Here is a 461,373-nt window from a genome sequence, read left to right on the forward strand (position 1 = left end):
AATCATTGCCCCATGGGTCCTGCGGTACCTTACTTTTTTCAAGATAACCGCCCTTTCGCCATTTGGCAGGAAGTTTTCCAGTAGAAGGTGGTTCTACAAGCGCCTGGAGCCCCTGTTCAGTTGTTGGATAGGATCCGTTATCAAGCTTGTACATCTTCAGTGCAGTTTCCATTGCACTAATCTGCAAGGCAGCCTTTGTCCGCTTAGCCTCTTCAGGATGACCCATTATTTTCGGACCGATATAACCGGCCAGTATGCCAATAATTACTAATACAACCAGCAACTCGATTAAAGTAAAACCACGCTCATTCAATCCGACGGACTTTGTAATATTTCGACTGTAATTCTCAGAATTCATATTCTTTTTTCGCCCCTTATGCGAATCACCGACCTTATCAGCATCAAACTGAATAAGGAAAAAACACTCAGCATAGCAAAAAACATCAGAGCATTGCCATGCAACAATAGATAACTTATACCCACAACAGGCAGAAGACTAAGCCGGGTTATGGCGCGTACTCCTTCATGCCCCCTGATAAAGTCTGCAAGATACGGAGAATAATCATAATAAACCGCAATAAACTTTCTGCCCAGTACATATTTTTGTAAAACACGATCTCTTAACTCCCGAAGGACGACAACATGTTTATTCAGTTTTGATCCAAAGGCTGCAGTTGCTATAAAACAGCTGTCGCTTGTTCGAAAAGACACCTGATTACCATACATTACAGTGTCATCTTCCAATACAGCAAAAGCACGTACATAATACAAAACATCAGGAGTTATACTATTAATATCACTACCAAACTCACCAAACCCCGTTCCATCACTGGTCTGACCTGAACGAACCACGGTATAATTATTGGTGTTATCAAATCCATTTTCAGAAAATATCCCATCGGCTTCAGGAAGAACTGCGGCATCATCATCATCGTCAACCCTGTAGGAAGGATAAGGGGTGATGCTGTACGTTACTCCGCGCTCTTTTATACTTTGCGGAATACAGTCTGACAGGCACGTCTCCTCACAATCCGCATCTTCATCGTTTCTACATTCAGATTCACAATAATTCTGACAGTAGCTCTCTGACGTTTTCGGAGTAATTACACCTCCTCCCGCAGCACTGTTTCTTGTGATATCAAAAATGGGAAAGGTTGAAACAATAAACCTCCCTGTTACAACACCTCCAACGCTATCCCCTATGGCTCGTGTCATTCCCGTCAGTTCACCGGCTGCATATCGCGCCACAGCAATGTCATTGTCTGTATCGTTTGATGTAAAACCTGCAGTAACCACATTGCCTTCAGGTGTAACAGCGATCGCACGTCCGACATCATCACCTGATGCTATATCCGTCACAAGATAGCTGGCTGAAAACGATACGGTTTCAGCGGATGCCTGCAACTCACCGTCACTATCCAGTAATGATGTCTCCATTTGATTTTCCTGTGAGCCGGATTCATCAACCTCGATAAGGATCATGTCCTTTCCGGCTGGAGTGAGTTCATAACCTGTCATGAGAAACGAACCATCAGGACGTTGAACGAGGTCATAGGCAACGCCATCATACCCCATATCACCATAGACAAATCCTTCTCTACCAAAACTTGCATCGACATCTCCATTCTCAAGAAATCTGACAAGAATCGGTACACGGTATGATCCGTTATGTATGTAGCCGGCGGCCATAATCTTTTCATCTTGTGCGATAAGACTATCGAAAAGTTCAATGTCATTTCCGGCAATATTGAGGATGACCTCTCCATTTCGGCCAAAAACCGGATCAGGCGAGCCACTGCTGTTTAACTGCAGCAGGCTCCCAGCATAACCACCGTTACTTGAATTGGAACCCGCAATAAGGATTTCGCCATTACTTTTTAAACTTAAAGCATTGGAGCTGATATCATACGGACGTTCAAAAAGCTTTTGTCCATCTTCACCAAATAGCGAATCTACATCCCCATCACTCTCAAGTCGTACAACTACAGCTGCAACATCACTATTATCACGACTCTTTGAGCCACTGACAACAATCGCACCTTGAGGTGTAACTGCTACCGTATTGGCGAATTCATCTCCATCTTTGTATGAAAGTATAACATGCCCGTTAGAACCGAAGGTGCTATCAAGATCTCCATCTTTGGTCAGCCGCACCACCGCCATATCCTGATCCCCATTTTCGGTAGAGCCTGCAATGACAATGCTACCATCTTCCTGTAAGGCAAGGGCGCGGCCAATCGTATCACCAGATCCGAAGCTAAAGGTTGCCATGCCGCCGTTATTAAACTCAGTATCAAGGGTGCCATCAGCAAGATATCTCCCGACCGAAAGATTCTTTACCGCACCATTATAACTGAAACCGGTGACAATAATTTTCCCATCCGGCTGGACGATCAGGTCAAACGCCTCATCATCACCAAACCCCATATCGGTAATAGCAACGCCATTTTCACCAAAAGTTGTATCAAGCCCTTCCGCTGAATGAACTGAAAGAGAATTACCTAGAAAAACCGAAAAAGAAATGAGTCCAAAAGTTATTACTTTCTGAAGATTTCGCATTTGAATTTCCTCAAGTAGTATATCTACAAGAATGTCATATACCCTGTAATAGTCACATCAATTGAATAACACATACATTCAGCTTCACATACAGCAACCGGCTGTAATACTGGATTTTTCAGTTCAGCAACAGGGCATAATGCTTATATACACTATGCATAACAATTACCTATAAGACGAATATACCCCCGCCTTCACCTGCCAAAACACACGGAGTCTTAAAGACAATTAATTAATGAAATCATATCATGAAGCATAAAAATCCACAAAGATTACAGCACCCACAGAGAACTTATTGCACCATCTGATTCATCTCAAATATCGGCAGCAATATTGATAAAACCACAAAACCTACTGCCGCCCCCATGAAAACAATCATAATAGGTTCAATAAGTGAAGTCATACCGAGTATTGCTACTTCCACATCCCGCTCATATGAAGAAGAAACCTTCTCAAGCATCCCTTCGAGGTTACCACTTTGTTCACCCACCGAAATCATCTGGACAAACATAGGGGGAAACCACGGAGAATTAGACAGAGCAACAGTCATACTTTTGCCCTTTTCGACATGATCCATCGCTTCATCTATCACCGAGGCAATGTGCACGTTATTAACCAGAGTTTTAACAATTTCCATCGAGGTCATCAACCCTACACTGCTGTTAAGCAAGCTACCTAATGTGGATGCAAATCGGGCAAGAAACACTTTGCGTACTACCGGACCTACCACAGGTGCCTTAAGCTTTAATAAATCCCAGAGCGAACGCCCGGCGGGAAGACTGACAAAATAGCGCAGCCCGAAAATCAACAGAGCAAAAAGTGCTACAACAATCCACCAGAAACGTTTTAGAAAGTCGCTAAGTTCGATGAGAAATCTGGTCGGCCAGGGCAAGACCCTTCCCATTTCACTAAAAACCGAGGTGATATTAGGCACGACATATGTCACAAGAACAAAGAGGATTGCAGCACCAATTATCGCCATAAATAACGGATAGATGAGCGCTGCCTGTAAACGACTCTGAAGTGCCTGTTGTTTCTCGCCAAAATCAGCAAGTCTTTCAAGCACAACATCCAGAGTACCTGAGGCCTCTCCCGCCCTGATCATATTCAGATAGATAGTTGAAAAGAGCTTAGGGTGGTCACTCAATGCACGAGTTAGAGTTTCTCCCTCATTAACTTTTTCCCGGACCTGAGCAATAACCCGCTTAAATGCTGGATTACCAGTTTGATCAACAAGAGAGGAGAGCGACTGAACAAGAGGAATACCTGCACCCAGAAGTGTGGCAAGCTGGCGTGTCATCACGTGTACTTCTTCTGATTTCACCCTGTCAAAAAAGCCTATCCCACCACTTTTTTTACCAAACGCAGTCCCCTTCGACTTGCTCTGCTTTATCGAAACAGGATACTTACCGGAAGAACGCAGCTTGCTCCTGGCCTGTCCTTCACTCTCTGCGTCGATAATGCCTTTTACATTTTTCCCTGAACTATTCAGGGCTTTATATTCATATACTGGCATAGCGATTACATGTAACTATATAAAATTTAATGTAGATTTATCAAATATTCGATCCATGTTAGGTGCAAATCTCAAGAGTTACAACAAAAAAGAAAGAGAGATGGAAATAATCCTCATTTTACCATATACTGCAAATGCTTACTGTGGCGGGAAATACACCAACACCTTTACGTCGAATCACGGCACAACTTTTCCTTACATATTGTAGAATAAACTACTCGGATATGTACACTCATTATTTCGGACTCACAGAAAAGCCGTTTGCGATATCGCCAAATCCTCGTTACCTATTTATGAGTGAGCGACATAGGGAAGCTCTTGCTCATCTACTATATGGTATCGAAAGCGATGGCTGCATCTTTTTGTTAACGGGAGATGTCGGAACCGGTAAAACGACAATGTGCCGATGCCTGCTTGAACAGCTTCCGGAAAAAGCTGATATAGCCATAGTGCTCAACCCAAAACTCACAGCCAGGGATCTCCTGATAACAATATGTGAAGAATTCGGTGTTTCGCCAAGCAGTCAAACGGCTTCCATAAAAACGTACATCGATATTCTCAATTCCCACCTGTTACAATCCCACGCTGCAGGGAGAGTCACTGCTGTAATAATTGATGAAGCTCAGAATCTTGATATCAATGTCCTTGAACAGTTACGCATGCTTACTAATCTGGAAACAGATGAACACAAATTGTTGCGAATATTTCTTATCGGGCAGCCAGAACTACGAGACATTCTCAACAAAAAAGGTCTCACCCAAATAAACCAGCGCATTACAGGACGGTACCACTTATCGCCTCTGCAACCAGCAGATGTACATGCCTACATCCATCACAGACTCAGTGTGGCAGGGTATGACCAGAGTGAGCTTTTTTCTAAAAAAGCGATAAAATATGTTGTGAAAATGACCCGCGGGATACCGCGCCTTATCAACGTGCTCTGTGACAGAGCATTGCTTGGCGCCTATGCCGAAAACTCCGATCATGTGAGTTACAGTATTATGAAAAAGGCTGGTCACGAGATTTTCCCTCAGACAAGCAAAGTTTTCAGTATCAGCACCAGAGAAGTGCTTATCGGCGGTGCGTTCCTCTGCAGCCTTGCCCTTGCTGCATTTTTCCTTTTGCTCCCGAACGCAAAAGACGTTGAATCAGAATCGCAACAATACCCCATTGACCTAAAACACGACCTTCAGGAAGTAACCACTGAGAATGCTGAGAGCACAGTTAAGCAAATCAACAACCCTAAGCAAGAAAAACAGGTTGAAAGTAAAACAACCCACTCAGTCAAAAAGCAGGAGATTAAAAAAGCGGTAACAACTCCGGCAGTAACGAAACCGGATACGATAAGCCGATTAAAAACCACTCCTCCTCAAAAGGTTTCAGCACTGGACAATTCCAGAGGGCTCCAGCTAGTCCTTCCGGCAAATGTCAAGCATCCAGACATTCCGCTGACTCCTCTCTCTCGAACTCCTGAATATGTACCAAACCCGACCATGTATACTATTAAAATTTCTGCACCACTGATAGTTCTTGAAAAAGCAGGTCCTACCCCCCAGGAACAAGCTATGAATTTACTCTTAAGATAAGAACGTGTCGTAATGTCATATATCCTTGAAGCATTAAAAAAATCTGATCAGGAACGTCAGAAGAAACAGATTCCTGATTTACAGACAAACCACGCCCCGTTCTATCCTGGTGCCGGACGATCGCGCAGAAAGAAACGATCCCCATTAACACTGCCCCTTATTTCAGGGCTGATTCTGGTGATTGCAGTGGCCACCCTGTTCGTTTTCAGTGACAAGTCACCCTTATCATTCCGACTTAATGTCACCATCAACGAAGATTCCAAAAAACAGAACATCGACATCGAACACGAGACTCAGGAAGTTCTCAAAGTCAACGAGGCTCAGGAGTCTTTTAAAGTGCCGCCTGTTGAAGAGACTGCACATGTAGAAGCTGAACCGCCTCAGAACACTGTCGAGCAAACTGTCCAGTTGCCCGCTCCAGTTGTTATTGAAAAGCCCGCTCCAGGTGTTATTGAAAACAATCAGGATCAGACTCCTCAAGAGGAGGTCATCTATGAACCGGTGCCGCTTATCGCAGAAAACTCTCAGCCAGAGATTATTATAGAGATTCCTGCAACTCAACCTGATGTGCCTTTTCTCTCAGAATTACCCGTAGAGTTACAGGACATGCTCCCTAAACTCTCATATGCAGGACATGCCTACTCAGGCACACCTGAGGAGCGGATGATCATCATAAATAACACCATCAGACGGGAAGGTGAAAAGATTGCTCCAGACTTGCGACTTATGGAGATTACCTGGGAAGGAGTGATTTTCAAATTTAAAGGAACGAAATTTCAAGTAGTCACAACCAAATAACGTGCAAAAACTAACCTCCTACTCTATCTCCATATCTATTTTCTTGAAACACTCATCACAGATTCCATGAGAGAACTTTGCTCCGGAATGTTCTCTCAAATAGCGTTCCAGCTTCTTCCATTTCCCCTTTTCGTCTTTAATTTTTTTACAATACGAACATATCGGCAACAGGCCGCGCAGAGTATTGACCTCTGCAAGAGCATCATTAAGTTGCTTGATCAGCCTCTCCTGGGCCAATATCATTTTTCTAAGACGAATATGAGTGCTGACTCGTGACTGCATCTCTTCCTGCCTGAAAGGCTTGGATATGTAATCAACGCCACCACTTCGAAAGCCATTCACGACATCTGCCATTTCCTTTTTTGCCGTAACAAAAATGATAGGAATCTGAGCAGTGACAGGGTCAGCCTTAAGCTCCCTGCAGGTCTCATAGCCATCCATACCCGGCATCATAACATCCATTAATATGAGATCCGGCACACTATGCCGAGCAATCTTTAGAGCCATTTCTCCACTGGTGGCTATGCTGAGGTCATAGCCATCACCTTCAAGAAATGTAAGTATAACATCGATATTTGCGGCATTATCATCTACAACCAGTACCTTTGCAGGATCTTCCGATTCTATATATGTATTCAATTTTTCCATATATCATCTGCCTAGCTAATTGAGTTCATCTCTCACTTCAGTAGATTTCAGCAGCGTTAAGATTTCCTCAAGTTCATATACATCCAGATGCTTTTGAAGCAGCCGGGTAAACGATCTGCTCACATCAGCCGTTGATTGCAGCTCCTGCAAAAGTTTCTTTAATTCATTAATTTTTCCATATTCTGCAGCAGTAATTAGACGATCTCGCAAATCTTCTGACAAAGCAACATCCTGGGTTGCTAAAGGATTATTGTCAGTTACGGTCTTGTTCTCCTCACCTGTCTCCTGCTGGAGTTTAAGAGAAAGACCAAGAACAGAAGCCATACACTCAATGACTTGCGTTATGTTACACGGCTTAATAATAATTCCCTGGACACCCAACTGCTCCTGTGTCTCACTCAGCGAATCGAAGGCAGCAGCGGTAATCATGACAATTGGTGGAGCATCACTACCATAAATCCGTTTAATATTTGTTATTGTCTCTGCCCCATCCATTTCCGGCATATAGCGATCAAGAAAGATGATATCGGGTGTTTCGACCTTGAGTACCTTGAGCGCTTCCAGGCCATTCTCCGCTTCAAGTGTATTAATATTGGTTTTATTGAGCAGATGTGTAAGCATAGCACGGCTTAGCTTATCATCATCGACAATAAGAGCGGTAAGTGATTTATCAGATTCAATTCCCGCAATTTTGCGGGGGTGTTTGTCAGCAGGCAACGAAGATATCTCAGCCTTAGGAAGAGTCATCTCAAAACAAAACCTGGTTCCCTGCGGCTCGTTTGACATCACTTCTAATTTGCTGCCCATCATTTCCAGAAAACGATTTGTTATCGACAGACCGAGGCCTGTTCCCTCTTTACCTGTACTCCCGCTGATATCGGTAAATGGTTCAAATATTGATATCCTGTGTTCTTCAGGTATGCCCGGCCCTGTATCTTCAATGCTAAATTTGTACAGGTCATCATTCTCGATATTCACCCGCAGGACGACTCCACCCTTATTGGTAAATTTGACAGCGTTACCGAGCAGATTTATAAGAATTTGACGTACCTTTCCTGCATCTGCGATCACGGGGACTGTACGTTTCGGGTCAATCCCGACAACCTGCCAGGTAAGGCTCTTTTCTGAACAACGCAACTGGAACATACTCGACATATTTCTGATAAGCAGACAGAGATCAAAGGCGGACGGTTTCAAATCCATCCGTCCAGCCTCAATCTTGGAAAGATCAAGGATATCATTAATCAATCCGAGCAGATGGCTCCCTCCACGATCAATTGCCTCCACTGCTTTCCGCACCTGTCCATCAAGATCATCTCTTGCCTGAAGAATCTGGGCATATCCAAGAATTGCATTGAGCGGAGTACGGATTTCGTGGCTCATGTTTGCCACAAAATTACTCTTATACTGATTCGCCCGCTCTGCAGACTCTTTTGCCTTTTTCAGATCCTGCTCTACACGTTCGCGGACCTCTATTTCATTTTCAAGCTGGCGATTAGACTTGGCAAGATCGGCGGTACGAGCATCAACCTTTTTTTCAAGATTCTGGTAGAGCTGCTTCAGATTATTGCTCATCATATTGAAAGCTCTGGCAAGATCTCCGATCTCATCTTTCCTGCGGGCAACCCGTGTCTCAACAAACTCACCCCGCGCCAGATTCTTCACCACTCCGGAAAGGTTAACTACCGGGGAAATGAAGTTATAGCTTAAAAATGCATTAATGCTCAAACCTACAAGAACCAGAATTATAGTGACTACAATAACAAGCCTGATGATATAGTCCCATATCTGCTTCCTCACCGGAGCAAGTTCCAGTCCAATCTCAACCTTACCAATGACCTCATTATCCTTTTCTATCGGAGTTTCTATAACGAGGATATCATCGTTTATACGACGTTCATTCTTAACAACCTTCTCACCGTGAACGGTCACATCGACCTCTACCAGCGACTTGCCTTCAGCATCATAGATCTCGCAAAACGCAACCCCTTCAGACTGTTCAACATTCCGCGCAACTTCCTGAACGATAAAAAAGCTATATTTTTGAATAGGAGTTGCACAGAATTTTGCAACGAGAGTTGCAAGCCCCTTACCCTTCATCTCGATATCGTTTTCGAGCCTCTGTCGCTCACGATTAAGGAAAAGGATACAGGAGATCATCAGGCATATTAATAATATCAACAATATGCCAATGGTAATCCTGGGTTTAAGCCGTAACTCTATACTCATTCCGTCTGGTTCCCGCTGTCCGTATCCATAGATTCGAGATAATTTGAAACGCTAATTTTTCCCGACATTATATCGTTCTCTATTGTTGTCAGCTGATTGAGCACATGATCAGGAATGAGATGCCGGGTAAATTTCATCTCACTTAATCCAACTCCATGTTCTTTCAAGCCATAGTGTTTAATTCCGGGAACAACATCTCCTTCCAGGATTTTTTTCACTTCACTGTACGTTGCATTATCAAGACGCTTCATCATGCTTGTAAGGACAAATCCTTCGGCAATATGGTCCTGATCAGAATCTACACCTATTGCAAACATTTGAGATTCTTTTGCAGCCTGAATAACGCCGTTGCCAGTCAATCCAGCAGCTGCATAAATTATATCCACTCCACTTCCATACATCTCTTTCGCAATCTCAAATCCTGCTGCAGGGTCTCTAAAACCTGAAAAATCCGGTGCCTTACTCAAAAACTTTTTTCGAATCTTGACCTCGGGATTAGTATATTTTGCTCCATCCTCAAATCCCTTTCGGAAAACGTGCATAACCGGAATATCAACACCACCAATAAATCCTACAACACCAGTTTTAGTCATCATTCCAGCCAGAGCACCAACCAGAAAAGACCCCTCATTTACCGAGTAAATAATGCTCACGACATTGGGTAGGTCGGTCACAGGAGCATCCTGTAATATGAAAAATATGTCCGGATAGAGCCGGGCATATTTCTCAACTGTGCCTTGCAGGTAAAAGCCGTTTGCGACGATAATCTGAGAGCCTTTATCAATAAGACGAATCATGGCAGCTTCAAATTCTGCTTCGGTATCTTTACTGTCGTCGTAAACAAGCCTGAGATCATGTTCCTGCTTAACCAGGATCAATCCGGCATAGGTCATATCATTGAAACTCTGATCACCCAGTCCGGATATTCCGAGCAACAATCCAAGTACCTGTTCATGCTTTTCTGTAGACGCTGCAGAAGTGTCCGCCATTGCATAATTTGCCATTAACAATATAATTATTATGCTTTTCACTACTATCGCCTTGATCGATTTCACCATCATTGCTCTCATAATCAATCGCTTCAAACCTACTGTTACCGGTTGCCCTGAATTTTAATCCTACCATCGATGATATCCTGTGTGGCCTGCTGAAGCTGCTGCATAACCGAGTCATCCACTAAGTGGCGTGTGTATCGCATTTCAGTCAAACCAACTCCTCCATTCTCCAGACTGTAGTGAATGATACCAGCTTCAAACCTGCCCTCAAATATTTTTGATATCTCGGTAAACGCAGAAAGATCCAATCTCTTCATCATACTTGTCAACACAAAGCCCTTCGCCATGTGATCCTGGTCTGCATCTACCCCGATAACCAGTTTTCTCTGCTGCAACGCAGCCTGGATAATTCCATTACCGGTAAGGCCGGCAACTGAAAATATTATATCAACACCTCGCTCATACATAGCCACAGCCAGCTCAAACCCGAGTGTCGGGCTATTAAAACCTGAATAATCTCCGTCAGGAGAGACAGTTACAACACTTACCTTCACATCAGAAGAGACACTTTTTGCTCCCTGAATATACCCATCTCGAAAACTCTGAATAACCGGCAAATCAACACCGCCAATAAACCCTATGTGCCCTGTATTCGTGATATGTGCTGCCAGCAGGCCGACAAGGTACGCCCCTTCCTCCTGAGCAAAAACAGTTGAGGCTACATTGGGTAAATTCTCTATGGGGTAGTCATTAACAAAAAAATATTTTTCAGGATATTTAGATGAATACTCTTGAATAAGTTGAGCAAATTGTGAACCATTGACTACGATTATATCGGCACCCTGCTTAATGAGGGCAATAAGAGAATTTTCATTAGATTCCGGCTTTCCTTCAGTTTCCTGAACAACAAGTTTAAATGTATATTTTTTCTGAGCTCTGCCAAGCCCGGCCAGTGTCATATCATTGAATGACTGATCTCCCAGGCCACCAGATCCTACAAGAAGACCAACGACCTGTATTTCTCTAGCACTTGAAACAGTAACAAGTGAAACCAGCAACACAGACGCTAATAATACAGATAGTACAATCCGAAAACGCTGCCTCCAGATTCTACTGTATGCAATTCTGTCGATATCCTGACAGGATTTTCTATAGATTTTAAAATACACAATATGACACATCATGATACCGCGGGAAAAATTTATACACATGTATCGAGCGTAACCCCGGTGCGGGTCAAGTGATGCTGACCGAACTATATATATCCCTCTGACGACTAGAGTATTTCTCTCATCCTATCTCAGCAAGGAACCTGAATGCAACTGAATACGCGATTTCACTTTACTGTACTGTCACTCATTCAGCATTATAATCATTAGACACAAATTTAGTTTTATCGTTTTTTATTAATTACTTACAATACATGCAACACCATAACCTACAACTAATGATGGTATGTTTTCATCCCTTTTGCAGAGCGTCAGGAATATGACGAGACAACTCATCAGAAGTAAAATTTATTGATTACTCCGGTTATAACCGAACGCTCTCTCTTCAATCCAATTTCAGGCTGTGAGTCTCCATTTGCTTCCTGCAAACCATTATTGCCGGTGCATAAAAAAACGGGGACTTCCGAACAAATTTTTCGAATTTCCCCAGCCAATTGATGACCTGTCATATCCGGCATGGTCAGATCAGCTATATCAAGAAGATACCTTTCCGGTGCCAGTATAAATCTATCGAATACCTGAACTGACGAACTGAAGGCTTAACACAGTGCGATTTCATGAAATACGTTGGGATATCGAAGTATTTTTCAATGCGCCATTATCAATTGTGAACGTCTGTAATAAAAAGATCTGCCCTATCACAGTCGCCAGTAAATGTGAGTTGATATGTTGCTCCGTCAACCACGGAATGCACCATAATATCGTGTGAATCACCTTCTGCTGTGGAGACTAGCCAGTCAGGGTGGTTAGTCCAGAACTGGTTATCAAACTTGGCAGTTTCAGATGCCGCAAGCGTTATGAGTTTTCGTTTGGTCACTGTACTATAGAGGTAGAGTTTATGGTGATCATTGCTGTTAACAGTTACATATTCGCCAAATGGAGATAACGACGCTGAACATCCACGTACTGCACTTTGCTCAGTGAAATCGGGTAAAGTATACACCTTTACCTTATACCCCCGTATTGTCTTTTCAGTAGCTGCGAGCAACTTTCCATCTTCGCTCATATCCAGTTCCATTAACCGCCCACCACTAGGAAGAATTGATTGCGTCAGACTATTAACCTCAACCCGTTTGAGCTTTCTGCCATCTGTATAAAGAACTGCTTTGCCATCAGCCGAAAAACAAAGAGCCTTGCCCTTTTGTACCTCTGCCAGGACTTTTTCGATATTTCCCGCCAATTTTATATGGACAATGTATTTCCCCCGGATACATGCAAAACTTTTCCCATCAGGAGACCAGCGCGGATATCTGCCTCCGGTAACCATTTTCGTTACTTCACCTGTAGCAAGATCAGTTAGATAAATGCCTTCCGACCGTTCATACAACAGCCTTCCTTTAACAGGCAATTGTTCAACTGTTTTAGCAGTACGGGTTGAAAGAAGAATCGTTCTAGCTTCTGTATTGCCTCCTCCTTCAGGAACCAATAGTATTCCAATTACTATGACACTTAAAAACCCTAAACAAAACTTCGGCCAGAAATGTCGCGACTCCAGTTGCTTTCTCATTGGTTCTCCTGCCGAAGAGTTAAAGAATGGCAGTAACAATATAATAAGGGCAATTCCACCAAGGCTATAGCCGTACACCTGAGTTATCAGGTGATGAGAGAGCGAGGTCAATATGGCAACTTTTTCTGGATATCCGAGTAATTGAAACACAAACGCCCACGCACCCTCATACACGCCGAACCCGGCAATTCCAGAGATTGGCAGACTACTTGCCAGTTCGGCACCGCACATCCCGGGGAAGACCTTAACAAAAGGAAAATCCTGCAAGCTGTAACCAAGCGGGATTACCAGACCAACCAGTAAGAAATACAGAGAGAGGTATTTGCATAGTCGCACTGCAACAGAAAGGGCCAGCACCTTCCAGTAAATACCCTGTGATCGTGATAAACGTAAATGTTCTTCAGTCTCCGTCAAAAAGCAGTTCAACTTCTCCCTAATCGTAAACGGAACCAAAGATATGTTATGTATACCTTGAGCCATCTTTCCGCACACATATGGCAGCAGATAAAGAATAGCAATACTGACTCCGGCAAGCAGTAAGCCAATCGCCACTAGTACAATGGCAGAACGCAAACCAAAACTTGCCACGACAACTGCCGGCAGCAAAATCAATGCAAGACCAATGATGTCGAAAAGAAACGAATAGGCAAAGCTGGAGATGGCTGGCCCCAGCGGAATATTCAAACGAGAACGAACAAGATACACATATATGAGGGTACCCAACCTTGCCGGTAGCAGGTCGGAGAAAAAGTTACGCACAAGATTGATTAAAAAGAGGGCAAGCACAGATGGATGATATCCTGATGCTCCGAGAAGCAGCTTGTATCTCCATGTCCGAAATACACTCATTGTAAAAGAGAAAAATACAAAGAGAATTATCCAGTCAAACGGAATGCGGCCGATCGCCTCTACTACCTCTCTAAGCGAAACTTTCGAGAAAAGGTAGATCAGAATTCCTGCAGAGACAATTATTGAGAAAATAGCAAACTGGAGTTGCCGTATCTTCATGTCATCGAATACACATCATAAATAAAGGTTTTATAACCATGCGTTTAACAGCCCACACACCTAACACATTACACAACCTTCGAGTATAATAAATACACCAGATATGACAATACATTGAATAGATTAGAGATGGTGAGCCTAGGAGGCTGTCCGACAATGGCCTTTTGCCCAAACTCTTCGGAATTTTCAAAAAACAATGCTCGCAATATCAAATATATGGCTGTGCTTATTTTTTGTAAATGTCTCGATTTTAACCAAAATTCCTATTCTCGGACAGCCTCCTATGAGGCTGTCCGAGAATAAGAATTTCGAAGTCTGCACTATCTTGCCAAAATCGAGACATTATCAAAAAACACGAACAGCCACGCAATTGATATTACCAGTATTATTTTTTTAGTATTCCGAAGACGTTTGAACCACCATTAAACCATCCAATATCTCCACTTTCGAATTTCCTCGTCTCCCTTTTTTTCGCCACTCTTCTTTTTACAAATATGTAAAAACAATCGACCATTTTGTCTAACACCAACACAAATGTATTCGATTATAAAAGAGATAATCAAATACCTACAATGTAATAGCCTGTTATTGCGGCTGTTATCAAAACAGCTGTGAGTTGGCACATTGCTTGCTCAACTATACACTGACTGACAACAATCGTAATGGACTGAAATTCCACATTATACGACAATTTATTGTCAGGCTGACATGATGATCAATCCCCCACACAGGGATATCGTATATGAAGCATCAGGTAGGAAATTGATGCCACCCATCAAGCTATAAAGGAGAGGTAAAATGGAACGTCGTGAGTTTTTAAAAAAGGCCGGACTTGGAGCTGCAGCAGCTGTAGCAGCAACAACTATTAAAGCCCCGTTCGTGCATGCATCGAAAAAGACCACTATCAAATGGCGCCTGCAAACATATGCAGGGCCAGCCCTGGCCGAACATGTCATTAAACCTCAGATTGATGCGTTTAATAAAGCTGCCAACGGCGAAATGGTCATTGAGCTCTACAACGCCGACCAGCTGGTACCTACCGGGGAGCTGTTCAGAGCAATGCAGCGAGGAACCATCGACGCAGTCCAGAGTGATGACGACTCCATCGCCGCACCTGTGGATTTATCCGTCTTTGGCGCCTATTTTCCTTTTGCCTCCCGATATTCACTCGATGTCCCTGTACTCTTTAACCACTATGGTCTCAAAGAGATCTGGGAAGAGGCATACAGTGAAGTAAAGGGTGTAACCTGGCTGAGCGCAGGCGCCTGGGATCCTTGTAACTTCGCTACAGTTGACCCGATCAGAAAACTTGCCGACCTCAAAGGAAAACGGATTTTCACCTTTCCTACCGGTGGTCGCTTCCTGAAGCGTTTTGGCGTCGTGCCTGTCACCCTGCCATGGGAAGATATCGAAGTTGCAATTCAGACCGGTGAACTCGATGGTATTGCCTGGTCCGGAATTACTGAAGATTACACCGTAGGCTGGGCCGATGTTACCAACTATTATCTGACGAACAACATTTCCGGTGCCTGGGCTGGTTCCTATTTTGCCAACTCCGACAAATGGGATGCCCTTCCTGAACACCTCAAAACACTCTTCAGACTCTCCATGGACAGCTCTCACTACTACCGTCAGCACTGGTACTGGTGGGGAGAGGCACATTACCGCACAACAGGCGGTAAGCTTGAGCTGACCTCTATCCCGGATGAAGAATGGAAATTGGTTGAGCTGGAAGCGCGTAAATACTGGGACGAAATTGCAGCAAAGAGTCCTCGTAATGCCAAGATTGTCGAGATCCTGAAGAAATACTCCGATACCATGGAAAAAGCCGGACGGCCTTACAGGTATGTCTAGTTTGTACAATGCACTACCCTGAACCTCTCTTAATTTAAGAGAGGTTCACCACAACTCTGGTCCACCGGTTCCGGGGGCTGTTGTCGACTGCCACGGCAACACATAGCCCCCGGAACACCTCACCACACACAATTCATTCAAAGAGAATGAGGGACTGCTTTGCCAAACGCGATAACAACATACGTGCGCTATGTCGACGCACTCAATAAAAAAGTCGGAAAATTTGCGATGTATCTGGTGTTTATGATGATGGCAATTCTGCTCTTTGCCTCAATATCACGCACCATTTTCAATGTCCCCCATCTCTGGGCTGTAGAAATGTCCCAGTTTACCATGGCCGCCTACTACATGCTCGGCGGGGGATTCTCACTCTATATTGGAGCCCATGTCCGCATGGATGTACTTTACGGACGCTGGACACCAAAGCAACGGGCCACAGTGGATACCTTTACTGTCCTCTGCCTGATTTTCTACCTCGTCGTACTTCTTGCAGGTGGTATTTCTAGTACCGCTTACTCGCTTGAATATGGCCAGAGAAACTATTCTGCCTGGGGGCCTCCCGTGGCACCGATCAAAATTATCATGGTCATAGGAATTGTACTTATGCTTTTGCAGTCTATTGCTACCTTTTTCAAAAATATCGCTGCAGCAAGAGGGGTTAAAATATCATGAGTTATGAAATGATTGCCCTTCTTATGTTTTCTACCCTGATGCTAATGCTACTCACCGGGCAGCGGGTATTTGGTGCCGTCGGGTTTGTCGCCGCCGCTGCATCCATGCTTCTCTGGGGGAATGGCGGCTATGAGATGCCGTTTAACGCCAGTATCGTACTACTCAACTGGTATCCGCTTCTTACCCTGCCGCTCTTTATCTATATGGGCTATATGCTCTCAGAATCCGGGATTGCAAGTGATCTCTACAAGATGTTCCATGTCTGGATGGGGCCACTCAACGGTGGTCTTGCAATAGGCACCATCTTCCTGATGGTGGCTATCTCGGCCATGAACGGACTGAGCGTTGCCGGTATGGCCATCGGAACCAGTATCGCTTTGCCGGAAATGCTTAAACGCGGCTATGACAAACGTATGGTTACCGGCGTTATCCAGGCTGGTAGTTCGCTTGGTATTATGGTTCCGCCAAGTATTGTTCTGGTACTCTACGGAATGATCGCCAGACAACCGGTAAGCCAGCTCTGGATGGCCGGAGTATTCCCGGGCTTACTGCTTGCCGCCATGTTTATGATATACATCGCTGTTCGTTGTAAAATACAGCCGGAGCTTGGTCCCAGCCTCCCTCCAGAAGAGAGAAATATGGAAAGAGGTGAAAAACTGCGTTTATTAGGCGCCGGCATTCTTCCTCTTGCCATTATCTTCTCGGTAACCGGCCTCTTTATTATGGGTGTTACCAGCCTTGTTGAGAGTTCAGCCGTTGGAGCAGCAACCGCAACTGTGGCTGCGCTGCTAAAAGGTCGCCTCAGCAAAAAAGTTATAGACGACACTCTACTCAAAACGCTGAGTGTCAGCTGTATGTTTATGTGGATCATCCTTGCAGCACTCTGTTTCGGCGCAGTATTTGACGGGCTTGGAGCCGTTCACGCCATCGAAGCGCTGTTTCTCGACACCTGGGGCCTCAGCCCTTGGGGTGTACTCATCATGATGCAGGTTTCCTATATCATCATGGGAATGTTCCTTGACGATACAGCTATGCTGGTCATTGTTGCACCGCTCTATATCCCGCTGGTCAAAGCACTTGGCTTCAACCCGATCTGGTACGGCGTCCTCTACACCGTAACCTGTCAGATCGCCTATATGACCCCGCCTTTTGGCTATAATCTGTTTTTGATGAAAGCCATGGCACCAAAAGATATTTCTCTTATAGATATCTACAGTTCTATCATACCGTTTGTTATAATCATGTGTATCGGATTGGGCGTTGTGATGATTTTCCCGGATATTGCTCTCTGGCTGCCTCAGACCTACTACGCCCGTTAATACACACAAAAATTATGAAAAGACGTATAAACCGATCACTATGGCTCATAATGGAGATTTCAAACGGATGAACCTCAAACACCTTCTTGCCAAAGCCACACCGCTTCGTTCCGGAGATGTGCTTGCAGGTATCGCCGCAGAAAATGAAGAGGAACGGGTCCTGGCCCAGATGGCTCTGGCTGAAGTGCCGCTGACCCGTTTCCTCGAAGAGTTTGTCATCCCATATGAGACCGATGAAGTTACCCGGCTCATAATTGATACCCATGACAAAGAAGCCTTTGCACCAATCAAAGGCTTCTCTGTTGGCGAGTTCCGTGACTGGCTGCTGACTGATGAGGTAGACACGGAAATACTTGCCCAGATTACCGACGGCATCACACCGGAGATGGCTGCAGCCGTCTCCAAACTTATGCGGGTACAGGACCTGATCCTTGTTGCCGCAAAATGTAGTGTTGTCACACGGTTTCGCAATACCATCGGGTTACCGGGTACATTTTCCGTACGTCTTCAACCCAATCACCCGACTGACGACCTCAAGGGCATAGCCGCCTCCACTCTTGACGGGCTCTGTTACGGCTGTGGCGATGCTGTTATAGGCATTAATCCGGCCACCGATAATGTGGATAACATAAACCGGATGCTGGACCTACTCAACTCCATCATCCAAACCAATGGGATACCAACTCAAAGTTGTGTCCTCACTCATGTTACCACAACCATGGAGGCGATTCGTCAGGGTGCACCTGTAGACCTCTGCTTCCAATCAATAGCGGGTTCTGAAAAAGCCAATGCAAGCTTTGGTGTTAACCTTAGCTTATTACAGGAAGCATATGAGGCTACCCTCTCACTCAATCGCGGATCAATAGGCAACAATGTGATGTACTTTGAGACAGGTCAGGGCAGTGCCCTTTCCGCCAACTGCCATCATGGTGTTGACCAGCAGACGCTTGAGGCTCGTGCCTACGCAGTGGCCAAAAAATTCAAGCCTCTGCTCGTTAATACGGTAGTCGGCTTTATCGGACCTGAATATCTGTATAACGGCAAACAAATCCAGCGCGCAGGCCTTGAAGACCACTTCTGTGGAAAACTGCTTGGCGTGCCGATGGGTGTTGATGTCTGCTACACAAATCACGCTGAGGCAGATCAGGATGATATGGATGTACTGCTTACCCTGCTTGGCACCGCAGGCTGTAACTTTATCATGGGGGTGCCTGGTGCAGATGACATCATGCTCAACTACCAGTCCACCTCATTTCATGATGCAGCCTATATACGCAAACTACTCGATCTAAAACCCGCTCCCGAATTCGAAACATGGCTGGAAAAACTGGCAATACATGACAATGGTCGTTTATTGCCTATCGAAAAGACCAACAGACTCCTTGCACTTACCGGAGAATGATCCAATGAACGAGAAGTTATTGCCAAACCAGATTATCACTCCCGATCCATGGTCAAATCTGAAAACATTTACCGAAGCTCGAATCGGGCTTGGCCGCTGCGGCACCAGCCTGCCGCTTTCAGAAAGCCTGAAATTCAAACTCGCCCACGCCAAGGCCCGTGATGCTGTACATAAGCCTGTCGACACAAAAACGCTCGTTGATGTACTTACAGCAGCGGAACTTGAAGTCCTGCAGCTTAACAGCTGTGTAACTGATAGAATGGAGTATCTTACACGTCCGGATAAAGGCAGGACTCTCAGTGATGAATCGTTATCGCTGTTAGCTCATCAACCAACAGTTTTTGATATCTCTATTATAATCTGTGACGGTTTATCTGCCCCGGCGATTGATCAAAGCGCAGCACAGGTGGTACTTGGCTTTACCAGAATCATTTCTCACACCTCGCTTACCTACGCCCCCATCTGCCTGGTGACAAACGGCAGAGTGGCGATAGGAGATCATATCGGCAGTCAACTCAAAGCAAAAATGACCGTCATGCTAATTGGTGAACGACCGGGTCTCAGCTCCCCCAACTCACTCGGCGCCTACCTCACCTATAATCCCCAAACCGGAACGACAGACGAAGCGCGTAATTGTATCTCAAATATTCGGCCTGGTGGATTAAGCAACGAAGAAGCGATGAGAAAGATTGCCTTCCTGGTGGAGAAAGGTTTACAGATGAGAGAAACAGGAGTTGGTCTAAAAGATACCATGTCTCATGATTACCTGCCTATGGCCAACCTGAGAATTACCTGAAGAGCTCCCCCCTCTAAAATTTGATTACTCCAGCCCGCAATACCTAACTTCTTTATGGACCACATACAAGCAAGGAGTATTCAGATTATATTTGGACGATAGAGGTATACTATTAGTAGACACTCAAACTTTCCAATTATTAGAGTACCACGCACAAACTGTTAGTCACTGTAAGGGATGAAGTTAGGCTCTTTTTGCGAAGAGTTTATCCGGCAACAAAAAAACAGTTTATGGCAGAAATACCACAATGGAGTGTGTCTTTATACATCCTGTTGAAAGTAAAACGGATTGCTCCCACCGGAATAGCATCTACAATCAGGGCGTTCACTCATATGCTATTGGTGCTCTAAATAGCTTACGGTTTACAATATGTCGAAACCACCAAACATCATGCCAGAGAGGCTACAAACACAGGTATTCACGCGACAACATAAATGTTTATCCGGAAGTAATACGTCGTAGTTCTATGCTGTTACCCTAATGAATTTCGAGCAGATGATATGTAGATATGAATCATTGAGCTTTGCAACAAACAGAACAAAAAAAGATAACCGTTAGAAAAAATTTGAGTGTATTTGTAGCAGGGCTCGTCGTCATGGAACAACAACAAACAACTACTCCGACAAATAGCCACCCATAATGGCGTGCTTTTTGCTTGTCAAAAAAATACAGAACATCTTAAATAGCTGGAAGTTAAATCAGAATACATAAATCCTTTTCAACAGGATTTATTTATTCTTGCGTAATTGAGTTCAAGATCATTTTTGAACAATGGGGGAAATATGAACCCGAGACAAGCAATTCGCATCCTGATGCTCAGCCCCTGTTACTGGTTACTGAACGTAGCAGCCAGAAGAAAATTGGTATCGGAATACTGTACCACCTACCGCAAAGTCATCAAAACAAAGCCAAAACGTAAGTAGTATTATCCTGAAATTGAAAAGATAATCGCCTCATGCCTCCTTCGGCAAATGTATTTCGCTGTCTGCAGCATTGCGCTTATCGACTTTGTCATAAATCGTTGCGACAACTGCAATTAAGATCAGACCTGCTCCGAGATAGCCAAGCAGGTTGAAATACTCTCCCAAAAAGACATATGCAGTTATTGCAGCAATTACCGGCTCAAGCGTGGCAACAATTGATGCTCTTCCCGCTTCTAAATGTTTGAGCCCGTTGTAATAGAGATAATTTGCTAAATATGTTGAAACTATCGATACGCTGACCAGTGCAACCCAGGCCAGCATCGTTTTATGACTGAATTCGACAAAAGGCAAAATTCCAAGTGCGCCAATGGGCAGGACATAGAGAAAAAGGTTGGCCGCAGAATACTTCTTCGAGAAATATTTACCCACCGTATAGTAAAGCGAATAACAAAACCCCGCAGTTAATCCAGACGCCAGTGCAATGAGGCCAAGCGATTCGCCGCTACTCACATTGCCACCGGATCGTGAAATCATAAAAACTCCGGAAATCACAAAAATCACGGCTAAGAGTTTAATTAAGGTTAACCGTTCTCGATAAATAAAATACGAACAGAGCACCACCCAGGCCGGTGCGGTATAAAGCAACACTGAAGCGAGCGCAGCACCTCCCGATTTCACCGCATACTGATAGGAGATATAGAAGAGAGAAATCCCAAACAGGGCGAACACTGTCAATAGCGGCAGATCTTTGAGATCAACCCGTGTTTGCCCAAACCTGACGGCCTGTGTTCCGAAGCAGATCCATGTGAGAACGGCCCGCCAGAAGGCAACCTCCATTGGTTGAATGCCCTGACTAAAAGCCAGACTCGAAAATATGCCGATAAGTCCCCAGCACGCCGCAGCCGATATGATAAAAAGGTATCCTGTAAACATTCGAATATGTTTACCAACAGAGAATAAAACTGCAAACGTATTTATGATCAGTCCATTACAAAAACACCATTGATTCCCCTGCGGATGATACCCTGCGTGAAGAAATCCAGATCAGATATGACATAGACCACAGATAGCAGCAGGGAGACTACAGGGAATTGCATCGGTGCTATCCAGCAATGCAACTGAAACCCTTGTTAAGTCAAACAAGGTTGCTGAAGCTACGGCTGACATGAACAAGAAGATGAATGATCTTGGCGAAGCAGCAAGTGCGATCAGCGCTGTTACTGAAACGATTACCGAGATTTCTGAGCAGACCAATCTGTTGGAGCTCAACGCCACTATCGAGGCGGCCAGAGCTGGATAAGCAGCTATATGCATACTATCGAAGTCTCACCTCGTTTTCTTGTCTGTAAACATTTTTTATAGCATAACAACAACATGAGACCGTCAGCCCAGACTTCGAGATAGTATCCGACAAGCCCGTTCTCAACGCTGACTTTTACCTCCACTCACTTAGATGTTAATGGCACAGCATAGAGGAAAATGACTTCTTAGCCACCGGCAATGGCTGGAAACAAAATCAAAACATCACCATTCGTTAGAACGGCATCGCTTTTTACGATTTTCTCATTAAGAGATATTGTACGGACCTTATCAACAGGCATCCCCAGTTGTAGAACCAACTGCTCTATTGTCGCATCTTCCTGCATCACAATATCACATGTGGGCTTATCTGTTGCGTAGGGTTTATATACTGCTAATGAAGCGAAAAGTTTAACAGAAATCGTGATAGTCATATGTGATTTATGGAGCTTGCGATCAACTATTGAAGATGACATGTACTTCAAATTGTGTGTGAAAAAATGTCATCTTCAAAGGCTGTGTTATCTGTTTTAGAATACACCGAGTGAGTCTACTGTATCCTGCTTAGGAACTCCATTCTGATCCCAGCCCCGCAGATCGTAATATCGATCCAGTGCGGCATCAAAATCGTGAGGGTACTTCCCGGCACGACTACCTTCTTCGCTTGGTTTAAAGATAATTGCTGGCAGCGTATCGTCTTTACGATCAATACCGTACGTAACATTTACCAACCGTTGCAGAGTAAAGATTCTTTCCGCTGTCTGCAACATATCATCCATCGTCCATTCCCAACCAGTGATGGCATTGACACTATCTAACAGAACGGTCATCGAATATCCGCCAAACAACATGAATTTGCAATGGCAAATGGCTTGAGTAAGGGTTCCGTAATCCTGATATTTGGCAGCAACAAACTCAGAATTTTCCATTTGAAAACGATCGACAATTTCGGTAACACCAGCTTCAGGCAGTAAAAAGCCTGCAGTGGCGACCTGTGGATTGCCGCGCTCGTGATGGGGACCTACACTTCCAGTTGCATAATTCAAGGCAAGCGAGAAATATGCACGAGGATCATGGGCTGGCAAATCCAATCCTTTTACGTGCGGCGCCAGCTCCAACGCCTTGTCACCAAGCTGCTTTGCAGCGGGAACAATTCCATCTGCAAACAGTTCGCCAAAGCCGGGTTTTCTATTACCAAGATCATGGATCAAAGCGATCATGTTCTCTTTGTCACCCCACTTAAGCTCTACCCCACCGATATCTGCCGGCTTGATATAACCGTTTTCCAGACAATCCATAGTGAATGCGAGGAATGAACCCATAGAAATACAATCAACGCCGTATCTGTTACAGAGGTCGTTCATATGGGACAGGGCTTTGACATCATCCATCAGACAACTGTTACCCAGCATTCCCAGAGATTCATATTCAGGCCCCGGGCCCTTCATCTTGTATGCTTCTGGTTCAGATATTTCAATGTCACGATGACAGCCAACTACGCAGTACGCGCAGCCATGGGGCTTTGCATTAAGTGTATCTGTATAATTGGGAGAGCCAAGCTTCTCTGCACCTTCAGGCCAATGTGCTTCACGCCAGTTCTTGGTTGGGGTGTCACCGTCCGCATCACAGCCAACCTCAACAAATGGTGTACCATGCAATCTCAACCAGTCTTTGGTGTTTTCGTGAACAGTTTTCCCTATATTCTTGTTGATCCCATTGAGTTTTTCCTGATCATGAACAGGGACATTCTGGCTGCCTTTGGTGACAACGGCTTTCAGGTTTTTGGAGCCCATTACCGCTCCGAGACCGCACCTTCCTGCAAAGCTGTGCTTGTCAACAACGATACAGGCAATAGCAACCGTATTTTCACCAGCCTGACCAATGGTGCATATACTGGCTTTTTCAAGTCCACTATCCTCTAGAATCTGATCTGAAGAATCAAAGGCATCCTGTCCCCAGTACTTTGCTGCATCACGAATTTCTATCGTGTTGTCGTGAATGAGTAGATATGACGGTGTGGCTGCTTTTCCCTGAATGATCAGTGCATCATAGCCGCTACGCTTTAAAGCAACTCCCCAACCGGCCCCAGCTGCACTTTCACCAAATATCCCGGTAACGGGTGATTTGGCAACAACGGTAAATTTTGCTGCCCCAGTTTGTCTGGCTGCCTGCAAAGGTCCTGTGGAGAAAATTAACCGATTTTCATCATCAAGCGCACCCACTTCCGGGCCAACTTCATCATAAAGTACTTTGGCTCCATAACCACCACCACCTAAGTAACGCTTCCATATTTCTTCTGGTACACGTTCTTCAGTAATCGTTCCAGATGTTAAATCAACGCGTAATACCTTTTCCCAAAAACCATTTCCCATTTTTTCATCTCCTATAGCTAATGTTGCCTGAATCTCGAACATCAATCCATATGAAAAACTTGCGTGAGTGATCGAGATACCGGACTGTTATCCTCATTTGTCTTCATGATTGGAGCCATGTACTCCCACCATCTGCGCATTATTTCATTATCTGGTAATGAATCCATCGCATGGTTGCTCGTCCGTTTCAACACTGCGAAAAGGATATTCGTTTCCTCATCAAGATAAATGGTGTAGTCGCTTATGCCTGCATCTTTGAGCAGACCGGTAAGTTCCGGCCAGATTGTTTCATGCCGGAGCTTGTATTCGTGCTTTTGACCAGGGTTAAGTTGCATTGCAAAGGCTATTTTTTCCATTTCTAGCACCCCTTTTGCGTAAAAAACTTACCAAACAGTATTGGTAGAACCAGTGAAGCAACCAGAAGGACGCCAGTGAAAATCGACATGATAATTCCTGGAATATTTATAAGCTGCATACCGAACTGAACCATGCCAATCAAGAACACAGCGAGAATCACACCTGGAATTTTTCCACTCCCTCCAAAAATACTGACACCACCAAGGATGGCGATTGTAATCACCTCAAGCTCCCAGCTACCGGCCATATTCGGCCTGGCGGTAGATATCCGTGAAACCAGAAACACCGCTGCCATGGCGGACATGAAGCCATTCAGGGTAAGCAGAGCCAAACGATAATTGTTTACCTTGATACCACTGTATCGTGCAGTCACAGGGTTGTTACCGATTGCATAGAGGCGGCGTCCAAAAACAGTATGGTGCAGGAAATACCACGCCACTGCGGCGAGTAGTATGAACGTAAGAAACTGAGCAGGAACGAGATCAGAAAAGAAATATGTTTGGCCAATAGCCTCAAAACTTTTAGGAAAATCGGTATAGGCCTTATCCCCTAAGATGATAAAGGCTATACCTCTGTATAGAGACATGGTGCCGATAGTGACGATAATAGATGGCAGTTCAAGTTTGGTGACCAGCAAGCCATTGACAGCTCCCGCTAGAGTTCCGGTTGCTAAACCAGTAGCAACGATAGCCCATGTATCGAGACCATTGGCTGCAGCGAACCCCATCATCACACCGGATAAGGCAATAATTGAAGCTACAGAAATGTCAATCTCTCTGCCAATAATGACAAGGGTCATACTTAAAACGATAATTGCCTTTTCTGAAAAGTTCTGGGTACTGTCGGCAAGATTATATACATCAAGAAAGTATGGGGACAATCCACTGTTTACGCAAACTACTATTATTAGCAATAAGAGCAACAACGCCTCACGCGAGCGCAACCTATCGGTAAATTGCCGGGGAAGCCGGTCAGGGATCATGTAATCTTTTTTGGATGTTTGCATTGTTACTTTACTCCTTTAGTGAACCCTGAGAATCTGCATTCCTTTTTGCTTTCGACCACGTGAATTCACGATAACCGCAGCAAGGATAGCTGTACCTGAAACCGCCATTTGCCAGAAAGGTGAAATACCCATAACCGGCAGAGCATTTTGAAGGACCCCAAGAAACAGTGCCCCAAGGACAGCCCCAAACACGGTACCCGTACCACCGGCAATTCCTACACCGCCAATTACACAGGCAGCTACCGTCAATAGCTCAAATCCCAAAGCGATTTCAGTATAGGCGATGGCAAAGCGGGCCACCCACAAATAGCCACAGAGGCCAGCCAAAGCTCCAGTTATCGCGTATACCGCAAACAACCTTCTTTTGGTGTTAATACCTACATAGTCAGTAGCCGCAGGATTACCTCCAATGGCATAGAGTTCCCTGCCGAAACGTGTATGATGCATAACAATCACACCCAGCACTGATATTATGATGCCAATTGCAGCAAGATTGGTCAGACCGGCAAAGCGATCTAGAGGGAAAGCTGTGAAAGATGCTGGCATTTCTTGAGAATTAACCCATTGCCCGCCAGAGAGTACAAAGACCATGCCTCTGTAGATAGTCATAGCACCTAGCGACACAACAATTGCCGGAATACCAAGCAAAGCAATAAACACACCGTTCAGCATGCCAAGAAGCAATCCTGAGAGCACTGCACAAGCGATAATCAGAGCAAGGTTCGTGTCTGGCCAGTGCATGCCTATAAGTGCTGCAATCATACCGGTCAGCGCAATGTTGGCAGCTACTGTCAGATCAATCCCCCTGGTGAGTATGACCATCATCTGAGCCGACGCCATGATCATGAGAATAGCGCTATCGGTTAAAACCGAGTCCCACGTCTCAAGTGATAAGAATGATGGCGAGGCAATCCCAACAGCAATGGAAAAGAGGGCAGTAAAAAGGACGAGCTGCCCCTCTCGGGAACGTAATATCCTTTTAAGATAATTCATGGTCTCTCCTCCACTATTTGAGTCCGGTGGCCAGGGCGACCACTTGCTCTTGATTGGTTTCCTTTGCCACAAGGGTTGCTCGGATCAGACCTTCTCGCATAACCACAATCCGGTCTGACAGCCCCATAACTTCAGGAAGATCAGAGGAGACCATTATGACAGACAATCCTGACTCAACAAGTTCGGCAATGAAATTGTGCAGCATAGCCTTGGCTCCCACATCAATTCCCTTCGTGGGCTCATCGAGAATGATGATTCGGGGCTCAGAGCCGAGCCATTTGCCAATAACTACCTTTTGCTGGTTTCCTCCAGAAAGTTCGCCGACAAGTTGCGCAAGACTATGGGCTTTAAGCTTAAGGCGTGACGCATAACGGCGGGCAAATGAATTTTCTTTTTCAGGGTTAAGTCGAAGACCACCTGAAATTTCGGGAAGGGAGGTCAAGGTAATGTTATCTCGAACGGACATGGCCAGGATTGCTCCACTTTGCTGACGATCTTCAGGAACATATGCCACCCCTTTTGAAATGGCATCTTCAGCTGTTTTAGGATAAAAATCCTCGCCATCAAGAGTTATGTTTCCCGACGATGGTCGAGTCAGACCAAAGATAGCATGCATCAGTTCCGATCTACCTGAACCTACAAGGCCATAGAAGCCGAGGACTTCACCTTTCCTGAGATCAAAGGAGATATCTTTGAATTCTGTAGGATGGCAAAGATTGTTTACAGATAGCAATGGTTCACCTGTCACAGTAGTCCGGGAGCGATATTCGTTCTCCACAGGGCGACCAGCCATCATGTGCACGAGTTCATCCTCGTTAACACCTGCAATTTCTCCTTCGCCGACAAAAGCGCCGTCTCGAAAAACAACAAACGTGTCAGAAATTGAGAAGATGTCATCAAAACGATGGGAGATAAACAGAATTCCAGTGCCCTCGTCGCGAAGCTTACGTACGATCAGGAATAGTTCATCAACTTCTTTCTGGGAAAGAGCCGCAGTGGGCTCATCCATAATAAGGATACGCGCGTCATGGGAAAGAGCTTTGGCGACTTCTACCAGATGCTTTTGAGCTACACTCAAGTCTTTAAGTGGTGTCTGTGGTGTGAAATCAACAATATCAAGCCGTTTCAGCAAGTCTCCTGTTTCGGAGTGCATGCGTTTCCAGTCGAGAAGGCCATTGTTCTTAACAACCTGATGGCCCATGAAGATATTCTCTGTAACCGAGAGTTCGCTGAACATGATCGTTTCCTGGTGAATAGCAGCAATGCCATCACCCCATGCTTCCTGAGCACTGTGGTAGGAAACCTGTTGACCGTTTCTCAGGATTTTTCCGGAGGTGGGTTGATAGACGCCGGTCAGGATCTTCACTAAGGTCGATTTACCTGCACCGTTTTCTCCTAAAAGCGCCAGCACTTCGCCAGGATTAACTCGAAGCTGCACCCCATCAAGGGCGCGGACTCCAGGGAATTCCTTGGTAATATTCCGGACTTCTAGAAGCGGCGTGGTTTGCGTTCGATCTGTACTCATGTCGCAACTCCCTGATGCTTCTACGAGGATGTATTTCTTGCCTGAAAATTTCCATGAGCATTTTGAGTTACAAATGCTCATGGATTGGTTGAGTAATGAGAAATGCTAACTAGAAAACTTCAGACCATTCATCGATATTTTCAGCATTGAAAACAAATGGAGCGCCCATGATCATCAAGCCATTGTCTCTCACAGTGATTTCACCCATCCTGCCCGCTTCAACGTTCTCGTCCTTCTTGCCTCTCAGCTTTTCCTCGATAATAGCTTTCATGATGTAAACAGAACTGTACCCAAGATCTGAGGGGTTCCAGAGAGCGAAGTTTTTAACCACATCCTTTTTGACATAACCGGCAACCTCAGAAGGGAGTCCAAGACCAGTTACAAAAACTGTTCCGGTTTTTCCCTCATCAATGACAGCTTTTGCAGACGCAGGGAAGCCAACAGAGGTCGGTGCTTCAATACCTTTGAGTTCAGGGAATTTGCGTATAAGTGCTTGAGCTTCGCGGTAGCTCTTGTCTGTCTGGTCATCACCGTACGTTACAGCTACCAGTTTCATGTCTTTGTATTTTGGATCAGTTTTCAGCGCTTCTTCCATGAATCCGATCCATTCATTCTGGTTAGTTGCCTGGGAAGATGCACTGACGATGGCAAATTCGCCGGTATAATCCATGGCCTGCCCCATGAGTTCGACCTGCTGGGTGCCAATGAATTTGGAATCAGACGGCGCCAGGTGTACGATACGACCATCTTCTGCAATACCGGAGTCAAAAGACATTACAGGAATGCCGCGTTTAATAGCTTTTTTGGTGATGGTCACCAGAGAATCAGGGTCATTGGCTGAGATAATGATGCCATCAACCTTTTGGGCAATAAGTGACCGGATAATCTCGATTTGTCCTTCTGCTGTTGGTGTCGTTGGACCTGTATAGATGACTTCGACTCCACCGAGTTCTTTCGCTGCTTCCTGGGCACCACGATTGGCAGCCTCAAAAAAGCCGTTACCAAGGTTTTTTACGATAAGAGCGATTTTCATTTCTTTTGCCATAACAGGCGAGACAAAGCCCAGAACAGCAAAGAGCAGCATCACGGAAATCATTTTTCTGTAAATCATGGGTTCTCCTCCGAAAAACAGTTGTGAACCAGGTTTCCCGTACCTGGTACAGTAAATTCCCCACCACCATAAAGCGGGGATGGTATCGTTCAATCAAGCACACCCGTTTGCGGGGTCACATTGAAGGTCTTGGCAAGGGCTTTAAGTTGTTCAGTGGAGATAGCTTGTTGTTTACCTCCGGCAGCCATAACCTTCAGCAACATCTCTGCTGCTTTTTCAGCAGTTTCAATCAGGCCAAAAACCTGATCCATATTTTTACCGGCTCCAAAAATTCCATGGTGTGCCCAGAGAACTAAATGGTGCTTTTCCATAAGACGTGCAGTCTCATGGCCGATATCAAGCTGCCCAGGCAGCATCCAGTCTAAAATTCCTATTCCATCCGGAAACAGTACCAGGCACTCACTCATCATTTCCCACAATTCCCGGGTAACCGTCGCCATATCAAGAGGCAGCACAAAGGAAAGGGCGATGAGGTTAGTGGTATGGGTATGCAGGACAACCGTATCCTGCCCCCCACTTGCTTTTTTACGAGCAACATGTGACAAAAGATGTGAAGGCAGTTCGCTGGTGGGGCGGCCCCCAGTGGAATATCCCCAAACTACCGAGTATGTTTCCCCGTTTGGGTTTATGTGAACAATGCCAAGACTTTCTAACGGCGAACTCGCTATGTTACGAAAAAAAACACCTGTCCCGGTGACCAGAAAATAATCCCCCGCAAGATCCGGCATAGCAAAGGGCAATGTAACTTCCTGCCCAACACAGAGACTTTTTTCAAAAGGAAGCATTTCTTTTGGAGTTATCCGAATAGAAATATTTCCTCCGTTTGCCTCTCCCCAACCTTTGGCATAAATTTGCTCTGAAACTCTTGTCATGTCCGTCAGAAACGGCGCTTTTAAAATATCCATTGTGTATCCTATTTGCGGGCGTCTTCCGTCCGGGTTTCATAATTCCTGACAGCTTCAAGCCAGGCGCGTCCCACAGGAACTCCGCGTGAAAGGCAGTAGTAGTCCCATACCGCACCAAAGGGCATGGTCTTCAGTTCTTCAAGCAGCACTAATCTGTCGGTGTAGTTAAACGTCTGTTCTGCCTTGACCAGTTGTTCAGTGTTTTCCAACAGGCCAAACAGCAATGCTTTTTGCGTATTTCGTGTGCCGATTACCCAAGCAGCTATCCGGTTAATACTGGCATCAAAAAAGTCCAGACCAATATGGATTCGATCCATTTGGCCGGAGCGAACAATCTCATGAGCAATAGCCACAAGTTCATCATCAAAAATGACAACGTGGTCGCTATCCCATCGCAGCGGACGGCTGACATGAAGCAGCAGTCCCTCCAGAAAAAGAAGTGAGGATGAAATTTTATTGGATATGACCTCAGTAGGATGAAAATGACCGGCATCGAGACAAAGCAGCGTGTTTCGGGTAGTGGCATATCCCATATAAAATTCGTGGGAACCAATGACACAGGCTTCAGATCCAATGCCAAAAAGTTTGCTCTCAACAGCATCCAGATTATGTTCTTTCGAGATTGCTTCTAAGAGAATGGTATCAAGAGATTCCAACAGGAGCTGACGCGGTGTCATCCGATCTACAGGATTATCTTTAAAGCCATCAGCAATCCATATATTGGTCACACAAGGAGTACCAAGCTTCTTACCGAAAGCTGCACCGATACGTCGGCTCGCTTTGCAGTGTTCAATCCAATAATCCCGTATTCCCTTGTCTGGGTGACTTAAGGTAAAGCCATCGGCACTGTTAGGATGAGAAAAGAGCGTTGGGTTGAAATCGAGACCCATTTTCTTTTCGTGTGCCCAGTCCATCCAGGCAGTAAAATGCTCAGGGCCGAGATCTGTACGATCAACAGCCTTCCCTCCCGTTTCGGCATAGATAGCATGCAAATTGAGACGATGGGTTCCTGGGATAAGGGATAATGCCATATCCAGATCTAAACGCAGCTCATCAGCATTTCGAGCTTTACCAGGATAAGCTCCGGTGACCATTATTCCGCCAGTGAGGTGTTCGTCAGGAGCTTCAAAGCCACCCACATCATCACCCTGCCAGCAATGCAAAGAAATTGGCAAACTATCCAGAACGGACATAGCCTCTTCTGTATTTATACCCCACTCGCCATAAGCCTCCTGGGCCATGCGGTAAGAATCAGTGACTGCTTTTTCGTTCTGTTTCATGACTATTCCTTCATTCCTTTCTAGGAGGTTGGTGAATTCAGCTCTAGAAAACGTTCATACGCCTGGTCGATTTCCGGTGTGATTTCCGGCTCAAATCTTCTGGGAGGAAATGACTGACCAATAATCCTCCGGGCCTCGTCCACATCAGAAATGGCTCCGGTTGCCAGGAATTGGGCAAGTGCATTGCCAAGAGCTGTAGCTTCTATCGGGCCGGCAAGTACAGGTATGCCGATTGCCGAAGCAGTAAGTTGATTGAGGAGGTCTGCTTGTGAGCCACCGCCTACTACATGAAGTATATTTATGGTTCTGCCAGTTAATGTGCTGAGTTGCTTAATGATTCTACGATAGAGTAAACTCAGGCTGTCATATGCACATCTCGCTAAGGCACCGGGAGTTTCTGGAATCGGTTGGTTAGTTTCCTGGCAAAACATTTGAATTTCATTGACCATATTAACGGGGCTGAAAAAACGCATATCACTCGGGTCAATAAGAGAAGAATATCCGGATTCGGCTGTAGCCATTTCTGCTAAATCAGCAAATGAATAGCGACCTCCAAGAACTCGAACAATTTCCTGAATAATCCACAGGCCATTAATGTTTTTAAGGAAACGATAGGTGTTGCCATAGCCTCCCTCGTTGGTCCAGTTGGCAGCCAAAGCTTCCGAACCGTTAATCGGGGTCTTTAACTCCACCCCAAGTAACGACCAGGTCCCGGAACTCAAAAAAGCCCAGTCATCACCAGACGCAGGAACAGCCAAAATAGCCGAAGCAGTGTCGTGTGAGGCGGGGGCAATTACTCGCAGCCCGGACAGTCCTGTTTTTTTGCAAAGTTCAGGCAGAAGGGTGCCAATTTCTGTTCCCGGCTCAACAGGTACTTGCAGTGCTGTTTCTGGCAAAGCAAGTGTGTCGAGCAGATCGGTATCCCAGAGATTGTCTTTTAAATTCAACATCTGGCTGGTTGAAGCCATTGTCGTTTCGATACTCGCCACGCCAGAGAGTAAAAAATGAAAATAATCAGCGGTAAAAAGAAGTTGATGGGTTTTGCTCAGCAATTCTGGTTGAGCAAGGGTTTGCGCGTAGAGCTGATAGAGGGTGTTGAACTCTAGAAACTGAATACCCGTCTTGTTGTATACGTGTTTTCTGGAAATTTGTTCCTGAGTGAAACGTTCGATCATTTCACGTGTACGTTCGTCACGGTAAGCTACAGGACGTTCGAGAAGTGCCCCCTTCTCATCTAAGAGAACGTAATCAACGCCCCAGGCATCTACACCAATACTCTCGTACTTTTTGCCACTTTTCCCTGCTACACGGAGTCCTTTAATAACCTCAGAAAAGAGACGTTCATGCTGCCAGCAAAGACTGCCACCCTCTCTTTTTGGACTATTTTCCATGCGACAAAGTTCATGCATCGTGAGTTTGTCATTTCGCAATTCTACATCAATAAGGCGACCACTGGAGGCCCCGAAATCAAGAGCCAGACATCTTGAGATGTCTTTTTTAGCGGTTTTTGTCGGATATAATTCCGCAATAACCACTTTTACACCTGCCTCTTCGAGCATTTTTCGAGACGCCTCATCTATGTTCTCATCAGTAACGACAGCAAAAACTTTACTTAATGGACACATGATGATGCTTTTTCTGGTAGTGAATTTGCTACTGTCGGCAAGAATGACAAGCTTTTCACTTTGACTAATGAGTTTCTGCTCAGCATGCACCAGCAGCGGATCACCTTCCATTATCCCCCAGGGAGAAATCCCCTGACAGCCGGTAAAGAAAATATCACCAAAAAAATTAGGGGCTTCGCTTTCAAGATGTCCAAGAATGATCATGTGATTGTGGAAGACTTCTCCACCAGATACGAAGCATCTGTTGCTGGTTTTCCTAGAGACATACTCAACTATTGGCAGTGAGTTGGTAAGAATGGTCAAGCCAGTAACGGGAAGGTTCTCAGCCACATGCCATGTGGTTGTACCACCGTTAATAATTATACTTTCATTGCCGGAAAGAAGTGTAGCCGCTGCTCTGCCTATTGCTTTTTTTGCGTCAGCATTTCGTAATTCTTCCGATGAAAAAGGTGCGGTAACAAGTCGAGATTCCTCTACCGGTTGATCTGCTGATGCGATTCCACCTCGTACTTTCCTGAGTTGTTTCGTAGAGGCAAGATAGTCAATATCTCTTCTGAGAGTAGATTCCGAAGTGTCAATTACTTCTAACAGCTCCTCTAGAGAAATAGCCTCTTTCTTTTTCAGTTGCTTGATGATGGCGATATGTCGTTGATGTCGTAGCATAGTATCCTGTTAACCTTTTCCCAATGTCATTGTCAATCATTAAATTTCATTTAATGTCATATTATTTCATTTTATGTCAGTGCAGTTATATAAATGATTACAAACAAAATCAATTTCACAAAACCCTATATAATCAATAAATCTTGGCAGTTAGCCTCATAGAGCCACGTTGCTCCATGTCATCATAAACAATAATCGTATTAGCTTGTTCATAATTCTGAAATTTTATGACATGTTTTGAAAGAAACCAGAGAAAACTGTTAACTTTCATAGCCAGTCATTTGTTTTTTCTATAGTTAGATGCGTGAATTTTGAAGCAAACTGAAAGGAAGGTCTTATCGAAGAGATAAAATGCTTGAGAAAATGAGAGATTATCGATCTGAATCAGGTTGTTAATAGGAGAAATCTAATCTCGCCCCCATGTCTCTCTCAAAAAGATACGGTTGATCATAACGAGTTCTGGTTGAAAATATTGTTGATTACTGCTGAATTTCAGAGGTTGGCAAGAGTGGGCAATGCCGTATTTATTTAAAAATTGTAGAAAGAAGAGGGCACCGAATAGCTGTTTTCTTTGGTCGCTTGCTCATTGCCTTCGTTCAAGGACACTAAGAAATCCAGTACATCTTCTTGTGATACCTCAAGATGTAATTTTTCTTTTTTTTTTTTTTGGGGGGGGGAAAGGAGGGGTAACGTTACTGAAGATCTTTAGGTGTAATCGAAGTTTTTGTCAGTTGGCTCCAGCCTGTGGAGTTATGTCGAGGAGGTCCGCTGACAGCAACGGACCTCCTTACCTATCTATTTTTTGTAGTTGGGATAGTTGAATGAGTGGCAACCAGCGCAAAGCGGTTTGCTCTCCTGGTGTTCGCCATGACATTCCATACACGGCACATCTTTGCCGTAGTGCATGTTGTTATGGGGGTTCTGCCATTTTTCATCTTCAGGGCGAGCTGTTGTCTCTATCAATTCATTCCCGTCATGACAATCCAGGCAGGCAAAATCCGCGGGAAATGTTGTCGGCTTTGAATTGTCATGGCATGAATCGCAGGATTTCCCATCATAAAGGTCGGCGTGATAGCTTCGTCCTTTTTTATCTCCGTATTGCTGCAAGGTTTCTCCTGCAAAACTCATCCCGGCAATAAACACAACACCTACTGCTATAAGAAATATATTTAACTTCAATTGTGGTTTCATCACTTCTCCTTCTTTAGCGCAATTATGATTTCATCATCGTTCTGGCCGCAGTCATTCCCATAACCATGCAGTCAGGAATTGAGCAACTGCCCAATCGGCTTACTCCGTGCATTCCGCCAGTAACCTCACCACCTGCATACAGTCCAGGGATCGGTTTCCAGGTATTTGAATCAATAACATGGGCATCTACGTCAATTTGGGCACCACCTTGACAATAATGAACCTTAGGCCAGTTTCTCACGACAACAAAAGGAGCTTGAAGGTATTTTCCCTCAGCTTTGGCCATTGGCTTGCCAAACTGCTCGTCAACGCCCGACTTTACATAACCGTTATATTCTTCAACCTGAGCTTTGAGCGGCTCCAGCGGAATCTTATAGTGAGCAGCAACTTCCTCAATAGAGTCAAATTTCCAGCCGACACCGTACTTGAGCACCTTTTTCAATGTTGGATGTTCTTTGGCATGCTCGTAACTGGTGATAGTAATTGGTGGGAGAGGGTTGCCCTTGTCGTCACGACAGGCAAGCTGGGCATCAGAACGTGTTTTCCTGTCTGCAATTTCGTTCATGAACCGCTTACCTGTTTTAATATAAACGGAAATTGAATGGGCGAAGTTATATATTGAATAATTAGAAACATAGCCAAACCCATCCTCATCCGGTGAGGCCCACGGTCCTGTTTGTATATGCGCCATGTGAACTGGGACGGCACCGACACGGAACATTTCAAGTAATGCTTCACCTGTTGCACTGGGTGGATTGGTGGAAGGGACTTCTTCAGTGAGAGTTGGATCTTGGGCTTTGCGGAGCTCAACATTTCTTGCAAAACCACCCGTTGCAATTAAAACTCCTCTCTGGGCACGGACATTTACTTCAGTGCCCTCAACCCCGCGGTCATAATAGTGTCCCGTCAGTATTTTTGCCCCAATAACAGTTCCTTTCTCATCAAAAACAAGACTGTCAAACTTGGCCCGGGAAACTAATTTAACGCCCAGCTTTTTACATTGGTTTACAAGGGGCTGGATTATTCCAGCTCCGCACGCAACTGTCGTCTGGTAAGTACGTGGAACTGAGTGGCCACCCAATTGCTGTAGATATGGGAAATATTCACTTCCAGCGTCAAGCGTCATCTGGAGCGCTTCATTTGCGTGTTTGGCAACATGCAGCAAGAGATCCTCATACGCCACACCACGGCCAGCTTTCATCTGGTCAGCAGTCATCGTTTCAGGTGAATCTTTAACTCCTTTTTCCTTCTGTAGCGGTGAATTTGGTACCGCAAACAGCCCACCGTTAAAGGTGGAGTTCCCGCCAAAATATGGCATCTTGTCATACACGACGACATCTTTTGCTCCAAGCTTTTTTGCCTCAATAGCTGCTGCGAGTCCTGTAAAACCTGAGCCGATTATTACAACTTCGTGCTCTTCTCCCCACTTAACATTGCTTTCACTGGCCACAGCGTTTAACGCCGGAGCAGTCAGAGCGGCTGCACCAGCCATACCCATACCGGCGAGAAACTTACGACGATCTGCCTGATATCCTTTTTTTGCCATTTTAGAAGCTCCCTTTTAATATATTGGTCCTGTCTTGCTACTTTTCAGAAAAGGATTGCAACCTTTTCCTGAGAAATAACGTTATGCCTATCTGGAAGCAGCAGCATAGCTTGTAGTTGTGAGTTTTTGTAGGGGGAGAATCGGGTGTATTTCGGGTATAATAGTATACCCGAAGAGTATATGAAGAGAGTTGTGTTAACGTTCGGTTATTGAATCACAACTATACGTTCTCGTTTTCAGCGACAGCATTGACTCCTGCAATACGACCGAAAACAATACACTCAACGATAGAGTTGCTTCCCAAGCGACTGGCTCCATGTATTCCGCCTGTAACCTCCCCAGCTGCATAAAGACCTGGGATAGGAAGTCCTTCAGATACAGAGAGAACCTGAGCCTTTGAATTTATTCGTATTCCTCCCATGCAATAGTGAACTTTGGGAAGAAGTCGGATGGAATAATACGGAGGGGTTGTTAGAGGCTTGAGATCTTTAGGTAGCGATTTTTCAAATTCAGTATCACAGCCATGCCCCAGATACATGTTATAATTTCGAACGGTTTCAATCAAAGATGCCTCTGGAATCATATTGCTTTTTGCCAATTCTTCTATAGAATCAAACGCTTGAACGACGCCTCTTTTCAGGCATTTATCAAGAGTAGTCGCATACTTGACTCCTTGGGAATCCACGATGGCAACTGGTGCTCGATCCTTAAGAAGCATGGCATCTGTTCGCAATCTGCGATCAGACATTTCATTTACAAATCGCTTTCCTGTTTTGGCATCAACCATTATTCCGTATGGAAATCCTGCAAGAAGTGTAAAAAGAGAGCCGACCCCCCATCCTTTTTCGTCTAACGATGCCCAAGGACCTAGCTGAATCCAGCAAAGTTGGAGTGGTGTTGCACCAACTTCTAGTGCTGCAATGAGACCTTCAGCCGTAGCTCCTTTATGGTTTGTTGTGTCAATATTATTATTTAGCCGAGGATCTTGAATAAGCCGGAATTTGACATCACTTCCGAACCCGCCCGTAGCAAGAACAACTGCTTTTTTTGCTCGTATGTGCTGAGTGATTCCGGATTGTTCATGGGGGAAGTGGTAATCAGATTGCACTTCTATCCCTTCAATCCGATCATTGGCCCCGGAAATCATCCTATTTAACCGGGTTTTAATTTTAATAGGAATTTCCAGCTGCCGACACTTACTGAGCATCGGTTGAATTATCCCTGAACCTGAACCACTTTTCGTTGTGTATGTGCGAGGGACAGAATGTCCCCCGAGATGATTGAGGTTCTCTTTGTATTGAACAGCAAGGTTCTCAATAGACCAATGAAGTGCAGATAACGACTGATCTGCTACAACTTGAGCAAGTTCAGGATGGTTGAGGTTCATTCCAGCATTTAACATATCCTGATGCATGAGGTCAGGGCTATCAACAATCCCATCTCTTGTTTGAAGTGGAGAGCCTGCTACTGCAAATAAGCCGCCGCTTATAGCAGAATTACCACCTGGAGTGCGCATTTTTTCAATCACAACAACATCTGCGCCTTTCTCTTTTGCTTCGATGGCAGCAGCAAGGCCAGCAAAGCCGGACCCTATGATGACAACATCGTACTCTTCAGTCCATTTTTTGGTTCTCACAGTGACGAAATCCTTAAATCCAGTGTATCTTTTTTTTGTTATTTGGAGTCAATGTTTTTTTCTGCAAGAAAAGCATAAAGATTGATATCCTGACCACGCAAACCGAGCTTTTTCCTGATATTTTTCCGATGAGACTGGATAGTTTCAAATGCTAGGTTCATAGTGTTACCAATCTCCTTACCGCTTAAACCTGCCTTGATGAATTGACATATGCGAAGCTCCGTTTTGCTCAGCTTCAATAAATTGCTATCCAGAGGACAATCAAAGCCTGTTGTCAGGGAAGTCAGCTGATCTTGAACAAGGGTTAAGTAACTTGAGCGGATATCTTCATCTTTCTCATTCGCAACTTTCGCTATTCCAGGCAAAATCGATGATCGGATGCGTGAAGAAATCCCGTATTCAACCTCTTTTCTCTGCTCTTCAATCGTTGCAAGTACATTACGTAATGTCACATTCATTTCTTCAGCATTCTGCCTTTGTCTAACCAGTCGTGTTTCTAATTCTTTCTGTTTGGAAATGTCCGAGACAATAATTGGCCAGAATTCTTGATCATCCAGGTCCATAAAAGCAATAGTTATCATACACGGAAACTGCCGACCATCTACATAGCTTCCCGCCAACTCTAAACTACGAATTTCTCCATCAGTGATTGTATCACGAGAATGAGCCATCATCTTCAGGCCGCTTTCATCGGTCAACACTTGAAAAGAAGTGCCAACCAAGACCTCTAAAGGAATACCGAACATCTCACTTGCCATCATATTGGCTTCTACGACCTCTAGATCATTATCAAGAAGGAGTATGCCCTGCCCTACTGATTGAAAGATTGTGTCAATAATCACCTGTGATCTCGATAAATCACGGTTCTTTTCTACCACCCGATATTCCAAATCGTTCCGGTTGTCGACCATGTAAGTGATATCACTTAATATTAACAAAGCTCCTTCAGCAGGAGAGTCCATGCATGATAAAGATTTTACCTGCAAGTTAAAATATTGGTTAACTCCTGAAAGTGGAAGAATGAATTCCTGATTCGTATCTGCCTGAGTATACGAAAACAATTGCTCGATATTACTGCAAGGAAGACCTAAAACTGTCCAACATGGACAATCAATAATTTTTTGACCTGAGAATCGGATTTTTGCTTCGGGATTAATCTCTGTGATACAGCCTTTACCGTCAGTTATTATTACCAAATTGGAAGTAGAGTCAAAAATGCTCTTATATGTTGCTTTCTCTTTTGCCAGAATTTTACTACTGCGTTTTTCTTCTGAGGTAACATCGTGAGACTCTACAGTATGCCACGATTTTAAGACCTCAAGTTCGATGCAATCACCAATTTTGCCTAAAGCTCTTGATAGACTTCTTTTAGAAGTGTCGCTGGCTACAAGTTTGTCACTGCAATCGACTAAAAAAGACCATATTTTTTTAATGTTGTATATGAATTCGACTTGGCTGATGCCTTCGACGTTATAGGCGGCAGCAACCTTGGTAAAATTTGAGATTTCCTCAGAAAGGGCGTGGTTCCATACCTGGTAGTCGTCATTATAATCACGTGGAGTAATTTTTTTGAGTCCATTGATTATCTGTAGAGTAGCTACGTTTAATCTTTGTCTGGAAATTAGACGTTTACTATCGTCCTCATAATCCTGATTATAGCATTCCCACGTATCCGATAGCGGTATAGATGAGTCCTCAAGTTGCTCTAGTAACCTCTCGATCATTGCGGCTTTCCCAATTCAATCCTTTTCATGCGATTCAGAATATATTCGAAAATTAGCAAGCTAACTTCTGGCCAGCGAGCCTAAGCAGGAAGAGTCTCATAGCTTTCTTCTACCATGAGGTTTCCTTTAAAACTTTCTTTTAATATAGATCAGCCAGGAGACTGTCCGATAATAGATAGTTCATCTCAAATCGAGACATTTTGATAATACCAAGCGGAGACATATATATGATATTTCCAGCATTGTTATTATCGAAATGACGAAGAATTGGGGAGAAAAGGCATTCTCGGGCAGTCTCCCAAGTCCAGAATCGCCGGAATTATACTGCATTTTGTCAGTTCTGCACATTTTCTGGTTGTTATAGGTTTCTTCAAGTTTTTCTCTAGTGTCATGTCATGTGTCAAATGTCGTAATAATGCGAAGCTTTTTCTCTTCCTGCAAGACACGACTGATTGAGCATAGCAGCGCTATGTAACAGAAGGAGTAACGAAGTCAGGAAGTGAAAAGGGCGAGCAGAATTAGACATCTGATGCATGACAGGACACTAGTATGAGGTATAGACCTGATCAACTTCAATTGCTGGGTATTATGATATTGTCAAAATCTTGCCAAAGTTGAAGCAAGAAGTTGATTAAACGTTGGTCAATCAAGGTAACTGGAGAATATATATTCTTAATGCTTTGATTTAAAATAGTTTTTATCAATCTATCGTACCATCATTTACTTTTTCCTGCTTCTATGAAATTGCCCCTGAGCCAACTGGAATTCCATGTGTAGTAATACTGTTATGAATCTCTTTGTTGCATGGACCTTGGGTGACTTTTATTTGCTCCAACACAATTAATGTATTTCACATTATGTTTATCTTCGAAGTAGATAGTAAGAATTATCAAATCGAATCTGCAACAGTGTCACTTTTTATCAAAATCACGAAGAGTTTGGGAGAGGTCATTCACAGACAACGTATAGGAGGCTATCCGACTCAGGAAACAATCTACTGCAAAATTTTATCATCGATGTCCCAATGTCTTGTGGACGATCTCATAAGTTCGACAGACTTCTACATTGGTTAAAAAGAATCCATATTCTCGGCATAAATCGAGTGAGAAATCAAAATGATACCACGTGTTTTCTGCACGTAATGGTAAAAAATGCCAACTAACGTTAACGTAACTCTAATTTTGTTGCGCCACTTATACACTGTATATCTTGACAAAATAGCATTTTATTAGTTAGTAGCATTGATGTTTACGTAAACATCAATGTTGATATGAGATCATAATCTAAATGATTGATGTCGAATTCAATTTTCAAAATGATCTCTTAACCAATAAGGGCCTCATTATGGATTTCAGCAAGGAAAACCTACGTTCAGCTGCCTCTACAGGTGCCGACCAGCTTTCTCGAGCACATCTTCATGATGCAGCATGCAGATTTGCCTACTATCGGGTTTGTCAAACGAACACAGCTCTACAAGCAATACTCATTTTGAGTCAAAAACCTGACCGTAGAGAACAGGCGCCCTCCTTTTCTCCTCAGCTCAATCAAGAAAAATCAGTAACTACTCAGGAGCATTCCATCTGGAGTCTACGCTTACCTGGCCATGATCGGGTCGCTTTGCATTCGAAGGCATTGAAGTCTATGCCTATCGAAATTCTGCGCTTATCTACCAGCCTCCCCGCTTATTGCATATGGAACGCTGCTAAACATTTACAGCTCCTGGAAACAGGGAATTATCTGGTCTTACATGAATAGTTATAAAAGATATTACGCAGCCTAAGAATGAATTAACCCATAGATCAGTCGGGTCACCTATCAATTAAACTACGTTTTACGGGTGAATGATGAACGGAAAGACAGGTGTGATTTACAGTGACGTGGAGAAAAGTGTTGACGATGTCTTAAATTACATGGGGAACGAGATCAGTTTTGCTATGACCCTCGCCCTAGGTAAGCCTATTTTATTTATCAATGAACTGTACAGAAGGGCAAAAGAAGACTCGACGATTAAACTTAACATCGTCACTGCCCTCGCCCTGGAACGGCCAAGAATCAAAAGCGAAATTGAAAAAAGATTTATGGGCCCTCTAGTCGACCGAATATTCAACGGGACACCTGAATTTGATTACATGCATGACTTCCGTACAGGAAAGCTCCCGAAAAATGTAGAGATTTATGAGTTTTTCAACAAAGCCGGCGGCTACATGGAGACACCAGCCGCTCAGAGAAACCACCTGAATTCGAATTATACCCACGTGATACGGGATGCGATGGATTTCGGTTGCAATGTTTTTGGCCAGCTTATCTCATGCCGTGAAATAGATGGAAAGACGATGTACTCCATGGGTTGCAATACCGATATTTGCATCGAGGCTATAAGAGAACTGCATAAGATGAGAGCCCAAGGCGCAAAGGTCGCGATCATCGGCGAAGTGAACACCGAGTTACCTTTCATGTACGGAGACGCGGTGCTTACCGGGGACCAGTATGACATGCTTCTCCATGGGCCTGAATTCAACTACCCCTTGTTCGGTCCGCCTAAAGACTCTGTAAGCCTTAAAGACCATGCAATCGGTCTTCATGTCAGCACGTTGGTGAAAGACGGTGGAACTCTTCAGGTCGGGATCGGTGCTCTTGGCGATGCCATTGCCGCAGGCTTAAGCATGAGACAGAACGAGAATGAAGAATACAACAGGGTATTGAAGGCGACTGGCATAGTCGACAAATATTCGGATTTGATCGAGAAGATAGGAGGAACCGACAAATTTGAACAGGGTCTTTACGGCTCATCCGAGATGTTTGTCGACGCCTTTTTCCAGCTTTACAAGAGCGGTGTATTGAAGCGGAAAGTGTATGACAGCATACCGATTATGAAACTGGTGAATGCAGGGAAACTTGCTGCCGACAAAATACCTGCCGACATTATAGAACTCCTTATGGAAGTCGATGGTATTCATTCGGTATTAAAAGAAAAACATTTCAAAATGCTGTGTAAATACGGCATTCTCAAAGAGGGGCTGAAATTCGAAAACGGCTACATTGTCGATGGAAACATCAGGATCTCTGCCGATTTTAACCGTCCGGAAAATGTTGAGGCGGTAAAGACTCTTTTAGGAAGCAAACTCAAGCTCGGCCAGGTAATACTTGGTGCGTTCTTTATCGGTCCACGCGCCTTTTATAAAGCTCTTAACTCCATGAGCGAAGAGGAGCGAATGCAGTTTGGGATGTCAGGTGTGGAAAAAGTCAATCAGCTTTATGGCAATGAGGAACTTCGTACACTACAGAGAAAAGACGGTCGCTTTGTCAACGCCGGGATGATGGTAGATGTTTTCGGTGCCATCACCTCAGACACACTTGAATGCGGACGGGTCGTAAGCGGTATCGGGGGGCAATATAACTTTGTCTCAATGGCCCACGCACTTCCCGACGGCAGACTTGTGATGATGATTCGAAGCACTAGAAATACCTGTAAAAAAGTCAAGTCCAACATTGTGTATTCCTACGGTCACACGTCGATTCCGAAGCACCTCAGGGATATAATTGTAACAGAATATGGTATTGCTGATGTCAGAGGGAAACCGGATTCGAAAATCATTGAAGAAATACTGAAAGTAACGGATTCACGATTTCAGGATGATCTGATTAAGGAAGCAAAACTTCATGGAAAACTGGCTCCAGATTTTGAACTTGCTCCTGAGTATAGAGAGAATTTTCCAGAGAAACTCGAAGCGTTACTTAAACCTTTTCAAGCTGACGGTCACTTAGCACCTTTCCCATTCGGAACAGATTTTACAACTGAAGAAATAGCCATAGGCGGCTCACTTAAGGCCTTGGCGACAAAGAAAAAACCAGCAATTATTAAGGGTCTTGTTGCAGAACTGTTCAGACCCATTCCTCCTCGTGCAAAACCATACCTGGAACGAATGAGACTCGATAAGCCTACGACAGGTAAAGAAAAGATAATGCGGAAAGTTGTACTCTCGGCCATGAGGGCTCACGGAAAAATATAACATCTCAGGAAATATTTTGCCGCATTATCAAAATATTACAATCACAACAACAATGAGATAGTGCGTTGGTTGTTATTCCGGCCAAGGTAGCGTAGTAGAATAATCAGAAGTCTTTTTTATGGCTGATAGCGATATACCGAACTGTTAAGTAAGGCTTGTTATGACTGAAAAAGAAAAATGCAAAAAACACGGAGACGTTTCCGTATGGATTGTCTGTAGACATGTGGCAGAAAGAAGTGCTGACACTGCAATCTTCAGCGAAAATCAGGATGCCCTTTGCTTCGAATGTGCCCATAATTTTCAAAACCTTACTGAGCTGGACGTGGTTGGCATGTGCGAAGAATGCTTAAAGGATTTCACCGCTGAATTGATGATAAGCACTCAAACTTTTGCCAACCTCAAAAATCGGGTCATAGGTCTTGAACATCTTAAGGGTGCGAGAAGTTTCGCCTCAGAATGAAAAATACTTGGAAGTATCCACTTTTACTTGACCACGCCAATCTTATTCTAAATCCAACGCAGAAAGCCCCAATTGAGCTTACGCTAATGGGGCTTTTCATATCTCTTGTGTTCTACTAAAAGAGATGGTCTCGTAACAATATAGTATTTGCACTGTTTCTTAATGACAATCTCCTTCAGAATTCATCAGCCTGACAACTTCATGGGCAATATAATAAAGCTCTGTCGCCCAGTATTCTGTGTGCGGCCCCCCCTCATCATCAATGGTTTCAAGCGATTCTTCCAGCACCTCAGAGTTTGCCGGTCCATAACATTGGTCAAAATGCCAATATCCCTGGTCACTGATGAGGCCAAGAGTTGCCAAACGTTCACCTGATCTACTTCGAATTGAGAAAATACAGTATTCAAGGTCGGCACAGGAACGAGTATAACTGCTACAGCAGTTACTCATCCAATATGCTTCAGACTTGAGTAATTTAGAAGAAGTCAAAGGAATGATAAAATAATCACCGATAATTGTTTCAGGTAATTTGCAATCCCACTTCCCTGTTATCTTTTTTTCGGTTCCATTTGCCAAGTCATCTGTAAAAAGTCTATTCAGTTCATTTACTCTGGCTTGTAATAACATGTTTTTTCTCCTGCTGATGGGTGAAACTCAAGTGTGAAAGCTCTAACTCATTTCGGGACGAAAATGTGTTATATGTAGAGGTTTTGCTGTTCAATCGTTCTTTCCACGCATCCCTGGTGATAATCTTCCATTGTCATACAACCATGCAGACCAGCGCATCTTTCACAGAGGTGGCGATACCACTCAGGCGCACATACGAACAATCCGATAGCCGGTTCACCATCTAACTCGCAAACAGATTGAGATTGTTCTTCTGCCTCTTCAATCAAACTCCGAATGACAGCATCACAACCATTGGCGTAAATACGTAATGCTCCCATCTTTTGTTTGACCTGAATAATCTCAAATTTGGTTACACAAACCCGATCACTGCGATAATGACGGATCTGTTCAGCGAAATTTGTAAGTATATCGAACCAGCCATCCTGGCATTCAAAGCCATATACCAGTGAATCCTGGTTAAACAGGTCCGGATACTTTTGAAATAGCTTTTCAGTTTTTTCGAAATTCATTTGAATACCTCCTCAGAAGTGTTAAGCACGCTGTCCTGTACCAGCCTTTACACATGACTATGCCATAGGAGGGTTATCATATAGTGACTACCCTGATATTTTTTTTCATTTTTCTTTAAAATATATGGAAACGAAAAAAGCCCCTGTTGCTTAAGCACTACTTCAATACAAGCCCATCAACATGGTGCTTATGACAGCGCCCGCTGATAAAGCGATACTTGGTAAACCGTAACAGCAGCTTGGTTGCAAAGTTTATTCTGGAGGGGTGAAGTTTCAAACACAATGCTTGAGAGCGAATTCATAGGTCCGGAAGAACATGTTGTAATTCCTTCTGATAAGGAATTCGCCGAAGCCAAGAGCTACCCAATTGATAAACTTCGTGAATATCGATGGATTATGCGTGAAGTGGGCTTAGGAGATGAAATAATCGATTTAGCGGTACACAATAATTATTGGATAATCAGGGATGAACTTTCCTGAAAAGTTGAATCAGTGTGTTGATGAGGTGCTGCGTTATACTAAAACGTCAGATGTGCATAAAAAAATCCCCGATTACGATTTCCGTAATCGGGGATTGAACGATCTATGCTGAAACTAAGAAGGTTTACCAGGTGTCACCTACTACCTGACTGGTGTCGAGACAATGCTCTTTCTGCTTTAGGCTGAGGCCCTTCTTCTCGTCAAAATTCTCCACATCTTTATGATAACAGGCGTATTCTTTACCATCTTTATCCTGTACAAATTCCATTTTCTGATATTCGCCTGAAATAATTTGTCCGCGCATACTCATATTTATCTCCAATCGTGTATTTTAAGCTATTCTAATAAGAAGCGAGGGGAGTCAATTCACCCCGTTTTCATTTCACTCACTGTTCAGCAAGCTGTTTGCCCTGCTGTCATGTTTATAATATAGACACAATTGCCTTTGACACAATGAGTACAGATAACTAGTAAAATACTAGCGAATGCTATCATTCCCTTTCATGTCATTTTGGCAGAACACGATTTGCAAAATGCATTACGAGCGGCCAGAGAACTGCCCATATCAGAGAAATAACGGCTAACGCCCAGATTGTATCCCAGCCAAAACCCGCAGCACCAACTCTAACACCTGCCCAATACGCAAGAGGACCTCCAATAGCACCAAATACTGATGATAGAACCGGTCGTCCTTTAAGCCAGTTCAAACTATGGTGCGGCAGCGTTGCAAGCAATAGCCAGATAATTGCCAGCCAGAGAGGAATGGGAAAAGCCAGCACATTGAACTGCAGACAACCAATGGCATGGAGTGTGCCGTCAATAATAAGCCCAGCGAACAACAACAATCCCATCATCTTAAGATCAGCTTTTTTATGCTTTGAGAAATACAGATGTACAACCAATAGAGGCAGTGCAATTGCTGCCCCTGTGTTTTCTTTGAATACAGCGAGGAACCAGCCTATTTGATAAATGGTGAAGTTCAGGAAAATATTCATGATATAGTAGTAGCATTACGATTAGCTGGACGTGTAGCTACCACATGCACAACACTTATTGCACGTTCAAGAAATCCACCCTCACAGTAACAAAGGTAAAAATTCCATAAACGGTGAAATTTTTCATCATAGCCATACTTCTTCAATGACGGAAAAGCCTGATTGAATCGAAGCCTCCAGTCCTGAATCGTGCGGGCATAATCAAAACCAAAATCTTCAAGATGGCGGACCACCATATCAGTTTTTCTTGTCATTAAATCCAGCATGCGGTTATTGGACGGTATACACCCACCCGGGAAAATATGTCGCTGAATAAAATCTACACCTGTCACATATTGTTTATACTTCTGATCCTTGATAGTGATTGCCTGTAGCAGCATCTTGCCATCTTCCTTCAAGAGTTCATTGCATTTCTCAAAAAAACCGGGAAGGTATTCATGACCTACTGCTTCAATCATTTCTATACTGACAAGTTTGTCAAATGTCCCTGTCAGCTCCCTGTAATCCTTTTGTATGAGGGTGATTTTATCTGTTAAGCCTGCCGCTTCAATTCGTGCTTTACCCTCTAGGTACTGGGCCTCTGAGATTGTTGTTGTCGTTATATGACAACCGTAATTTTCTGCGGCATACATGGCAAACCCACACCAGCCTGCACCAATTTCGATAACTCTATCCGTTGGCTGCAGATCAAGCTTTTTACATATTGTCTCAAGCTTATGGAGTGATGCTTCTTCAAGGCTGCTGTTTTCATCCTGATATCTTGCCGCTGAATACATCATGGTCGGATCAAGAAAACTCTTATACATCTCGTTCCCCAAGTCATAATGGGAAAGGATATTACGTTTGGAGCCTGAAGCACTGTTACGATTCAGTTTATGGTTGAGCAGGCGAAAAGGGTGCAAAAGCCAGGCAAATCCCTGCTCCATCCTGTCAAGCAGTTCCATATTCAGCACCATTATACGAACGAGAGCTGTGAGGTCATCAACCTCCCACATTTTATCTATGTATGCCTCCCCTGCACCTATCGAACCGCCGAAAAGCACCTTATTGTAGAATACAGGGTCTTTCACGTGAATATGAGCTGAGAGGTTAGGGTCGTTGCCAAAGACCTGAACATCGCTGCCGTCCTGCAGGGTAATCTCCCCATAGCGAACCTTGGCGATTAACTGCGTCACAAGAGCCTTGGCCCATTTGTCCATTCTGGAAAGAGGTTTGGTTACAACATGTTTTTCACTGGTAGCTGCACAGTTCATGCTCTCTCCTTTTCATACGCAATATATGGAATTTTCTTCAAATAAATCTTCATCGCCTGCCAATAAATTCCAGCAACTACAAATGCTGTCATCACTGGTTTTTTGAAAATTTGCCTTCGCACTGTCTGCAGAGACAACGGTTCTCGTTTCAGTCGAAGACTTGCCTCGAAAATATGTCCCCGCTCATCATGAACACCAAGATTTATCGAAATTGCCTCATCCGGTGGTTCAATGATCCATGTATAAGTTTGATCAATCGGATTAAATGGTGATACACGAAACGCTTTCGGGTGGGTCGGGGTGTTATGATGATTGCCTACATAGTGCCCGTAATGATGGCGCTCATTCCAGGGAATATTTGAAACCTCAGCCAGAAAATGAGACATTTCCCCAGAATCATCAAAACCATAATAAAAATTTACAGGGCTAAAATAGAGGCCGAGGGTACACATGTTCATCAAACCGAACACCTTACCGCTCACCCGATGCCCTGTCAGTTCTTCCATCCTCTGCCTGACAGCATCAGCATGGGATGTTTGTTCATCACCAAGATAGTCTGTACGTCTATACTGGCTTATGGCCCACCTGGTCGTTGAAAACCATCTGCCCAGGCTTTGTATATCCTCAATCCTGTCCAGATCTAAAAACCACATAAAGAATGGGTATTTAAAACTATGATTCTTCGGAATAAACCTGCTGTGAGCAATATGACCAACATAGATGGCTGATTTCATAGGGCGACCTCAAGCATTTCACTTACCCGTAAACCGCTGCGAACACCGTCTTCATGAAACCCATTGAACCAGTAAGCCCCGCAATAGTGAATGTGATTGACACCTGATATCTGCTGCCATTGCTCCTGTGCACGAACCATGGCTGGTGTGTAAATCGGATGCATATATCGGTATTCATTGATGACATGTTTACTGTCAATTTCCTGATTGAGCGTAACAAGATAGGTATGTTTTTTTTGTAATTGTTGTAGGATATTCATATTGTACGTGAGAATAGTCTGCTCTCTTGCCGCATCAATCATCCTGTAATTCCAGCTCGCCCACGCCTTTTTTCTGACAGGCAGATGTGAGGTGTCAGTATGGAGCACCACCAGATTATCTGAAAAACTGAATTCCTGTAGTACTCGCTGCTCATCGTTTGATGGCTCACTCAGGATCTGTAACGCCTGATCTCCATGACAGGCAAAAATCACATCATCATACATTTCCTCATTTTCTGCGGTCGTAACACGTACACCCTCAGCCAACCGTTCCACCCTTTTCACTGGATTACTTAATACTATCCTATCTTTGAACTTTGCGGTCAATGGTTCGATATAACTGCTTGATCCACCTTCAATAGTGTGCCATTGCGGCCGGTTCACTACATTAAGCAAGCCGTGATTATCAAAGAAGCGAACAAAGAAATGAAGGGGAAAATCACGACAGCTTTCAAGCCCCATTGACCAGATAGCAGAAATCATCGGCAGCAGATAATTGTCCTTAAAAAGTGATCCGTACTTTTCCCGAGCCAGGTATTGCCCTATTGTCAGGTCAGGCGAACTGGACGACTCTTTCCGAACATCTTTATTAAACCGAACGATATCCCGCAGCATGCCCCAGAATTTCGGGCGAAAATAGTTAGACTTTTGGGCAAAAAGGGAGCTGAAGGTATTACCGTTATACTCCAGATCAATCTCATCGTTCCGAACTGAAAAACTCATTTCAGTCGGTTGATATGCTACCTTTAATTCATTTAACAGCTGTATGAAGTTTGGATAGGTATGGTCATTGAAAACAATAAATCCAGTATCGATTCGTGCCTCTTCATCATCTCTTGCAGCATCGACAGTATGCGTATGCCCCCCTATATAATCAGCAGCTTCATAGAGCGTAATATCATGGTCGTCAGCCAGTTTATATCCACATGTCAATCCTGAAATACCCGTACCGATTATAGCAATCTTTCTATGGTTTTTGACCATTTCTCATCATCCTTTGGGCCACATGGGTCCACAGCGAATGGGGTAACAGTGAGAGAATTTTTAATAAATAAGTGAAGCGCCTGGGAAAATGAATCTCAGGTTTCCTTTTGGCGATCCCTTTTCGAATAGCACGGCTTGCCTCCTGCACGCTTACTTGAAAAGGCATCGGAAAATCATTTTTGTCGGTGAGCGGGGTTTTCACAAATCCGGGACAAACAAGACTCACAGCTATATTTTCACGAAATAGAGCAAGTCTCAGAGTATTGATCAGATATTCGACCGCTGCTTTAGATGCACCATATGCTTCAGCTCGCGGTAAGGGAACATATGCTGCTGAAGAACCAACTCCAACAAGGTGAGGATTAATACCTTTTCGCAGAGCAGGTAAAATTCCCTCGATAGAAATGGCCATCGATTCAACATTTGCCCGCATCACCCGCTGAATCAATGCGCTATCGAAATCAGGATAATCTATATATTCGCAGGTTCCGGCATTGAGAATAGCCAGATCAATTGACGTCAGAGTGTTAAACCATTCCAAGGCTTCTGCTCTATTTGATAAGTCAATTTTCACAGCGTTAAAACCCAATTCAGCCAATTCATCAAGAACCTGTTGATTACGGCCGATAGTCCAAACTTCATGTCCTTCAGCCAGGTAATCAAGAGCAAGCTGTTTGCCAATCCCTGAGGTCGCACCAGTAATAAGAATTCTCATTGAGCTAATCTCCTGTTAATCATTTTCACCACAGGGCCGATAATCGGAAGGTGTTGATAGAGCATGGCACCAATGTCAAAATAATCTCTATGAAAATAGACTTTGTTTGCACTGTCAAATTTCAGAAATGACGTTCCGGGAACAGTGACACGTTGTCCCGCATGTATCCTGGGATGTGCAAAAGTCATTAGCCATTGCACATACCCCTCTTTTTCCATCCACTGAGGATGCGAAAATTCAAATTGAATGTGATGTATATTGGCATAGAGATTCTCAAAATATTTGTGCAATTGAGTCAACCCTCTCAGTTCATGCACTGGATCTATAAAGTGTATCTCAGAACTGTATATATCATCAAGAAGATTAAGATGTTGAGCATTGAGTTTCTTATATGTTTCTAGAAATGCATCCATGATTCTGTTGTCCCCTGAGAGTATGTCGTGTTATAGCGATTGTTTCACAGAGCAAGGCGATTTTAAAAAATCAGGCACAGCCATTTAGCTGATATAGGAGTCTACGCTTACCTGCGAGCATTGATTTTATGAAAATAACGCAAATATGGGTTGGTAAGCGAAGAATCCGCAGAAAATGCATAATCCGCCAGACTCCTATCTTTTGCCAGAATCATTTCCCCCTGGGTCCTTAATGAATATTTTCGAAATTTACGTTTTTAATCTATTATTCTGACCAGGTAGTATTCACCCTGAAACGTAGCATTTGGCTCAAGATCAAGGCACGCTTGGGATTTTTACCGCAGGCACATATTTGATATTCTGAGGATAAAAATTTTAAGCGTACCACTGAGATTGCACAAATGGTTGTTTTCGAATTGAAATTAGTTATAACCATAGAGCAAGTTATCCCGCAGGCGCTCATCAATAGGTTCCTGTGGACCAAGCCATATCCCCATATAAATATTACCAAAATCTGCTGATTCTATTGAAACCAGTTCTTTCTGATTGAGGAGTAGAGTTGTCACCGCACTATCACCTTCATAACAGAGTTGATAATTGTCACCCTCCTCAACAGATCTATAAGCTTTGTGGAATATGTTAATTTCTTTTTGGATAGTATTGAGAGTCGTTGGTGTATGCTGCCGTTTTAAGATGGTATTGGCACCCTCGATAAAGTTCTCAGGGGTTAAAGAAACATTGTAATCAAGCCGTAAGCATTTCGATATTTCCGGAGAGAGAATATTTTGTGTGTCGCCTGCATTTTTTGTATAGAGTGATGCATCGTACACCTTTATAAATCCAAGATATTTAACTATACCTTTGCCCCGCAACTGCATCTCTCCAATCTCAGCCATTGAGAAGCCTGAAGAGACAAAAAGAAAGATAACTGCCATTAATACTCTTTTCATTTATCTACCCCGTTTACTGCTTTGTTTTGTTAAACACAATGGTGATATCTCCTACATGAAAACCAAACTTACTCATCGCAGTCTTGTTAATCAGTATATTGTCCGGCTGTAAAAACATCCAGTCATCGAGATACAGGGTGTATGTTGAATCATCAACCTTTACATCCAGGTAATACTTCCAATTGAGTGCGTTACCGTATGATTCTCCAGATGCCTTTCCGACAACGTCGTCAGCTGTTCCGCTTAAGATGTGTTCGCCATCACTGGATATAGTCCAGATCCTCTTTTGGATTTCACCATCGCTCCAGACGAAATCTTCATCGAGTATAAGCTCACCGCTCTCTGAAATGTTACCGTCGATTTTCACTACAAATTGTCGCAAAAGTTTTCCTTTTCTGTCCTGCACTATCCCCCAACCTGTAGTTCCCCCCTGAAAGTATTCAAATATATTGAATGCCGGCACGTTGTCACGATAGTCCCTCACATCCACTGTCGAACATCCAGTGAGAAGAAAAACAGTAATAATTGAAAGAAAAAATTTCATTAAAGCCTCCTGAGATGCAGGTACTTTTGAAAAGGTTGGAGAAAATTAAAGAAGCAAATAACTATTAAAATATTACGTAGACTAGATTCCTCTTGAAGCTCAAACAATACAGCCTCTGTTGCTGGAATGCATCAGAGGCTGTATGTATTCAAGATAGCAGCTTCTGTCTTGCTTTACCAGGTGTCACCAGCAACCTGACTTACATCCAGACATCGCTTCTTTTGATCTTCGGTGAGTCCTTCTTTAGAATCAAATCCTTTTACGTCATCATGGTAACAGGCAAACTCTTTTCCGTCTTTATCCTGTACCCATTCCATTCTCTGATATTCTTTGGAAATGATTTGTCCGCGCATACTCATAGCAATCTCCGTTGTGTTTTTTATCTATATCTGTTTTCGAAGTTGATCATGCTACAAACCTGGAAAACTGTATTTTGCTTTTCAGCTGGCTACCTGCCTTGCTGTCATGTTTATACTATAGACACCAACAACACATCTTCAATAGGTATAGTATGAGTATATAATACTAGCTAATACTAGTATTGATTACCATCAGCCTCAAGTACTCAAAACCTGAGTCATACTCTCAAAGCCATTTATCCCAGATCATCTGCACCCAGACATGTAGATCACCCACCCGGCGTACGATTTGGGGATTTTTATAATGGATCAGTGAGATATCCTATATCTGCTTAGTGAAATGATAGATATTATGAAGGAATACGCGATACGCACTCAGCTGGGTCAAATTGATATGAAACCCTTTACCAAGCTTATTGAGACCTGTAAGTTCAAGCAAACCCACATGCCCCTGAATCTTAAATCGATCTTAAGTGGTAAACTCTTTAATGCGCTTAACAATGAAAGTTTTTTCGATGACATCGTAATCAATACATTCCTGTTTTCTGCTTTTCGCAACAGATACCTTATGATTACCGTCTCACACGAAATAGAAATCATCAAATACGTCCATAAGCCAGCTGGAAAATCGCCACACGATATGACCATATCAACATCGCTGAGACACAGACCATCAAAATGATCTTAGAGAATAGGCGTTTTCTGGGGTTAGATGCTAGATGAACAGTATGTTCTCTAGGCCGAAAGCCCTGGGTATTTCGGAGTAATTATGAAGCACAACTTTTGTGAATATGCTGAAGACACTGGCACTGGAAACAATTGCAGACAAGTATTGGGTATGAGCAAGTAGTTGTCAATCTCTCTTTTTCTTGAGATTACAAAGGGTGGTGGATAATGCGATGACTGTAGTGCAGAATTGGCTGAGTTATCTCAAACCACAAAACAAAAAAAGGGATCACGTTAAATTAACGTAATCCCTTTTTTAAAGCTGGTACACCAGGAGCGATTCGAACGCCCGACCCCCTGATTCGTAGTCAGGTACTCTATCCAGCTGAGCTACTGGTGCTTCAGAAGTGGAGACTTTATACCGCAGTTTGTAACAGACATCAAGCCTGTTTTTTCCCTATCGGTTCTTTTTCTGCTTTATGCAGTGTTATCTCATGCTCTACAGGAGTCATGCCTGGATCTCCGAGGATAATAATCTCGGTATCATAGCGTGTTTCATGCTCATGAATCTCAAGGCGTTTATTGTTCTGTAAATACTGAGCAACATCAAGCGGGAAATGACATTCAACCCGCTGCACATGTTTTCGGCTTGCTCCTGTTTGAATACGGCGCAGGTAGAATAATGCCAGCGTTTCAACTGAGCGAACTATTCCGCGCCCTTTACAATGCTGACAAACTCTGTAATTACCCGCCTCGATAGGAGATCCAAGCTTCTGACGAGAGATCTGCATAAGACCGAATTTTGAAATACGGCTAAAATCAACTTTAGCTTTATCCCGCTTCATGGATACTTTGAGCTGACGCTCAACATCACGAATATGCTTCTTATTTCGCATATCGATGAAATCAACTACCACAAGCCCTCCAAGATCCCTCAAACGCAACTGACGTCCAATCTCACTTGCTGCCTCAAGATTAGCTTGATAGATGGACTGATCGAAATTTTTGCCTTTGCTTGTCGAACCTGAGTTTACATCAATTGCAACAAGTGCCTCAGTAGGATCGATTACAATTGAGCCTCCAGAAGGCAGGTTTACCCTTGGCTGATAGATTGATTCAATCTGGTCCTCTACACTGAACTGATTGAATATAGGTCGTGAGCCCTTGTGTAAACGAACTTTTACATCACGTTGCTTACTTGGAAGTAATGAAATAAATTCTTTGACCTGCTCCATCGCTTCGAGGTCATCGACTAAAATTTCCTCAATGGAAGGATCAAAATGTTCGCGTAAAAAGCGAAGAACAGATTGATGATCTTCATAAACCTGGCCAACACCGTCCATTCCCTGTGCTTTCTTTTTAATCTCTTCCCAAAGACGCAAAAGATAACCAACATCTCTTGCCAGGGCGGTCTTGGTTATATCGACACTCGCTGTACGTACAATCCAGCCGATTCCCTCAGGAATACCAAGCGAATTCATAGCGGTGCGTAACTGTGAACGACGCTCTTCTCCAGATATCTTACGACTTATTCCTGAAGAATCAGAGCCGGGCATAAGAACAACGCTTCGACCGGGAAGTGAGAGGTAGGTGGTCATATTGGCACCTTTTTTACCAACCTCTTCTTTCACGACCTGGACCATAACGTCCTGGCCCTTTTCCACAACATCAAGAATAGACAACCTCTTCCACTGATGCGAATCTACCAGCCCTTGAATCTCATTGCTAAGTTCCTGCTTATAATATTCAGGGTGAATCTCGCTAAATGGCAGAAAGCCGTTCTTTTCAGTACCGTAATCGATAAAGGCGGCCTGAAGGTTTGGCTCAATGGCAACAATTCTTCCTTTGTAGATATTATTTTTGGTAAGAGCCCTGTTGATGGTCGATACATGGATTGACTCAAGACGGCCATTCTCAAGGAGTGCGAGACGACACTCTTCAGGTTCTTCTGCGTTAATCAACAGCTTCAGAACAACAGACTCTTTCTCGGATTCATCGTCTTCCGGCAAATCAGCGAGCGGCTTTTCACGTGTTGAATCGAGATTACTTGTTCTCTCCCAATCCTTCTGCTCCTTAGCGCCTGTTATATCTTCATCGTCATCCTGCTCGGCAGTATCAGGAGTATCAGCTTCATTCTCCGTTTTTGGCTGATCCTTTCTTCTTCCACGAGATCTGCGCTGAGAAGGTTTCCGTCTCCTCTTTTCAGGGGCAGCAACTTCTGTACTCTCAGCTTCACCTTCCGACCCGGTTACCTCAGGTTTGTCTACATCTTCGGGAGTTACTGAATCAACCGGAGTCACAACAGAATCTGAAACAGCAGGCGTTGCACTGTCTGTAGAAACAACATCCTCAGCCTGAGAATTGTCATTTCCCTCCTGCGGCACAGTCTTTTTTACAGGTGGTTTTCTTTTTCGCTGTGCCCGTCGTGGTGCTGGTGCTTTTGCTTCAACAGGCTCAGCAGCGTCACCTTCAACATCGCCTTCATTGATTGCAGGGGATGAGAGATCTGATGTTGCGAGAGGCTTCTCTTCAACCTCTCGCGGTTTTCTGCGAGGCGGACGTTTTCTAGGCTGCCGCTTCGGCTTAACAACGTCTTCTGTCACAACAGGTTCTTCTGTCACCACCTCAGGTGAACTGATAACTTCCGGTGTGCCAGTAACAATTGCGGTTTCTACCGTTTCCGGGGCAACTGCAACTTCTGCCTTTGGTTTGCGGGGAGCTCTTTTCCGTGGAGTTTTGGGCTTTTCTGCGACTTTTTCAGGCTTTTCTACAACTTCTTCAGGAACTGTAGGGGCTTGAGTTACAGGAGGCTGGTCTGCTTCTATCGACACCGACGCTTTTCGAGGTCTTCTTCCGGCAGGTTTTGCTTTAGGGGTTTCTTGAATAGCCGCTTTTTCAACAGGTTTCTGTTCTGCTGGTGCTACTTCAACGTCCTCAACTATCGTACTTTTCCACCACGCGCCTGTTGTTGCCTTGATTCTTCTGCTTGGTTTTTTCTCTTCAGGTTTCTTTGTCTCTACCATAAATATCCTTAACATCCGCCAGATCAGACTAGTCCTCACCCAACAGATATTCCATCTTCTAAAACCATTATTTCACAAATGTTTGTTACACATCTGCGACAAAAAGGCTCCAGAACACATTAAATTCGCGATACCGGGTTAAATAAGAATAATCCCGTCGCGTCTACCAGCATACCCCCCATTCACGTCCTGTTAGCTGTAGTCTGCTCAGTTTCCCGTTTTTTTTCGGGCGAGCATTGCTTCAAAGCATTGATAGGAAAAGACGTGTCTGGAATAATATGCCTCCAGTTTTGTCAAATTTGAGGAATTTCAATCCTCCCGGGATGACCGGGCAGCACAGCCTGATCTCGTATTAATTTCTTCCCGGTAGCACTTCTATACTCTCGGAAACATCAACCCAGAATGAGAAAACTCAAAACTGAAATGATGCTGCCGGAAGAATTCTTTTTACCCGTTACCATTACAAACAGGTACCTTATCTAAGAGCGTACCTGATATTGCTCTCTTAGTCCAATCTGGTGCGATTCTGATTCACAACCACTGGAGGTTTCCTTCAGGACAACGGGCGTATTATCATCCAAAAAAGCCATCTTTATACGATGAAATCTTAGCAGTTCCAAAAATAAAACAATTCCCTTTCATTATCAAGGTAAATCTATGACTTTAAACTTGACACCGAAAGAGGAGAAACGTACAGTTCGATGTTTACTTTCTACTGTATTTTATGATGAAATATCAGTAATCCGAGAAACATCTGATTCTACAATTGTGACAAACTCAGCTACCATGCTCAAAACCTGCAAAAAAAACAGGCGAAAGCATGAAAACTTTCACAAGGAGTATACTGTGACATCCTGCCCGGTAAAATGCTCTGGAACTAAAGCAGTTTTAACCTCTCTGGCCCTTTCAGCTTTTTTACTACCCACTGCTACCTGCCTTGCAGAGTCAGTGGCCACAGCTGAATGGAATATTTCTGCGGACAAGATTACACGTTACGAAGATCCTAGAAGTATTGTCGCAGAAGGCAATATCATACTGGAAAAACGTGTAAAAATTCCACCCAAAGCTATCCCTGTTGATACAGAGGTGACTGAGTGGGCGGAATTACTCGATGAGAAAACGCCACAGCAAGAAATAACAGCCGAGGAAATCGTCGAACTGACAGACGTTGAAGAGCAAGTCAAGACAACCCTTGTTATCAAGGCAGACTGGCTTACCTATGATGTTGATATGCAATCCATAAAAGCCAAAGGGAATGTAGAGGTTTCCAGCGAAGATGACACCCTCATGGCCGATGAGGGAAGCGTTAAACTTGACACTGAGACTGGTTCCTTCACTGATGCTATTATCATCAGAAAAGAAGATTCCCTGCACCTCGAAGGAAAAACTATCGAGAAAACCGGGCTCAACACCTATCACATACAGGAAGGATGGGTCATTACCTGTAAGGTAGACGAAGGCAAAACACCACCATGGTCATTTGCCAGCAAAGACACAACCATCAAGCAGGATGGCTATGCCGTAATGAAACATGCAACGTTCAATGTAAAAGGTGTACCGATATTTTATACCCCATACATGATCGTACCTGTAAAAAATACACGACAGACCGGTTTTCTTTTTCCTGAGGCTTCAAACTCTGGTTCCGGCGGTTTTAGCTTTAATGTGCCCTTCTTCATCAACCTGTCCAACTCAATGGACATAACACTTTTCCCTGAAATCTATTTTGATCGCGGTTTTATGCCTGGTGCTGAATTCCGCTATGTCCGCAATGAAAACAATAAAGGCGTTTTCACCGGTAGTTATTTAAACGACAGTCTCTCAGGTACAGACCAATCCACTGAGTACTATGTGGATACCGGATATAGCCATACTAACTCTGATCGTTACTGGGTTCGTGCCAAGGCTGACCACACTATTGGTGACAACTGGCAGACAAGACTTGACGTGGATATAGTATCTGACAAAGATTACCTCTCGGAATTTAACAGTGGCTACACGGGATTCGACGATACGGACGATCGTTTTCAGGAGGTGTTCGGGCGAGGATTTGAAAACAAAACTGACACCACCAGACAAAATACTCTGAAATTTCTAAAAAGCTGGAGCGGTATCTCACTCGAAACCAACCTGCTTGCAATCAACGATGTTCGGGAAGATGAAACCAACCCGACCCCACTCTGGAAACTTCCTGATATACAATTTTCGGGGGTCCTTCCCGTCTCAACAACCGGCATCTCTTTTGAGTGGGATGCAGATTATATTAATTACTGGCGTGAAGACGGCATAGGTGCTCATCGTTTTGATATCCACCCCAACATTAGTTCTTCGATCCCGCTTTCACCATATCTTGAATCCCGTGCAGAACTCGGTGTACGTGAAACATATTACATAGTTCAGGAGTACGGCGATTCCACATGGGATAAAGACGATACTCAGGACAGGCTGACCGCAAATTTTGAGTTTGAGGTATCCAGCACAGTGATGAGAAATTTTGCTCTCTCCGGAGAATCCTTTGATTCTGTTGATCACTTAATGCAGCCTTTTGTCAAATATGAATATATCCCTGATGTTGACCAGGACGATCTCCCGCAGTTCGATTCAGTGGATACTATCAGCGAGGCGAATCAAATCACCTACGGTATAGACAACTTCTTTAACGTATTCTCAGGAACTGCCACGCGGGAGTATGGATACTTTAAAATTAACCAGAGTTACAGTCTGCTTGATCCTGAAGATGGAGAAGAAGACGAACCGTTCTCTGATGTGCAAATCCAGTTGGCTGTCACTCCCATCGAGAAACTCCATTTTGAATATGATACTAACATAGATGTGTATGGTGATGGGTTTGTCAGACATAGCTTTGAAGGACAGTATACAAACTCTCGGGGCGACTTTTTCAGCGTAGATTACAGCTTCACCAAAGACAGTGTCGAACAGATAAACGCCACCATTCACGCAGATTTATCTGCTAAATGGGCTACAGAACTCGAAGTTGAGCACTCTATTTCTGAAAGTGAAACCAATGTGGCCAACTTCTCACTGCTCTATACAGAATTATGCTGGTCTGTAAAAATGCAGACGAAGTACACTCCGTCAGACACAACGTTTCTGGTTGTATTTAACCTTGCCAATATTGGTATGCCATTTGGCGCCAGTTTTTAAAAACCGACAAATCAATCAGCAAAAGTTTTTTGTAGAGAGAAACGTATGTATTTTGACATATTCAATGGTGATGCAGACGGCATTTGTGCGCTGCACCAACTCCGCCTCGCGGCACCTCGTCCTGAAGCTCGGCTTATCACCGGTGTAAAGCGGGATATAACCCTGCTTGCCAAAGCTGAGCTGGCTGCTATTGAACAATGCACCCTTACTGTGCTTGATATATCACTTGATAGCAACAGAGAACCTCTGCTAAGCCTGCTTAATCGTGGCAATAATATATTTTATTATGATCATCATGCGGCTACCGACATTCCTCATTCAAAACTTCTGGAAACACATATCCTAGCATCAGCTGATACGTGCACCTCTCTGATTGTAAGTAAAGCACTCGATAATCGATATGCTGGATGGGCCATATGCGGCGTATATGGCGACAATCTCCACGATCAGGCACAAAAACTGGCCGCAACACTATCACTCTCTGATACAGAAACTGATCAGTTACGTGAAATAGGTGAGTTATTGAATTACAATGGCTACGGCACCATACCTGCTGACCTCCACTATCACCCTGAAGAGTTATATCGTGCGGTTGCACCGTTTGAGAATCCATTCGAATTCTTTACTAATTCTGAACATCTCACCACACTTCGTAAGGGGTATGATGCTGATATCGCTTCAGCCTTAAATTGCAAAGAATATAACCCTAAGGGAAAGAATAGAATCTTCATTCTTCCCAATGCCCCCTGGGCCCGCCGGGTTTCCGGTGTTTTTGCCAACATGAAGGCAAGAGAACAGCCGGATTCCGCCCATGCGCTTATCACTGAAAACGATGATGGAACGCTTCGTATCAGTGTGCGGGCTCCTCTCAATAACAAGAAAAATGCAGTCACCCTCTGCAAACAATTCCCAACAGGTGGTGGCCGTGAAGCAGCAGCAGGAATTAACAGCATACCGGAATCGTTGTTTGACGACTTCATTCAAGCATTCAACACCACATACTCTTAACCGCAGGAAATTATACAAACAGGTGATGATCCGAGAATTTACAAACAGAGCCTTCTAAAACACATGAGATCATTACCCACAGCGACAACGCCTTCTTGCCTGATGATCTATCTAGTGATCACTCTGTCCTTTATCCTCTTTGCCACACCTTCAACACAAGCAGCACCTCCAGCTGAATCCACGCCTACATCAAAAGAGCACAACCAACGTATAGATATTGATAGCGAAAAGTATAGAGAACTCTTTGCAGAACTCATAGACACCCATGGGTTTGAACAGAATCAACTCAGGAGACTTTTTGCCGGTGTTACGCTTAGCCCTACAGTATTATCTTTGATCGACAATCAACAGCCGACATCTTCGTTCAATTTCTACCTCAAACTCATTTTCACACCAGCAATAATTGAGGTTGCCAAACAGCAACTTACCGACCATAAACTGCTTCTTGATAACATTGAAACTGAGTTCGGCGTTGATCGTGAGTATATCATCGCAATCTGGGCAATCGAAACGCGATTCGGTCAGAATACCGGTAAATATAATGTCTTCCAGACGCTCAACACACTATTTGACGCATATCCGCGAAGGTCTCAATTTTTCAAAAATCAATTAGTTCATTTTCTGCTCTTATGCCGTGAAAATAGTATCGAACCGAAAACCGTGAAGGGTTCGTACGCCGGTGCTTTCGGCCAGACACAGTTCATCCCCTCAAGCTTTCGTGAATTTGCTGTAAGCTTTGACGGAGATACAAAGCGGGATGTTTTCACCTCGGTCCCTGACATTCTTGCTTCAATAGCCAATTATCTTAAAAGGCATCATTGGGTCCTTGACGGCCCAGTTTTCGCTGATCTTGGCAAAAACCTTAAGTCAGAACTGTTGGTCGACACATATATGAAAGGGAGCAAAGGAAGAATCTCATGGCAGCAATTATCAGAGAATCAGCAAAAACAACTGCCACATCCGCCTGATAATAAACCACTTACGATTATCGGCCTGGAAGTAAGTCCGCTACTGGGAGGCGGAAAAAGGTATTTTGCTGCATACACAAACTTCAGGGCCATTACTGCCTGGAATCACTCAAACAGGTATGCCATGGCAGTAAGTCAGCTTGCAATGGCATTGGCCAGATAACACACTTTGCTATTATGTTTTGGATGAACGCTCTATCTGGTCGCTCTTTTTTAATTGCTATTCGTTTTCTTTGCCTTGTAACTCTTCTTTTTCAAATCAGTGGATGCTCACAACAGCATCGCACTCCGCTAGTGCCTGTACCAACGCCCGAACTCCCTTTCTTTACTGATGACGGAGACAGAGCCGACCTGCTTGCATGTGCTCTTAGCCATAGAAACTATCTAACCAACCTACCCGAAGGTCACCATCTGACAGTCGCCAATCACACTTACCCACGCCAGTGGTTATTACATTCTGTCGATGAGCTGATATCAATACTTCGATCCACGCCTGACACTCTGGAAATTCACAATAGAATAGCTCATGATTTTGATATTTTTATGGCGACGGGTAGAAAAGATGAAACCATAGGTACCATGCTGGTTACCGGATATTTCGAGCCGCTCTTTGAGGGCAGCTTGTCGGAAACTGAACAATTCAAATATCCATTGTATTCCAAACCGGCTTCACTGGTAACACAAACAGCACCAGAATCGCAGATGACATCGGTTGGCAGAATTGATGTACACGGCAATTTTACCAATTACTGGACACGAGCTGAAATTGAAAACAATCAGCCTCTCAAGGGTGATGAACTCGTCTACCTTAAAGATCCATTTGAAGCTTTTCTCCTGCATGTCCAAGGGTCTGGAAAAATCCTTCTGCCTGACGGAAACCAGCGATCTGTTCGATTTGCCGGTCACAACGGGCACAGCTACAACAGCATAGGAAAATTGCTGGTTGATGAGGGTAAAATCAGCTTGAAGGAAGCTTCCATTCCGACGATACGCAGCTATTTCAACTCACATCCGGCTGAACAAAAACGAATTCTGCACCACAACCCACGCTTTATCTTTTTTGCCTGGGGAGATGATAAACCACCCAGAGGAAATCTTGGCCAACCCCTGACCAAAGGCCGCTCCATCGCAATTGACCAGTCCAGCCTCCCCCCCGAACTCTTTGGATGGCTGCAAACGAAAAGACCTTTGGTGAATACAGACGGTTTAATCCTTGAATGGGTATCGACCAGCCGATTTGTCTTTCCTCAGGATACCGGATCTGCTATTGAGGGGGCCGGTCGGGTAGACCTGTTCTGGGGTAACGGCCTCTATGCTGAAGTTGCTGCAGGTAACATGAAGGAAAAGGGAAAACTCTACTTTTTCATAAAGAAAGGTTTCTTGAGATATTGATCAATGACATCCGAAAATCTGTAATAACACGCTATTCAGTAATAATATCTACGTAAAGGAGGGGCAGGAACCATGTCACATTATCCGCTGATCACCCTGACCACTGACTTCGGACTTACAGACGAATATGTAGCTTCAATGAAAGGAGTTATTTATACCATACTCCCTGAAGCACGCATTGTAGATATCTGCCATAGCATTCCACCCCAGGATGTTGCTTCAGCCAGCTTCATCTTCGGAAGGGCTTACAGCTATTTCCCGCATGGCACCGTGCATATAATCGTTGTAGACCCGGGAGTAGGATCAGCCCGTTCAATACTTGCCATTGAAGCTGGCGGACAGTTCTTCATCGCACCAGATAACGGAACACTCAGCGCAGTACTTGAGCGTCATAAAAATGTGAAACTCTACACAATAAGTAATACAAAACTCTATCGGGAAAATACAACTTCAACGTTTCATGGAAGAGATATCATGGCGCCTGTTGCAGCACGTGTTGCCGGCGGGTTATCACTTTCCGAAACAGGAAAACGTATACAACCTGAAGATTGCGTCAAACTAGACGATTACACTCCTCACGTGCAGAGTGATTCGATTCACGGCAAAGTGATCCATATTGATAATTTTGGAAACATCTGCACCAATATCACATCTTCACTCATTAAAAACTTAGGGTCGAATCAAACGATTTTAATAAAAATCGGTGACGTACATATTCATGGATTAGCCTCAAGCTATGCTGTTGCGGAACCCAATCAACCTCTTGCACTCTATGACAGCCATAACCACCTTGAAATCGCAATCAATTGCGGCTCTGCAGCTGAAAATTTACATATAGCCAGGGGCGATACCGTGAGTGTTCATATTACACAGTAAAATTAAAAAAATGGTGCATATCGACCTGATCGATATGCACCATTTTTTACACTGCTATCACATACGTTGATTATTTCAACAAAGCAAAGCGTTCCCAGAAATCAGGGAACGATTTTGCAACACACCCCTCACCGGTAATCTTAACACCTGGAACTCTAAGACCTGCAACAGCAAAACACATCGCCATGCGATGGTCATTGTATGTCTCAATCTCAGCACCATGCAGACTCTTACCACCATCACCGTGAATGATCATCGAATCAGGAAATTCTTCAACTTTTGCACCAAGCTTGGTAAGCTCAGTGACTACAGCGTTTAATCGGTCACATTCTTTAATACGTAAATGAGCGATATTTTTAATCTCAGTTTTTCCTTCCGCAAAAGCAGCGACAACAGCAAGTGTAGGAACAACATCCGGCATATCAGCCATATCAACAGTAATGCCCTGCAACGGCTTACTTCCCTTTACGGTTATCCCGTTTCCTTCCTTTATCACTTCACAACCCATGCGTCCAAGCAGAGGTACAAGCATAGCGTCTCCCTGAAGCGAAGGCACAGGAACATTACTTACGGTCACACTACCACCAGTGACAGCAGCCGCAGCCCAGAAATAGGAGGCATTGGAAGCATCGCCCTCTACATTGTAATCCATCGCTTTATAGCAACCCTGCGGGATAGTGAACGAGCTATAATCGCTAGCACATTCAACAACAATGCCAAAATCTGCCATTACAGAAAGAGTCATTGCAACGTAAGGCTTAGAGAACACTTCGCCTTCAACCTTCAATGTCGCTGGTTTTGCGGCATAAGGCGCTACCAAAAGCAATGATGAGAGATACTGACTGCTCTTGCCTTCAGGCAAAACCGTTTCGCCACCAAGCAATCCGTTTGCATTGATGTTCAGTGGCGGGCAGTCTGTTCCTTTCTCTGATGAAATATCCACTCCCCATCCCTGCAACGCCTGCATCAGCGGCCCAATCGGACGCTCATACATTCTCTCGTCGCCGTCAATAACATATGAGCTGTTTCCAAGAGAGGCAACCGAGGTGAGAAAGCGGGTGGCTGTCCCGTTGTTACCAAGAAAAATTGATTCTTTTGTTGGGCTGATAACACCAGCTTTACCCTCAACAGTCCAGAAATCATCTCCTTTGGTGATCGTCATACCCATCTGTGCCAGTGCACCAGATGAGTATTCAGTATCTTCACTAGCGAGTGGACCCATGAGCCTACTGGTGCCCTCAGCAAGTGAAGCTGCAATGAGTGCTCGCTGCGTAAGGCTTTTAGAACCTGGCACTGCAAGGGTTACGTCAACTTTTCCTACTGGTGTAATTTCAATCATCTAAAAACTGTCCCTTGTATAGAAAATGAGGTGAAACACCCCTCACATATTAAATATTTCCAGTCGCTTTCAACAACGCATTTCGCATTACATCGACCGGCGCTGTTTTCCCGCTCCAGAGTTCAAACTGGGCGACCCCCTGGTACAATAGCATCTCCAACCCTGTAACCACCTGACAGCCTGCTGCCTCTGCATCAGTAAGCAAACGGGTTTTAAGTGGCGAGTAGACGATATCCATTACAACCGCGTATGCCCGAAGGGCATCTGGCGACACCAGAGTCGCATCAATATCCGGAGTCATGCCGACAGATGTCGCATTAATGAGAATATCTGCTTCAAGTTTGTCAACCTCAGACAGGGAATACCATGGACAACCCAATTCTTTAGCCAATTCCCTACCCCGGTTTTCAGTTCTGCTGCAAAGAGACATCGTGGCTCCTGCCTCTAAGAGCCCGAATCCGATTGCCCTTGCAGCTCCGCCCGCCCCGAGAACAACAACAGACTTCTCCGCGAGATCCATTTTTGCCATTAATGCTCTATTGGCACCAATCCAGTCGGTGTTTGACCCATGTAATTCACGCCCTCTCACAGTCTCGACAACATGCAGGGTATTAACTGCCCCAATGCGTTCAGCTACAGGGTCAATATGATCCAAAAAAGGAATCACCGTCTCTTTATGAGGAATAGTAACGCTTGCGCCATGCATCCCGAGGGCTTTCAGGCCCGGCAGAGCAATTGCCACATCCTCGACCGGTAAGGGAACATACACTCCATTCTCGCCAATCTCTGCAAATGCACTGTTTTGCATTACTGGACTCATCGAGTGGCTCACAGGATTGCCAATAATTCCATAAACTTTTGTTTTTCCATCTATGTTCACTGCGCATCCTCTGTATTTTCGAATAAGCCAAAACCTCTAAGACCAAAAGTGTCGGCTGATGTACGTAAGGTTGCGACTTGCCCTCGGCTGGATATGGTCATTTTCTGTCTTTGCAACCAATGTAAATCTTTCATTAGTCCTTAATCCAGTCTAGCTTCAATCCGCCAATAACATCACGAACAGACTCAATACCGTCTTCCTCCTGGACATACTTTGCAATACCTTCGACAACCTCTTCACTGGCTCTCGGGTTTACAAAGTTTGCTGTCCCAATCTGAACAGCAGATGCTCCGGCAAGCATAAATTCGAGTGCATCTTCGGCGGTCTCAATCCCACCTATTCCAATGATAGGTATCGACACGGCCCCAGCCACTTCATAAACCATTCTTAGCGCAACCGGCTTAATGGCCGGACCAGAGAGACCACCGATCACATTAGCCAGTACAGGACGTTTCTTCTTCAGGTCAATTGCCATTCCGATAAGCGTATTAATCAGCGATATAGAGTCTGCACCTGCGTCCTCCACTGCTCTTGCCATTTCACGAATATCTGTAACATTAGGAGATAGCTTTACAATAACAGGTACAGAACATGTTTCTTTAACGGCCTTAGTTACTGCAGCAGCCATCTTGGGATCACCACCAAACGCCACACCACCCTCTTTAACATTAGGACAGCTGATATTTACCTCGATTCCGGCAACTCCCGGAACACCTTCAAGCCTTGCGGTAATTTCTCGGTACTCTTCTACAGAACCTCCAAGGATATTCACAATAGCAGGAACATTAAGCCCATTGAGGTATGGCATCTTTTCGGTAATAAACCGATCAACACCTACATTCTGCAAACCGATTGCATTGAGCATTCCGCATGCTGTCTCGACAATCCTCGGTGGTGGATTGCCAGGTCGTGGGAAAAGAGATATTCCTTTAACAATAACGGCTCCGAGTCGATGCAAATTCATCAGCCTTTCGAATTCACGTGCATAACCGAATGTGCCAGACGCGGTCATAACAGGATTATTCAACTCAAGACTGCCGATTTTTACGCGAAGATCCGGTCCGGCAGTTGTATCCTTTACAAATTCCATTCCAGCTCCTTTGATTCAAATACAGGCCCATCAAGGCAGACATGTACGTACTTGCCATCACCTACAGGTCTGTTGCAACCGAGACAGGCTCCCATTCCGCAGGCCATTACGCTCTCAACACTTACCTGGCATCTAAGATTTTCTTTTTCACAGAACTTACTGATTGCACCCATCATAGGTTCGGGTCCACAGGCATACACTAGTGTATCAGCTGAAAGTTGAAGTCCCTTCAATGCATCGGTTACGAAACCCTTCTCACCGAATGAGCCATCATCAGTGGTGGCAATTGTACGCATACCAATCTGTTTAAAGTCTTCAACAAGAGGTTCAACCTCACCCTTTGAGCGACCACCGAGGATAATAGTATCGGCTGCATTACGCGCCTTCTTCCTGCGGCTGATCTCTTTTGCAAGAAACAGCATAGGTGCAATACCCAATCCGCCACCAATAATGCAGACAGGTGCTACATCATTAATTCTAAATCCTTTTCCAAGAGGTCCGAATACAGAAAGCTCCTCACCTTCCCGGGCATGAGCAAGCAGTTCAGTTCCCCTGCCCACTATCTTGAAATAGATCTGAATATGTCCACTCGTATCTGACTGGTGGATTGAAAATGGTCGACGGAGCATTGGATCTTTACCCGCTGCAGTCCGAATCATAACAAACTGACCCGGCTTACAAGAACCTGCAATATCAGGTGCTTTAAGCGTCAGGCGCACATTGTCTTCAGACAGCTGTTCAACACGGGTAACTATTGTTTTTTCCTGATATTGTGGCATAGTTACGTATACACTTTTGAGTGGATTTTTAATTTAAACGACTCTTTATCTTATCGAATGAGGCAGTGGATGGTTGCAGCAGAATCTCTTATACTCGTATTTTCGGCACTTTTCGGTGCCATTGTCGGGAGTTTTTTGAATGTGGTAATTCTACGGTTACCTAAGGAGGACACCTCTATCGTTTTCCCTGCTTCGCATTGTCCTAAATGTGAACATCCGCTAGCTTGGTATGAGAATATACCTGTTATCAGCTATATTGTCCAACTTGGAAAATGTCGACACTGCAAAACTTCTATTTCCCTGCAATACCCGACTGTTGAATTGATCATGGCTGTCTTGACTGCAGCCCTCGTCAACCACTTTGGGCTCTCAGCTGCTTTTGCCGGATACTTTATCTTCACTGCTGCACTCATTGCCATTATCTATATTGACATCCATTTGCAGATCATTCCAGATGTAATTAGCCTGCCCGGCATAGTCCTTGGATTTTTATTCTCATTCATTAACCCCTATGTAAGCTGGCAGAGCTCATTGATCGGTATACTTGCAGGAGGCGGGATTCTATTTGCTATAGCTGAAGGCTACGCGTATCTCCGGAAAATGGAAGGAATGGGTGGTGGCGATATTAAACTCCTGGCAATGCTTGGTGCTTTTCTTGGCTGGCAATCACTGCCCTTTATCTTTCTAGCAAGTTCGTTAAGCGGGTCGATTGTAGGCCTTATGGCTATGCCTATTCAAAAAAAAGGTGGTCAGACACGTATTCCATTCGGGCCATTTTTATCATTGGCAGGTCTTTGCTATATGTTTTTTTCCACACAAATACTCTACTACTTCAACCTCTATCTCAATGGCCAATGGCCTTAACACAGATTTCTCATCAAAAAAGTCCACGTCGGAGCACAAGCCACGCCGCTGTAGCAAACTACCACATGTGGCTTGTAACACTACTCCTTCGGAAAACGTCGTGTTCTCCAAAGGGTGAGTGACTAAGCATAAATCACTTGCCCATGTCACCTTTACTCATAAGCCGGTTAACCATCATCTTTCCCTGCTCAAGAGCATCAGCACACTGCTCTTTACTATGACCGTATCTTGGATAACGCCTTCTGAACCATGACGATTCAAGTCGTGGAAGCTTTCCCATCAACTGCAAAAACAAACCGATCGTTCGCCAGGGTTCCGAAGAACAGTGAAGGTAGACAATTGGTCTAGTGACCTTACCTCCAAGTTTATTCAGAATAAATTTTAATCCCCAATAATGTGTCCGCCAATATGATCTACATGATATAAACGGAACAATAGTTGTCCCTTCACAAAGATCCCGACCGTACTTGTCAAGAAATGCTAAAACCGGCCCGCTTGGGCTATACGACCATGTTGGTCCGGCGATAATTACCAGGTCCCATTTTTCATATACGATATCATTTACTTGATTGACGGGAACACGCCAGCGAAAAAACGAATACACCATGACTTTTGCCATCATAGCCCATGAAGTAAAAGGAAACGGCAGCTGGTCGACAGGCTGCAGTCTTTCCGTTACCACTTCGTGGTTACTCTGCTCAAGACCACAGACAAGACGCTGTATGAGTAATTGTGTCTGACCAGAGAATGAATAATAAACAATCAGAACCCGTTTTTTGCTCACTGCTCAACCTTTGAAAAAAATTATCTTCCCGCCAAATCGCATATTTCGCACAATATACCAAATTTTTAGCAAAAAAAAAGCCCCCGATTTCTCGGGGGCTTTTTTTTAGACCATAATTTTACTTAGTGGCCTTCAACCTCATGCTCTACGCCAACGGCAATTTTGTAAAGAATGGTTACAATCGCAAGTCCGGTTGCCCAGATACCAAGAGCGATACCAATCTCATTAGCTGTTGGGTAGTACTCAACAATTTCATTCAATGGATTCACTACAAGTCCACCGAATACAAAACCAAGACCTTTATCAAGCCAGAGCGCTACAAAAATAGCAATACAACCAAATCCTATAAGGACCTCGTTGTACATTTTTGTGATTTTCATGTAGCCGAACAGACCAAGAGCACCAAAGCACAGTAAAGTAGATGCCCACATGAACGGAACAAGGTTATTATACACATGTCCGCCATGATCAAGACCAAAGAACAAATATTCAAGAGCATGTTTGTGGCCGGGAATATTTGAATACCAACCTACAAAGAACTCTAAGACAACAAAGAACGCGTTAATTATTGCAGCATACATAATAATGGTAGTCAGCTTATTAATCGCTTCTTTACCAGCATCAAAGTTTGCAACGCGCTTCATAATAATACATGCCAGAACGATAAGTGCAGGTCCTGCAGCAAACGCAGACGCAAGGAATCGCGGTGCGGTAATCGCGGAAAGCCAGAAGTGACGACCAGGCAGACCACAATAGAGCATAGCAGTTACGGTATGAATGGAAACAGCAAACGGAATGGAAATATATACGAAGATATAAACCCACTTCGGAGGCTTAACCTGCTTACGCTCTGCAGTGAGGATAACCCAACCGCAAATAACGTTCAGCGAGAGATAACCCAGCAGAACCACCATATCCCAGAACAACATGGAATTAGGGGTCGGGTGGAAAATCATGTTCAGGCCACGCTGTACCTGTCCGATATCAGCAAGGATGAACATCAGACACATAACGATAGCTGCAATGGCAAGAAACTCGCCAAGGATAGTTATACGTCCAAATACTTTGTAGTTATGAATATAGTACGGAAGGACCAGCATCAACCCTCCAGCCGCAACACCAACCAGAAAAGTAAACTGAGAAATGTAAAGACCCCATGAGAGATCACGTCCCATTCCGGTCAGTCCCATACCAAATGTAAACTGTCTAAAATAACAAACAGCCCCTACTGCGATGAATGCGCCTAGAAATGCAAGCCACATCCAATAGGCATTATTGCCTTTCAATGCTTTTTCTAACATGACGACCTCACACTATGTAAAAGACTGACGGTTTCGTTCCAAGAGAAGGCTTCCTCTGGATCGTATGTTCCTCATCAAGGACCTTCCTGATCTCGGATTCCGGATCATTAAGATCACCGAAAACAATAGCTCCGGTTTCCTTGACCGCTTCTACACACGCAGGCTCCATGCCCTGTGCGAGACGCTCTCCACAGAGATTACATTTTTCGACGACACCGCGCATACGGGTCGGGAAATCCGGATTGATGTCCGCTGTTTTAATATGAGGACGTGGGTCAAACCAGTTAAAGCTACGTGCACCGTATGGACAGCCCATCATACAGAAACGACATCCGATACAGCGATGGTAGTCCATGGCAATGATGCCGTTTTTCTCAAGTTTAAAAGTCGCCTTGGTAGGACATACACGAACACATGGCGGCTCATCACAGTGATTACAGAGTACGAGAAAGTCGTTCTCCTTAGTGACCTTGGAAGAATGATATGAAGAATGCTCAGGAAACGCATTTTCAAAAGGAGTCTTCCATACCCACTTAATTTCACTTTTCTTACTGTCAATCTGCGGAATATTATGAGCGTGATTACAGGCAGCTACAGCCTTATCAAGCAACTCTGGTTTTCCGTAAAACTTACGCATATCGATAACAAGTCCAAGGCGTACACCTTGTGGTGCCTCGACAGCGTGTGCATCAGCGCTATGGGTATCCGCCGCAGCTGCACCGTGTGCTGCAGGTGCGGTAGATGCAACTGCAGGAGTTGCTGTCAGTTTGATAACCGCAGGGGCGCTGATTCCGGCAAGTGCAGTAGCACCTGCCATCTTTAGGAATTTTCTTCTTTTATTATCCATTAGAGCGTCTCCTTCTTGGATGCTAACTGTGCAGGTGTCAAATGGCAGTTCCAGCAGTATGGCTTTACATCTGCGTATTCATGACAGGAATCACAAAATTTTTCTTTATTGGAATGGCATTGCATACATGCCAACTGCAGTCCTTTGCGATATTCCTTACCATCTACTGTTATCGAAACTCGCTCACCATTGCGCAGTACATCATCACGCCACTCATTGAGGATTTTCATGTGCTTGGCACGCATCTCACTAGCTGGTGCTACACACTGTTTTTCTCCGCCAGGCGGTAATTCTGGTGTTGGCACAGGGCCTGCGGATAAACCGTTGTACCAGAAGGGAAATGTCACGAAGAAGACCAAGATAACAAGGCCCGGTATTACTGTTCGTTTATTGTACATGAGTCAGACTCCTATATTCTGGTCAGGTTTATCACACCAAGGTGCGCAAGCCTTCATCGAGATTAGCTCTATTTTCGCCTTCGCCTTCCTGAACGATAGCGTTACCGACAAGCTCAGATACACCACAAACACCAACTTCTGGTGTCCAGTAGTTATTGAGAGAGGTCAGCGTAGCACGATCGATTGCACAAACACAGGAGAGCATATTGACGTCAAACTTATCACGAACGTACTGAACGGCATTCGCACGTGGATAACCTGCACGCATCCTGAGCTCCATGATCTCATCTGTATTCAGACCAGTTCCGGAACCACAGCAGAAAGTCTGTTCACGAATGGTGTTTTCAGGCATCTCAACCCAGTCAACAACATGATCAAGAACGTAACGAGGCTCATCAAGAAGACCCATTGCACGGGAAGTGTTACAGGAATCATGGAAAGTAGCCTTCACATGTGCATTACGGCTCTTATCAAATTTGAGTTTTCCATGCTTGATAAGATCAGCTGTAAACTCTGTTACATGAACCATCTTTGTAGATGCTGCATTCTGGAACTTGGTACCGGTCATTGGAGATACTGGAACTTCCAGGAAGTCAGCAGGTCCGTTCATGGTATCCATGTACTGATGAAGTACACGCCACATGTGTCCACACTCACCACCGATGATGTACTTAACTCCAAGACGCTCTGCTTCTGCATACATCTTGGCGTTCAGTTTTTTCATGGTCTCATTATTGGTGAAGAGACCGAAGTTACCACCCTCAGACGCATAGGTTGACCAGGTATAATCCAGACCAATTGCCTCAAAGAGAATCATGTAACCCATAGCTGTATACAGCCCTGGCTCAGCAAAAATATCTGCAGACGGTGTAATGAACAGAACCTCAGCACCTTTACGGTTAAAGGTCACGTTTGGACGAACACCTGTCAGATTTTCAACATCATCTACCAGGAATTCAGCGTTATCCTTAAAAGTGTGTGGCTGCAGACCCATATGGTTACCGGTACGGTTGGAGTTGGAGGCAGGCTCCAGAATCCAGTTAATACCAATACCGACAAGGTGAAGAAGCTCACGAAGCATCATTGTGATTTCAGCTGTATCGATACCGTATGGGCAGAAAACTGAACAGCGACGACACTCGGTACACTGATACGAGTACATGAACCACTCTTTCAGTACACCTACTGTCATTTCACGTCCACCGACCATCTTACCGAGAATTTTACCACCGAGGGTGAAATCATTACGGTAGACAGAACGGAGAAGTTCTGCACGAAGAACAGGCATGTTCTTAGGATCACCGGTACCGAGGAAGAAGTGACATTTATCGGCACAGGCACCACAGCGTACACAACAGTCCATGAATATCTTCAGGGAACGAAACTTGTCCAGACGTTCTTTAAGACCATTAAGGATTATATCCTTCCAGTCTTCAGGTAATTTCCAGTCATCGTCTTCTGGATTCCACTCACGGGCGTTTGGAAAGTACAGGCCCTTCTGGCTGTTGAGGTACTCTACTTTTTCAGCTTTCGCAGGGTATGCATAATTGCCTGGCTTGAAAACAGCCGGAATATCCATCCAATCCTTGGTGGGTACGGCTCCAGTTGCCAAGGATGGTCCCTGCACTACGCTTTTAGATAATTGTTCTAATTTTGGAACTGACATCGCTATTTAATCCTTATAAGCAAGTATTGGGAGAATGGTTATTCCTCATCTTTCTTCGGAGGCAACTCTTTCTCGACAGGAAGACCGGCTTCTACCATGTACTCACGGAATTCATCTTCATACCCGGCATAAGAATGCGGAAGGATACGAGGGTTCCATGGGTTGATGTGGCGAACTTCACGGCTGTTGTTTTTCATGTTCCGGGTAGGACTCATGAAAACGCCACCCATGTGCATCAGCTTACTCCATGGGAAGTATGCAGCCAGTACGCAAACAAGGAAGAGGTGAATATAGAAGATTGCACCCAGCTCAACCTGAATAGTCGGCTGAAGTGTAACAATGCCTACCGCCAACTGCTTAATAGCAGTGATATCGACATCGGTGCGCAGGAAGTATCTCATCAGAATTCCGGAAATGGCGATTGCGAAAAGCAATACCAGCGGGAAGTAGTCATTCAGAAGAGATATGTAACGCACCTTTGAGTTATAGATACGTCGCGCAAACAGAAAGGCTACACCGGCAACAATACCAGCATCGGTAATATACCATGTCGGATTTCCAATTGAATAGAAACCATCTATCCAGTCAAGTGCGCTGATAAGTACCGGTACCGGCTCGAGAAAGAATCTCATATGCCTGAGTACAATCAACAGAAAAGAGTAATGGAATACAATGGCAAACAACCAGAGCCATTTTGAAGATTCATACGTAATCTTCGGTCCGTCGTGCATTTCCGCATGAGTATTTCTGAAGAGTGACCTGAAGGTCAGTATCTCCAGAGCCATCCTTGCAACAACCTGAGTTGTTGTATGCGGCGCCTCAAGCTTGTTGTGCTTGATGAAATCAAGCGATTTTCCCTGACCACAGGTAGTCTGAATCGAAAATGGCACAGGGGTCTTTGCCCACTGTACAATCCGATAAACGAAACCACCTACGAAGAGCATAATGGCCACGTAAGGGAAGAAGACACCAAAGATGTACTGAAATCCCGGTATCTGGGACCCTAGCCAGGCAATCACGACTAAGGCAATGACCGCCAGAAATGATAAGGCATACTTCATTTCTTACCTCGCTTCAATTGAACTTGTTTTGGAAACCGCACGAAGGCCATATATCTCCCCGCACTGAGACCAGTTAATTTACCTATACCGATTTTAAAAAGTCCTGCGTATCTTCATTCATCAATTTGGAAGGGCATTTACTGTCCGTAAGGATGCTACTACCGGATTTGATTTCAGCAATGCGAACTTTGTACAGCCGCTCACGTGACTCCATATAAATATCGAATGCTGCTAAAACTGCCAGATCAACTGCAAATTCGAAATCATAGAGTTCCTGAACAAAACGGGATCGCTCTTTATCTGCTGCAAATATCTCACGAGTAATATGCTTCACTGCATTCAGAGGAGCTACGGCCTGTGCTGGTGTAAACTCCTGCACGGCACGTACCCGCATAAGGGTATCAACCGGCGCCTTAACTTCCTCGGGATCACCTCCCGTGGAAAGGACAACAAACAGCCTGTCCAATGACTCGCTGACTGCTGCACCAATAGGATTTGCAAATTTGTTTTTTTCCTTAGACAAGAACTCTGTGGAATTATATGTAGACAGGGTGTACTCAATCCAACGATCAACTATTTTTTCCCTATAATTCCGAAATGCTTCTGCAAGATCCATTCACTCAATGCCTCTGGTAGATTGTTGCTTACGTTAATGTCCATCCAAAAGGCGCAATAATCCAACTGAATGACCATTCACAAAAGCGCACTTCTATCATCTTTCCCGGTCTTTTTCAAGACTATTTTTGAAAGGAAAAGTCCCGCAAAAACGTCTAATTCCAAGCGGGACTCACTGAATGTAAAGCATTCCTACAGGTTGATTATATCAAGAATTACCCTTGAGGCCTCTCCCACATATGGATCATCGAGAATCTCTTCAAGCCACTCTTTCTTTTTCTCTTCCGGTGTAGCTGTATCAGTCTCAAAATCGTCGTCAGCCCCCTCTTCGTCGCGGTATTTTTTATAGAAAACCCCGATTTTCTCCCTGGCTTTCCGAGCTTCTTCAAGCTTGGCACGAATGTCATCGATATCTACAGATACGAGAGTGTCTTTGGCACGTTCTTCAGCTTTAGCAGACTCTTCAACAATTGTTTTAAACCCTTGATCATCTCCGATTCTCGCAAGACTTCTTGCATTCAACTTCTCAATATTTAAACGTTTGGGAGATGCTGAATAATCGACGGGGTCAATACGATCCCATGGCAGCGAGTATTCCAGATACCTCTCGCCAGACTCGATATGCTTTAATAAACTTGGTAAAACGACATCAGGTTCAACACCTTTATATTGTGTTGAACCACCGGTAACACGATAAAATTTCTGAATCATGACCTTTAAAGCGCCAAGATCTTCATATGTTCTGAGATGCAGCAATGGAATATTTTCATTGAGATCAATTATCGTCTGCACAGTGCCTTTACCATGAGTATGTACGTCTCCCATAATCACAGCCCTGCCATAATCCTGCAGAGCGCCGGCAACAATCTCAGATGCTGAAGCAGAGAATTTATTTACCAAAACAACTAGAGGACCATCGAATTCAACACCATAATTTTCATCCCGAAGAATTCTTTCTGCACCATTGCTGTTCTTGACCTGAACAACGGGCCCATGATCGATAAACAACCCGGTCACCTCGACAGCATCAACGAGTGCACCACCACCATTATTTCGCAAATCAAGAATGACACCTTTAACACCCTGAGCAACGAGAGACTTCAACTCTTTTCTCGTGTCAGCACTTGAGTTTCGACCACCCTGATTGCCATTTTTTTCGAAATCCCGGTAAAAACTCGGGATAAAAATATAGCCGATCTTACTACCATCCGGCGCATCAATGACAGCACTCTTTACAAATGTCTCTTCAATCTGAACAACATCGCGCGTAATAGGGATAATATCTTTTACACCATCAGGCTTACGCACAGTAAGACGAACTTCAGTTCCCTTAGGACCACGTATAAGCCTTACCGCATCCCGCAATCTCATATCAGTGATGTCAACAGGTTCCTCAGGACCTTCGGCCACCTGAAGAATGATATCTTCTGCCTCAAGCCGCCCCTGACGCGCTGAAGCACTGCCTGGGATAATACGCACGACCTTAATCAAGCCATCGTCTTCACGAAGTAAGGCACCAATACCTTCCAGACTGCCACGCATATTAATATCAAACTGTTCTTTACTTGCCGGTGGGATATAGTTTGTATGAGGATCAAATGCTCGGGTTACCGCATTAAAGAATCTATCGTAATGATCCTGGAGCGTTTCCTGATTAAGCCTGTGGAAAAAATTACGGTTTCTCTTCGCTACTTTTTCGTAGGTTTCATCCCACAACTCACTATCGCTTTTTTTGACTTTCTCACTCTTCTGGTCTGCTTCAAGATCAAGAAAACGGTTATTGAGCTGAACCTGCAATATTTTTTTCCAGCGTTCTCGTAACTGCTCCAAATCGGCAACATACTCTACATTGTCGGGATCACTTTCCAATGTACCCTTAGCTTTCGGATCAACTCTCTCTACCAGTATCTCCTCAACCATTTTTTCTACCTGAGCGATACGCTCATTTATAATAGAAAACCCGGCATCAGGCAGAGTAATTGATCCTCGCTTAAGATTATCATCTATATACGGGGCAAATGCCCGAAGCTGGTCTACATCTTTTTTCAACAAAAAACGTTTCTGATAATCCAGCTGTTTGATATACAGTGTGAAGGCAGCTTCAGCGAGATCATCATCCATCACTTTGTCACTAAAATGCATGACAGGCAACTGCCGGCTGATCATATAACCGATAAGCCTGTTGCGCTTTTGATCGACTTCGCCTTTTTCCTGAGCGAACAGGGAATTACTACCGAGATGAGAAACCAGCAGCAACATGCAACACGCAATAATAAACCGAAAAAACATTTTCATAAGAACAAGTTCGGAAATGGGAGTATGATAGATATCGGTACGCTGGCCTCACCGTCAGGGCCGCTCACAACACATACCAGAAACATGCAATACATTCTACGCTAACTACATATACATGAAACAATTACAGACCGAAATCAAGGAGTTTATAGAGCAGCGTGACTGGCAACGGTTTCATTCTCCTAAAAACCTTGCCATGGCACTCAGTGTTGAGACTGCTGAATTGGTGGAAATTTTCCAGTGGCTCACACCTGCACAAAGCCATAATGTCAGCTCCGACACCCTCGTGCATATCGAGGAAGAAATCGGAGATATAATGATTTACCTCACAACGCTTGCTGCAGCCTTCGACCTTGATCCGGTTTCAGCTGCTCACAAAAAGCTGATTAAGAACGCAGAGAAATATCCTGCAAAGGACAAAGATGCTTCAAAAGAAAAAAATGCAGATTAATTTTTCTCTTCACATAATTGTGCTATCCCTTCAGGGAGCATATGACTGACAAGACCGACTGATAAAGCAAATTCGTTGAGCTCTTCAAAAGTGCAGTTAACAGCAGAACAGGGAGAACCCTTGGTCACTTCTACCGATTCCGCCTCTAAAAAATTCAGCAAAGAGACAGCAACCTCTTTTGCGTATGCATGCTCATCAAGGCCCTGACGTTTACAGAACTTCTGAAATCGCTGATAATTGACTATAGTCCGTTTAACACCGCGATACATAGCAGTATTGCGATTTTCAGGCAGTATATCTCGTAAAATAATCTCCTTGAAACGTTCACGAGCGGCTTCAAGGAGCGGTGTGAAGTCAATCTCAGACTGTGCTAACCGGGGTCCATCCTTCGCTTTAGTCAAAAAGTATACAGAAGAGTTATACGCTATTTCAGGAATTTCACCTGAGTACCTCACCACAAACCACTCATTCTCTAAATGTTCAAAAACCTTACTCACTTTTCAGTTCCGTCACCAAGACCAAAAATAGTACGTATATTCTCAACTTTCAGCTGACTATTATCGCGACCGCCGCAATCCTCGCTTTTCAGATATTGCAAGGGATCGTAAAGAATTTTTGAAGCTATTGCACCTGCCATTTTCTCTAGCGACTTTCTTTCCTTTTCAGAAATACTTGTGAGCCTTGACAGGGACTTTTCCAGCTCCTGCCTGCAGATCGCATCCGCTTTTTTATGTAATTCCTGAATTGTCGGTGTAAGCGACATGCCCTCATACCACCGCTCAAATTTCAGCGTTTCCTCATCAACAATTCGTGTAGCTTTAAGCGCTTCTTTATCACGTTCTGTTCTATTCATTTCAACAACCTGACTCAGGTCGTCAATATCATACAGGTAGATATTTTCAAGGTCATTCAAGTGAGGATCAAGATCACGGGGAACGGCAATATCTATAAAGAACAAGGGCTTGTTGCGGCGAGTCTTCATCACCGGTTTCACCTCTTCCTTATGAAGGATGATATTAGGTGCACCGGTTGAACTTATAATAATGTCAGCTTTCTCAAGCTGAACCAGCAATTCATCGAACGAAGCAGCTTTCCCGTTGAACTTTTGCGCGAGATCAACAGCTCTTGAAAAAGTACGGTTGGCGACAGTAACAGAGACCGCCCCCTGGCCTACAAGATGCTGCGCAGCCAGCTCGGCCATCTCACCGGCGCCAAGAAGCAGTACATGTTTATCACTCAAATCACCAAAAATCTTTCGTGCGAGTTCAACAGCTGCTGAGCTGATAGAAACCGCAGAAGATCCTATACCGGTCTCAGTCCGTATTCGTTTGGCCACAGAAAATGATTTATGCAAAAGCCTGTTCAACAGTGGACCAGCGCAATGGTATTCAGCCGCATAACGATACGCTTCTTTCAACTGACCAAGGATCTGTGCTTCTCCGACAACAAGAGAATCAAGACTTGCTGACACATTAAACAAATGGTTCACTGCATCCCTGCCTGTGTAGTTATAAATGTATTTCCTACACTCATCGGCAGAAAGGTTATCCCCGAAAAGAAATGCAATAAGCTTCTCTTCAAGCTCTGCTCCCGGCACACCAACCACAAGTACCTCAACCCTGTTACAGGTTGAGAGCAGATAACATTCTTTGCATCCCGGAATATTCTTCAACATCTGCAACGGTTCTTCATAACCACTGGACAGTGCTATTTTCTCACGTATCTCCACCGGAGTTGTCTTATGGTTCACTCCAAGCAGAATAAAACTTTCACTGGCCATAAGTCTGTACGCCTCCGAGCGGATACATGACACCCCAGAGGGTAAATAATACTATAGCAAATCCAACAATAGCCATTATAGCAGCACGTTTTCCACGCCAGCCAGCAGTAAATCGCTGATGGATCTGCAGCAGGTAAACAAACCAGGTAATCATTGACCAGATTTCTTTAGGATGCCATTGCCAATAGGTACCCCATGCCTGCCGAGTCCATAATGAGCCTGTTACCATACCTAAGGTCAGGAAAACAAATCCTGTTGCCAAACAATGACTATTTAACTGATCCAGCGCATCAAGCGATGGTAAACGCTGAAAGAAATACCCGAACTTTCGGCTTTTCAGCTCACGATCCTGAAGCAAATACATCAGGCCACCGCAAAAAGCGAGTGAGAAAAATGCATAGGCAAAAAGTGATAATCCTGCATGCCATGGCAGCCATAAACTCTGGTGGATAGGTTTTAACGGCATAATGTCTCTAGATGCAAATGCCGCGGCAGTGAGCAAAAGCATTATCAACACGGAGACAAACGTACCAAAATTTTTAACCGTATATCTCCACCGAAATGACAGATATGCCCAGGTCGCAGCCCATGCGAAAAACACCACAGCCTCGTGCTGACTGGTTATCGGAGTGTAGCCTGCAAGGAAAAATCTAGAGAGAATGTAAAGCGACTGCAACACACCGGATACAACCAGTACCAATCGTGCAACCTTGCGAACCCTACTATTCTGGCTGACAAAAAACACAAGATACAATACGGTTGAAAGAAAGGTAGTTCCTAGGACCGCCTGAAAAAACAAATAATTAATTTCAATCATCATAAGCCAGGTCTATAAGAGCGTTGGTCAGTGTCCATTCATTTAAACACCGGTTATCGATTCAGGCAGTGTGAGTGTTTCACAAATCAACCACCATAACTATGCTTTCGGGACTTCAACCCTATCGACAATCTTGTCGGTATCTATACCACAAGGTAGGATTGCTGCAACAATAGACCGCACTCGCTTCCACTGCCTGTTCTTAACACAATCGACAATATCCGTGGCGAGCAGCTCATCAAACAGTTTTTTATTATCTGCAGAACTTCCAGGCCCCTGAACAATTACTTCTCTGATTGCGGCAAATAATGTGGTTATTGCAGCGTACTCCTCACCAAAGTGCCCTTCAAGCTCTCTCCTGATCACCCTCGACAGAGCAGGGCTTGCACCACCTGTAGATATCGTAAGTAATAACAACCCCCTGCGCACCTTTGCAGGTACCTGAAAATCGCAACGCCCAGGGTTGTCTGCACTATTTAATAGAACATTCAGCTCTTTGGCTTCACGACTTACAATCTCCTGAACCTCACGATTATCAGTAGTAGCAAACACCAGAAATGTACCCTGTAAATCTCCACGCCGGTATGGTCGCAGGTGGAGTGTTATCAATCCCTGCTCAGCCATTTCATGAAGCTCAGGAACAACCTCCGGGCTGATAACAGTTACTGAGGAACTACAATCGACAAGGGCCATAACTTTGCGTAAGGCGACGTTTCCTCCACCCACCACAAGGCATGATCTTTCTGTAATATCAAGGTTTATCGGGAAAAACACCATTGCTCATCCACGTTCAGGTAAAAACGGCAAAAGATTAGGATTTTTTCTGTAACCTATTAATGATAATAGTGACATCTTTACCATCTTTTTTAAAGGCCTGAGCTTTGCCGGCAATCGCATATTCCTTTTCAGCCAATTTAAGAAATTTGGGTAAGCTCTGCCTTTTAGCATCATGGGCAAGAAATATTACCCCGCCAGGCTTCAGATACGCGTTAAATACATTGAGCAGCGGTTGAAAGAACTCTTCTCTAAACAGAACTTCGGCACCTGCCAGCACATCAAACTTTTCCATCTCTGGCGGAGCGAGCCAATCAAGCATTTCACACTTTACATTACTCAGGCCGGAGGCGGCGGCACTCACTCGCTCGAAATCAAGAATAATGTCTTCATAGTCAGTGATTGTAACGTCGAAACCATTAACAGCAGCAGCAAGACCAGGAGCACCAAGCCCCGCACCGACTTCGAGGAGGCGTTTCCCTTCGGCCTGTGGCAACCCATGAAGAGTATATGCGAGAATCATTGCTGAATCCCAGAGTTTAACCCAAAAAGGAAATTCAGAAACATTGGCAAATGGATCTTTTCCAGCAAGGAACTCCTCCAGATCTGCTATTTTCAAAAGCCTGACAGTGTCTTCACCAAGCTTCAAACGATCAAATGTAAGTGAGTATTTTTCTCTGAGCCTGTTGTATATTTCCCTTTCATACTCAGGGAGGGTACGTATATCCATGTATAGCCTATGTTACAGCCATTAGGGCTGCTCTCAAAATCTGAAACTGGTTCTAACCCAGCAATTGATGACCAAATCCTGCAAATGCCACCAGCAAGCAATAATATCCAAAATACTGAAGGCGATTTCTCCGTACAATATCAAGTAGAAAGACAATAGCAAAATATCCTGCCACAGCAGACATCACGGTCCCTGCACCGATATTTATCAATGAATCAACTGAAGGCACCTGATCAAAAAGCCCACCGAACTGCAGAACGGCTGCTCCGAGAATTGCAGGAATAGACATGATAAATGAAAATTTAGCAACCACCTCCCTGTTCATACCCAAAGCCATACCAACAAAGATAGTGGAACCAGAACGAGACAATCCAGGCATGATGGCACACGCTTGTGCGCAACCAACGACGAGAGATCTAGGCCAGTTAAGCTTACGCTCACCTTCCTTCAAATATCTGGAAAAAATCATTATAATGCCTGTAATAACAAGCATTGAATACACTAATGTGAGATTGCTGAAAAGATGTTCAACCTTATCTTTTAAAAATAGTCCCGCAATTACAGCAGGTATTGTCGCTACAACCACATAGATATCCCACATGAAATACATGCGGCTTTCATTGTCAGCCTTCCCACGCATCATTGCCAGAGGTGCTGCTACCATGGCGATCAACTCTTTTCGAAACACCAAACACACTGAAACCAGAGTCCCAAGGTGTAAAAAAACGTCAAAAAGCACTCCCTGTTGCTGAAAATTCAGCAATTGAGAACCAATAACCAGATGTCCTGAGCTGGAAATTGGTAGAAATTCAGTAAATCCCTGAACCACCCCCAGGACAATAGCTTTTAATAATTCCAATTGGATCTCCTCTCAACGATACCTATGCGGTATCCAGATGGTAAAAAGCACCAGCAAGTCGGTGAAAAAAAAATGGTCGGTTGATTATACAATCAACCGACCAAGCAGAATAATGAAAAAGAGATGCTATGTCAATTAACAACCCTCAACAGCTGCTCCCTTCTTAGCGGTAGATACTTTAATTTTATCTCCCGGAGCTAACTTGTCAGCTTTTTCACAGGTCATGGTAACCTTGTCGCCATCAACTGCATCTACAGTACATTTCAATTTTGCTGCATAACCCGCACCAGCTGTACAGAATGCGAAAACCAACGCCATTGCCAAAGACACGATTCCTTTTTTCATAACTATCTCCTAGAATGACAGATTATTGCCGGATAGTAGTTCCGGAAAAAAACACGATATAACCACAATGTAGTACACTATTTAGTTAACTTCTAATATACCCGGATTATGAGCATTTGTCAATCAAAGTTGATACAGATCAAAGGAGAATAATCAGTTCATGATACTCTCTATATCCTTGATAAGGATAGCTTTTGGTACATACCCAGGGTATTTTTTCACCACATTACCATCCTTATTTATTAGGAAAGAAACTGGAACCCCGTAAACACCCCCAAAATTTTGCATTGTCTCATTATCAGCCATCAAAACAGGATAATTGATATTTTTCTTTCTAACGAGCCTGGCAACAACATCAGGCCCACCCTGATCAACTGATAACGCGATTATAGAAAAATCTTTTTCACCATATTTCCCCTGCAGGTCTTTGAAAGTAGGAACTTCCTCAATACATGGAGGGCACCATGTTGCAAAAAAGGAGACCAGTAAAACCTTTCCGGCAAAAGACGTACTATCCACCTCACTTCCGTCAACGGCACTTTTCAAGACAAACTGAGGCATTCTGGATGATGCATTTGCACTGGTATTAAATGCAAAACAGAAAAACAGAAAAACTGCAACTGCACTAACAAAAACAGACCGGGACAGATTTTTCATGAATGGCTCCCACGGAGATTTCAAATTCAACTTGCATATGCTATACTCTCGCGTCAGAATATTCGATATAGCGTGAATGTCAACTGGTACAATGGCTGAAGACCTTGTAAACCTTACTGCTCGCACCTATATAATGATTAATCTACTGATTCTTTAGAATAATTCTAGCAGAATCAGGTAACTTTGGTCAACTTATTGCCTTGACCAATGAGGTCATATGGCAAATTTTTGTCGATTTACACTAACGCATTTATCTAGAATTACCTTTCAGGAACGCATTATGAGCCAAAACTCCCGATCAGCATCAGCATATCCTGCACGTATCTTGGTTTGCGCAATTTTTCTCGCCTCACTCGTGTTACCACCCAGCCTTGTCCACGCCGAACTCGTAGATAAAATAGTTGCCGTGGTTAACGATGAAGTAATTACTCTCTCTGATGTAGATGCCGAAGGCCAGGAAGTATTCCGTAAAATTACCGCTACGTCTCCAGTAGATGAGGTTCAGGAAAAACTAGAAATGGCGCGTGCAGAAATTCTGAATACCATCATTGACAAACGACTTATTGCCCAGAAAGCCAGCGCATTAAACATTACGGTTTCAGAGAGCGAAGTTGAAGCAGCATACAATAATGTTCTGCAGCGAAACCGAATTAGCCGCGAGCAACTACTTGCCAAACTTGAAAGCAGCGGGTTAAGTGAAGCTGTTTATAAAACGACTCTGGAAAGCCAACTTCTTCAAAACAAATTGGTCGGCACAGATGTACATGCTAAGATAGTTGTGACTGAAGACATGATCCAGAAGCATTACGATGAGAATTATACATCAAACATTGAAGATGGTGCCTATTATCTGCTGCAGATGGGGTTCGCCTGGCAGGATTCCGAAGCAACCAAGACCAGCCCGGCTAGACAATCGGCCAACAAGCTTGAAGCTAAAAAACGAGCAGAGCGCATACATAATCTAGTAATGTCGGGACAGAACTTCGAAACCCTGGCCAGTAAATATTCTGATCTCCCATCAAAAGTTGATGGCGGCGATATCGGTACATTTCAACTCGATGAGATGGCAGAGTATATGCGGGACGCAGTGTCCAGTCTCAAATCCGGAGAGGTCAGTGAAATAGTAGAAACTCCTGCCGGATACCAGTTTTTCAAACTTCTTTCTGCCGGAGAGGATGCAGTTATCAGAAAAGCTGCATATGTTTCTGTAAAAGATGAGATCAAAGAAAAGCTTTATGACGAAGAGTTACAAAAAGCATATGGCCAATGGGTAAAAGACCTTAAAGAAAAAGCCTATATTCAGAAATTATAACCCACCACGCAGCAATATAAGGACAGTGTCAATGACCACTGAACCACATGAAACAGAGCCCGAATCCCTTGGGCAATTTCTAAGAAAGACCAGAATAGAACTCGGATTCGATCTCGAACAGATTTGTGAAGAAACCAAAATATCCGCATCAAACCTTAAGGCAATAGAGGGAGACAGTTATGGCTCTCTGCCTGCAGATGCTTTTGCACGTGGATTTTACAGTCTTTATGCCAGGGCGCTTAAACTTAATTCAGACGAAATCGTTAAACGTTTTCTGACTGAACGGGGTTCACTTCAGCGAAAAAATTCACTCACATCGCATAACCCGCCAGCCCATAAAGCTGCTCAGGAGATCAGCAACATGGCTGAACCATCCGGTGCTTCGCCCATGTCAACCATAGGGTTAGCGTTGCTGCTTCTGATCCTGCTTACCGGCGGAGTCTGCTGGTATTTCGACATCAACCCTGCAACGTTTATCAGTGAAAAAATCCGGAGTATTGAGCAAAACAACACACAGGATACAGCTCCTTCAGATCCCGACAACAGTAGCATTCAGGCACCAGAGCCTGAAAATGCAGGTGATACATCTACATTCAACAGACTGCAAACAATGCCCGATTCGTTGTTGGCTGGTAAACTTCAGCAAGAGATCAACTATCTTCTGCTACCCTCTTCATATTCATATACAAAAAGCGTTGCTCACCTTCAGGGGTGAGCGCACGCTGACCTGACCTCCCTGCAAAACACATAATGACGCCTATCATCAGGGAAACAGACGCCATCGTTCTTGACAGCCATGATCACGGGGAGTCTGATCTGATAATAACGTTATACTGCCGGGATAACGGCAGAATAACGGCCATTGCCAAGGGTGCAAAGAAGAGTAAACGACGATTCGTCAACAAACTCGAACTGTTCAGTTTCCTCCAGGTAACGCTCCGGCAGCGAAACAGCAATTCTCTTGCCCTGCTCCAGGAGGCTGAACTCCATTCGGGCTTCATTCAGCTCAGACAGAATTTCACCAAATACACAGCGGCCTCTGTAATACGAGAATTCACACTGTTTGCAATACGTGATGGAGAAGAAGATGAGCGTTTTTATCAACTTCTTCTCTGGTCACTACATATGCTCAACAAAGGGGAGCCTCATCTGCAGATCGTCATGCTATTTCTTTTACGGTTCTACGACTACATTGGTTATCGTCCGGAATTACGACACTGTTTCAGTTGCGGAATATCAGAATTGTCCTCTTCCGATTTCAGGTTCAACACGTCAACCGGCAGTCTTATTTGTGCAAAATGTGTACGCGCTGCTGGACAAAGCGGTATACCGCTATCTCCCGGCACGATAAAAATGCTCGAATCGTGTCAGCATTCTTCTCTTGAAAGACTGCACAGGATCAAAGTTGCAGAATCGAGTCTTTACGAAGCACTGAACGTTCTGCATCGCTACGGCAGACACGTCTTGCAGCGTGATATTATTTCATGGAGGATGCTACGAAAAACAATCAGATCAGAAATGACTGAATGGACAAATTACAGGTAACGGATCTCTCCGCTATGTTCAACTTTTTCAGTTCCATCAGCAAAACGCAGCCTCAACCCGCCATCATCCTGAAGACCAATGACAGTTGCCTCAAACTCTGGATTAGTCATAACATCAAAACCGAACAGTACGCGCTGCCCAAGGGTATCGGAAAGCGACAACCAGTTTTCAAGCAGAAGATGTTTTCCGTCTTTCCCGGAATAGCCGTCCCCTTTTAGCTCACGTGACTCTTCGTAGTACAGTAAACCAAAATTCCAGGCAAGCTTGGCCAGAAAAAGCGTGGTAAACGTCGTTATATCCAGCTCTGCCCCTAATTCTTTCGATAGTGATGTCGCAATACCCAAAAGTTCGGGTGGGAACTCCAGATTATTAACATTTATACCAAATCCTACTAAATGATATTCCTCTCCGTAGTGTGGACCGCTAAATCCTTCAACCAGAAAACCAGCAACCTTTTTTTCCCCGAAAAGTACATCATTGACCCAACGAAGTGTAGCATCACTACCTCCGGATTCACGCACCGCCTCGCAGCAGGCAACGCCTACGGCTAACGGCACAAAACGTTTGGAATGATCCAGTAAGGTGTTTGCATGCACCATGCACCCCCAGACGCCACCTGACGGGGCATGCCAACTTCGTGTAAACCGGCCCTTAGACTGACTCATCGTGTCAGCCAGTATGATCATCCCATTCATCACTGAACCATTCGCCGATTCAACTTCTCTGATGTGATTCCTTGCATGCTCCATAGCCCGTGGTAGCGAACGATGACAGTCGATCACCGAGCCAACAAAGCCACCGTAACGAAACACTACATCACAATCTATAGCAGGGTGTGCAGCTTGGCGGATAAGGAGTTCTTTCTTGAGGACTTCAGCCAGCAAAGGTTTGGTCGGGCGATTGAATACCATTGAATAATGTAAGTTATAAAAACGAAAGAAGAGAAGAAAACTGGAATGGGGGACAGGCAGCACCTTCCCCCGTTGGATCAATTATTCAGCGTCCCAGTCGGCTTTGACTCGGGTGATAATCTTTTGTATAAGCGGCAATTTTTCTGGAGCACAAATACCAATCAGGGGTTCCCCCTGCGGAACAGAAACACCAGGCTTAAAATAGACTGAGTGAATAACACCACCTTCGCCGTTATAATAGACAGGAGTATCTCTTTTCATGAGGGACATGGTGATAATTTCATCACCCTTGTCGATAGTCACAGAACGGGCACCCTTCTTATCAATTCTTGACTGGATATCCATGGCGAAGAAATATTTCGCTGTTTCAGGAGCAGGAAAAAGATAGAGCACATCCTTAAGGATAGCCTCTATAATTTCTTTCTTCTTCAGGGGATGACGGATAGTCATCAACTTCTCACCGGCCTCGACAAACTGCCCGTCAAGCTCGGTCATGATATCCATTACAGTACCATTGGTCTGTGCGTTTACCAATTTAGGGTTGCGTTCACGATTGATTTCATACAATGGTGTTCCGGGAACCTGCTTCCATTCTCCAGAAGGAGCATGAACTTCATCCCCGTTTACCAGTTTGAACTGTACACGCCCCGTATGTACCGCGCATACATCAATATAATCATACGGGTCGGATTTATATTTACTGAGTAACTGATCAAAGTCTATTTCATTGGACATAGTGAAAACCTGGATGTTTGCTTTAATAACGTTCGTATTAACATGCCACTTCGGCCATTGGCTCAGAGGCTGATGTTTCTGCGCTGTAAGTGATGTCAGCAGACATTCTGCGATGGGTAGTAAAAACAGCCATAATGCCAGCATTTCTCTGTGCAGACACAGGTGTTAAGAATTCTGCATGCATCAATAAAGCATAGGGTTTATACTTAGATAATGAGACCATGGCAAGAATAAACTGTATCGTCCCCCTTGACGGCAAAGCACAGAAATTCACCATTTTCCCACGCTAACAGACTAAAATTGGCAATCATTCGTACCACAATAATATACAATCAGAGAACATTACACGCTAACTTTTTATGAAACGATTAGGCATCATCATCACAGCCGGGCTCTTCCTGGTAATCAGTGCAGTAATGCTATCGTTTTCATTTGCACCGCACCTGATTAACACACAACTCATCCCATATCTGCTCTCTAAAAATTCTCTAGACAATATAGATGCGGATATCTCATACCTCACCTTATGGAATCTTACAGGCAGTCTGACCGTAGGTGATAGTGATGATCTTCCTGCCATTAAAATCCCCCGCATATCTGCTGTTTTTTCTCCAACCGGGTTAAAATCCGGCAAGATCGAAACCATACAACTCGATGGGCTTACAGTAAGGCTGATCGAAAGGAATGGCAAAATATCACTGCGTAATATCCAGTCAAGCAGATCTTCTCAGGATTACGACATTGAAGGCACATCGATTCCTGCATTTCCCGTGTTTGCTGACCTGCTGGAATTACGAGACTGCATGATCATTATCGACCGCGATGATCTCCCCGACATAACATTAAACATTCAGGCCAAGGTTGAACCTACATTCAGAAAAGCCCCATCAGGGGGGTACATTCTTCAAAAGATACAGGCAGAAATCATTTCAGCAGGTACTATTACTTCAACTATACATGCTGAGTTTCAGGTAACTGGCGAAGGGCCTGTTGTACACATCGCTGCAAATCTTCCCGACTTAAGTAACATATCCCTCCTGCTCGCATCTCAGCTAACTGCCAAAGTGTCAGGCGGAGGCCAATTAACCACTGAGATTCAGCTAACAAATAATTTTCACGCGATAAAAAAACTCAATGCCGAGATTACACTTCAAGATCTCGACATCAATTCCAACAGTTTTCATCTGGTGAATAATCCTGATTCTCCTCTCCTCCTCTCAGTTTCAGGATCAGGTAACGATTTCGAATATAGTGTATCAGGCGCACATCTTTCTCAACCTGCTGAAGCCAAAACGCACCTGCAAGGCCGTTATCTGCTGACAACAGGTGAATTCACAGGAAAGGGTGAATTAGAGGTTTTTAGTCTTCAGGAAGACATTCAAGTGGAATTCAAGGGCGTCGCAAATCCAGAGCAACTTGAGGCCGAACTGATATTTCATGGAAAAACGCAAAACATTACTCTTCAATCAGGCAAGATCGATCTCGGTCAATATAGTCTGAAAAGTACAGTTAAAACAGTTGATGAAAATATTTTAATTGCTAATACCATCAACATTTCCAATGCCATCCTCAAAGAGCAGAAACTCGAAGTACACAACATTAGCAGCTCGCTGAGTTACACCTACGGCAAAGCGACTGCAAAAAGAAAAGGTTCGGGAAAATTCAGCATAGAGAGGATGCATTTTAATGGTGAAGATGTAGCCGGCATCTCGGCCACATTTATAGCAACATTAAATGATGTCGATTTTAGCGGCAACCTCACAAGCCACATGCCAAATCAACATACATTGCTATTTTCCGGAAATGTATCTCCACACAGGGGGATCGCTATGAATTTCAACCTCCCTTCTTCTGCACTCAACACCTATTCACTCCCAACATTTATTTCATTGCCGCCCGATCTGCACTTTTCAGGGAAGGTTAACGTTCATGGTGAAATATTCGTTGATACAAAGGGTGAGCCAACGGGAAATATCACAGTAACACTTAATGACGGAGAGCTCAGTCTCGAGGATAAAAAACTCTTCACCCGCGATATCAATACCGAGATAGTGCTAGCCGAACTCCCTGCACTGCGTAGCAGCTCAACTCATCACCTTAAAATCGGGGCAATAGATTTTGGTAATTTAAAATTTACCAACGGCAACCTCTATTTTAGGATACACAGTCCCACAGAATTTTTTCTCGAAAAGAGCAGCTTCAACTGGTGTAATGGAAAAGTTGAAAGTGGCAGCCTGAACATCGACACAAAAAATCCGATAATTTCGACCACACTTTACTGTGATCGATTACAGTTTTCTGAACTGTTAAATCAGTTCGGCATCTCAGAAACAGACGGGGACGGATCTCTTAATGGTCGCCTGCCCATACATTTCACAGGTAAGGAGATGCTTTTTGACGATGGATTTCTGTTTTCCACTCCGGGCAATAGTGGTATAGTACGCTTCAACAACACGGCAATGCTACGTCAGGGAATGCCGGATATGGGCAAAGCCGCCTACCTTGAATACTCACTCCAGGCCATGGAGAATTTTTCCTACAACTGGACAAAACTGACGTTTAACAGCATAGATGACGACCTTCTCATCAAGATGCAGATAGACGGCAAACCTGAATCACCACTCCCTTTTGGTTATAGCAAAGGACAGCTTGTCACCAACGATAAAGGGCCGGGTATTCAGCACCCAATACGGCTTGACGTTAATTTTCATCTGCCATTTGCGCAAATGTTCAAATACGGCCAGAGCCTTCAAAAGATTATGGAGAACATGCAATGAAGGATATGCGTAGTGCCCTGCTCGGCGGGATCATCGTTGCAACCCTGCTTCTGGGCGTTTCCTGCACAAGTCATCAGGTGGAAGTCAAACCTGTTGAAATTAAACCTATTCACATAACCATTGATATTAATGTGAAAGTTGACAGAGCTCTTGACAATTTCTTTTCCGATCTGGATGAGTTGCAATCCGAGTAACGTTTTACACTATTAACTGTTACCACTGAGGCATACCATGCATAACAGAATCAGAATACATTCCGTAATTGTTGTGATTATTTCACTGCTCTTTACCTGCTCCACACTCTACGCTGCATCTGTGAAAGACCGAATGGCAGCCCGCATTCCCGCAATCAACGCACTTAAAGATAGCGGCGTAGTTGGTGAAAACAAAGATGGTTATCTTGAGTTTCGCACAGGTAATCAGGCAGATAAAGCGACAGTAAGTGCTGAAAATGCTGACAGGGCAAAAGTATACGACGCAATCGCTAAAAATGAAGGTGCATCCCCAACGCTGGTTGGCCAGCGAAGAGCTAAGATGATCGCCTCTATAGGGAAAAACGGCCACTGGTTTCAGGCCGCTGACGGAAAATGGTATCAAAAATAGAACATCAGATGGCCAAGCCATCCCGCGACAAACTTTTCGAAGTTGACACAATTCAGGAAGACTTTGTATTCAACGAGCGTGTTGTTGAAGTATTTGACGACATGCTCGACAGGTCTGTCCCGTATTATTCCGAAGTCATATCCTCTTCTGCACGTCTGCTGGATACCTTCCTGCACGCTGAAGACACGGTATATGACCTAGGCTGCTCCACCGGCACCACGCTGATGGAGTTTTGTCGTCTACTACCCGATAAAGGTCTGAAATTCGTAGGCATAGACAGCTCAGATGCCATGCTTGAAAAAGCACGTCTCAAGGCTGAACTCTACTCCAAGCAGGACTCTATCAGTTTCTTAAAAGAAGATATAACCTCCATGCATCATCCCAATGCCGGTGGATTTATCCTCAATTACACATTGCAGTTTATTCGCCCTTTAAGACGCGAAGCATTTCTGCGTAACCTCTATGAGTCTTTGCGTCCCGGAGGCATACTGGTGCTTAGCGAGAAGATCATCTCTCATGACCAGCGTCTCAACCGCGAATATATAGATATTTACCACCAGTTTAAAAAATCAAAAGGGTATTCTGAACTTGAAATAGCCAGAAAAAGAGAAGCACTCGAAAACGTGCTTATCCCCTTTTCTATAGATGAAAACAGAACAATGCTCAAACAAATTGGCTTCACCACTGTCGAAACATTCTTCCAGTGGTTCAACTTTGCATCGTTTGTGGCCGTAAAACCCTCCTGATTTAATCAACCAGTTACTATGTCCTATATTGATATGCTGCCGTCGCATGTACGGCATGATGAAATTTTGTCCCTCCACCAGGAACGTCAACTTTGGGTAAACCAGAATAAAAAAGGCTTTCTTCGCTACCGTGAACCCTTCCAGGCTCTCTCAAAGTTTCGTGCCATGCATACCGACTTCTCTGGTGACGTAGTCACCATTGGAAGTCCGAACGAAATTAATGATGCTGAAAAAAACATCATCAAAGACAATCTCCAAAAATTCATTCCCTGGCGAAAAGGGCCATTCTCAGTTTTCGGTATTGATATTGATGCAGAGTGGCGCAGCGAAAAAAAATGGCAGCGGGTTGCTCCACAACTTCCTGATCTTGAAGGCAAGGTTATTGCCGATATCGGCTGCAATAATGGTTACTACATGTTCAGGATGGCACACCATAAACCCAAATTCGTTTTGGGCCTTGAGCCGTCAGTGCAACATTACTACTGTTTTAAATCGCTTAAAGAAATGGCGGGGCTTGCGAATCAGACGATCGACCTGCTGGGAGTAGAGCATCTGCCCCTTTTCCCCGACTGCTTTGATGTGATCTTTCTTATGGGTATCATCTACCACCGCCCCTCTCCTGTTGATACTTTACGGGATATAGTCTCAGCCCTGCAACCTGGCGGCTCACTTATAATAGAGTCTCAGGCTATTCCCGGCGATGAACCGTATGCACTTTTTCCTGATAAAACCTACGCCAAAGTACCCGGAACATATTTTGTTCCGACTGGTGCCTGTCTCTATAACTGGATGCAAAAAGCCGGCTTTGTCGATATTGAACTTTTCTGTTCTCATCCGATGAGCAGCGAGGAACAACGGCAGACTGAATGGATGACATTTGAGTCATATATTGATTTCCTCAACCCTACAGACAATACACTAACTGTCGAAGGGTATCCTGCACCATATCGGGTATTTCTGAAAGGAAGAAAAAAATCATAAATATAGAGGATAATATGGTTTAGGTTATTGCGTTTGCTGGTCAGCATGTATACAATTGGCCTATTCGTCTGCAGCCAAATCAGCATATGTGCCTGCAAACACTGATACCAACTACTTTCCGGACTCTTCACTGGCTATAAACCGACCATACGAGTTCCCGAAAATTGCGGTGTGTTCGCAGTGCGAGAAACCTATTATGACAGGAGTCATACAACATGATCAAAGAAAATTGTACATTGTACAGCAGTGGTCTTAAAGGAGCTGAGGCAACCTTCGGTGAAGCAGCCCAGCAACATGGTATTAAAGAGATTGTATATTCATTTGACGGCCATAAACTATCCCGTGAAATGAATGTTAAAATCCTTACCCAGGAAGAGCTTGAACGTGGCGATATCAGTATGGAACTCGCTTCACGTATGCTCAACCGTACCTATTATGAGACCGAAAAAATCAGGAAGGTTCTGCAGACAATCTTTCACATGGTAAACAGCGGCCATCAGGTATTTGTTATTGGTACCATCCAGGAAGACGGCTCTGTTAAAGGTGGAACCGGCTGGGCTGTAGAGCTTGCCAAAATGTTCAACCGCCCACTCCATGTCTTTGATCAACCAAACAAAAAATGGTTTAGCTGGAAAGAAGGTACCTGGAAAGAAGACATCCCAAAAATTGAATATGACACCTTCGTTGGTTCCGGCACCCGTTACTTAAGCGAAGCGGGTCGTGAAGCTATCGAAAAACTTTTCACGGACTCTTTCGGCGAATAAGTTTATCTATCAGATATATTTAAGGCCGCTCTCCTCATCAGGAGTAGCGGCCTTTTTTTATTGTATTAGACGTAAATTGTACCAACCTCTATAGACTGGAAGCGGGATTAAGGACTTAGGCCAAAGGTAAAAGATAAAAGGACTGAGTAATTCAGAAGCTTATTGCATTCTCAATGCAATTTACTCAGTCCTAATCCCTTAAGCCTCAGTCCTTTTGTCGCGTCCTCAAAGATCCCACGCAATCTGTAAGGCTGAGCTATTTGCTTCTAGGTAACAGGCTGTCCTATCCCGCCATCCCGCCATTGGCACAAATATTTTGTCCTGAAATCCATCCTGATTCATCACGAACTAAAAGCGAAACAGCATCTGCAATATCCTCGGGTGTCCCAATCCTGCCAAGAGCAGCCATGCCTGCCATCTGCAGGATCTGCTCTTCAGTCTTACCAGCACGAAAAAGTTCGGTATCAACCGGCCCCGGAGATAACGAGTTCACTGTAACTTCCCGATGGCCAAGTTCTTTTGCCAGAACCCGTGTTAACTGATCAACAGCACCTTTTGTCGCTGCATACGGGCCATATGTCGGCAACAACATTTTGGTAACCGTCGATGATATATTGATAATTCTGCCGCCGTCTGCAATCACCTTTGCAGCTTCCTGGCATGCAAAAAAAACACTCTTTACGTTCAGCGCAATGATATCATCAAATTCTTCTTCGCTGACATCTTTTATCGGCTTATTTTGCAATATCCCGGCATTGTTGACCAAAATATCTAACCTGCCAAACTTCTCAAGTGCTGCGGCAAACATCTTTTTTATCTCTGAAGTCTGGCGAACATCAGCTCTGACGGCTATTGATTGCGGACCGGATTCAGTTATCCTCTTCACAACCTCAAGAGCAGCAGAGGTACTATGTGCATAGTTCACAACAACATTTGCCCCCATCAGGCCGAGACGAATAGCAATAGCAGCACCAATTCCTCTTGAGGCACCTGTGACAATTGCGACTTTACCTTCGAGTACCTTTTCCATATATCACCTTTCAGTTTTTTCTTTACATGACAAATGTGATTTTATTCATGGTGCCCTATACAACTCTGCACTGCAAGGTTATAATCTAGTGCTGTTCTGCGAAAAAATATCAACCTGAAAATAACTGATCAAACAAACGACAAACGCTTTACTATTGACGAAATCCGTCATTACAGGTTATAGATTATGATTTTTCTGCGCACCCTGTAATTTACATCTGGGTCCGGCGCCAGGCTCCATGCCGCCAGGTTCCCGCACCGCCATGTCTCCCCACTCACATGCATCGTGCCAGATCCGCAGCATACACGCCAGTCAGTCAAGCACATCTTCACTCATCCTGCAGATGCCTTAGAGTTTACATCACTACGACACAGGTACAGAAAAAAGGATAGACTAGAATGAAAGCACTCATAGCCCTGGAAGACGGGACAATCTTTGAGGGGCAATCCTTTACCGGCGAAGGCGAAGCCATCGGTGAAATTGTCTTCAATACCTCCATGAGCGGATATCAGGAAGTCCTGACAGATCCTTCCTATACAGGTCAGCTCGTTACCATGACTTACCCTTTAATTGGTAATTACGGAGTGAACCCTGATGATATGGAATCAAGCAAGGTTCATCCCATGGCCTTCCTTGTCAAGGAATACAACCCTATTCCTTCTAACTACCGCTCCACACAGTCACTTGCAGACTTTCTAATAGAGCACGGAATCCTCGGCGTACAAGGGTTTGACACCCGCGCCCTGGTAAAACACATCCGTACTGTTGGAGCAATGAAATGCATCGTTTCCACCAAAGATACAGATCCTGAATCTCTTGTTAAACGGGCAAAAGAATGGACCGGCCTTGTAGGCCAGGATATGGTCAAACGTGTTACATGCACAGAGCCATACGGCTGGGCAGATAACCAACCGGTTCCAGGTTCTGACTTTTCTACTGCAAAATGTGATGCAGAAAATCCCCTCAACGTTGTAGCCTTTGATTTCGGATTGAAATACAACCAGTTGCGTGAACTTACCGCTCGGGGCTGTAATGTACAGGTTGTGCCTGCAACTACAGACGCAGAGACTGTTCTTGCAATGAACCCTGATGGTATATTCCTTTCCAACGGCCCGGGTGACCCGGAAGGAGTTGAAGGCGTTGTAGATACGTTGAAAACTCTTCTCGGCAAAAAACCGATTTTCGGAATATGCCTTGGTCACCAGATGCTGAGCCTTGCATATGGCGGTTCAACCTATAAGCTCAAGTTTGGTCATCGCGGCGGTAACCAGCCTGTTAAAGACCTGACCACCGGCAAAGTTGAGATCAGCTCCCAGAATCACGGATTCTGCGTCGACATGAAAAGCTTGAGTGAGGACGAAGTGGAATTAACCCACATCAACCTCAACGACAACAGCTGCGAAGGCATGCGACACAAGAAATACCCGGCATTTTCTGTTCAATATCATCCAGAACATGCTCCGGGCCCACACGACTCACTGTATCTCTTTGACCGGTTCATTAACATGATGCGCGACCAGGGCTAAACGCCACTGGTAAACCGGGGAAACGAGCAAGAGTAACTATCACAGCATACAGAGAAAAGAGATCATGCCAAAAAGAACAGATATAAAAAAGATTCTCATCATTGGTTCAGGGCCCATCATTATCAGCCAGGCCTGTGAGTTTGACTACTCAGGCGCCCAGGCCGTTAAGGCTCTTAAAGAAGAAGGATATGAAGTTGTCCTGATCAACTCAAATCCGGCCACGATCATGACCGATCCTGAGCTTGCAGATGCGACCTACATAGAGCCGATCACCCCTGAATTTGTTATCAAGGTTATCGAAAAAGAGCGCCCTGACGCGCTGCTCCCAACCCTTGGCGGCCAGACTGCACTTAATACTGCAATCAAGGTAGCTGAGACCGGCATCCTTGAAAAATACAATGTTGAGCTGCTCGCAGCCAATATTGATGTCATCAAGAAAGCCGAAGGTCGTGAAGAGTTCCGTGCAGCGATGCATGCGATTAACCTTAATGTGCCAGAATCTTCAATCGTTCACACCATTGAAGAAGCGATGGCTGCAGCCGACGATATCGGCTTTCCAGTTATCGTTCGACCAAGTTTCACCCTTGGTGGAACTGGTGGCGGTGTTGCCTATAACCGTCAGGAACTTGAAGAGATGTGCACTTCAGGTCTCGACCTTTCAATGACCACAGAGATCATGCTTGAAAAAAGCCTTCTTGGCTGGAAAGAGTATGAGCTTGAGGTTATGCGTGACCGCAAAGATAACGTTGTTATTATCTGCTCTATTGAAAATGTGGATGCAATGGGTGTACATACCGGTGATTCTATCACCGTGGCACCCGCACAAACTCTTACTGATCGTGAATATCAGGAGATGCGTGACGCAGCAGTTGCCATTATCCGTGAGATCGGCGTTGAGACTGGTGGTTCTAATGTCCAGTTTGCTGTAAATCCTGAAGACGGTGAGCTCGTAATTATTGAGATGAACCCACGTGTTTCCAGAAGTTCGGCACTGGCGTCAAAGGCAACCGGTTTCCCGATTGCCAAGATTGCTGCCAAGCTCGCAGTAGGTTACACCCTCGACGAACTCCAAAACGATATTACTCGCGAAACCTATGCAGCTTTTGAACCGACTATCGATTACTGCGTGGTTAAAATTCCTCGATGGACCTTTGAAAAATTTCCAGAAACAGAAGATGTACTTTCAACTGCGATGAAGTCTGTCGGTGAGACCATGGCCATTGGCCGAACCTTTAAGGAAGCCTTCCAGAAAGGAATGCGATCACTTGAGACCGGACGTTTTGGCTTTGGCGGTGACGGCAAAGACATGCTGGACCATCTTGACCCTGAAGATCTGGCTATTGGTCTGCGGGTTCCTAACTCCAAGCGTGTTGCACATATTTACGAAGCGCTTAAGCGCAATATGCCGGTTGAAGAGATTTATAGGTTGTCCGGAATTGATCCATGGTTCCTTAACAATTTCAAACAAATTGTTGAAACTGAATTAAAAATCACAGAACGCGGTTTTCAGGAACTTGACGGTCCATTTCTCAAGACCTGTAAAGAGCAGGGTTTTTCAGACAAGCAGCTCGCTTATCTCACAGGGACATCTGAAGACGATGTACGCAACTTGAGAAAGTCAAAAGACGTTACTCCAGTCTATAAGCTGGTTGACACATGTGCTGCTGAATTCGAGTCATACACTCCATATTATTATTCGACGTACGAAATGGAGAACGAGGCAACCCAGACCGATAACAAAAAAATCGTTATCCTCGGCGGCGGACCAAACCGTATCGGCCAGGGTATAGAATTTGATTACTGTTGTGTACATGCCGCCTTTGCACTCAAAGAAATCGGCGTTGATTCTATTATGATCAATTCCAACCCTGAAACCGTTTCAACAGATTATGACACCTCGGACAAACTCTACTTCGAGCCGTTGACCCGTGAAGATGTGCTTAATATCATCGATCAGGAAAAACCAGACGGGGTCATTGTACAATTCGGTGGTCAGACTCCATTGAATCTTGCAGTACCGCTGGAAAAGGCCGGAGTTAAAATCATCGGCACCCAGCCAGATGCAATCGACCGTGCAGAAGACCGAAAGCGATTTCAGCAGTTCCTGCAAAAGCTCAATCTGCGCCAGCCTGATAACGATACCGTATCAACTCTTGAAGAAGCCCTTGCTTCAGCAAACCGTATCGGATATCCAGTTGTTGTTCGTCCATCCTACGTCCTTGGTGGCCGGGATATGCGAATTGTCTATACCGATCAGGGTATTAAAGATTTCATGATCGCAATCGGCGGAGCATCATCTCTTGAACACCCGATTCTTATCGATAAGTTCTTAAAAGATGCAATTGAGGTTGATGTTGATGCCTTAAGTGATGGCAAATCTACGATCATCGGCGGCATCATGCAGCACGTTGAAGAGGCTGGTATCCACTCAGGAGACTCTGCCTGCGTACTTCCACCACACACCCTCTCTGCTGAGATGATTGAAGAGATCAAAACCGCTTCACGTGCTATGGCACTCGAACTCGGTGTTGTTGGTCTTATGAACGTGCAGTTTGCAGTCAAGGAAAATGATCTCTATATCCTTGAGGTAAATCCACGAGCTTCAAGAACAGTTCCCTTTGTTTCCAAAGCAACAGGTGTGCCTCTTGCAAAACTGGCAACCAAGGTAATGATGGGCAAAACTCTTGAAGAACTCGGAATTACTACTGAAGCCGTCATAACTCATTGGGCGGTTAAAGAGGCTGTATTCCCGTTTGACCGTTTTGATAACGTTGACACTCTGCTCGGACCCGAGATGAAATCCACCGGCGAAGTAATGGGCATTGACGATAACCTCGGTCTGGCTATAGCCAAGGCACATCTCGCTGCCGGATCCACCCTGCCACTTTCAGGCAATGTTTTTATTAGTGTACGTGACGGTGACAAGAAAGCAGTATTGCCTATCGCCAAAAAACTCGTGGAACTCGATTTCAGTATTATTGCCACAGAGGGCACCGCAGCTTTTCTTAAAGAACATGATGTGGAATGCGAATATGTAAATAAAATTTCTCAGGGCCGACCACATATTCTTGACAAGGTTCAGGATAGACAAATTTCCTGGGTAGTTAACACTTCCCTTGGCAAGCGTACCACTGAAGATGCATATCTCATCAGAAGAGCCGCTCTAGATTTCCATATTCCATATACAACGACCATCACCGGTGCCGGTGCATTCGTCAAAGCTGTTGAAGAAGTAAAGGAAAATGAAATAGGTGTTCAGCCTGTACAATACTTTACCTGATGGTATACTGTAAAAAAATGGTAAGCCCCCCTCGACATCTATCCATAATGCTTTACAATTATTGATGCGATATAAACGGGGTAGCGATTTTCCCAGGTTTTCCTACTGAGAATGAAGGCTTACCATCCTACTGAATTGTTAAACAGGAGCCACCGGAGGACTCTTTGAACACTTTTTACAAAAACTTAAGCATGTGGCTGGTGATTGGCTTGACCATGATCCTTCTATTCAATCTTTTCAACAAGCCACAAACTAATTCAACATCCCTGACCTACAGTGAATTTATTTCCAGTGTAGAAAGTAAAGCTATAACCAGAGTTGTTCTTAATGGCGATGTTATCAGCGGCACTACTCAGGACGGTAAACCATTCCAAACAATTTACCCGTTGAGTGACACGGAGCTCATTCCGATGCTCCGTCAGACAGGTGTAAACATTGCAGTCAAGGAAGCTCAGAAAGACTCATGGTTTATGACCATTTTTGTTTCCTGGTTCCCGATGCTGCTGCTTATTGGTGTCTGGGTCTTTTTTATGCGCCAGATGCAGGGTGGTGGTAAAGGTGGAGCACTTTCCTTTGGCAAAACCCGTGCAAAGCTCATGGAACAGGGCACAAACAAAGTCACATTTGACGATGTTGCCGGTATTGACGAAGCTAAGGAAGAACTGGAGGAGATCATTGATTTCTTAAAAGATCCTCAAAAGTTCACAGTTCTGGGCGGCCGTATACCTAAGGGTGTTCTGCTTGCAGGTACTCCGGGTACTGGTAAAACTCTGCTTGCCAAGGCAATTGCCGGCGAAGCTGATGTGCCGTTCTTTACTATCTCCGGTTCCGACTTTGTTGAGATGTTTGTCGGTGTTGGTGCCTCTCGTGTTCGTGATCTATTCACTCAGGGAAAGAAAAACGCACCATGCATCATCTTTATAGATGAGATCGATGCTGTTGGTCGACATCGTGGCGCAGGCCTTGGTGGTGGACACGATGAGCGTGAGCAGACACTGAACCAGCTACTGGTAGAAATGGACGGTTTTGAATCCAACGAAGGAGTTATCATCGTTGCGGCAACAAACCGGCCTGACGTTCTTGACCCCGCTTTACTTCGCCCTGGTCGATTTGACCGTCAGGTTGTTGTACCTGTGCCTGATGTTGGTGGTCGTAAGAAAATTCTCGAAATTTATGCCAATAAGACCAAAATGGCTCCGGGAATCGATCTTGAAGTTCTTGCCCGAGGCACCCCTGGCTTTTCCGGTGCAGACCTTGAAAACCTGATTAACGAAGCAGCACTTATGGCTGCGCGTACAGGTGCTAAGGAAATCAGTCTTGAGCTGCTTGAAAAAGCAAAAGACAAGATCATGATGGGCGCTGAGCGTAAATCAATGATCATCACTGACAAAGAAAAAGAGGTTACCGCATACCACGAAGCAGGACATGCGCTGGTTGCATGGTTACTTCCAGGAACCGATCCGGTTCATAAGGTAACCATTATTCCTCGCGGTCGTGCACTTGGTCTTACCATGCAGTTGCCGGTCGACGAAAAATATACTCACTCCAAAACGTTTCTCGAGAACACCATATGTATTCTTTTTGGTGGCAGAGTTGCGGAGAAAATTATCTTCAACGAGATCACCACCGGTGCAGGTAATGATCTTGAGCGAGCAACTGGTCTTGCCCGCAAGATGGTTTGCGAATGGGGAATGAGTGATGAACTCGGTCCACTCACTTATGGTAAGAAGGAAGAACAGATTTTCCTTGGTCGTGAGATTGCCCAGCATCGTGATTTCAGTGATGACACAGCACGCCTCATTGATAAAGCTGTAAAAGATATCATCAATAAGGCTGTAGTTACAGTTACTCAACTTCTTAAAGATAACCGTGACATTCTTGATAAGATGACCGAGCTACTGCTTGAGAAAGAAACTATCATGCTCTCGGATATCGAGAAGATGATTTTTGAGCTACGCCCGGGTCAATTCCCTGAAGCCGAAGCAGCACAGGCCAAAAAAACAGCACAGGTTGCTCCGGAAGCAGTAGCGGATACAGTAGTTACTCCTGATGTAGCGGCAGATGCGGTTGCTGAACCGGAATCTGATGAAGAAGTTCCTGAGGAATCAGCTCCTTCAGCTAGCCCAAAGGATCCTACTATTTCGCAGGGTTAAGCAACAGGTAATTGATGAACGAATTACGCACACGAATCATGGGGATACTTAACGTAACCCCTGATTCGTTTTCTGATGGTGGTAATTTTCACGATTTAACTGCTGCCTTACTGCAGGCAGAAGGGATAATCGCTGCAGGTGCTGATATTCTTGATGTGGGCGGGGAGTCTACCCGCCCATATGCTGAGCCAGTCTCTTTAGAAGATGAACTAGCCCGTACCATTCCTGTCATACGAACTATCCGTTCCACGCACTCCATCCCTATATCCATAGATACCACAAAGGCCGAGGTTGCTCGCCAGGCTCTCGCCGCTGGTGCGGATATTATTAATGATATCAGTGCGCTTTTAAAAGACCCCGAGATGATTGATGTTGTGCGTGACTCTGATGTTCCTGTTATCATAATGCATATGCAGGGAAGCCCTTCAGACATGCAGGATCGTCCGGCATACGACAATGTAATTGATGAAATTGTTGCGTTTTTCACTGAGCGAATAGAATGGATGACTAGTGAAGGTGTCGCCCGAAACCGTATCATTCTTGATCCCGGTATTGGTTTTGGTAAGACATTAGATCATAACCTTTCGATTATAAAACATCTTGATCGATTCAAGTCTCTCGATCTTCCTGTACTGCTAGGTCACTCCAGAAAGAATTTTCTTGGAATCCTTACAGGCCTTGAAGCTGAAAAGCGTGATCTGCCTACAGCAGTAATTTCTGCTCTATCAGTGGAACGCCAGGCCGATATTATCCGGGTGCATGATGTCGCCTCAACCAGACAGGCATTACAGGTTGCTGAAGCCCTGATGCACGCTCAATAAACGTATTTCGGTACAATCGTCACCATTTACCTTAAAGTCGCAAAGGCCGTACTCATCTATCAGAGATGAGTACGGCCTTTTTTCTTTTCCAATCAAACTCATCTTCGAGTGCTATAAAACGAAACAAGTAGGGAGTTTTCGCGGTTCCCAAAGCGAATATGTCACCATCATGCAGGGTAGCCATTCCACCTCTGTCTCTTCCGCCGATAGGTTCACCTTCAAGTTTAGTACCGCAGGCACTCGCTCTATCGACTAGTCGGTAACCATTATTTACCTTTTCAATTTGCACATGCTCGCGGGAAATATTCAGCGGCTGACCTTTATCCACGAGATACAGATCATTACTCGGCTTTTGTACTGTATTACGAGAGCGCTCCACTCTCTCAATATTTCCACTGATTTTCCGTACACGTGATTCACGTCCAACCTTGAAGGGAAACTTACGAATAACGACATACTCCTCAATCCGCTGCCCTACAGGTATCGCTTCGATTGCTTCATCTGTCATTGCCTGCAATACTGCGCGTGGCTGTATAATATCCAGAATCTTTCTCTTTTCATCCATGATATAATCCTGTAAGAATCCTCTTCGTGTTCATAGTATTTGTATCTATCTCAACGGTCTCTTCTGGAACATAACCTGCGATCGGGAGTATTTCCCTCATCGCTTAAGATCTTAATCGGACAATTCAATGGAATCATCTCCTGAATATTCTCAATCGATCAGTTCTTCACTTAACCTCAAGCCACATCAGGTACAGGGAGTAATCTCGCTTCTGGAAGAAGGAGGAACTGTCCCCTTTATCGCGAGGTATCGAAAAGAAGCTACCGGTTCACTTGATGAAGTTCAGATTAGCAAAATTCGCGATGAACTCCAGCTACAAAAAGAGATCACCAAAAGAAGAACTGCAATTTTTTCCTCTCTTGAAAAACTCGGAATTTCAGATAACAAATTGTTGTCATCTTTACATAGTGCCACAACATTATCCGCACTTGAAGATATTTACCTTCCCTATCGACCAAAACGACGAACACGAGCCGCTATTGCACGGGAAGCCGGCCTTGAACCTCTTGCAGATCACCTTTACACAAAGTCATCTCATAACTTTGTCCTCACCCGTTTCCTCTCGACCCTCACAGAGCAAATCTCAGAAGAAGATGCTCTGGCAGGTGCACGTGATATAATCGCTGAGCGAATCAACGAACATAAGCAATCGAGAGAAGCTCTTCGTCTACTTTTTCGGGAGCGTGCCCTTCTCGATTCAAAAGTTATTGAGAAAAAACGCGGTACCGCCACCAAGTATCAGGACTATTTTGACTGGCATGAACCTGTAACCAAAGTAGCAGGCCATAGGTTGCTGGCAATGCTTCGAGGAGAAAAAGAGAAACTACTCACCATCTCTCTGCGACCAGCTGTTGACGATGCACTCTCTATCCTCTACCGTCTGCATATCAACAAAAACTCAGGGGACATCAAACAGATTCGCATAGCCACAGAAGATGCCTACAACAGACTACTTGCACCATCTCTTGAGAACGACCTTCGCAACACATTGAAAGAGCAGGCTGACCACGAGGCAATTGAAGTTTTTTCTGCAAATATTAAGGAACTGCTCCTTGCACCACCGCTCGGACAAAAGCGGGTAATGGCACTTGATCCCGGATTCCGTACAGGTGCCAAACTCATCTGCATTGATGGACAGGGCACTCTTCTGCATTCGACAACGATCTACCCGACCCAGTCTGCAAAGCAACTCAAACATGCAGAGGAAGTCGTACTCGAACTTGTCAAAAAGTATAATATTGAAGCAATAGGAATTGGTAGTGGTACAGCCGGAAGGGAGACAGAATCCTTTATTCGCACACTACAGCTTCCAGCATCAATCATTATCACCATGGTCAATGAAGATGGTGCCTCCATTTATTCAGCTTCTGAGACAGCGCGTAAAGAGTTCCCCGATCTCGATCTTACCGTTCGTGGCTCTATATCAATTGGTAGAAGACTGCAGGATCCACTTGCCGAGCTGGTAAAGATTGATCCGAAATCAATAGGTGTCGGTCAATATCAGCACGATGTTAATCAAACTGCGCTTAAGCAGGGATTAGATGATGTCGTTGAATATTGTGTTAATAGCGTTGGTGTTGAGGTCAATAGCGCCAGCCTGGAATTACTTACCTATGTTTCAGGTGTGGGGCCAACTCTTGCCCAAAATATTATTAACTATCGCAAAACCAACGGCAACATTACCTCCCGCAAAGAATTGCTTAAAGTCGAAAGGCTTGGTCCTCGTGCATATCAGCAGTGTGCAGGATTCTTACGGGTAGCTGCCAGTGATAATCCGCTCGATCGCAGCGCCGTACATCCAGAGCGTTACGCGCTTGTCAAGAAAATGGCAAAAGACGCTGGTGTCAGTATAGCCCAACTCATGCAATCCGCTGATATTCGAGCATCCATTAACCTCGAACAGTATATAGATGATAGCGTCGGGCTCCCTACGCTTAAAGATATTATGACCGAACTTGCCCGTCCTGGAAGAGATCCACGCCAGGGATTCTCAAGCTTCCAGTTTGCTGAAAATATCCACTCCATGGAAGATCTCACTCCTGGTATGAAACTCCCTGCAATCATAACAAACGTGACAAAATTTGGCGCATTTGCTGACATTGGTGTACATCAGGACGGATTAATCCATATAAGTCAGCTTGCTAATCGTTTTGTTAAGGATCCTTCTGAAGTGGTTAAGGCCAGACAACAGGTTATAGTAAGAGTCGTCGAAGTTGATATCGAACGAAAGCGCATTGCATTGTCGTTAAAAGACGTCAGTTGAAAGGCATTTATCTCAAAGTAGTCATCGGTAAAAATCAATTACTACGGATCTTACTCACTATTAATAGCCGTTACCTGATTTCGACCGTTCTGTTTTGAGTGATAGAGCCTGCCATCCGCTCTCTTCAGGCAGTCCAGTAAGGTTTCAGAGCCATTAAACTCAGCAACCCCGAAACTCATGGTGACCCCCAGTATCTCTGTATCATATTCTATACTGAGGGTTTCCAAAGTTTCACGTAAACGCTCAGCAACTTCTACTCCTTCTTCTAAGTTCGTTTCAGGCAGGAGCAGGAGGAACTCTTCACCTCCCCAGCGACACACCTTGTCCTGCTCTTTTGTGAGTAACTCCATCTCGATTGCGATACTTTTAAGCATTACATCGCCGCAATCATGCCCATAGGTATCATTTATCTGCTTAAAATGATCAATATCACCCATCACTATGCTAAAGGCCCTCTTATTCTGTTTGAAACGTGCCACCTCCTCACTTAGTCGCTCCTTCATATCTCTGCGATTGATCAGCCCGGTCAGTTCATCGGTTCTGGACATCTCTTCAAGTGTTCTGTTCAAAGCAGTAATTTCCCGTACCCAATCCTGCCGGCTATACTCAAATGCAAAAGCAAGGACACTTACAGAAATGGTAGAAGCAATAAAGCGCGTTACAAAGTCAGAAGCATACTGTGTTTGCAGAAATGGGTTGTCAGGCACCAGAAGGATTAAAGCTACCATCAACAATAATCCCAGCATCGAAATAATTCCGAATTTTAGCTCAAGTACATAAAATGTCAGTAGCGGCATTACATAAAACCATAAGGGACCTGTGTTATTACTTCCACCACTACAGATGAGGTAGAGAGTAAGCACTGTCATCAGGAGTAAAATAATAAAACACGCCTCCCGGTAACGACCTGTAATGCGAAGAAACGCAAAATTTACCAGATTTAATATCGCTCCACCAATACACACTGAACCAAGCACAACCTTATTGTGATACAAAGAATGTGTACCGAAAATACTTAGAAAAAAAATGCACGTTACAGAAAACAACACAGTCAGAAAATGCTGTTTCTTTGCCTGGGCATTTACTTCATGTTCTTTGACAGATTGTATTTTCACGTTCTCAAATACACCGGGAAGTGTTGAGATGTCTACTTTCAGATCGTCTCGTTCTCAATCTAAAAAACGTTAACCTCTTAATAACATGTAGCATTAGAAGAGATTCATTTGTAGAGAGCACAGATGGCACACTCAGTTTATGTACCTTAATCTGCAAACTATCTAGGAGGCTGTCCGACAATGCTCTTTCCGCTCAATATCAGCGTTGCGACCCGAATTTTTATCCTCAGAATATCAGCTAAATGCTTGCGGTAAAAATCTGAGCCGCGCCTCGATCTTGAACAGAATGCTGAGTTTCAGGATGAAAACTATCTATTTTTCTTGTACAGCAAACATGTGTAATTCTCAAATGAAATTCAGAAACAAATCCGTTGAACAACCTACAAACACATGGCATTTTACACAAGTATCTCAGCACGACGATGAGAGATTGAGTCAAAATGTGAAACTGTTTTTGATGATATTGCAGGTCTATATCACCATTCATAGAGTTTTTATAGAACAAGAAGATTGAACGGAGAACGATACTGCGATACGCAGAGGATTACGGATAATCACAGGTAGCTATGAATCACGCGTATATAAAGCTACCTGTAATTAATTACCCTTTCACTGATCCGGCAAGCAGCCCACGAATAAAGTACCGTCCCAGCACTATATAAATCATGAGCACAGGCAGAGCAGCAAGGATTGAACCGGCCATAGGCAGATTCCAGCTTACAGCTTGCCCGCCGGCAAGGTTAGCCAGCCCGACAGTGATAGGATTATCCGCATGCCGCGTAAGACAGATCCCCCAGAGAAACTCATTCCAAACCTGGGTAAACTGCCATAGAGAGGTAACAACAAAGCCCGGAATCGAGAGTGGAAAAATGATTCGATAATATATTTGGAAAAAACCTGCACCATCCAGTGCAGCTGATTCCATTAACGAATCAGGAATTTGCGTATAGAAATTGCGGAAAATAAGGGTGGTTATTGGCAAGCCATAAACAACATGTGCAAGGATAAGCCCCGGAAGACCTCCGTAAAGATGCATAGCCCGTAATGTTTGAAAAAGCGGGATTAGAATAACCTGATAGGGAATGAACATCCCGAATAGAAAAAGGGTGAAAATCACTTCACTTCCAGGAAATTTCCACTTCGAAAACACATATCCGTTAAGCGAACCAAGAATAGTTGATAAAGCAGTAGCCGAAATAGTCAGGATAACCGAGTTGACAATGTTATTCTTTAGCAGGCCGAGCGCATCAGAAAAGCTTGAATAATTAATAACATCAGGAAATTCCCAGGACCTGGGCAGACTGATATCAGCAGGGAACTTAAGTGCTGTTGCCAACGTAAGATAGGCAGGCAGCAAATACACTATCGCAAGCAGTATAAGAGCACCATACAAAGCAAATGAGCCCGGAGAGATTTTACCTTTCATCTATCTCGTTCTCCTTTGTCGATAACTGCTAACCATATATGGAATGATGAACATCGCTGCAATCATAAAAAGAATTATGGCTATTGCAGCACCCCGCGCAAAATCATTGGCCCTGAACGTTGTGAGATACATATTTAATGCCGGGTGTCCGGTTTCTGCGTTGTCCGGCCCGGTCATCGCAAAAATCAGGTCAAACATTTTAAGAGAGATATGTGAGAGAATAATCACCGCGCTTATCGTAACCGGTTTCACCAGTGGCAGAGCAATATGTTTGTAATAGCCTACGGTCGTTGCACCATCAAGCATTGCAGCTTCGCGCAACTCAGTCGATATCCCCGTAAACCCTGCCAGATACAAGGCCATGGTATACCCGGAATATTGCCAGACTGTGGCCATGATAATCCCGAAAGTAGCTGTATTAAAACCATGGATCTCCTCCATGAACAGCGCTTTTGGCAGGAGATCACCCCATAACCAGACAGCAGCCCCGATCGCTACACCTGGGACCAACATCCACAAACCTCTCCCCGGCTTTCGTTTAACAGACCACAGACCTAAAACAATCAGCAGAGCTGAGAGTAAATACAAACCAATGGGCAGCAGATTCTGCCAGTTAAACTCAAAGACAGCTCCGGTACTTGAAAGCCAGGAAAAACTCATGTGATTGCCGCCGACATAGGTCGGCAGAATATTAATTCCACCTTGAGGGGCCAGCATCCATCTCCAGATCGTTCCGGTAACTATGAAGGAGAGCGACATGGGATATAAAAATACAGTACGAAAAAATGCTTCTCCGCGTGGCTTATTATCCAGCAAAACAGCTAATACCAAGCCTATACCGATAGCACCAATCAATAACATGACTGAATAGAAGACGGCATTAACAAGATCCTGACGAAAACCTCCACCAAGAAATCCTGTAAAAAGATCTATATAATTCGCAAAACCTATATAATTCTTTTCCGGATTTTCAGCCAGCGCAGCTACCCCGCCCCAATCGCTCAGCGATATCCAGAACGTATTGCCAATAAACCCATAGACGAATACTCCGACAAGGATGATTGAGGGCAACAATGTCAGAAATGCTTTTATTCTATCGTTATTTCTCATGCTCTTTCACATCACGCTCCCGACCCCTAGGATTGCTCATTGCCCAGACATCAAAACCCAAAGGACTGAGGTTAAAGGGTTTAGGACTGAGTAAATTGCATAAAAAATGCAATAGGCTTCTGAAACACTCAATCCTTTTACCTTTGACCTAAGTCCTCAGACCCGCTTCCAGTCCTTGCAATATCCTGGAAAAACATCATATTTTCAAAAAAACTGAAAAATATGGGCAATGGGCAGTCTCAGGGCCGGGACGATTAATAGAACAGCTTATTTACTAATACCGTTTTTAGCTGCAATCTGCTGTGCTGCATTTGCGGTAGCTTTGGCATTCTTAGTTTTAAGAAACATCTCCATTACTGCAGCAAAATCGTTCATAAACCCTTCATTGGCTGTTACGCCATGGGCCAGTGAACCAACAATTATATCTTTGCCAAAATCAGCCGCTGCTGACTTGCCGTAGTCATTGTATTTGGAGAGATCGCTATCTACACGGGCAGAGATAGAACCCTTAAGCGGGTTAAACGCATCGCTACCCTCACGGCTTCCGAGCAGTGCCAGCCATGCAAGGGCGTTATCTCGCTGTGAAGCACCTTTGGGCAAGCCAAAAGAATCAGCAAGAAACATAAACTGACCGCCGGTTCCAGGTGATGCAGCCCAACCAAAACCGGTTCCGGGCGCAAGCTTTTTGGTGGTACTCAGATATCCTGCTGCCCAGTCGCCCATGATGTTAAATGCAGCACTACCATCAACAACCATATCTGTGGCTTGTTGCCAGCTAAGAGAAGAAGCATCAGCGTTGGTGTACTCTAGAACTTTGCCAAACAGTTCCCAGGCCTGCACGCCTTCAGGACTATCAAAAGCAAGTTTACCAGCCCAGAGTGCATCCCATTTCTCAGGTCCCATTGAGGCGAGTGCAACAGACTCCCAAAGGTGATTTGCTGTCCAGTTTTGCGCGAGCGCCAGAGGAAGAATACCTTGAGTTTTAAGCTTTTCAGCTGTAGTGAAAAATTCATCCCAGGTTGTCGGTGCCTTGACTCCCCATTTTTCCAGATTTGCAGGACTAAACCAGAGCACATTTGATCGATGAATATTCACAGGAACCGACCAGATACCTTTGTCCGTACCGATATTTTTAATCAGTCCTTTAGGGAATGCATCCATCCAGCCCTGCTCTTTAAATAATGGAGTAAGGTCTTCCATGCGATCAGCTTCAACCCAGGTGCCGATCAGTTCCTGCCCGGCATGGACCTGAAAGCTGTCAGGCGGTTCACCGCCAAGCATTCTGGTTTTAAGTACAGCTTTTGCGTTGACTCCAGAGCCTCCGGTGACTGTTGCATTAATCACCTCAACACCGCTGTTATCTTTATTGTACAGATCAATCAGGGCCTGCAGAGCGGGCCCTTCATTTCCGGCCCACCACGAGAAAATCTCAAGTTTACCGGTTAGTTCTTTCGCCTGTACTACAGGAACAGCAGCGATCAACAGTGCGGTGCACGCGGCAACACATGTACGCAAAATACGCCTCTTCATAAATGCCTCCTGAATTAATGTAGTGATGGGTGCCCGGTAAAACCGAAAAATACGATATTTCAGTCCGCCGGATTTCTAACGAGTTTCCAGCCGAAAACTAATTAGTATTTAGTGCAGTGCTTCTTCAGTCTCGGGATCAAAAAACACCAATCGGTTCAGATCTATGCCCAGTTCCATGGTCTCACCGGGCTGAGCGACAATACGTCCTTCCAATTCTGCAATCATGGTATTCCCTCCAAGTTTAAACTCCAGCAGGGACTGACCACCCAGAATTTCACAAACAACTACTTCAACACTAAATTGCCATTCCGCTGGAATCCTTCTCAAACCGTCACCGGATTTAATATCATTGGGGCGAATGCCAACAAGTAGTTTTCTGTTATTTTCGAATTGCACCTGGAGTGGGACAGGCAGAGTAAGCGCGTTGAGCGATACAGAACCAATATCCTCCGCCTGATGAAATGTTCCTGGTAATATGTTAACCGGAGGGTTCCCTATAAAACTCGCAACAAATCTGTTACTTGGACGTTCAAACACTTCTATTGGCGAACCAACCTGCTGGATATATCCGTCTTTTAAGATGACAATTTTATCAGCAAGAGTCATGGCTTCTATCTGATCATGGGTTACATAGATAGTTGTAGTCTGCATTTTCAGATGGAGTTTTTTAAGCTCCATACGCATCTGTGTTCGCAGCTGTGCATCAAGGTTGGATAACGGTTCATCAAATAAAAAAACGCTTGGCTTACGGACAATTGCCCTTCCCATTGCAACCCGCTGGCGCTGTCCTCCCGAAAGTTCAGCCGGTTTTCGTTGCAAATAAGGCGTCAGCTCAAGAATTTCTGCAGCAGCACGAACTTTCGTATCAATCTGGTCCCTGGATTCCTTCGCCATTTGCAGACTGAATGCCATATTATCAAAGACAGTCATATGCGGATAGAGGGCATAATTCTGAAAGACCATTGCAACGTTACGATCCTTCGGAGCCACTTCATTGATAGGCCGCCCGTCTATACTGATCTCGCCGCCACTCACTGATTCAAGCCCGGCAATCATTCTGAGAATAGTTGATTTTCCGCAGCCGGACGGGCCGACCAGAACGATAAACTCATTATCATTAATCGTCAGGTTGGCACCGTGTACTACCTGGGTTTTGCCAAACCGTTTAACCACATCTTTCAACTCGACTCTGGCCATAAAAGGACTCCGGAACGATCGTATAAAAAGTGTTTAAATACGAATGTAATATGAAATATATGACTGCGATTATTTTGTAGAAACATCTCAATTCGAGACTAAATCGCTATTCTCGCGCAGCCTCTGAAAAGGGCTATCCGGGAATTGGAATTTTTTCGATTTAACCTGTCTTTCGTTACTCATTAGATGACCACGAACGATTCATCACGGATTGACTTACCATCCTGAAATCACCTCAAATGACACTCAAAACAACTGTAGCGAAATCACTATAGTTAATGGTTATGAAAGATGTCAATCACTAACCTTTTTTTGTTAGGATTATATACTATAGCAAAAATATGGAATCAGCTCGGAATGCACATCTGAATAGTAGATACAAACGTATTCTCACCATGAATCAAAATTATTCTGGTTTGCATCCTGCAGTGAGCATTTCATGAACCATCACTCCAAGCTTCCGAACCCCTTCCTCAAATCTCTCACTCCAGGGATAACCGCAATTTAAACGGATACAATGGCTGAAACGATCAGTCACAGAACACAAATTACCCGGAACGATAGCAATATTTTCTTTACTGGCACGCTCAAATAATTCCAGGCTATCGATTCCCTTATCCAGCTCTACCCATAGACAAATACCACCCTGAGGTGCTGAAACTCGTGTACCTTCCGGGAAATATCTGGCAACCGCCATCACCATATTTGCTGCCTGTTTTTTTAGCGAATTACGCATTTTCCGTAAATGTCGCTCGTACGCACCAGTTGCGAGAAAACGAGCTGCCACCACCTGATTCAACTGCGAATTCACAACTGTGGAATTAAATTTTATCCGTTTAACCTTCTCCTTAAAACGACCGGGGATGGTCCAGCCAACGCGTAAATCAGGAGCCAGTGATTTAGTAAAGGACGAACAGTAAAGCACCAGTCCATTCGTATCAAAGCTCTTTAATGGAACAGGTCGGGTTTCTGTAAAATACAAATCGCCATAGATATCATCTTCGATTAGCGGAATGCCCCTGCCGGTTATAATTTCAACCAATCGTTTTTTATCGGAGTTGGACATCACATACCCCAGAGGATTATGAAAGTTGGCATTTAAAAGAGCGGCACGGACATCATGATCCGACAGCACCTGTTCCAACTGGTCCATATCAAAACCGGTCTCAGAATCAACAGGCACTTCAAGCGCTTTCATATTGAGATCTTCAATCAACTGGAGATAACAGAGAAACGTTGGTGACTCAATCAGAATAACATCCCCTTCACGGGCTACTGCGCGCAAACAGAGGTCTATAGCATCCATGCAGCCGCTGGTAACAATGATTTCCTCACCTTTCTCACGACTGAAATAGCCAACTGACCGCTTAGCAAGTTCAGTTCGAAGTGCAGAAATCCCTGTAGGGTGACCATAACCGATCATTTCACCTGTCATGTATCCTGCAGCCGCACTGCGTACCTCTCGTGCCAACTGTTTGAGTGGTAATAATTCGGGTGAGGGAATTGCGGTCCCGAGCGGCAGCATCTCAGGGTTATTCACATATTGCTGCAACATGGTGGAGTGACTGTTTATCGTCACCTGGTGAGGCTCAATTATACCCTTCTCTCGAATTGGCCGCGGCAGAACTTTATCAAGTAATGGCCTAACATAAAATCCAGATTTTTCACGCACTTCAACAACGCCTCTATCTTCAAGTTCGTTGTATGCCTGATAAATAGTAGAAATGGACCGACCTGTCTGGGCGCGAAGGTTACGGAGAGATGGAAGTTTCTCGCCAGCTTTAAAATTGCCTGTGCGAATTTTTCTTTCCAGATCATTGGCCAGACGAAGATATTGATATTCCATGAATACACCACACTGTTATGCTATATTTTTGCAAAGTCACAATCTGTATCATATAGCATGGTTCTGTTCAATATTCCATCTTCTTCTGCAACAGCCAAAGCTCTACAAGTACATATATTTTATTACATTCCTGTTGAAAATAACGGACGTCAACTTGACGACCTCAACCAATACTGGTATCACATCAGTTAAAGCAATCTCGATTCTAACCTGTGGTTTCATCATTGAACTTCTTCGATACTGACATAGATAAACACGTGGCTACAATACTTTACATAGAAGACAATCAAGCAAACCTTCAACTTGTCAAACTGCTGCTTGCAAGACGAAATACTATCGATTTTCTTGAAGCAGAAACAGGAAAAGAAGGTTTAACACAGGCTTTCAATCATCTTCCGGATTTGATTTTGCTCGATATATCCCTGCCGGACATTAACGGAAACGAAGTATTAGAACAACTTCGCTCAAACGAATCCACCAGCACAACACCGGTTATAGCAATCTCCGGCAACCCTGTAGTGGAAACACAAAAGAATTGTCCAGGATTTCAACATTACCTTTCCAAACCTATCAACATCCAGGCCCTCACCGAGGCTATAGATACATTTATCAAATAGTTCAGATCTTGAAACATACCATTCTGTTAATGAACAGGATGTAAATGCATTGTTTTAGCACAGACAAATATAACGGATATCCCGGAGTCTCCTTCCTCGTTTGCCCACCAATAAAATTGAAAGACAAAACGCTGGTATTACGCCAAGTGACAGTTTTCGTATGAAATCTATTTACAATTCACCATATAATACTCTGCTCAACATCCTGTAAAAGTCCAATAGGATACCCCGCGAAGGGCAGCAGTTTTTTTTTAAGATAACCTCTCAAAATGATGATTGATACAGACCTTCAATCAGGCTCTTTCCTTCAACTGCGACATGTGGCAATCCCGTTTTTCCCGCTGTACACACTTTTACACTGGGAAATTTCTATTTCACTTCCTGTTTTTTAAAACCTATACTGAAGATATCCAATAATATTAATAGCCCTGTCTAACACTGTCATCCAGTTACAATACAATGTTTTTATTGCAGAACATTAGGTATAAAAACAGCAATAAACGTTTTGGGAGAAAAACATGCTTAGCTCACTCACAGTAAAACAACGAATGTATTTAATTATCGGCGCTATATTCACCCTCTTTGCTGTTATGTCATATTTTGCCATACAGAACGGAACAAGCGCTCGCGATTTGGGTATTGCCAAAACAGGCGAAGTGATGCTCGAGGATCAAAAGGCAAAAATACAGGTGGCAACTCATACTATCGCCCTGGCCGTTGGCCATGCTATCGCAGATATTGATGAACCAGACAAAAAAATTGAAGTAATACGAAAACTCATCGACGATATCCGATTTGAAAATGATAAATCAGGCTACTACTTTGTTTACGATGGAACAATAAACGTTGCCCTTCCACCTAATACATCACTTCAGGGAAAAGATCTCGGTGGTCTTAAAGATAAAAACGATGTCTACCTGGTTCGTGATCTACGCGATAAAGCAGCAGGTGGTGGAGGTTTTGTGCAATATCTCTGGGATAAAGGAGATATTAAAGATGTTCCAAAACTCAGTTATGCCGAGACTATTCCAGGAACACAAATGTGGATAGGTACAGGTGTTTACCTCGACAATATCGAGGCGTATCAAAGTGCAATGATTGCGGATATAAATGGCCAGGTGAAAAAACACATCTTCGTTATGCTGATAACAGCAGGCCTCATCTTTGTGGGAATCATCACCCTATGCCTTGTGATTGTAGTAGGCATCGTCAGGGGACTGCGATCCATGATCAACAGTTTTCAAGATATTGCCGAGGGTGAAGGGGATTTGACAAAACGCATCGCAATCAGCACAAAAGATGAGATTGCCGAACTCGCCCGCTGGTTTAATCTATTTCTCGATAAACTCCAGGCAATTATACGAACGATATCTCAGAATACCTTGGCAGTAGACAGCGAGTCGAACAACCTTTCCACTATCGCAAGTAACCTCAGTAACAATGCTGAACAGACTTCAAATTTATCTGACAACGTTGCTTCTTCGGCAGAAGAGATGAGTGTCAATATGAATAATGTTGCAGCAGCCATGGAAGAATCAACAACTAACACATCTATGGTGGCTAGTGCTGCCGAAGAGATGACCGCAACAATCAACGAAATTGCAGCAAACTCTGAAGAAGCCCACACTATATCTGAAAGAGCAGTTAGTCAGGCTGAAAGTACCTCAATTCGTATGGCAGAACTTGGTGCCTCTGCAGATGCTATCAGTAAAGTCACCGAAACCATCACCGAGATATCGGAACAGACAAATCTGCTGGCACTTAACGCCACCATCGAGGCCGCCCGCGCCGGTGATGCAGGTAAAGGCTTTGCAGTTGTTGCAAATGAAATTAAAGAACTTGCCAAGCAGACAGCCGAGGCGACGCTTGATATCAAAAAACAGATTGATGATGTACAAAGCACCACCACCACCACAGTTAATGAAATTAAGGAAATCAGTGATGTCATTAACAGCGTTAACACGATTGTAGCAACAATTTCGTCTGCAGTTGGGGAACAATCAACCGCTGCAGAAGAAATTGCCAATAATATCAATCAGGCGGCTCTGGGTTTATCTGAAGTAAATGAAAATGTCAGCCAGGTCACCATCGTAGCCGGGTCAATTACCAAAGATATCTCTATGGTTAACGAGGCTGCCGGAAACATTTCAACAAGCAGCTCTCAAGTAAATGTGAGTAGCCAGGACCTGCTCCGCATGGCTGAAGAATTGAAAAAAGTAGTCAACACCTTTAAAATTTAATTCTAAAGGTCCGTATGATTCAGGTAATACCGATAGCGGTTTACAACTCCCTCAGGAGGCTGTCCGAGAATTGGAATTTGATTCGAAATCGAGGCATTCTCAAAAAACACGCACAGCCATATATATGATATTGCCAGCAGTGTTTTTTGATAATTACGAAGAGTTCGGAACTAAAGCCATTCTCGGACAGCCTCCTGGCCGTTATCGACATATCGTTCTCCCGTTGTTCCTGGTGAATAAACGATGCTCCGTTTAGTGTGTATCTGGTTGTGCTCATTGCTCTATCTTCTGCATCCAGGCACTGCCTATTCCACACTTCCCGAATCACCAAAGATTCTCGTTTTTAATTCCTACCATAAAGGATACCTCTGGTCTGATGCTGAACTAAACGGCATTGAAGGGGCCCTTCTGCATGCGTTCCCGCAAGCGGATATTCGTGTCGAGTTCATGGATACCAAAAGAAATACAAGCGAAAAATATTTGGATCGACTCACGTCTTTCTTTTGGGAAAAATATATCCTTAAGCGATTCGATCTGGTTATTGCCAGTGACGATTCTGCGATAAACTTCATGATGGAATCAGGCAGGTTTATATTTCCGCAGACTCCAATCGTTTTCTGCGGGGCTAATGCGGTCGACCGCTCTCAGCTCGCAAAGCAAAAAGAGATAACCGGTGTAATGGAATATGCAGATCTCCAGAAAACCCTCGACCTCGCCTTACAGCTCCAGCCTGAAGCAAAAAAACTCATAGTTATCAATGATAATTCTATTTCCGGCAAATATATCGATGCAGAGTTAAGTAAACTGATCCCGCTTTACAGATCAACACTGGACGTTGAAATCATGCCGAATCTTCCAATAGAGAAGATCACACACAAGCTCTCCCAACTTTCATCAGATACTATTGTACTCCTGCTTCTCTACTCACAGGATGATGCAGGCAGACATTACGAACTGGATCAGGCTGCAGAACTCATCAGCCAGGCGTCGGCAGTGCCTGTATACAGCGTATGGGATTTCTATTTTAATCATGGAATTACCGGAGGGGTCTTGACTTCAGGATTTCTGCAAGGGGAAGCAGCTGCCAATATTGCTGTAAGCATCCTACGCGGCGCACATATGGAGGACCACCCTATCATTCTCAATGGTGGGAATACGGTAATGTTTGATTTCCGCCAGCTCGCACGATTCAATTTACCGATTGACCGGCTTCCACGTGAGGCAACAATAAGTAATATCTCCTATGGGGAGAAGAAAAACATCCTTCTTCTTCATTCATATTCAGCCAGTAACCCCTGGTCCAGGTCAATTTCAGAAGGCATTGAGGAACAATTTGCTCAAGCAAATCTCGATTATACTCTTCATATTGAATTTATGGATACCAAACGTTACACAGACAAAGGGTATCTCAATCTTCTGGCACGACTTTTCAAAGTCAAATATGGATCGATGGACCTGGATATGATTATCGTCTCTGATGATAATGCGTATAACTTTATATTAGCTCAACACAAACTGTTGTTCAATTCACCCCCGGTTGTCTTTTGCGGTGTAAACTATCTTGATGAACCCCAAGCCGCTCTTAACAAAAACATAACAGGCGTAGTGGAATCATATGATGTACTTGGAACACTGCAACTTGGTCTCACGCTGTTTCCGGAGACTACAAGAATCTTCGTCATTAATGACGATTCGGTAAGCGGCATCGCCAACAGCCAAAAAGCTCAGGCAATAATTGAACAATTACCCCTCCATCTCTACATTGAACATTCTGGTACTCTTTCAATGCAAGAGCTTCAACAGAAGCTCAAAACCCTTGATAACAACACGCTGGTTCTGCTGGGTGCATTTACTACAGACAAAAACAATAAACGGTTTACTTTCGATGAAAGTGCAGAACTTATTACAGAGAGTTCGACCAGACCAGTTCTTAGCTTCTGGGATTTCTACCTTAATCACGGCATTCTCGGTGGTGCAATAACAAGCGGTCGCGAACAGGGTAAAGCTGCTGCTGCACTTGCCATATCCAAACTCACAGGCAAAAATAGTGCCGATCAAGAATTTACAGAGCAGCAACTTATTATCCCGACAATTGATTACGCTATCAGCACCAAATTCGGTGTACAACTACAAACACTTCCCTCGAATACCCGGATAATCAACAGACAATTATCGTTTTTCAATCAGTATAGAACTGCTTTCTACACAATTCTTGTGCTGATAGGCTTTCTGCTCTTACTCTCGATAGTGCTTTCCACGAAAGTTATCATTCAAAAAAGGAAACACAGAACGCTCTCCGATAAAGCTGAAACCGATCCGTTAACAGGTACCAAAAACAGAGCGTTCTTAACGCGCGCCCTTAAAGGGCAAATGGTCACTGCAAAAGAAAACAACACGCAATTCATTCTCTGCTATCTCGATATCGATAATCTGAAAGTAGTGAATGATACTCTCGGTCACAACGCCGGCGATGAGTACATCATGCATACAGTCGCCTCAATACGAAAACATGTTCGTTCTTACGACACAATATGCAGAATCGGGGGTGATGAATTTGTCATTATATTACCTAGCTATACATCCGACAAAGCCCAACATCTCTGCCGCCAGGTGAACCGGGAACTTCGACTTCTCTATGCAAATTCAGTCCTCGATATCGGTACAAGCTGCGGCATCAGCATATACGACCCCAAAGCCCCTGTATCTGCTAATGAACTCCTCGCTGAAGCTGATAAGATGATGTACCAGACAAAAGAAAAGAAAAAAATGCAGCAAACCAATACCAAACGACAGGTTTCCGCTCACTATGATAACTTGTAAATAATTAAATCCTCTGTTAAAAATTAACGTGGAGCAGCAATGCAATCAGCATTACCTGAGATAGTCATCACAGCATTGCAATCACAATCTTACACATTTCCCGTTTGTCCTATAAAGAGAATGCAATTCAAATATATAATTACAAATATCAGACGGACTGCACCCCGTTTTTTTGTAATCCTACTCCTTCTTTCAGCTATTCTCACAACGATCACAACAGAGTCTCAGGCAAAAGAAAAAAACGTTATTTTTCTCAATTCGTACCATGTTGGATATAAATGGTCGGATGAGTTGTATGAAGGTTTTCTCAAAACACTGCAGCCTGCAGCGAATAAAGTCGCCCTGCATGTCGAATACCTCGACATGAAGCGTAACTTTCCAGAAGAACGCTATGAAATACTGGTTAAAAGCCTAGCTATTAAATACAAGACAATCCCGATAGACCTTGTCATTGTATCTGATGATGCAGCGTTTGCCTTTATTGAAAGATATGGACAGCAACTCTTTCCCGGAGTCCCCGTGTTCTTTTGTGGCACAAATTACCTTGAAGAATCTGCTCTAAAGAATCTGCCCAATTTTTATGGCATTACCGAAAAAGCTGAAATTGAAAAAACATTCAGCCTTATACTTAAGCTTAGACCGACAACCAATCACATCTACGTAATTAATGACCGGACAGTGACAGGCCTCAAGGTGAAGAGCCAGATTGAAAAAGCTATCACAAAGTTTAAACACCGTGTGGATTTTACCATCTGGGATGATCTCTCGATGCCCGATCTCATCACTCATGTCCACAATCTACCTGCAAACAGTATCGTCTTCTACACCTTCTTTTTCAGAGACAATGCAGGTCTACTATTTGAATACAACCAATCGATGCACCTGATTTACCGGCAATGCCCGGTCCCTATTTTCGGTGCCTGGGATTTCAACCTCGACCTTGGACTCACTGGAGGGATGCTCACCAGCGGTTATCAGCAGGGAAAAGCTGTTGCAGAACTTGTCATTTCCTGGCTTAAGGGCGTTGATCTGGCACATTTCCCCCGTGTCACTTCCAGCCCAAATCGATACATGTTTGACCATAACCAGTTGAAGAAGTTTGGTATACGTGTTGATCTTCTGCCTCAGGACAGCATAATTATTAATGCACCGGTTTCCTTTTTTACCCGTCACAAGAAGGTGCTTATTACATCCGGCATTTTTATTTCAATGCTGCTGGTTGTTATTACATTTCTAACAATCAATATCCTGAAACGAAAAAAGGCAGAGAAAGAACTACGACAGAGCGAAGAAAATTTCAGATCAATATTTTATAATGCTAATGATGGATTATATCAGGCCACTGCCGAAGGAAAATTCATCAGGGTCAACCCTGCTTTTGCACAAATGCTGAAGTTTTCCTCTCCGGAGGAGGTTATTACGTACTTCACCGATATCGACAACCAACTCTACACCTCCCCTGATACCCGTAAAAAATTCCTTTTAAGACATAAGAATATCGGCTGGGCAAAAGGTGAACACAGCCTTCATTGTCGGGACGGATCAGTTATTGATGTTATTGAAAATGCCCACACAGTAACTGATTCCAATGGAGAATTTCTCTATTACGAAGGTTCTATAACCGACGTTACGGAATACAAGAAGACTCAGGAACTCATCGCCCAAACAGAAAAACTCATTTCTCTGGGCGGAGTCTCAGCAGGCATAGCTCATGAAATCCGCAGCCCGCTCTCCTCAATCGTTCAAGGAGTTCAGGTTGTTCAGGGTCGTATATTTGATAATACCCCCTCTAACCTGCATTGTGCTCAAGAATGTGGTTTTCCATTAGAAGCATTCAGGCAATATATGAGCAAGCGTGCTATTGATGATCTGCTTACAAGTATCTATGACTCAGGTAAGCGGGTTGCTGTCATCATTGAGGACATGCTTTCTTTCAGCAAAAAATCTATTGGCGAATTTTCTCTGGAATCACTAGAGAAAATCTGTGACACCGCTATTGCCCTTGTTAAAAAAGATTTCATACTGAACGACGAATATCACTTTGACCGTATAGAAATAATCAAGGAAGTTCAAGACAACCTTCCACATATCTATTGCAGTTCCAGCAAGATACAGCAGGTGTTATTTAATATTCTTAGAAACGGTACAGAAGCAATGGGCGATGCAAATACCCAGTCACCCCGCTTTATCATTCGGATGTATGCAAACAACATGTTTACCGCAATTGAAATCGAAGATAACGGGCCGGGTATAAGTCAGGAACTTCAGCAGCGCATTTTTGATCCGTTTTTTACCACCAAGGGTCGTGATAAAGGAACCGGTCTGGGATTATCCGTTTCCTATTTTATCATCAAGGAAAATCATCACGGTGATTTACGCGTGGTATCACAACCCGGGAAGGGAACAACATTTATAATCGAACTTCCGCATGAACGAGCGCACACGCCTGGTTAGCCCTGCCCCTTAGCCATATCTTTTCAGTTTTCACTCAAGATGTTGCTTTTCCAGCATTCTGTATAGAGACTGAAAGCGGGCTTAAGGACTTAGGACTAAGGTGAAAGGAGTGAGGTGTAAACTACAACAGCTAACATACCGCATTCAATACATCATACGTATTGTAGCGTGTTCAGGTAGAACTGAGCAGAAGTCCCATCAGGCCTTACATACTTTCAAATTTTTATCCTGCCGGCTTCTAAGCCAAATCGCCTCTGCCATATAGAGGAACAATGCCCCCCAGATAAGCACGAATCCTATCATTCTCGACAGTGGAAATGGTTCATTATAGATATAAATACCAAGCATCAAATTGATGCTTGGAGCGATATATTGCAGAAGTCCCAGTTGAGTAAGTGAGATTCGCTGAGCGGCAAAACCAAACAACAGCAACGGTAATGATGTGATGAGGCCGGTACCGAAAAGTAGAATCATCTGCCAACTCCCCCCACTTAGAAACGAGCCTGAGCCCTTTGTTTCAACGAAGAACAATAGAGCAGCTGCGGGGACGAAAAGTACCATCGTTTCAAGACATAACCCTTCCAGAGCTGGTGAGGATGTCTTCTTGTGTAATAAACCGTAAATTGCAAAACTGATCGCAAGACAAAGCGCAATCCAGGGGAATTGCCCATAATAAAAGGTGAGATATAACACTCCGGAAAAGGCTAGAAAAAGAGCTGCAGATTGACCTTTACGCAGTTTTTCCTGGAGAAAGATAACCCCGAACAGCACATTTATTAATGGATTAATGAAATATCCAAGACTTGCCTCAATGACATATCCAGCATTTACAGCCCAAATATAGAGTAACCAGTTTCCGGCAAGCAATACTGCAGCACAGCTTGAAAGCGCAACGCTTCTCTTGTCTCGCATAATTGTCTTCAATGAGCTCAGACGCTTAAGCAATAGAATCAAGCCTACGGTAAAAAGCAGCGACCACGACATTCGATGACAAAGAATTTCGTGTGCTGGTACAGCTTTAAGAGCCTTCCAGTAAATTGGCAGGATTCCCCAGAGAATATATGCGCCCACAGCAGCGAGTACACCGTAATATTGTTGCATAATTATACCCGCATGCCCAAAGGCAGGCCACATATCGTTTAAAGATTACAGATTGAAACCCTGAGATGATAACAGAAATACTGGACCAATCATGAATCGAAAAGAAGACCGCTGGAAAGCCAGTAATAGACAATATAGCTCCCTGCAGTCAAAAGGAAAAGCGCCGAGATTTTATGAATGTAAGGCACAACCCGACGCATGGTACCTAAAACAAACTTTTTCTTTACTACGGCAATTCCAAGGGTAAGTGAATGCATTACCAGCCCCATCCCTAGAACATAACTGATAAACTGAAGCAATCCGGCAAAAAAATTACCAGCCGTGACTGAACTGCCTACCACTGCGAGAAATATCGGCAGGGTACAACCGAGCGATGTGGCACCGAATGCTAGTCCGAAAATGAAAAATCCCCAGCTATTCATCTGCCTCAGATCACCTACCATATCAACCAGTTTTAAAGCAATCGGCATAGTAACACTTTTCCCCATCATCATCCAGATTGACAGTAAAACGAGTATTACCCCTACAGCAACAGCAAACCACGGCATTATGCCTACAAGATAATAGCCTCCAGCCGACACCACAGCCCCAACGAGACCAAAGAGCAATCCGAAACCGGCAGTAACAACAATGGCAACCCAGGTAGCCTTCAATATGCGGGAAAGAACAGTCTGCTCAAGAAAATCACTATCTTCTGCCCCGAGATACAGGGTCATATATACCGGCAACATAAAAAAACCACATGGATTTACTGCAGAAACCATGCCCGCACCAAATGCGTACCCTACAGGAAGCAAATCGGCAAGCTGACTGATCCACTGGCTAACTGTTACTTGAATATCCATTCAAAACCTTTCCCCAAAACTATTTCTACTGGCTATTGCCAGAACCCCATCCAGTACCCCTATAGATATAGTATCAGAGCATTATTTGTACAGAACCTTTTTTAGTATTTCCTTAAAAGACGTTTCTCGGCACCTTAACACGGACTTCTCATCGCCATTTTTTCCCGGGTTAAGGTAGACACCATTTTACTGTAGTAAACTACCGCAATTGGCTTCTGGCCCTATAGCTACGTAAAAATGTATTGAGCCGAACATGTAGCTTTGACTCTTTCACTGGAGCACCACTTTTTTATTTGTAATGGTCATTTTTTCAATATGAAATCGGAAAGTTGCTTTTACAATCAAAAAGATAATGAAAAATACAGGCTAAACATATCAGAGTATGCATCCAGATATTACATCACTAACAATACATAGCTATAGCATATTGATCATTCAGAGCAATGGCCCAAATAACTCTTCCTCACTAACACTACCAATAACCCGTCGTTAAACCGTCCGTTTATCACAGTCGACATTTCTTAGCTGACCTGATTTTGTCCAACAAAATAAAAAGTCGACCCGGGTCGACTTTTTATTGACAGCTACATCTCGCCAGTGTAAAAGTCGACCGTGGTCAAGTTTACTAATGAGCAATAAGGATCAAGATATGTGCACTACACGAGAAGCCAAAAAGCGTAAAACCAAAAAAGCAATACTCTCTGCAGCCATTGAACTCTTTGGTAAGAACGGATTTGAACAAACAAGCATTGCCCAACTTGCCAAAACGGCCGGTGTAGGCAAAGGAACGGTCTACAGCTACTTTAAGACCAAACAGGACATCCTGCAGGCATTCTGCGATGATGAACTTGAATTTATCCATGAGCAATTGACATCTAAGACCAATGAAACTGCACCAGTATTAGAACAGCTTATAACAATTTTCATGGCAGAATTCGAATATGTCACCCGGAACCCTGAGTTCGGCCGACTCTATATGCAGGAAATTGTTTTCCCAAGACAGGAAGTAGCCCAAAAGCACAAGGAGCAGGAAAACAAATATTTCGAGATGATATTTCCAATTTTAACCCGCGCTCAGGAACGTGGAGAAATTCGCAAAGAGCTTGAGTTACTGCACCTTTGTGGACATTTCTTTGCACTTTTCCTTCTTCTCGTCCACACCTGGTATGCAGGCATTATTCCTACAGAAGAAGCAGAAGATGCTTTAGAGACATTATTCACACAAATCCTGACAGGGCTTCAACCAACACTGGTAATACCACACTAAGCAAAGGAAAACCCGATGAGAACAACGACCCGTCCCCCACAAACAGCACGGGCAAAATTTGTCTATTTTATCTGGAACAACATGCCCCGCTTTGTTCTGCTCATGATGATAGCCCTGATAATCTTTCTGGGTTTTGCTATCTTCAAAGAGCAGGAAATCATTGCCGCGAACAAGGCTGCAGCAATGAGTACAGAAAAACCGGCTGTTAACGCTGTTACTCTTAAATTATCCCCTACAGTCATAAGCGATAGGATCAACCTCCCCGGCTCTATCAAACCATGGACTGATTTGCAGCTCCTTGCCAAAATCAGCGGGACAGTAACCGAGATGATGGTTGAAGAGGGAGATCGCATAAAAAAAGGAGATATCATCGCAACAATTGAAGACGATGATTACCGCATTGCCTTAAAACGTGCGACAGCAGCCTTTAATCTTGCCAAAGCGGACTTCGATCGCGACAAATCAATCTATTCGAAAGGGATGATCCCCACTGCCGACCTTGAAGCACGTAAAACGGGAATGCAGACAGCCAGAGCCGATCTTGAAGACGCTGAACTTCAGTATTCCCGTTGCACCATTAAAGCTCCTATGGATGGTATCATTAAAAAGCTTGATGCCAAAATAGGCCTGTTGCTCTCTGTCGGTGATCCCATAGCTGAGATTCTGGAAATTGACAGACTCAAGGCTGTTATAGGAATTCCTGAATCAGATGTTAATGCAGTACGAAATCTCGATCAGGTAGAACTCACCATACAGGCACTTGACGGCGAAAAGATTTTGGCAAAAACACATCTTCTATCACCATCGCCAGGAACCGTCGCGAGACTCTATGACATGGAACTTGTGATTGATAACAGTTCCGGGCGAATTCTCCCTGGCATGTTTGTTAGGGCCAATATCGTCAAAAGAACAATCGAAAATGCAATCACTATTCCGTTTTATAGTGTGATTTCGCGTAATGACGAGCAGTTTGTTTTTGTTGAAAAAGATGGCGTGGTCGAAAAACGCAATGTCAGTCTTGGCATTATGGAAAAATGGATGGTGGAAATCACTGATGGCCTGAACAGCGGTGATAATCTCGTTGTTGAAGGACACCGTGATGTAGAAAACAATCAGCAGGTGCGTGTTGTAAAAGCAGCCACCAGCATTGAGGATCTGAAGATATGATAATCTCTGATACAGCGGTCAAAAAAAGTACTACCGTCGCAGTTCTGGCAGTACTCCTGATTGTGTTCGGAGTGTACTGCTACAAGGTGCTGCCACGTGAAAGTGACCCGGACGTCACCATACCCAATGTCTTCGTGTCGACCACGTATCGCGGGGTCTCCCCTACAGATATTGAAACAGCCGTCACCATAGAAATTGAAAAGAAACTCAAAGGCCTTGAAGGGCTTAAAAAGCTGCAGTCTGTCAGTTCCGAAGGGCTCTCTTCAATTAATGTCGAGTTTATTACGGGAACTGATATCGATAAGGCCGTACAGGATGTTAAAGACAAAGTTGACGAGGCACTCGGCGAACTCCCATCAGACCTTGAAGAAGATCCGACTGTCTTTGAGGTAAACTTCTCGGAGATGCCGATTGTCGTCTTTTCTCTGAGCGGCACATGCGGACTCCCCTGCCTAAAAGATATTGCAGATGATTTAAAAGATGACATTGAAGGGATTACAGGAGTTCTCGAAGTTGATGTTACAGGCGGTCTTGAGCGTGAAATCCGTGTTGAGATATTTCCGGAAAAACTTGCCTATTACGGGCTGAATATCGGTTCGCTCCAGCAAGCGGTTAAGAGTGAAAACCAGAACACCTCAGGTGGCAATATACGTCTTGGCAGCGGTCGTTTCCAACTCCGTGTTCCAGGCGAATTCACTACTCCTGAAGAAATTTACGGCCTGGTCATCGGTACCCACCAGGGGCAACCGGTCTACCTGAAAAATGTTGCCCAGGTTATTGACGGATTTAAAGAAGAGACAAGCCGCTCCCGCCTTGATGGTCGCTCAGCCGTAAATATCTCTGTAAAAAAGCGATCTGGTGAAAACATAATCAGTATAAGCAATGAGATTGACACCATTATCAGCAAGGACCGGATAACCTGGCCCTCAGGCACCAAAATAACCAAGGTGATGGATAAATCCCGGGATATTGAGCTGATGGTAGAAGATCTTGAAAATAATATCCTCACGGGTCTTGTGCTCGTCATGATCGTTATTTTCTTTGCCATGGGCATACGAAACGCTCTCCTTGTCAGCCTTGCCATCCCGTTTTCGATGCTGCTCTCATTTACCATTCTTTATCTGATGGGCATAACACTCAATATGGTGGTGCTCTTCAGCCTCACACTGGCGCTCGGCATGCTGGTTGATAATGCCATCGTTATTGTCGAAAACATATATCGCTTCATGGAACAGGGTGTCGGACGCGTTGAAGCCGCAATGAAAGCGACATCTGAAGTTGCATATCCGGTAATCGGCTCGACCCTTACGACCCTTGCAGCATTTTCGCCGATGCTTTTCTGGCCCGGGATCATGGGTGAGTTTATGAGTTACCTGCCGCTGACCCTGATTGTCACTCTTTCATCGAGTCTTTTTGTAGCCATGGTAATCAACCCTGCCATGGCCTCAATATTCATGAAAATCAAGACTCCGGTAGACCAGCAACCTAAATCGGCCGAAGAAGTAGCTTTTGCTGTTGAGCAACCCGCTGAAATCAAGGGTTTTATGCTCACCCAATACAGCAGAATACTATCAGGAGCCCTTGATAAACCCTTTACTATCATCGGATCGGCATTTTGTATTCTCATCCTGATGGTGGAAGGCTGGCTGCTGATTATAGGCTTGGAAAAACCTGTAGAATTCTTCCCGGAGATCGACCCTAAAGGTATGTATGTCAACATTGATGTCCCCGAAGGTGCAGATCTGGATTATATCGATACAATTATACAACGCGTTGAGTTCGCTCTATCAGGTGTTTCCATGGGCGAAAATGATGAAAATGGGGTCCCCTATACGAGTCTCTCTGCACTTGCTCCTAAGCAATACGAGAAGCCGAACGGTGAAAAGTACACATCTCCAAGTGATCTGAAAAATATCAAAAACATCTATATGCGCGGTGTCTCTTCATCAGGCGGAAGTTCTGCGTTTTCTGCCAACACACCCAATCATATAGGTGTGAGATTTTTAGAGCTTGACGAACGCTGGCGCTCCACCCATGAATCTGTTGCGGATATCCGTGAGCGGGTAAAAAATATTGCCGGCGGAAAAATAACCATCGCCATGGAAGCAGAGGGACCACCTACCGGTGCACCTATCAACATCGAAATCGCCGGTGATAATTTCGCTATTTTGGGAGAAATTTCAAATCGCATTAAGGATTATCTGGTTAAGATTCCTTATGTTGAAGATGTTCGTGATGATTTTGTCGAAGGTATTCCATCGGTTCAGGTTATGATCGACAGGCAGAAAGCAGCCCTTTTCGGTCTCACTACAGACGCAGTTGGTTTTGCCTTAAAAAGTGCCTATAACGGCCTGGAAGTTTCATCGTATCGTGAAGGTGATGACGATTATGACATTACTCTGCAATTGCAGCAATCAGACCGCGAGATGGTCGATATTCTTCATGAACTGATGCTCCCTACTCCAAGTGGCGAGCTGGTGCCTCTGTCGACTATTGCACGGGTAACTTTCGCTGGTTCTATTGGAGATATTACCCGCATCAATAATGAGCGTGTGGTTACAGTTAAGGCAAACGTCGACGAGACTAAAATTCCGGGACCAGTAGTAAGAGAAGAGGCAGAGAAGTTGCTTGCCGATCTTGCACTACCTCCTGGATATTCCATTAAATTTACTGGCGAGAATGAATTTCAAAAAGAATCAGAAGAATTTCTCAGCAAGGCATTTGCTGTAGCTCTGCTGCTCATATTCCTTATTCTGGTATCTATGTTCAACTCTGTGAGTCAGCCGTTTATTATCATGACTTCAGTGATTCTCTCTTTGGGCGGTGCCTTTTTAGGGCTCACCCTGTTCCAGTCTCCGTTTGGAATAATCATGACCGGTGTCGGGGTTATTTCGCTGGCAGGTGTAGTTGTCAATAATGCTATTGTCCTGATCGACTACACCAATAAACTTCGCGAACGCGGCTACGCCTTAAAGGATGCTGTACTATCAGCCGGCGCTACACGATTGCGCCCGGTACTACTCACTGCAGTAACAACGATCCTCGGACTTATCCCGATGGTTACAGGTATTTCTTTTAACTTTCATACCTGGTCGATGTCATGGGTAAGTGAATCGAGCCAGTGGTGGCAATCTATGGCGGTTGTTGTCATTTTCGGTCTTGTCGTTGCAACCTTCCTTACCCTTGTGGTTGTGCCTACGCTCTATTATCTTATTGAAAGATTTGGTACTATATTCGGGCAGGCAAAGGAGAGAATACGTGAAATGTACTGGAAACCCTACCCGTATCTCGCTGGAGAACCACTTGTAAAAGAGGAAAATCAATGATCAGAAATTATCGTAGTTTCCTTAACAAAGCATATATACCACTTGCTGTGATGCTGATCATGTCAGGACCGGTACACGCTGCAGAGAGCAGTTATCAGCTCACCATGAAAGATGCGGTCGAGCAGGCCCTGCAAAACAACCTGAATCTTAAACTTGAACAGGAAAATACCAACATCGCTCAAGGTGCTGTTGATATTGCAGGAAGTCGCTTTGACAAGCTCCTCACCGCTGAGGCAGGTTATAATAGTGAAGAAAGCACCCCACTTGTTATCGGAAGTGCAGAGCAGGAGGATACCACAGCTCTTAGCGCTGCTCTGCAAAAACGGTTCACTACAGGTACAGAGGTTCAGGTAGGCATAGCCAACTCACGTTACGACACAGATGCGAAGGGGATGCTGCTGAACCCTTCATACGGTAACTCAGTAAGCCTTGGTCTAACTCAGCCCGTTCTGCGCGGCTGGGGAAGGGATATTCAGACGGCCTCAATTACTGCTGCTGAGAATGAATTGCAGGCCTCAACATTTCAGGTGGACAGCACGGCAGCTAATCTTGCAGCGCAGGTTAAGCTGGGATATTGGGAACTGGTGTTTGCATGGCAGGATATCGAGGTGAAAAAGCTCTCTGTTACCCTTGCGAAAAAACTGCTTGAAGAAACCGAAGCAAAAATTTCAGCAGGTAAACTTGCAGAAATTGAACTCTATCAGCCGCAGTCTGAAGTCGCCAGACGTGAAGAGGATCTGATTGCAGCAGAGCGGGCAATAGGTGTTGCTGATGATGAACTTAAATTGCTGTTAAACAGCAATGACTGGATCACTCCATTTAAACCTGTCGACACCCCTGATAAAACTCCGGTCACGCTAGATCCACAAGAAATTCTGGCAGATGCCCTGACAAACCGTCCAGATCTTAAAGCAGCAGAAATGAACATAAACGCTGCCCGTTTCCGTGAAAAAATTGCGGTCGATGACCTTCGCCCCAGCTTGGACCTTGTGGGCAGCGTAGGTTTTGGCGGGACAGATGACGGTTATGGCAGTGCCTTTGAATCAACGGTTGATGATACCGATACCACCTGGCAGGTCGGACTCAATCTCAGCCTGCCGATAGACAACTCTGCCGCCAAAGGCTCGCTTCAACAGGCCAGAGCATCGTATTCACGTGCACGAACCACCGCTCAATTGCTCAAACTTGAAATCACTAAAGGTGTTCGTGGCGCTGTCCGGGATGTTCAGCTGGCTATTAAAGCGATGGAAGCAACTGCCAAAACCAGTTTTGCAACTCGTAAAAGACTTGAGGCCGAACAGGCTAAATTTGACGCCGGCCGTTCCACTACACTCGATGTACTGATTGCCCAGGAAGCATATTCTCAGGCACTCAGTCAGGAAAAACGTACAGATATACGGTACGAACAGGCTTTGGCTGAACTCGATCGTATACAGGGAAAGATCTCTTTTATCAGCAAAAGAATCTAACCTCTTCAGAACACACCGGCCGTATGTTGTTAAAAAAGCATTACGGCCGCTGCTTCTTCTCTTTGTACCCTCCTTTCAGCACAATCTCAAGAACAGGTCTTTTGACAATATAACAAAAAACCTGATATCTTGAATAAAACAATATTTCTCTTCCACAATGTATATGTCGCTGTGATTTATCCACCGACTCCGATATCGGATAGATATACCTACTGGAAAGCCGACTCATAGATATAACGGATGAATAAACGCGAAATTTATAACCAAATGTGTCGTAACGCTCGACTTCCAACGCCCTCACAGGTGGCTCTGGAAGTTATGAGGTTGTGTTACAGTGATACGTCATCGCTTGAGGATATCGCCAGAGTCGTTGAAGGAGACTCAGCGCTCTCAGCCGAATTCCTCAAATACGCCAACTCCGCAATAATGGGTTCATCGATCGCAGTTGCCTCTGTGCAAAGGGCTGCAGTAAAAATTGGCCTAAAGGGAATGGTGAACCTTGCTCTCAGTTTTTCTCTCCTTTCTCAACAGAAAAGCAGTGAGTGCACCGGATTCAGTTACAGTCTTTTCTGGTCAAAATCTCTGGCCCAGGCAGTAGCAGGCAGATCAATAGCCTCTCGGCAAAAACATTTTGATCAGGATGAAATCTTCACCTGCTGCTTGCTCAGTAAGGTAGGTGAACTTGGAATGGCTACAGCATTTCCTGATGAGTATTCAACAATTCTATCTCAGCAGCTCGGCCCTGAAGAATTACTGATTGCCGAACAGAATGCTTTTAATATAGATCACAATGAACTGACTATTGAGATGTTTGCAGACTGGGGCATTCCGAAATTTTTCAGGTTAGCATTACAACAGCTATCAAACCGCCACAACGGTGAGGTCGACGATGAAATAATCCAGCTGGCAAATCTGTTTTCACTTGCCCAGCAGATAGCAGACATATGCATGCTCAATCTGCCGCTGAATCAATCTTTTGTGGAAATTGAACAACTCGCAGAATCTTTTGGTATACCTGTCAAAAGCTTTAATCAGTTTTTTGACGAAGTGGTTAAAACGTGGCAGGATTGGGGATCACTCTATCAGATTGAGACCCAGCACTGTCCAATCTATTATCATATAAAAAATCAGGAAGAGACAACCGTAGTCCCTCAAGTTGAAGATCAAACAAAAAAACCGATTCTCATCCTGGCAGTTGATGATGACCCCATGACCCTACTGAACCTTAGTAGAATCCTCCAATCTGATGATCGAAAAATCATCACTGCAGAAGACGGTATAATGGCACTTGAGATGGCAAAAGAGCATCAACCAGAGATGGTCATTACCGATTGGAGAATGCCGCAACTCGATGGCCTGGAACTCTGCTCAACCCTTCGCGGTTCTGCTATCACTCAAAATATCTATATTGTCATGCTTACCGGAAATGAATCTGATGACGAGCTCGTTCAAGCATTCGATGCAGGGGCCGATGACTATGTCGTAAAACCATTTACCCCGAAAGTTCTCGAAGCACGGATCAGAAGCGGTGAGCGTCTGATCAGGTATCAGCGAACTATTAACTCTGATCGAGAAGTCATCCAGAGGTATGCAACCAAACTGGCATCGGCAAATCGCAAATTACAAACAATGGCCATGACAGACACCCTGACCGGTCTGCCCAATAGAAGAAGTGCCATGGCCAGGATGAAGGATGCGGTTGCAGAAACACAACGTTTTGGCGAAAAACTGAGCTGTATTCTCATAGACATCGATTTTTTTAAAAAGGTAAACGATACCTACGGACATGATAACGGAGATATTGTCCTCATAGAGATCGCAAAGGTATTCAGCAAAAATGCCCGCAGCTACGACATGGTAAGTCGCATGGGCGGAGAGGAGTTTCTGGTAATATCCACCCGAAGTGATGGTGATGTCTGCTATCAGCTGGCCGAGCGCTTACGTTCTGCTGTTGAGCAGCATACTATAGCTTTGACCAACGGCACAACTGCCAACGTTACAATTTCTCTGGGCGTAGCAACATGGCAGGAAGGTTACAGGCACGGTGGAGACCTGATTAAAGCAGCTGATGATGCACTGTATAAGGCTAAGCGGACAGGTCGTAACAAAGTGGAGAGATCATGGTAAGAGAAGTCTCCACATAGTCGATGCATATGAGTGTGTAAAATTTATGTATTAAGGTATTTTTTCAGATCCTTCAGGAGAAGAGCTGCGGCAGCACACAGATCTATATATAACGCCTCACTGCCTTCGAGATTATCCTCCTTGCCCTTCATTTCCAGCTTAAATACCAGATCTCTCACTACGTTTGCAGCAAAATGACTTACAGCACCCTTGTATGCGTGTGCAGCATCGCGCACCGCAACTGCTTTGCCTGAAACAATTGCCGACTCAAGATTTGCCAGTAAAAGATCATTTCGACCCAGAAACAATGTCACAAGTTCTCTGAAAAGCTCCTCATCACCTCCTACAAAGCCCATTGCTGTTTCTAAATTCCATGTCTCTACAGATTCGTTCCCGACAGGGTCTACTCTTTTTTCAACAGGTATGCTCTCAACAGGGGGCCCCTCTTCATCCTTCTTGAGCCATGGCTGAAGTCGTTCTGCAAGAATGTCCGGTTTAATCGGTTTGGTAAAGAAATCATTCATCCCCACCTCAAAGCAGCGTTTACGTGTTGACTCCATTGCGTTGGCAGTCATAGCGATAATTACACACCCCACATCGTTATGCTGCTTTTCGCGCGTGCGAATGATTTCAGTCGCCTCATAGCCGCTCATTTCCGGCATTTGAATATCCATTAATACAACTGAATATCGTTTTTTCTCGGTCATGGTTACAGCTTCATAACCGTTGGAAGCAACATCAGCTTCAAGCCCGTACTTACTCAAGATAGCAAGGGCGATTTTCTGATTTATCGGTTCATCATCAACAAGAAGAACCGTACCATGCAAAACAGGCGACTGCGTATGTTCCTGGCCGACAACCTTCGGCATATGCTGTCGCTCCTGGACAGGTACATCGGCAAGTACATTATACAACTCAAGCTGGCGTACAGGTTTAAGCAGCAGAGCCCGTATCCCGGCTTTTTGCATTTGAGCTCTGGAGAACGTTCCAGTGCCCAGAAGTACCATCTCAGGTGCCTGGTCACCAAGCTGTTTTCTTATCCGTTCTGCAAGCTGCAAACCGTTCATCTGAGGCAAGCCGAAATCTATAAGTAGAGTATCAGCCCCTTTTCCCCGCTTCTGCATCTCAGTGAGTTTAACAAGGCAACTTTCCCCATCACTGCACGACGTGACCTGCGCATCACAATAATTCAGATAATCAGTGACTATTTTGCAGTTCGTATGATTATCATCAACGACAATATACTGTTTTCCAGCAAGCTTTTTATACGGGATAAGCGGGCAGGTCTCCTCTACGATCTCAAACGGCAGGGTAAACCAGAACATAGCTCCAAACCCAAGTCTGCTGTTAAGCCCGATTGAGCCTCCCTGCTTCTCAACCAGTTGCTTACAAACACTCAAACCAAGACCGGTTCCTCCGTATTTACGTGTAGTCGAACCGTCCGCCTGGGTGAATTTGTCAAACAATCGAGATATCGAATCTTCAGGAATACCGATTCCCGTGTCTTCTACTGTAAAAAGCAACTCCTGGCACATACCTTCATGGCTTACCATGGATACCTGTAATTTGACTTCTCCATGATCGGTGAACTTCACAGCATTACTCACCAGATTTGTAATGATCTGCCGCAATCTGGTGGGGTCACCTTTTACGCGACACGGTATATCGATGGGTATATAACACGTGAGATCGATATGCTTGAGGTTAATTGTATCGATAAACAACTCAGAAGTCTCTTCTATCACTGCCCGCAAATCAAATACAATCGATTCAAAGGTGATCTTGCCAGCATCAATCTTTGAAAAATCAAGGATATCATTGATAATTAACAAAAGGGAATCTGCCGAGCGGGTCGCTGTATCAAGTAACCGTTTGAACTCTTCAGTCAGCGGCGCATCACGTAAAAGAGAAAGAACACCAATGACTCCGTTCATCGGGGTTCGGATCTCGTGACTCATATTGGCCAGGAACTCACTCTTAGCACGTGCAGCTGCAAGGGCCTCATCACGCTTTGCCCGTAATTCCGTGGTCCTCTGCTTAACGAGCTCTTCAAGGTTCTGTCGATGCTGCTGTAACTCCTCATCCCTGTCCTGAATGGCAGTGAGCATTGCATTAAACTCTTCAATAAGCTGACCAACCTCATCATTTGACTTTCTTTCGACCCGAACGCTGTAATCACCCTTATCTGAAATTCCCCGTGCAGTCTCGGCAAGCAGAGAGACCGGCCGTGTTATCAGTTTCTGCAATCTGGTCGAAGCAATAAAGGTTACGCCAAGCAGCACGAGCATACTCGCCAGCAATAACAGTGCAGACTGCTCAACACTCTCTGTCATCCTGTCGGTGTTTGACAATACATACAGAGTGCCCAGCTGATTTTCTTCAAGCACTACAGGCTGAAATATTTCGAGTTTATATTTGTTATCCTGAAAACCGAACTCCCTTTTGTCAGCAATAATCTTATCAGGAATTTTTCCTGCAACTGCCACGTCCGGATTCAGATAACTAGCGAAGACCGCCTCATCTTTAGTGTAGATTACCGCAAGTTCGATGTCGGGATCAGCATGGAGAGTCTCAAGAATTGCTTTTGCAGAAGCGTGATCTGCAAAACTGAGTGCTGCGGTACTGAGATCAGCTATCGACTCGGATAGAATCGACTTTGTCTCAATCATGGTCTGCCTCATAGCCTTTACCTGAGTAAAAACAGACAGTAAGGTAAACAAAAACAACGAAACACCGGAAATGCCTATAATAAGCATCACCAGTTTGTGTTTAATAGGTAAATCCTTAAATATCCAGTGTCGCATCTACTATATACTCGCTCTACCTGCTTTTATCCCCTGACTGCAAACAGGCATTGGGATGAGTTGACCAGGAGCAGATATGGTGTCAACCTATCCGGCACCGCTCCACCAGCATCTCTTATAAACTACCGTATACGCACTGACACCTTCAAGGTGTATGAAAACACAACCCTGCGATAACCATATCACATCAATAGTGCTCAATCTTTACATGCTCTATAGTACATCAGTAATTATATGAGCAAATTATGCAACCTGTTATGCCAAATTTGGCTTTCTGAATATCTCTAGACGTGTGTCGGATTATAGCAATCTTTCACAGATCAAGGCATTTCAAGAAATCACGTACGGCCATAGAGTTGATATCGGAGTCTTCGCTTACCTGCAGCATTGCTTTTTAGATAATAACGCAGATATGACGACAAGGGCATAATCCGGCAGGTTGTAGACATGAACATCTTTCACAGCCTATGCTCCTCCTCGTTAGATTAAAGCACATTTATCAGTCTAAACATATAGACATGCACACCCTTTAATGACGGAAGGAAAAATAGCGATACATACATACTTTGTAACTATTCAGTCGAGACCTCATACGTACCCTTTTCTGTAGGCCGTAACTGTTTAGCAGTGCTCCAGATGGCCTCAAGCGGGACGATTGGTTATAGTATGCCTATGCGAAGCGACCCGATCGGGGACAGGTGGGTGCTGCTGAATAGTTACTATACTTTCAATATATCCCAGGCATACTTCTGGACACCTTGAAAAGAAAATCATCAAAATTGTTCGATTTTCTTTCCTTTTTCAAGAAAGGCTCTGATCCGTCTCAATGAAACATCGCTGGTGCGTAATATATTGTACATCTCCTGCACTACCTGATCATCCTCACCGAGTTCAGACTCCGCCTCCAGCAACAACTTGGATATCTGCCGTAACTGCTCAGTTAACTTTTCTGTAATCTCTGTACGTTGCACGTGCTTTGCTTTTTCATGCTCGATCAACGGCAGAATTCGTTCGATTGAAAGCTCAACCAATGCATCACGGGGCGTATTGTACTTTGAAGAGATTAACTCGAGATTTTCCAGGGTTCGCCTCGAAATCACATAGGTCTTAGCGACGCGCCGGTCGCTCAGTGCCATGGAATCAAACTCCTTGGCAATTGTCTTGAGCACATGTACGTCATCAACCAGATGATCAAAAAGGGTTTTCTGCTTAATTCCCAGCTGTACTGCCAGGATGCCTAAGGCATCAATACAGCGCTCTGACAACTTAAATGTTGTCCGCACAGACTGATGGCCCCTCAGTTGCAATGGTGAATCAATAGTAAATTGTAATTGTATCAGTGTCTTGGTCTTACGCACATCAGACTCCAGTAGTATAATTTCACACTCGATCAAATTACTTTTTATGTTTTTTACAAAAAGTAACATTCCTTAATTGACATCGTTTCTTTTATTATTACCATTTCAGGTACAGAGGTAAACAAGATAATCAACACCAGACGAGCTACTACTCGTCAGTAGAAAAAAAACTGATTTACACCAAAACCAAGGAGAATGTTATGCAACTCGTACGATACAATCCACACCACAATGTAATGACCAGATCAAATAACACATTCAACTCTATGTTTGACGGTTTATTTGATGATTTTTTCGGGCCTTCTTTCACTACCCGGGACATCCTCAATAAGAATACCAATGAACTGCGGGTAGATATTTACGAGCAGGAAAAAACTGTTGTTATCGAAGCGGAAATGCCGGGAGTCTCCAAAGAAGATCTGCAACTTAATGTGAAGGGAAAACTCATCACACTTGGTGGTGAAAAAAAGCGTAAAGAAGAAGTTACAACTGAACAGCAGTTACGAATGGAGCGGTCATCAGGCAAATTCGAACGCACTTTCAGAATGCCGTTTGAGATTGATGCAGAGAAGGTGGTGGCCAACTATGAAAATGGAATTCTCAGACTTGAGATTTCAAAACCCGAGGAGAAACTGCCAAAACAGATAGAGATCAACTAGTACTGCAAGACATCAACCTGAAGAATCCTCCTCAGGCAGGGCGGCATTGTTGCCGCCCTGCTCGTTTTACGACCACTCCGCATCCATTGTCTTTAATTCTCCAGCAATTCATGTACTACCCATCATGATTGGCCAAGAAATCAGCTACATTAAAGAAACGGTATTTACCATTACTATTCTCACCGGAATGCTGTGCTTTAATCTGCAAAATTTCTTTTTTAGCTTTAAAGAATGCATCGAGCACAACCGGATCAAAATGAGTCCCCCTGCCTTCAGACATTATCTCAAATGTTTTAACCAGATCAAAAGCGGGTTTATAAGGCCGACGCATAGTCAAAGCATCAAACACATCTGCTACCGCAACAATCCTGCCGGATAAGGGTATATCATCTCCGGAAAGGCCTTTGGGATAACCACTACCATCATATTTTTCCTGATGCGTAAGCGCGATCTCACCCGCCATTTTCAATATGACATTATCGGCACCATGAAGAATATCCGCGCCAAAAACTGTGTGCTTCTTCATGATTTCCCATTCGCTGCCATCAAGTTTGCCAGGTTTTAGCAGGACATTATCCGGTGTTGCGATTTTTCCTATATCATGCATCGCTGCTGCATACAGAATTGTTTCAACAAAACTGCTGTCCAACCCGAGAGTTTTAGCTATCATTGCAGAATAATAACTCATTCGCATAATATGCGTTCCGGTATCCTTGTCCCGAAACTCGGAAGCTTTGGCTAGTCGGTGTATCGTTTCAAGTGAACTGGCTTTCACCTGAGCATGCAATTTAGCATTATGAATAGCTACCGCAGCATGGGCAGCAAAGTTATTAATCATTGAACAGTCAAGTTCTGTAAAACCTGGCTCATCTTCACCTTTAGTGAGATAGATAACCCCATACAAGACATCATCAAACATCACAGGTGCACCGATATAGGCTTTCATTTCAGGATGCCCTTCCGGAAAACCCGCTGCCCTGTGATCGCTTGAGATATCATCAAGCATTAATATATCAGGATTGTGAACAATAGCGGCAATAAGGCCTTTTTGAGGAGGACATCTGCTAATCTGTTTTACGATCTCTTCGGACATACCTTCATGAATGAATCGAACAACTTTTCCATCTTCAATAACTGCAATTGCAGCGTAACGTGCGCTTGAGAGTCTGCGGGCAGCTTGAATAGTGCGCCTCAGGGTGACGTGTAAATCGAGATTCTTCGAAATAAGCATGGTCGCATCTATAAGTGTATTTTTATAGGCGCTCATCCGTCTTTCTGCTGCACGTGCTGTTTCGAGTTGTGTAACATCTTTGAGAAATATCTGTACACTCACTACACGTTCGCTCACAACAACAGGAACCATAGTCCCCTGAACAATTATCTCTTGATTGGATCTGGATACAAAGACTGAGTAAATATCCTGAGGCTGCTTCTCACTCAATGCCCTTTCAAATACCATCCGGTACGTATCCTGGTGATGCGGATGTACTGCATCCATTAACCCTATCTGCGATATCTCATCAGCACCTATCTCAAGGTTGGTAATCCAGGTTGTGTTGACAAAGGCAACGCGGCCGTTAACTAAAACTTCCTGCACCATATCATGTGTACTATTGAGTAGACTCTTGAGACGTCTCAACTCTTCATCACACGCACTTAACCCATCCTGCTGAAGCGATATTATGCGCTTGAGTTCCTTTGACGTTTCGATATCTTGATTGCCGTCTTTGCCCTTTTCCATTAAAATCCCGCCAACGCAGGACCCAATCAGTTGAATTTCAGAATGTCTGTCGATGAATGAAGTGCCTTTCTACTCCCAACTATACGCCAATCCCATCAAAGGAGTTAAATTTTATTTTGACTGAAATACCAATTTATAGGGAGGGGGCACTTAAACCGTTACAAATATCAGAAATTACGCCAGCTACTAACAACACAGGTTTTTCCATTTATTATCAGTATGTTAATTGAGATCACTGACATTTACTATCCCAATTCAATCCAAAAGACTCATGTGAAAATTATCGTTACCCATAGATAGGGCCGAAAAGCATTCCAAAAATTATTGAGCCATAGACGACTTTACTTTTTCTTATAAAATTAGATTTTCAGTATATTTGCACGGCCTCACCCAATATACTACGGCTCCATCACACCTCCACCAGGCGCCTTGATTCGTAGTTTTTTCCATAAGCATCTCATATCATTGATTTCTATTGACAACAAACAACCTAACCCATATAATCCGCACATAATTTGCATTGCGGGAATAACTCAGTGGTAGAGTGTCAGCTTCCCAAGCTGAAGGCCGCGGGTTCGACCCCCGTTTCCCGCTCCAGTAAATCCAAGGGACTCCAGAAACTTAGCTGTTGTCCCTTTTTTATTCCTACCTTGCTTCTATTCTTGGCCCTAGATTTGTCCCCAAAGCTTGAGTTAGACGTAACAGCCCCATGATTGCCGCTGACATGCGAGCTGAGGATGAATTCTCCTCAGTGAGTAAAAATAAAGCGACAAGGCATATACGCCCAATGAGATTACGCTGACAAGGGACAAAGAAATTCGTTGTGACAACAACAGATTCAAAATCAAAATCTGATAATTGCTGAAAATATTTTAAAAAGACAATTTTCAGTTTCAAAATCAAATACTGTTTGGTAAATGATATCACCTATCTCAAGGTCGGCCGAAAATAGCATTGTTTACCTATCTTCATAGATTTGTTTTAACGAATTATTGTTGGCTGGGATTTAATTGATTCTCTTGAGCGGCATTCAATGCTTTATGGTGTCGTAGGCCAGGAAAAGGACTTTGGTTCACGGTGATCGCGGTGTGCAATATGCCAGCACCGACTTCAGGGCCTTACTTGCTACGCACGGTTGTGTTCAGAGCATGAGTAGCAAAGGTAATTGTTGGAAAAATCCGGTAGCTGAGTCATTTTTTCATACTTTGAAAACTCAGTTAATATATCATGAGCAATTTCCAGATAAGGATCAAGCTGAACAAGCATTGTCCTTTATATAGAAGCCTATTACAGCAGGCAAAGAAGGCATTCCGCTAATGGCTAATCCCCCAGCAGAATTTGGGCTGGAAACCGAATTATCGCAAGCTTTGGCCTAACTCCGTGATCATCACTTGGGGGCAAGATCGGTTTATTGGCAGTTCCGTTCGGATGATCCTCGGGTTAAACTAAAAAGGCTTTATCCGAACACTTAATTTGATCTGCATTGAGGAGAATCCGGTTGGCACCATTTATTCGGCATAGAAAAGTACGGTTTGAGGATTGCGATCCGGCCGGTATAGTTTTTTACCCCAACTATATTTTGATGTTGCACCGTCACTTTGAAGATTGGTTTGCTGATGGACTAGGTGCATCACTTGGAACCATGAATCTCAATCGCAAGATCGGGTTTCCGATAAAACATCTCACCGTAGATTTTCAAAGGCCAAGTCGCTTAGAAGATGAGCTTGAATGGAGCTTGACAGTAATCGCTACAAGAGCGAGTTCCATTACACTCGCCATAACAGCGCAATGCAACAAAGAGACACGAATCAAAGCAGAGTTGATCGTGGTAGCAGTAAATTTGTCCAGGCAACCGCTCTCCCCATGCATTACGCCTGAAGATATCAGCATCCAGCTTCAGAACTTCGCAGACCAAGCAACATAGGGTGTCAATTTGACACCCTGTGCTTTCCATAATCAGGCAACATATTTACCTGCAGCGGAGATTGACCCCGCAATTTTACGCCTGAGGGCAATGATATCAATAGGGGTATACTGAAGCAACTTGTTCAGATCAGCCTGTTCTTTTACCAGCTCACTTCCAGTTAGCAGCGTTGTAATAATCTCCCTGGCGGTCTGAGAAGCTTTTTCAACCGTGGCATAGACATACGCCGTGGCCATATTAGTTTTATGCTTGGCGTTCTGTCCGTTGGCGGCCGAAGCTTTCTGAGCCCTGAGCCAGGAACTCTCGGCGGTGTAAGCATATATGGCAAGATCCGCCAGTCGCGCAAGAATTTCCTGCTGTTTCATAATCTCATCGCCATACCGCTCATGGGAAGCACCAAGAGCGAACAGGAAGACATCTTTAATTGCCTGAACCACCTCACCGGGGTTTTCTCGGGTCGGAACACCGCTTTCGATGTACACCTTCATTTCCTTCATGGCTTCTATCAGGGGGAAGCTGCCTTTGGCTGCTTTGCGGAACAGGGTAGTCGGCACAATAACCCTGTTGATCTCGTTGGTTCCTTCAAAGATCCGCCGTATTCGGGCATCCCGATACAGTCGTTCAATCGGGTACTCGGCAATATAACCATAGCCGCCATGAATCTGTACTCCTTCATCAACAACATATGCTTCGACCTCACTGGCGAATACTTTCTCAAGCGAGCATTCGATAGCATATTCCTCAATGCCTTTTGCAACAACCTGACCGCTGTCCGGACCACTCAAATCAAGACTTTCGATACTCTCAGTCAACAGGCCGCCAGTTCTATAGACGGTAGACTCTGCCGCATAAATACGGGTCGCCATCTCCGCAAGCTTTTCTTTGATCATGCCAAAAGTGGCAATAGGTACCTTGAACTGTTTCCGTTCGTTTGCATAGGTAGCAGAAAGATCAAGAGCATATTTGGCAGCACCTACTGAGTTTGCAGCAGCCTTGTGGCGACCGATATTCAAGATGTTAAAGGCAACGACATGCCCTTTTCCCGGTTCAAAAAGCAGATTTTCAACAGGGACCTTCACATTATCGAAATAGATACTGCAGGTCGATGATCCTTTAAGGCCCATTTTCTTTTCTTCAGGCCCGACGCTTAGTCCTTCTGTGTCACGATCGACGATAAACGCGGTGAAATTATCACCATTTATCTTTGCATAGACGATAAACATATCGGCTATTCCGGCATTGGATATAAAGGTTTTACCGCCGGTCAGAAGATAATGTTTACCATCTTCACTCAACACTGCTTTGGTCTTTGCGGATAAGGCATCCGAACCGGATCCGGGTTCTGTCAAGGCATACGCCGACACCTTTTCAGCAGTATTTATCGCCGGAAGATAACGGCTTTTCTGGTCTTCATTACCGAAAAAGACGATAGGCAGGTTGCCGATACCGGTATGACCGCCGTGGCCGATGGCAAACGCTCCGGTCGCACCTAATTTTTCGGCAATGATAGTAGAAGAAATCTCATCTATTTCCGTCCCTCCATACTCTTCAGGGATATCTGCACCCAGCAGGCCCAATTCTCCCGCTTCCACCAGGAATTCCCGCATCAATCCTTCCTGCTTGGCGTCCATTTCATCCATTCTTGGAAAAATCTTATCATCAAGAAATTGAGAGACGGTGTCGGCAATCATGCGATGTTCGTCATTAAAATCTTCCGGTGAAAATGTCTTGTCTGGGTCTGTGGATCCTAGTAGGAAGCTTCCGCCTTTCGGTAGTGTCGACATATGATTACTCCTTCTGCGCCTTTCATGATGTAATCATTAAAGCACAGGAAATTTATCGTTATGAAGTGGCACTCTCGGTTGCCACAACCATTTCTTCAGAACGCTGGTGCCTGCGTTTCATGAGTATACTTGCCAGTATCGCACATACAATTCCGACAAGGCCAAGAACACTGGCAATAAGAAATGCCTGGGAATAACTGCCGCTTGTTGCCTTTATCACACCTGCCAACCTGGGGCCTATAAAGGCACCGATACCAAAAGGAAAAAACATGACACCGAAATTTATGGCCAGGAATTTGGGGCCGAAGGCATCAGCAGTAACCGAGGCAAGCATTCCCATAAAACCGCCAAAACACATACCCACACACAGGACCGGGATTACAACAGCAGCCGAAGTGGAAGCCAGCCAGAACATGGCAAATCCAAGGATCGTGAAGATAATGACAAGTGATTCCATACGGCCGATACGATCGGAAATAACGCCCCAACCAACGCGTCCGCCTGAATTACAGAGCGCCAGTACCCCAACCCAGGAACCAGCCGCAACTGCCGAATATTTACCAACAGACTGCAGTATGGGAGAAGCGTGGGCAATAATCATCAAACCGGCAACTCCACCGACAATCACAACTCCGGCCAGGCAATAGAAAACAGGATCAACCAGCATGCCGCGCCAGTCTTTGTCTTCCACACTCAGAGCTTTCTGCTGGGTTGCGGACGGGGTCCATCCGGCAGGGGTAAAATCTGCAGGGGCCTTCTTAATAAAAAGTGAAAGTCCGCAGAGAAGAACCAGATAGAGTGTTCCAAGTATCTTGAAAGTGAGGATAACACCATATTTTTCAATCATGATAGCCCCTACAGGAGCCCAGAGAAAGGCGCCGCTGCCAACCCCTGCCGCAAGAATACCGGACACCAGACCGCGACGGTCGGGGAAAAAACGGACCAGATTCGGCACTACACCTGAATAGATTGTTCCCATTGCAATACCGCCCAGCACTCCATAGGCAATGTAGAGCTGAGTCATGCTCTGTACAAAACCGACTGCCAGCATACCGACACCATACACAATGGAACCGGTGAGAATTACCAGTTTTGGTTCAAAATAGTCCTGCATCTTACCTGCTATGATAATCGGTATAAAGGAGATCGAGTGAAAAATTGCAAAGGCTACCGATACATCAGCAGGACTCCAGGAAAAATGCTGAGACAACGGATTGACAAAAACACTCCAGGCATACGTCTGGCCGATAATGACATTAATCACCGTGCCAATAACGACATAGACCCATCGTTTTGATTCTATCTGCATATTTTAACCTCATTGCCAACGTTATTTACGAATACTATTCACGGACACCATGAGGGGATGAAACCTCATGAAGTCCGTAATAAATACAGGTTGCTATCAGGTAATATAGTTGATTCTTATGAAAAACTAGCCGACACGAAGAACAAGCGCTGCACCGGTATCACCTGCCGCACAACCAGCGATTAGCACATATCCGCCACCGAGCATGACAGCCTCTTCAATACCCTCCATGACTAATCGGGCAACGGTTGGAGCCTGAGGATGCCCGAATATCATGGAACACCCGTAGTTGTCCATTGTGTTTACGTCGATATTGAACTTCTTGGCAAAATACAGATCGTTAGCAGCAAACGGGTTGTGAGTCTTGATTACTTTACAATCATTAATGGTGATACCAGCCCTATCAAGAGCCATTTGTGCAGCAGGAACCGGAGCAGCTGGCATATGCGCCCGTTCCACCCTGGCAAAACCGTAGGAGAGAATCTGAATTGGTGTATTCGGGTCACTGCTCAGGTTTTGTGCCCTTTCTTTTGTGGTTACAATGATTCCCGCATTACCATCTGCCGGATGGGTCTGACTTGCAAAGGTATGAATTCCATCTTCTTTAACAGTTCTTAAGCGAGCAATACCTTCCAAGGTTACCGGGGTAATACCTTCATCAGCATCAAATACGATGGTTTTCTTCCGGTTAACTTTTACCTCAATCGGGAACATATACCGTTTCTGGAAGGCACGATCATCTTTTAACGCCATTGTATACTGCTCATACCGCCTAACGGCCAATGCATCAGCTTCCTCACGGGTTGCACCGACGAGTTTTGCAACATTTTCAGCTGTGTTCAGCATCCCCTGCCCCGTTGACGGATCGCAGTTGATATTGTCCATATTCCAATTCTCAGAGATCACCTCTCCGCCCGGCCCTTTAGGATTTGGCCAGATGAGATGCGGGGCATTGGAGAGTCGATCAGCCAGAAAACAAAACGGTGTTGTTTGTGTTCCCAACTCCACCGCCTGGGCTGCGGCATGAATACAGGTAGTCGCTGTTGAACATGCCTGAATAATCGTCATACCTGGAACGTCCATCCCCATGATGGCATTTGCCCAGGTGGAACCATAGAAACACTGATTCTGAACAACAGTCATGCCATGATAGGTGTAATCAACAAGAGGTGTATCCCAATTTTTGGTCGCAAACCAGCGCTTGGCGGTTTCCGCCCCTAATACTATAGAGTTATCATTAGATAATGTTCCCTGCCATTTTGCAAAAGGACTACAGTAGTAACCGCCATAAGGAATAAACGCTTTTTCAAATTTCATTGTAATATCCTTTATTATTTGAAATTTATAATCATGTTCATCTCTATTCTTCAAACAGAAACCAGCCGATACTGACCGACTTCTGTTTAATCACCGAGCAACACATCTACTATTGCTTGAACTACTGCTTGAAATTTGGCTTTCGCTTTTGCAAAAAGGCCATAACTCCTTCCTTAGAATCTTCAAGGCAATGGGTATCGCCGGATCGGTCATAGTTGATTTCAAGAGCGTTGTATAAACCTTCCGTTTTGGCACCTCTATTAATTACGTCAGCGATAACTGTTAAGACTTCCTTGCTCAGCGGATCTCCATTGATGGCTGTTGGTTTTTCGGCAACGACAAATTCGGGGATTTCTACAGGAGCATCACTGATTCTCGGGATATTGCCCTGCAGATTATCTACTTCCTGCATTGCCACATCAATCAGCTCTGTAAAACCATCGACTAACCGGTTGACGATATGCAATTCACGGGCTTCTTCAGCCTTCATGACTTTTCCTTTGCCTATCATTTCATGGAATTTGTCTGCAGCATGCGGCCATTTTCTATATGGAATAACCAGACCGCCCATACCTGGAAGAATACCCAGAGTTACTTCAGGCAACCTAAAATACGCTTTTTTATCTGCCACAACGCTATGACAACGGAACATTGTCTCAACGCCGCCACCCATCGCCAATCCATTTACTGCAGCTACTATGGGCTTTGTCATCTGGTCCATGTAATGCAGCATCTCCGAATTGCCTTTAGCCAGACCAATCCCCGCCTCTTTATCATCAAAAGCGTCTACAAAACCGCTGATATCAGCTCCGGCGCAGAACGCTTTTTTACCATAACCGGTAAGTATGAAGCCCTTAACCGCAGGATCGGCCTCACCTTTCTTCAGTTCTGCCAATATTTCCGCAGCTGATCCCCAACCTAAAGCGTTTGCTGCCTGCGGCCTTCTGATTGTAAGAATCCGTACGCCATCCTTATCATCGACAAGAATGTCTCTTGGAAAATCAAGATATTCTTCAATTGCCTTGGTCGGTGCCGGATATCCAGGTCTTTCTGCCACAAAGGCGTCGGTGATTCGCTTGACTTCCTCTGCACCCATATCAGCCATCGTATCGAACACACCTTTTTTGAAACCGAGAGCAATTAAACTTCCAAAGTTGAGATCTGAACGGGTACCGATATTTTTATCTGCGATATCGACACATTGAGAAAAGACCAGACCTATCATGCGATCGCGTATCCACTTACGATGGGCGTCCGGCATTTCCACCTTTTCCCCACGTTTTTTCAGGTTCCAGGTAGCAACCGATTTAAGAATTTTCGGTGGTTCGTAGCATGGATTCTCATCCATTCTACGAAATTGTGATTCATAGGTAAGAGGGTTACCACCAGCCATGTTAAGAACAAAAAATGGTCCGGCACCGACAAACTCTTCGGCGACGTCGTCAACCTCAAAAGTAGTTGCTTTGTCAAGCAGCATTGCAGCTTCGTTGGTCCAGTTTTCAAATATTCTGTTTAAAAGGAAAGAGTACACATTCTTTGTTACAACCGGTGCTTTACCGGTATTGGCGAAGAACCAGATCAAGAAATTTAAGACCTCAGAATCCAGTGAATCCCAACGAACCACCTCTACAGCCATACTTCTCCACGCAGGAGCGAAAAAATGCGTAACGGTAGAACGTTCCGGATGTTTCATTTCATTGAATATCTGATTCGCCGGAATCCCGCTTGTATTAGAGGTTAGCACCGCGTCTTCGCTGACAATTCCTTCCAGCTGGGTAAAGATCTTCCTTTTGATATTCAGATCTTCAGTTGCAGCCTCAATAATCAGTTTACAGTTTTTAATCTTGCTGTAATCGGTGGTATAGACAATACCACCTAAGATCTTATCGACTTGTTCCTGGGATAGAATTTTTCTGCTAAGCGCCTTCTGTGCGTATCCCTTGAATCGCTCTTCAGCTTTTTTTAATGGTTCTTCAACCACGTCAACGAGGTAAAGCTTCTTATCCGGTGCACCGGTCCGCATATAATAAGCAATATCGGGGCCGATATTGCCCGCGCCGATCACTGCCATTTCATCGGGCATCGGTCTGTTAGACTCAATCAGGAACGGATTGACAAATGTAGAATAGAGTTCTTTGCTCTCTGACATAGTTCATCTCCTTTTGATTCTGGTGGTCGTCTGCTTAATCAGGATCAAGCATGCGTAATAAACGATAACAGATACAACATAGCTTCTTTGTAGCTTCATTATAGCCAAGGCTACTTTATAGCTATATTGTAGTCAAGAAGATTTTTTGATTTCTGCTTAAAATTGCTGGATTGCCTTAGGGAATGCTACAGGAACAGGGAGTGGCACAGGGACTTCACCATTTGTGCTGAGTTGAACATAGCGTAAGTATATGCAGGATAAAATTCAAAAAAACCAAGAGAATAGACTCCATTTCTCTGATATAAGTGATTGTCATCAGCTTCTCTTCATACGCGTTTTTGACTCTTTTCACTATCAGGTTCAATACAGAAGTGATCGGAGTGAAGCGACGTTATTCCGAGAGCGATAGTGGCCGAACAGAAAATATTTTTAAAAAAGATTTTGAGGAAGCACTTCAAACTATTCGATTCACCAATGGGAGGGATTACCATTTTATTGTATCCTCGACAGGAATAGAGGAGCTGTATCCGATGCACTCGGAATATGAAGGTGTAAACCTGAACAAAACAAGAGATATTACAGGAAAACATGTAATTTTAGACAAGCTAGAAACAGTAACAAAACACAGTGAAGTGTTTGTTGAAGTGTATTGGCCAAACACGATAATCCAAGACGATAAAGGATCATTGCACTATTCATGCATAAAGCCCTTTCAACCATTAAACTGGTTTATTGGCACGAGCAAATTTTTAAACACTATTGCTTTCGAAACGTGGTAATCTTGGTTAAAATAGACCTGCACAGGTTAGCTCAATAATGTCATTCCTCCCCTGAAATGGTTTGGATTTCTAGCTATACCAGGAGTCTTCGCTTACCTGCGAGTATTGAATTTTTGAAAATAACGCCGAGATGGGGAATAAGGGTATAATCCGACAGGCTCCTAGTGCTCTGTAAATCTTTTAAATTTCGCAAAGATTGTTCGGCAATTTCAGGGCACTGCGAAGCAAGAATGAAGGAGCATAGCAGTGATATGTGACTGGATGAGAAACGAAGTCAGTGTGCTAAAAGGGCGAACAAGATCCGATAGGTAAAGGTTTACAGAGTACTAGGGCGAAATCTGTTGTCCCGCCATCTGGGAAATTCTTTCCCGTAACTTCCCCTTCTGGAGTTTTCCGGTAATACTGGTTGGCAGGCTTTCGGTAAAAATTACTGTTTTGGGAACCTTATATCCTGCTATCTCGTTTCGACAAAACGCTATAAGCTCTTTATCAGTAACATCCATTCCAGGCTTTTTCACAATAACGGCAGTTACAGCCTCCCCCCATGTCTTGTCACCAATACCGACGACAGCGGCCTCTGCAACCGCTGGATGTTTATAAATAATATTTTCAACCTCAGCAGGAAATACGTTTTCTCCACCAGTGATTATCATATCCTTTTTCCTACCGACAATATAAACAAAACCCTGTTCGTCAACCTTGGCAAAATCTTCGGTATAATACCAGCCATCACGGAATGCACGTTCGCTTTCCAGCTCCTTTCGCCAATAGCCTTGTGTTACCCCAAGCCCCTTCACTCGAATCTCCCCCTGTACTCCGGGTGATACCTTGTGACCATCTTCGTCTACGACTTCCATCAGCATGTCAGAGGATGACTTACCGCATGACCCTAAAACTGAAGTGCGCCCTTGGGAAAGCGCCTCTGCAATTTGATCGGTCCTTAAAATACACACCGAGCCCAGGGTCTCAGTAGCGCCATAACCGTGTACAAAAATATTCCCATAGAGCTGTAAGGCTTTTTCAAAAACAACCAGACTTGATGGCGCACCTACAAACATAACCTTTTTCAGACGTTTAAAATTTACAGGAACAGCTTCCTGGCAGTTAACGAGTGACTCAAGCATAGGTGTAACCAACATTGTAGTGGTGACCTGATGGGCCTGCGCAAGTTTGCTGAAATCCTTAAAATTCCAGTAGGGCATTATTATTGAGGTAGTACCACTGTATATCCCATTAAAAAGAAGTGCAGCACCCGAAGCATGGAATATTGGTACAGGAATAATTGCAACATCATCTACATCCATACGTAGATCAAAAGATACACTTCTCCCCACATGATAGAGATTCCGATGTGTAGCTATGCACCCTTTTGGAATCCCGGTTGTTCCACTTGTGTACATCAATGCTGCTATATCATCTTCTGAAATATCGATCTCAACGGGGATCGGAGCGGCATCCTCTATAAGTAATTCATAATCTAGCGTACCCGCAGGAAGCTGTGCTGTATCCCCGAAACATATAATGTGTTTAATGAAACTGCATTCCTTTCTGATACGATCGAGAGAGTCTGCATACTCTTCGTTAACAACGAGAACAGATGGCTTTGAATCAGCAAGGATCACCATAATTTCTGAAGGGGCAAGCCGGTAATTGATCATAGTTACGACAAGACCGATGTTTGGTATCGCAAAAAACAGCTCAGCACTCTGCATACTGTTACGACTTAAAACTGCGACCCTTTCACCTTTCTCCAAGTCAAGACCAAGCAATGCATTCCCAATTCTGTATGTACGTTCAGCAAAAACCTTAAAAGTGCACTGTTTCCCGCCCTCAACAATAGCAAGCTTTTCTCGACTATGTTCCAGGCCCCTTGCCAGCATTGTTTTAAGAGTACTTGTTTTGTTCATCTGACCCACCCTGGTAAACAGTTAATATTGAGGCAGCGCGTATCTCAAAATATCACCTAAGTAAAGGTGTTTTGAGGATGCAGTTGTAAGCATAACACATCGAGCTTCTTTCATAATGCTGAAAAACTACTACTGTGTCATGATGTGGTGGACAAAACCAGCCCGGATTTCTTATTAACTTTTAAATTACAAACTCAACTCTCTGATTTCATATTGAAAAAAACGACCATCTCAAACAACAAATTGTTTTTCATTTGAAATCAAAAAGCTAACCCTTCGGGTCAATAGAAATCAGGGTTAGGAAAAGTGCCACAACCGCCTCCTCAATTTCATGCTCACCCTCTCAGAGAGCCTGAATCTTTTCTGTAAAGATTGGCACAAACGTTAACAGATCTGCCACAACAAGCACATCAGCCTCTTCACCGATCGGCGCATCACTATCTGTATTGATTGCAACAACGAATTCTGATTTTTTCATCCCAGCCAGATGCTGAATCGCTCCTGAAATACCACAGGCAACATACAATTTAGGCGCAACAGTCTGCCCTGTTGTTCCGACCTGACGTTCATGAGCAACCCACTCAGAGTCAACCACTGGACGGGAAGCACCATATTCCCCTCCTAATGCTTTTGCCAGTTTTTCTATAAGAGATACGTTATCCGCCTTGCCGACCCCTCTTCCGGCGCTCACGATAATTTCGGCCTTAGTCAGATCCACTGCTCCTTTCTGAGCTTCTTCATATCCTTCAAAAACGATTCGGCCATCACCTGTAACCTCAATTTTTTCTACATCTGCTGGAGTTGCATCGGGTGTATCGGGTGCAGCAAAGGCACCCACCTGAACCGTCACTACCGTAATGTCTGTTTTAGATGCAACATTACGACGCAATTTTGCATTACACACTGGCACAACCAACTCCCCCTGTGCGACATCAACTACTTCTGAAACCTGAACTGCCTGTAACGCAAAAGCCACTCTGGGAGCCAGATCCCAACCATATGACGAATGACAAAAAACGATCATGTCAGGCTGTTCTTTTTTTACAACTTCCAAGATGACCTGTTTATGCACATCCGGATTAAATTCGCCACAAACGGTCGCATCCGCCAAATACATTTTCCCGGAATACGCCGGAAGAGTGGCCGCATCGCCAACAAGCACCATAACGTTATCACTGCCCAACGCTTCGGCAAAACCAACAAGTTCAGTACTGGAACCAAGCACTTTACCATCTCTATATTCTGCTACCAGAAGTGTTTTCATGGTTTTCTCCTACTTCAGAACTGCTGTTTTTTCTTTCAGAATGGATATCAGTTTATCTGCCAGCTCGACCTCTTCACCCTCAAGAATCAGGCCGCCGCTCTTTTTCTCGGGCACGTACACGCTCTTTGTTTCCAGGCGTGTTTCAGCTTTCAGAAGATCCTCAACCGGAGTAGATAAAAGCTCTTTCTTCTTAGCCTTCATGATGTTTGGAAGTGTAGGATAGCGCGGGGTATTTAGACCGAGCTGACAGGTAACCACTGCTGGGGTCATGGTTGACACACAGGCCTTCACCCCTCCTTCCAATTCACGTTTTGCCTCGATTTTGCCATCGCTGTAAGAAAAATCCACAATGGTGGAAACACTCGGTACACCCAGCATCTCAGCAACAAGAATACCTACCTGGGCACTGCCCCGGTCCTGGGACTGCATTCCGGTAAAGATTATATCGAATCCATTGTCCTTTGCATACTCGACAATTATTGCAGCTATTTGATATGGTTCTCGGCCATGTACGTCATTATCAACAATATGCGCTCCACGGTTAGCCCCCATGGCCAGCGCTTTTTTCATTGTCTCTTTGACCTGATCCGAACCTATTGATAACACCGTTAAGTCAGAACCCTTTTCCTGCTCGCATACACGAACCGCCTGCTCAACTGCATATTCGTCATATTCGTTCATTCTCCAGGCAAGATCGGTGGTATCATACCAGGTACCACTATCTGCAACTTTAAACTTTGATTCCATGTCAGGAACTTGTTTTATACATACAAGAATTTTCATATTTCTCCTCCAGTTGCTCCAGGAGACTGTCGGATTGAGCATTTTTTATCTCAAATCAAAACATTGTTGGAAAATTAAGCACAGCCATTTAGCTACATCGGAGTCTTAGCTTACCTGCCAGCATTAAATTTTCGACAATAACGTCAAGTTGTGAAACAAGAGCTCAGTCCGGCAAACTCATGAAACAGATCGTGTTGTTTGCTGGTTTATTGCAATCTCTCAGACAGGATTTCAGCAATATCCTTGGGTTTCATCGCTCCTTCAACACCAGCACTTTTTATGCCGTCCTCAAACATTGTCAGACAAAACGGACAATTGGATAACAGTACTTCAGTCTCTGTCTCAACAGCCATTTCAACCCTTTTCACATTCATTCTTTCTCCAAGCTTCTCCTCTGCCAGAATGCGCCCTCCTCCAGCACTGCAGCAAAAAGCTTCTGCCCTGTTCTTATCCATTTCCGTCACCTTTCCACCCGCTGTTCTGATGAGAGATCTGGGAACTTCATAGATGTCATTATGACGTCCCAGATAGCAGGAATCATGATAGGTGCAGGAAAACTCATCTATTGTCACCTTAAGACTGCCGTTTTTAAGAAGTCCTTCAAGGTATGTTGTGTAATGCAGGACCTCGATCGTAAGACCCAGCTCACGGTAGTCTTTATTCAGTGTATTAAAACAGTGTGGGCAGGTCGTGATGATTTTTTTCGGGGTATAGGAATTGATCAGTTCAACATTCTCTGCGGCAAGACTCTGATACAGATATTCGTTACCCATCTTCCGTATCGGTTCACCACAACACTTCTCCTCTTTGCCGAGTATTCCTACCGTTACACCTGCAGCTTTGCACAGCTGTATAAAACTTTTGGCAACCGCAATATTGCGTTTATCAAAAGATGCATAGCAACCGACGAAATAGAGGATGTCGACGTCTTGATTCTCCGCCATACTTTGTACACCCAACTCCTCTGCCCAGTCGCCGCGGGTCGCATAACCCATGCCCAGAGGATTACCATTCACCTCTGTCTGCTCCATGGCAGCCATGACCTCATCGCCGGGGAACTCACCTTCCATGAGCACCATATTTCTGCGCATCTCAACAATCTTCGGCACATGCTCAATTGCCGCAGGGCAAATTTCCTGGCATGCTCTACAGGTCGTGCATGACCATAGAGCATCCTTGCCGATGGTATCGATAAGTTTGGCTTCCGGACTATCGAAGGCAATTCTCCCTAGCTGATCCACTACCTTCATAGGCGACAATGGTTTATCGGTAGCGTAAGCCGGACATCTGTCCTGACATCGTTTACACAAGGTACAGGCGTCGGTATCAAAAATGTCTTTCCAGGTAAGATCGCCAATAGTCGCGGCCCCGAAGCTCTCTGCATCTTCGTCTTCAAGATCGAGTGAGACAAGCCGCCCTTTAGGGCCTCTATCAGCAAAAAAGTAATTTGCGCTGGTTGTAAAAATGTGGCGGAATTTGCCAAAAGGGATGCTCACGATAAAACCCATGACAAGAAGCAAGTGAAACCACCAACTCAGTCTATGAATTTCACGTAGAATATCCTCTCCCAGGTCCGCCATCAACCATGCCACCAGATAGCCAACAGGTGACCAGTTGGCAAGCGGTGTGCCCATTTCCGTAACCGCCATCCTGCAACCTTCAATAACAAAGCCGGTGATTAGAATAGTTACCATCAACCCATGCATCACCGCGTCGTCAAGACTGGTAATAAGCCCATCAGAAGGAAAAAAATACCGTCTTACAAACAGTCCGCAAAGCATTACCAGCGCAACCAGACCGGCAAGATCAAGTACCAGAGAAAAGAGTATATAGAACGTACCTTTCAGAAATTTTATACCGAAAAGTAAATCAGTAAAATCGGCTTGAACGACTATCAGGGCAGTGCCGATCACTAGCAGGAAAAATCCCCAGAAGAAAAGGCCGTGGAGGAGGCCGGGCATGGTAACACCAGTTACTTTCTTCTGCAGCATAACGTTCTGCAGCATAAACAGAAAACGATCAGGCCAGGAATCAGTTCGCTCAACCGTTCCGCCCTGCCTGTACACCTTGATACGAGCAGTGAAAGCCTTCACTACAATCGCAACTGCTGCAATCACCAAGAGATACATAGGGAGTAATGTGGACATTCCGTGGCCGACATTCCAGTATATTTCTCGCGTAAATTCCATTTGATACTCCAGCGTCAATTTCAGAAATTTTTAATCTTGTATCACACTATATCTATTCGTAATATCCGTCCCCACTACAGCCTCGGCAGCATTTACATCCTCAATCGTCTCAGCATTACGAGCGGCCTGTACCCGCTTCTGGAGAAGCATCAACGCCCCGGCTATGAAGATACCCGTGATAGCATTGGCGTTACACAACTCACTCACACTCCAGTTCCTGCTCAACATATAGCCACCTGTCAGGGGAGCGAGCATAGCCCCCACCTTTGCAATCGCATAGGTCCAGCCGATTCCGGTAGCTCGTATATCGGATGGATATGACAGAGTCGCAACTGCCAGCGTTCCTGCCTGGCTGCCGTTTATGCACATTCCGCAAATTACAGACAAAATGGCAATTACAAGAAAAGAACTACTCGCACCGGCACCAAAAGCTACAAGGCTGATTGCACCGAGGATGAATCCGACCTGCAACACTTTGAAAGGATTTCTTTTATCCAGTAAACGACCGATAAATATGGATGAGACAAAGGCCCCTAGTGAAATACATGCGTATGCAAGGCTGTATTGCTGTACTGTGGCACCGCTGTTGCGCAATAATGTTGGTGCCCAGGTAATGAGTATCCACAACATATAAAGAGCGGAACTACAAATCAGCCACAGCAACAGCGTCGTCACGCCCCGGCCTTCCGTAAAGAGACGTTTGACAGCACCGTCTGATTTCATGGTATCTTCAACCACAAAAGCTACATTGTCTATATCCGCCAGCTCTGGCTGTATCTTAGAAGCAATGTTTTTTACCCGGCGAGTATCCCCGGCACGCCCCCTTCGAACCAGAAACTCCAATGATTCAGGGAGTAGTACGGCAACGATAGCAGCGATAAATAGTGGCGCAACTCCACCGAAATAAAAGAGAGATTGCCAGCCGAAATGCGGTATGAGATATGCCGCCAACAGGCCACCCATCATCGCTCCCGCAGGCATTCCCGCATACATTGATGCAACAATCATCGCACGGAAACGTTTAGGTGCGTATTCAGAGCCAAGAGTCAAGGCATTTGGCACCGCCCCACCCAGACCGATTCCGGCAAGAAAACGACAGGCAGCCAGTTCTTCAGGAGTTGTTACATATACAGTGAGAAAGGTGAACAAGCCAAAACTGACTGCAGATATGAAGAGCATCCACTTGCGTCCCCAACGATCGGCAAGCATACCTAAAACAATAGCACCGACAAGCGGACCGAACTGACCGGCACTGAGAGCCAACCCCAATGCTTTCGGTTCAGAAGCTAAATGCTCGGCCAGCTTCGGCAAGGCGACACCAATAACCGTTAGATCAAACCCGTCGAGAAACGTGACAAGGAAACAGATGGAACACACCAGATACTGGTAGAAGGTAAAGCCATTCTTTTCAAACACACTGCTTACATGCATTGTCCTGTTCATCGTCATTACTTCCCTCCTGTTCGTAATCCGATCACCACGAGTGATTATTACTGTTCAGAGTATGAATTTTGCAACACAAACAATATGTTATTGTTGCAAACTATAAGCGATGTAACCTAAGAATTGAAATCTTTTGGGAAGCGATTCACTGGCTGCTATGACTGTAAGTCGCAATGCAGCACCTCACAGTCGTGCTACGGTAGTCAGAGAATTCAGTCTCGACACCGCAGCTTCATTTTAACCACATTAAAGCTTCTTTGTAGCTGCAATGTAAATCAATGTAGATTATAATGTCAAGAGAAAGGCAACCTGGCGGCAATTTTTCCATATCGGTTTTCAGCTAACAGTTATGAGAATTGCTTTTGTAAAATTCATTGCACAGATTTAATAAGAAGAGTAGACCTCTGGCGATCGACGTAACGAAACTTTAACAAATTAACGACATCAGCATAAAGAATATCTTTTTGATATTATTAGATATACTTTTTGTACCTTGTGTTTTTCCTTTGAATATTTTACAGACTATGTCACCCCGAATTCAACAACTGACAGAAATGAGCTGGGTAGAAATTGAAGCCCTGGATAAAGACAAAACAGTTATCTTGCTGCCCATCAGCCCTATAGAAGAACACGGTCCCCACCTGCCGGTAGGTACAGATATATTCGGCGCACATGATATTGCCCAACTGGCTGCAATAAATGTTGTCGAAAAAAATTCTACCCTGCAACCAATCCTGAGTCCCACGATCCCTCTTGGCTGCGCACCAATCACAGCGGACTTTCCGGGAACCATTTCAATACGCGGAAAAACCCTCTACAACCTGCTTGTTGACTTCTGTTCCGGACTGGCAGATAGCGGTTTTAAATATATTGTTATTGTCAATCATCATCTTGACTCCATGCACCTGAAAGCAATACTTGAAGCCATTGAGACTGTTTGCGAGCGCTACGGAATTAAGATGATAGAAACAGCAGGACGAATTCTCTATTCCAGGATGCCTTTAGATGAAATCACTAAAAGCGAGGAGATGGGTTTGTCTATGAAGACCGAAATACATGCTGATGTTCGGGAAACATCATTTATACAATACAAATATCCACACCTGATCAAACAGGATCTTGAGGAGCTGCCCTCAGTACATATTGATATCAGGGATGGGTTGAAAAAAGGTCTTAAAACGTTCAAAGCCATGGGTGCCGGTCAGGGGTATATCGGCACACCAGCGCGTGCTACAAAAGCGCTAGGAAAAATTCATCTGGAAGAGCAGGCGGAAATAACAGCTGAAATGATCATACAACTGATATCAGGCCAGCCCTTACCAGAGATGAGCCCGGGTATTCTAAAATACTTAAAAGAAAGCATTCAACTGTAGCTTTCTTTTAAGAAAATCCTGATATCAACCTAAGTCATGTTTCAGGTTGATATAATTACTTCTTTCAAAACCCATAGTCTTGAAGAACGAGAGGAGATCGGTTGAATCCCAGGGAACAGAGGTATATACTGTTGAAATGCCGCGTGCTTTGTAGAACATGAAAACTTCCTTGGTCATTCCCGCTCCGATGCCCTGATCCATGAATTTGGGATGTACGCCCATCGTTGCCACATAGGCGCAATCTTCTGATCCAAACCCAAAAGGAAGGATGTAACTGATCATGAAGCCGATAATCTTACCATCGAGTTCGGCGACGAAATGACCATCTTCCATACCTATGGATTGAGCCCTCTCCAAAACCATCCGTTTGAAATCGGCGTCAACCCCTTTGTTTGTAAGAAGACTGTAAATTTCACAGATATCGTCAACATCCCCTGCTTTCCATCTCCTGATGGAAACATTGTTCTGATCAAAATCCATTCTGTTTCCTGTCCGATTAATCTATTCTAATAATTTTGACTTGATGTCCAACCCAATCAGGCGGTAGATAGATCCTGCCGCTGTTACCACTGGACCGGACAGTTTTCTCAAGCATCTCCTCGCCGTAAACTTCGAATTTCACCTTAGTATGGGCAACATTCGATTCGCCAGCAGGTTCACTGGTAACTTCATCATTGTGTTTATCTTTCACTTTTCTGTCCATTGCTGCTTTCCAATCAGCAACCCCATCCCTTACCAGATGTAAACTGTTACATAATAGGGATCAGGATTCCCAGTATCTATACTGTTAACATATATCACTTTTCTGTGAATTCCAATCATTTAGCCTTTAACCTAACATACTTAACTGGGGGAAATCCAGAAATATTACAATCACTGAACTTTCTATCACGACAACCGCATCAAAAACTGAATCAATGCCCCCCCAATCAAATTTTCTTCTTAACTATTCAGCAGCACCCCATCTGACCATGATCTGATCACTTTGCATACTGATATCAAATTCTACGCTTATCTGCCAAATCGAGCCGTTTATGTCCATATGGTGCATCACTGACCAGTTATAGATCTCGAAACTGGCTAATTTCATGCCATTCGCTGACGAGTTACTTTTCTTCTTGACTTCATTGTAGCTACAATGTAACTTTTAGCTATGTTGCAGCTACATAACATCTATTTTGTAATCATCATGGCTCTGGGCATTTGAATCGAGAACTTCAAGAAAGCACGCATACACATCGAGAGGATACACATGGAAAGATGGCAAAATGTAGAACGCGTTCCAGCTCCCGCAATAATCCCAACCTACGGACCACTTTCGGGAATGAGGGTTTTGTTGACAGGTAGTGTTGTTGCTGCACCTTTTGCGGCAAGCTTACTGGCAGAATATGGAGCTGAGGTTATTCATGTCGAGCGGCCGAAAGTAGGAGACCCCTATCGTGGGCAATCCCCTATCATCATGAGAGGCAGTAGCGACAAAGAGCCTTTCGTAATTGCCGGGCCGGAGATCCCTGCTGACCAGAAAGTCAGTACAGCCTGGATACAGGAAGGCAGAAACAAACTGAGCCTGACCCTTGAAGTAAACATGAAAATTCCTGAAGCCAGAGAAATCTTCCTAAGCCTGATCAAAAATTGCGATGTCTGGATGGAAAACATGGTCTGGACCGAAAAACTCGGAATCACGGATGGCATGTTGTTCGAGGTTAATCCCAAACTGGTTATCGCCCACGTCAGTGGTTTTGGCAGACCTCAATTCGGCGGAGTACCTGAGGAGTGTGATCGACCATCGTACGATCCTATCGGCCAGGCTGAAGGCGGCTATATGTTTGTTAATGGTTTTCCTGAACCGAGCCCACCGTCCCATGCCAGTTCATTCATCAATGACTACCTGACAGCCTCATTTTGTGTAAATGCTATTCTCATGGCATTCAGACATGCAGAAAAAACCGGTGAAGGTCAATCAGTTGATGTTGCTCAGATAGAATCAATGAGCAAAGTTTTAAATGATGCTTTTGTAAATTACTTTCAGCTTGGCATAGTCAGGCAGCGCGCCGGAAACAGAGTACCTATTTTCCAGCCAGGCAATCTTTTCAAAACTCAAGACGGTTACCTCTACCTTGGTGCTTTCGGACCGGCGGTCTATAACCGTGCGCTAACGGCAATGGGTATAGATACGGAAAAATTCCCCCATGCAGAGGCAGGTAGTTCAAGAGAAGCAATCAACTCAGAAATTGGTCTTCAGCTCAACGCCGAGATCGAAAACTGGATGACATCCAGAACTTCGGAGGAAGGAGCGCAGCAATTGAAAAAGAACAAGGTCCCCTGCGCTATTCCTAAGACGATCGAAGATCTGGCAGCCAGTAAGCATTACCAGGAACGTGGTAATTTTATAGAATACACCGATCAAACTCTCGGCAAAACAGTCAAGGGTTTCGGTTTTGGTCCAAAGATGAGCAGAACAAGTCCTGATGTATGGCGCGGAGCACCAACACTAGGCCAGGATACAGAAGCGATCCTCAGTAAGGTTGCCGGTTATAGTAAAAGTGAAATTGAGAATTTCAAGGGTAAAGGTGTCATCGATTAACCCGTAATTTCATATTGAATCCATCACAGGGGTGCCTTCCCGAAGGCACCCTGGACCTCAGTTAATTACATCTTAATTCAATGCATTCCGACACTACACCCAAACTCAAAGCGATCCCATTTAATTGTGACTCCTACATTGTAAACGGGATCAGCCTGAGCTTTTTGGATAGTGGTGGCGAAAAGCCACCCTTGCATTTTTATCATGCCAACGGCTTTCCTGTCAGCGTCTACCTCCCTTTATTGATAAAGCTCACCAAGCATTTTAGAGTTGTTGGCTTAAGCATACGAGGCCAGGATTCTCAAACTGCCGGAAACACATCCTGGCATCGGATTGCTGATGATTTAATTGGCTTTTTAGATGCGAAACAGCTAAGCCCGGTGTTAGGTGTCGGTCATAGCGTCGGCGGCGTAACAACAATGATCGCCGCTGCTAAAAGGCCGGATCTGTTTTCCAAAATCATCCTGATTGATCCAGTCATTCATCCTTACAACTCGTTGTTATCACAGGCTGTGATGCGAGTGTTAGGAAAAAAAAGTCGCTTTATGCTGGCACGGTTGGCAAGGGCACGCAGACGCCATTGGGCTAACAGGGAGGAAGTTTATAACTATTTCAAAGGTAAAAGCCTCTTTAAGCGCTTCAACGACGAATATTTACGATCATATGTGACCTATGGCGTCAGACCTTCGGCTTCTGGCGGCATGGAACTCTTATGTCCACCGGAGGCTGAAGCGCGAACTTTTGAAAATTATCCTCTTGATGTCTGGTTCTGGGTACAACGACTGAAAACACATGCACTCATCTTACGAGGCGAATACTCAGAAGTATTAACCGATGATTCGGTTAATCGATTTTGTCGCAAAACCACCTCTGCAGAATCCTGCCTGGTGCAAGGTGCAGGCCACCTCATTCCGATGGAAAAACCTGAAGAGGTTATTGCAATTATCAATGCTAATTGACGGAACTTTGGCATTCGATTCAAACTAAATAAACAACCGACCTCAGAGGGGCCGGTTTTGGATTACGCCTGAAATGGGATAAAATGCTCTCCCTCTAATAGAGGCAAAGGGCGTTGTCCCCTATATTTTTCAAAACAGTCGACCCTGCTGTTGATCTCAAGCGTCCTAGTTAGCCTCATGTTGAAAATACTTTTCAACATGAGGCATCAAGCCTTACAGTATCGACACAATATCCTCTGCGATAAAGACTTGTCACGTTTCCTTGAAATCACATATAAAAAAGATTCTGACAGACTTGAAAAAGAAGATATAGAAACAATAAATAACACTTTTTTTACTACAGATATAAGAACGATCTTGCCAACTAAAGAAGTCAGGTAGATAAGGTTTCGCTCTAAACCAGCTTCAAAATCATCAGAGGGGCTGTCACTTGGGTTGGTTGTATTGTAGATATTACTCAATTTTAAAACACGCAAGAAGAATTGAAGCAGTTGAAGGGCATTTTGCCGTTATGCTCTTTTTGTAAAAAAATACGAGATGACAAAGGGTGTTGGACTCAAATTGATCATTATATTGCAGAGCATGCAGAAGCTGACATTAGCCAGAGTATCTGCCCGGAATGTATGCAATATAAATATCCAGAGGTTGATTAAAAACTGAAAGCTGAAGCGCGCTGATCACCTCACTGCCAGGGTTCTGGGCTATCTATTTTTAAAATGAAATTTTCAGTAAACAAAACACGAGTTATCGTCTAATCAGTTACCCTTTAGGCTTACCTATTAAGTTTGAAGATAGTCAGCCTCCATTATGGCCATGAACTCCAACAGATAAACACCTGTAAAGATGAGACTTTCATCCTCAGTTGAATGTTCGCCGTATGACGTAACATATCAAGAGCAACCAATGAATATACCGTAACGTCAACTACCTATGCAATTCAAGGTAAACAGCTTCTGCAAGATTTTCTTTAGTATACGGTTTGTTAAGGAGTTTGCCTGCGCCTAACTGAAGAGTCGTTTTGACATCATCACTCTCTGAAAAACCACTTATTATTATTGCTTTTATGCCCGGATGAATCTTCATTACCTGCTCATAGGTCTGTCTGCCATTCAGCCCCGCACCCATAACCATATCCAGCAACAGGAGGTCAACACGTTGTTTCTTTAAAAATTCTATCGCCTCCTCCCCTGAGGAAACAGAATAAGGTGTATAACCGAAAGACTTCAAAAATTGAGTTGCAATGTCACGCTGCTGCAACTCATCATCCACAATCAGCACAGTCTCTCCCTGCCCTCGATATGCTTTCTGTGACAACTCTACTTCCGGCAATGCAGCCTCCCTCTTAGTGCAGGGAAAATAGAGGGTGAAGACCGTTCCACTCTCTCCGGCGCTAACTCCCAACCCGCCATTGTGATCCTGAACAACATTCCAGACTACGGCAAGACCAAGCCCGGTACCGCTCCTACCCAGCTCTTTTTTTGAATAGAACGGTTCAAAAATATGTTCCAGCTCATAGGCAGGGATTCCCTTACCAGAATCATGAACTGAAAGGACTGAATAGACACCTTTTCTTATTTTCCCATATGGTGTTTCCAGTATGTCAATATCCTCGACACTGGTAGCTAGTGTAATGTTGCCAATACCGGACATTGCCTCCACGCCGTTTACAACCAGATTCATAAGGCACTTTCTGATATGGATAATTGAACAGGAAATATTGTGTAAATGAGGATCCAGTTCCAGCGAATAGGTAAAATCAGGATATTGCTCCTGGAGATTTTTAAACTCCGGCGATGCCACATATTCGTGTATCAGGTCATTTAGATTAGCAACAGATCTTGGTGCGGCGACACCTCGCGCCACCATCAGGAGATCTGCAACAACCTCAGCGGCGCGCAACCCTGCATCCTTCATTGGTTTGATATATTTATGCAACGGACTGTCTTCGGGCAGCTGGTGTTGCATCAACTCCGGATAATTAATCAAACCCGACAGGATATTGTTCAAATCATGTGCGACGCCACCCGCCATCATGCCAATGGATTTCATTTTCCGATCACGATTCAGCTGTTCTTCAAGGGCCAATCGCTCTGTAATGTCAACCATAACTATTCGTGCACCGGTCACAGTATCGTTTCTTAGAATAGCTGCGGCTTTGATAAGAACCGAAAAGCTACTTCCGTCACTGGCATGCACTGTATATTCATTTTTCTCCTGCTCCCTGCCTGAAGTGATTGATTCTAAATCAATCACGTCCTTTTCAGCCGGTTTCATATCAAGCAGATCAAAAAAATTATGAACTGAAGTGCTGAGGTCTGCAAGACCAAAACGATTTATGGCAATTGCATTGGCAAAAACAATAGTACCCTCCGCATCTGTTTCAAATACCATTTCAGGAAGTAAATTCACCAGTTCATGATATCGTTTAGTGCGTTCAAACACCTGTTGTTTGAGGAGTCTTCTATTAATAGAAAGATAAATGATAAAAATCGCTGTGAGAACAAGAAAAAACTGGAGAAAAAAGGCGGTTATTAATGGATAGATATCTCTAACTAATTTCTGACCATGGATCAGCCCTATAATCTCGCCATGATAAACAATGGGAGCAGAATGATTTCTCACCTGAATTATCTTTAATCGGGCAAGAACGCTATCAATGTCTGAAAGGCTGGAATGCCCATCTACCAAAATTGATATGTTCTTGCCAATTATCACTCCTATCTCTTTGTAATATTCTGTTTTTTGAACAAGCTGCAGATAGGATCTCATGCCGGTTGTATCAAGATTCCATGCATCATAGGATATAATTTCAGCATGAATCCTGATCTGTTCAGCATCATTCTCGCGGTTTGTATGCCAATACCAATAGGCAAAACTACCATATATTACGAAGAACAGCAGTACCCCTAAACTGATCAACTGTTTCTTTTTACCGTAGAAAGTCATGACAATGGCGTCTCACATACGTTAGGTTCAGGCTAAGACAAAATCGCTATTCTCAAACTCTTCGGAATTTTCAAAAAATAATGCTGCAGGTAAGCGAAGATTCCGATATCAATTATATGGCTGTGCGTATTTTTTTAGAAAATGTCTCAATTTTGACTAAAATTCCTATTCTTTGACAGCCTCCTAGGCTGAAAATGCCTTATAACGAGTATTTTTTTACTATTTCCTGATATTTTTTAGTCTTCTTAAACTTCTTTAACGCGCGTGCAAATTTGGTATGGAGTTCTCCATTTCCCGAAACTCTAGAGAAACCTATATACAATAATTCATTGTTGATATGAGGTGACAAAAAACGAATTTCTTCAGCTACCGCCTGTTTTTCAGCATAGTATTCGATCACGCTTCGATTCCCGACACCTACATCAAAGCGACCGTATACCAGCATCTGTATCAGATGCTCTTCATTCGAAGTGGGTACTTTTATAAACGCCGAATAATTATCAAATTTTTCGCCATAACTGTAGCTATCAACCACGCCGATCGTGTACGAGTTGAGGCTTTCATAGTCGCCTGAAAAATTGATATTTCGCCTTTTTAGCGTGAAAAACGAATTTGTCTCTTGAGCAATATCCAGATTATCGAAATAGAGATAAGCCTCGCGTTCAATTGTTCTAAACAACGGCATAACCGCGTCAACATCCCCCTGTTTAGCATTGGCCAACATCCGTTTCCAGGGGAATGCCTGATAGCTGATATTCAGATCAATCGTAGTTGCCACCTGATTGACTACTTCAACACAAAAGCCTGTTACCTCACCATTTTCTTCAAAATAGTACGGTGGATACCCAGTACTTACACCAACCGTTATCTTCTGGGCAGCATGACAAACCTGCCCAGTTCCTGTAAACACAATTGAAACAAGCAATGCAATATACACACACGTTTTCATGTGATGAGCTCTCTTGCATAGTAAAAAAAACAGAAGCCTTTCTCAGAAAGCCCTGTCTTCAATCTGAGTTTCACAATTTCCAGCAGACTTCTCAACAACCCAATCGAAAGATCAACTAACACCTGTTGAGATATCATGGAATATCTGCAAATTTGTAACAGTTTTTCCCTTGCTCCTTCGCCGCATACATTGCATTATCAGCAGCATGAATGAGTGAGGTCATCTCAACGTCGCTGTCTCCTAAAGCGATACCGATTGATGCTGACACATCAACCTCACCATCTACAATATCAAAGTGAAGATGCAACTGGTCGAGAATTGTCTCAGCTATCTGGCCGATCTCAAATCTATCTTCTGCATCCAAAAGCAGGACGACGAATTCATCTCCCCCATAACGCCCAACGGTATCACTTTCACGCACAGCTCCTTTTAAGCGGCTTGCAACCTCCACAAGAAGCTGATCTCCGGCGATATGCCCAAGGCGGTCATTGATTATTTTGAACCCATCAAGATCAATAAACAGTAGAGCAACGCCCTTCTTACTCCGTTTACTCAGCTGCAGAGCTTTATTCAATCTGTCCATAAAGAGGCTGCGATTTACAAGACCGGTAAGAGAATCATGCGTTGCCATATATCGAAATTTTCTTTCCAGCGCCCTTCTCTCATTCATTTCCGCATGGAGCGCAGAGGTTCGCTGCTCAACGCGTTCCTCCAGGTTTGATCGGGCATCTTCAACCTGATGAGCCATATCATTAAAACTCGAACAGAGTTGCGTTAACTCTAGGACAGCAGATTCTTCACTGATTTTTGCGCGCATTCCAGGTGAGCTGGTAGCTAAGCGTTCAGCAGCCTTGACGGTAGAGAGGATTGGCCTGCTTATAACTCTGGAGAGCCACCTGCCGATGAGCATTGAAAACAAAAAACCAAGAGTACAAACAACAAGAGCTACCTTTCGTACCACTGCTGCACGTTCTACAAGCTCGGATAGCGGCTGCGGGATCATTACCCCCCAACCGGTTGACGGCACGAATGAATATCCCGCTACCATATCTGCTTTCATTGCCGGAGAATAAAACTGAATGACACCGGTTTTACCACGCATCATCTCCTTAGCTGGCGGTAGGATAGAGATATCTTTCATTGTAGCCTGCCATTCTGGTTTCGGGTGAGCTATCAAATGACCTTTATGATCGATAATCGCAGCATGCCCCTTCTTTCCAAAGGTTACTGCCCGCTGCACTTCGATGATATAGTTCGTCGAGAGATTACCCAACACTCCCCGCCCCTCGCCGTCCTGCCAGTACAAATAGATGCAGGGAGAACCGGAACGACTCGGCAGCACACCGGTTATCTTAATATTACCGACCTCGCGCCATTGCTCATTTTTGAGCAGATCCGGAACACCCATTTCCGGTATCTGGTCACTACTCCCATAATGGTATGTATCGACCTGTCCAGAACTATCAACTCCTACCAATAGTGTTATACCTATACTTTCGAGAAGATACACATGGGCTGCAGCCAATTCATAGTCAAGATGAGTACTGATATCAACCATCACAGCTTCAATATCTATTGAATACCTGCTCAGCGCACCTGTGAGATTGCGTGCAAGTAAAAGATGACGTTCACGCACTGAGTTCCTTTCCTGAGCAAACGCATTCTGCTGTATCCAAATGGCAAGAAAGACCACAGGTACAAGAGCAGAAAAAGCGAACATCCAAAAAAGAGCTGTTCTTAGCTTGATCTTCATCATAGAAAAAAACACCAGCGTGACTACAATTCAATATGAATATATATCTGAATTCAATCGATTAAAACGTGGCGAGGGAATTGAAAATTCAACTGAATAGTAGATATTACCGTAATCCAATAAAAGATCCGCTCCACCGTTCATAGTATTATACGTATTTTTCAAGCTTTTATATAAATATATTCAGGTTCTGAGGTCACCCAAGAAAACTCTGGTAACCCATTTGGGGCCTTACACACAACCTGCAAGTCAAGCAAACAGCCATTGTAACGGGCGATTCGCAAACTACCAGTGACACCGTTTCACCTCAAAATCACTAAGACTCTTTTGAGAGTTACGTTTTTCCACACAGATACGTTTACTGAATTTACTATATGATTCAAACATCTTACACGTCACCAGTAAAAAACAATCGATCTTACATTTATGTGCTTACTACCAAAAGCCTTTAATCATGTAGATAATTAACAGCTATGCAACACGAACAGCCATATTCTTGCCAACCAGTCTCACAGTTGACAAAAACTCTGACATCAGTTTCTGTTGCATGTATTATTTGAATCCAGCAGTGTATAGAAAAGCGAAAGAGATGATCGCCTATGTGAAGATCGATTGTCCAAGACAGAATCAGGCAATTTTTGCCCAAAAACATGTAATCAGGCTATCGATACCAGCCGGGTCAACACGGAAATGCCGAAGTGCCCGGGATACATCATACGAAGAGTGAAATTATGACAGATACGACTATGGCAAACAAGATAACTGAAATAAAAATTGTGTGGGAATACATAGTTAAAGCAGAACACCTCGATCAATTCGTTCAGACGTATTCTCCTGATGGCGAATGGTCTAAACTGTTTAAAAAGCACCAAGGGTATATAAAAACAGAATTAATCCAGGATACATCTCTCAACAACAGGTTTATTACCATAGATCACTGGGATTCATTACTCGCATACTCTGACATGAAAAATCGAAGCCGAAAAGAATATAGAGCTCTTGATGAAACCTTTGAGAAATTCATTGTAGACGAAAACTACATTGGTATCTTCCAGATAGTATAATACCATTTATCCCGACCAACACAAAAGCCATGCGGATGGACGAAAATAATAGCGAAATCAAATAGTAGACTTCAGGCATTCTGTGACCCATCAACCCCACCCTAGCTGAAAAACGAATCCTTAAAATGATAAAGAATTTCGAATATAAAATTCCACTTGAACTAAAAAAAAGTTACGAGTTGATTTTGGAAAGTGGTAATGAATTAGCCAATTGGGAGCTAGTGAGTTCAAACGAGCAAGCAGGCATCATTGAATGGAAGCAAAAATTCTGGTTAGGATTGGCGATATCAAGAATCAAAGTCTATTTAAAAGAACCTCGTCCCCAAAATACCTTAGTTACCATTTATATTTCTCCACCTCTTCAGATTTTTGATCCTGCAAATATGTGTGAGCGTATATATAAGAAATTGGAACTCAAGCTCAACAACACGACAGTTCATCATCTATAAATACTAGGAGACAGTATGGATATCATCAAAATCATTTGTGCAATTATATTTCCACCAGTTGCAGCCTTCCTTCAAGTAGGCTTCGGAAAACATTTTTGGATAAACATTCTTTTAACACTGCTGGGAATTCTTCCTGGTATTGTTCATGCTGTCTGGATCATCGTGAAAAAGAAGCAGTAGTTTGGTTTAAAAAGGTCAAAAAAAATCCCTCTGTTCCTTTCAAACACAGAGGGATTTTGCATTCAACCAAAACGTACATATTCTAAAATCTACCAGCTATCACCTAAGACTTGGCTGATATCGGTACATTTCTCTTTTTCTTCATCTGTAAGATCTTCTTTTTTCTTAATATTCTTGAGATCATCTATATAACACGCATACTCTTTGCCATCTTTATCCTGAATAAAAACCATCTTTTTGTATTCTTCAGAAATGACTTTTCCTCTCATGCTCATAATGTTCTCCTTGGCTATAAGTTTGGATACTTTCAGGTGTCCCGATAACCTTAAGTTGAACGAGATCCTACACAACTGAAGGTTACACCTATGTTAAGTTTTCTATAATGATTTGGCAAGTCACCGTATCAATATTTGTCAGGCACAATATGTTTTATAACCGAAAACCACCTATTTTCAGGATGGAAAACAGTCAAATAATGCCTTCTATTACATAATGATTAATGTTGCTGTAAATGCACTTTGTGGTACTTCCCGAATATGAGAAAGGGATTACATTTTTTTTAGTTTGAACTGGTATTTCAGGCTGTTGCTCGTTCGCTATGTACCTCAAGCACTAGTGTCATGTTATGTGTCAGATGTCGTAATAATGTGAAGCTTTTTCTCTTCCTGCAAGGCATGACTGATGGAGCATAGCAGCGCTATGTAACTGAAGGAGTAACGAAGTTAGGAAGTGAAAAGGGCAAGCAGAATTAGATATCTGAGGCATGACAGAACACTGGATATAAATCGTTTTATTTTAATACATTACTCAGGTCAATTATGATTGATTTACATATAAACGGCAAAAAACATCAGGTAGAGGCTGAGCCGAATGAGCTCTTAGTATGGGTAATACGCGAGAAAATCGGATTAACAGCGACAAAATTTGGATGTGGTATTGAGATGTGTGGTGCTTGCAAAGTACTGATCGACGGCGAAATCACCCGTTCATGCGTCACCAACCTGTCAGAGGTTGCCGGAAAACAGATCTTCACTAAAGAAGGGTTACCAGAGGAGCATCCGCTCAATTCTCACTAATGCATCGTTAATACTGCTCGCTATTACATTGAGGTAAAAATGAAAACGTGGATAATATGTATATGCATCATTTTAACTTCCTCAGCATTTGCCAAGGAGAATACGATGGGAGATATTTACACAATCGACGTAGAGACTATCGACGGCAACATCACCAACCTCAGTCAGTACAAAGGGAAAACGCTTCTCATTGTAAATGTCGCGAGCAAATGCGGTTTTACATCTCAATATGACGGACTGGAAAAGCTCTACAACACATACGCAGACAGAGGGTTCGTGGTTTTAGGTTTTCCATGCAATCAGTTTGGTGGCCAGGAACCGGGTAGCGAAAAAGAGATAATGGACTTTTGTCGTCTCAATTATGGCGTAACATTTCCTATGTTCGCTAAAATTGAGGTTAACGGCAAAAATACCCATCCGCTTTATCAGCACTTAAAAAAAGAGCGCCCTGGATTGCTCGGGAGTAGTGGTATCAAGTGGAATTTTACTAAATTTCTTGTTGATCCAGACGGAAATGTCATTAAGCGTTTTGCATCTTCCACAACACCGGATGAAATTGAAAATGACATTGTAAAGTTGCTGGTCGAGCCTGAGTAAGCGTAAATCAACCCTTCCTCTTTGCTCAACAGGGCCGTTCTCAAAATATTAGAAATTTGAGCAGGAGGAAGTAGCAAACATCATTAAATTCTGCGTATACGTGTTACCTGAGAAATCATGATTAATCAAAATCATACAGCTCAGGCGGCCTCCGTTCCGGCACCTCCACACGATCGATTTTTCCGGTGTACCAGTCAGCAGAAACATAGAGCGAGCAATAACAGCTCCCGAATTCTTTTACATCAGGTTCACGATACGTGCACGGACATATAATGTCACGATCGTTATCTCGCTCTCCTGAGCCGAGTCTACAGGGACAGGCCATATAGCCATAGCGTTTTTTATTGGTTATCAGGCCACGTAGGAGTTCGAACGTTTTTTCCCGGTTTCCGTTGAGATAATACCCTTTGGGTTCATTCACTTTTTTGAGCATGTCATAAAGTTCATCGACCTCTGTGCGAATCCCGATTTTTTCTTTTATCTCCTGAACTTTGTAACCGATCACAACCTCATCTCCCACCACAACAGTGGGAAAAGAACATTTTGGATTGACTTTCCGCAACGCTTTCATCACCTGTTTTTTTTCATCCCCGTCCAGCTCGTCGGCCTGAATGAGGGTAAAAGAAACTTTGAGATCATCAAGCATTTTCTTGATGTTCGAACAAAATCCACAGGTAGTCAAACTGTACAGGATTATATTTTGAGAGGTCATGTAGAAAATCCATTTATTTGTTATTACAAAAGAATACCACCATTTAATATTGAATTACATATTCTGGCAGGTTCTTGCGTTTCTATGAGGTCATAATCAATACCTATCTTTTCAGACATACGCCTACTTTACAATAGAATGCGTAAAAAGGCTTTACATGAAGCCTATCACAAAGAGACCTCATACACGAACAGAGGCTCTGATGACAGTTAATCTCAACACAGGCAGACTGTAGAAATAATGATATCGCTCACAGATTCCAGATTTTCAGTATGCAAAACGATCAATAGGCCTCCAGAAATTGTCTGGAACATTATTACAGATACCCACCATTGGCCTAAATGGGGACCATCTGTTGTTGATGTTGACTGTACAGACCGACATATCAGATCTGCCAGCCATGGTCGGGTAAAAACAGCATTCAGGATATGGCTGCCATTCACCATCACCACATTCATCGATATGAAATCCTGGAGCTGGCATATCGGGCCTTTTAAAGCTACCGGCCATAGAATAAGCAGGATAGACGAGCACTCATGCACACTGTGTTTTGATATGGCCTGGTGGGCGGTCGCCTACATACCGATCTGCTGGATTGCGCTTCGAAAAATAGATGCACTTGCAGAGAAGATATGAGAGCACATGTCCGACTTAAAATTACGATGTGTCATTTGCTGCTAGCACCTGGCCAATATTTTCACATATTCAGTTTATTGCTCCTATACCAGCCACTCAATAAAAGCCATAATTTAACAACAAATTCAGCGCCAACCATAGCAGTTTTTTTCCGCTACTTTATACAAGTAGACCTTTCTTTCGGCACCATTTATGTGATAGAATCGATATAAAGAAGATGCACCATGAAGAACCAGCTTCCTCCCAGGGAGGCTGCTTTAATCCCAGAGCATTCTCAGTACTGATCGCACTAATCAGTGATATTCACTCTGGTATTTTACCAGGCAATACGCGAAGTGTTTTGTAATCGGGCCTTCCAGCATTTTCATGCTCTCTACTACATAATCAGCAATGTGAAATGCAGAGGTATTTGATGGTGTGATTGAGTCCATTTTTTCCTGTTCACCAGCAGGTGGATGAATCACCAAGACAAAACAGCAACTGAGGAGGAATACAATGGCACCGGAAGACATGGAATTATTGGGAAATGAGGACGTTGAATACAAAATGAAAAAGATTGATTTTTCCTATGAAACCGACCCTGCTGAAATCAGGGTCCTCCTGCCAAGAGATGCATGGGCCGCTATGGCGCAAAGATCGTATGTGTTTCAGGCAAGAAAAGCCGAAATAATTTCTCAGATCTACGCAGCCCAGGCAGAAATGCTCAATGAAAAGATCAAAATAATTGAGAAATACACTCGCTGAAATCAAACAGAAGGGCTAAACGGCAAACACCAGAACGCACTCTTACAGGAACGCGTATGACTGCTGATAAACAGACAGTGGTATTTGTAGCCTTTCAAGAGCAACCGAACCTGGGTGTCGGATACCTGGGTTCGGTACTCGTTAAAGCCGGATACCGAATTCAAATACTCGATTTCCAGCTCGAGAGGGAAGAAATACTTACTTCAATCCTTGAATGCAACCCGATACTTGTTGGTTTTTCCGTTATTTTTCAGTATCACATTGAAAAGTTCAATTCCCTCATCACGTACCTGCGAAAGCAAGGGGTAGAATGCCACTTTACCTGTGGTGGTCATTATCCTAGCCTGCGCCCCAACCTCTTATTCAATGCAATACCTTTAATGGACTCAATAACCCTGTTTGAGGGTGAACACACATGTCTTGAACTCGTACAGAAACTGGAAAAGAACCAGAACTGGAAAACTATCGACGGAATCGCCTACTCTGAATCCAAAGGCCTTGTACGCAATCCCTTACGACCTCTTGAAGAAAATCTCGACACCTTTCCACCGCCGCTCAGACCTCCTCTAAAAGAGTTTGTAGCAGGCCGGAAATACGCAACCATTCTTGCCGGACGAGGATGTGTGTACAATTGCTCTTTCTGCAGCATTCGTCAATTTTACAGCGCACCGCCCGGATCGATTAAGCGGGTTCGTCAGCCTGAAATGGTAGTAAGGGAGATTGAACTCCTTCACCAGCAGAAAGACTGCTCGATCTTTATGTTTCAGGATGATGACTTCCCTGTTGCAAAACCCCATGGGCCAACTTGGGCAATAGATTTCTGTAAACTCCTGCGCGAAAAGAACCTGGCAGAGAAAATAAACTGGAAAATCAACTGTCGTCCAGATGAAATAGACCCTGATCTTTTTACAGAAATGAAACAGTGCGGGCTTTTTCTCGTCTATCTCGGCATCGAATCGGGTATTGATGAAGGTCTCACCTATATGAACAAACGGGTGAATACTTCTACAGTCCATAAAGCAGTCAACACCCTAAAAGATCTCGATATTATATACGATTATGGTTTCATGCTGTTTGATCCAACTACAACATTTGACGCAATTAGCCGTAATCTCGATTTTCTTGAAGCAATTATCGCTGATGGTAGTTCACCAATAAACTTTGGCAAAATGCGACCCTACGCGGAAACCAGGATAGAAACGGAACTCAAAGCGCAGGGACGTCTTAAGGGGAGACAGGGGTTTGAGGACTATCGCTTTATTGATGAACCCGTCAATGACTTATATCACACCGTTATCGAGGCAATGGAAGAATGGATCGGCTCAAACAGCGGCATCACTAATGTTGCGAAATGGACGAGGTACTGTCAGTATCTGCGCGACAACAACTTTTCAGAGAATCTGGAAGACACGGATCTTAAAGAGCAGACAACAGCAATAATAGCCAAAAGCAATCGATTTGCAATCAATCTCATCAGAGAACTGAGCAATGGGTATCAGCATCAGACACTCTCCCCAACCAAGGCCAGAGAAATTTGTCTGGAAGCCCACGGCGTACAAAGCCACTATAGCTCTCAATTACATGAAATTCTGAGTTCGTTACAATCACAGCCATAAATGACTCTGATCAAAATTGCAGTAGAGGAGGTGTAATTCGTGAATATTTCATAAATCATGTTAGCTCACCTCAGATACTTTTCATATTTAGCAATATGACTCTACACACACGTACAGAAGCAGATAAATAGAGGTTGCTCTCAACCGATTTTTTACCTTTCTGACCAACGCATTTTACTATTCACAAAAGAGAAAAGTCATCGAAAATACTCATTCTGAAGTACTCATAATTGGTGCAGGTATTGCCGGGCTCACTTGTGCCCGCAATCTTATAGATAAAGGCTTTGAGGTAACTTTGCTTGAAGCAGATCAGACTATCGGTGGAAGGGTTCAGACCGATCTGGTGGACGGTTATCGTTTTGATCGAGGATTCCAGGTGTTGCAACTGGCTTATCCTGCCGCTAAAAAACTCCTTGATTACGACATGCTGGAGATCAAAAAATTCCCTCCTGGTGTTCGTATTCGAGCGGCAAATAGTTTTCATGTACTTGCTGATCCACTGCGTAAACCTGCATATATTACCAAGGCGCTTTTTTCTAAAGTTGGCACATTTGCAGATCGCTTAAAGCTGGCACGCCTTGCTGTAGAGGTAAACGCTGTTTCGCTCGAAAAGCTCTTCGAAAAAGATGAGATGCTCGTACAGGATTTTCTTGTTTCCTATGGTTTCTCAGATAGTATGATTACCCGCTTTTTCAAGCCATTTATGACAGGTGTATGCCTTGACCCTGGTTTACAGGTTACCAATCGTTTCCTGCTTTTTGTACTTCGCATGTTTGTGCAGGGAGATGTTGGTGTACCAGCCCTTGGCATGGGGGAAATACCTAAACAGTTGGCCAAAACAATCACTGCTGAGCGTATTGTCTGTAACGCTGCTGTTGAATCTTTGGAAGGGACAACCGTTACTCTGGAAAACGGGCAACAAATCACTGGAGAGGCCGTAGTGCTTGCCACTCCTGCTCCAGAAACAGCTCGCTTACTCGGCAAGCCGTACTCTATGAAATCAAGCCGTGAAATGTGTTTCTATTACAGCACCAGAGAAGCGCCGATTAAAGAACCATTTCTCACTCTTAATGGCGAGGAGAACGGCTTGATAAACAGTGTGAATTTTTCTTCGATGGTTGCACCGGACTATGCACCAGCGGGTAGTCAGCTGATATCTGCTGTTGTACCCGGCTACCCCGATGCCCCTGAAACTGAGATTGAGAAGACAGTAAGAAACGAACTGAAAGAATGGTTTGGTAATCAGACAGATACCTGGGAGATGTTGCGTTCGTACACCATTTCCCATGCATTACCACAGCCCGCTCCACCGTCTTCCAACCCGTTTATGCAAAGAAGTCATTTGGGTAACAATATATTTGATTGCAGTGAATTATCTACAATGCCAGCTATACAATGGGCATTGCTCGCGGGAGAACGGGCAGCTGAAGAAGTGACGAATATTCTTAAGACATCGTAATCAGCAATGTCACAGAATATACCGCACTCCTCAGCCATAGGACAGATACAGGTAAGCTCCGAAATTTGGAGTTTAGTGATATAGCCCGTAAATTGGTGAGAATTGCTGCCTAGATTTCTTTGGCATGTAATACAATCTTCTTAGCCAGATCCCTGAATACAAAATAATGCAGGGGTAGAACAGAGTACCAATAGAGCCTTCCCCACACTCCTCGCGGCAGAAAGTGCGCCGTCTGGATGAGTTTGTCTTCATGGATATCAAATTCAAGCCAGGCCTTTCCCGGAATCTTCATCTGAGCATAAAGAAGTAGGCGCTTATTTGTTTTAACATCAGCGACTTTCCAAAAATCAAGAGCGTCTCCGATGCGCACCTCACCGTTCATTCTTCGTCCGCGGTTCAAGCCGAACCCGCCAAAAATTTTATCGATAAACCCTCGTGCCCGCCAGAGGATGGTGTAACGGTACCAACCCTGATCGCCACCGAGCGAACACACACTGGAAAAAACCGATTCAGGAGAAATATTGTTCAGCTCAACCTCACGGATATCCCTCAATATGGCACCCGCCGGATTATCATAATCTTTAATATCACAGGCAGTGTTTCCACTACTGTCGCACCATCTGCTGACCACCTGGTTCTGCTCTAGTTCCTCTATGGCGTATTCAACAGACTTACGATATGAAGCAGGCTCAATTTCAGGGAACAGCCGTCTGGCATTATCGTTTTGCAATGTTGTTTCACTCTTTAGACCCTCAACGAGCGCTGCCGCAAGCTTAACCGGCACAGGGGTAAAGAGAATCAGCCAATACGATGACAGGCGTGGAGAAAGTACAGGCACAGGGATGAGATATCGTCGCAAACCCATCACCTCTGAAGCCTGCCTCATCATATCTTTAAAGCTCAGCGTCTCTGCACCAATATCGACAATCTGATCGGCATCTTCTTTAAGCCTTATACAGGCTGCAAGATAGGATAGCACGTCCTCAATCCCCACCGGCTGAGTTAAGGTTTTTACCCATTTGGGAGTAATCATCGCCGGAAGTTTTTGCACAAGATTACGGATAATTTCAAAACTTGCACTTCCCGAACCGATGATAACACCTGCACGTAACCAGATGGTTTGAATTTTATCTGGTTCTTCTGAGAGGATTTCACCCGTTTCTATGCGACTCATCAAATGTTTACTGGCGCTTTCCTTAACACCAAGTCCGCCTAGATACACAATTCGGCGAGCACCGGCTGCTATACAGGCGCGCCTGAAATTGTCGGCACTTTTTCTGTCAAGATCCTGGTAATCTTTATCTGAACCCATCGAATGGATGAGATAGAACGCGGTATCCACCCCTTCGAGTGCCAGTTTTAAGCACTCTTCATCAAAGGTGTCTCCTTCAACAATTTCAACTTTATCGGTAACAGCTGCCTGCAGTTTGTTTTTGTTACGGACAAGAACCCGAATTGCAATTGTGGAATCGGTGAGTAAACGCTCAACGAGTCTTCTACCGATATATCCGGTTGCACCTGTTACCAGCACTTTCAGTGGTGTATCGCTGTTTGCCATCTGTATCTCCCGGTCATGTACGATGATTCTCGTTGGTTTTTAAGCTTTCTTTGACCTTAAGCAGTCTCTTTACAACAGGCAACACGAAGAATTGGTTACGAATACAAATAAATAGCTGGCAGCATGAGAATTCCAAACACACTTGCCCAACAATGGGCGGAAAAGATATTTACTTCTCCCCAACCTATACAGGCATTGACACAAAAGCACCAAAAACGTGACAGGCAGGCACGTGCAATGCGTGCTTCTTTTTAGAGAGATACAACTAAAAATGGTAACTGAGGAAACAACCGAATGTCATTGCTTCGGTATCATAAAAATCGATATTGCTATCTCCTTTACTGTATCCCAAAATATTTGTAGCCGACCATTTCTGCCAATTGAATGGCGCCATGTAGTTTGTCATCAAACTCACTCCATAGCTATCGTTATCACGCATTATGTTGAAAACTGGATGTACTTGATCATATTCACTGCGGCTATAATATACACGTGGGCTCACCATTAAACGACCTGTTATATAGCGTGCTTCAAGTTCAAATTTGTATTTTTCAAAAGAGTTGGCCTCTCCGTCATAGTCACCAGTTCTGACACTGAAACGTGGCCGTAACTCGAAAGTTTTGCTTACCTGAAACGAGTAATTCATGTTGAGAGAATAAACTGCTCCGTCCCTGGCAAGATCAGGCATGAGGCTGCCTATAATGTCATTATCAACATCATCATTAAGATAGACAAAATTCACCCTGAAACCGCTTCCCATAATCTTGTTCAGCCCTATTTTCACACCGTATTTCGAGGTATCCGTCTCTACACGATCAACTCCGGTAACATAGGGATTTTCCCATGCCTCTTCAAACGGAGTGAAGAATGCCGAGACATCTACTATTCCGATGTCAGGCAAAGGATAGGTAGCTCCCAAATTGATGGCAAATCCACCAGCCTCATCAATTGGCGGCTCTGTTACGAGATAGAGTTTCAGACCTTCCGGTGCACCAATATCGTAGGCAAGCCTTGGGAGAATGGTTGCAATAGCTGATGTTTCTCTATCGGCTGCAGAATTAAGATTGTCTATTCGGCTTTTGGAACTGTTGGGATTGAGATTATTTCCACTATCGATGATGAGACCACCTATACCTATACTACCGGTAAAAGCATCAGGTTCGTTTGCGGAAACAAGGACACCAGAAGAAATAATTCCAGTCATGAGTGCACAGCAGAGAATTTGTTTTTTCATTGCGATTCACACCTTTATTATTTTGAGTTTTCGTTTGTAGTTATCAGTTCTACCCATCAGGTATAATTTCATGGAGAAATTGAAAAGAACCGGCAGGTGCTTGTAATATAGATTCAATTAGAGCAGGAAACGCCTTCCACCGCCTTAGCAGTTGCTCATCCGTCCAGGGATATATTCCCTGATCAACAAGGAATTGAATACCGGAAAGGAGGAATTCAGCAGCTTCAAGGGGACAAGACGTTGTAAAAACACCCTCTTTACACCCTTGAGTGAAAAGTTCCGCATAAAGCGGAGCCTGCATTGTAACTAACTGAGCGAGAAGCCTGACATGCATTCCAGCATTGTCAACTCTATGCAGATGCTCAATAATCTCGTCATGACCATCACCATGACGACCGGAGCCGGCAATAACAAGATGCCTGACCCGCTCAAGCGCCGTTCCGTTTGAATCATCAAATATTTTCTTCAAACGAAGAAATTCCTCCTCGGCCACGCTCAGTATTACGGCCTCAAGAAGTTCCTCTTTAGATCGGAAATAATGATAGATAGTACCTTTTGCGATGTTTAATTCCACCATGACATCTTTCATGGTAGTGCTATCATATCCTTTTGATAGAAAAAGCTGGCACGCCGCTGCTACAATTTCACTTTTTCTTTCTTCCGGTTTTTTTACTACCCTGCCCATACAACCTCTAATAGATCGTCCATTGATTGAAAATACTTTAAAAATGTCTGCTCTGTTATGTGCAGACTCTCTATCAAGTCACGAACGGTTGTATTGTCAAACCCTTTGTCCTGAAAATGAAAACGGGCAGCATCGACAATCTGGTGATGTATGACTTCACGACTATCTGTTGGTGTAATCATAGCCTCCTCCTTTCCACTTGCTCATTATCATTGTTTTGTAACTATTCAGCAGCACCCCACCTGCCCCCGATCGGGACGCTTCGCATAGGCATACTATAGCCAATCGTCCCGCTTGAGGCCATCTGGAGCACTGCTAAACAGTTACGGCCTACAGAAAAGGGTACGTATGAGGTCTTGACTGAATAGTTACATTGTTTTTACATTATCACTGTAGAGTTCCTGGCGGGACATTACCTCATGACCGACCGCCGGTCAATAAGATATTTTGAATCAACATAAAGGATAGGGTTCAATTAACTACGGAGACTTTAAAAATTATAATGATACCGAATTACCTACGTCACCAACTGTTCTCAAAATAATTTTCTGTTTACTCTTCTCTATAAATATACGATGTGAGGAGCAAGGTGTTAGGAATGAGGCATAAACGGTACACATTAAAAAACCCTGCCGACATGACGCAGGCAGGGTTGTGATCTTTGCAGCAATTTCAAACAGAACAACTACAAAGATTATGGCAGTTCAACAGCCCATTCTTCCAGAGGAGGAGTATTAGTGATGACTTCCTCTTTCTTTAAAAACTCTGCAAAACGGATATAACGCTGACGATCAAGTGCACCTGGACGCAATGCAAATCGTGGCAGGGTGTCTGCCCATGCTCTGCGATTGAGTGCATCATCGAGCTCACTTCTATCACCGCTAACAAAGAGCTCCCAACTCTCGTCAGGATGATTCACAAGATACTGCACTCCTGCTTCGACCGCGTTTACAAATTTCCGTAACTTCGCATCGCCAACACTTTTCGTATTAGCCACCAGTATTAACTCGTCATATGCAGGAATACCGTGTTCTTCGACAAAAAACGCTTTACCCGGACGCTTTTCGATTTCCATCTGGTTCAACTCAAAATTCCTGAATGCACCGATTACTGCATCAACCTGACCTGTGAAGAGCGATGGAGAAAGTGAAAAGTTAACATTTACCAATTTCACATCTTCAAGCTTGAGGTTTTCTTTTTCAAGCATCACTTTCAACAGCACTGTCTCAAAACCACCAACTGAATAGCCAATAGTTTTCCCTTTAAGATCAGCAATAGATTTGATAGGTCCGTCTTTAAGCACAACCAGAGAGTTCAGTGGAGTTGCAACCAAAGTCGCAATACGAACCAGAGGTAACCCCTGATCTACCTGCATCTGATGCTGGTGCTGATACGAAACAGCGATATCAGCTTTACCTGCAGCAACCAACTTAGGCGGATCATTCGGGTTTGACGGAGCAATCAGCTCGACATCAAGACCCTGATCTGCAAAATAGCCCTTTTCAAGTGCAACAAAGAGTGGTGCATGATCAGGATTAACGAACCAATCAAGCAGAACCGTTACCTTTTCAGCTGCTGCTGCCTGTCCTGCCATTGCAAACACTGCTACCGCCACAGAGAGAACAATTGATCTACATACTTTTTTCATTGTATATTTCCTTTGTCTTTTCCCAGAATATTAAAGTCGTTACGACCTTATCTACTAAAAAATATAGCCCCAGCGATACCACAGCCAATACAGCCAGGGCGGCAAACATTACATCAATCTGCATTCGCGCATTTGCGTGCAGCATATAAAAACCAAGACCGGAACTCGAACCAACCCACTCACCCACCACTGCACCGATTGGCGCAACAGCCGTAGCCACTCTCACCCCTGAACCAAAAGCCGGCAGTGCAGAAGGAATAACGATCCAGCGCAATACGGCAATCGGTTTTGCTCCCATAATACGCGCCAACTCCAGAAGCTCAGGCTGAGTGCGCTGCATCCCGTAATAAAATGAGGAAGTGACCGGAAAAAAGATGATAAGTACAGCCATGGCAATCTTGGAAGCCATCCCATAGCCAAACCAGAGCACCAGTATCGGAGCCAGTGCAAAAACGGGGATAGCCTGACTGATCACGAGTATCGGTAACAACCACCGTTTTAACAATGGCAGTAAAATCATGGTTAACGCACAGGTTGTTCCAAGCAGAGCACCAATAAAAAGACCTGCGAGAATTTCAATAACCGTTGTCAGCAAATGTCCCTGCAAAGCCGACCAGTGGGAAACCAACGCCTTTGCTACAGGCAGCGGACCAGGAAGAATATATGCAGGCACTCCTGAAATTACCACCACCAGTTGCCAGATCAGCAGCAGGCCTGCAGCCAAAATTAACGGGCGGGCAAGATTCATGCTGAAACCTCACTCATAAGCTGCTTGAGCAGGTTCGGGTATATGCTCTGCACCTCAATATTTTGTGGATCCCTCGGGCTACGTGTCTCAACATCAATTACAGAAATTACCTGTACCGGCTTTCCTCCCAGTACCAGAATTCTATCCGCGAGACGTAAAGCCTCAAGCGGATCATGGGTTACCATTAACACAGTTCTGCCTCGTGTCATTCGGGCAGACATGTTCTGCAATTTCATTCTCGTTAAAGCATCAAGCGCCGAGAAGGGCTCGTCCATAAGGATGATGGATCGTTCCTCCATGAGTGTCCTTAAAAGCGCTGTCCGCTGTCGCATGCCCCCGGAAAGTTCTGCCGGCAGCGAGGCCCCATAACCGGTCAACCCTGCATCATCAAGTAATCCGTCAGCTTTTTTGATCAGTTTATCAGTTACCTCGCCACGCAACTTTGCCCCGAGCAGTACATTGTCGCGAACAGTCAGCCAGGGGAGCAGTAAGTCTTTCTGAGCCATCCAGCCAATTGTTGGAACGACATCACGCTTTGGCAAGAAGTGTATATTCCCGCTGAATTTAAGCGTTGTGTTCCCTGAAATGAGCCCGAGTATTGTTGATTTGCCGCAGCCGCTCGGACCAAGCAGGCAGGTACATTTACCTGCAGGCATCTCCGCTGAAAACTGTTCAAAGAGCGGAGTACCGTTAAACGCCAGGGTGACGTTTTCAAAATGTATGGAAGGAGATTGCATACGATATAATCAGCGCCCGTTTCTGCCATGCTGAATCTGCTCAAAAATCCTGCGTGCAGAACTTTCGGGACATGCTGCAGAGACAATCGCCGAAACAACAGCCACGCCATCAGCACCGGACCGCATCACATCAGCGGCGTTTTTCTCAGAAATGCCACCAATTCCAACAAGAGGAATCGCAACATTCCTTCTCATCTCCCTCACACCTTCAAGACCGAGAGGTTTAGCAATATCCGTTTTAGTAGCGGTAGAATACACCGGGCTAACACCGATATAGTCAGCACCTTCACGCTCAGCCCGTATTGCATCCTCCTGGGTTTCTGCTGATATGCCAATCAGTTTACCCGGCCCCACAAGCGCACGGGCATCGCTGATATGCATATCACTCTGCCCCAGGTGAACACCATCGGCATCGGCAGCAAGTGCCACATCCACACGGTCATTAACTATAAGTGGTATATTTCTGGGCTTAAGCAGCGCCATAAGTGCTTTGGCCTCTTCAACCATCTCACGGGTGCCGAGGTTCTTTTCGCGCAACTGAACACAGCACACGCCACCAGTAATGGCAGCCTCAACAATTTCGACTGTTGTTCTGCCGCATGAGAGTGACCGATCAGTCACCAGATACAGTGAATAGTAATCTTTCATGCCTGTTACTTATCCGAGGTAATTCGACAACCAGCACGCAAATCTACCGGCGTCAGCGTATATAGTGCATCAAGCAGAGCTACCATAAAGCTACCAGGCCCTTTTGCCGTCTTTCCGGCAACCTCGCCAGCCAGACCAAAGTAGGCAAGCGCAGTAGCTGTGGCTGTTACGGGATCTTTATCAACAGCAGTGAATGCTCCGATAAGCGCGGTTGCAGCACATCCGGTTCCGGTAACATATGGCATAAGTGAATGACCGTTGGCTACCCGTATAACCCGTTGTCCATCAGTCACCAGGTCTATCGGACCTGTGATAGCAAGGGTGGTGCCCAGCTCTTTTGCAAGTATTGCTGCAGCTTCAGCGGCTTCATCAACGGTATGCAGAGAATCCACCCCGCGTGTTTTAGATTGTTCATCCCGAAGAGAAAGAATCTCGGAGGCATTGCCACGGATAACACTCACTGATGTTTCTTCTATAATCCTCTTAGCTGTAGACGTTCTGAGCGCTGTCGCTCCCGAACCTACCGGGTCAAGTATAATAGGTGTACCCAGCTCTGAGCACTTTCTTCCGGCCTTGATCATTGATTCAGACCAGATATCCGTGAGTGTACCGATATTCAACACCAGTGCCCCTGCAAAGCCCGCCATCTCCTCAACCTCATTCTCAGCGTGCGCCATTACAGGCGATGCACCGGCAGCAAGCAGGACATTAGCAGTAGAATTCATCACGACGAAGTTAGTGATATTATGAATCAACGGTTTATCAGCCCGAACCTTTTCAAGGTTTTCGGATGCTATTTCGGCAAGTTGCAACATAGTAATGCTCCATGTCTCACTGGTGGATAAACATACAGGCGGGGAAGATTCCGGAAATAACAGCGACAACGACTTGAGAAAGGAAACTGTCTGGAACATCAGAACAATTTCTGCAAATCCCTACGCTGGTCTTAACCAGATCAGGTTCAACGGGTATCATCTCAGGCAAATCAGCCACCCCCTGCAAAAATTTCAACTCTATTCTTCTATATATGAATAGTACCACAAAGTCAATCTAAGCGAGCCACTGATATATCAGGCAGATCATCTGAAGAAACAGAAATAAACGACACAAGAAAAAAGACCCTGTCGAAACACAGTGTCGACAGGGTCTGCAGATGGTCAGGCACAGCTATCTGGAATTTCAGAGAATCCCTTATGTAGTATCAATGTCTTGAATACTGGAAAGCTTACACCAACTTAGGACGCTCACGGGCAATCAGTACCAGAAAATCTTTATCATCAATGACATATCCCTGATCAGGGTTGGCCTGCAACTCCCCCCCCCTGCCTTTCTGAATACCGAGCAGGGTCGCCTGATACTCCTTTTTCATTGTGAGCATAACTTCCAGATAATCTTTGCCGACTAACTTTTGCGGCACGGCTACAGAGAAAAGATCATTGCCATATCGTGCACTGATCAGCTCGGTAACGATAGTGGACATGCCATGATCCATGGCAGCTGTGGCAAGAAGATGACTGCTCAACTCACTGCCGACGATGATTTCATCCGCATTTGCACGACGGCAGTGCTGCTCGTTCACCTTATTTGCTATCTCGACAATGGTATATGCATCGGGATTCATCGTTTCGATGGTCAGGGTGGTAAGTACCACCTTGGCATCGCGTGAAGTGGCATCAAGTGAATCATCTCCGAGCACAACCACGGTGGAGGCATCCTTCAAATTCGCTTTTTCCAGGGTTTCCTCATTAACCTGACCGCTGATAAAAATAACCTGTTCATCATCTACCGGTTTTTCCACTATATCGGCAATAAGGACTATCGGCACAACTTCCGCACCTGATTCACCCCGCATTTCCCGCAATACCGCACGGCTTCTATGGTTCCACTCGCAGATGATTACATGATTTTCGAGATTCGTTGTCTCCATACCTTTATTTTCCCGCATTCGTTTAGTTATCATTATCGTAGCTAAATTTGCACTCAACATGCCGAGCAGACCGATACCAAAAAACATTATCAGCGCTGCAACCACCCGGCCACCTCCTGTGGTTGGCGAAATATCGCCATAACCAACAGTTGTAAGCGTTACGACTGACCACCAGATACCGCTGACGAAATCAATCTTTGGCTCGAAATAGGTAATCGCAATACTGCTGAAAAAGATGATTACCACAATGGTGATCAGCAACTTCATCAGATTTTCTCTCTGGGCAAACGCCAGTGCTCTCTTCAGACCGTTCTTCATATCAACGTATTATCCTGATTCTTTCATAATTCTGATACTGCATTGTATTTCACCACAGTGATATCAATCAAAAAAGATCCCTCTCGAAGCATAAAGCCTATTCATCTGTAAATATTATAAATTACCATCTAAATTCTATTTCAGCCAGACCTATACCAGTCAGATAAGGATAGGCTACCGTCTCAAACTACCGTCACGACCACAACCTACCGTGGGTTCGGGGACAAAAACCTCACTTCACCTCCGCTTGCAGGCAACACACTTATCGCAACCGGTTCTCCTTCACTGTTCAGGCGCACCCTGCCAACTGCACTTTCATTAACAACGTGACGTGTAGCATGATTGTCAGGCCGGCGGGGCCGGATGCGCATTTGTCTCCGCTTTGTGAACCAGTTCAGGGGTGAATGGGTGGCATAGAGCCAGCGATTAAGCCGGTCAAACCATAGCAACAAACCCGGTGGGAATTCATTTTTAAAACCACTACACGTTATCTGCCATATATCCGGACTGTTGCGGCGATACTTGAGTTTAACATCATAAGCAAACGAGTAATGGACATCGCCTGAAAGGATCACAAAATTTTTCGGCGTCTTCCGATGACGAAAGATATTAAGCAGTACATTAGCCGAGCCCGGGTGCGCCATCCAGTTCTCGGCATCGACCACAAGTGGATGACCGCAAAAGGTTATAATTCTCTGCACCACTTCAATAAGCTTCACGCCGAAAATGGGTGCAGGCGAGACAAGCAGCACAGAAGGCTCATTCATCATCTCCAGCTGCATGGCTGAAAGCTCCTCCCAGTCAAGAAGTCCCGAAGGTTTGGTCAGGCTGGATTCTGACCACCAGCGTTTGGTACGGGTATCCAGCACCACAACTTTAGGAGACGTAGGTAAGCTGTAATTCCAGTGTTCGTATTCCAGCAGGTAGTTTATCAGTGCATCCTGTTTTTCAGCGCCCGGTTCTGCAAAACAGTCCTGCACATGATCCATGAACTCTCCGGCAAACTGTTTTGGATTATTACCCCAGCCTTGAAAGAGAAAATAGGCGACCAGGGCATTACCAATAATTCGCCTGGAAAAAGGATGTTCATAGGCAACCTCTTCCCAGCCGCGGGTCAGATTCCAGTCATCGGTAACATCATGATCATCAAAAATCATATAGATGGGAATGTGGGCCAGCATCCGCCGCACCCCTGCAATCCCACCCGCAAATAATTCAACAGCCTCAAGCTCTTGATTGTAGAGTGCTTTAAAGCCATCGGGAATATCCGCATTTCTATAGTCGATGTATTCCCAAAGCACCGGCGACCAGGTCAGTAGATACATCGCCGACAGTTCAGCAAGGGTCACCAGATGATTATGTGCTGATTCAGCAGTAAAAATAGGTTTTCGTACTCCTCCGAAAAACCTGTCTCGAAGAGTTTTAGTCTCCTTATTATGCGGGAGGAGATCTTCGCGACTGTAATAGCACAATTCGCTGCGCAGTAACTCATCACTGTCTTTGACTACAGCACCTTCGATTTTTTCCGGGTACAGCCCCAGTAATTCCATCACCCGGTGGATTGCCACGAGCATCGGCCCCCCCACATCATCGGCATATATCTGATCACCTGTCATCATCAGCAGTGCCGGGCGTTTCTCCTGCATTTCGAAAGTGCCTGCAAGTTCCTGATCAATTCTCAGCAGCGCATCCTTTGAAGGGTAATGAGGTTTGCGGCATGATCCATGCATTACATGGTCAATCTCATGTTTATAGACAATGACAGGTCGTGGTTGAGTGCCATAAACAATATCCGGACAGCAATCTGTAAGTTTCAATTCATCATTGTCGGTATGAATCAACAGATCATATTCCATCAATGTATTGGCAACAAATGGCTCTTCGGGGATGTAATCGATGAGATAGATATACGCCTGCTCACCAATCCTTACTGGTGGTGGCGAAAAATCAGAGCTGTTTCCTTTAAATACACACGCCCCGTCATCGTGGTTGTAGAGGCAGAGTGACAGATTAAGAGGCTTGCTGGCAACCAGCCACAATACCAGTCGATCTGCGGTGAATCTACGGAGAATCGGGCCTGCAATAATGGGAGGAAGTTTAACAAATTCTTGCATACGTATGCCGCGTGGTGGATATCATAAATGAATATTTCCCTCGTCTTGTGTTGTCTTCTCAACAACATACAGAACTCCACCCTAAATTATGAAGAGTCATGTGTCAATTCGCATTATTCGCAGCCGGATGCCAGTAACTAATTCGCGTAAACAGGCTAGTGCTCTGTAAACCTTTGCCTATCCGATCTTGTTCGCCCTTTTAGCACACTGACTTCGTTTCTCATTCAGTCACGTATCGCTGCTATGCTCCCTCATTCGTGCCTCGCAGTGCACTAAAATTGTCGAACAATCTTTGCGACATTTAAAGATTTACAGAGCACTAGGAGGCTGTCCGACAATGCTCTTTCCACCCATATCTTCGTTAAACTCGAAAAATTATCCTCGGGATATCGATTATATGCTTCCGGTAATTTTGCGAGTTTGCCTTGACCTGAGCGAAAATTGCCATTGTCGGACAGCCTCCTGGGATTGCTCATCACCCAGAAATCAAAACCTAAGTCCTCAGACCCGCTTCCAGTCCATGAAAAACACTGGAAAAACAACATATTTCTCAAAAACTGAAAAACATGGGTAATGGGCAGGGTTAGGAGGCTTTCCCAGAGTGGTCTTTTCTCAACTTCCTATTCCTGGACAAACTCCTACAAGGATATATTACTTTGACAGGCGCTGAGTAATACGGTTGTAAGCCTCTTTCAATTCTTCACCGACCACCTTTGCTTTGCCGACGTACTCTTCTGAAGTCTCCACAGCATCATCTGTTATTTCAGAGGCTTTGAGCTTCACATTTTGCCACGTATTCTCAGCGTCCTCAAACTCCTGCCGTACTTCCATGGAACCCAGATGAATTTTCAGTTTTATCTCATCACGCTGGGTCTTAAGCTTTTCCATCAGACTATCAAACTCTTGTGTCATTTTCATATCCTGCTCCTTTTCACATTTTTCCAGCCGATGCAAACATCAACCGCAGAAATAATCCAACTCAACATCAGCTCATTCCATAATATATCACAGCAGGGAGTGAAGAGAAAAAACATTACAGAATTTATTGGAGCATTTTTACTCAAGCAATAATTGAAACATCTGACGAAGGCGCTCAGAATTCAAATATTCCTACAACTCCAGCCACTATCAAATCAGCAAAAATAGAGTAGGGAAAACGCTATCCCTTTTTCCCTCTCAAATTTGCTATTATGCCCATCGTGGGTATACTTGAAGTAGGATCTTTTAATATACGGACACTTAGCCCATTTTAGCACAGCATTACAACATACACATCAGGACACAAAATGCATCAGCAGGCAGACTGATTTCGTATACTTCATTTCCTCCAGTTCCTGCCGAAGGAGCCAATAAATGCCACGTACCAAAATAGAAATTCAAGATACCATAGAGTACCTCTCCATCCTCGATGAACATGGGAACGTTGACAGAGAACTTGAACCGGATATTCCCAAAGAGAAACTTCTGGAGCTTTACCAGGCCATGCTGCTCGGCCGCCGTTTTGATGAACGAATGCTCGACTTGCAACGACAGGGGCGCATCGGCACCTTTCCACCAATTAAAGGACAGGAAGCTGCTCAGATCGGTTCTATCTTTCAGCTAAAAGCAAGCGACTGGATGGTCCCCGCATTTCGTGAGACTGCAGCGGAGATCTGGCGCGGTCGTTCACTGGAATCAGTTATTTTATATTACAACGGCTTTAACGAGGGAACAATCATCCCTAAAGATCAAAAGGATATGCCGATGTCAGTACCTGTCGGCACCCAGATCCTGCACGCAACCGGACTCGGTTATGCTGCCAAATATCGTAAAACAGATGAAATTGTAATGACCTATTTTGGTGATGGTGCAACTTCTGAAGGAGATTTTCATGAAGGGCTGAACTGTGCCGCAGTCTACCAGACGCCGGTTGTATTTATCTGCCAGAACAATCAGTGGGCAATCTCTATCCCGCTAAAAAAACAAACCCGCTCAAAAACTATCGCCCAGAAAGCTATAGCTTACGGCTTACCGGGCATTCAGGTGGATGGCAATGATGTTCTCGCTGTCTATGTCGCTGCTAAGGAAGCGGCAGAGCGTGCACGTTCAGGTGGTGGCCCTACCCTGATTGAGTGCGTCACCTACAGAGTGATGATGCACACAACGGCAGATGACCCGACTCGCTATCGCACAGAGGAAGAAGTTGAGTCCTGGCGAGCGAAAGACCCGCTTACACGCTTTGCAATCTATCTTCAAAATAAAGAAATACTCACAGAAACCACACAAAAAGAGATTGAGGCAGGAATCCTTGACCGGATACAGACAGCTATCAACAGGGTTGAAGAGCAGATGAAAGAGCTTGGTGATCCGATAGATATGTTCGACCACTTATTTGCTGAACTCCCACCGCATATTGAAATACAAAAGCAGGAAGTTGTCCGTAACCTCGCTAGTAATGAAAAAGATGCAAAGGAGGTGAACCATGGCTAAAATGACAATGGTTCAAGCTCTCAACCTTGCACTCAAACAGGAAATGACCCAAGATGACAGCGTGCTTATTCTCGGTGAAGATGTCGGCCCCGACGGTGGTGTGTTCAGGGTTACCGATGCCCTTATTGACGAGTTTGGTGATCAGCGCGTCATTGACACACCGCTCGCCGAAGCCGCTATCATCGGCATGGCCATCGGCATGGCGGCATACGGTTTAAAACCTGTGTGCGAAATACAGTTTTCAGGATTTTCCTACCAGAATTTTCATCAGGTTGAAAATCACGCCGCACGTATGCGCTGGCGCACCCAGGGCAGACTCACCTGCCCCATGGTTATGCGGGCACCTTACGGTGGCGGAGTACGCGCACTCGAGCATCACTCCGAGAGTCGTGAAGCCTACTGGGCACACACTCCCGGCCTGAAAATGGTTATACCCTCAAGCCCCCGAAATGCTCGTGCCCTGCTGGTGAGTGCTATTCGCGATCCTGATCCTGTAATTTTTTATGAATCCAAAGCACTCTATCGTGCTTTTAGAGAAGATGTTCCCGAGCTGGAAGAAACACTGGAGATCGGCAAGTCGCAAATATCCAGACAAGGTGATGACCTCACCATGATAGCATACGGAGCTATGCTTCGGCCGACGCTGGAAGCCGCTGAAGAACTCCAGAAGGAAGGCATCAGCGCAGAAGTAATAGACCTGCTCACAATCGCTCCGCTTGATGACAGCCTCATGATCGAATCTATCCGTAAGACTGGTAAAGCCGTGATAGTGCATGAGGCCCCAAAGAGTTTCGGGCCGGGAGCCGAGATTATCAGCCGCCTGATGGAAGGCGCTTTTTATTATCTCGAAGCACCGATACAGCGCGTTACTGGATATGATATAGTAATTCCATATTTTAGCAGGGAAAAAGCATATATGCCTGATGTTAAACGTATCATGCAGGCTGCCCGGGCTACCATGATAAAATAGGACTGAGGTTAAAGGGTTTAGGACTGAGAAAATTGCATTGGAAATGCAAAATGCTGGAAAAGAGACAGATTTCGCAAAACTGAGAAGATATGGGTAATGAGCAGTCCCAGCGTGCAATTATATAGTTACCAATGGAGCAAAAATGACCACATCGTTTCGTTTACCGGATCTGGGGGAAGGTGTTCATGAGGCAGAAATTCTGGCTGTCGCTGTAACCGCTGGTCAAGCCATTCAGGAAGGTGATCTCATCCTGGAGGTAGAAACAGATAAAGCGGCAGTTGAAATCCCTTCGCCCACCACAGGTACAGTCACTGAAATTCATGTAGAAAGCGGAGATATCGCCAAAGTCGGTGATGTGCTGATAACTTTCAGCACCAGCGACTCAGCCGCCCCCTCGTCACCGGAAACGCAACAGGAAACGGAACCTCATGTCGATACCCAAAAAGATTCAAGGCCTGCAGAAACCGTAGCAGCGCGCGCAGCAACAGGTACACCTTCAACAGACAGGAAACGGCCGGTTCCTGCATCCCCTTCCACCCGCAGGTTAGCCAGAGAACTTGATGTGGATCTACACCTGGTTACTCCTACCGGTTCAAGCGGAGTGGTAACCGCAGAAGATGTGCGTCAATTTGCTGCAGGCGGCGCTACACCTGATGCTGAACCTGAGAGCAGAAAGGTTGAAGAAATTGAAGGAGACATTGTTTATGAAGCGGTCACGACTCCTTCCCGCCAATTTGCAGAAACTCTTCCTGACTTCAGCCAGTTTGGCGAAATCGAACGTCAGCCTTTCCGTTCTATACGGCGGGCAACTGCCAATCGCATGTCCCAGTCCTGGGCGCAGATTCCTCACGTCAATTGCCAGGACGTTGTCGATATAAGCCGGCTTGAAGAATTCAGACAACGCCATAAAGACGATGTCAAAAAAGCGGGTGGTAGACTGACTATGACGGTGTTTGCCCTGAAAGCTGTGGCAACTGCTTTAAAAAGCTATCCGCATTTCAACGCTACCCTTGATCTTGCCAATCAGGAAATCATCATCAAAAAATATTTTAATATCGGGGTTGCTGTTGACACCGACCATGGTCTGATGGTGCCGGTTATCCGGGATGTTGATCGCAAATCCATTAAAGAACTCGCGGTCGAATTACACGAAGCAATCACCCGGGCGCGAGAGAGAAAATCACGCCGTGAGGAACTTATCGGAGGTTCATTTACCATTACCAATGCCGGTGCCATTGGTGGCAGTCATTTCTCAGCTATTATCAATCATCCTGAAATTGCTATACTCGGTCTCGGTCAGGGCAGGATGCAACCTGCAGTGGTCACCGACAAAGAAGGTAACCATGAAATTGTACCACGATTGCAAATGCCTGTAGTCCTCTGTTTTGATCACAGAGTTGCAGACGGTGCCGATGCTATTCGATTTATGCAGGTAATTATCAATGCACTTCAGGATCCTGATGAATTGCTGATTAATATGATTTAAAGGAGCAGCCTTTATGGTAATGGGCGACATGGTAATGACAGTTGATGTTGTCGTAATCGGCAGTGGCCCCGGTGGTTACGGTGCTGCATTTCGAGCCGCCGATCTGGGACTTGATGTCGCCCTTGTCGACCCGCGCCCCCGGCCTGGCGGAGTTTGCCTCCATGAAGGATGTATCCCTTCAAAGACCTATCTGCATCTTGCCGAGTTGCTTCTTGATACCCGAAGAGTACGCGAGAAAGGGTTACGCTTCGAAGAACCAGAAATTGATCTGGCGGCAATGCAAGCCTGGAAAAATCAGGTGATTGACAATATGGCCGACGGCCTTGTCAGCCTCAGCGACAAGCGAGGAGTGCAGCTTATAATCGGTACCGCTTTTTTTGAAAATTCAACCACAGTTCGTCTTGAGGGCTCGGAAATCAGCCGGATCAAATTCAAACACGCAATTATCGCCACTGGCTCAACACCTATTGTTTTTCCCGGCACCACCCCTTCAGCCGATAGCAGAATCATGAACTCTGCCGAAGCACTCAACCTTTCCGAAATCCCTGAAAATTTACTCATTATCGGTGGCGGCTATGTGGGGCTTGAGCTGGGCACCGTTTATTCAGCCTTTGGTAGCGATGTCTGGCTGGCAGAAGTCGAAGACAGGCTGCTGCCGCTAGTGGATCACGATCTTGTACAACCATTATCCAGACAGCTGGCAAAATTGTTCACAAACATCTTGCTCAATACTCGCATAACCAGTCTCACAGAATCTGATGAAGGGGTACTTGTGCAGCTTGAAACACCTGATGGCCAGGAAGCGCATAGCTTTGACAGAGTGCTGGTTGCCATGGGCCGTAAACCGCTTTCTGACAAGCTCGGCTTAGAGAATACCGGGGTGGAATTCGACGATAGAGGATGTATTAACGTTGACGAACAGCAGCGAACAACAGAGCCAAATATTTTTGCTGTCGGTGATGTGTCTGGAGGCATAATGCTGGCACATACTGCCACCCGTGAAGGCAGAATAGCCGCTGAAGTTATTGCTGGTCAAAGCTCGGTGTTTGATGTCAGAGCGATCCCCGCCATTGTTTACACCGATCCACAAATTGCATGGTGCGGCCTCACCGAACAGCAGGCGAAAGCAATAGATATCCCTGTGGTTATTGAAAAATTCCCCTGGAAATATTCCGGCAGAGCCAACACCATGGGTGCGACAGACGGGTTGACGAAAATCCTCGCCAACCCTGAAGACGGCAGAATTCTCGGCATAGGCATTACCGGTCGCGGTGCCGAAGGTCTTATCGCAGAAGCTGTGCTTGCAATAGAGATGGGAGCGCTGGCCGAAGACATGGCGCTCAGTCTGCATCCCCACCCGACCTTATCAGAAACAGAAGGTGAGGCTGCTGAAATATTTGTAGGAAGCCCAACGCATCTTATGCCCAAAAAGACGAGGTAGTATCTCATTAATTCACCATAATCCTGAACTTCAGTAAACCATGAGGTAGTGCTATGGATGAAATTGCAATCTTTGCCGACGAATTCGGTCCCACAAAAATTCTGCATGTGTATGAACCCAACTCAGGCTTACAAGCCATTTTAGTAGTCGATAACGTTGCTGCCGGCCCTTCGATCGGCGGTATTCGCATGGCAACGGATGTAAGCGTCGAGGAATGTTTTCGCTTAGCACGGGCGATGACCATGAAGAACGTCGCAGCAGGCCTTCCCCATGGCGGTGGCAAGGTTGTTGTTTATGGTGACCCCAAGATGGATAAAGCGAAAAAAGAGATCGTTATCCGCGCCCTCGCCAATAGCCTGCGCGACATTAAAGAATATATCCTGGCCCCGGATATGGGCACCAACGAAGAATGTATGGCCTGGATTAAAGACGAAGAAGACCGTGTTGTCGGCGTGCCTACTGAGCTTGGCGGCATACCGCTTGATGAGATCGGTGCAACCGGCTGGGGGTTGTTTCATGCCATAGATGTAGCTCTGGAACACAAAGGGCTTGAGCTTGAGGGTGCAACATTTGTTGTGCAGGGGTTTGGCGCCGTAGGCAAACACGTAGCCAATTTTCTTGCTGAAAAAGGTGCGATAATGGTTGGGGTGGCTGACTCCAGGGGAGCCATCGCCAACCCCAAGGGTATCAATGTACAGGAGTTAATAAGGCTTAAAGAGCAGAAAAAAGGCGTGGCTGAATATACACAGGCAGAATCAATCAGCCAGGATCAGTTAATCAGCATTGAATGTGATGTATGGATTCCTGCAGCGCGACCTGACATTATCAACGATGATAACGTTAAGGAAATGAAAACAAAAATGGTTGCCCAGGGAGCAAACATACCCTGTACAGCCGGAGCAGAGCAGTACCTGCATGAGCACAATATCCTCTGCCTTCCGGATTTTATCGTTAATGCTGGTGGTGTAATCTGTGCTGCAACCGAATATCACGGAGGCGGTAAAATAATGGCCATGGGTAGAATCGAGCATACCCTGCGCGAAAACACGGTGCATATCCTTAAACGTGCTGAAGAGGAGAATATTCCATTACGTCAGGCCGCCATAAACTTTGCAACCGAACGGCTTAAGAAGATCATGGCGACTAAGCGATGGTCAATATTCTAGTTCATGCTTCATCAGTCCATGCGGGGCTATCTTCTTCAGTTTGTATTTAGTGGGTATAGCTTTACTATAGCCCACTAAATGCAACTTTGAACCTGACCCCACCTGAACAGATGATGACTTTGGACCGGCCTTAATATTTCATGAAAAAAATACAGCTGCATCCTTAATGCTTTGCACATGATCCTAAAAAAACATTTCGGGATCGTAGGCTGCAACAAGAGAGATAATTCAAATAGTTCTATTTTAGATGGTTTTCATTCTAAAACTCGGCATATGGTTCTAGTTCGAGGCGCGTTTCAGATTTTTACCGCAAGTATATAACTGATATTCTGAGGATAAAAATCTGATGCGCAACGCTGAAATTGGACCATAGGGTAGTTTTAGAACGGAAACTATTTCGTATCGGGTTGAAGATGGTCAGGCATACGAATGGCAATAACCCTGCCCTTTGCTGTCACCTTACCATCTGCGATGACGGAAGCTGTGACAACCGTTTTTTTACCCTTGATCTCTTCAACTCTGGCTCTGATCTCAAGCTCAACCCCAAGGGGAGTGGGCAGCAGATAATCTACATGTAATGAACCGGTTACATAGCGGAATGCGGGACTAGTCCCGGGCTCCCGCCCTTCCTCTCGATAGGCCGCTGCAGCGGCAGTACCAACGCAATGGCAGTCAACCAGTGACGCCACAAGGCCACCATAAACATAGCCCGGAAATGCGAGATGATATTCTTTGGGCGAAAAGTGTGCCACAGATTCATCATCATCCCAAAAGCTTCTGATATGTAACCCTTTATCGTTTTTGGGACCGCAACCATAACAATGTTGAAGCGAATCGGGGTAATAATCCTGAAAAGACTTGTCAGACATAACACCTCCTGAACGTTTAAAGGTGAATATTTTAATAGGTGAGAAATCATATTGTTACACTACTCCCTAGAGTAACAAAATAGCAAAACCTAAATATATACACTCATACACTACATAATACAGCAGCCATGCCTAAACCAATACTTCGAATACTTACAGCTGTAGCCCATTACGATGGTCATGATGCTTCTATTCTGGCTATCAATCGATCACTTCTTCAACATCCATATGGTGTGGAAGTCATTTATATGGGCTTTAATATGTCGGCTGAAGCGATCTGCGCCGCCGCCAGTCAAGAAGATGCAAACGGGGTAGCCATTGCCTCGTATAACGGGGGGCATATGCAGTTTTTCCCGCATCTTTTGAATCAACTGCGGGAACACTGCCAGCGGGAGGTGCAGCTCCTTGGCGGCGGTGGCGCAACTATAAGCGCAGAAGAAGCTTTAGAACTTGAAAAGCTTGGTGTTGCAAAGATCTACCGGGCAGGTATCCCGCTTACCGAAGTGTGTGACGATATGGTCACACGCATGAAAATGAGTCTGGACAATCACATTGAACAGGAAGATTCGCAGCTACCGATTCAATTAACTCTTGCAGATATTGCTCACAGAAATGCAGATAGAGCTATCCAGACTACCCGCCACGATTCCGGGAAAACCCTTGTAGTAACCGGAGATGGCGGCGCAGGAAAGTCTACAATCATTGACGAGTTAACCTTCAGAATCCTTGAGCACTTTCCCGATAAAAAAATCGCCATCCTCTCCAACGATCCGACTACGGTAACCAAAGAGTCCACTTCAGCATTTCTGGCTGACCGCGTGCGCATGAATTATATCTACCATCCCAATGTTTTCATGCGCTCAATCTCAACTGCCGATGCATACAGATCACTCAATACAGCGCTACCCGAGATGGTGTGCCATTGCCATAAGGCGGGCTACGATATAGTCATCGTCGAAACTCCTGGGGTAGGCCAGACAGGTATTGATCTGAAGACACTCTCACCGGATATAACTCTCTGTGTCAAAACCCGCGAATACGGCACAACTTTACAACTTGCTAAAGACCAAATGCTGCAGGAAGCTGATCTGGTTGTGCTTAACAAAATTGATCTGGCAGGTTCGGAGGCTGCGTACCAGGAAATCAAGATCATGCTTGAACAGGCAGGCAAAAAGGACCGCCTCTATGGAGTGCTGGCAAAAGTTCATCGCGATCAGGGTATGGACAATCTCTTTGCTGCCCTATGCCGCCAAATAGGCTGGCAACCGCCTGCAACTGAAACGGTGGACATTTTCAAGCATGCAAAGAAAATGGAACTCGTTCCTTACGCCCGTCGCAACTATCTTGCTGAAGTTGTCCGCACGGTCAGAGAATATGACGACTGGAGCCGGGAACAGATTGCCCTTATTCGTCAGAACCCTGATAATGTTGACCGACTTGATCCAACCTGCAGGGATCTGCTTAAGAATTGGCAGACTGAGTGGCAAAAGATGTCACAGGATGCAGCAGAAAAACTCTGCATTTCAGAAAATCATATTTCAACCAACGATTTCACCTTGCCAAATGTTGCCTTACCAAATCCCGAAGATAGGCCTGAAACGTTACGTTTTCTTTTGGAAGATGGGCTTCCCGGAGCATTTCCCTATGCGACTGGAATCTTTCCTTTCCGTTTGCCCACAGCGGGCGAGACTACGCGCCAATTTGCAGGATTACGCGGCCCGGAAGAGACTAACGAGCGGCTGCATCTGCTCAATCGTGGCGTTGCCAACCCGCGCCTGAGTATCGCCTTCGACGGCATCACCCTCTATGGCGATGACAGTGATGATGACTCTGGTAGCCGGGGAAAAATCGGTGAAGGCGGAGTATCAGTCGATAGCTATGAAGATATGAAACTCATCCTCAAAGGCTTTGATATACGAACCATTTCAACTTCACTCACTATTAACGGTCCAGCACCGGTAATACTTGCCATGTATATGGTTGCCGCCTGCGAAATTGAGCGTGAACGTGAAGAAAAGGAATCAGGTAAAAGGCTCAGCCCCGAAGAATACGAAACCTTCTTTAAAGAGACATGTCGAAGCCTTCGCGGCACAGTTCAGGCTGATATACTCAAAGAAGTACAGGCCCAGAATGAATGTATTTTCCAGACCGATTTTTCCATGAAGATTCTAGGCGATATTCAGGCTCACTTTATCGCCGAACAGATTAATTCGTACTATTCACTCTCGATTTCCGGCTATCATATAGGTGAAGCCGGAGCAACCCCTGTGCAGGAACTTGCCTTTACCCTGGCCAATGGTTTCACCTATGTCGAATATTTCCTCAAGCGCGGCATGGATATTAATGCATTCGCACCAAGCCTCAGTTTCTTTTTCAGGGTTTCCCATGAGGCCGAATGGCTTGCATATGGCCCTGTGTGTCGCAGAATATGGGCAATCGCCATGCGGGATCGCTATAAGGCCGACAACCGCAGTCAACGCTTTAAGTTCCACACCCAGACCTCAGGAAGAGCTTTGCAAGCCAATGAATGGGACACCCTTAACCCGATCCGCCAAACCTATCACGCCTATGTCGGCTTACTCAATAACACCAACTCACTCCACGTTGACTCCGCTGATGAGCCGATGACCACGCCAAGCGAAAAGTATGTTCGCCAAGCAACACTCATCCCCAATTTTTTGCGTGAAGAAGCCGAAGGTTTTCTTATCCAGAACCTGCTCTCCGGCTCCTATGCAATGCAGAACCTGAGCCGACAGTTACAACAACAGGTTCTCGAAGAGCTTGAGCGGATTGATCAGCTTGGCGGTGTAGGCCCGGCAACAGAACTTGGCTATCAGCGTAATTCTATTGCCGAAAGCTCAGCCCGATATGAATGGGAGAAATATGGTGGTGGCAAAGACGATTCACCCCGAAGGAAAATTATCGGCTTCAACACCTACCTACAGCAGGTCGATAGCCCCGAAAACATCCCAAATACGGCTCAACTGATGCGCCCCCAGGAGGAGGACTGGGAAAGACAAATCGCACGAACCCAAAAGTTCAGGGAAAAACATCGTGATATCAGTCAAAAATACCTCCAACAACTTGAACAGACAGCTGTCTCCGGAGGTAACATCTTCAGCGAACTTCTACAGACTGTACGCTATGCCACTCTGGGAGAGATAACTGAATGCCTGAAAAATGCCGGTGGGAGTTACAGAAAAATGGTGTAACAAATTATAATCTCAGAAGATCAGCATCACAATTGAATAATCCTCTGTAGTTATAAAACTATGGACCAAATACCTAACAAACTAATAAACTCTTTTATTGACAGGATTTACCAGAGAGGTAGAATTTACAGAGATACTCAGGACAGAATTGCGAGCGGGGGATGGTCATTGTCTTGCAATGCGAAAACAATAGGATATCGCAACGCTGTCCGCCCCCGAAAGCCTCAATCGTTGAGAATTTCGGATAGTCACAAGATAATAAATCTATGTATTTGTAGCGTTTCGAATGTTTCACATAGCCAAGGAGAGAGCCCGCCATGAAACAAAAAACGTTTTTCCACATTACCTTCCTGTTTATGTTCATCGTCTGCATTGCCCACTCAGCTCATGCTCTTACTGAATTTGGGCAAAATCCTTTCAACCACACGTCAATTAATTCTGCTGACGAGCTTAAAACTATGCTCATGGCTCAGGAAACTGACATCAGGGCTGGTATGAAAAAGGCGGGCATTGGTAATGTATCCGATGCTCTCTATATGCAATTGACGAAAATGGAAGTCACCATGGCCGAATACGGTAAAGGACAACGTTTTCCATGGATGTTTTATCGTAAAGGCGGCAAAGGACCGGTTCGTATAGATAAAGACGTTGTCTGGGAATCCGATTCAAACTTTTCAGTCTATGAATTTCATGTTGATAAAGATGGAAAACGCTACACCTTTGTAGTACCGCCGGTTTGCGGTAACCTTACCCTGAAAACAGTTGCACCGGCCCCGCTCATGCCTAAATCTGCGCTGAAATCACCAACACCGCCGACTCCTGTTGCAACTCCAGTTGTTAAGGACCCGGCAGCTGCACCTGCAGATACTATGGAAGATGACACCAAGAAAGGCCAGTCCGGTTTTGCTCTGGTTGCTGATATAGGATATCTGCATCAGCTGGACCCAGCAAATCACCTGCTTTTTCGTTTTGGTATTGAGCATGCATATACCGATAACTTTTCAGTTATCGGCCTGATTGGCGTAAGCCCCAAACTGGATGGCACCGAAAGTACCAGTGCCTTGGTGATCGACATGCTCGCCAACTATACCTTCAACAACGCCTGGTTTGCTGCAGCTGGACTGGGTGGCTGGATTACTGATGGCGATAGCGATGTAGACCATGAAGACACCGATCTCGACATTATCCTTAACTTCGGTCGTCAGATCTACGAAGCCCCTGAATCGTATAACGTTCAACTCTTTGTAGAGGTACGATCAGCTGTTGACGAACTTGATGAATTTGATCTTTACGGTCGTATCGGTGGTGGAGTGCGAATTCGCTTTTAAGGCATATTCTACATAATAAATCATTTAAGGCAGCCTCTTTTAATTTTGAAAGAGGTTGTCTTTTTTTTGCCTCGTGATGACCTCGTACAAGGTGGGATTCATCGCTTAATCACAGAAAAAGATGACTCAACATATTGTAAAAGAATCTCAAAGCTTATCAAGGAGGGATATGTTCTTTACGGTTATCCGGCAATCGCATATAACGGAGAAAAAGTAATCGCCGCGTAAGCTGTTGCATTACCTTCAGTAACACGAACAAAAATGTAATTATTCAGATTCCAGCAAGGCTTACGGAAAACTCTCCAATCCGCTGGATTCATACCTTGCGTAAACATCTTCAAGGTTGATTCACAATGAATGATAAAAACATACCATTTCAGACCGTTGACTGGACGAAGATCCCTAAAACTGAACATCACGGTGAAACAGGTGTCGCCTATTGGCAAACCCTGCAATTTGATGGATTGAGAATTAGAATTGTCGAATATTCTTCTGGATATGTCGCAGATCACTGGTGCAAAAAGGGACATATAGTGCATTGTTTGGAGGGAGAAGTAATCAATGAACAGGAAGACGGTACGTCTTCAATTTTGACACAGGGAATGTCCTATGTCGTCTCAGATGAATTAAGTTCGCATCGTTCAGTCACCAAAGATGGTGTTAAATTGATGATAATCGATGGTGATTTTCTTAAATTGAAAACATGATTTGAATCTATGAGAAAAATTCGCTGGAATTACATCAATTTTGGACCTTCATATTTTCAATACTGTACCTGAAATCATTGGTAATACCTTAGTAATACAATAGAATTAGTCATTTCAAAAATGAACCAATCATTTCGAAAACAAATCTACTGTAATTTCAATTAATAATATCTACTCAGCATAAACCTCCAGCAGAAGGAGTTTGGGCAGATAGCGTAGACTTCGAAAGGCCATTGTCGGACAGCCTCCTAGGTACATTGACCTCAAGCCCCAACCTGGTCATATACGATTTCCAACTTCTCTACGTATTATTCGAACTGCACCTTCCAAATAATGATTTTTTTTTCAGCACCTTCTTTTCCTCAACCAAATCGGGACAAATGTAGTAGGTGCTCGTTTTTCCGTCCAAAGATTTTTCTTACAAAGGTAAACAAACTACATCCCGCCACAGTCAAGGATCTTCACAAGTAAGAAAGCGGTAAATTCTCTCCTTTCGCACTGGTGTTGATCGCCTGAAAGCCTTATAATACAGTCATGTTTCACTATAATTCCAGAGCGAAACATTGGGGAAGTATTCTTGTGCTGTTGTATATGTCAGAATCCATAACAGGATGAAAAGAGGTAGTTGAAAGTTACTCCGTTGTCTACATGAACAAGGGTTCCACATGAAGGTGCAGTTCATTAAACGATGTACCAAAAATAACCCGAAAGAAGTTCAGACTACTAAAAGGAGTATTCTATGAGAGGCACATACGAAGCATATATCCTTGTGAAAGTAAAAGACGGCAGGCAATTTGTCTGTGCACTGAACAGGAAGGCAAAGTCCGCGAATACTGCAAAACTTAATTGGACAGAACAACTGGCTTATATGAAAACTCAAGTAATCTGGAATTAGCCGGCTAATAACATAGCCATACGGTTCCACTGTAACCCCAGATAATTATTTATTAAAAAACTACAGTGGAATATTTACCCAGCGCAGCGTAGACGGGTGAAGTCAACAAATCCCCTTCTTGCTGCGCTTTTTTGTGTACTACAACATACCTATCCCCCTGTTGAACAAAGTAGATCCTATCCAATACAAACCCTCTTTCATTTGTGCAATAAAGTGATCGATTATCCATATTCCCAACGCTCTATTTGACACGTAGGGAGAGACAGATAATCAACAAGATAGCTCTACACACAATATCCTTGCATCCATATCATGCCTGTGGTACTTTCCGCTCCATTTTTCCAATATGCAGCTTGAGCGATAATGATACATTTAAATAGCATCCATAAACAGTACGGCTCCCAGATTCTCTTTCGGGATGCCAGCCTGCAGATTCTCCCCCAGACCAGAACAGGTTTAGTTGGCCCCAACGGCGCAGGAAAGACTTCCGTTTTCCGTTTGATCACTGGCGAAGAACACGCTGACAAAGGTGAGGTCAGCTGCTCGAAGAAGACCGTAATCGGGTACTTTTCGCAGGACGTTGGTGAAATGTCCGGCTGTACGGTACTCGAAGAAGTAATGTCTGCAGCGGGCGAAGTTGTCGAAATGGCCCGCCAGATGCGCGAGATGGAAGCGCTGATGAGTGAGCCGATGGATGATGATGCTCTTGCTGATTTACTTGAAAAATACGGTACAATTACAGAGATATTTGAGCATCGCGGCGGTTACGACCTCGACTCGCGTGCTAAAGCTGTCCTGAGCGGTCTTGGCTTTGCTGATGAAGATTTCACCTTACCTGTAGAAACTTACAGCGGTGGCTGGAAAATGCGAATTGCTCTTGCCAAGATTCTGACGATCAATCCTGATGTACTTCTTCTTGACGAACCGACAAACCATCTTGATATAGAATCTATTCTATGGCTCGAAGAGTGGCTGATATCCGATTACAAGGGTGCTCTGCTGATGACCTGTCATGACAGGGACTTCATGAACCGCATCGTCTCGCGTATTATCGAGATTGCCAACGGACAGGCCACCACCTATAACGGCGACTATGACTTCTACCTGCGTGAACGTGAAATCCGCAGAGACCAGCTGTTTGCAAGTTTCCGACGTCAGCAGGAAATGCTCGCTAAAGAAGAAGATTTTATCGCTCGCTTTGCAGCCCGTGTCTCCCACGCAGCCCAGGTACAGTCTCGCATCAAGAAGCTGGAGAAAATTGAGCGAATCGTTCTGCCGCCTGAACAAAAGGTGATGAAATTCGATTTCCCGGTTCCTCCGCGCAGTGGAGATGACGTTCTGCACCTGAGAAACCTCAGTAAAGAGTGGGAAACCCAGAATGGCGATATAAAGCCGGTTTTCAGCGGACTCTCCGGCACTATCAGACGACTTGAAAAAATTGCTCTTGTCGGTATAAACGGTGCAGGTAAATCCACCCTGCTTAAGGTCATTACCGGCCAGACTGAGCCAACCGATGGTGATGTTGCAATCGGTGCAGGTGTTACCACCGGCTATTTCAGCCAGCACTCTATGGACATCCTTCACCCAAGCCACACAGTCTTTGAAGCTGTACAAGAAGTTCTGCCCCTTGAGAATATCGGTACCATCCGTAATCTCTGCGCTGCCTTTCTATTTCAGGGTGATGATGTCGACAAACGCATTGAAAATCTTTCAGGTGGTGAAAAAAGCCGGGTAGTTCTCGCAAAACTCCTTGCAAGACCACTCAACTTTCTGGTTCTTGATGAGCCTACAAACCATCTTGATATTCTCTCGCGGGAAGTATTACTGGAAGCTCTACAGAAATTTGAAGGAACCGTGCTTATGGTAAGCCATGACCGTCACTTCCTTCGCTCCCTCGTTAACCGCGTATTCGAAATAGATCACGGCGAAATGCGCACCTTCGAAGGCGACTACGACTATTACCTTCGCCAGGTCACTGACCATTAATATTCCGGCCCATTATTGCTAATACGCTGAAACGCTGATTAACTATTTATTGTCTCTGCAGTCAGGGACAATATTCCTCATTTTATATAGAGATACACCATGATTCATGCCTCCAACATCGCGCTTGCATATGGCAAGCGCGTTATTTTTAAAGATGTAAATATTAAATTCACTCCGGGTAACTGTTACGGTCTGATTGGTGCCAATGGTGCCGGTAAATCAACTTTCCTGAAAATTCTTGCAGGCCAGAAAGATCCGGATAATGGTGAAGTATTTGTTGCTGCAAGACAGCGAATTGCTTTCCTTAACCAGGATCAATTCGCGTTCGATGATTACACCGTAGCTGAAACTGTACTTATGGCCCATGCGCGGCTTCATGAGGTTATGGCTGAGCGTGACGCGCTGTATGCCAAAACTGAATTTACCGAAGAAGATGGTATCCGCAGTGGTGAACTTGAGGCTGAATTTGCAGAGATGAACGGCTACGAGATCGAATCCGAAGCTGCAGTTCTGTTGAGTGGTCTTGGTATCGGCGAAGAATTGCGTGATAAAAAGATGAAGGAACTTGAAGGTGGTGAGAAGGTGCGTGTCCTACTGGCACAGGCACTTTTCGGTAACCCTGATATCCTCCTTCTTGATGAGCCTACAAACAACCTTGATAGAAAATCTATCGCCTGGCTTGAAGGCTTTCTCGAACGCTTTCAGAATACCGTTATCATTGTATCCCATGATAGACATTTCCTGAATCAGGTATGTACTCATATGGCCGATATCGATTACGGCCAGATTAGAGTCTATGTCGGTAACTACGATTTCTGGTACCAGGCAAGTGAGCTGATAAAAGTACAACGCCAGGATGCCAGCCGCAAAGCTGATGCTAAAGCAAAAGATTTAAAAGAATTTATCGCCCGCTTCTCCTCAAACGCTTCTAAAGCACGACAGGCAACTTCAAGAAAGAAACTGCTCGATAAACTTGAGATGGAAGATATGCCGGCCTCTTCACGAAAATACCCGTATATCCTTTTCAAACCCGGCCGTGCATGTGGCGACGTGATTCTTGAAGTCGACTCTATCTCAAAAGAAATTGACGGCGTTAAGGTGCTCGATAATTTCTCTATGGTAGTCAACAAAAACGAAAAAATAGGTTTTATCGGAACCAACAACGTAGCAATCACAACCCTCTTTCAGATTCTCGCTGGTGAACTTGAGCCGGACAGCGGCACATTCCGCTGGGGCCTCACTATGAGTACCTCGTATTTCCCTAAAGAAAACAGTGCCTTCTTTGCAAAAGATAAAACTCTGGTAGATTGGCTGAGCGAATATACTCCTGTAACTGAAGGAGAGAGTTTTGCCCGTGGTTTCCTTGGCAAGATGCTCTTCTCCGGTGATGAGGCGATGAAAAAGACCAGCGTCCTGTCCGGTGGTGAGAAAGTACGATGTATGCTCTCCAGAATGATGCTGAGTGATGCTAACGCCCTTATCCTTGATGAGCCTACAAACCATCTTGATCTTGAATCGATCACATCACTCAACAACGGATTAAGTACATATCCTGAGATTGTGCTCTTCTCCTCTCATGATCATGAGCTGATGGCCACAGTTGCGAATAGAATTATCGAGATAATGCCTGGCGGAGTTGTCGACAAGATGGTTCCTTACAACGATTATCTCGAAGATAAAGGTGTACAGGAACTTCAGGAAACATACCGGGCATAACCACCCCGACCAGCTGTAGCTTAACGGGCTGTCATTCCTGGCAGCCCGGCTCTCCCACACCGTCATCGTCTCTTTTATTCCCGGCATACAAAATTGTAGACTTTATACAAAATTGACGTATTGTACTGTTCCGACACGACCTAACGTCTTGATACACCACAGAGTACACCCAAAGACAACCACCTGAAATCACAGCCATGCGCTATTCATATCGATCCTATGAGAAACGCACCATTTCTGGCATTATTTATGCTTTCATTTGTTTGAACTCTTAGTTACGGTGCGCAAACACTACCTACTTCGTTAATCTGAATCATCACTGAAGAAGGAACAGGCAATGAACCTCAACAAAGCATTTATCATTCTGCTTTTTTCCATGATTATTCTGGTATCCTGTCAATCTCATGTATGGGCTGGGGATATTCGAATATCCGTTGCCGCCAGTATGACAGAAGTGTTTCGTGAACTGATTAAAGAATTTAGCGTCGACCACCCTGAAATTGTCATATCGCCAAATTTTGCAGGCTCAGGAGCACTCGCCAAACAGATTAATCAGGGAGCACCTTCGGATCTCTATGTTTCAGCCAATCCCAATTGGATGCAATACCTTGTTGAGCAAAAGGTGATTGATGATCAGTCGCTGAAGATATTTGCTCATAACAGCCTGGTCTTTGTCGGCTGGGAAACCACAAAGGCCACTTCGATCAGTGATTTATCAACCCTTAAGCGCATTAGTATCGGTAGCCCGGCAAGCGTTCCTGCTGGTCAGTATACCATGCAGGTATTGACTGCATCGGGCATGTATGACAGCCTTCTTAAGGCTGGTAAACTTGTCATGGCTAAAGATGTTCGGCAGGCGCTGATCTACGCCGATCGCGGTGAAGCTGATGGAGCATTTGTTTACAGGACTGATGCCCTTCTGGCCAAAAATGCGGTAATTCTTTTTGAGGTCCCGCCAGAACTGCATACTCAAATCGCGTATCCGGTTGCGCTTACCAAAAAAGGAACAGAGAAAACAGATGCGCACGAATTTTATACATTTGTACTCTCGGATAAAGCAAAGGCAATTATGACCAGATACGGATTTACCATTCCTGATGCCAGGTAGGATCTGATACGCGTTTATGTTTACATTATCACCCCAGGAAATTCAGGCAGTCGGGCTATCACTTAAGGTGGCCTCTACCGCCACACTTCTTTCTACTCCGCTCGGGATTGCCATGGCCTATATGCTGGCATTTGGAAAAATGCGGGGTAAATCGGTCATCGAAGGGATTATCAATCTTCCTCTGGTGCTTCCTCCGGTCGTTGTAGGGTATTTACTGTTGCTGGGTTTTGGTCAACATGGGGTGATTGGAAAATTCCTCAACTACTTCAACATACAGATTGTATTTACGCTCACAGGCGCTGTGATCGCCTCGGCGGTTGTTGGTTTCCCACTGCTTGTACGATCCATCCGAATCGGTATGGAATCTATCGATCCTGCATATTTCAATGTTGCAAGAACACTTGGTTCGAGCTGGTGGGACAGTTTTTTCACCATCACCATGCCGCTATGTTCGCGGGCAATTCTGGGCGGGATGTCACTGATGTTTGCCCGCAGCCTCGGCGAATTCGGCGCGACCGTCATTCTTGCAGGTAATATTCCCGGAGTCACCCAGACTATCCCTCTTGCCATCTATGAGTACACCAGTGTACCCGGAGGTGACGCAAAGGCGCTGGCGCTGTGTATGGTATCAATCGGCTTATCGTTCACTGTTCTGCTGGTTAGTGAAGCTGCCACCAGAAAGATCAGAAGGAGATAGGTCATGGAACTCGATATCAATCTGCAAAAGCGGGTCGGCAACTTCAGCCTGAACACCGCCTTTACCCTTACAGCTGATAAAACAGGCATCTTTGGCCCTTCAGGCAGCGGAAAATCTACACTCATGGGACTTATCGCGGGTCTTGATGTTGCAGATTCAGGGCACATCCGGCTCGATAACCAAACCCTCTTTGACAGCGCTGAAAACATTAACATCAAGCCTGATAAACGCCGAATAGGTGTGGTGTTTCAGCATGCTCATTTATTTCCCCATATGAGCGTTCAGAAAAACGTTATGTATGGATACAAACGAACAGCTGCAACAGAACGGCGTATTCAGCCTGATGATATTTTTGAAGTGCTGGGCATTGCTTCTCTGCTTAAACGTGAGGTCAATTCTTTATCCGGTGGTGAGCGCCAGCGGGTCGCACTTGCCAGGACCGTACTCACCTGCCCCCGACTTATTTTAATGGATGAACCACTGAGCGGACTCGACGAGGATCTTAAATTTCAGATCATTCCCTACCTTAACCGTGTCTTTTCAGAGTTTAAAATTCCGCTGCTCTTTATCAGCCACTCCATGCTTGAAATGCGGATGATGACATCCGAAGTACTTGTTATAGATAAAGGCGGGATACAACAGCATATCGCTACAGAATCCCTTGCGAGATCGAGTTGGGATAACGGTCGAAGAGGATATGTTAACCTGCTCAGCCTTGGCAGATCTACAGAGCATCATGACCTGTTTGCCTATAACTGGAACGATACGAACCTGATTCTTTGTGAAGCCGGTGAGATGGAAGAAAACCTCTTTGAACTTGAAGCCAGCGAGATTATTCTTTTTAAACGCCATCCGGAAGCGACAAGCGCCCGCAATCTGCTAAAATGCCGCGTAAAAAATGTCTACCAGTTAGGTAACAGGGTCAGGGTTGAGCTGATTTGCGGAAATAATGAGTTAGTTGCACAGGTTGTTCCGCAGTCTGTTAAAGAATTATGCATTCAGCCCGGCAGCACTGTTGTTGCTGCAATAAAAGCTTCTGCGTTTAAGCGAATTTATTAATCCCGCACAGGTATCCTGCCAGGGCTCATAATTTTCAGAATTCTGAAGACAGTATTACAACAGTTCAAAACAGCCACTGTGGCGAATAATAAAAACAGTGATTCAAGGCCGGGAATATTCTGCTATCCCCACCCCTTTCTGGATAGCAGATTAGTTACCCGGATTTTCCCAGATAGTTGCGAGATGGATTATAGTCTCGACGGTCTTTTCCATTACCTGTGCTGAAGCCCACTCTTTCTTTGAATGAAAGTTATGCCCACCAGTGAAGATATTTGGTGTAGGCAGGCCCATATACGATAGCCTGGCACCATCAGTGCCACCTCGTATCAGGCCCTGCTTAGGCTCCAGCCCCGTTCGTTTTACCGCCTCAAAAGCATACTGTGTCACCAGAGCGTGTTCATCAAGCACATACTTCATATTGCGATAACTTTCTTCAATCACCATCGCAAAATCCAGACGCGGATATTTGAGTTTAAGCGCCTTAAGAAAAGCGGCAATCATATCCTTTTTTTCTTTAAGGCCATCCACACTGAAATCACGAATGAGAAATTTCATTTCTGTATGTTCAACAGTACCCGTAATGCTATGCAGGTGGATATACCCTTCGCGTTTCTCTGTAGTCTCAGGAGTCATCGAATCTTTCGGCAGCATCTCAATTAACTCTGCCGCGATTCGCTGAGAGTTAAGCATCTTTCCTTTAGCATAACCCGGGTGCATGTTTATGCCGTCCATCACAAGGGTGACAGAATCTGCGCAGAAGGTCTCATCTTCTATTTCACCTGCAGGACCACCATCAATGGTATAGGCATAATCCGCCCCGAACTGCTTTACATCAAAATGCAAGGTGCCTGTCCCCACCTCTTCATCAACAGTAAAGCCTATACGAATTGGGCCATGAACAATCTCAGGGTGCTTTTGCAGATAATCAACCGCTGTCATTATTTCTGCTACTCCCGCCTTATTATCAGCTCCGAGTAGCGTGGTTCCATCTGTAGTGATAATATCATGGCCAATGCAATCAACCAGCGCAGGATTCTCTGATGGAGTAAGTATCAAAGTGTTGTCTTTAGGCAGAACAATGTCTCCTCCCTGATAGTTTTTGTGGATCACCGGTTGCACCCCGGCCCCACTCACATCAGGAGACGTATCCACATGGGCGATAAATCCGATCACCGGCACCCTCTTATCCGTATTGGCCGGAAGAGTTGCAAACACATAACCATGCTCTGTAATCTCCGCATCACTGAGCCCCATAGCTTTCAGCTCACTCACCAGCATCTTAGAGAGTTCCAGCTGTTTCAGAGTGCTGGGATATGTATCTGAATGCTCTGCTGCCTGTGTATCTATTTTAACGTAGCGGGTAAAACGCTCAACGAGCTCATAAACAGGAATATGCAATTTCATGCTTTGCCCCATAGTGTAATACAATGAAAAGAAACCATAATGTTTAGGGATAAAATACCTAATCCCTGCCTCGTGATATGTAGAGTTGGCAAGAAAGGGGATTCCCGGACAACCTCCTAGTAATAATGGCAAATCTAATGCATGCAAAAAACGAAGAACTTCAACATAAGCTCAATGAAACAAAAGAACTACTGGAAGCTATGATTATGGAGTTACGCTTTCGAGGATGCGACGACCAACACAAGCTTATCAGACGGGCACAGGAAATGTCCAGATGGTTAAAGAAGTCGAATCCTTAACAACCAAGTGAGTGACTCCACTTCAGCCGAATTCTAGACCGCCAAAATTACATATTTATACTACTCCAACTGCAAAAAACATAGTTAGTTATGCCAAGATCGATAGCTGACAGTTAAAACCTTAAAATCGCCCTAAAAGTCAACGTATCCTAAGAGGAATACTTCAAAGTGCCTTACAATTCATACTCTATACCATCTGCACCTTTGAACTATTGCAAAGCACTTCTTTATTGTTATTCTAGGAGTCTGTCGGGCTATAGCATTTTTTCTCAGTTCAAGGGATTTTCAACAAATCAAGCACAGCCATATATTTGATATCGGAGTCTTCGCTTACCTGCAGCATTGATTTTCAGGAAATCCCCCCGAGATGGGCAGGTAAGCGAAGAGTCCGCAGAAAGGGTATAATCCGACAGGCTCCGAGGTAACGACATAAAAAATTTACATACTATTCACAAACAAGGAGTTAATCATGACAGGTCCTAAGCCCTTATCAGGCATGAAAATTTTGTGTTTTGTCGGAGATATCTACGAAGATCTTGAACTCTGGTATCCAAAGCTTCGTTTCATTGAAGCAGGTGCTGAGGTGGTTGTGGCCGGTCAAAATGCCAATGTCGTCTATGCAGGAAAAAACGGTTACCCGTGCAAATCCGACGCCAGGATCGATGATATGGATGCTGCAGATTTTGATGGACTGCTCTGCCCCGGTGGCTTTATGCCGGATAAACTTCGGCGTGACCCTAAAGTTTTGCAGCTTATCAAAGATTTTCATGAAAGCGGTAAGCTTGTCGCAGCAATTTGCCATGGTGGCTGGATGCCGATATCTGCAGGCGTGTATAAAAACGTTCGGGTGACAGGATCACCCGGCATTAAGGACGATCTTGTAAATGCAGGCGCAATCTGGGAAGATGCCTCTGTAATCGTTGATCGCCACTTCGTCTCTAGCCGCAAACCAGACGATCTCCCTGATTTTTGTATTGGCTGTATTGAGGTATTGAGTAAGCAAAAGAGCTAACATTCGTTAATACGCATTCCTCAATTTCTGGCGCTGCCTCTGTATAAAACCAACTACTGAATTTACGTATAGCTCGACACCGCATCTCGAACTCGAGCTATACGTCAAGAAGATTAAGCAAAAGTGATCTCTTTGGAAACAACACCATCCCTATAAAACTACATTGAGATCTGTCTAAATAGACCATTACATTTTCACTATTTGGTTTATGCTTTTATAGAAAAAATCACATTTTTTTATCTGTCAGCTGAGCGTTTTTCAAAATACATTTCAATACAATAGAGAACGGATAGTTAGTATCCTCCAATTAAAACACCCTATGTACGACGCAGTCTTATTGCGACTACGCGGTTCCTTTATATAATTATTATATGGTCACTCTTTTGATCCGAACTAAATAAGTAAACGCCAAACCTGCTGAGAGGCAGGGACGGAAAGCCACGGATCTTCACCAGATGATAGCCGGGCTGCCTTTATTTACAAGGCAGTCCGGCTTTTTTTTTCTGATTACCACTAAAGCTCAGTTTGGCAATTTTTCCTAGGGGGGTTGTCACTATATGAGTACCCACCAATGTCATACTTACCCAAACCCAACTAGAAGGTATGTCATGTCAAGAAGAAGCGACATTCACTTTCAACAAGGTGTCAGTTTGTTTGATTTTCAATTACAGTTCGGCTCAGAAAATCAATGCAGCGACCATCTGTTTAAACTCAAGTGCCCTAAGGGGTACAGTTGCCCCAAATATGGTTACAGGCAATACTATTTTATACGATTCAGTCGTATTGAAGGTTTCAGCTCCTTAGAAATACTTCGGTGGGGTCAGTTGCATCTGAAACCCAGCACTATAGTTGTTTCCGATGGTCTTGCTCGGGTTACAATCCTTCAGGATATCCATTACTTTCATTACTCTATGCTAACTAGTGACCGATACAACTCTCCCGATTTCACGGTATTTGACTGGCTTAATACCATTATAGGTAACGTGAAAAACACGATCAAAGGTACCTATAATGGAATAGATCACATGCACTTACTCCGCTATCTAGGGGGATTCTGTTTTCGCTTCAATAGACGTTTCAAACTCAAACGATTATTGGAGTCACGTATCTACTATTCATCAAATATTTGCCAAATCCCAGAACATCAACTTAGGCTTGCTGAGGATTGGTTGTAATCAGAAATATAAATGGAGTGGCACCTTGCCAGGCCACTACAGATCGAATACCAGCACAACCTTTAGTATGCGCTGGAGTTCAAACTCAGAAGGAGTTTTGAGCAAAAGGTGATGTTTGAAAGATAGATATACAATGTTTGGCTACACCAATAACTCAATCGGCCAAGGAGTTCGCGGGGCTTTGAGGTGAAAGCGTATACAGAACGCTTAATTCAACGGCTCCACATTCTGGACCAATTGACCTTGCGTACGGTGTGTTGCCGTCTGCCAAGAACGGGGGGGGGGATTACCTCCTTTTATGTTGATACATGCCATAACGATGCTGCTGTGCTCTCAAACGAGGAAGAATATTTCATAACCGTGCGGTTTAATGAACAGGTTGACGCTTCCTCGTTGGTTGAATATGGGGGACAGAGAGTCTGCAAATGTGTACGACGCTGTCTCATTCAAGCACTGCCAAACGTATTATGGAGGTAACTCATGAGAAAACAAAGATGCTACATTTTGGCAATATGCCTAACGATCATTATGACTCTATCCGGAGGCGTCTCTGTTATGGCTGCAGGTAGCGGTGGAGGCGGTGGAGGCGGTGGAGGCAATACTGACCAGCCGGACTATGGTGACCAGGTTGTTCTGTACCGCTACAGTGATGGCTTTCCTGTGACCAGCGCTGCGGTCTGCCCTGAAGTCCTCGATGTAGAGTGTACTCCGGATGATGCAATCGGCGGTCTCTGCCTGCAACCCATTGCCTCCCAGATGTTTGATGACTGTGAACTCACGAATCCAAATCTTAGCGGCGAGGTTTCTGCTTGCCTGGTGCCGGTGGACCCGGTTACCTGCGCCCCCAAGGCCGGCTACGAATCTCTGCTGATGGAAGTTGAGTTTGGTCGGATCAACCTCGTCCGCTCACCGGAGGATGTACTTGAGGAGCAGTTGCAGGAGGCGCTGTATAGCCTTACCACGGCAGGCTGCCTCTCCAGAGATGCAGCTGGCAGGTTCGTATACAGCACCCAGCTCAGCGAAGGTGTGGTGGAGAGCCACGCCATAGACTCTCCTCTGCAGAATCTGGCAATATTCTGGAAAATAATGAAGGACGGCGAGTTGGACAATAACGTTTATATTGGTGAAACAGCCTATGAAGTCGCAATGACAGCTGCGCGCGGTCTTGGCGCGTCCTCGGATAAAGAGGGTGAGATCACCGTGGACCTGCTTTCATACTTGAACGAAATTCTGGATTTTGCCAAGGAAGGCGGCAATGCCTTGTTCGGTTACAGTTGCATCGATGTTCGGCAAGAGGTCCAAGGGCTGATGGAGGTTGTACCTAAATGTTACCTGGAATTTGATACCTTTTCATATGACAGGGGAAATAACTTCAGCTTTTTACCCTCGCCGGCCTACATCCCTAACAGTTCTGGTGAAGTCCAAGATGGCTGGTTTGAGTATCTCGCGCTGGATGACTCGAGCCTTGTGGTGACTCAAGGACCGATACTGGAGGCCGTGCCTGAATTGAAAGCTGGGCAGGATCTGGTCGCTGAAGGGATAAGCGGCTTTATCCAGGCTGCTGATGATACCCGCGCCACCATCGAGTTTGTGCATACATGGGAGGTGCCTGAAATCCTTGCGACCCCGGTGAGATGTGAGGTTGCGGCTAGTGACTGGTTTGATCTCAGCATCAGTGAACAATCCGGTCTGCAGGTTCCGAAACGGATGATTGTAGGCGCGGAGGACCGAGAGGTCATCGTAACTGTCCAGAACGCCGGCCCGGCTGCGGCAAGCGGTTGTGTTTATGTTGATGCACATATTGACGGTGTAGACGGTGTAGTTCATTACAATGAGAACTTCTGCTTTTCGGACGATCCAGACGATCTGGAACCTCCTCTGCCAGCTGGCCTCAGCTATACCTGGGCTCGCTTTGTCCCCAAAGTGGAAATAGAATGCACCCTGTACTGGAAGGCAGAGGTGGTGGCCGACTTGCTGCTTGACGAGACTAACCCCGACGTAAATTCGTCAAACAACATGGTAGAGGAAATAACTACTGTCACTTCCTCCGGCGGTGGTGGCGGGCATTAATTCAAGAATGATAAGAAGATAACGCGAGGAATCAATACATTCGTTAGAGCTTAGATATTGAGCAAACACAGGTCGGAAGATCACCCCTGTGCTTCCGGCCTGTTAGCTTGGTTGCAGACGTCAAGCAATGAAGAAGCGGACTTTCTCGTCTGGGCAGAATTGAGTAGTAACTAAGGTGACAACTGGCGGAGCTGCCACCTCGGTAGACCTTGACTTTCCACCTATCAACATGAGAAAGCAAGACAGGTAACAAACTAATAATAAATGAAAAAAGCAGAGTTTGTTACTCGGAATTCCTAAATTCTCAAAAGGCACAAGCAAACCTACCCCCCTTTGTCCATCTCTACCTAGCGAACTTATAAACTATTCATTAAACTATGTATGCTTCTCATGTTGTTCATGAGCCTCCTTATCACGACTTTGGGAAGTCGAAATACCTGGAGGATTTGTCTTTTTAAGGGTTCTTAAAAAAAAAAGCAAAAAAAAAGCCCCGCAAAAATGCGGGGCTTAAAGCAGTTAGTAAATGCAGTTCTTATAACTGAACAACATTTGCTGCAGAAGGTCCTTTAGGACCGTCAACCACGTCGAAGCTTACGCGAGCGTTTTCTTCGAGTGATTTGAATCCTTCAGATTGTATTGCGGTGTGGTGAACAAAAACATCCTTACCACCATCCTGCTCAATAAAACCGAAACCTTTTGCATCATTAAACCACTTAACTGTTCCTTCAACCATTTTGTACTACTCCTTTTTGGGACGCCCCTAATTGGGGGCTGGTTTGGTATACGATCAAACCGAAGACTTTTCCAATTTGATCGGAAATTCCGCATTTAAAGAATACGGAATTACCATTAATTCGTTTCTATTACATTTATCTGGCAACAGGGGAAACAGCATTACTACGACTATTCTTCCTTTTGCCGGCATATCTTTTTTGTTTACTGCCTGGTGAGTTCTCCATAGGCCTTTTACTTGCCGGCCGTCTATTGGGAGTTTCTATCACCTGCGGTAATTCTATTGTTTCAAGGGACATTTTCATGCCGAGATTGCGTTCAACAAGGGCTATCATCGACATATCTCCCTTATCAGCAAAAGAGATAGCATGACCGTGCTTTTCAGCCCTGCCGGTTCGACCGGTCCGATGTGTGTATGATTCAGCTGTATCAGGTAGATCATAGTTGATTACATGGGAAATATCAGACACGTCAATACCTCGTGCTGCGATATCGGTTGCAACCAGAACTCTGAAGGTGCCGTCACGAAAACCTTCCATAGCTCTCGTTCGCTGCAGCTGGGACATGTTTCCCTGCAGAGCGACAGCACTATAACCTTTCTTGTCGAGCTGTATAGCCAGATTTTTTGCCTTAAACTTTGTGCGAGTGAAAACTACTGCACTGGTGATATCCTGATTAGAAAGTAATTCTTTTAATAGAACTGTCTTCTTGGCCTGCGATATTTTATACCAGGCATGTGATATTGTACTTGCAGGAGCGGTATGGTTTACTTGCACCCTTACCGGATTAGTCAGGATATTATCAATAAGGCGAATTATCTCTTTAGGCATGGTGGCAGAAAAGATAAGATTCTGCCTCTTTTTTGGCAACTTCTGGATTATCCTCTTAATATCCGGGAGAAATCCATGGTCGAACATGTGATCGGCCTCATCAAGAACCAGGATTCCTGCATTTCTCAAGGAAACACCGGGTTCACCAAGTAGATCAAGCAACCTTCCAGGACAGGCGACAACAATGTCAGCACCGGAACGCAACTCTTTTAACTGGGATTGTTTACCAACACCGCCGTAAATGACTGCACTGCGTAGTGAGGTCTTTCGGGCCATGCTCTTTACATTCTGGTGAATCTGTTCAGCAAGCTCTCGGGTCGGAGCGATAATTACCGCCCGTGTGCCATTTCGTCGTCCGCTTAATAACTTTTCAAGAATAGGTAAAACAAAAGCGGCGGTTTTCCCTGTACCGGTTTGAGCAAGGCCTACGCAATCACGACCGGCAAGAATAGGGGAAATAGCTTGTTCCTGAATCGGTGTAGGTTTGGAATATCCACAAAGACCAATATTCTCATGTATCTGCTTAGAAAAATTAAACTTCTTAAAACCCATTAAAACTCCATTGTACTTTGGAAATGCGCACTAAAGAGTGAGCCTGTTTCCAAATACTTTAGCTTATTTTTGATCAAATACACGAACACCGTATATGATAGCTGCTGGTATGACTTGTGGGCCGACTATCAGTTTTCACATTCACACCGCTTTCCAATGTAAGTATTGCAGTATGCAGTATGAACTTCTATAGCGATGTTAGGCGCTGGACCACAACGAAGTTTAAGGACTACAGAAAGGAAGGTTACTTCTACTTTACTGGATGTAGGATTACTATTATACACTATTCTTTAATTAATGCTATCTGTTTTTTGCAATAATACTAATTTCTTTTAAAAGACACCTTAATTTCAGCAACCTGAACTAATAGAAATTCTCAGTTGTAGATTATGATAACATTTTCTACTTTCCCTGACTCGGAATCAAAAGGAATAAACCCAGGATTCTCTTAGGATTGCTAATTACGTCCTTTTCGAATCCGTTTAGGCTGATAATTTGACATCATCACGTTGAATCTCCCATCAAACAATACATCCTGAACACCAGTATTACAGTATGCCCAGGATGTATCTGCTTGCTAAGTAAAGTAAATAATCTACTCCTGTTTCATTTACAAACATCATGCCATAATTTCATCATTGCTCACCTGAATCACACAATCTATTTCAGATAAAATGCTTAAATGTTCGATTGATAACATCCGCCCTATTTGTATCCTTTTCAAAAGCAAACATTGTAGCTGCAAGGCAATGCCTTGGTGAACCACCCGCTACCTGCGAAAAGGTAGGATTACCAGCGACCAGAAGCTCTGCCATTTGATCAACAATAGTCTGATCGGCCACGCTGAAATCTATCAACTTCTGATATGTTTTATTGCCAAGGGAAGGCATGGCGTTGGTTAAAATAACGTCCGCCGCAATTTCAGCCGACTTCACCATCTCTTTGACAGGGCATCTGGCCAGCACATGCTCATCAGTAATATGCCATTCAACGAAATCGGCTACTGGGCGCAATGCTTCAAAACGCGTCTGAATCTCGTCAGCAAGTGCATTGTGCCCTGCGCTTATCCTTCTAAGAGCTGCTATGTTCAAGGCATTTCTGACATAGGATGTGGGATGTTCTTCCGGTGCGTCTCCAATCCCCCCTCCCTCAGCAAGAAATACACTCCAGTAATCCTTGACTCCAAATCCTATTATTTGTTGTAAGGCTACGATAGCTGCACCGCCGCAACTGAGAAGTCCAAGCATATCCGCCTGTGCTTCATTTGCCCACCTCTTCCAAATCGTTGAGATAAATTCCGCCCCTGTATACGTATGGGTATAATCCAATCCCAAAGGTCTCAGATCAATTACCACCTCAGACATCTCCAGTTCTCCGCCCTGAACGGCAGCGGTCATTCTGTTTTCCAAGGCTGTTTCAATATCGTGCTGAAGCCCCTCTACTGTGACATAGGTGTCATGGCCTGTCTCATGAGGTAGTGCCAGCCATTGCCAGACATTATCAAATGCAGAATGAGGCAGATTAATAATTGCAAACGGTCTGTTCCAACCCGGAGGATGAGTGTAATAGCCTCCCAGTCCACCCTCACCACCATAAACAAGAGGAGTTGCATTGATGGAATACGCAACCCTTTCATTTGGAACACCAGTTAAAAAATGTTTGAAAATATCAGCTACAATACTATCAGCAGCACGCAATTCCACTGGTGTTATTGCGGTATAGCGTTGCATGACACCGGCACGATATTTATCCCAGAACTCCACTAATCCGGATAACCCGGCTGGATCATTCTGTTGATAGTACTGTGTTGCTATCTCAAAAAATATTGATAGCTCATGGAACTCTTTTTCATATTGAGCAAGTCCGGGAGTGCGTCTGGCAAGCTCAATCACCCTGCTGACCTCATTCAAATCGACTTCAACTCTTTGATGCAATTTTTGTTGTATCTCTCCCCACGCCGCACCACTATTCATAGCAGTATTTAAATATCCCATTGCACTACCTCCCTTGAATGTACATTACAGCCTGCGCCACATTCCTCCTCATCCCGCCAGGAGAAACTGAATTTTTTTATGCAATATGACTGTATTTCTTTCCCGGATTTACAAGGATATATCTGTATAGCTTACTCATATGTGAAGCATCTTACTGGAGTGACTGTTCATAGTGAATTTACAGCCCTCATCGCGTTAATACGATATCACTACAAATACTGCTTTAGCTGCCCGGTAATTATCTTGATCAGCAGCGTGATACATATGATACTAGTGTCACGTCAATGATGGAATGTCGGTATATTGCACCGTAATTTTATGTTCCAGTGCTGTCGGTGTATGTGGCGCATAGTTGTGCTATGTAACACATACACCAACAGCACTGGAGCGAAAAAGGACAAGTAAGATACTGACAGATCAGCGTTTACGGGACACTAAGGACTTAGACTTCAGATCCGTTATATAGTTTTGAAAGAGCTTGATTGTTATCTTTATGATTTTCGCCAGATACTGATCTGTTTAAACACTTCATTTAAACGCTTTTAATTCTATTCTATATTCGAATCAACGCCCTTGCCAGTACCACAACGTCATAACGATATGAGAAATATATGTATTGGGCTGCCAGCAATGAACTAAGCAGACAATATCTCAAAAAAATAACACACCAATCAGTTTAGTCTCCGGGGTCAGTTTAGGCGCATGTACATAAAAAAATAGCTCGAATCCGGATACCGGACTCGAGCTATTCTCGATGTCATTATGATGAGTGCTGCTATTATGAGAGTAACTGCAATGCGAGTTGCGGATTAATCCCGGCCTGTGACAGCATAGAAACAGATGCCTGTTGAATGATATTCTGCCTGGTCAGTGCAGATGTCTCTTGCGCAATATCTACATCAAGGATTCGGGATCGGGCTGTACTCAGGTTTTCAATGGTGTTCGAGCTTACGCGTATTGAGTGTTCAAGACGATTCATCTGCGCGCCCAGCTGACCACGGTTTTCATTAATTATCCCTAACGCGTCATCATATTTTACGATAGCGATATCATAATTTTCTTCAAGATCCACATCCTCAACATTTAAGGCATTTGCACTTATACCAATTGTCGAAACAGTTATAACTTCACCTGACCCGGCGCCTGCCTGAAGAGTAAGGTTAGAGGCAGTTGTAGCTTTAAGACTCACATCCTCCCAGATAGCTGTAAAACCTTCTAAAGGATTTTCATCATACGGAGCACCATTGGGCACAACACTGCTTGCTGTTTTGACTTCGCCTTCATCTGCATCAAGTCCGCCTATAGCACCGGTATCGCTGTTACTTAAATCTCCGCTTGTGTACATATCTTTCATGTAATCAAAGCCAACTCCATTTGCGGCTGTAAAAGCGGTAATTAATGCTGTTTCGTCGTTATATGCAAAATCTGAATGATTGGTTTTGATATCGGCAAATGCTTCGTCCAATCCGTAAGTGTTATCGTCCTTATTGGTACTCAACAAGCCCATCAGTTCGTCGATCCCTGTCCCGCCTGCATCTTTGATGGCGTCATGGATAAACCTGGTTGCCACATAGGCAGTTGCATACTGTTGATTTAACAGGGTTGGATCGCTTCCATCATTCCATGCTCCTCCGATAGTGGCTACCAATCCATTTATCGCGGCATCGACATCATTACCATTTCCGGCAAGAACTGTATTAATCGCACCGGCAAGCCTCTCATCACCACCCTGAATAAGTTCGGCGGAACCTTCCTGAAACCATGTACTCAGGTCAAGGCTGTTCATCGTTACCCCCATGACGGCATGAACCATCTCATGGGCGATTATTCTGTCATTGAAATATGGACCGGTACCGCCGTCCTGATCTGTAACCGGGGTAAAGTCCGAAAGATCTATGTGGAGTTCCTGTGCAACGGCTTCTTTTGTCAGGCCGCTATATGTGTTCGTGACCCAGGCAACAAATCCATCACCTGAATCCGTTTCGTAAACAATATTTAAATCAGAACCTATACCTGTTAAGCCAAACTGGTCTGTAATGAGCTGTTCGGTATTGCGCAACCATCCTGTTCGCAGCCCGTTCTGGACGTCGAGTTTGTCATTGTCAAGCGATCCACCACTACTGCCTGAATCACGTAAAATGAATTGACCGTTAAACGATGTCGCACTACCAATCCTATTAATTTCTTGATTAATCTGATTAACTTCAGCCTGTAATGACTGTTTATCATTAACACTTAAAGCTGCAGAGCCAGCTTGCACAGCAAGTTCGCGCCCTCTCTGCAGAAGATTGGTGGCTTCCTGCATGGCACCTTCTGCAGTTTGCAGAAGAGATATGCCATCATTCATATTTCTTACAGCCTGATTGAGTCCCCGGATCTGGGAGGTCATTCGGTCGGTTATAGCCAAACCAGAAGCATCATCGGATGCTGAATTGATACGCAGCCCTGAAGAAAGCCTTTTCATGCTGTCTTCAAGCTTTGTCTGCCCTGAATCGAATGTCCGATTGGCAAACATAGCACTGGTATTTGTGTTGATCGTCAACATAATGCCCTCCTGGCATTCATACTTCAGGTCGTCCAATGACCGATGGCTGCTAACGTTCTAGATCTAATCGTTTAAAGCTTTATCACAGATATATCAAAATATATTAATGAGTTGAGAACTGCTTTAAAAAAGCAAATTCGCCTGCTATTGGAACCTCATTCTTGCAAAGAGTGACAAGCAAAAAAAATTGATGGATACCTACTTTCGTAACGCCTACCCACCATCTCTACTATTTAGTCCAAAACTATTTATGCCACTTTGTATCGTCAGCCTCGGACTCAATCTTTAGTTCATTTTTTAATTATTATTGAATACCAATATATTTCGGGGAGTTTTAAGACTATCTGTGTATTAAACCCCACTCCCTCAGTTCCTGATTTTCAGAAACTCAGTCAACACTGATTCAATTGAGGTCATACTGTAGAATTTCCATGTAGACGCGCAACAGCACGACATGTAGGTAACGGATTGAACAAGCGGGAAACATCCTTTTGATTTTGCAGAGTATTTATCAATTTCGACAAAATGCTCATGATAAACTCAGACGACGTATTGTTGTTACAATGTTCGATTTTCTGTGCTTTTTTTTTGAGAAAGGAGGAGCACCCCTCTCACGTTGAGCTATTATCGATTATTGCTACATCAGAATACTTATAGAGATGCTTAGACTTTCCTGTAATAACGTGGATTATTTCCAGTAGTTCCCTATTTGCCGATAATGATCTGCTAGAAAGCGGGCGGCACCTTCACGATGATTTCGTTCAAGGACCGCTATGATTGGAGGGTGAAGCGCGTACAGACTCTCAAGTGGCATTGAAGCCTCTACCAATGTCGCAATAACCTGCAACTGCATCCGCAAAGAACCCCATATTTTTAACATGGTTTCATTGCCTGAAAATTCTACAATTGCCTGGTGAAACCGATTATCCGCCTTGGTAAAACGTCGTACATCGTTATGAATAACAGCCTGGTGCATACTTTCGAGATGAATATTCAGCTGCTGCACAAGCTGTTCAGTATTAAGATCTGCAAGAATCAGGCAGTGCCCCTCTAAGGCTTCTCTCACCTGGTATGCTTCTTCAATTTCTTTTTTAGTAAAGGTTTTGACCAGAGCACCCACATGTGGTTTATGTTCGACATATCCCAGCGCCTGCAAACTCCGAATTGCCTCACGAACCGGAGCCTGACTGGTGCCAAATTCACTCGCGATCTGCAACTCTTTCAACCTGTCACCAGGCACCAGTGTACCATCGACAATTCTATCGATAAGTATAGATTTAATCTGCTCGGTCAGACTCTCTCGTTTTACAACCATTTTACCCATATTTCCCTTCCATTATTCTGTTTAAAGATTATCGATAATATCTTGGAGAGACTGATTTGTCAAATACGATATTTGCATTGGACTCATCCTGTAATAGACAATAAACACAAGCCTTGAAAGAGATACTACTACTTTAAAATCGTTTGCAGGAGCAGAATGCACCGAGGAGGCCGTCCGAAAATTCCGAAGAGTTTGAGAAAAGGCCATTCCAGGACAGTCTCCTCGGCAAACGATTACATCTCTCCGCACAATCGCCAGGAAAACACATCAAAAAAAAGTCCACCTCATCATAGACAAGGTGGACTCTAAATATCGAAATACCTGGCGTCGTATAAATATACAATGCCAGGAATATGTAAACTACTCTGCTGCTACTGCATTAATTTCTAAAGCTTTGACCTGAAGATTGGTCCGAATATCGATAAGATCTTTATCCAGCTGACCGAATTGCTCAGGAGTAGAAGCGGTATTACGTTTAGCTTCAGCAATTTCAAAACGCTTTACCACGAGATCTTTACGTAGATCCGCTGTTGCATCTAAAAACTGCTGGTGCTGCTCAGGAGTCCATTGCTCATGTCCAGGCATATAGAACCCAAGCGCCATCATTCCGTGGCCTTTCATACCATGGTCTTTCATGCCGCGCATTTTCCCGTGATCCATGCCACCTGACATACCGTGCATTATGCCTTTCTTATGCATCATCATTCCGGACTTACCGCAATTCATCTTGCCGGACATCATGCCGGATGTATCTGCCATTTTGCCATGACCTTTCATCCCCATCATATGACCGCCCTGCGTGTGCACCATTCCGGTTGAAGCGGTAGTAACATCACTATTTGAGACTGCAGCTTCAACATGATGAGCTCCATCAGCTGGTGAATGAACAGCCTGCTCTTCTGGAACCGCCTGTTGCGCAAAAGCTGTACCAGATACGATTCCTATAATAGCTATTGTAGACAATAAAACTTTTTTCATTATTTTCTCCATATGGGCACTTGCCCTGGTTAACGTAAACATGTCATTGAGATCTCTCGATCTCCTGCAAAAGATAATAAGAATGTAGCAAGTGCTATGCCAGTCGCACTAGACCACGATGTAGTATTTTCTAGTGGAGTGTTTTCCCGCACAAAAGGAGATATCACAAACAATCGAACACTCATGCCGGCTGTCTATTTTTTTGACATGGACCAGGGTGAGCGTGATCTGTTTCTGTATACTTTTTACCCAGATCACGCCCTAACACTAACGACAAATGATCAAACATTGGAGTCAATCCACTCCCATCCATTTTATTGAATTGAACAATGAAGTTAGAGTAGTCAAAGTGAGAATAATTTCTGATATAGAAGATCGTATAAATGAGGAAGTGCGCCACGATAATATATCAACCACTAAGGCGCTCTATCTGTTGAAAAAAGAAGACGAAGAATACCGTAACTAGTGTATGCAGGTCTATAGCACTGACATACGGAACAGCTGACTATCATTTATAGCGTACCTACGAGAGAGGGGGCTGAAATATTGAAGTTTTCTCACCCTTCTCTCAATAATTTTCAGGAATACCCTAAAATTCCTTCCACAAAACTTACCTAACCACTACTATCACCATTCAGTCAGGATATTTTTCAACGGGCAGTCTGATAGCCTATGTAACCTTACAAGGGGTAACGGTTATGAAGTCAACAAGCTTCGGTACATTGTTTGTACGGGTTTTTATGTTCATCCTCGGATTGATAGTTGCTCTACCAGCGTTAAACACACTCTCCAAGTATTCCAATTATCGGTTCCTTGGTAGCATGACCTACGGCGTAATAGACCACCCTTCTTCTGGAAGAGATTTTGGTGGTAGACCGTTAATCCAATATGTGGATATGGCTGGTAGTACACATGAGTTCAAGAGCAGGGCTAAGGCCCATATATTTCAAACACCTAAAAAAGGTGAAAAAATCAAAATTTTCATTCACAAGAGTGATCCGCAGAAAGCAATTGTTGATAATCTCTTCTATTATGTCGTGCTTCCGCTCATTTTTCTGGCCGTCGGTTGTTACTGCTGTCTATCTGCTCTTTTTGGCAGAAAGGGCAGATCGCATGAGGAAAAGGTCGTTTCTTTTAGATCTATATAATGCCCTGAAGTTAGTATCATCGATTCTTTGCCACCAGAACAGGACAGGGGGTCAGTGCTGCAATTCGTTCAACTACACTCCCGCAAAACATATCCAATCCCAATGATTCCTTCCGGGCTCCCAGAATAATGAGATGAATATGTTTTTCTTGTGCGTACGCAGCTAGACAATCTTCAGGTATATTTGCCCGGATAGCTGTAATAACTGAGACATCGTGTTCTTTTCCCTGCAAAACGAACTCTTTCAATATCTTCCAGCCCTTTTGTTCAGCATCCCGCACGATGCTGTGACGCAGCGATAGATCCGTAGGGATATTTGTCGCATAGAGTGCATGGATCTCACTCCCATAGCTTTTTGCGATATCAATAGCGCGTAAGCCGGCCTCAATGCTTGCAGCAGACCCATTAAGGCCTGCCAGGATTTTGTCGAATCGCAATTCTCCGTCTTCAGGGATAATCAGAACATCACACGGACTATTGGTGATTACTTCAACCGTCGTGCGCCCCAGCAGCATTCTTTCCACCTGCATGCGCTTGACACATCCGAGCAGAATGATATCGGCGTTCACTTCATATGCAACTGCACAAATTTCCTCATCTGGTTTCCCTATGCGGTGGACGGTCTCCATCGAAAGTCCGAGTGAGGTTGCATACTCATCAGCTTCTCTCAGAATTTCCTGAAACGGTGCTTTAAACTGCTGCTCTGCATCGTTAAGGAAAAATCTATTCATATTACCTTCATAATCAGGCGTTACGGAAACCACAACAACCCGTGCTCTCATCGAAGATGCCAGAGCCAACGCCTCTTTATAGAGAGAGCGGTTTTCGTGCGAGGTATTCATCGCTGCAAGTATGGTTTTAACTGTATGAGTTATCATAGCCTGAAAGCTCGTTAAGATAAGTTGATAGCCTCGAAAATATGCTCCAGGATGATGCCCGACTCACCCTAAGGTTTTGCTTTTACAAGTTTATCAACATTAAAGACAGGAACACATGCCCGAGAAACAACTTTTTCCACGCTTACACCGTCGTCAACAATGATAAATTCAATTTTTTTCACGATACGACAGAGTCTACTCACAACTCTGCCTATATTTCCACTCTCTTTGATATGGTTAACGATGATCCCTCGCTTTTGACTTCGTTCTTGCATGATACTGAAATTATCTTTTACAGCGAGAGCAAAACGTCGACTTCGAAAGCCACCTTCCCAAAGAAATGGCATCGTATTGACATATGCTACAAGAAGCCGGTGATTGAGCCTTCCCGCCACATTCAAACTATACCCCATCACCGATTCCGTCAGATGACCGTTACACGTCACCACAAGAATTACCGGTTGGTCTTGAAAGAACCTTGTCACTAGAACTTTATCTGGATCCAGTTGAATCACCCCCCTGTAATTTCTTTTATCGCGTATCAGTAAGAACGCTTTTTCATATAGCATTAGATAGCGGGCCTCCTAGGAGGCTGTCCGAGAACAGGAATTTTAAATCGGACAAATCATAAAGCCTAGCAATCGCTGGAGCTTTATATCTCTGCGCAAAGGTAAATCTTATAATATGCACCTGAAAAACGCCTGAATAATGCAATTATACTGAGAATCAGGGCTCTCCATCATTACTATGCAGGATTTGCCAACAATTTGCCGTCCTCTGAACGTACTACCCCATTTATGATCGCTCTCAGTAACTTCCTCATGTTGTGAGCAGTGCATGCAAGGGAAAATTCACCACTTGCTTTCTCATACCCTCTGACACTGAATCTTCTGAAACCGATATTTTTTATCTGTCCGAATACTGGTTCAACGATAACTTTTCGTCTTCCATATATTTCTTTAGAGCTTACCCTCTCCATTTTCTCATTCATCTGTTGCCGTAAGGGCTCTTTGTCATCCGTGTTAATTGTTCGAGCATTACCCTGAGTTGATTTGCAACATCTGCTTTTATAATCGCACTCAACACACACATCAGAGTCGCCTTGATATGTTTTCCTGCCCGATTTTGATGTACGTATTAAAACGAGGGATTGGTCTCCAGGACAGGTGAAAAAATCACCCCGCTCGTTGTAAATAAAATCAGCCTTTATGAGCTTGCGGTCCGAATCATTTAACGGAATTTCACTTCTCTTCTCAGCTTTATCTGTTGCTACATAAGCATCGAGTTTTGCCGATCTTATTGCCTCAAGATTATCACCTGACATGTAACCATTATCAAAGCTCATCTTTGAAGGAAAACTGCCAGTCGTTTCCCGTATATTTTCTAACGCAGGTTCAACCTCGTTCTTGTCATTTGCATTTAGACTCAGATGTTGGGCAACAATCACTTGCTTATCCTCATCTACACATATTTGCCCATTGTACTGATAATCAAAGACGTTATTTTTTCCCATAATACGGGCATCCGTATCTGCAAAGCTAATTTGCTTTTTGTCCTCAATGGTTTTGCCGGGGTGTAGTTCTTGCTCCCGTTGTTCTAAGGCTTTTTTGGCTGCCTGTATTTTTGCTAATCGCTTTTCTTTGAACTGTAAATCTTCGGGAATACCATATCCGGTAGGTTCCTTATACTCCCTGTCCTCTTCTTCATCGCAGTTTTTTGCTTTCGCTATAAGGCTCTCAATTTCCGCTAGTAATTCATGTTCTTTTTCTTTGAGTCTCTTGTAACTCATGGCCTTATGCTTAGAAGTGTCAGCCTTAAATTTTGAACCGTCTAAGCTTACATGGCCAAGAGACGCAAGTCCCAATTGCATGGCTATCAGGACACTCTGCTTGAAACATTCATGAAAAAATTCAGCATTATTTTTCCTAAAGTCACTTAACACTCGGAAATTTGGGCATGACATCCCTGATATATACATATAAGCAAGGTCTACATGGCACCGTCCTTCTATCTGTCTTGAGCTGAAAAGGCCATGACTGTATGCGTATATGAGAATCGAGATAATCAACTTGGGATGATAGGCACGCTGTCCTTGCATGCTATACTGTTTTTCAATACTTGAGGTGTCAAGCTGCTGAAAAATATCGTTATACAGATAACATTCATGATTGTCAGGGAGCAGATCAAAGATATTGCTCGGAAACATTTGCCGTTGTTTGAATTCTAATGGCAGATTTTTGAATGGGGGTGACATAAGGAAACCTCTCTTGTTTTATTGAATACAAATTAACACAAAAAACAAGAATATGCAGCTTATCATGCTGTTATATATAAGCATTCCATCTCAACCTGTTTGCCATTTGCTAGGAAATTCAGCTACGATAAAAACAATTTAACTATTCTCTTTAATTATTGTCGGACAGCCTCCTAGGATTCAAAGCAAAACATATTCCAACCGCTCTATTATTCATTTATGCATTTGTTTTCATATCACTTATTCCACCCAACCAAGTAGTGAACAAACGATTCCTTGTTGCAGAATGAAACATGTTTTCTATCAAATGATCAGTAACCAACCTGAAATCATATTCTCCCCGAAAGATCGACCCCAGCAATATCCAAAATTTACCCCACAATAACAGATATATAACTTCATCAACATATCCCATGGGTGATACGTTTATCTCTACTCCCTGCCAGATCTGAAATATACAAGCATGTTGCTTTTTGCAACACCACAGAACGACGCCAAAATAACAGGCATAAACCTATGATTTAAAAATTTTTTATCTCATTAGCTGCAATTATCCCGTTGCATATTGCAACAAATTGCAGCCACGCCTAAAACAACCCATACACCTGTAATCACGACGTTTTAACAAATACGCAGGATGGCATTAAGTTTGCAAATATTAACGCAAATGACGGTTCGGCATCATCTCATATAACCACACTTGCCTCTTGGCTGAAAAATATACCTATGTAGTTCACTATTCATCTTTAAAGGAGAAATGGAAATGAGACAGAATGATCCCTACCAAACTCAGCTGTCGGTCCAGCGAACCACTCGCAAATCAACAACCGGCAGTGTCAGCAAAACTCCTGCAACAACAAAAGCGATCCAAACGACCTATCGCAAGAAAAAGCCAATTGCCAAAATGGTTATTTTTGGAGCCTTATCTCTGGGCGCATACACCCTGCTGTTTTCAAATGAGGCGCTGGTTACCAATACCTATACGCTTGGTGGCTGGTATGCAGTGCTTCCAGTCGGCACCGCATTTGCGTTTTCTTTTATGCATGGAGCGTTTGCCAGTAATTTTCTCGACGTGCTCGGGCTTGAGCCCAAAAAATCGTAATTATAGCAGGCACTCAACTTATCACTCCAGGCAGGAGCAATCATGAAAAAATTTCTAACTCTATTACTGACAGTATTGATAGGCACGCTACTGGTGCACAATGCCTATGCAGGTGGTCCTCCACCCAAAAACGTAATAAAAGGTATTTTCACCCAACTTGACCCGGCGACCAACACTGCAAAAATACACGTTGATGGGCACGATGAGTTAAGAACCCTGGCTCTAGGTGAGGGTATGACCATCGACGACATAATTCTTGATAAGAAAGTCATGGTCAGCCTTGATCCGCATGCTGGGCCAAATGTGATTAAAGAAGTGTCGTTGATGTTTTTTGACATGACCATCACCAAGGTTGTTGCCCTCCTTATCGTCGGACTTATTGGTGGCCTGCTATCAGGGTTTATTGGCTCTGGTGGAGCTTTTGTTCTCACTCCTGCGATGATGTCCCTAGGAGCCCCGGGTGCAGTAGCTGTGGCCAGCAATATGTGCCATAAGTTTCCCAAAGCCATGGTCGGCACCTATAAGCGCTGGAAGTACGGGCAAGTCGATATAAAGCTCGGCCTGGTGATGGCAGCAACAGCGATTGTTGGTGTGCAAATCGGAATTAAGGTTCAAAAAATCATTCTCGATCATTGGGGCAATGCAGGCTCTAATCTTTATGTAAGTGTGGTCTTTGTTCTCGTCCTGGTCGTAGTTGGGGCATACGTTCTACGAGATGCCTTAAAATCATCTAAGGGAAATATTGAAGCAAAAACATCGAAGCTCGCTTTATATCTCCAAAAAATTGAAGTGTGGCCTATGATGGAGTTTAAAGTTGCCAACGTACGCATCTCTGCATGGGTGACTGTTCCGGTAGGTCTCTTTACCGGAATGCTGGCAGCAACCATCGCGGTGGGCGGTTTTATAGGCGTTCCCGGGATGATTTATGTAGTTGGTGCATCGGCCATGGTTGCCAGTGCTACCGAACTTCTTGTCGCCTTTATTATGGGTGCTTGGGGCTCTGTCCAGTGGGGTATGGCCGGCCTGATCGATATTCGCATGACCTTGCTTATCCTCGCGGGATCTCTGATCGGTGTACAATTAGGCGCACTGGGAACAACCTATGTCAAAGATCATACAATAAAATTGGTAATGGCCGCGGTAATGTTGATTGTTGCTGTTTCACGTGGGGCCAAAGTACCAGGCTATCTCGCCGATCTGGATCTTATTCCTCATTTACAACATCAATTCTCTGTTGTCCTCAATAGTATAAGTTTCTGGGCATTAATCGCCGCTCTGGGAGTGGCCGCGATCATCATTTCTGTTGCCATGATTAATGGAATGCTTCAGGATCGCGCAGAAAAACAGGTCCATACCGTACAAGAGGCAGCTGGCTGACAAGCAGAATCCTCACAAACGACGTAATACCCCGTTAACATAAATTAAACCTGTAATTCTTTTCATTGGATCGAAATGAGGTTCTTCGTACCTCGCTGAAGGGAAATGAGCCTTTATGCAGAATAATTTCTTGTCATAAACACGAAATTATTCTGCAAGGGCTGAAAGTACTAGAAGCCCAGCTGACGATCCCAAGAGTAAAGATACAATTAACGAGGAGGGACAGTTATGGAACCCGGAATGTATTTGACGGCACTGGTTATCACAGTATCAGCTCTGCATCTGCTTAACAACGTGATACACTATGTCAGTAGTTTCCATACGGCCTCTGCTAAAAGGCCAGATGAATCCAACAAACTACCCGCCCACAGAGATGACTGGTATATGTTTTTTCACCGTTCAGACCTGACAGGTGAAGCGAAGAAAAAAATACGAACTACGAAGGGAAACACGATAACCAGATCGTCTCCCGTGAAGAATAAGCAGCGCGATTCCCGCCCTGCACTACGCCGCTACCATACCTGAAAAATCACCAATGCATTGACAAGAGAACAGACTCCTAAGGAATGAGAACATGTTATTTAAGAGACGGTCGGAGGTAGTTCAGGAAGAAAAGCCAGATGAAGAGCAATCACTGTTAGCAAAGTTACGAGCCAGGATTGAACAGACCGATCTGCCATCCCATGCTTTAGAGGCAGCTGTCAGGGAATTGGAGAAGCTCGAAAAAACAGATCCTGCTATGGCCGAATTTACAGTAGGCATTAACTATATCGATATGCTTCTTGACTTGCCCTGGCGGGTAAGTTCTTCAGGAAACTTTGATCTTCAGCGGGCCAGGGAGATTCTTAATTCAAGGCACTGTGGGCTTGATCAGGTCAAACAACGTATCCTTGAATTTCTTGCATCTAAGACCCTGCGGGGGAATGTTCAGTCACATATACTTATTGTGGATGATGAAGAAATTGCCCGCAATAATATGCAACATGTTCTGGTCAAAGACGGCTATCACTGCCTGACCGCGTCAAATGGCATTGAGGCCCTTGAAGTCTTTGCAAATAATGATATTGATCTGGTCATCACTGACTTAAAGATGGACCAGATGGATGGCATTGAGCTACTGAGTCACGTAAACCGGTTATATCCCGACACCCAGGTTATCATGGTAACCGGTTTTGCAACAGTCAGTTCAGCCGTAGAGGCCCTTAAAAAAGGTGCAGCCCACTATCTGGGCAAACCTGTTAATCTCGATGAATTACGAAAAACTGTCAAAGAGGTATTAGACCAGAAACTCTCCAGCGATATCGGCAAGGGACCAATTCTCTGTTTCGCCGGCCCACCAGGTACAGGTAAAACCTCGGTAGGTAAGGCTATCGCAGAATCACTCAATCGTCATTTTATCAGAGTCTCTGTTGCAGGCCTGCGTGACGAAGCGGAGTTACGAGGACACCGACGAACCTACGTGGGAGCAATGCCCGGCCGGGTCCTGACAGAGATTAAACGAACCGGAGTAAATAACCCGGTCTTCATGTTGGACGAATTGGACAAAATCGGTCAGGATTTTCGAGGTGATCCAGCATCAGTTCTACTCGAAGTTCTCGACCCTGAACAGAACAGCACCTATGTGGACCACTACCTGGATATCCCCTTCGATCTCTCCCATGTCATGTTTATGGCCACAGCCAATGACCTCTCAAAATTGCCACGACCACTGCTTGACCGTATGGAAATTGTCAACTTTACGGGATATACCGAAAAGGAAAAACTGAGCATAGCACAACAATTTATTATCCCCAGACAACTGAAAGCTACAGGACTGCACAGAGAAGATATCACGTTTGCCAATGACGCCGTGGTCAGTGTCATTAACCAGTATACCCGTGAGTCAGGGTTACGTAACCTTGAGCGCGAAATCTCCAATGTCTGCAGAAAAATAGCACTTCTAAAGCTTGACGATAATGAATCATCTCCGATCACAACTATTGATTCTGCGGCAATAACGTCTTTTCTGGGACCCAAAAAATATTACCGTGAAGTGGCGGAAGAAAAGGACAGCATTGGCATTACAACCGGCCTTGTCTGGTCTGAGACAGGGGGCGAAATAATCTCTATTGAAACAGTGAAGATGCAGGGAAATGGTGTACTCACGATGACCGGTTCCCTCGGAGAAGTTCTCCAGGAGTCAGCCCAGACGGCTCTAAGCCTAATCCGCAGCAGAGCCGATGAATTTGCTATCTCACATGATGATTTCCAAAACTACGATATTCATATCCATATCCCCGCAGGCAGCATTTCAAAAGACGGTCCATCTGCCGGCATAACTATATTTGCAGCTCTACTCTCTTTACTGACCGGCAGACACGCACGGCGCAGTGTTGCACTTACCGGAGAAATGACACTCAGCGGTAGGGTCCTGCCGGTAAGCGGTATTCGTGAAAAAATGCTGGCAGCTCAGCGAGCGGGAATATCACTGGTGGTGGTTCCAGAGGCCAATCGTGACGAAGTATTAGCCTTACCGGAAGATGTGAGCGCAGGACTTCAAGTGAATATGGTAAAAAATATAGATGAGATGATCGACATGGCATTGCTTCCCCTGCCAAAGAACTAGTGTCCTGTCATGCCTCAGGAAGGGAGACCTCATAACACGGGTTAGAAATCCGGATCATCCAGCCTATATCGTTTTATTTTGCGCCAGAGGGAAACCCGGTCAATCCCGAGGATTTCGGCCGCTTTCGACCGTTTCCCCTCTACTTCATCAAGAACTTTCAGGATGTACTGTTTTTCATGATCTTCAAGTGTTGGCCATGATTGTTCCTGAGATATAGAGGTGGCTACAGATTCTGCCCCAATATCGTCTTCAAGGTGATGCGGTTCGATAACATCTTCACGACATGTGATCAACACACGTTGAATTATGTTTTCAAGCTCTCTGATGTTTCCCGGGTACTCGTAGCTCTTTAATCGCTCAGCCGCCATTTCTGATAAATGGGGGACAGTTCTTCCCGGTTCGGCGTGTTTTTGCAGAAAATGGCTGGCAAGCAGCGGGATATCATTTCGACGTTCAACCAGTGGTGGTATCAGGATGGTGATAACATCAAGTCGATAATAGAGATCTTTTCGAAACGTCCCTTCGTCAGAGGCTTCCTTCAAATTTCTGTTGGTCGCAGCCAGCACCCTGATATCGATAGGAATCTCCTCCGAGCCTCCTACGCGCATAAGTGTCCGTTCCTGGAGGACTCGCAAAAGTTTAACCTGCATCTGCAATGGCAGCTCACCAATCTCATCAAAAAAGACAGTTCCGCCTTTAGCGTACTCCAGCAACCCCTTCTTCAGTTTCTCAGCCCCGGTGAAAGCGCCCTGCTCATGGCCAAAAAGCTCTGTACTCATAAGATCTTCGCTGAAAGCACCACAGTTGAGTGAGACGATTCGTTTTCCGGCCCTCCTGCTCAAATCATGAATTGTGCGGGCAACTAATTCTTTACCGGTACCGGTTTCACCAAGAATAAGCACGTTACAATCAAGCTGTGCCACCTGTGAAATCTGTTCCCGAAGCGCTACTGTTTTTGAACTTTGTCCGATAATTTTTGAGAATTCAGTGTTGTCTGCAACCTGTTGTCGCAACTGATACAACTCCTGCTGCATTGCACTGCGTTCAAGAGCCTTAACCACCATAGCCTGAAGTTCCTGCACATTTAAAGGCTTTGCCAGATAGTGGTAAGCTCCTTTTTTCATCGCTTCAATAGCTGTATCGAGACTCGCATATCCGGTTACCACCAGCACCTCGGCGGCCGGCCAGAGACGCTTTGTCTCTGCCAGTACGGCCATGCCATCTCTTCCTTTCATACGCAGATCAGTGATAACCAGATTCACTTCCTGATCTTCCATGACGGCAACAGCTTCATTACCATCTGCTGCAAGAAGAACCCGATAGCCCGATTTCTCCAGAATATGTGCAAGGTTGTCACGGGCAATAGCTTCATCATCCACGACAAGAATAGTTGTGTTAAGAAGAGAACGTGTCATGATATCGACGACTCTTTTCCGGGAGAAAGGGGTAATCGTAAATAAAATGACGCTCCCTGACCAGGTTCGCTACTGACGCTGATTTCGCCATGATGTTTTTGGATAATACCGTAAACCACGGAAAGCCCGAGGCCGGTACCCTTCCCTTCCTCTTTGGTTGTATAGAAAGGATCAAATAACTGGCCCTGTATTTCTTTGGGAATTCCTGGCCCTGTATCATGAACAATAATGATCACAGCATCTTCTTTTTCATCTATTTCAGAGCTGAGAGTAATAACACCTTTCTGCTCAATTGCCTGGGCAGCATTTAATATGAGATTTAAAAAAACCTCCTGCATTCGCTGCACATCCATAGGAACCATAAGACTGTCAGGAACATCTATTTTGACCTGGATATCAGCCGCAACTTCGCTCCTTGCCAATCGTACAGCCCTATTAACAATATCCAGTAAAGAAGCTGTGCGTATACTGAATTTTTCTGAACGTGAAAATTCAAGAAGTCCTTTGACGACATCACGCGCCCGGAGTGTCTCCTGATCAATATTATTCAGCATCTTAAGGAATAGATCCTTATCCCCTGCATCAATTTCAGCAAGTGCGATCTGGCATGAAGTCGAAATATTATTGAGCGGGTTATTCAACTGGTGTGCAACCCCGGCAGTAAGAGTCCCGATTGATGACAGTTTTTGGGATTGAACGAGCTGATCCTGGCGAAGCTCCAGCTCCTGGACCATCGTATTGAATGCCTCCATGACCTGTTGCATTTCATCACGGGTGTTCAACACCTCAACTCTTTTAAAATGCCCCTGAGCAATAGCGCCGGTGGTCTTTTTTATAATATTAAGAGGCCTGAAAATCTTAAAAAATGTCACGAACGGCATTATGATGCCCAGGATAATAGCCACTGCAGACAAGAGACTCATGCGAGTTTTCAGTTCTTGAAATATAACGTGTAACTGAACCCGTTCAAACTCCAATAGCTGAGCACTTTTTTCTGTCATCTGCTTACCGAGATCTCTTGTAATATGGAGTAACTGGTCATATTCACTAGAACCTTCAACCCTACTTTTCTCTAGTCCACTAAAATTTTCTTTGTAGCTTTTTATCAATAGCTCAAGCTCGTTAAGCAGTGGAGTAGCTTTAAGGTTTTTTATCTGAGCATGAATGTAATCAGCTGTTTGCTCAGCTTTGGCAATGTATTCACGATGTTCTTTGAGAGCTTCCGGCGTATCATAGAGGAGGTAGTTTTTCTCGTATCGTCTCACCTCTAAAATAATGTTATCGAGCAGGTAAGCACGTTCCATGATAGTGAATTTTTTTCCTGCAGTATGCATGTCATCGTTAGACATGAACCACATAACAGAAATTCCTAAAACATAGCAAACAACAAAAAAGAGGATTTTAAACGAAAGGCTGAAATGAGACGATTTCGACAAGCTTTTTCTCCTGACCTTAAGGCTTGAAAACCAGACAGTTGCAATATCGACCTTTCAACATTTTCTACTTGTTCTATTGGCAAAAGTAAATAGTCAGAAAGGGTACACAGGATCACAGTTTTTGCTGACAGAGTCTACCACACTAAAGCTGTCTAATCACTTATTACTAAGGACATTTTTAATCTGAATACAGCGTTTATGTTTCTTACATCCTTTTGATCTAAAACTGTTCTTTGAGAACGACTCGTAATTGTTATATCCGAGTTCCATAAGAAAACAGAAAGTGAAATAGAATTAACTAAAAAAATACGACGGATTGGATCTACATGCAAATCCCAGAAAATCGTAACCAATCTGATCTGTGCCCCAGTACCTGACACAAAAAAGCTGTCGCACACATGATTCCTGCAGGTGAATTGCAGTATCAATATTTTTTCCGCTTCTTTATTATTTTTTTCCAATCGGTATAATTAAAAATGACATGAACAATTCGTGTCATTTCAATGTTTCTATCGATATTTCAGAGAAGCAACTTCAGTACATATTTCATCGTTGAAGTGGCTGCATTCTCCATACTTCTTTTAACCGATGTAACGGCTTAACCGATCACCCGGAAACAAGAATTCACACGTGAAAAAATGAATTTAATGCGAATTCAAAACGTTACCACATGCACTTCGTCAACATATTTCATGCGTAACAATGGTGCAAACCGCTGTTACGCATTTGTTCTCTGATTATAGAATCAAAATTTTCACATCATTATCCACGCCGTAATTATTGAGAGTGAAGTAGAAAAAACTCAAGCCTGAAGAGTATAGAGAGCAATTCAAAGATAGTTTATCAAGGTTCATTTCTTCTATCTCTTCTCTTTGTGTGCGCAACACAACTTAATGCTATGGGCATCACATAGAAATAATGTGGCTCAAGGAGGAATTATGATGAAAAAAGAAAAGGATGAACGACGTTCGTTTCTCAAGCAGATTATTATAGGCACTGGTGCGGTAATTGGGACTGCCGCCATTGCCAAGCCTGCCAAATCACAACCTGAACAACTCATTAACGATTCTGATGAAACGCTTTATCATAACAGCGACAATTTTAAAAAATACTACAAAACATTGCGGTAGTCCAGCATCTGTAAGGGGTATGGAACTGGCTACAGGTACCATTACGAGCCACGAAAGATTGCTTTACTCAAAAAGGAGAAACAGCAATGGCACGAAGTAAAATCAAAAAGGGTTCCAGCACTGGCGCAGTGAGTGCTGGTCGCCGAGTGACCATGAATCCCAAGGTCGCCAGAAGATCTTTCCTTAAACTTTCTGCTGCCTCTGCGGCACTTACGGGTGTTGCGATGACCACCCGCATGACCAGAAAAGTAAATGCGGCAGCCGGACAGAGTGCACCATACATCGGATCAGAAAAGATCAGAACGATATGTACTTATTGCGCAGTGGGTTGCGGCATTGAAGCAGAGGTACATAACGGCGTATGGGTTCGCCAGGAAATAGCTACTGATCATCCAGTTTCGCGAGGAGCCCACTGTTGTAAAGGTGCTGGAGCTATCGACATGGTTACCAGCGAAAAGCGCATGAAAAAGCCGATGAAGCGGGTAAACGGGAAATGGACTACCCTTTCCTGGGACCAGGCTATGGATGAGATCAGCGCTAAACTGCTAGATCTTCGCGAAAAGAATGGTCCTGATGCTCTGCATTTTAATGGTAGCGCCAAGGTCTCAACAGAAATGGCGTACCTGCAGAGGAAATTTGCAGCATTTTGGGGGTCGAATAACATTGACCACCAGGCTCGTATCTGACACTCAACAACGGTGGCAGGTGTCGCCAATACGTGGGGCTACGGTGCGATGACTAACAGTCTGAATGACATCAGGCACGCAAAAAGCATGATCTTTATCGGATCAAATGCTACTGAAGCACATCCCGTCTCAATGCAGCATATTCTGCATGCAAAAGAGGTCAATAATGCACCTCTTATCGTAGTGGATCCACGCTTTACCAAACTCGCAGCTAAAGGAACCGATTTCGTACGCATTCGTCCGGGTTCAGATGCAGCATTCATAATGGGACTCATCAACGCGGTTATTACCAACGGCTGGGAAGAGAAGGAGTTCATCAGAACACGTGTTTCGGGCTATGAAGAAATGGTTGAAGTTGCTGCCCATTATACTCCTGAGATTGTAGAAGATATCACCGGTATTCCCGCGTCAGAAGTAACCAGGATTGCTGAACTGCTTGCCACTAACAGGCCTACAAGTCTGACATGGTGTATGGGTGGTACGCAGCATTCAATAGGTTCCTCCATTACCAGAGCCTTCTGTATTCTGCAGCTTGTTCTCGGCAACATGGGTAAGTCAGGCGGCGGAACGAATATTTTCCGCGGCCATGACAACGTGCAGGGCGCAACTGATATGTGTGTTCTGGCCGACAATCTGCCAGCGTACTATGGTCTTTCAGACGGGGCATGGAAACACTGGTGCCGCGTGTGGGATGTTGATTACGACTGGATTGTTGGGCGTTTTCCTGAAAAAGAGTGGATGAACAAGAAAGGTTTCTCCCTGGCGCGTTGGTATGAAGGTGTCTTGAACGAGGAGGAGCTTGAGACTCCGACACCAATTAAAGCCATGATTCAATGGGGCTGTGGATCTAACTCCAACTCACAGTATAACAGAGTCGTCCAGGCATTAAATAAACTTGAATTACTGGTAATAGTGGATCCTTTCCCGACTATTGCTGCAGCAGTTACCAAAACCGATAACGTGTATATACTGCCAGGTGCCAGCCAGTATGAGACATCCGGTTCAGTGACATCCACCTCTCGTCAAATTCAGTGGCGGCATAGGGTTGTTGATCCCGTTTACGACAGTAAAGATGACTATCAAGTCATGGAACTGTTAGTGAATAAGCTTGGATTTGCCGATAAATTCTACAAAAATATCAAGCAGATTCCAGAGGACATAACCCTGGAGCTTGGTTCAGGTTCATTGACCATCGGCTACAACGGCCAGACACCTGATCGTATAAAGAGTCATATGGCCAACTGGCACACCTTTGATATTGATGATCTGCAGGCCAAAGGAGGCCCATGTGATGGTGATTACTATGGTATGCCGTGGCCATGCTGGACGACAGATCATCCGGGGACCCCGATACTTTATGATATCTCCAAATCTGTTGCTGAGGGTGGATTGCCCTTCCGTAACCGATTCGGCGAAGAGAGAACATATGAAAGTAGTGGCCGTACTGAAAATCAACTTGCAGCAGAAGGTATTTGCAATCCAGGCAGCGAGGTTCAAGGTGGGTACGTGGAATTCAAGGAGGTTGTTCCCGGTACCAACTGGAAAACTGATCTTTCACAGAAAACTATTAAAGATGCAATAGCCCGGGGAATGGCTCCATTTGGTAACGCCCGAGCCCGCTGCGTTGTCTGGAACTTCCCTGACAAAGTTCCGATCCATCGCGAACCACTGCATTCACCACGTCCTGATCTGATCGCAAAATATCCTACCTATGAAGATAAGCCAAATCACTTCCGGGTAAAAACCAGATATAAGAGCGAACAAAATCCAGATCTTGTCAAAGAATATCCATATGTCATAACAACCGGACGTATGGTTGAGCACATGGGTGGTGGTGCTGAAACGCGAAGCAACCAATATCTCGCTGAACTTCAGCCTGAAATGTATGTTGAGATCAATCCACGTCTGGCAAATAATCTTGGAATCCGTAAAGGTGACATGGTGATTATAGAATCACCGGAAGGTGCAAAGATAAAAGTAAAAGCCAAACTCACTCCTCGAGTTGATGAGAAAACAATCTTCCTGCCATACCATTTTGCCGGGACCTTGATGGGCGAATCCTACGAGAAGGATTATCCGGAAGGGCATGCGCCGTTTGTTCTTGGCGACCCAGGCAATGTCGTAACGAACTATGGATATGACATTATAACCCAGATTCAGGCTACCAAAGACGGTCTGTGCAAAGTCACTCGTGCGTAAGCAACACGGATGAGGAGGAATAAACAATGGCAAGAGTGAAATTCTTATGTGACGTTGAGCGCTGTATAGATTGCGGTGGCTGCGTTGTGGCCTGTAAAGAAGGGCACCATATTCCTGTGGGTGTCAACCGTCGCCGTGTTATCACGCTCAATGAGGGTGAACCTGGAGAAAAATCAATTTCCGTTTCTTGTATGCACTGCGCTGATGCTCCCTGCATCGCTGTTTGTCCTGTTGATGCAATCTATCAACGCCTTGACGGTGTCGTTCTGGTAAGCAAAAAAACCTGTATCGGCTGCGGTTACTGTTTTATGGCATGCCCATTTGGTGCTCCACAGTTTCCTGCCGGCAATGTCTTTGGAGCCAGAGGTGCTATGGATAAATGCACATTCTGTGCTGGTGGCCCGGAGGAAAATTTCAGTGCCGAAGAACACAAGCTCTATGGCCAGAACCGTATAGCGGAAGGGAAAGTACCTCTCTGCTCAGGAATGTGTGCAACCAAGGCACTTCTGGCCGGTGATGCGGATATTGTTGCTGATGTGTATCGTGAGCGCGTTTTCAGGCGGGGGTCCGGCGTTAACGCCTGGGGATGGTCCAAGGCATACGACAAAAAATAGTAACTAGCGCGTAAAAAAGCTTCACCGCTAATTTGCGATCAGTCCGGCCTTTCACTGGAAAATGAGGGGCTGGACAATGTCATCCGCAATCAGGAGGGCACCATGCAGAGCATTTTTAAACCTGTGCTTCTATTCACGATTTTCCTTGTGGCAGGAGTAGTCTCAGGTGTTTCCGCCCAGGAAAGCCAGGCTCTGGCAAACCTGCCGGCGGGATCTTCATCGGATTATTACCATACGCTGATTGGCGTAATTACTGGAGACTGGCGAGAGTACGGTCAGCTGTTCACTACCCTTCAGGGACATTGGTTCTGGAAAGTTTTTCTTGCCATCATCATTGGAATTCCGGGGGTATTTTTGCTACATTATGTGATTGTCGGGGCAAAACATTTTGATCATGACGGTGAACAGATATTGTTTTTTCCATATTTCATCCGCATTGTCCATTTCATTGCAGCAGTATCTTTTTCTTTGCTGGTTATTACCGGGCTCATGATAATTTTCGGGAAATATCTCGGAGGTGGTACATTAATCCGAATTGCCAGATACATCCATCTCGGGTCGGCCATTGTTTTTGTTCTCCCGGCACTGCTCATGCTTGTTACGTGGCTGATGGATATGCTGCCAAAAGTTTATGATATTAAATGGATGTTCATACTCGGCGGATACCTGAGCAAAGAAAAGAAACCCGTACCCGCAGGCAAATTTAATGCCGGGCAGAAAATGTACTTCTGGTTTGCCACCGTCGGTGGTTGTGTCATGGCCTACACCGGTTATATCATATGGGGGATGGGTGCAGATGTTGAAACTGTGCGTTTGTATGCCATTATCCATAATATCCTCGGCATGGGAATACTCGCATTTTACCTGACGCATGTGTATATGTCGGTCTTCGCAATTGCCGGCTCGCTGGAGAGTATGAAAACCGGCTACAAACCGAAAGATGAGGTGGATATACTCCATAGCCGCTATAGATATTAAACAGCAGATAAATCGGGACATTGATGGTGAGAGGCCTCGTGATACCTGCAAATGCCATGTAGCAAGTTAACACGAGCCAAAACAGAAAATCCGTGTCATGGTTACGAATTCGCCTAAGAGATTCATGTCTCTGCTGGCAAAAGTGACCATTGTGCGGATTTTCGTCTTTTCCCGCACAATATTATATATCGCGAAAACAATACACTCAGGATTCACAGGAGTAATACACGTGCCCCTACTTGAGTTAGGCAACAAGCACCAGGTTCATTATCAGTTGATACCAGGCCAGCAAAACAAACCGTACCTGGTTTTCCTGCATGAAGGATTGGGAAGTGTGGCATTGTGGAAAGATTTTCCTGCATCATTATGCACTGCTACTGGTCATCCCGGCCTAGTATATGATCGTTTGGGTCACGGAAAATCTTCCTCCCTGGAACATAAGCGCTCGATCAGGTATATGCACGAATGTGCTTTGCAGGAACTACCGTTGCTGCTTAAAATGCTCATCCCTGAAAAAGATTATATTTTGATCGGTCACTCGGATGGTGGCAGTATCAGTTTGATTTATGGGGCTGAACATCCTGCGCGTCTGAAAGGTATTATCACCGAGGCTGCACATGTCTTTGTCGAACAGGAAACACTCGCAGGCATACACGATGCGGTAGCAGCTTGGGATAAGGGGCAACTCGCCGGCTTACACAAATATCATGGAAGCAAAACAGTCACCCTGTTCAACGCGTGGGCAGAAACCTGGCTGGCAGAATGGTTCCGGAACTGGAGCATTGATGAGTTGTTGCCACGCCTGCAAGTTCCCCTCCTTGTTTTACAGGGAGCAGATGATCAATACGGTACTAAGAAGCAGGTGAACACGATTGTTTCAAGTGCTTCAGGAGAAGCCTGGGGAGAGATGGTCCCGAATTGCGGACATACACCTCATCTTGAAGCTCAACCGTTTGTCCTCGATCGCATGGCACAATTTATTCGTCAAATCACAGGATGAGATGAAAATCGATAGCATCGTCCTGAGTAGTGTCAGCTCAGCCAAACACTGAGAACCTGAGTAATTCAAACACTTGAATCAAATAAAATATATACTTAAAAACACTACTAATAATATCAACACATCCATTTCGTCGTATATCTGCCTGGTGTTAAACTCAATGACTTTACGAAGCCTCGTTGTATAATGATTTGCCGAAATGAACGCCTGTGATCGTTGATGGTACCTTCGATGAGTACCAACCAGCCATGTCAAGGCAACCTCGTTAGAAAAAGCACCAAAAACACTCTATGTTACGAGATAACATGTGATTTGTGAGGTCGTAATGCTGCAGACCATTCTTGATACATTCTTTAGCTTTAAAGCATATGTGATGCTCCCTATCATCATTTTTTTCGTGGCTGTCGCTGTGCGGCTTTCGTTGAGAAAATCATTTATCAGTGCAATTGAGCTGGCCGTGGGTTTTGCCGGTGTCTTTATTGCCTTTGATTTTTTTGTGGCCAATATCAAGCCGGCTGTCGAACAACTATCAATCGCCAGAGGCCTTGATTTTCCGATTCTGGATGTTGGTTGGCCACCTTTGGCGGCAATAACCTGGGCTTCTCCGTTGGCGGCTGTTTCTATTCCCATGGTGTTGTTGTTGAACCTGGTGTTAATCGCCGTGGGTTTTACCAGAGCCATCTACATCGACATCTGGAACTACTGGCATTTTGCCTTTCTCGGAGCACTGGTAATGAACGCTACCGGCAGTATGTGGTGGGGGCTGACGGCAACAGCTGTTCTGGCAGTCTACTGTTTCAAGCTTACCGAGTGGACTGCACCTGATGTGGAACGTGAGCTTGGTTTGAAAGGAGTGTCGGCATCACCCGTTTCTGTAAACGGGATTGTGCCATACACCGTTGTCGTCGATTGGATTATAGATCGGATTCCGCTGCTCAACACAATCGTCTACAATCCGGAAAAAAATCATTCCGATCATGGCACACTCGATGGGAATAGAAGTCTGCTCAGCTTGATAAGCGAGCCCATGGTTATTGGTACCCTTATGGGGTTGCTGCTCGCGATAGCAGCAGGTTACAACCTGAAAGATACTCTTGAATTGAGTGTCCATATTGCTGCTGTAATGTTTATTCTACCCAAAAGTGCAGGTTTAATTGGTGAAGCAATGGTTCCCGTAACCTCTGCATTACGGACACAGGTCGAAAAGCGATTTCCACACCGGACAAATCTGGTGGTAGCACTGGACACCGGATTTTTAATGAGTCACAGATCTGTAATTGTTACCGGGCTTATTTTAATGGCACTGGCAATACTCATTGCCCTGATACTTCCAGGTAATAAAGTCCTTCCGCTTGGCGATCTGCCCAATCTAATTTCTGTAATGTCTATCTCTGTGCTGATTTTTAACGGCAATGTGTTCAGGGCTGTTCTTGCCGGAATTCCGATAATTATTACGTTCATGCTGGTAGCGACACATCTAGCGCCGAAATATACGGAATTGGCCAGGCAGACAACTGCCTTTAATATGGAAAACATGGGGCTGATCACCGCTTTCACAGACGGTGGACATCAAGTGAGGTATGTTTTGTATTACCTCTTTCAGGGAAAGGTGTTTGCATTTGTGCTGGTCGGTTTTCTGCTGCTCGGCATGTGGTTTACCCGCAGGCGCTATAATCGGCTGGTAAAAATAGCTTCGCCTGCTGTCAATCATCTGGATTAAAATGGTTTTCTTATGGAAATATTGCTGCCTCCGCTCACCAAATGTTTCCTGCTGCGGCTTGCCCGGAAGATCCGATTGGAGCCGGACCACCTCAACATACTTGCAAATACCATAAGCAGGCCTTCCTTCTCAAATTTGAATGTTGTACGGGAAAGAAGCTCAATCTTTCCCTTGCGTTTGATGCTGGTAAAATCTGTTAAATTCTGATTTTCTTATTAAAGAAGCACTGATAGCCTCGGAGAGAAATGTATTCCACTCTGAGTTGGAACACCTGGTTAAAAAGCAAACTATTACCACCACGGCTAACACATCGATTTCATAATACATACGACAAAATATTTGATATATTTACGACGCATTCCTGGCTCAGGAGATCATTATGGACCGAAAAACTGTAAGCAGAATATCCACGGGGAAGGATGACTGGAAATATCGTTTTCTACCCTTTCTGTTGTGGTGGCCAAAAGTTTCCAGAATAACTCTGCGCGCAGATATCATCGCCGGACTAACGGGAGCTGTTGTTGCGCTGCCGCAGGGTGTCGCATTTGCAACTATTGCGGGAATGCCTCCTGAATACGGCTTATATACAGGTATGCTACCGGCTATAATTGCCGCCCTGTTCGGTTCATCCTGGTTACTTGTCTCCGGGCCTACTACAGCTGCTTCCATTGTACTCTTTTCTTCATTAAGTCTGCATGCCGCTCCCGGCAGTCCTGAATTTGTTCAACTGGCATTGACCCTGACGCTGATGGTTGGATTGATCCAACTCAGCATGGGGTTGGTTCGTTTCGGCTCGCTGGTCAATTTCATTTCGCATTCTGTTGTTGTCGGCTTCACTGCAGGTGCGGCTATTTTGATTATTACCAGCCAGTTAAAGCATTTTTTCGGACTGGCATATCCACGAGCTATTCACTTTCAGGATTCCATTTATAACTTCAGTATGCATATACGTGAAATCAACCCATATACAACAGCAGTTGGTGTGTCGACAATTGTTGTGGGAATTCTGGTAAAACGGTATCGGCCGAGCTGGCCATATATGATCGTATCAATGCTCTTTGGTAGTCTAGCTGCAGCGGGTATAATTGCCTTTGCTGGTAAGGAGACTGCTGGTATTGCAACTGTCGGTGCTTTGCCGTCAACACTCCCGCCGCTATCTCTACCGCATTTGACAATGGAAAACATTAAACTCCTGGCTCCCACGGCACTTGCAATGACGCTCTTTGCTTTGACGGAAGCTATTTCAATAGCCAGATCCCTTGCAGACAAAACGGATCAGAGTATTGATGGTAATCAGGAATTTATCGGCCAGGGATTATCTAATATCATAGGTCCCTTTTTTAGCAGTTATGTAGCAACCGGTTCATTCAACAGAAGCGGCATGAACTACGAGGCTGGCGCGAAAACTCCGCTGGCTGCAGTATTCGCAGGAGGACTGCTGATTTTTGCTGTGTTGTTTGTCGCACCGCTTGCGATCTACCTGCCTAACTCTGCGATGGCTGCAATCCTGTTTCTTGTTGCCTGGAAACTGATAGATCCCCATCATATCAAAAAAATAGCCCAGACCAGCGTTACCGAATCCGTTATCCTCGGGTCGACCTTTCTGGCCACCCTGTTTCTTGAACTGCAGTTTGCCATACTACTCGGCATAATGTTGTCGCTGGCTATCTACCTCAACCGCACATCTCACCCAAGAACACTTACACGAGTTCCGGATCCCCGCCAGGAATCACGGTCTTTTATAACAGACCCGACACTACCGGAATGTTTGCAACTCAAGATAGTGCGAATTGATGGTTCACTCTATTTCGGGGCGGTAAATCATGTCAGAGCCAACCTGAAGGAGCTGCAACAGGTCAATCCTGATCAGAAAAATTTGCTGCTGGTAGGAAGTGGCATTAATTTTATTGATATGGCAGGTGCCGAATTTCTGGTTCAGCTGGCAAAGGAAAGAGAACACGATGGTGGACATCTCTATTTTTACGATATGAAAGAAGGGATATGCAGTCATTTTAAATTCCTTGAATACCTTCTTGATATAGGCACCGATAATATTTTCGTCTCCAAAAAGGAGGCAATCTCAGAGATTTTCAATCGTCTTGATAAATCTATATGTGCCCAGTGTACTTCCCGGATATTTCTTGAATGCAGAACAGTGCCTGTATCAGGAATGAAAGAACAGGTAAATCTTGAGTATATCGATCAACCGCAGACAATATAACCTGTGCTTCAAATCATTGGCCGTCGTGGGAAAATCTTAACACATATTCAAGCTATGAAAATCTCAGCCGACACAGCTCCGTCAATTAACCTGCTGATATAATGCATTCAGACTGGCTACGTATTCTGGAGAATTATCAGACTGTTTTCTGTCGTAAATGATCACCTTTTTCTGGGAGCCCCAAATGAGTACATCATCAGATTGGTCACTATCGCCCCTTTCATGGATTAAGACCTGGTACAATGAGCGCCAGTTGGAAAAGAAGTTAGTTGAGCATGTGGTTGAGACTGTTGATCCGAAAATACGGCTCGCAAGCGGATATCGAAGTCAACTCCTTGAACCGATTGAGGTCTGTTTGCAACATTCGGAATCTATGGTTGCATCAATTCCCGGCCCTATCTATCTGAACCCCTCTGATTACGATGCAGACCCACTTATTCATGCCGCCTTCATTGGATCACCTGTCAGCCTAAAAGAATTAATCGAAAAACAGGATAGCACACTCATTTCACCCGAGTCTGCAGAGCATGAGATGTTTGCTCTCCTCACCATGAGTAAGCGGGAAACAACCGTTTTCGGACCAAAACTTCAGGGCGATGTACTCATTCAAGATGCTCAAATGCAATCAGTAACCTTTTCCGACCATAAGCTTGTAAGCCTTGCCACATCACTCGAGTCTTCACGAGAGCAACTGACACATTTTTGTTTTGAGATGATTCTTGAATCTATCTCAAGCGAGATTGCTGCCAAAAGAACAGATATCGGTGAGTTGCATGAACATCTCAAACGACTACAGGCCATGTCAAATATCTTTTCAGGCGACAATCATGCCAAGACTTTTTTTGGGCATGTCACCCCGAGTGATCCTGAAAAACTGCTTAAAGTCGAAAAAATGCTCAAAGAGACAAAGGATGAACTATCTCAGGAACGCAAAGGCTATGAAACTCCGGAAGATTGGCTGAACTGCCTCATAGAGCTCCTCAGACATCCAGAAAACATGATGAATGTTCACGTAAAGTCACTCCGGCTTGACTGGAAAAATGTTATCACGGAATCATCTGCAGAAAAGGCGAATGTTATAACCCTGGCTCAATGCTCGCTGGCAGATGAAGGGCAGCGGAATGCAACATTAATCTGTTACCCGAAACCAAATAAAAAATAAACTCCACTGATATTATACGATATAATCGTTATATCTCCGTTTGCAGATATGTGTTTAAAAAAAATTGTAACGGCAATTTAATCTTAAATTCGTGGAGTTCACATGTCACGTTATCTAAAAAGCTCAGAGAAAAATGCAGGAAAAGCACCAGATGACATTGTTTTTATAGGGAAACAGAAGATCGAAAACTCGGTTATTCGAGTAATGGATTTTGATTCTGAAACACTCGAAGAATTCGAAGCTGACAGTCCTGCTGATTGCTCCCGCTTTATAAATACTGAAACCGTAACATGGATAAGTGTTTATGGATTGCATGACCTGAGTGTTATCAAGGAAATAGGTAGAAATTTCGGGATTCATACACTGGCTCTTGAAGATATAGCCAATACAGGTCAGCGCCCAAAATTTGAAGAGTATGAAGACACACTCTATCTGGTATTGAAACTCTTACTGTTCGATGAAGAAACAGAAGTCATACGATCTGATCAGCTCTCCATAGTTTTTGGCAAAAATTTCCTCATTTCTTTCCACGAAAAACCTGTCGATCTCTTTCATCCTGTCAGAGAGAGGATTCGCAGGCATAAGGGGCGAATCAGAAAAAGCGGTCCTGATTACCTTGCGTACGCCCTTCTTGATGTCATTGTTGATAATTACATGATTGCCATAGAAGGTATTGGTAGCAGAATTGAAGATCTGGAAGTTACAGTTTTGGAAAATCCTGATCAGGAAGTGCTGAACCGTATAACCCGCTACAAACGTGAAATGAATTTTTTGCGTAAATCAATACGCCCTGCCCGGGAATTGATCGTGCAAATCACCAAAAATGATTCCGACCTCATCCAAGAAAACACTCTTCCTTTCTGGAAAGATCTTCTCGGCCTATCAACCCAGGCAACAGAGGTGATTGACTCGTATCGGGAAATGCTCTCCGACCATCTGAATATCTACAACACCTCAACCAGCAACAAACTCAACGAAATAATGAAGATATTGACCATATTCGCGGCAATATTCATTCCTCTTACATTTATCGCCGGAATATATGGTACCAATTTTGAGTATTTGCCGGAACTCCACTTTAAATACAGTTACTTCGTCTTCTGGGGAATCATGCTCACTGTGGCAGGAATAATGCTCCGCTTTTTCAGGCGAAAGGGATGGTTGTAAATCAGTACTTCCCGGTCATACTAAATGCTGACATCCTTTAGCTGAAATCCTGACAACATTCCAAAATTATTCATCAACCAGGTAGCGGAATAGACTTTCATTTTTTCGCTACCTTCTCTCTAATTCTCAGAGCCTTACATTAGGATTACAACCGTATACAAATGGTCATATTATCTTCCTGTGCTCCAACAGTATACCCCATACCTTGCAAACAGGGCACTCACGCACCACGTCGGGTATTCATCAATCTGCATTTCCTTAGAGGGACAGAAAGATTTTTGGGAAAAACGTCTCAACCCGATACTTCTTCCCCCCATGAATTAATACAGGGAGAGCATAATGCACCTGATATTTACGTCAGAAACCACACCACAAACAACACTTACTGCTTGTCAGGCTTTTTTGTGCGGCCTATAATCCTATAGAAAACTGTGTCCTTCCGAACCAGACGACATGACAGGTTGACTGACCTCAACAACAATTACCTGGGCCTTCAACTCAGCAACAGCAACTTCCAAACGGGAAGGTACATTATTAAGAAATATCGTCGTGCATCATGCATTATTGGTCTTTCAGTTCTAAACAGACACAGAGAAAAGTATCATGCTATTTAACACGCCGAAATAAATCATTTTGTAACTATCTTTCCATATTTCCGTTTAATCAATAGGGAGAGTGTTGTCGCGCTTATCGAGCTTTACTTATCTCTTAATTACAACACCTTGCGTTAGCAACAATCATAATTCAACAATTTTGGAGATTGCAATGAGACTCAAAACGTTTCTTCATCCTCTGGTAGTTGCGTTCTTTAGCGTGGTTATATGGACAGTGCAATCTCCTGCTGCAACTCTAAAAGACACAGAATCAGCAACACATGCTGATAAAGCTGCAATTTACGACATCGTAAACATTTATGATTTCGAAGGATTCAAGCTGATCCAGGCCACTCTCGGTGTGCTCTCTCATTATTCGTATATTCTTGAAAGTGAAGGACAGGCTCTCATCGTTGACCCTGGCAGAGATGTGCAGTTTTACCTCGATACGGCTCAATCAAGAAATTTGAAAATAGTAGGTGTGTTTCTCAGCCATTCACATGCTGATTTTGTTGCCGGACACATGGAGCTTGTAAAAGCAACCGGGTGCCCCATCTACCAAAGCAGTAAAAGCAATGCGCAATATACAATCAGTCCGGTCGACGACGGTGCCGAACTGAAAATCGGTAAAGCCAGGCTGGTAATACGTGATACACCCGGTCACGTAATCGACGGATCGAGTGCTCTGGTCTACAGCCCTGATAAACAGGAACCGGAACTTATGCTCTCCGGAGACTACCTGTTTGTAGGCAGTGTCGGTCGCCCGGATTTAGTTAAAGGCACGACGTCGGCAGCCCTGGCCGGTGCGCTGTTTGATACCTGGCATCAAAAAATATCCAAGCTTCCCGATGCAGTTAAAGTATTTCCCGCCCACGGTGCAGGGTCCCTGTGTGGTGCCCATCTTCGCGATGCGCCATTTACTACCATAGGCGAAGAACGAACATCCAACCCGTACCTCCAACATAGCTCACGATCAGAATTTATCACCGCAGTACTCTCTGAACTCTCTGAGCCGCCCCAGTATTTTGCCCATAATGCAGCCATGAATATGCAGGGGCCTGAGCTTATCGACCAGCAACTCAGTCTACCCGAAAAATTACTGCCTGACGTATCGTTTACCGATATCGACAAGTACATTGTAGTCGACATCAGGGATGCCAAATCTTTCGCACAAGGGCATATCCCCAATTCTATCAATATAGCTATCAGAGGTCGCTTTGAAACCTGGACGGGTATAATGATCCCATGGGATTCTCATCTTGTGTTATGTGGTGAGGAAAATGATCTCATCGAAGCATTTCAGCGCCTTCATCGGGTTGGGTATACAGGAAAACATATCCTGTACAGTGATTGGCAAAAGGCAGGACTGCCGCAACTTCATAATGAACTCATATCCCCTGAAAATCTTTATTCTGCAATGCAGGCAGGTACTGAACCTATAATTGTTGATGTCCGTTTGCCGAACGAATGGATGGGGCTTCGCATAGGTACCGTACTCAATCTTCCACTTAACAAACTTGCGGAGCTTTCGGCAAAACTCGATCACGACAATGCAATTGTCGCAGTCTGCAACTCTGCATACCGCTCCACCATGGCCATAGGAATCTTTGAGAGAAATGGGTTTTCAAAGGTAACGAGTCTGGATGGTGGCTCTGAAGCGTGGATCCATGCAGGCTACCCGGTTTACGGTTCACAGACACAAGCAGTAGTGGCAAATGCCCCCCGAAAAATAGTACCTCTTCCTGAACGTATCTGCGGAAGCGAACTGCAGCGATTAATAATTGATCTACCCAACACCTATGATCTTGTGGATATTCGCCCTCCTGAAAGCTTCTCAGATTTCAACCTTCCCGGCTCAACAAATGTACATGTCGCCGACCTCATAAACAACCCTGCATTCCTCACCGGTGCCGGCCCCCTGATTGTTGTTGACCGGGACGGTACCCTGGCTATGGCTTTGGCGGGGATTCTTTCCCAGAAAACCCAGCGCCCCATCAAAGCACTCTATGGTGGACTTGAAGCATACTGGAATTTAGCCTCAGGTTCTCACGCTGCAACACAGCCTATTCCCGGAAACGTACCGAGCGCCAAACCAGCAATGAAAACCGTTCCTTCACAGGCGCCCAAACCAGCAGCACCGGTGCAGCAGCCACAACCTCCGACTAGAAAAAGTGCAGGATGCTGATTATGGAAACATCACAACATACTCCGTATATGAACCCATATCTTGCAGGCTTCCTGCTTGGTATACTACTGCTTGCCTCATTTCTCCTTCTTGGCGTAGGACTTGGCGCTTCTGCCTTTCTCGCCAGAGTCGGCGCGACCGCAGAACTTTTCCTTGCTGAGCAACATACCCTTGCAGGGGAATATTTCGGTGCCTACGGTAAGAATCCGATGCAATATTATCTGGTGTATATGTTTGCCGGGATAGTTATAGGAGCGTTCTTCTCTGCACTACTCTCTGGACGCATCGAGCCAACCCTTGAGAAAGGAAAATCATTTTCGGTTTCAGGGCGTATTGGCCTTGCCGTTGCGGGTGGAATTCTCGTTGGTTTCGCAAGCCGACTTGCTGGAGGCTGCACTTCCGGCCAGGCATTGACCGGAGCCGCACAATTTGCCACTGGCAGTTATTTCTTTCTGGCGTGTGTGTTTATCGGAGGTTATGCAACTGCATACCTGGTAAGGAGACAATGGCATGATTAATACACTGTTTCTGCAGGATACTCTCAACTCACCTCTCGGTTTTGTATTGTCTCTTGTCCTTGGCCTCTGCTTTGGTGGTATACTTGAGCGCGCAGGCTTTTCAAGCAGCCGTAAGCTTGCTGGAGTTTTTTATTTTCGGGACATGACGGTTATAAAAGTTATGCTCACAGCCGTCGTTACCTGCATGCTCGGTCTGGCATTTCTCGCAAAGGCAGGAGTTGTCAGTCAACAGAATATATATCATCTTCCTACTATTTACGGTGCTCAGATAATCGGAGGACTGTTATTCGGTGCAGGTTTCGTTATTGGCGGGTGGTGTCCCGGTACAGCCGCAGCAGGCATGGCATGCGGCAAGGCGGATGCTGCTCTTTTCCTCGTCGGAGGCATCCTCGGCAGTGTATTCTATAATGAACTCTATTTCCTTATTAAACCACTGAGTAATGCTGGTAATCAGGGCGTGTTGTACATCTATGACACGCTTGGTATCTCCGCAAGCGCGTTTACTACCATCCTTATAATTATTGGAGTGTCGTGCTTTGCTCTGTGTGAATATCTTGAAAACCAATTCGGAAAACCTTCAGGGATCACAAACACATTCATTCTTGGGTTCAGCAGCACACTCGTTGCCCTGGCAATCATCCTCATAGCCCTTCCTGAAGATATCGAGCAACAGCGCACAGCAAGTGGTCTTCCTGACTCTGAAAAGCAATTGCTCGCCATGATTGCCGAGGCAAAAGATCATATTGAGCCTGAAGAGCTTGCGGACAGAATCATGGCAGAAGATACATCCCTGATACTCGTGGATCTGCGCCCGCCTGCTGAGTTCAATACCTTTCATATTCGTAAGGCCCGCAATATTGAACTACAGAACCTGGCAGAAGAGTTGGACCCCTATAAGAGTGACCATGTTATCGTCCTGTATTCAAATGGTATGACCCATGCCGCCCAAGCCAGGGATTCTCTCGCCAGATCAGGATATTCATCTGTTTATATTCTCACAGATGGACTGGAAGGTTTTCGGGAAAGATGTCTCAAACCTATATCTCTCCGTCCATATTACTGCACTCCCGAAGAGCGTGAATCAATAAATACATGGAGAGCATACTACGCTTCTGATATTTGAGTCACTAAACGCTCTGGTTAATGAATTGTCTACCATAAAAAACGCATGCGATGCACTTATTGTTTGCCAGGTTACACTGAACGACCTACAATTACACAAGCAATTGTAGCATGCCTGACTCGATAACATGGTAGACAGGTTAACCTTAACAACGATTGCCTGAGGCCTCATCTCATAAGCAGTCACTTCCACAGGAGGAAGGTAAATGATTAAGAAATATCGCTTTGCAGCATGTGTAATTGGTCTTTCAGTTCTCCTAGCCGGATTATCGACTAACGTAAACGCAGCCCAGAGCAAAGGCGACCAGTCACTTCAATTCAGTGGAGGCTTTTTCCACGCAGATGGTGCCGACAGCGGAACTCTCAACGTTGATATAGGATATGGCTATTATCTCACTGAAAACTGGGAGGTCGGAATTTTACAATCATTAGGTTACAGCTTTATTGATGATGCTGATGATCAATGGGTTGCCTCAACAATTCCATTCATCAACTACTATTTCACCGGGCTCTCTACCGATAATGCTTTCCAGCCCTTTCTTGGTGCATTTATTGGTGCCAGTTACAATGAGGATGATGCAACCGGAACCATTGGGCCTCAGCTCGGTTTCAAATCATTTATCAATGACAAGACATTTATACTTTTCAAATATCGCTATGAATGGTTTTTCGACGATCTCACAATTGATGATATTAAAGACACCAGAAGCGATGGTAACCATGTAGTATCTTTGGGTCTTGGATTTATTTTTTAAGTTACAAAAACAGATTCCAACGTATCACGTTTTCCCGGGAAGCAGACACTGCTTCCCGGGCCTAGAAATCCCCTCTCCTAATCACTGCTTCAACGGATTTAAAAGAAGCGCATCTCTGATACTCTCTTAAAGGTAATAAGAGAGTCAGGTGAATATACAATATAGCTTGTTAGTATTCTTTCCCATTGATCATTGCTCAAGTGAAATCAACACTTCCACATCCGGCCAGCGTTTATCTACAGGCTGGAAGGAAGGAGGAGCTATGATTTTACACAGTATCCTGCTGTCCGAATGGATGGATCCAAGATATATAGGCGTTGTAGAAACGGTCAACGCTTTATTATCCGCACGTACCGGTGGAGAAAAGATTTGTAGATCTGGTGGTGAAATCTGAATTTTTTTAATTTTCAGTCCTTCCGGCAGTTGCCCTATAAGCTGGGGGACAATCGGTACAGTCTTCTGTACGATTGCCGATAAATTCAACTCCACCTCCGCAGGGGTAATATCTAGAACTGTAATGTTTTTGGGGTGTTTTACATTCTCATTGGTAATCAACAGCGTATGACTGCCTTCAGACATTTTAGAAAGATTTACCTGAGCGTTTGGTTCTGATAAAACAAAATCGGTTAAGGCAGATTTCGGCCCCATGACGTGGACAACAAGTTCATTGACCCTGTTGCCGATAAGCACAAGACCTTCCGCATGAGAAGTGTATTCTATCGGTATTTTCAGGGTTCGCTCAACCATTTGTTTCTGGCCGAGTATAAGTGTCGACCAAAAGACTATCGCCATGAGCAGACAGCAGGAGGCCTGCAATATTGTTCTGCGATTAAAAGTAGTGTTTCTTGCAAAATCAAGGATACCGGATTTTGAGAAATGCTTCTCAATTACCAATATTATATCATCAGGCGAATTCAGTCGGGTCATCTTTCCATTGACAAATGCAGAGACCCAGCCCCTCTCTTCTGAAACAAGAAGTACTAAAGCGTCTGACTCTTCTGCCATACCCATTGCTGCATGGTGTCGTGTACCAAATTCTTCGGATAGCCTGTTGCTTTTCGACATAGGTAACCGAACTCCGAAACTGGCAAGCAGATTATCTATAATTATGACTGCGCCATCGTGTCCAGGGGAGTTAGGATCGAAAATACTCATGATAAGCGGCATGCTGGCTGAAGCATTAAGCGTGTAGCCACCTGAAATCTTATCCTGGATATGCTCCTTACCGGGAAAAACAAGTATTGCTCCGCGCTTCTGCTGTGCAAGCATCCACAAACTGTCAGCGATAATCGTAGTTGTCTGACTGGCCTGACTTTTTTTCCTGGAAACGGTAATAGAAACAACTTTCTCAAATATTTTGCGTAGTTCCGGCTGAAAGATGACAATGAGCGCCAGTAGGGCTACATGGCTGACATTTTTATAGATCCATTCTATGCCTTCAAGATTTAACAGACTGGCTATAATGAACAAGACAAAAGCTGCCAGCATACCTACTATGATTTTCCAGGTCCCCAGCCTCAAGAATGTATGATACAGAAAGAAGAGACCTGCGGTAATCAATGCAATATCCAAAAGTGTCTGCCAGCTTAAAAAAATATCTGTGTACAATTGAATAGATTTCATATCGGCTATTTCCTGTCATTGCTCTGTTAACAACCTCCCGGAGAGGGTGAAACAGTTTTTAAGACCGTGCTAACTTCACGTCCCTATATAATAATACAAAAGGCATCGCTATCATTGGATAAGCTTTCCACACCTAGCATTCAGTATGATATACCCGAATACGCTGCAACAGATCCAGCCGATATTCGACCAGCAAATGGATGAAACAGCATCAGGAAACAGTAGATAACCACCTTATGAGAATTTATGGAAGAATTTAAAAAACGAGGTAGCCTGTTGCCCGAATTACAATAACCTCAGCAAGGTGTGGTCAGTCTCAAGAGACATAGAAATGTTTCAATTGTATCCATTCATCGAATTGAGCAATAAATTAAATTTCAATACATAGCACAAAGGAATCAGTTATTATCAGGGCTCGATCCTAACAAATTACACACGACCAAAAAACACCTTCAATAAGTCGTGTTCGATTTTAAAAGAAATTCGTACTCAGGACATGTACTAACTGCAGATGGAGACAAAAAACTCCAGCGGCAGGCATAAACCGACCGCTGGAGAGCACTACAAAACGATGTTAATTAATAGTCATTATCCAGCTTTACATTTGGATAACTGTTTTTGAACTGCATCTCACTATTACGAATGAGTTTTTTACCTTCAGCAACCTCTTTGTTCCCTCGCTCTACTTGTGCGCGGCCTTCTTTGAGATTTTTTTCTGCAGTCTTAATTTGCTTTTTGCCTTTTTGAATTCGTCCCTCACCAGTCTTTACCAATTCCGCCCCCCGTTCCCAGTCATTGGCAAGTTTATTCTTCACATCTGCCTCAGTTTGTACATTCTGAGCATGTGATCTCATTACATCAGCAGTATTCGGAGGTGCACTCGCACAACTTGTAAGTGCAACCATAGCTATTCCAGCAAACAAACTCATCGAAGTTTTACTCATAAATCCCCTATTATTCGCTATTTCAAACGGCCCATTTTAGCGAAAAAATTAGAATACACGCTCAAATCTGCGCACTTTAACAACAATATAGCAGCTCACCACAACACGTCTCATCATTGACAACCGATGCAATCATCTAGAAATCAGACAAAACAAAATGAGCCGTAGCGATTATAAAAATTGCTATCTCCCCCCCCCCCCATTGAAAATAGTGAGTTTCAGTACAGCCTCTCAGTTAATCGTTGCGTAAACAGTTACCTACACAATGAGCACAATTTTTTTAAGCACAAGTGATACTGATAATTTTTATCACACAAAGCACCTATCATGTTGACCATGCATGCTTTGATTTAAGATAAAAAATGTGCAACCTGATAGACTCCTGAGAGGATGTCCAAAAATAAGAATTCTGGTCAAAATCGAGACATTTTAAAAAATATCCACTGCCAGTCAAATAATTATAGTACCGAAATCTTTGAGGTATCCTTCAAATCTTTACTCTTCAGGTTATTAATAACCTATGAGATTACTCAACGCTGACGTCAAAGGAAATTCACCAGCTTTCTGGTAAACATGAGTTGTAAGTGCAATAATATTATACGATGGATGCGATGCATATCTCCTGCCCCGAAAGAGAAAAGTACAATGCACCTACTGCCTAAAATCGTATACTGTGTTTTTTTGATCCAGCTCATGATCGGCTGCAACAGACCGTCAGAGACTGAACAAGAAAACGATACCAACGGCATAAGTGGTACAGGTATCCTTCTGGGTACCTCTCTGGCTCAAAGCGGCCATGCAGGATTTCTGGGGACCCAATATTTACATGGAGCACAGGCGTATTTTTTTGCTGTGAATGAAGATGGGGGCATATGGGATAGAAAAATACACATAATCGCATATGATGATCAGTACGAGCCCATAAGGACGGTCACCAATACCCAGCAACTGATCTATACAGACAACGTTTTTGCATTGTTTAATTATGTCGGCACCCCCACGTCTCTTGCAGTTCGGAAAATTATCGAAAGCGCAAAGATACCCGCCTTTGGGTTCCTCACCGGAGCCGAAAGTTTACGCCAACCCTTCAGCAGTTACCTCTTTCATCTACGTGATTCCTATAATGCTGAAGCCGAAGGTGCAATATCCTATTATGTTGATATCCTGGAGCTGAAGCGAATAGGTGTCCTTTATCAGGATGATGAATTTGGTCTGTCAGTTCTTATCGGAATACAGAAAGCACTTCAGAAAAGAGGGTTGCAACCAGTCGTCACAGATACCTACCCTCGTGGATCCCTGGATCTAAAGGAGAGTCTGGACTATATCCACCAGGCAGAGCTGGACGTCATTATGCTTGTAGGAACTTCCGGCCCTCTTGCGTCATTTATCAAACAAACCCACCAACGTAATGTATATCCTCACTTTGGTACCGTATCATTTGTTGGATCTGCTGATTTTGCACATGAAATTAATGTAGTGCATCGAGTAAGCCATACGCAGAATGAGAAAATCATGATAACTCAGGTCGTTCCGTCACCGCTTTCTGCTCATATAAAGAGCGTAATAGAATACCTGCAAATCAGTGCCAGATACTTTCCGGAAGACCCTCCAAATTATGTAGCTCTGGAAGGTTTTCTCAATGCTAAAGTACTCACGTATGCTTTACAGCAAGCTGGCCGGAATCTTACACGCTCTAAACTGCTCACGACCCTTGAGCAATTACACGATTTCGATATAGGCATTGGCAAGATGCTGAGTTTTACTGAAACAGACCATCAGGGGATTAAGGGGATTTACTATTCATACCTATCTCAGTACGATCGCTTTGAGATGTTTGACCCCAAAGAGAAGACCCTGAAATGAAACTTAAATATAAAATCACCATCCTCATATCCTTATTGCTCCTACTGACAACTGCTGCGAACTATCTTCTGATCAGCCGCACGGTTCACCAGGTTCAGATCAAACGACTCGAATCTGCAGAAGTAATTCTTGGCAGGAGTCTGGCTCACTCCATATATCGTATGCTCATTGAAAAGGATATCGATCAGATCACAGCTATACTTTTTCATGAAAAAAACCTTAGATCAGAAAAGATCGCATATCTTGCGGTATCTGACCTCAATGAACATTTCGTCGCACACACATTTCTGTCAGAAATGCCAAAAGAAATACATGTATTACCCTGTCATTTTGAGCAGGACGAACACTATCGTATAACCAAGATAGCAACAGCTCATTTATCAGTCTATGACATCACCGTACCTATCAGAGAGGGAATCCTTCAGGTCGGATCTCTACACGTAGGGATTCGCTACAGTTTTATTAGCGAATTTGCATCTCCTTTGCAAAAAGCGTCATCCCTTACCTTGATAATAGCAGGGATTCTGGCACTGATCAGTTTAGCACTGGTCTTTGCAACCAGCGCCGTGATCACAGCATCGCTGACACGTCTTGAGGAAAATGCCATTCGATTGAGTAACGGAGAATTTGATGTCGAGGTACAGGTCTCATCTCACGATGAAATAGGCAGACTGGGACAGGCATTTGAGAAAATGCGTACAAATATCCAAGCCGCTCACCATAAGCTCGAACAACAGAATATTAACCTCGAAACCCTGATCCGGGAGCGTACCAGTAACCTGGCAGAAAGTAACAGAATTCTAGCAGAGCAAACTGAACAACTCAATTCGGTCCTATCTGCAATCGCTTATCCTCTTTATGTCATTAATCTGGACGGCAGCGTGGCAATCATGAATAGTGCCGCCCAGGCCTTAAAGGGGTATTGGCCGTTGGCATGGATGGATACACACACGCAGCCTGACACAAACATAAACCCAAACGTTCCGAATCGGCTGACAAGTATCCTCAAGAAAGTTCAGGAGACCAAAGCCACAATTATGGAAGAGTACACGTATACTGACAAACACGATCAACCACAGTCAGTTGAAGTGCATGCATTTCCTATTTTTGACCGTTATTCCAATATATTGCAAGTTGTTATCTCGTGTATTGATATCTCTGATAGAAAAAAAGACGCGGAGGAAAAGATTCAGCTGGAACGTGACCTCCATCGAGCGCAAAAACTTGAATCTATTGGTACTCTTGCTGCAGGGATAGCCCACGAAATAAATACTCCAATTCAGTTCATCGGAGATAATATACGTTTTACCAGGGAGGCTTTCACTGATCTGTGCGCAATCGTTGCACAGTACAGAACACTGATAGAGAACGTGACTCAGGACGTAATGGTTGAGACTCTCAAAAATACGAGTGATAAAATCCTTGCTGATACTGAATTTGATTTTCTTGCGGAAGAACTGCCTGCGGCCCTGCAACAGACCATTGATGGAGTTCAACACGTCAGTGGAATTGTTGCAGCAATGAAAGATTTTTCCTACATGGGAACTGAAAATGTCAAAACAGCCGAAGATATCAACCAGGCCGTCAGATCCACTGCAATTATATCAAAAAATGAATGGAAATATGTTGCTGAACTCAATCTCGATCTCGATGAGTCGCTTCCGCCAGTCCCATGCTTTATTGGTGAACTTAAACAAGTGCTGTTGAATCTTGTCATCAATAGCGTGCATGCTATTACTGACAAATACAGCCGCGGTGACAGCGATAACCAAAAGGGATTAATTACGATAAAAACATATTTATCAGAGCACGATGTGCATATCTCAGTGCAAGATAACGGATGTGGTATTCCATCTGAATTAGAGGGTAAGATATTTGATCCATTCTTTACCACCAAAGAAGTGCATAAAGGAACGGGCCAGGGCTTAGCTATTTCCTACCAGATCATACAGATCAAACATGGCGGAAATATATATTTTGAGTCACAACCAGGGAGGGGAACTACATTCTTCATCTCGTTACCACTCGAGACAGACTCCTAACTGTTTGTCGAATGAACCATTTGCTTCAACTCAACATATTATCCGATTACCACTAATGTCATGTCCTGTGTCATATGTCGTAATAATGTGAAGATTTTTCTCTTCCTGCAAGGCATGACAGGATACTAAAGCTCAGCAACCAATTCGGGCGACAGATCGAAGACTGCACTTACATGTGAGTATTTTTCATTTAATAACAAATAGTTGATATATATTTCTCACCTTAGCAGCCTGCTGATAAATTCCAATTTTTTGCTATTTATCGTCACATACAATGCAGACCAATCGATTCGTTAAATATTCAGGCTAACCAGTATCATAAGGATGCAATTACTGTCTGCAATATTTATCTCTTCCCATTTTACCCGGTTTGATATTAAACAATGTCATACTACTGCAACTCACGATTATATTGAACGTTGTTTGCTTTTCACTAAACAGGTAAAACAGTATTAACGCATTGTTTTCCGACTAATATTTCAAATTGAAAAGGCCATATTTTACCGATCTTCAAGACAGGCAACGAGTTGAAAACGAATGGATTATTTTAAACTCACAATTTCATTATTACTCCTGTTGCTTACCATTGCATTCGGTACAACTGGATATGTCGTATTTGAGCATATGCCTCCTTTCGAGGCATTCTATATGACGCTTATTACAATTAGTACCGTTGGTTTCTCAGAAGTCAGACCTCTTTCAGATATAGGCAGAGGGATAACTATAGTAATAATTATACTAGGAATCAGCCTTCTAACGTATACCCTCGGGCAGGTCGCCCGAATTTTTATTGAGGGTGAATTACGTAGAGTTTTAGGGAGAAGAAAATTGGAAAAACACATTTCAATGCTTGAAAACCATTACATCATTTGTGGTTACGGCAGAATCGGCGCTATCATTGTCAAAGAATTACAAGCAGCTAAGATCCCGTTGGTAGTCATTGAACAGGATCCCGCAAGTATAGCCATGTTGGAAGCAGACGGAATCTTGTATCTCAATATGGATGCAACTTCTGATGATGCACTCACCGCTGCCCGTCTTGACCGTGCTAAGGGGCTTGTTACAGCTGTGAGTTCTGATGCCGATAATGTTTTCATTGCCCTCTCTGCAAAAGGAATACGTCCGGATATATTTATTCTTGCCCGTGCTTCAGATGTAAAAAACGAAAGCAAGCTCATTCGTGCCGGAGCATCCCGGGTCGTCTGCCCCTACCAGATGGGGGGGAAAAGAATGGCTGAAATCCTTCACAAACCAACGGTTGTCGATTTCCTCGACCAGACCATGGTTCACGACGAGCTTGGTTTACAAATGGAGGAAGCAATTATACCAACAGGTTCACCAATAACTGGCAAAACAGTTGTAAGCAGCAAGCTCAGACAGGATTTCGGTGTCATAATTATAGCCATCAAACGAAAATCCGGCGAAATGGTCTTTAATCCAGGGCCCGCTGAAGTGTTTGATGCCGGAGATACAATTGTTGTTATTGGTAAGAATGCAGAATTGAAGCGTATGTCTGCAATAATATCATAAATTCCTGCCCGAGGCAGGAGGACACGAAGTCAGGCTTTTCTCTTTGATTTTTTTACCACAAACTCTATGATATCTTTCAGATTACATTGTACAGGCGCTTTGTGACTGGCACGACCAATCTACCTTCAGTAAAACTCCAGCACTCCCCTCCCCGCTTTTCAGATTGGTAAAGCGCCTTATCAGCCATTTGAAAGAAAGTGAATACATTTGGTGCATCGCCAGGACAACGCGCAACACCAAGACTCACGCCAACACGCAGTTCATGAGCAGACAACCTAAATGGTTGCTCTACTAACCATAGGAGGCTGTGCGAGAATAAGGATTCTGGTCAAAATCGAGACATTTTCAAAAAACAAGCACAGCCATACATATGATATTGCGAGCATTATTTTTCATATGATATCTAGTAGTTGATTTTGAAACACAAAAGACACTGAGAAATACGGACTAAATTAATAACAGAACAAGGGAGCACAGCATGCAACTTGATATGCATTATTATGGAACGTACGCAATGGCGAGGGCTGCTGGTCTAAAAAAGGAGGTATGTCGAGTCATTGCAACAGCAGCTCAGTTTGTTGATGACAATGCTGAAAAAGGAAGTGTCGAATTTAGAGATGGCGGCAGATTAGATGTTGAGGCTACAGCCCATCATGCGTTTAATATCAAAAACATAGATAGAGCAGATCAAAGACAGATCTGGGTTCCGTTTCATTTCCTCCCAGGAAATGAAGGTGCAGGTTATACCCAAAGACTGACCTGCATTAAAGATAGTGAGATAGCAAGAGAAATGATCGATTTCAATCTTTCTCTACTTGATCAGTCCTATGCAATACCCTTAATCGGAATAACTGCTCATGTGTATGCTGATACATTCTCTCACTATGGTTTTTCAGGGGTGAGTTCAAGAGAAAACAAGGTCAGTGATATCAGGCACTACGACGTAGAGCCGGATATGGAGAAATACATAACAGACAAAGCAAAAGACTTTAAAAACAATTATCCTGAAAGTGGTCTTTTTCAAAATATTAAGTCCTGGTTTGCAGAAGGTTTGTCAGGTGCTTTAGGGCATGGGGCAGTGATGACCTATCCTGATAGACCATATCTCAAATGGGACTTTATCTACGAAACAACTGAGCAGAGATGCACGATGCGAAATAATTCTGAGACATTTCTTGAATGTTGTTTAAAACTTCATGAGATGTTTCAACGAGTGGCCAGAGAAGGCAATAACCTTTCTGATAGCAATGCGTTTATCGATTTTTCCCAAATAGAACCAGTTATTAAACGAATTCTGAATGTGCAGGCTCCGGAACAGGGCAGGATTGATGCCTGGCTGAATGCAGCAAAAGAAGGGGAACTCTTTGGGATTGGGCCAGAAGACATCCCTCTATATAATCAACATATCTGGCATAATCACAGAGAGAATTTGAAAAGGGAGAAGGATTCACGAAAGGCCCCTGCCGTTCCCGTTTTTAGATATTACCAGGCGGCTGCCATTCATCGAACGAATATACTGAGGCATCTTTTACCGGAAAAAGAATTAATTGTAGCCTGATGCATATAGCAAGTTAGGACTGAGGTTAAAGGGTTTAGGGCTGAGTAAATTGCATTGACAATGCAATACGCTTCTCAAACACTCAGTCTTTTGCCTCTGGTCTAATTCCTTACGCACACTGCAAGTCTATGCAGAAGATAGGTAAAACAACAGATTTCGCAAGAACTGAAAAATCTGGTTAATGAGCAGAACCAGTTAAAACAACAGTCAATCGATCAGAACTACCTCTTTCTCAATAACTTTTTTTAACCAGTATCTGTGAAAACGTGATATATCAATCTTCTTTCTTGATTTATCGTTTGCGTAAACATATAGTCGGCCACTGAAAATTATAACACGCAGCATAAGCGGCTAACCTTCCATACATGAGATGAATGTGGTGAAAACATACAAATTGAAGCTTGTGGCAGAGCAGCACCTGCGACAGATAGCCTGTGGAGTGTGCCTCCTGGCTTCTGTAACACTGGTTTCGGCATCGTGTGCCGAGCCCATAGACTTCAGTGCAGCCTGGCAACAGGTGCAGGAAAAAAGCAATGCATTACTTGCGGAACAGGCCGGCATTGATGAAGCGCAACATAAAAGAGAATCGGCTAAATCACTGTATCTCCCCCAGCTTGATCTCACTGCAGGATATATCCATCTTGATGATGATATCGAACTGGGCGCGCAGGATATACTGGATAGCATGCCTGCCGGAGCTCTGGTTGGAAGTGTTCTTGATACGCTGGCTCAAAGCATGGGGTTGTCGCTTGCAGCTATAGGAGATGGTCTTACCTCGACCATCAGTGAGAGTGAGGTTTGGACAGGTTCGCTTAACCTTCTCTGGCCTTTGTATACCGGTGGCCGAATAACTGCCGCCCAGGATATAGCTGCTGCAAGTGTCGCTGAAGCGAAGCAGCAGAGAAATTTAAAGCGTAATGACGTTTTTGAGGATCTCTGCAAACGTTACTTTGGGGTGGCATTTGCCGGGCAGATTGTCGAGACCCGAAAGGAAGTTGAAAAAAGCCTGAGAATCCATCTCGAACATTCGAAACTTATGGTCGAGAACGGCCAGATCGCAGAAGTAGAACGATTACAGGCCGAAGCTTCTTACGACAGGGCTAAGGTTGATCGGGAAAAATCAGAACAGGATTTACGGATTGCAGAGGCGGCTTTAGATAGCATTCTGCAACATGAGGAATCGCTACAACCTGCAAGCCCGCTTTTTATCTACCGTAACCTGCCACCGGTGCAGACGTTTATCGACCAGACCCTGGCCGGTTATCCGGGTCTGGCAATTCTTGATGCTAAAGAGGATATGGCCAAGGGGCTTACCCGGGCGGAAAAAGGCAAATATTACCCGGAGGTCGCGCTTCTCGGTCACTACAGTCTGTATGAAGAGGATAGTCTGGCAATGGAACTTACCCCCGACTGGTTTGTCGGTGTTACTGTCAGCGTCCATTTGCTCGATCGATCCGGCAGAGGCGGCAAACTTCAGGCTGCCAGGAGTCTCACAACACGGGTGGAAGCTCTGCGCAACCAGGCCAGAGAAGATCTTGCCCTCCTGGTTGAGAAGACCTATCGCGAGGCTGAACAGGCTATAGCCGAGCATGACGGCCTTGCTTCAAGTCTCAGACTCGCCGAAAAAACAGTTGAGCTGCGGGAAAAAGCCTTTAATCAGGGGTTGGCCACTTCGCTTGATGTTATCGACTCAAGATTGTATGTGGCAGGTGTAAAAAGTCAGCGTTCATATGCCGCCTACACCTATGTCACCAGACTTGCCAGACTGCTTGCTATCAGCGGCGGAATGGATGAATTTATCACCTACCAACAGAGTGATCAGTAAAGGATCTGCTATGCGTGTAATAAAGACATTATTGTTATTTCTGGTTGCGGCAGTAGTCACAGGCTGGCTCTGCTATAGTTTTTGGCTGGCTTATCAGCCGGTGCCCACAGTCCTTCAGGGGCAGATTGAGGCCCAGCAGTATAATATATCTTCCAAGGTTCCCGGACGGGTAGATCAGATCCTGGTGAAAAAGGGAGATGTGGTTAGCAAAGGGCAACTGATATTTACCATTTACAGCCCCGAGATAGAGGCCAAACTGAGTCAGGCAAAAGCGGGTCAGGATACAGCCGATGCTATGGTAGAACAGGCAGAACAAGGTGCACGGTCCCAGGAAATCGCAGCCGCCCGTGATCAATGGAAGCAGGCTGGGGCCGCCGTAGATTTACTGGAGAAGACCTACACCCGTATTGAGAACCTCTACAATAGCGGTGTAGTCCCCGAACAGAAACGGGATGAAGTCTACACCCAGTTAAAGGCTGCCAGGTATACCGAGAATTCGGCCTTGCAGCTCTATCAGATGGCTCAGGAAGGTGCACGGGAAGAGACCAAAAAAGCAGCGGCTGGCAAGGCCCGAATGGCGGCAGGCGCAGTAGCAGAAGTTGAAGCTTATGCAGCCGATACGCGCATTGAAAGCTGGCATAACGGTGAAGTTTCCCAGCTGCTTTTGCAAAGCGGTGAGCTTGCCCCGCAGGGGTTTCCGGTGGTAACCATTGTCGATATGGATGACAGCTGGGCGGTCTTTCACATACGTGAAGATATGCTGAGTAAATACAACAAAGGGCAGGAGTTCAAAGCGACTATTCCCGCGCTGGGCGAAGAACAGTATACCCTTAAAGTGAATCATGTTTCGGTGATGGGAGACTTTGCCACCTGGCGCGCGACAAACACCAGCAAGGGTTTTGACATGCGGACCTTTGAGATTGAGGCGCGACCTGTAGAGCCGATCAAGGGTCTCAGAGTTGGTATGAGTGTTCTGATAGCTGAATGATGACCGCTGACCACTCCACTACACAGCGCCCATCCGAATGGCGCCTGCTTGCAGCTGACCCTTGGCTGTTATCGCTTGTCAGCTGGGTTCCGCCTGTACTCTTTCTGCTTATCTATGCAATTTTCTCGCAGGGGTTAACGCGGGATTTACCGATTGGCGTGGTTGATCTCGACCAGAGCAGGCTGTCGCGTTCAATGATACGCTACTATGACGCCAGTCCGACACTTGCGGTGCAAGCACATTATTCGTCTCCGCTGGAGGGAAGTGCTGCCATGCGTGGCGGTGATATCTATGGTCTGGTTATCATCAGCGCCGATATGGAAAAAGATGCGATACTAGGGCATCCTCCAGAGATCGAAGCGTATTATAACAGTCAGTTTCTATTAATCGGCAAACTGGTAAAAAGTGCAATTCTTGAAGCACACGGTACGGCTGTAGCGAAAATCGATACTTTAAAGCACCTCAGTTCAAGCACCCCGGAGATCGGCCAGGCAATGGCTGCCGCTATGCCAGTCGGTAGTCAGATGACATCACTCTATAATATAAGCAGGAACTATGCTCAATTTCTTGTATCTGCGATTATCCCGGCTCTCTGGCAGATACTCGTGGTAGTCACCACCGTTCTTGCTCTGGCAGCTGAACTGCGGCGGGGAGGTCTTGGCTTATGGTTAGGTACAACCCCGGTTCGCTCTCTGCTGGCGAAGATAGTACCATACACTCTGCTCTTCTGGTTACATGGCATAATTTTTTTACTTGGCATGTTTGTCTACGCCGGCTGGCCGATGCACGGTAACCTGAGTTTTCTTATTTTCAGTCAGCTGCTTACAGTCTGCGCCTGTCAGGCAGTCGGAGCACTGCTCTTCTTTGTAACTAGAGATGCTGCCCGCGGCCTTGGTATGGCTGCTGCCTACTCAGCGCCGGGCCTTGCTTTTATGGGTGTGACCTTTCCTGCCACAGATATGACTCTACCTGCCAGAATCTGGCGGAGTCTTCTCCCTGTCAGTCACTATATCGATATTCAGATTGCTCAGGCCAATTATGGTGCAGCGCTGGTGCTTTCCCTTCCACAGTTGCGCAACCTGGCGTTTTTTATAGTTCCAGCACTGCTTGTTCTGCTGCTTGCGGTAAAGAATAGTCGTTTACTGCAAAAACATGAGGCTACAGCATGACTCTTATTCAACTTATCCGACACGAGATCCGGGCTATTTTCACCAACCCTGCCCTGCTGCTCACCGTTTTCGGCGGGGTATTATTTTATAGTTTTCTCTATCCGCTCCCTTATGCGGCCCAGATTCCGCGAGAGCAGCAAATTATTGCTGTCAACCTCGATGACAGTCAACTCTCCCGACGCCTTATGCGGATGGTTGATGCCACTCCGCAGGTTCGAATCATCAGCCAGGCCCATTCACTGGCAGAGGCAAAGGATAGGATGATAGCTGAAAAGCTTGCTGGGATCCTCGTTATTCCAGAACATTTCTACAGAGACCTGCTGCAGGGAAGACGACCGACATTATCGTATGCCGGAGATGCCAGCTACTTCCTGGTTTTCAGCACTGTACTTGAGGGCATGGCATCGGCAGGTGGCACACTCGCGGCTGAAGTGAAGGTCAGCCGATTACTGATGTCCGGGCAGGCGATGGAACTGGCCAGAGAACAGCATACTGCAGTGTCTCTGGAGCTTCATTCCATGTTCAACGAGGCTGGCGGGTATGTGAATTACGTTATTCCTGCAGTATTTGTACTGATCCTGCATCAGACACTGATCATGGGAGCAGGAATTCTCGGTGGCAGACAGAATGAGCAGCAAAGGGATGGCGAATATCTCTATTGGCGAGATGCCTCTCCCTCTGTGTTACTGATAGTGAGAACAACGCTCTTTTTCATTATCTATACGCTGCTTTCGCTCTACTACTATGGTCCTGCATTTGCGATCTACGATATTCCGCGTCTTGCACATATAAGTGAGTTAGCTCTGCTTAACCTGCCCTTTTTGCTTTCGGCAACCTTTTTAGGTATATCTCTCGGCTGTATACTACCTCGTCGGGAACTTGCCACCTTACTGGTTCTGCTCTCCTCAATGCCACTGGTGTTTTTATGTGGTTTTGTCTGGCCAATATCTGCAATTCCGGCTCCTCTGGTTGCAGCAATCCAGTTTATTCCTGTGGCTCCGGCTATTCAGGCATTTGTGCTTTTAAACCAGATGGGTGCTGATTTCCATCAGATCTTGCCACATATTACTCAGCTCATCCTGCTTACAGTTCTTTATGGAGCTACAGCACTGATGCTTCTACGGTATAAATTACGACGATTGTCTCACTTACCTGCAGCCACTCCAGAGTGAACGTAACCGAAAAAAACAGGTGACATAAAAAAAGCATATCCATCTGTTCCCAAACAACAAATCCCCTACGTTGAAAAACTAAAAACCCATTGATACTGATCTTATTTATTGTTAGGTTAGTCCGATCTGATTCCAAATCAGACATGTAGCATAGTTTTTTGAAATGTATTTTTTATCTTTATCAACGTACGAATTTTTAAAGGGGAAAGACTATGAAAGGTGTATTACGGGAGTCTAGCAGAGTAGTGCAGCACATCCGGCCATTACAAAAATTATGTTTTATGGTTTTGTCAACCACTGCGGTTACCGCTATATCCATTGGTACAGCGTATGCTACTCCCTTCAGCAGTTGGACGACCGTCGTAAACAACGGAGACTATTTACCGGGGTCTGCGACCAAAACTTTTTTTAGCTACAATCAGCCGTCGATTAACGACGAAGGGTTAGTGGTCTTTCGGGCTCGGGCTAAAGGGAGTCACGGAGGCGAAGAAGGTCACGAAGATGAAGGAGGTGAAGGGGGTCACGGAGGTGAGAAAAAAAGCACATCGGCCAGTGACTCAATTGAAGAAACACTAGAGAGTAGCGGCAGTAGCAGTAGTGGCAGTGGCGGCAGTGGTAGTGGCAAAGGTGGCGGAACGATAGAGGGCATCTTCACTCGCGACATTTCGGTTGGTGACTCGTCGATCCTTGCTGTTGCCGTGAGACGTCAGAATGTCCCGACACCTAATGGCCTTGAAGAAGAGAGCAAAAAACCTGTAGGAACCTTTAATAGTTTTCCTTCTTTCCCACGGATAGACGCATCTTCCGATACGTTGGCTTTCCGTGGACAATCATCACCCTCTTATGTCGCAATTGATTATAAGAATGATGTAATAAACAGCGGGACATCAGGGCTCTACGCTATCCTTGACAATACCGATGAATTGATAACAGGAATCCGTAACATTGATCCAGATGGTGGAATATCAGAATATCTTGTTCCTGGGGAGGGAGGCCGCTTTGAACAGTTTCCTGGTGCGCCTTCTCCAACCACTGATCCCGATACTGGTAATAACCTCATCGCATTCAAGGGCAACTGGACTGATACCGAAGGCAATGGGCAGACCGGAGTCTATTACCGCGACATACTGGCAAACGGAAACGTCGTGAAGATCGCCGAACGGGGTGATGACATCCCGAAGGGTGCTCTTCCAGCAGGAAATGAATCTTTTACGTTCGGCTCTACTGCGCCGCCGAGCGCAGCAGCAGGAAAAATGGTCTTTACCGGCTTAGATAACGAAGATGCTCCGACAGCTGGCGGTATCTTCATGGCGGATCTCAAAGAAGATGCGTCGCTGAAAACTATAGCTGGCTTCAAGACAGAAGTTCCTTCCAATTTCATCCCTTTTTCTTCGGTTGAGACATCCAGCCTGGAAAATAATCCACCTACACTCAATGCATTTGGCGAAGGGCTGTCGTTCGATGGACGATACGTCGGTTTCTGGGCCGGTTGGGGGGACGATACAATTAAGCGGGATCTCACATGCAAATCAGATGGCAAGGACAAGGGATGCGCAGGGGAGACTAAATACGTTTCTAAAAATCAGGGTATTTTCCTTGCTGATACAGAAGCGGATAAGCTCTTTCTTGTCGCGGAGACAGGACCCACCTTTGAGGGGCAGACCGATTACTTTGAAGACTTTCTGTTTTGGAATTTTTCAGGTAATCCTGACGGGGAAGAAGGTCTTGAGTCTGCCAAATGGAGATCATCAGCGTTTCTCGCAGTTGATGGCAATGACATTGTCTTTAAGGGGCTTAAGGCGAATGGCGAGGAAGGTCTTTATGGTGCATTGAATGTAGATGTAACTGATCAATTTGACTATGACAATCTGTTCACCATTCTCACTCTTGGTATGGACGGCGGCTTACTGGATGAGATGGCTGAAGGCTTGCCAATAGCTTCCTTAGGTATTGAGCGTGATGGGTTCCGTAATGGTAACTTGGCAATTACTGCCAGCATGACAGATGGTGAATCAAATTGGTCTGGTGTCTATGTCGCTCCGGTTCCGGAACCTGGCACAGGGGTTCTATTTGCTCTAGGACTCGGCGGCTTAGGGTTCTGGCGAAGACGGAAGGCATAACCGTAACGAACCAGTGCTGAAATAGCGGTGGCAGGAGCATCTTCCAAATAACTGGAATACTAAACCAAGTGTAAGAATTGCTCCAGTTCCTCGATTCCGCCGTAATCGTCCGATTAAAAACATCTATCCTAACTACACGATAAAAAAAGGGTCTCTTATAGAAGAGACCCTTTTTTTATTTTTCATTTTTTCAGATGGAACCTTCTGCTCAACGCATAGCCAATCCGTTGTGATTCACAACCTGAAACATAAAATCTAAGAATCTGATAGTATATATCTAATCTCATCTATATCGATTTTTTCTAGTAAAACAGCAATGGTACAAATGTTGTCATGAGAAGCACCGAAATAAGTAGCAATAGCATAGGAAGAATTTGCTTACTGAGTCTTTCAAGACTCTCACCCGTAATCGAACTTGCAACATACAAGTTGATGGCAACAGGTGGTGTTATCATGCCGATGGCAAGCCCCATAACAATGACGATACCGAAATGGACCAGATTGATTCCAAGTTGCTCAACTACCGGGAGAAACACAGGGGTCAGAATGATAAGTGCTGAAGCTGTTTCCATAAAAATACCAGCGATCAGAATAACCACATTTATAAGTAGCAGAATGAGCAATGGATTTTCTGTAATCGAAAGCACTGCATTGGCAATCTCTGAAGGTATCGACCAGTTGGCAAGCACCCAGCTGAAAATCTTCGATGTGGCAATAAGAAACATGATCATCGCCATTGTAATGCCTGAGTTGATAATGACGGAATAAAGCTGTTTCAGGTTGATATCGCGGTAAACAAAAAGAGCGACGAAAATTGCGTAGTCAACAGCAATGACCGCGGACTCAGATGGCGTGAAAAAACCTGAGAAAATACCGCCTAATATAATGATCGGTGTAAGCAGACCAAAGAAGGCAATCTTGAAATGATTAAAGATATTTTTGAGACTGAATTTACCACCGATAGGGTAATTCTTTTTCTTGGCAACATAGACCGAATAGATCATCAGAATTCCACCCATGAGCACACCTGGCAGAAATCCGTTAAGAAAAAGTTGAGCAACCGAGACATCAGCAATTATTGCATAGAGAATCATTGGCACACTGGGTGGAATAATTACACCGATTGTGCCGGATGCCGCGATAAGCGCAGCAGCAAAAGGAACGTCATAGCCCTTCTTTTTCATCTCAGGAATAAGTGGAGTACCTATAGCTGCAGTTGTGGCTGCAGATGAACCGGAGATAGCTGCAAAAAACATAGAACCAAGTACAGCTACAAGTGCCAGGCCTCCACGAATCCAGCCAATACAGGCATCAGCAAAATCGACAAGCCTTTTAGAAACGTTTCCTTTGGCAAGTAAATCCCCTGCTAAAATAAAGAAGGGAATTGCTATCATCGGAAACGAATCGGTACCTACAAACATTCGCTGTGGCAACAGCACCAGATTTAAATCGTTCATGCTAAGGATAATGAGCGACGAGAATCCAATGGCAAGAGCAATTGGCATGCCTGTGAGAATCAAAGCAAAGAGCGATAAGAAAAGAATCCAGCCCATATCATGCCTCCTTTTTTGCTGCTGGTAACCAGATATGTACAAACTGGTTGAGAAGATGCACGCACAACACTGAAAAACTGATCGGGATGATCATGTATATGTACCGCATCTTTATTCCCATTGCTGGAGACACCTGGAATATCTGTACGTTAAAAAGGAATATACTGTACCAGATTGTGACCCCGAAAAAGATGGCCATGAGAATACAGGAAAGTGTTTGCACGATTTTTTGCATTCGAGCAGGCAGTAGATCGACCAGAAAGGTGACCGCAATATGAGCGCCTTTTTTAAAAGCTACTGTAGTACCGATAAAACTACTCCAGACAAGCAGATACCGTGAGAGTTCCTCACTCCAACTCAGCGCCGTAAAAAATACGCGAAAAATAATCTGGGCGGTGATCAGAACGATCATGGCACTCAGGGTGATAAATAGTGCGAAACGAAAAAAGCTGTCAAGCCTGTCGCTGATCTTTTGCAAGTGGTATGTAAAGAAGGTCATAGATAAACCAGAAAACATGAATCGGTAGAGATGACAATTCTAAGAAGAATATGATAGTAGGGGATTATCCTGAATGTGTAAAATCCCCGACACGCTCTATGAGCGGAGTCGGGGACTCACAATCTTACTTGCCGAGGTCTGCTTGAATTGCTTCCAGATATTTACCAAACTTTTTACCATATTTCGCATATACAGGGGCTACTGCTTCCTGAAACGGCGTTAGATCAGCCTCTGAAACTTTCATACCAAGCTCTTTGATAGCTGCGAGCTGCTCTGACTCTTTTTCCATGTTCCAGTTACGCTCGTGTTCTGCTGCAGCCTGTGCACTCTCTTTAAAGAGTTTCTTTGTCTCAGCATCAAAAGTTCCAAAAAGATTTTGACTCATAACAAAGAGGGCTGGTGCGTAAGCATGACGGGTAAATGTCATAAACTTCTGCGTTTCAGCAAGCTTGAAAGAATAAATAACATTTACAGGATTTTCCTGACCATCAATGGTTCCCTGTTGCATTGCAGTCAACGCTTCTGTCCATGCCATCGGTACAGCGTTAGCACCGAGTGACTTGAACGTGTCGATGTATACCGGGTTTTCCATAACCCGAATTTTAAGTCCTTTCATGTCAGCAGGAGTAAGAACTTCACGCTTTGAGTTGGTGAGGTTACGAAAACCACGTTCAGCATAGGCAAGTCCTTTAAGACCAACTTTGCTGAGATTGTCGAGAAGTTCCTGGCCAATAGGTCCATCCATAACCTTGTACGCTTCTTCGTTGCTGCTAAAGAGAAATGGAAGTTCGAGGACAGCTATCTCAGGTGAGAAGTTACTTACCGGACCGTTGGTGATAACACCCATGTCGATAGTACCAAACTGCATACCTTCAAGCAGGGTGCGCTCATCACCAAGTTCAGCGTTAGGATGAATTTCTATGGTGTAATCCGATTTCGCTTCAACCAGCTCCTTGAATTTGAGAGCGGCGATATGGAAGCCATCTTTTTCGTTTACAACATGTGAAAGCTTAATAACTTTTTTACTGGCAAATGCACTGGTAGCCATCATGGCAAAAACACAAAAGAATACGACGGTAGCGAGTTGAAACACGTTTTTCATGATTACTCTCCTCAAGATATGGGAAATTGATAGATACATCAAATAAGGCGAATTCTGGAAATCTGGTTTACTGAAAAAAACCAAGTCAATCAGGGACGTTCAGAGTTTTATTCTGTATCCTCGATTTCGCGAAGGACATCCTAGCCCTTTCTGTCGTTAGGTGCAATATCTTTCACGATATCAGGAGCTAGAAGCAATGGCTCAAATATCCCTTTGACTTTTATCAATTCCATGAGGGATTTGATTTGGACGCTAAATAATTACAATACTTGGATTAACCAAATGGCTACCGCTTTGGAGAAACACCAGTTTACAACTGGCAAACCTACAGACAGCAGCAAGTAACACCCTCATCATTTTAAAACATCAGCGAATTATCAGTTCATCCGGAATTTCAACACCATGTTCTCTGTAAAAACGTGCTGCTCCGGGGTGCAGAGGAATAGGCAGCCCATCAATCGCTGCCCCCATCTTCATAACACTGGTAATGGGATGAATATTATTTAAGAACGTGAGGTTATCATATATTGATTTAAGAATCAGGTAGACATCCTCATCAGGAACATCCGAGCGCACAGCAAGAAAATTTGGCTGGGCGATGGTGGTAACGGCTTTATCCTGCCCCGGATACGTATTCGGCTGGATGGTAAAGCTTGACCAGAGTTGATGCTCTGCATTCACCGCTGCTTTCTGCTGCTCAGTAAATCCCAGAATGGTGACATCTTTACCAAGTGCAGTAAAAACACGGTCGACAGCTGCAACCGGCGGGCCGCCCGGGATGTTCATCACTTCAATATCACCCTTCTGCATGGCAGCAGCGCTATCACCATAATTCAGATGAACAGTATGAAAATCGCTCTCTGGGTTCAAGCCAAGACTCTGCAGAATATACCTGCCTGAACCTGCACTGCCGGAGTGTTTATCGCCAAGGGAGAGTGTCTTGCCCTGCATTTCCAACAAATCTGATATGGTACCTGTTTTGACATAATCAGAATTTACAGCGAAGTGCTCGACATTCTGCCACAGCATGGTAATAGAGCGCAGATGCTTCTGCGGGCCGTTTGATGCAAATGGGCCAACACCGTTCCATGCCCAGTAACCATACAGCCCCTGGAGAATCGCAAACTGCACTTCGTTATTACTGAGTTGCAGCAGATTCTCAGCTGATCCCGCCGAGCTTAGGGCTGTAAGCGATAGTTTATGATCGGGCTCAAGCTTCACTTTTGTGAGAGTAGCAAGCGCCACCCCTACCGGATAATAGGTCCCGGATATATTGGCAGTTGCCAGTTGGTATTTGCGCCCATTAACTCCTTGCATTCCCTGCGCAATCGAACTGATGCCAATAATACAAAATAGTACAACCATTACCAGGCGGGTAAAACTACAAACCGTCTTGCGGTGAAAACATCTGATGTTCAAATACATACAATAATCCCTCACCATCCGTTCAACTGCTAAGAAAATCCTTTCTACATAAACCGTGATTCTGCATCTTCTGGTTGAGCGTGCGCCTCGGCAAATCCAGCTCTTCCATTACTGCTGCAATATTACCGCCGTGTTTCCTGAGAGACTGCTCTACAACACACCGTTCAAATATCTCCGCCTGTTCGGCCAGAGAATGATGAACCTCTTCGCTGCCAAGCGGATCTGACTGATTGAGCAGATAGGAAATGCGATTTTCCATTCTATGCGAGGAAAGCACATAACGCTCGGCAAGATTTTTCAACTCACGCACATTACCAGGCCATGAATACGCCATAAGTGCTGTAATATCCGATGGTTTAAGCGGTATTGGTTCGCGATTATATCGCTTAGCGGCCTGTGCGGTAAAATAGTCGAAGAGAAGTACAATATCTCTACCGCGTTTTCTAAGAGGCGGAATAGTGATACGGGCAACATTAAGACGATAATAGAGATCTTTTCTCAAAACGCCATCTGCGCACGCCTGCTCAGGGTCGACATTCGTTGCACTTATCACCCTGATATTGATGGGGATTGGCTTATTTCCGCCGAGCCGCTCAATCTCTTTTTCCTGCAATACCCGCAACACCTTGGCCTGCATGTTCAAGGGCATATTGTTAATTTCATCAAGAAATAAGGTACCACCATCAGCGCGTTCAAATTTACCTATACGCCTGCCTATTGCTCCCGTAAATGCACCCGATTCATGACCGAAGAGTTCGCTTTCAAAAAGCCCTTCTGGAATTGCCCCGCAGTTAATAGCCACAAATTCACGATCGGCTCTGTCACTTGCCTCATGCAGACAACGGGCTGAGACCTCTTTACCGGCACCAGTCTCTCCGAATAAAAAGACACTTGCATCCGTCGGTGCCAGGTCCTGAATTTCCTGCCGCAAAAACTGGATAGCATCACCGGTGCCGAGCAACTTGCTCTCGATCGCACTCGTATCCTGCAAACGTTTTTTCAAGGCCCGATTTTCCAGTACCAGTGCCCGTTGCTCTTCGGCTCTGCGAATCGTCTCAAGCAAAATGTCCGGCTCAAACGGTTTCTCGATAAAATCATACGCACCTTTACGGATTGCTGTCACCGCCATGGGAATATCACCATGGGCAGTGATCAGCACGACAGGTATTTTTCTGTCTATAGCAAGCACCCGCCGCATGAGTTCAAGCCCGTCTATTCCGGGCATGCGGATGTCAGTAACCAGAACTCCGTCAAACGAACGGTCAATGGTATCGAGAACGCCACGACTGTCAGCAAAGCAGTCCACTTTGAAGTCGGCCAGTTCCAGCCACTGGCCCATTGCCACCCGCATGGATTCTTCATCATCAACCAGGTATACCCTTCCTGCAGGTTTCATAGATCTTTTCCACTTCGTGTTATTGATTCCGACTGAGACAGAGGAAATTCAAGCTCAAAACGTGCTCCTCCCTCCTTCCGATTTATTGCCCGGATATTACCACCAATATCCTGAAGGATCCCGTAGCTTATTGAAAGTCCAAGCCCCAACCCCTCGCCACTCTCTTTGGTTGTGAAGAACGGCTCGAAGATATTCTCAAGCACATCAGCACTGATACCTTTTCCGCTATCCTCAAACACAGCAAGCACCTTATCCGCCTGCACAGAAACAGAGATTATGATCTCTCTTACCGGAGCGTTTTTTACAGCATCCATTGCGTTTTTCAGCACATTACTCAGCACCTGCTCGACCCGCACCGTGCCACCAGGAATTCTTGCTGTCCCTAAATCCGGCAGTATCGTTTCAACGATTATGTTGTGTTTATCCAGCTGTGGCCGTGTAAACTCCAGCACCCGTTGCACCCGCTCGGCAAGATCAACATCTTCACTGCGCCCTTTCGATTTTCTTGAGAACGTTTTCAGTTGGCCGGTAATGCCTGCCATACGATCCGTCAGATCAGCGATGAGTGAGAGGTTCTTCTCAACATTGTCGATCTGGCCCCGCTCGATAAATATCCTGCAACTGGCAAGAAATGTACGGATAGCGGTTACAGGTTGATTAAGCTCATGGGCGAGAGCTGCAGACATGCGCCCGAGCGCCGCCAGTTTGCTTGTCTGAATCAACTCTTTCTGAGTATCACGCAGACTTTGCTCAGTTCGTTCATGTTCTGTAATCTCTTCCTGCAACCGTAGGTTAAGCTCATGTATTTCTCTGGCACCACGTGCTTCCTGCCTTGATATCAGTTTCTGCCTTCTTTCCCGGTAATAGAGAAGTGCCAGAAATACCATAATAAAAAAGGTTACAGAGGCAAATATTGTCAGCCTGACGATATGCTTTACATTCTGGATATCCAGGAGATAATGCAACCGCCAGCCGTAGTCGGGCAATTGTTGTGAAACTTCGAGATAGGGCTTTTCATCCACAAACAAAATGTTGCCGTATTTCGTATTATTCCGACGTATGGTCAGCACTTCAAGCGAAGTACCTGGGTATTGATTTATCCGTAAGGTCCTGGTCGTTCCTTCAGACAATGGCTGAAGCGTTTTATATTTCCAGTCGCTGGAACTTGAAAGAATAATAACACCATAGGCATCGCTGACCATGATTGTTTCATCCCCGCCGGTCCAGCTTGACTGTATTGGTTCCAGGTCAACCTTGACCACCACAACCCCGAGCAGTTCGCCAACATCCAGTACAGGATACGAAATAAAGAACCCCGGCTTTCCCGTCTGTAAACCAACAGCATAGTAGCCCCCTGCCCTGCCATTTCTGGCATCAATAAAGTACGGGCGAAAACCGTAATTATGTCCAAGCAGGGATTGCTCTGTCCGCCAGTTACTTGCTGCCACAGAGCTGCCCCCCTTATCAAGAACAAAAATCAACGCCCCTGTTGCATTGGCAAAGTCTTCAAGATGCGGGTTTACCTTGATTTCATCTACCTCGCCCCGCAACAACGCTCTAATACGCGAGTCCCGGGCAAGTACATAGGGAAGATGGCGATATTTCTCGAGACTGTCTTTTAACGATTTAGCATAGAAAATAGCACGGGAATGGCCACTCTGATACAGCTCCTGCTTTGCTCTCTGCTCAACAAAGATTGCAAGATTCCAGACTGTAAGAGCAACAAAAATAAGGGTTGCACAGCCAACAAGCATACGCTGTGTCGTATCTGAAAAGGTTTTTCTGGTGCCCTGACCGGTCATGGTTTATTCAGCTACCAGAAGGGATGCATTATCAATCACAGCGATCTTGCCGATAGTGGTACTGACGAGTTCCCCAGCCTCTGTTGCAGATATTTTTGAGGCCCCGATCTTTTCACATAATTCAGTGGTAAGCTCGGTTACCAGCTTGATAGTAATTCGTCCTGTTTTTTCCATCATTGCCAGTGCTGTGCCGCCGTTTCCTGCATAATCGTTTGCCAGATGGGCAAATGTCTGCTGCCAGCCGCCCATCTCAAAATAGGGCAGAAATGTTTGTGAACCGATTCCATCACGGCACTCAGTCAGGACAATCAGCGTTCCACCATCACCTACAAGCTTTGCTGCATTATGCACCGACTTATGCGCCTGAATAAAATTAATATCTTTGGGGAAGCCACCTGCTGAAGCAACTACCACATCATACGACTGCTGTGCTTTGATCTTGTAACACGCATCAAGTTCCTTGCAGACTTCTCTGAAATCATCATAGGAGCTGCCAAATGAGAAGGTAGCAACCTTCCCCTTGCTATCGAGAATACCGTGTATTGATATATATGGTGGCAACATTCCGTGTACTTCCTCAAGATCATCCGCGAGAGGATTCCCCTGCAAATTTCCCGGCTGACAACCAGGTGCAAGCGTGCCATTCTCCGCGTCAAGAAAAAGCCGATGATTTGTATAGATCGATGAACGCTCACCAAGGCCGGGAAAAATAAGCTTTCTACCACCTCCATACCCGGCAAAATAGTGATGGGAAACAGCTCCGATAGTAAGGATGAGTGCTGCATCACAAAGTTCATGCCGTACCAGCACGGGTGTGCCACGTTTGGTTTCACCCAATTTTCTGAAATCATTTATATCATGGCAGTCATGATGGACAAATGTGTAGTGATCGTAAACATCCCCGTAAGCGTGAAGACACTCTTCATCCGATTGCGGCGGGTGTGTACCGTAAGCGATATAAAAGGTAATATCACTCTGATCGACATGTCGTTTCTGCAATACATCCACAACCCACGGCAGGATCTGGTTATAACCGCATAACCGCGTTTTATCTGCAACCACAATCGCCACAGATCCGCTGATTGTTCGCTCTCCGATGAGACTATTCAGGCGGGCAGTGAAATCCTCATGACTGATATTGTATGCAGGCTCTTTTACACGCAGCAGATCAGCTGCTTCAGGAACATCCAATTCAATTTTTTCGCTTCCATATTTTAAGGATATTCTATCCATAATGACTCCATTTCTGTGGAATATCGTGATTACTATTGAATACTCTTGTTCTACTTCTCACCTATCAAGAAACATTCCACGCGGAAGGTTAATACAGTCAAACAGTATCAGCCTCTTTTCATAACATAATTTCAATATCTTTCTCAAATATACAGCAAGGTATCGGCAATATCTTGCTTATTAACAACGCAGGATGAGCAAGATATTGCTCATCCTGCGTGCGTAAAGATAAAACGTATTAAAAATTCATATCAATACCAAGAAGATAACAACACGTCTCACAACAGTATATATGGCCCGTTTTTTGCTTTTCATCTTACAGGAAATCTCAAATCTATAATTGAAGATTTGAGGTCATTTGCTTACTTCATTCAAGGTGGAGACATGAACATGAAATCAGTAGTAGCCCGTATAGCCCTGTGTGCTTTTGCTCTGAGTATATTTGCTGCAGGGTCAGTCAGCGCTGTAGAAGAGCGCAGTTATCTGCTTGCCACAGCAAGCACTGGTGGAACCTACTATCCTGTCGGCGTCGCTATTTCAACAGTGACCAAAGTCAAACTGCAGCCAACAGAAAAAATTGGGATGTCTGCCATTAACTCAGCAGGATCCGGAGAAAATATCAAACTCCTGCGCGACAATGAAGCGCAGTTTGCAATTCTTCAAGGCCTCTATGGATACTATGCATGGAACGGTAAAGGACCGCTTGAAAAAGACGGCCCACAGACCGATCTCCGTTCCGTGACCATGCTCTGGCAGAATGTTGAGCAGTTTACAGTCCAGGCAGATAAAGCACCAACCGGAACCATAGCTGACATCAGCGGTTTGAAAGGCGGTCGCATGTCACTTGGTAAAAAGAACAGCGGAACACTTGGCTCCAACACCGTTCTTTTGAGCAACCTCGGCATGGCTCCGGATAAAGACTTTGACCTGGTATATGTCGGATACGGTCCTAGCGCCGATGCACTGCAAAACGGTCAGATCGACGGAATGTCTACCCCTGCCGGAACTCCTACCGGTGCAGTTACCCGCGCAATCGCCTCCATGGGTAACAAGGTTAAGCTGCTTGAGTTCACTGAAGAGCAGGCAAAACAAGCTGATGGTGGTCTCGGATTGTGGACTGAATACATCATCAAGGCGGGCACCTATCCAGGTCAGGAAAAAGATATCAAAACCATCGCTCAGCCAAACTTTCTTGCCGTACGCGCTGACGTTGATGAAGAAGCTGTCTACAAAATCACCAAAACCATCTATGAAAACCTCCCATTCCTGAATGCTATTCATAAGGCAACCGCAGTTATGAAGCTTGAAAAAGCTATCGCAGGTCTGCCGATGCCACTGCATCCCGGCGCAATGAGGTATTTCAAAGAAGCCGGATTGGTTATTCCAGAGCGTCTTGTTGCCAAATAGTTTCAATCCGAAAACGGTGATTTTCTTCTAACTCGTCGTTGCTCTCAAAATTTTATCCTCAACATATCGTACATATGGTTGCGGTAAAATTTATCGAGCGCCTCGATTTAGAAGATAATCCCTCGTTTCGAAATGAAACTATGAAGTTATTTAAGAGACCCTCAATATTTACGATCTAAATTCGACAATTCCGGCAAAACGCAATCGCATTGGGAGCACAGCATGAAAGCAGATGAAATGATCAAACCCGGGGAGACTTTTGTAGAACAAGCCCTGTTTACCATAGGCATACTGGTCTCATTGGTTCATATCTATTTCAACATTTTCGGGGTGCTCCCTTCACTTACCCAAAATGCCATTCATTATTCAGGTTTTGCGCTGCTCGCTGCACTCTTGTACCCGTTTAGAGGCAGCATGAAAAAACGTGGCAAACTGGGTTTGTGTCTCGATTGCATTCTCGGCATTACAGCTGCATTCTGCGCTGCTTATATGATCAGTATGGAGGATGCTATATATGAGCGTGGTGTACACTTAAGCAATCTTGAGTGGATCGCCGGCATCGTGCTTATCCTCACAGCTATAGAGTTTACCCGCCGTGCAACAGGCTGGATAATCCCGGTACTGATTGTCCTGGCGCTCAGTTATGTCGGCTGGTGGGGCCAGTATGTCGGCGGTGTTTTCAGATTCAGTGGTTTAAGCGCAGAAACTATTCTCTTTCGCTCCGTCTATGGTGATGACAGTCTCTTTGGCAATATCGCCTTGATTTCATCGACTTTCGTCTTCATGTTTATTCTTTTCGGAGCGTTTCTGCTACGATCCGGCGCAGGTGATTTTGTTATCAACCTTGCGCGGGCAGTGGCAGGTAAAACAGTGGGCGGGCCGGGACTCGTTGCGGTATTTGCCTCGGGTCTTACCGGTACTATTTCAGGTTCAGCAGTGGCAAACACCGCATCTACAGGTGTTATCACTATCCCACTTATGAAAAAAGCCGGGTTTGAAGGACGTTTTGCTGCAGGAGTTGAAGCTGCGGCATCCACAGGTGGACAGCTTATGCCACCGATCATGGGTGCCGGTGCGTTCGTCATGGCAAGCTATACCCAGATTCCCTACACCACAATAGTGCTCTACTCAGTTCTTCCAGCAGTTCTCTATTTTGCAACCGTTGGATTTTTTGTGCGTATTGAGGCGAAAAAGACCAATATCGAGGTCGTCAAAGATGATGAGTTAAGCGTTCTTGCAATCTTGAAACAAGGTGGATTACCCTTTCTTCTCCCGGTTTCGATATTAATCGGCATGCTCATCTATGGCTTCACCCCGACCTATGCGGCTGGCTATGCAATCATTTCTGTAATCATCAGTTCATGGATGACCCCGAACAAAATGGGCGTGCGAGCGGTTTTAGAAGCCCTTGCTCTTGGCGCGAGAAACATGATTATGACCGCAATTCTTCTCTGCGCTGTCGGCCTTATAGTAAACGTGATCGCTACAGCTGGTATCGGCAACACCTTTTCGCTTATGATCACCAACTGGTCGGGTGATAATCTGGTCATCGCTATCGTCCTCATTGCCCTGGCCTCGCTGGTTCTCGGCATGGGGTTACCTGTTACAGCCTCATATATCGTGCTTGGTACATTATCTGCGCCTGCACTCTATAATCTTATCGTCGATGGTCAGGTGGCCGAGATTATAGCCAGAGGCCTGTTAAGTGAAGAAGCAAAGGCGGTCTTTATGATGGCCGTGCCTGACAAAATGGAACTCATCGGCCAGGCCATGCCACTGACGCAGGCCAAAGAACTCTTTGGCTCCGTGCCAATTGAACTCAGCGACACCCTGCGTGGCATGATAATGCAGCCAGAGGCTGCAACCTTTGCCCTGCTCTCAGCTCATATGATAATTTTCTGGTTGAGTCAGGACAGTAATGTCACCCCGCCTGTTTGCCTGGCCGCCTTTACCGGTGCAGCTATTGCAGGCACCCCGCCAATGGCCACAGGTTTTCAGGCATGGAAAGTTGCCAAGGGGCTGTATATTATTCCACTGCTCTTTGCCTATACACCGCTGCTTGGCGGTTCTCTCGTTGAAATACTCTCTATTTCATTTTTTGCCCTGCTTGGTCTTTATGGATTTACTGCAGCGATTCAAGGCCATATGGAGAAACCATTATCGTGGATCGCACGCATCCTGATACTGGTGCTGGCTTTTTTCCTGCTCAAACCGGCTGCATTTGCAATTCATAGTGTCGTTGCCGTCATATTCGTGATGTTTTTCATCGCTAATATGAAAGGAAAATCCGGGTTTGCAAGCGCTTCAAAACCAGCTACCGGAGTAACGAACTGAAATCATGAATAACCGGATACTCCAATCTCTTGAAACTATTGTCGGTAGTACCAATGTATTTGCAGACCTTGCCGACAGGATATGCCATTCCTACGACGCCACCGGCCAGGAATATCTACCCGATGTTGTCGTTCATGCTGAGACAACTGCTCAAATCGCGCAGATAGTAAAGCTGGCAAATGCTGAAAAAATCCCGGTCATCCCACGTGGAGCCGGCAGTGGTTTCAGCGGCGGCACCTTACCTGTTGAAGGCGGAATTGTGCTGGTGCTCACCGGTATGGACAGGATTATTTCTATAGACGAAGATAATCTCGTTGCTATCGTACAACCCGGAGTGATTACCGCAAAGCTTCAGGAAGAGGTAGAGAAACTCGGCCTCTTCTACCCGCCCGATCCGGCATCACTTGATTTCAGTACACTTGGTGGCAACGTCGCCGAATGTGCAGGTGGACCGCGCTGCGTAAAATATGGTGTCACCAAGGATTATGTCATCGGCATGGAGGTTGTCACTCCCACCGGAGAGATTATTCATGCAGGTGGCACGACCATGAAAAACGTAGTCGGTTACGATCTCACCAAGCTCTTTACCGGCTCGGAAGGAACCCTCGGCATCATTACAGAAATCACCCTGAAGCTTCTGCCAAAACCTGAAGGCAAAAAAACGATGCTGGCCCAGTTTACCAGTATTGATGGCGCTGCAGAGGCCGTATCAGCAATTATTCGCGGCAAGATTATACCAACAACGCTTGAGTTTCTTGACGCGACCACAATAGAGTGTCTGCGCAAAGGTTCAGGCCTTGATATACCCGTTGAATGCCGTGCAGTGCTTATAATCGAAGTTGATGGTGATCTCGATATACTCGATAAACAGACCCAGCGAATTGCTGATATCATCCAACCGCTGGGAGTGCTGACAACCCGCATTGCAGAAACAGCACAGGAATCTGACGATATCTGGAAGCTACGGCGGTCTGTCAGCCCCAGTCTTCGAAATGTAGCACCAGATAAATTCAATGAGGATATCGTTGTACCACGCTCAAAAGTTCCTGATATGATTCGTGCTCTCGAATCCATCTCAAAAATATACGACATCCCCATCGTCAATTTCGGGCACGCAGGAGACGGCAATATTCACGTGAATGTCATGGTAGATTTGAGTGTTGTCGGAATGCAGCAAAAAGTTGACAACGCACTTGACGATATCTTTCAGGCCACCCTAGATCTTGGCGGCTCTGTAAGTGGTGAACATGGCATAGGCATAACCAAAGCACCATATATCAGCATGGAACTCGACGAGGCCACACGAAACTTTATGCAACAAATAAAAAAGGCGCTGGATCCCAACAACATCATGAATCCCGGCAAGATATTCCCGGGAACGAAAATCTCAAACTCATTATCAGATCACTAAAATTTTCTCAACGCTCATATCACAACGAACCGTTGACTCGGAACTTCATCAACAGAAAACAGTCCCTCACATGTAGCACTCCATATCAATAGACTCTTACTGTCGCGAGGGCCTAAATATCAAGGATTAAACATCGTGTAGAGTTTCATTTGTAGTTACTGAAGCTCAGAGATGAAGCTCTGACAGTGAATGGCAAAAGTTTAAGAATACTGACTCATCTCCAGGTTCACCCTCCGCCAATTGCAGGTAGAAGTAGAATTTTTTCAGCCCGGCCGACAGGAGTGTCAAATTCGATGAACCTGCCGTCAACAAAGGCCATTTGTACAAGGTCACTATTAAGATTAAGATGATGGACAATATCCAGAATTGTCTCATCCTTTGCTACCGATATCTCCCCATCCTTGGGGCCGTATTTTTCAAGACCGGCCAAAAGGCGTATTTTTATGACATGTTTATCTTTACCCATCTTTTCAAACTCTTAGTACATAGCATCTATCAGGCCAACACCCCGCTGGAGGTCGTGTTGGCCTGATAGAATGTTTACATATTAATTTTTAAGATCAGTTACATATTCTACTTCGTAGATATTATGAACTAACTCGCTATTTTTTCTGCTCTGTTTCACCATGAACATGATAAAACCTACAAGCATTGCGACCTCAAGTAACAGGATCGGAACACCGGCAATAGTTTTCACAACCTTAATACCATCCAGCCCACCAATAAACATGAAGACCAGAGACGTCGTTCCAATGAGCAGACCCCAGAAAAGTTTCATACCAATTGGAGCTTCTGTATGTGAGCTTTGTTCAACATCTGGATTATCGATGCTCAGCATGGAAACGGTAGATGTCATTGAATCGGCAAGGGTTACGAAAGAAATAAAGATAGTGAAAAGCATAATTGGACGAACAATTTCAGCAGCTGGCAGAAAGTCAAACAACCTCAACATCAGCACTTCATAACCCTTCGTATCCATAAGGACTTTAAGGTCAACACCTTCCAGGAAATGGGTATGAAGTGTCAATCCACCAAAGATTCCGAACCATATCAAGGCAAAAAGCGCCGGCAGGATCAAATTCACAACAATAAATTCACGAATAGTCCGACCATAACAGAGGCGCGCCAGGAACATTCCGGTAATCGGGGCAAAAGAGAGCCAGTCCGCCCACCAATACATATCCCACCATTGAGGCCAAAGATCACCACCAGGAAATGGGTCGGTAAAGGTCATCGCCGAGACAAAGTTATTTACAAAGTCACCAGTTGCCTGAACTGTGAGGTTCATAGAGAATTTTGTCGGCCCGAAGAGTATCGCAAAAACCAGGAGACCAATAAAAAGGATCGCATTTTTATCACTTAACCAGCGGATCCCTTTATTCAACCCTGTTGCGCTTGAGGTAGTGTAAGTTGCAACAATGAGTATACAAAGAGCTGTCCAGACCACCGGTCCCGGTACAATACCAAAAAGAAAATCCATCCCGCTGCCAAGCTGGAGCAACCCGTAACCAAGTGAACCGGCCACACCTCCAACAATTGCAAATAGCGTTAAGCCATCGACAACAGTGGCAGTCTTACCAAAAGCCCTGTCACCAAGAAGCGGATAGAGTGCAGAACTGACAGCGAAAGGTTTCTTGAGATTGTAGTGAGCGTAGGCGATAAGTACACCACAAACGACATAGATTGAATACGGAGTAAACGTCCAGTGCAGGAAACTGGTGCGCATTGCCCAGAGCATGGCTTGTTGACTACCAGGTTCCAGAAGCATCCCGCCTGCCGGAGCAAGTGAATGTTTAAGCGCTTCAGGAGCAGGCCAAAAGACTATTCCCATAGCCATCCCGGCACAGAGAGACATCGCCCACCAGTTCCAGGTAGAAAATTCAGGTTTGGCATCTTTGCCCCCGAATCGTGTGCTACCAATGGGGTGTACCAACAAGAAAATAGCAAAAAAAACAAAACTCAGACAGCCGAGGCTGAGCATCCAACCGAAATTCTGCATGAGCAATTTGAAAAAATCCCATAACAACGCATGAAATGCTTTCTGATCAATAAATCCCAAAATCAGAATAGCGCCAAATATAACGAGGGGTGCAGCAATAACCCCATATCGCAACTTTTGACCTTCTTTAATACCTAGCATTCGAATCCTCCTCCTGAATCGAAGATATATATTTAGAACGGTGACAGGTTCATTTGCTTTCGCCAGATAATCTGGCTACAAGCCGAATGGTTTATCGTGCGTGCAGGTTTTCTTCACGTGCTTCCACATCCGTTTCACAAACTGGTGTCATATGTCGCACTATGGATGAACAGTTTACAACCGTAAAGAACGTGAAAATTGCCTTATTTCTTTCCTCCTTCAATTAGCCCTGAAAATTCAATATCTAATCAGGGGATCTGGAAAGCGTGTCGAAAAAATGAATATCTGCCAATACATGGTCTCATCCTTTCTGGCCAGTAAGGGGAAACCACTATTCATATTTAATCCACACAGCAATAACGGTTACTTGTGATGCAAGATCTTGAGTAGGCGTAATAATAACAAAAAAACCTAATAACGCCGCTGAGAGTTTTGCAGGTTTTGCATGCAAGAAATGCATGGAAGATTATTGATAATCTGAGGTGATAAACAATTGGAATGGGCAAAAAGCTATAACCAGAAGTGACCTGTTAAAGATCAATTATGCTTTTCATGGCCTCGTCCTGAATCCACTCATAGAAAATACGAGCTGGGTCGTTTTCTTTATGTCGAGCTGAAGAGGAAAAGACCCAGTAGCCATAGATCGTATTTACCGGGTCTCCAAGGGTCTCAAGAAAACCATCTCGTAATATCGTTGAAGCTACGGTGATATCGACCATAGCCACTCCCATGCCGTGGATCGCCGCAATGATGGTTTGATCCTGGGTAGAAAATTCAATACCCTCAGCAATCTTTTCAGCTGTCGGTGTAATTACCGGGTCACTACAACGATCTATCCATTGCTCCCAATAAGGTAATCTGCTCGTACCTGTAAGGGTATGAAGCAATGGAATCCCTTTCAGAGATCCAGTAGCAAGAATTTTTTCTTTAATGGAAGGCGCGCAGGCAGGAATGATAATTTCGGGAAACAGAACCTTGCCACCAATTTTACCGAGTTCTTCAGAACCAAAACCAACCTGACAATCATATTCACCAAAACTGCTATAGTTTAGATTAGTATGGGTGGAGATTGAGAGAGTCGCGGGACAAATATCACGAAACGACAGAAGTCGGGGAGCGAGCCATCTGGATGCAAAAGTTGGCGGCAAGGCTATAAAGAGTCTTCTTCGTGATTCACCTTTTCGCAATCGTTCTACTGCAGATGAAACCTCACTCAATGCCTTGCTGACAACTTGTTGAAAAACCTGTCCTTCCTCGGTGAGAGTCAGTCGATTGTTGTCACGTATAAAAACTTCAAACCCAAGGGTCTCCTCAAGACCTTTAATCTGTCTACTAATAGCACTCTGGGTAAGAAAAAGTTCTCGTGCAGCAAGAGTAAAGCTGCCAAGGCGGGCAGAACACTCAAATGTCTGCAACACCTTGGCGCTTGGCATGTTTTTAAGCATTACATCACCCTTCCCATCAGTTTCGCACTCATCTACAAAAACGTCAGCCCTGAAATCGGAAAGGATGATACCACAATGGTAGTTTTTATACCGCTATTTGTTATCGCTGGTCATTGAGAGTTATTTGGGAGCATTTTGATTGACATATTCTGATAATTTCAAAAAGTCTCCCCCTGTCTCTTTATATACCCGTGTTGCAAAAGAGTAGCCTCTTTCCATTTTAATTCGGGTCATGAGCGGGATAATCGAGTTAATGTTCTCTCTGTTTTTTTGAAGATTTACAGTCACTCCCTCTATGCATTTCGTTCTGAAAATCCGAACGGCATTTTCAAGACATGTTATCGCATCGAGAATATTTATGACGACTGTCGCCTCCCATACATTCAGATCGAGTTCCCCATGTTCCAGAACCATTTCCCCAGCATGACAACGCCCTATAGCCTGAAAACAACTCTGGATGAGAAATTCAGGTACAGAAGGATTCACCTTCCCTGGCATAGCAGAAGAACCGGGCTGCACAGCAGGCAACTCAATCTCACCGAATCCGGTTTGCGGACCTGAAGCAAGCAAACGTAAATCTTTGCCGATTTTTATGAGACCTTTTGCAAGGAGCTTCAATTGACTACCGACATGCACCATATCATCGAGATTCTGCGAACTGTCAAAGAGGTTGCTACTTCTTTTTAAGCGATTCTCCCCAATGACTTTCTGAAGTGCCGGTATGATTTCATCAAGATATCCACTATCAGCATCAACCAGCCTTCCAACCATGGTTCCACCCATGTTTACAGAATAGAGTGCATTCACCGCTTCTGCTGTCCGCAATGCAGACCTGTTTACAAACGCACTATATCCGCTGAAAAAGTCAAAAAATGTAATCTCCACCGCATCCTGCAGACAGGTTCTTGAGATCTTCTGTACATCTTTATATTTTTCTCCCAGAGCTGTTAAAGAATCAGTGAGAGATCCGAGCTCATTTTCCAATATGTTCCATTTGACAATAATTGCCAGATGACATGCGGATGCGAACACATCGTTGGTTGATTGATTAAGATTAACATGATCATTTGGATGAACCGGGCCGTAACTACCGAATGATGAATCAAAATGAGTGCGGTTAGCAAGATTGGCAATAACCTCATTTATATTCATATTAAAAGAGATCCCTCCGCCACCATGAAAGGAATGCACAGGGAATTCATCTTGCGGTATATCGGCAAGCAGCGTATCGATAGTTGCCACTATTGCAGTTGCCAGATTTTCTTCCATTGTACCGGCTTTCACATTAGCAATAGCCGTCGCCTTTTTCACCTGCAGCATTGCAGTAAGAAGTTCAGGATATTCTGAAAACTTCTTTTCTCCACAGAGCGGGAAGTTGTCGAGGGCACGTTGTGTCTGGGCTCCATATGCTGCTTTTGCCGGAACCAAAACTTCACCCAGAAGATCATGTTCTGTGCGATATTTCTGTGCGTTTTCTGTCATGGTAAATTGAAATCCTATAATAGTACTGCAGTAATTACTGAATGAACACCTTCCCTGTATTTTTCAGGGTATGGTCATCTCTCATATAGTTCGGATTGCTGGAGTTTCTCAGTATTGCCTCAAACCCTTCATTATCATATGGGTCCACAACTACTTCAGGCGCTTGATCCGGACCAGTTTCACTACACAGTGCAGCATGCCTTTCAAGTTTTTCTATGGAAAAACTGACAAGCTCTTTTAAAAATCCAAAAGCGTGGCGCATCTGATGAAATCCGTGTTTCTTCATAAGGGCATAGCCTATCATTGCATCGTGCTCTGCCACAGGGCCCGGCTCTGCGGCGCTTGTCGTGCAGCCACTGTGAATTGATGGCAAATCAAGGCGGGCACAAACTTTAGCCATAAGCAAGTTTGCAATATTATGAGAGATAAGTCCCAGATCCACTGAGTAGTTTTTCTGGATGTTTGCAATTGACGGCAACCCTGCGTGAACCACGGTGATCCCCGGGTTCATTACCTGGGCCAGTACTATACCGAAAAGAGCTTCGGCATGTGTTAGAGCAAGAAGACCTGAAAGCGAGTACGGTGCAGAAAGGCCAGCCATCGGCATGGTAGAGAGAGAGACCGGCACTCCCTCCCTGACTGCTTTTAAGAATGGAGCAACCATCCCGTTAATAATATTAAGTGGACTGTTTATGATAGCGAACTGCAAGGTGAAGTTTCCCCTTGCCTGGTGCAGTTTCTTTGCAAGCGCGAGCCCTTCATCCGTTTCTACGCCAGAGATATAGATCGGTTTTCTGCAATGTTCTGCAATAAGCTCAATTGTTTTAACCTCCTGCCCTTTAACAAGAACTCCACGATGCATAAAACTAACGGCGTCAGCTTTATCTGCAATTCGTGCTATTCTAGCCACATGTTCCAGGGTTGGCAGTATCAGCTCCCCTGTTTGGTCATCGTAGATAAAAGGTGCTGTACCACCTATACCGAACGAATTGTCCTCGACCCAGAACTGACCACGCTTTGGAGCAGTAGAAAGGGCCTGCTCGACAAGTGGTGAAAGGATATGAAGATGACCGGAACTGTCATCAAAAGCCGCCATTCCGGTTTCTTCAAAGATTTGTCTGATTTCCGGATGAGCACACCGGATACCAACTTCTTCCAGAATTCTGACACCATCCTGGTGAATCTGGTCTAGATACTGGTCACTTACAAGTTCTATCGTCATTACTTTTCTTAGCGTAAAGTTATCGTAACTATTCAGCAGCACTCCAACTGCTCACGATCAGGCCGTCCTGCATACAGGTGTATAGTTACCCAGCCTGCTTGTGTGCATTTAGAGCACTGCTGAACAGCTACAGGTCCCAGTTAAGGCAAGGATGTTTGATATTCGCTGAATAGTTACAAGTTATCTATATTTTAGCGCATCGCTTCTACTCGTCGAACCAACAACTATTCCTGAGTAAAGGGAGCTTTGGCAGACCTTCGATCCCGTGGGATACGACAATCCGCGTTATAATCGTTGATATGATCTCGCGGTGTATAGTTCCGTTCAAGTTCATAAATTTCATCTTCGCTAAACGGTTCCATCTCTAACGCCTTGATTGCTGTATTGAGTTGCTCTGCGGAGTCGGCCCCTGCCAGCATTACATTTATGTTTGAGTTTTGCAGAACGTAGGCCTGAGCAATCTGTGCCGGGCTCACATCTCTGTGCTTGGCGACACGTAATACTGACTTGGCAATCTCCAGTGAGACCTCATCACTGAACATCTCATGGGTGAAGAAATCAGTTGTGTTACGAACCGAGTCAACGTCGCAGGTGAGAAGGCCTCGAGCAAGGGGGCTAAATACTGAAACTGCGATATTCTCGTCCCGACAAAGTGGAATCATCTCACGCTCTTCTTCACGGTAGGCTGCTGAATATTGGAGCTGCATGTTGATCGGTTTTTCCCAACCGTTTTTATCACAAACGTGCAGTATTTTTGCAAATTGCCAGGAGTACATGGTAGAGCAGGCCAGATACCTGACTTTGCCGGATTTTACCAGCTCATTCATTGTAGACATGGTCTCTTCTACAGGCGTATTGGTGTCGTAATAATGGAGCATATAGAGGTCTATATGGTCAGTGTTCATGCGCTTTAACGAACCGTGAACAGCGTCCATAATGTGAACCCGCGAATGACCACCATTATTTTGCCCTTTACCGATCGGGTAACCAACTTTGGTGCAGAGAACAATCTCGTCCCTTACGCCCATACGGTTTACGATATTACAGACAACCTCCTCATTGACACCGCTCGAGTAAAAATCAGCCAGATCAATGAAATTTATCCCGCTTTCGATCGCGTGGCGTACAATCGGCTCACTCTCTTCCTCGTTGTAAATCCATGGTTTCCACTCTTTACTGCCCATGTTCATGGTACCTAAACAAACTTTTGAAACGTTCAGTCCTGAATTTCCTAATCGAATGTACTCCATAGCAAAGCCTCCATTGGGGTTTTAGTTTTGCTCCTTTTAGCTTTTGATGAACAATTTCAGCAAATGAATCTTTTGCATCGTGTCCATGCAGTAATGTCATTTGTACTTTTCCATGTCGGTTCATATAGTTGTCGCGTTATCTAAAAATCTATCCAGGGAGAAACATATGGGCTACGGATATACCGGAAACATTCTACGAGTGGATCTGACAAACGAAAAATTGACTGTTGAGCATCAGGATGAAAACTTCTACAGGAAATACGGTGGGGGCAGTGCTCTCAACATGTATTACCTGTTAAAAGAAATGAAAGGTGGCGTTGATCCACTGGGGCCGGATAATCTGCTCTGTTTCTCAACAGGTGTTACAACAGGCATTGCCGCACCGGGTCTTTCCCGACTTGTTGTTTCGGCAAAATCACCATTGACCGGACTCGCCGGGGACAGCCAATCCGGTGGTTTTTTCCCGGCAGAGCTGAAGTTTTCCGGTTTTGATGCAATTATCATCAAAGGCAAGGCTGACCGCCCTCTCTACCTTTCTATTATCAACGGCACTCCCAAGCTCCACGAGGCAGTTCATCTTTGGGGAAAAGACACAGGAGAAGTTGAAAGCGAGATTCAAAAAGAGGTTGGCGAACCAAAGGCTATGGTTTTGCAATGCGGCATAGCCGGTGAAAAACTGGTTCGTTTTGCTGCGCTTATCTCCATGCGATCACGAGCCAACGCCCGCAACGGTATGGGGGCAGTCATGGGTTCAAAAAACCTTCGCGCTATCTGCGTTCGTGGCAAACAGCGTCCTGAGGTTTTCGACAAGGAAGCAATCAAGGCACTTTCGAGAGAAAGTGCAGAGTTGTTGCCCCGCCTTGGAGGGCTTGCGAAATACGGCACCCCTTCCTCTCTCATCGGCAAACATGATACCGGTACCCTGCCAACACGCAACTTTAACAGCGGGGTCTTCGAAGGTGCAAACGCGATAAACGGAATGCAACTGTGGAATGATTATCTCAAAGGCAGAGAAAGCGATAATCAAAATAAGGAAGGTCGCGCTACCTGTTACGGCTGTAATGTTAGATGCAAACGTGTGGTAGAGGTTAAAGAAGGTAAGTACACGGTTGATCCGCAGTATGGTGGGCCCGAATATGAAAGTCTGGCGAGCTTTGGTTCCTACTGCGGAGTCGACGACCTGTCAGCAGTAGTCAAGTGCAACGAACTCTGTAACCGCTATGGCATGGATACACTCTCGTTAGGCGGCACACTTGCATGGGCGATGGAATGTATTGAAGAGGGGTTACTGACTGTCGACCAGCTTGACGGTATTGACCTGCGCTTTGGCAATGCGGATGCGATGATTGAGATGGTGACAAAAATTGCACAGCGTGATGGCGTTGGAGATATCCTTGCGCTGGGAAGTGAGCGGGCGGCTGATCATTGGGGCAAAGGTCATGAGTACCTGACGACCACTAAAAAACAAGAGACGCCCGGACACATGCCTCATATTAAGCTCACATGCGGGTTAATATATGCCGTGAACCCTTTCGGATGCGATCATCAGAGCCACGAACATGACCCTGTTTATGAAGAGGGTGGGTATGAACCATATGAAGATCGGTTGACATCTATAGGGCTAACCACTCCTCAGCCATATATGAGTTTAAACCCCGAAAAAGTTCGTTTCGCACGGCGCACCCAGTATTTTTACTCTTTTGACGACACCATGTCTTGGTGCCAGTTTGTCTGGGGACCAGCTTGGCATGTGTATGGGCCTGACCATGCCGTAAAAATGATGCGCGCTGCTTCAGGGTGGGAAGATTTCGATATTGAAGAACTCCTGACTATTGGCGAACGTCGTGTCAATCTAATGCGTGCGTTTAATGCCAGAGAAGGAGCAGATTATAAACTCGACACTGTACCGGAAAAGTTCATTACCAAAGGGTTGAAAGGTGGTCCAACCGATGGTGTGAAAATTGACCGCGAACAGCTTCAGGCAGCTATAACCGAATATTATCTGCAAGCCGGATGGGATTCTGAAAGTGGCAATCCTACGAAAAAAACCTACGAAAGATTGGGTATTGAATGGGTAGCGGAAGAACTCGGGATGTAGAATTTAACCTGAAAAGGATACCGTTATGGAAGATGTGAAAAAGTGGGCTTTACAATGGCTGAACTCCCCTATAAAACAATACATTAACGGGGAATGGATTGAGGGAAATGGGCAGGATTGGGAAGTACGGAATCCAGCCGATGGCTCTCGACTTACGGCGTTTCCGCTTGCATCAAAAGAACAAGTGGAAATGACTGCCGCAATTGCCCACGAAACATTTTTCTCCGGTATCTGGTCAAAAAAAAGTCGCGGCGAGCGTGGAGATCTGCTTCATAAGATTGCTGATCTTATTCGGAGCAATCTGCACATGCTTGCCGCACTTGAAACTCTGGCCAATGGTAAATTGTATAAGGAATCATGTGTTGATGATATCCCAACCTGCGCTGAAATATTTGATTACTATGCAGGTTGGGTTGATAAATATTATGGAATATCAAGCCCGGTAGAAAGTGGTTATCTCAACTACAGTCTTATCGAACCTGTCGGGGTTTGCGGTCTGATTGCACCCTGGAATTTTCCTCTTTATCAGGCTGCTCTTAAAATTGCTCCAGCACTGGCAATGGGCAATACTATCATTATTAAACCTTCTGAGTTTACCCCATTCACCGCTCTCTTTCTTGTTGAACTCATTGATAAACATCTGGATATTCCACCGGGGGTAATAAATCTCCTCATAACAGATGGCGAGGCGGCAAATAGCCTTACAACAAGTGATGATGTGCACAAAGTATCCTTTACCGGATCGACAGTGATTGGGAAAAAACTGGTTCAGAATTCGGGAGCATCTAATCTCAAAGCGGTGACGCTGGAACTTGGTGGGAAATCCCCCTGCATTTTTTTTGAAGACACTCCAGACCTTGATGGAGCTATTGACAGAGCCTTTACAGTTATGTTTTCGCATAAAGGCGAAAAATGTTCTGAACCCACCCGCTTCCTCATACAGGATGCGATTTATGACCGTGTTGTATCAGCACTGGCCTTAAAAGCCGCGGCAATACGCTGCGGTGATCCATTTGCAGTGACCAGCACTCAAGGGGCACAATGTAACAGGGCGCAATATGATAAAATATTGAGTTATATCGAAATCGGTAAAGCTGAGGCTGAACTGGTTGCAGGCGGCAATGCAGATATTTCCGGTACGAACGAAAAAGGCTTTTTTATACGACCAACCATTTTCTCTAATGTTCAGGCGAGTTGTCGCATCTTTCAGGAAGAAATTTTCGGACCTGTACTTACCTGCACACGATTTCAATCTGACGATGAAGCTATTGCTCTCGCAAACAACACAATATACGGCCTGGCTGCCGGAATCTACACAGGCAATATCAGTCGTGCGCATAGACTTGCCGAAGAGATTAATGCCGGAATGCTCTTTATAAACCGGTACGGTTGCTACGGACTCAGTAGCCCTTTCGGAGGCTTCAAGCAAAGTGGCTGGGGAAAGGAAATGGCAATTCACTCCCTCGCTTCATACACCAAAGAAAAATCGGTCTGGGTCTCTTTTGGATAAAAAAATTCGTTACGCTGTAATAAAGTATCAATTCGATTATGACATAATATTCATGGAATATTTAAAAATTTGTTAATGAATATCACTCCAAACAATATTATAAGGCTCCCCGAATGATTAATGACAAAGGTCATTTAACAGTTGAGAAAATCGTCAACTTCGCGAATCTTGAAAGCCAGGCAGTGCTTGAGATAGGATGTGGTGATGGTCGAATAACTCAGGGACTCATTGGAAAGTCGGAATCATTGATTGCCATTGATCCTAATCCAAATGCAATTGCTACTGCAAAAAAACGCATCCCCAATGCTGATTTCAGAATAGGATCGGGCGAGACTCTTGAATTCAATGATGCCTCTTTCGATATGGTATTGTTTACCTTGTCATTGCATCATCAACAATGCGACATGGCGCTGGGCGAGGCAGCACGGGTACTAAAAGATAGCGGTAAAATCTTAGTTATTGAACCTGCTGTAGATAGCGAAATATCAATTATTTGTAATGTCTTTCATGATGAAACACCTGTGCTCGAAAATGCTATTAAAGCTATTGATGCAAGCATATTCAAGATCGCTTGCACGGAGGTCTTTTACACTGAATGGGAATTTGTGGATAATCAAGAGCTATACAATTGGCTCTTCGAATTTTATCAAACTCCGTATGACAACGTAAAACTGGGAAAAGTAAACGCGCTTTTAGGGCTGAGCAAAGGATCGCGGCCTTTAAACCTGAAAGACAAGCTTGTAATTACGAAGTTAACCAAACTTTAATTCAGCATGGAAATCCTTGGCCTCAGGCCAAGGCCAGAGCTCATAGGTTTTGCCGTGTGAACGACTCATTACTACAACTTCAACGATGTTGTCCCCACAACAGTGCAGAAGGAGTTGGCAATGAGTTGCTTTAAGAAACTATCACAAACAATTTGGCACTGCCAATATCACATAGTGTTTGTACCAAAATACAGATTCAAGATACTTGTCGGTGAAGAAGATTTACCCAATTCTCTTGTATAGTCTCCACCAGCAGATCTACACATACCCAGATTTACCTGTTCCGTTTCGTCTAACTTATTTCCATTAAAACAATACAGTACTCCTCACCTATAGCCGCTATCATCGCATACAAAACACTCCTTAGACATAATTCCCTTTGACTCGAAAATTTAACTAGCTTCCCAGGCTCACTCAAATTTCTCTTTTCATTGACCAGAGAACCTCCCAGCAAACCTCCTTCACCACCTGCATCATTCTTTCGTCGACTGTTACGAAATAACCAGTTCTAGCCCAAGGCCCTTCATTCCCCAACAGTTTTCTCTCTCGAATCAGAACATTTTCCATTGAAATATTCTCATTGTGTTCAATATTATATTGTATAGCACCACAATGTGTGGTGTGTGACACAAAAACCTCTCTTAACATCTTGGGTTAACTGGCATTACGTTTAGATAACTTTCAAATAAGGTGGAAAAGATGGATATAAATACTGGAATATTATTAGTCCTGACATCATTTGCTTTCGGTGTGTATGTTTCGATTAAACTTTTTGAAAATAGTAAAAAAAATGAGGATAGTGAAAAAGAAGAAATGAACCGCAAACAAAGAGTAGAGCGTATCAACAAACTTTCAGGAAGATCATAGAATCCTGCTCAACAACATATAATTTCTGTTACGAGTTGATTGAGAAAACCTGCACACCATCACACGTCTTTTGCAGTAATGTTTGGCACCCGCTATATGACTCTCTTATATGGTAGTGTCCTTATGGACCATCAGCTCGGCAACTTCAGCGGTGCCTGGCTATACGATATGAGCGGTAGGTACAATAGCGTTTGATAGACGTGTGTTGTCTTTAGTATGATGGCCGCAATTGCCTACTGGCCTATCAAAGAAAGCACCAGTACCGAGATTAACGTAGCCTGTTGCAACAAATTAATGCTCACCGGATTCTTTCACAATCCAGCAGATAGTGACTATCGCTGGCCCCCACAGCGCAACGTTGTAATTCTTAAATTATTTTTCGAGAATTCTTCCAACATTTCTTCCAAAAGTCATTGACCTTCCCCCAAGGGGACCCCTTTAAGCTGTTAATAATTAGTGACTGTATTACATGACGGATCGGTCATAGCCCGTACAGGAAATCGTTCAGATATTGGAACGACAATGGGATATCCGCATTTCGCAACTATTATTAATAGAATGACAGGGAGTTAAGCGATGGAAATTGTCGATCAATCAGGTGATGATGGAGCAGTTAATAAAGGATGTGATGCCAGATCAGAACTCCCGAATCGTATCCAGCGACTCAAGGAAGCATACCTGAAAGTCAAACCGAGCATTGTCATTGGTCGCGCTCTGGCTTTTACCGAGGTGACAAAACAACACCCTGAGTTAGCCAACAATGTCAGAAGAGCATTGAGTTTCAAAAGGGCCTGCGAAACTGCACCGTTGCTGATACAAAATGAGGAACTCATTGTAGGTCACCCCTGCGGGAAACCTCGTGCAGGTTCCTTCTCGCCTGATATCGCCTGGAAATGGGTTCGTGACGAACTGGACACCATCGGAACACGATCTCAAGACCCGTATGAGGTCAGCGATAACGACAAAAAGATCATGCGTGAAAAAATCTTCCCGTTTTGGGAAGGCAGGTCTCTCGATGAAGCGTGCGAAGAAATCTTTCGTCAAGAAGGGCTATGGGAGTTCTCCGCGGAAGCATGCGTAAGTGATTTAACCTATCATCATACGAGCGGAGGAGGAGATACCAGCCCTGGTTATGATATTATTCTCTTTAAAAAGGGAATACGCGGCATCAAGGCTGAGGCAGAAGCTCATCTTACAGAGTTGGCAATAAATGATGCACTGAACACAAATAAAATCAATTTCTATCAGGCCACGATAAAAACCTGTGAAGGTGTCATCTCGTATGCCAACAGGCTTAGTGATTTCGCGTTGGAACTCGCTGCCCGGGAACAGGATCTCAATCGCAAAGCAGAACTGATAAAGATTGCTAAAATCAACGTCCGTGTACCGGCCAACCCACCAGAGAGTTTCCAGGAAGCTCTGCAAGCTATCTGGACTATCCAGTCGTTGTTCCTGTTAGAGGAAAATCAGTGTAGCACATCCCTCGGACGCCTCGACCAATACCTGTTCCCTCTCTATGAAGCGGATATACAAGCTGGCATTATCGATAAAGACCAAGCCCTTGAACTGATGAGCTGTTTTATCATCAAGTGTTCAGAGATGGTCTGGTATACACCCGGAGGTACCGCAAAATATTTTGCAGGGTATATGCCATTCATTAACATGTGTGTCGGCGGGTTGAAGCGAGAAGGTGGTGATGGTACTAATGATCTGACCTATCTGATAATGGACGCTGTCCGAAAAGTTGGTGTTTATCAGCCTTCCCTTGCCTGTCGAATTCATAACCAATCCCCACAAAAGTACCTGAAAAAGATTGTGGAAGTCGTCAAGGCTGGCGGAGGCATGCCTGCCTGCCACTTCGACGATGCACACATCAAAATGATGCTGCGTAAAGGATTCGATTTCGATGATGCCCGCGATTACTGCCTTATGGGTTGTGTTGAGCCACAGAAATCAGGGCGAATTCACCAGTGGACAGCAGGTGGATTTACCCAATGGCCCATCGCAATTGAATTTGTTTTCAATCGCGGCGTATTAAAGTCATATGGCAGCAAACAGGGAATAGATACCGGAGAACTGGAGAGCCTTTCGACCTACGAAGAGTTTGCAGCAGCCGTCAAAAAGCAGCTTGATTACATCATGGAACTCACCGCAAAAGGAACGGTAATCAACCAGCGCCTTGTTAGAGACATGACTCCAACGCCATACATGTCCCTCTTCGTTGATGGTTGCATGCAGAGCGGAAAAGACGTCACCGCCGGTGGTGCGGTGCTCTATGAAGGGCCGGGTACCATCTTTGCCGGTCTGGGAACCTATACAGACAGTATGGCTGCCATAAAAAGGCTGGTTTTCGATGAGAAGAAATACACTCTTACGGAAATAAAGAACGCTCTTGATGCTAACTGGCAAGGTTATGAAGAAATGCGAAGGGAATGTCTCAATGCGCCCAAATTCGGCAATGATGATGACTACGCTGATCATATTGCCGCCGATGTGATCGATTACACCGAAAAAACGATTAATCAGCACCAATCACTCTATGCACGAATGATCCATGGCACCTTATCTCAATCGTTCAACACTCCTCTTGGAGAAATGGTCAGTGCTACTCCAAACGGTCGGCTATCCGGAACTCCGCTGTCAGATGGAATGAGTCCATCACAAGGTGCCGACACTAAAGGACCTACCGCAATCATCAAATCGATTGGTAAACTCAATGTTGAATCAATGAGTCTCGGCATGTCACATAACTTTAAACTGCTGCACGGAACTCTGGAGACTCCTGAAGGAGAAAATGGGTTAATAGCACTGCTTCGCACGGCCTCAATTCTTGGAAATGCGCAGATGCAGTTCAACTACATCGATAACGAAACCCTCAAACTCGCCCAGGAGAACCCAGAGGAATATCGTGACCTCATGATGCGTGTAGCCGGCTACAGCGCCTTCTTTGTTGAACTGTGCAAAGACGTACAAGATGAGATCATCAGCCGTACAATGTTGAACTAACCCCATTTCGTATAGCATTATGTCCCTTGTTAAATGGAAATATATCCATTTAACAAGGGAATATTTTATAATATTTCACATATACAACAGGAGTAACTATAGTAGACAGACATTCATCACTTCGGGATAATGCATGATCTGGAACTTCATACTTTACCAACTATACGGTCTCGCTTTTTTCACTATCGGTGTTGCTATCCTTTCAAGGGACACCCGTCTGAGTGAGCTTGGGATCGCAAGAATACTCTGGTTGGTAGCAGTCTTTGGTATTATCCACGGTTTTCACGAATGGCTTGAGTTACTGGAACAACTCTACCCTGATGTTATCTCCCCTGGTTTTTCTCTATTTCGTCTGCTGCTGGTGAGTAGCTCTTTTCTCTTCCTTCTCTTCTTTGGCATTTTCCTGAACATAATATCCCTGCAGGGAGATCAAGCCCTCAACACCACTCCAAAGGTTGCAAAAATCATAATCGGAATTGCAGCAACTGCACTGATACTACTCGCCATCTCCATTGATCTTAAAGGTGGAACTGATATTAACGTCAGACGAATGGTAGCATTCCCGGGTGGATTGCTCTCAGGTATCGGCCTTATTTTTTATTCACGGACTGTTAAGCCCTTCTCAAAAAAGGTAGCAGCCAATTTTATTTTTGCTGGCGTATTCATGATCTGCTATGCAGTTTTCACAGGGATCATCCCTTCCGATTATGTCATTCCCGGATTTGATATCCAGATAATCATGTTAAGAGGCGGTTGTGCCTTCCTGATTATGTTCTTCACCATAAAAGCTCTTTCGGTGTTCAGTCTTGAACAGAGAAAACTCATCGATGAACAACTACAGCGCTTTGCTCAGTCAGAGAAACTGACATCAATGGGAATCCTGGCGGCAGGAATTGCGCACGAAATCAATAATCCTCTCACTAATGCCTCGCTGAATCTTGAAATGTTAAAGGATTTGGTTAGCGGTGAAGAGAGAGTCGATCGGAAATTAGAATCCATTGACCGCAACATCATGCGAGCTTCCACCATTGCCAAGGAATTACTTCACTTCTCAAGAGAAAAAGAAACATCTTGTGAGTCCTTAAACATCAACGAGGTGATCAGGAGCAGCTATAACCTGATAAAAAATCAGCAACTGAGTTCCATAATCACCCTGCAACTCAGTAAAACTCCTGATATCATGGGGATTCCATACAAGCTTGAAGAGGTATTTATCAACCTTATGATGAACAGTATTGATGCCTGTGAAGAGGGGGATTTTATAGAAATCGAAACGTTTCAGCGCTCAAATCAGGTTATAGTGGAGATAACAGATACCGGTCATGGCATAGACGCCGATCATATCATGCAGGTATTTGATCCCTTTTTCACTACCAAGGAGATCGGCAAAGGTACGGGACTCGGCCTGTCTGTGTGCTACAACATAATAAAACAGCATCGCGGGGATATTTCTCTGGTCAGCAGTGAGCACGGCGGTGCAGTTGTTACCATTACATTTCCAGTGGCAGAAAATTATGAATGAAACAATTTGTGTCATCGATGATGATCAGGACCTCCGTGAGTCCATTTCAGAGATACTTGAGGCTAATGGCTTCAGAGTCATTTCTTTTGAGAACGCTGAAGCTGCCCTTTTGGAATTTCAATCTCACGTCCCATCTTTGGCTATCGTGGATAACATGATGCCCGGAATGGGAGGTATGGCATTTATTCCTATCCTGAAAAAAGAACACCCTCAAGTGAAAATTGTCATGATCACTGCGTTTTCGACAGTTGAAAATGCCGTCTCCGCAATGAGAATCGGGGTAGATGATTATCTGGCCAAACCGTTTAAAAGAGATGATCTCCTGGTCACTGTTCGACGTAATCTTGAGGAGCTGAAATTCGAACAGCAGTTGGCAGCACCAGGTATTGATAATGCCCTTTCCTGTCTGTCAAACCAGATAAGAAGACAAATCCTGATGCTGTTATCAAGTAAAGGAAAGATGAAGTTTATGGATATTACCCGCCACCTAAAAATCAGTGACCACACAAAGGTAAATTTTCATCTTAAAAACCTCAAAATGAACCATCTGGTCTCTCACGACAAAGAAAAATTTTACGGCATAACCCTTCAAGGCAATAAAATGATTGATTGCCTATCGATGCTTTCCAAAAATATTTCATAAATGATCAATACTATAACTATGTACTTGTGAACTCCAGTTCACAGAAATGCTCTCCTTGTGTGTTAGCTTTATCTTGAGATCTTGCCTTCCAGCCCCTACAATAATAATGCAACAGTAATTACGAGAATGGTTTGTCAATCTCAGACAGGAGAAGATCATGAAAAATTTAGGGCTTATTACCGTAGCAGGAATGGTTGCTTTTGCCACTTCAGCCATCGCAGCTGATCAGACACTCATCAGCACCAGAGCAAGCTCAGCTATTGTCCTTGATGGCATGGCAGACAAGGCCTGGGATGGTGCAAAAGGGATTACTGTAAAAGTCGATGAGCTTCCTTATGAGCCGAATAACGGTTACAAAGGAATGCAGGCTACCGACGTCACAATCAAATCCCTCTATGATGACAACTATGTCTACTTTCTATTTACCTACAAAGATCCAACAAAAAGCCTTGAGCGTTTCCCTTGGGTAAAACAGGCGGATGGAAGCTGGAAGAAACTCTCCAATAAAGACGATACCGGACACGACAATACCTATTATGAAGATAAGTTTGCAGTGTTTTGGAATATCAATACAAAAGGATTCGAGGAAGACGGTTGTATGATTGCCTGTCACCTCAATGAGCCTGGAGATACCTCTGCCGGACGTAAATATACAGAGTCTGCAGACCAGACCATCGATATGTGGCACGCAAAATATGTTCGCTCTTTACCGATGGGAATGTGGGATGACCAATATGTCGACAACAACACCGATCCAAAAAAGAATGCAGGGTGGGGAAGAAAAGGTGATACCGGCAAAGGCGGTTACTCAAATAACGACAGCGCCGACAAATCCAAACCAGCATTCATGAATCTTAACCCAACCGCAGATGAAATGTATTACGTCATTCCGAGTAAAAAGGTTCCATTTGTTGACAACTTCAAAGCTGGTGATGTCGTTCCCGGTATCAGCATTGCACCAATGATGGGCGGTCGTGCAGATATTCTTTCACGGAATGAATATAAAGACGGTGTGTGGACACTCGAAGTAATGCGATCACTCAAAACTGAAGGTGAAAATGCAGATACTCAGGATGTTCAGTTCACCGACATGTCTAAGAGTTACCCATTTGGTATTGCTGTGTTCGATAACTCTCAGATCAACCATCTTTTCCATACTGAAACACTTCAATTGCAATTCAAATAAAATCAATTGAATGTTTTTAATCACCAGGCAGATCTCGTTAGATAAACGGGATCTGCCTTTTTTATTTTAGGAATACAATAATTACAGCAATTACCTTCTCTCCCCTGCATGTCGACACCAAAGAGCAATCACGGCATTTTCAATGAAAACAATTTATTGATTGCCAACCAGCTGAGCGCAGTGACAGTAGCCGAGCAAACACCCAGCAAACCTATAAGCTGAATACTATCCTTCCAGCCAAGTGATATAAACCACATCGAGCATGCGCCAGTCATAAAGAAGACAAAAACCATAAACGATGAGGCAGCACCTACATCCTGCTCGACCTGCTCGAGTAAAAGGTTGTTGCCCGGCGGCCTTCCAAATGCGAAAAAGAAGGTGAGGAACCACATTGGTACAGCCAACCTTAATGGCTGCGGAATGGTTGAGAATATCATTGGTATAGCAGACAACAACACGCCGATATAACTGATCGGAAGCAGACGTGTAAGTTTTACCTTCCTGGCAATTCGTGAAAAGACCAGGGGCGCTAACATAAATGCCGAAGCATTACAGGCAAAGAAGTATCCATACTCTCGTTCTGAATATCCCAAAATACTGATATAGATATCTGAAGATACAGCAATAAAGGCAAAAAACGGAATCCCGATACAGGCTAAAGCCAGGGTAAGCAGTAAGAACGGTGTGTTTCTAACCAGCCGGCCATAACTTCTGAACACCCTGCGTAACGGCTCTGTACTCAACTCCTGCAGCGACTCGTTCATCATCCATACACCAACCGCGGCAACAAGGCCGAGTACAGCTTGAAGCACGAATACCCAACGCCATGAATGTGACTCAATGATCCAGCCACCGATAATAGGAGCTATCATCGGGGCAGCGGCTACAATTACGCCAAGCTGAAGGAAAATACGTTGACGCAGGTTACCTTCAAACGTGTCCTTACAGATAGCAAAGGCAATTGAAGAGGCACTGGCAGCCCCGGCACCCTGCATCACTCTGGCAATAATCAGATAGTACACGTTATCTGAAACGGCGCAGAGCAAGCTGGCAATCACATAAAGACCGAGGCCTATAAGTAAAGGAGGACGTCTGCCATAACGATCAGACATAGGCCCATAGACCAGCAAGAATCCGCAATAGGTAATAAAAAAACCAATCAGGGTCAGATTAACTGTTGCCAGAGGCATTTGCCACGACTTGACCAGCAGTGGAATAGCGGCCAGATACATATCAGTGGAAAGCGGAGGAAAGGCAGCAAGGAGGGCAAGTAAAGCAATCATTTTTTTCATAAAGCGGACGCACTTCACCACAGACAGTTCTACAGGAAGAAAAGCATATGTGGGGGAATATTTTTTAAGAGAGTACAGCTTGAAGATTGTGACTAATACAACCATAGGTGAAACATCAGATCTTCATAGTTTGCTGGTAGTACCAGCATCAACCTCAAATGGCATAGTAGCCATTTCGCTGTCAGCGCGCAACGTCTATGAAATAGTGATAAGAATTTTTTCTATCTTTAGTCCCTTCTATACCAATTATCTGGTTTTGAATATCAACGCGTACAGGGTCAGAGCAAAAATATAACAATCGACATTTCACTCTGACCCTATTGCCCTTGCGTTTCCAATTTACCTGATATTTGGAGAAGGGTTGCAGGAATATATCTTCAGTGAGAGCATCGTACGTATCACATAAGATTGAAAAAGGCAGGGATGAAGAGAGACAGCTGCGGAAATGCAATAACCACAACAAGTGCAACCAGCATGGCAAGCACCATCGGCCAGACAGCCATAAATGTCTGCTCAAGTCTGATATTGGCCAACTGTGTTGTAACATACAGATTCACCGCAACCGGTGGTGTAAACTGACCAATTGCCAGGTTCAGGGTCATAACCACACCGAACCAGACAGGATCCCAGCCGAAATGGCTCATAATCGGCAGGAAAATCGGCAGAAATATATAGAAGATTGAGATAGCATCAATCAACATTCCGCCAATAAAGATCAGGAGCTGGATAAGAACCAGAACGACCCATTCATTGGAACTTACTCCCATCAGCATTTCAGCAAGGGTATCAAGAATACCAACTGTCGAACCAGCCCAGGAAAAGAGCCCGGCAAAGGCAACAATCAGCATAACTATGGCGGATGCCTCGCTTGCTTCAACCAGAATATTATAGGCTGTACGCAGCGTAAGGCTACGGTAGATGATAAACCCGAGAAACAGGCTGTAAAAAACTGCGACAACAGCCGCCTCGGTGGGTGTGAAGATACCTCCGTAAAGACCACCAAGGATGATTACCGGAGCGAGCAGCCCCCAGAACGCCTCGGTAAACGCCTTCCACAGCGACTCCTTCTCAGCACTGTCATCAGTAATAGAACCATATCCCTTTTTCCTGGCTATCCAGATAGCCGGAATCAGCAGTGACATACCGGCCAGAAATCCCGGGATAGCACCTGCTGCAAAAAGTGCAGGAACTGAGGTGTTGGTAATCGCCCCATAGATAATAAGAGCAATGCTTGGCGGTACGATAATGGCTGTCGAACCAGCTGCTGCAATGAGCGCGGCGCTATAGCCCCTGCTATACCCCTGGGCATACATTGCAGGGATTAATATTGCTCCGATAGCTGCAGAGTCTGCAGGGCCGGACCCGGATACTCCACCGAAAAATACACAGACACCGATAGCAACAATTGCAAGCCCACCCCGCCGCCTGCCAACCAGAAGATTGGCGAAGTGGATTATTCTCTTTGAGATACCGCAACGTTCAAGAATGAATCCGGCCAAAATAAAAAGCGGAATCGCGAGCAGCGGAAATTTCGCAACTCCCGCAAAGAAATTTGGCGCGATAACCGGTGTGCCCAGATCAGCTGCCCAGATAACGAAAAAGGTTGGAACACCAATAGCAGTGGCTATAGGAGCACCGAGCAGCAGAAGAAGGAAAAATCCGAGAAAGAGGACAATACCCATCAGCCAGCCCTCCTGTTCTCTTTGATTGTCGCTTCAATAATACGAATGACAACGAGGCCGCAGCCAATCGGGATACATGTCGTGTAAATCCATTGTGGCAGATTTAACGACTCTGAGGTGATTTCGAGCAGACGTTCATCGAGCAACTGCATATACCCGAGATAACCAAGGGCAGCAAAGAGCCCGATACTCAGGGCCGAGATTGACAGATTAAATATTTTCTGGACTGGCAGAGAAAATTTATCCAGGAAAAACAGCATCCGTAAATGGGAACGCCGCCTGAATGCTGCGGCTGTTCCAAACATCGTCAGCCATACCAGAGAATTGACTTCAAGCTCCTCGGTAAAGGCAAGCGGGTACTGAAACACATATCGGGTAATTACATTGGCAAAAGCCAGACAGGCCATGCAACACAAAAGGGATGCACCGAGCACTTCTTCAAAGTGCTCGATGATCCAGCGAAACTTAGACAACACCTGAACCTCCTTATTCTCCCGAAAAACAGTTAGTTTCCATCATAAAAACAATAAGCTATAAACCTTTATCTATCGAATATTGTTCGGAGTCTTCGCTATGCTCCGCTTACCTGCCCTTTTAGCACACTGACTTCGTTTCTTAATCAGTCATATAGCGCTGCTACGCTCCTTCATTCGTGCCTCGCAGTGCGCTAAATTTGCAGAACAATCTTTACGACATGTAAAGATTTACAGAAAACTCATCATTTCGGGGACTGCGCTTACCTGTTCAAGATCGAGGTGCGTATCAGTTTTTTACCGCAGGCATACTGCTGATGTTCCAAGGATATAAACCTGACACGCAACACAAAGATTGAGCTAAAAGGCAGTTTTAGGATGAAAACTAGTTAGCTGCATCAATTGCTGCTGCTGCCTTATTAACAAGATCCTCGCCGATAACTTTTGTCCACTTATCGTAAACAGAAGCAGTTTTGGCTCTGAACTCGGCACGGGCGGCGTTATCAAGTTCCGTTACTTCCATCCCGTTTGCACGCAATGTTTCAAGAGCACTCAGATCAGGGGCAATAAGTCCCTTACGAACGATTCCACGTTGCTGCTCAGCCGCTTCTATAGCAGCCTGACGGATGATTTCCTGATCTTCAGGAGTGAAACTAGCCATAGTTTTATTGTTAACAGTCAGCATCAGCGGGTCGATAACATAACGCCAGATAGTCGCATATTTATGGAACTGCCAGATTTTAACAGGGATCTCGATAGCTACAACCGGGTTTTCCTGCCCATCAACAACACCCTGCTGAAAAGCTACCTGAGCATCACCCCAGTTCATATTCACCGGGTTTGCACCCAACGCTTTCATAGTATCAATAAAGATAGGGGTACCAACAACACGTACCTTCATTCCTTCCAGATCCTGTGGTTGAGTGATAGCGCGCTTGGAGTTAGTGATTTCACGGAAGCCATTTTCACCCCATGCCAGAACAGTAACACCTTTGGATTTGAGCTCTTCCCCCAGTTCCTTACCTACCTCCCCCTGGATGACAGCATCAAGTGCTTTGTAATCCGGGAAAAAGAACGGCAGGTTAAAGACATTCAGCGGCTTAATGGTGGTCGACCAGTTGATGGTGGATGCAAAACAGAATTCAGCCACACCCTGGCGATGGATAAGAAATTCATTGGTCTGTTTACCAGCCATAAGTGAAGAGGATGTATACACCTTGATATTGATGCGACCATCAGTTCTCTCACGTACGAGATCGGCAAAATGGGTTGCTCCTGCTCCCCATGGGAGTTTCGGACCAACTACAACGCTCATTTTATATTCTTTTTTATATTTGCTACCGGCAAACACAAAAGAAGGGGAAACAAGCGCGAGCAAGGCAACAACAAAAACAACAGACATTCGTTTGAACATGGTACCTCCAAGTGAGTGGGATGAGATAAAAAATAGTTAGATCAACACAAAAAAACGTTGGTTAGGATCATAGAAGAAATTGCCAGACCCGTCAATAATTAAAGGAATATCAAATGGTAACAATAAATATACCAAGATACTAACAGGATGCCTGTTGTAGCGATGAGCGTACCTGCGTCAACACAGGTAATTGATATTGAGTATCAGCAGAAACAATTCCAGACAGAGATAATAGCCTCACCTGAAATTCTGTGACCGTAAATTGTATAGAACAAACCGATATTCAGACGCCAAAAGTAAATGTCAATATACAAAAACGTTCATAATAATCATGAAGAATTATGACAATTATTCAATGAGGTGTATAGCTGGCAGCTGTCATTGGGGGTCGAACTGTGCCGGGAGGTGCAGGGAGGTGCAGGGCGAGATCATCAGTCGCACTATATTGATATAATGAACCCGAATAAAGAAAAGCGCTGTCAGGTGGGATGCAAGAGTGTTTACATTGCAGAATTTAACGTGGTCCAACCACTATCATTCAATTACATGAATCTGAATTTCATCATCTGAGTATTGCTTGACCTCAACGCCTGCACAGCTGGATTTCGTGACATGATTAACGCTGAGTAACACTTTGAATATTCCAGTATTTTCTGACCTGACTTTTACCCCGCCATTTACCAGAGTATATTCTGTTCTTTCGTCATGAGCATCAAGCTCTACCTTAAGGTTATAAAAATCACCACCACCGATTTTAGCTTCTGGCAAGGAAACCGGGATAAAGAGCCACTCTCCTTTTTGAGCTGTATAGGCATGCTCAGTACCGGAAACAGGTAGAGCCATCAACAACATAATACTTAGCAATATATATTTTTTCATTATTCTTCATGCCCGGGCTGGAAGGCCCGGGCATCTCTGTTAAGAATCCTTTTTTGCCAGGGCCAACTGAGGTGCTGTCGGCCTGATAAACCTGGTGGAAGGGTTAAGCTTTTCGTGCTTATCAAATCCCGGCGGATATTGCTCAGCCTTCGAATCCTTGAGCGTTGCCAGATCGACAATGGTAAGTGCTTTGGTCGGGCATCCCAATACACATGCAGGCTTTAAACCGGCATCAACACGCTCAACACACATGCTGCACTTTTCCGCTCGCTCAAGAACCACGTTATCTTTTGCAGCACCATACGGACATTCATCAATACAGGCATGACAATAGACACACTTCTCGGCACTATGCACGACGATGCCATCCTTTGCCCTCTTCTCATGCGCCTGAACCGGACACACTTCGACACAAACAGGCTTGGCACAATGATTACAGGCAAGTGAATAAAATGCTCTCTCACGGTGAGGATAATGCTCTTCAGAAAGAGGTGTCAGGTCGCGCCATACTACGCCAGGCTCTTGATGATATTGATTTTTGCATGCCAATGCACATGAGTAGCAACCAATACATTTTTTGGAATTGACCATAAAGGCCAGTTGTTTTTTCATTATGTTCTCCCTATGCCTTGGCTATATCTGCAAACTGATCATGAATGGCAACACCCGGGGCTCCGGTCTTGAAGCTGCCCATATCAGAAGATTCGTCATCGACCAGATTCTGGACGTTGTAGTCAGCCTTTCTGAACCAGGCCTCGTACATCAGAATGACATCTTCGGCCACATTATCAGTAAGTTTTGCTTTCACGGTTACATTTCCTACTTTGTTAAAGACCTTCACCATATCGCCATCAGCAATGTTTTTGGCTTTCGCTGAAACGGGGTTGATATAGACAAACGGTTCTTTGTTGAAGTCTTCCATGTAATCAATATTTATAAACTGCGAATGCAAACCAAACTGGGTATGCGGGGTGAGTACCCTGAACTTGTCATACGCCTTTCTTCTGACCTTGTGCTCTGGTAGTTTGGTATGACCATATTCAGCTGCGAGATCTGAACTGAATTCATATTTACCTGAAGGTGTAGCAAATTTTCTGTCATGCCATGAAGCACTGGAGGGAAGCTTTGCTTTTTTCGGTCCACTTCGCAAATCCTCCCAGCTCTTAATACCGAAAAACTTGTGGATTCCCTCGTTAAACTCTTTTTCCATCCAGACCTTGGTGTCCATAATCTGTGGGAAGGTACAAGAACCTGCCTCTAGCTCATTCATCTTCTTTGAGAGCATGGCAGCGATCTGAAGATCACTTCTTGCCTCATACTGTTCTGGAATAGCCTTCTCGTTGATGCTGAGCCAATAGTGCCAGTAGGAGACGTTGACGGTGTACTCTTCAAACAGAGTGGTTGCCGGCAACACGATATCGGCATTTTGCACTGTCTCATTGAAGAACTGGTCTACAACAACTACCATCTCAAGTTTCTCAAATGCCCTCTGCAGTTTCGGTCTGTCAAAATCCTGACCAAAAGGATTCTTACAGGCTACCCATAACAACCTGATGGGCGGTTCGTCAGTGGTCAGGATCGACTCGGCCAGCTTATTGATATTGATGGTTCTATCAGAATACTGTGCACCACCTTCCTGCTCTTTGGTGAACTCACTCTTGATCGTGTCTTTACCAAGATAACCAAGCGAACCCTCTGGTTGTTTCTGGACCATGGCATTATAATTAAAGCCCCAGGTCTGGAGATGACCGTATCGAACACCGCCACCTTCTTTGCCAATGTTGCCGGTCATTGCCGCCAGGGCATCAATTGCCCGAACATTGACACCACCGTTCATATGCCTCTGCAAACCGTATCCTGCCCAGATCGTACCCGGCTCTGCTTTCGCGTACTCTTCAGCAATCTCGCGAATTACTTCTGCAGACACCCCACTCTCCTCGGCTGCCCACTCAACAGTCACATTCTCTTTGAGATAACTGACAAACTCATCGAATCCTTTGCTGAACTTCTCGACAAATTCAGTATTATACAATCCCTTATCCACGATGTGACGCGCCATTCCGAGAGCCAGAACACCATCCTGGGAGGTCTTGACCCGTACATAAAGATCCGCCTTCGCCGCTGTCTGGGTCAGGAGCGGATCGATAACAACCAACTTGGCCCCTCTCTCCTGCGCCTCGTAGATAAACTTCATGGTGTGCATGGAGTTCCAGGCAGGATTACCGCCCCAGATAATGATGTATTTGGCTTTGACAAAATCTTCAGGGTCGTTGCACCACATATTACCCATATCAAAATTCTGGGCATCAATACCTGCAGGCCAACATGGTGTGCCAACAAAACGACTGGTATAACCGAGAGAACTCATCATTCCCTCAACACCGTAATGGGTAATGCCGAAGTTGCCGGAGTATTTATCAAGCGCCATACCCAGCAGACTGCCGTCTTTTTTCTTCAGTTCAAAGATCTTATCAGCAATTTCTGTCAGTGCCTCATCCCAACTGATTCGCTTCCAGTTGCCGGTACCTCTGCCGATCTGCTTCATCGGGTACTTAATCCTGTCAGGGCTGTATACCCTTCGCGGATAAGCATATCCCTTTACACACAGGGCACCGTCAGTAAATGTGGACTCCTGCGCACCCTCAATAAATTCCAGAACACCATTGCGTACATAGGATTTTATGCTGCATGTGTCATAACAGTTTCGGGGGCAGGCATTACGGAATATGTCATATTCCCCTTCATATTGAATACGCTCCCAGGCATTTGCCCGCAGGATTCCGGCAGGTATCGATGCCATAACTCCTGCTGCAACCATACCTTTCAGAAAACCACGTCTGCTGAAAGGACAGACAACTGCCTTATCGGTTTTATCCAGCTCTTTTTTCATTCCATCTCCTTATCTTGCGTAGTATTACCGGTCTCGTTCTCAACCCACTCTGACAACAGCATCAGTACATTCTTTACTGCCACAGATTCCTGGCAATGCTCCATTGCTCTGGTGGAAAATTCCGGAACCCATAATGCGATATGTTCATGAATAAAACCGGCATACGCATCTGCCGCTTCAGGCAACTTGTCGGCGAGAAGCAACAGATGTCTGCATGCATCAAGTTCGTAGGCGAGACTGTCTTCAGGTTCGCTTCCTATCTCATCAATTCTAAGCCCGATGGATTCATAAAATGTGCGTATTTCGGCCGTTACGTTCCCCTGTATCAACCCTTCGGGATCGAGGTATACCGAGGCTACAGCAGGTGCCAGCGGTGCCATAGGGCCAGTAAAAAGCTTGTTGAAGGTGAACTCTTCCAGATCCCAGTCAATCTTTTGAGGATCACTGCCAGGATCACTAAGAGCTGAAATTTTGAGGTAGGCTTGTCTCAGATGCTCTTTTCTGCCGTAATGAAAAAAGTCCCTGAAAGCTTCGAGGAGTTGTGGTCTATCCATGTTCAATACCCTTTTGTTGTGTTTCAAAGATGATAAACGGGTATGAAATGGGAGTAAATGGGAGGTATTGGGCATTTAATGGGTATGAAAACATACCCATTAAATGAGATGATTTGAGAGAAAGAAAACTGACTACAAGGCTAATACACTGAAAACATTTAATTTACTTGTTCAAGTAGGCAAAAAGATTTACATCTTTTCCACTCAGGCCGAGCTTTCGCCTGATATTTTTACGATGTGTCTGCACTGTTTCTATGGATATTGCCATGGCATCAGCGATATCCTTTGAGGTCGAACCTGCCTGAATCATCTGACACACATGCACTTCAGATTTAGTTAATCGGATAATGTCTTCATTACTTATAGCACCTGAAGACCTGGTCAGACCTGCCAACTGGTCACGAAGTATTTTCATATACATGTCGCGAACATCGCGGTTATCTTCAGCCGCCAGTTTCTGCAATGACGGAATAATACTTGTTGTCACCTTCTGGGCTATTGAAACCTCAAGATCTTCCTTGTCCCGGTCTATGGCCTTCATGACATTTCTGAGAGTAACATTCATCTCTTCAGCTTTTGTTTTCTCCTCGCGTAAATATCTCTCCATCGCTTTTTGCTGAGTGATATTGCGCACAATCAGGTGAAGAAAATCTTCTCCACCAAGGCGAAATTTATTAACCGTGATACTCGCAGGAAATGCATCGCCGCTTCCGGTAATACCATTGACCTCGCCATGCCAGACATCCCCCTCGTTTATCAATGCGGCCTGACGCAGGTTATCTATGCTGTCCGGATGAATTATTTTTACGCAATTTGCTCCTTCAAGCCACTGACTTGTCATTCCAAACATGTCAGCCGCTTTCTGATTGGCCTGGGTAATCATTAACGAATTGTCTACCAGCAGGATACCTTCACCTGCTGAAGTGAATAGTGAGCGGAAGAGTTGTTCGGATTGTGTTAATGCTTCCGTGCGTTCCAGAACCTGGTGTTCAAGCTGCACCCTCTGATCGATAAGAGACGTGATATCACTTAGAATGATGACATACCCGGCTGAGGCCAGAGACACCTTTTTCAGTGGTACGATAACCATAGAATAAATTTCGATACCGTCATTCATCCTGATTTCATGACTTTGCCCATGCGGATAGCGTTCAAGAAATGTTGGTACCGAATAGTCCTCATGATCAATATGCCTGAAGACGCTATCTCCAAGAGCATTAATACCGAAATGCTCTCTTGCGACGCCATTCATCTCAAGAATTCCCCCGGTATCGTTTATTACCAGGACAATATCAGAGGTTGACTCAAAAATGTTTTCATACTTATTTTTCTCTAACGTCAAGCTGCGGTTCTTTTCAGCAAGCATACTGAGCTTAGTATCGTGGGTCGGATCATCCCAATCCGCAACAGTAATCGTTTCAATTGCATCTACAATCCGACGAAATTCGATATGGTGTTGGAGTTTTTCGTGATCAGGCAGATCGGACAGTAGAATGATATCCTCAACAGCATGGAGCAATGTCTTGAAACAACCGAAGAACATCTCTGCCTTCAAGCCCCGGGCCTGGTGCCTCCTGCCTGTCTGCACAAGAAAATCCGCCATCTCCCTGTTGTTTTTCAGAATTGATGGGAAGCGTAAAGACTTCCCCTGAGACAGAAGTGCCTGGATGGGTTCAATAAGGCCGCGAAGACTGAGAATGCAATCCTCTTTCTTGGCAGTTGTATGCTCAAGATATCCTGCCTGTTCCATGTACTCAGTCCACTTCACAAGGAACGTGTCCATCTCCTCCAGGATTGAATCCAACAATACTTTCACTCGTTATCTCCCTTGAAACTTCAGAAAACTCGCATTGAATCTGCATAAATGCTGTCTGGATACGATCATATCAAGAGCAACAGGATAGTATCACAAGTACTACACATGTCTATCATGAGCAATCTGCAAAGGTTGCTTTCAGCTTCGTCGGATGTAAAACTGTTGAGGTAATAGTCGAACATTACATATAGAATAACCGATACCAAATTCGCTCTAAACGTGAAAAGTCAAGGTGCCTGATTGAGCAGAACGAGGTATATATTACTTATGCACTTGCCAGACGGGTCTGTAGTAGCCACCCAGGCATGTTCCCACTGTTTATCATACCCGCAATATTTTATAAATTTACGACTCGAAAGGATAGATGTATGTCAGAATTCAAGGATGTAACAGTTATTAAAGCAGCAAGTGTTTACTTTGATGGGCAGGTCACCAGTCGCACAGTTGTTTTTCCTGATGGCTCCCGCAAAACCCTCGGGATTATGCTTCCTGGTGAGTATGAATTCAATACCGCCGCCAAAGAAATCATGGAAATCCTTTCCGGAGAACTCGAAGTGTTACTCACACCCGAGGCAGGATGGAAAACGATTTCGGGCGGAGAAGAATTTGAAGTGGCCGCCAATTCAAAATTCGGTGTTAAAGTCAAAAGCATTACTGACTATTGCTGCTCTTACATAACGGCATAAGTAACACTTCTTTACAAACTTCGTTGTTATAATTTCCCCATCATTACGACGTACTCCAGTACGCTGTAATGATGGAAAATAAACACATAACAGCAACCTGCTGAATTGTTCTATTCGATGTGGCTTAACATGTGCCTGACAAACAGATTACACCATAGCACTAAAACTCTTTAAAGGGCTCACAAAACAACCACTTCAATAATAACCAGCAACACAGTTGCATAAACGGAATATCCTCTTAACCTGTACAATGCAGTCTGTTTAAACGACTGATCAACACATTGTAAAAAAAAGTCAGACAACCGAGACAGTTCGACAAACCGATACACCTAAACACCCCACAATCAAAAAGGTGAAAAGAACATGGGACAAATGGCTGAAAGAAATCGTCGTATTGTGCTTGCATCACGCCCCGTCGGTGCTCCGACGAAAGACAACTTCCGCTTAGAAGAAGTCTTGCAACCTATCCCGGGCGAAGGCCAGGTACTCTTGCGCAGTATTTACTTATCGCTTGATCCATATATGCGCGGCCGTATGAGCGATGCTCCTTCCTACGCGCCACCAGTCAATATTGATGAGGTGATGGTGGGTGCCACTGTCTGCCAGATTGAAGAGTCCCACCATCCTGATTTTAAAGTGGGAGAATGGGTTCTTGCCTATAGCGGCTGGCAATCATATGCAGTATCAGACGGATCGGACCTGACCCCGCTCGGGAAAAATCCTGCAACCCCTTCATATGCTCTTGGCATTCTGGGCATGCCCGGCTTTACTGCGTATATGGGCTTGCTGGACATTGGCAAACCACAATCAGGAGACACTCTGGTGGTGGCCGCAGCAACTGGCCCGGTTGGAGCGACTGTAGGCCAGATCGGTAAACTCAAAGGTTGTCGTGTTGTTGGTGTTGCCGGAGGTGCAGAAAAATGCACTTATGCCAAAGAAACTCTAGGATTTGATGAGTGTCTGGACCATAAGTCCTCAGATTTTGCCGAACAATTGAAAGAAGCATGCCCGAAGGGGATAGACATTTACTACGAGAATGTTGGCGGCAAAGTATTTGATGCTGTATTGCCACTACTCAATGTCGGAGCCCGGATTCCGGTCTGCGGTCTTGTCTCACGATATAATGCCACAAAACTTCCTGATGGCCCGGATCGCATGTCGGTTCTTATGGGGACAATTCTGGTGAAACGAATCACGGTAAAGGGATTTATCATCTTTGATGATTACGGTCATCGTTACGATGAATTTGCCACAGAGATGTCAAAAATGTTGAGTGAAGGAAATATTCACTACCGTGAACAGATTGTTGATGGTCTGGCAAATGCGCCTGACGCATTTATCGGCATGCTGGAAGGTCATAACTTTGGCAAGCTTGTAATCCGGGTCAACAATCCGCTATAAACAACCACATTAAAGGATATTTCATGAAAATTTTAATGGTTCTCACATCCCACGACACACTTGGTGATACAGGCTTAAAGACCGGTTTCTGGCTAGAAGAATTTGCCTCTCCATACTTTCTTTTTAAAGATCAAAATTTCGAAGTAACCCTGGCCTCTCCACTCGGTGGACAGCCTCCGCTTGACCCCAAAAGTGATGAACCCGACTTTCAGACTGCGGCTACTGCTCGCTTTAAGCAGGATGATCAGGCGCAAAAGGAACTTACCAATACAGTTCGTTTGGACTCCATTGACCCGACCCAATTTAATGCTATCTTCTACCCTGGCGGACATGGACCTCTTTGGGATCTCGCTGAGAATAAAAAATCCATTTCATTAATTGAGGAGTTCTATAAACAGGGAAAACCTGTAGGGCTTGTCTGTCATGCTCCGGGAGTCCTTCGCCATGTAAAGGATACCGATGGAAAACCTCTTGTTAAAGGAAAAAGAGTCACAGGTTTTAGCAATACTGAAGAAGAAGCCGTTCAGCTGACAGAGGTTGTTCCATTTCTGGTCGAAGACATGCTGAAAGAGAATGAAGGCGTGTATTGCAAAGGTGACGATTGGGGCAGTTATGTTGAGGTGGATAAGAACCTTGTAACAGGTCAAAACCCTGCATCATCAGAAGCAGCGGCAAAACGTCTGATAGAAATACTTAACAGTTAGTCTGTATTTTTGACCACCTATGAGGCCGTCCGAGAATGACTTCTTGTTCAAAATCTTCGGGCTTTTCAAAAATATAATGCTGCAGGTAAGCGAAGACTCCGATATCATATATATGGCTGTGCTTATTTTTTGAAAACATCTCGATTTTGACCCAAATTCCTATTCTCGGATAGGCTCCTATTTTCCAGATCTTGCCATAATGCATATGGCAAGATCGTGAGAACCCAAATACCAGAAAACCCATCACCATTTTCTACCATAAATATAGTACTCTACTCATCCTACGGGTTTAGATTTCACTTTCAGTAATGAGGCGATGAATATACCTGAAACAAGGCCCCAGAAGTGAGCAGCCCACGAGATAAAGGGTAAAAAGCTGAATATTGAGAGTAATGCGCCTCCGTATAAGACAAACGAGAGAATTGCAACTGACCAGCTGCGCAGACTCGGACTAAAATACGCATCAGCTAAAAGAAAGCCTATAAGCGAAAAAACAAGACCGGATGCACCAATCACAACTCCACCCGAGCTGAAAGCCCAGGTACCAAGACCGGAACCGACAACTCCGCAGACTAAAACGATGAGCATCCGTTTTGAACCTATGGACATGCGTATAAATGCAGACAGCACCAGCAATGGTATCGTGTTTGATATAATGTGAGACAGCCCTCCATGCAGGAAGGGAGACAGCAATATCCCTGTCAGACCATCAAGTCTGCGCGGTCGAATACCCAGATGATCAAACGATATACCTGGAAGCACCATATCAACAATGAAAACGACCCACATAACAGCAACGAGAAACAGCGCCTCTTGAGGGATGATTCGCTTAAGCATCATATATATCCTTAATTGACTGATCTTTTTTTGATAATTACATCAATGTAACGAACAATAGACATGCAATGTATTAAATTACGTATACAATGTCTAAATCGTATAAAGTCAAAAGCTACATTCAGCCTTCTTTTTCTCATGTACCTTCGTGTAGTGAATTATGTCACGATTGCATGATATAGTAGTTTTTTATACGGCTGATTAATTGAGTGCATGCTACACAGAGAATCATAGATAAGCAACTAATGTAACAAAAGATTGACACACTATGTCCCGATGCATATTTGTGTTCAGTTGTATATGTATGACAACTAAGCAAAAGGAGAAATGCTAATGAATTGGAACAATGATAAACTCAAGGAACTCGCTGATTCTCAGCCTTCCTGGGCCGTCGATACAAAAGGTGACTGCCTCAGTATCACAAATGATGATGGAATAGATGCGTTTATTTATGTTGGCGACCAGCAGATTATCGCTGAAACAACACTCTTTCCTGCAAGCATGGTTGCAGACAAGACAGCATTAAACGATCTGATTCTACGGACACACAACCTGCTGCCTTTGACCACTGTCTGTATCAATACTATAGGCGAAGAAGAGTTTTACTCAGCCTTTGGCTCACTGTCTGTTGACAGTAATGGTAGCGCGATTGTAGAAGAAATTGAGACTCTCTTTGCCAATGTTGGTGAGTTTCTGGAATTATATAAAGATCACCTTAAATAGGAGACCACAACATGAGTCTTAAAAAACTTTGGAGCGCTCTGAAAGGAGCCACAAACGATGGCCTTGAAGCAGCAGCCGACACGCAGTCAATCCGTATCCTTGATCAGGAATTACGTGAAGCAAAAAAAGAACTGCAGGCCTGTGATCACAATCTGACAAAGATCATGGCAAAACGTAAACTCGCCGATAACAAGGTTAATTCCTTGAAAGGTGATATCGAGACCTATACGAATCACGCCATTGCCGCGAGTGAAAAAGGCGACGATACACTTGCTATCGAATGTGCTGAGCGCGTTGCAGATCTGGAAGCAACTCTTGAAACAGAACAAAGTCTTCTTGACGGTTTCCTCTCCTCTGAAACTGCTCTGAAAGCCAACATCAGCAAAGCCAAAACTAATGTTCGCCGTATGGAACAGCAGATCGATCAGGTAAAAGCAACTGAATCTGTTCAGAAGGCCCAGGTAGCAGTTTCAACACGCCACATGGGGGCCAACAGTAAAGTAAAAACAGCTCTGGACAGTCTCGAGCGCATTAAAGCCAAGCAGGAACAACGTAACGCCGAACTCGCAGCAGCAGATGAACTTGCTAACGAAGAGAGCGGTTCCAGCCTTGACGCCAAACTGAAGGCTGCCGGCATTCAGCCTGGTGGCCAGGTGAAGGGTAACGATAAGCTGGCACAGATTCTTGCTGCCAAAAAAGGTTAACGTTACACCGTAAGTTGCAACGTACCTGTTCATGAGCGGCCGTAACAGCCCTCATGAACAGGTATTTCATTACCTGCCAAGCCACTTGGAATACGACCGCCATGTTCAAAAAATTATTCGGAAAAAAACCACAACATGATCCACGAGCCGATGCGCCATCCATTATGGGACTCCGCTTAGGCTGCAGTTTTGAGATTGACTCCCTTCATCTGAGACTCATAGTAGACGACCTGATGATTGACGAGTGTTCTCCAACCCAGATTATTAAGGCAGCCGGTGTTGTTGATCTTGATGGTACCTGGGTATTTCGTTTCTACACCGACGACGATGCTTTTCTGCAAGTGGTTGCCGAAGGCGGAAAATCCGATGAACATGTGGTGGATGTAAAATTATTTCACTTCTATGACACCAGGGATATCAGTTCTCAAGCTATCTGGGACCAGCTTCTAAAAACAGAAATTGGTGCTTCTACATACGAGCTTGATGGCTATACCTATAGTCGCGTCTGGACTTCTGCCAGTGACTATCACAACCCGGTGCACATGGCTGAGAAAACGTACGATGATGATGGAGATTTCTCTGTTACTGATCAGTTTACCATGCTTTTTGAGAGGCCCATCTCAAATGATCAGACAGAATCTCTGTTACTCTCTGCTGAAGAGAAAGTCGAAGAATCAGGTAATTTGAGTCGCTGTTTTGTTCTCAGCACTGGGATCACCTTAACTCCCGCCCAATTAACAATACACGGATAACCCATGGAAAACCCAAGTTTATTCTCTAGCGTCATGCATTTCGGTTTGTATTTTGGAATGTCACTAGTTTTTCTTGTGCTCTTTAAATATGTGTACAAGTTTATCACCCCGCACGATGAGTGGAAGCTCATCAAAGAAGAAAAAAATACTGCTGCAGCCATAGGATTTGGCGGTGCAATAGTGGGTTTTGCCATTGCTCTCGGCGGTGCCGCCAGCAATTCTATATCGCTGATCGATTTTGCCACCTGGGGCATAGTTGCTTTTATTGCCCAATCACTCGCCTTTGCACTTTTTCGCTTTGGTTTTATGCGCACCATCATTACACGCATCGAAGCAAATGAAGTCAGCGCGGGTATCATGTTAGCTGCAACTACTATCGCCGTCGGCCTGTTAAACGCAGCCTGCATGACCTATTGAGGGGGCAACAATGAAGCGAACCAAACATATCGACCTGAACATGATGAGGAAAGAGCCGAAAAAACGATCTTTCCGCGGCCCGCTGGCATTAGGAATTGCTGCTGTCACATTGGCCTCATGCAGTAGCCAGGAAGAGGTTATGGTTGTCAATTCAGCCGCAGAGTGTGTCTCTAACTCTGAACTCTCCCTGGAAGAATGCCAGGCAGCCTATCAACAGGCTCAGGAAGAAGCAGAACGTACCGGCCCCAAATACTCATCCGCCTCCCAGTGTGAATCTGAATTTGGCGATGGTCAGTGCGTACAAACCAGAAGTGGCGGCATGTTTATGCCGATGATGACCGGTTTTATGATCGGCCGGATGTTATCCGGAAGTAGCTCATATAATGGTTACGGATATAACCCCGTCTACCGATACAACCGACCATATTCTTCGCATCACAACCAGATCATGACCGCGGATGGCTCTGTAATTGGTAAACCAGGGCAAAAGTCGTACAAAGTCGACAAATCTGCGATGAAAACCAAACCGGCAGTCACACGAACTGTTTCCCGTGGTGGTTTCGGGGCAGTTGCTTCAGCAAAATCGAGCTGGGGTGGTGGCAGCAAGTCCAAAGGCTGGGGAGGCTGATTCTATGCTGCGCATGCCCATAAAGGAGCGCCCGGACTGGGAAGCTCGAGCTGATGAATTCGGCTTTAAGTTTCACTCAATGTACGGCGAACGTTACTGGGATGAGCGAGCCTATTATCAATTCTCATTGCAGCAGATCGAAGAAGGCATCGAAGCACCTACTGAAGAAATCCATCAGATGTGCCTCGCTGTCGTTGACAAGGTTGTTTCCGACGAGCAGCTTATGCGGCGGTTCTGTATTCCTGAGCGCCATTGGGATTTTCTTCGAAACTCATGGCTCAACGGTGATCCGAGCCTCTATTCCCGCATAGATCTGGCATACTCTGGTAAAGGGCATGCAAAGCTCTACGAAAACAATGCAGATACGCCTACCAGTGTCTATGAGACCGGATTCTGGCAATGGCTATGGCTCAAAGACAATGTTGATGCCGGTATTTTGCCCCGAAAAGCAGATCAGTTCAACAGCCTGCAGGAAAAGCTGGTTAACCGTTTTAAAGATCTACAGTTCCTGACACCTGATCGTGAACTGCACTTCGCCAGCTGTAAAGATACCGAAGAAGATCGCGGCACGGTGCAATACCTTGAAGACTGCGCTCAGGCTGCCGGTATTGACACGCATTTTGTTTATATAGAAGATATCGGTCGTGACAAGCACGGCAACTTCAGTGACCTTAAAGATCAGGTAATCAGCTGGATGTTCAAACTCTACCCATGGGAATTCATGCTTGAGGAAGAGTTTGGCGATTATCTTGGTAAAAACAACATTCGCTGGATTGAACCTCCCTGGAAAAGCATCATTTCCAATAAAGCGCTATTACCTATGCTTTGGAAAATGTACCCTAATCACCCAAATCTCCTCCCTACATTTTTTGAAGATGAGCTGCATCTGGCGGGTAATTCCGACTCTATGGTAAAAAAACCACTATTTTCCCGGGAAGGCTCTAACATCTCAATCGTTCGGAACGCATCGGAAATCGCGGCCTCATCCGGCCCATATGGCGCTGAAGGGTTTATCTATCAAGCTACATATATGCTGCCCAGATTTGGTGAACACTATACGCTGATCGGCAGCTGGCTGGTCGACGACCAGGCGGCAGGAATCTCTGTGCGTGAAGACAGCGGACCAATTACTCAGGACATGAGCAGATACCTTCCCCACATTATACTGTAATTCAAGAGTCTATCGGTTCTGCAACGAAAAGAACTGATAGACTCTTGCTGCAGACAAACATCACCGCAGGGGATTAAGAAATCATAAACTACACATGCAACAGCATCCATCCTCTACTCAGCCAAACATTTTCACGCAGCAGTGAACGATTGCCGACGACTTCAGAGGTAAAGCACCATATTTATACCGACCGTAAATGGATCGAAGCCGGAGAATTCAACCGGGATAAGCATCAACTTACCATGGAGGTCAGGGAGACATACGTCGGACAGTCCTTTGTGCTTCTCACTGAGGATTTCCTACTATCCCTCCAGCAACTCTGCCTAAATTTCGAGAACATAGTTGAACTCGGAGCAGGTATCGGCTGGCTTGGGCATTGGCTCGGAAAATACGGGATCACGCTCCAGACATCCATCGACAATAAAAGCTGGTCTGATTTTCCGCAGAACCGCTACCTTGATCTCGTCCAGCAGATGGATTCTTTAGAGTATGTATTGCGCCATCCTGAAGTTCATTTGTACATTTTGGCCTGGCCTGCAGAAGATGATCTGGCGACCAGAATCTGGCAGTCATTGATTCCCGGACAGCATCTACTCTATATAGGCGAGGGCAAAAACGGATGCACTGCAAACGACACATTTTTTGATATAATTAAAGACCACGAAGTAGAGAACGAAAGCACCCGGATTATGAAGCAATCCTTCCTCTCTTTCGATGATTTTCACGACCAGCCGTATCTCTACAAAAAAGGTTAATGCACCTGAAAGCTGATGAGAGCTTGTGTTGCAGTAACATCATTTAGCGCCGTTATCCCTACAATGTTGAACCTGCTATATAGAGTATGGTCCTTTTTTACCAGCAACTCTGCACCTTCAAACGGTGTCTGGCCAACTGGTAAGACATATGAAACGAACAGCAGCTGTAATCGGCTCTTATAGATGGATATCGCATTAAGAGTAATGGCTGCAATTCTACACTTGCCTATTCAGGTAGAGCCTGTTATGAGACTGACAAAACTGCATGAAAATAGATGAATATGAAATATTATCTTCATTTCATTCTATTGAGTTGAAAAATACATTTGCAGTATTACACTACACTGTGAGGTTGATTGTCACCCCTCACAGAGGAAAGAAATTCCTTCCGTAAAATATCAACAACCCTAACGCTACATTTCAATAATCATGCACCAATCTTCCGAGATTATTAAAGAGCGACATTTATGTCTTGCTCATGATCTTTCCCCTTAGGCTTCGCCCTGCAGTGTCCAGGAGTCTATCGGACTGAACTTTTTCTCTCAATTCGACAGTATCGTCGCTGAAAAGAGAAACTGCTCAAGCCTAAAAGATCCCAGGGCCATAAATACTTCAGTTAAACCCTTTATAACAACTTCTGATCAGCATAACAGTTGCATTGGCTTATACCGTGCTGATTTTCAAAAGTTGTCTTTTAAACCTCACTAATACTACAACAACGCCATAATGATGAAACATCTGGCTTTGTACTATTACGTGGGTAATTTCTCTCGTAGGAAGATGTCATGAGTATTGTCACAATATCAAGAGGATCGTACAGTCGCGGAAAAGAAGTAGCTGAAAAACTTGCTGAAAAACTCAACTATGAATGTGTTTCCCGGGATATTATTCTGGAAGCATGTGCTGAGTTCAACATTCCTGAAATAAAATTGATCCGGGCTTTGCACGATCCAACAACAGTGCTGGAACGTTTTAAGTATGGAAAAGAAAAATATCTTGCGTACTTTCGCTATTCGCTAATTAAACACACTGCAGTCGATAATATCGTATATCACGGCCTTGCAGGGCATTATATACTTAGAGATGTCCCACACGTTTTAAAAGTTAGAATTCTTTCTAATATGGAGGATCGCGTTAAGGAAGAAGTTCGACGGGAGAATATATCGCCGACTGAAGCGCGCTACCTATTGAAAAAGGATGACGAAGAACGCAGAAAATGGGGAATCCAGGTTTACGGCACGGACACCTGGGACAGCAGGTTATATGATATTGTTCTGCATATAAATACGCTTACTATTGATGATGCAGTTCAAATTCTCTACGATCTTGTGAAAAAGCCGCAATTCCAAACAACCCCTGAGTCATTGCAAATTATCAGGGATATGGAAAAATCGGCAAAAATAAAAGCCATGCTGATCAATCTTTCACACAAGATTACGGTTGCAGTGACAAACGATGCTGCCATTATCGGCAACGTCAGTAAAGACCTCAGGGATACTGTCGAAAAACGTGTCATGGCTATCGACGGAATAAACACCGTTACACTTCATGAATCACCGATCGAAAAATCTCACTATATAAATCCGTATCACAATATTTAAATTTAGTGAGGTGTGAGGTGTGAGGAGTGAGGAGTGAGGAGTGAGGAGTGAGGTGACAACTACATCATTCCAGAAAAAATTGACAACGTACTGTACCAGGATCAATACTCAGTGGTCAGATTTTGATTTTTTTTACTCCTCACACCTAATAACGCCCATCACGCCAACCAGGGGATGAAGTATTTTCTTACTAACTGCCCGATTTAAACACCCAGAAATCAGGATGCAACATCACCAGAAATGGTATCAGTTCCAACCTGCCGACTACCATATTGATGATAAAGATAATCTTGGTGGGGATTGAGAGCAGGCCGAATGTACCCATAGGCCCAATCTCGCCAAAGCCCGGCCCTATATTACCGATAGTTGCTGCTGTACCGACAAAACCGATTGCGGCATTGCCTTCTATCATTGTTACCAACAGGCCGGAAGCCACCATCAGAACAATATAGAAAAGTAGAAAACCGATCATCTGCCTCTGGATGTCATCCGGCACGGTTCCCCGATCAATTTTCACCGGCAATATTGCCCGCGGATGAAGCACTTGTGCAATCTCCCGCTTCAGGTATTTGCCGACAAAAAGTATCCGCACAACCTTAATTCCACCACCTGCCGAACCGGCACAGCCACCTACAAACATAACGATTAACAGGACTGCCTGGGCAGGAACAAGCCATAAGGCAAAATCCGCAGATGAGAATCCCGCAGTTGTTATTATAGAAACAATCTGGAAAAAACTATCCCGCAAACTCACCTGAAACGAAAGGTCATGATAAAAATACAAGAGAGCACAAAGGCAACCGGAAAGCGTTAGAACAATGGTAACGTAGAGGCGAAACTCTTCGCTCCGTAAAAGTGAGTTGGGTTTTCTCTGTACAATGAACCGGTATTGCAAAGCAAAGTTGCTCCCTGCCAGAAACATAAACGCGGTAATTATCCAGGTGGCAGTCGGGTTCTGGTATCCCATGATAGAGAGTGGGTGCGGTGAAAATCCACCTGCAGCCATAGTTGTCAGACCATTACATACAGCATCAAAAATCGGCATTTTCGCCCAATAGAGTAAGGCAATTTCCACAACCGTAAGCAATACATAAATCAGCCAGAGAGCCTTGGCAGTATGTGTAATACGCGGAGTTATTTTTTCTTCAGTGGGGCCTGGTGCTTCGGCAAAAAACATGCGACGCCCGGCAACGGCAAACTGCGGGAGAATCGCAACAAAAAGCACGATAATTCCCATACCTCCCAGCCATTGAGTAAGACTACGCCAAAAAAAGAAATCTTTCGGGTAGAGAGAAAAATCTGTCAGGATGGTTGCCCCGGTTGTAGTAATTCCCGAGACTGATTCAAAATAGGCATCCAAGGGGCTAAGATCATAGAAAAGATACGGGATAGCACCGACAGCAGCAGTTACTACCCAGGCAAGTGTTACTATCAGCATCCCCTCCGATCGCTTGACATCATCAAAGTTATGGCCCCAACCGCCCCGCCACTGACAGATCAGCCCTACCCCGATGCCACAAATGGAGGCAACAATGAATGGTAAAATCGAGTTGTATTCCTTCTCCAGCAAGGCCACAATAATAGGTGTAAGAATAATCACCCCGAAGCCTATGAGGATAAGGCCAAGTGCATTGACAATAGTGCGCGTATTCATTTTGCAAAAAGTGTATTCAGTACTTCTGTATTTTCAGCGACAGTAAAGATCTTGAGCTGGTCCTTGGCAGAGACTATCGTGTGGCCATCGGGAATAATTATTCCCCTGCCGCGTTTAATAACTCCAATAATTGCATTGTTCGGCAAGCTGAGATCCATCACCCGGGTATCAACAAAATCCTCAGAAACGACTATACGCAACACTTCCCCCTGACCACCTTCCACCAGGGCAAGGAGATTAACATCTTTAGCCTGAATCTGGTTAAGCAGTTCTTTCATTGCTGATTCACGAGGGGAAACAATAACATCAATCCCTACGCGATCAAACAGCTGGGCATTTCCTGCATTATTGACACGTGTAACAATACGTCCGGCACCCAGTTGTTTTACCAGCAGTGAACAGAGCAGGTTCTTTTCGTCATTATTGGTTACACAGATGACAACATCCATATCACCGATGTACTCATCTTCCAACATCTCAAGATCCGTACCATCGCCCTGCAACACCAGAGTTGATTTGAGATTATCTGTCAGGTAATTACAGCGCTTTTCATCCTTCTCGATTATTTTTACCTTTATTTTCGCCTTTTCCATCTGTTTTGCCAGATAAAAACCGACGTTGCCTCCGCCAATGACTACTGCTGTCTTTATCCTGTTTTTTACCTGAAACAACGTGGCAGCAAGAACATCCAAAGCCGGGCCCGTGCCCATAAAAATAACCTTGTCATCACTTTCTATCTTTGTAGTACCGTTGGGGATAAACAGGATATTATTTCGGGTAATGCCAACGATCAATACATTGGCAGGAAAGTCATAATCCATGATACGGCAATCACAGAGAGCAGAATCGGCTTTTATCCGATATTCGAACAGCTTTGCCCGTCCGCCATCAAAATATTCTACATCTATCGCTTCAGGTACCAGAATGATTCTGAAAATATCCTGAGTCAGCAAGTGTTCCGGCCAGATAACTCTGTCGATATCATATTTGGTCTGATAGCGATGATGTACAGGGGAAACGAGATTATTATAGATCTCCCCTTTACTCACAAAGCAGACCGTTTCTACCTCTGCAATTTTTTTGGTGGTCCAGCAGGCAACTATATTGGCTTCATCTAGCTGTGAACAGGCAATAAACAGTTTGGTCTTTTTGGTTCTGGCTGACTCCAGTGCAGCAATATCAGTACCACTACCCGAGACAAAACTGATGTCCAGATCGTTGAATTTCTCAGGCAATCTGTCCAGCTCATCAATAAGTGTAATATCATGGTCCAGATACAGTCGGGCGGCGATCATATAACCAATATCGGTTGCCCCGTAGATGAGTATCTGCATTAGAGAACTCCTTTTTCCTTCTTGCGTGTCAAGGTATATTGAAAATCTGGAGAACACTCTTGAAAAGTCAGTGCGTTGAATCAGTATTCTCCACGGGTAATTCGTTCTTACACCCAAGCTTCTGATATTTCAAGCCTACTATCCAATAGTACTATCGACCAGCATGAAACACCTAACCCCATCTTTCTTGGCAACAACGTTTTTTGGCAGATCGAGCCCAATAGCCTCTGTAGTAAAGTACCTCAGCAGGCATCTAAAACAGCAGTTGCAGAAAAATCGAGTTGCTTTTGTAATCTTAAAAACATTGAGAAATGCGAGCTAAGGAAGGTGCTGTCTTTAGACATAATATTTCCTGATTACCACTCATCTTCAGCAGCTAAAGGTGAGGCGAGAGGCGTAAGGTGTGAGGCGTAAACGACACAAGCAATCAACACAGCCCAAAAATTTGATATCCAATCTAATATTAAGAAATCACCTCTCAAGAGGGTCCGTGCTATCAATAGTTTTCCCATGACAAAATGGCACTGTTAAAACCAAGCTGAGTTTCGGTGGTAATCAGATAAAATTTTGAATTTTGAGAATTACGTACGATTACCCCAGGCAATTCATTGCACGTGGAGGCAGAGAACCCTTTTCAGTGTCTAATGCTGCCGCTACAGACGAATAGGATTTAGCCCGAAAATCTCATTAACAACCAGGATTATTACGAGATTTTCGGGCTAAAAAGGCGCTATTTGAAATAACTCAGCAGAGCGTGCAGTGTTGTAAGCGGATGCGGTGGACAACCCGGAATATACAGATCGACCGGCACAAGGCTGTTAAGATCACCTATGACCTCCTCACTACCAACAAAAGGCCCGCCGGAAATAGAGCAGCAACCGCTGGCAATAACAATTTTCGGTGATGGTACAGCATCATATGTGTCGAGAAGCGCCTGCCTCATGTTGAGGGAAATCGGCCCTGTCACATGAATACCGTCAGCATGGCGTGGTGAAGCCACAAAATCGATACCAAACCGGGAGAGATCAAAAAACGGTGTATTGAGTACGTTTGTATCCGCCTCACATGAGTTACAGCCTGCAGCCGAAACCTGGCGAAGTTGCAGAGACCGACCAAAGAGTTTCTTGAAATGTTGTTTCGAATGCTCTGCCAGATCAGGCAGAGTTCCACCTGTAACAAGGTCATCCCTGTTAGCTGTTCCCAATTCAAAATTCTCGCTGAATCTGACAAATGCACCATCTCCCACCGATTCGCATTGCCCGCAGAAGGTACACCGGCCGAGATCAATGGTCTTTGTGGTAACATCGATTGCGTCCTGCGGACAGATATTAACACATTGCATGATGATCTCAGCGCTGCACTGGTCATTAATAACGGGCAAACCTCTGTAGCGGTGATAGAGAGCAATCGGCTCTTTAGGGTACTTTGACGTCTTGTTCCCCTGCTCCAGTTTATTCTTTAGTATTTTAAGCATGGTTTAAACCTTCTATATCACTCAGTATACTGGATTTCATTAGAGATCGAATCCGCAGTACGAAAGATTGTAGCTCTTATTGCAGAGCGGGAAGTCAGATATCTCCTGGTTGCGCAACGACATAGCCAATCCGGTCCAGTTATGGAATGATGGATCCTTGATCTTGTAGCGCTGAACCTTGCCATCACCATCAGTAAGTATGCAATGGGACACTTCCCCGCGCCAGCCTTCGTTGATCGTAACGACAAACGAATCAGGACAGAGACTGGAGTCCTGCATATGAACAGGCCCGGCTGTTGTCTCAGATTTATCAAGCAGCATATTGATGATTTTCAACGAATGCATGATTTCTTCACGCCTGACCTCTGCTCTGCTGTTCACATCGCCATTAGTAACATTGTTGATATTGGCGGGCAGTTCAGCATAGCACTCTGTCGGGAAGGACACCCTGGCGTCATAAGCTATGCCGCAGGCTCTGCCGGCATAACCAACCAATCCAAGATCTTTGGCCATTTCATGCTTTACTGTGCCGGTATATTCAAATCGTGCCTGAACTGTATGTGCAGTAAAAAGCAGATCGCAGACATGTTCTATCTCAGGAGTTATTTCTGCAAGCTTCTCACGTATCAATTGGCGCTGTTCATCACCCATTACATGGGTAACACCACCAGGACGAACAAGTCCCTTTCCAAAACGGTTACCACTCAAAACCTGCAGAAGGTTAAGAAACTCGCCACGTATTCTGCCGAAATAGGCCGCCGGTGGGTTAAATGCCACATCTCCACTCAGCGCTCCGAGATCACCGATATGGTTGGATATACGCTCCAGCTCCAGAGCAATAGAACGAATAACACTCGCTCCCTTATCAACTTTTCGGCCACTTAATCCCTCAAAGGCCTGACTGAAACAGAGACTATGAGCGACAGTGGTATCACCTGCAATTGATTCACAGATTATCGGATACCGTTTCTGCGGCACAGTCGGCAGCATCTTTTCAATGCCCCTGTGCTGATATCCAAGCTGAATTTCAAGATGGAGAACTTCTTCACCTGCACACTGGAAACGAAAATGTCCGGGCTCAATAATACCCGCATGAACCGGGCCTACTGCTACTTCGTGGATAGACTCGCCATCAACGGTGAAATATGGATAGTTACCAGGTATTTCGACATCATAATCGTTTTCAAAAACATCGGTTTCACCTGAGTAGTTCTTATGGTACCGAACCATCTTCAACCAGGGATGTCCGTCTGGTTTCAAGCCGAACTGTTCTGCAATCTCACGCTCGAACATATGAAATTTTTCACTGGCCGAGCTGGTTAATGATTTAAACGAAGTACCCGTTTCGGTTCCAATAACAAACAACTCACTATTGCGTACCACTGCAATAAGCTTGTAGACGTTGTTATCCTCATAGGCAAAAAACTGAACAATAAAGCCCTCATCTTTCACAAAGCTGGAGAGTGTTTTAAAAAAAACATCATACGAAACATGAGGAATTTCAGAGCGAAGAATTGCCTGACCGTTGTGTATTTTCAGGAGGTTATCCATGAATACCACCTCCAATCGTTTCAATGGCATTGATAATTGTGCTATAAATGACGTCAGGCATCCAGAAACACAGAGTTATTGAAGCCAGCAGCAGCGCGTACGGAGCAATAAGTCGTAATGTATGCTCTCTGACCATAAGCTTCTCGCCGGTATCGCCAAATGTCATAGACATAAAGACACGACCTGCACCTGCGAATACCAGAATCAGAGCAAAAATAAACACTGCAACGCTTATATATCTGTGCTTCTGAAATGCTCCTATGATGATGATCAACTCACTGATAAACATACCAAAGGGAGGCATACCGGAGATGCCGATAAAGCCTGAGAAAAACGACACAAATGTTTTAGGCAGATGCTCTATCAAGCCACCGATTCTCTGCACTCGCTTCGTACCGAAACCAAGCAGGATATTACCTGCCGAAAGAAAGAGTGAAGACTTTAACAGTGAGTGATGGATCAGGTGAATGAAGGCACCATACATGGCGTATCCACCTATTCCGACGCCAAAAGCAATAACTCCCATATTCTCAATACTGGAATAGGCAAGCATCCTTTTGTAATCCGGCTGACCGATAATAAAAATCGCTCCGACCAGCATAGAGAGAAGCCCCAGGCAGATAAGTACATTTCCGGAAAAATCTCCGAGGCCTGCAACATTCATCAACACATGGGCCTTATAGATCCCAAGGAAAGCGCAATTGAGCAGCGCTCCCGAGAGCAGAGCCGATGCTGGGCTGGGTGCCTGACTATGCGCATCAGGAAGCCAGGTATGCATGGGAGCAAGTCCCATTTTCGTACCAAAACCAATAACTACAAAGATAAACCCTACCTTCAACCAGAGAGGGTCGAGTTGGGTGGCGATAACATTAAGCGCACTGAAAGTCAGGGGACCATCAATATTACCAATGTCCATAGCAAGAGTAATAAAGAAACAACCGAGCAGAGCAAGGGCAATTCCTACCGAACAGATAAGAATATATTTCCAGGTTGCTTCAAGTGCTTCTTTGGATCGATGAATAAAAATCAGCGGTGCACTCACCAGGGTTGTGGCCTCAATGGCAATCCAGAGCACGATCGGGTGATCAGAAAGAGTCACCATTGACATAGTACCGAGGAAAAGCATCATACAGCAGCTGAAAACCGGCTTATTCTCGACCCTGCCCTCATTCATGTACGAAAATGAATACACTGAAATACAGACAAAAATGAACGAAGTGACCAGTAGAATCAATAATCCTTCCGGCGACGCATTGAAAAAATTAGGGAATGCAGGGGTCAGCTTGCCAAGCCAGCTCATTACACTCAACTGCATGTGCAGGAGTGCCGTGACAAGGAGTAAAATCCTGCCCAGATTTGCCGGCAGACCCAGCGCAGTTAGCCCCGTCATAAGCGGGAGTAAAAATACAAATTCAATCATTGTATCAATCCTTTAAACGTCCAAGTAAAGTAGTATCAACATCATCAAAGGCGCTGTTTATGTTATGCAGAATAATCCCCATAATCATCACACCAACCAGTAGATCAAGCAGCACTCCAAACTCGACGACATATATCGTGTGGCTGTGCTTAGTCAACGCTGTACCAATAAGGTAAATACCATTCTCAAGCGCCAGGTAACCGATAACCTGAGTAATGGCCTTGCTTCTGGCCATCATCAGAAAGAATCCGGATGCCATCGTCGTGATAGCAGTGATCAGTACCATGTCCCTGCCTTCCGGCAGTGACAGTCGCAGGTCATTGGTGATGAAAACTGAGATAAGAATGATAGCCAGCCCCATCAGAATCGAGGCATGGTAGCCAATGAATGGTTCGATTTCGCGTTTAATGGCCACCTTTTTGACCGCCATGTACAGCAAACCCGGAATCAATATTCCCTTGATAATGATCATTATCTGGAAAAATATGATCGCACCGCTTCCCAGCGTTGCGTGATCTTGCAGGAATAACGGAGTAAGCGACACCATAACCCCTTGCAAAGCCATAATCTTAACGAGCGCACTCAGTCTGGTTGACCCTAGTGACAGCAGAACCGAAAGAAGGATAATAACCAGAATTAATTCAGTAAAATCTATCATTGCAAGACTCCCATGGTTAAAATGGCGGCAAAGAAGACCAGAGCAAATGATGTAAGAATAAATTTCGGAACAAGGTTCATCTTGAATCGCGCCATTATTGACTCAGTGCAGCCTATAGCAGCATAAACACAGACCATCACGGCATAAAATATCAAGCCGCCAACCAAACCACTCGACGTTGAAATAGGATAGATGAGATGACTGATGAATGCTGAGTAGAAAAACAACTTATAGAACGATCCGAGTTCTATAAGTGCGAGATCAGGCCCGCTATGATCTAAAATCATAACCTCATGTATCATGGTGAGCTCAAGATGTGTTGCAGGATCATCAACAGGAACTCGTGAGTTTTCAGTCAGCAGGACCATGAACATCGATACTATTACGAAAAACAACAGTGATCCCGATGCACCGAGAAGAGAGAGTGTGTTTTCACCTGTAAAATACTCACCAAAGCTCAGGGAGCCGGTCAGGCGATAAAACAATATCAGCACTGTAAATATTGTGATTTCTGCCAGACATGAGAAAAATACTTCTCGTGCTGCGCCCATTCCTTCAAATGGCGAGGCAGTATCAAGTGCCGCAACGACAGTGAAAAACCTGCCCATTCCCATAAGGTAGAAAAGGACAATAACGTCTCCATGAAAGGACAGGAGCGGTGTCGTACCTGCAATCGGGAAAAAGAACAACACGATCAATGCAGAAGCAAATGAAACAATCGGTCCCATTTTAAAAACAAACGATGTGCTCGTACTGTATACAGAGCCCTTTCGGAGCAATTTTGCCAAAGTGTAATATTTAATAAGCAGTGGCGGACCCTGCTTACCCGCAAAAAAAGCCTTCACTTTCAAAATGATACCAGGAAAGAGCGGCGCCGCCAGAATCGCTATGGCGAGTGATATATATGTTTCCATCCGTTACCTCGTATGGGATACGTATTCTTTGTCGCTATCAGACAAACAGGAGAAGCGCGATTATTGTCACAATGATATAGCCAATATACAGTTGGATATGGCCATGCTGTATCCAACGAAGCTTACTCAGCATGTAGACCATCGGTGTGACAATCCGATCAACCAAAGTTGTCTCGGCAATATCATCAACACGCGTTTCATAACCGGTCCTGCCGGGAAAGATCCTGTTGATACCTGAATACCTGGTCCTGATCTGAACAAAAGGCCTGAAAAAATCGACAATACTCATCGCATACGATGTGCCTGTATATTGCATACGGACGGTCGGCTGGGTGAAACCACAACCCCAGGTCGGCCCGCGATCTATCTGCTTACGACGATAAAAGAGTTTCCGAAGCACTACGCTGAAAAGAACTACTCCCATAAATACACGTGCTGCCAGTGCAAGGTTACCAGCGACTAATGCGACCTCTTCCGCCCCGACAGGGATAAGCACTTTGATACTCTTCAAACCCATGAAGACAACCTGAACAAATGGCTCAGGGAACATGCCTATAACAAGGCAGCCACAGGACAACACTATCATTGGCAGGGTAATGGTAGAACCTGACTCAACCACACCTGCAGCTTCTGGAGATCGTGGCTCGCCAAGAAAAACAAGGCCCACGACCCGTGAAAAACATGAGACTGCAAGCCCGCCGATAAGTGCCAAAGAAATAATCCCAAGCATGACGAACAGAAACGATGAACCATTCAGAGTAAGACCGTGAAATGCGCCGTAATAAATGAGAAATTCGCTGATAAAACCATTGAACGGAGGTAAACCTGAGATAGATACGGAACCTACCAGGAAGCTTTTTCCTGTAGTAGGCATACGTTTCAGAATACCACCCAGTTTATTGATATTCCCGGTACCCGTCTTCTGAAGAACTGCTCCTGCGCCTAAAAATAACAGGGTCTTAAAGAGAGAGTGATTGAGTACATGCAGAAGACTTCCGGCAAAACCAAAACTGGCCATGACCATATCGCCTGAAGCAATACCGATCATGCCGATACCTGAACCGATCAGTATGATGCCTATATTTTCGACACTGCTATAGGCCAGTATTTTTTTAAAGTCAACCTTACCAAGAGCATAGACGACCCCAAGAACACCTGAAATCATACCTAAACTGAGGACAGCCTGACCAAACACAAGCTCTGTAACATCAAGAATGGTGTACAAACGAAGAATGCCGTAAATACCCATTTTGATCATTACTCCCGACATTACTCCCGAAATATGACTGGGAGCTGCCGGATGTGCATGAGGTAACCACATGTGCAAAGGAAAAATACCTGCCTTTGAGCCGAAACCGACCATAGCAAGAAAAAATACAATTACCTTGATGTTGGCTGGCATCTCCGCAAATGAGGCAAAATCATATGATCCTGTATAGCTGTACGCCAGGGCCATTGCTGCGAAGATGAACATGGCACCGGATTGGGTAAAAATGAAATAGATATAGCCGGCTTTACGGGTTGCTTCCTTTTTATATTCATGCATAACCAGAAAAAAGGAAGAGAGAGACATACACTCCCAGACAAGGGCAAAACTGACAATATTATCAGCGGTAGCCACCAGTACCATGGAGATTATAAGCAATGTGAAAAAGAAATTATTCACACCTATCCGTTTATAATGTGCAGGGTTCCTCATGTAGTGGAAGCTGTACAATGCGGCAAGCGGACAAACCGCGAAAATGGGTATGAGAAAGAAGGCTGAAAGTGAATCCAGCGAAAAAGATAGTGTAAAAATCTGCAGCCATGATCTGGAATACGTAACGACCTCAGCACCTTGCAGAGGCCCAAAGATCGCGTATAATCCTATCATGCAGCCAGCGGCTGTGATAGCGATATAACCGGCTTTCATCAGGCTGAACAGTCGGCTGGTTACTAAAGCAAATAGTCCGCCGGCGAATAAAACAGTAAGTGAAAGTAAAAAGGTGTCCATCGTTCCTCGTATTAATAATTCGTGAATCGCTATGGTGAATGTTGTGTTGCCTGTGCGGCCCATTGTGTCAGCATATTGGTATCATTTACCCTCCATGTTGTAATTTCTGAAAATGTCATAATCTCTATAAATTGCCTAAGATATTTAAAATACTATCGATGTCGTAGTAATGCGCATAGCTGTCCCGCTGCATGCAATGTGGCATACACAGGAAGTTCCAAAAAAAATCTTAACGGTGCTTAGATAAAATTAGAGCGCTGGCTGATGGCAGTGTGCTTCTGCCTCAGTACATTCGCAGGTGAAGCCATACCAGTTTTCACCCTGAGTGGTTGTTGAGGGATCTTGAACACGCTTATACCCACCGGTACGCGCCATCATGAATTTCATCCAGCTTGAAGCCTCATCAGAAGAATTGAAGGGGCCAACTACTGCTGTTGTGCTCACTCCTTCAAAATCGTTGAAGATATGTTGTTCTGTTTCTTCAGGGGCCTGAGTGATTCCGATAAGAACTGTCATGATAGTTTCCTTGGGCAAAGATATGGTTAAACAGCTATATAGTCGTTTCAATTGCAAACAATATTGAAAAAAAAACGTCACACATAATGCGCATTAACCGCGCACCTATTTATTCAAATCGCATCAACACGCTCGTAGGTAAATCCGTACCAGATTGCCTCTTTTCCCGTTTGTAATTCAGGGATAACTTCTTCAAAATCTCCAATCACACTTTTCAGGTAAACTAACCAGTTAAGCGCATCCATCTTCGATAGAAATGGACCAACTTCTGTCAGTGACCCTGATTTGCCATGATGTAGAAAAATGAATTCTTTGAGCTTTGTCGGTTCCTGAGTAATGCCGATGATAATTTTCACATTCAACCTTTACAGACAGCAAGTTTTAAAGTGGAGCTTCCAGACATCTTGAGCAACATGCGTGCCATCACAGAGCGATTTTCGCTATCACCCTAATGTACCGACACATTCAACATATGACACAGGACACAGTAGAGGCCAATCCTCACATATCTTAGGGATTTGACGTGTATAAACAGTGATTATCGGGATGAAGGGTCGAGAGCATGGGGCAGGATGCCCCGATCATGAGAAGGTCATTGGGAGTGCTAAAACAGGTTGTCGAACATACTATTAAAAGAGCAATTATCCGGATAGATACCAGGCAGGCGGGTATACACGGGCTGGATGTATTCTCTGATGCCTGTTGTTATAGTCGTATACGTTCAGGATTAGGAGGAAGATACTGCGGGGCATTTTACCCCATAGTGGCATAATGCCCCGAAAACGACAGGAATGATCATATAATTTGGCAGGCTTATCTCAACTTTGGCTTGAGAGTCGACATGTAGAGCAATCTTTTGGAAACTCAATAAATACTGCAAAAGTAACATTGCTATAGCCTATCTTATACAGAATGTACTACGTGCACGCCGAGAATGAAAATGGTAGAATTTACACCTTACCCCTTTCTCCTGACACGTAATAGTTGAGGATCAGGGGTAATCAGAAAGAATTCAGGAGTTCAGCCTCCTATGTCGGTGACCGCCAAAGTTGAACAAGCCCTGGTGGAGTGACACGGAGCAGTGCTGAACGCCTTGTGTGCAATTTTTTTGTTTTTTTAGCAGTCGCCCAATATCACATTCCTATATTAAACATAGAATCAAGGTCATGCTTTGAATACGCCTTAAATGCAAGCATTGTTTCAGTTTTAGTTATCGCATCAATGTGTGATAGTTTCTGCGTTACTAGGCTAGCCAAATCATCACTCGTCTTTACTCGTGCTATAGCAACAAGGTCATATTTGCCACTTACTGAGTATACTTCAGATATCCCTTCAGTAGCTGCTAACTGCTCAGCAACATTGTTAATCTCTTTCCTCTCTATGTTCATTAAAATCAATGAAGTAACCATTATTTTCCTCTGTAGTATTTTATGTTAGTAAGATATTCAGCCGATTATTAATGAGTTCGTTTCTGGCAAACGTTCGATTCATTGATCGACAAACTTCAACTATTCCGTGTTGACAAGTTTCGGATCTTATTTTTTCATATATCCAATTTTGCTTAATTCATTGTGTTGTACTATTGGATATATATCGTCTTGTGTAAAGGGAATACCGTCTATTCCGGAGGAGAAGAGGTAATATTTTTGACCTTCATTGAACAACGTATAATAATATTTATTTTGGCTATTCAACTTAAGCCCTTTATTCATTGGGTCATAAATAAAAACGAATGATTGTATATCTGTTTTATCCTTAGGCTGGAGGTCTTCTAAAGTTTCTGGGTAGGAACCATTTTGTATTCTGTAATACTCAATATGTTTTACAAGATCTGTTAATTGGCTTTCGGCCAACTGCTTACTGAGGTCATCAAAAACACCTCCGCGCTCAATAAAACCTTTGTAGAAAAGGCTTCCATACAGTAAAACTGTTAAGGCAATACCCATTGAACCAAGAGTTATGAGTTTCCATCCACCAATTTTTCTTTTGGTTATTCCAACGATTATTACAATTACACCAAAAAGAACGCCGATCAACGGTATAAATGACAGTCCACCAAGTACATAGGGCAAACAACCGATTTTTTCTTTTTGACACTCTATTTCATTCATTGCAATGACTCAGTAATTTACAAAATAGTGTTAAGCTAACTGGAACCATTTGGGCCTGTGCTCAACACTGAACTAATGTTTTTTTAAAAAAAACAATGCAGCTAGATAGTATTGAAAAATTTGACGTGTTAAAATAAATACATCCATAGTTTGATTAATTCAATATCTTTTCATATTTTACTACAATCACAAATCAAAATATTCCTCATAAAGTGATTTATACAAAGGTTCTTGTTTTAATTTTTTAAGTTCAGCAGAAAACGTATCAACAAATGTTCTTGATACATTATTTTTATTAAAAATAATGTATAATCCATCAGATTTTATAGGATTATCCTTGAGTGGTATAATTGTATTAACACCTGTTTTTTTGACAAGGTATAAGCCGTTTCCTAATTCTGCTGAAATAAAGTCAACACGGCCTGCATCCAGCTTTTTGAAGTTCTGTTCATCATTTGTAACTTCTTGATAATTTTTATGCTTTTTCACAAAACTCCAAAGCTCAGGTGTATAACTGTATCCTCGCACAAGACCGATTCTTCTCCCTAACAAATCATCAAGTGATTCGAATTTAAGTTCATCTTCTTCACGAACCCACATTACCCAGGGAGAATTAACAATGTGTTCAGCAGGGTAAAATGCGAATTCGGTTCTATCCTTTGTAAAGTTTGCTGAGAAAAGTGCATCAGCCTCACCCTTTTCAATCATTATTATGGCACGTTTCCACGGATACGCCTTAATGCTTCTAATCTTAACTTTCATTCTTTGAAAAACTGTTTCGATAACCTTGGTGCTGAACCCGCTTACATGATTGTTTTCTATAATCTGATACGGAGGCCAAACATCACATATTATATCAATTTCTTTCAATTCTGCATTTGCATTTGACACAAACACAGAAAGAAAGATCATCAGCACTATCATTTTGATATAATACACTTTTATTCCTATATCGGTTTAAATGAAACAAAGAAAGCCAAACGTAACATTCACTGGTCCCTGCTGTTTGTGAGTCCAGTGAAGACGCTGTTATTGGGTAGTTTTATTTTGGTGCACATACTGTAAACATAATCGGTCGATTAGCCCAGAGTAACCCCTGAGCCCTCACAGAACCGTACGTGAAACTCTCGCTCCATACGGCCCTTACTCTCCAACTACAGACGGATGCTCGCTTTTTCCTAATCGCTGATTAGCATGGCTCTTTACCATTGTAGCAGTAGTTGATTTCAAACCTGATTCGGTAACCCGAGTTCAATGAGCACTTCTTCATCTTTAACAACGTTTTCGTTGCTTACGTGAGCTCCACCGAGCCAGGCAAAACAGTGGATTAGCTCAACAGCATAAGCAGCTTATAAACGACCAATATGAAGAACAATAACACTGTTGGATAAAAAGTGAGTGAAAAACCAAAAGCTCTGGAAGGTGCTCCTTTTTGGTAGCCAAAATAAAATGCTATTCGACCTACTGCGAACAGCATTGAACATAAAGGCAAGACTGACAACCAACCCATTGGCATTAAAAAACACCACATAGAATAAACACATACGGTGATTACAAGTTGTTCAAGAGTGTTTTGTAATACGCTTTGAAGTAGTGTGGCCTTGTTTGTCCCTTTAGTCAGAGCGCTACCATCAATATCTTCCGGGGTAAAAAAACGATGTTTGGCTAAACGACCAATTGATATTATGAGAAAAACTGTTGGAAGAATTAAGCTTATAGCCAATAAATTAAGTTTTGGCTCTATGCCACTCAACGTCTTCAGTGAAAATGGGTCAAATATGATTCCGTAAATTATCACTGAAATTGTGACTAACAACCCAGCTATAATTCCTTTAAGTACACCACATTGTTTTTGAGACAAATTCATGCTTCTCCATATCAAGCTCGTATGAGAGATAACCGGCGAACTTTAGCGAGTCCAGCGGAACGCAGTGTAGCGATGGTGTAACGTATGGCTATGTAAATTTAATACATTGTGTTTCTATCTATTGTAGATATACATAATGCCTAACAAAACAGTAAAACTTAACCAAGATAGATACCTTTTCAACTTCTCATTTTTCTCTCTTTCATTATGCAAATCATATTTAAGTTGTTCATTTTTAGAAAATCTATCAATAGCTGGAAATTCAACGCATACATTTTTTACTAATATTTTATCATTCTCTGGTTTATATTTTTCAAGTACATGAAATTCTCTATTCTCGACAGGGAAGCCGTATGGGGAATAATGAAACGTTGATATACCTCTGACACTGCTTTCTTGAGTTACCTTAAAGTCTATATCATCATCACTGAATGTATGATTGCATACGAGACAGCTTTCATACCAGACAAAATTTTTCGATAAACATTTTTTACAATGAAAAGCAGGAGCAGTTATAGACATAATCTACCTCCATTAAACGATTTTCAGTACATAACGTGGCTATCCAGCCGCCCGCCTTTTAGGATCGGCTGAATAGCCATCTTACCTTCTGATATAGCACGCTAATTTACTTGGACGATATCATCTGGCTTCCACTCATCGTCTAAATACGGTTCCAGTGGATCATAGAGCCGAATGAAGTTAGACCGGCCCTCACCGGGTGATGGTCTTGATCCGATTATTATCTTTGCCCTCCGGCGCGTTCGGTGCAAACCAAACATCAATGGAACCATCCAGGTTTACATCGGGCTTATCGTAGGAACTGATGCCAGGCTTTGGCGTGGCCCAGAGGACAGCGGTGAGTTTTAGCGATTCAGTGTTTATGGTTTGGTTATGCTTAGTATTGCAGACTTTCCTAATGTCGCTTGCCCGAACGACTCCACCTAAAAGCCAGGCAGCATATCCCGTTTCAATTTTGAGCAGCTCGTACCATATACCTACTTTCAACATCGAAAATAGTTGATTTGGAAACAACTTCGAATCCGAATGTATTATAGAAGAGTACATTTTCATCAAAATCTGTTTCTAGAAAGGCGTTTGCTGAACACTTATCTACTTCTTTGCAAAACAGTTTCATGAACGTGGTTCCAATCCCTAGTCCTCTATGAGATGGAAGAACTCCTATAGGACCAAGATGCCAATGTTGTTTCACAGGATCTCTAAGAGCCCACTCTCTATGCCAGAAAGCTATCCGGTAATCTATTGAGTTTTCTGCCTTTTGCTTTTCAAAATTATCTTCATAATTTGAACCACAGCAAGACTTCATTCTCATGACACCGACAATATTTTTATCTTCTTTGGCGATGAATGTTATGCCAGGAAGTTTATTAAATACATCGATAAACATATTCTCGATTATCACTCTTTGACTTTCACCTTTACCCTTAAGAACGGCTATATGTAGTGGGTTGTTCAGCATGGCAATACTGAGCACTCTTGCTGATTCGTGGATGTCATTTAGTTCCATTAACGTGATTTTGAAAGTATCCACATTCATTGTTTTATCGTCAGGATTTCAAATGCATTCCGTTAAAAAACGTTTCTACTCATCTCGATAAGTAAACAAAAATTCAGTTACATTGGCGGAGTATTTCGGCCTAGGAGGCTCTTTGGCACTAGCCAAAGACGTTAACAGCATGGTCGTTAACGTCTTTGTAATAACCTACATTATTTTCTTATCCAGATCATTTTACAAGCTTGGGATCTCCGGGCCTCCAGGTTTTATCAAAAAAACTCTTCAATGGTCCGTAGAGTCGGAGATATACGAAGAAACCCACGCCAGGCTTTGTCTGAATCCAATTTTCTTCAGGAACACCATCAGGACGTTCAGGTCCATAATACGTGTCAACTGATCCGTCGGCGTTGGGAACCGTCCCGTGTACACTGCCGACAGTGGCACGCCCCTGATCATTTTGGATGAGAGAACGAGAGTGGTTATCATAGACAGAAAGTGACCAGAAATTAGCTGCGGGGATATCCTTTGGAAGCCGAATACTAAACGTGTTATCTCCAGTAAGCCACTGACCATTATCATCTTGATAGACGCCAATGTATTGTGACCCCTGTCCAGGAGCCGCGACCGTCATGGATTTCGATGTTCCAATCGCTTCAAATGCATATCGAGTCCGCTGATCGATTAAGAGGTAATCCGGTGAGTGAAACGTTGGGTCCTCGGATATAAAGATTTTTTTCCACGGACTTCCATCATAGGGATGGAGGCTCTTTTGTGGTACGCGCGGATGCCAGGCCACAACTTCTGCCAGGGCACGTCCCTTCTTGGCCGCCTCAGTCAAAATCCCCTCCATACGCTTGTCCGGATTGAATTCACGACCATGTGCAATCCCAAGGGTCTCCAGCATGCCCAGCATGGCCATATCCTGAGGACGCGGAGGGTTATTGTTGACATAACGGGAAAGCGATTCGAAAAACTCGAAGCCCTCGTGTGTTAGAAAATCAGCATTCTTCCCAGTCATCGATACAAATGTCATTTGAGGAGGATTTTTCGCTTCAGCTAAACGGTATTGTTTGTAGGTGCGAACCAGTTTCTGTAGTCTCGGTAAATCATCCTTAGACTGGGGAATCGCCCGCAGGTAGAAAACCACAGTATTCGTATCCGATTTGACCACGTGATAAGAAATTGCAGGCATAGGACCGTTGTATCGTGGAGGAAGAATGAGAAAGCGGCCACCCTTGTTTTGCTCGGGAGAAAAAGGGCCGCCTATATCAACCAACGGTTGTTGCCAGATATTGTTCATAGTGCCGAGCAAACCTGCAGGGACATCAATAACCATTGGTCCTTTGGTGAGGTCGAGCACTCCGGACATGTAAATCGTGTCCTGGTTAGCTGTGAGGACCAATTGTTGAGGCTCTGCCGAATTGTCAGCCACGATGACCGCATGATCGCCAGCCCCCAGCTTCTGATGAGCATCTGCCATGGCACCGTAAGAAGCCATCGGTAACGCCCATAAGTATGCCTCCACGGCTCGCTGTAAATCCAGTTCGTCGTAAAACTTCTGTGCAGTTTCTTTCGTGGGGTATCCACCGATATATTCAACCGGCCCGACGCTTGACTCTCTCATTTCGGCTTGTGAAAGCGATAAAAAAAACGGAATACTGAGGGCAGTGCATAATGTCAAACTCAAGGCTTTTTTAGTTTTTGTAAATAGTCTCATTCTATTCCCCTTTTGTTTTGACGACATAGTTTTCCTTTATTCATAGGATAACGGTGAGCTCACCAACGAGTCTCAATGAGTCCGAATCGACGCAGTGAAGATGTGTTAACGTTCTGGTTATATATTTTTTTCATTATTCAAAGAATTAAAATAGTTTGTCAAAGTGTGGACGCCATACTCGGGAGCTATCATTTCTATTGCCATGACATTCATGAAAAATTCGATGGGCCCAAACTTATTCGCACTCAATATTAGCTTTAAAGACCTCAACACCAGGCGTCTAATCCAGTCTGGAATGTGAGTGATTTTGACAGGCTTTCCGGCTGCCTCAAAGGCGATTGTTGCTATTTCAATTTGGCTTAAAGTGGATGGACCACCAACGTCTATTTCATTTTCTTTCTGGCTAATCGCATCTACGCATACTTGAGCAAGATCTTCCCCATGAATTGGGTTTGATTTCAATTTACCGTCACCAAACAGGTAAATTCGACCATTTTTAGCCATATTGTAAAACTCGGTCATATCAGAAAAGAAACCATTGGGACGGATTATGCAGTATTCTAGACCTGACTTTTTGAGTTCATCAACAAACTTTTCTTTGGCTTCACAAATTTTTAGTTTTTTGAGTTTTTCTCCGTTCAGGACAGAAACATAAACGAATTTTCTAACACCACTCTTCTTTGCTTCATTGAGTAAATTCAAGTTTGCTTGATAATCAACATCCATGTAGGAAAGACCATCATTTTGCCTCGTTATTCCAAGTGTTGAGATTACAATGTCAATAGCATCACAGCAGTTTACCAGGGTTGTTTTTTTTGTAACTTCAGCTTGTACTATTCTATCAACAGGTGTACCAAAGGTCTCAAATTTTGTAGAATTTCGAACTAGGACTGTGGTATTAAAATTTCGCTTTACTAGATTTTTAACAATATACTTTCCAAGATACCCTGTTGCTCCAGCGACTAGTACTTTATCCATTGCATTGCACCGTGGTTTTTTAAATATATTGAGTATTCATATTTTTATGCATATAACGTTTTACATCATCTGCCAGCCTTGGAATTACGGTGCACTTTGAGCGTGACAAAATTCCTGGTTTACAAACAAAAACTACGTGTGTGAGTCGGTCAGAGTGTATGCGTTTGTTCGATGTTTCATTTTATCGTGGTCTGTCCCCGATTGTTATGCGATTGTTATGTGGTGATACTTAGGGTCACTCATACGGACTTATTCCTAAGATTCATAAGATTATCTTTAACGGTAAGATTCACCAGTGGTGAGTTGTTTGTAAAAAATGTTCATAATGCAAACGAATTGGTCTAAAAACAAACTTTCGAAAATGTCGCCGCTGTTAGCCATCTGGTGCAATCTTTTGTTAGCTTTTTTCCTGTTTCTCATATTTTATTGAAATCCCCTTGTATTCAAGAGCTATTTACATACAGCTTTTAACTTAACTAACTTGTCATAATCCGGCAGGTAATAACGAGTGATAATATAGTATGGTTCATCAGCCTTTACGGGCATCCAGTAGGTACCGTCTTCAGGGTCTTTGGAACTGAAAGTGACTGTTACATTGCCATTAACATCAGGCTTAGTGTTGTATGCATTGAAAATATCATTAGTGTTTGGATATGTGTTTTTTGTTATCAAACTGTAGCGAGTAATTGACCAGAACTCGCCAACACCAGGATTTTTATAAGGAATAGTAAAGACGCTTACTTTGCTGCCATGCAAAGGAGAAACATCACAGTCAAGAGTTGTTGTCCCGTATAAGGCATGGTCACCAGTTAGAGCTAAATGGCCAAACATAGCAACAGCACGAGCAACAGGATCTTCATTGCCTTTGCCAATGGCATCATACAGTCCAATATTGTTTGGAGCATAGCCAGATTGTGCTTTTTTAGTTAACCATTGAGTCATAGCAGCATGGTCTCCCTCTGAATAGTTTAAAGCCTTAGCTAACAAACCTTTATTTGCAGGATGCACAGTGTGTGTATCTAATGTAAATTGCACTGGATTAGCAAATTCAATTTTACCCACCTTTCCAACTATTTTAAGTTGATTCTGTATAGCTATGGTGTTTGGTAGATCAGCTTTATCAAACACTTGGGTACGAACAAATAAATGCGGGTGATCACCTGGGCACTCAATTACCGTTACCTTGTCAGCAATAGGACCTTTATATCCTGTGCGAATAAAAGCATAAACTCCAGTTGGCCGAATTTTGTCATATATCATATAATGTTCTTGGTCCGCGACACTTATAGAGTAATAACGACTCATATCAAGTATAGGAGCATGGAAGTAGACAGGACCATGAGACAGGTCAAGCACTGCTTTTGAGTAAAGATGGTCAAGGGCAGGAGTCACCATTGAATCGGTGCCTTCTGTTGGCAAGACAGTTGTATGGATAAACTTGTTCGTACCACCTGCATCACTGGCTACTCTCTTTAAATACTTTGCATGGAATACTGCTTTAAAGGCATGAAGGTATTCAACCGACGGAGTGTCCGCCACCTGCTTGTCGGCATATGCTGGCCCTATCAAGGTCAGTATTGCCATCAATCCAAACGCTAAAACCATGGTCATGAGTGTTCTTTTCACCATTTGTTTTCCTCCCTCCTATTTGTTTTTTTGGTCTTCGTTTTGTTAAATATCCATGCCTCTATCCGGTCTTACGCCGGTGTTAATATCCAGCTAACCATTGATTATCAGGTCAATTTGCCCTGACATAAAGGTATTAGCTAAGTTATCAGGCATAAATGCCTGTTCATATGCTTGACTTCTTGCAAAGAAATCTCAATACCATTACACGCTGTTAATGGTTCACAAGAAGAAAAATTGTATAAATATATCCATATCCGACTTAACGTTTCGAGACCTACTGACCATCCTACAAAGTATAATATATTCAGGATAATGCTGGCGCACCCTAACACTTAAATTCATTAGACACGCCTGTCAACCACAAATATACTGAATCTGCTTGATAGGTTTCATAATGTCATGTTCTTGAAAAAGAGACCAGCACACCTCTCCGTCGGGATCTTGCAAAGTTTAACTCCTCTCCCCCCTCCAACCGTCTTAATCATTCATTTTCTTACCACAAATTCCTTTGTGTACCTTTAGACCACACAGGTTCACGAACGTGATGCAATAATTCCAAACTCTGTGCCAAAAGCCTTAAATCGTAAACCGATCCATTACATTAAAAAAAAAAGTGAGTATTCGCCCATAACCTGATCAATGTTAAACAGTCTTACTTGCCAATCGTTTCATTTAGTTATACTCTCCTCTTGCTCGTTCGATACAACCTGCAAACTAGCCTCAATCACCATTTTAACTATAGTCCAGCACTATTCTGCTTTCAGGGATTACGACATTCTTATGAACAGCTTTCTCTATCAAATTTCGTTCATTCTCACCTTTGGCATCGTTGCTCTCATTGCCATCAGGCGAACAAGCCAGGTCAGTTCTGCCTCTGACTTTTCTCTTGCGGATCGCTCTCTGCCATTCACCGGTGTCTCCTGGATTATTATAGGCACGCTGGTGGGTGGGATATCAACCATCGGAACTGTACAAGCAGCATATACCCATGGAATCTCAGCCTGCATTTTCACCTTTGGCAGCGGTATTTCATGTTTTCTGCTGGGATGTTTTTTTGCCAAAGCACTTCGTGAAGAAGGCGTGGTGACCGTTTCGGAATACCTGGGGAAAGTCTTCGGCAAACGATTCAGATATTATAGCAGTGTGTTTAATTCGACAGGAATGTTCATCCATGTTGTCGGCCAGTTTCTGGCATCTATTGCGATCTTACAATCTGTATTCGGTTTTGGAGATGTACTCTCGGTGTTGCTGACACTTGTGTTAATCGGCATGTTTGTCATTTCCGGAGGTATCTCAGGGGCGGGTTTACTTGGTAAAATAAAATTTTTCATGCTTTACCTGATTATGCTTGTTTCGGCGGCAGTAGCCATCACCAAAGGCGGCGGCTTAAATACCATTATCAGCAGCCTCCCGCAGGATGCAAATTTGCTGAGTTTTGTCGATTACGGTTACAAACCTGCAGCTATCGATATGCTTTCGATGATTGTTGGTGTGCTCTCCACACAGATTTACCTTCAGGCAATATTCTCGGCAAAAGATGTGAAAGAGGCGCGAAACGGTGCATTTTTAAGTGCAGCTGTAATCCCGCCAATAGGTGTGCTTGGCATAATCATCGGCCTCTATCTCAGAGCAAATTTCCCCGAAGTGGCTGATAATGCCGCCCAAGCTCTGCCATTCTTTATCTTTCATCATTTCCCGCCGATAATTGCTGCGGTGTTTTCTGCAGGGATATTATTGATAGTCCTCGGGACCGGGGCCGGCCTGGTTCTGGGAGTTACAACTAACCTGTATACCGATTTTCTTTCGCAAAGGGATGACCTGTTCAGTCGAATTCAACCTGTAAGGCTTTTACGCATAATAACATTGCTGGTTCTCTGTTTAGCCGCCTTGCTGGTGTTTACCGGACTTGATTCAACAATCCTTAAGTGGAGCTATATGTCTATGGGATTACGGGGATCAGCGGTTTTTGCAGGTCTTTTCTGTATTGTATTCCTGAAAAGATTTTGTGATAACACGTTGATTCGTATTCTTTTATATCTGCTTCCAGTTATATACGTATTGCTGAATATCACTATCTCAGATTAGACATACAATCGTAACTGACGAGAGCGGTCACTGCATCGGCATGTTATCGCTTGGGACAGAAGATTCTTCCCGGACTGGACAACGTACTTTAAGCACGTTGTTCAGTCCGACGCAAAGCAGACTTGAATGGGTTGCTCTTATCGTTGCTTAGTCAACGTAACAATTTCGATCTCACACTCTTTTGAAGTGTTTGGCATTGTGATAGGGTCCCAGCGACCTAAAGCTGCAGAGCTGGTCACCCACTTCTGTAAATCATTGTGCGCTCTTTCATCAACGGCGATAGCTGCAACGCGAAATTGCATCTCCCAATCTCCGCCCTCCTTTCCAATACGAGAAAGGACTTTCCATGTGTCTGCAGTTAGTTCCACTTCTCCGCCACCTTGCGGCCACCAATCCTTTGTGCCGTCAATTCCAGCCAGCACCCATAAATGGTGGCCCGGAGATAATTCTGCTTTTCCTTCAATAAGCACAGAATCCTTTACACCATCTCCATTTGAAGGTGACGTTATTTCAACGTACTCAGCTCGTACTACGTTTCCGGAAAACAGAAATACACTCAGTACCACTACTTGCATAATACTTAGCCGGACATTACATTTTTTCACTGTCTTGCCTCCTCTACTTAAGTATTTTTGAACCAAATACCCCATTGATTGCGAGCGGTTGAAGTGCCTTCCTGAAGATATCCGCAGATAATTTGAACTTGCCGAGCTCATAATTTTGCCTGGCCTGCTCTATTACATGCGTGTCAAATATTGCAACGTGTGTTGGGGAAAGTGCCTGAATAATTACGATATATTGGTGCGCTGACTGCGCGTACAGTGCTTGTGTATAGAAATTCTCTGCTCGCCAATATAAGAGACTGACCTTATCCTGATCTTGTGGTGACAAATCAGACACGTGGACAACTACATCCTTTTCTACGACAATGGGTTCTTTTTCTGGAGACTGTAATAAAGAAATGCCTAACCCGGCAATTGCAACCAGACCACAAACGCCAGACCAGCAGCGATGACTGAGAAATTTTGAGATGATTGTCTTTAAAAGATTCATATTTCTATACGATAGTTAAGATTGTTAAACATCAACCTAACACCACTTCTATAGAAAAAACCTTCTGACTTTCGCCCAGAAAGTTTACACAAAACACACGCAACTGCAAAGAGATAAATCTAACAAACTAATCTAAAGACAATATTTTTTGCTTTCACTAAAGGTGACCTCTAATGAACACATTTCATTAATCATCTATTCGACAGCTCAAGCGCATTTTCACACTAAATGAGATTGCTGTTCAGCGTAATTAGCATTATAGATGTGAGCGAAAACATTGCAGGCCTGAGTTAAAGATTACACCCTCTGACCTGACACTATCTGCAGATAATTTGTGTAGGAATATAAAGGCAATGCGCGCGATATTGATTTCTGTTGGTTTGTTGTGTTGCAGTAAATTTTTATGACCTTTGCCTAGGAGTTTGTCTGAGAATGCCCTTTTCGCTCATATCTTCGTTAAAATCGAAAAATTATCCTCAGAATATTAACTATATACCTGCGGTAATTTTTCGAGTTTGCCTCGATCTGAGCGAAAATCCCTATTCTCGGACAAACTCCCAGTATGATCATTTGAAAAACTATTCGAGTAAGCCCTGGATTGTGGCAGCCTTAGTCAGCTGGGGAATTGCCCTGTTTGAATATATGCTTCAAGTCCCTGCCAATAGAGTAGGTTATCAGGTAATGAACCTGGGGCAGCTAAAAATTCTTCAGGAAGTAATTACCCTTTCAATTTTTGTCCCGTTTTCAGTCTTCTTTATGAAAGAGGAAATGCGCCTGGATTTCCTATGGGCCGGACTCTGTATACTCGGGGCAGTATTTTTCATTTTCAGACAAAAGATGTTTGGTGCGTAAGGCATCAGCTTCGGGGGGATCTATGATTTTTGATGTACTGGAAAATGCACATCGTTACACCAACCTGACACAAGGTTTTCAAAAGGGATTTGAGTTCCTCCTGCGGCCAGATCTCTCTGAACTTCCTGTCGGAGATTACGAAATTGACGGTCGTCAGGTGTATGCTTCGATTGCCCGGGAAACAGGGCGCAGCAAAACCGGTGCACTTCTTGAAGCGCATGAGCAATACATCGATATCCAACTGGTTCTCGCTGGAATCGACAATATGGGTTGGAAGACAAAAAAGTTATGTGAAAATCCCTGTGGAGAATATGACAAGGATGAAGATATACAGTTTTTCAATGATGTGCCGGAACTATGGCTTCCTACTACGAACGGATATTTTGCCATTTTTTTTCCGGACGATGCACACATGCCACTGATATCATCAGGTCCGATCCACAAAGTAGTGGTCAAAATAGCAGTAAATCAAGGATAGAACCTTAGTAACAGTAGCAGGATTTACCTACACTATAGCGAATAGTAAAACATCTACAGCATTACCGGATTGGCAACACGAGTGCTGCCCGATAATGCTGACACATATCTACACGTTACTGTTCTTCATAGCGCTGCAATTTTCGGTACAGTGTTTTTCGATCTACCTGCAATATCCGCGCGGTTAGGGTTCGGTTACCGCCTGTGGTCTTGAGGACATGCATAATATATCTCCGCTCCATTTCCTCCATTGAGATGAGTTCCATGGGGTCCTGATCTCCTACAAGAAAATAGTCATTTCTGAAGACCCGGATTTTTTCAGGCAGATCTTCCGGCACGATTTTATCGAAATGAGTCAACGCTACCGCATGCTCTATTGCATTCCGCAGTTCGCGGACATTTCCAGGCCATGAGTAATCGAGCAGTTTTTCTGCTGCTCCATCGGAAATACCTGTTACTGGTTTATTTTGTCTGGTTGCAAAGTTTTCGACAAATTTTCTAGCCAGTAAAAGAATATCCGCCCCCCGTGAACGCAGTGGCGGCATCTCTATTTGTATTACGTTGAGTCTGTAAAACAGATCTTCTCTGAAGAGTCCATCTTCAACAGCAGTTTCAAGATCACGGTTGGTTGCAGCAATAATCCGTACATTAAAGGGGCGCTCTGTTGTTCCTCCTACCGGCCTGACGCATCGTTCCTCTAAGGCACGTAAGAGCTTTGGTTGCAGATCAATGGGAATCTCACCAACCTCGTCCAGAAAAAGAGTGCCACCATCCGCCTCAAGAAATAACCCTTTGTTATGTTCTCTAGCATCTGTAAATGCGCCTTTTTTATGTCCAAAAAGTTCACTTTCAAGCAGCTGAGCAGGCATGGCTGCACAGTTAATGGTCACCAAAGGATGATCTTTTCTGCGGCTATGGGTGTGCACAGCTCTGGCGGTAAGCTCCTTGCCCGAACCACTTTCACCTGTAATAAGCAGCGATGCTTCAGAGTCTGCAATTCTGCTCAATTGCGAGAACAACTCCTCCATTGCCTGGCTTTCGCCCAGAAGATTATCGAAATGCAGTGGTTGCTTAACGGCGTTGCTGAGCTTTTTAACTGTTTGCTGCAGGTTTCTATAGCGCACCGCACGTTCAAGTGACATTGCCAGAATATCGAGATCGAGCGGTTTGGTAACAAAATCATAAGCCCCTGCCCTGATCGCTGCAATCGCCGTATCCATACTCCCAAAGGCTGTCATGATAATTACCGGGATATCCGGTAAGTTCTCAACAATTGCGTTACAGATATCAAGGCCGTTCATATCCGGAAGGTTGATATCGGCAAGCACGACGTCGGTTGCATGCAGATCTACTGCGGCAAGCCCTTCTTTTCCTGAGATGAATGTTGTGACTGAAAAATCCCGCCGACTCAACCCTGCAGTCAGCAGATCGCACATATCCTGATCATCCTCAATGACAAGAATGTTCCCACTCATTACTCGTTCTCCTTCATGGGGAGGTACACAGAAAAACATGCACCGTTTAGGACGCTGCTCTCAACATCAATCCAACCACCGTGTTCCTCTACAATTCCATGGGCAATCGAAAGACCTAAGCCTGTGCCTGTGCCGATAGTCTTGGTTGTATAAAAAGGTGTGAAAATATGTTCAAGATCTTCCTGGCAGATACCTTCGCCCTCATCGACAATCCGTATTTTAAGATATTTTTGTAATTGCTGATCTCCGGCGTGAGGGCTCGATAACATTTCATTTGTGAGACTCACAGATACGGTTCCACCATCGGGCATGGCCTGAACACTATTCATGAGCACATTAATCAGCACTTGCTGAATCTGTGAACCATCAACACTCATCACCACTTCAGCATCTTCGGCCCTGTTCAGCAAAAAGCCCACACGCTGTCTGCTCGCCATGGGATGAAGGAGCTGGAATATTTGTTTTACCAGAAAGGCAATATTTTCTGATGATATATTCTGTTCAGGACGTCGGGTAAAATCGAGGAGCTGTCGGATGATAAGGGTCATTCGCTCGGCCTGACTCTTAATAATGGTCGCGCACTCTTTTGTTTCCTCAGCGTTCAAGTCTTCTGCGATGATCATTTTTGCCCTGCCATCCACAACATTCAGCGGGGTTCCAATCTCGTGGGCGATTCCTGCTGAGATAAGGCCAAAAGTCGAGAGGCGTTCTGTATGCCGTAACTGATCGAGAGTTTTGAGGCGGGCATCATACTCAAATTTTATCTTTTCTTTGGCGATGATAAGACTTGAACACATATCATTCATGGTCTGTGCCAGATCTGCCAGTTCATCATTGCCCACAACTCTGTTGACCTGAAGATCGCCCTGGCCAATACGCTTCGCCTGCCCTGCCAATCTGTTGAGTGGCACACGTATTTTCTGATTAATAAAGAAATAGAGGATCACACCGCAAAATGTGGCAAGAAGAGCAGTGATAATACATGCCCGGATCAGCATTCTGCTCGAATAGAGTTGCAGCGCAGAAAACGACTGGGTCAACTCCAGGGCCCCTGTCTTTTCCTGACCAATATCTACAGGAATATAGGTATTAAGAAGGATTTCTCCATTTTGATCATGAATCTTCAGTGTGGTAATTTCCTCTAAGTGCAGCTCTTTAAATTGCTCTTTGTCACTACCTGCCAGCCTGGCAGCATTGGGAAAACTGTCGGCCCAAACCCAGCGAATGCCGATTTTTCCGGATTCACTTGCATCGCGGATAAGCTGAAGAGCTTTCTCCTCGCCACTTTCCTTCCAGGTATGTGCAATCATACCTGAAATGCTGTTACCATTTTGTATGGCATTGGTGACCATATCGGTTTCAAACTGTTCTATCTCAGCACGAAAACTCAAATATTCATCAGTTCCGATCAAAACAATCATGCCGAGCATGAGATAGCCAAACAGGTGGTAAAAAAGTTTCATAATTTCATAACGTATTAAAAGTAGAGCTACATAGTGATGAAGCGAAAGTGTATTTTCAGGAAATTCTGAAGAGTTTTACAGGTAAGCAAGCAAAGCGAGACTCCGCAGAAAGGCCACTCCCGGACAGGATCGAAACAGAATTGGCCTCTACAATCACAGGTACTCTTTTTAACACCGGATTATCTATATCACAACATGAAGATTTTCAGTTGTTAGAGCCTTAGTGTCAGCTGGGGAAATTGGTTTGACCAACATGGCTTACCAGCGAAGGTGAGCAGAGAGGGCTGAGGGGTGATGAGTAATAGCTCACACGAGAAAACTGGGAACATTGAGACACATTTGATATCGCGGGGGAGGAAGTGCATGTGAGATGATACAGGTTTCAGACATCATCTCACATGATATCAGGCGTAAAACTCGCTTAGAACACAAAAACGTCGGTCAGCTCCCCTTTAGCCAGGGTAGTAGCCGCTTCAACAGCAATATAACCATCGGCCTTCACTATTGAACTCAACATATGCGAGCCCTGCTGTGAGATTGGTTTAATCGTAGGAATTGAATTCGGTTCATCGGTAATAACCACCCGAATAAAATCGGTGCGTTTACCACTATTTTCAATAGCAACCTCAGCCTTTGCAGAGATGGTTTTTTTCAGATGACTCACACCCTGCAGAGCGGCAAGACTTGGGATGACATAATTCTGAAAACACATAAAGGCGGAAACGGGATTGCCCGGCAAACCAAAGAGTAATGTCCTGCCCTTTTTTGCCACAAAAAGCGGTTTCCCCGGCTTCTGACGGATCTTCCAGAACAGCTGTTCAAAGCCTACCTGCTCTGCCGCTTCTTTTACATGATCATGGCGGCCAACTGAAACTCCACCTGAACAAAGAATGATATCACAATCCTGCTGCAACGCTTTACGCATTGACTCAACGGTCACCTCAAAATCATCTTCAACATGCATACACTCGGCAATGCGCCCGCCAGCTTCAAGAATGGCCGCCTTTAGCATCGGAGCATTCGAGTCGCGCACCTGAAACGGCTTTATCTCACCATCACCATAATGGGCAAGCTCTGTACCTGTAATAAACAGTGAGACGAGAGGAGTATCATAAACAGCGACAGTCTTTACACCTACAGACGAAAGCTGAGCGATCTGCCGTGATTTCAACACCAGCCCCTGTTCCATGAGTTGTGTTCCGGCAGCAAACTCCTCACCGGCATAACGAACGTCCTGGCCCTGTTTTTTACAGGCAAAAACCGCCACCTTGCCATCAGTTTCTTCGGTGTCCTCGACTCGTACAACCGTATCCGCACCCTCAGGCACCATAGCGCCGGTACTGATACGTATTGCCTCACCTGCACCTACACTATTTTCATACGGTACACCGGCCTGACTTTCACCGACAATGCTAAGTTTTGCGGGTTCGTTGACTGATACACCGTGTACATCATCCCAGCGCAATGCATACCCATCCATAGCAGAACTTGTATATCTGGGAGATGGTTCCGGGGCGTTGATATCTTCAGCAAGGCGCCTGCCAAATGCGTCTTCAAGAGAGATGTTGATGATTCGCGGCTCAGGCAGGTTATCCTGCAGAATCCGAATAGCTTCTGCTACTGTAATCATGTTCATCCCCCGATTGATGCCATCGATTCTTCACTGTCTTTTTCGTTTAACCGCGCAGCTTCTTTACCGTTAACGAGCTTTTTGCTGACACTTGAGGCAATCTCTTCGGCCAGTTCACTATCGGTAATATCAGTCCTGAGCAGCTCACGCAGATTTAGAACCCCTTTATCGTAAAGGCAGTTTTTCATCATACCGCTTGAGGTGATGCGGAGCTTGTTACAGGAACCACAGAACTTTCGTGATTCGCCTTCAATTATCCCCAGCGTTCCCTGATAGCCTGTTGCTGAAAAGCGACGTGCGGTTTCGATGTTATTGGAGGATATTTCTTTTAATCCTGGAAAGAGTCTGAACAATCGTGTTTCAAGAGGCAGCTCCATGGAGCGCTCTACATGCTCTTTACCTGAAAACGGCATCAACTCAATAAAGCGAAGCGCTACAGGCTTATCTTTAATGAGCCCTGCCATACGGACAAGTTCATCATCGCTGGTGTCAGTCTGGATCACCGCGTTAACTTTAAGTGGAATACCAAGCCGAAGTGTCTCGTGAAAAACCGAGAGAACTGTTTCAAGTTTATTGCGGCGGGTAATCTCTTCAAAACGTTTTTCATCAAGGGTATCAAGACTGAGGTTCATACCTTTGAGGTCTAACTTTTTAAGGTCCGAAAGATACGGCAGAACAGCGACACCGTTGGTGGTGAGGTGCAGCTTCAACCCCGGATTCTGCTCGCATATACGCTGCATGAAACCGAGACAGCCTTTGCGAACAAATGGTTCGCCACCGGTTATCCGTATCTTATTAACTCCGAGTCTGAAAAAAATGCGGGCAATTCTTTCCATCTCTTCATAGGAGAGAATAGATTGATGATCAAGGAAATCAACACCTTCTTCAGGCATGCAATAGCGACAACGAAGGTTGCATCGATCTGTAATGGAAAGACGTAGATATGTTACCTGACGGCCAAAAGTATCGACCAATTTTGAAACACCGGTTGCGCCAATAGCGCAGGATCGTGCATTCATGCAGACTCCTTTTCAAGGTTCGGAAGGCAATACCGTTTCCAGCATTACCCTATCGGCCGCAAACCATACTTCACTAGGAAAGGTAGGTCTTTTGGCTCGGAGTTATTTTAATTTTCGCATCTCTTACACATTATGCACAGGCATTGAATGTGTCTTGAAATATCTACATGAAAACAGGTTTCATTGCAATATCCGTTAATATGCATATACAGAATATTATCACTGAGAGCCTGTAGTTTCGCGACCTACCAGTGAGCAGACGCGAATAAAAGCTCCTCAATTCATGGTCTTGCTGCTAGTGTCACGTCAATGATGGAATGTCGGTATATTGCACCGTATTTTTATGTTCCAGTGCTGTCGGTGTATGTGGCGCATAGTTGTGCTATGTAACACATACACAACAGCACTGGAGCGAAAAAGGACAAGCAAGATACTGACAGATCAGCGTTGACGGGACACTGGACTCTCATAGAGTTGAATCAATATTGAAAAAGAGGCCACCTGCTACTACTATGATTAAAATGAACTATCAGCAATTGGACTAGGAGGGTGTCCGACAATGCTCTTTTCACCCATATCTTCGTTAAACTCGAAAAATTATCCTCGGAATATTAACTATATGCCTCCGGTAATTTTGCGAGTTTGCCTCGATCTGAGCGAAAAACCCTATTGTCGGACAGCCTCCTATGAGCTTATCGGAAATCAGAAATCTATTCGAATACTCAATACTGATTAGATAAGATGGTACGAGGTGAAGCGTGAACGGTGAGGCATCAGGATTGAAGCGTATACAACTTTACAATATAGAATCATTAAATATTGTTAGTAGTTACGTTTGTTATATTTTGTTTACAAATACTGCAGTTTGCACCTCACGGCTTACGTTTAAATGATTCAAATAAACGCAATATAAATAACCATACGACTCTCAAAGGAGCACACGATGACAAAATATGGATTTCTCGGGATTGGTATTATGGGCAAAGCTATGGTGGCAAACCTACTACAAGCTGGTCTTGACGTCACAGTATGGAACAGAACCGCGTCACGATGTGACAGCCTCATCGATATGGGTGCCTCACATGCTGATAGCCCGGCAGCGGTAATTGAAAAGTGCGATATCACCTTTGCCATGGTCTCTGATCCCGAGGCAGCAGAAGCTCTCTGCTTTGGGGAGCACGGTGTACTTGCCGGGATGTCAGCTGGCAAATCATATGTTGATGTTTCAACAGTAGCCCCTGAGACTTCACAAAAAATATCTGCAGCCATCAAAGAGAAAGGCGGGATGTTTCTTGAAGCACCTGTTTCCGGGAGTAAAAAACCTGCGGAAGACGGCACACTGGTATTCCTCTGTTCAGGTGATGAAGCGCTCTACACCCTGGCCAAACCTGCTTTAGATATAATGGGCAAGAAATCGTATTATTTCTCTGAGACAGGTCAGGGAGCGCAGATGAAACTGGTAATCAACATGGTTATGGGCACAATGATGACAGCCTTTGCTGAAGGGTTGGCCTTAGGCGATAAGATTGGCCTCAAAATGGAAGATGTGATCGATGTGCTTGCTCAAGGTGCCATCAACAACCCTATGTTTCAACTGAAAGGGCCGCTTATGGCGGATGGGAAATTTGCCCCTGCCTTCCCGCTCAAACATATGCAAAAAGATATGCGTCTCGCCCTGCAGCTTGGTGATAAACACAGTCAGCCTATGTATACAGCCGCAGCAGCAAACAACTCATATATTAAGGCCCGGGATAACGGCAGTGAAGATGAGGATTTTTCTGCGGTGATGAAAGTTATTTAATGGTGGAACAAAGGCAACCTCTTCGCAACATCACTTTGGGAAAGAGTGCATAACCTTACGCTATTTTATTCACCATCCTTCTGAGAACATCGCATATTCTCAGAAGGATGGTAAGGTTTCGGCAGGCACTAACTACTCTTCCAGTCGTTCAATCTCATCTATAAGATCATGCAATCCGGCAACCGCATTCGGATAAAGTTCGTGTAACTGTTCGATATTATCTTCTTTGCCAGCAACTTCCATATCCCGGAAAATCGAAAAAAGCGCAGGAGCACTAATATTTGCCGCAGCTCCTTTCATCTTATGCGCCTGCCTGCCAGCCTGATAACAGTCATCTGCCTCAATGGAGTCATGTAATTCATCCAATTGCTCAGGCAGCATTTTTTTCACTTCATTAAGAATCATGACAGCAGTCTCCCTGTCATCCATAAGTCTGTCAACCAAATCAGGCATATCTAGAATCTGGGCATCAGTTTCTGCAGACACTGCACTCGCCACTACTGATTTCTGCATGTTTTTTTGCCCTCCCTGTTCTAAACTCTGACTCACTTCAATCAGCACCTGCAGCAACTCTTCATACTCAATCGGCTTACTTAAGTAGCCATTCATTCCTGCAGCAAGGCATCGCTCCCTGTCAGTCTGCATTGCATGAGCAGTCAGGGCGACTATCTGCACATTAGGATTCAGAAGAGTAGTTTTACCGGAACGGATACGTTCAGCTGTGGCGAATCCATCAAGAACCGGCATAGAAAGATCCATAAGAACCAGATCAAACGGTTTGGATTCGAGCAATGTAAGCGCCTCTTCACCATTCTCCGCTGTATGTATATCTCCAATCCCCAGCCTGTTTAAAATCCCTCTTGCCACCTGCATATTGATATGATTGTCTTCAACGATCAAAACCCTCAGCGAAGTGTCCAGCTCACTCCTGAAGTCAACAGCTAACGGTGATACATTTACCGCAACGTCCTCTTCCTTTTCACCTCGTAGGATTGCAATGCTCTTTTTGAGATCGCAGATGCGTACCGGCGCAGGAAGACATCCGGATACCCACGCACCGCCAAGAGCATCCCTGATTAAATCAGACGCCCCTGTTATAAAAATACATGGTGCATTCTCACTGGCTGCAAGCTCACCCTTAATATAACTCGCCAAAGCCCCATCGGTAAGCAGAGAAGCCTGGACATAGATAGCATCCGGGATATCAAGTTTTCCGTTAGCAGTAAAATCGCCCAGTAATTCTGAATAACTGCGCTCCTGCACATGAGCCCCCCTGCTGCACAACTGTTCAGCCAGCATCTTCCGGAGTGTTTCATTTTCTATTGCCACAAGAATGTTTTTATCGCGTAACAATTGACTCTTCTCGTTAGCACTACCACTCTCTACATACGACATTTTTACAGTAAAGCTGAATTCAGAACCGTGATTCTCTTCACTCATCACCTCAATTTCACCACCCAGCAGGTTGACAAGCTGCTTTGATATGGCAAGACCAAGCCCGGTTCCACCGAATTTTCTAGTATATGAACCATCAACCTGAGAGAAGCTCTCAAACAACAGATTCTGATGATCAGCTGCAATACCGATCCCGGTATCTCTGACCGAAAATTTCAGCACTACCTGACCATTCGCCATATCAAGTGGCTGGATACCCACCACCACCTCACCATTCTCGGTAAACTTGATCGCGTTTCCAACAAGATTAATAAGGATCTGTTTTAATCGACCGCGATCACCTGTAACACTCTCAGGCAGGTCAGGATGTGGCACACATAACAGATCCAGCTGCTTCTCCAGCGCCTTGACCTTCAGGATATCCATGCAATCATCCAGCAGTTCACAGAGCCCGAATTCCCGCTCCTGAAGAACAAGCTTTCCTGCTTCAATTTTCGAGTAGTCAAGAATGTCATTAATGACATGCAACAGTGAGTCAGCACTCGTTTCGATTGTCTCGACAAATTCACGCTGTCGTATATCGAGATCAGTACCACTTAAAAGCGTCGTCATCCCCAGAACACCATTCATGGGAGTTCTGATCTCATGGCTCATATTGGCAAGAAACTGGCTCTTTGCCCTGCTGGCAAGCTCTGCCTGTTCACGCGCCCGCACAAGGTCTGTGATATCAGACATTATGCCGACCAGACCAGTCACAGTGTTATTGCTATCTGTGATGGCTGCTTTAGAAAACGTTATCTCGCGTTTGTTCCTGTTTTTATCAAATACACACCAATCGTAGGATTCACTGCCAGCCTCCTCCAGCAGTTCCTGGTCTTTGAGTGAAAGCTTTTCAGCTATCTCCGGTCGGGCAAAATCAAATAGGGTTTTACCCAGTATCTCTTCACGAGTTGCACCAAGAAACTCCTCAAAAGCACGATTACATCCTACATATCTCCCTTCTGTATCTTTATAAAACATGGGATTAGGGATAGTCTCCATAACAATACGAAGAATCTCCCACTGCTTACGCTGCTCGGCTTCTGCAATCTCTGCAATTTCTTTCGATGCAAAAAGTTCACTGGTCCGTTCCGCAACCAGATCCTCAAGGTGGCTATGATATTGGCGAATCTCATCTCTGTTGTGCAACAGGGTTTGTGACATCTCATTAAACGTCGCTCCCATATCGCCAATTTCATCTTTCGCAGGGAGGAAAACCGTCTCCCCAAGGTTGCCCTCTGTTACCCTGCGCATCCCTCTTCGCAAGACATTTAAAGGGGCTATAATTGCCTTTTCCAGGAAAATATTTAGCAGCAGAATTATCAGCAGCAACCCAGTAAAAAAGAGCCCAACAGACAACAACATCAACTGGGCATTATCTTTTTTTATAGTGCTGAGGTTGTAATATATAGCCAGATACGCTGCTCGCTCTCCAATAATATTAATGCTGTTGATGTAGACGCAATAATCCTGCCCATCCTCTGTAAATTCCCAGAAAGTGGTATTGTCATGTTCTTTTGAATACGTCATTATTTCATGAGGAACTGGCCGCAAAACAGCCGCACAGTATTGTAATGAGCCATCAGCATTATGGAGGCAGGCATTTTCTATCTCTTCGACGATCTCTTCAATTTCTCTGAGCGACACAAGTTGTGCCAGATCCCTGCCGGCAAAGAGAGCATTGGCAAATTCATTCTGTTTCTGCTTATAAATAGTCTCTAAAAGAACTCTTACACGATCGACCTGGTCTTTTGTTCGACGTGTTTCAAGGGGATAAATGAAGGCGGCAAAAGCCAACGCTATGCCCAGCATAGCCATTATCAATGCAACATTTATTTTGAGGGGCAGTCTTCTAATCATCTTTTACAGTGTTGATGGAGTTAAAATACCCTTTGCGCCAGCACGTTACGGGCTCACCGTGGAATTAAAGACTCTCTTACCATGTACATATTTCATGATAATAACATTCGTATCACGAAGATCACCATGCTCATCAAAGGAAATGCTTCCGGTCGCGCCCAAATAGTTGTCAGTTGCGGCAATTGCATCTCTGATTGCTTTTCGATCCGTACTTCCCGCGTTTTCAATTGCCTTAACAAGCACCATAAACGCATCATACACAAGAGGAGTTGAATAATTAGTGATGGTATCAATCGTTGATTCATCAAACAGTTTCTGGGCGAAATGGCTCACCCTATTTGGTATATCCGGATGCCATTGCGCCGTCTGATAGCTCCCTTCAACATCCTCAGGGATAAGCCTTTCCAGCATATCCCAGCCGTCTCCACCTAAAAATGTAGCTGTAACCCCATGTTTTCGGGCCTGCTTCATTAATAAGGCAGTATCACGAGAATATCCGGGAATGTAGATTACATCCGTGTCTAAACGGGAGATGGTTTCAATGAGCGGTGTAAAATCTGCAGCAGCACCGCGGTATCCATAATCAAGTATTACTTTACCACCAGCAGCCTGGAAAGCTTCACTGTAATAGTGAGCTAATGTTGCAGAGTATTGTTCATCGATATTACTCAGGACTATACTTGTCTTTGCTTTAAGGCTTTCAATCGCAAAATGGGCCATTGCCCGGCCCTGAGTGACGTCTGTGAAGCTGACACGAAATACATAGTCCTTATTAAGGGTTACACCGGGGTGAGTTGAGGCGGGACTGATCATAGGTATACCGGCTTCATTGAGTACCGGCGCGATGGCAAGAGAGTGCGAACTCCAGTGAGCACCGATAACAGCAGTTACCCCGGCGTCCCTCGCTGCATGTGCTGCTTCAAGAGCACCGATAGAGGTGCTGTTATTATCAAACACAAGCACTTCAACAGGACGCCCTAAAACACCGCCGTTTTCGTTAACTCTCTCCGCAACAACTGCAATCATCTCCAGGAGAGATCTGTTGTGAGGTGCTGCGATACCGGTTACCGAAAAGATTGCACCAATAGTTATCGGCTCAGGTTCCGTGTGGGTTCCTGATGCATCAGCAACTGCATCAGCCTGTCGGAGCACAATCACAAACAAAACGCTACATATCAGTAATAGACGGGTAAATACATTCACGGGTTCACCATGTATACGCCATTCATATATCATCGGTATTGCCTCATCTCTCTGCTACATACTCTACCAGCACATAGTGTAAACAGGTTGCAAATAGAACCACGTTAGCGATCTCAGAGGTTTTCGTGATAGTGATACTAAAGTTTACAGGTAAAAAAGTGAACCAAAATTATTGGTAATACAGGTATAAGCGGTTAAACAAATCATATACCAGGTTACACGTATCTAAAAAAAAACGCCGGTCTACCATAAAAGGCAGACCGGCGCAGGATGTTCTGGAACAGTTTTTTTTTAGAATCAGGCAGCTTTTTCGTCTTTCTGGTGATCTCTATCGAGGTGGAAATTAATCCATGACGAAGTGTCTTTTAGCTCCCAAAGCCGTGGCGGCACAAAATGACCTGTAAGTTCATCTGTTTCATTATGTTTCTTCATCCTGTGATATGCTCTGACCCATACGCAGTATTTATCCTCATGCACCTCACAATAACCGTCACGGCTACCGCCACATGCACCGTTTCTCGTATGCTTAGGGCAACCTGACTCAGGACAGAGGAAACCGACATGCTGAATCCCGCAATCACCGCAACTCTGGCATGAGAGCATCAGCTTCTTGAAAGGATCTTCAAGAAATGCTTTCAACATCCAGGATGCGTTGCTCTTATCAAGCTTTGTAGAAATCTTTTTATAGATTGGGGCAAGCGAAGCCTTTTTATCAAAGAACAGATCGTGCGCTGTACGCAGGAACAGGTAATGTGCATCATCTGCCACATTAAAGGAAATCTCGTCTTTTACCGGAGTGCTCTCTCCCTGCTTATCTGCATTCTTGTAGAGATAGAATTTGTTTGGTGCGTCTTCGCGGAACTCTTCAACATAATCCTGCCAGTTATGCTCGATAGCCTCCATGCGATCCAGGATTGTTGCTACAGTATCGAAACTTTTATGTACTCCACCGATATGGATACCTTTGTAGCCGATTCCTTTGAGAACAACACCCAATCGTGCAGTACGCTCGATAGCATGTTTCATACCTTCGCCCTTCACCTCGTAATCTTGTGAAATCTGCTCAAAGAGTTTCTTTGAGACATAGACGCCCGGTACTCTGCCATTGTGCATTGCACGTGCAGGTCCTTTGCCGAGAAGGTAGAGAGAAGCAAGAGTTGGAATGGTGATGTTGTTGTGTTTATTGAAAATCAGCAGTTCTTCATACTTGTCAATATCATAGCCAAGCTGCGTTATGGTAAAGGAGGACCCTGCCTCTATCTTGCGCTGCAACTTTCTATACTGAACCCAGGCTTCGGCTTCAGTGTATTTAAATGGTGATACTGCACAACCGGTAACAAAGACTTCTGAATGGCCTGTCTTTATTAATCGTTTATTCAAATCGTTGAGCATGGAAGTGAGGATGACTGAATCGAAATCAAAAACCGGTGTGCCACGACCGCCAAAACCTTTACCCGAGTAATCACCGGTAAGGGCAAGAATGTTTTTCATTCCAAGTCTGGCAAGTTGAAGCGCCCTGCTCTCCATCCCCATTCGGTTTGTATCCCGACAGGTGAAATGAACGATTACGTCCATGCCATAATCAAGTATCTCACGACCAATCGCATCAGGGCTGAGAGCCGGATTACCACCCGGGTTATCTGTTATTGAAACAGCAGTGATACGACCATCATCAAACGCGTCCTTTGAAATCTGTTTTATAGTATCAATTGCACCACCGCTGAATTCCCGGCCGGGAACCAGCTCGAGAGTCACTACAAATTTCTCCGGTGTTGAAATATCATCATTGAAATTGCGTATCACAGAACCATCTCCTTATTAATATCTTTGGGAAACATAGTCCCAAATCTTTCAAGGCATGCAGTTTTTCTAACATTTCAAGGAAACGTGGTTTCCTGAAAATGCTGTAAACAATCGCGTGCATGACAAAAAAACACTATCACCCTATGCGTACGTTGTTTTACCCTGCAGACCGATACCACACCACCCACACATACCACATAGTAGTAATTGATTATATACCTTCAAAGAAGAGAAAACGACACATCATTCATGATAAATTTTGATATGCATATTCACACATTCTGATAAATGAATAGCGATTTGTTTTTATCTCAATGTTTTCAATTAATTACAAACACCACATAAAGGCGGTGTTTTCTTAAGAGGAAGACAGATTAATCACTTAGACACGTTCAATTAAAGACAGTGATAACTGTTTCCACCTGAGTTAATGTCATTTTTGGCAGCTAACAACACCGGAAACCAGGTTCTCAACATCATCAGAGAAAATGGTAAAAAAGGAGTGAGTTAATCAGGAATATTACAGGAAGGAGTTACATCAAAACAGACAGCAATCAGCCGAAGCAGCATGCTCCTGCGCCGGCAATGATATCATGTCATAAATAGGAGTTACGTATCAACATGTGACGAAACAGCATGATTTAAATCGTCGAATGAATCACTATTACGGTAGTATCAGCCGGTAGTCTTTTGTTTCATTTTGTTTATAAGTTCTTCTTTCTCTTTCAGCAGAGCATGAACTTCGGCCGCAGCCTCATAGTTATCCTGAGCAGCCTGAACCGCCTCTTCACGAGCGTGCTCGGCATGACTAATTTTCTCAATGGATGCCTGGACTACTTCATCCATTTGCCCCTCAAAATCTTTTTGCAGAGCGTCGTAGGCAGCCGACTTTTCATCTCTGTCCTGCCTCACCACCGCAAGCTCTTCTGTGAGTTGCTGCACATCTCTATTTTTCTTGAATAGAAGTAACAGAGATATTGCCGCGACAATTACCGCAACACCCGCAACCAACCATATAATCATATTTTCCATAATTCTTTCGCCTGTACACTTCGATAATAATGTCGTGAGTTCATCTCGGGAGAAAAACGATTTCGTTTCCAAATTTCAGAATAATAGTGAGTTAAAATAGCTGCTACAACAAATCACAAATCTAAGCAAACCATAACTAAGCCTATCCATTTACGTGAGTATAGACAATGTTTTTGACATTTTTTTTACAGAAAAATTCAGCAACTTCCTGACAAATCACATAGAATCTCCCGTGACTCAATCTACAAGACCCAACACAACTAACTGTTATCAATACATACCACAAAAAAAACAACCACCAAATCCTGCATATACTTTTCAGTAGATTGCACGCAAACATTATATTATTGCACACTTTCCGAAAAAGCTTTTGCCACACCACTGTCGCCGAATTATAGTGAACCATCGAGTCATTTTATAATCCGCTTGTATCACGTAACATTTCCTATAAAACAGGTACTCACATGAAACTTATAGTCTCAGGCTCTATGGCCTATGACAGAATTATGACCTTCCCTGAAAACTTTGCAGATCATATCCTCCCGGACAAAATCCACGTGCTTAATGTCTGTTTTCAGGTAGATGGCGTAACCGAACATTTTGGCGGCACCGCAGGAAACATCGCCTACGCATTACAACTCATGCAGAGCACGCCAACCATCACTGCGACCATTGGCCATGACCATCGCAGATATTTCAAATGGCTTGAAAAAAACAATATTCCTGCAGATGGAGTAGTAATCGTAGAAGAAGAATTTACTGCTGGTGCCTACATCACCACCGATAAAGGTGATAACCAGATCACCGGTTTTAACCCCGGCGCCATGAAGTATTCTTCAAATCTTGATTTTGATGGGCTGGACCCTGAAAACACCATTCTCATTGCCTCTCCGGGTAATCTTGATGACATGATCAACTACCCGCGCATCTGCAAGGAGAAAGGTATTCGATACATTGTCGATCCTGGCCAGGCATTACCTGTGCTTGATGCGGCTGATCTCATTGAGGTTATCACCGGTTGCTTCCTGCTGATCGTTAACGATTATGAGTTCGACATGATCCTCAATAAAACCGGACTGAGCAGAGAAGAACTGCTGGCACTTGGGGACTCAACCATTATCACTCTCGGTGAGCATGGCTCCAGTCTATTCACCAACGGCACAGAAACCAAAATAGCTGTCGCAAAAGCTGATAACGTTGTCGATCCTACCGGTTGCGGTGATGCATATCGCGGTGCTCTGCTGAGTGGACTTGCAGCGGGGAAAGATCTGGTTGAAAGCGCAAAAATGGGAAGCGTATGTGCTTCATTTGCAGTCGAGCGTCAGGGCACCCAGGTGTACAGCTTTACTCAGGAAGAGTTTAAGAAGCGTCAGGACAGCTACTAATAAATATTTTCCTTATCTTCAGGTAAATCCTCAGGCACCTTTGACCTTAGCCATGAGGATTCACTTAGTATTTTCTAATTACTCCTTCTCCTCAGCGTATTAAAGTGAGGAGAAAGGTGTGAGGTGTGAGGCGTGAGGCGTGGGTAGCCGATAAATGACAACCGTTTGAATCACGTATATTTTCATATAGTTGATGATGGTTTCATTGTTTTTTGCAGTTTTACCCCTCACTCCTCACTCCTCACGTCATTCAGCTGAGTTTTAGTGATAATCATTTAGTATTATCGTAGAGCAACTGCCACTCGGGACCTGTTCTCCCGCCCCAGAACCGAGCAGATAAACTCACCGGCAGCAACAAGTTCAGTCAGATCCACATCGGTCTTTATCCCCAAACCAATGAGCATATAAAGCAGATCTTCACTGGCAACATTCCCGCTTGCCCCGCTTGCGTATGGACAACCACCAAGTCCTGCCACTGAACTGTCCACCGTCTGCACGCCTATCTGCAGGGCGGCAAAGATGTTTACAAGCGCCTGACCGTAGGTATCATGAAAGTGTACTGCCAGAGTCTCAACCGGCACCTTTTCCATTACCCTCCTGATCATTGCCTGCACCATTCCAGGAGTACCAACTCCGATGGTGTCGGATAGAGCAATCTCAGTGCAGCCCATCCTGTAAAGCGCTTCCGTTACCCGGGTCACCTCGGAGAATGATATCGGGCCTTCATACGGACACCCCATAGTGCAGGAGACATATCCACGAATTGAGATATTATGCTGCACGGACTGTTCGATAATCTCTTTGCAACGCTCAAGCCCTTCATCGATAGAACAGTTGTTGTTCTTTTGTGAAAAGGACTCTGAAGCAGATGCAATAATACTCACAGCTTCAGCGCCTGCACCAAGACCATCCTCAAACCCGCGCACATTAGGAACCAGCAACGGGTAGCTGACAGTATTACGCATGGCGATTCCAGCAAAGACTTCCCTGAAATCAGCAAGCTGGGGAACCCATTTGGGTGATACACAGCTTGAGACTTCTATCACCGGTAATCCGGCAGAACTGAGCATATTGATAAACGTGATTTTATCTTCAGTCGACACAACAGTCGGCTCATTCTGCAGTCCGTCCCGAGCGGATACCTCTACTATTTTTACACGCTCAACCAGTTGCATTTTCACTCCCGGTATCCAGTTCAAACTCCAACAAACGATCACGCTCCTCAACTGAGTCACCTGCTGCGTAGAGAAGCTTGATCACCCTGCCATCGCCCGGTGCCTTAATTACATATTCCATCTTCATCGCTTCAAGCACCATGATGGTGTCGCCCTTTTTTACTACCTGCCCATTCTTCGCCATAACTCCGGTGACATTACCGGGGATAGGTGCTCGAAGTGAGTTCCCTTCACCATCACCTGAACCTTCTCCTATCCCTTTATCAATGAGGGTAAACTGGATTGTCCTCCCCTCACAAAAAAGGGTCAGCATATCTCCATGGTGCACCACTTCAGCGGATACATTGCGGCCGTTTACCCGACAACGAAGAGCATGGTTGATACATGTCACTTCACTCATCGTAAAGGTTTCCTCGCCGACCGCTATGGTATAGACATCATCTGAGATTACAGAAACTTCATGGTCCTTTCCGCGATTTTGAAAATGTACACAAAACCTGTTCGGTTCATTCAACCTGAAACCCAGACAACTGCCCCAAGGCGAAAAACTATCTGCAGTCTCAGTGAATTTTCGCTTCGCCTCTTCCTGTAAAACACCCATATGACCGAGAGCCGCATACGCGATCATCACATCAGGTACCAACTGGTCTGCAACCATACTTTCCAGTGTATTATCTACATATTGGGTTGTATGTGCGGCTGTTATAAATGCAGTATCCGAAGCCATCCTGCTCAAAAAATCGATATTTGTGGTAACCCCTGCAAGATGATAGGCGGCAAGGCCATGGAGTAATTTTTCGATAGCTTCAGCTCTATCCCGGCCGTGAACAATAAGTTTTGAAAGAATCGGATCGTAGAATGGCGTAACACTATCCCCTTCCCGAATCCCTCCATCTATACGCAAACCTGAAACGCAGGCAGGTTCCCGAAGATAATCGATCCGACCAGACGACGGCATAAAATCCCGGGCCGGGTCTTCCGCATAGATCCTTGCCTCGATGGCGTGACCGGACAATTGCACATCGTCCTGATTGCATGGCAGAGGCTCGCCAGCCGCCACAAGTAATTGCCAGCTCACCAGATCTCTATTGGTGATCATCTCTGTTACCGGATGCTCTACCTGCAAACGGGTATTTATCTCAAGAAAATAGAATTGGCCATTGCAGTCGACTAAAAACTCAACTGTTCCGGCCCCGATATACCCCACCGCATCGGCAGCGGTAACAGCGGCATCATAGAGACTATCGAGCAGTTCTCTGCCAAGCCCGGGGGCTGGTGCCTCTTCAATAATTTTCTGATGCCGCCTCTGCAGTGAACAGTCCCGCTCAAACAGGTGAAGTGTTTTTCCATGACTGTCCCGAAAAATCTGCACCTCAATATGACGGGCACCATGTATATGCTTTTCCCAGAGCAGACTGCTATCGCCAAAGGCGCTGGCAGCCTCGCGCCCTGCTGTGCCTATTGCCTCCTGCAAATCTTCTCGGCCCTCAACCATTCGGATACCTTTTCCGCCGCCACCCCGATCAGCTTTAATGAGTAGAGGATAACCGGCTCGATCCGCCTGCTGTTCAAGATCTTTCAGCTTATCGGTTTCAACATAGCCTCCGGGAATGATCGGAATTCCAGCCTTCTCCATTATCTCCTTGGCCCGGCCTTTTATACCCATCTCAGTGATAACGTTTGCCGGCGGCCCTATAAATATCAGCCCGGCGGCTTCACATGCTGCGGCAAAGTCCGGGTTTTCAGAGAGAAAACCATAACCGGGATGTATGGCCTCAACCCTTGCCTGCTTTGCCACCTTCAAAATATTTTCACCATGCAGATAACTTGAAATTGCAGGTGCAGGCCCAATACAAAAGGCTTCATCCGCCAATTCGGTATGAAGAGCATTGGTATCCACTTCAGAATAGACAGCAACGGTCGCTATCCCCATATCACGGGCCGTGCGGATAATTCGACAGGCTATTTCACCACGATTAGCAATCAGGATTTTTTTAAACATGGATGTTCCCTGTGATTTAGTTTCCATCCCTCCACGACGGTTGTCTCTTCTCCAGAAAGGCCGCAAGCCCTTCCTGCCCCTCATCAGACACCCTGATGGCTGCGATTACTTCAGCCATAAACTCGGTGTTTTTCTGCCTGCTCACATCACTGTTGCCGAACAGTTTACCTTTAATCGCAGCCATAGCCTCCGGCCCATTCGCCAGTAACTGGTCACATATTCTCCCGCACACATCATCAAGATCATCTGCACTGACCAGTTCGTGCACCAGGCCAATCTCCCGTGCGACTGCACTGCTGAACCGCTCACCAGTGAGCGCGTAACGCTGAGCATTACGCTCACCGATTGCACGACTGAGGTACGGTGAGATTACAGCGGGAATGAGGCCGAGCTTAACTTCTGTCAAAGCAAAGGATGCAACATCAGCTGCAATTGCAATATCACACGCAGCGACCAGACCGACACCGCCGCCCAGAGCTGGTCCATGGACAACAGCGATGGTCGGTTTCGGTAAAACAGAAAGGTCATGAAAAAAATCAGCGAGCGCCAACGCGTCCTGATAATTTTCATACTTCGAATAGCCCACCATCCGTTTCATCCAGTTCAGATCAGCACCTGCCGAAAAGCTCCCGCCACTTGCCTTCAACACCACAACGCGGACTACGGGATCGGCATCATACTCAGCAATCACCTCATGGAATTGCTTTAACATCTCATAGTCAAAAGCATTGTGGCTCTCCGGGCGATTCATGGTAATAGTTGCCACACCTCGAGAATCACATTCTGTCAGAATTGCTTTCATAGATTTTGGTCACCTGTTGAGATTACATTCGAAATACACCAAAACGCGTATCTTCAATCGGTGCGTTCAAACTGGCCGAAATCGATAAACCAAGCACCATACGGGTATCAGCAGGGTTTATTATTCCGTCATCCCACAGCCTGGCACTGGCATAATAAGGATGCCCCTGATGATCATACTGCGTTCTGATCTGTTGTCTGTACTCCTCAAGTTCCTCTTCGGAGTCACTTCCGCCTCTGACCTCTGCAAGCACATTGGCCGCCTGCTCACCGCCCATAACTGAAATTCTGCTATTGGGCCAACTCCAGACAAATCGTGGTTCGTAAGCCCTGCCACACATTGCATAATTTCCGGCACCGAAACTTCCACCGATTATTACGGTGAATTTTGGTACCCGGGCACATGAGGTTGCCATGACCATCTTGGCACCATTTTTGGCGATACCACCCTGTTCATAGCGACCGCCGACCATAAATCCGCTGATATTCTGTAAAAATACTATTGGGATATGTCGCTTGCAACACAACTCAATAAAATGGCAGCCCTTCTCTGCTGACTCAGAAAAGAGCACCCCGTTATTGGCGATAATGCCGACGGGGTACCCCATAATATGGGCAAACCCACACACCAGAGTCGGCCCGAACAGGGTTTTAAACTCATCAAATTCACTACCATCAACCAACCTGCAGAGAACCTCTCTCACATCATACGGGGTACGTATATTTTTCGGCACTACCCCTGCGAGTTCACGTGGATCGTACAATGGGGAGATTGGTTTTCGCAGCTGGATATCGATCTGTTTTTTAGAACACATGGTGGCCATTATCCGCCGGGCCAACCCCAGCGCATGATGATCATTTTCGGCATAATGGTCGGTTACACCTGACTCACGGCAATGCACATCCGCCCCGCCGAGATCTTCCGCGCTGATAATTTCACCCGTTGCAGCTTTTACGAGCGGTGGACCGCCGAGAAAAATTGTTCCCTGCTTCCGAACAATGATTGATTCATCTGCCATAGCAGGAATATACGCTCCGCCAGCGGTACATGACCCCATAACCACAGCCACCTGGGCAATCCCATGGGCCGACATCATCGCCTGGTTATAGAAAATCCGGCCAAAATGATCGCGATCGGGAAACACATTATCCTGTTCAGGCAAAAACGCTCCGCCTGAATCAACCAGATAAATACAGGGGAGATTATTCTGCTGAGCAATCTCCTGAGCCCGTAAATGTTTTTTGACTGTCAGAGGAAAATAACTACCACCCTTTACTGTAGCATCATTGGCGACGACCATGCATTCGCGGCCCCGGACGCTGCCGATGCCTGTAATGATTCCTGCTGCATGGATTCCACCGCCATACATGTCCCAGGCGGCAAACTGTGAAAATTCCAGAAATGGCGAGCCCGGATCCAAGAGTTCCCGTATGCGATCACGAACCAGCAACTTGCCTCTGCCCTGATGCTTATTGCGGGCAGCATCACTACCGCCCAGCCGAATTGTACTCACATTCGTTTCAAGATCAGTAATCAAATTCTGCATCACTCTACTGTTCTCAATGAACTCAGGTGAGTCTGTTCTGATATTCGTTTTAAGTGTTGTCATCTGACCTCAGGTATTGAGCACGCTGTTTCGCATCGAATTGTTACCGTCAGGGAGTTGTTTGCCGAAAGATCTCCCGGCCAATAAGCATTCTGCGTATTTCACTGGTTCCGGCTCCTATCTCATAGAGTTTTGCATCACGTAATAACCGGCCTGCCGGGAACTCATTGATATAGCCGTTACCGCCAAAGATCTGGATTGTATCAAGAGCGAGCTTCGTTGCTTTCTCAGCTGCATACAGTATCACTCCGGCCCCGTCTTTTCTGATATTGGCACCGTTGTCCGCTGCCCGCGCTACTGCATAGGTATATGACCGACAGGCACTCCAGGTTGAATACATATCGGCGATCTTACCCTGAATCAGCTGGAACTCGCCAATGGACGTATTAAACTGCTTCCGCTCATGAATATAGGGAACAACCTGATCCATGCATGCTGCCATTATGCCAAGCGGCCCCCCTGATAAGACAAGACGCTCATAATCGAGCCCGCTCATCAGTACCCTTACGCCGCTGTTCAGCTCGCCCAGCAGATTTTCTGCAGGTACTTCGCAATCCTGAAAAATCAGTTCACAGGTTGGCGAACCGCGCATTCCAAGCTTATCCAGCTTTGGCCCTGTAGAGAAACCTGCCATCTTTTTTTCTATGATAAATGCGGAAATGCCACGCTGACGAAGTTCGGGGGAGGTTTTAGCATACACTATCAGCACATCCGCATTGGGACCGTTGGTAATCCACATCTTTGTACCGTTGAGTACAAAAACATCACCCCGGCGTTCAGCTTTCAACTGCATGCTGATGACATCAGAGCCTGAGCCTGCCTCGCTCATGGCGAGTGCCCCGATATGCTCCCCGCTAATAAGTCGTGGAAGGTATTTTGCTTGCTGTTCGCTGTTGCCATTGAGGCAAAGCTGGTTAACACATAAATTACTGTGTGCACCGTACGCCAGACCAACAGAGGCAGACCCTCTGCTGAGCTCTTCCATTGCAACGACGTGTTCGAGATAGCCCATCTCAGCGCCACCAAACTGTTCTGGTGCCGTTATGCCGAGCAAACCGAGTTGTCCCATCTTCTGCCAGAGTTCTCGTGGAAAGGCGTCCTGCTTATCGATATCTACCGCTAGAGGGGCGATCTCCTGCTGAACAAAATCGTTCACCGATTCCCTCAACAAATTGACTGTCTCGCCTAAATGAAATTCAAGTCCCGCAAACCGTGCCATGCTCACCTCCTTGAAGGTTGTGAGATTTTACCCGGATTAACGAACTGGGTGAGTGATTTTTACGCCCTTTTAAAGGGGTTATACGTCTACAAAAAAGTATGAATATCTCTACTTCCACTTCATCAGCGTAGTTTATCACAGGATCGGTCAAAAAAGTAATTACAGGAAGTTATACAACACGATCATTACCCGATAAAAAAAACATATAGTCATGTTCATCCGGTAACCATACAAATATACATTAAAAGCCAAGTGATCCCGAAAAAGTTGCTATCTGAAAAAACTCAGGCATTCATGCAGGCCTCAGGCTATATTTGAAGCACACTCCAGCCCAAACAGAACCCTCAAATCGAAGTTACAGGCAAACGGCCTATCCACCATATTGCCGGTATCTCAACAGTTTATTCTTTATTTCTATTGTTTCTCTCTAAATGCTACGATAGTATTAGAAAGAAATTACCTTGCAATAACAGTGATACCTGCACGATGTTGGTAGTTTCCATCCGAAAACTACTTTTTGGCTCAATCTCAGTATTACGTTTGAATCAGGTAAGTGCAGACTCCAAATGCTACCTTTCAGGATACCAGTTATTAGAAAGTCATTTAAACGATACGCAATGAAGACAAAAACGAACGACCATCCTAACCGGCAACCTGTACCCGAGGAACGTGTTGTAGTGCTGATGTCCGATATGGTTCAGTACTCACAGCGTACCTCTGCCATGTCACCGGAAGAGTTAAAAGACTTCATCATAGACTACCACCAGACATTGCGCAGTATCGTTGACACTGTTGAAAATCAACCTGTTGAAATAGAACCCTCAGCCGGGGACGGCTCACTTATCGTCTTCAAGCAACGTTTCGGGGAAGATGACGCAATGATATGCACACGTGCAGTGCAGACAGCGACGAAGATAGCATATGCAATCACTGACGAACGTATCCCCCCTACCCGAATGGGAATTTTTCTCGGTACACTGATTGAAGCTGAGCTCTGTGGAAAAATTGCAAAATTCAGCACATGCTTCGCAGTTGCCAACAGACTGGAAGAGCTCTGTGGCCATTTTGGTACGACGATGCTGATGGACCGGGAGGTAGCCCGTAATCAGACAATGGATCAACAATACCTTGTAAGTGTCGGTAAATTCAGCCTCACGAGCGTTCTGCACCCGATGAATACCTTTACGATATACAGGCCGGGTGTGCACACCTGCCCCTGGGATATCGATGAGAAAATGCTACTTGAATTTATCCGCATGAAGAATGAGGCAATGGATCTCTTCAGTGGCAACCTGCTTCTTGGTATCCTTCCTGACTTCCCAACGGTAAGAAACAAGCTCATTGACGCACAAACGTTCTTTATTGACCTGACAGGTCGGGAGGACTTGTCCATTTCCCGTATCCTCGAATACATCAGAGAAACTCCGCACCCTGCCAGTGACTTTAACACCCGCGGCATGAAACTGATGGAGAAAAAACGAGATACTCTGGGCGACAGACTCTTTCACCTGTCCAAGCAGCTCCTGAAAGCGATGAATCACGACATCTACCATACACTTGTAGTAGATACCGCCTGGGAACATTTCTTTAAGCTTGAGTGGCATAAAAAAGGCACGGTGATTATTCAGATAGGCGATGAACCCGATGGTATCTATTATCTCGATACCGGCAGGGCAAAAACCTATAACAACAATTCCGAGCTACTCTCCACCATGGAGGAAGGGGCCATTTTCGGTGAGATGGCGTACTTTGGCGACGGCCGCAAGAGAACAGCTACAGTTATCGCAGACAGTGATGTGGTGGTCAGAAGGATTAGCACCAAAGATTTCAGTAAGCTCCCTGTAATCATAGAGATTTTCAGAAAAATCGCCGAAGCACGAAAAAACGAAATTAAACAGATGGATAGCAATTCATCTATATGAGTGAATCCTCTGGTAGCAATGATGTACATAAGAAACTATCTGATTCCCCATACATCTCAGCTTCGAATTGTGAGGAGTGAGGCGTAAGGTGTAAGGTGTGAGGCGGAAACGACAGCATAAAAACTCCTCTTGCTGTCTTCTTTTATGTCAGACGTGCTGATTTCCAGAGGTAATCAAAAAAAATTATACACGTATACAATCATGAAAAAACTTCCTTTCTTTAGACCAATACAGCTACTCTGCCTCAGCGTTCTTTTTCTACTTTCCGGTTGTGCCGGGCTGAACTCATCATTTGAGACACCGAAGGTTACACTGGCTGACATTAATGTTCGTGAGATAAAAACTCTTGAGACATCTTTTCTTGTTCAGCTTCGTGTTATGAATCCAAACGATTTCCCGCTGGAAATAAAGGGGCTGAGCTGTGATCTTGAAGTTGACGGCCGACAGTTTGCTTCAGGCCTGCAAGGAAATGTTCAGGCAATCGAACCTTACGGATCTGCACTTGTTCCGGTTGAGGTATATGCCTCTGTTCTTGATATGGTCAACTCTGTTATCGGTTTAATTCAATCAGCGAACAAACCGAATGCGCCTATGGAAAGTCTTACGTATCGGCTTGTCGGAAAAGTTCATGTGAGCACAGGTACGTTGACCCGTAATGTGCCGTTTGAGTCCGAGGGGGAGTTGAATCTTAAATAGTTTCCATCCGAAAACGGTGCTTTTCATCTAACTCTTCGTTGCTCTCAAAATTTTATCCTCGCAATATTATATATATGGCTGTGGTAAAATTTATCGAGCGCCTCGATTTAGATGAAAACCCCTCGTTTCGAGATGAAAACTAATTAGTGAGGCGTCAGGAGTGAGGAGTGAGGGGAGGTAGAAAATTACTGCTGAGTTTCTGTGCTAATTTGGAATTAGTGTGGAGAAACTCAGCAGTGTTGTTTTCAGGCTTCTATGACCATTCCGGCTTGGCCCATAGAGATATCAGCACTGAGATGCGCATTGAGGTATTCTACAGCGCTCTCACCTGAGCAATGGCAGGCGATGATGCGTTTAATATCAAAATCGGCCAACTGTTTAACAGTTTTCTCCAAACGCTGGCTTGATGCATTAAGCAGATGCAAGCCGCCAAGAACCAGGGCAATTCGCTTTTCTCCGGTAATCTCTGTTACACGGGTAAGCGTGTTAACCAGTCCGGAGTGGCAGCACCCCAGGCAAACCACAAGCCCCTCATCACCCTTAAACCACATAGCGACATCATCTTTTAAAGTATCAGTCTCCCGCCCTTCCGGATCAAGATAGAATGAGCCGCCGGTATCTTCATAATCGTTAACGCGTGGTATCGGTCCACTTATGCCCACCTTGGAAGACAGCTCCATAGGTTTTGTGAGCCAATGAGTTTTATTATCTGGATGATGCATAACCGCTTCCATCGCTGCGAGCGGCATTTTGACAATGACCGGCTTTTCTTCATCCAGACTATAGCGAGGCTGAAATACCCCCGCATGAAGATAAATTTCCAGTTTTCTGTTGCGTTTGAGCATCTCAGCAACACCACCAGTGTGATCATAATGGCCATGACTCAGCACAAGCGTTGAGATCTTCTCCGGCTTGATTTTTAAGGCCTCCATATTCGAAAGCAAAGCCTTCTTTTCGCCTGTATCAAAGAGGATGGTCTGCTCATCGGTTTCTATTAACAACGAAAACCCATGCTCGGCCACCAGCCCTTCAGCAGCCTTGTTATCAACAACAACTGTCAGTCGACAATTGCTCACTTTACACCTTCCTTTTGCATGAATTTTGCTTTTGCCCTGGCAACAAGTTTACCATCCACCCTCGCCTCAGCCTTTAATTCGTACAAGGTTGAGACTGCACATGTGAGCCAGGCACGGATAATCACTTTGCTGGTGCAGGGAATCGCGTGCAGAAAACGTACACGCAGATCTCCTGTGACCGCTTTTATATCCTGAACGAGCAGGCAATGCGCCATGGCGGAATCCAGCACCGCTGAAATTACTCCTCCATGAAGAATACCCTCATACCCCTGTAGGTGCGGACCTCCTGTAAATGCCGCCTCAACCGCATTGCCGCCATTACCGCCAATGCCGCTAACAGGCTGAAACTTCAACCCAAGGGAAAACGGATTATTCCTGCCACAGATTATGCAATTATCGTGGCCGTCGAGAAATTCTCCGTTCATATTCTTAGTCACTGCCCTGCCCCCTTAATTATTGTATATAATTTTCAGGCGATTACTTCTCCCTTGTATAGGGCCAAGCCATAATTCCGCCTTCCATAACTTTTACATTGGTATAACCGTTTGCCTCAAGTATAAGCGCAATTTCGTATCCGCGAAGGGAAATTTTGCAAAAACAGACAATCTCGGTGGACTTATCCTGAGGTAAATCGGCCAGCACGCTTCGTAATTTTCCAACGGGAATATACTGCTCACCGATACCAAGACGCAAGACTTCATGTTCATCAGGACCACGACCATCAACAAAATACGGAGAATCACCAGCCTGAATCCTATTATACACCTCTTCTGCGCTGATTGTGGTTAAGCGACCCTTCATTTTATTCTGAACAATATGTGCTGAAGCAATAAAATGATCAATTGCAAGAGAGTATGGCGGTGCATAAGGTAAATCAGCGCAACTCAACTGATCAATGGTTAAGCCGCCACTAACAGCCATTGCTGCTGTGGCAATCTGTCGTGAAACATCGCCATTGCCTACACACTGGTAGCCAAGGATCTTCTCAGATTTCTTATCAACCAGGATTTTACTTATGAGAAGTTTTGCTCCCATAAATCCAGGCTTATCCGGGCTTGCATTAACGACTGTCTCAAAATCAGTCATGCCCTGACGTTTGGCCTCTGTTTCAGTGAGCCCTGTAGCACCGGCAGTAAAATCAAAAACCTTGCATATTGCTGTGCCGATGGTGCCGCCAAACACTGCGCTGTTGCCGCTCACCACATTTTCGCCAACTACCCTGCCCTGCAGATTTGCCATATCGCCCATCGGCGCGTAGACCTTCTTGCCGGTAAGACGATTTTCACACTCAACACAGTCCCCTGCTGCATAGATATCCGCGTCAGACGTCTGCATGTATTCATTTACAGTGATACCGCCAAAAGTGCCAATCTCTAATCCTGCCGTTGATGCCAGTGCAGAATTAGGGCTGACCCCTGTTGCCAGAACCGCCAGCTCACACTCCAGAGTCTCACCATTTGCCAGTTGCACTCCGATGAGCTTGCCATCTTTACCTACAAAGTTTTCAAGCTTCATGCCGGTTCGCAGGTCAACCGATTTGGCCGCCATATGATTACCAACCAGCATCGCCAGTTGTTTATCAAGAAAGGTCAGCACCTGCTCTTCCATTTCGATAAGTGTTACAGCAATGCCGCATGCCACGAGCGCTTCACTTGCCTCTACACCTATAAGGCCGCCACCGATGATTACTGCACGCTTTACCGCGCCGGACTTGCAGGCATCATGCAGATAATCTGTATCCTGCATGGAAAGTAAGGTTGTGATGCCTTCAAGCTCTCGTCCAGCCACCGGAATATTTCGCGCACTTGCTCCCATAGCCAAGACAAGTTTATCATATTCGATAGTACATTCTTCGTCGCTCTTGAGGTCTTTACAGGCAATAGTTTTGTTCTTGCGATCGATTGCATTACACTCTGTCTCGGTGAGTGCTTTGATGTTTTTTGTCTTTTCGAAAAAGAACGGGTCGCGAACCACTCCAGTGGGTGTAGCAATCAACTGATTTCTATCGGAAAACGTTCCGCCCACATAATATGGATAGCCACAACTTGCCATCGACAGATCCGGATCTTTCTGGATTATTGTAATTTCGGCATGTTGATCAAGTCGACGAGCCTTTGCCGCTGCTTTGGCACCCGCAGCCGAGCCGCCAATTACCACAATTTTTTTATTCTGCACTGAAGACTCCTTTGAATTGCGACAGAAATGGTCGCGTAAACTAAAACACTTCTATTGATGATGAAGTCATACCACAAGGTGATATGTTCATATGCACATTTTCATTGTTATAAATAATACGCTCATCAAGGTTGTCAATCTTTATATTTGGTGCATAATCCGTATAAATCATCACATCGTTTTGGTCAGTGTTTGTCTTTACCTGCGATCATGCTTAGCGTAAAAAAATGGTTTCTCAAAAACCTGCAATTCATACTAGTTAGCAAACATTTATTCACCAGCGCGACCATTTTTTTGATCGTGCACTGAGACAGGATGCGCATTGAGCAAAACACAAAAATTTATCTACAGGTCCGTGTTCCCATGCACAGCAAGGGAGTTGTACGATTTCCACTCCAGACCCGGAGCACTTGAGCGATTACTTCCCCCCTGGGATGGCTCCGAAGTTGTGTGGAAAAAAGGTTCGCTGGCTCCCGGTGGCAAAGTGCTGATGAAGCTCAAACAGGGGCCGATTTCTTTTCCATGGGAAGCACACCATATAGAAGAAATACCCGGTGTTATGTTTCAGGATGTTCAACATAAAGGGCCATTTGCACAATTCAGTCATGTCCATAGATTCTCGGATACCCCTGAAGGTGCATTGCTGGAAGATGAGATTGAATTTGCCCTGCCTTTTCAATCACTGATGCCCGCAATCGCCACCAGACAGGTATACAAAATGCTCACCAGTATTTTTACTTACCGTGAGCACACCCTCACTGAAGACCTGAAACTCCATGCCCGTTGCAGCAAAAAACCGCTTCGTATTCTTATTTCGGGCGCAAGCGGTGTGTTGGGCAGCGTCCTGGTGCCATTGCTTACAACAGGAGGTCACGAAGTATGGACACTGGTTCGTCGTCGTGCCGACCCTCATAAAAACGAAATCCAGTGGGATCCACAAAATGAAATTCTCGATCTTAGTTCGCTTCCCGATCTTGATGGAGTAATCCATCTGGCGGGTGAATATATCGGCCTTGGCCGCTGGTCCCCGGCAAAAAAACGCAGTGTGATCGAAAGTAGAACCAGAGGTACACATCTCCTTGCCTCCGCCATTGCCGCCCTGCCTAAAAAGCCGGATGTCTTTCTTTCCGCCTCAGCAGTCGGCTACTATGGAGACTGCGGGCCGCAGATCATCTATGAAGACCACCCTGAAGGCAATGATTTCATCTCTGAGGTCTGCTCACTCTGGGAAGGCGCTGCGGCACCCGCGAAAGAAGCCGGAATTCGTACCGTGCTCATGCGGCTCGGGGTGGCCTTGACGCCACGGGGTGGAGCACTGCAAAGGCTTCTGGTCACCACACCTTTAGGATTTTTCAAGCGTTTCGGCATCGGCAACCAGTATATCAGCTGGATGAGCATTGATGATATGGTCTCGGCGATGCTCCACTGCCTGGTCACTCCAGCCATTGAAGGGCCGATAAATATTGCTGCACCCGAACCAGTAACAAATATCGAGCTTTTGCAAACCCTGGCAAAAACATCATCCCTGCCCCAGGCGCTAGATATTCCAGCGTGGTTTTTAAAGATCCTTTATGGACAGATGGCAACAGAAATACTATTGTCAGGCTGCCGGGTATCGTCAGGAAAACTCAAAGAATCCGGTTTCACATTTAGACACCCCACACTACCAGAAGCGCTTCAAACACTATTGGGTAAGCTCGAGAACAACCAAACTAACACATAAGGACCTTCACGGTGAGCAGGCAATTAAAAACGACATTTCTTGTTATCATGACCATTGCCCTCGGTTGCGGCTTTCTTCATCATTTAATCCCGACTTCCGTACTTAATTTTGAACGACTGCATATCTTTTTGTTTAACCTGTGCAGCGGCGGGACGTTGCTGATTTACTTTACCGAAGATAAAAAGCACCTCACCCGGACAGGACGTGCCTTCTTCCTGCTCTCAATCTGTTTTGCTCTGTTCTCCTTTGAGGGGTGGTATCTGCCAACACTCATCATTCCATTGATTCTTGGTGTTATCGTAGAAAAGGTTCGCATCACGCACTTCGGATCGATCATCCCCTATGCACTGTTTTCTACGAAAGAGGATGTGGCACGTAAATTTCATCAGGCAGCGTTGCTCTGTCTCTCGCTTGCGCTCTTTATCTCCAGCCCTGTCATTTTAAATGATGTCTACATGCATTGGTTTACCTTAGAAAAACTCAAACTGGATACTTTCTTTCTTGGTTTTTCATTCCCCGTGTCACTGATAAGTATGTCGGTGATTTTTTCACTGATGAAAAAGCATGAGATGGAGGTAACTGTACATTTGAAAGAGGCGTTATTCTGGACTATTAATCTCGGGGTAATCGTCTTTTTCCTCTTTATTCTGGCAAAATGGTTTGTGCCGCAGGTAATGATTGCCACCACTCTTTTTGTGGCAATTACCCTTGTGTTGTACCTGTATTATCATCAGGGAATCCAGCTGCAGCAAAAGGCTTTTCTGACTTCAGGCATATTGTTTCTGCTCTTTACCTCGATAACCGGCATTCTCTATATCCTCTTTGCTTTTTCTGAAGGGTATGACCCACAAGAAACTCTGCCGCTGCTCAGGCTGCATGCGTTTACTGCACTTTATGGCTGGAACCTCAGTGGGCTGGCAGTGATTAGCAGACATGGAGATTTCCCCATCAAGCTGCACTCCCAGAAGGTTATTTTTCTTCACTGGCTTACGGTACTGATCCTCTGCCCTATCGGATTTTTCGTACCAGCCATCGCTATTATTGCCGTAATTTCCTATGGCCTGCTGTTACACAAACTCCTCTTTAACCGGGGGCAGGTAGATGACCGCCTGGTTTCAGTAGAGGATGAAATGCTGTTAAAGTGGAAGCAGTAATGTCGCACAGTATTTGTAGTTCAACTGTTTTGCAGTACAATAATTTTCATCCGGAAACACAGCAGCCCGTTAGCCTTATCGAACCGATTGATTAGTTCAGTTGAGATGTAGATCCTCAAATTAAAGAAACTCATATGACCCAATTAGCAGCCGAAGAAATTGTTCAGATCGTTGACCGCGATAATACCCCGACAGATGCTGTCCCTCGCAAAATCATGAGGCAGCAGGGACTGATACACAGGGCAAGTTATATTCTGGTCTTCAATGGTGCGAATGAACTCTTCATCCAGAAACGGACAATGATAAAAGACATCTTTCCGGGATTTTGGGATATTGCTGCCGGCGGTGTCGTTTTGGCAGGAGAAACGTATGACGAATCGGCCAGACGGGAACTCTTTGAAGAATTAGGAGTCAAAGATATACCGATCGAATTTCTCTTTCATCACTACTTCGATGATGGCACAAACAAAGTTTGGGGCGGTGTTTACCGTTGCCGGCATGAAGGCCCCTTTATCCTGCAAAAGGAAGAAATTGAGAGTGGGATGTTTATACCGGTCGAAGATATCTTCAACAACACATTGCAAGGGCCGGTCACACCCGATGGAATTGAGATTCTGGAAAAGCTCATCTGATTTTCAGGATTACCGTATAAAATCACCACCCAGCCCGACAGGCACATTCGCTGAGTAAAGCGTGTTGGGCACACTTCATTTAAGAAAAGAGGACATGATGAAATATTTTTTAGCATTTCTACTCGTATTAGCCATGGCATTTCCAGCATTTGCTAAAAACGAAAATAAGCAGAAGAACCTGCCTCCCGGCCTACAAAAAAAATATGAACGAACAGGTGAATTACCCCCTGGATGGCAAAAGAAATTGGTCAAAGGAGAAGTTCTGGATATAGATCTCTACAAAAGTGCAAAACCGTATACAATTAAGCCCGGGCATTATCCTATGGAACCAAAGGCAGGAACATCAATATTACGAATCGAAGACAGAGTAATACGAATCATGAACGATACCAGAGTAATTCTGGATGTATTCGGCATTTAGACTCAGCTGAGAACCGATTCGATTGTTGTTCAGCACATAATCAATCAATTTTTGAGTGAACAACCCTACGCGCACCACAGAAATGTCAGCATGGGCACGGCAACATCCTGGCAATAGTCACCTTACCGTTACTTTTTTACAAAGAGACATGTTCTATAGAAAAATTGATAATGATTTAAAAATTGGTTTGTCTCTTCCTCAATATGCGGAAGAGATGTTTGCGCTGACCGATAGAAATCGCAGACACCTCAGAGCATGGCTACCCTGGCTTGATTCAATCCAGAAACCTGAAGACACAAAATCGTTTATACAATTACAGTTAAAACGGTTCGCGGACGGAGAAGCTATGCATCTGTCAATTTTCTTTAAGAACGATCTGGCAGGTGTTCTTGCTTACAATAAACTTGATCACCTTAATGGCATTGGCCATCTGGGATACTGGCTGGGTGAAGAGTATGTCGGTAAAGGCATAATGACAAAGTCTGTTCGGGAAGTGATCGACCTGGGCTTCACAAACTGGCCTCTCCAGAAGATTGAAATCCATTGCGCAGTAGACAACCTGAAAAGCCGGGCAATTCCTGAAAAATTAGGCTTTCAAAACGAAGGTACGATCCGCAGAACAGCAAAGGTGTATGAAAGCTATCAGGACCACAGTGTTTACGGATTACTACGAGAGGAGTATCTGGATAACCACAACCTGCCTTAACACAGTGTGTAATTTTGATTCAATTACATATGTATTTCACATCCGAAAACTCATTACAATTCTAAGCAATACACCGTATTTCAATATTCGCTCATATCAAACACAATGTGATTATTATCGAAATATCACTGCATCACATTGGCGTGACAGCTTACATGAGTAAATCAAGCGGACTGGTAGTCGGGTCCCGCATATCTTTCACCACATGGGTGTAGATCATGGTAGTTTCGACTCTGGAGTGGCCGAGATATTCCTGTATCTGACGCAAATCAACACCATTTAGCAAAAGATGTGTGGCAAATGAATGTCTTAGAGTATGAACGGATGCATTCTTACTGATGCCAGACTTTTTAAGCGTTCTTTTGAGAGTTCTCTGAAGCACATCAGCAATTACATGATGTCGCCGCACTTTACCCGATTCCGGGTCTACAGATAACTTTGTTGAAGGAAAGATCCATTGCCATGCTTTTTCTTTGGGAGCATTTGGATATTTACGACTCAATGCATTGGGTAACCAGGTTTCACCATACCCTTGAGACAGATCTTCGTTGTGTAACAAGATAACACGTGCAATGTTCTCCTTAAGTTCGGGAATAATGATTTCTGGTAGTATCGTCGTTCGATCCTTGTTCCCTTTTCCTGCACGAACATAGATGAGTTTCTGATCAAAATCTATATCCTGAAGCCTGAGACGACAACACTCATTCACGCGCAACCCGCCACCATAGATCATCTTCAGCATGAGTCCGGTAGAGCCTTGCAAGAGGCACAAAATATTTTTAACCTCTTCAACTGAAAAGACTACAGGTAGCCTGGTTGTAGACCGCGCCCTGACAGCATCTTTCATGTCTGTCAGTTCAAGATTTAAAACAACCCGATAGAACATTATAAGTGCATTGAAGGCCTGGTTCTGTGTTGATCCAGACACCCTTCGTTTTACTGCAAGGTATGCGAGAAAATCTTTAGCATGTGCGGGAGTAATTAAAGATATATCACTCAAACGCGGATCAGTATTTTTACAATACCCTAAAAATTGTTCTGCCCATTTCAGATACGTTTTCTCTGTACTACGAGCATAATGCTTAAGGCGTATATTCTCCCGAATCATACACAATGCATCTTCCATGGAGATAGTAGAAGCTTCTTTGTTTACAGATGTATTTACAGTCTCTCCACCTAGACCACGAGATTTAAGAAAATTCACAAAATATAAACGGACAGCCTGATCGGCCTGCCGTAACTGCCAATCTTCGAATCCCGAATCATCAAGCAGTTTAATGAATACAGGAAGCTGTTCAGGCCATGAAAGATTTTGCCAATCCCCCCGTGCATTGAAAAACTTTCGAACCCAAGTCACAATAAATTTTTCCTTACCTGGCGGCACAATGGGACTTTTCAACAAAAACTCCCCGAAATGTGTGTCGTAAAACTCTTTGTTATCTTTCATTTTTATTCTATTCTCACCGATATCACGACTTATTCCGACTAGTCGTATATCATGGGCTATTGCAGATATCCCGACCTCAACAGTCACTATAAATTGCCCAAAAACGCACATAACTGTAAGAAAAATATCAGATTTGCAAGTTATACGACGGGTTGTATATCAAGGTCTATTTCAGTTATTCCGACCTCTTCACAATCCAGAGCATTCACCTTGCATTAATGAATTGCTTAAGATAGTATAACGAAATGTCCTAACATTTCTATGACATACAAGTGAACAGAGAGATAAAAAGCAGATTTGTGAAAGAATTTTCTCTGACTAGAACCAAGAATCAAAACAGGAAATTCGGTCTATTTCCCCCAAAATGCGACTAGTCGTATATTACACGATATGCACTAAAAATATGAACATCATCCTGCCAGAAAATATATACAAATTTTTACCTCTAGATATTAAGTTTGAAGTATCAGTTGTCGAGAATGGCGGTAAATCAAGGCAAAAGAATGGTTTCGATGCTTTAAAAGAGATAGTTGTAGATAATAAAATATTTTACTCTGAAGCAGCATCATTTAATGATCCATTTGAATTTGATGGTGTAATGTTAAATTCAGGACAAGATGACCAAAAGAAACAGGTTGGTTATAATATTTTGAGCCGATGTGGAATAATCTGTTTTAGTAGCCAAGTTAGAAATACGTTAATGTGGTCACATTATGCAGATGCCCATCGAGGTGTTGCTCTAAGATTTAAGTGTGTACCTGATCCATTTTATTCAATAGGCACTGAAGGTCGAGTAGTTAAAGTAGATTATGGTGACGAGATAATATTTAAAGATGAGTCAGTATTTAATGACAATTACGGAATTTTAGAAAAATTAGGCAGAAAAGCTCGTTGCTGGAGTTATGAAAATGAATATAGAGTATTCAATGTGCCCAGCCATTTAAAGGCTGATGATGCAACCGGAATCCAAAATTTTAATAGTGAATTGGTAGATGCAATATATTTGGGCATTAAGTCAGATGACACAGTCTTACAAAAAGTCAAAGGTATGGTAGAAATGGCATCACATCAAATAGATCTATATCAACCCTATAAGTGTAATAAAAATCTATTCCTAAAATTTAAAAAAATATAGATTTGCATATCAAGCCAATAAACGCGGACCCGCAAACAGCGCGCGGGCCGGTTATCACAACGTTATGCAACAGAATAAAATATCGAGAGTTGTAGTCTAAAATAATATGTCAAAAGAGACGTCAGTCAAAAACAAGGTTCAAGAATGGTTATCTAGCCAAGGATATTCATTGGAAATGGTAGTCTCCAAAGAATTTCAAAATCATAATTTTGAAGTTAGGCAATCTCACTATTATGAAGATTTTCAAACTAAGGAACATCGAGAAATTGACATCCTTGCTACTAGTTCTGATTTCCTTGGTTACGCAGAAGTTTCATTTTTGATTGAATGTAAAATAAGTAAAAAACCATGGATACTCTTCACCTCTGACAACACAATCTCCGGTTACAATAGACTTTTTGCGTTAGGTATTACCTCGGAAAAAGCTAGAGACGTTCTTGTTCAAGATAAATCCGAGAATCTATTCAAGTCAGCATTATTTAAAAAATCTGGCCGTATAGCTTATGGAGCTACTGTTGCATTTACAAACGGACAAGACACTGCATATAAAGCATCAATGTCTGCGATAAAAGCAGCGGTTGGTAGAAAAAATGAACTATCATCATCTTCAAGAGTTTTTAACGTCACCTTTCCGGTAATTGTGGTCGATTGTCCATTGTTTGAGTGTTACTTGTCTGAAACTAATGAAGTTATTGTGGAAGAAATATCTGAAAGCTATCTTTTTTATCATAACCACCTAGACAAAGAACCAGCAACTTGCATAAAAGTATTGCAAGTAGATTGTCTTGAATCATTCTGTACTGAAGCCGCATATTACTCAAAGATTTTTCTAGATATTTTTGAACCTGAAATTAAGAAAGAGCATCATAAAATAGCCCGTGGAAAACAATAAAAAATATAAATTGGCATAACCAGCTAATAAACACGGACCCGCAAACAGCGCGCGGGCCGGTTATCAAAACGTTAACCATAGACAATTGTGCAAAGATAATATGGCAAAGATAATACAATTCAAAAGTCCTTTGGCGAAAAAAATCAAAGCCGGTTTTCGAGGCTATCCAATTGCAACTATTGCATTCTATGGACCAGATAACAAAAAAGCAACAAAGGTAGTAGTTGGAGTATTTGAAAATGAAAATCAAAAAAATCCAGTTCAAATGGAAAAGTGGTTTTCAAATAACGAAATACGAACTGACATAAAAATTCTAAATGCCATTAATAATTACATCACAAAAAACAAAGTTCGCTCTGTAGTAATGGGTAATAAAATTCTTGGTTGTCCCCATGAGGCAGGCATCGATTACCCCGAAGGTGAAAGCTGTCCTCAATGTCCTTTTTGGGACGGGCGCGATCGTTTTACCGATGAATTGATCGAATAAAATCAAATGTAATACTTTGCACAACAAAGCGTCCATCATCGCTTCACTGCGTCCTGCTGTACTCTCTGAAGCTCGCCAGTGATCTTGACGTTTCGATTTAGAAGAAATGGACATGAGCATATGAAGAAAAATCACCTTAAGCTTTCCATAATATCTCTACTCTCTCTCATTATAGTCCCTGCATATTTTGTGTCTCCAGCTGTCGCAATTCAGTATAGTTGTGAGGTGACACCGGGAGTTTTAATATCTGCACCAAATGACAAAATGGTCGATCATGTTTGCAATGGAGCTGACCAGGCTATAAGATTTCTTGGGAAATATGAGTTGAAGCCCACAAGAGCAATATATATAGAAATTACAGAAGAGGTCATCAATCAAGATGGTTATGATGCATTTGGAAGTTATGACCGGCAAAGTGACCGTATTCTAATGATGTCATTACCAGCATTATTACAAAGCAGTACATCTCCAAAAATGTATAATATGCCATTTGACGAGGAACACTATATTGGAGCTTTAGCTCATGAAATCACTCATGCAATCTTCCACCACAACTCAATAAACATAGAGGAGAAATGGAACAATGCAGCGCAAGAATATCTTGCTCATGCCACCCAGCTCGGTGTTTTATCGGCACAAAGACGAGAATATATCATTAATTCTGAAAATACAGGCCATTGGGAGCCTGGAGATGAAATAAGCGTTACTTACATGGGGTTCAATCCTACAGCTTTTGCAGTGAAATCATATCTCCATCTGACTCAGATGACTAATCCACAATCGTTTATCCAGATTCTATTGAATCACAAATGGTTATATATATCAGTACCCTGATTTTCCTGCTGCAAAAAAGAAGAATGCGCTGTAGACGGTGAATCAAGATCTATCTTTTTTTCTATAAAAACAACAAAAAAATTTCGATAACCAACTGTTCCACTGGACCCGCAAACAGTGCGGGCCTTAGAACGCCACGTTATCGATTTAAAATTTACTGATCTATATCTAAGATATAATAAAGTATATATACACGGTGTACTCAATTACATATCAAGTTTTCCGGTTAATGAAATTTATTACTTGTCTACAATTACATGCATGACCTAATGTAATTAGGCTAGTCACATAACATTAAATTCAAAATATAAATCTATGCTTTCAAAGATAATAAAGGCGTTGAATATTCTCATTCAAGGCATATTCGCCCAACGAAGGTATGAGCGAGCTGCTGATTGCTTCGATGCCGGTGATTATGGCACTTTTTGTGCCAGGTGCAGTAAAACGATTAAAGGTCATCAAGCTTTAGATGCTCCCAAAGGTTTCAACAATGAAAAGTGGTGCATATCTTGCTTAAATTCATTTCATGGAAAAACGTATAATTAAATAGATATTTACGATAACAAATATATCAACACTGACTCGCTGAAGCTTACCGCTGGGTTTATGGGTTATTACAGAAAAAGGAGATGAAGAAATTTGAATATTCTGAGATCAAATCGTCTGGAATTGGTTTCGATGAAACCAGCATTACTTGAAGCCTTGTTAGATGGTGATCATACTAAAGCCGAACAAATTGGTGGGTTTCATGTTCCGGACGATCTCCTGCTTAGCAAGTCATTGCTTAGAATGAGATTGGAGCAGCTTCAAGTCGACTCCAAGGTACTCCCTTGGTTAACTCGGGCAATTGTTATCAAGCAATCAAAAACGATGTGCGGACATGTAGGTTTCCATTCAGATCCTGGACCTGAAGACCTACAGCTTATTGCTGCAGATGGAGTAGAACTTGGTTATTCGGTAACTGAACGTTTCCGCAAACACGGGTATGCGAAGGAGGCTGTGTTTACATTGATGAAATGGGCATTTGAGAACCATAAGCAACAATGCTTCATACTCTCAATCGCACCAGATAATGTAGCGTCATTGGCGATGGCCCGTTCGATGGGTTTCAAAGAGGTTGGTTCACATGTTGATGACGAGGATGGATTGGAGCTTTATTTTGAAAGGAGGCTGGAGCATTGGCCACAAGAATGGTGCAAGTAAAATACTATTAAAATTTAATTTACCCAAGCGGTCAACACGAACTCGCTGCGGGGTTTATGATTAAATTACACCAAAAACATACGTTTACTTGAATTCAGCATCCATTACCTCAGGCAAGATATAGATCCTCAATAAATCCTCATTGCATTGTAAAGACCATCAGGATGGATCACTGATATTCGCAAAATGTCCACTAATGAGCAATAGTTAATACATGCAAAATTAAGGGATTTCTGTAGTTGAGGAACATTTACGTAAAAATTTTAAAATCATATTATGAAAAAACTCTTCTTACTTTTTATTTTGACAACATCTTTAAGTTCTAATGTAAACAGTGATGAACTGCATAAGGTAACTTTTACTTGCCCGGAGTTGATATTTACGCTAACTCCTTCAATTAACAGTGTGAGCTTCTCAAATATTAATATTTTTGGCATTGCTGAAATGATACCAGACATTCCTCTCGGAAGCACATTTACAAAACATAATACATTAAGAGCAGAGTATCATTGGGATTATGTTACTTCTATTGATATTGAGTTCCCTAAGCAAGTATTGGAATTCAAGAATGGTGATACAACTGTAATCAAGTTTTCATTCGATGATGGTGACGGTGTTTATTTGCATGATGAATCACTTCAATGTAGTGTTAACATTAATTAGACTTAAACAATATAACAACTGAGCAAACATTTACTTGCTGAATTTCACCCACTATCACATTGATATATATCATAAAAGTCAGCATAGCCACTTCGCCAACTTTCAGGATACACAGTGACACAAACCAGGTGCATATTGCTTCAGATTATATTGTGTATATTTTAATTGCATACATGGATTAACTGACATACTACTCATCAGATATTGTCTCAGCTATATCGCTGGTTATAGTTTTTCACATAATCTACATGAACACTCCATATATCATGGAGCCGTAAAGCTAACATATTCAGCATCAACCAGGTAAAATATCATGAACATCAAACCTCTCGTTGGATTCGACAATATTAAATTTGGTTTCACAAGAGAGAAAGTTAAGGAAATATTGGGCAAGGCTAGCACTACTGAAAAAGTAGACTTCCCTGATGGGTCTTCCACAGACAGCTGGATCTATGAAAAGTTAAATATTGAGTTAAACTTTGATTCCGATGAAAAATTTAGACTTTCCAGAATCACATTCCATTCTAAAAATGCTGAGCTTGATGGAATCTGTATTATCGGAAAAAATGAAGAAGAATTAGTGAAACACTTCCCACAAGTATATCTAGACGAAGACCTTGGCGAATCCGGTAATAATTATGAATATCTTGAAAAAGAAATTTCTTTCTGGGTAATGGATGGTGTAGTTAAAAATTTCACACTTTTTGTCCCATTCGATGAGGCTGGAAATACAATTCTTTGGCCAAAATAAAAATATCTGATTAACACTAAGTATCAGCTTCGAAATGGAAAGCGTGAGGCGAAAACGACACTTACTATAAATTCCATTACGGAATTTATAGTAAGTGAAGGTCTAACGATTCATTAGAGATTGACCCACAAATGATAACGGATCATGACAGCATAAAAACTCCTCTTGCTGTCTTCCTCTATGCCAGGCTAGCGGAGTTTCAGGGGTAATCAGATAAAAATATGAAAAAAATAGCTTTTAGAAATTCACTAATCCCAAATAGCTGTCTGGTTGAAGGCTGGCACCACCAACCAGTGCGCCATCGATATCTGACTCGTTCATAATCTCTGCAACATTAGCAGGCTTTACACTACCACCGTATTGAATACGAACCTTTGCAGCAACATCACCATCAAACATTGCAGCAACAACTTCACGAATATAGGCGATAACTTCGTTTGCCTGCTGGCTGGTTGCGGTTTTACCGGTACCAATAGCCCAGATCGGTTCGTAGGCAATAACGACATCTGCGAGTGCCTTTTTATCAACACCGGCAAGGCCTTTTTCGATCTGAACTTTTACCACTGCTTTGGTTTCGTCAGCTTCTCTCTGCTCAAGAGTTTCGCCGCAACACAGGATAGGCAGGATTGCGTGCTCAAGAGCTTTAAGCACCTTTTTGTTCACGCTATCATCTGTTTCGTTAAAATATTGTCTCCGCTCAGAATGGCCAATAATCACATAATCAATAGCGAGTTCTTTCAGCATCAGCGGGGAGATTTCTCCGGTATATGCACCGCTCTCTTCATAATGCATATTTTGGGCTCCCACCTTAATTGCGGTACCTGCGGTGGCCTCTTTCAAATCTTTAAGCATGGTGAATGGTGCGCAAATAACTGCTTCAACATCCTTCCCTGAGACCTTGTCTTTTATTGCCGCTACGAAATCTTTCGCTTCGGCAATGCTCATGGTCATTTTCCAGTTTCCTGCAATAATAGGCTTTCTCATATTTTCCTCTCTTATTGTCTTGAGATTACACCAAACACATCATTTCAAGATATGACGTTGCGGGTCATTTGTCGTCACATGCATCAATTCCTGGGAGCACTTTACCTTCAAGAAATTCGAGAGAAGCACCGCCTCCAGTTGATATGTGCGACATCTTATCGCCGAATCCAAGTTGGTTAACAGCCGCAGCACTATCGCCACCACCAATAATTGTTGTAGCGTCGAGCGCAGCCAGGGTTTCAGCTATTGCCAGTGTACCTTTGGCAAAATTATCAAATTCGAACACACCCATCGGCCCGTTCCAGACAACTGTTTTTGCCTGCTCAAGTTCGCTTTTGAAAAGTTGAATAGATTTTGGCCCGATATCCAAGCCCATGAAGCCGGCACTGATGTTCTGATTTTCTGTGACAACACATTCCGTATCAGCAGCAAACGTCTTTCCACACACATTATCAACCGGAAGAAGAAGCTTGACCCCCTTCTCTTTTGCCTTGTTGATCATCTCAAGAGCATAATCGATCTTTTCTTCTTCCAGTAACGAGGTACCGATCTCATAGCCTTGGGCTTTCATGAAGGTATAGGCCATACCGCCGCCAATAACCAGGCCGTCAACCTTATCGAGCAGGTTATTAATCACCTGTATTTTATCTGAAATCTTCGCACCGCCCAGAATGGCCACCATTGGTCTCTTTGGGTTTGCAACAGCTTCACCAAGATATCGAAGCTCTTTTTCTATGAGATATCCGCAAACGCTGGTCTCAACAAACTGCGTTACACCAACTGTTGAAGAATGAGCGCGGTGAGCGGTACCAAACGCATCATTCACGAAGATCTCGGCAAGTGATGCTAACTCTTTAGAAAACACGTCTCCGTTTTGGGTTTCTTCTTCACGGTAGCGAACGTTCTGCAAAAGGATGACGTCGCCATCAGCCATTGCCTCAACAGCTTTTCTGGCAGTATTTCCTACGACATTATCGTCTGCTGCAAAAAGAACCGTTTTTTTCAACAATTCAGATAGCCGCTTAGCAACAGGCTCTAAAGAAAGTTCCGGCTTAGGCTGCCCTTTTGGTTTTCCCAGATGCGAGCATAAAATAACTTTAGCTCCATTCTTTACAAGATAGGTGATTGTCGGCAGTGCCCCTACCAATCGATTTTCATCTGTGATTACAAAGTCCTTCATCGGCACATTGAAATCACACCGAACCAGAACCTTCCTGCCTGCTACCTGAATATCTTCAATCGTCTTTTTGTCATACGTCATGCTATTCCTCCAACATTGTCTGTGGTTTGGTCGATACAATCAACATGCTCAGTTTCGGGATGAAAACGCTATTGTTCCCGTTAGAAAACGGCTTTTTTTACCAGATCCCGGCGTTAAGCTGAAAACTTCACATCCCGGTAAGCGAAGAATACGACTCCCAGATATCATATATATGGCTGTGGTAAAATTTGCAACCTTCCTTGATCTCAAGGAAAATGCCGAATTTTGATGGACACCATCAAGCACAATGCACCGAAACCCGGTTTCAAAACCTTCCTACACCAATGTATCACTTAATTCGGCAAATATGCGAGACACCTGCTGCCAATTGATTCAGTTGTGAGTTGCTAACATAGCCCATGGCCTTGAGTATGAAGATTGATACTGACCACCAAGATTCGGGACGCGAACTCAGTTACCCCCTACTCGGTATCCCTGAGTGACAATTACACACTAATGAATACATTGATGGGAAACATGCATTCGGGTTTCAATTGCATTTTTAACGAGTAGATCATGGAAAACTATCGACGCAATCAGCATAGAGCCATCACCAGCAAAGTTCAAGCGAAACAAAAAAATATTTCGTTTGAAATGACTTGTCGTGCATATCGAACATACCCCCAAACTTTTTACATATTTCACCTCCTCAAGCTGCATGCCCCAGTTTTTCTTCCCTTTTTAGCACGTAAGCAGCCCTCTAACCTCTCTGCAACCACGCGTTCATAATGCATTCATCATCTTGGTATTCAATGGTTTTCCAGAGCACAACCCATAGAAACCGTGTTTTTTACCAAATGAACATTTTCGCTTGTGCTCCGTAAATCTTTCGTTTATCGTATTTTTAGCTTTTAAATGAAACTCAAAAGCTAGCCATCCGAAACCTAGTGGTTCATTTTTTGAACCAACCCATTTTGGAGATTGCACATGAAAGACTTAGTATATGATTTGGCAATTATTGGTGGTGGTATTAACGGTGCAGGTATTGCCCGTGACGCCGCCGGCCGTGGCCTTTCCGTATTCCTCTGCGAACAGAATGATCTTGCCAGCGGCACCTCTTCCACTTCCACTAAACTTATCCACGGTGGCCTCCGCTACCTTGAATATTACGAATTTCGCTTAGTCAGAGAAGCATTAACCGAACGCGAAGTGCTGCTGAACAGCGCACCACATATTATCTGGCCGCTCAGATTTATCCTTCCACATCATAAAGGTCTACGCCCTGCCTGGCTCATTCGTCTGGGCCTGTTTCTCTACGACCATCTCGGCGGCAGAAAACTGCTTCCTCCAACATCCACAGTCGACCTCACCACTGACGAAGCCGGCACCCCACTTAAAGGTGGCTATACCAAAGGTTTCGAATACTCTGACTGCTGGGTAATCGACAGCAGGCTAGTAGTGCTGAACGCGATGGATGCGGCAGCTAAAGGTGCCGAAATTCAGACCCGGGCAAACTGCACCTCCGCCCGCCGCAAAGATAATTTGTGGAACCTTACCATTACCGACAGCAACACCGGCGAAAAACGCGAGATCCAGTCCAAAGCACTGGTTAACGCCGCCGGCCCCTGGATGGACACCACCCTTGCTAATATTGACCACTCTGCATCTCCTGAAAGCGTCAGAATGGTTAAAGGCAGCCATATTATTGTCAACAAACTCTTCAATCACAAACGTGCCTACATCTTTCAAAATGCAGATGGACGGATAATATTCTCCATCCCTTACGAAAACGACTTCACTCTGATCGGCACAACTGATGTTGACTTCAGCGGCGATCCTTCCGAGGTTAATATCACTCAGGAAGAAATCGACTATCTCTGCAAAGCGGCAAGCGAATATTTCACCAAACAGATTGGCCCCCAGGATGTTGTCAGCAGCTACTCCGGAATCCGTCCGTTATTTGATGACGGAAAAAGTGAAGCCAAGGCCGCAACACGAGACTACGTATTAAAACTTGATACAGATAACAACACGACACCACTGCTATCAATTTATGGCGGAAAAATAACAACCTACCGTAAACTCGCAGAATCTGTGCTGGCTAAGCTCAACCCGTTTCTACCGACCATGGGCCAACCATGGACTTCAGCCGCAGTAATGCCCGGTGGTGACTTTGATCCTGCCGATTTTGACCGGGAAGTAACCAAGCTCGGAACCACCTGCCCCTTTCTCACCAAAGAACACGCGACCCGCCTGATGCGGACATACGGCACCAGGGCTCGCGACATGATAAACGACCTTAAAGAACCCAGTGATATGGGTGAGTGCTTCGGCTCAAATCTCTATGAGTTCGAAGTAAAGTATTTAATCCGACACGAGTGGGCGCAAACAGCTGAAGATGTCCTCTGGCGTCGTACAAACACGGGCCTTGTGCTCAGCTCCCGGGAGGTTGAATCCCTGCGTAATTGGATGAAAATAAACAGCCAGTAAACCTCCACACACATAGAAAGGAGATAAGATGCAGCTTGAGTTACAAAACGTCTGCAAAAAGGTCGGAAACGAATTTCATATTCGGGATATAAACCTGACCTTGGAAGCAGGAAGTCTCAACATTCTTCTCGGACCAACGCTCTCGGGGAAAACCTCGTTGATGCGTCTGATGGCCGGGCTCGACAAACCGACATCAGGTCGTATTCTCGTAGATGGAAAAGATGTTGTCGGCATTCCCGTGCAGAAGCGAAACGTGGCAATGGTCTATCAGCAATTCATCAATTATCCGAACCTTACTGTATACGAAAACATCGCCTCCCCTTTGCGCATAGCAAAAGAGCCGGAGAGTGTCATTAAAGAGAAAGTAATGGAGTTTGCTGAAATTCTCAAATTGACACCGATGTTAAAACGCAGCCCTCAAGAGCTCTCTGGTGGACAGCAACAGCGTACAGCTCTTGCCCGCGCACTGGCTAAAGGCGCAGATCTGGTGCTGCTTGATGAACCACTTGCCAACCTTGATTACAAGTTGCGTGAAGAACTGCGCGAGGAATTCCCGAGAATCTTTGCCCAAACCGGTGCTATTTTTGTCTACGCCACCACAGAGCCTTCTGAAGCACTTCTTTTGGGTGGCTATACAGCCCCGCTTCACGAAGGAATGCTTACGCAGTTTGGTTCAACAATTGATGTCTTCAAAAAGCCGAATAACCTTATATCCGCTCAAACGTTTTCTGATCCACCGCTCAACCTGCTGCCGGTAACTAAGCTGAACAACACCATGCTGTTTAAGAGTCATGTCGATGTTCCGCTTGTTGGCAAACTGCCAGATCTACCGGATGACGACTACACAATCGCCTTCAGGCCGAACGATCTGTACCTCAAGCGGCAGTCAGATAGTAATATTGCTGTTAAAGCTAAAGTTGCCGTCACCGAAATTACAGGTTCCGAGAGTTACGTTCATGTTGATCTGGCCGGTTTGCGTTGGTGCAGTCTCGCCCATGGTATCCATAATATCGATATCGATACAACCATCGAGATGTACCTGGACCCATCCAAATTTTATGTATTCGACAGAAATCAGGATCTGGTAGTAACACCAGAGTCCATTTCGGCGGCTTAGAAGGAGATCAGCATGGCCAATATTAGACTAAAAGAAATTGCCCACTCCTATACAGGTGAATCGGACAATCCGGATGATTTTGCCCTTAAACGGCTTGATCTCACCTGGAGGGATGGAGGTGCCTACGCCCTTCTTGGCCCGTCCGGCTGCGGTAAAAGTACCCTTTTAAATATTATTTCAGGACTACTACATCCCACCCGAGGCGAAATCCATTTCAATGGAGAAAACGTAACTAAGCTCCCAACAGAACAACGTAATATCGCTCAGATATTCCAGTTTCCAGTTATCTACGATACCATGACGGTGTTTGAAAACCTGGCGTTCCCGCTTAAAAACAGAGGACGTTCGTCAAAAGAGATCGAGCCTCGGGTTGTAGAACTCGCACATATGCTGGGATTGGATCATGAACTCTATACAAAAGCTCAGCACCTTACTGCCGATCTCAAACAAAAGATTTCTCTGGGTCGGGGCCTTATCCGTCAGAGTGTCAACGCGATCCTCTTTGATGAGCCGCTCACAGTAATTGATCCGCAGATGAAGTGGGAGTTACGCTCGCAGTTGAAACATCTTCACAAGCAATTCGGCTTTACAATGATCTATGTAACTCACGATCAAACCGAAGCCCTCACCTTTGCAGATGAAGTTGTAGTCATGTATGAAGGTGAGATTGTTCAGGTAGGGACGCCGAAAGATCTGTTTGAAAAACCGGCACATACCTTTGTCGGATATTTTATCGGTTCTCCTGGTATGAACATTATTCCTTGTGAACTCAAAGGAAACAATGCGGTTGTTCAGGGCCATGAAATAGCCCTCACCAGCAGCTACTCCCGGCCAACCTCAAGCAATATCAAACTCGGCATTCGTCCGGAGCACCTTTCGCTAGCATCGCCAAACCAGGAGGGCATGTCTGTAAAAATTCTTAATGTCGACGATATCGGTCGATATAAGATCGTCAAGGTCGCAAAAGATGATGCTGTGTTTAATGTCGTCATGCCAGAAGTCAGCGGCATGACAGGTGACATGGGATCCCTGATTATTAATACTGATTTCATCAACATCTACGTCGATGAACATCGTGTAACAGGAGAAGCGCTGTGATACAAAAACAGGAGAATCAGAAGGCATGGTTTATGGTCCTGCCTGTGTTTTTACTGGTGGCCTTCAGTGCTATCATTCCACTTATGACAGTGGTCAACTATTCCCTTCAGGATACTTTCGGGAATAACCAGTTCTTCTGGGTTGGTCTTGACTGGTTTAGAGAGATTATTCATTCAGAACGTTTTCATGATGCCTTCTTCAGGCAGCTCATGTTCTCGGGCATCATTCTCGCTATTGAGATTCCACTTGGTATCTGTATAGCACTGGCAATGCCGAAAAAAGGCTGGGCCGTTCCGGTCTGTCTGGTAACCATGGCTCTGCCGCTGTTAATTCCCTGGAACGTTGTCGGAACAATCTGGCAGATTTTCGGTCGTGTAGATATTGGTCTTCTCGGCCACACTCTTGCTGCCATGGGTATTGATTACAACTACACACAGGACCCTATTGCTGCCTGGATTACTGTTGTTGTTATGGATGTATGGCACTGGACCAGCCTTGTTGTGCTGCTCTGCTACGCAGGTCTCTGTTCAATCCCTGATGCCTATTATCAGGCAGCAAAAATTGACGGTGCGTCCCGTATAGCAGTCTTTCGTTATATTCAGTTGCCAAAAATGCAGAGAGTTCTGCTTATCGCTGTACTGCTCAGATTTATGGATTCGTTCATGATCTACACTGAACCTTTCGTAATTACAGGTGGTGGCCCGGGTAACTCAACCACGTTCCTCTCCATCGATCTGGTGAAGATGGCAATCGGACAGTTTGATCTCGGTCCTGCTGCGGCAATGTCCCTGATTTATTTCCTCGTAATCCTGCTTCTCTCATGGGTCTTCTATACCGTGATGTCCAATGTCGGAGAAGAAAGTAAGGGAGGTGCATGATATGCGACTTAAATGGTTAGTTCCAACACTCTATATTATATTTCTCATGCTGCCGATTTACTGGCTGGTAAACATGAGCCTGAAGACCAATACAGAAATACTTTCAGTATTTACGCTCTGGCCGCAGAATCTGACACTTGATAACTATCGGGTAATTTTCAACGATCCATCGTGGTACAACGGCTATATCAACTCGATGATCTACGTCAGTATAAACGTTGTCATCTCAGTATCTTTTGCTCTGCCAGCTGCCTATGCGTTTTCCCGCTACAGCTTTGTAGGCGACAAGCATCTCTTTTTCTGGCTGCTCAGCAACAGAATGGCACCACCAGCGGTTTTCGCCCTGCCATTCTTCCAGCTCTACTCTTCAGTAGGACTGTTTGATACCCATCTGGCTGTTGCGCTAGCACACTGCCTGTTCAACCTGCCGCTGGCTGTCTGGATTCTTGAAGGTTTCATGTCAGGTATTCCAAAAGAGATTGATGAAACCGCTTTTGTTGACGGGTACTCATGGCCGAGGTTCTTTGTGAAGATTTTCATTCCGAACATCGCTTCCGGAATCGGCGTTACAGCCTTCTTCTGTTTCATGTTCTCCTGGGTTGAACTGCTTCTTGCCCGTACCCTTACATCGGTACACGCAAAGCCGATCTCAGCAATTATGACCAGAACGGTTTCCGCTTCAGGCCTGGACTGGGGTGTACTTGCTGCAGCCGGCGCACTGACAATTGTCCCGGGTGCTCTTGTCATCTGGTTCGTTAGAAATCACATAGCTAAGGGTTTTGCCCTCGGACGAGTCTAAAGGAGGAACACCATGGATTTCAGCTGGATGGCATGGACCACACCAACAATAATATTTTTCTCAACTATATTGTTTTTTCTGATCACGCTTACTGTTTGGGAAATCAGAGTTCCCGGTGGAGCGCCGCGTAACGGCATCCTTCGTTTTGAAACCACCCGAGGCGATCGACTGTTCATTTCGCTGCTCGGCTCAGCCTATATCCACATACTCTGGTTAGCCTTGACCAGCCTGAGTGTCTGGTTTGCTTTGGTTCTGGCAATAATTTTTGCCATTTGTGTTTTTACATTTGTCTAAACGGGTTACTGGCTGGCAGCAGAATCTGCCAACCAGTGAAACAGCAGTACAGCTTTACCTTGATGTTTTTTTTGTGCTACCGGGAAGGTAATTCCGGCAGCATCCCCGCACCACAATTGAGGAGAAAAACATGATCAAAAAGTTAGCAACAGCAGCAGCGGTAGTAGCTATCATGGCAGGACCCGCCTCGGCTGGCATGGACGAAGCCAAGCAGTGGGTTGATAGTGAATTCCAACCGTCAACTCTTTCAAAAGCTGATCAGCTGAAAGAGATGGAATGGTTCATTAAAGCTGCCGAGCCTTTTAAAGGCATGGAAATTAACGTTGTTTCTGAGACCATTACGACTCATGAGTACGAGTCCAAGACTCTTGCCAAAGCCTTTTCCGAGATCACCGGTATTAAACTTACCCACGATCTGATCGGTGAAGGTGATGTTATTGAGAAACTGCAGACTCAAATGCAGTCAGGCAAGAATATCTACGATGCGTTCATCAACGACTCTGACCTTATCGGTACCCATTTCCGTTATCAGCAGGTTGTTCCACTGATGGACTGGATGAGTGGCGAAGGTAAAGCAGTTACCAACCCAATGCTCGACCTTGATGATTTCATTGGCAAATCATTCACCACAGGCCCAGATGGAGAACTCTATCAGATTCCTGATCAGCAGTTCGCTAACCTGTACTGGTTCCGTTATGACTGGTTCAAACGTCCTGACCTGCAGAAGAAATTCAAGGATATCTACGGATACGATCTTGGTGTACCTGTAAACTGGTCTGCCTATGAAGATATCGCTGAATTCTTCTCTGAGAAAGTAAAAGAGATCGATGGCAAGCGCGTTTACGGCCATATGGATTACGGTAAAAAAGATCCTTCTCTTGGCTGGCGCTTCACTGATGCATGGCTTTCAATGGCTGGTGCAGGTGATGCAGGTATCCCGAACGGTATTCCAGTAGATGAATGGGGTATTCGTGTCGATGGCTGTAACCCTGTCGGTTCTTCTGTAGAACGTGGTGGTGCGACCAATGGTCCTGCCGCTGTTTACGCACTTACCAAGTACATCGACTGGTTGAAAAAATACGCACCACCTGAAGCTGCAGGCATGACTTTTGGCGAGGCTGGACCAGTTCCTGCTCAGGGTCACATTGCTCAGCAGATCTTCTGGTACACAGCGTTTACTGCTAACATGGCAGAGCCAGGAACACCTGTTGTTGATGAAAACGACAATCCTAAATGGCGTATGGCTCCTTCCCCTCACGGTCCTTACTGGAGCGAAGGCATGAAGCTTGGTTATCAGGATGCAGGTTCATGGACCCTCATGAAATCTACTCCGGTTGATCGACGTAAAGCTGCATGGCTCTATGCGCAGTTCGTTATTTCCAAGTCCGTTAGTCTTAAGAAGACCCACGTTGGTCTGACCCCTATTCGTGAAAGCGACATCCAGCACGAATCATTCACCGAGCGCGCACCTAAGCTTGGTGGTCTTGTAGAATTCTACCGTAGCCCTGCTCGTGTACAGTGGACTCCTACCGGTACCAACGTACCTGATTATCCTAAACTTGCTCAGCTCTGGTGGCAGAACGTAGCCGATGCAGTAACCGGCGACAAAACCCCTCAGGAAGCAATGGATTCTCTTGCTAATCAGCAGGATAAAGTTATGCAACGCCTTGAGCGTGCTGGCATCCAGGGCGAATGTGGTCCTAAGCTGAACAAGAAGCAGGACGCATCATACTGGCTCAACCTGCCAGGTTCTCCTAAAGCGAAACTTGCTAATGAGAAGCCTCAGGGACAGACCATCGATTACGATGAGCTCGTCAAAAGCTGGGAAGCTGCAAAGAAGTAAGCTGCAAAAGGTAAACACCTAAGTGTGTTTATCTGATCGGGCAGATCTGTATCACCTCGCGATGCAGATCTGCCTCTATTTCATGGTAGAATTCCAGTAACTATTCAGCAGCACCCCACCTGCCCCCGATCGGGACGCTTCGCATAGGCATCTGGAGCACTGCTAAACAGTTACGGCCTGCAAAAAAGGGTACGTATTAGGTCTTGACTGAATAGTTAGGAATTTTAATAATTACGCCCCATTCAACCAGTTTTTTTTGTTCAGTGTTTAATCCCTAATCGGGATTCTAAGGAGAAGAAGATGTCATCGTATATCTTGGCGATTGATCAGGGTACCACTTCAAGCAGGGCTATTATTTTTAACGATGATTTTGAAATTGTCGCTTCATCGCAGCAGGAATTTCAACAATTTTTCCCGGACTCCGGCTGGGTTGAACATGATCCTGAAGATATCTGGAACTCTACAGTCACAACCTGCCGACAGGCCCTTGAAAAGGCTTCATTAAAGGCTTCAGACATTGCTGCAATCGGCATTACAAACCAGCGTGAAACAACCCTCGTATGGGATAGAGAGACCGGTGTACCCATCCATCGCGCAATCGTCTGGCAGGACAGAAGAACAACTGATATCTGCAATGTTTTATCGCAGCAGGGACACGACCCGATTATCAGCAAAAAAACAGGTCTGCTTCTTGATTCGTATTTCTCAGGCACCAAGATCGCCTGGATACTTGATAATGTTGAAGGAGCACGTGAAAAAGCTGAAGCAGGCAAGCTCGCTTTCGGAACTGTTGATACGTTTTTACTGTGGCGCCTTACTGGTGGCAAAATGCATGCAACAGATGCAACTAATGCCTCACGAACACTGCTTTTCAATATCCACACAAATGAATGGGATGCAGATATGCTGGAGCTTCTCCGCGTACCTGCGTCTATGCTCCCTGAAGTTAAAGATTCATCCGATGATTTCGGCATGACAGATCCTGAAATTCTTGGCGGCGCAATTCAGGTAAGCGGTATAGCGGGTGACCAGCAGGCTGCTCTTGTCGGACAGGCATGTTTTAAGCCTGGCATGATGAAATCAACCTACGGTACCGGCTGCTTTGCTGTACTCAATACCGGTGATCAGGCTGTCTGTTCTAAGAATAGATTACTCACCACCATCGGCTATCGCATTAATGGAAAAACCACCTACGCGCTGGAGGGCTCAATATTTGTTGCAGGCTCTGCAGTGCAATGGATGCGCGATGCAATGGGACTTATAGAAGATGCCTCAGAAACCGGAAAACTCGCCCGCCAGGCCGACATCAATCAGGATGTCTATCTCGTACCTGCATTTACAGGCCTTGGAGCTCCACACTGGGATGGCGACGCCCGTGGAACAATCTTTGGAATTACGCGCGCCACCGGCCCTGCAGAACTCTCGAAAGCTGCCCTTGAATCGGTATGCTTCCAGACCCGTGACCTTCTTGAAGCTATGCGGGGTGACTGGGAAAACATGGGGGAAACTGTTTTACGGGTTGACGGTGGAATGGTTGCCTCCAACTACACAATGCAGTTTCTGGCAGATATTCTCGCTGCTCCCGTTGATCGTCCGCAACTCCTTGAGACAACTGCAGTTGGCGCTGCCTACCTTGCAGGTCTGCGTGAGGGAATCTACCCGCAACCTGAAGAATTTGCCGAATCATGGAAGCGCGACAAACGGTTCGAACCGATGCTAGCCGAAGATATCCGTGCTCGAAAATATGAAGGCTGGAACAATGCTGTACGGCGAACCCTCTGTTCTGGGAATTGTCCCCCTAAGCCAGTTGCAGCAACAGCAAAGTAATTTGTAACTATCCCACCTGCCCCCGATCGGGACGCTTCGCATAGGCATACTATAGCCAATCGTCCCGCTTGAGGCCATCTGGAGCACTGCTAGACAGTTACGGCCTGCAAAAAAGGGTACGTATCAGGTCTTGACTGAATAGTTACAATAATTTTTGGTTTTAATGTTTGGCATTTTCTCCAGACACTAAAATTAGATAAGTACCACTAAAAATCACTCGCAAGAGACACAACAATACATCTAAAACTACAAAGGAATAAATAATATGACTGTTAAAATAGGTATCAACGGTTTTGGACGAATTGGTAGAAGTATATTCAGAGCAATCGACACTGATCCTGCCTTCAAAGATATTGAAGTTGTAGCAATTAATGACTTAACCGACACCGCTACGCTTGCCCATCTGCTCAAATATGACTCGGTAATGGGTGTTTACAAGGGTGATATTGTCAATTCTGATAAAGGCATCCTGGTAAACGGAAAAGAAATTTCCGTTACAAGTCACAGGTCACCTGCCGAGATTCCATGGGCTGATCTGGGTGTTGAATATGTTGCAGAATGCACAGGCCTCTTCCGTGACCTCGCGTCTGCCGGAGCGCATCTTGATGCAGGCGCAAAGAAAGTTGTCATCTCTGCTCCTGCACAAGGTGATGTGAAGACATTTGTTATGGGTGTCAACGAGGACGATTATGACCCCAGCTCTCATCCCATTGTTTCCAATGCTTCATGCACCACCAACTGCCTTGCACCTTTTGCCAAAGTTATCCTTGATAATTTCGGAATAAAAAGCGGTTTGATGACTACTATTCATGCCTATACCGGCGATCAACGTCTTCTTGATTTCCCGCATTCTGATCTTCGCAGGGCTAGAGCTGCTGCACTTTCTATGATTCCTACAAAGACTGGTGCGGCTGCAGCGGTTGCTCTTGTTATTCCGGAGCTGAAAGGCAAATTTGACGGTCTTGCTGTTCGCGTTCCCACACCAAACGTCTCTCTTGTAGACGTTGTTATGGAAGTTGAAAAAACCACAACTGTTGAAGAAGTGAATGCAGCCTTAAAAGAAGCTTCAAACAGATATCTCGGTTATACAGAGCTTCCCTTAGTATCTATAGATTTTCAGGCGGATAGCCACTCTTCAATTATTGATGCACAATCCACCAAAGTAGTTGGCAACAGTGTTAAAATAATGAGTTGGTATGATAATGAATGGGGCTACTCAAACCGAATGCTCGACCTTATTCTTCATATGGATGGTAAAAAAACGATTTAATCGATCAACATCCGATCATTATACCACGTTCTGCTTTACCTCTGCCGGCAACTATTCTCCGTTAAATAGTTGCCGGCTTCTTCCTGGAAAGACCGCCACACACCAACACCCCGATAGCAACCTCATAAAGACATTGCAAATGTCTTCTCGTTAATCCACAATAAATCACACTTTTTTTACATACCAAATTGCCATATCGTTTCAAATATTTTCCACACACTTAAAAGGAGAATTTGATAATGAAAAAAACAGCAATTGCGGTACATCTTATTTTTGCAGGAGCCCTCTTATCCGGTAGCGCTATGGCCTCAGGGAAGGCACATTGGGGATATACCGGTCATGAAAGTCCGGAGAACTGGGGAAAACTATCTCCGGAATTTGCAACATGTTCATCAGGTAAAAATCAATCGCCTATCAACATCACTTCAACAATCGAAGCTGAACTTCCCAAACTCATGATTGACTATGCACCGGGCGGAAACGAAGTAGTCAACAATGGACACACCATACAAGTTAATTACGCTGCCGGAAGCACATTAACCCTTGGAGACATTGAGTTTGAACTCAAGCAGTTCCATTTTCACACACCAAGCGAAAACACAATAGAAGGTGAGTCTTTTCCTATGGAGGCACATTTTGTTCATGCAGCCGCAGATGGAACTCTTGCAGTTATCGGGGTAATGTTCAAGCAGGGTGAAAGCAGTAAGGAACTTGAAAAAGCCTGGTCAAAGATGCCTATGAAAGGTGGTGATAAAGCAGCACTTACCGATATTGTCGACGCATCTGCCATTCTTCCCACTGATCAGGGTTATTACCGATTTAACGGTTCTCTCACAACTCCACCATGTTCGGAGGGAGTTAACTGGTTTGTGATGAAAACTGCTTCGACTGCATCCAAAGAGCAAATTGACAGGTTTACTCAAACCATGGGTGGAGCCACCAATCGCCCGGTTCAACCTGTAAATGCCCGTGTTATTGTTCAGTAAGTCTTCTATTCGGTTAATGAGTCGAATAGCACAAAAAACAGAAACGCCGGATTTTCCAAAGTGGAGAATCCGGCGTTTCTGTTTTTTGTAATTGAAGCTGTTTTACTATAGAGCAATACGAACTACAGTACCTAAAAACACCGTATCCGAATCAATATCAGTGGCTTCGTTATCAAGGTCAGCCGAATCATTAAAACGATAGGTTGCATAGATATCCCAATAAATTCCCGGCAACATTTCGAGATTAACACCTGCTTTCAGAGCAAAAAACGGTTCGTCGGCAAAATCGCTGTCACGATATTCAATTCCGATTCCTGCACCGGCATATAAACCTTGGCCCACAAGGACGAAAGCCTGCGGTGCAAATGCGGTTTCACCATATTTATCCGGTAAAATTTCCAGATCCAATTCAAGACCTATAAGGCCTGGCCAATATTGATAACTGGCAAGATACGAAAAACCGTCATCATCAACATCAGATACGTCAATATCATCGACTGCGACCCAGTAATTGATACCACCACCTAAACGATGATCTGCTGCCTGCGCCTGTGAAGTAAAAACTCCGAGGAACACAAGTAAACACACTACGCATAACCTCTTCATGGGGGGGACTCTCCTATAAACGTATTATGCACACGCCATTTCTCCTGAAGGCTGTGCAGATTCTACACCTGGGGGAATAGTTGAGTCCAATATAAACCAACTTTTACAGGATAACAACAGACGGCACTATGATGTCAGGCTTTTTTTCTGAGAGGAGATGTAAAACGAGCAGATCAATCTATCTGTAGTACACACATTGTAGACAGGAGTGCCGCAAACCAGTCGTAATCAGCAAACTGGTCTGCGACACGTTTTTTTAAAAAGAGCTATTGAACTAAACCTCTCCAGCCTATTTGACTATCATAGCCCAATCAGGCACGACCCCGATTTCAATACCAAAGAGCGGGATAACAATAGCATAGGTCAAAGCAACTGTGATGAGAATTCCCAGAACATTCAAGCCAAATCCACTTTTAACCATCTGCGGAATGGATACATACCCCGAGCCAAAAACAATAGCATTTGGAGGCGTTGCAACCGGAAGCATGAACGCACAGGAAGCAGCTATTGCAGCCGGAACTACAAGCAACAGAGGATTCTGACCCAGACCAATAGCAATTGCAGAAAGAATCGGCATTACCATCGCAGAAGTTGCAGTATTGGAAGTCAACTCTGTCAGGAAGATGATCAGGGTTGCAACAGCCAGCACCATGACAATGACGGGGGCCGTGTCCAGCAAGCCGACCTGGCTGCCAATCCAATTGGCAAGTTTTGTCGCTTTGAAACCAGCTGCCATCGAAAGACCGCCACCAAAAAGAATCAGAACCCCCCACGGCATCTTTGACGCCCAGGTCCAATTCATAACGAACTCATTTTTCTTCAGGTTGATCGGAATTGCAAAGAGAATAAGCGCACCGGTCATGGCAATTGTTGCATCGGTGATAAGCTTTGGATCCGGGAACATGAAGCCGATCTGCTTTCTGAAGATCCAGCCAAGAGCGGTAAACATGAAGATCAATGATGTCCAGCGTTCCCCGCTGCTCATCGAACCCATCTCTTTAAGCTCTCTATCGATAAGGTCGCGGCCACCCGGAACTTTCTTCAGTTTCATCGGATTAGCAAAACGGATCAGCCACAACCAGCAGAGTGGCAGCATAATCACAACAAGCGGCACACCAACAAGCATCCAGTTAGCGAAGGTAATTTCGTATCCATACGTTTTAGTCAGATAGCCTGCAAGAACTGTGTTTGGCGGAGTACCAATCAAGGTTGCAATACCGCCAATTGATGCCGCATAGGCAATACCGAGCATCAGGTTCAGACCAAATGCAAATTTTTCAGGGGAAAAGTCGATCTCTGCATCAAGCCCTTCTTTTTTTCCTTCAGCAATAACATGATGAATAATAGCCAAACCAATAGGCATCATCATAACGGTTGTTGCGGTGTTTGAGACAAAGGCGGAGAGCACTGCAGTGGCAGTCATAAAGCCAAAGATAAGTCTGCTCGGTGAAAACCCGACAACCTTGACAATATTCATCGCCACGCGCCGATGCAGATTCCAGCGTTGCATGGAAAGAGCAATAATAAAACCGCCCATAAACAAAAAGATAAGGTGACTGGCATACGGTGCAGCCGCCGCCTTAGTGTGCATGATACCAAGAAGAGGAAAGAGAGTAATGGGAAGCAGACTGGTGGCAGGAATAGGAATAGCTTCAGTCATCCACCATGTTGCCATAAGCAGGGCAACTGCTGCCATTTTCTGCGCATCAGGCCCCATTCCTGAGGGTGCCGGCACTACAAGCATAAGAATAAATAACAGAGGCCCCAGAGCAAGGCCAAATTTCTGCCTCGATGTGTATTCTCGCGGCTCATCTTCCTTTACACCGTCCGGACCTGTCTTCAAGCGCTGATTATGCTCAGCCGGTGCTTCGTCAAGACGTTCTACCGACGGCGAATCATCTACTGCCCTGTTTTCAAAGACATGGTCTGTTTTGAATTGCTTAAATATTTCTCGTGGCCTGAATAACACAAGAGCCTTAGTTTCATCGTGCATCTGCCATAATCTGTCCCAAACTGCTGACGACATAGTCGCTCCTCCTCCTAGATTGGCTTTTCATCAACCGTATGCTTTTCCCATCGGGAACCGGTCAATTCTATCCCTGGCTGCATCTTGCTCTACTTAATATATGCCTGTTATTTACTTCCCTCCTCCGGATGATTAATGTTGTTAATTCCTGACAATCAACGCCCACTGAAATCAATGAACCAACTACTATTACAATTATCTTCGAACATAAAATGAATGACCACTCACTCATAATTGGTACAAAATTGATACCAGATCAACACTGCCTGCGCAACATTTCTGTAACATGAGATGTGATTACGGTCTTATCACCATATTCTGCTAATTTTACATGGAAGTACTGCTACCTGTAGAAACCACACTGATATAGGTATGTTGAATGGTCCATTTATGCAGAGATACAGATCGGCCAATGAACAAACATTAATGCTGAATAATATTTTCAAAAATATTGATAATTTGCAGCACCATCTCACATGTTTCGTTTTGAAAAATGGTTTTCACACTTACCTACAGGAGCACCAATAAATGCATTATCAACCTGTATTAACGTTATTTATGACATATAATCACAGCATGAAAATTTCTATATTTTCAAAAACCAGAACCAGAACATCGACTCTATTGATCGTTATTGTTTCGTTTTGACTTTCACTTTGATTGCATGAAACACAGTTTCAGTTGCTACAATTGGCAAAGAAGCGTATTTTATTAGCAGTTCTCGCGAATATCCGTAACGGATCAAGCGAAATTCGACAAATCAACTGTATTTCAAGGAATTAAAGACCTACTTCTGCAGATATCTCCGACCTCTACAGGCGGTCTGCGCCAATAATACCTTTCAGAGATTACCTGAAACATTGAAGGCTGGTGCTACACGAGTCCAATCGCCACCACCTTCCCCACGTTATTGCAGGTATTTCTTTAGATCCGGCCCTAATCATCTGCACGCTACAAAAATTCAGCTGTTGAGGAAGAACATCTCATGCCAAAAAACACAAAAATAGTCGCAACCATTTCAAGCCTTAATTGTTCAGTACCGTTTATACAAAGTCTACATGAAGCCGGCATGAATGTTGTCCGCCTCAATACCGCTCATATGAGCCATGAAGATGCTCTGGAGGTTATCAACAACACCAGAGCTGTTTCTAAAAAAATTGGTATTCTACTCGACACAAAAGGTCCTGAGATCAGAACCTGCGAAGCTGATGAGCCGCTCAATGTCAAATTTGGCGACACTGTTAGAATAAAGGGTGCTCCCGGGCAAAAATCATATGACGATGTTATTTGTGTATCTCACGGAAATTTTGTAAACGATGTCCCGGTAGGCAGTTCAATCCTCATTGATGATGGCACCCTTGCCCTTGCTGTCGTTGAAAAAGATGATGAATTCCTGAAATGTATTGTTGAAAATGATGGTGCCATCAAAGAGCGAAAGAGTATCAACATTCCGGCAGTTCATGTCAAACTTCCGGCCCTTAGCCAAAAAGACAAGGATTTCATTAGATTTGCCGCAGAGAACGACCTGGACTTCATCGCCCACTCTTTTGTGCGGTATAAAGAGGACGTGATTGCCGTACAGGATATTCTCAATGAAACTCAATCACCGATTAAAATTATCGCCAAAATTGAGAACGCCGAAGGTGTCGCCAACCTCGATGAAATTCTCGACTATGCATATGGCGTGATGATCGCCCGTGGTGATCTTGCGGTCGAAATACCGACAGAGCAGATTCCTCTTATTCAGAAAAAAATCATTAAGACCTGCATAGAAAAGCGACGCCCGGTAATAGTCGCCACCCAGATGCTGCACTCTATGATTGATTCTCCTCGTCCGACTCGGGCAGAAGTTTCAGATGTTGCCAACGCCTGCCTTGATCATGCCGACGCGCTTATGCTCTCAGGCGAAACTGCCAATGGTAAATACCCTGAGGTAGCAGTTCGCACCATGACCAAAATCATTGAGGAAGTAGAAGGTAAAAACGGCGCCTATATGGATGTTCCTTACGGGCACCAGAATAAAATAACTGCTTACCTGGCAAAAGCCGCAGTTAAAGCCGCCCTGCGTCTTGGCACCAAGGCAATTATTGCCGATTCCGTCACCGGAAAATCGATTCTGGCTCTCGCTGCCTACCGAGGTGGTAATACTATATACGCACAGATTTATGATAAACGGGTTATGCGCCAGCTCTCTCTTTCTTTCGGAGTCTATGCCGACTATGCACCATTGGATATCACTTCTGCAGAACCACTTAAAAACTCCATCTGCAGGCTTATTAGTGACAAACATTTTAGAGACGATGACTTAATTATCGTGCTTGCAGGCAGTTTCGGTGCAAAACAGGGAGCGAGCTATATCGAGATCAGCACTGCAGAGAATCTCAAAATGAAATGTCGCTGAAAGACTAACGTTACGAACATATAGATGTAGATTACCGGAGCACTTTGCTCCGGTATTTTTTTATTCAATTATCACCAAACCTCAGCGTGGAAGTGTTACGCGTGAGGCGTAAAAGAGTTACGCGTGAGGCGTAAAAGACATAAAATGCCAACCGTGTGCTCTGTAAGTTTCTCAATGTAGTAAAATTGTGCAATTTTACTACGCTACGAATTCAAATTGATTGTAATATTATTTTCAAAAAACTTAACTAAGCCAAAGCCTACCATTTCAACGCCTGTCATCCACCCGTTCCATACCCATTATCGATAGCAGCACGGTTATCAGCATTTGCTATTTGCCCACACTGCCCACATCGACTCAAGTGATTGTCTCTGGCTCTACCTGAAATTTCTGGTAATATATGCTATTCGTTTTTTGTATTATCCCAGCACACCGAAAATCATATTTTTATGACCTATCAAGGAGAATTGCGCATGCCTGATCTGAAACAACGTATAATGGACATCCTGAGTGTTCCTCAACTCACGTCCTGTGCCACAGTGACCCTGGAAGGTAAACCATGGGTCCGTTATGTGGTCACAGTGGCTGATGCTGATATGAATATTCGTTTTGCCACCCTGCTGGAATCACGTAAAGCTGAACAAATCAGGCATAATTCTGAAATCCATATGACTTGCGGTGTCAACAGTCTGAATGATATGAACAATTATCTCCAGATACAGGGACGCGCCCGTATATCCACCAATGAGGCTGACCGGCACGCTTTCTGGAATGATAAACTGGGATCTGTGTTTGAAGGCCCTGACGATCCAAACTATTGCGTAGTCATCGTCGAGCCATATAGAATAGAGTATTGCACTCAGGGACCATTCGAACCTGATGTCTGGTCCAAATGCTGATTACCATTTAGCAAAAAACACACTGCTGTCATGCTGAATTATAGCCTTTTGCTCACCCTCGGGTTATATGCCTCGATTTTGAACAAAATGCTATAATTCTCAGGATTGCAGAGTCACCATAACCACTTAACTGATTTCGAATTGACACGATGAAATACAGTACAGACATTCTGCCAACCTACTCCGGGCATTGCAGAATCGCCTTCTGCTCCATAAATACTGTCAGGAATCCGGGTGGCACAACTGATGGACCCTATCATCCTGTTAGCAGATACAAGGTCAATGAGATTTGAGAACGAGAGATCTTGCATTTCATTCGCCATCGGTCAAAAGGGGCAACAAGCCAACCCCATCAGGCAGTCAGGTCATAGTGTAATTAGACAAAGAAATAGGTTGTCCAATAAAGGTGCATCGTAATTATCCGGCATTCATTACGAAACGAGGGATGTATATCCGAATAAAGGTGCTTGATATATTTTACCTCAACCATATATACAATTGGAGTCTACGATTACCAGCGAGGATAAAATCATTCGTTACACATATATTCAATGTGCTGCAGGTAGATGACGAAACACAAAAATGGCCGGGATTATTCTGAATAATTCCCGGCCATTTTACTGGTCAAATCTCGCATGCCATGTAAGAATCTACGTCTATTTGTTAACCTCTAAACCGAGTCTCACGGATGAAACTATCGTTATACCTCTGTTTGAGAGCGGTAAGTATCACCGGGCGTCTTGAAACCAGAGTATATTGGGCTTCACAATCGTAACAGGAAAGAAGATCGCCCTCCATATGCTGGTATTCAACTGGAATGTTTGCCTGGCACATTTTACATTTACCGACCTGACTTCCATCAATTCTGTATTGTGCGTACTTATTGTCCATAATAGCCTCCTGGTTGAGCGGCGTGAGATTACAGTCGAACATCCCGCACCACGAATAATTATTATAGCCCGAGGAGAAGGCTTGACACACAACAGTGTATCACAATTTCAGCAGAGTTACAGGCAGTTAATTTGATAAAACTGCAGTTAAATGGTCATTACAACAATAGCTCACTGAGATTTTTTTTTTAAAACAGACTTTTACAGAGGGTAATATTTCGCCCCCTCTCCCCAATATTTTTTTTACTTCGATTGCTTGTGTCTTAGCCTGGGAGGCTGTCCGAGAATGCCCTTTTTCCCCAACTCATCGTCATTTTGACCAAACAACGCTCAAAGTTAAACGAAGGCTCCGATAACACACACATGACTGTGCTTGTTGGTATCAAAGCTCCTCAATATGAGAAAAAATGTCTATTCTGGGACAAACTCCGAAGAGGCTATGACTCTCATAGAAATAACCAATATGTGCGATGAATATTTCTATGACTACAGCATTCTGGAAATTAACTCCTTACTCAAGGAGTTCTAAAATTGTCATCAAGACGAAGGAAATAGAAAAGAAGAATTGACGAACAAACCAGTGCGTAAAAAACTCAGGAATGACCGAACCTAAACCTTTAACGAAAATAACCTATACACATAGGATACTCTATAATGGGTATATAAGACAGGAAATAACTTTTAAACGAGGGGATAGTGCGCAGCAAATGGTTCGCAGAATCACGACTACGCCAAAGGTTACGGGTACTTTTATGAATGACCTGTTGAGTTGAAGATCACAACTATTTAGTTTCCGTCCCCAAACTACCCTTTAACTCAATATTAGCATTACGTTTAAAATACTATCCTAGTGAGGCTGTCCGACAATGATCTTTTCTCAAACTCCCAAACGTGTCTCGCTCTTGAACTAAATGCTTAGTTTTATCCTTGATACTATGCAGGATACACAAGATTCTCTTCACCAATTCCATCCAGCACTTCGTTATAATACTTGAGTGCTTCAAGACGGGCTGAAAGAAGATCCATCAACATATAATTGCCGCATTCGACGGGGGATGCACCTGGCACAGTACCCTCAAACTCACTGGTATATTTGAACAGTTCCTGAATGAGCGGTGCAATCGTTTTTGAATCGGTATTGCCACTCACAAGCAGATAAAAACCGGTCAGACAGCCCATCGGGCCAAAGTAGACAATTCTGCTACTAAACGCGGCATGGTTTCGCAGGAATGTTGCTCCGATATGCTCCAGGGTGTGAGCTGCTGCTGAGCTTAAAGCCGGTTCATTGTTTGGTTCTTTCATACGCAAATCAAAGGTTGTTACCATTGAGTCTCCCACCGCATCTCTACGGGAAACATAAACACCACGCTTTAACCGGGTATGATCTATAGTAAAACTTTCTATCTTTTTCATGCTTCACTCCGTACATCGTCGATTATGCCGAGAACGATCTTTATCGAATTCTCAGCCGCTTTTATCATGCATTTTGAATAGGTAGCAGTGTTTCCTGTTTCGCATACCTTATCGGAAATAGACCGGATAAGGACGAAAGGGACATTAAAGAGAAAACCGGTCTGGGCTATTGCTGCGCCTTCCATTTCAACAGCCATGACATCAGGAAAGTGCTCTTCGATATATTCGACCTGGCGGGATGTATGCACAAAAGAATCACCCGATAGTATAGGCCCATGATGGACAGATATCCCACTGCAGGAGAGACCGGCCTTACGAGCCATGGTAGAGAGAACACCATCGGCCACATAGGCCGCCGGCATTTGAGGAATCTGTCCTATCTCATATTCAAAGGCTGTTGCATCGGCATCGTAGTGGCGTACTTCTGAAGAGATGACGACATCACCAATCTGCACCCCGGCAGGAAAACCACCGGCAACACCTGTATTAATAAGATAGTCGGGCGTGAATTTATCCAGCAGCAAGGTCGCGCCGACCGCTGCATTCACCTTGCCGATACCGCACTGAAACAGTGCAACATCCACTCCACCGATCTGCCCTGTGTGATACGCAAATTGGCCTAAATATGTTGTTGTAGCGTTGTCCAACTTGTCCAGGAGTAACGTAAGCTCCTCTTCCATTGCTGCAATAATTCCGATCTTCAATCTATTATCCGTTATTCAATTTTGATTCATATCTTCTTCGAGATCGATTGCAAAATACGTGATAGTGGATTAGTTAGTAAAGTTAATATATTTACTAAAAATAGTTAGTAAAACTAACCATTCGCTTTGAGATATCTAAATGCTCCCAGATTTCAACCGATTAAAAGTCTTCTATCACATCTATAATGAACAGAGCAGCACCGGCGCAGCCAATGTTTTGCACATAACCCAGTCCGGAGTGAGCCAGCATCTTAAAAAGCTTGAAGATGAAATGCAGACACCGCTGTTCAGTCGCGTAAATCGTCATCTTGTTCCAACAGCAGCAGGTCACAAACTCTATCAGATAGTGCAGGGCTTTGTCGCTGAGCTTGAAGACGGAGTAAGAAGCATTAACGCGAATTCAGCAATTCCTTCAGGACCGTTGCGCATTGGTGCGCCATCTGAATTTGGCAAAACGTATATGCCAAAAATCTTCGCATCGTTCAGGCAGAGATACCCAGAGGTTTCACTCGAATTGCATCTGGGTGATCCCAATAGTCTTTTCACGCTGATCTCTAACGGTGGTCTGGACTTTGGTTATATTGATATCCTGCCGATCTTTTTGGCTACTCCGGGCGGATTGCCGGCTTATGAAATAGAACCACTTATTAATGAAGAGTTTGTTCTAGCCTGCTCAAGAAATTATTATGAAAAGCATGCATCAGATTCCAGCTATGAGGATCTGATTAAACTCGATTTTATAGGGTATAAATCTGATATCGCACTTTTTCGCAGTTGGTTCTCCCTGCACTTTGGGCAGGAACCTGCATCACTGAACATGTCGATGATAGTTGATAGTGCCGGAGCAATAATTTCAGGCATGGAAGAAGATCTTGGGCTGGGAATTATCGTCAGCCATCTCATCAATAAACAGATTGGCGATGGCTCCATCATCCCTATACGGGCAACAACAGAGAAACTGCAAAATACTATAGCCTGTGTTCGTTTTAAAAATAAAGCGGACACCATTACCGAGAGCTGTTTTCAACAGCACTTCAAGGAGCAGATATGCCATATCCCTGATCTTGTTCATACGCTGTAATCGCTGCTGGAGAACACGTACTTGAAGTGAAGTGAGGAGTAAGGAGAGACGGTGAGGAGTACTACCTAAACGGAAAGTTCTACTGTATAATGAACACGTACTTTTCACACACGAACTCCACAATAACCTTTTGATTTTTCAGACAATACACCTGCAATGGAAGTTTCCACTATCCCACAAGTAGAATTCTCAAAGAAACAAAAACTCACTATAGAGTTTGAAATACTGGCTCTTGAAGACCTGTTTTCCAAGCGGGCTGAAATGGTCCCGCCGATTGATCATCCACATAGGATAGCATTCCATAACATCATGTATATAACTGCTGGTGAAGGTACACATCACATTGACTTCCAGCCCCATAAAATCAGCCAGGGAAGCCTTATTTTTATCTCAAAAGGTCAGGTAAATGCATTTAATGTCCAGCCGGATATGCGAGGGTACCTGATATTATTTACAACAGAGTATCTGGAAAAACATCTTATCCACTCAGATGTTCTCTCACTGTATCGCTTATACAATTACCACCTGCATTCACCAGTAATGCAACCAGAAGAAACACAAAACGAAGGGTTTCACGATCTCTTTAGAGGAATCACGGCGGAGTATTCCAACCCTGATGTGTTTGCCAAAGAAGACATACTACGACTTTTGCTCAAAGTGCTGTTACTGAAGGCAGAGCGTATCAAGCGAACCGTAACCGCTGACCAGAAAAAAACGGAGTGGCTTATTCGATTTGGCCAGCTTAAGGAACTTCTTGAAAAACACATTGCATCGACACGAAGTGTGCAGGATTTTGCTGAGATGCTAAAAATATCTCCCAAACACCTCAACACTATATGCAAAGCTGTTTCGGGTGCTACAGCCAAGCAAAACATTGATAGCTTCATGATTTTGGAAATCAAAAGACTTCTGGCAACATCGGATAGTTCGGTTCAGGAAATATCTTTTGATTTCGGATTTGACGAACCAACCAACTTCGTCAAGTATTTCAAGAAACATGCAGGTCAGTCACCATCACAGTTCCGCAAAACATTCACCAACTAGTTTCGAGAAGAAAACTAACGCGGAAGCTGTCAAACTCAACCCTTTTCCGTCTACTCTTACCAGTGTCCTGTCATGCCTCTGATGACATGACACTAGCACCAAGCCTGATATTCTCATGAGCTTTCACCCCAAAATACTCGTGAGAAATGCAGACAGGTTCCATTTTTACCATTTTTAGGGGTGTATCAACCTTTGCCCACCTACCCTCTTCAGTTATCTTCCTCCGCAGTTCAGACACATAACACGGATTTCTCAAAGCCACGTTGTCGAACTGACTAAAAGCGTGAAAAATATCCTGTTAAAATTACTATTTATTATGGAGAAAAACATGAAGAAACTTGTACTTATTGCTTCGGTATTATTTCTGACCAGCGCCTGTGCAGCGGTTAACGGTACAGAATCTGATAAAATTGAACTCAGCAACAAAGCAAAAGCCAAAGCGCTTGTTGAGAGTATCGAGACTGGCAACCCGGAACCGATTGGATATATCAACCCAAACACATACATCCAGCACAATCTGGCTGTTGGAGATGGCTTGGCCGGATTTGGCGAAGTTATGGCGCAATTGCCTAAAGGTAGCGCACGTGCAAACGTGGTACGCGCTTTCAAGGATGGCGATTATGGCTTCACTCACACCGAGTACAATTTCTTCGGCCCTAAAATTGGTTTTGATATCTTCAGATTCGAAAATGGTCAGATTGTAGAGCATTGGGACAACCTGCAGGAGACTGCAACCACATCCGCTTCAGGAAGGACTCAGACCGGCGGGACCACTCAGGTAACCGATCTTGCGAAGACAGATGCTAACAAGGAACTGGTGGCAGGACTGATGGCTGATGTTTTTATGGGAGCAAATCCCGGTAAGATTACCGAGTACATTTCTACGTCAGAATACCTGCAGCACAATCCGGCAGTACCTGACGGACTTGGACCACTCGGAGAAGCTCTTGAAGCAATGGCAAAAGCGGGAACTCCAATGGTGTATACCAAAAACCATATGATTCTTGGCGAAGGAAACTTTGTACTCGCCGTTTCTGAAGGACAGTTCCTTGGTAAGCATTCAGCTTTCTACGACCTGTTCAGGGTCGAGTCAGGCAAGATTGTCGAACACTGGGACACTATTGAGCAAATTCCAGCAAAAAGCGAGTGGAAGAATAGTAACGGCAAATTCTAACATTGGACTATATCCGACTCAATTAAATCGGATATTCAACTAAGGTCACTTTCCCTGCCAGGTGCCGTCACATTGAGTGTGCGGAGCCTGGCTGTTTTAATCCCCAAAAGAAATACAGGATCAACCACTCAAAATACGATGTCTGTGGAGATTGGACTACAGTTTGTCCGTCCAACGCTATAGAAGTCGTTAGTGAAGGGTAATCTTATACGATTGAAAGGTTTAATATAACGAAGAATTGGTTAGTCGCTCTCATCGAAGTTCTAACGAATGCAAACGTACAAACGACAATCAGAAATCAGTATAGTTTCAGGCGACATCATTGTTGATGAAAAGAGGAGTACCACGCGGGCCCTTACTGCTGAGAATAAAAACGAGGAATGGTTTATCCTGTTCGAGTATTTCAAGAAACATCTTGTAGAACACCACACAGCAACTAAAAGTGTAAAAGATTACGCCTTAATGTTGAACATTTCTCCGAAACATCTCAACATCATCTGTAAATCATTTTCAGGTGTAACTGCAAAACAGTACATCGACACTTTCATGGTTACAGAAATAAAGAGAGCTTTGGCCACCTCCGATGATTTGGTACAGAAAATTTCCGATGAATTCGGGTTTGACGAGCCAACGAATTTCGTCAAATACTTCAAGAAACATACGGGGCAATGTCCGGCACAGTTTCGTAAAACCATATGCACGTGTCATATCACAACTCAAATGATCTGACAGTAAGCATGCATATTCGAGACGTGCCACACCCTTTTTATATCATACAAGGATCTGAATAATGAAAATTCCACACCAACATAGAACGTTATATATTTCCCACGGAGGTGGACCACTCCCCTTACTGGGCGATACCGGACATACTGAAATGGTGAACCACCTCCAGAGAATTGCTTCGGAATTGCCAAAACCTTCCGCCATCCTTCTCATCAGTGCCCATTGGGAAGAGAAGCGGCCTACAATTACCGGAAACGCAAATCCGGGGTTAATTTACGACTACTATGGGTTCCCGGAAGAAGCCTATAGCATCAGCTACCCCGCACCCGGCGAACCTCATCTGGCCAAGAACGTGTTTAAGCTTCTGGAGAGCAAAGGACTACAGCCTGTGCTTGATGATTCCAGAGGCTTTGATCATGGTATGTTCATCCCGTTGAAGATTATGTACCCGGATGCAGACATTCCCTGCATACAGCTCTCCCTTGTCAATACTCTGGATCCTGCCATGCACATCCGGATGGGAGAGGCGCTTGCTGGTATTCAGCATGAAGGTTTACTTATTATCGGGTCCGGATTTTCATTTCACAACATGAAGGCATTTTTTGCTCCCGGTAACACACACAACAACGAGATGAACGAGGCGTTTGAGTCCTGGCTCATTGAAACATGCAGTGCAAAAGATATAGATGAAACTGTGCGGAAGGAATTGCTCATCAACTGGGACCAAGCCCCACATGCCAGATTCTGCCATCCAAGAGAAGAACACCTGTTGCCACTCCATGTTTGCTATGGCCTAAACAGATGTGCAAGCCGTGATTCCTTCCAGCTCAATATACTTGGGAAGCGTGCAAGCTTTTACCTTTGGTAAGAAACCGTTACGACATGATGATAGAAAAACTGTTTGAAACACTCTGCCACGAGAAAGGGGAGTTGTCGCAGGAACACCTGAACGAACAGAAAAAAAACGAATACTTTCGGTTAAAAGTGAAAAACCGTACTCCTTCCAGCAACAAATATTCGACTTAGCTCAATGCTATCGTTCGTGTCTTAAAAAGGCTGGCAAACCGGGCATTAAAACGTTGCCCTTTTGCCGCCTGTCAACCGGGGCCCCAGAGTTGGCCTTCAGGGTATAGAAACATAAACTGTCAATCCATCACTATTTCAATCAACTGTGCAAATTCTGCACACTCCGGTTACGCATTTAGCTCCTGATGACGCATATACAGTGCGCGATAGAGTATCGACATCTCCTATCCGCAAGAGACCAGGAGGCTGACTGAGAATGACCGTTTCTCAAACTCTTCGTGATTATCAAAAACCGATGCTGGCAATATCATATATGGCTGCGCTTGTTATTTGAAAATGGCTCGATTTTAACCCAAATCCCTATTATCGCGCAGCCATATCAGGAGGCTGTCTGATAATAGCAATATTCGCTCAGATCAAGGCAAACTCGAAAAATCACCGCAGTCATATATTTACTATTCCTAGGATATTTTTTCGAGTTTAACGAAGATATGCGCGGAAAGGGCCTTCTCAGACAACCTCCTATTTGTATTACATAGGATGTAGAGGGCTAAAACATTCATTACAAATTGAATCCGGCACGAGTGTATCCCCCATTTTCGCCGTTATCCTGTATGTGGAACACATTATGCAAGTATCCTGTAGTTACCCGCATGAATTCCTCAATTTACACGATGGAGTAAAAACAGATGACGCCTGCAAAAGTTCTGGTAGTTGATGACGATATGATAATCCGCTCTATGTTGGAAACACTGCTGAATAATCACGGTTGCGCCATAACAACTGTCTCTGATGGTGAAAAGGCGATACAACTCCTTGAAAATTCAAGGTTTGATCTTGTACTAACTGACCTGGAAATGGGTAAGACCAGCGGCTTTGAAGTTATCAGAAAGGCAAAAGAGGTAGCCCCGGATACACTTGTCTTTATGATGACAAGCTGCCATCAGCTCGAATATGCAATCACCGCATTTCGTTGTGGGGCTTCAGGCTATCTGTTGAAACCGTTTTCCAGCAGGTGCCTGTTTGAACGGTTACAGAAAAACGGGTTCCCGTTTATCTCCAGGAAGAGAGCGATAACGGCAGAATCATTCAGTCAGGAAAATCTGCAAACAGCTATCCAGGTACTTCCTTCACTGGATGATCAAAAATTACGATATGCGGAACTGGAAATGCAATATCACTCGCTGCCTTCGATTTAGCTTACTGCTACCATGATTCGTGTTCTGCTCCTGATAATCGCATTTGTTCATTGCTCAAATAATGTTCTGAGACTGAACAGCCCTCTGCATTTACACACTACCTGACAATCCTTTTACAGCTATCCTGTCGATTGGTACAATACGGTACACAATATATTTGTCTGATTCGGACCTGATATTTCAGCACATTCACTTATAACCTATCTAGAGTTGCTACAGCCATTTCTGTATACTGTGGTATTAAGGCAAACAGTTTTTCAGTAGGTAAAGCAAACTTATCCGATATGACAACTATCTCCGACACCTTGGTCTTTCTATCATTCTCTTTATCACTGTAATAGATTTCATGGTTGAAATTACGTAACAATTCGTGAATAGCATGATCCAGCGGGATTTTCTCAAGCCGAGTAGAAATGCTCTCGCTGATAGGGAAAAGAAAACGAATTCGGATATTAGTCTGTTTCTGTAGATCATGAAGAATATTTCTTAGAGGCACATTTTCGGCGCTAAGGCTGAGAGAGTTTCCCTCAATTTCAAGATCAAATTCACGATACATACTTGCTGTAAGCAGACTGCAGGTGATAACGCTAAATAGCAGCACTCGGGTGATGGTGCGGTACGTTGTGGTCATGTTCCAGTTCCCCAGTATTTTTCTGAAGTAATGGCGGAACAAGTATCAGTAGATACTTCCCAGCCGGGTAACTCCGCTGCCGTATCGATCAGATGAAAGACGTAGGCCGGTGGTTTTGCGTTTCCTTCTTTTCAGAAGGCTTGCCTTTTTCGAGCTGTTAAAAATAGTGTGCTGACGCCTGATTGATACCAGGGTATCAGCCTGAAACACAAATAAATCCTTTCATTCCTTATGGTACTTAATGAGATATATTCGAGTTACTCCATGTAATCAATAGGTCGGATGATGATTATTACCTAGTCATAATGACTAGGAGGCTGTCCGAGAACAGGAATTTTAAATCGGACAAATCATAAAGCCTAGCAATCGCTGGAGCTTTATATCTCTGCGCAAAGGTAAATCTTATAATATGCACCTGAAAAACGCCTGAATAATGCAATTATACTGAGAATCAGGGCTCTCCATCATTACTATGCAGGATTTGCCAACAATTTGCCGTCCTCTGAACGTACTACCCCATTTATGATCGCTCTCAGTAACTTCCTCATGTTGTGAGCAGTGCATGCAAGGGAAAATTCACCACTTGCTTTCTCATACCCTCTGACACTGAATCTTCTGAAACCGATATTTTTTATCTGTCCGAATACTGGTTCAACGATAACTTTTCGTCTTCCATATATTTCTTTAGAGCTTACCCTCTCCATTTTCTCATTCATCTGTTGCCGTAAGGGCTCTTTGTCATCCGTGTTAATTGTTCGAGCATTACCCTGAGTTGATTTGCAACATCTGCTTTTATAATCGCACTCAACACACACATCAGAGTCGCCTTGATATGTTTTCCTGCCCGATTTTGATGTACGTATTAAAACGAGGGATTGGTCTCCAGGACAGGTGAAAAAATCACCCCGCTCGTTGTAAATAAAATCAGCCTTTATGAGCTTGCGGTCCGAATCATTTAACGGAATTTCACTTCTCTTCTCAGCTTTATCTGTTGCTACATAAGCATCGAGTTTTGCCGATCTTATTGCCTCAAGATTATCACCTGACATGTAACCATTATCAAAGCTCATCTTTGAAGGAAAACTGCCAGTCGTTTCCCGTATATTTTCTAACGCAGGTTCAACCTCGTTCTTGTCATTTGCATTTAGACTCAGATGTTGGGCAACAATCACTTGCTTATCCTCATCTACACATATTTGCCCATTGTACTGATAATCAAAGACGTTATTTTTTCCCATAATACGGGCATCCGTATCTGCAAAGCTAATTTGCTTTTTGTCCTCAATGGTTTTGCCGGGGTGTAGTTCTTGCTCCCGTTGTTCTAAGGCTTTTTTGGCTGCCTGTATTTTTGCTAATCGCTTTTCTTTGAACTGTAAATCTTCGGGAATACCATATCCGGTAGGTTCCTTATACTCCCTGTCCTCTTCTTCATCGCAGTTTTTTGCTTTCGCTATAAGGCTCTCAATTTCCGCTAGTAATTCATGTTCTTTTTCTTTGAGTCTCTTGTAACTCATGGCCTTATGCTTAGAAGTGTCAGCCTTAAATTTTGAACCGTCTAAGCTTACATGGCCAAGAGACGCAAGTCCCAATTGCATGGCTATCAGGACACTCTGCTTGAAACATTCATGAAAAAATTCAGCATTATTTTTCCTAAAGTCACTTAACACTCGGAAATTTGGGCATGACATCCCTGATATATACATATAAGCAAGGTCTACATGGCACCGTCCTTCTATCTGTCTTGAGCTGAAAAGGCCATGACTGTATGCGTATATGAGAATCGAGATAATCAACTTGGGATGATAGGCACGCTGTCCTTGCATGCTATACTGTTTTTCAATACTTGAGGTGTCAAGCTGCTGAAAAATATCGTTATACAGATAACATTCATGATTGTCAGGGAGCAGATCAAAGATATTGCTCGGAAACATTTGCCGTTGTTTGAATTCTAATGGCAGATTTTTGAATGGGGGTGACATAAGGAAACCTCTCTTGTTTTATTGAATACAAATTAACACAAAAAACAAGAATATGCAGCTTATCATGCTGTTATATATAAGCATTCCATCTCAACCTGTTTGCCATTTGCTAGGAAATTCAGCTACGATAAAAACAATTTAACTATTCTCTTTAATTATTGTCGGACAGCCTCCTAGGAGGCTGTCCGACAATGGCCCTTTGCCCAAACTCTTCGGAATTTTCAAAAAATAATGCTCGCAATATCATCTATATGGCTGTGCTTATTTTTTGTAAATGTCTCGATTTTAACCAAAATTCCTATTCTCGGACAGCCTCCTAGGAGGCTGTCCGACAATGCCCTTTCCACCCATATCTTCGTTAAACTAGAAAAATTATCCTCGGAATATCGACTATATGCCTCCGGTAATTTTTCGAGTTTGCCTTGATCTGAGCGAAAATTTCTATTCTCGGACAGCCTCCTAGGAGGCTACTCTCCCTCCTCACACAAAAAAGGGTGAATCGATGTTATCAATCCACCCTTCCCTAACATAATTATCTTGTATTATATCAAATAGATTGATGATAAATCCGGGTTAACGCTACCTATAAATGTACAAACCGGAATCGGCTATTCTGAAATTATTCAGCATATCCGATTCCGGTTTTTCTGTTGGTGCTTAAGTTTTTATTCTCCTGTAAGTGAGGAGTGAATGGCGCAACAATCCCGCCAAGAGCTTCAATGTTAAGCTATTGTATTTACAATAATAATTATAAAATTGAGTGTAAAAGTTGTATACGCCTTTCTCCTCACGCCTGTCGCCTCACCATAATAACTGAGGTTTAAGAACTGAGGTTTAAGGGGAGTCAGATAAAAATTCTTACTGTATATACCGATCGTAAATATCCTGATATTTCCCTGATATTTTCACAGTGTCCAGGGCTCGTTGCCATCCATCTACAACGTCATCGGGTGTATCTATAGAAAAAGCAAGGAAGAGGATGGAGTCATATAATTTTACAGCAGTTCTTTCAATGCTATCCAAATCAATCCCTGCATGTTTTGCCATCTCAGGCATTACCAGTTCACTCATAGGAGTTACGTCGACTCTTCCCAGCTGTAACATCTGGAGTGATTGAACCTGATTGTTTGTTTTTTGGAGGTTTGTAAACCCTTGTGCCTCGAGATAGGTGTGATCAGCATTCCCCCGACCTACCCCAACTCTCCATAGTTCTTTGATATCAGATAAGGTTTTCAGGTCTAAATTTGTCCCTTTCTTTTTGTAAAAGTAGACACTGCTGGATACAAGAGGCCCTACCCACTTAACAGTTTCTTCTCGCTCTGGCCGTCTGGCAACAATGAAAAGGGCATGGTTATCTGAGCTTTGTACAGTCAGTAGAGCTCGTTTAAAAGGAAGCATAGTAAACTGCTTCGGATGTTCCATAATGTCCATCATCTCTTTTACGATATCAACTGCAAGACCTTTAATATTCCCTTCTTCCTGGAACGTGAATGGTTTGATGAAGTGGGTCAAGAAAGTACATGTTTCAGCCTGAGCGATGTTCACGAAAAACAGCGTCACAAAAAACGATATCATCAGTATGAAATGTCTCACGTTTCATCCTTGCTGCTGAAATAAAATACTCGTTTTGCAGATGGCCTTTATCTTTAGTGTATCCCCTGACAACATTTCAAATCAAGAGAATAGCAATGGCAAACACACAGCTGCATCATGTAATATCAGGTTGAAAATTTGCATCGTCAAAACCATGAAAACATGTCTGAACTACTAGATAGTTTCCATCCTAAAACGAGAGATTTTTGTCTAAATCGAGACGCTCGATAAATTTCACCTCAGCCATACATTTGATATTGCGAGGATAAAATCTTGAGAGCAACGAAGAGTTAGAAGGAAAGCACTATTTTCGGATGGAAACTAGATAATCAGGTGGTGTAGATATGGACAAACAGCGTACCCTTCGGAGTACACTGTTTATCTTATGTGGATTGATGAGGTGAGGTGATACGTAGCTTAAAAAACAAGAACCTGTTTACCCATCATTGTTCCGCTCTCTTGCTTTATGTGCATTGCCTGGATGTTTTCAGCTGTCAGGCCGGTCAAGGTCTTCTGTCGTGTTGTAACGAGAGTGCCGTCATTCAATAGGTCCGCTACTTTTGCAAGTAATTTACCCTGCTCGTCCATATCCGCTGTCTGAAATATTGATCTGGTATACATCAATTCCCAGGCAAGAGTGACGCTTTTCAGTTTAAAAATCCGGATGTCAGGTGTTTGCTCGGGATCATCGATAAAAACTATACTGCCTTGAGGGCGAATGGCTTCAGACATCGCCTGCCAATGGGTTTCCATTTGTGTAGTACAAAAAATGGCGTCGACTGTGTCGGTCCCGGATGCTTTCAATTCTTCAGAGAGGCTATTCCTGTGGTTCAGGATAGTGTCCGCACCTAAATTCTTGCACCAGTCGACTGTTTCCGGCCGTGATGCTGTTGCAAACACCTTCAACCCGGCCCAACGCGCTAATTGTATTGCGACTGATCCAACACCTCCAGCACCACCGATTATCAGAATAGATTTACCGGAATTACCATTTGCTTGAGGTACAAAACCCAATCGTACGAATAACCCTTCCCAGGCTGTTATTGATGTCAACGGCATTGCCGCAGCATCTTCAGGAGAGAGTTTTTCAGGTGCGATCGCTGCTATCCGATAATCGACCAAATGGTATTCACTATTGCACCCTGGACGGGTAATGTCACCAGCATAATAGACCTTATCACCCGCTTTAAATCCGGTTACGCCTTTGCCTGTTGTTTCTACAACCCCATAGGCATCCCAACCAAGCACTTTGTCTACCTCTTCCCGTTGACGGACCTTTGTGTCTACCGGGTTCATCCCGATGGCAATAACTCGAACCAGGAGGTCTTGTGCTTCCGGTTCTGGTATGGACTGCTCTTGTAAAATAAAGGCTCCAGCGTCTTTCGCCGCGCTACTTCCTTTTGCTACTATAGCTTTCATAGGTTACTCCAATGTTATTTTTGGCTGATTCAGGTTCTCAGAACAGGGATGTTAACACCCCGTTATATGGTCAAGCATGTTGTCATCTGATTCTATTGTATGACAAAGCAAACATAATGCAAATTAATAGTTGTCATACAAATCATGACTGTTTATCATGCATAATTATGATAAACATAGATCTCGACATAGACATGCTGCGTTGCTTTTCTGAAGTTGCAAAGACAGGAAGCTTTACAAAAGCCGGTGAAAATATTGGCTTAACCCAGTCCGGTGTAAGCGTAAAAATTCGTCGGCTCGAAGAACGATTAAGCTCTCAAATTTTCAACAGGACGAGTAAAAGCCTTTCGCTCACCCATGAGGGTGAAATTTTGCTCGATTATGCAGGACGTATACTGGCAGTGCATGATGAAGCTGTGAGTCGATTAACCCAACCTAAAGCTTCCGGAGAATTACGAGTAGGGCTGATAGACTATTTTTTACCTGAAATCCTACCGGTTCTTCTGAGTAAATTCAGGAAACAATATCCCAACATTCATCTTAAAATACACACTGATATTGGTATTCACCTCATACCACTCTTTGAAAAAGGTGAGTTGGATTTGGTGGTGGCTGGTAAAGATTCCTACCATGGAAAAAGCCGTATCCTGATTCAGGAACCTTTGGTCTGGGTAGTCGGCAAGGATACAGATATTTCTTTTCAGAAAACAATACCCCTCGTTCTGTTACCACAACCGTGCGCATTTAGGAAAATTGCCACTGATGGCCTGAACCATATGAAGCAAAAGTGGGATCTGCAATTTACCGGAACCTCTATTACGAGCATTCAGGCCGCTGTTCAGGCTGGACTGGGATTATCAATTTTGCCACAGGGGGCACTCAAGGAAGGTTTGAAAAGAGCGCCAGTCCATTTGAATTTACCTGAATTGCCGATGTACTCGATAGGTCTTATCATTGATGAACAAAAAGAAAATGACGCGAGAGATGTTTTTATCAGCTACCTGGAAGCTGAAATCAGCACGTTAAAATAGACCGTACCCAGGAAATTGTCCAAGTAGATGAATTTTGGTCAAAATCGAAACATTTTCACAAACACGTACAGCCATATAAATGGAATCGAAGTCCACGCTCCCCTGCGAGCATTAATTCCTTAAAAATTCGCATAGTTTGAAAGCAAGGTTATTCACTGACAACCTCCTATTCAACCACCTTTGTTTACACTCTCTCTGTCTGCTTAAACACGTATACGATACAACTCTTGTAGCCCTTTTGGTTTTAATGAATGAGCTATCCATCTCCACCTGACTAAACAACATTACCCTTCACTATCATCCAGTGAAGTTAAAAAATCGGTGAGATGCGCCACCAACAAATTAGCCGGCCCTGATTTTTACCTTGTTTAACACAAATTCCTAACGCATAATCAAAGCATACACATTATCCATATGTTTCTAGACATGAGAAAACTACACCCGATGGGTACTCTGGACAATCGGGAATGACCAACCGCAAACTCTAACTCATTGAACGTTATGTTGTATACATTGCGACCACGAACATCCACTCTCGTGAGAATGGTACTGCTATGCATGACGTGTGTGCTATCAGTTTGCATTTTCTTGGGTTCATGTAATGGTGCAGGATTTCAGATCCCGAATCAGTCAATTAGGGCCGTTGGTATTGCGGGAGCGAACATCGCCTATACTCCCGGTCCTGATGCTGCATATTATAATCCTGCCAACATGAGCTTTCTCGATGATACATGGAGCGTAGAACTCAGCCTGACAGCCTTATGGCTTCCTGAAATTTCATATACGGACAACCGCTCTCCTTTTTTTAATGGTGAATCGGAATCAGAACTCTTCCTTCTTCCACAAATCCACCTCAGCTCTAAGGATTATAATAATTTCCGTTTCGGCTTTGCCCTCACCTACCCGTTTGGATTAACAAAAGAGTGGCAACAGCCCTTTCAGGCAGCTACCGCAAACAATTTTTCGCTCTTTGTTGTTGAAGCCAATCCATCTCTTTCATACGCAATAAATAGTCGTACAAGTATCGCTGGAGGAATACGATTTGTCTACAGTGAGGGTGAAGTGAAAAACAGCGTCAATAATCCGCCATTTTCCGCACTATCACCAGTAACCGCTGTCACCAGGGATCTCGACTCAAGTAATGATTTTCAAGTCGGCTACAATCTTGCCGCTACTTTTAACGCCACTGAAGCCTGGAGGCTTTCTGCCACATACCGATCAGAAATTGACCTTGATCTTGAGGGAGATGCTCATCTGCTCGCTCTTGCAGGCCAGGTTCCAGTAGCACAATACCTGGGAACCGGGGCACTGCCGATCACTCTGCCGGCAGTCTTCAGCCTGGCAACATCGTACACATTCGGAGACGTTACGGTTGAACTTGCCTGGAATCGCACCTTCTGGTCGTCTATTGAAGAACTTGATTTCAACTATTCGGGGTCTTTTCTCGGGACGATATTTGATCCATTTGACCGCCCACAAACCAAGAACTGGGATGATACAGATGCATTCAGGCTAGGAGTTACCTATCAGATCAATGACAGGCTTGTATCAACAGCCGGATTTGCCATAGACAACACACCGGTACCCGATGCTACCCTTGGTTTTGAACTGCCTGACTCGGATTCCTATATGTATGGCCTTGGGCTGCAATATAAAACAAGCGACACGCTCACTCTGGGCATTTCATATATGTACCATCACACCACATCCCGGTCAGTAACAACACTACCGACGGCAGGACTTCCCGGCATTGATGGGGAATTCACTGGTGGTGGAGCCCACGCTGTTAATGTTGGTTTAATCGCAACATTTTGATACGGCCGGCAATCATTGTAACCGGCCTCTAATCCAAACCTGAACGTGAAGAATCTGTAATCTTCCAGTAGCAGGCTAATCAAGCCAATGACTGACAGGACATTCCATATTCTCTCATCAATATTATAGGCTGACTCTTCTTCACATCAGATATCATTGGGGAAAACCATGGGTAACGAATCTTTACAAGCTACATATCAAAACACAAACGCACTCCTGGATATGGTTGTTCCTTTCAGCAACCCCTGTTCTTTCGCAACAGGTGAACAGATCATGTCGCATGATGATGATCCAATGGCATTTTACTATGTCGTAGATGGTGTTGTTGAAGTGAGCTATACGGAAAAAGCAGGCACCAGAATTACCGTTGCCCTTATTGGTAAAGGTGATTTTTTTGGTGAGGTCGGTTTTTTTGATGGAGAAACCAGAGTACGCGACATTAAAGCCAACGGAGACGTCAAGGTCGGGATTTTTAATGCATCTGCATTACATTCAATGCGCACCGAGAGTCCAGACCTGTTTATGGATTTCATGTTATTTATCACCAGAAACATCTGCCATAAATTCAGAAGAATTGCTGGTGAAAGACAACCCGTAACCAGTTACGCAAAATCGCTCTCGATCAAAAACACCAGCACCTACACAGAATCCAGCCCTCTACCAGCAACCTTATTACACTCAGGTGAATGGCATTCAATCAGTTCACGAATGGAAATGTGCAGAGCCGAGCTTTTTGATATATCGCATCAGCTTCAAAAAAACGAAGCAACAGGCAATCAGGATAGCAAAATAGAGGTTCGCTGCACAAAACTGCTGACAGAATTAAACAGCTCCCTCTCTGATTTCCAGCAAACCATGGCTGGAACCGGCTACGAGGAGATCATGTGGGGGTATGTCTTTAAGGAAATCTTCCCATACTTTATGCGCAGTAAATTTGCCGAACGTGCTTATTTCAAACCTAAAGGTTATGCCGGTGACTTTCTCATGATGGAACACATCTATGCGAATGTACCTAAAGGAGAAGGCAGACTTGGTGAAATTATAGACGATTTCTGCCTCCAGCGCCCTGGCTCACTGGCGATACACGGTAGAAGAAAACTGCTGAAAAAAGAGATTGCCAGAATTAGCGGCAAAAAAGCGGAATTAGGTGAAAACACCAGAATTATGAATCTCGCCTGCGGCCCTAATCGTGAGCTATTTGACTTTTTAGGAGAATGCAAATACAGCCAGATGATTGATGCGCTTTGTGTGGACATCGACCCCGAAGCCCTTCAATACACCAATCAATTCGTCAACATCATACCTCATAAAGCCGCTATACGGCTAATGAGTGAAAATGTAATCAGGTGGTCACTTGGCAAAGCATCACAGCAGATCGGCAACCTGGATCTCATATACTCCGCCGGACTCTGTGATTATCTGGATGAACGGCTCTTTAAGGCGCTCATAACCCGATGTTTCGAGCACCTTAATCCTGGCGGTACCTTGCTGCTGGGCAATTTCACACAATATCCGGATTCATTGTTCCTCGACAAACTCCTCAAGTGGGAACTGATTTATAGGAATGAAGAGGAACTGCAAGACATCTTCAGTGCCACACCATTTGGCAGCAATGTAGAAATCCTCTCAGAGAGTGAGCATGTAAATCTCTTTGCCCTGGCAACCAAAGTATAGCTCAGCACCATGCTATTTTACGCGTACAAGCGATCATCACCAAATGAACGACCGCTGATTGATAGTTTGCACGGTAATTAATATGAGTCAGCAAGGTATGTTTTATTCAAAACCTCAAGCCACAGCCGATGATTTTAAAGAGGAGATCCGGGAACTTTTTTTTCTGCGCTCCCATATCTGCCTCTGGCTGGCTGTGGTCTTTTTTTCGTTATTTTCTATATTGGATTTCCTGTATGCCAAGGAGCACTTTAAACTGTTCCTGCTTTACAGAATGGTATATGTGACACTCCTTCTCGGTGTTATGAACATCCTTCGATTCCCGCTAGTAAAACAGCTAACGCCGCATATCATCATGGCGTGTCTGTTGTTTGGAGCATTCACCATTGCGCTCATGTGTATCTCGCTTGGCGGATTCTATTCCGGTTATTATGTTGGTATCCTGCTGATGATAGCCGGAGCATTTTCCGTGCTGCCGCTTCGGGCAACACACGCCTGCACCTTAGGTGTCTTTATGTATTACATCTACATCGCGACCGTACTGCTCGGAACTGGCAACACAGACAAAGCACACCTGATTTACGGGGCTAATAATTCGTTTTTCTTTCTATCGCTTATCGGTGTTACCGCTGTTCAAAGCTATGATGATTTCAATACCAGGATACGAGAGTTACGTGCAAAAACCAGTCTTCAGAATCTGCGGGAAAAGCTTGTCCGACAGACTGAAGGACTCGAAGAGGATGTTCAGCGGCGACTTGAAAAACTCGAACAATCACATCTAAAATATCAGGATCTTTATGAATCAATTCAGGATCTGGTTTTTTTAGTTGATTCAGACGGTCTAATAACAAAAGTCAATTCGCACACACGTACTCTGCTCAACCGTTCTCAAGAGGAGTTATTTTCCACTGATATCAGACAGATCATCAGTGCAGAAAACGATGAAGAATGGTTTGAAAACCTTCTTTCACAACTCAAACTAAGAGCGGCTGCCGGAGGTATACAGCTCAATTTGCAGACAGCACCCGACTCCAGACTTGAGGTTGAGATGAGCGCCAGCATGATAGAGATTGATGGTCGAGCAAACTTTCAGTTGGTGCTTCGAGATATCTCAAGCACAAAGTCTATGGAAAGAAAACTCATTGATTCACAACGGCTTATTGACACATCACGACATGCTGCGATCTTCGGACTGGCAAAGCTTGCGGAATGCAGGGACAATGACACAGGTGCTCACCTCAGTAGGATTCGGACCTATTCACGCATTCTGGCTGAAGAATTAGCTCACTTCGACGATTTTAAAGACGTCATCACTGATATATTTATTGAAGATCTCTACCACTCATCGGTACTGCATGACATCGGCAAAGTGGGGATTCCAGATTCGATTCTGTTAAAGCCTGGAAAACTGACGGTAGAAGAATTTGAAAAGATGAAACTACACACAGTGTTTGGCTGTAGTGTACTGTTTGCTGCAGAACGAAGTCTTGATTCACTCTCATTTCTTTACATTGGTCAGGAAATTGCCCGATCCCATCATGAAAAATGGGATTCCACAGGCTACCCGGACGGGCTGCAAGGAGATGATATTCCGCTCGCTGCCCGTATTATTTCTTTAGCAGATGTATATGATGCACTCACCTCGGCAAGGGTTTACAAGCCCCCTTTCAGCCATGAAGAGAGTAAAGAAATAATATTGGAGCAAAGCAACAAACAGTTTGATCCACGCATCATTGAGGCATTCTTACGCAGAGAGCACGATTTTAAAGAAACCAGAATCCAACTGGTGCTTCAGCAACCGGAAATGGCAAATGATTAATCAGGAAGAATATATAATCGAATTACAAGAGCTTCATCACCGGCGGGTAAACTACATACTGCTTGCCGGTGGTTTTCTGATTCTGCTTTTTGCCTCCCTTGACTATCTGATGATACCTGAACTCTTTACCGAGTTTTTTATCTATAGGCAGGTCCTTATAGTAATCACATTACTTCTGCTGATTCTCAATTATTCGGACAAAGCCCACAAACATCCGCATACCATCGGTTTTCTCTTTTTCATTCTGGTATCACTCGTAATTATTTTTATGATTTACCGAATGGGCGGGGTCACTTCACCATATTTCGTCGGCCTGATAGTATGCATGGCAGTTTATTCTTCCCTCGCCCCCCTTACTACTGTGCAATGCCTTGTCGCCTGTTTTTCAGTCGTTACTTTTTACTCAATTACTATTTTCTACACACACTCACTTCACAAAGCTTATCTGATGGACTTTTTCAACAATCTGTTCTTCATGATCAGTTTTATTTTCATTATCGCAACCCAGAGCTGGGCAGATACAAGGGCACGCAAACGGGAATTCCAACTACGGATGCTGGAAAACAATGCTGCTGAAGAACTTCAGGAGCTAGCCTATGTACTGCAAAAAGAGGTGGAAAAGCGTTCGAAAGAGCATCGTGCCACCGAAAAAAGCTACCAATTGTTATTTGATCAGATTGCAGATGATGCCATAGTCCTCGGCCCTCGGGGTGAAATACTTCAGGCCAACGTCATGTTTGAGAAGCACTTTGGAAATGGTGGGTCCATAACAGGAAAATCGCTATTTGACCTGGTAGTGAGACACCAGCAAAAAGATTTTCAGCAAACAATCAACAGAATGTTCAGGGATAACTCATCCCTTTCCGGCCATAAGGTTCTGCTTTGTAAAAATGACCATACCTTTATAGAAGCAGAAATCAACGCAAGTCAATTAGTCCGGGGCCAGTCATCATCTGGAATTCTACTGATGATTCGTGATACCAGCACACGAAAGGAGCTGGAAAGAAAACTGTTCAGATCTCTTGAGATAAAGAAAAAAACTGAAACAGCTGCGATTATGGCGCTTGCCAAGCTTTCTGAATTCAGAGATATCTCCACGACCAACCATCTGGAACGTATACGGGAATACTGCAAACTTATCGCAACCGAACTCTCACATCGCTCAACTCTGGGTGATGTAATGACATCTACATATATCGAAGATATCTATCACGCTTCTATCCTTCATGATATTGGTAAGGTAGCGATACCTGATACGCTTATCTTTAATAAAAAGCAGTTAACTGAACGAGAGAGAGATACAGTCAGGAGACATACGATCATTGGCGGTGACGTCATTAAAGAGATGGAAGAAGAAAGCAAGGGAAGCGGCTTTTTAGCAATGGCGAAACATATAGCCTATTTTCACCATGAACGTTGGGATGGCAAAGGTTATCCCTACGGACTTATAGCGCGGGAGATACCTCTTGCAGCACGGATCATGACCATTGCTGATGCATATGAGGCCATGACATCTTCCTCTAAAAAGGAAGCCATGATGAGCCATGGTGCAGCAATTAACCATCTCAGTGAACTCAGCGGCTTAAAATTTGACCCTATGGTAGTAGAAGCATTTTTAGCCAAAAATGTAGAGATAAACCAGGTCAAGCAAACGTATTCATTATAATTACACATTCGCCGCCATCCCTCAGTTTGAGCCTTTCATCTCGCTGTTTAAGTAACCTCTTCTGTCTTAACACCAAAAAAGTGCACTACCAGCCTTCCGACAGTCATTCCCTGCACCAGAATTGAAAATGCCATTATGCAATAGGTTATTGTTACCAGCATATCCCGTTCCGGCCCCTGTGGCAGTGAGAGTGCGAGAGCTACGGAGATACCGCCACGCAATCCTGCCCAGGTTAATACCCGCACGGTGCCATTAGGGAAATCAGCAATCTTACGCATTAGGTTGACGATTACACCGACACTTAAAAATCTTGCCAATAGCACGCACGGGATCAATATCAAACCGGCGGTAATCATGCTCACGGTATGGGTGATCACCAGAAGTTCCAAGCCGATAAGTACAAACAGTACAGCGTTTAATATTTCATCAACGAGTTCCCAGAATGTATCAAGATGTTCACGGGTAAGGTCGGACATTCCCAGATAACGGCCATGGTTACCAATCATCAGTCCTGCAATAACAATGGCCAACGGAGCAGAAACGTGTAGTAATTCTGCCAGCCTGTAGCCGCCCATTACCGTAGCGAGGGTCAGCAGAATTTCTACATGGTAATTGTCAATCCGCCTGATGAGCGAGTAGGAGAAATAGCCGAGAACCAGCCCGTAAAGAATTCCGCCACCAGCTTCGACTGCAAATAGTTGTGCAACCGCAATCGGTTCAGGTGGATGGTCACCACCTTTTATAAATGCCAGCAGGGTTAAAAATACCACAACACCGATACCGTCATTAAAGAGAGATTCTCCTGTAATTTTTATCTCAAGCCGTTTCGGCGCATGGGCTTTTTTCAGAATACCGAGCACCGCGATGGGGTCAGTAGGTGAAATCAGCGCCCCGAAAAGCAGACAATAGATAAAAGAAATTTTCATTCCCAGCAGGTACAGAATCCCCCAGGTCATTCCGCCAACAAGCGCTGTCGAAACAATAACCCCAAATGTTGCCAGCAAACCGATAATCCATCCCATCTCCCGCAAATCCTGGAGATTTACATGCAGGGCCCCCGCAAACAGCAAAAAGCCAAGCATACCATGCATCAGAGTATCGTAAAAATTCAGTCCTGAAAGAATACCGGCCACTTGATCATCAAATGCCACTATCTCGAATGCCCCAAGCAGTAACAGACTCAATGAACCGACAAGCGAAAGAGCCATCAATCCTATGGTTCGCGGCATCTTCAGATAACGATGATTGATGTAGCTAAAAAGCGCAGCCAACACCACAAGTGCGGTGAAAATATCGAATAAACCCATATCCTGCTCCGGAACTGATGTTTAAGAAAGGCGAATACGTGGTGATTCACGTTTTAATTTCAACATACTACAGCACCCGGAAATCAAAATCACCTTGAAGAAGACTACAGAAGAAAAGATTGGGGAAAGCCCGCATACTTAAATACAGAATAGCAAAGACCAGGAACGCCAGACAACCAATTCCAGATTCTCTCGGTGCAAGAACCTATAAAAGAAACAGAAAAATTTCTATCAACAAGACCTGTCGTTATTAACCATCTATACTTTTGAGGATATACATATCTCCCTCAAATACAGACTAACAACGTGGATCCCACCATATTCTACCAATTCGGGTATAAATGTTGTCACCGTAATCGTTTGCGTTATTCAGATCTGAACATTGATTGAAATTTCGGTTTATAATCCTGTCCTGACCTGGATTATTCGGATCAAGTATCTGTTTGCAGCAACCGGCTGCAAACGCGTTTTCACTTATTAATAAAAATAGAATGAGTATGCCTGCAGAGAGTAAGAGGAATGAGCATCGAGAATTTTTTTTCATTAAAGTGTCCTCTTTAGCTGTTGGTACATTTGCGATAAGAGCAGCATTTTTTTAGCAACCTGCACCCTTTAATTTTCAATAAGAGCAATCATATGATGTGGAATACATACAATGTGCTCCCGCCCCCTGCTACACCACATTCAGATTAGGCTAAAATGTTATTCCTGAGATCCGTCACTTACATTTTTTGCTTTTTACACGTATTATAATTTTTTTCTGCCTCATCACTTTCTTCATCAAGGTATTTTTCTCTATTTACTACCGAAAAGCACGCATCGGTTGTGATTTCCAACTGTTGAAGAATTTCTTCATGGTCGAGTGTAACTTTGATCGCCGACCCGTCTCTTCCTGTAGCAAAAATGTGCTTGCCATCATCACTGAACGTGACATGTGTTATCGGCGTTTGACCTTTAGCAACACGTATCAAATCATCATCTTCTTTTTTTATCCAGTTCAGCCAGATAGAACCGTCTTCATTGCCTATAGCTGTAAACTCTGTCTCTTCTCTTTTTAGAGCTGCTATTGAAAGCGGAGCTGTGTTACCCTCAAAAACCCGATCATCAAATACTTCATTACTGTTAGCTTTAATTTTAGGAATGTCCCAGCGACGTACCAGCCAATCCCTCCCAGCACTTAATACCTCATCATTACCCATAAAGACGACACCGGTCACAGCATTAGCGCTGCCCAGACTCTGGTGCTTTCCAAGTAACTTCCATTTGGGTTGCTCTGATTCATCGTATAAAAGAATCTCTCCATTGCCCAGTCCTGCTGTGAGCTTAGTTTCAGCCTCATTGAGTGCAAGTGCCCATACACCAGCCTTCTCCTTAATAACATTGGCTAACTTTTTTGTAGGATTATCACTCTCGGGACTCCATTTCAAAATATTTGTCTGATTACCGATATAGAGGTTTTCACAGGATGAGTTAAATAGGATTGCGTGAACTTCAGCCCCTGTTGATAGCGTATCAAGAACTTTCCCGAAGTTATTTTCTGCCCAGAGAGTCACTATGCCGTTTTGTGAACCTGTTGCAATTATCTGCTTTTTCCTGCAGTAAGCAATACGTGTAATATCTGTACCGGCAGATTCGATTACAGTTTTTTCCTGATCAGCATTTTCACTATACAACACCGTAATTCGACCATTTTCTGAAACAGAGAGGACATCACCATTACCTGATATATGATTATCGACTACATTGGATGGCTTTTTAATTTCCGTATGATTCCTGAATTGCTCGAGATCCCATACACGTAGCTCTTTATCGCTATCCACACTCACAAGAGTCTTTTTATCTGCTTTAACTGCAATATCGAGTATTGGGTATGCATGACCTCTTAGAACCATAAAATTTTGATATTTTGCATATTGCTCGTCCTCAGATATATGCCAAATACGCACTGCTCCGTCAGCATAACCACCATATATTTTGTCACCTATAAAACCTACCCCTCTTACCGCACCATACGCTTTCTCAGGGTCGATAAGTGCACAGGTATACCCGGCTATTTCTTTAGGGCAGGCAATTGATCCAAAGTTATTGTTATCACCAGCATTGGAGTTTACATCAGGTGTGTATACATAAATCAATCCAAGATCAGTCCCCACTGCAAGTAAACCAGAAGCACTGAGTGCTACAGAGTTTTCACGTGAATAGCCATATTTTCCGGGGAGCTTAAAAGGAATCGGCTCAAATTCGCTTTTCCCTGCTAATGGGGAAACTGTGATGGTTCCATCTTGAGAAGCTGTGACAATCTTTTCGCTGTTAACTGATAGATCTTTAACTGGAGTTGAAAAGTTCAATATCTCTGTATGTCGTGGATCCCCACCACAAGGGTTGTCTGGTGAAAAGGGTATCTCTTCAACAGTTCCTCGACCTTCCTCGTTAAATACGCTGAATATGATTTTTTCATTCTCAGGATCTATTAAAAATGTATCTACACGCGGAAAAGCATTAGAAATAGTGCATGATTCAGAGGCATTTTTCAGTGGTAAATAGCGGAGAGATCCCAAATAATCACTGGTTATCAGTCCGTTTCCATCCGGAGTAAATGCAATGTGGGAGGGAAAACCACCCTCTCCTTTAACTATCGGCTTCGGCTCGTCAAAAGAATTACCGCTCCAGACATAAATAGCTCCGTTTTCATCGGCAATAGCTATCTGAGGACCATCCGACTGAATTGCCATCCTGCTAATTTTAATTTTCCCAGAATCTTCAAAGTCATAAACCGCTTTAGGAATACATTCCGGAGCAACCTTGAGTGCAAGCTTTTTATAGCATGGGTAACCTGTGTCATTAGAGTCGATCGTGGATATAAGAAAGAGTGCTTGCGTCAAAGGGTCCGGCTGAAAATTCATTGCAGTAATTTTACTTCGGGCAAGCTGTTCTGCAGATTTAATTTTCTCTAAAGAGGCAAAAAACAGATACCCGGCTACCATTACACCTGTTAGAAGCAAAGCTACACCTGTACCCCTTTTTACAATGGTATCGATCTTCTTCTTCCGAATTGCAGCTTCTCGTTCAGCTGCACTTAACTCAAGGAAAGAGTTAACTATTGCAAAATCACTCTCAGCTAAAGAAAAATTATGCCCAACGGTATACAACATTGCCCAGTATGCATTGGGATTATTCTCATTTTTCCATGCCTGGGCAAAACCGAGTGCCCGTCCATCCAGACTGCTCCAAAGCGCTCCTTTGTTTTCACTCCATGCCTGGGCTGCAATCAGGATACGCCTGTAATCCCTTGCGCATTGCTCTTCCTCCGCCACCCAGGCTGCAAGACGAGTCCATTTACGCATCAGGCTTTCATGGGAAATGTCAATTGTATGGCCCTTGCTGAGAACACTGTCTGTATCTATTGGCGGCATTAAAAAACAGCAATCCTTCGCTCTGAAATTGTTAATTACCGTTACAATATCCTGTTCGTCATGACCTGTGATCTTCACAAGCATTTCTAAGGTGACAGGACGACGTATGCCCTCTCCGTCGGCGTTTGTTGTTGTCAGCACCTTAAAAATCTTTTTTGCTATATCTTTTCTTTCCTGAGAAATCAGGCGTGAATATACCTCGTCAGCGTGCTGGCCAAGAAGATCCCCGATGGTATGGTCCTTCTGTAAATGCTCAATATCAAGCTGACCACGCCCCTGATAATTCTGTTGCCAGTTATCCCATAGTCGCATAAGAGCATGCTGGAGTACCGGCAGCTGATCCTGATCATCTCCGAGCTGATTTAACAGACGGGTCACCAGACGGGGCGTTATTTCTGCTCCTTCACTCTCAACGGGGCCGGTTATACTGCTGCGGAGTTCTCTTCTGCTGAGGCGGGGAACAAGATACTGACTTTCACTTATCGCTTCGGGTAAGCCAGAGAGTGCCGCCGCCTGGCCAAGATAATCTGAACGCATCGTCAGGATAACATAAATCCGCCCGGCGCTATCATTGATGGAATGGAGAAGCAATTGTACAAATGCCTTGGCATCATCACTTATATGTGTCTCTTTACCATGTTTTCTGAAGCGGAAAAGTTCTTCAAACTGGTCGACAAGAATCAGCAATCTGGCCTTCGCGGGCAGTCGTGCTTCATCTACAACTTCCTGCAAGCCTAAAGAACTATGCCTCAACGTGGTTTCAATGATACTGGTGTAAATATCATGCTGACCATCCTGCCAGTGATCATCAATTGATCCGGAACGACTCAACCCATGCGCCAATGATTTGATAGGAGAATCTCCAGGCCGGAGAACCACCGGCCGCCATTCAACGGTTTCCCCCTGTATCATGTCGCTATAGGTACTGGGCGACAATCCTGATCGTAATAGAGGTGATTCCTGCTGCCCCCTGAGTGAGGGAAAAAGGCCAGCCCGTATAAGTGAGGATTTACCGCATCCGGAAGAACCAATTACAGCCAGAAAGCGGGTATTGCGCAAACGCTCTACTAACTGCAAAATCTGCTTGTCACGCCCGAAAAAGAGATGAGTCTCGTTCTCTTCAAACGGCCGAAGTCCAGGAAAAGGATTTTTCAATTCACTATTCATGATTTTGATTACCCTCACCGGGTTGTATAAGAGCAGACAACCAGTTCAACACACGAGAAGGCTGAAACCCTTCGGAGAAATCACATATCGTATATGAAGCACTCTCCTCGTAATCCTCTATAAATTCCTCTTTTTCATCATTCATTGGGGATGAAATGATTACACAGGTTGAGAGTTGCCTATTGCCTTCTGTGCTACGGATGTCATCTCTATTACTTTCAAACCATGCTTCATCTGCTTGCCCCCAAAACAGTATTACTCCATCAGCCTCTGCAAGCCGTTTCCTATGAAGAATTTCAATTTCATTCTGGTCCTTGGCATTAAAGACGGGCTTTAATCGCTCGCATCCGTTAACTCGCAAGAACTGTTTAATTTCTTTTACATCAACCCGATCTTCTTTTGAGTATAAAAGGTAAACTTTTGGTTTTGAAACAGATTTGGCCCTTCCAGTCTGCTTCTGCAGAGTCGCATTCAGTTTATCAATAATCTCCTCTTTAAAATCATGCAGAGACTTATCAAGCATTTCATCGTTAGGGCCAAGTTCCATGCTATCTATTTTTTTCCTGAATTTTTCCTGAGGTAGTGAAAATTCTTTATCTCCCGAGAGCCAGATGAGCTGATAGAAATCAGGATTGTTGTTCTTATATTTTGCAGCCAGTTCAACCTGAAGTTCTACCGCAGAAATATTGCCTTCTTCTGAACGTTGAGGAAGATCCATTTCAGGAATGAATCCATAACATCTGCCTATAAGGTGAATAGAACATATGGACTGGCTCAAGTGGCATTGAACCTGATCCTGAATTTCAGAAAATGACCGGGGAAGATCACCCCTCGGAAGAACTGTATAGCCCTGTGCTTCCAACTCTCTCCTGATCTCATTTCTGTTTTCCAAAACGTCTTGTGAGGTATCTGCCAGATACACAGACCCTTTTGATTGAGCCTGGTCGTCCCCACTGCTCTCTTTAATAATCTTGAGCAAGATTTTTATTTCATAGGCAAGGTCATTGATCTTTTTAATGGCCTCCTGATCGGCCTCTTCGCCCCACCCGGGAAAGAGTTCTTTCGGTGGAGTTGTGTCTGCTTTTACAAAAGGAAACCCCAACAGGTCGAGCTGTTTCATTGCCTGAGGTTCATCATCAACAGGTGTTTTAATAACTTTGCAGACATTGAACTTATGGAAGTTTTCTAACTTCTTTTCATTGATGTTTTTTTGTAAAAAATATTGCAGTTCGTTATTGCACCATTCAGACTTTGTATATCGTGGCGTTAATACGGAAATTAATACATTAGTGCGTTCTAACGCCTCTTTTATCCTTTCAGTGAGTTTATCACTGCCCTGTAACTCTTCATCACGCCATATCTTTGACTCTTCGCCCAGCAGCATATCCAGCCGGATCTTAAGGGCATCATGCAATAACGTCACCCAGCCTTTTCCTTTGCTGACCTTATTGTCTACATGGGCGTAGCTGATGAAGACATCGTATCTGTCATCACCGTTATGCTTTTCCTTTTCATTTTCCATAGTCGCACCATAGTGAGGCTATTTATTTTACGAATGGTCTTGATGTGAATATTGCAAATAGAACTGCTATCACGAGAGGAAGAGTTAAACTGTGTATTAAAACGACAGATTGCCATAATGCTGGCAACCGTGCTGTTCAGCTCAAATAGCAATCTATACCTGCCTGCCTGTTTACAGTAGGGCATTATCGTATTCTTGAGATGTATAGGTGTATTTTAATGTATTTTCCGCCCGAAAAACAAGACATCATATAGTTATGCCAAAGAAGTATACGAAAGGAAGCATTGACTATCCTCTCTAAATTGCGCGATAGTATGGACAGCAGCTTTCCAGAACAGTTTGAATACGCGATTCCGATAATCACCAAGACATCTCTTGCAACTTCTAACAACTGCGATTAAGTAAAGCCTGCACCCAAGTTGGCTCTCAGGAGAAGCGTTCCACCGCGCAAGACACGATAGTTCCAACGAAAAAACGTTCAGTTTTGCATGATAAAAGAGAGAACACATTGATTAATCAGGAAAAAAAAATCATTGCCTTTTGTTGCAACTGGTGTGGTTATGCTGCTGCAGATCTGGCAGGCACCCGCAGGTTGCAGTACCCCTGTGATGTACGAATTATTCGAGTGATGTGTTCAGGAATGGTACACCCTGAATTTGTTGTTGAGGCGCTTACCAACGGTGCTGATGGCGTAATGGTGGTCGGCTGTCATATTGGTGAATGTCATTATATTGATGGTAATGTTAAAGCCGCAGATCGCTATGATATGATCGTTGAACTAATGGAAGACCTTGGTTTCGAAAAAGAACGATTCGGCCTCTATTGGATATCTGCGGTGGAGGCAGAAACCTTTGCAGATGCTGTGGAAGAGATGTCGGAAGCAATTGAAATTTTGTAGTGCCTATAATACTCGAAATGATATGAGGTAAAGAAACTCCCCTGCATCAAATGCGGCCCTTTGGAGTCCCCTCCACAAGAGAGAGTCCAAAGGGCCAAGATCCTGACCAACGAAAATGATTAGATAAATATACTCATTACATTAATTTAATCGTCGTCATCATCGTCGTCATCATCGTCGTCATTGTCGTCATTGTCGTCATTGTCGTCATTGTCGTCGTCATCGTCGTCATCGTCGTCGTCATCATCCCCATTATCTTCCTGGTTGTTCTCCTGATTGCTCTCCTGATTGCCCTCCTGATTGCTCTGATGATTACTCTCGTGATAGCCGTCAAACGAGTCATCATCATAACCTCGCGTGTTTCCACTCCTTCCATAGCCTTTGCCGCTAGATGCTAAGAGTATGCCATTCTCTTCCCCCCCCGCGCGGATAACGGTAAAACCTGTGTCAAAGGGGATATACTCGGTGTCAGTTCCAAAGCCAATTCCTGCTGCTGGTTCCCCCCCCGGCTCAAAATTGCTTCCAGCCACCACAGGGAGTGTCAACCAGGTCAACAACAGTGCCATGACAGCAAATAAGCTCATAATTTTCCGGGTTTTCATACCAGTCTCCATCAGTTGAATTTTCTTCCTTGTTATTGCGTATGAACTGGGTCCGGACACATAATCGCACGTGCTATAGTTATAACGGTGAGGATGGAAAAGGTTACAGAGATTCCAAAGAAACTGGCAGAGGGATTAAGCTGGAGAGTTTACAATCATAAGCACTTCGCATACAAATCAGACAGATTAATTTTCTGAATACAATTAGGTAAATAGGCCTCCCCCCCTCACAAGGGTTTGTGCAAACTCACATAACCGCGATAATGAATTATGACATTAGTGAATAATACAGTCTATCGACAATGCCGTGGCATTTGCATGTAGTCCCGATATACAGCGTTCCTTCAGAAATTTTCTTTATATCATTAAAAAGATTTAGCAGAACTTCAGCTCGAAATCCCCCCACACCGGGTGCGATCTGTTGACTTCTGATAACATATGTTTTGTCCGCCCCAACATCAGCCTTTTGCAGGACTGTATACAGTGGTGTTGGCCTTGGCTTACCGGTATAGGTACATGTTGATTCAGGCTCGGGGCAATTTGAGGGACAGATAAAATCAGCATACGAAATGGCTATCTGCCCTTCTTTAAGATGCAAAGGATTCGGCAATCCCCCCAGCAGGTCAGGTGAAATGTTGATAGTATTTACTTCAGCCTGTTGCTCCGTGAGTTTTTTCTTTAGCCATTCAGCGGCAAGATGAATCGGCAGGGCAGGAATAATTACCGTATCCGCCACATCAGAAGTACAAAACCGTGCCAGCCATTCAACCGCATCGCAGGTAATGACCTCGATATTTTCAGGAATATCTTTAAGAGGTTTACAATCGATTACACGGATATGTGCAGTCGGGTAGGGTCTGGTCAACTCAGCGAGGGCAATCCTGCCAAATCGTCCGCAACCCAATATACAAAAATCGCTGTCTGAAAAGTCTGTAATACTATCCTTTTTGATGGCCATTTCGCCCTGATCTCCTGAACATTTATCTTACTCGACTATTCCGCTAAAAAGACATCGTTTCTCCATAGCTGCCTGCAATTCCACACCCGAAGTATTGCCGCCGCTCATCTGGATAGTAACCTTTTTGCCCAAACACCTATTATCTAAAAACTTTATAGCCGAATACAGATACAAACAAAAAGAAACGTAACAGAAAAAAGCCACCTATGCTCTGTCGTAGTGTCATGTCATGTGTCAGATGTCGTAATACTGTGAAGCTTTTTCTCTTCCTGCAAGGCATGACTGATGGAGCATAGCAGCGCTATGTAACTGAAGGAGTAACGAAGTCAGGAAGTGAAAAGAGCGAGCTAAATTAAACATTTGAGGCATGACAGGACACTAGTATAAACGGTATATTACCTTTTCAGAAACTGCATGGAGTAGACTCCAAGCAAAGGCCCAGGAAACAGGAATAGCAGGAGATTTTCGATCTCAATATAGGCGATCAACATATCTAAAAGCTGGATACTGATGATTGTTATAAAAAACCCGATGCAATTTACCAGTGTCAATGCTGAGCCGACAAGATGCCCTGGTGTTGTATGAGCGATAATCGCTGAATATTGCGGGGAATCCCCGGCTACAGTAATCCCCCATATCAACATGACGGAAACAAACAGAAAAGGAGGCAGGGAAATAAACGCAGGAGAAAGCAGGCAACACACCCCTGAAATGGCAAGCTGAGTTGTGGCAACCAGTGCACTCCCCACATTTCGGGAAATAATCCCTCCAGCTACACAGCCCAGACTTCCTGAACCAATCACCAGAAATGCCCATAGCGGTACATTAAAACCGGCTTCAGGGTGCTGTTGCGCATAAGCCATGAGAAAAAATGGTAAAAATGCCCAAAAGGTATAGAGCTCCCACATGTGGCCAAAATACCCACACGCTGCTGATCTGAATCCTTTAATCTTAAAAAGCGTTACAAGTGCCCTGCCGTTAAATACCGTGCTCTTTTCTATAAACGGTCCGTCAGGAACACATACATACATCGCCAGCCCACCCGTAACAGCCAACAATGATGTCGTGAGAAGTACAACTTTCCACTCCAGTACATACCCCGTTGCTTTCAATACATGGGGAAAAGCTGTACCCAACACAAGTGCACCGACCAGAAATCCCAATGCTTTGCCGAGCCCTTCTCTATACCAGCCTGAAGCTATTTTCATACCGATAGGATAAATACCGGCCAGAAAAAAACCGGTGAAGAACCGCAACACAACAAGCGTGATGAGTTTTCCCGGCACAATAAGAATTAAGCTATTAGCAAGCGCTCCTGCAAATGAGCAGAGACAAAATATCTTTGCGGGTGAATATCTGTCAGAAAGCGTAAACCATGAAAATATCAGCGTACCTATAATAAAACCGAACTGGACAGCCGAGGTGATATAGCCTGTTGCATTTTTGCCTATTGACCACTCTGTGACAAGATCACCGAGAATAGCATTGGTTGAAAACCAGAGAGACCCACAGGCGAAAAGTGAGAGAATTATTACCGGTAATATCCGGCCTGGCCGATGTTTCATACGTAGTCTACTTCTAAATATGGCCAGGCAAATAATACGTTTCTTTTGTAACCAAAAGCCCGGCAGCGGCTACAGCCACCTACCGGGTACCAGAATCGCATCACACCTGTTTGAGTTGTTGAAAATCACCTCACCTTAACTATGGTCCGACCACGAACTTTGCCTGCCATAATATTCTCAGCTGCAGTCGGTATATCCTCAAGTGGTATCTCAGTACAGAGTGTATCGAGTTTATTGAAATCAAGATCGCTCACCAGATGCTGCCACGCCTTCATGCGTTTAGCCATCGGCGCCATAACCGAATCGATTCCATAGAGGGTTACACCACGCAAAATAAATGGTGCTACAGAACCCGGCAGAGCCAGAGAATCAGCCAGGCCGCATGCCGCCACCGCTCCGCCATATTTCATCTGGCTGATAACGTTTGCCAGTGTATTACCACCTGCGACATCAACAGCCCCTGCCCAAAGCTCTCTTCCCAGTGGTTTTGCCTTTTCAGAGAACTGCTGCCTGTCAATAATTTCCGATGCACCAAGCCCGTGCAGAAAATCGGCTTCATTCATTCTGCCAGTCACAGCCACAACCTTGTACCCCAGGTTACTTAGCAGCAAAACGGCAACACTGCCGACGCCGCCAGCGGCACCGGTTACCAGAATGGTATCAGTTTCAGGATTCAAGCCATGATTCTGGAGAGCCAACACACACAACATAGAGGTGTAACCTGCCGTACCCACTGCCATGGCCTGGCGAGTGCTTATACCATCAGGAAGCGGGACCAGCCAATCACCCTTAACTCTTGCGATTTCTGCAAAACCACCGCTATGTACCTCACCAACACCCCACCCGTTAAGCACCACCTTATCGCCGATCTTAAAATCAGCATTATCTGAGCCAGTTACGGTGCCGGCAAAATCAATTCCCGGTGTGAGCGGAAAACGGCGTACGACAGGAGCTTTCCCGGTAAGTGCCAGGCCATCCTTATAATTTACGGTGGAATACTCTACCTGCACAGTAACATCACCCTCCATGAGATCACTCTCTGAGAGGGTCGTCAGGGCAACCTTCTGCCCCTCGTCATCTTTTGTAATCTGATACCCACGAAATGTTTTGGACATGGTTCTGCTCTCCTTTTCAAGGTATTGCCCGGGTCAACGCGTACTATATTTCCAGCCCGGTGAACACGATTCCTCTATCATTTACACATCACCTTCAACTGTTGTCTACTATATATGAGTCGTGTATTACAGCTATTTTTCCGAAAGCGTATTCATACCTCACTAGAATTGGCAAAAAATATCTTTATTAAAGCGACGAGTATCATTTAACTTTTCAATCAGATCTATCAAGCTGGAACAGCGTCATATTGGCACACCTTCATCCATTTCGATACAGTTACCCAGGATTACTCACTGAAAAAGCACTGTCAGAGGTGAAAATACTCAGCGTTTTTTTACCCATTTGTTCTTCATATAAGAAAATCAGGGATGACAGTGAATATTGGAACCGGATAGAAACCTCTATTGGTCAGCGATCAGAAGCTGAGTTCAGCAATCACATCTTACCGGAATATTAAGATAAAATCTTAATTTCTTTGATTACACACGTTATTAATGAGATATCCGGGCTAGCCTTTCCTGCATGAATCTAATCCCGAAATTTTTATTATCACCAGCGTAATATCATCTTCACTTTTACGACCTGTAGTAAACAGTTTGAGTTCGGCGTATACAGATGCAAGAATAGCGGTCGCATCTTCCCCTGAATGTTCGCGTATGATTTTGCGAAGCCTCTCTTTTCCGAACATCTCTCCATCTCGATTAAACGCTTCCCAGATGCCATCAGTTCCGATAGCGATAATCTGCCCATCTACCAGTCCGCTTCTTCGATTTTCGGTGTAATCAACATCACTCATTACCCCCAGAGCAATCCCTCTGCCTTTAAGTTCCTCAAAGCTGTCATGTACCGGATCATATAATAATGCAGGGTCATGGCCTGCCCGGACCCAGTCGATGTGGCTTTTCTCCGGATCAATAGAGAGGAAGAAAAGTGTCATGAAACTGCCGCTCTCCAGAACATCACCAGCCAGATGACTGTTCATTGCAGTGATAATTTCAGAGATTGTTCCTGGTTGTGAAGTCCGCATACGCAAAAAGGCGCGGGCAGTTGTCATGAGCAGCGCAGATTCTACACCATGACCTGAGATATCACCCACAACTACGCTAAACGGACCTTTTCCCACTTCGTGCCGCCAGAGAAAGTCATAGTAATCACCGCCAATCTCATCACATGAAACATTACGCCCGGCGATATCCAGTCCTTTCACATCGGGCCGATCCTGAGGTAACAGGCTTTTTTGTACTTCGCCTGCCAATAGCAACGCTTTTTTATGCTCAGTCATGTCGGTTATAAACGACATATTGCCGATAAAATTGCCAGTATCATCCCTGAGCGTATTCCCATGGATAAGCACAGGTACAGCATGACCATCTTTTGCTATCACCTCGCCTTCAAATTCCCTGTATTCCTGTGCGAGAATAGTTTCTTTATTAAAGTGCATGTACTCGTTGAATTCATCAGTAGCGAAATCAAACGGCCTTTTCCCTTTGATCTCTTCGGCTGAGTACCCGATCATCCGGCAATAGGCATCGTTCACCTCAACAATCTGAAGATCTTCGTTGACCAACAAAAAACCTTCTCCAGCTGTTTCGACAATGCGACGGAATTTCTCTTCACTCTTTTTCAACTCGTCTTCCGCCTGCTTTCGCTCGGTAATATCGAAAAGCACACCCTGGTTATGGGTTTTATTACCCTGCTCATCTCTGACCACTGATGTTTGATCCTCCACCCAACGGACTTCACCATCTTTAGTCAGACATCTATAGATCATTGAATATTCTTCGACATCCGTTTCTGCGTGAGTATCAATTTCATGCTTGACCCTGTCAAAATCATCCGGATGAATAATATCTTTAAAATGTATATCACCCCGGATAAATTCCTCAGGGCTATAGCCAAACTGACTGAGATTTTCTGATATATATTCGAGCCGTGGATTATCTCCTGCCAATCGGCGAAACAGAATTACCGGGCTGCGTTCAACAATCAGGCGGGACATGTGCAATTCCTCCAACACATTGCTATGCTCGATGCACTCACGCGAAAGCTGTTTTTCCCGCTTTTCAGCATTGGCCTTTAAGCTGGCTATTTCAGCTTTGGCCTCTTTCAGCTCCTGCTTCAGAGTATCCGTTTCAACCACCAACCGCCGAAGCTCAGCACGTTCCTGATAGAGGTGCTCTTCTGATTTATCTGCATCAACCTTCATGGACTATACTCCTCGATACAATGATCCACGTGTTAAACACTGTTGCTATTTCAACATCTCCAACTCCTGCATACGAAGAAGTATACCGTTGTTGATCTCTTATGATCCACATATGCCATGATCACAATACGTTCATTGATACGTTATGACCACGTATAAACTAATCCGTAAAGGGAACATAAGAAAATGCAGCACCAAAGTGCAGATTATCCTGCCATCTGATGCCTCATAACGTATTTTTATTACTCATGTAACTCTGCATGGGTCTGCAACCGCCCATGGCTTTTACACTGCTTTACCGATTCACTAAAACGTAATCTCATCCCACCGATCTTGTACATAACGTGTAATGTACGGTTACAATAATCACATTATTTTACACCCAACCAGCCCACCCTTAATTCCTTACCACTTCGGTTAGTTACCCATCTACAATGCAAAACACATGTTAGAATATTCTAACATAGTTGCAACTTTACAACTTGACCGATATTTCAATCTATGGAATAGCTATGCTCATATTCTTATGCGTATCTAACTTATTTATCAATCTTGACATACCCGGGTACCTGATACCCAAAATTCAAAACGAGTATCACGAAATGGAAACACAACCACGCGATCAACGTATAAATCTCCTCAGCCAAATGATAATTATCCAGGAACAACTTGAAGATCTGGAAACTCAACTGCAGGATGCCGAGGATCTTCTGGCTCTGGCGGATTCCATTACCCTTGACCTTGAGCAGAAATGTGCCAGATTGCAAAACGATAATGAACGAAAAGATCAACAGATTCAGCGCCTCAAAGAAGCACTTCTACGTAAAGGTGAGAGTGACTGTCAGAACTGTAGTGATAAGGATAGTCCTGAATGTCCAGGCGAAGATCTTTGCGGCAAACGTATCCTCTACGTAGGTGGTATGCATAAGATGGTTCAGCATTATCGAAAAATCATTGAAGAGCGAGGCGGCGAGTTTATGCACCATGATGGTGGTAAAGAGATTGCTAAATCACGCTTACCGGGAATGATATATCAAGCCGATGCAGTTGTCTGCCCTATTGACTGTGTAAGCCATGATGCCTGCTTAAGTGTAAAAAAATATTGCAAACAATCACAGAAACCCTACCTGATGATGCGTGGTTCCGGTTTATCTTCTCTTACCAGAGAATTGGAGAAATTCTCGGAACTCAAGCTACATTAATCCCGCATTGGTTCAGGGAATGACTATTACACATAAGCAGTTCATCTGATCATCGCATTTCATTATCACATCGTTTATTGTGTTTTGGTTCGCTTTATTACTCGACGATTATCCTGGAAGGTCATACCATTTCTATGAAATTTCAGGTTAACTTTACAGGCGACAACGCCTGAACCAGCACGCAACGAGGATGAATATGCAATGGAATGTTGATGGTCTCGGGTTTTTATATCGCCCTGATGTCTTTACCGGCTCATTCGACAGCAAAATAATGCAGGAACGACATGATGAGAAAGTGCTGAAAAAACTCACTGCACTGAAATCAGCCGTTGCAAATGAAAATAACCCGTTTGCTGCCATGCAGTTGCTTCACAAAAATGATCACCTCCGTTTTTTTCAGAATAATATTGAGGCTTTCAGAAATGCTGGAGAGTTTGAAAAAACTGTCCTCACACTCTATGGAAAGCTTAACGCCCCTTTCGGGTCCGGGGGTGATGCCGAAGAATGGAGCGCCCTGTTCATGTCCTGCGACAGGGAAGCTCTTGCCCAATTGGGTTCCCCTGTCCCTTTCAAATCCGCCACAGTCTACCGTGGTTCAGTCTCTGGATTTTCACGCAGCCTGAGCTGGACACCCAATAAATCACGCGCTGAAAAGTTCGCAGTGCGCTGGCAGGATCCAAACCTTGGCAGCGGTGACATTTATGAAATGGATATCGATAGCTCAAATGTACTGATCTATATCAAACGGAGTCGTGAAGATGAGATCATCATGGCCCCCGAGTTTGTGAAAGAGGCTACAATCAGACCATTTACCAGCTGACATTCTTATTGATGTTGCTCATGAGTTTCAGAATACTCATGAGCAATAGATGAGTTAGTTTTCATCCCGAAACCTAGGATTTTCATCTAAATCAAGGCACCCGATAAATTTCACCACAGCCATTCACATGATATTGCGAGGATAAAATTTTGAGAGTAACGAAGAGTTAGATGGAAAGCACCGTGTTCGGACAGAAAGGAATCATGGGCGAAGCAACTTCAGCCCAAGCGGTTCCTCATGCACTCGTTTTGCCGTTGAGCCAACTATTTCGTGAAGAACAACCTCCATTACATGCCACACTTTAACTCCCGGTCGAATACAGCCTGTGCTTGTCTTGCCGCTTCGGCCACAGGCCATATGCATATGCAGTAGCGGAGTACCTTCATCGTCTCTAAATAGTGTGCCTGTACCTGTTACTTCATGGGCATTTTCAAGCGTGAACTCCATTGGTTCAAGAGGTAGTTTTCTGTCTTCTTTAGGCCCCACCACTATTCGGCTGCCATCATCCGCTCCACCTATAATAATGAGGGAGGCTGCCTCAATATGATGATCAACAGCAAACTGCTCTATCACCTCATGAACTATCTCACCATTTTCAAGTCTGAGCACAAACACCCTTCCCTGCTTCGCTTCTGAATATTTCAATTTCGCATTCTCCTAAATTGCATTCATTTGTATAGCCGATGTAGTATGACAATCGTTTTTGCAGTCAATACTGTCAATTATACGATGAAATCGTCCGTAATTATGTATAAATATCTTGGATCGTTATTCAATTTTATCGCAAAAAGATACCCATCCAGCATAGTAGCGGATTTTTACTCCAATGCCGATATCATTTCTAGAGATCAGCATATACAATCACCTCCTGGCAATATCTTCAGTCGCTCTATTATCTGTTTTTCATTCTTACAAAATCGCACTTTCAATACATTACCTACAAATATTGACATTAAAACGTATCTCCCCTACAATGCGGAGTGATTACTCACTCCTTTTTGAGAGATACCTATGACTACCCAATATTCAAACTGGCCGCAAAAGAAAATGGAAATTGTCGAAGCAACTATTTCCACTATCGCCACAGAAGGTTTTGATCGTGCAACCACTGCAAATATCGCCCGCAACGCCGGAGTTGGTGAAGGAACAATATATAGACATTTCAAAAATAAAGATGATCTTGTAAGCGTCTCTGCCATCTATACATCAACCCTTGTTTTCGGGCCGGCCAGAGAAAACTTTAACCCGGATGCGTCTGTACATTCCCAGTTTATCCAATTCGCCACAGACTTTCTTACCACCGGACAGAAATTGCAATTGCATCACCAGTTTATGGAACAGTATCTTAATTCCCCTATCGGTGTTGCTTATAGAAAAAAGATCATCGCTACCATTATGCAGGACCCTGACTTTAAACCAATATTCTATCCACTCAACCGCATCCTGATACGTGCCCATGAACATGAAATTGTAAAAGATTTCCCTCTGCAGTTTCTCGTTGCTCTAAGCATGGGACCAATGGCATTTGTGCTGAAACATTCAGCTCAGGGCTTTATGGAACTCGATGAAACTATCATCGTCGGTCTTGCTAAAGCATGCTGGGACGCTATTCGCCGATAAATTACGGAGTGTTTACTCCCACACAATTATTAAACAACTACCTACCCAAAAAGATGATTAGCAAACCGCAACTACACCATTGTGTTTCTACCATTGCACTGTTACTGGTCACGATTTCAACATCACAGGCTGAGCAGATCAAACTCTGTGTAAATGATAGCGAAGTGGATAGCGTAGTAATACGCCAGTTGGACACCGATGATTATCAGGCAGTGATGATCAACCTGCAGAAACCTGCAGGCACCACTCTTGAGCACAACAACATCAATATAGCTGAGGCGATCAAATGAAATTCCCTAAGAAACTGCTCTTTTTTATACCTGTGGCTGCCGGAGCGCTGCTGATGTTCAATATGGTGAACAGCAAAAAAGGACCATCCAGACCTGAAGTTGCTGAACAAGCCCGTACTGTAAGCGTCATTGCTGCGAACCCAATGAGCATCATCCCCCGAATAACAGGCTATGGTTATGTGCAGCCAACCGAGATCTGGGATGCACTACCTGAAGTAAGTGGCAAGATCATCGAAGTCCATCCGGAGCTAAAAAAAGGAGCATTCATTACCAAGGGAGAACTGCTTATTCGCATTGATCCGCAATCATACGACTTTGCAGAAACCAGAAGTGTTGCTAGTGTCATGAGCGCTGATGCGCAGTTAAAAGAACTCTCTCAACAAAAAGCCAATACGGAAAAGCTGCTGAAAATTGAGCGCCAGAAATTGCAACTTACTACTCAGGAGCTCGAACGAAAGAAAAAACTCTACGAAAAAGGGTATATTTCCGCCTCAGATCTTGAGTTGGAAGAGAAGAATCTCCTTGCTCAACAGGGAAGTGTTGATAATCTGCTTAACACCTTAAAACTCATCCCCTCGCAACTTAATGCATTACAGGCACAGAAAAAATCTGATGTTTCGAGTCTTAGCGAGCGACGCCTCGACATTGAGAAAACTGTTATACGGGCACCATTTGACTGCCGCATCTCAGAGGTAAATATTGAACTCAACCAATTTGCTCCTGCAGGATCACTGGCACTGAAAGCGGTAAATATCTCTCAAGTCGAGATTCCTGTGCAACTTTCACCAACCAGTTTTGCCAACCTCATTTCCCCGGAGTTTGGTGAGCAATCACCGTTTGAAGCTACTCAATTTAACATGGATGCTATCCGAAAACTGATCGGCATATCCGCAACTGTAAGGGTACCGCTGTTTAACAAAAACGCTGAATGGTCCGGCACCTTTATGCGTACGGCCGAATCGATTGATATACAAACAGGCGCAATCACCGTGTTTGTAACCGTCGACCAGCCCTATAAGAAAGTGATCCCTTCCGAGAGGCCCCCCCTACTGCCAAATCTTTATGCCGAAGTTGAATTACAGGGCAGTCCGCGAGAAAATCGCTACGTGATTCCCTTCCAGGCAATTCATAATGACACAGTGTATATCGTTGACGCAGATAAGAGGCTGAAAAAGCACCGGGTGAACATTGAGATGGTCATGGGAGATATGGCTGTTATTCATGAAGGAATCGAAGCAGGAAGCATGGTAATCACCACCGATATTGTCCCTGCAATTGAAGGCATGCTGGTTAAGCCATTGATTAACGAAGAGCTTTCCAACAGGATTAGCGCTGTCGGCACCGGCAATTAAGGGGATACCTATGAAAATAATGAAATCATGGATCGCCCCGCTGGCTGAACATCCCACAGCAGCCAACCTGCTTATGGTGCTGTTTGTATTGCTCGGCCTTATGCATATGGGTGACATCCGGCGCGAGACCTTTCCGGACTTTGCCTCTACCGAGGTTTCGGTTACCGCAGTGTATCCGGGCGCAACCGCAGAAGATGTAGAATCTTCGGTTTGTGAGCGTATTGAAGAAGCGGTTGAAAGCGTCTCAAATCTTGTAAAAGTAACATCAAAAGCTGCTGAGGGCAGAGCAACTGTTACGCTTGAAATGCGTGATGGTGCTGATGCAACCGAATTCTTAAATGATATCAAAACTGAAGTTGAGGCAATTTCCAATTTCCCTCCTGAGGTTGAGGACGTCATCGTAAAACGACTTAACCGCACAGATCAGGTACTATCAATCGCCGTTACCGGCCCCATGAGCGAGCCGCATTTAAAGCTCTACTGCGAGCAGTTGAAAGACAAAATCAAACTCCTGCCCTTGGTGTCTCAGGTTGATATCCTCGGATTTTCAGAACATCAGTTGCAGGTGGAAATCCCATATTATACTCTTCTGCAGCTGGGGCTCTCGGTAAGCGATATCCAGACTGTACTACAGAATCAGTCCATTGATATGCCCGCCGGGACTATCGAAACAGATCAGACCGATTATCTTATTCGGTTTACCGAGGAACGCCGCACGCCATATGAGTTGGGTGAACTGGTAATAGTCTCCAGCGATAAAGGCGGTGAGGTAAAGCTCCGTGACATAGCAACAATTACAGACACCTTTGAAGATAAAGAGAATTCCATCCGCTTCAACGGTAAGCGGGCTGGCCTGTTGCAGATCAACAAAAACAAGTCTGAAGATGCCCTCAGTATCATGGATGAGATCAAGGCATTTATCGAAAATGAAGAAAAGATTGCTGCTCCCGGTGTGGAGTTTGTTGTCACCCAGAATATTTCAAAAATCGTCCGGGACAGGCTCGACATGCTGACCATAAATGGCCTTGAGGGGCTGTTTCTGGTCTTTTTGACACTCTGGCTGTTTTTTAATTTTCGCATGTCATTCTGGGTTGCGATGGGTCTGCCGATCTCCTTTTGTCTGACCTTCTTCTTTATGAAACAGATCGGCTTCTCGTTTAATATGCTGACCATGGTTGGATTGCTGATTGCCATTGGTATCCTGATGGATGATGCGATAGTTATCGCCGAGAATGTTGCCGCCCATCTCGAAAAAGGTAAGACCGGTCTACAGGCAACCATTGATGGTGTTGCAGAGGTGTCATCAGGCGTATTTTCTTCGTTTCTCACCACCATATTTGTTTTTGGCGCGCTGGCTCTCAGCATGCAGGGAGATATCGGCAAGGTTCTCTACGCCATCCCTGTGATGCTTATCCTTACCATTACGGTCAGTATCGTCGAAGCCTTTGCCATTCTGCCGAATCACCTTTCCCACTCACTTGAAGGGTACAACCGGGCCGCGTCGAAAGGTTTTAGAAAAAAATTCGATACGATTATTGATGGTATTCGCGAAAATTGGCTGGGCCGCGCTGTCGACTTTGTGGTCAACTGGCGTTATCTGATGCTCGGCTGCGTGATTTTTCTCTTTATCTCCTCCATCGCCATGATTGCCGGAGGAATACTCAAAGTAAAAGCCTTCCCCGATACCGAAGGTGATGTGCTACAGGCGCGAATTCTCATGCCGCAGGGAACATCGTTTAACAGAACAGAAGAAGTAGTCAATATCATTGTCGGTTCAATCCTCAAAATTAACACGAAACTGACACCGGAGCAGCCTGACCAGCGTCCTCTGGTTGAAAACTACAGTGTACTGTTCAACACAAACGCAGATGCCGGAGAATCCGGCCCACACGTTGCGACAGTCTCACTTGACCTATTAAGTGCTGAAGAACGCAACACAGATATAGATACAATTACCGCTCTCTGGCGTGAATCTATTGGGGAAATGCCGGATGTAATCAATATCGCCTATAAAGAACCGAGTATCGGCCCCGGCGGCCTGGCTATTGAAATCCAGCTTCAGGGCCGCGATCTGGACCGTTTAAAACTGGCTTCAGTCGAGCTTATAAACTGGCTCAGCAAGTATGACGGGGTTGTGGATCTGAGTGATGATCTGCGTCCAGGCAAACCTGAGTTCAGAATTAAAATGAACAAAGGTGCTCTTGCCATGGGCTTTACCTCTGCCAATATTGCCAACCAGTTGCGAGCGGCATTTTACGGCAGTGTGGCAAGTGAAGTTCAGTATGGCGGAGAGTCATATGAAATTGTGGTCAAACTCGCAGAAAAGGATCGCACGTTCGTTACTGACCTCTCACTGTTTCAGGTGGTCAGCCCGCAAGGAAAAATGGTTCCGCTACAGTCCGTGGCTACTGTTGAACAAGGTCGCGGCTACGCATCAATCAACCGGATCAACTCACTGAGAACAGTCACTGTAACCGGTGACATCGATACCAACATAGCAAACGCGAATGAGGTTATCGGCCACACCCGAATACACTTCCTACCGCAATTACACAAAGAGTTTCCTGATGTTTCTGTGCTCCTTGAAGGTCAGGAAAAAGAAGGCAAAACAGCAATGGCCGGAATGGTCAAAGCATTCCTGATCGGTATCTTCGGAGTGTTTATCATCCTCAGCCTCCAGTTTAAAAGCTATCTGGAACCGATAATTGTCATGGTGCTGATCCCTTTTGCTCTGATCGGGGTAATCTGGGGGCACATTCTTCTCGGACTTGATCTCAGCATGCCGTCCATTATGGGCTTTATCTCCCTTGCCGGAATTGTTGTAAACGACTCAATCCTTCTTGTAACATTCATCCGTACCCATATGGATAAAGGCGAATCAGCCTACGATGCGGCACGACTCGCCAGCCGTGACAGATTTCGCGCCGTGCTGCTCACATCACTTACAACCATCATGGGCCTCATGCCGCTGATGGCTGAACGATCAATGCAGGCACAAATCCTGATTCCTCTTGCATGTTCAATCGTATTTGGGTTATTAGCTACTACCGTATTGGTGCTACTCGTAATTCCTGCACTATATTCGGTATTTGATGACTTTAATTTGCTGCGTAAACATTAACAGTATTGAATATTATGACCACAATATTTCTACATGGGCTTGAGTCCTCCGGTAAAGGGACCAAGGGGACCTATCTTACCAAACATTTTCCGGACGTTCTCTGCCCCGATTTTTTCGGAAATCTCAAAGAGCGGCTCAATCAGCTCAGCGTTCTATGTGAAGGAAAGGATAATCTGCTGCTGATCGGCTCAAGTTTTGGCGGCCTGATGGCTACCTGTTTTGCCGTCAGCAATCCGACCAGAGTAACCCGACTTGTTCTGCTGGCACCCGCCCTGAACTTTGAAGGCTATACAGTTCCTGAGAACATGATTGAAATTCCTACACTTCTGGTTATAGGTGAGGAAGATACTGTAACACCCGCTGAACTCGTTCTGCCAAAAGCTGAAAGAACATTCAGTAACCTGGAAGTTGTGCTGGCAGATGACGACCATATGCTGCACAATACATTTCAGGAATTGAGTTGGAATGAAATAATTCCGAAAAGCTGATAGCGAATCGTATAGATATAAAAAGTGCCTGCGACATAAATACGCAGGCACTTTTTTTGTTAGTCAAATACACAGAGTGTCGTCAATAAAAGCCAGCCCTCTTATTGGCAGAATGTTTGTGAGCACACACACGCTCCTATACAGAAAAAATATACAGGGTGTACTGTTTACATCTAATCTTCAACGACTATATCTGCCGCTTCCCGGTATTCAGGAACAGGTAATCCATCGTTGAGTGCCGCCTGCTGCACAGGGGGATTGCCCGGCAGCCCTACCCAGACTTTCCAACCAGACCCTCCTGCATATTCCGTATAATCATGATAATCAGAGTGAGATGGATTCCACTCCACATCACTCCCGCCGATTCGTATATAAAGCGCCCCTTTCCTGCCTTTAACAAAAGCTGCATATACACCCCTGGAACGCGCATTGTCCTGCTGAAACACTCTGCTGCCGCTGTGCACATCAGCGACTTTGCGGGCATTAATCAGCGCCTGGATTCTCGTTTTAAGCGTGCTTCCCCAATCAAAGTAATGTTTCCAGTAAACTGTAGGAATCCCGGGATGCGTGAGAATGTAAGCGTAGGCCTGCTCCACCTGCCAGTCATTCATAAAGCTATCATGCTCATGATTCTTTTCGGGCTTCCCGTCATCAGCGGTGCGATAACCGGTGTCGTGATTTTCCAGAAAGGTGACAGCTCGGTTCTTCCAGTCAATGCCATCTGTATTGTCACCGACGAGTCCTATTCCGTTGTCAAACGGCCCGTAAAGTGCCAGATAATTGCCTTTGTTATCTTTAAGGGCAAACTGAGTGGTGAAATCAAAAACGTTGCTGGCGGTTCGAATGTCATCTGTATTGACACTGCTGTGCCAGATCCATCCTCTCTGGGCCGCATGTTTATCCCAGTCAT

General features: G+C 44.4%; 378 protein-coding genes, 2 tRNA genes, 3 pseudogenes and 4 riboswitches (2 of these 387 running past the window's edge). Of the genes and pseudogenes, 184 read left to right on the forward strand and 199 right to left on the reverse strand.

The features are described 5' to 3' along the window. The 3 genes from gspG to gspF all read right to left on the reverse strand — a co-directional run. Window positions 1-358 carry the 5' portion of a type II secretion system major pseudopilin GspG gene (gspG, locus tag FCL46_RS15635; RefSeq protein ID WP_136806693.1) on the reverse strand. It extends 116 nt beyond the left edge of the window, so 358 of the gene's 474 nt are visible here — the first part of the coding sequence; the start codon lies at window positions 356-358; its stop codon lies off the left edge, out of view. Then, window positions 355-2,559 carry a delta-60 repeat domain-containing protein gene (locus tag FCL46_RS15640; RefSeq protein ID WP_136806692.1) on the reverse strand — a complete coding sequence of 735 codons (2,205 nt, stop codon included), beginning with the start codon at window positions 2,557-2,559 and terminating at the stop codon, window positions 355-357. Before FCL46_RS15640 ends, gspG begins: the two co-directional genes overlap by 4 nt. A 292-nt stretch (window positions 2,560-2,851) precedes the next feature. After that, window positions 2,852-4,075 (reverse strand): type II secretion system inner membrane protein GspF, encoded by a 1,224-nt coding sequence (gene gspF / locus FCL46_RS15645; RefSeq protein WP_136806691.1) that lies wholly within the window; start codon window positions 4,073-4,075, stop codon window positions 2,852-2,854. Window positions 4,076-4,368: 293 nt separating this feature from the next. On the opposite strand from gspF, the gene FCL46_RS15650 reads away from it, so the two are divergent. Continuing rightward, entirely contained in the window at window positions 4,369-5,661 is a 1,293-nt protein-coding gene (locus FCL46_RS15650) for an ExeA family protein (protein WP_217909449.1), read from the forward strand. A gap of 12 nt (window positions 5,662-5,673) precedes the next feature. Continuing rightward, entirely contained in the window at window positions 5,674-6,459 is a 786-nt protein-coding gene (locus FCL46_RS15655; RefSeq protein WP_136806689.1) for a general secretion pathway protein GspB, read from the forward strand. Between the two features lie 18 nt (window positions 6,460-6,477). Here FCL46_RS15655 and FCL46_RS15660 read toward each other — a convergent pair whose 3' ends face one another. The 5 genes from FCL46_RS15660 to FCL46_RS15680 form a co-directional block, all read right to left on the reverse strand. After that, the gene (locus FCL46_RS15660) at window positions 6,478-7,107 is read right to left on the reverse strand and encodes a response regulator (RefSeq protein WP_136806688.1); all 630 of its coding nucleotides are present in this window, start codon (window positions 7,105-7,107) and stop codon (window positions 6,478-6,480) included. Window positions 7,108-7,122: 15 nt separating this feature from the next. After that, the gene (locus tag FCL46_RS15665) at window positions 7,123-9,336 is read right to left on the reverse strand and encodes an ATP-binding protein (protein ID WP_136806687.1); all 2,214 of its coding nucleotides are present in this window, start codon (window positions 9,334-9,336) and stop codon (window positions 7,123-7,125) included. Beyond that, entirely contained in the window at window positions 9,333-10,397 is a 1,065-nt protein-coding gene (locus tag FCL46_RS15670; protein WP_167505826.1) for a BMP family lipoprotein, read from the reverse strand. Before FCL46_RS15670 ends, FCL46_RS15665 begins: the two co-directional genes overlap by 4 nt. A 32-nt stretch (window positions 10,398-10,429) precedes the next feature. Further along, the gene (locus tag FCL46_RS15675) at window positions 10,430-11,392 is read right to left on the reverse strand and encodes a BMP family lipoprotein (protein ID WP_176371609.1); all 963 of its coding nucleotides are present in this window, start codon (window positions 11,390-11,392) and stop codon (window positions 10,430-10,432) included. Window positions 11,393-12,161: 769 nt separating this feature from the next. Further along, window positions 12,162-14,075, reverse strand: a complete 1,914-nt coding sequence (locus FCL46_RS15680; protein WP_136806683.1) for a lysylphosphatidylglycerol synthase transmembrane domain-containing protein — start codon at window positions 14,073-14,075, stop codon at window positions 12,162-12,164. A gap of 798 nt (window positions 14,076-14,873) precedes the next feature. Here FCL46_RS15680 and FCL46_RS15685 point away from each other — a divergent pair. From FCL46_RS15685 to eutC, 5 genes are all read left to right on the forward strand, one after another. Next, window positions 14,874-15,929, forward strand: coding sequence for a TRAP transporter substrate-binding protein (locus tag FCL46_RS15685; RefSeq protein WP_136806682.1), 1,056 nt, complete (start codon window positions 14,874-14,876; stop codon window positions 15,927-15,929). A gap of 159 nt (window positions 15,930-16,088) precedes the next feature. Beyond that, window positions 16,089-16,601 carry a TRAP transporter small permease subunit gene (locus tag FCL46_RS15690; protein ID WP_217909450.1) on the forward strand — a complete coding sequence of 171 codons (513 nt, stop codon included), beginning with the start codon at window positions 16,089-16,091 and terminating at the stop codon, window positions 16,599-16,601. Further along, window positions 16,598-17,920 carry a TRAP transporter large permease gene (locus FCL46_RS15695; protein ID WP_136806681.1) on the forward strand — a complete coding sequence of 441 codons (1,323 nt, stop codon included), beginning with the start codon at window positions 16,598-16,600 and terminating at the stop codon, window positions 17,918-17,920. The genes FCL46_RS15690 and FCL46_RS15695 overlap by 4 nt, the downstream gene beginning before the upstream one ends. Before the next feature lie 67 nt (window positions 17,921-17,987). Further along, entirely contained in the window at window positions 17,988-19,322 is a 1,335-nt protein-coding gene (locus FCL46_RS15700) for an ethanolamine ammonia-lyase subunit EutB (protein ID WP_267313630.1), read from the forward strand. Window positions 19,323-19,326: 4 nt separating this feature from the next. Beyond that, window positions 19,327-20,118, forward strand: coding sequence for an ethanolamine ammonia-lyase subunit EutC (gene eutC / locus FCL46_RS15705; RefSeq protein WP_136806679.1), 792 nt, complete (start codon window positions 19,327-19,329; stop codon window positions 20,116-20,118). Between the two features lie 953 nt (window positions 20,119-21,071). Here eutC and FCL46_RS15710 read toward each other — a convergent pair. Next, window positions 21,072-21,974 (reverse strand): DMT family transporter, encoded by a 903-nt coding sequence (locus FCL46_RS15710; RefSeq protein WP_136806678.1) that lies wholly within the window; start codon window positions 21,972-21,974, stop codon window positions 21,072-21,074. Window positions 21,975-22,224: 250 nt separating this feature from the next. Between FCL46_RS15710 and FCL46_RS15715 the strand changes: the two are divergent. Then, window positions 22,225-22,338, forward strand: a pseudogene (locus FCL46_RS15715) (methyl-accepting chemotaxis protein); the annotation flags it as partial. 190 nt (window positions 22,339-22,528) lie between these two features. On the opposite strand, the gene FCL46_RS15720 reads toward FCL46_RS15715, so the two are convergent. From FCL46_RS15720 to FCL46_RS15785, 14 genes are all read right to left on the reverse strand, one after another. After that, window positions 22,529-22,816, reverse strand: a complete 288-nt coding sequence (locus FCL46_RS15720) for a MoaD/ThiS family protein (protein ID WP_136806677.1) — start codon at window positions 22,814-22,816, stop codon at window positions 22,529-22,531. Between the two features lie 54 nt (window positions 22,817-22,870). Further along, window positions 22,871-24,712: an aldehyde ferredoxin oxidoreductase family protein gene (locus FCL46_RS15725; RefSeq protein WP_167505825.1), complete on the reverse strand. Its 1,842-nt coding sequence runs from the start codon at window positions 24,710-24,712 to the stop codon at window positions 22,871-22,873. A 41-nt stretch (window positions 24,713-24,753) separates the two neighbouring features. Next, window positions 24,754-25,068 (reverse strand): L-rhamnose mutarotase, encoded by a 315-nt coding sequence (gene rhaM / locus FCL46_RS15730; protein ID WP_136806675.1) that lies wholly within the window; start codon window positions 25,066-25,068, stop codon window positions 24,754-24,756. A gap of 2 nt (window positions 25,069-25,070) precedes the next feature. Next, the gene (locus FCL46_RS15735; RefSeq protein ID WP_136806674.1) at window positions 25,071-26,075 is read right to left on the reverse strand and encodes an ABC transporter permease; all 1,005 of its coding nucleotides are present in this window, start codon (window positions 26,073-26,075) and stop codon (window positions 25,071-25,073) included. Window positions 26,076-26,090: 15 nt separating this feature from the next. Next, window positions 26,091-27,068, reverse strand: coding sequence for an ABC transporter permease (locus FCL46_RS15740; RefSeq protein ID WP_136806673.1), 978 nt, complete (start codon window positions 27,066-27,068; stop codon window positions 26,091-26,093). Between the two features lie 13 nt (window positions 27,069-27,081). Continuing rightward, window positions 27,082-28,593, reverse strand: a complete 1,512-nt coding sequence (locus FCL46_RS15745; RefSeq protein WP_136806672.1) for a sugar ABC transporter ATP-binding protein — start codon at window positions 28,591-28,593, stop codon at window positions 27,082-27,084. A gap of 109 nt (window positions 28,594-28,702) precedes the next feature. Beyond that, the gene (rhaS, locus tag FCL46_RS15750; RefSeq protein ID WP_167505823.1) at window positions 28,703-29,704 is read right to left on the reverse strand and encodes a rhamnose ABC transporter substrate-binding protein; all 1,002 of its coding nucleotides are present in this window, start codon (window positions 29,702-29,704) and stop codon (window positions 28,703-28,705) included. An 89-nt stretch (window positions 29,705-29,793) separates the two neighbouring features. Next, on the reverse strand, window positions 29,794-30,609 hold the full coding sequence (gene rhaD / locus FCL46_RS15755; protein WP_136806671.1) for a rhamnulose-1-phosphate aldolase: 816 nt from the start codon (window positions 30,607-30,609) through the stop codon (window positions 29,794-29,796). Between the two features lie 8 nt (window positions 30,610-30,617). After that, window positions 30,618-31,889, reverse strand: a complete 1,272-nt coding sequence (locus FCL46_RS15760) for an L-rhamnose isomerase (protein WP_136806670.1) — start codon at window positions 31,887-31,889, stop codon at window positions 30,618-30,620. Window positions 31,890-31,909: 20 nt separating this feature from the next. Then, window positions 31,910-34,177, reverse strand: a complete 2,268-nt coding sequence (rhaB, locus tag FCL46_RS15765; RefSeq protein ID WP_136806669.1) for a rhamnulokinase — start codon at window positions 34,175-34,177, stop codon at window positions 31,910-31,912. A gap of 795 nt (window positions 34,178-34,972) precedes the next feature. Further along, the gene (locus tag FCL46_RS15770; protein WP_217909451.1) at window positions 34,973-35,368 is read right to left on the reverse strand and encodes a cytochrome c3 family protein; all 396 of its coding nucleotides are present in this window, start codon (window positions 35,366-35,368) and stop codon (window positions 34,973-34,975) included. 22 nt (window positions 35,369-35,390) lie between these two features. Next, window positions 35,391-36,914 (reverse strand): flavocytochrome c, encoded by a 1,524-nt coding sequence (locus FCL46_RS15775; protein ID WP_136806668.1) that lies wholly within the window; start codon window positions 36,912-36,914, stop codon window positions 35,391-35,393. Window positions 36,915-37,134: 220 nt separating this feature from the next. Beyond that, window positions 37,135-38,550, reverse strand: coding sequence for a flavocytochrome c (locus tag FCL46_RS15780; protein ID WP_136806667.1), 1,416 nt, complete (start codon window positions 38,548-38,550; stop codon window positions 37,135-37,137). Between the two features lie 38 nt (window positions 38,551-38,588). Next, window positions 38,589-40,274 carry a PAS domain S-box protein gene (locus FCL46_RS15785; RefSeq protein ID WP_136806666.1) on the reverse strand — a complete coding sequence of 562 codons (1,686 nt, stop codon included), beginning with the start codon at window positions 40,272-40,274 and terminating at the stop codon, window positions 38,589-38,591. A 1,287-nt stretch (window positions 40,275-41,561) separates the two neighbouring features. Between FCL46_RS15785 and FCL46_RS15790 the strand changes: the two genes are divergently transcribed. The 3 genes from FCL46_RS15790 (at window position 41,562) to FCL46_RS15800 (ending at window position 44,744) form a co-directional block, all read left to right on the forward strand. Beyond that, the gene (locus tag FCL46_RS15790; protein ID WP_136806665.1) at window positions 41,562-42,029 is read left to right on the forward strand and encodes a hypothetical protein; all 468 of its coding nucleotides are present in this window, start codon (window positions 41,562-41,564) and stop codon (window positions 42,027-42,029) included. A gap of 107 nt (window positions 42,030-42,136) precedes the next feature. Then, window positions 42,137-44,284 (forward strand): acetyl-CoA hydrolase/transferase C-terminal domain-containing protein, encoded by a 2,148-nt coding sequence (locus FCL46_RS15795; RefSeq protein ID WP_228723231.1) that lies wholly within the window; start codon window positions 42,137-42,139, stop codon window positions 44,282-44,284. A gap of 160 nt (window positions 44,285-44,444) precedes the next feature. After that, a complete protein-coding gene (locus FCL46_RS15800; RefSeq protein ID WP_136806664.1) occupies window positions 44,445-44,744 on the forward strand; it encodes a hypothetical protein in 300 nt (99 codons plus the stop codon). Between the two features lie 159 nt (window positions 44,745-44,903). On the opposite strand, the gene FCL46_RS15805 is transcribed toward FCL46_RS15800, so the two are convergent. Together FCL46_RS15805 and FCL46_RS15810 are read right to left on the reverse strand one after the other, a co-directional pair. Further along, window positions 44,904-45,371, reverse strand: a complete 468-nt coding sequence (locus FCL46_RS15805; RefSeq protein ID WP_136806663.1) for a PcfJ domain-containing protein — start codon at window positions 45,369-45,371, stop codon at window positions 44,904-44,906. Window positions 45,372-45,439: 68 nt separating this feature from the next. Next, a complete protein-coding gene (locus FCL46_RS15810) occupies window positions 45,440-45,883 on the reverse strand; it encodes a hypothetical protein (protein ID WP_136806662.1) in 444 nt (147 codons plus the stop codon). 243 nt (window positions 45,884-46,126) lie between these two features. On the opposite strand from FCL46_RS15810, the gene FCL46_RS15815 reads away from it, so the two are divergent. Beyond that, window positions 46,127-46,363, forward strand: coding sequence for a type 2 periplasmic-binding domain-containing protein (locus FCL46_RS15815; protein WP_136806661.1), 237 nt, complete (start codon window positions 46,127-46,129; stop codon window positions 46,361-46,363). A 124-nt stretch (window positions 46,364-46,487) separates the two neighbouring features. Here FCL46_RS15815 and FCL46_RS15820 read toward each other — a convergent pair whose 3' ends face one another. From FCL46_RS15820 to FCL46_RS15865, 10 genes are all read right to left on the reverse strand, one after another. Next, complete coding sequence (locus tag FCL46_RS15820) at window positions 46,488-46,673, reverse strand: hypothetical protein (protein WP_136806660.1); 186 nt, start codon at window positions 46,671-46,673, stop codon at window positions 46,488-46,490. Between the two features lie 196 nt (window positions 46,674-46,869). Beyond that, window positions 46,870-47,358 carry a DUF2878 domain-containing protein gene (locus tag FCL46_RS15825; RefSeq protein ID WP_136806659.1) on the reverse strand — a complete coding sequence of 163 codons (489 nt, stop codon included), beginning with the start codon at window positions 47,356-47,358 and terminating at the stop codon, window positions 46,870-46,872. Next, entirely contained in the window at window positions 47,355-48,611 is a 1,257-nt protein-coding gene (locus FCL46_RS15830; protein WP_136806658.1) for an SAM-dependent methyltransferase, read from the reverse strand. Before FCL46_RS15830 ends, FCL46_RS15825 begins: the two co-directional genes overlap by 4 nt. Then, window positions 48,608-49,345, reverse strand: coding sequence for a DUF1365 domain-containing protein (locus tag FCL46_RS15835; protein ID WP_136806657.1), 738 nt, complete (start codon window positions 49,343-49,345; stop codon window positions 48,608-48,610). Before FCL46_RS15835 ends, FCL46_RS15830 begins: the two co-directional genes overlap by 4 nt. Then, window positions 49,342-50,589: an NAD(P)/FAD-dependent oxidoreductase gene (locus FCL46_RS15840; protein ID WP_136806656.1), complete on the reverse strand. Its 1,248-nt coding sequence runs from the start codon at window positions 50,587-50,589 to the stop codon at window positions 49,342-49,344. The genes FCL46_RS15835 and FCL46_RS15840 overlap by 4 nt, the downstream gene beginning before the upstream one ends. Beyond that, a complete protein-coding gene (locus FCL46_RS15845; RefSeq protein ID WP_136806655.1) occupies window positions 50,573-51,304 on the reverse strand; it encodes an SDR family NAD(P)-dependent oxidoreductase in 732 nt (243 codons plus the stop codon). The genes FCL46_RS15840 and FCL46_RS15845 overlap by 17 nt, the downstream gene beginning before the upstream one ends. Continuing rightward, window positions 51,301-51,717: a nuclear transport factor 2 family protein gene (locus FCL46_RS15850; protein ID WP_136806654.1), complete on the reverse strand. Its 417-nt coding sequence runs from the start codon at window positions 51,715-51,717 to the stop codon at window positions 51,301-51,303. Before FCL46_RS15850 ends, FCL46_RS15845 begins: the two co-directional genes overlap by 4 nt. 422 nt (window positions 51,718-52,139) lie before the next feature. Beyond that, a complete protein-coding gene (locus FCL46_RS15855) occupies window positions 52,140-52,667 on the reverse strand; it encodes a chalcone isomerase family protein (protein WP_136806653.1) in 528 nt (175 codons plus the stop codon). Window positions 52,668-52,680: 13 nt separating this feature from the next. Continuing rightward, on the reverse strand, window positions 52,681-53,211 hold the full coding sequence (locus FCL46_RS15860) for a DUF3833 domain-containing protein (RefSeq protein WP_136806652.1): 531 nt from the start codon (window positions 53,209-53,211) through the stop codon (window positions 52,681-52,683). Window positions 53,212-53,384: 173 nt separating this feature from the next. Next, window positions 53,385-53,570, reverse strand: coding sequence for a hypothetical protein (locus FCL46_RS15865; RefSeq protein WP_228723232.1), 186 nt, complete (start codon window positions 53,568-53,570; stop codon window positions 53,385-53,387). 394 nt (window positions 53,571-53,964) lie between these two features. Here FCL46_RS15865 and FCL46_RS15870 point away from each other — a divergent pair, with 394 nt between their 5' ends. Continuing rightward, window positions 53,965-54,252: a hypothetical protein gene (locus FCL46_RS15870; protein ID WP_136806651.1), complete on the forward strand. Its 288-nt coding sequence runs from the start codon at window positions 53,965-53,967 to the stop codon at window positions 54,250-54,252. A 307-nt stretch (window positions 54,253-54,559) separates the two neighbouring features. On the opposite strand, the gene FCL46_RS15875 is transcribed toward FCL46_RS15870, so the two are convergent. Together FCL46_RS15875 and FCL46_RS15880 are read right to left on the reverse strand one after the other, a co-directional pair. Continuing rightward, a tRNA-Arg gene (locus FCL46_RS15875) sits at window positions 54,560-54,636 on the reverse strand. Window positions 54,637-54,676: 40 nt separating this feature from the next. Beyond that, a complete protein-coding gene (locus tag FCL46_RS15880; RefSeq protein ID WP_136806650.1) occupies window positions 54,677-57,259 on the reverse strand; it encodes an Rne/Rng family ribonuclease in 2,583 nt (860 codons plus the stop codon). A gap of 657 nt (window positions 57,260-57,916) precedes the next feature. On the opposite strand from FCL46_RS15880, the gene FCL46_RS15885 reads away from it, so the two are divergent. The 5 genes from FCL46_RS15885 to FCL46_RS15905 all read left to right on the forward strand — a co-directional run bounded on the left by FCL46_RS15885 (window position 57,917) and on the right by FCL46_RS15905 (window position 64,668). Continuing rightward, complete coding sequence (locus FCL46_RS15885; protein ID WP_136806649.1) at window positions 57,917-60,424, forward strand: LPS-assembly protein LptD; 2,508 nt, start codon at window positions 57,917-57,919, stop codon at window positions 60,422-60,424. A gap of 45 nt (window positions 60,425-60,469) precedes the next feature. After that, the gene (locus FCL46_RS15890) at window positions 60,470-61,432 is read left to right on the forward strand and encodes a DHH family phosphoesterase (protein ID WP_136806648.1); all 963 of its coding nucleotides are present in this window, start codon (window positions 60,470-60,472) and stop codon (window positions 61,430-61,432) included. 63 nt (window positions 61,433-61,495) lie between these two features. Next, window positions 61,496-62,563 carry a lytic murein transglycosylase gene (locus FCL46_RS15895; RefSeq protein ID WP_136806647.1) on the forward strand — a complete coding sequence of 356 codons (1,068 nt, stop codon included), beginning with the start codon at window positions 61,496-61,498 and terminating at the stop codon, window positions 62,561-62,563. Window positions 62,564-62,586: 23 nt separating this feature from the next. Then, complete coding sequence (mltA, locus tag FCL46_RS15900) at window positions 62,587-63,792, forward strand: murein transglycosylase A (protein ID WP_167505822.1); 1,206 nt, start codon at window positions 62,587-62,589, stop codon at window positions 63,790-63,792. A 72-nt stretch (window positions 63,793-63,864) separates the two neighbouring features. Further along, complete coding sequence (locus FCL46_RS15905) at window positions 63,865-64,668, forward strand: SAM hydrolase/SAM-dependent halogenase family protein (RefSeq protein WP_136806645.1); 804 nt, start codon at window positions 63,865-63,867, stop codon at window positions 64,666-64,668. Between the two features lie 70 nt (window positions 64,669-64,738). On the opposite strand, the gene aroA is transcribed toward FCL46_RS15905, so the two are convergent. The 4 genes from aroA to FCL46_RS15925 all read right to left on the reverse strand — a co-directional run bounded on the left by aroA (window position 64,739) and on the right by FCL46_RS15925 (window position 68,756). After that, entirely contained in the window at window positions 64,739-66,007 is a 1,269-nt protein-coding gene (gene aroA, locus FCL46_RS15910; RefSeq protein ID WP_136806644.1) for a 3-phosphoshikimate 1-carboxyvinyltransferase, read from the reverse strand. Between the two features lie 49 nt (window positions 66,008-66,056). After that, window positions 66,057-66,887 (reverse strand): shikimate dehydrogenase, encoded by an 831-nt coding sequence (locus tag FCL46_RS15915; protein WP_136806643.1) that lies wholly within the window; start codon window positions 66,885-66,887, stop codon window positions 66,057-66,059. A 133-nt stretch (window positions 66,888-67,020) separates the two neighbouring features. Beyond that, on the reverse strand, window positions 67,021-67,977 hold the full coding sequence (locus FCL46_RS15920) for a dihydroorotate dehydrogenase (RefSeq protein ID WP_136806642.1): 957 nt from the start codon (window positions 67,975-67,977) through the stop codon (window positions 67,021-67,023). Then, window positions 67,965-68,756 (reverse strand): dihydroorotate dehydrogenase electron transfer subunit, encoded by a 792-nt coding sequence (locus FCL46_RS15925; RefSeq protein ID WP_136806641.1) that lies wholly within the window; start codon window positions 68,754-68,756, stop codon window positions 67,965-67,967. The genes FCL46_RS15920 and FCL46_RS15925 overlap by 13 nt, the downstream gene beginning before the upstream one ends. A gap of 69 nt (window positions 68,757-68,825) precedes the next feature. On the opposite strand from FCL46_RS15925, the gene FCL46_RS15930 reads away from it, so the two are divergent. Then, the gene (locus tag FCL46_RS15930; RefSeq protein ID WP_136806640.1) at window positions 68,826-69,620 is read left to right on the forward strand and encodes a prepilin peptidase; all 795 of its coding nucleotides are present in this window, start codon (window positions 68,826-68,828) and stop codon (window positions 69,618-69,620) included. Window positions 69,621-69,753: 133 nt separating this feature from the next. Here FCL46_RS15930 and FCL46_RS15935 read toward each other — a convergent pair whose 3' ends face one another. From FCL46_RS15935 to FCL46_RS15970, 8 genes are all read right to left on the reverse strand, one after another. Continuing rightward, window positions 69,754-70,404: a flavodoxin family protein gene (locus FCL46_RS15935; protein WP_136806639.1), complete on the reverse strand. Its 651-nt coding sequence runs from the start codon at window positions 70,402-70,404 to the stop codon at window positions 69,754-69,756. A 122-nt stretch (window positions 70,405-70,526) separates the two neighbouring features. Next, window positions 70,527-71,705, reverse strand: a complete 1,179-nt coding sequence (gene dsrP / locus FCL46_RS15940; RefSeq protein WP_136806638.1) for a sulfate reduction electron transfer complex DsrMKJOP subunit DsrP — start codon at window positions 71,703-71,705, stop codon at window positions 70,527-70,529. Between the two features lie 7 nt (window positions 71,706-71,712). Continuing rightward, window positions 71,713-72,552: a sulfate reduction electron transfer complex DsrMKJOP subunit DsrO gene (gene dsrO / locus FCL46_RS15945; protein ID WP_136806637.1), complete on the reverse strand. Its 840-nt coding sequence runs from the start codon at window positions 72,550-72,552 to the stop codon at window positions 71,713-71,715. Further along, complete coding sequence (gene dsrJ / locus FCL46_RS15950; protein ID WP_136806636.1) at window positions 72,552-72,950, reverse strand: sulfate reduction electron transfer complex DsrMKJOP subunit DsrJ; 399 nt, start codon at window positions 72,948-72,950, stop codon at window positions 72,552-72,554. The genes dsrO and dsrJ overlap by 1 nt, the downstream gene beginning before the upstream one ends. A gap of 31 nt (window positions 72,951-72,981) precedes the next feature. Continuing rightward, on the reverse strand, window positions 72,982-74,616 hold the full coding sequence (dsrK, locus tag FCL46_RS15955) for a sulfate reduction electron transfer complex DsrMKJOP subunit DsrK (RefSeq protein WP_136806635.1): 1,635 nt from the start codon (window positions 74,614-74,616) through the stop codon (window positions 72,982-72,984). A 38-nt stretch (window positions 74,617-74,654) separates the two neighbouring features. Next, complete coding sequence (gene dsrM / locus FCL46_RS15960) at window positions 74,655-75,677, reverse strand: sulfate reduction electron transfer complex DsrMKJOP subunit DsrM (protein WP_136806634.1); 1,023 nt, start codon at window positions 75,675-75,677, stop codon at window positions 74,655-74,657. Between the two features lie 82 nt (window positions 75,678-75,759). Next, on the reverse strand, window positions 75,760-76,293 hold the full coding sequence (locus FCL46_RS15965; protein WP_136806633.1) for an RsbRD N-terminal domain-containing protein: 534 nt from the start codon (window positions 76,291-76,293) through the stop codon (window positions 75,760-75,762). Between the two features lie 191 nt (window positions 76,294-76,484). Beyond that, the gene (locus FCL46_RS15970) at window positions 76,485-78,587 is read right to left on the reverse strand and encodes a carboxy terminal-processing peptidase (protein WP_136806632.1); all 2,103 of its coding nucleotides are present in this window, start codon (window positions 78,585-78,587) and stop codon (window positions 76,485-76,487) included. A 115-nt stretch (window positions 78,588-78,702) separates the two neighbouring features. Between FCL46_RS15970 and FCL46_RS15975 the strand changes: the two genes are divergently transcribed. Further along, a complete protein-coding gene (locus FCL46_RS15975; RefSeq protein WP_136806631.1) occupies window positions 78,703-79,038 on the forward strand; it encodes a MazG-like family protein in 336 nt (111 codons plus the stop codon). On the opposite strand, the gene FCL46_RS15980 is transcribed toward FCL46_RS15975, so the two are convergent. From FCL46_RS15980 to FCL46_RS16015, 8 genes are all read right to left on the reverse strand, one after another. Further along, complete coding sequence (locus tag FCL46_RS15980) at window positions 79,035-79,535, reverse strand: hypothetical protein (protein ID WP_136806630.1); 501 nt, start codon at window positions 79,533-79,535, stop codon at window positions 79,035-79,037. The two genes, FCL46_RS15975 and FCL46_RS15980, sit on opposite strands and share 4 nt — an antisense overlap. Further along, complete coding sequence (gene hemA / locus FCL46_RS15985) at window positions 79,532-80,818, reverse strand: glutamyl-tRNA reductase (RefSeq protein ID WP_136806629.1); 1,287 nt, start codon at window positions 80,816-80,818, stop codon at window positions 79,532-79,534. The genes FCL46_RS15980 and hemA overlap by 4 nt, the downstream gene beginning before the upstream one ends. Then, a complete protein-coding gene (gene ccsA, locus FCL46_RS15990) occupies window positions 80,808-81,638 on the reverse strand; it encodes a cytochrome c biogenesis protein CcsA (RefSeq protein WP_136806628.1) in 831 nt (276 codons plus the stop codon). The genes hemA and ccsA overlap by 11 nt, the downstream gene beginning before the upstream one ends. A 96-nt stretch (window positions 81,639-81,734) precedes the next feature. Then, on the reverse strand, window positions 81,735-82,412 hold the full coding sequence (locus FCL46_RS15995) for a precorrin-2 dehydrogenase/sirohydrochlorin ferrochelatase family protein (protein WP_136806627.1): 678 nt from the start codon (window positions 82,410-82,412) through the stop codon (window positions 81,735-81,737). 34 nt (window positions 82,413-82,446) lie between these two features. Further along, complete coding sequence (locus FCL46_RS16000) at window positions 82,447-83,139, reverse strand: class I SAM-dependent methyltransferase (RefSeq protein ID WP_136806626.1); 693 nt, start codon at window positions 83,137-83,139, stop codon at window positions 82,447-82,449. Between the two features lie 52 nt (window positions 83,140-83,191). Next, entirely contained in the window at window positions 83,192-83,998 is an 807-nt protein-coding gene (locus FCL46_RS16005; protein WP_167505821.1) for an undecaprenyl-diphosphate phosphatase, read from the reverse strand. A gap of 135 nt (window positions 83,999-84,133) precedes the next feature. Then, complete coding sequence (extJ, locus tag FCL46_RS16010; protein WP_136806624.1) at window positions 84,134-84,343, reverse strand: selenite/tellurite reduction operon protein ExtJ; 210 nt, start codon at window positions 84,341-84,343, stop codon at window positions 84,134-84,136. A gap of 153 nt (window positions 84,344-84,496) precedes the next feature. Continuing rightward, window positions 84,497-85,000, reverse strand: a complete 504-nt coding sequence (locus tag FCL46_RS16015; protein ID WP_136806623.1) for a TlpA disulfide reductase family protein — start codon at window positions 84,998-85,000, stop codon at window positions 84,497-84,499. 280 nt (window positions 85,001-85,280) lie between these two features. Between FCL46_RS16015 and FCL46_RS16020 the strand changes: the two genes are divergently transcribed. Genes FCL46_RS16020 through recO form a run of 3 tightly spaced genes read left to right on the forward strand, consistent with a single transcriptional unit; the run spans window position 85,281 to window position 87,857 of the window. Next, window positions 85,281-86,312 (forward strand): peptidylprolyl isomerase, encoded by a 1,032-nt coding sequence (locus tag FCL46_RS16020; protein ID WP_167505820.1) that lies wholly within the window; start codon window positions 85,281-85,283, stop codon window positions 86,310-86,312. A 31-nt stretch (window positions 86,313-86,343) separates the two neighbouring features. Further along, window positions 86,344-87,027, forward strand: a complete 684-nt coding sequence (locus FCL46_RS16025) for a helix-turn-helix domain-containing protein (RefSeq protein WP_136806621.1) — start codon at window positions 86,344-86,346, stop codon at window positions 87,025-87,027. A 35-nt stretch (window positions 87,028-87,062) separates the two neighbouring features. Then, complete coding sequence (gene recO, locus FCL46_RS16030) at window positions 87,063-87,857, forward strand: DNA repair protein RecO (RefSeq protein WP_136806620.1); 795 nt, start codon at window positions 87,063-87,065, stop codon at window positions 87,855-87,857. Here the strand turns inward: recO and FCL46_RS16035 are convergent. After that, complete coding sequence (locus FCL46_RS16035; RefSeq protein ID WP_136806619.1) at window positions 87,848-88,768, reverse strand: biotin--[acetyl-CoA-carboxylase] ligase; 921 nt, start codon at window positions 88,766-88,768, stop codon at window positions 87,848-87,850. The two genes, recO and FCL46_RS16035, sit on opposite strands and share 10 nt — an antisense overlap. A gap of 81 nt (window positions 88,769-88,849) precedes the next feature. Continuing rightward, a complete protein-coding gene (locus FCL46_RS16040; protein ID WP_228723233.1) occupies window positions 88,850-89,647 on the reverse strand; it encodes a biotin/lipoyl attachment domain-containing protein in 798 nt (265 codons plus the stop codon). Between the two features lie 215 nt (window positions 89,648-89,862). On the opposite strand from FCL46_RS16040, the gene FCL46_RS16045 reads away from it, so the two are divergent. The 6 genes from FCL46_RS16045 (at window position 89,863) to FCL46_RS16070 (ending at window position 95,374) form a co-directional block, all read left to right on the forward strand. Then, entirely contained in the window at window positions 89,863-92,280 is a 2,418-nt protein-coding gene (locus FCL46_RS16045) for an intermembrane phospholipid transport protein YdbH family protein (protein WP_136806618.1), read from the forward strand. A gap of 5 nt (window positions 92,281-92,285) precedes the next feature. Continuing rightward, entirely contained in the window at window positions 92,286-92,474 is a 189-nt protein-coding gene (locus tag FCL46_RS16050; protein WP_136806869.1) for a YnbE family lipoprotein, read from the forward strand. Window positions 92,475-92,511: 37 nt separating this feature from the next. Beyond that, window positions 92,512-92,883 carry a YdbL family probable chaperone protein gene (locus FCL46_RS16055; RefSeq protein WP_136806617.1) on the forward strand — a complete coding sequence of 124 codons (372 nt, stop codon included), beginning with the start codon at window positions 92,512-92,514 and terminating at the stop codon, window positions 92,881-92,883. Next, the gene (gene cmoA, locus FCL46_RS16060; protein ID WP_228723235.1) at window positions 92,868-93,629 is read left to right on the forward strand and encodes a carboxy-S-adenosyl-L-methionine synthase CmoA; all 762 of its coding nucleotides are present in this window, start codon (window positions 92,868-92,870) and stop codon (window positions 93,627-93,629) included. Before FCL46_RS16055 ends, cmoA begins: the two co-directional genes overlap by 16 nt. An 18-nt stretch (window positions 93,630-93,647) precedes the next feature. Continuing rightward, window positions 93,648-94,610 carry a tRNA 5-methoxyuridine(34)/uridine 5-oxyacetic acid(34) synthase CmoB gene (gene cmoB / locus FCL46_RS16065; protein ID WP_136806616.1) on the forward strand — a complete coding sequence of 321 codons (963 nt, stop codon included), beginning with the start codon at window positions 93,648-93,650 and terminating at the stop codon, window positions 94,608-94,610. A 215-nt stretch (window positions 94,611-94,825) separates the two neighbouring features. Further along, window positions 94,826-95,374 carry a hypothetical protein gene (locus FCL46_RS16070; RefSeq protein ID WP_136806615.1) on the forward strand — a complete coding sequence of 183 codons (549 nt, stop codon included), beginning with the start codon at window positions 94,826-94,828 and terminating at the stop codon, window positions 95,372-95,374. A gap of 283 nt (window positions 95,375-95,657) precedes the next feature. Here the strand turns inward: FCL46_RS16070 and FCL46_RS16075 are convergent, their stop codons facing one another. After that, window positions 95,658-96,404, reverse strand: a complete 747-nt coding sequence (locus tag FCL46_RS16075) for an SDR family oxidoreductase (RefSeq protein ID WP_136806614.1) — start codon at window positions 96,402-96,404, stop codon at window positions 95,658-95,660. A gap of 398 nt (window positions 96,405-96,802) precedes the next feature. Between FCL46_RS16075 and carA the strand changes: the two genes are divergently transcribed. The 4 genes from carA (at window position 96,803) to folP (ending at window position 104,184) form a co-directional block, all read left to right on the forward strand. Then, entirely contained in the window at window positions 96,803-97,930 is a 1,128-nt protein-coding gene (gene carA, locus FCL46_RS16080) for a glutamine-hydrolyzing carbamoyl-phosphate synthase small subunit (RefSeq protein ID WP_136806613.1), read from the forward strand. A gap of 64 nt (window positions 97,931-97,994) precedes the next feature. Then, a complete protein-coding gene (gene carB, locus FCL46_RS16085) occupies window positions 97,995-101,210 on the forward strand; it encodes a carbamoyl-phosphate synthase large subunit (protein ID WP_136806612.1) in 3,216 nt (1,071 codons plus the stop codon). 164 nt (window positions 101,211-101,374) lie between these two features. After that, on the forward strand, window positions 101,375-103,363 hold the full coding sequence (ftsH, locus tag FCL46_RS16090) for an ATP-dependent zinc metalloprotease FtsH (protein ID WP_136806611.1): 1,989 nt from the start codon (window positions 101,375-101,377) through the stop codon (window positions 103,361-103,363). 14 nt (window positions 103,364-103,377) lie between these two features. Continuing rightward, a complete protein-coding gene (gene folP / locus FCL46_RS16095) occupies window positions 103,378-104,184 on the forward strand; it encodes a dihydropteroate synthase (protein WP_136806610.1) in 807 nt (268 codons plus the stop codon). Between the two features lie 52 nt (window positions 104,185-104,236). On the opposite strand, the gene FCL46_RS16100 is transcribed toward folP, so the two are convergent. Further along, window positions 104,237-104,749 carry an FHA domain-containing protein gene (locus FCL46_RS16100; protein ID WP_136806609.1) on the reverse strand — a complete coding sequence of 171 codons (513 nt, stop codon included), beginning with the start codon at window positions 104,747-104,749 and terminating at the stop codon, window positions 104,237-104,239. Window positions 104,750-104,876: 127 nt separating this feature from the next. Between FCL46_RS16100 and FCL46_RS16105 the strand changes: the two genes are divergently transcribed. After that, entirely contained in the window at window positions 104,877-107,012 is a 2,136-nt protein-coding gene (locus FCL46_RS16105; protein ID WP_136806608.1) for a Tex family protein, read from the forward strand. Window positions 107,013-107,062: 50 nt separating this feature from the next. Here FCL46_RS16105 and FCL46_RS16110 read toward each other — a convergent pair whose 3' ends face one another. From FCL46_RS16110 to FCL46_RS16135, 6 genes are all read right to left on the reverse strand, one after another. Next, window positions 107,063-108,127 carry a diguanylate cyclase gene (locus tag FCL46_RS16110; RefSeq protein WP_136806607.1) on the reverse strand — a complete coding sequence of 355 codons (1,065 nt, stop codon included), beginning with the start codon at window positions 108,125-108,127 and terminating at the stop codon, window positions 107,063-107,065. Window positions 108,128-108,728: 601 nt separating this feature from the next. Continuing rightward, on the reverse strand, window positions 108,729-109,553 hold the full coding sequence (locus FCL46_RS16115; RefSeq protein ID WP_136806606.1) for a carbohydrate ABC transporter permease: 825 nt from the start codon (window positions 109,551-109,553) through the stop codon (window positions 108,729-108,731). Beyond that, complete coding sequence (locus FCL46_RS16120; RefSeq protein ID WP_136806605.1) at window positions 109,554-110,663, reverse strand: carbohydrate ABC transporter permease; 1,110 nt, start codon at window positions 110,661-110,663, stop codon at window positions 109,554-109,556. A 267-nt stretch (window positions 110,664-110,930) separates the two neighbouring features. Beyond that, window positions 110,931-112,193, reverse strand: a complete 1,263-nt coding sequence (locus FCL46_RS16125) for an ABC transporter substrate-binding protein (RefSeq protein WP_136806604.1) — start codon at window positions 112,191-112,193, stop codon at window positions 110,931-110,933. 108 nt (window positions 112,194-112,301) lie between these two features. After that, window positions 112,302-113,390 carry an ABC transporter ATP-binding protein gene (locus FCL46_RS16130; protein ID WP_136806603.1) on the reverse strand — a complete coding sequence of 363 codons (1,089 nt, stop codon included), beginning with the start codon at window positions 113,388-113,390 and terminating at the stop codon, window positions 112,302-112,304. A gap of 406 nt (window positions 113,391-113,796) precedes the next feature. After that, window positions 113,797-115,236, reverse strand: a complete 1,440-nt coding sequence (locus FCL46_RS16135; RefSeq protein WP_136806602.1) for an aminotransferase-like domain-containing protein — start codon at window positions 115,234-115,236, stop codon at window positions 113,797-113,799. A gap of 257 nt (window positions 115,237-115,493) precedes the next feature. On the opposite strand from FCL46_RS16135, the gene FCL46_RS16140 reads away from it, so the two are divergent. From FCL46_RS16140 to FCL46_RS16155, 4 genes are all read left to right on the forward strand, one after another. Further along, window positions 115,494-115,853 (forward strand): response regulator, encoded by a 360-nt coding sequence (locus FCL46_RS16140; protein WP_167505819.1) that lies wholly within the window; start codon window positions 115,494-115,496, stop codon window positions 115,851-115,853. A gap of 518 nt (window positions 115,854-116,371) precedes the next feature. Beyond that, the gene (locus tag FCL46_RS16145) at window positions 116,372-118,093 is read left to right on the forward strand and encodes a methyl-accepting chemotaxis protein (RefSeq protein ID WP_136806600.1); all 1,722 of its coding nucleotides are present in this window, start codon (window positions 116,372-116,374) and stop codon (window positions 118,091-118,093) included. A gap of 243 nt (window positions 118,094-118,336) precedes the next feature. Then, the gene (locus tag FCL46_RS16150; RefSeq protein ID WP_136806599.1) at window positions 118,337-120,913 is read left to right on the forward strand and encodes a diguanylate cyclase domain-containing protein; all 2,577 of its coding nucleotides are present in this window, start codon (window positions 118,337-118,339) and stop codon (window positions 120,911-120,913) included. Window positions 120,914-120,952: 39 nt separating this feature from the next. Beyond that, window positions 120,953-123,367 carry an ATP-binding protein gene (locus FCL46_RS16155; RefSeq protein WP_136806598.1) on the forward strand — a complete coding sequence of 805 codons (2,415 nt, stop codon included), beginning with the start codon at window positions 120,953-120,955 and terminating at the stop codon, window positions 123,365-123,367. A 198-nt stretch (window positions 123,368-123,565) separates the two neighbouring features. Here FCL46_RS16155 and rarD read toward each other — a convergent pair whose 3' ends face one another. Together rarD and FCL46_RS16165 are read right to left on the reverse strand one after the other, a co-directional pair. Beyond that, a complete protein-coding gene (rarD, locus tag FCL46_RS16160) occupies window positions 123,566-124,468 on the reverse strand; it encodes an EamA family transporter RarD (RefSeq protein ID WP_136806597.1) in 903 nt (300 codons plus the stop codon). 89 nt (window positions 124,469-124,557) lie between these two features. Then, on the reverse strand, window positions 124,558-125,313 hold the full coding sequence (locus tag FCL46_RS16165) for a cytochrome c biogenesis CcdA family protein (protein WP_136806596.1): 756 nt from the start codon (window positions 125,311-125,313) through the stop codon (window positions 124,558-124,560). A gap of 649 nt (window positions 125,314-125,962) precedes the next feature. Between FCL46_RS16165 and FCL46_RS16170 the strand changes: the two genes are divergently transcribed. From FCL46_RS16170 to FCL46_RS16190, 5 genes are all read left to right on the forward strand, one after another. Further along, window positions 125,963-126,580 carry a TetR/AcrR family transcriptional regulator gene (locus FCL46_RS16170; RefSeq protein ID WP_167505818.1) on the forward strand — a complete coding sequence of 206 codons (618 nt, stop codon included), beginning with the start codon at window positions 125,963-125,965 and terminating at the stop codon, window positions 126,578-126,580. A gap of 15 nt (window positions 126,581-126,595) precedes the next feature. Beyond that, the gene (locus FCL46_RS16175) at window positions 126,596-127,747 is read left to right on the forward strand and encodes an efflux RND transporter periplasmic adaptor subunit (RefSeq protein ID WP_136806594.1); all 1,152 of its coding nucleotides are present in this window, start codon (window positions 126,596-126,598) and stop codon (window positions 127,745-127,747) included. Continuing rightward, on the forward strand, window positions 127,744-131,073 hold the full coding sequence (locus FCL46_RS16180) for an efflux RND transporter permease subunit (RefSeq protein WP_136806593.1): 3,330 nt from the start codon (window positions 127,744-127,746) through the stop codon (window positions 131,071-131,073). The genes FCL46_RS16175 and FCL46_RS16180 overlap by 4 nt, the downstream gene beginning before the upstream one ends. Continuing rightward, the gene (locus FCL46_RS16185) at window positions 131,070-132,542 is read left to right on the forward strand and encodes a TolC family protein (protein ID WP_136806592.1); all 1,473 of its coding nucleotides are present in this window, start codon (window positions 131,070-131,072) and stop codon (window positions 132,540-132,542) included. Before FCL46_RS16180 ends, FCL46_RS16185 begins: the two co-directional genes overlap by 4 nt. Window positions 132,543-132,782: 240 nt before the next feature. After that, entirely contained in the window at window positions 132,783-134,669 is a 1,887-nt protein-coding gene (locus FCL46_RS16190) for a diguanylate cyclase (RefSeq protein ID WP_136806591.1), read from the forward strand. Window positions 134,670-134,710: 41 nt separating this feature from the next. Here FCL46_RS16190 and FCL46_RS16195 read toward each other — a convergent pair whose 3' ends face one another. Further along, window positions 134,711-137,470 carry a response regulator gene (locus FCL46_RS16195; protein ID WP_136806590.1) on the reverse strand — a complete coding sequence of 920 codons (2,760 nt, stop codon included), beginning with the start codon at window positions 137,468-137,470 and terminating at the stop codon, window positions 134,711-134,713. A gap of 773 nt (window positions 137,471-138,243) precedes the next feature. After that, on the reverse strand, window positions 138,244-138,828 hold the full coding sequence (locus FCL46_RS16200) for a hypothetical protein (RefSeq protein ID WP_136806589.1): 585 nt from the start codon (window positions 138,826-138,828) through the stop codon (window positions 138,244-138,246). 200 nt (window positions 138,829-139,028) lie between these two features. Between FCL46_RS16200 and FCL46_RS16205 the strand changes: the two genes are divergently transcribed. After that, window positions 139,029-139,487, forward strand: coding sequence for an Hsp20/alpha crystallin family protein (locus FCL46_RS16205; protein WP_136806588.1), 459 nt, complete (start codon window positions 139,029-139,031; stop codon window positions 139,485-139,487). Between the two features lie 115 nt (window positions 139,488-139,602). Here FCL46_RS16205 and FCL46_RS16210 read toward each other — a convergent pair whose 3' ends face one another. Next, on the reverse strand, window positions 139,603-141,228 hold the full coding sequence (locus FCL46_RS16210; protein ID WP_136806587.1) for an HD domain-containing phosphohydrolase: 1,626 nt from the start codon (window positions 141,226-141,228) through the stop codon (window positions 139,603-139,605). 522 nt (window positions 141,229-141,750) lie between these two features. Between FCL46_RS16210 and FCL46_RS16215 the strand changes: the two genes are divergently transcribed. The 3 genes and pseudogenes from FCL46_RS16215 (at window position 141,751) to FCL46_RS16230 (ending at window position 143,152) form a co-directional block, all read left to right on the forward strand. Beyond that, window positions 141,751-141,825 (forward strand) — tRNA-Gly (locus tag FCL46_RS16215). 106 nt (window positions 141,826-141,931) lie between these two features. Next, window positions 141,932-142,552, forward strand: a pseudogene (locus FCL46_RS28275) (IS3 family transposase); the annotation flags it as partial. A 174-nt stretch (window positions 142,553-142,726) separates the two neighbouring features. Beyond that, the gene (locus FCL46_RS16230) at window positions 142,727-143,152 is read left to right on the forward strand and encodes an acyl-CoA thioesterase (RefSeq protein WP_167505816.1); all 426 of its coding nucleotides are present in this window, start codon (window positions 142,727-142,729) and stop codon (window positions 143,150-143,152) included. Between the two features lie 32 nt (window positions 143,153-143,184). Here the strand turns inward: FCL46_RS16230 and FCL46_RS16235 are convergent, their stop codons facing one another. The 4 genes from FCL46_RS16235 to FCL46_RS16250 all read right to left on the reverse strand — a co-directional run bounded on the left by FCL46_RS16235 (window position 143,185) and on the right by FCL46_RS16250 (window position 149,711). Then, the gene (locus tag FCL46_RS16235) at window positions 143,185-144,936 is read right to left on the reverse strand and encodes an acyl-CoA dehydrogenase family protein (protein ID WP_136806583.1); all 1,752 of its coding nucleotides are present in this window, start codon (window positions 144,934-144,936) and stop codon (window positions 143,185-143,187) included. A gap of 58 nt (window positions 144,937-144,994) precedes the next feature. Next, window positions 144,995-146,245 carry an L-lactate MFS transporter gene (locus FCL46_RS16240; RefSeq protein ID WP_136806582.1) on the reverse strand — a complete coding sequence of 417 codons (1,251 nt, stop codon included), beginning with the start codon at window positions 146,243-146,245 and terminating at the stop codon, window positions 144,995-144,997. 126 nt (window positions 146,246-146,371) lie between these two features. Then, the gene (locus tag FCL46_RS16245; RefSeq protein WP_136806581.1) at window positions 146,372-147,562 is read right to left on the reverse strand and encodes a thiolase family protein; all 1,191 of its coding nucleotides are present in this window, start codon (window positions 147,560-147,562) and stop codon (window positions 146,372-146,374) included. Window positions 147,563-147,683: 121 nt separating this feature from the next. Beyond that, window positions 147,684-149,711: a 3-hydroxyacyl-CoA dehydrogenase/enoyl-CoA hydratase family protein gene (locus FCL46_RS16250; RefSeq protein WP_136806580.1), complete on the reverse strand. Its 2,028-nt coding sequence runs from the start codon at window positions 149,709-149,711 to the stop codon at window positions 147,684-147,686. 380 nt (window positions 149,712-150,091) lie between these two features. Between FCL46_RS16250 and FCL46_RS16255 the strand changes: the two genes are divergently transcribed. Further along, entirely contained in the window at window positions 150,092-150,490 is a 399-nt protein-coding gene (locus tag FCL46_RS16255) for a cache domain-containing protein (protein ID WP_167505815.1), read from the forward strand. Between the two features lie 326 nt (window positions 150,491-150,816). On the opposite strand, the gene FCL46_RS16260 is transcribed toward FCL46_RS16255, so the two are convergent. The 5 genes from FCL46_RS16260 to FCL46_RS16280 all read right to left on the reverse strand — a co-directional run bounded on the left by FCL46_RS16260 (window position 150,817) and on the right by FCL46_RS16280 (window position 158,082). Next, window positions 150,817-152,397, reverse strand: a complete 1,581-nt coding sequence (locus FCL46_RS16260; RefSeq protein ID WP_136806578.1) for a class I adenylate-forming enzyme family protein — start codon at window positions 152,395-152,397, stop codon at window positions 150,817-150,819. Window positions 152,398-152,740: 343 nt separating this feature from the next. After that, window positions 152,741-153,661, reverse strand: a complete 921-nt coding sequence (locus FCL46_RS16265; RefSeq protein WP_136806577.1) for an electron transfer flavoprotein subunit alpha/FixB family protein — start codon at window positions 153,659-153,661, stop codon at window positions 152,741-152,743. A gap of 9 nt (window positions 153,662-153,670) precedes the next feature. After that, complete coding sequence (locus FCL46_RS16270; RefSeq protein ID WP_136806576.1) at window positions 153,671-154,444, reverse strand: electron transfer flavoprotein subunit beta/FixA family protein; 774 nt, start codon at window positions 154,442-154,444, stop codon at window positions 153,671-153,673. 206 nt (window positions 154,445-154,650) lie between these two features. Beyond that, entirely contained in the window at window positions 154,651-156,633 is a 1,983-nt protein-coding gene (locus tag FCL46_RS16275; protein WP_136806575.1) for a heterodisulfide reductase-related iron-sulfur binding cluster, read from the reverse strand. A gap of 30 nt (window positions 156,634-156,663) precedes the next feature. Beyond that, on the reverse strand, window positions 156,664-158,082 hold the full coding sequence (locus tag FCL46_RS16280) for an MFS transporter (protein ID WP_136806574.1): 1,419 nt from the start codon (window positions 158,080-158,082) through the stop codon (window positions 156,664-156,666). Window positions 158,083-158,600: 518 nt separating this feature from the next. On the opposite strand from FCL46_RS16280, the gene FCL46_RS16285 reads away from it, so the two are divergent. After that, window positions 158,601-159,449, forward strand: coding sequence for a creatininase family protein (locus FCL46_RS16285; protein WP_136806573.1), 849 nt, complete (start codon window positions 158,601-158,603; stop codon window positions 159,447-159,449). Between the two features lie 24 nt (window positions 159,450-159,473). Here the strand turns inward: FCL46_RS16285 and FCL46_RS16290 are convergent, their stop codons facing one another. From FCL46_RS16290 to FCL46_RS16300, 3 genes are all read right to left on the reverse strand, one after another. Beyond that, window positions 159,474-159,929, reverse strand: coding sequence for a GNAT family N-acetyltransferase (locus FCL46_RS16290; RefSeq protein WP_136806572.1), 456 nt, complete (start codon window positions 159,927-159,929; stop codon window positions 159,474-159,476). Window positions 159,930-159,945: 16 nt separating this feature from the next. Then, entirely contained in the window at window positions 159,946-160,152 is a 207-nt protein-coding gene (locus FCL46_RS16295) for a DUF2080 family transposase-associated protein (RefSeq protein ID WP_136806571.1), read from the reverse strand. Window positions 160,153-160,395: 243 nt separating this feature from the next. Then, window positions 160,396-160,539: a hypothetical protein gene (locus FCL46_RS16300; protein WP_153307119.1), complete on the reverse strand. Its 144-nt coding sequence runs from the start codon at window positions 160,537-160,539 to the stop codon at window positions 160,396-160,398. Between the two features lie 162 nt (window positions 160,540-160,701). On the opposite strand from FCL46_RS16300, the gene FCL46_RS16305 reads away from it, so the two are divergent. Both FCL46_RS16305 and FCL46_RS16310 read left to right on the forward strand, forming a co-directional pair. After that, entirely contained in the window at window positions 160,702-162,033 is a 1,332-nt protein-coding gene (locus FCL46_RS16305) for a CaiB/BaiF CoA transferase family protein (protein ID WP_136806570.1), read from the forward strand. 80 nt (window positions 162,034-162,113) lie between these two features. After that, the gene (locus tag FCL46_RS16310; RefSeq protein ID WP_136806569.1) at window positions 162,114-162,992 is read left to right on the forward strand and encodes an alpha/beta fold hydrolase; all 879 of its coding nucleotides are present in this window, start codon (window positions 162,114-162,116) and stop codon (window positions 162,990-162,992) included. 924 nt (window positions 162,993-163,916) lie between these two features. On the opposite strand, the gene FCL46_RS16315 is transcribed toward FCL46_RS16310, so the two are convergent. From FCL46_RS16315 to FCL46_RS16325, 3 genes are all read right to left on the reverse strand, one after another. Beyond that, a complete protein-coding gene (locus FCL46_RS16315) occupies window positions 163,917-165,938 on the reverse strand; it encodes a hybrid sensor histidine kinase/response regulator (protein ID WP_136806568.1) in 2,022 nt (673 codons plus the stop codon). A 199-nt stretch (window positions 165,939-166,137) separates the two neighbouring features. Continuing rightward, a complete protein-coding gene (locus tag FCL46_RS16320) occupies window positions 166,138-166,887 on the reverse strand; it encodes a substrate-binding periplasmic protein (protein WP_136806567.1) in 750 nt (249 codons plus the stop codon). 133 nt (window positions 166,888-167,020) lie between these two features. Further along, window positions 167,021-168,643 (reverse strand): sensor domain-containing diguanylate cyclase, encoded by a 1,623-nt coding sequence (locus tag FCL46_RS16325; protein ID WP_136806566.1) that lies wholly within the window; start codon window positions 168,641-168,643, stop codon window positions 167,021-167,023. 728 nt (window positions 168,644-169,371) lie between these two features. Here FCL46_RS16325 and FCL46_RS16330 point away from each other — a divergent pair. The 3 genes from FCL46_RS16330 (at window position 169,372) to FCL46_RS16340 (ending at window position 170,333) form a co-directional block, all read left to right on the forward strand. Next, entirely contained in the window at window positions 169,372-169,704 is a 333-nt protein-coding gene (locus FCL46_RS16330) for an antibiotic biosynthesis monooxygenase family protein (protein WP_136806565.1), read from the forward strand. A 125-nt stretch (window positions 169,705-169,829) separates the two neighbouring features. Next, window positions 169,830-170,153, forward strand: a complete 324-nt coding sequence (locus FCL46_RS16335; protein ID WP_136806564.1) for a hypothetical protein — start codon at window positions 169,830-169,832, stop codon at window positions 170,151-170,153. A 15-nt stretch (window positions 170,154-170,168) separates the two neighbouring features. Next, window positions 170,169-170,333 (forward strand): YqaE/Pmp3 family membrane protein, encoded by a 165-nt coding sequence (locus FCL46_RS16340; protein WP_136806563.1) that lies wholly within the window; start codon window positions 170,169-170,171, stop codon window positions 170,331-170,333. An 89-nt stretch (window positions 170,334-170,422) separates the two neighbouring features. On the opposite strand, the gene FCL46_RS16345 is transcribed toward FCL46_RS16340, so the two are convergent. Then, the gene (locus FCL46_RS16345; RefSeq protein ID WP_136806562.1) at window positions 170,423-170,608 is read right to left on the reverse strand and encodes a hypothetical protein; all 186 of its coding nucleotides are present in this window, start codon (window positions 170,606-170,608) and stop codon (window positions 170,423-170,425) included. Window positions 170,609-171,151: 543 nt separating this feature from the next. Here FCL46_RS16345 and FCL46_RS16350 point away from each other — a divergent pair. Together FCL46_RS16350 and FCL46_RS16355 are read left to right on the forward strand one after the other, a co-directional pair. After that, the gene (locus tag FCL46_RS16350) at window positions 171,152-171,409 is read left to right on the forward strand and encodes a (2Fe-2S)-binding protein (RefSeq protein WP_136806561.1); all 258 of its coding nucleotides are present in this window, start codon (window positions 171,152-171,154) and stop codon (window positions 171,407-171,409) included. A 105-nt stretch (window positions 171,410-171,514) separates the two neighbouring features. Then, complete coding sequence (locus FCL46_RS16355; protein WP_136806560.1) at window positions 171,515-172,006, forward strand: glutathione peroxidase; 492 nt, start codon at window positions 171,515-171,517, stop codon at window positions 172,004-172,006. A 121-nt stretch (window positions 172,007-172,127) separates the two neighbouring features. On the opposite strand, the gene FCL46_RS28590 is transcribed toward FCL46_RS16355, so the two are convergent. After that, on the reverse strand, window positions 172,128-172,718 hold the full coding sequence (locus FCL46_RS28590; protein WP_136806559.1) for a ferredoxin-thioredoxin reductase catalytic domain-containing protein: 591 nt from the start codon (window positions 172,716-172,718) through the stop codon (window positions 172,128-172,130). Window positions 172,719-172,958: 240 nt separating this feature from the next. On the opposite strand from FCL46_RS28590, the gene FCL46_RS16365 reads away from it, so the two are divergent. The 4 genes from FCL46_RS16365 to FCL46_RS16380 all read left to right on the forward strand — a co-directional run bounded on the left by FCL46_RS16365 (window position 172,959) and on the right by FCL46_RS16380 (window position 177,173). Beyond that, on the forward strand, window positions 172,959-173,354 hold the full coding sequence (locus FCL46_RS16365) for an SRPBCC family protein (RefSeq protein WP_136806558.1): 396 nt from the start codon (window positions 172,959-172,961) through the stop codon (window positions 173,352-173,354). A 495-nt stretch (window positions 173,355-173,849) separates the two neighbouring features. Then, window positions 173,850-174,098 (forward strand): hypothetical protein, encoded by a 249-nt coding sequence (locus tag FCL46_RS16370; RefSeq protein WP_136806557.1) that lies wholly within the window; start codon window positions 173,850-173,852, stop codon window positions 174,096-174,098. A gap of 56 nt (window positions 174,099-174,154) precedes the next feature. Then, complete coding sequence (locus tag FCL46_RS16375; protein ID WP_136806556.1) at window positions 174,155-175,714, forward strand: B12-binding domain-containing radical SAM protein; 1,560 nt, start codon at window positions 174,155-174,157, stop codon at window positions 175,712-175,714. 241 nt (window positions 175,715-175,955) lie between these two features. Beyond that, the gene (locus FCL46_RS16380) at window positions 175,956-177,173 is read left to right on the forward strand and encodes an NAD(P)/FAD-dependent oxidoreductase (protein ID WP_420811279.1); all 1,218 of its coding nucleotides are present in this window, start codon (window positions 175,956-175,958) and stop codon (window positions 177,171-177,173) included. A gap of 109 nt (window positions 177,174-177,282) precedes the next feature. On the opposite strand, the gene FCL46_RS16385 is transcribed toward FCL46_RS16380, so the two are convergent. After that, window positions 177,283-178,731, reverse strand: a complete 1,449-nt coding sequence (locus tag FCL46_RS16385; protein ID WP_176371610.1) for an SDR family oxidoreductase — start codon at window positions 178,729-178,731, stop codon at window positions 177,283-177,285. Between the two features lie 123 nt (window positions 178,732-178,854). On the opposite strand from FCL46_RS16385, the gene FCL46_RS28480 reads away from it, so the two are divergent. Further along, a complete protein-coding gene (locus FCL46_RS28480; protein WP_267313632.1) occupies window positions 178,855-178,986 on the forward strand; it encodes a hypothetical protein in 132 nt (43 codons plus the stop codon). Between the two features lie 10 nt (window positions 178,987-178,996). Here FCL46_RS28480 and FCL46_RS16390 read toward each other — a convergent pair whose 3' ends face one another. The 11 genes from FCL46_RS16390 to FCL46_RS16440 all read right to left on the reverse strand — a co-directional run bounded on the left by FCL46_RS16390 (window position 178,997) and on the right by FCL46_RS16440 (window position 189,708). Beyond that, complete coding sequence (locus tag FCL46_RS16390) at window positions 178,997-179,965, reverse strand: DUF2860 family protein (protein ID WP_136806554.1); 969 nt, start codon at window positions 179,963-179,965, stop codon at window positions 178,997-178,999. A gap of 49 nt (window positions 179,966-180,014) precedes the next feature. Then, window positions 180,015-180,650 (reverse strand): TetR/AcrR family transcriptional regulator, encoded by a 636-nt coding sequence (locus FCL46_RS16395; protein ID WP_136806553.1) that lies wholly within the window; start codon window positions 180,648-180,650, stop codon window positions 180,015-180,017. Continuing rightward, window positions 180,638-180,832, reverse strand: coding sequence for a helix-turn-helix domain-containing protein (locus FCL46_RS16400; RefSeq protein ID WP_136806552.1), 195 nt, complete (start codon window positions 180,830-180,832; stop codon window positions 180,638-180,640). The genes FCL46_RS16395 and FCL46_RS16400 overlap by 13 nt, the downstream gene beginning before the upstream one ends. 512 nt (window positions 180,833-181,344) lie before the next feature. Next, on the reverse strand, window positions 181,345-182,298 hold the full coding sequence (locus FCL46_RS16405) for an ABC transporter substrate-binding protein (protein ID WP_136806551.1): 954 nt from the start codon (window positions 182,296-182,298) through the stop codon (window positions 181,345-181,347). Next, window positions 182,282-183,046 carry an ABC transporter permease gene (locus tag FCL46_RS16410; protein WP_136806550.1) on the reverse strand — a complete coding sequence of 255 codons (765 nt, stop codon included), beginning with the start codon at window positions 183,044-183,046 and terminating at the stop codon, window positions 182,282-182,284. The genes FCL46_RS16405 and FCL46_RS16410 overlap by 17 nt, the downstream gene beginning before the upstream one ends. Continuing rightward, entirely contained in the window at window positions 183,043-183,783 is a 741-nt protein-coding gene (locus tag FCL46_RS16415) for an ABC transporter ATP-binding protein (RefSeq protein ID WP_136806549.1), read from the reverse strand. The genes FCL46_RS16410 and FCL46_RS16415 overlap by 4 nt, the downstream gene beginning before the upstream one ends. A 9-nt stretch (window positions 183,784-183,792) precedes the next feature. Continuing rightward, complete coding sequence (gene thiE, locus FCL46_RS16420) at window positions 183,793-184,431, reverse strand: thiamine phosphate synthase (RefSeq protein ID WP_136806548.1); 639 nt, start codon at window positions 184,429-184,431, stop codon at window positions 183,793-183,795. Window positions 184,432-184,436: 5 nt separating this feature from the next. Continuing rightward, window positions 184,437-185,246 carry a hydroxyethylthiazole kinase gene (gene thiM, locus FCL46_RS16425; protein WP_136806547.1) on the reverse strand — a complete coding sequence of 270 codons (810 nt, stop codon included), beginning with the start codon at window positions 185,244-185,246 and terminating at the stop codon, window positions 184,437-184,439. A 100-nt stretch (window positions 185,247-185,346) separates the two neighbouring features. After that, window positions 185,347-185,438, reverse strand: a riboswitch (TPP riboswitch). Window positions 185,439-185,656: 218 nt separating this feature from the next. Further along, window positions 185,657-186,676: a potassium channel family protein gene (locus FCL46_RS16430; protein ID WP_136806546.1), complete on the reverse strand. Its 1,020-nt coding sequence runs from the start codon at window positions 186,674-186,676 to the stop codon at window positions 185,657-185,659. A 206-nt stretch (window positions 186,677-186,882) separates the two neighbouring features. Beyond that, window positions 186,883-188,790: an alkaline phosphatase D family protein gene (locus FCL46_RS16435; protein ID WP_136806545.1), complete on the reverse strand. Its 1,908-nt coding sequence runs from the start codon at window positions 188,788-188,790 to the stop codon at window positions 186,883-186,885. A 651-nt stretch (window positions 188,791-189,441) separates the two neighbouring features. After that, the gene (locus tag FCL46_RS16440) at window positions 189,442-189,708 is read right to left on the reverse strand and encodes a hypothetical protein (RefSeq protein ID WP_136806544.1); all 267 of its coding nucleotides are present in this window, start codon (window positions 189,706-189,708) and stop codon (window positions 189,442-189,444) included. Between the two features lie 435 nt (window positions 189,709-190,143). Between FCL46_RS16440 and pdhA the strand changes: the two genes are divergently transcribed. The 5 genes from pdhA to FCL46_RS16465 all read left to right on the forward strand — a co-directional run bounded on the left by pdhA (window position 190,144) and on the right by FCL46_RS16465 (window position 196,322). Continuing rightward, a complete protein-coding gene (pdhA, locus tag FCL46_RS16445; RefSeq protein ID WP_136806543.1) occupies window positions 190,144-191,259 on the forward strand; it encodes a pyruvate dehydrogenase (acetyl-transferring) E1 component subunit alpha in 1,116 nt (371 codons plus the stop codon). Beyond that, entirely contained in the window at window positions 191,252-192,229 is a 978-nt protein-coding gene (locus tag FCL46_RS16450) for an alpha-ketoacid dehydrogenase subunit beta (protein ID WP_136806542.1), read from the forward strand. Before pdhA ends, FCL46_RS16450 begins: the two co-directional genes overlap by 8 nt. Before the next feature lie 142 nt (window positions 192,230-192,371). Beyond that, on the forward strand, window positions 192,372-193,715 hold the full coding sequence (locus FCL46_RS16455; protein WP_136806541.1) for a dihydrolipoamide acetyltransferase family protein: 1,344 nt from the start codon (window positions 192,372-192,374) through the stop codon (window positions 193,713-193,715). Between the two features lie 13 nt (window positions 193,716-193,728). Further along, window positions 193,729-195,156 (forward strand): dihydrolipoyl dehydrogenase, encoded by a 1,428-nt coding sequence (lpdA, locus tag FCL46_RS16460; RefSeq protein ID WP_136806540.1) that lies wholly within the window; start codon window positions 193,729-193,731, stop codon window positions 195,154-195,156. A 53-nt stretch (window positions 195,157-195,209) separates the two neighbouring features. Beyond that, complete coding sequence (locus FCL46_RS16465) at window positions 195,210-196,322, forward strand: Glu/Leu/Phe/Val family dehydrogenase (RefSeq protein WP_176371611.1); 1,113 nt, start codon at window positions 195,210-195,212, stop codon at window positions 196,320-196,322. A gap of 392 nt (window positions 196,323-196,714) precedes the next feature. Here the strand turns inward: FCL46_RS16465 and FCL46_RS16470 are convergent, their stop codons facing one another. After that, on the reverse strand, window positions 196,715-197,191 hold the full coding sequence (locus FCL46_RS16470; RefSeq protein ID WP_136806539.1) for a PaaI family thioesterase: 477 nt from the start codon (window positions 197,189-197,191) through the stop codon (window positions 196,715-196,717). A 128-nt stretch (window positions 197,192-197,319) separates the two neighbouring features. On the opposite strand from FCL46_RS16470, the gene FCL46_RS16475 reads away from it, so the two are divergent. The 10 genes from FCL46_RS16475 to modC all read left to right on the forward strand — a co-directional run bounded on the left by FCL46_RS16475 (window position 197,320) and on the right by modC (window position 209,899). Beyond that, window positions 197,320-200,403: a methylmalonyl-CoA mutase family protein gene (locus FCL46_RS16475; protein WP_136806538.1), complete on the forward strand. Its 3,084-nt coding sequence runs from the start codon at window positions 197,320-197,322 to the stop codon at window positions 200,401-200,403. 317 nt (window positions 200,404-200,720) lie between these two features. Next, window positions 200,721-201,731, forward strand: coding sequence for a hypothetical protein (locus FCL46_RS16480; RefSeq protein WP_136806537.1), 1,011 nt, complete (start codon window positions 200,721-200,723; stop codon window positions 201,729-201,731). 66 nt (window positions 201,732-201,797) lie between these two features. Then, the gene (locus FCL46_RS28900) at window positions 201,798-201,959 is read left to right on the forward strand and encodes a DUF1737 domain-containing protein (RefSeq protein ID WP_217909452.1); all 162 of its coding nucleotides are present in this window, start codon (window positions 201,798-201,800) and stop codon (window positions 201,957-201,959) included. Window positions 201,960-202,084: 125 nt separating this feature from the next. After that, window positions 202,085-202,438 (forward strand): DHCW motif cupin fold protein, encoded by a 354-nt coding sequence (locus FCL46_RS16490; protein WP_136806536.1) that lies wholly within the window; start codon window positions 202,085-202,087, stop codon window positions 202,436-202,438. A 739-nt stretch (window positions 202,439-203,177) separates the two neighbouring features. After that, window positions 203,178-203,333 (forward strand): hypothetical protein, encoded by a 156-nt coding sequence (locus tag FCL46_RS16495; RefSeq protein WP_153307118.1) that lies wholly within the window; start codon window positions 203,178-203,180, stop codon window positions 203,331-203,333. 363 nt (window positions 203,334-203,696) lie between these two features. Then, on the forward strand, window positions 203,697-205,319 hold the full coding sequence (gene abc-f / locus FCL46_RS16500) for a ribosomal protection-like ABC-F family protein (RefSeq protein WP_136806535.1): 1,623 nt from the start codon (window positions 203,697-203,699) through the stop codon (window positions 205,317-205,319). 99 nt (window positions 205,320-205,418) lie between these two features. After that, entirely contained in the window at window positions 205,419-207,035 is a 1,617-nt protein-coding gene (locus FCL46_RS16505) for an ABC-F family ATP-binding cassette domain-containing protein (protein WP_136806534.1), read from the forward strand. 337 nt (window positions 207,036-207,372) lie between these two features. Then, window positions 207,373-208,143, forward strand: a complete 771-nt coding sequence (gene modA / locus FCL46_RS16510) for a molybdate ABC transporter substrate-binding protein (protein ID WP_228723236.1) — start codon at window positions 207,373-207,375, stop codon at window positions 208,141-208,143. Between the two features lie 16 nt (window positions 208,144-208,159). Next, window positions 208,160-208,840, forward strand: a complete 681-nt coding sequence (gene modB / locus FCL46_RS16515; RefSeq protein ID WP_136806532.1) for a molybdate ABC transporter permease subunit — start codon at window positions 208,160-208,162, stop codon at window positions 208,838-208,840. A gap of 3 nt (window positions 208,841-208,843) precedes the next feature. Further along, a complete protein-coding gene (gene modC / locus FCL46_RS16520; protein ID WP_136806531.1) occupies window positions 208,844-209,899 on the forward strand; it encodes a molybdenum ABC transporter ATP-binding protein in 1,056 nt (351 codons plus the stop codon). A 150-nt stretch (window positions 209,900-210,049) separates the two neighbouring features. Here the strand turns inward: modC and pepT are convergent, their stop codons facing one another. Beyond that, window positions 210,050-211,303: a peptidase T gene (gene pepT / locus FCL46_RS16525; protein WP_217909453.1), complete on the reverse strand. Its 1,254-nt coding sequence runs from the start codon at window positions 211,301-211,303 to the stop codon at window positions 210,050-210,052. Window positions 211,304-211,440: 137 nt separating this feature from the next. Between pepT and FCL46_RS16530 the strand changes: the two genes are divergently transcribed. The 4 genes from FCL46_RS16530 to FCL46_RS16545 all read left to right on the forward strand — a co-directional run bounded on the left by FCL46_RS16530 (window position 211,441) and on the right by FCL46_RS16545 (window position 215,859). Beyond that, window positions 211,441-211,602, forward strand: coding sequence for a hypothetical protein (locus FCL46_RS16530; protein ID WP_153307117.1), 162 nt, complete (start codon window positions 211,441-211,443; stop codon window positions 211,600-211,602). A 469-nt stretch (window positions 211,603-212,071) separates the two neighbouring features. Then, on the forward strand, window positions 212,072-212,614 hold the full coding sequence (locus FCL46_RS16535) for a type 1 glutamine amidotransferase domain-containing protein (RefSeq protein WP_136806530.1): 543 nt from the start codon (window positions 212,072-212,074) through the stop codon (window positions 212,612-212,614). Between the two features lie 397 nt (window positions 212,615-213,011). After that, window positions 213,012-213,089, forward strand: a riboswitch (cyclic di-GMP riboswitch). A gap of 133 nt (window positions 213,090-213,222) precedes the next feature. Next, window positions 213,223-213,789, forward strand: coding sequence for a transposase (locus FCL46_RS16540; protein WP_167505814.1), 567 nt, complete (start codon window positions 213,223-213,225; stop codon window positions 213,787-213,789). 480 nt (window positions 213,790-214,269) lie between these two features. After that, on the forward strand, window positions 214,270-215,859 hold the full coding sequence (locus FCL46_RS16545) for a hypothetical protein (protein ID WP_136806528.1): 1,590 nt from the start codon (window positions 214,270-214,272) through the stop codon (window positions 215,857-215,859). 532 nt (window positions 215,860-216,391) lie between these two features. Here FCL46_RS16545 and FCL46_RS16550 read toward each other — a convergent pair. The 6 genes from FCL46_RS16550 to FCL46_RS16575 form a co-directional block, all read right to left on the reverse strand. Beyond that, a complete protein-coding gene (locus tag FCL46_RS16550; RefSeq protein ID WP_136806527.1) occupies window positions 216,392-216,592 on the reverse strand; it encodes a cold-shock protein in 201 nt (66 codons plus the stop codon). A 136-nt stretch (window positions 216,593-216,728) separates the two neighbouring features. After that, on the reverse strand, window positions 216,729-217,973 hold the full coding sequence (locus tag FCL46_RS16555; RefSeq protein ID WP_136806526.1) for a DEAD/DEAH box helicase: 1,245 nt from the start codon (window positions 217,971-217,973) through the stop codon (window positions 216,729-216,731). Between the two features lie 665 nt (window positions 217,974-218,638). Next, entirely contained in the window at window positions 218,639-219,967 is a 1,329-nt protein-coding gene (locus tag FCL46_RS16560) for a hypothetical protein (protein WP_136806525.1), read from the reverse strand. A gap of 778 nt (window positions 219,968-220,745) precedes the next feature. Further along, entirely contained in the window at window positions 220,746-222,512 is a 1,767-nt protein-coding gene (locus FCL46_RS16565; protein WP_153307116.1) for a flagellinolysin, read from the reverse strand. A gap of 688 nt (window positions 222,513-223,200) precedes the next feature. Then, window positions 223,201-223,836, reverse strand: coding sequence for a GntR family transcriptional regulator (locus tag FCL46_RS16570; protein WP_136806523.1), 636 nt, complete (start codon window positions 223,834-223,836; stop codon window positions 223,201-223,203). A gap of 360 nt (window positions 223,837-224,196) precedes the next feature. Continuing rightward, window positions 224,197-224,814: a hypothetical protein gene (locus FCL46_RS16575; RefSeq protein ID WP_136806522.1), complete on the reverse strand. Its 618-nt coding sequence runs from the start codon at window positions 224,812-224,814 to the stop codon at window positions 224,197-224,199. A 349-nt stretch (window positions 224,815-225,163) separates the two neighbouring features. Here FCL46_RS16575 and FCL46_RS28485 point away from each other — a divergent pair, with 349 nt between their 5' ends. Next, the gene (locus tag FCL46_RS28485) at window positions 225,164-225,280 is read left to right on the forward strand and encodes a cytidylate kinase-like family protein (RefSeq protein WP_136806521.1); all 117 of its coding nucleotides are present in this window, start codon (window positions 225,164-225,166) and stop codon (window positions 225,278-225,280) included. Between the two features lie 232 nt (window positions 225,281-225,512). Next, window positions 225,513-225,962: a hypothetical protein gene (locus FCL46_RS16580; protein WP_136806520.1), complete on the forward strand. Its 450-nt coding sequence runs from the start codon at window positions 225,513-225,515 to the stop codon at window positions 225,960-225,962. Between the two features lie 16 nt (window positions 225,963-225,978). On the opposite strand, the gene FCL46_RS16585 is transcribed toward FCL46_RS16580, so the two are convergent. The 3 genes from FCL46_RS16585 to FCL46_RS16595 form a co-directional block, all read right to left on the reverse strand. Next, window positions 225,979-226,839 carry a universal stress protein gene (locus FCL46_RS16585; RefSeq protein WP_136806519.1) on the reverse strand — a complete coding sequence of 287 codons (861 nt, stop codon included), beginning with the start codon at window positions 226,837-226,839 and terminating at the stop codon, window positions 225,979-225,981. A 68-nt stretch (window positions 226,840-226,907) separates the two neighbouring features. After that, window positions 226,908-227,408 carry a hypothetical protein gene (locus FCL46_RS16590; protein WP_136806518.1) on the reverse strand — a complete coding sequence of 167 codons (501 nt, stop codon included), beginning with the start codon at window positions 227,406-227,408 and terminating at the stop codon, window positions 226,908-226,910. A 176-nt stretch (window positions 227,409-227,584) separates the two neighbouring features. Next, window positions 227,585-229,093 carry an IS1182 family transposase gene (locus tag FCL46_RS16595; RefSeq protein WP_136810870.1) on the reverse strand — a complete coding sequence of 503 codons (1,509 nt, stop codon included), beginning with the start codon at window positions 229,091-229,093 and terminating at the stop codon, window positions 227,585-227,587. A 763-nt stretch (window positions 229,094-229,856) separates the two neighbouring features. On the opposite strand from FCL46_RS16595, the gene FCL46_RS16600 reads away from it, so the two are divergent. The 4 genes from FCL46_RS16600 (at window position 229,857) to lon (ending at window position 234,177) form a co-directional block, all read left to right on the forward strand. Beyond that, on the forward strand, window positions 229,857-230,195 hold the full coding sequence (locus FCL46_RS16600) for a hypothetical protein (RefSeq protein WP_136809844.1): 339 nt from the start codon (window positions 229,857-229,859) through the stop codon (window positions 230,193-230,195). A 324-nt stretch (window positions 230,196-230,519) separates the two neighbouring features. Next, entirely contained in the window at window positions 230,520-231,572 is a 1,053-nt protein-coding gene (locus FCL46_RS16605; RefSeq protein ID WP_136809990.1) for a sulfite exporter TauE/SafE family protein, read from the forward strand. 228 nt (window positions 231,573-231,800) lie between these two features. After that, a complete protein-coding gene (locus FCL46_RS16610) occupies window positions 231,801-232,097 on the forward strand; it encodes a hypothetical protein (protein WP_136809845.1) in 297 nt (98 codons plus the stop codon). A 49-nt stretch (window positions 232,098-232,146) separates the two neighbouring features. Continuing rightward, a complete protein-coding gene (gene lon / locus FCL46_RS16615) occupies window positions 232,147-234,177 on the forward strand; it encodes an endopeptidase La (protein ID WP_136809846.1) in 2,031 nt (676 codons plus the stop codon). Between the two features lie 41 nt (window positions 234,178-234,218). On the opposite strand, the gene FCL46_RS16620 is transcribed toward lon, so the two are convergent. Together FCL46_RS16620 and FCL46_RS16625 are read right to left on the reverse strand one after the other, a co-directional pair. Then, the gene (locus FCL46_RS16620; protein ID WP_136809847.1) at window positions 234,219-235,592 is read right to left on the reverse strand and encodes a sigma-54-dependent transcriptional regulator; all 1,374 of its coding nucleotides are present in this window, start codon (window positions 235,590-235,592) and stop codon (window positions 234,219-234,221) included. After that, the gene (locus FCL46_RS16625) at window positions 235,589-237,028 is read right to left on the reverse strand and encodes a sensor histidine kinase (protein ID WP_136809848.1); all 1,440 of its coding nucleotides are present in this window, start codon (window positions 237,026-237,028) and stop codon (window positions 235,589-235,591) included. Before FCL46_RS16625 ends, FCL46_RS16620 begins: the two co-directional genes overlap by 4 nt. Window positions 237,029-237,966: 938 nt before the next feature. Between FCL46_RS16625 and FCL46_RS16630 the strand changes: the two genes are divergently transcribed. From FCL46_RS16630 to FCL46_RS16690, 13 genes are all read left to right on the forward strand, one after another. Beyond that, window positions 237,967-238,158: a hypothetical protein gene (locus FCL46_RS16630; RefSeq protein ID WP_136809849.1), complete on the forward strand. Its 192-nt coding sequence runs from the start codon at window positions 237,967-237,969 to the stop codon at window positions 238,156-238,158. 152 nt (window positions 238,159-238,310) lie between these two features. Continuing rightward, window positions 238,311-241,043 (forward strand): formate dehydrogenase subunit alpha, encoded by a 2,733-nt coding sequence (locus tag FCL46_RS28490; protein ID WP_420811280.1) that lies wholly within the window; start codon window positions 238,311-238,313, stop codon window positions 241,041-241,043. A 26-nt stretch (window positions 241,044-241,069) separates the two neighbouring features. Continuing rightward, window positions 241,070-241,657, forward strand: coding sequence for a formate dehydrogenase FDH3 subunit beta (fdh3B, locus tag FCL46_RS16640; protein WP_136809851.1), 588 nt, complete (start codon window positions 241,070-241,072; stop codon window positions 241,655-241,657). A 102-nt stretch (window positions 241,658-241,759) separates the two neighbouring features. Beyond that, window positions 241,760-242,635 carry a formate dehydrogenase subunit gamma gene (locus tag FCL46_RS16645; RefSeq protein ID WP_136809852.1) on the forward strand — a complete coding sequence of 292 codons (876 nt, stop codon included), beginning with the start codon at window positions 241,760-241,762 and terminating at the stop codon, window positions 242,633-242,635. A 229-nt stretch (window positions 242,636-242,864) separates the two neighbouring features. Continuing rightward, window positions 242,865-243,635 (forward strand): alpha/beta fold hydrolase, encoded by a 771-nt coding sequence (locus tag FCL46_RS16650; RefSeq protein WP_136809853.1) that lies wholly within the window; start codon window positions 242,865-242,867, stop codon window positions 243,633-243,635. A gap of 325 nt (window positions 243,636-243,960) precedes the next feature. Continuing rightward, window positions 243,961-245,355, forward strand: a complete 1,395-nt coding sequence (locus FCL46_RS16655; RefSeq protein WP_136809854.1) for a PTS transporter subunit IIC — start codon at window positions 243,961-243,963, stop codon at window positions 245,353-245,355. Between the two features lie 379 nt (window positions 245,356-245,734). Continuing rightward, the gene (locus FCL46_RS16660) at window positions 245,735-247,576 is read left to right on the forward strand and encodes a SulP family inorganic anion transporter (protein WP_136809855.1); all 1,842 of its coding nucleotides are present in this window, start codon (window positions 245,735-245,737) and stop codon (window positions 247,574-247,576) included. Between the two features lie 184 nt (window positions 247,577-247,760). Continuing rightward, complete coding sequence (locus tag FCL46_RS16665) at window positions 247,761-248,738, forward strand: hypothetical protein (RefSeq protein WP_136809856.1); 978 nt, start codon at window positions 247,761-247,763, stop codon at window positions 248,736-248,738. A gap of 102 nt (window positions 248,739-248,840) precedes the next feature. Then, window positions 248,841-249,905 (forward strand): magnesium/cobalt transporter CorA, encoded by a 1,065-nt coding sequence (gene corA, locus FCL46_RS16670; RefSeq protein ID WP_136809857.1) that lies wholly within the window; start codon window positions 248,841-248,843, stop codon window positions 249,903-249,905. A 765-nt stretch (window positions 249,906-250,670) separates the two neighbouring features. After that, window positions 250,671-252,683, forward strand: a complete 2,013-nt coding sequence (locus tag FCL46_RS16675; RefSeq protein WP_136809858.1) for a rhodanese-like domain-containing protein — start codon at window positions 250,671-250,673, stop codon at window positions 252,681-252,683. 2 nt (window positions 252,684-252,685) lie between these two features. Then, window positions 252,686-253,201, forward strand: a complete 516-nt coding sequence (locus FCL46_RS16680) for a YeeE/YedE thiosulfate transporter family protein (protein WP_136809859.1) — start codon at window positions 252,686-252,688, stop codon at window positions 253,199-253,201. Further along, window positions 253,194-254,324 carry a YeeE/YedE thiosulfate transporter family protein gene (locus FCL46_RS16685; protein ID WP_136809860.1) on the forward strand — a complete coding sequence of 377 codons (1,131 nt, stop codon included), beginning with the start codon at window positions 253,194-253,196 and terminating at the stop codon, window positions 254,322-254,324. Before FCL46_RS16680 ends, FCL46_RS16685 begins: the two co-directional genes overlap by 8 nt. Window positions 254,325-254,529: 205 nt before the next feature. After that, the gene (locus FCL46_RS16690) at window positions 254,530-255,078 is read left to right on the forward strand and encodes a porin family protein (RefSeq protein ID WP_136809861.1); all 549 of its coding nucleotides are present in this window, start codon (window positions 254,530-254,532) and stop codon (window positions 255,076-255,078) included. Between the two features lie 189 nt (window positions 255,079-255,267). Here FCL46_RS16690 and FCL46_RS16695 read toward each other — a convergent pair whose 3' ends face one another. Further along, window positions 255,268-256,701, reverse strand: a complete 1,434-nt coding sequence (locus FCL46_RS16695) for a diadenylate cyclase (protein ID WP_136809862.1) — start codon at window positions 256,699-256,701, stop codon at window positions 255,268-255,270. A 578-nt stretch (window positions 256,702-257,279) separates the two neighbouring features. After that, entirely contained in the window at window positions 257,280-257,645 is a 366-nt protein-coding gene (locus FCL46_RS16700; protein WP_136809863.1) for a hypothetical protein, read from the reverse strand. 645 nt (window positions 257,646-258,290) lie between these two features. On the opposite strand from FCL46_RS16700, the gene FCL46_RS16705 reads away from it, so the two are divergent. The 9 genes from FCL46_RS16705 to FCL46_RS16750 all read left to right on the forward strand — a co-directional run bounded on the left by FCL46_RS16705 (window position 258,291) and on the right by FCL46_RS16750 (window position 271,912). Continuing rightward, window positions 258,291-259,508 carry an ABC transporter substrate-binding protein gene (locus FCL46_RS16705; protein ID WP_167506033.1) on the forward strand — a complete coding sequence of 406 codons (1,218 nt, stop codon included), beginning with the start codon at window positions 258,291-258,293 and terminating at the stop codon, window positions 259,506-259,508. Beyond that, the gene (locus tag FCL46_RS16710) at window positions 259,505-261,550 is read left to right on the forward strand and encodes an ATP-binding protein (protein WP_136809865.1); all 2,046 of its coding nucleotides are present in this window, start codon (window positions 259,505-259,507) and stop codon (window positions 261,548-261,550) included. Before FCL46_RS16705 ends, FCL46_RS16710 begins: the two co-directional genes overlap by 4 nt. A 537-nt stretch (window positions 261,551-262,087) precedes the next feature. After that, window positions 262,088-263,080 carry a potassium channel family protein gene (locus FCL46_RS16715; protein WP_136809866.1) on the forward strand — a complete coding sequence of 331 codons (993 nt, stop codon included), beginning with the start codon at window positions 262,088-262,090 and terminating at the stop codon, window positions 263,078-263,080. Window positions 263,081-263,558: 478 nt separating this feature from the next. Continuing rightward, window positions 263,559-264,638 (forward strand): DUF6765 family protein, encoded by a 1,080-nt coding sequence (locus FCL46_RS16725; protein WP_153307144.1) that lies wholly within the window; start codon window positions 263,559-263,561, stop codon window positions 264,636-264,638. A gap of 376 nt (window positions 264,639-265,014) precedes the next feature. Next, a complete protein-coding gene (locus FCL46_RS16730) occupies window positions 265,015-266,463 on the forward strand; it encodes a TolC family protein (RefSeq protein WP_217909454.1) in 1,449 nt (482 codons plus the stop codon). Window positions 266,464-266,473: 10 nt separating this feature from the next. Continuing rightward, a complete protein-coding gene (locus FCL46_RS16735) occupies window positions 266,474-267,451 on the forward strand; it encodes an HlyD family secretion protein (RefSeq protein ID WP_136809991.1) in 978 nt (325 codons plus the stop codon). Further along, window positions 267,448-268,620: an ABC transporter permease gene (locus FCL46_RS16740; RefSeq protein ID WP_217909456.1), complete on the forward strand. Its 1,173-nt coding sequence runs from the start codon at window positions 267,448-267,450 to the stop codon at window positions 268,618-268,620. The genes FCL46_RS16735 and FCL46_RS16740 overlap by 4 nt, the downstream gene beginning before the upstream one ends. Beyond that, window positions 268,617-269,792, forward strand: coding sequence for an ABC transporter permease (locus FCL46_RS16745; protein WP_136809869.1), 1,176 nt, complete (start codon window positions 268,617-268,619; stop codon window positions 269,790-269,792). Before FCL46_RS16740 ends, FCL46_RS16745 begins: the two co-directional genes overlap by 4 nt. A 212-nt stretch (window positions 269,793-270,004) precedes the next feature. Next, complete coding sequence (locus FCL46_RS16750) at window positions 270,005-271,912, forward strand: PEP-CTERM sorting domain-containing protein (RefSeq protein ID WP_136809870.1); 1,908 nt, start codon at window positions 270,005-270,007, stop codon at window positions 271,910-271,912. Between the two features lie 302 nt (window positions 271,913-272,214). Here the strand turns inward: FCL46_RS16750 and FCL46_RS16755 are convergent, their stop codons facing one another. From FCL46_RS16755 to FCL46_RS16785, 7 genes are all read right to left on the reverse strand, one after another. Then, window positions 272,215-273,465, reverse strand: a complete 1,251-nt coding sequence (locus FCL46_RS16755) for a TRAP transporter large permease (protein ID WP_136809871.1) — start codon at window positions 273,463-273,465, stop codon at window positions 272,215-272,217. Between the two features lies 1 nt (window position 273,466). Further along, the gene (locus tag FCL46_RS16760; RefSeq protein WP_167506034.1) at window positions 273,467-273,964 is read right to left on the reverse strand and encodes a TRAP transporter small permease; all 498 of its coding nucleotides are present in this window, start codon (window positions 273,962-273,964) and stop codon (window positions 273,467-273,469) included. A gap of 124 nt (window positions 273,965-274,088) precedes the next feature. Continuing rightward, window positions 274,089-275,066 (reverse strand): TRAP transporter substrate-binding protein, encoded by a 978-nt coding sequence (locus FCL46_RS16765; RefSeq protein WP_136809873.1) that lies wholly within the window; start codon window positions 275,064-275,066, stop codon window positions 274,089-274,091. A gap of 366 nt (window positions 275,067-275,432) precedes the next feature. Then, window positions 275,433-276,431, reverse strand: a complete 999-nt coding sequence (locus FCL46_RS16770) for a TAXI family TRAP transporter solute-binding subunit (RefSeq protein WP_136809993.1) — start codon at window positions 276,429-276,431, stop codon at window positions 275,433-275,435. A gap of 82 nt (window positions 276,432-276,513) precedes the next feature. Continuing rightward, complete coding sequence (locus FCL46_RS16775) at window positions 276,514-277,887, reverse strand: sigma-54-dependent transcriptional regulator (protein WP_136809874.1); 1,374 nt, start codon at window positions 277,885-277,887, stop codon at window positions 276,514-276,516. After that, window positions 277,884-279,689, reverse strand: a complete 1,806-nt coding sequence (locus FCL46_RS16780) for a sensor histidine kinase (protein WP_136809875.1) — start codon at window positions 279,687-279,689, stop codon at window positions 277,884-277,886. Before FCL46_RS16780 ends, FCL46_RS16775 begins: the two co-directional genes overlap by 4 nt. A 3-nt stretch (window positions 279,690-279,692) precedes the next feature. Beyond that, window positions 279,693-280,922 carry a lactate racemase domain-containing protein gene (locus FCL46_RS16785; RefSeq protein WP_136809876.1) on the reverse strand — a complete coding sequence of 410 codons (1,230 nt, stop codon included), beginning with the start codon at window positions 280,920-280,922 and terminating at the stop codon, window positions 279,693-279,695. A 390-nt stretch (window positions 280,923-281,312) separates the two neighbouring features. On the opposite strand from FCL46_RS16785, the gene FCL46_RS16790 reads away from it, so the two are divergent. The 3 genes from FCL46_RS16790 to FCL46_RS16800 all read left to right on the forward strand — a co-directional run bounded on the left by FCL46_RS16790 (window position 281,313) and on the right by FCL46_RS16800 (window position 286,074). Next, on the forward strand, window positions 281,313-282,329 hold the full coding sequence (locus FCL46_RS16790; protein WP_228723238.1) for a TAXI family TRAP transporter solute-binding subunit: 1,017 nt from the start codon (window positions 281,313-281,315) through the stop codon (window positions 282,327-282,329). 222 nt (window positions 282,330-282,551) lie between these two features. Further along, on the forward strand, window positions 282,552-284,663 hold the full coding sequence (locus FCL46_RS16795) for a TRAP transporter permease (RefSeq protein ID WP_136809878.1): 2,112 nt from the start codon (window positions 282,552-282,554) through the stop codon (window positions 284,661-284,663). A gap of 1 nt (window position 284,664) precedes the next feature. Next, window positions 284,665-286,074, forward strand: coding sequence for an FAD-binding oxidoreductase (locus FCL46_RS16800; RefSeq protein ID WP_136809879.1), 1,410 nt, complete (start codon window positions 284,665-284,667; stop codon window positions 286,072-286,074). A gap of 226 nt (window positions 286,075-286,300) precedes the next feature. Here the strand turns inward: FCL46_RS16800 and FCL46_RS16805 are convergent, their stop codons facing one another. The 6 genes from FCL46_RS16805 to FCL46_RS16830 all read right to left on the reverse strand — a co-directional run bounded on the left by FCL46_RS16805 (window position 286,301) and on the right by FCL46_RS16830 (window position 293,613). Then, complete coding sequence (locus FCL46_RS16805) at window positions 286,301-286,540, reverse strand: MoaD/ThiS family protein (RefSeq protein WP_136809880.1); 240 nt, start codon at window positions 286,538-286,540, stop codon at window positions 286,301-286,303. An 81-nt stretch (window positions 286,541-286,621) separates the two neighbouring features. Continuing rightward, on the reverse strand, window positions 286,622-288,214 hold the full coding sequence (locus tag FCL46_RS16810) for a BCCT family transporter (protein ID WP_136809881.1): 1,593 nt from the start codon (window positions 288,212-288,214) through the stop codon (window positions 286,622-286,624). Between the two features lie 530 nt (window positions 288,215-288,744). Further along, window positions 288,745-289,659, reverse strand: coding sequence for a LysR family transcriptional regulator (locus FCL46_RS16815; RefSeq protein ID WP_136809882.1), 915 nt, complete (start codon window positions 289,657-289,659; stop codon window positions 288,745-288,747). Window positions 289,660-289,779: 120 nt separating this feature from the next. Then, window positions 289,780-291,141 (reverse strand): lyase family protein, encoded by a 1,362-nt coding sequence (locus FCL46_RS16820; RefSeq protein ID WP_136809883.1) that lies wholly within the window; start codon window positions 291,139-291,141, stop codon window positions 289,780-289,782. Between the two features lie 34 nt (window positions 291,142-291,175). Continuing rightward, the gene (locus FCL46_RS16825; protein WP_136809884.1) at window positions 291,176-292,363 is read right to left on the reverse strand and encodes a trimethylamine methyltransferase family protein; all 1,188 of its coding nucleotides are present in this window, start codon (window positions 292,361-292,363) and stop codon (window positions 291,176-291,178) included. A gap of 224 nt (window positions 292,364-292,587) precedes the next feature. Beyond that, on the reverse strand, window positions 292,588-293,613 hold the full coding sequence (locus FCL46_RS16830; protein WP_136809885.1) for an aldo/keto reductase: 1,026 nt from the start codon (window positions 293,611-293,613) through the stop codon (window positions 292,588-292,590). Window positions 293,614-293,779: 166 nt separating this feature from the next. Here FCL46_RS16830 and FCL46_RS16835 point away from each other — a divergent pair, with 166 nt between their 5' ends. From FCL46_RS16835 to FCL46_RS16870, 9 genes and pseudogenes are all read left to right on the forward strand, one after another. Next, entirely contained in the window at window positions 293,780-295,711 is a 1,932-nt protein-coding gene (locus FCL46_RS16835; protein WP_167506035.1) for an aldehyde ferredoxin oxidoreductase family protein, read from the forward strand. A gap of 25 nt (window positions 295,712-295,736) precedes the next feature. Continuing rightward, window positions 295,737-297,221, forward strand: coding sequence for an aldehyde dehydrogenase family protein (locus FCL46_RS16840; RefSeq protein ID WP_136809887.1), 1,485 nt, complete (start codon window positions 295,737-295,739; stop codon window positions 297,219-297,221). 113 nt (window positions 297,222-297,334) lie between these two features. Then, the gene (locus tag FCL46_RS16845) at window positions 297,335-297,988 is read left to right on the forward strand and encodes a class I SAM-dependent methyltransferase (RefSeq protein ID WP_136809888.1); all 654 of its coding nucleotides are present in this window, start codon (window positions 297,335-297,337) and stop codon (window positions 297,986-297,988) included. Window positions 297,989-298,108: 120 nt separating this feature from the next. After that, window positions 298,109-298,204: pseudogene (locus tag FCL46_RS28300) on the forward strand (IS200/IS605 family transposase); the annotation flags it as partial. Between the two features lie 483 nt (window positions 298,205-298,687). Continuing rightward, entirely contained in the window at window positions 298,688-298,855 is a 168-nt protein-coding gene (locus tag FCL46_RS16850; RefSeq protein WP_153307145.1) for a hypothetical protein, read from the forward strand. Between the two features lie 582 nt (window positions 298,856-299,437). Continuing rightward, entirely contained in the window at window positions 299,438-301,861 is a 2,424-nt protein-coding gene (gene cutC / locus FCL46_RS16855) for a choline trimethylamine-lyase (protein ID WP_420811281.1), read from the forward strand. Between the two features lie 133 nt (window positions 301,862-301,994). Next, entirely contained in the window at window positions 301,995-303,383 is a 1,389-nt protein-coding gene (locus FCL46_RS16860; RefSeq protein WP_136809890.1) for a sensor histidine kinase, read from the forward strand. After that, a complete protein-coding gene (locus FCL46_RS16865; RefSeq protein ID WP_136809891.1) occupies window positions 303,376-304,026 on the forward strand; it encodes a response regulator in 651 nt (216 codons plus the stop codon). The genes FCL46_RS16860 and FCL46_RS16865 overlap by 8 nt, the downstream gene beginning before the upstream one ends. A gap of 157 nt (window positions 304,027-304,183) precedes the next feature. After that, complete coding sequence (locus tag FCL46_RS16870) at window positions 304,184-305,212, forward strand: ethylbenzene dehydrogenase-related protein (protein WP_136809892.1); 1,029 nt, start codon at window positions 304,184-304,186, stop codon at window positions 305,210-305,212. A gap of 128 nt (window positions 305,213-305,340) precedes the next feature. Here the strand turns inward: FCL46_RS16870 and FCL46_RS16875 are convergent, their stop codons facing one another. From FCL46_RS16875 to FCL46_RS16915, 9 genes are all read right to left on the reverse strand, one after another. After that, window positions 305,341-306,504 (reverse strand): multidrug effflux MFS transporter, encoded by a 1,164-nt coding sequence (locus FCL46_RS16875; RefSeq protein WP_136809893.1) that lies wholly within the window; start codon window positions 306,502-306,504, stop codon window positions 305,341-305,343. A 398-nt stretch (window positions 306,505-306,902) separates the two neighbouring features. After that, window positions 306,903-308,186, reverse strand: a complete 1,284-nt coding sequence (locus FCL46_RS16880; protein WP_136809894.1) for a TRAP transporter large permease — start codon at window positions 308,184-308,186, stop codon at window positions 306,903-306,905. Beyond that, on the reverse strand, window positions 308,186-308,662 hold the full coding sequence (locus tag FCL46_RS16885; RefSeq protein WP_136809895.1) for a TRAP transporter small permease: 477 nt from the start codon (window positions 308,660-308,662) through the stop codon (window positions 308,186-308,188). The genes FCL46_RS16880 and FCL46_RS16885 overlap by 1 nt, the downstream gene beginning before the upstream one ends. Window positions 308,663-309,044: 382 nt before the next feature. Next, window positions 309,045-310,073, reverse strand: coding sequence for a DctP family TRAP transporter solute-binding subunit (locus FCL46_RS16890; RefSeq protein WP_217909458.1), 1,029 nt, complete (start codon window positions 310,071-310,073; stop codon window positions 309,045-309,047). 534 nt (window positions 310,074-310,607) lie between these two features. Then, a complete protein-coding gene (locus FCL46_RS16895) occupies window positions 310,608-310,952 on the reverse strand; it encodes a hypothetical protein (RefSeq protein WP_136809896.1) in 345 nt (114 codons plus the stop codon). Between the two features lie 39 nt (window positions 310,953-310,991). Next, the gene (locus tag FCL46_RS16900; protein ID WP_136809897.1) at window positions 310,992-311,564 is read right to left on the reverse strand and encodes a 4Fe-4S dicluster domain-containing protein; all 573 of its coding nucleotides are present in this window, start codon (window positions 311,562-311,564) and stop codon (window positions 310,992-310,994) included. A gap of 10 nt (window positions 311,565-311,574) precedes the next feature. Continuing rightward, window positions 311,575-313,842 carry a molybdopterin-dependent oxidoreductase gene (locus FCL46_RS16905; RefSeq protein WP_136809898.1) on the reverse strand — a complete coding sequence of 756 codons (2,268 nt, stop codon included), beginning with the start codon at window positions 313,840-313,842 and terminating at the stop codon, window positions 311,575-311,577. Beyond that, the gene (locus FCL46_RS16910; RefSeq protein ID WP_167506036.1) at window positions 313,839-314,396 is read right to left on the reverse strand and encodes a TorD/DmsD family molecular chaperone; all 558 of its coding nucleotides are present in this window, start codon (window positions 314,394-314,396) and stop codon (window positions 313,839-313,841) included. The genes FCL46_RS16905 and FCL46_RS16910 overlap by 4 nt, the downstream gene beginning before the upstream one ends. A gap of 163 nt (window positions 314,397-314,559) precedes the next feature. Continuing rightward, window positions 314,560-316,212 (reverse strand): PAS domain S-box protein, encoded by a 1,653-nt coding sequence (locus FCL46_RS16915; protein ID WP_136809900.1) that lies wholly within the window; start codon window positions 316,210-316,212, stop codon window positions 314,560-314,562. Window positions 316,213-316,580: 368 nt separating this feature from the next. Here FCL46_RS16915 and ppnP point away from each other — a divergent pair, with 368 nt between their 5' ends. From ppnP to FCL46_RS16930, 3 genes are all read left to right on the forward strand, one after another. Then, entirely contained in the window at window positions 316,581-316,898 is a 318-nt protein-coding gene (ppnP, locus tag FCL46_RS16920; RefSeq protein ID WP_136809901.1) for a pyrimidine/purine nucleoside phosphorylase, read from the forward strand. A gap of 372 nt (window positions 316,899-317,270) precedes the next feature. Continuing rightward, a complete protein-coding gene (locus FCL46_RS16925) occupies window positions 317,271-318,299 on the forward strand; it encodes an NADP-dependent oxidoreductase (RefSeq protein ID WP_136809995.1) in 1,029 nt (342 codons plus the stop codon). A gap of 23 nt (window positions 318,300-318,322) precedes the next feature. Then, window positions 318,323-319,003, forward strand: coding sequence for a type 1 glutamine amidotransferase domain-containing protein (locus tag FCL46_RS16930; RefSeq protein ID WP_136809902.1), 681 nt, complete (start codon window positions 318,323-318,325; stop codon window positions 319,001-319,003). Between the two features lie 276 nt (window positions 319,004-319,279). Here FCL46_RS16930 and FCL46_RS16935 read toward each other — a convergent pair whose 3' ends face one another. Beyond that, window positions 319,280-319,843, reverse strand: coding sequence for a rhomboid family intramembrane serine protease (locus FCL46_RS16935; RefSeq protein WP_136809903.1), 564 nt, complete (start codon window positions 319,841-319,843; stop codon window positions 319,280-319,282). 330 nt (window positions 319,844-320,173) lie between these two features. Between FCL46_RS16935 and FCL46_RS16940 the strand changes: the two genes are divergently transcribed. From FCL46_RS16940 to FCL46_RS16975, 8 genes are all read left to right on the forward strand, one after another. Continuing rightward, window positions 320,174-320,563, forward strand: coding sequence for a DUF2170 family protein (locus tag FCL46_RS16940; RefSeq protein ID WP_136809904.1), 390 nt, complete (start codon window positions 320,174-320,176; stop codon window positions 320,561-320,563). Window positions 320,564-320,574: 11 nt separating this feature from the next. Next, complete coding sequence (locus FCL46_RS16945) at window positions 320,575-321,267, forward strand: PspA/IM30 family protein (protein ID WP_136809905.1); 693 nt, start codon at window positions 320,575-320,577, stop codon at window positions 321,265-321,267. 101 nt (window positions 321,268-321,368) lie between these two features. Further along, window positions 321,369-322,019, forward strand: coding sequence for a YjfK family protein (locus tag FCL46_RS16950; protein WP_136809906.1), 651 nt, complete (start codon window positions 321,369-321,371; stop codon window positions 322,017-322,019). A gap of 3 nt (window positions 322,020-322,022) precedes the next feature. Continuing rightward, the gene (locus FCL46_RS16955; protein WP_136809907.1) at window positions 322,023-322,436 is read left to right on the forward strand and encodes a DUF350 domain-containing protein; all 414 of its coding nucleotides are present in this window, start codon (window positions 322,023-322,025) and stop codon (window positions 322,434-322,436) included. Between the two features lie 10 nt (window positions 322,437-322,446). Continuing rightward, entirely contained in the window at window positions 322,447-323,064 is a 618-nt protein-coding gene (locus FCL46_RS16960) for a DUF1190 domain-containing protein (RefSeq protein ID WP_136809908.1), read from the forward strand. A gap of 4 nt (window positions 323,065-323,068) precedes the next feature. Further along, window positions 323,069-324,235 (forward strand): glutathionylspermidine synthase family protein, encoded by a 1,167-nt coding sequence (locus FCL46_RS16965; RefSeq protein ID WP_136809909.1) that lies wholly within the window; start codon window positions 323,069-323,071, stop codon window positions 324,233-324,235. Between the two features lie 149 nt (window positions 324,236-324,384). After that, a complete protein-coding gene (locus tag FCL46_RS16970) occupies window positions 324,385-324,990 on the forward strand; it encodes a hypothetical protein (protein WP_136809910.1) in 606 nt (201 codons plus the stop codon). A gap of 785 nt (window positions 324,991-325,775) precedes the next feature. Then, the gene (locus FCL46_RS16975; protein ID WP_136809911.1) at window positions 325,776-326,591 is read left to right on the forward strand and encodes a cytidylate kinase-like family protein; all 816 of its coding nucleotides are present in this window, start codon (window positions 325,776-325,778) and stop codon (window positions 326,589-326,591) included. A 190-nt stretch (window positions 326,592-326,781) separates the two neighbouring features. On the opposite strand, the gene FCL46_RS16980 is transcribed toward FCL46_RS16975, so the two are convergent. From FCL46_RS16980 to FCL46_RS17025, 10 genes are all read right to left on the reverse strand, one after another. After that, the gene (locus FCL46_RS16980) at window positions 326,782-328,245 is read right to left on the reverse strand and encodes a TrkH family potassium uptake protein (protein WP_136809912.1); all 1,464 of its coding nucleotides are present in this window, start codon (window positions 328,243-328,245) and stop codon (window positions 326,782-326,784) included. Then, window positions 328,242-329,579, reverse strand: coding sequence for a Trk system potassium transporter TrkA (gene trkA / locus FCL46_RS16985; protein WP_136809913.1), 1,338 nt, complete (start codon window positions 329,577-329,579; stop codon window positions 328,242-328,244). Before trkA ends, FCL46_RS16980 begins: the two co-directional genes overlap by 4 nt. A gap of 730 nt (window positions 329,580-330,309) precedes the next feature. After that, window positions 330,310-331,053: an NADH-quinone oxidoreductase subunit B family protein gene (locus tag FCL46_RS16990; protein ID WP_136809914.1), complete on the reverse strand. Its 744-nt coding sequence runs from the start codon at window positions 331,051-331,053 to the stop codon at window positions 330,310-330,312. 39 nt (window positions 331,054-331,092) lie between these two features. Continuing rightward, window positions 331,093-332,604 (reverse strand): hydrogenase large subunit, encoded by a 1,512-nt coding sequence (locus FCL46_RS16995; protein ID WP_136809915.1) that lies wholly within the window; start codon window positions 332,602-332,604, stop codon window positions 331,093-331,095. Continuing rightward, window positions 332,597-334,024: a proton-conducting transporter transmembrane domain-containing protein gene (locus FCL46_RS17000; RefSeq protein ID WP_136809916.1), complete on the reverse strand. Its 1,428-nt coding sequence runs from the start codon at window positions 334,022-334,024 to the stop codon at window positions 332,597-332,599. The genes FCL46_RS16995 and FCL46_RS17000 overlap by 8 nt, the downstream gene beginning before the upstream one ends. A 4-nt stretch (window positions 334,025-334,028) precedes the next feature. Beyond that, window positions 334,029-334,682, reverse strand: coding sequence for a hydrogenase (locus FCL46_RS17005; RefSeq protein ID WP_136809917.1), 654 nt, complete (start codon window positions 334,680-334,682; stop codon window positions 334,029-334,031). After that, window positions 334,679-335,596, reverse strand: a complete 918-nt coding sequence (locus tag FCL46_RS17010; RefSeq protein ID WP_136809918.1) for a respiratory chain complex I subunit 1 family protein — start codon at window positions 335,594-335,596, stop codon at window positions 334,679-334,681. Before FCL46_RS17010 ends, FCL46_RS17005 begins: the two co-directional genes overlap by 4 nt. Window positions 335,597-335,633: 37 nt before the next feature. After that, entirely contained in the window at window positions 335,634-337,589 is a 1,956-nt protein-coding gene (locus tag FCL46_RS17015; protein ID WP_136809919.1) for a proton-conducting transporter transmembrane domain-containing protein, read from the reverse strand. A 249-nt stretch (window positions 337,590-337,838) separates the two neighbouring features. Further along, window positions 337,839-338,105 carry a hypothetical protein gene (locus FCL46_RS17020; protein ID WP_136809920.1) on the reverse strand — a complete coding sequence of 89 codons (267 nt, stop codon included), beginning with the start codon at window positions 338,103-338,105 and terminating at the stop codon, window positions 337,839-337,841. Window positions 338,106-338,218: 113 nt separating this feature from the next. Continuing rightward, window positions 338,219-338,461 carry a hypothetical protein gene (locus FCL46_RS17025; RefSeq protein WP_136809921.1) on the reverse strand — a complete coding sequence of 81 codons (243 nt, stop codon included), beginning with the start codon at window positions 338,459-338,461 and terminating at the stop codon, window positions 338,219-338,221. 227 nt (window positions 338,462-338,688) lie between these two features. Between FCL46_RS17025 and FCL46_RS17030 the strand changes: the two genes are divergently transcribed. Continuing rightward, window positions 338,689-338,877, forward strand: a complete 189-nt coding sequence (locus FCL46_RS17030) for a hypothetical protein (RefSeq protein ID WP_136809922.1) — start codon at window positions 338,689-338,691, stop codon at window positions 338,875-338,877. A gap of 361 nt (window positions 338,878-339,238) precedes the next feature. Here FCL46_RS17030 and FCL46_RS17035 read toward each other — a convergent pair whose 3' ends face one another. From FCL46_RS17035 to FCL46_RS17055, 5 genes are all read right to left on the reverse strand, one after another. Further along, complete coding sequence (locus FCL46_RS17035) at window positions 339,239-339,514, reverse strand: Lrp/AsnC family transcriptional regulator (protein ID WP_136809923.1); 276 nt, start codon at window positions 339,512-339,514, stop codon at window positions 339,239-339,241. Window positions 339,515-339,640: 126 nt separating this feature from the next. Then, entirely contained in the window at window positions 339,641-340,216 is a 576-nt protein-coding gene (locus tag FCL46_RS17040; protein WP_136809924.1) for a type II secretion system protein GspG, read from the reverse strand. 186 nt (window positions 340,217-340,402) lie between these two features. Beyond that, the gene (locus FCL46_RS17045) at window positions 340,403-341,128 is read right to left on the reverse strand and encodes a substrate-binding periplasmic protein (protein WP_167506038.1); all 726 of its coding nucleotides are present in this window, start codon (window positions 341,126-341,128) and stop codon (window positions 340,403-340,405) included. Window positions 341,129-341,543: 415 nt separating this feature from the next. Beyond that, the gene (locus tag FCL46_RS17050; RefSeq protein WP_136809926.1) at window positions 341,544-342,083 is read right to left on the reverse strand and encodes an MAPEG family protein; all 540 of its coding nucleotides are present in this window, start codon (window positions 342,081-342,083) and stop codon (window positions 341,544-341,546) included. Window positions 342,084-342,197: 114 nt separating this feature from the next. Continuing rightward, entirely contained in the window at window positions 342,198-342,605 is a 408-nt protein-coding gene (locus tag FCL46_RS17055; RefSeq protein WP_136809927.1) for a hypothetical protein, read from the reverse strand. 174 nt (window positions 342,606-342,779) lie between these two features. Between FCL46_RS17055 and FCL46_RS17060 the strand changes: the two genes are divergently transcribed. After that, the gene (locus FCL46_RS17060; protein ID WP_153307146.1) at window positions 342,780-342,953 is read left to right on the forward strand and encodes a hypothetical protein; all 174 of its coding nucleotides are present in this window, start codon (window positions 342,780-342,782) and stop codon (window positions 342,951-342,953) included. 100 nt (window positions 342,954-343,053) lie between these two features. Here FCL46_RS17060 and FCL46_RS17065 read toward each other — a convergent pair whose 3' ends face one another. The 4 genes from FCL46_RS17065 to FCL46_RS17080 form a co-directional block, all read right to left on the reverse strand. Beyond that, window positions 343,054-343,641, reverse strand: coding sequence for a GNAT family N-acetyltransferase (locus FCL46_RS17065; RefSeq protein WP_136809928.1), 588 nt, complete (start codon window positions 343,639-343,641; stop codon window positions 343,054-343,056). 187 nt (window positions 343,642-343,828) lie between these two features. After that, a complete protein-coding gene (locus FCL46_RS17070; RefSeq protein WP_167506039.1) occupies window positions 343,829-345,223 on the reverse strand; it encodes a DUF1254 domain-containing protein in 1,395 nt (464 codons plus the stop codon). Between the two features lie 210 nt (window positions 345,224-345,433). Then, window positions 345,434-346,294, reverse strand: coding sequence for an SDR family oxidoreductase (locus tag FCL46_RS17075; RefSeq protein ID WP_136809930.1), 861 nt, complete (start codon window positions 346,292-346,294; stop codon window positions 345,434-345,436). A 450-nt stretch (window positions 346,295-346,744) separates the two neighbouring features. Next, a complete protein-coding gene (locus FCL46_RS17080) occupies window positions 346,745-347,923 on the reverse strand; it encodes a DUF1254 domain-containing protein (RefSeq protein ID WP_136809931.1) in 1,179 nt (392 codons plus the stop codon). A 780-nt stretch (window positions 347,924-348,703) separates the two neighbouring features. Here FCL46_RS17080 and FCL46_RS17085 point away from each other — a divergent pair. Continuing rightward, entirely contained in the window at window positions 348,704-350,008 is a 1,305-nt protein-coding gene (locus FCL46_RS17085) for a sodium:solute symporter family protein (RefSeq protein ID WP_136809932.1), read from the forward strand. A gap of 137 nt (window positions 350,009-350,145) precedes the next feature. Here FCL46_RS17085 and FCL46_RS17090 read toward each other — a convergent pair whose 3' ends face one another. Together FCL46_RS17090 and FCL46_RS17095 are read right to left on the reverse strand one after the other, a co-directional pair. Beyond that, on the reverse strand, window positions 350,146-350,613 hold the full coding sequence (locus tag FCL46_RS17090) for a hypothetical protein (protein WP_136809933.1): 468 nt from the start codon (window positions 350,611-350,613) through the stop codon (window positions 350,146-350,148). A gap of 13 nt (window positions 350,614-350,626) precedes the next feature. Next, the gene (locus tag FCL46_RS17095; protein WP_136809934.1) at window positions 350,627-351,061 is read right to left on the reverse strand and encodes a hypothetical protein; all 435 of its coding nucleotides are present in this window, start codon (window positions 351,059-351,061) and stop codon (window positions 350,627-350,629) included. Window positions 351,062-351,544: 483 nt separating this feature from the next. On the opposite strand from FCL46_RS17095, the gene FCL46_RS17100 reads away from it, so the two are divergent. Together FCL46_RS17100 and FCL46_RS17105 are read left to right on the forward strand one after the other, a co-directional pair. Next, on the forward strand, window positions 351,545-351,913 hold the full coding sequence (locus tag FCL46_RS17100) for a DMT family protein (protein ID WP_420811282.1): 369 nt from the start codon (window positions 351,545-351,547) through the stop codon (window positions 351,911-351,913). Window positions 351,914-351,935: 22 nt separating this feature from the next. After that, window positions 351,936-352,391, forward strand: coding sequence for a NanQ anomerase/TabA/YiaL family protein (locus FCL46_RS17105; RefSeq protein WP_136809936.1), 456 nt, complete (start codon window positions 351,936-351,938; stop codon window positions 352,389-352,391). Between the two features lie 115 nt (window positions 352,392-352,506). On the opposite strand, the gene FCL46_RS17110 is transcribed toward FCL46_RS17105, so the two are convergent. From FCL46_RS17110 to moaA, 4 genes are all read right to left on the reverse strand, one after another. Continuing rightward, window positions 352,507-353,865, reverse strand: coding sequence for a sigma-54-dependent transcriptional regulator (locus FCL46_RS17110; RefSeq protein ID WP_136809937.1), 1,359 nt, complete (start codon window positions 353,863-353,865; stop codon window positions 352,507-352,509). After that, a complete protein-coding gene (locus tag FCL46_RS17115) occupies window positions 353,865-355,328 on the reverse strand; it encodes a sensor histidine kinase (RefSeq protein WP_136809938.1) in 1,464 nt (487 codons plus the stop codon). Before FCL46_RS17115 ends, FCL46_RS17110 begins: the two co-directional genes overlap by 1 nt. 421 nt (window positions 355,329-355,749) lie before the next feature. Beyond that, window positions 355,750-356,958 carry a molybdopterin molybdotransferase MoeA gene (locus FCL46_RS17120; protein WP_167506040.1) on the reverse strand — a complete coding sequence of 403 codons (1,209 nt, stop codon included), beginning with the start codon at window positions 356,956-356,958 and terminating at the stop codon, window positions 355,750-355,752. A 2-nt stretch (window positions 356,959-356,960) separates the two neighbouring features. Next, a complete protein-coding gene (moaA, locus tag FCL46_RS17125; protein ID WP_136809940.1) occupies window positions 356,961-357,977 on the reverse strand; it encodes a GTP 3',8-cyclase MoaA in 1,017 nt (338 codons plus the stop codon). Then, a riboswitch (molybdenum cofactor riboswitch) is annotated at window positions 357,967-358,091 on the reverse strand. Its footprint overlaps the gene before it by 11 nt. 829 nt (window positions 358,092-358,920) lie before the next feature. Between moaA and FCL46_RS17130 the strand changes: the two genes are divergently transcribed. Then, window positions 358,921-359,778: an NAD(P)-dependent oxidoreductase gene (locus tag FCL46_RS17130; RefSeq protein WP_136809941.1), complete on the forward strand. Its 858-nt coding sequence runs from the start codon at window positions 358,921-358,923 to the stop codon at window positions 359,776-359,778. Window positions 359,779-359,910: 132 nt separating this feature from the next. Here the strand turns inward: FCL46_RS17130 and FCL46_RS17135 are convergent, their stop codons facing one another. The 4 genes from FCL46_RS17135 to FCL46_RS17150 all read right to left on the reverse strand — a co-directional run bounded on the left by FCL46_RS17135 (window position 359,911) and on the right by FCL46_RS17150 (window position 367,110). Continuing rightward, entirely contained in the window at window positions 359,911-363,072 is a 3,162-nt protein-coding gene (locus FCL46_RS17135) for a hybrid sensor histidine kinase/response regulator (protein ID WP_136809942.1), read from the reverse strand. 45 nt (window positions 363,073-363,117) lie between these two features. Continuing rightward, window positions 363,118-364,308: an ABC transporter substrate-binding protein gene (locus tag FCL46_RS17140; RefSeq protein WP_136809943.1), complete on the reverse strand. Its 1,191-nt coding sequence runs from the start codon at window positions 364,306-364,308 to the stop codon at window positions 363,118-363,120. A 264-nt stretch (window positions 364,309-364,572) separates the two neighbouring features. After that, window positions 364,573-366,078: a methylenetetrahydrofolate reductase C-terminal domain-containing protein gene (locus tag FCL46_RS17145; protein WP_136809944.1), complete on the reverse strand. Its 1,506-nt coding sequence runs from the start codon at window positions 366,076-366,078 to the stop codon at window positions 364,573-364,575. 675 nt (window positions 366,079-366,753) lie between these two features. Next, complete coding sequence (locus FCL46_RS17150) at window positions 366,754-367,110, reverse strand: hypothetical protein (protein ID WP_136809945.1); 357 nt, start codon at window positions 367,108-367,110, stop codon at window positions 366,754-366,756. A gap of 464 nt (window positions 367,111-367,574) precedes the next feature. Here FCL46_RS17150 and FCL46_RS17155 point away from each other — a divergent pair, with 464 nt between their 5' ends. After that, window positions 367,575-368,495, forward strand: a complete 921-nt coding sequence (locus FCL46_RS17155; RefSeq protein ID WP_136809946.1) for a carbohydrate kinase family protein — start codon at window positions 367,575-367,577, stop codon at window positions 368,493-368,495. Between the two features lie 281 nt (window positions 368,496-368,776). On the opposite strand, the gene FCL46_RS17160 is transcribed toward FCL46_RS17155, so the two are convergent. Genes FCL46_RS17160 through FCL46_RS17180 form a run of 5 tightly spaced genes read right to left on the reverse strand, consistent with a single transcriptional unit; the run spans window position 368,777 to window position 375,299 of the window. Next, entirely contained in the window at window positions 368,777-369,670 is an 894-nt protein-coding gene (locus FCL46_RS17160) for a hydroxymethylglutaryl-CoA lyase (protein ID WP_136809947.1), read from the reverse strand. Continuing rightward, complete coding sequence (locus FCL46_RS17165; protein WP_167506041.1) at window positions 369,657-371,699, reverse strand: acetyl/propionyl/methylcrotonyl-CoA carboxylase subunit alpha; 2,043 nt, start codon at window positions 371,697-371,699, stop codon at window positions 369,657-369,659. The genes FCL46_RS17160 and FCL46_RS17165 overlap by 14 nt, the downstream gene beginning before the upstream one ends. Then, a complete protein-coding gene (locus FCL46_RS17170; RefSeq protein ID WP_136809949.1) occupies window positions 371,689-372,474 on the reverse strand; it encodes an enoyl-CoA hydratase-related protein in 786 nt (261 codons plus the stop codon). Before FCL46_RS17170 ends, FCL46_RS17165 begins: the two co-directional genes overlap by 11 nt. Before the next feature lie 22 nt (window positions 372,475-372,496). Next, window positions 372,497-374,083 (reverse strand): carboxyl transferase domain-containing protein, encoded by a 1,587-nt coding sequence (locus tag FCL46_RS17175; RefSeq protein WP_136809950.1) that lies wholly within the window; start codon window positions 374,081-374,083, stop codon window positions 372,497-372,499. Window positions 374,084-374,129: 46 nt separating this feature from the next. Continuing rightward, window positions 374,130-375,299 (reverse strand): isovaleryl-CoA dehydrogenase, encoded by a 1,170-nt coding sequence (locus tag FCL46_RS17180; protein ID WP_136809951.1) that lies wholly within the window; start codon window positions 375,297-375,299, stop codon window positions 374,130-374,132. Window positions 375,300-375,916: 617 nt separating this feature from the next. On the opposite strand from FCL46_RS17180, the gene FCL46_RS17185 reads away from it, so the two are divergent. Beyond that, window positions 375,917-377,221 (forward strand): cyclic nucleotide-binding domain-containing protein, encoded by a 1,305-nt coding sequence (locus tag FCL46_RS17185; protein WP_167506042.1) that lies wholly within the window; start codon window positions 375,917-375,919, stop codon window positions 377,219-377,221. Between the two features lie 201 nt (window positions 377,222-377,422). Continuing rightward, the gene (locus FCL46_RS17190; protein ID WP_167506043.1) at window positions 377,423-377,917 is read left to right on the forward strand and encodes an LEA/WHy family protein; all 495 of its coding nucleotides are present in this window, start codon (window positions 377,423-377,425) and stop codon (window positions 377,915-377,917) included. Window positions 377,918-378,162: 245 nt separating this feature from the next. On the opposite strand, the gene FCL46_RS17195 is transcribed toward FCL46_RS17190, so the two are convergent. The 3 genes from FCL46_RS17195 to FCL46_RS17205 are packed head-to-tail and all read right to left on the reverse strand — an operon-like array spanning window position 378,163 to window position 381,168. Then, complete coding sequence (locus tag FCL46_RS17195) at window positions 378,163-378,993, reverse strand: MBL fold metallo-hydrolase (RefSeq protein ID WP_167506044.1); 831 nt, start codon at window positions 378,991-378,993, stop codon at window positions 378,163-378,165. Then, on the reverse strand, window positions 378,990-379,430 hold the full coding sequence (locus FCL46_RS17200; RefSeq protein ID WP_217909459.1) for a PaaI family thioesterase: 441 nt from the start codon (window positions 379,428-379,430) through the stop codon (window positions 378,990-378,992). The genes FCL46_RS17195 and FCL46_RS17200 overlap by 4 nt, the downstream gene beginning before the upstream one ends. A gap of 40 nt (window positions 379,431-379,470) precedes the next feature. Next, window positions 379,471-381,168, reverse strand: coding sequence for an FAD-dependent oxidoreductase (locus FCL46_RS17205; RefSeq protein ID WP_136809955.1), 1,698 nt, complete (start codon window positions 381,166-381,168; stop codon window positions 379,471-379,473). A gap of 322 nt (window positions 381,169-381,490) precedes the next feature. Here FCL46_RS17205 and FCL46_RS17210 point away from each other — a divergent pair, with 322 nt between their 5' ends. The 5 genes from FCL46_RS17210 to FCL46_RS17230 all read left to right on the forward strand — a co-directional run bounded on the left by FCL46_RS17210 (window position 381,491) and on the right by FCL46_RS17230 (window position 385,804). Then, complete coding sequence (locus FCL46_RS17210; RefSeq protein ID WP_136809956.1) at window positions 381,491-382,891, forward strand: TIGR01777 family oxidoreductase; 1,401 nt, start codon at window positions 381,491-381,493, stop codon at window positions 382,889-382,891. An 11-nt stretch (window positions 382,892-382,902) separates the two neighbouring features. Next, entirely contained in the window at window positions 382,903-384,045 is a 1,143-nt protein-coding gene (locus tag FCL46_RS17215; protein ID WP_136809957.1) for a hypothetical protein, read from the forward strand. A gap of 134 nt (window positions 384,046-384,179) precedes the next feature. After that, window positions 384,180-384,677, forward strand: coding sequence for an NUDIX hydrolase (locus FCL46_RS17220; RefSeq protein ID WP_136809958.1), 498 nt, complete (start codon window positions 384,180-384,182; stop codon window positions 384,675-384,677). A 94-nt stretch (window positions 384,678-384,771) separates the two neighbouring features. Further along, window positions 384,772-385,098 (forward strand): hypothetical protein, encoded by a 327-nt coding sequence (locus tag FCL46_RS17225; RefSeq protein WP_136809959.1) that lies wholly within the window; start codon window positions 384,772-384,774, stop codon window positions 385,096-385,098. A gap of 148 nt (window positions 385,099-385,246) precedes the next feature. Further along, entirely contained in the window at window positions 385,247-385,804 is a 558-nt protein-coding gene (locus FCL46_RS17230) for a GNAT family N-acetyltransferase (protein WP_136809960.1), read from the forward strand. A gap of 151 nt (window positions 385,805-385,955) precedes the next feature. Here FCL46_RS17230 and FCL46_RS17235 read toward each other — a convergent pair whose 3' ends face one another. Next, the gene (locus tag FCL46_RS17235) at window positions 385,956-387,338 is read right to left on the reverse strand and encodes an integron integrase (RefSeq protein ID WP_217909460.1); all 1,383 of its coding nucleotides are present in this window, start codon (window positions 387,336-387,338) and stop codon (window positions 385,956-385,958) included. A gap of 316 nt (window positions 387,339-387,654) precedes the next feature. Here FCL46_RS17235 and FCL46_RS17240 point away from each other — a divergent pair, with 316 nt between their 5' ends. From FCL46_RS17240 to FCL46_RS17270, 7 genes are all read left to right on the forward strand, one after another. Continuing rightward, on the forward strand, window positions 387,655-388,386 hold the full coding sequence (locus FCL46_RS17240; RefSeq protein ID WP_167506045.1) for a DUF2971 domain-containing protein: 732 nt from the start codon (window positions 387,655-387,657) through the stop codon (window positions 388,384-388,386). Between the two features lie 106 nt (window positions 388,387-388,492). Beyond that, window positions 388,493-389,278 carry a hypothetical protein gene (locus FCL46_RS17245; RefSeq protein ID WP_136809962.1) on the forward strand — a complete coding sequence of 262 codons (786 nt, stop codon included), beginning with the start codon at window positions 388,493-388,495 and terminating at the stop codon, window positions 389,276-389,278. A 100-nt stretch (window positions 389,279-389,378) separates the two neighbouring features. Further along, a complete protein-coding gene (locus tag FCL46_RS17250; protein ID WP_136809963.1) occupies window positions 389,379-389,765 on the forward strand; it encodes a hypothetical protein in 387 nt (128 codons plus the stop codon). 120 nt (window positions 389,766-389,885) lie between these two features. Beyond that, on the forward strand, window positions 389,886-390,599 hold the full coding sequence (locus tag FCL46_RS17255; protein ID WP_136809964.1) for a DUF6639 family protein: 714 nt from the start codon (window positions 389,886-389,888) through the stop codon (window positions 390,597-390,599). A gap of 639 nt (window positions 390,600-391,238) precedes the next feature. After that, complete coding sequence (locus tag FCL46_RS17260) at window positions 391,239-391,802, forward strand: GNAT family N-acetyltransferase (RefSeq protein ID WP_136809965.1); 564 nt, start codon at window positions 391,239-391,241, stop codon at window positions 391,800-391,802. A gap of 276 nt (window positions 391,803-392,078) precedes the next feature. Continuing rightward, on the forward strand, window positions 392,079-392,465 hold the full coding sequence (locus tag FCL46_RS17265; protein ID WP_136809966.1) for a hypothetical protein: 387 nt from the start codon (window positions 392,079-392,081) through the stop codon (window positions 392,463-392,465). 313 nt (window positions 392,466-392,778) lie between these two features. Next, window positions 392,779-393,216 carry a hypothetical protein gene (locus FCL46_RS17270; protein WP_136809967.1) on the forward strand — a complete coding sequence of 146 codons (438 nt, stop codon included), beginning with the start codon at window positions 392,779-392,781 and terminating at the stop codon, window positions 393,214-393,216. Between the two features lie 237 nt (window positions 393,217-393,453). Here FCL46_RS17270 and tpiA read toward each other — a convergent pair whose 3' ends face one another. Both tpiA and FCL46_RS17280 read right to left on the reverse strand, forming a co-directional pair. Continuing rightward, entirely contained in the window at window positions 393,454-394,200 is a 747-nt protein-coding gene (tpiA, locus tag FCL46_RS17275) for a triose-phosphate isomerase (RefSeq protein WP_136809968.1), read from the reverse strand. Between the two features lie 64 nt (window positions 394,201-394,264). After that, window positions 394,265-395,461: a phosphoglycerate kinase gene (locus tag FCL46_RS17280; RefSeq protein ID WP_136809969.1), complete on the reverse strand. Its 1,197-nt coding sequence runs from the start codon at window positions 395,459-395,461 to the stop codon at window positions 394,265-394,267. Window positions 395,462-396,388: 927 nt separating this feature from the next. Between FCL46_RS17280 and glpD the strand changes: the two genes are divergently transcribed. The 10 genes from glpD (at window position 396,389) to FCL46_RS17330 (ending at window position 408,003) form a co-directional block, all read left to right on the forward strand. After that, window positions 396,389-397,891: a glycerol-3-phosphate dehydrogenase gene (glpD, locus tag FCL46_RS17285; protein WP_136809970.1), complete on the forward strand. Its 1,503-nt coding sequence runs from the start codon at window positions 396,389-396,391 to the stop codon at window positions 397,889-397,891. A gap of 28 nt (window positions 397,892-397,919) precedes the next feature. Beyond that, the gene (locus FCL46_RS17290) at window positions 397,920-399,008 is read left to right on the forward strand and encodes an ABC transporter ATP-binding protein (RefSeq protein WP_136809971.1); all 1,089 of its coding nucleotides are present in this window, start codon (window positions 397,920-397,922) and stop codon (window positions 399,006-399,008) included. A gap of 12 nt (window positions 399,009-399,020) precedes the next feature. Next, window positions 399,021-400,106 (forward strand): ABC transporter ATP-binding protein, encoded by a 1,086-nt coding sequence (locus tag FCL46_RS17295; RefSeq protein WP_136809972.1) that lies wholly within the window; start codon window positions 399,021-399,023, stop codon window positions 400,104-400,106. Window positions 400,107-400,138: 32 nt separating this feature from the next. Next, window positions 400,139-400,984 carry a carbohydrate ABC transporter permease gene (locus FCL46_RS17300; RefSeq protein WP_420811283.1) on the forward strand — a complete coding sequence of 282 codons (846 nt, stop codon included), beginning with the start codon at window positions 400,139-400,141 and terminating at the stop codon, window positions 400,982-400,984. A gap of 1 nt (window position 400,985) precedes the next feature. Beyond that, entirely contained in the window at window positions 400,986-401,783 is a 798-nt protein-coding gene (locus FCL46_RS17305) for a carbohydrate ABC transporter permease (RefSeq protein WP_136809973.1), read from the forward strand. A 12-nt stretch (window positions 401,784-401,795) separates the two neighbouring features. Beyond that, a complete protein-coding gene (locus FCL46_RS17310) occupies window positions 401,796-402,077 on the forward strand; it encodes a DUF2160 domain-containing protein (protein ID WP_136809974.1) in 282 nt (93 codons plus the stop codon). 130 nt (window positions 402,078-402,207) lie between these two features. Continuing rightward, window positions 402,208-403,920 carry an ABC transporter substrate-binding protein gene (locus tag FCL46_RS17315; protein ID WP_136808843.1) on the forward strand — a complete coding sequence of 571 codons (1,713 nt, stop codon included), beginning with the start codon at window positions 402,208-402,210 and terminating at the stop codon, window positions 403,918-403,920. A 300-nt stretch (window positions 403,921-404,220) separates the two neighbouring features. Then, window positions 404,221-405,747, forward strand: coding sequence for a glycerol kinase GlpK (glpK, locus tag FCL46_RS17320; RefSeq protein ID WP_136809975.1), 1,527 nt, complete (start codon window positions 404,221-404,223; stop codon window positions 405,745-405,747). 265 nt (window positions 405,748-406,012) lie between these two features. After that, window positions 406,013-407,017 carry a type I glyceraldehyde-3-phosphate dehydrogenase gene (gene gap, locus FCL46_RS17325; protein ID WP_136809976.1) on the forward strand — a complete coding sequence of 335 codons (1,005 nt, stop codon included), beginning with the start codon at window positions 406,013-406,015 and terminating at the stop codon, window positions 407,015-407,017. A 239-nt stretch (window positions 407,018-407,256) separates the two neighbouring features. After that, window positions 407,257-408,003 carry a carbonic anhydrase gene (locus FCL46_RS17330; RefSeq protein WP_136809977.1) on the forward strand — a complete coding sequence of 249 codons (747 nt, stop codon included), beginning with the start codon at window positions 407,257-407,259 and terminating at the stop codon, window positions 408,001-408,003. 105 nt (window positions 408,004-408,108) lie between these two features. Here FCL46_RS17330 and FCL46_RS17335 read toward each other — a convergent pair whose 3' ends face one another. Together FCL46_RS17335 and FCL46_RS17340 are read right to left on the reverse strand one after the other, a co-directional pair. Then, on the reverse strand, window positions 408,109-408,609 hold the full coding sequence (locus FCL46_RS17335; protein ID WP_228723241.1) for a hypothetical protein: 501 nt from the start codon (window positions 408,607-408,609) through the stop codon (window positions 408,109-408,111). Window positions 408,610-408,898: 289 nt separating this feature from the next. After that, window positions 408,899-410,635 carry an SLC13 family permease gene (locus FCL46_RS17340; RefSeq protein WP_136809978.1) on the reverse strand — a complete coding sequence of 579 codons (1,737 nt, stop codon included), beginning with the start codon at window positions 410,633-410,635 and terminating at the stop codon, window positions 408,899-408,901. A gap of 985 nt (window positions 410,636-411,620) precedes the next feature. Between FCL46_RS17340 and pyk the strand changes: the two genes are divergently transcribed. Both pyk and FCL46_RS17350 read left to right on the forward strand, forming a co-directional pair. Beyond that, on the forward strand, window positions 411,621-413,036 hold the full coding sequence (gene pyk / locus FCL46_RS17345; RefSeq protein ID WP_136809979.1) for a pyruvate kinase: 1,416 nt from the start codon (window positions 411,621-411,623) through the stop codon (window positions 413,034-413,036). A gap of 473 nt (window positions 413,037-413,509) precedes the next feature. Beyond that, entirely contained in the window at window positions 413,510-413,935 is a 426-nt protein-coding gene (locus FCL46_RS17350; RefSeq protein ID WP_167506047.1) for a pyridoxamine 5'-phosphate oxidase family protein, read from the forward strand. 663 nt (window positions 413,936-414,598) lie between these two features. Here the strand turns inward: FCL46_RS17350 and FCL46_RS17355 are convergent. The 3 genes from FCL46_RS17355 to FCL46_RS17365 all read right to left on the reverse strand — a co-directional run bounded on the left by FCL46_RS17355 (window position 414,599) and on the right by FCL46_RS17365 (window position 416,942). Beyond that, window positions 414,599-414,826 carry a hypothetical protein gene (locus FCL46_RS17355; RefSeq protein ID WP_136809981.1) on the reverse strand — a complete coding sequence of 76 codons (228 nt, stop codon included), beginning with the start codon at window positions 414,824-414,826 and terminating at the stop codon, window positions 414,599-414,601. Window positions 414,827-415,758: 932 nt separating this feature from the next. Beyond that, on the reverse strand, window positions 415,759-416,238 hold the full coding sequence (locus FCL46_RS17360) for an S-ribosylhomocysteine lyase (RefSeq protein ID WP_136809982.1): 480 nt from the start codon (window positions 416,236-416,238) through the stop codon (window positions 415,759-415,761). Continuing rightward, window positions 416,235-416,942 carry a 5'-methylthioadenosine/adenosylhomocysteine nucleosidase gene (locus FCL46_RS17365; protein ID WP_136809983.1) on the reverse strand — a complete coding sequence of 236 codons (708 nt, stop codon included), beginning with the start codon at window positions 416,940-416,942 and terminating at the stop codon, window positions 416,235-416,237. The genes FCL46_RS17360 and FCL46_RS17365 overlap by 4 nt, the downstream gene beginning before the upstream one ends. A 139-nt stretch (window positions 416,943-417,081) precedes the next feature. Here FCL46_RS17365 and FCL46_RS17370 point away from each other — a divergent pair, with 139 nt between their 5' ends. The 7 genes from FCL46_RS17370 to FCL46_RS17400 all read left to right on the forward strand — a co-directional run bounded on the left by FCL46_RS17370 (window position 417,082) and on the right by FCL46_RS17400 (window position 423,192). Then, on the forward strand, window positions 417,082-418,023 hold the full coding sequence (locus FCL46_RS17370) for a LysR family transcriptional regulator (protein ID WP_136809984.1): 942 nt from the start codon (window positions 417,082-417,084) through the stop codon (window positions 418,021-418,023). A gap of 156 nt (window positions 418,024-418,179) precedes the next feature. Next, window positions 418,180-419,067, forward strand: coding sequence for a helix-turn-helix domain-containing protein (locus FCL46_RS17375; protein ID WP_136809985.1), 888 nt, complete (start codon window positions 418,180-418,182; stop codon window positions 419,065-419,067). Window positions 419,068-419,395: 328 nt separating this feature from the next. Next, entirely contained in the window at window positions 419,396-420,241 is an 846-nt protein-coding gene (locus FCL46_RS17380) for a nuclear transport factor 2 family protein (RefSeq protein ID WP_176371612.1), read from the forward strand. 270 nt (window positions 420,242-420,511) lie between these two features. After that, window positions 420,512-420,970 (forward strand): helix-turn-helix domain-containing protein, encoded by a 459-nt coding sequence (locus FCL46_RS17385; RefSeq protein WP_136809986.1) that lies wholly within the window; start codon window positions 420,512-420,514, stop codon window positions 420,968-420,970. A 61-nt stretch (window positions 420,971-421,031) separates the two neighbouring features. Next, window positions 421,032-421,835, forward strand: a complete 804-nt coding sequence (locus FCL46_RS17390; RefSeq protein WP_136809987.1) for a DODA-type extradiol aromatic ring-opening family dioxygenase — start codon at window positions 421,032-421,034, stop codon at window positions 421,833-421,835. A gap of 145 nt (window positions 421,836-421,980) precedes the next feature. Continuing rightward, the gene (locus tag FCL46_RS28905; protein WP_420811284.1) at window positions 421,981-422,100 is read left to right on the forward strand and encodes a macro domain-containing protein; all 120 of its coding nucleotides are present in this window, start codon (window positions 421,981-421,983) and stop codon (window positions 422,098-422,100) included. 582 nt (window positions 422,101-422,682) lie between these two features. Then, window positions 422,683-423,192 carry a response regulator gene (locus FCL46_RS17400; protein ID WP_136809988.1) on the forward strand — a complete coding sequence of 170 codons (510 nt, stop codon included), beginning with the start codon at window positions 422,683-422,685 and terminating at the stop codon, window positions 423,190-423,192. A gap of 193 nt (window positions 423,193-423,385) precedes the next feature. Here the strand turns inward: FCL46_RS17400 and FCL46_RS17405 are convergent, their stop codons facing one another. The 4 genes from FCL46_RS17405 to FCL46_RS17420 form a co-directional block, all read right to left on the reverse strand. Then, on the reverse strand, window positions 423,386-423,823 hold the full coding sequence (locus tag FCL46_RS17405) for a hypothetical protein (protein WP_136809989.1): 438 nt from the start codon (window positions 423,821-423,823) through the stop codon (window positions 423,386-423,388). A 63-nt stretch (window positions 423,824-423,886) separates the two neighbouring features. Then, a riboswitch (cyclic di-GMP riboswitch) is annotated at window positions 423,887-423,978 on the reverse strand. A 315-nt stretch (window positions 423,979-424,293) separates the two neighbouring features. After that, window positions 424,294-425,802, reverse strand: coding sequence for an IS1182 family transposase (locus FCL46_RS17410; protein WP_136810870.1), 1,509 nt, complete (start codon window positions 425,800-425,802; stop codon window positions 424,294-424,296). A gap of 858 nt (window positions 425,803-426,660) precedes the next feature. Continuing rightward, the gene (locus tag FCL46_RS17415; RefSeq protein ID WP_136810406.1) at window positions 426,661-427,395 is read right to left on the reverse strand and encodes a substrate-binding periplasmic protein; all 735 of its coding nucleotides are present in this window, start codon (window positions 427,393-427,395) and stop codon (window positions 426,661-426,663) included. Window positions 427,396-427,812: 417 nt separating this feature from the next. Further along, a complete protein-coding gene (locus tag FCL46_RS17420; protein WP_136810407.1) occupies window positions 427,813-428,814 on the reverse strand; it encodes a zinc-binding alcohol dehydrogenase family protein in 1,002 nt (333 codons plus the stop codon). Between the two features lie 167 nt (window positions 428,815-428,981). On the opposite strand from FCL46_RS17420, the gene FCL46_RS17425 reads away from it, so the two are divergent. The 5 genes from FCL46_RS17425 to FCL46_RS17445 all read left to right on the forward strand — a co-directional run bounded on the left by FCL46_RS17425 (window position 428,982) and on the right by FCL46_RS17445 (window position 436,816). Then, a complete protein-coding gene (locus FCL46_RS17425; RefSeq protein ID WP_167506080.1) occupies window positions 428,982-429,845 on the forward strand; it encodes a LysR family transcriptional regulator in 864 nt (287 codons plus the stop codon). Window positions 429,846-430,433: 588 nt separating this feature from the next. Continuing rightward, window positions 430,434-431,660 (forward strand): OmpP1/FadL family transporter, encoded by a 1,227-nt coding sequence (locus FCL46_RS17430; RefSeq protein WP_176371613.1) that lies wholly within the window; start codon window positions 430,434-430,436, stop codon window positions 431,658-431,660. Window positions 431,661-431,828: 168 nt separating this feature from the next. Continuing rightward, the gene (locus FCL46_RS17435) at window positions 431,829-433,334 is read left to right on the forward strand and encodes a cyclic nucleotide-binding domain-containing protein (protein ID WP_136810410.1); all 1,506 of its coding nucleotides are present in this window, start codon (window positions 431,829-431,831) and stop codon (window positions 433,332-433,334) included. A gap of 97 nt (window positions 433,335-433,431) precedes the next feature. Further along, window positions 433,432-435,150 carry an HD-GYP domain-containing protein gene (locus FCL46_RS17440; RefSeq protein ID WP_167506082.1) on the forward strand — a complete coding sequence of 573 codons (1,719 nt, stop codon included), beginning with the start codon at window positions 433,432-433,434 and terminating at the stop codon, window positions 435,148-435,150. Next, entirely contained in the window at window positions 435,143-436,816 is a 1,674-nt protein-coding gene (locus FCL46_RS17445; RefSeq protein ID WP_136810412.1) for an HD-GYP domain-containing protein, read from the forward strand. Before FCL46_RS17440 ends, FCL46_RS17445 begins: the two co-directional genes overlap by 8 nt. A 47-nt stretch (window positions 436,817-436,863) precedes the next feature. Here FCL46_RS17445 and FCL46_RS17450 read toward each other — a convergent pair whose 3' ends face one another. The 4 genes from FCL46_RS17450 to FCL46_RS17465 all read right to left on the reverse strand — a co-directional run bounded on the left by FCL46_RS17450 (window position 436,864) and on the right by FCL46_RS17465 (window position 444,225). Next, a complete protein-coding gene (locus FCL46_RS17450; protein WP_136810413.1) occupies window positions 436,864-438,123 on the reverse strand; it encodes a cation:proton antiporter in 1,260 nt (419 codons plus the stop codon). Between the two features lie 298 nt (window positions 438,124-438,421). Next, a complete protein-coding gene (locus tag FCL46_RS17455; RefSeq protein WP_136810414.1) occupies window positions 438,422-438,667 on the reverse strand; it encodes a hypothetical protein in 246 nt (81 codons plus the stop codon). 178 nt (window positions 438,668-438,845) lie between these two features. Continuing rightward, window positions 438,846-442,703 (reverse strand): NACHT and WD repeat domain-containing protein, encoded by a 3,858-nt coding sequence (locus tag FCL46_RS17460; protein ID WP_136810415.1) that lies wholly within the window; start codon window positions 442,701-442,703, stop codon window positions 438,846-438,848. Further along, a complete protein-coding gene (locus tag FCL46_RS17465; protein WP_136810416.1) occupies window positions 442,696-444,225 on the reverse strand; it encodes a toll/interleukin-1 receptor domain-containing protein in 1,530 nt (509 codons plus the stop codon). Before FCL46_RS17465 ends, FCL46_RS17460 begins: the two co-directional genes overlap by 8 nt. Before the next feature lie 511 nt (window positions 444,226-444,736). On the opposite strand from FCL46_RS17465, the gene FCL46_RS17470 reads away from it, so the two are divergent. Beyond that, window positions 444,737-445,123: a hydrogenase iron-sulfur subunit gene (locus tag FCL46_RS17470; protein WP_136810515.1), complete on the forward strand. Its 387-nt coding sequence runs from the start codon at window positions 444,737-444,739 to the stop codon at window positions 445,121-445,123. Between the two features lie 146 nt (window positions 445,124-445,269). Here the strand turns inward: FCL46_RS17470 and FCL46_RS17475 are convergent, their stop codons facing one another. The 5 genes from FCL46_RS17475 to FCL46_RS17495 all read right to left on the reverse strand — a co-directional run bounded on the left by FCL46_RS17475 (window position 445,270) and on the right by FCL46_RS17495 (window position 451,570). Further along, the gene (locus FCL46_RS17475; protein WP_136810417.1) at window positions 445,270-445,725 is read right to left on the reverse strand and encodes a hypothetical protein; all 456 of its coding nucleotides are present in this window, start codon (window positions 445,723-445,725) and stop codon (window positions 445,270-445,272) included. A 268-nt stretch (window positions 445,726-445,993) separates the two neighbouring features. After that, on the reverse strand, window positions 445,994-446,683 hold the full coding sequence (locus tag FCL46_RS17480) for a hypothetical protein (protein WP_136810418.1): 690 nt from the start codon (window positions 446,681-446,683) through the stop codon (window positions 445,994-445,996). Window positions 446,684-447,078: 395 nt separating this feature from the next. Then, complete coding sequence (locus FCL46_RS17485; protein ID WP_136810419.1) at window positions 447,079-448,248, reverse strand: MFS transporter; 1,170 nt, start codon at window positions 448,246-448,248, stop codon at window positions 447,079-447,081. A 125-nt stretch (window positions 448,249-448,373) separates the two neighbouring features. Further along, complete coding sequence (gene acuI / locus FCL46_RS17490) at window positions 448,374-449,363, reverse strand: acrylyl-CoA reductase (NADPH) (RefSeq protein WP_136810420.1); 990 nt, start codon at window positions 449,361-449,363, stop codon at window positions 448,374-448,376. A 509-nt stretch (window positions 449,364-449,872) separates the two neighbouring features. Further along, a complete protein-coding gene (locus FCL46_RS17495; protein WP_136810421.1) occupies window positions 449,873-451,570 on the reverse strand; it encodes a SpoIIE family protein phosphatase in 1,698 nt (565 codons plus the stop codon). A gap of 602 nt (window positions 451,571-452,172) precedes the next feature. On the opposite strand from FCL46_RS17495, the gene FCL46_RS17500 reads away from it, so the two are divergent. Then, the gene (locus FCL46_RS17500; protein WP_167506083.1) at window positions 452,173-452,772 is read left to right on the forward strand and encodes a DUF2325 domain-containing protein; all 600 of its coding nucleotides are present in this window, start codon (window positions 452,173-452,175) and stop codon (window positions 452,770-452,772) included. A gap of 196 nt (window positions 452,773-452,968) precedes the next feature. Next, window positions 452,969-453,592, forward strand: a complete 624-nt coding sequence (locus tag FCL46_RS17505) for a hypothetical protein (RefSeq protein WP_136810423.1) — start codon at window positions 452,969-452,971, stop codon at window positions 453,590-453,592. A gap of 201 nt (window positions 453,593-453,793) precedes the next feature. Here the strand turns inward: FCL46_RS17505 and FCL46_RS17510 are convergent, their stop codons facing one another. Further along, window positions 453,794-454,237 (reverse strand): PPC domain-containing DNA-binding protein, encoded by a 444-nt coding sequence (locus FCL46_RS17510; RefSeq protein WP_136810424.1) that lies wholly within the window; start codon window positions 454,235-454,237, stop codon window positions 453,794-453,796. Window positions 454,238-454,603: 366 nt separating this feature from the next. Between FCL46_RS17510 and FCL46_RS17515 the strand changes: the two genes are divergently transcribed. Genes FCL46_RS17515 through FCL46_RS17535 form a run of 5 tightly spaced genes read left to right on the forward strand, consistent with a single transcriptional unit; the run spans window position 454,604 to window position 460,463 of the window. Further along, window positions 454,604-455,212, forward strand: coding sequence for a TetR/AcrR family transcriptional regulator (locus FCL46_RS17515; RefSeq protein ID WP_136810425.1), 609 nt, complete (start codon window positions 454,604-454,606; stop codon window positions 455,210-455,212). Beyond that, complete coding sequence (locus FCL46_RS17520) at window positions 455,188-455,502, forward strand: hypothetical protein (RefSeq protein WP_136810426.1); 315 nt, start codon at window positions 455,188-455,190, stop codon at window positions 455,500-455,502. The genes FCL46_RS17515 and FCL46_RS17520 overlap by 25 nt, the downstream gene beginning before the upstream one ends. Next, window positions 455,499-456,854 carry an efflux RND transporter periplasmic adaptor subunit gene (locus FCL46_RS17525; RefSeq protein WP_136810427.1) on the forward strand — a complete coding sequence of 452 codons (1,356 nt, stop codon included), beginning with the start codon at window positions 455,499-455,501 and terminating at the stop codon, window positions 456,852-456,854. The genes FCL46_RS17520 and FCL46_RS17525 overlap by 4 nt, the downstream gene beginning before the upstream one ends. Before the next feature lie 10 nt (window positions 456,855-456,864). Next, window positions 456,865-459,975, forward strand: a complete 3,111-nt coding sequence (locus tag FCL46_RS17530; RefSeq protein WP_136810428.1) for an efflux RND transporter permease subunit — start codon at window positions 456,865-456,867, stop codon at window positions 459,973-459,975. Between the two features lie 14 nt (window positions 459,976-459,989). Further along, entirely contained in the window at window positions 459,990-460,463 is a 474-nt protein-coding gene (locus FCL46_RS17535) for an alpha/beta fold hydrolase (RefSeq protein ID WP_136810429.1), read from the forward strand. A gap of 173 nt (window positions 460,464-460,636) precedes the next feature. Here FCL46_RS17535 and FCL46_RS17540 read toward each other — a convergent pair whose 3' ends face one another. Then, window positions 460,637-461,373 carry the end of an alpha-amylase family glycosyl hydrolase gene (locus tag FCL46_RS17540; protein WP_136810430.1) on the reverse strand. 772 nt of this gene lie beyond the right edge of the window, so the window shows 737 of its 1,509 coding nt (coding positions 773-1,509); its start codon lies off the right edge, out of view; it ends in the stop codon at window positions 460,637-460,639.

Source organism: Desulfosediminicola flagellatus, from assembly GCF_005116655.2.
GTDB lineage: Bacteria > Desulfobacterota > Desulfobulbia > Desulfobulbales > Desulfocapsaceae > Desulfopila > Desulfopila flagellata.

Bases quoted from the DNA above. Each gene is read 5' to 3' on its own strand.
- FCL46_RS15640 (WP_136806692.1), bottom strand. From the start codon at position 2,559: ATGCGAAATCTTCAGAAAGTAATAACTTTTGGACTCATTTCTTTTTCG.
- gspF (WP_136806691.1), bottom strand. From the start codon at position 4,075: ATGCCAGTATATGAATATAAAGCCCTGAATAGTTCAGGGAAAAATGTA.
- FCL46_RS15650 (WP_217909449.1), top strand. From the start codon at position 4,369: ATGAGTGAGCGACATAGGGAAGCTCTTGCTCATCTACTATATGGTATC.
- FCL46_RS15655 (WP_136806689.1), top strand. From the start codon at position 5,674: ATGTCATATATCCTTGAAGCATTAAAAAAATCTGATCAGGAACGTCAG.
- FCL46_RS15660 (WP_136806688.1), bottom strand. From the start codon at position 7,107: ATGGAAAAATTGAATACATATATAGAATCGGAAGATCCTGCAAAGGTA.
- FCL46_RS15665 (WP_136806687.1), bottom strand. From the start codon at position 9,336: ATGAGTATAGAGTTACGGCTTAAACCCAGGATTACCATTGGCATATTG.
- FCL46_RS15670 (WP_167505826.1), bottom strand. From the start codon at position 10,397: ATGATGGTGAAATCGATCAAGGCGATAGTAGTGAAAAGCATAATAATT.
- FCL46_RS15680 (WP_136806683.1), bottom strand. From the start codon at position 14,075: ATGAAGATACGGCAACTCCAGTTTGCTATTTTCTCAATAATTGTCTCT.
- FCL46_RS15685 (WP_136806682.1), top strand. From the start codon at position 14,874: ATGGAACGTCGTGAGTTTTTAAAAAAGGCCGGACTTGGAGCTGCAGCA.
- FCL46_RS15695 (WP_136806681.1), top strand. From the start codon at position 16,598: ATGAGTTATGAAATGATTGCCCTTCTTATGTTTTCTACCCTGATGCTA.
- FCL46_RS15700 (WP_267313630.1), top strand. From the start codon at position 17,988: ATGAACCTCAAACACCTTCTTGCCAAAGCCACACCGCTTCGTTCCGGA.
- eutC (WP_136806679.1), top strand. From the start codon at position 19,327: ATGAACGAGAAGTTATTGCCAAACCAGATTATCACTCCCGATCCATGG.
- FCL46_RS15710 (WP_136806678.1), bottom strand. From the start codon at position 21,974: ATGTTTACAGGATACCTTTTTATCATATCGGCTGCGGCGTGCTGGGGA.
- FCL46_RS15720 (WP_136806677.1), bottom strand. From the start codon at position 22,816: ATGTCATCTTCAATAGTTGATCGCAAGCTCCATAAATCACATATGACT.
- FCL46_RS15725 (WP_167505825.1), bottom strand. From the start codon at position 24,712: ATGGGAAATGGTTTTTGGGAAAAGGTATTACGCGTTGATTTAACATCT.
- rhaM (WP_136806675.1), bottom strand. From the start codon at position 25,068: ATGGAAAAAATAGCCTTTGCAATGCAACTTAACCCTGGTCAAAAGCAC.
- FCL46_RS15735 (WP_136806674.1), bottom strand. From the start codon at position 26,075: ATGCAAACATCCAAAAAAGATTACATGATCCCTGACCGGCTTCCCCGG.
- FCL46_RS15740 (WP_136806673.1), bottom strand. From the start codon at position 27,068: ATGAATTATCTTAAAAGGATATTACGTTCCCGAGAGGGGCAGCTCGTC.
- FCL46_RS15745 (WP_136806672.1), bottom strand. From the start codon at position 28,593: ATGAGTACAGATCGAACGCAAACCACGCCGCTTCTAGAAGTCCGGAAT.
- rhaS (WP_167505823.1), bottom strand. From the start codon at position 29,704: ATGATTTACAGAAAAATGATTTCCGTGATGCTGCTCTTTGCTGTTCTG.
- rhaD (WP_136806671.1), bottom strand. From the start codon at position 30,609: ATGGATATTTTAAAAGCGCCGTTTCTGACGGACATGACAAGAGTTTCA.
- FCL46_RS15760 (WP_136806670.1), bottom strand. From the start codon at position 31,889: ATGAAACAGAACGAAAAAGCAGTCACTGATTCTTACCGCATGGCCCAG.
- rhaB (WP_136806669.1), bottom strand. From the start codon at position 34,177: ATGCTACGACATCAACGACATATCGCCATCATCAAGCAACTGAAAAAG.
- FCL46_RS15770 (WP_217909451.1), bottom strand. From the start codon at position 35,368: ATGAAACCACAATTGAAGTTAAATATATTTCTTATAGCAGTAGGTGTT.
- FCL46_RS15775 (WP_136806668.1), bottom strand. From the start codon at position 36,914: ATGGCAAAAAAAGGATATCAGGCAGATCGTCGTAAGTTTCTCGCCGGT.
- FCL46_RS15785 (WP_136806666.1), bottom strand. From the start codon at position 40,274: ATGATCGAGAGGTTACTAGAGCAACTTGAGGACTCATCTATACCGCTA.
- FCL46_RS15790 (WP_136806665.1), top strand. From the start codon at position 41,562: ATGATTGATGTCGAATTCAATTTTCAAAATGATCTCTTAACCAATAAG.
- FCL46_RS15800 (WP_136806664.1), top strand. From the start codon at position 44,445: ATGACTGAAAAAGAAAAATGCAAAAAACACGGAGACGTTTCCGTATGG.
- FCL46_RS15805 (WP_136806663.1), bottom strand. From the start codon at position 45,371: ATGTTATTACAAGCCAGAGTAAATGAACTGAATAGACTTTTTACAGAT.
- FCL46_RS15810 (WP_136806662.1), bottom strand. From the start codon at position 45,883: ATGAATTTCGAAAAAACTGAAAAGCTATTTCAAAAGTATCCGGACCTG.
- FCL46_RS15820 (WP_136806660.1), bottom strand. From the start codon at position 46,673: ATGAGTATGCGCGGACAAATTATTTCAGGCGAATATCAGAAAATGGAA.
- FCL46_RS15825 (WP_136806659.1), bottom strand. From the start codon at position 47,358: ATGAATATTTTCCTGAACTTCACCATTTATCAAATAGGCTGGTTCCTC.
- FCL46_RS15830 (WP_136806658.1), bottom strand. From the start codon at position 48,611: ATGAACTGTGCAGCTACCAGTGAAAAACATGTTGTAACCAAACCTCTT.
- FCL46_RS15835 (WP_136806657.1), bottom strand. From the start codon at position 49,345: ATGAAATCAGCCATCTATGTTGGTCATATTGCTCACAGCAGGTTTATT.
- FCL46_RS15840 (WP_136806656.1), bottom strand. From the start codon at position 50,589: ATGGTCAAAAACCATAGAAAGATTGCTATAATCGGTACGGGTATTTCA.
- FCL46_RS15845 (WP_136806655.1), bottom strand. From the start codon at position 51,304: ATGAGAATTCTTATTACTGGTGCGACCTCAGGGATTGGCAAACAGCTT.
- FCL46_RS15850 (WP_136806654.1), bottom strand. From the start codon at position 51,717: ATGGATGCATTTCTAGAAACATATAAGAAACTCAATGCTCAACATCTT.
- FCL46_RS15855 (WP_136806653.1), bottom strand. From the start codon at position 52,667: ATGAAAAGAGTATTAATGGCAGTTATCTTTCTTTTTGTCTCTTCAGGC.
- FCL46_RS15860 (WP_136806652.1), bottom strand. From the start codon at position 53,211: ATGAAATTTTTTCTTTCAATTATTACTGTTTTTCTTCTCACTGGATGT.
- FCL46_RS15865 (WP_228723232.1), bottom strand. From the start codon at position 53,570: ATGAGTATGCGCGGACAAATCATTTCCAAAGAATATCAGAGAATGGAA.
- FCL46_RS15870 (WP_136806651.1), top strand. From the start codon at position 53,965: ATGAAACCCTTTACCAAGCTTATTGAGACCTGTAAGTTCAAGCAAACC.
- FCL46_RS15880 (WP_136806650.1), bottom strand. From the start codon at position 57,259: ATGGTAGAGACAAAGAAACCTGAAGAGAAAAAACCAAGCAGAAGAATC.
- FCL46_RS15885 (WP_136806649.1), top strand. From the start codon at position 57,917: ATGACTTTAAACTTGACACCGAAAGAGGAGAAACGTACAGTTCGATGT.
- FCL46_RS15890 (WP_136806648.1), top strand. From the start codon at position 60,470: ATGTATTTTGACATATTCAATGGTGATGCAGACGGCATTTGTGCGCTG.
- FCL46_RS15895 (WP_136806647.1), top strand. From the start codon at position 61,496: ATGAGATCATTACCCACAGCGACAACGCCTTCTTGCCTGATGATCTAT.
- mltA (WP_167505822.1), top strand. From the start codon at position 62,587: ATGAACGCTCTATCTGGTCGCTCTTTTTTAATTGCTATTCGTTTTCTT.
- FCL46_RS15905 (WP_136806645.1), top strand. From the start codon at position 63,865: ATGTCACATTATCCGCTGATCACCCTGACCACTGACTTCGGACTTACA.
- aroA (WP_136806644.1), bottom strand. From the start codon at position 66,007: ATGATTGAAATTACACCAGTAGGAAAAGTTGACGTAACCCTTGCAGTG.
- FCL46_RS15920 (WP_136806642.1), bottom strand. From the start codon at position 67,977: ATGGAATTTGTAAAGGATACAACTGCCGGACCGGATCTTCGCGTAAAA.
- FCL46_RS15925 (WP_136806641.1), bottom strand. From the start codon at position 68,756: ATGCCACAATATCAGGAAAAAACAATAGTTACCCGTGTTGAACAGCTG.
- FCL46_RS15930 (WP_136806640.1), top strand. From the start codon at position 68,826: ATGGTTGCAGCAGAATCTCTTATACTCGTATTTTCGGCACTTTTCGGT.
- dsrP (WP_136806638.1), bottom strand. From the start codon at position 71,705: ATGTTAGAAAAAGCATTGAAAGGCAATAATGCCTATTGGATGTGGCTT.
- dsrO (WP_136806637.1), bottom strand. From the start codon at position 72,552: ATGGATAATAAAAGAAGAAAATTCCTAAAGATGGCAGGTGCTACTGCA.
- dsrJ (WP_136806636.1), bottom strand. From the start codon at position 72,950: ATGTACAATAAACGAACAGTAATACCGGGCCTTGTTATCTTGGTCTTC.
- dsrK (WP_136806635.1), bottom strand. From the start codon at position 74,616: ATGTCAGTTCCAAAATTAGAACAATTATCTAAAAGCGTAGTGCAGGGA.
- dsrM (WP_136806634.1), bottom strand. From the start codon at position 75,677: ATGAAGTATGCCTTATCATTTCTGGCGGTCATTGCCTTAGTCGTGATT.
- FCL46_RS15965 (WP_136806633.1), bottom strand. From the start codon at position 76,293: ATGGATCTTGCAGAAGCATTTCGGAATTATAGGGAAAAAATAGTTGAT.
- FCL46_RS15970 (WP_136806632.1), bottom strand. From the start codon at position 78,587: ATGAAAATGTTTTTTCGGTTTATTATTGCGTGTTGCATGTTGCTGCTG.
- FCL46_RS15975 (WP_136806631.1), top strand. From the start codon at position 78,703: ATGAAACAATTACAGACCGAAATCAAGGAGTTTATAGAGCAGCGTGAC.
- hemA (WP_136806629.1), bottom strand. From the start codon at position 80,818: ATGGCCAGTGAAAGTTTTATTCTGCTTGGAGTGAACCATAAGACAACT.
- ccsA (WP_136806628.1), bottom strand. From the start codon at position 81,638: ATGATGATTGAAATTAATTATTTGTTTTTTCAGGCGGTCCTAGGAACT.
- FCL46_RS15995 (WP_136806627.1), bottom strand. From the start codon at position 82,412: ATGGTGTTTTTCCCGATAAACCTTGATATTACAGAAAGATCATGCCTT.
- FCL46_RS16000 (WP_136806626.1), bottom strand. From the start codon at position 83,139: ATGGATATACGTACCCTCCCTGAGTATGAAAGGGAAATATACAACAGG.
- extJ (WP_136806624.1), bottom strand. From the start codon at position 84,343: ATGAAAAAAGGAATCGTGTCTTTGGCAATGGCGTTGGTTTTCGCATTC.
- FCL46_RS16015 (WP_136806623.1), bottom strand. From the start codon at position 85,000: ATGAAAAATCTGTCCCGGTCTGTTTTTGTTAGTGCAGTTGCAGTTTTT.
- FCL46_RS16020 (WP_167505820.1), top strand. From the start codon at position 85,281: ATGAGCCAAAACTCCCGATCAGCATCAGCATATCCTGCACGTATCTTG.
- FCL46_RS16025 (WP_136806621.1), top strand. From the start codon at position 86,344: ATGACCACTGAACCACATGAAACAGAGCCCGAATCCCTTGGGCAATTT.
- recO (WP_136806620.1), top strand. From the start codon at position 87,063: ATGACGCCTATCATCAGGGAAACAGACGCCATCGTTCTTGACAGCCAT.
- FCL46_RS16035 (WP_136806619.1), bottom strand. From the start codon at position 88,768: ATGGTATTCAATCGCCCGACCAAACCTTTGCTGGCTGAAGTCCTCAAG.
- FCL46_RS16040 (WP_228723233.1), bottom strand. From the start codon at position 89,647: ATGCTGGCATTATGGCTGTTTTTACTACCCATCGCAGAATGTCTGCTG.
- FCL46_RS16045 (WP_136806618.1), top strand. From the start codon at position 89,863: ATGAAACGATTAGGCATCATCATCACAGCCGGGCTCTTCCTGGTAATC.
- FCL46_RS16050 (WP_136806869.1), top strand. From the start codon at position 92,286: ATGCGTAGTGCCCTGCTCGGCGGGATCATCGTTGCAACCCTGCTTCTG.
- FCL46_RS16055 (WP_136806617.1), top strand. From the start codon at position 92,512: ATGCATAACAGAATCAGAATACATTCCGTAATTGTTGTGATTATTTCA.
- cmoA (WP_228723235.1), top strand. From the start codon at position 92,868: ATGGTATCAAAAATAGAACATCAGATGGCCAAGCCATCCCGCGACAAA.
- cmoB (WP_136806616.1), top strand. From the start codon at position 93,648: ATGTCCTATATTGATATGCTGCCGTCGCATGTACGGCATGATGAAATT.
- FCL46_RS16070 (WP_136806615.1), top strand. From the start codon at position 94,826: ATGATCAAAGAAAATTGTACATTGTACAGCAGTGGTCTTAAAGGAGCT.
- FCL46_RS16075 (WP_136806614.1), bottom strand. From the start codon at position 96,404: ATGGAAAAGGTACTCGAAGGTAAAGTCGCAATTGTCACAGGTGCCTCA.
- carA (WP_136806613.1), top strand. From the start codon at position 96,803: ATGAAAGCACTCATAGCCCTGGAAGACGGGACAATCTTTGAGGGGCAA.
- carB (WP_136806612.1), top strand. From the start codon at position 97,995: ATGCCAAAAAGAACAGATATAAAAAAGATTCTCATCATTGGTTCAGGG.
- folP (WP_136806610.1), top strand. From the start codon at position 103,378: ATGAACGAATTACGCACACGAATCATGGGGATACTTAACGTAACCCCT.
- FCL46_RS16100 (WP_136806609.1), bottom strand. From the start codon at position 104,749: ATGGATGAAAAGAGAAAGATTCTGGATATTATACAGCCACGCGCAGTA.
- FCL46_RS16105 (WP_136806608.1), top strand. From the start codon at position 104,877: ATGGAATCATCTCCTGAATATTCTCAATCGATCAGTTCTTCACTTAAC.
- FCL46_RS16115 (WP_136806606.1), bottom strand. From the start codon at position 109,553: ATGAAAGGTAAAATCTCTCCGGGCTCATTTGCTTTGTATGGTGCTCTT.
- FCL46_RS16120 (WP_136806605.1), bottom strand. From the start codon at position 110,663: ATGAGAAATAACGATAGAATAAAAGCATTTCTGACATTGTTGCCCTCA.
- FCL46_RS16125 (WP_136806604.1), bottom strand. From the start codon at position 112,193: ATGAAGAGGCGTATTTTGCGTACATGTGTTGCCGCGTGCACCGCACTG.
- FCL46_RS16130 (WP_136806603.1), bottom strand. From the start codon at position 113,390: ATGGCCAGAGTCGAGTTGAAAGATGTGGTTAAACGGTTTGGCAAAACC.
- FCL46_RS16135 (WP_136806602.1), bottom strand. From the start codon at position 115,236: ATGGAATATCAATATCTTCGTCTGGCCAATGATCTGGAAAGAAAAATT.
- FCL46_RS16145 (WP_136806600.1), top strand. From the start codon at position 116,372: ATGCTTAGCTCACTCACAGTAAAACAACGAATGTATTTAATTATCGGC.
- FCL46_RS16150 (WP_136806599.1), top strand. From the start codon at position 118,337: ATGCTCCGTTTAGTGTGTATCTGGTTGTGCTCATTGCTCTATCTTCTG.
- FCL46_RS16155 (WP_136806598.1), top strand. From the start codon at position 120,953: ATGCAATCAGCATTACCTGAGATAGTCATCACAGCATTGCAATCACAA.
- rarD (WP_136806597.1), bottom strand. From the start codon at position 124,468: ATGCAACAATATTACGGTGTACTCGCTGCTGTGGGCGCATATATTCTC.
- FCL46_RS16165 (WP_136806596.1), bottom strand. From the start codon at position 125,313: ATGGATATTCAAGTAACAGTTAGCCAGTGGATCAGTCAGCTTGCCGAT.
- FCL46_RS16170 (WP_167505818.1), top strand. From the start codon at position 125,963: ATGTGCACTACACGAGAAGCCAAAAAGCGTAAAACCAAAAAAGCAATA.
- FCL46_RS16175 (WP_136806594.1), top strand. From the start codon at position 126,596: ATGAGAACAACGACCCGTCCCCCACAAACAGCACGGGCAAAATTTGTC.
- FCL46_RS16180 (WP_136806593.1), top strand. From the start codon at position 127,744: ATGATAATCTCTGATACAGCGGTCAAAAAAAGTACTACCGTCGCAGTT.
- FCL46_RS16185 (WP_136806592.1), top strand. From the start codon at position 131,070: ATGATCAGAAATTATCGTAGTTTCCTTAACAAAGCATATATACCACTT.
- FCL46_RS16190 (WP_136806591.1), top strand. From the start codon at position 132,783: ATGAATAAACGCGAAATTTATAACCAAATGTGTCGTAACGCTCGACTT.
- FCL46_RS16195 (WP_136806590.1), bottom strand. From the start codon at position 137,470: ATGCGACACTGGATATTTAAGGATTTACCTATTAAACACAAACTGGTG.
- FCL46_RS16205 (WP_136806588.1), top strand. From the start codon at position 139,029: ATGCAACTCGTACGATACAATCCACACCACAATGTAATGACCAGATCA.
- FCL46_RS16210 (WP_136806587.1), bottom strand. From the start codon at position 141,228: ATGGAAAAGGGCAAAGACGGCAATCAAGATATCGAAACGTCAAAGGAA.
- FCL46_RS16235 (WP_136806583.1), bottom strand. From the start codon at position 144,936: ATGTCGACACTACCGAAAGGCGGAAGCTTCCTACTAGGATCCACAGAC.
- FCL46_RS16240 (WP_136806582.1), bottom strand. From the start codon at position 146,245: ATGCAGATAGAATCAAAACGATGGGTCTATGTCGTTATTGGCACGGTG.
- FCL46_RS16245 (WP_136806581.1), bottom strand. From the start codon at position 147,562: ATGAAATTTGAAAAAGCGTTTATTCCTTATGGCGGTTACTACTGTAGT.
- FCL46_RS16250 (WP_136806580.1), bottom strand. From the start codon at position 149,711: ATGTCAGAGAGCAAAGAACTCTATTCTACATTTGTCAATCCGTTCCTG.
- FCL46_RS16260 (WP_136806578.1), bottom strand. From the start codon at position 152,397: ATGAACAAAACAAGTACTCTTAAAACAATGCTGGCAAGGGGCCTGGAA.
- FCL46_RS16265 (WP_136806577.1), bottom strand. From the start codon at position 153,661: ATGAAAACACTTCTGGTAGCAGAATATAGAGATGGTAAAGTGCTTGGT.
- FCL46_RS16270 (WP_136806576.1), bottom strand. From the start codon at position 154,444: ATGAAAATTCTTGTATGTATAAAACAAGTTCCTGACATGGAATCAAAG.
- FCL46_RS16275 (WP_136806575.1), bottom strand. From the start codon at position 156,633: ATGGAATTTACGCGAGAAATATACTGGAATGTCGGCCACGGAATGTCC.
- FCL46_RS16280 (WP_136806574.1), bottom strand. From the start codon at position 158,082: ATGACGATGAACAGGACAATGCATGTAAGCAGTGTGTTTGAAAAGAAT.
- FCL46_RS16285 (WP_136806573.1), top strand. From the start codon at position 158,601: ATGTCACCCCGAATTCAACAACTGACAGAAATGAGCTGGGTAGAAATT.
- FCL46_RS16290 (WP_136806572.1), bottom strand. From the start codon at position 159,929: ATGGATTTTGATCAGAACAATGTTTCCATCAGGAGATGGAAAGCAGGG.
- FCL46_RS16295 (WP_136806571.1), bottom strand. From the start codon at position 160,152: ATGGACAGAAAAGTGAAAGATAAACACAATGATGAAGTTACCAGTGAA.
- FCL46_RS16300 (WP_153307119.1), bottom strand. From the start codon at position 160,539: ATGAAATTAGCCAGTTTCGAGATCTATAACTGGTCAGTGATGCACCAT.
- FCL46_RS16305 (WP_136806570.1), top strand. From the start codon at position 160,702: ATGGAAAGATGGCAAAATGTAGAACGCGTTCCAGCTCCCGCAATAATC.
- FCL46_RS16310 (WP_136806569.1), top strand. From the start codon at position 162,114: ATGCATTCCGACACTACACCCAAACTCAAAGCGATCCCATTTAATTGT.
- FCL46_RS16315 (WP_136806568.1), bottom strand. From the start codon at position 165,938: ATGACTTTCTACGGTAAAAAGAAACAGTTGATCAGTTTAGGGGTACTG.
- FCL46_RS16320 (WP_136806567.1), bottom strand. From the start codon at position 166,887: ATGAAAACGTGTGTGTATATTGCATTGCTTGTTTCAATTGTGTTTACA.
- FCL46_RS16325 (WP_136806566.1), bottom strand. From the start codon at position 168,643: ATGATGAAGATCAAGCTAAGAACAGCTCTTTTTTGGATGTTCGCTTTT.
- FCL46_RS16330 (WP_136806565.1), top strand. From the start codon at position 169,372: ATGACAGATACGACTATGGCAAACAAGATAACTGAAATAAAAATTGTG.
- FCL46_RS16335 (WP_136806564.1), top strand. From the start codon at position 169,830: ATGATAAAGAATTTCGAATATAAAATTCCACTTGAACTAAAAAAAAGT.
- FCL46_RS16340 (WP_136806563.1), top strand. From the start codon at position 170,169: ATGGATATCATCAAAATCATTTGTGCAATTATATTTCCACCAGTTGCA.
- FCL46_RS16345 (WP_136806562.1), bottom strand. From the start codon at position 170,608: ATGAGCATGAGAGGAAAAGTCATTTCTGAAGAATACAAAAAGATGGTT.
- FCL46_RS16350 (WP_136806561.1), top strand. From the start codon at position 171,152: ATGATTGATTTACATATAAACGGCAAAAAACATCAGGTAGAGGCTGAG.
- FCL46_RS16355 (WP_136806560.1), top strand. From the start codon at position 171,515: ATGGGAGATATTTACACAATCGACGTAGAGACTATCGACGGCAACATC.
- FCL46_RS28590 (WP_136806559.1), bottom strand. From the start codon at position 172,718: ATGACCTCTCAAAATATAATCCTGTACAGTTTGACTACCTGTGGATTT.
- FCL46_RS16365 (WP_136806558.1), top strand. From the start codon at position 172,959: ATGATATCGCTCACAGATTCCAGATTTTCAGTATGCAAAACGATCAAT.
- FCL46_RS16370 (WP_136806557.1), top strand. From the start codon at position 173,850: ATGGCACCGGAAGACATGGAATTATTGGGAAATGAGGACGTTGAATAC.
- FCL46_RS16375 (WP_136806556.1), top strand. From the start codon at position 174,155: ATGACTGCTGATAAACAGACAGTGGTATTTGTAGCCTTTCAAGAGCAA.
- FCL46_RS16385 (WP_176371610.1), bottom strand. From the start codon at position 178,731: ATGGCAAACAGCGATACACCACTGAAAGTGCTGGTAACAGGTGCAACC.
- FCL46_RS28480 (WP_267313632.1), top strand. From the start codon at position 178,855: ATGAGAATTCCAAACACACTTGCCCAACAATGGGCGGAAAAGATATTT.
- FCL46_RS16390 (WP_136806554.1), bottom strand. From the start codon at position 179,965: ATGAAAAAACAAATTCTCTGCTGTGCACTCATGACTGGAATTATTTCT.
- FCL46_RS16395 (WP_136806553.1), bottom strand. From the start codon at position 180,650: ATGGGCAGGGTAGTAAAAAAACCGGAAGAAAGAAAAAGTGAAATTGTA.
- FCL46_RS16400 (WP_136806552.1), bottom strand. From the start codon at position 180,832: ATGATTACACCAACAGATAGTCGTGAAGTCATACATCACCAGATTGTC.
- FCL46_RS16405 (WP_136806551.1), bottom strand. From the start codon at position 182,298: ATGAAAAAAGTATGTAGATCAATTGTTCTCTCTGTGGCGGTAGCAGTG.
- FCL46_RS16410 (WP_136806550.1), bottom strand. From the start codon at position 183,046: ATGAATCTTGCCCGCCCGTTAATTTTGGCTGCAGGCCTGCTGCTGATC.
- FCL46_RS16415 (WP_136806549.1), bottom strand. From the start codon at position 183,783: ATGCAATCTCCTTCCATACATTTTGAAAACGTCACCCTGGCGTTTAAC.
- thiE (WP_136806548.1), bottom strand. From the start codon at position 184,431: ATGAAAGATTACTATTCACTGTATCTGGTGACTGATCGGTCACTCTCA.
- thiM (WP_136806547.1), bottom strand. From the start codon at position 185,246: ATGTTGCAACTTGCCGAAATAGCATCCGAAAACCTTGAAAAGGTTCGG.
- FCL46_RS16430 (WP_136806546.1), bottom strand. From the start codon at position 186,676: ATGAAGAACGGTCTGAAGAGAGCACTGGCGTTTGCCCAGAGAGAAAAT.
- FCL46_RS16435 (WP_136806545.1), bottom strand. From the start codon at position 188,790: ATGCAAGAATTTGTTAAACTTCCTCCCATTATTGCAGGCCCGATTCTC.
- FCL46_RS16440 (WP_136806544.1), bottom strand. From the start codon at position 189,708: ATGAAAATGACACAAGAGTTTGATAGTCTGATGGAAAAGCTTAAGACC.
- pdhA (WP_136806543.1), top strand. From the start codon at position 190,144: ATGCCACGTACCAAAATAGAAATTCAAGATACCATAGAGTACCTCTCC.
- FCL46_RS16450 (WP_136806542.1), top strand. From the start codon at position 191,252: ATGGCTAAAATGACAATGGTTCAAGCTCTCAACCTTGCACTCAAACAG.
- FCL46_RS16455 (WP_136806541.1), top strand. From the start codon at position 192,372: ATGACCACATCGTTTCGTTTACCGGATCTGGGGGAAGGTGTTCATGAG.
- lpdA (WP_136806540.1), top strand. From the start codon at position 193,729: ATGGTAATGGGCGACATGGTAATGACAGTTGATGTTGTCGTAATCGGC.
- FCL46_RS16465 (WP_176371611.1), top strand. From the start codon at position 195,210: ATGGATGAAATTGCAATCTTTGCCGACGAATTCGGTCCCACAAAAATT.
- FCL46_RS16470 (WP_136806539.1), bottom strand. From the start codon at position 197,191: ATGTCTGACAAGTCTTTTCAGGATTATTACCCCGATTCGCTTCAACAT.
- FCL46_RS16475 (WP_136806538.1), top strand. From the start codon at position 197,320: ATGCCTAAACCAATACTTCGAATACTTACAGCTGTAGCCCATTACGAT.
- FCL46_RS16480 (WP_136806537.1), top strand. From the start codon at position 200,721: ATGAAACAAAAAACGTTTTTCCACATTACCTTCCTGTTTATGTTCATC.
- FCL46_RS16490 (WP_136806536.1), top strand. From the start codon at position 202,085: ATGAATGATAAAAACATACCATTTCAGACCGTTGACTGGACGAAGATC.
- FCL46_RS16495 (WP_153307118.1), top strand. From the start codon at position 203,178: ATGAGAGGCACATACGAAGCATATATCCTTGTGAAAGTAAAAGACGGC.
- abc-f (WP_136806535.1), top strand. From the start codon at position 203,697: ATGATACATTTAAATAGCATCCATAAACAGTACGGCTCCCAGATTCTC.
- FCL46_RS16505 (WP_136806534.1), top strand. From the start codon at position 205,419: ATGATTCATGCCTCCAACATCGCGCTTGCATATGGCAAGCGCGTTATT.
- modA (WP_228723236.1), top strand. From the start codon at position 207,373: ATGAACCTCAACAAAGCATTTATCATTCTGCTTTTTTCCATGATTATT.
- modB (WP_136806532.1), top strand. From the start codon at position 208,160: ATGTTTACATTATCACCCCAGGAAATTCAGGCAGTCGGGCTATCACTT.
- modC (WP_136806531.1), top strand. From the start codon at position 208,844: ATGGAACTCGATATCAATCTGCAAAAGCGGGTCGGCAACTTCAGCCTG.
- pepT (WP_217909453.1), bottom strand. From the start codon at position 211,303: ATGAAATTGCATATTCCTGTTTATGAGCTCGTTGAGCGTTTTACCCGC.
- FCL46_RS16530 (WP_153307117.1), top strand. From the start codon at position 211,441: ATGCATGCAAAAAACGAAGAACTTCAACATAAGCTCAATGAAACAAAA.
- FCL46_RS16535 (WP_136806530.1), top strand. From the start codon at position 212,072: ATGACAGGTCCTAAGCCCTTATCAGGCATGAAAATTTTGTGTTTTGTC.
- FCL46_RS16540 (WP_167505814.1), top strand. From the start codon at position 213,223: ATGTCAAGAAGAAGCGACATTCACTTTCAACAAGGTGTCAGTTTGTTT.
- FCL46_RS16545 (WP_136806528.1), top strand. From the start codon at position 214,270: ATGAGAAAACAAAGATGCTACATTTTGGCAATATGCCTAACGATCATT.
- FCL46_RS16550 (WP_136806527.1), bottom strand. From the start codon at position 216,592: ATGGTTGAAGGAACAGTTAAGTGGTTTAATGATGCAAAAGGTTTCGGT.
- FCL46_RS16555 (WP_136806526.1), bottom strand. From the start codon at position 217,973: ATGGGTTTTAAGAAGTTTAATTTTTCTAAGCAGATACATGAGAATATT.
- FCL46_RS16560 (WP_136806525.1), bottom strand. From the start codon at position 219,967: ATGGGATATTTAAATACTGCTATGAATAGTGGTGCGGCGTGGGGAGAG.
- FCL46_RS16565 (WP_153307116.1), bottom strand. From the start codon at position 222,512: ATGTTGACGATCAACACAAATACCAGTGCTATGTTTGCCAATCGGACA.
- FCL46_RS16570 (WP_136806523.1), bottom strand. From the start codon at position 223,836: ATGGGTAAAATGGTTGTAAAACGAGAGAGTCTGACCGAGCAGATTAAA.
- FCL46_RS16575 (WP_136806522.1), bottom strand. From the start codon at position 224,814: ATGAAAAAAGTTTTATTGTCTACAATAGCTATTATAGGAATCGTATCT.
- FCL46_RS16580 (WP_136806520.1), top strand. From the start codon at position 225,513: ATGAAGTCAACAAGCTTCGGTACATTGTTTGTACGGGTTTTTATGTTC.
- FCL46_RS16585 (WP_136806519.1), bottom strand. From the start codon at position 226,839: ATGATAACTCATACAGTTAAAACCATACTTGCAGCGATGAATACCTCG.
- FCL46_RS16590 (WP_136806518.1), bottom strand. From the start codon at position 227,408: ATGCTATATGAAAAAGCGTTCTTACTGATACGCGATAAAAGAAATTAC.
- FCL46_RS16595 (WP_136810870.1), bottom strand. From the start codon at position 229,093: ATGTCACCCCCATTCAAAAATCTGCCATTAGAATTCAAACAACGGCAA.
- FCL46_RS16600 (WP_136809844.1), top strand. From the start codon at position 229,857: ATGAGACAGAATGATCCCTACCAAACTCAGCTGTCGGTCCAGCGAACC.
- FCL46_RS16605 (WP_136809990.1), top strand. From the start codon at position 230,520: ATGTTTTTTGACATGACCATCACCAAGGTTGTTGCCCTCCTTATCGTC.
- FCL46_RS16610 (WP_136809845.1), top strand. From the start codon at position 231,801: ATGGAACCCGGAATGTATTTGACGGCACTGGTTATCACAGTATCAGCT.
- lon (WP_136809846.1), top strand. From the start codon at position 232,147: ATGTTATTTAAGAGACGGTCGGAGGTAGTTCAGGAAGAAAAGCCAGAT.
- FCL46_RS16620 (WP_136809847.1), bottom strand. From the start codon at position 235,592: ATGACACGTTCTCTTCTTAACACAACTATTCTTGTCGTGGATGATGAA.
- FCL46_RS16630 (WP_136809849.1), top strand. From the start codon at position 237,967: ATGATGAAAAAAGAAAAGGATGAACGACGTTCGTTTCTCAAGCAGATT.
- fdh3B (WP_136809851.1), top strand. From the start codon at position 241,070: ATGGCAAGAGTGAAATTCTTATGTGACGTTGAGCGCTGTATAGATTGC.
- FCL46_RS16645 (WP_136809852.1), top strand. From the start codon at position 241,760: ATGCAGAGCATTTTTAAACCTGTGCTTCTATTCACGATTTTCCTTGTG.
- FCL46_RS16655 (WP_136809854.1), top strand. From the start codon at position 243,961: ATGCTGCAGACCATTCTTGATACATTCTTTAGCTTTAAAGCATATGTG.
- FCL46_RS16660 (WP_136809855.1), top strand. From the start codon at position 245,735: ATGGACCGAAAAACTGTAAGCAGAATATCCACGGGGAAGGATGACTGG.
- FCL46_RS16665 (WP_136809856.1), top strand. From the start codon at position 247,761: ATGAGTACATCATCAGATTGGTCACTATCGCCCCTTTCATGGATTAAG.
- corA (WP_136809857.1), top strand. From the start codon at position 248,841: ATGTCACGTTATCTAAAAAGCTCAGAGAAAAATGCAGGAAAAGCACCA.
- FCL46_RS16675 (WP_136809858.1), top strand. From the start codon at position 250,671: ATGAGACTCAAAACGTTTCTTCATCCTCTGGTAGTTGCGTTCTTTAGC.
- FCL46_RS16680 (WP_136809859.1), top strand. From the start codon at position 252,686: ATGGAAACATCACAACATACTCCGTATATGAACCCATATCTTGCAGGC.
- FCL46_RS16685 (WP_136809860.1), top strand. From the start codon at position 253,194: ATGATTAATACACTGTTTCTGCAGGATACTCTCAACTCACCTCTCGGT.
- FCL46_RS16690 (WP_136809861.1), top strand. From the start codon at position 254,530: ATGATTAAGAAATATCGCTTTGCAGCATGTGTAATTGGTCTTTCAGTT.
- FCL46_RS16695 (WP_136809862.1), bottom strand. From the start codon at position 256,701: ATGAAATCTATTCAATTGTACACAGATATTTTTTTAAGCTGGCAGACA.
- FCL46_RS16700 (WP_136809863.1), bottom strand. From the start codon at position 257,645: ATGAGTAAAACTTCGATGAGTTTGTTTGCTGGAATAGCTATGGTTGCA.
- FCL46_RS16705 (WP_167506033.1), top strand. From the start codon at position 258,291: ATGCACCTACTGCCTAAAATCGTATACTGTGTTTTTTTGATCCAGCTC.
- FCL46_RS16710 (WP_136809865.1), top strand. From the start codon at position 259,505: ATGAAACTTAAATATAAAATCACCATCCTCATATCCTTATTGCTCCTA.
- FCL46_RS16715 (WP_136809866.1), top strand. From the start codon at position 262,088: ATGGATTATTTTAAACTCACAATTTCATTATTACTCCTGTTGCTTACC.
- FCL46_RS16725 (WP_153307144.1), top strand. From the start codon at position 263,559: ATGCAACTTGATATGCATTATTATGGAACGTACGCAATGGCGAGGGCT.
- FCL46_RS16735 (WP_136809991.1), top strand. From the start codon at position 266,474: ATGCGTGTAATAAAGACATTATTGTTATTTCTGGTTGCGGCAGTAGTC.
- FCL46_RS16740 (WP_217909456.1), top strand. From the start codon at position 267,448: ATGATGACCGCTGACCACTCCACTACACAGCGCCCATCCGAATGGCGC.
- FCL46_RS16745 (WP_136809869.1), top strand. From the start codon at position 268,617: ATGACTCTTATTCAACTTATCCGACACGAGATCCGGGCTATTTTCACC.
- FCL46_RS16750 (WP_136809870.1), top strand. From the start codon at position 270,005: ATGAAAGGTGTATTACGGGAGTCTAGCAGAGTAGTGCAGCACATCCGG.
- FCL46_RS16755 (WP_136809871.1), bottom strand. From the start codon at position 273,465: ATGGGCTGGATTCTTTTCTTATCGCTCTTTGCTTTGATTCTCACAGGC.
- FCL46_RS16760 (WP_167506034.1), bottom strand. From the start codon at position 273,964: ATGACCTTCTTTACATACCACTTGCAAAAGATCAGCGACAGGCTTGAC.
- FCL46_RS16765 (WP_136809873.1), bottom strand. From the start codon at position 275,066: ATGAAAAACGTGTTTCAACTCGCTACCGTCGTATTCTTTTGTGTTTTT.
- FCL46_RS16770 (WP_136809993.1), bottom strand. From the start codon at position 276,431: ATGGTTGTACTATTTTGTATTATTGGCATCAGTTCGATTGCGCAGGGA.
- FCL46_RS16775 (WP_136809874.1), bottom strand. From the start codon at position 277,887: ATGAAACCTGCAGGAAGGGTATACCTGGTTGATGATGAAGAATCCATG.
- FCL46_RS16780 (WP_136809875.1), bottom strand. From the start codon at position 279,689: ATGACCGGTCAGGGCACCAGAAAAACCTTTTCAGATACGACACAGCGT.
- FCL46_RS16785 (WP_136809876.1), bottom strand. From the start codon at position 280,922: ATGGATAGAATATCCTTAAAATATGGAAGCGAAAAAATTGAATTGGAT.
- FCL46_RS16790 (WP_228723238.1), top strand. From the start codon at position 281,313: ATGAAATCAGTAGTAGCCCGTATAGCCCTGTGTGCTTTTGCTCTGAGT.
- FCL46_RS16795 (WP_136809878.1), top strand. From the start codon at position 282,552: ATGAAAGCAGATGAAATGATCAAACCCGGGGAGACTTTTGTAGAACAA.
- FCL46_RS16805 (WP_136809880.1), bottom strand. From the start codon at position 286,540: ATGGGTAAAGATAAACATGTCATAAAAATACGCCTTTTGGCCGGTCTT.
- FCL46_RS16810 (WP_136809881.1), bottom strand. From the start codon at position 288,214: ATGCTAGGTATTAAAGAAGGTCAAAAGTTGCGATATGGGGTTATTGCT.
- FCL46_RS16815 (WP_136809882.1), bottom strand. From the start codon at position 289,659: ATGCTTAAAAACATGCCAAGCGCCAAGGTGTTGCAGACATTTGAGTGT.
- FCL46_RS16820 (WP_136809883.1), bottom strand. From the start codon at position 291,141: ATGACAGAAAACGCACAGAAATATCGCACAGAACATGATCTTCTGGGT.
- FCL46_RS16825 (WP_136809884.1), bottom strand. From the start codon at position 292,363: ATGACGATAGAACTTGTAAGTGACCAGTATCTAGACCAGATTCACCAG.
- FCL46_RS16830 (WP_136809885.1), bottom strand. From the start codon at position 293,613: ATGGAGTACATTCGATTAGGAAATTCAGGACTGAACGTTTCAAAAGTT.
- FCL46_RS16835 (WP_167506035.1), top strand. From the start codon at position 293,780: ATGGGCTACGGATATACCGGAAACATTCTACGAGTGGATCTGACAAAC.
- FCL46_RS16840 (WP_136809887.1), top strand. From the start codon at position 295,737: ATGGAAGATGTGAAAAAGTGGGCTTTACAATGGCTGAACTCCCCTATA.
- FCL46_RS16845 (WP_136809888.1), top strand. From the start codon at position 297,335: ATGATTAATGACAAAGGTCATTTAACAGTTGAGAAAATCGTCAACTTC.
- FCL46_RS16850 (WP_153307145.1), top strand. From the start codon at position 298,688: ATGGATATAAATACTGGAATATTATTAGTCCTGACATCATTTGCTTTC.
- FCL46_RS16860 (WP_136809890.1), top strand. From the start codon at position 301,995: ATGATCTGGAACTTCATACTTTACCAACTATACGGTCTCGCTTTTTTC.
- FCL46_RS16865 (WP_136809891.1), top strand. From the start codon at position 303,376: ATGAATGAAACAATTTGTGTCATCGATGATGATCAGGACCTCCGTGAG.
- FCL46_RS16870 (WP_136809892.1), top strand. From the start codon at position 304,184: ATGAAAAATTTAGGGCTTATTACCGTAGCAGGAATGGTTGCTTTTGCC.
- FCL46_RS16875 (WP_136809893.1), bottom strand. From the start codon at position 306,504: ATGAAAAAAATGATTGCTTTACTTGCCCTCCTTGCTGCCTTTCCTCCG.
- FCL46_RS16880 (WP_136809894.1), bottom strand. From the start codon at position 308,186: ATGGGTATTGTCCTCTTTCTCGGATTTTTCCTTCTTCTGCTGCTCGGT.
- FCL46_RS16890 (WP_217909458.1), bottom strand. From the start codon at position 310,073: ATGTTCAAACGAATGTCTGTTGTTTTTGTTGTTGCCTTGCTCGCGCTT.
- FCL46_RS16895 (WP_136809896.1), bottom strand. From the start codon at position 310,952: ATGAAAAAATATATATTGCTAAGTATTATGTTGTTGATGGCTCTACCT.
- FCL46_RS16900 (WP_136809897.1), bottom strand. From the start codon at position 311,564: ATGAAAAAACAACTGGCCTTTATGGTCAATTCCAAAAAATGTATTGGT.
- FCL46_RS16905 (WP_136809898.1), bottom strand. From the start codon at position 313,842: ATGAAAAAAGAGCTGGATAAAACCGATAAGGCAGTTGTCTGTCCTTTC.
- FCL46_RS16910 (WP_167506036.1), bottom strand. From the start codon at position 314,396: ATGGATAGACCACAACTCCTCGAAGCTTTCAGGGACTTTTTTCATTAC.
- ppnP (WP_136809901.1), top strand. From the start codon at position 316,581: ATGTCAGAATTCAAGGATGTAACAGTTATTAAAGCAGCAAGTGTTTAC.
- FCL46_RS16925 (WP_136809995.1), top strand. From the start codon at position 317,271: ATGGCTGAAAGAAATCGTCGTATTGTGCTTGCATCACGCCCCGTCGGT.
- FCL46_RS16930 (WP_136809902.1), top strand. From the start codon at position 318,323: ATGAAAATTTTAATGGTTCTCACATCCCACGACACACTTGGTGATACA.
- FCL46_RS16935 (WP_136809903.1), bottom strand. From the start codon at position 319,843: ATGATGCTTAAGCGAATCATCCCTCAAGAGGCGCTGTTTCTCGTTGCT.
- FCL46_RS16940 (WP_136809904.1), top strand. From the start codon at position 320,174: ATGAATTGGAACAATGATAAACTCAAGGAACTCGCTGATTCTCAGCCT.
- FCL46_RS16945 (WP_136809905.1), top strand. From the start codon at position 320,575: ATGAGTCTTAAAAAACTTTGGAGCGCTCTGAAAGGAGCCACAAACGAT.
- FCL46_RS16950 (WP_136809906.1), top strand. From the start codon at position 321,369: ATGTTCAAAAAATTATTCGGAAAAAAACCACAACATGATCCACGAGCC.
- FCL46_RS16955 (WP_136809907.1), top strand. From the start codon at position 322,023: ATGGAAAACCCAAGTTTATTCTCTAGCGTCATGCATTTCGGTTTGTAT.
- FCL46_RS16960 (WP_136809908.1), top strand. From the start codon at position 322,447: ATGAAGCGAACCAAACATATCGACCTGAACATGATGAGGAAAGAGCCG.
- FCL46_RS16965 (WP_136809909.1), top strand. From the start codon at position 323,069: ATGCTGCGCATGCCCATAAAGGAGCGCCCGGACTGGGAAGCTCGAGCT.
- FCL46_RS16975 (WP_136809911.1), top strand. From the start codon at position 325,776: ATGAGTATTGTCACAATATCAAGAGGATCGTACAGTCGCGGAAAAGAA.
- FCL46_RS16980 (WP_136809912.1), bottom strand. From the start codon at position 328,245: ATGAATACGCGCACTATTGTCAATGCACTTGGCCTTATCCTCATAGGC.
- trkA (WP_136809913.1), bottom strand. From the start codon at position 329,579: ATGCAGATACTCATCTACGGGGCAACCGATATTGGTTATATGATCGCC.
- FCL46_RS16990 (WP_136809914.1), bottom strand. From the start codon at position 331,053: ATGCTTAAAATACTAAAGAATAAACTGGAGCAGGGGAACAAGACGTCA.
- FCL46_RS16995 (WP_136809915.1), bottom strand. From the start codon at position 332,604: ATGGATAACCTCCTGAAAATACACAACGGTCAGGCAATTCTTCGCTCT.
- FCL46_RS17000 (WP_136809916.1), bottom strand. From the start codon at position 334,024: ATGATTGAATTTGTATTTTTACTCCCGCTTATGACGGGGCTAACTGCG.
- FCL46_RS17005 (WP_136809917.1), bottom strand. From the start codon at position 334,682: ATGATAGATTTTACTGAATTAATTCTGGTTATTATCCTTCTTTCGGTT.
- FCL46_RS17010 (WP_136809918.1), bottom strand. From the start codon at position 335,596: ATGGAAACATATATATCACTCGCCATAGCGATTCTGGCGGCGCCGCTC.
- FCL46_RS17015 (WP_136809919.1), bottom strand. From the start codon at position 337,589: ATGGACACCTTTTTACTTTCACTTACTGTTTTATTCGCCGGCGGACTA.
- FCL46_RS17020 (WP_136809920.1), bottom strand. From the start codon at position 338,105: ATGACAGTTCTTATCGGAATCACTCAGGCCCCTGAAGAAACAGAACAA.
- FCL46_RS17030 (WP_136809922.1), top strand. From the start codon at position 338,689: ATGAGAAGGTCATTGGGAGTGCTAAAACAGGTTGTCGAACATACTATT.
- FCL46_RS17035 (WP_136809923.1), bottom strand. From the start codon at position 339,514: ATGGTTACTTCATTGATTTTAATGAACATAGAGAGGAAAGAGATTAAC.
- FCL46_RS17040 (WP_136809924.1), bottom strand. From the start codon at position 340,216: ATGAATGAAATAGAGTGTCAAAAAGAAAAAATCGGTTGTTTGCCCTAT.
- FCL46_RS17045 (WP_167506038.1), bottom strand. From the start codon at position 341,128: ATGATCTTTCTTTCTGTGTTTGTGTCAAATGCAAATGCAGAATTGAAA.
- FCL46_RS17050 (WP_136809926.1), bottom strand. From the start codon at position 342,083: ATGAATTTGTCTCAAAAACAATGTGGTGTACTTAAAGGAATTATAGCT.
- FCL46_RS17055 (WP_136809927.1), bottom strand. From the start codon at position 342,605: ATGTCTATAACTGCTCCTGCTTTTCATTGTAAAAAATGTTTATCGAAA.
- FCL46_RS17060 (WP_153307146.1), top strand. From the start codon at position 342,780: ATGAAGTTAGACCGGCCCTCACCGGGTGATGGTCTTGATCCGATTATT.
- FCL46_RS17065 (WP_136809928.1), bottom strand. From the start codon at position 343,641: ATGAATGTGGATACTTTCAAAATCACGTTAATGGAACTAAATGACATC.
- FCL46_RS17070 (WP_167506039.1), bottom strand. From the start codon at position 345,223: ATGAGAGAGTCAAGCGTCGGGCCGGTTGAATATATCGGTGGATACCCC.
- FCL46_RS17075 (WP_136809930.1), bottom strand. From the start codon at position 346,294: ATGGATAAAGTACTAGTCGCTGGAGCAACAGGGTATCTTGGAAAGTAT.
- FCL46_RS17080 (WP_136809931.1), bottom strand. From the start codon at position 347,923: ATGGTGAAAAGAACACTCATGACCATGGTTTTAGCGTTTGGATTGATG.
- FCL46_RS17085 (WP_136809932.1), top strand. From the start codon at position 348,704: ATGAACAGCTTTCTCTATCAAATTTCGTTCATTCTCACCTTTGGCATC.
- FCL46_RS17095 (WP_136809934.1), bottom strand. From the start codon at position 351,061: ATGAATCTTTTAAAGACAATCATCTCAAAATTTCTCAGTCATCGCTGC.
- FCL46_RS17105 (WP_136809936.1), top strand. From the start codon at position 351,936: ATGATTTTTGATGTACTGGAAAATGCACATCGTTACACCAACCTGACA.
- FCL46_RS17110 (WP_136809937.1), bottom strand. From the start codon at position 353,865: ATGAGTGGGAACATTCTTGTCATTGAGGATGATCAGGATATGTGCGAT.
- FCL46_RS17115 (WP_136809938.1), bottom strand. From the start codon at position 355,328: ATGAAACTTTTTTACCACCTGTTTGGCTATCTCATGCTCGGCATGATT.
- FCL46_RS17120 (WP_167506040.1), bottom strand. From the start codon at position 356,958: ATGATTACAGTAGCAGAAGCTATTCGGATTCTGCAGGATAACCTGCCT.
- moaA (WP_136809940.1), bottom strand. From the start codon at position 357,977: ATGAATGCACGATCCTGCGCTATTGGCGCAACCGGTGTTTCAAAATTG.
- FCL46_RS17130 (WP_136809941.1), top strand. From the start codon at position 358,921: ATGACAAAATATGGATTTCTCGGGATTGGTATTATGGGCAAAGCTATG.
- FCL46_RS17135 (WP_136809942.1), bottom strand. From the start codon at position 363,072: ATGATTAGAAGACTGCCCCTCAAAATAAATGTTGCATTGATAATGGCT.
- FCL46_RS17140 (WP_136809943.1), bottom strand. From the start codon at position 364,308: ATGATATATGAATGGCGTATACATGGTGAACCCGTGAATGTATTTACC.
- FCL46_RS17150 (WP_136809945.1), bottom strand. From the start codon at position 367,110: ATGGAAAATATGATTATATGGTTGGTTGCGGGTGTTGCGGTAATTGTC.
- FCL46_RS17155 (WP_136809946.1), top strand. From the start codon at position 367,575: ATGAAACTTATAGTCTCAGGCTCTATGGCCTATGACAGAATTATGACC.
- FCL46_RS17160 (WP_136809947.1), bottom strand. From the start codon at position 369,670: ATGCAACTGGTTGAGCGTGTAAAAATAGTAGAGGTATCCGCTCGGGAC.
- FCL46_RS17165 (WP_167506041.1), bottom strand. From the start codon at position 371,699: ATGGAAACTAAATCACAGGGAACATCCATGTTTAAAAAAATCCTGATT.
- FCL46_RS17170 (WP_136809949.1), bottom strand. From the start codon at position 372,474: ATGAAAGCAATTCTGACAGAATGTGATTCTCGAGGTGTGGCAACTATT.
- FCL46_RS17175 (WP_136809950.1), bottom strand. From the start codon at position 374,083: ATGACAACACTTAAAACGAATATCAGAACAGACTCACCTGAGTTCATT.
- FCL46_RS17180 (WP_136809951.1), bottom strand. From the start codon at position 375,299: ATGGCACGGTTTGCGGGACTTGAATTTCATTTAGGCGAGACAGTCAAT.
- FCL46_RS17185 (WP_167506042.1), top strand. From the start codon at position 375,917: ATGAAGACAAAAACGAACGACCATCCTAACCGGCAACCTGTACCCGAG.
- FCL46_RS17190 (WP_167506043.1), top strand. From the start codon at position 377,423: ATGAAAAAACTTCCTTTCTTTAGACCAATACAGCTACTCTGCCTCAGC.
- FCL46_RS17220 (WP_136809958.1), top strand. From the start codon at position 384,180: ATGACCCAATTAGCAGCCGAAGAAATTGTTCAGATCGTTGACCGCGAT.
- FCL46_RS17225 (WP_136809959.1), top strand. From the start codon at position 384,772: ATGATGAAATATTTTTTAGCATTTCTACTCGTATTAGCCATGGCATTT.
- FCL46_RS17230 (WP_136809960.1), top strand. From the start codon at position 385,247: ATGTTCTATAGAAAAATTGATAATGATTTAAAAATTGGTTTGTCTCTT.
- FCL46_RS17240 (WP_167506045.1), top strand. From the start codon at position 387,655: ATGAACATCATCCTGCCAGAAAATATATACAAATTTTTACCTCTAGAT.
- FCL46_RS17245 (WP_136809962.1), top strand. From the start codon at position 388,493: ATGTCAAAAGAGACGTCAGTCAAAAACAAGGTTCAAGAATGGTTATCT.
- FCL46_RS17250 (WP_136809963.1), top strand. From the start codon at position 389,379: ATGGCAAAGATAATACAATTCAAAAGTCCTTTGGCGAAAAAAATCAAA.
- FCL46_RS17255 (WP_136809964.1), top strand. From the start codon at position 389,886: ATGAAGAAAAATCACCTTAAGCTTTCCATAATATCTCTACTCTCTCTC.
- FCL46_RS17265 (WP_136809966.1), top strand. From the start codon at position 392,079: ATGAAAAAACTCTTCTTACTTTTTATTTTGACAACATCTTTAAGTTCT.
- FCL46_RS17270 (WP_136809967.1), top strand. From the start codon at position 392,779: ATGAACATCAAACCTCTCGTTGGATTCGACAATATTAAATTTGGTTTC.
- tpiA (WP_136809968.1), bottom strand. From the start codon at position 394,200: ATGAGAAAGCCTATTATTGCAGGAAACTGGAAAATGACCATGAGCATT.
- FCL46_RS17280 (WP_136809969.1), bottom strand. From the start codon at position 395,461: ATGACGTATGACAAAAAGACGATTGAAGATATTCAGGTAGCAGGCAGG.
- glpD (WP_136809970.1), top strand. From the start codon at position 396,389: ATGAAAGACTTAGTATATGATTTGGCAATTATTGGTGGTGGTATTAAC.
- FCL46_RS17290 (WP_136809971.1), top strand. From the start codon at position 397,920: ATGCAGCTTGAGTTACAAAACGTCTGCAAAAAGGTCGGAAACGAATTT.
- FCL46_RS17295 (WP_136809972.1), top strand. From the start codon at position 399,021: ATGGCCAATATTAGACTAAAAGAAATTGCCCACTCCTATACAGGTGAA.
- FCL46_RS17300 (WP_420811283.1), top strand. From the start codon at position 400,139: ATGGTCCTGCCTGTGTTTTTACTGGTGGCCTTCAGTGCTATCATTCCA.
- FCL46_RS17305 (WP_136809973.1), top strand. From the start codon at position 400,986: ATGCGACTTAAATGGTTAGTTCCAACACTCTATATTATATTTCTCATG.
- FCL46_RS17310 (WP_136809974.1), top strand. From the start codon at position 401,796: ATGGATTTCAGCTGGATGGCATGGACCACACCAACAATAATATTTTTC.
- FCL46_RS17315 (WP_136808843.1), top strand. From the start codon at position 402,208: ATGATCAAAAAGTTAGCAACAGCAGCAGCGGTAGTAGCTATCATGGCA.
- glpK (WP_136809975.1), top strand. From the start codon at position 404,221: ATGTCATCGTATATCTTGGCGATTGATCAGGGTACCACTTCAAGCAGG.
- gap (WP_136809976.1), top strand. From the start codon at position 406,013: ATGACTGTTAAAATAGGTATCAACGGTTTTGGACGAATTGGTAGAAGT.
- FCL46_RS17330 (WP_136809977.1), top strand. From the start codon at position 407,257: ATGAAAAAAACAGCAATTGCGGTACATCTTATTTTTGCAGGAGCCCTC.
- FCL46_RS17335 (WP_228723241.1), bottom strand. From the start codon at position 408,609: ATGAAGAGGTTATGCGTAGTGTGTTTACTTGTGTTCCTCGGAGTTTTT.
- FCL46_RS17340 (WP_136809978.1), bottom strand. From the start codon at position 410,635: ATGTCGTCAGCAGTTTGGGACAGATTATGGCAGATGCACGATGAAACT.
- pyk (WP_136809979.1), top strand. From the start codon at position 411,621: ATGCCAAAAAACACAAAAATAGTCGCAACCATTTCAAGCCTTAATTGT.
- FCL46_RS17350 (WP_167506047.1), top strand. From the start codon at position 413,510: ATGCCTGATCTGAAACAACGTATAATGGACATCCTGAGTGTTCCTCAA.
- FCL46_RS17355 (WP_136809981.1), bottom strand. From the start codon at position 414,826: ATGGACAATAAGTACGCACAATACAGAATTGATGGAAGTCAGGTCGGT.
- FCL46_RS17360 (WP_136809982.1), bottom strand. From the start codon at position 416,238: ATGAAAAAGATAGAAAGTTTTACTATAGATCATACCCGGTTAAAGCGT.
- FCL46_RS17370 (WP_136809984.1), top strand. From the start codon at position 417,082: ATGCTCCCAGATTTCAACCGATTAAAAGTCTTCTATCACATCTATAAT.
- FCL46_RS17375 (WP_136809985.1), top strand. From the start codon at position 418,180: ATGGAAGTTTCCACTATCCCACAAGTAGAATTCTCAAAGAAACAAAAA.
- FCL46_RS17380 (WP_176371612.1), top strand. From the start codon at position 419,396: ATGAAGAAACTTGTACTTATTGCTTCGGTATTATTTCTGACCAGCGCC.
- FCL46_RS17385 (WP_136809986.1), top strand. From the start codon at position 420,512: ATGCAAACGTACAAACGACAATCAGAAATCAGTATAGTTTCAGGCGAC.
- FCL46_RS17390 (WP_136809987.1), top strand. From the start codon at position 421,032: ATGAAAATTCCACACCAACATAGAACGTTATATATTTCCCACGGAGGT.
- FCL46_RS17400 (WP_136809988.1), top strand. From the start codon at position 422,683: ATGACGCCTGCAAAAGTTCTGGTAGTTGATGACGATATGATAATCCGC.
- FCL46_RS17405 (WP_136809989.1), bottom strand. From the start codon at position 423,823: ATGACCACAACGTACCGCACCATCACCCGAGTGCTGCTATTTAGCGTT.
- FCL46_RS17410 (WP_136810870.1), bottom strand. From the start codon at position 425,802: ATGTCACCCCCATTCAAAAATCTGCCATTAGAATTCAAACAACGGCAA.
- FCL46_RS17420 (WP_136810407.1), bottom strand. From the start codon at position 428,814: ATGAAAGCTATAGTAGCAAAAGGAAGTAGCGCGGCGAAAGACGCTGGA.
- FCL46_RS17425 (WP_167506080.1), top strand. From the start codon at position 428,982: ATGATAAACATAGATCTCGACATAGACATGCTGCGTTGCTTTTCTGAA.
- FCL46_RS17435 (WP_136810410.1), top strand. From the start codon at position 431,829: ATGGGTAACGAATCTTTACAAGCTACATATCAAAACACAAACGCACTC.
- FCL46_RS17440 (WP_167506082.1), top strand. From the start codon at position 433,432: ATGTTTTATTCAAAACCTCAAGCCACAGCCGATGATTTTAAAGAGGAG.
- FCL46_RS17445 (WP_136810412.1), top strand. From the start codon at position 435,143: ATGATTAATCAGGAAGAATATATAATCGAATTACAAGAGCTTCATCAC.
- FCL46_RS17450 (WP_136810413.1), bottom strand. From the start codon at position 438,123: ATGGGTTTATTCGATATTTTCACCGCACTTGTGGTGTTGGCTGCGCTT.
- FCL46_RS17455 (WP_136810414.1), bottom strand. From the start codon at position 438,667: ATGAAAAAAAATTCTCGATGCTCATTCCTCTTACTCTCTGCAGGCATA.
- FCL46_RS17460 (WP_136810415.1), bottom strand. From the start codon at position 442,703: ATGAATAGTGAATTGAAAAATCCTTTTCCTGGACTTCGGCCGTTTGAA.
- FCL46_RS17465 (WP_136810416.1), bottom strand. From the start codon at position 444,225: ATGGAAAATGAAAAGGAAAAGCATAACGGTGATGACAGATACGATGTC.
- FCL46_RS17475 (WP_136810417.1), bottom strand. From the start codon at position 445,725: ATGAAAACCCGGAAAATTATGAGCTTATTTGCTGTCATGGCACTGTTG.
- FCL46_RS17480 (WP_136810418.1), bottom strand. From the start codon at position 446,683: ATGGCCATCAAAAAGGATAGTATTACAGACTTTTCAGACAGCGATTTT.
- FCL46_RS17485 (WP_136810419.1), bottom strand. From the start codon at position 448,248: ATGAAACATCGGCCAGGCCGGATATTACCGGTAATAATTCTCTCACTT.
- acuI (WP_136810420.1), bottom strand. From the start codon at position 449,363: ATGTCCAAAACATTTCGTGGGTATCAGATTACAAAAGATGACGAGGGG.
- FCL46_RS17495 (WP_136810421.1), bottom strand. From the start codon at position 451,570: ATGAAGGTTGATGCAGATAAATCAGAAGAGCACCTCTATCAGGAACGT.
- FCL46_RS17500 (WP_167506083.1), top strand. From the start codon at position 452,173: ATGGAAACACAACCACGCGATCAACGTATAAATCTCCTCAGCCAAATG.
- FCL46_RS17505 (WP_136810423.1), top strand. From the start codon at position 452,969: ATGCAATGGAATGTTGATGGTCTCGGGTTTTTATATCGCCCTGATGTC.
- FCL46_RS17515 (WP_136810425.1), top strand. From the start codon at position 454,604: ATGACTACCCAATATTCAAACTGGCCGCAAAAGAAAATGGAAATTGTC.
- FCL46_RS17520 (WP_136810426.1), top strand. From the start codon at position 455,188: ATGCTGGGACGCTATTCGCCGATAAATTACGGAGTGTTTACTCCCACA.
- FCL46_RS17525 (WP_136810427.1), top strand. From the start codon at position 455,499: ATGAAATTCCCTAAGAAACTGCTCTTTTTTATACCTGTGGCTGCCGGA.
- FCL46_RS17530 (WP_136810428.1), top strand. From the start codon at position 456,865: ATGAAAATAATGAAATCATGGATCGCCCCGCTGGCTGAACATCCCACA.
- FCL46_RS17535 (WP_136810429.1), top strand. From the start codon at position 459,990: ATGACCACAATATTTCTACATGGGCTTGAGTCCTCCGGTAAAGGGACC.